402 protein-coding genes, 31 tRNA genes, 9 rRNA genes, 9 pseudogenes, 2 riboswitches and 2 other annotated features (2 of these 455 only partly in view) are annotated in these 461,373 nt (G+C 49.0%); of the genes and pseudogenes, 372 read left to right on the top strand and 79 right to left on the bottom strand.

The features are described from left to right. The 4 genes and pseudogenes from NYE29_RS13080 to galU form a co-directional block, all read left to right on the top strand. Positions 1-816, top strand: partial view of a stalk domain-containing protein gene (locus NYE29_RS13080; RefSeq protein ID WP_340896331.1) — the end only. The gene continues 1,182 nt to the left of window position 1, outside the view; only the last 816 of its 1,998 coding nucleotides appear in the window; the start codon falls outside the window, past its left edge; the stop codon is at positions 814-816. A gap of 98 nt (positions 817-914) precedes the next feature. Beyond that, a pseudogene (locus NYE29_RS34580) lies at positions 915-1,114 on the top strand (hypothetical protein); the annotation flags it as partial. A 162-nt stretch (positions 1,115-1,276) separates the two neighbouring features. Continuing rightward, positions 1,277-3,793: a DUF3656 domain-containing U32 family peptidase gene (locus tag NYE29_RS13085; protein ID WP_076113848.1), complete on the top strand. Its 2,517-nt coding sequence runs from the start codon at positions 1,277-1,279 to the stop codon at positions 3,791-3,793. A 256-nt stretch (positions 3,794-4,049) separates the two neighbouring features. Then, complete coding sequence (galU, locus tag NYE29_RS13090) at positions 4,050-4,937, top strand: UTP--glucose-1-phosphate uridylyltransferase GalU (protein ID WP_340896332.1); 888 nt, start codon at positions 4,050-4,052, stop codon at positions 4,935-4,937. 203 nt (positions 4,938-5,140) lie between these two features. Here the strand turns inward: galU and NYE29_RS13095 are convergent, their stop codons facing one another. After that, positions 5,141-7,888, bottom strand: coding sequence for an O-antigen ligase family protein (locus tag NYE29_RS13095; RefSeq protein ID WP_340896333.1), 2,748 nt, complete (start codon positions 7,886-7,888; stop codon positions 5,141-5,143). A gap of 121 nt (positions 7,889-8,009) precedes the next feature. On the opposite strand from NYE29_RS13095, the gene NYE29_RS13100 reads away from it, so the two are divergent. The 29 genes from NYE29_RS13100 (at position 8,010) to NYE29_RS13240 (ending at position 42,638) form a co-directional block, all read left to right on the top strand. Continuing rightward, complete coding sequence (locus NYE29_RS13100; protein WP_340896334.1) at positions 8,010-9,377, top strand: ABC transporter permease; 1,368 nt, start codon at positions 8,010-8,012, stop codon at positions 9,375-9,377. 11 nt (positions 9,378-9,388) lie between these two features. Then, positions 9,389-10,606 carry an ABC transporter ATP-binding protein gene (locus tag NYE29_RS13105; RefSeq protein WP_340896335.1) on the top strand — a complete coding sequence of 406 codons (1,218 nt, stop codon included), beginning with the start codon at positions 9,389-9,391 and terminating at the stop codon, positions 10,604-10,606. Continuing rightward, entirely contained in the window at positions 10,603-12,177 is a 1,575-nt protein-coding gene (locus tag NYE29_RS13110; RefSeq protein WP_340896336.1) for a methyltransferase domain-containing protein, read from the top strand. Before NYE29_RS13105 ends, NYE29_RS13110 begins: the two co-directional genes overlap by 4 nt. 14 nt (positions 12,178-12,191) lie before the next feature. Continuing rightward, positions 12,192-14,552 (top strand): glycosyltransferase family 2 protein, encoded by a 2,361-nt coding sequence (locus NYE29_RS13115; protein ID WP_340896337.1) that lies wholly within the window; start codon positions 12,192-12,194, stop codon positions 14,550-14,552. Then, on the top strand, positions 14,545-15,915 hold the full coding sequence (locus NYE29_RS13120; RefSeq protein WP_340896338.1) for a DUF6056 family protein: 1,371 nt from the start codon (positions 14,545-14,547) through the stop codon (positions 15,913-15,915). The genes NYE29_RS13115 and NYE29_RS13120 overlap by 8 nt, the downstream gene beginning before the upstream one ends. A 24-nt stretch (positions 15,916-15,939) precedes the next feature. After that, entirely contained in the window at positions 15,940-16,884 is a 945-nt protein-coding gene (locus tag NYE29_RS13125) for a glycosyltransferase family 2 protein (RefSeq protein WP_340896339.1), read from the top strand. Next, positions 16,881-17,264 (top strand): GtrA family protein, encoded by a 384-nt coding sequence (locus NYE29_RS13130; protein WP_340896340.1) that lies wholly within the window; start codon positions 16,881-16,883, stop codon positions 17,262-17,264. Before NYE29_RS13125 ends, NYE29_RS13130 begins: the two co-directional genes overlap by 4 nt. 18 nt (positions 17,265-17,282) lie before the next feature. Beyond that, on the top strand, positions 17,283-18,026 hold the full coding sequence (locus tag NYE29_RS13135; RefSeq protein WP_038597190.1) for a sugar phosphate nucleotidyltransferase: 744 nt from the start codon (positions 17,283-17,285) through the stop codon (positions 18,024-18,026). A gap of 19 nt (positions 18,027-18,045) precedes the next feature. After that, positions 18,046-18,594, top strand: a complete 549-nt coding sequence (rfbC, locus tag NYE29_RS13140) for a dTDP-4-dehydrorhamnose 3,5-epimerase (protein ID WP_340896341.1) — start codon at positions 18,046-18,048, stop codon at positions 18,592-18,594. A 33-nt stretch (positions 18,595-18,627) separates the two neighbouring features. After that, a complete protein-coding gene (gene rfbB / locus NYE29_RS13145) occupies positions 18,628-19,650 on the top strand; it encodes a dTDP-glucose 4,6-dehydratase (protein WP_038597188.1) in 1,023 nt (340 codons plus the stop codon). A gap of 8 nt (positions 19,651-19,658) precedes the next feature. Further along, positions 19,659-20,519, top strand: coding sequence for a dTDP-4-dehydrorhamnose reductase (gene rfbD / locus NYE29_RS13150; protein WP_340899705.1), 861 nt, complete (start codon positions 19,659-19,661; stop codon positions 20,517-20,519). A gap of 237 nt (positions 20,520-20,756) precedes the next feature. Then, entirely contained in the window at positions 20,757-21,716 is a 960-nt protein-coding gene (locus NYE29_RS13155) for a glycosyltransferase family 2 protein (protein WP_340896342.1), read from the top strand. A 126-nt stretch (positions 21,717-21,842) separates the two neighbouring features. Continuing rightward, the gene (locus NYE29_RS13160) at positions 21,843-22,790 is read left to right on the top strand and encodes a glycosyltransferase family 2 protein (RefSeq protein ID WP_340899707.1); all 948 of its coding nucleotides are present in this window, start codon (positions 21,843-21,845) and stop codon (positions 22,788-22,790) included. Further along, positions 22,787-24,187, top strand: a complete 1,401-nt coding sequence (locus NYE29_RS13165) for an undecaprenyl-phosphate glucose phosphotransferase (protein ID WP_340896343.1) — start codon at positions 22,787-22,789, stop codon at positions 24,185-24,187. The genes NYE29_RS13160 and NYE29_RS13165 overlap by 4 nt, the downstream gene beginning before the upstream one ends. An 89-nt stretch (positions 24,188-24,276) precedes the next feature. Further along, positions 24,277-25,149, top strand: a complete 873-nt coding sequence (locus NYE29_RS13170) for a phosphatidylinositol-specific phospholipase C/glycerophosphodiester phosphodiesterase family protein (protein ID WP_340896344.1) — start codon at positions 24,277-24,279, stop codon at positions 25,147-25,149. A 265-nt stretch (positions 25,150-25,414) separates the two neighbouring features. Next, positions 25,415-26,125 carry a heptaprenylglyceryl phosphate synthase gene (locus NYE29_RS13175; protein ID WP_340896345.1) on the top strand — a complete coding sequence of 237 codons (711 nt, stop codon included), beginning with the start codon at positions 25,415-25,417 and terminating at the stop codon, positions 26,123-26,125. A gap of 63 nt (positions 26,126-26,188) precedes the next feature. After that, positions 26,189-28,546, top strand: a complete 2,358-nt coding sequence (pcrA, locus tag NYE29_RS13180; protein ID WP_340896346.1) for a DNA helicase PcrA — start codon at positions 26,189-26,191, stop codon at positions 28,544-28,546. Positions 28,547-28,646: 100 nt separating this feature from the next. Further along, positions 28,647-30,659, top strand: coding sequence for an NAD-dependent DNA ligase LigA (ligA, locus tag NYE29_RS13185; RefSeq protein ID WP_340896347.1), 2,013 nt, complete (start codon positions 28,647-28,649; stop codon positions 30,657-30,659). Between the two features lie 358 nt (positions 30,660-31,017). Then, positions 31,018-31,980, top strand: coding sequence for an FAD:protein FMN transferase (locus NYE29_RS13190; protein ID WP_340896348.1), 963 nt, complete (start codon positions 31,018-31,020; stop codon positions 31,978-31,980). Positions 31,981-31,999: 19 nt separating this feature from the next. Further along, positions 32,000-32,407, top strand: a complete 408-nt coding sequence (locus tag NYE29_RS13195; RefSeq protein ID WP_340896349.1) for an FMN-binding protein — start codon at positions 32,000-32,002, stop codon at positions 32,405-32,407. Between the two features lie 38 nt (positions 32,408-32,445). Continuing rightward, positions 32,446-33,237, top strand: coding sequence for an EFR1 family ferrodoxin (locus NYE29_RS13200; RefSeq protein ID WP_340896350.1), 792 nt, complete (start codon positions 32,446-32,448; stop codon positions 33,235-33,237). A 174-nt stretch (positions 33,238-33,411) separates the two neighbouring features. Continuing rightward, complete coding sequence (locus tag NYE29_RS13205) at positions 33,412-35,133, top strand: alkaline phosphatase (protein WP_445322165.1); 1,722 nt, start codon at positions 33,412-33,414, stop codon at positions 35,131-35,133. Between the two features lie 29 nt (positions 35,134-35,162). Beyond that, positions 35,163-35,873, top strand: a complete 711-nt coding sequence (locus NYE29_RS13210; protein ID WP_339225722.1) for an ABC transporter ATP-binding protein — start codon at positions 35,163-35,165, stop codon at positions 35,871-35,873. Then, positions 35,860-37,167: an ABC transporter permease gene (locus tag NYE29_RS13215; RefSeq protein ID WP_340896352.1), complete on the top strand. Its 1,308-nt coding sequence runs from the start codon at positions 35,860-35,862 to the stop codon at positions 37,165-37,167. Before NYE29_RS13210 ends, NYE29_RS13215 begins: the two co-directional genes overlap by 14 nt. 13 nt (positions 37,168-37,180) lie before the next feature. After that, positions 37,181-38,107 carry a hypothetical protein gene (locus NYE29_RS13220; protein WP_340896353.1) on the top strand — a complete coding sequence of 309 codons (927 nt, stop codon included), beginning with the start codon at positions 37,181-37,183 and terminating at the stop codon, positions 38,105-38,107. A gap of 138 nt (positions 38,108-38,245) precedes the next feature. Then, a complete protein-coding gene (locus NYE29_RS13225) occupies positions 38,246-38,953 on the top strand; it encodes a response regulator transcription factor (RefSeq protein WP_340896354.1) in 708 nt (235 codons plus the stop codon). A gap of 20 nt (positions 38,954-38,973) precedes the next feature. Continuing rightward, positions 38,974-40,101 carry a sensor histidine kinase gene (locus tag NYE29_RS13230; RefSeq protein WP_340896355.1) on the top strand — a complete coding sequence of 376 codons (1,128 nt, stop codon included), beginning with the start codon at positions 38,974-38,976 and terminating at the stop codon, positions 40,099-40,101. 84 nt (positions 40,102-40,185) lie between these two features. Then, positions 40,186-40,764: a hypothetical protein gene (locus tag NYE29_RS13235; protein WP_340896356.1), complete on the top strand. Its 579-nt coding sequence runs from the start codon at positions 40,186-40,188 to the stop codon at positions 40,762-40,764. Further along, a complete protein-coding gene (locus tag NYE29_RS13240; protein ID WP_340896357.1) occupies positions 40,761-42,638 on the top strand; it encodes a transglycosylase domain-containing protein in 1,878 nt (625 codons plus the stop codon). The genes NYE29_RS13235 and NYE29_RS13240 overlap by 4 nt, the downstream gene beginning before the upstream one ends. A gap of 18 nt (positions 42,639-42,656) precedes the next feature. Here NYE29_RS13240 and NYE29_RS13245 read toward each other — a convergent pair whose 3' ends face one another. Both NYE29_RS13245 and NYE29_RS13250 read right to left on the bottom strand, forming a co-directional pair. Next, the gene (locus NYE29_RS13245; RefSeq protein WP_340896359.1) at positions 42,657-43,937 is read right to left on the bottom strand and encodes a molybdopterin-dependent oxidoreductase; all 1,281 of its coding nucleotides are present in this window, start codon (positions 43,935-43,937) and stop codon (positions 42,657-42,659) included. A gap of 207 nt (positions 43,938-44,144) precedes the next feature. After that, positions 44,145-45,401 (bottom strand): MFS transporter, encoded by a 1,257-nt coding sequence (locus NYE29_RS13250; RefSeq protein ID WP_340896360.1) that lies wholly within the window; start codon positions 45,399-45,401, stop codon positions 44,145-44,147. A 459-nt stretch (positions 45,402-45,860) separates the two neighbouring features. Between NYE29_RS13250 and NYE29_RS13255 the strand changes: the two genes are divergently transcribed. The 12 genes from NYE29_RS13255 (at position 45,861) to pssA (ending at position 61,039) form a co-directional block, all read left to right on the top strand. After that, positions 45,861-47,416, top strand: a 16S ribosomal RNA gene (locus NYE29_RS13255). Between the two features lie 100 nt (positions 47,417-47,516). After that, a tRNA-Ala gene (locus NYE29_RS13260) sits at positions 47,517-47,592 on the top strand. 234 nt (positions 47,593-47,826) lie between these two features. Next, positions 47,827-50,753, top strand: a 23S ribosomal RNA gene (locus NYE29_RS13265). A 133-nt stretch (positions 50,754-50,886) separates the two neighbouring features. Then, positions 50,887-51,003, top strand: a 5S ribosomal RNA gene (gene rrf, locus NYE29_RS13270). Together the 16S, 23S and 5S rRNA genes with 1 tRNA gene alongside form the textbook arrangement of a ribosomal RNA operon. Positions 51,004-51,424: 421 nt before the next feature. Next, positions 51,425-52,597, top strand: a complete 1,173-nt coding sequence (locus NYE29_RS13275) for a GNAT family N-acetyltransferase (RefSeq protein ID WP_076112968.1) — start codon at positions 51,425-51,427, stop codon at positions 52,595-52,597. A 345-nt stretch (positions 52,598-52,942) separates the two neighbouring features. Continuing rightward, positions 52,943-53,404 (top strand): CtsR family transcriptional regulator, encoded by a 462-nt coding sequence (locus NYE29_RS13280; RefSeq protein ID WP_038597151.1) that lies wholly within the window; start codon positions 52,943-52,945, stop codon positions 53,402-53,404. A 26-nt stretch (positions 53,405-53,430) separates the two neighbouring features. Then, positions 53,431-53,955 (top strand): UvrB/UvrC motif-containing protein, encoded by a 525-nt coding sequence (locus NYE29_RS13285; protein WP_076112967.1) that lies wholly within the window; start codon positions 53,431-53,433, stop codon positions 53,953-53,955. 28 nt (positions 53,956-53,983) lie between these two features. Beyond that, positions 53,984-55,048 carry a protein arginine kinase gene (locus NYE29_RS13290; protein WP_038597147.1) on the top strand — a complete coding sequence of 355 codons (1,065 nt, stop codon included), beginning with the start codon at positions 53,984-53,986 and terminating at the stop codon, positions 55,046-55,048. A 36-nt stretch (positions 55,049-55,084) separates the two neighbouring features. Further along, the gene (gene clpC / locus NYE29_RS13295; protein WP_038597145.1) at positions 55,085-57,553 is read left to right on the top strand and encodes an ATP-dependent protease ATP-binding subunit ClpC; all 2,469 of its coding nucleotides are present in this window, start codon (positions 55,085-55,087) and stop codon (positions 57,551-57,553) included. Positions 57,554-57,780: 227 nt separating this feature from the next. Beyond that, positions 57,781-59,148: a DNA repair protein RadA gene (radA, locus tag NYE29_RS13300; protein WP_038597143.1), complete on the top strand. Its 1,368-nt coding sequence runs from the start codon at positions 57,781-57,783 to the stop codon at positions 59,146-59,148. A 13-nt stretch (positions 59,149-59,161) separates the two neighbouring features. Then, positions 59,162-60,238: a DNA integrity scanning diadenylate cyclase DisA gene (disA, locus tag NYE29_RS13305; RefSeq protein WP_038597139.1), complete on the top strand. Its 1,077-nt coding sequence runs from the start codon at positions 59,162-59,164 to the stop codon at positions 60,236-60,238. 63 nt (positions 60,239-60,301) lie between these two features. Then, positions 60,302-61,039, top strand: a complete 738-nt coding sequence (pssA, locus tag NYE29_RS13310) for a CDP-diacylglycerol--serine O-phosphatidyltransferase (RefSeq protein WP_038597137.1) — start codon at positions 60,302-60,304, stop codon at positions 61,037-61,039. Positions 61,040-61,176: 137 nt separating this feature from the next. On the opposite strand, the gene NYE29_RS13315 is transcribed toward pssA, so the two are convergent. Beyond that, the gene (locus tag NYE29_RS13315) at positions 61,177-61,572 is read right to left on the bottom strand and encodes a hypothetical protein (protein WP_038597135.1); all 396 of its coding nucleotides are present in this window, start codon (positions 61,570-61,572) and stop codon (positions 61,177-61,179) included. 212 nt (positions 61,573-61,784) lie between these two features. On the opposite strand from NYE29_RS13315, the gene NYE29_RS13320 reads away from it, so the two are divergent. From NYE29_RS13320 to tuf, 25 genes are all read left to right on the top strand, one after another. Next, positions 61,785-62,873 carry a PIN/TRAM domain-containing protein gene (locus NYE29_RS13320; protein ID WP_340896364.1) on the top strand — a complete coding sequence of 363 codons (1,089 nt, stop codon included), beginning with the start codon at positions 61,785-61,787 and terminating at the stop codon, positions 62,871-62,873. Positions 62,874-62,966: 93 nt separating this feature from the next. Then, entirely contained in the window at positions 62,967-63,659 is a 693-nt protein-coding gene (gene ispD, locus NYE29_RS13325; RefSeq protein WP_340896366.1) for a 2-C-methyl-D-erythritol 4-phosphate cytidylyltransferase, read from the top strand. Positions 63,660-63,661: 2 nt separating this feature from the next. Continuing rightward, complete coding sequence (gene ispF, locus NYE29_RS13330) at positions 63,662-64,150, top strand: 2-C-methyl-D-erythritol 2,4-cyclodiphosphate synthase (protein WP_340896368.1); 489 nt, start codon at positions 63,662-63,664, stop codon at positions 64,148-64,150. A 50-nt stretch (positions 64,151-64,200) separates the two neighbouring features. After that, a complete protein-coding gene (gene gltX, locus NYE29_RS13335) occupies positions 64,201-65,664 on the top strand; it encodes a glutamate--tRNA ligase (protein ID WP_340896369.1) in 1,464 nt (487 codons plus the stop codon). A gap of 533 nt (positions 65,665-66,197) precedes the next feature. Continuing rightward, positions 66,198-66,890, top strand: coding sequence for a serine O-acetyltransferase (gene cysE / locus NYE29_RS13340; protein WP_038597125.1), 693 nt, complete (start codon positions 66,198-66,200; stop codon positions 66,888-66,890). 51 nt (positions 66,891-66,941) lie between these two features. Then, the gene (gene cysS / locus NYE29_RS13345) at positions 66,942-68,348 is read left to right on the top strand and encodes a cysteine--tRNA ligase (RefSeq protein ID WP_340896371.1); all 1,407 of its coding nucleotides are present in this window, start codon (positions 66,942-66,944) and stop codon (positions 68,346-68,348) included. Next, positions 68,345-68,782: a Mini-ribonuclease 3 gene (locus tag NYE29_RS13350; RefSeq protein ID WP_038597122.1), complete on the top strand. Its 438-nt coding sequence runs from the start codon at positions 68,345-68,347 to the stop codon at positions 68,780-68,782. The genes cysS and NYE29_RS13350 overlap by 4 nt, the downstream gene beginning before the upstream one ends. A 33-nt stretch (positions 68,783-68,815) precedes the next feature. After that, positions 68,816-69,580: a 23S rRNA (guanosine(2251)-2'-O)-methyltransferase RlmB gene (rlmB, locus tag NYE29_RS13355; protein ID WP_038597120.1), complete on the top strand. Its 765-nt coding sequence runs from the start codon at positions 68,816-68,818 to the stop codon at positions 69,578-69,580. A gap of 2 nt (positions 69,581-69,582) precedes the next feature. Next, on the top strand, positions 69,583-70,104 hold the full coding sequence (locus tag NYE29_RS13360; RefSeq protein ID WP_076112963.1) for an NYN domain-containing protein: 522 nt from the start codon (positions 69,583-69,585) through the stop codon (positions 70,102-70,104). 162 nt (positions 70,105-70,266) lie between these two features. Further along, the gene (gene sigH, locus NYE29_RS13365) at positions 70,267-70,911 is read left to right on the top strand and encodes an RNA polymerase sporulation sigma factor SigH (protein WP_020427086.1); all 645 of its coding nucleotides are present in this window, start codon (positions 70,267-70,269) and stop codon (positions 70,909-70,911) included. Positions 70,912-71,335: 424 nt separating this feature from the next. Then, entirely contained in the window at positions 71,336-71,485 is a 150-nt protein-coding gene (gene rpmG, locus NYE29_RS13370) for a 50S ribosomal protein L33 (protein WP_074086515.1), read from the top strand. Positions 71,486-71,505: 20 nt separating this feature from the next. Beyond that, positions 71,506-71,697 (top strand): preprotein translocase subunit SecE, encoded by a 192-nt coding sequence (gene secE, locus NYE29_RS13375; protein WP_038597114.1) that lies wholly within the window; start codon positions 71,506-71,508, stop codon positions 71,695-71,697. A 20-nt stretch (positions 71,698-71,717) separates the two neighbouring features. Further along, the gene (nusG, locus tag NYE29_RS13380) at positions 71,718-72,251 is read left to right on the top strand and encodes a transcription termination/antitermination protein NusG (protein WP_020427084.1); all 534 of its coding nucleotides are present in this window, start codon (positions 71,718-71,720) and stop codon (positions 72,249-72,251) included. Between the two features lie 74 nt (positions 72,252-72,325). After that, entirely contained in the window at positions 72,326-72,751 is a 426-nt protein-coding gene (gene rplK, locus NYE29_RS13385) for a 50S ribosomal protein L11 (protein WP_020427083.1), read from the top strand. Positions 72,752-72,832: 81 nt separating this feature from the next. Beyond that, positions 72,833-73,525, top strand: coding sequence for a 50S ribosomal protein L1 (gene rplA, locus NYE29_RS13390; RefSeq protein ID WP_076112962.1), 693 nt, complete (start codon positions 72,833-72,835; stop codon positions 73,523-73,525). Positions 73,526-73,592: 67 nt separating this feature from the next. Beyond that, positions 73,593-73,747 (top strand) — a sequence feature (ribosomal protein L10 leader region). A 64-nt stretch (positions 73,748-73,811) separates the two neighbouring features. Further along, positions 73,812-74,315 (top strand): 50S ribosomal protein L10, encoded by a 504-nt coding sequence (gene rplJ / locus NYE29_RS13395; RefSeq protein ID WP_076112961.1) that lies wholly within the window; start codon positions 73,812-73,814, stop codon positions 74,313-74,315. Positions 74,316-74,380: 65 nt separating this feature from the next. Continuing rightward, positions 74,381-74,740, top strand: a complete 360-nt coding sequence (gene rplL / locus NYE29_RS13400) for a 50S ribosomal protein L7/L12 (RefSeq protein WP_076112960.1) — start codon at positions 74,381-74,383, stop codon at positions 74,738-74,740. A 123-nt stretch (positions 74,741-74,863) separates the two neighbouring features. Continuing rightward, complete coding sequence (locus NYE29_RS13405) at positions 74,864-75,466, top strand: class I SAM-dependent methyltransferase (protein WP_340896373.1); 603 nt, start codon at positions 74,864-74,866, stop codon at positions 75,464-75,466. Between the two features lie 418 nt (positions 75,467-75,884). Continuing rightward, the gene (gene rpoB, locus NYE29_RS13410; RefSeq protein ID WP_076112958.1) at positions 75,885-79,430 is read left to right on the top strand and encodes a DNA-directed RNA polymerase subunit beta; all 3,546 of its coding nucleotides are present in this window, start codon (positions 75,885-75,887) and stop codon (positions 79,428-79,430) included. A 113-nt stretch (positions 79,431-79,543) separates the two neighbouring features. Further along, complete coding sequence (rpoC, locus tag NYE29_RS13415) at positions 79,544-83,155, top strand: DNA-directed RNA polymerase subunit beta' (RefSeq protein WP_340896374.1); 3,612 nt, start codon at positions 79,544-79,546, stop codon at positions 83,153-83,155. A gap of 182 nt (positions 83,156-83,337) precedes the next feature. Continuing rightward, positions 83,338-83,589 (top strand): ribosomal L7Ae/L30e/S12e/Gadd45 family protein, encoded by a 252-nt coding sequence (locus tag NYE29_RS13420; protein ID WP_340896375.1) that lies wholly within the window; start codon positions 83,338-83,340, stop codon positions 83,587-83,589. Between the two features lie 133 nt (positions 83,590-83,722). After that, positions 83,723-84,142 carry a 30S ribosomal protein S12 gene (rpsL, locus tag NYE29_RS13425; protein ID WP_038597092.1) on the top strand — a complete coding sequence of 140 codons (420 nt, stop codon included), beginning with the start codon at positions 83,723-83,725 and terminating at the stop codon, positions 84,140-84,142. A gap of 44 nt (positions 84,143-84,186) precedes the next feature. Further along, positions 84,187-84,657, top strand: a complete 471-nt coding sequence (rpsG, locus tag NYE29_RS13430; protein WP_036652908.1) for a 30S ribosomal protein S7 — start codon at positions 84,187-84,189, stop codon at positions 84,655-84,657. A gap of 48 nt (positions 84,658-84,705) precedes the next feature. Further along, positions 84,706-86,784, top strand: a complete 2,079-nt coding sequence (fusA, locus tag NYE29_RS13435; protein WP_340896377.1) for an elongation factor G — start codon at positions 84,706-84,708, stop codon at positions 86,782-86,784. A gap of 109 nt (positions 86,785-86,893) precedes the next feature. Further along, on the top strand, positions 86,894-88,084 hold the full coding sequence (gene tuf, locus NYE29_RS13440) for an elongation factor Tu (RefSeq protein ID WP_038597087.1): 1,191 nt from the start codon (positions 86,894-86,896) through the stop codon (positions 88,082-88,084). Between the two features lie 137 nt (positions 88,085-88,221). On the opposite strand, the gene NYE29_RS13445 is transcribed toward tuf, so the two are convergent. Both NYE29_RS13445 and NYE29_RS13450 read right to left on the bottom strand, forming a co-directional pair. Then, positions 88,222-88,566, bottom strand: coding sequence for a cupin domain-containing protein (locus NYE29_RS13445; protein ID WP_340896378.1), 345 nt, complete (start codon positions 88,564-88,566; stop codon positions 88,222-88,224). Between the two features lie 32 nt (positions 88,567-88,598). Then, positions 88,599-89,048: a V4R domain-containing protein gene (locus NYE29_RS13450; protein WP_038597084.1), complete on the bottom strand. Its 450-nt coding sequence runs from the start codon at positions 89,046-89,048 to the stop codon at positions 88,599-88,601. A 165-nt stretch (positions 89,049-89,213) separates the two neighbouring features. On the opposite strand from NYE29_RS13450, the gene NYE29_RS13455 reads away from it, so the two are divergent. The 36 genes from NYE29_RS13455 (at position 89,214) to rpsI (ending at position 108,948) form a co-directional block, all read left to right on the top strand. Further along, on the top strand, positions 89,214-89,927 hold the full coding sequence (locus NYE29_RS13455) for a Crp/Fnr family transcriptional regulator (RefSeq protein ID WP_340896379.1): 714 nt from the start codon (positions 89,214-89,216) through the stop codon (positions 89,925-89,927). A 244-nt stretch (positions 89,928-90,171) separates the two neighbouring features. Continuing rightward, positions 90,172-91,443: a globin-coupled sensor protein gene (locus tag NYE29_RS13460; protein WP_340896381.1), complete on the top strand. Its 1,272-nt coding sequence runs from the start codon at positions 90,172-90,174 to the stop codon at positions 91,441-91,443. Between the two features lie 247 nt (positions 91,444-91,690). Beyond that, positions 91,691-91,999 (top strand): 30S ribosomal protein S10, encoded by a 309-nt coding sequence (gene rpsJ / locus NYE29_RS13465; RefSeq protein ID WP_017692074.1) that lies wholly within the window; start codon positions 91,691-91,693, stop codon positions 91,997-91,999. Between the two features lie 44 nt (positions 92,000-92,043). Then, complete coding sequence (rplC, locus tag NYE29_RS13470; RefSeq protein WP_076112955.1) at positions 92,044-92,667, top strand: 50S ribosomal protein L3; 624 nt, start codon at positions 92,044-92,046, stop codon at positions 92,665-92,667. Positions 92,668-92,692: 25 nt separating this feature from the next. Beyond that, entirely contained in the window at positions 92,693-93,316 is a 624-nt protein-coding gene (gene rplD / locus NYE29_RS13475) for a 50S ribosomal protein L4 (protein WP_038597074.1), read from the top strand. Then, a complete protein-coding gene (gene rplW, locus NYE29_RS13480; RefSeq protein ID WP_019908225.1) occupies positions 93,316-93,609 on the top strand; it encodes a 50S ribosomal protein L23 in 294 nt (97 codons plus the stop codon). The genes rplD and rplW overlap by 1 nt, the downstream gene beginning before the upstream one ends. Positions 93,610-93,636: 27 nt before the next feature. Further along, positions 93,637-94,467 (top strand): 50S ribosomal protein L2, encoded by an 831-nt coding sequence (gene rplB, locus NYE29_RS13485; protein ID WP_038597071.1) that lies wholly within the window; start codon positions 93,637-93,639, stop codon positions 94,465-94,467. A gap of 76 nt (positions 94,468-94,543) precedes the next feature. Continuing rightward, positions 94,544-94,822, top strand: a complete 279-nt coding sequence (rpsS, locus tag NYE29_RS13490) for a 30S ribosomal protein S19 (protein ID WP_038597069.1) — start codon at positions 94,544-94,546, stop codon at positions 94,820-94,822. 31 nt (positions 94,823-94,853) lie between these two features. Beyond that, positions 94,854-95,186, top strand: coding sequence for a 50S ribosomal protein L22 (gene rplV, locus NYE29_RS13495; protein ID WP_019908228.1), 333 nt, complete (start codon positions 94,854-94,856; stop codon positions 95,184-95,186). A gap of 13 nt (positions 95,187-95,199) precedes the next feature. After that, entirely contained in the window at positions 95,200-95,865 is a 666-nt protein-coding gene (rpsC, locus tag NYE29_RS13500; RefSeq protein WP_038597067.1) for a 30S ribosomal protein S3, read from the top strand. A 2-nt stretch (positions 95,866-95,867) separates the two neighbouring features. Continuing rightward, on the top strand, positions 95,868-96,302 hold the full coding sequence (rplP, locus tag NYE29_RS13505) for a 50S ribosomal protein L16 (RefSeq protein WP_036652954.1): 435 nt from the start codon (positions 95,868-95,870) through the stop codon (positions 96,300-96,302). Next, positions 96,292-96,489 carry a 50S ribosomal protein L29 gene (gene rpmC / locus NYE29_RS13510; protein WP_019908232.1) on the top strand — a complete coding sequence of 66 codons (198 nt, stop codon included), beginning with the start codon at positions 96,292-96,294 and terminating at the stop codon, positions 96,487-96,489. Before rplP ends, rpmC begins: the two co-directional genes overlap by 11 nt. Before the next feature lie 43 nt (positions 96,490-96,532). After that, positions 96,533-96,799, top strand: coding sequence for a 30S ribosomal protein S17 (rpsQ, locus tag NYE29_RS13515; protein WP_038597064.1), 267 nt, complete (start codon positions 96,533-96,535; stop codon positions 96,797-96,799). A 39-nt stretch (positions 96,800-96,838) separates the two neighbouring features. Then, positions 96,839-97,207, top strand: coding sequence for a 50S ribosomal protein L14 (gene rplN / locus NYE29_RS13520; protein WP_019908234.1), 369 nt, complete (start codon positions 96,839-96,841; stop codon positions 97,205-97,207). A 60-nt stretch (positions 97,208-97,267) separates the two neighbouring features. Beyond that, positions 97,268-97,621 carry a 50S ribosomal protein L24 gene (gene rplX, locus NYE29_RS13525; protein WP_019908235.1) on the top strand — a complete coding sequence of 118 codons (354 nt, stop codon included), beginning with the start codon at positions 97,268-97,270 and terminating at the stop codon, positions 97,619-97,621. A 30-nt stretch (positions 97,622-97,651) separates the two neighbouring features. Beyond that, positions 97,652-98,194, top strand: a complete 543-nt coding sequence (gene rplE, locus NYE29_RS13530; RefSeq protein WP_076112954.1) for a 50S ribosomal protein L5 — start codon at positions 97,652-97,654, stop codon at positions 98,192-98,194. A gap of 45 nt (positions 98,195-98,239) precedes the next feature. Then, positions 98,240-98,425: a type Z 30S ribosomal protein S14 gene (locus NYE29_RS13535; protein WP_036589425.1), complete on the top strand. Its 186-nt coding sequence runs from the start codon at positions 98,240-98,242 to the stop codon at positions 98,423-98,425. Between the two features lie 32 nt (positions 98,426-98,457). Next, complete coding sequence (rpsH, locus tag NYE29_RS13540; RefSeq protein WP_019908239.1) at positions 98,458-98,856, top strand: 30S ribosomal protein S8; 399 nt, start codon at positions 98,458-98,460, stop codon at positions 98,854-98,856. A gap of 30 nt (positions 98,857-98,886) precedes the next feature. Further along, positions 98,887-99,429: a 50S ribosomal protein L6 gene (gene rplF / locus NYE29_RS13545; RefSeq protein ID WP_038597058.1), complete on the top strand. Its 543-nt coding sequence runs from the start codon at positions 98,887-98,889 to the stop codon at positions 99,427-99,429. Positions 99,430-99,513: 84 nt separating this feature from the next. Then, positions 99,514-99,882 (top strand): 50S ribosomal protein L18, encoded by a 369-nt coding sequence (rplR, locus tag NYE29_RS13550; protein WP_076112953.1) that lies wholly within the window; start codon positions 99,514-99,516, stop codon positions 99,880-99,882. Between the two features lie 27 nt (positions 99,883-99,909). Beyond that, positions 99,910-100,407 carry a 30S ribosomal protein S5 gene (gene rpsE / locus NYE29_RS13555; protein WP_036652980.1) on the top strand — a complete coding sequence of 166 codons (498 nt, stop codon included), beginning with the start codon at positions 99,910-99,912 and terminating at the stop codon, positions 100,405-100,407. 14 nt (positions 100,408-100,421) lie between these two features. Continuing rightward, positions 100,422-100,607, top strand: a complete 186-nt coding sequence (gene rpmD, locus NYE29_RS13560) for a 50S ribosomal protein L30 (RefSeq protein WP_019908243.1) — start codon at positions 100,422-100,424, stop codon at positions 100,605-100,607. A gap of 40 nt (positions 100,608-100,647) precedes the next feature. After that, positions 100,648-101,088: a 50S ribosomal protein L15 gene (gene rplO / locus NYE29_RS13565; RefSeq protein WP_076112952.1), complete on the top strand. Its 441-nt coding sequence runs from the start codon at positions 100,648-100,650 to the stop codon at positions 101,086-101,088. Further along, positions 101,088-102,386 carry a preprotein translocase subunit SecY gene (gene secY / locus NYE29_RS13570; protein ID WP_038597052.1) on the top strand — a complete coding sequence of 433 codons (1,299 nt, stop codon included), beginning with the start codon at positions 101,088-101,090 and terminating at the stop codon, positions 102,384-102,386. The genes rplO and secY overlap by 1 nt, the downstream gene beginning before the upstream one ends. A gap of 97 nt (positions 102,387-102,483) precedes the next feature. Next, positions 102,484-103,128: an adenylate kinase gene (locus tag NYE29_RS13575; protein ID WP_038597049.1), complete on the top strand. Its 645-nt coding sequence runs from the start codon at positions 102,484-102,486 to the stop codon at positions 103,126-103,128. Positions 103,129-103,132: 4 nt separating this feature from the next. Continuing rightward, the gene (map, locus tag NYE29_RS13580) at positions 103,133-103,885 is read left to right on the top strand and encodes a type I methionyl aminopeptidase (protein WP_076112951.1); all 753 of its coding nucleotides are present in this window, start codon (positions 103,133-103,135) and stop codon (positions 103,883-103,885) included. Positions 103,886-103,894: 9 nt separating this feature from the next. Beyond that, positions 103,895-104,203 (top strand): KOW domain-containing RNA-binding protein, encoded by a 309-nt coding sequence (locus NYE29_RS13585; RefSeq protein ID WP_340896385.1) that lies wholly within the window; start codon positions 103,895-103,897, stop codon positions 104,201-104,203. A 2-nt stretch (positions 104,204-104,205) separates the two neighbouring features. Further along, positions 104,206-104,421 carry a translation initiation factor IF-1 gene (gene infA, locus NYE29_RS13590; RefSeq protein ID WP_018753971.1) on the top strand — a complete coding sequence of 72 codons (216 nt, stop codon included), beginning with the start codon at positions 104,206-104,208 and terminating at the stop codon, positions 104,419-104,421. A 53-nt stretch (positions 104,422-104,474) separates the two neighbouring features. Continuing rightward, entirely contained in the window at positions 104,475-104,588 is a 114-nt protein-coding gene (gene rpmJ, locus NYE29_RS13595) for a 50S ribosomal protein L36 (protein ID WP_026688601.1), read from the top strand. A 19-nt stretch (positions 104,589-104,607) separates the two neighbouring features. Continuing rightward, positions 104,608-104,976, top strand: coding sequence for a 30S ribosomal protein S13 (rpsM, locus tag NYE29_RS13600; protein WP_020427053.1), 369 nt, complete (start codon positions 104,608-104,610; stop codon positions 104,974-104,976). A 19-nt stretch (positions 104,977-104,995) separates the two neighbouring features. Further along, a complete protein-coding gene (gene rpsK / locus NYE29_RS13605) occupies positions 104,996-105,391 on the top strand; it encodes a 30S ribosomal protein S11 (protein WP_019908251.1) in 396 nt (131 codons plus the stop codon). Between the two features lie 131 nt (positions 105,392-105,522). Further along, on the top strand, positions 105,523-106,467 hold the full coding sequence (locus NYE29_RS13610) for a DNA-directed RNA polymerase subunit alpha (RefSeq protein WP_036680585.1): 945 nt from the start codon (positions 105,523-105,525) through the stop codon (positions 106,465-106,467). 42 nt (positions 106,468-106,509) lie between these two features. Then, entirely contained in the window at positions 106,510-106,875 is a 366-nt protein-coding gene (rplQ, locus tag NYE29_RS13615; RefSeq protein ID WP_019908254.1) for a 50S ribosomal protein L17, read from the top strand. Positions 106,876-107,081: 206 nt separating this feature from the next. Then, a complete protein-coding gene (gene truA, locus NYE29_RS13620; RefSeq protein WP_076112950.1) occupies positions 107,082-107,861 on the top strand; it encodes a tRNA pseudouridine(38-40) synthase TruA in 780 nt (259 codons plus the stop codon). Positions 107,862-108,097: 236 nt separating this feature from the next. Further along, positions 108,098-108,535: a 50S ribosomal protein L13 gene (gene rplM, locus NYE29_RS13625; RefSeq protein WP_038597038.1), complete on the top strand. Its 438-nt coding sequence runs from the start codon at positions 108,098-108,100 to the stop codon at positions 108,533-108,535. Positions 108,536-108,555: 20 nt separating this feature from the next. Next, positions 108,556-108,948, top strand: a complete 393-nt coding sequence (rpsI, locus tag NYE29_RS13630; RefSeq protein ID WP_025706574.1) for a 30S ribosomal protein S9 — start codon at positions 108,556-108,558, stop codon at positions 108,946-108,948. A gap of 97 nt (positions 108,949-109,045) precedes the next feature. On the opposite strand, the gene NYE29_RS13635 is transcribed toward rpsI, so the two are convergent. After that, positions 109,046-109,675: a DUF1796 family putative cysteine peptidase gene (locus tag NYE29_RS13635; RefSeq protein ID WP_076112932.1), complete on the bottom strand. Its 630-nt coding sequence runs from the start codon at positions 109,673-109,675 to the stop codon at positions 109,046-109,048. A gap of 161 nt (positions 109,676-109,836) precedes the next feature. Here NYE29_RS13635 and NYE29_RS13640 point away from each other — a divergent pair, with 161 nt between their 5' ends. The 5 genes from NYE29_RS13640 (at position 109,837) to NYE29_RS13660 (ending at position 115,007) form a co-directional block, all read left to right on the top strand. Continuing rightward, positions 109,837-110,712 (top strand): glycosyltransferase family 2 protein, encoded by an 876-nt coding sequence (locus NYE29_RS13640; protein ID WP_340896392.1) that lies wholly within the window; start codon positions 109,837-109,839, stop codon positions 110,710-110,712. A gap of 368 nt (positions 110,713-111,080) precedes the next feature. Next, positions 111,081-111,773 carry a phosphoadenylyl-sulfate reductase gene (locus tag NYE29_RS13645; protein ID WP_076112931.1) on the top strand — a complete coding sequence of 231 codons (693 nt, stop codon included), beginning with the start codon at positions 111,081-111,083 and terminating at the stop codon, positions 111,771-111,773. 40 nt (positions 111,774-111,813) lie between these two features. Next, complete coding sequence (gene sat, locus NYE29_RS13650) at positions 111,814-112,983, top strand: sulfate adenylyltransferase (protein WP_076112930.1); 1,170 nt, start codon at positions 111,814-111,816, stop codon at positions 112,981-112,983. Between the two features lie 78 nt (positions 112,984-113,061). Next, positions 113,062-113,808 (top strand): N-acetylmuramoyl-L-alanine amidase CwlD, encoded by a 747-nt coding sequence (gene cwlD / locus NYE29_RS13655; protein WP_076112929.1) that lies wholly within the window; start codon positions 113,062-113,064, stop codon positions 113,806-113,808. An 89-nt stretch (positions 113,809-113,897) separates the two neighbouring features. After that, positions 113,898-115,007, top strand: coding sequence for an Mrp/NBP35 family ATP-binding protein (locus NYE29_RS13660; protein WP_076112928.1), 1,110 nt, complete (start codon positions 113,898-113,900; stop codon positions 115,005-115,007). 60 nt (positions 115,008-115,067) lie between these two features. Here NYE29_RS13660 and gerD read toward each other — a convergent pair whose 3' ends face one another. Beyond that, positions 115,068-115,760, bottom strand: coding sequence for a spore germination lipoprotein GerD (gene gerD, locus NYE29_RS13665; RefSeq protein ID WP_076112927.1), 693 nt, complete (start codon positions 115,758-115,760; stop codon positions 115,068-115,070). A 128-nt stretch (positions 115,761-115,888) separates the two neighbouring features. On the opposite strand from gerD, the gene NYE29_RS13670 reads away from it, so the two are divergent. After that, entirely contained in the window at positions 115,889-116,479 is a 591-nt protein-coding gene (locus NYE29_RS13670; RefSeq protein WP_076112969.1) for a KinB-signaling pathway activation protein, read from the top strand. Between the two features lie 164 nt (positions 116,480-116,643). Then, positions 116,644-117,462, top strand: coding sequence for a PPK2 family polyphosphate kinase (locus NYE29_RS13675; protein ID WP_076112926.1), 819 nt, complete (start codon positions 116,644-116,646; stop codon positions 117,460-117,462). Positions 117,463-117,499: 37 nt separating this feature from the next. On the opposite strand, the gene pdaB is transcribed toward NYE29_RS13675, so the two are convergent. Next, positions 117,500-118,303, bottom strand: a complete 804-nt coding sequence (pdaB, locus tag NYE29_RS13680) for a polysaccharide deacetylase family sporulation protein PdaB (RefSeq protein WP_038596963.1) — start codon at positions 118,301-118,303, stop codon at positions 117,500-117,502. A 140-nt stretch (positions 118,304-118,443) separates the two neighbouring features. Between pdaB and NYE29_RS13685 the strand changes: the two genes are divergently transcribed. The 27 genes from NYE29_RS13685 to glmS all read left to right on the top strand — a co-directional run bounded on the left by NYE29_RS13685 (position 118,444) and on the right by glmS (position 138,174). Then, positions 118,444-119,055, top strand: coding sequence for a stage II sporulation protein M (locus NYE29_RS13685; RefSeq protein ID WP_076112925.1), 612 nt, complete (start codon positions 118,444-118,446; stop codon positions 119,053-119,055). Between the two features lie 254 nt (positions 119,056-119,309). Continuing rightward, positions 119,310-119,540 (top strand): hypothetical protein, encoded by a 231-nt coding sequence (locus NYE29_RS13690; protein WP_025336637.1) that lies wholly within the window; start codon positions 119,310-119,312, stop codon positions 119,538-119,540. Positions 119,541-119,943: 403 nt separating this feature from the next. Continuing rightward, positions 119,944-121,499, top strand: a 16S ribosomal RNA gene (locus tag NYE29_RS13695). A gap of 105 nt (positions 121,500-121,604) precedes the next feature. Continuing rightward, positions 121,605-121,721 (top strand): 5S ribosomal RNA (gene rrf, locus NYE29_RS13700). A 40-nt stretch (positions 121,722-121,761) separates the two neighbouring features. Then, a tRNA-Ile gene (locus NYE29_RS13705) sits at positions 121,762-121,838 on the top strand. A gap of 29 nt (positions 121,839-121,867) precedes the next feature. Next, positions 121,868-121,943: transfer RNA gene (locus tag NYE29_RS13710), tRNA-Ala, on the top strand. A 239-nt stretch (positions 121,944-122,182) separates the two neighbouring features. Next, positions 122,183-125,109, top strand: a 23S ribosomal RNA gene (locus NYE29_RS13715). 151 nt (positions 125,110-125,260) lie between these two features. Continuing rightward, positions 125,261-125,377, top strand: a 5S ribosomal RNA gene (gene rrf, locus NYE29_RS13720). 6 nt (positions 125,378-125,383) lie between these two features. After that, positions 125,384-125,459: transfer RNA gene (locus tag NYE29_RS13725), tRNA-Asn, on the top strand. 1 nt (position 125,460) lies between these two features. After that, positions 125,461-125,536, top strand: a tRNA-Thr gene (locus tag NYE29_RS13730). Between the two features lie 11 nt (positions 125,537-125,547). Continuing rightward, positions 125,548-125,622: transfer RNA gene (locus NYE29_RS13735), tRNA-Glu, on the top strand. Between the two features lie 36 nt (positions 125,623-125,658). After that, positions 125,659-125,734 (top strand) — tRNA-Val (locus tag NYE29_RS13740). 52 nt (positions 125,735-125,786) lie between these two features. Continuing rightward, positions 125,787-125,860: transfer RNA gene (locus NYE29_RS13745), tRNA-Gln, on the top strand. Positions 125,861-125,865: 5 nt separating this feature from the next. Then, positions 125,866-125,938 (top strand) — tRNA-Lys (locus NYE29_RS13750). 16 nt (positions 125,939-125,954) lie between these two features. Continuing rightward, positions 125,955-126,038: transfer RNA gene (locus NYE29_RS13755), tRNA-Leu, on the top strand. Positions 126,039-126,045: 7 nt separating this feature from the next. Next, positions 126,046-126,120: transfer RNA gene (locus tag NYE29_RS13760), tRNA-Gly, on the top strand. A gap of 8 nt (positions 126,121-126,128) precedes the next feature. Beyond that, positions 126,129-126,205: transfer RNA gene (locus NYE29_RS13765), tRNA-Arg, on the top strand. A 13-nt stretch (positions 126,206-126,218) separates the two neighbouring features. Further along, a tRNA-Pro gene (locus NYE29_RS13770) sits at positions 126,219-126,292 on the top strand. Positions 126,293-126,304: 12 nt separating this feature from the next. Continuing rightward, positions 126,305-126,378 (top strand) — tRNA-Gly (locus NYE29_RS13775). A 6-nt stretch (positions 126,379-126,384) separates the two neighbouring features. After that, positions 126,385-126,458 (top strand) — tRNA-Pro (locus NYE29_RS13780). Positions 126,459-127,031: 573 nt separating this feature from the next. Next, a complete protein-coding gene (gene ppc / locus NYE29_RS13785; RefSeq protein WP_340899709.1) occupies positions 127,032-129,824 on the top strand; it encodes a phosphoenolpyruvate carboxylase in 2,793 nt (930 codons plus the stop codon). 641 nt (positions 129,825-130,465) lie between these two features. Next, entirely contained in the window at positions 130,466-131,032 is a 567-nt protein-coding gene (gene sigW / locus NYE29_RS13790; RefSeq protein ID WP_038596958.1) for an RNA polymerase sigma factor SigW, read from the top strand. 122 nt (positions 131,033-131,154) lie between these two features. Next, positions 131,155-131,769, top strand: a complete 615-nt coding sequence (locus NYE29_RS13795; RefSeq protein WP_038596956.1) for a zf-HC2 domain-containing protein — start codon at positions 131,155-131,157, stop codon at positions 131,767-131,769. 211 nt (positions 131,770-131,980) lie between these two features. After that, complete coding sequence (gene cdaA / locus NYE29_RS13800) at positions 131,981-132,811, top strand: diadenylate cyclase CdaA (RefSeq protein ID WP_076114180.1); 831 nt, start codon at positions 131,981-131,983, stop codon at positions 132,809-132,811. Continuing rightward, a complete protein-coding gene (locus NYE29_RS13805; RefSeq protein ID WP_340896396.1) occupies positions 132,804-134,258 on the top strand; it encodes a CdaR family protein in 1,455 nt (484 codons plus the stop codon). The genes cdaA and NYE29_RS13805 overlap by 8 nt, the downstream gene beginning before the upstream one ends. Before the next feature lie 110 nt (positions 134,259-134,368). Then, positions 134,369-135,709 (top strand): phosphoglucosamine mutase, encoded by a 1,341-nt coding sequence (gene glmM / locus NYE29_RS13810; protein WP_076114182.1) that lies wholly within the window; start codon positions 134,369-134,371, stop codon positions 135,707-135,709. A gap of 632 nt (positions 135,710-136,341) precedes the next feature. Further along, positions 136,342-138,174 carry a glutamine--fructose-6-phosphate transaminase (isomerizing) gene (gene glmS / locus NYE29_RS13815; RefSeq protein WP_340896399.1) on the top strand — a complete coding sequence of 611 codons (1,833 nt, stop codon included), beginning with the start codon at positions 136,342-136,344 and terminating at the stop codon, positions 138,172-138,174. Between the two features lie 240 nt (positions 138,175-138,414). Here glmS and NYE29_RS13820 read toward each other — a convergent pair. Next, positions 138,415-138,522: pseudogene (locus NYE29_RS13820) on the bottom strand (GNAT family N-acetyltransferase); the annotation flags it as partial. Positions 138,523-138,636: 114 nt separating this feature from the next. Between NYE29_RS13820 and NYE29_RS13825 the strand changes: the two are divergent. From NYE29_RS13825 to NYE29_RS13865, 9 genes and pseudogenes are all read left to right on the top strand, one after another. Then, the gene (locus NYE29_RS13825; RefSeq protein ID WP_340896400.1) at positions 138,637-139,152 is read left to right on the top strand and encodes a GNAT family N-acetyltransferase; all 516 of its coding nucleotides are present in this window, start codon (positions 138,637-138,639) and stop codon (positions 139,150-139,152) included. An 897-nt stretch (positions 139,153-140,049) separates the two neighbouring features. Then, positions 140,050-140,421: a LytTR family DNA-binding domain-containing protein gene (locus NYE29_RS13830; protein WP_340896401.1), complete on the top strand. Its 372-nt coding sequence runs from the start codon at positions 140,050-140,052 to the stop codon at positions 140,419-140,421. Positions 140,422-140,433: 12 nt separating this feature from the next. After that, positions 140,434-140,868 (top strand): DUF3021 family protein, encoded by a 435-nt coding sequence (locus NYE29_RS13835; protein WP_076114014.1) that lies wholly within the window; start codon positions 140,434-140,436, stop codon positions 140,866-140,868. Between the two features lie 240 nt (positions 140,869-141,108). Beyond that, on the top strand, positions 141,109-142,041 hold the full coding sequence (locus NYE29_RS13840; protein ID WP_340896403.1) for an ABC transporter ATP-binding protein: 933 nt from the start codon (positions 141,109-141,111) through the stop codon (positions 142,039-142,041). Between the two features lie 20 nt (positions 142,042-142,061). Beyond that, on the top strand, positions 142,062-143,210 hold the full coding sequence (locus NYE29_RS13845; protein WP_340896404.1) for an ABC transporter permease: 1,149 nt from the start codon (positions 142,062-142,064) through the stop codon (positions 143,208-143,210). After that, complete coding sequence (locus NYE29_RS13850; protein ID WP_340896406.1) at positions 143,207-144,337, top strand: ABC transporter permease; 1,131 nt, start codon at positions 143,207-143,209, stop codon at positions 144,335-144,337. The genes NYE29_RS13845 and NYE29_RS13850 overlap by 4 nt, the downstream gene beginning before the upstream one ends. A 142-nt stretch (positions 144,338-144,479) precedes the next feature. Then, on the top strand, positions 144,480-144,704 hold the full coding sequence (locus NYE29_RS13855; RefSeq protein ID WP_340896408.1) for a hypothetical protein: 225 nt from the start codon (positions 144,480-144,482) through the stop codon (positions 144,702-144,704). A gap of 443 nt (positions 144,705-145,147) precedes the next feature. Further along, on the top strand, positions 145,148-145,612 hold the full coding sequence (locus tag NYE29_RS13860; protein ID WP_340896409.1) for a hypothetical protein: 465 nt from the start codon (positions 145,148-145,150) through the stop codon (positions 145,610-145,612). A 15-nt stretch (positions 145,613-145,627) separates the two neighbouring features. Next, positions 145,628-146,105, top strand: a pseudogene (locus tag NYE29_RS13865) (hypothetical protein). Positions 146,106-146,943: 838 nt separating this feature from the next. Here the strand turns inward: NYE29_RS13865 and NYE29_RS13870 are convergent. Next, positions 146,944-147,240, bottom strand: a complete 297-nt coding sequence (locus tag NYE29_RS13870) for a hypothetical protein (protein ID WP_076114007.1) — start codon at positions 147,238-147,240, stop codon at positions 146,944-146,946. Positions 147,241-147,295: 55 nt separating this feature from the next. On the opposite strand from NYE29_RS13870, the pseudogene NYE29_RS13875 reads away from it, so the two are divergent. From NYE29_RS13875 to NYE29_RS13910, 8 genes and pseudogenes are all read left to right on the top strand, one after another. Further along, positions 147,296-147,496 (top strand): annotated as a pseudogene (locus NYE29_RS13875) (hypothetical protein); the annotation flags it as partial. 18 nt (positions 147,497-147,514) lie between these two features. Then, the gene (locus tag NYE29_RS13880; protein WP_340899711.1) at positions 147,515-148,600 is read left to right on the top strand and encodes an MATE family efflux transporter; all 1,086 of its coding nucleotides are present in this window, start codon (positions 147,515-147,517) and stop codon (positions 148,598-148,600) included. Between the two features lie 531 nt (positions 148,601-149,131). Further along, on the top strand, positions 149,132-150,097 hold the full coding sequence (locus tag NYE29_RS13885) for a helix-turn-helix domain-containing protein (protein WP_340896410.1): 966 nt from the start codon (positions 149,132-149,134) through the stop codon (positions 150,095-150,097). Positions 150,098-150,218: 121 nt separating this feature from the next. Then, on the top strand, positions 150,219-150,821 hold the full coding sequence (locus NYE29_RS13890; protein ID WP_340896411.1) for an MptD family putative ECF transporter S component: 603 nt from the start codon (positions 150,219-150,221) through the stop codon (positions 150,819-150,821). Continuing rightward, a complete protein-coding gene (locus NYE29_RS13895) occupies positions 150,818-152,620 on the top strand; it encodes an ABC transporter ATP-binding protein (protein ID WP_340896412.1) in 1,803 nt (600 codons plus the stop codon). The genes NYE29_RS13890 and NYE29_RS13895 overlap by 4 nt, the downstream gene beginning before the upstream one ends. Beyond that, complete coding sequence (locus NYE29_RS13900) at positions 152,617-154,356, top strand: ABC transporter ATP-binding protein (protein ID WP_340896413.1); 1,740 nt, start codon at positions 152,617-152,619, stop codon at positions 154,354-154,356. Before NYE29_RS13895 ends, NYE29_RS13900 begins: the two co-directional genes overlap by 4 nt. A 3-nt stretch (positions 154,357-154,359) precedes the next feature. Further along, complete coding sequence (locus tag NYE29_RS13905) at positions 154,360-155,031, top strand: energy-coupling factor transporter transmembrane component T (RefSeq protein WP_340896414.1); 672 nt, start codon at positions 154,360-154,362, stop codon at positions 155,029-155,031. Positions 155,032-155,045: 14 nt separating this feature from the next. After that, on the top strand, positions 155,046-156,560 hold the full coding sequence (locus NYE29_RS13910; RefSeq protein WP_340896415.1) for an ABC transporter ATP-binding protein: 1,515 nt from the start codon (positions 155,046-155,048) through the stop codon (positions 156,558-156,560). A gap of 250 nt (positions 156,561-156,810) precedes the next feature. On the opposite strand, the gene NYE29_RS13915 is transcribed toward NYE29_RS13910, so the two are convergent. Beyond that, positions 156,811-157,689, bottom strand: a complete 879-nt coding sequence (locus tag NYE29_RS13915; protein WP_340896416.1) for an RCC1 domain-containing protein — start codon at positions 157,687-157,689, stop codon at positions 156,811-156,813. 150 nt (positions 157,690-157,839) lie between these two features. After that, entirely contained in the window at positions 157,840-158,757 is a 918-nt protein-coding gene (locus NYE29_RS13920; RefSeq protein WP_340896417.1) for a DMT family transporter, read from the bottom strand. 109 nt (positions 158,758-158,866) lie between these two features. Here NYE29_RS13920 and NYE29_RS13925 point away from each other — a divergent pair, with 109 nt between their 5' ends. The 19 genes from NYE29_RS13925 (at position 158,867) to NYE29_RS14010 (ending at position 181,827) form a co-directional block, all read left to right on the top strand. After that, positions 158,867-159,757 carry an AraC family transcriptional regulator gene (locus tag NYE29_RS13925; protein ID WP_340896419.1) on the top strand — a complete coding sequence of 297 codons (891 nt, stop codon included), beginning with the start codon at positions 158,867-158,869 and terminating at the stop codon, positions 159,755-159,757. Between the two features lie 36 nt (positions 159,758-159,793). Then, positions 159,794-160,165 (top strand): iron chaperone, encoded by a 372-nt coding sequence (locus NYE29_RS13930; RefSeq protein WP_340896420.1) that lies wholly within the window; start codon positions 159,794-159,796, stop codon positions 160,163-160,165. 483 nt (positions 160,166-160,648) lie between these two features. Beyond that, the gene (locus tag NYE29_RS13935) at positions 160,649-162,094 is read left to right on the top strand and encodes a cellulase family glycosylhydrolase (RefSeq protein ID WP_445322166.1); all 1,446 of its coding nucleotides are present in this window, start codon (positions 160,649-160,651) and stop codon (positions 162,092-162,094) included. Between the two features lie 325 nt (positions 162,095-162,419). Further along, positions 162,420-163,274, top strand: coding sequence for a hypothetical protein (locus NYE29_RS13940; RefSeq protein ID WP_340896421.1), 855 nt, complete (start codon positions 162,420-162,422; stop codon positions 163,272-163,274). Between the two features lie 151 nt (positions 163,275-163,425). Then, positions 163,426-163,968 (top strand): PadR family transcriptional regulator, encoded by a 543-nt coding sequence (locus tag NYE29_RS13945; RefSeq protein WP_340896422.1) that lies wholly within the window; start codon positions 163,426-163,428, stop codon positions 163,966-163,968. A gap of 30 nt (positions 163,969-163,998) precedes the next feature. Next, entirely contained in the window at positions 163,999-164,817 is an 819-nt protein-coding gene (locus tag NYE29_RS13950; RefSeq protein ID WP_340896424.1) for an SDR family oxidoreductase, read from the top strand. Positions 164,818-164,901: 84 nt separating this feature from the next. Beyond that, positions 164,902-165,008: riboswitch (TPP riboswitch) on the top strand. 104 nt (positions 165,009-165,112) lie between these two features. Further along, positions 165,113-166,891, top strand: coding sequence for a phosphomethylpyrimidine synthase ThiC (gene thiC, locus NYE29_RS13955; RefSeq protein ID WP_340896426.1), 1,779 nt, complete (start codon positions 165,113-165,115; stop codon positions 166,889-166,891). A gap of 200 nt (positions 166,892-167,091) precedes the next feature. After that, complete coding sequence (locus NYE29_RS13960; RefSeq protein ID WP_340896428.1) at positions 167,092-168,633, top strand: response regulator transcription factor; 1,542 nt, start codon at positions 167,092-167,094, stop codon at positions 168,631-168,633. Between the two features lie 21 nt (positions 168,634-168,654). Next, the gene (locus NYE29_RS13965; RefSeq protein WP_076113991.1) at positions 168,655-170,421 is read left to right on the top strand and encodes a sensor histidine kinase; all 1,767 of its coding nucleotides are present in this window, start codon (positions 168,655-168,657) and stop codon (positions 170,419-170,421) included. A gap of 286 nt (positions 170,422-170,707) precedes the next feature. Then, positions 170,708-172,009: an ABC transporter substrate-binding protein gene (locus NYE29_RS13970; protein WP_340896429.1), complete on the top strand. Its 1,302-nt coding sequence runs from the start codon at positions 170,708-170,710 to the stop codon at positions 172,007-172,009. Between the two features lie 132 nt (positions 172,010-172,141). Then, on the top strand, positions 172,142-173,008 hold the full coding sequence (locus NYE29_RS13975; protein ID WP_076114021.1) for a carbohydrate ABC transporter permease: 867 nt from the start codon (positions 172,142-172,144) through the stop codon (positions 173,006-173,008). Further along, positions 173,008-173,832, top strand: coding sequence for a carbohydrate ABC transporter permease (locus tag NYE29_RS13980; protein ID WP_076113989.1), 825 nt, complete (start codon positions 173,008-173,010; stop codon positions 173,830-173,832). The genes NYE29_RS13975 and NYE29_RS13980 overlap by 1 nt, the downstream gene beginning before the upstream one ends. A gap of 69 nt (positions 173,833-173,901) precedes the next feature. Beyond that, positions 173,902-176,958 carry a glycoside hydrolase family 2 TIM barrel-domain containing protein gene (locus NYE29_RS13985; protein ID WP_340896430.1) on the top strand — a complete coding sequence of 1,019 codons (3,057 nt, stop codon included), beginning with the start codon at positions 173,902-173,904 and terminating at the stop codon, positions 176,956-176,958. A gap of 193 nt (positions 176,959-177,151) precedes the next feature. Continuing rightward, the gene (locus tag NYE29_RS13990) at positions 177,152-178,522 is read left to right on the top strand and encodes a hypothetical protein (RefSeq protein ID WP_340896431.1); all 1,371 of its coding nucleotides are present in this window, start codon (positions 177,152-177,154) and stop codon (positions 178,520-178,522) included. Positions 178,523-178,546: 24 nt separating this feature from the next. Next, the gene (locus NYE29_RS34585) at positions 178,547-178,663 is read left to right on the top strand and encodes a stalk domain-containing protein (protein WP_179091867.1); all 117 of its coding nucleotides are present in this window, start codon (positions 178,547-178,549) and stop codon (positions 178,661-178,663) included. Positions 178,664-178,753: 90 nt separating this feature from the next. Continuing rightward, on the top strand, positions 178,754-179,842 hold the full coding sequence (tnpB, locus tag NYE29_RS13995) for an IS200/IS605 family element RNA-guided endonuclease TnpB (RefSeq protein ID WP_340896433.1): 1,089 nt from the start codon (positions 178,754-178,756) through the stop codon (positions 179,840-179,842). A 94-nt stretch (positions 179,843-179,936) separates the two neighbouring features. Further along, on the top strand, positions 179,937-180,377 hold the full coding sequence (locus NYE29_RS14000) for a hypothetical protein (protein WP_340896434.1): 441 nt from the start codon (positions 179,937-179,939) through the stop codon (positions 180,375-180,377). 163 nt (positions 180,378-180,540) lie between these two features. Continuing rightward, positions 180,541-180,777, top strand: a complete 237-nt coding sequence (locus NYE29_RS14005; RefSeq protein WP_076114050.1) for a hypothetical protein — start codon at positions 180,541-180,543, stop codon at positions 180,775-180,777. A gap of 114 nt (positions 180,778-180,891) precedes the next feature. Continuing rightward, positions 180,892-181,827, top strand: a complete 936-nt coding sequence (locus tag NYE29_RS14010) for a GNAT family N-acetyltransferase (protein WP_076114049.1) — start codon at positions 180,892-180,894, stop codon at positions 181,825-181,827. 97 nt (positions 181,828-181,924) lie between these two features. Here NYE29_RS14010 and NYE29_RS14015 read toward each other — a convergent pair whose 3' ends face one another. Then, complete coding sequence (locus NYE29_RS14015) at positions 181,925-182,986, bottom strand: LLM class flavin-dependent oxidoreductase (RefSeq protein ID WP_038596754.1); 1,062 nt, start codon at positions 182,984-182,986, stop codon at positions 181,925-181,927. Positions 182,987-183,499: 513 nt separating this feature from the next. Here NYE29_RS14015 and NYE29_RS14020 point away from each other — a divergent pair. Continuing rightward, positions 183,500-184,612, top strand: a complete 1,113-nt coding sequence (locus tag NYE29_RS14020; protein WP_076114047.1) for a WG repeat-containing protein — start codon at positions 183,500-183,502, stop codon at positions 184,610-184,612. Positions 184,613-184,677: 65 nt separating this feature from the next. Here NYE29_RS14020 and NYE29_RS14025 read toward each other — a convergent pair whose 3' ends face one another. Further along, complete coding sequence (locus NYE29_RS14025) at positions 184,678-185,877, bottom strand: oxalate decarboxylase family bicupin (RefSeq protein WP_340896436.1); 1,200 nt, start codon at positions 185,875-185,877, stop codon at positions 184,678-184,680. A 157-nt stretch (positions 185,878-186,034) separates the two neighbouring features. Here NYE29_RS14025 and NYE29_RS14030 point away from each other — a divergent pair, with 157 nt between their 5' ends. From NYE29_RS14030 to NYE29_RS14040, 3 genes are all read left to right on the top strand, one after another. Then, positions 186,035-187,591, top strand: a complete 1,557-nt coding sequence (locus tag NYE29_RS14030; RefSeq protein ID WP_076114045.1) for an SAM-dependent methyltransferase — start codon at positions 186,035-186,037, stop codon at positions 187,589-187,591. Positions 187,592-187,640: 49 nt separating this feature from the next. Next, positions 187,641-187,898 (top strand) — a binding site (T-box leader). Between the two features lie 88 nt (positions 187,899-187,986). After that, entirely contained in the window at positions 187,987-189,690 is a 1,704-nt protein-coding gene (locus NYE29_RS14035) for a glutamine--tRNA ligase/YqeY domain fusion protein (protein WP_076114044.1), read from the top strand. 423 nt (positions 189,691-190,113) lie between these two features. Continuing rightward, positions 190,114-191,382 (top strand): Nramp family divalent metal transporter, encoded by a 1,269-nt coding sequence (locus NYE29_RS14040; RefSeq protein ID WP_144024483.1) that lies wholly within the window; start codon positions 190,114-190,116, stop codon positions 191,380-191,382. Positions 191,383-191,492: 110 nt separating this feature from the next. On the opposite strand, the gene NYE29_RS14045 is transcribed toward NYE29_RS14040, so the two are convergent. The 3 genes from NYE29_RS14045 to NYE29_RS14055 form a co-directional block, all read right to left on the bottom strand. After that, positions 191,493-192,800, bottom strand: coding sequence for an ABC transporter substrate-binding protein (locus tag NYE29_RS14045; RefSeq protein WP_038596738.1), 1,308 nt, complete (start codon positions 192,798-192,800; stop codon positions 191,493-191,495). Between the two features lie 107 nt (positions 192,801-192,907). Continuing rightward, a complete protein-coding gene (locus NYE29_RS14050) occupies positions 192,908-193,747 on the bottom strand; it encodes a carbohydrate ABC transporter permease (protein ID WP_439823194.1) in 840 nt (279 codons plus the stop codon). Then, positions 193,744-194,634, bottom strand: coding sequence for a carbohydrate ABC transporter permease (locus NYE29_RS14055; RefSeq protein WP_038596733.1), 891 nt, complete (start codon positions 194,632-194,634; stop codon positions 193,744-193,746). Before NYE29_RS14055 ends, NYE29_RS14050 begins: the two co-directional genes overlap by 4 nt. A gap of 121 nt (positions 194,635-194,755) precedes the next feature. On the opposite strand from NYE29_RS14055, the gene NYE29_RS14060 reads away from it, so the two are divergent. The 3 genes from NYE29_RS14060 (at position 194,756) to NYE29_RS14070 (ending at position 199,338) form a co-directional block, all read left to right on the top strand. Beyond that, a complete protein-coding gene (locus NYE29_RS14060; protein WP_038596731.1) occupies positions 194,756-196,585 on the top strand; it encodes a sensor histidine kinase in 1,830 nt (609 codons plus the stop codon). Positions 196,586-196,620: 35 nt separating this feature from the next. Beyond that, positions 196,621-198,201 carry a response regulator gene (locus NYE29_RS14065; RefSeq protein ID WP_038596728.1) on the top strand — a complete coding sequence of 527 codons (1,581 nt, stop codon included), beginning with the start codon at positions 196,621-196,623 and terminating at the stop codon, positions 198,199-198,201. A 132-nt stretch (positions 198,202-198,333) separates the two neighbouring features. Then, complete coding sequence (locus NYE29_RS14070; RefSeq protein WP_038596726.1) at positions 198,334-199,338, top strand: HD-GYP domain-containing protein; 1,005 nt, start codon at positions 198,334-198,336, stop codon at positions 199,336-199,338. Between the two features lie 11 nt (positions 199,339-199,349). On the opposite strand, the pseudogene NYE29_RS14075 reads toward NYE29_RS14070, so the two are convergent. Further along, positions 199,350-200,480 (bottom strand): annotated as a pseudogene (locus tag NYE29_RS14075) (N-acetylmuramoyl-L-alanine amidase). A 160-nt stretch (positions 200,481-200,640) separates the two neighbouring features. Here NYE29_RS14075 and NYE29_RS14080 point away from each other — a divergent pair. Beyond that, the gene (locus NYE29_RS14080; protein ID WP_340896440.1) at positions 200,641-201,642 is read left to right on the top strand and encodes a nucleotide-binding protein; all 1,002 of its coding nucleotides are present in this window, start codon (positions 200,641-200,643) and stop codon (positions 201,640-201,642) included. 4 nt (positions 201,643-201,646) lie between these two features. Continuing rightward, complete coding sequence (locus NYE29_RS14085) at positions 201,647-201,886, top strand: hypothetical protein (RefSeq protein WP_038596719.1); 240 nt, start codon at positions 201,647-201,649, stop codon at positions 201,884-201,886. Positions 201,887-202,037: 151 nt separating this feature from the next. Here the strand turns inward: NYE29_RS14085 and NYE29_RS14090 are convergent, their stop codons facing one another. After that, positions 202,038-203,144 carry an LLM class flavin-dependent oxidoreductase gene (locus NYE29_RS14090; RefSeq protein ID WP_038596717.1) on the bottom strand — a complete coding sequence of 369 codons (1,107 nt, stop codon included), beginning with the start codon at positions 203,142-203,144 and terminating at the stop codon, positions 202,038-202,040. Positions 203,145-203,574: 430 nt separating this feature from the next. Here NYE29_RS14090 and NYE29_RS14095 point away from each other — a divergent pair, with 430 nt between their 5' ends. From NYE29_RS14095 to NYE29_RS14135, 9 genes are all read left to right on the top strand, one after another. Then, a complete protein-coding gene (locus NYE29_RS14095; RefSeq protein WP_076114035.1) occupies positions 203,575-204,351 on the top strand; it encodes an ABC transporter ATP-binding protein in 777 nt (258 codons plus the stop codon). Between the two features lie 99 nt (positions 204,352-204,450). Next, entirely contained in the window at positions 204,451-205,254 is an 804-nt protein-coding gene (locus NYE29_RS14100) for an ABC transporter permease (protein ID WP_445322167.1), read from the top strand. A 15-nt stretch (positions 205,255-205,269) separates the two neighbouring features. After that, positions 205,270-206,157, top strand: a complete 888-nt coding sequence (locus tag NYE29_RS14105) for an ABC transporter permease (RefSeq protein WP_340896441.1) — start codon at positions 205,270-205,272, stop codon at positions 206,155-206,157. A gap of 23 nt (positions 206,158-206,180) precedes the next feature. Continuing rightward, entirely contained in the window at positions 206,181-207,791 is a 1,611-nt protein-coding gene (locus NYE29_RS14110; protein ID WP_340896442.1) for an FAD-binding protein, read from the top strand. Beyond that, a complete protein-coding gene (locus NYE29_RS14115) occupies positions 207,788-208,120 on the top strand; it encodes a 4Fe-4S dicluster domain-containing protein (RefSeq protein WP_038596708.1) in 333 nt (110 codons plus the stop codon). The genes NYE29_RS14110 and NYE29_RS14115 overlap by 4 nt, the downstream gene beginning before the upstream one ends. 65 nt (positions 208,121-208,185) lie before the next feature. After that, positions 208,186-209,253, top strand: coding sequence for an ABC transporter substrate-binding protein (locus NYE29_RS14120; protein ID WP_076114031.1), 1,068 nt, complete (start codon positions 208,186-208,188; stop codon positions 209,251-209,253). Between the two features lie 24 nt (positions 209,254-209,277). Next, positions 209,278-210,078 (top strand): alpha/beta hydrolase family protein, encoded by an 801-nt coding sequence (locus NYE29_RS14125; protein WP_340896443.1) that lies wholly within the window; start codon positions 209,278-209,280, stop codon positions 210,076-210,078. Between the two features lie 44 nt (positions 210,079-210,122). After that, a complete protein-coding gene (locus tag NYE29_RS14130; protein ID WP_340896445.1) occupies positions 210,123-211,730 on the top strand; it encodes an FAD-binding protein in 1,608 nt (535 codons plus the stop codon). Next, on the top strand, positions 211,727-212,071 hold the full coding sequence (locus NYE29_RS14135) for a 4Fe-4S binding protein (RefSeq protein ID WP_076114028.1): 345 nt from the start codon (positions 211,727-211,729) through the stop codon (positions 212,069-212,071). The genes NYE29_RS14130 and NYE29_RS14135 overlap by 4 nt, the downstream gene beginning before the upstream one ends. 122 nt (positions 212,072-212,193) lie before the next feature. Here NYE29_RS14135 and NYE29_RS14140 read toward each other — a convergent pair whose 3' ends face one another. Beyond that, a complete protein-coding gene (locus NYE29_RS14140; protein ID WP_076114027.1) occupies positions 212,194-212,736 on the bottom strand; it encodes a glutathione peroxidase in 543 nt (180 codons plus the stop codon). A gap of 216 nt (positions 212,737-212,952) precedes the next feature. Between NYE29_RS14140 and NYE29_RS14145 the strand changes: the two genes are divergently transcribed. The 8 genes from NYE29_RS14145 (at position 212,953) to NYE29_RS14180 (ending at position 223,473) form a co-directional block, all read left to right on the top strand. Further along, complete coding sequence (locus tag NYE29_RS14145) at positions 212,953-213,627, top strand: Na-translocating system protein MpsC family protein (RefSeq protein WP_038596697.1); 675 nt, start codon at positions 212,953-212,955, stop codon at positions 213,625-213,627. Positions 213,628-213,770: 143 nt separating this feature from the next. Continuing rightward, the gene (locus NYE29_RS14150) at positions 213,771-214,160 is read left to right on the top strand and encodes a response regulator (RefSeq protein WP_038596695.1); all 390 of its coding nucleotides are present in this window, start codon (positions 213,771-213,773) and stop codon (positions 214,158-214,160) included. A gap of 216 nt (positions 214,161-214,376) precedes the next feature. After that, positions 214,377-215,372, top strand: coding sequence for a phosphotransferase enzyme family protein (locus NYE29_RS14155; RefSeq protein WP_340896447.1), 996 nt, complete (start codon positions 214,377-214,379; stop codon positions 215,370-215,372). Positions 215,373-215,524: 152 nt separating this feature from the next. After that, positions 215,525-217,786: a PAS domain S-box protein gene (locus tag NYE29_RS14160; protein ID WP_340896449.1), complete on the top strand. Its 2,262-nt coding sequence runs from the start codon at positions 215,525-215,527 to the stop codon at positions 217,784-217,786. A gap of 492 nt (positions 217,787-218,278) precedes the next feature. Then, positions 218,279-219,355 (top strand): bifunctional 3-deoxy-7-phosphoheptulonate synthase/chorismate mutase, encoded by a 1,077-nt coding sequence (locus NYE29_RS14165; RefSeq protein ID WP_076114024.1) that lies wholly within the window; start codon positions 218,279-218,281, stop codon positions 219,353-219,355. Between the two features lie 194 nt (positions 219,356-219,549). Next, the gene (locus NYE29_RS14170; protein ID WP_340896450.1) at positions 219,550-221,004 is read left to right on the top strand and encodes a SulP family inorganic anion transporter; all 1,455 of its coding nucleotides are present in this window, start codon (positions 219,550-219,552) and stop codon (positions 221,002-221,004) included. Positions 221,005-221,181: 177 nt separating this feature from the next. Continuing rightward, complete coding sequence (gene tnpB, locus NYE29_RS14175) at positions 221,182-222,270, top strand: IS200/IS605 family element RNA-guided endonuclease TnpB (RefSeq protein ID WP_340896451.1); 1,089 nt, start codon at positions 221,182-221,184, stop codon at positions 222,268-222,270. 372 nt (positions 222,271-222,642) lie between these two features. Next, on the top strand, positions 222,643-223,473 hold the full coding sequence (locus tag NYE29_RS14180) for a prohibitin family protein (RefSeq protein ID WP_340896452.1): 831 nt from the start codon (positions 222,643-222,645) through the stop codon (positions 223,471-223,473). A 95-nt stretch (positions 223,474-223,568) separates the two neighbouring features. On the opposite strand, the gene NYE29_RS14185 is transcribed toward NYE29_RS14180, so the two are convergent. Together NYE29_RS14185 and NYE29_RS14190 are read right to left on the bottom strand one after the other, a co-directional pair. Then, entirely contained in the window at positions 223,569-224,573 is a 1,005-nt protein-coding gene (locus NYE29_RS14185) for a ketoacyl-ACP synthase III (protein ID WP_340896454.1), read from the bottom strand. A 9-nt stretch (positions 224,574-224,582) separates the two neighbouring features. Then, the gene (locus NYE29_RS14190) at positions 224,583-224,924 is read right to left on the bottom strand and encodes a hypothetical protein (RefSeq protein ID WP_038596681.1); all 342 of its coding nucleotides are present in this window, start codon (positions 224,922-224,924) and stop codon (positions 224,583-224,585) included. A gap of 285 nt (positions 224,925-225,209) precedes the next feature. Between NYE29_RS14190 and deoC the strand changes: the two genes are divergently transcribed. Beyond that, positions 225,210-225,887 carry a deoxyribose-phosphate aldolase gene (gene deoC / locus NYE29_RS14195; protein WP_340896456.1) on the top strand — a complete coding sequence of 226 codons (678 nt, stop codon included), beginning with the start codon at positions 225,210-225,212 and terminating at the stop codon, positions 225,885-225,887. A 180-nt stretch (positions 225,888-226,067) separates the two neighbouring features. On the opposite strand, the gene NYE29_RS14200 is transcribed toward deoC, so the two are convergent. Both NYE29_RS14200 and NYE29_RS14205 read right to left on the bottom strand, forming a co-directional pair. After that, positions 226,068-227,348 (bottom strand): glycoside hydrolase family 125 protein, encoded by a 1,281-nt coding sequence (locus tag NYE29_RS14200; protein ID WP_340896457.1) that lies wholly within the window; start codon positions 227,346-227,348, stop codon positions 226,068-226,070. A gap of 28 nt (positions 227,349-227,376) precedes the next feature. Then, the gene (locus NYE29_RS14205; RefSeq protein ID WP_340896458.1) at positions 227,377-230,130 is read right to left on the bottom strand and encodes an alpha-mannosidase; all 2,754 of its coding nucleotides are present in this window, start codon (positions 230,128-230,130) and stop codon (positions 227,377-227,379) included. Between the two features lie 357 nt (positions 230,131-230,487). Between NYE29_RS14205 and NYE29_RS14210 the strand changes: the two genes are divergently transcribed. The 6 genes from NYE29_RS14210 (at position 230,488) to NYE29_RS14235 (ending at position 240,654) form a co-directional block, all read left to right on the top strand. Then, positions 230,488-231,438 carry an ABC transporter permease gene (locus tag NYE29_RS14210; RefSeq protein WP_038596672.1) on the top strand — a complete coding sequence of 317 codons (951 nt, stop codon included), beginning with the start codon at positions 230,488-230,490 and terminating at the stop codon, positions 231,436-231,438. 16 nt (positions 231,439-231,454) lie between these two features. Next, entirely contained in the window at positions 231,455-232,366 is a 912-nt protein-coding gene (locus NYE29_RS14215) for a carbohydrate ABC transporter permease (protein ID WP_076114136.1), read from the top strand. A 38-nt stretch (positions 232,367-232,404) separates the two neighbouring features. After that, entirely contained in the window at positions 232,405-234,015 is a 1,611-nt protein-coding gene (locus NYE29_RS14220) for an extracellular solute-binding protein (RefSeq protein WP_340896459.1), read from the top strand. A gap of 163 nt (positions 234,016-234,178) precedes the next feature. After that, entirely contained in the window at positions 234,179-236,482 is a 2,304-nt protein-coding gene (locus tag NYE29_RS14225; RefSeq protein ID WP_340896460.1) for a glycoside hydrolase family 3 N-terminal domain-containing protein, read from the top strand. 3 nt (positions 236,483-236,485) lie between these two features. Next, positions 236,486-239,635 (top strand): alpha-mannosidase, encoded by a 3,150-nt coding sequence (locus NYE29_RS14230; protein WP_340896461.1) that lies wholly within the window; start codon positions 236,486-236,488, stop codon positions 239,633-239,635. Between the two features lie 2 nt (positions 239,636-239,637). Further along, a complete protein-coding gene (locus NYE29_RS14235) occupies positions 239,638-240,654 on the top strand; it encodes a glycoside hydrolase family 130 protein (RefSeq protein WP_340896462.1) in 1,017 nt (338 codons plus the stop codon). Between the two features lie 28 nt (positions 240,655-240,682). Here NYE29_RS14235 and NYE29_RS14240 read toward each other — a convergent pair whose 3' ends face one another. Beyond that, positions 240,683-243,019: a helix-turn-helix domain-containing protein gene (locus tag NYE29_RS14240; protein WP_340896463.1), complete on the bottom strand. Its 2,337-nt coding sequence runs from the start codon at positions 243,017-243,019 to the stop codon at positions 240,683-240,685. Positions 243,020-243,250: 231 nt separating this feature from the next. Here NYE29_RS14240 and NYE29_RS14245 point away from each other — a divergent pair, with 231 nt between their 5' ends. From NYE29_RS14245 to NYE29_RS14300, 12 genes are all read left to right on the top strand, one after another. After that, a complete protein-coding gene (locus NYE29_RS14245; protein WP_340899714.1) occupies positions 243,251-244,303 on the top strand; it encodes an amidohydrolase/deacetylase family metallohydrolase in 1,053 nt (350 codons plus the stop codon). Further along, positions 244,281-245,393, top strand: a complete 1,113-nt coding sequence (locus NYE29_RS14250; RefSeq protein WP_340896464.1) for a DgaE family pyridoxal phosphate-dependent ammonia lyase — start codon at positions 244,281-244,283, stop codon at positions 245,391-245,393. The genes NYE29_RS14245 and NYE29_RS14250 overlap by 23 nt, the downstream gene beginning before the upstream one ends. Continuing rightward, positions 245,386-246,141 (top strand): 2-dehydro-3-deoxy-phosphogluconate aldolase, encoded by a 756-nt coding sequence (gene dagF, locus NYE29_RS14255; protein ID WP_340896466.1) that lies wholly within the window; start codon positions 245,386-245,388, stop codon positions 246,139-246,141. Before NYE29_RS14250 ends, dagF begins: the two co-directional genes overlap by 8 nt. Continuing rightward, on the top strand, positions 246,134-247,147 hold the full coding sequence (locus tag NYE29_RS14260) for a sugar kinase (protein ID WP_076114147.1): 1,014 nt from the start codon (positions 246,134-246,136) through the stop codon (positions 247,145-247,147). Before dagF ends, NYE29_RS14260 begins: the two co-directional genes overlap by 8 nt. Next, a complete protein-coding gene (locus tag NYE29_RS14265; RefSeq protein WP_179091875.1) occupies positions 247,134-247,880 on the top strand; it encodes a GntR family transcriptional regulator in 747 nt (248 codons plus the stop codon). The genes NYE29_RS14260 and NYE29_RS14265 overlap by 14 nt, the downstream gene beginning before the upstream one ends. Positions 247,881-248,056: 176 nt before the next feature. Further along, positions 248,057-248,563 carry a GNAT family N-acetyltransferase gene (locus tag NYE29_RS14270; protein WP_076114153.1) on the top strand — a complete coding sequence of 169 codons (507 nt, stop codon included), beginning with the start codon at positions 248,057-248,059 and terminating at the stop codon, positions 248,561-248,563. A gap of 241 nt (positions 248,564-248,804) precedes the next feature. Then, positions 248,805-250,097: a homocysteine synthase gene (locus NYE29_RS14275; protein ID WP_076114148.1), complete on the top strand. Its 1,293-nt coding sequence runs from the start codon at positions 248,805-248,807 to the stop codon at positions 250,095-250,097. 426 nt (positions 250,098-250,523) lie between these two features. Further along, positions 250,524-251,582: a hypothetical protein gene (locus tag NYE29_RS14280; protein ID WP_076114150.1), complete on the top strand. Its 1,059-nt coding sequence runs from the start codon at positions 250,524-250,526 to the stop codon at positions 251,580-251,582. Between the two features lie 1,477 nt (positions 251,583-253,059). Beyond that, complete coding sequence (locus tag NYE29_RS14285; protein WP_445322168.1) at positions 253,060-255,006, top strand: heavy metal translocating P-type ATPase; 1,947 nt, start codon at positions 253,060-253,062, stop codon at positions 255,004-255,006. 198 nt (positions 255,007-255,204) lie between these two features. Then, the gene (trxB, locus tag NYE29_RS14290) at positions 255,205-256,146 is read left to right on the top strand and encodes a thioredoxin-disulfide reductase (protein WP_340896473.1); all 942 of its coding nucleotides are present in this window, start codon (positions 255,205-255,207) and stop codon (positions 256,144-256,146) included. A gap of 90 nt (positions 256,147-256,236) precedes the next feature. Continuing rightward, positions 256,237-256,470 carry a glutaredoxin family protein gene (locus tag NYE29_RS14295; RefSeq protein ID WP_038596638.1) on the top strand — a complete coding sequence of 78 codons (234 nt, stop codon included), beginning with the start codon at positions 256,237-256,239 and terminating at the stop codon, positions 256,468-256,470. Positions 256,471-256,611: 141 nt separating this feature from the next. Beyond that, positions 256,612-257,052 (top strand): GNAT family N-acetyltransferase, encoded by a 441-nt coding sequence (locus tag NYE29_RS14300; RefSeq protein ID WP_340899716.1) that lies wholly within the window; start codon positions 256,612-256,614, stop codon positions 257,050-257,052. Between the two features lie 96 nt (positions 257,053-257,148). Here NYE29_RS14300 and NYE29_RS14305 read toward each other — a convergent pair whose 3' ends face one another. Together NYE29_RS14305 and NYE29_RS14310 are read right to left on the bottom strand one after the other, a co-directional pair. Further along, the gene (locus NYE29_RS14305) at positions 257,149-257,349 is read right to left on the bottom strand and encodes a hypothetical protein (RefSeq protein WP_038596633.1); all 201 of its coding nucleotides are present in this window, start codon (positions 257,347-257,349) and stop codon (positions 257,149-257,151) included. Between the two features lie 134 nt (positions 257,350-257,483). Next, positions 257,484-258,644: an ROK family transcriptional regulator gene (locus NYE29_RS14310; RefSeq protein ID WP_340896475.1), complete on the bottom strand. Its 1,161-nt coding sequence runs from the start codon at positions 258,642-258,644 to the stop codon at positions 257,484-257,486. Between the two features lie 416 nt (positions 258,645-259,060). Between NYE29_RS14310 and xylA the strand changes: the two genes are divergently transcribed. The 9 genes from xylA (at position 259,061) to NYE29_RS14355 (ending at position 273,497) form a co-directional block, all read left to right on the top strand. Beyond that, on the top strand, positions 259,061-260,377 hold the full coding sequence (gene xylA / locus NYE29_RS14315) for a xylose isomerase (RefSeq protein WP_038596629.1): 1,317 nt from the start codon (positions 259,061-259,063) through the stop codon (positions 260,375-260,377). A 135-nt stretch (positions 260,378-260,512) separates the two neighbouring features. Then, a complete protein-coding gene (xylB, locus tag NYE29_RS14320; RefSeq protein WP_076113316.1) occupies positions 260,513-262,009 on the top strand; it encodes a xylulokinase in 1,497 nt (498 codons plus the stop codon). A gap of 101 nt (positions 262,010-262,110) precedes the next feature. Continuing rightward, positions 262,111-263,652 carry a response regulator transcription factor gene (locus NYE29_RS14325; protein WP_340896476.1) on the top strand — a complete coding sequence of 514 codons (1,542 nt, stop codon included), beginning with the start codon at positions 262,111-262,113 and terminating at the stop codon, positions 263,650-263,652. A gap of 132 nt (positions 263,653-263,784) precedes the next feature. Then, positions 263,785-265,590, top strand: coding sequence for a sensor histidine kinase (locus tag NYE29_RS14330; protein WP_340896477.1), 1,806 nt, complete (start codon positions 263,785-263,787; stop codon positions 265,588-265,590). A gap of 103 nt (positions 265,591-265,693) precedes the next feature. Continuing rightward, complete coding sequence (locus NYE29_RS14335) at positions 265,694-266,680, top strand: ABC transporter permease (protein WP_144024445.1); 987 nt, start codon at positions 265,694-265,696, stop codon at positions 266,678-266,680. A gap of 14 nt (positions 266,681-266,694) precedes the next feature. After that, complete coding sequence (locus tag NYE29_RS14340; protein ID WP_179091837.1) at positions 266,695-267,594, top strand: carbohydrate ABC transporter permease; 900 nt, start codon at positions 266,695-266,697, stop codon at positions 267,592-267,594. Between the two features lie 206 nt (positions 267,595-267,800). After that, on the top strand, positions 267,801-269,543 hold the full coding sequence (locus NYE29_RS14345; protein WP_340896479.1) for an ABC transporter substrate-binding protein: 1,743 nt from the start codon (positions 267,801-267,803) through the stop codon (positions 269,541-269,543). 98 nt (positions 269,544-269,641) lie between these two features. Then, positions 269,642-272,026 carry a glycoside hydrolase family 95 protein gene (locus NYE29_RS14350; protein ID WP_340896480.1) on the top strand — a complete coding sequence of 795 codons (2,385 nt, stop codon included), beginning with the start codon at positions 269,642-269,644 and terminating at the stop codon, positions 272,024-272,026. Between the two features lie 328 nt (positions 272,027-272,354). Beyond that, a complete protein-coding gene (locus NYE29_RS14355) occupies positions 272,355-273,497 on the top strand; it encodes a transglutaminase domain-containing protein (RefSeq protein ID WP_340896482.1) in 1,143 nt (380 codons plus the stop codon). Positions 273,498-273,601: 104 nt separating this feature from the next. Here NYE29_RS14355 and NYE29_RS14360 read toward each other — a convergent pair whose 3' ends face one another. Further along, complete coding sequence (locus NYE29_RS14360) at positions 273,602-275,092, bottom strand: amino acid permease (protein WP_076113322.1); 1,491 nt, start codon at positions 275,090-275,092, stop codon at positions 273,602-273,604. A gap of 157 nt (positions 275,093-275,249) precedes the next feature. Further along, positions 275,250-275,460, bottom strand: a riboswitch (Lysine riboswitch). A gap of 97 nt (positions 275,461-275,557) precedes the next feature. Beyond that, positions 275,558-276,691, bottom strand: coding sequence for a virulence factor (locus NYE29_RS14365; protein ID WP_340896483.1), 1,134 nt, complete (start codon positions 276,689-276,691; stop codon positions 275,558-275,560). 305 nt (positions 276,692-276,996) lie between these two features. Between NYE29_RS14365 and NYE29_RS14370 the strand changes: the two genes are divergently transcribed. Continuing rightward, complete coding sequence (locus NYE29_RS14370; protein ID WP_076113324.1) at positions 276,997-277,992, top strand: MBL fold metallo-hydrolase; 996 nt, start codon at positions 276,997-276,999, stop codon at positions 277,990-277,992. 201 nt (positions 277,993-278,193) lie between these two features. Next, positions 278,194-279,819, top strand: a complete 1,626-nt coding sequence (locus tag NYE29_RS14375) for an ABC-F family ATP-binding cassette domain-containing protein (RefSeq protein ID WP_038596609.1) — start codon at positions 278,194-278,196, stop codon at positions 279,817-279,819. Positions 279,820-279,945: 126 nt separating this feature from the next. On the opposite strand, the gene NYE29_RS14380 is transcribed toward NYE29_RS14375, so the two are convergent. Then, positions 279,946-280,131, bottom strand: coding sequence for a hypothetical protein (locus NYE29_RS14380; RefSeq protein WP_038596607.1), 186 nt, complete (start codon positions 280,129-280,131; stop codon positions 279,946-279,948). A 135-nt stretch (positions 280,132-280,266) separates the two neighbouring features. On the opposite strand from NYE29_RS14380, the gene NYE29_RS14385 reads away from it, so the two are divergent. Further along, positions 280,267-281,136: a cation diffusion facilitator family transporter gene (locus NYE29_RS14385; RefSeq protein ID WP_076113326.1), complete on the top strand. Its 870-nt coding sequence runs from the start codon at positions 280,267-280,269 to the stop codon at positions 281,134-281,136. A 212-nt stretch (positions 281,137-281,348) separates the two neighbouring features. Beyond that, positions 281,349-282,431 (top strand): C40 family peptidase, encoded by a 1,083-nt coding sequence (locus NYE29_RS14390; protein ID WP_340896487.1) that lies wholly within the window; start codon positions 281,349-281,351, stop codon positions 282,429-282,431. A gap of 273 nt (positions 282,432-282,704) precedes the next feature. On the opposite strand, the gene NYE29_RS14395 is transcribed toward NYE29_RS14390, so the two are convergent. Together NYE29_RS14395 and NYE29_RS14400 are read right to left on the bottom strand one after the other, a co-directional pair. Continuing rightward, on the bottom strand, positions 282,705-283,070 hold the full coding sequence (locus NYE29_RS14395) for a hypothetical protein (RefSeq protein ID WP_340896489.1): 366 nt from the start codon (positions 283,068-283,070) through the stop codon (positions 282,705-282,707). A 345-nt stretch (positions 283,071-283,415) separates the two neighbouring features. Next, positions 283,416-283,583: a DUF1328 domain-containing protein gene (locus NYE29_RS14400; RefSeq protein WP_038596600.1), complete on the bottom strand. Its 168-nt coding sequence runs from the start codon at positions 283,581-283,583 to the stop codon at positions 283,416-283,418. 185 nt (positions 283,584-283,768) lie between these two features. Here NYE29_RS14400 and NYE29_RS14405 point away from each other — a divergent pair, with 185 nt between their 5' ends. The 10 genes from NYE29_RS14405 (at position 283,769) to NYE29_RS14450 (ending at position 294,650) form a co-directional block, all read left to right on the top strand. Beyond that, a complete protein-coding gene (locus NYE29_RS14405) occupies positions 283,769-284,275 on the top strand; it encodes a DUF948 domain-containing protein (RefSeq protein ID WP_340896490.1) in 507 nt (168 codons plus the stop codon). A 36-nt stretch (positions 284,276-284,311) separates the two neighbouring features. After that, positions 284,312-284,845, top strand: coding sequence for a hypothetical protein (locus NYE29_RS14410; RefSeq protein WP_340896491.1), 534 nt, complete (start codon positions 284,312-284,314; stop codon positions 284,843-284,845). Between the two features lie 91 nt (positions 284,846-284,936). After that, complete coding sequence (locus tag NYE29_RS14415; protein WP_038596595.1) at positions 284,937-285,284, top strand: general stress protein; 348 nt, start codon at positions 284,937-284,939, stop codon at positions 285,282-285,284. 221 nt (positions 285,285-285,505) lie between these two features. Beyond that, positions 285,506-286,672: a SpoIIE family protein phosphatase gene (locus NYE29_RS14420; RefSeq protein ID WP_038596593.1), complete on the top strand. Its 1,167-nt coding sequence runs from the start codon at positions 285,506-285,508 to the stop codon at positions 286,670-286,672. Then, a complete protein-coding gene (locus tag NYE29_RS14425) occupies positions 286,669-290,337 on the top strand; it encodes a response regulator (protein ID WP_340896494.1) in 3,669 nt (1,222 codons plus the stop codon). The genes NYE29_RS14420 and NYE29_RS14425 overlap by 4 nt, the downstream gene beginning before the upstream one ends. Before the next feature lie 81 nt (positions 290,338-290,418). After that, a complete protein-coding gene (locus NYE29_RS14430; protein ID WP_038596589.1) occupies positions 290,419-291,288 on the top strand; it encodes a CheR family methyltransferase in 870 nt (289 codons plus the stop codon). Positions 291,289-291,305: 17 nt separating this feature from the next. Further along, positions 291,306-292,976 carry a response regulator gene (locus NYE29_RS14435; RefSeq protein ID WP_340896496.1) on the top strand — a complete coding sequence of 557 codons (1,671 nt, stop codon included), beginning with the start codon at positions 291,306-291,308 and terminating at the stop codon, positions 292,974-292,976. A gap of 97 nt (positions 292,977-293,073) precedes the next feature. After that, positions 293,074-293,412, top strand: a complete 339-nt coding sequence (locus NYE29_RS14440; protein ID WP_038596585.1) for an STAS domain-containing protein — start codon at positions 293,074-293,076, stop codon at positions 293,410-293,412. Between the two features lie 18 nt (positions 293,413-293,430). Next, positions 293,431-293,883 carry an anti-sigma B factor RsbW gene (gene rsbW / locus NYE29_RS14445; RefSeq protein ID WP_038596583.1) on the top strand — a complete coding sequence of 151 codons (453 nt, stop codon included), beginning with the start codon at positions 293,431-293,433 and terminating at the stop codon, positions 293,881-293,883. Continuing rightward, positions 293,880-294,650, top strand: a complete 771-nt coding sequence (locus NYE29_RS14450) for a sigma-70 family RNA polymerase sigma factor (protein WP_076113333.1) — start codon at positions 293,880-293,882, stop codon at positions 294,648-294,650. Before rsbW ends, NYE29_RS14450 begins: the two co-directional genes overlap by 4 nt. 155 nt (positions 294,651-294,805) lie before the next feature. Here NYE29_RS14450 and NYE29_RS14455 read toward each other — a convergent pair whose 3' ends face one another. Next, positions 294,806-295,138, bottom strand: coding sequence for a DUF5665 domain-containing protein (locus tag NYE29_RS14455; RefSeq protein WP_038596579.1), 333 nt, complete (start codon positions 295,136-295,138; stop codon positions 294,806-294,808). A 145-nt stretch (positions 295,139-295,283) separates the two neighbouring features. Beyond that, positions 295,284-295,808, bottom strand: a complete 525-nt coding sequence (locus NYE29_RS14460; protein WP_340896501.1) for a YtxH domain-containing protein — start codon at positions 295,806-295,808, stop codon at positions 295,284-295,286. A 394-nt stretch (positions 295,809-296,202) separates the two neighbouring features. Between NYE29_RS14460 and NYE29_RS14465 the strand changes: the two genes are divergently transcribed. After that, a complete protein-coding gene (locus NYE29_RS14465; RefSeq protein WP_076113335.1) occupies positions 296,203-296,922 on the top strand; it encodes a pirin family protein in 720 nt (239 codons plus the stop codon). Positions 296,923-297,156: 234 nt separating this feature from the next. On the opposite strand, the gene NYE29_RS14470 is transcribed toward NYE29_RS14465, so the two are convergent. Then, entirely contained in the window at positions 297,157-297,381 is a 225-nt protein-coding gene (locus tag NYE29_RS14470; protein WP_038596573.1) for a DUF1128 domain-containing protein, read from the bottom strand. A 358-nt stretch (positions 297,382-297,739) separates the two neighbouring features. Between NYE29_RS14470 and yyaC the strand changes: the two genes are divergently transcribed. Continuing rightward, positions 297,740-298,264 (top strand): spore protease YyaC, encoded by a 525-nt coding sequence (gene yyaC / locus NYE29_RS14475; protein ID WP_076113336.1) that lies wholly within the window; start codon positions 297,740-297,742, stop codon positions 298,262-298,264. Positions 298,265-298,389: 125 nt separating this feature from the next. Next, positions 298,390-299,175, top strand: a complete 786-nt coding sequence (locus NYE29_RS14480; RefSeq protein WP_076113337.1) for an alpha/beta fold hydrolase — start codon at positions 298,390-298,392, stop codon at positions 299,173-299,175. A gap of 121 nt (positions 299,176-299,296) precedes the next feature. Here NYE29_RS14480 and NYE29_RS14485 read toward each other — a convergent pair whose 3' ends face one another. Beyond that, positions 299,297-300,613 carry an MFS transporter gene (locus NYE29_RS14485; protein ID WP_076113338.1) on the bottom strand — a complete coding sequence of 439 codons (1,317 nt, stop codon included), beginning with the start codon at positions 300,611-300,613 and terminating at the stop codon, positions 299,297-299,299. Then, positions 300,614-301,204 carry a winged helix-turn-helix domain-containing protein gene (locus NYE29_RS14490; RefSeq protein ID WP_076113339.1) on the bottom strand — a complete coding sequence of 197 codons (591 nt, stop codon included), beginning with the start codon at positions 301,202-301,204 and terminating at the stop codon, positions 300,614-300,616. 277 nt (positions 301,205-301,481) lie between these two features. Between NYE29_RS14490 and NYE29_RS14495 the strand changes: the two genes are divergently transcribed. The 4 genes from NYE29_RS14495 (at position 301,482) to NYE29_RS14510 (ending at position 307,641) form a co-directional block, all read left to right on the top strand. Further along, positions 301,482-302,159 (top strand): DUF6483 family protein, encoded by a 678-nt coding sequence (locus tag NYE29_RS14495; protein ID WP_076113340.1) that lies wholly within the window; start codon positions 301,482-301,484, stop codon positions 302,157-302,159. Further along, positions 302,156-302,983 carry a PhzF family phenazine biosynthesis protein gene (locus NYE29_RS14500; protein ID WP_076113341.1) on the top strand — a complete coding sequence of 276 codons (828 nt, stop codon included), beginning with the start codon at positions 302,156-302,158 and terminating at the stop codon, positions 302,981-302,983. The genes NYE29_RS14495 and NYE29_RS14500 overlap by 4 nt, the downstream gene beginning before the upstream one ends. Positions 302,984-303,058: 75 nt before the next feature. Beyond that, positions 303,059-304,252: a class I SAM-dependent methyltransferase gene (locus tag NYE29_RS14505; RefSeq protein WP_076113342.1), complete on the top strand. Its 1,194-nt coding sequence runs from the start codon at positions 303,059-303,061 to the stop codon at positions 304,250-304,252. 563 nt (positions 304,253-304,815) lie between these two features. After that, the gene (locus tag NYE29_RS14510) at positions 304,816-307,641 is read left to right on the top strand and encodes an O-antigen ligase family protein (RefSeq protein ID WP_076113343.1); all 2,826 of its coding nucleotides are present in this window, start codon (positions 304,816-304,818) and stop codon (positions 307,639-307,641) included. A gap of 85 nt (positions 307,642-307,726) precedes the next feature. Here the strand turns inward: NYE29_RS14510 and NYE29_RS14515 are convergent, their stop codons facing one another. Together NYE29_RS14515 and NYE29_RS14520 are read right to left on the bottom strand one after the other, a co-directional pair. Beyond that, positions 307,727-308,380: an SdpI family protein gene (locus tag NYE29_RS14515; RefSeq protein WP_076113344.1), complete on the bottom strand. Its 654-nt coding sequence runs from the start codon at positions 308,378-308,380 to the stop codon at positions 307,727-307,729. A gap of 2 nt (positions 308,381-308,382) precedes the next feature. Beyond that, positions 308,383-308,718 (bottom strand): autorepressor SdpR family transcription factor, encoded by a 336-nt coding sequence (locus NYE29_RS14520; protein ID WP_076113345.1) that lies wholly within the window; start codon positions 308,716-308,718, stop codon positions 308,383-308,385. Positions 308,719-308,949: 231 nt separating this feature from the next. On the opposite strand from NYE29_RS14520, the gene NYE29_RS14525 reads away from it, so the two are divergent. The 18 genes from NYE29_RS14525 to NYE29_RS14610 all read left to right on the top strand — a co-directional run bounded on the left by NYE29_RS14525 (position 308,950) and on the right by NYE29_RS14610 (position 323,453). After that, on the top strand, positions 308,950-309,564 hold the full coding sequence (locus NYE29_RS14525) for a DedA family protein (RefSeq protein WP_076113346.1): 615 nt from the start codon (positions 308,950-308,952) through the stop codon (positions 309,562-309,564). Continuing rightward, the gene (locus NYE29_RS14530) at positions 309,561-310,127 is read left to right on the top strand and encodes a thioredoxin family protein (RefSeq protein WP_076113347.1); all 567 of its coding nucleotides are present in this window, start codon (positions 309,561-309,563) and stop codon (positions 310,125-310,127) included. The genes NYE29_RS14525 and NYE29_RS14530 overlap by 4 nt, the downstream gene beginning before the upstream one ends. Then, positions 310,128-310,763 carry an MBL fold metallo-hydrolase gene (locus NYE29_RS14535; protein ID WP_340899719.1) on the top strand — a complete coding sequence of 212 codons (636 nt, stop codon included), beginning with the start codon at positions 310,128-310,130 and terminating at the stop codon, positions 310,761-310,763. A 184-nt stretch (positions 310,764-310,947) separates the two neighbouring features. After that, positions 310,948-311,169: a hypothetical protein gene (locus tag NYE29_RS14540; protein ID WP_076113348.1), complete on the top strand. Its 222-nt coding sequence runs from the start codon at positions 310,948-310,950 to the stop codon at positions 311,167-311,169. A gap of 57 nt (positions 311,170-311,226) precedes the next feature. Then, a complete protein-coding gene (gene sigY, locus NYE29_RS14545) occupies positions 311,227-311,760 on the top strand; it encodes an RNA polymerase sigma factor SigY (protein WP_340896509.1) in 534 nt (177 codons plus the stop codon). Next, entirely contained in the window at positions 311,750-312,073 is a 324-nt protein-coding gene (locus NYE29_RS14550) for a YxlC family protein (protein ID WP_076113350.1), read from the top strand. The genes sigY and NYE29_RS14550 overlap by 11 nt, the downstream gene beginning before the upstream one ends. After that, positions 312,070-312,288, top strand: a complete 219-nt coding sequence (locus NYE29_RS14555) for a hypothetical protein (RefSeq protein WP_076113351.1) — start codon at positions 312,070-312,072, stop codon at positions 312,286-312,288. The genes NYE29_RS14550 and NYE29_RS14555 overlap by 4 nt, the downstream gene beginning before the upstream one ends. 61 nt (positions 312,289-312,349) lie before the next feature. Then, on the top strand, positions 312,350-312,541 hold the full coding sequence (locus NYE29_RS14560) for a PLD nuclease N-terminal domain-containing protein (RefSeq protein WP_038596544.1): 192 nt from the start codon (positions 312,350-312,352) through the stop codon (positions 312,539-312,541). Then, complete coding sequence (locus NYE29_RS14565; RefSeq protein WP_076113352.1) at positions 312,541-313,455, top strand: ABC transporter ATP-binding protein; 915 nt, start codon at positions 312,541-312,543, stop codon at positions 313,453-313,455. The genes NYE29_RS14560 and NYE29_RS14565 overlap by 1 nt, the downstream gene beginning before the upstream one ends. Beyond that, positions 313,452-314,222 carry an ABC transporter permease subunit gene (locus NYE29_RS14570; RefSeq protein WP_076113353.1) on the top strand — a complete coding sequence of 257 codons (771 nt, stop codon included), beginning with the start codon at positions 313,452-313,454 and terminating at the stop codon, positions 314,220-314,222. Before NYE29_RS14565 ends, NYE29_RS14570 begins: the two co-directional genes overlap by 4 nt. A 159-nt stretch (positions 314,223-314,381) precedes the next feature. Further along, the gene (locus tag NYE29_RS14575; protein ID WP_038596538.1) at positions 314,382-314,765 is read left to right on the top strand and encodes a hypothetical protein; all 384 of its coding nucleotides are present in this window, start codon (positions 314,382-314,384) and stop codon (positions 314,763-314,765) included. 377 nt (positions 314,766-315,142) lie between these two features. Further along, the gene (gene gatC, locus NYE29_RS14580; RefSeq protein WP_038596536.1) at positions 315,143-315,430 is read left to right on the top strand and encodes an Asp-tRNA(Asn)/Glu-tRNA(Gln) amidotransferase subunit GatC; all 288 of its coding nucleotides are present in this window, start codon (positions 315,143-315,145) and stop codon (positions 315,428-315,430) included. A 24-nt stretch (positions 315,431-315,454) separates the two neighbouring features. Next, the gene (gene gatA / locus NYE29_RS14585) at positions 315,455-316,912 is read left to right on the top strand and encodes an Asp-tRNA(Asn)/Glu-tRNA(Gln) amidotransferase subunit GatA (RefSeq protein WP_076113354.1); all 1,458 of its coding nucleotides are present in this window, start codon (positions 315,455-315,457) and stop codon (positions 316,910-316,912) included. A 40-nt stretch (positions 316,913-316,952) separates the two neighbouring features. After that, positions 316,953-318,398, top strand: coding sequence for an Asp-tRNA(Asn)/Glu-tRNA(Gln) amidotransferase subunit GatB (gene gatB, locus NYE29_RS14590; RefSeq protein ID WP_038596532.1), 1,446 nt, complete (start codon positions 316,953-316,955; stop codon positions 318,396-318,398). 94 nt (positions 318,399-318,492) lie between these two features. Beyond that, the gene (locus NYE29_RS14595; protein ID WP_076113355.1) at positions 318,493-318,963 is read left to right on the top strand and encodes a GNAT family N-acetyltransferase; all 471 of its coding nucleotides are present in this window, start codon (positions 318,493-318,495) and stop codon (positions 318,961-318,963) included. Positions 318,964-318,999: 36 nt separating this feature from the next. Beyond that, on the top strand, positions 319,000-320,922 hold the full coding sequence (locus tag NYE29_RS14600; protein WP_256718225.1) for a DUF4097 family beta strand repeat-containing protein: 1,923 nt from the start codon (positions 319,000-319,002) through the stop codon (positions 320,920-320,922). Between the two features lie 124 nt (positions 320,923-321,046). Next, entirely contained in the window at positions 321,047-321,478 is a 432-nt protein-coding gene (locus NYE29_RS14605; RefSeq protein ID WP_038596527.1) for a Fur family transcriptional regulator, read from the top strand. 253 nt (positions 321,479-321,731) lie between these two features. After that, positions 321,732-323,453: a glycosyl hydrolase family 18 protein gene (locus tag NYE29_RS14610; protein WP_340896513.1), complete on the top strand. Its 1,722-nt coding sequence runs from the start codon at positions 321,732-321,734 to the stop codon at positions 323,451-323,453. A gap of 78 nt (positions 323,454-323,531) precedes the next feature. Here the strand turns inward: NYE29_RS14610 and NYE29_RS14615 are convergent, their stop codons facing one another. Then, positions 323,532-323,897 carry a DUF2614 family zinc ribbon-containing protein gene (locus NYE29_RS14615; protein WP_076113357.1) on the bottom strand — a complete coding sequence of 122 codons (366 nt, stop codon included), beginning with the start codon at positions 323,895-323,897 and terminating at the stop codon, positions 323,532-323,534. A gap of 129 nt (positions 323,898-324,026) precedes the next feature. Here NYE29_RS14615 and NYE29_RS14620 point away from each other — a divergent pair, with 129 nt between their 5' ends. The 19 genes from NYE29_RS14620 (at position 324,027) to NYE29_RS14710 (ending at position 331,726) form a co-directional block, all read left to right on the top strand. Beyond that, positions 324,027-324,902 carry a nucleotidyltransferase-like protein gene (locus tag NYE29_RS14620; protein ID WP_340896514.1) on the top strand — a complete coding sequence of 292 codons (876 nt, stop codon included), beginning with the start codon at positions 324,027-324,029 and terminating at the stop codon, positions 324,900-324,902. A gap of 491 nt (positions 324,903-325,393) precedes the next feature. Beyond that, positions 325,394-326,949: ribosomal RNA gene (locus tag NYE29_RS14625) — 16S ribosomal RNA — on the top strand. Between the two features lie 246 nt (positions 326,950-327,195). Further along, a 23S ribosomal RNA gene (locus tag NYE29_RS14630) occupies positions 327,196-330,122 on the top strand. A 62-nt stretch (positions 330,123-330,184) separates the two neighbouring features. Then, positions 330,185-330,260 (top strand) — tRNA-Asn (locus tag NYE29_RS14635). Positions 330,261-330,263: 3 nt separating this feature from the next. Then, positions 330,264-330,356: transfer RNA gene (locus NYE29_RS14640), tRNA-Ser, on the top strand. 17 nt (positions 330,357-330,373) lie between these two features. Further along, positions 330,374-330,448: transfer RNA gene (locus NYE29_RS14645), tRNA-Glu, on the top strand. Positions 330,449-330,503: 55 nt separating this feature from the next. Continuing rightward, positions 330,504-330,579, top strand: a tRNA-Val gene (locus NYE29_RS14650). 32 nt (positions 330,580-330,611) lie between these two features. Next, positions 330,612-330,688: transfer RNA gene (locus tag NYE29_RS14655), tRNA-Met, on the top strand. 4 nt (positions 330,689-330,692) lie between these two features. Further along, positions 330,693-330,770: transfer RNA gene (locus NYE29_RS14660), tRNA-Asp, on the top strand. A gap of 23 nt (positions 330,771-330,793) precedes the next feature. Then, positions 330,794-330,869 (top strand) — tRNA-Phe (locus tag NYE29_RS14665). Between the two features lie 18 nt (positions 330,870-330,887). Continuing rightward, positions 330,888-330,963, top strand: a tRNA-Thr gene (locus tag NYE29_RS14670). A 5-nt stretch (positions 330,964-330,968) separates the two neighbouring features. Next, positions 330,969-331,054 (top strand) — tRNA-Tyr (locus NYE29_RS14675). Between the two features lie 5 nt (positions 331,055-331,059). Next, positions 331,060-331,133 (top strand) — tRNA-Trp (locus NYE29_RS14680). A gap of 24 nt (positions 331,134-331,157) precedes the next feature. Further along, positions 331,158-331,233, top strand: a tRNA-His gene (locus tag NYE29_RS14685). A gap of 46 nt (positions 331,234-331,279) precedes the next feature. After that, positions 331,280-331,355 (top strand) — tRNA-His (locus tag NYE29_RS14690). Between the two features lie 19 nt (positions 331,356-331,374). Next, positions 331,375-331,449 (top strand) — tRNA-Gln (locus NYE29_RS14695). A gap of 4 nt (positions 331,450-331,453) precedes the next feature. Further along, positions 331,454-331,528 (top strand) — tRNA-Gly (locus NYE29_RS14700). Between the two features lie 7 nt (positions 331,529-331,535). Beyond that, positions 331,536-331,609, top strand: a tRNA-Cys gene (locus tag NYE29_RS14705). 35 nt (positions 331,610-331,644) lie between these two features. After that, a tRNA-Leu gene (locus NYE29_RS14710) sits at positions 331,645-331,726 on the top strand. Positions 331,727-331,977: 251 nt separating this feature from the next. On the opposite strand, the gene NYE29_RS34590 is transcribed toward NYE29_RS14710, so the two are convergent. From NYE29_RS34590 to NYE29_RS14735, 6 genes and pseudogenes are all read right to left on the bottom strand, one after another. Further along, positions 331,978-332,157, bottom strand: a complete 180-nt coding sequence (locus tag NYE29_RS34590; RefSeq protein WP_445322169.1) for a helix-turn-helix domain-containing protein — start codon at positions 332,155-332,157, stop codon at positions 331,978-331,980. Between the two features lie 827 nt (positions 332,158-332,984). Then, complete coding sequence (locus tag NYE29_RS14715; protein WP_076112540.1) at positions 332,985-334,226, bottom strand: CynX/NimT family MFS transporter; 1,242 nt, start codon at positions 334,224-334,226, stop codon at positions 332,985-332,987. A gap of 40 nt (positions 334,227-334,266) precedes the next feature. Continuing rightward, positions 334,267-334,845: pseudogene (locus NYE29_RS14720) on the bottom strand (ATP-binding cassette domain-containing protein); the annotation flags it as partial. 60 nt (positions 334,846-334,905) lie between these two features. Continuing rightward, entirely contained in the window at positions 334,906-335,577 is a 672-nt protein-coding gene (locus NYE29_RS14725) for a FadR/GntR family transcriptional regulator (protein ID WP_340896517.1), read from the bottom strand. Between the two features lie 53 nt (positions 335,578-335,630). Next, a complete protein-coding gene (locus NYE29_RS14730) occupies positions 335,631-335,801 on the bottom strand; it encodes a helix-turn-helix domain-containing protein (protein ID WP_340896518.1) in 171 nt (56 codons plus the stop codon). 82 nt (positions 335,802-335,883) lie between these two features. Next, positions 335,884-335,988 (bottom strand): annotated as a pseudogene (locus NYE29_RS14735) (sigma-70 family RNA polymerase sigma factor); the annotation flags it as partial. A gap of 699 nt (positions 335,989-336,687) precedes the next feature. On the opposite strand from NYE29_RS14735, the gene NYE29_RS14740 reads away from it, so the two are divergent. From NYE29_RS14740 to NYE29_RS14770, 7 genes are all read left to right on the top strand, one after another. After that, positions 336,688-337,209: a MarR family transcriptional regulator gene (locus tag NYE29_RS14740; protein WP_076112546.1), complete on the top strand. Its 522-nt coding sequence runs from the start codon at positions 336,688-336,690 to the stop codon at positions 337,207-337,209. Next, on the top strand, positions 337,190-337,969 hold the full coding sequence (sufC, locus tag NYE29_RS14745; RefSeq protein ID WP_076112547.1) for a Fe-S cluster assembly ATPase SufC: 780 nt from the start codon (positions 337,190-337,192) through the stop codon (positions 337,967-337,969). The genes NYE29_RS14740 and sufC overlap by 20 nt, the downstream gene beginning before the upstream one ends. A 47-nt stretch (positions 337,970-338,016) precedes the next feature. Then, positions 338,017-339,300: a Fe-S cluster assembly protein SufD gene (sufD, locus tag NYE29_RS14750; RefSeq protein WP_340899721.1), complete on the top strand. Its 1,284-nt coding sequence runs from the start codon at positions 338,017-338,019 to the stop codon at positions 339,298-339,300. 53 nt (positions 339,301-339,353) lie between these two features. After that, positions 339,354-340,751 carry a Fe-S cluster assembly protein SufB gene (gene sufB / locus NYE29_RS14755; RefSeq protein ID WP_038596505.1) on the top strand — a complete coding sequence of 466 codons (1,398 nt, stop codon included), beginning with the start codon at positions 339,354-339,356 and terminating at the stop codon, positions 340,749-340,751. A 320-nt stretch (positions 340,752-341,071) separates the two neighbouring features. Beyond that, positions 341,072-341,311 carry a NifU family protein gene (locus tag NYE29_RS14760; protein WP_038596482.1) on the top strand — a complete coding sequence of 80 codons (240 nt, stop codon included), beginning with the start codon at positions 341,072-341,074 and terminating at the stop codon, positions 341,309-341,311. 286 nt (positions 341,312-341,597) lie between these two features. Then, positions 341,598-342,137 carry an RNA polymerase sigma factor gene (locus NYE29_RS14765; RefSeq protein ID WP_340896521.1) on the top strand — a complete coding sequence of 180 codons (540 nt, stop codon included), beginning with the start codon at positions 341,598-341,600 and terminating at the stop codon, positions 342,135-342,137. Beyond that, complete coding sequence (locus tag NYE29_RS14770; RefSeq protein ID WP_340896522.1) at positions 342,127-342,963, top strand: hypothetical protein; 837 nt, start codon at positions 342,127-342,129, stop codon at positions 342,961-342,963. The genes NYE29_RS14765 and NYE29_RS14770 overlap by 11 nt, the downstream gene beginning before the upstream one ends. Positions 342,964-343,835: 872 nt before the next feature. On the opposite strand, the gene NYE29_RS14775 is transcribed toward NYE29_RS14770, so the two are convergent. Continuing rightward, a complete protein-coding gene (locus NYE29_RS14775) occupies positions 343,836-344,756 on the bottom strand; it encodes an aldo/keto reductase (RefSeq protein WP_340896524.1) in 921 nt (306 codons plus the stop codon). A 154-nt stretch (positions 344,757-344,910) separates the two neighbouring features. Here NYE29_RS14775 and NYE29_RS14780 point away from each other — a divergent pair, with 154 nt between their 5' ends. Beyond that, positions 344,911-345,291, top strand: coding sequence for a MerR family transcriptional regulator (locus NYE29_RS14780; protein ID WP_038596472.1), 381 nt, complete (start codon positions 344,911-344,913; stop codon positions 345,289-345,291). Between the two features lie 196 nt (positions 345,292-345,487). On the opposite strand, the gene NYE29_RS14785 is transcribed toward NYE29_RS14780, so the two are convergent. After that, on the bottom strand, positions 345,488-346,369 hold the full coding sequence (locus NYE29_RS14785; RefSeq protein ID WP_340896525.1) for an AraC family transcriptional regulator: 882 nt from the start codon (positions 346,367-346,369) through the stop codon (positions 345,488-345,490). A gap of 128 nt (positions 346,370-346,497) precedes the next feature. Between NYE29_RS14785 and NYE29_RS14790 the strand changes: the two genes are divergently transcribed. The 4 genes from NYE29_RS14790 (at position 346,498) to NYE29_RS14805 (ending at position 351,890) form a co-directional block, all read left to right on the top strand. Beyond that, the gene (locus NYE29_RS14790; protein ID WP_445322209.1) at positions 346,498-347,931 is read left to right on the top strand and encodes an MATE family efflux transporter; all 1,434 of its coding nucleotides are present in this window, start codon (positions 346,498-346,500) and stop codon (positions 347,929-347,931) included. Between the two features lie 399 nt (positions 347,932-348,330). After that, the gene (locus NYE29_RS14795) at positions 348,331-349,269 is read left to right on the top strand and encodes an ABC transporter permease (RefSeq protein WP_231578519.1); all 939 of its coding nucleotides are present in this window, start codon (positions 348,331-348,333) and stop codon (positions 349,267-349,269) included. Between the two features lie 24 nt (positions 349,270-349,293). Continuing rightward, the gene (locus NYE29_RS14800) at positions 349,294-350,187 is read left to right on the top strand and encodes a carbohydrate ABC transporter permease (RefSeq protein WP_038596468.1); all 894 of its coding nucleotides are present in this window, start codon (positions 349,294-349,296) and stop codon (positions 350,185-350,187) included. Between the two features lie 104 nt (positions 350,188-350,291). Further along, positions 350,292-351,890: an extracellular solute-binding protein gene (locus NYE29_RS14805; protein ID WP_340896528.1), complete on the top strand. Its 1,599-nt coding sequence runs from the start codon at positions 350,292-350,294 to the stop codon at positions 351,888-351,890. A gap of 252 nt (positions 351,891-352,142) precedes the next feature. On the opposite strand, the gene NYE29_RS14810 is transcribed toward NYE29_RS14805, so the two are convergent. From NYE29_RS14810 to NYE29_RS14820, 3 genes are all read right to left on the bottom strand, one after another. Then, positions 352,143-352,745 (bottom strand): class I SAM-dependent methyltransferase, encoded by a 603-nt coding sequence (locus tag NYE29_RS14810; RefSeq protein WP_340896529.1) that lies wholly within the window; start codon positions 352,743-352,745, stop codon positions 352,143-352,145. Positions 352,746-352,940: 195 nt separating this feature from the next. Then, positions 352,941-355,172: a helix-turn-helix transcriptional regulator gene (locus NYE29_RS14815; protein WP_340896531.1), complete on the bottom strand. Its 2,232-nt coding sequence runs from the start codon at positions 355,170-355,172 to the stop codon at positions 352,941-352,943. 312 nt (positions 355,173-355,484) lie between these two features. Then, positions 355,485-356,234, bottom strand: coding sequence for an AraC family transcriptional regulator (locus tag NYE29_RS14820; RefSeq protein WP_340896532.1), 750 nt, complete (start codon positions 356,232-356,234; stop codon positions 355,485-355,487). A 325-nt stretch (positions 356,235-356,559) separates the two neighbouring features. Between NYE29_RS14820 and NYE29_RS14825 the strand changes: the two genes are divergently transcribed. From NYE29_RS14825 to NYE29_RS14870, 10 genes are all read left to right on the top strand, one after another. Continuing rightward, positions 356,560-356,907: a BMP family ABC transporter substrate-binding protein gene (locus tag NYE29_RS14825; RefSeq protein WP_340896534.1), complete on the top strand. Its 348-nt coding sequence runs from the start codon at positions 356,560-356,562 to the stop codon at positions 356,905-356,907. 106 nt (positions 356,908-357,013) lie between these two features. Beyond that, complete coding sequence (locus tag NYE29_RS14830) at positions 357,014-358,174, top strand: sensor histidine kinase (RefSeq protein WP_340896535.1); 1,161 nt, start codon at positions 357,014-357,016, stop codon at positions 358,172-358,174. 27 nt (positions 358,175-358,201) lie between these two features. Then, on the top strand, positions 358,202-358,855 hold the full coding sequence (locus tag NYE29_RS14835; RefSeq protein ID WP_340899722.1) for a response regulator transcription factor: 654 nt from the start codon (positions 358,202-358,204) through the stop codon (positions 358,853-358,855). A 206-nt stretch (positions 358,856-359,061) separates the two neighbouring features. Further along, a complete protein-coding gene (locus NYE29_RS14840; protein WP_340896536.1) occupies positions 359,062-359,997 on the top strand; it encodes an ABC transporter ATP-binding protein in 936 nt (311 codons plus the stop codon). A gap of 11 nt (positions 359,998-360,008) precedes the next feature. Further along, the gene (locus NYE29_RS14845) at positions 360,009-361,277 is read left to right on the top strand and encodes an ABC transporter permease (protein WP_340896537.1); all 1,269 of its coding nucleotides are present in this window, start codon (positions 360,009-360,011) and stop codon (positions 361,275-361,277) included. Next, complete coding sequence (locus tag NYE29_RS14850) at positions 361,246-362,391, top strand: ABC transporter permease (protein WP_340896539.1); 1,146 nt, start codon at positions 361,246-361,248, stop codon at positions 362,389-362,391. The genes NYE29_RS14845 and NYE29_RS14850 overlap by 32 nt, the downstream gene beginning before the upstream one ends. A 34-nt stretch (positions 362,392-362,425) precedes the next feature. After that, positions 362,426-362,605, top strand: a complete 180-nt coding sequence (locus NYE29_RS14855) for a hypothetical protein (protein WP_340896542.1) — start codon at positions 362,426-362,428, stop codon at positions 362,603-362,605. A 232-nt stretch (positions 362,606-362,837) separates the two neighbouring features. After that, a complete protein-coding gene (locus tag NYE29_RS14860) occupies positions 362,838-363,599 on the top strand; it encodes a methionine ABC transporter ATP-binding protein (RefSeq protein ID WP_340899723.1) in 762 nt (253 codons plus the stop codon). Beyond that, positions 363,592-364,254 (top strand): methionine ABC transporter permease, encoded by a 663-nt coding sequence (locus NYE29_RS14865; RefSeq protein WP_076112570.1) that lies wholly within the window; start codon positions 363,592-363,594, stop codon positions 364,252-364,254. Before NYE29_RS14860 ends, NYE29_RS14865 begins: the two co-directional genes overlap by 8 nt. 60 nt (positions 364,255-364,314) lie before the next feature. Next, positions 364,315-365,139, top strand: a complete 825-nt coding sequence (locus NYE29_RS14870; protein WP_340896544.1) for a MetQ/NlpA family ABC transporter substrate-binding protein — start codon at positions 364,315-364,317, stop codon at positions 365,137-365,139. A 172-nt stretch (positions 365,140-365,311) separates the two neighbouring features. On the opposite strand, the gene NYE29_RS14875 is transcribed toward NYE29_RS14870, so the two are convergent. The 6 genes from NYE29_RS14875 to NYE29_RS14900 all read right to left on the bottom strand — a co-directional run bounded on the left by NYE29_RS14875 (position 365,312) and on the right by NYE29_RS14900 (position 370,595). Further along, entirely contained in the window at positions 365,312-366,196 is an 885-nt protein-coding gene (locus NYE29_RS14875; RefSeq protein WP_340896545.1) for a metallophosphoesterase family protein, read from the bottom strand. 66 nt (positions 366,197-366,262) lie between these two features. Next, positions 366,263-366,604 carry a DMT family transporter gene (locus tag NYE29_RS14880; RefSeq protein WP_340896546.1) on the bottom strand — a complete coding sequence of 114 codons (342 nt, stop codon included), beginning with the start codon at positions 366,602-366,604 and terminating at the stop codon, positions 366,263-366,265. Next, positions 366,601-367,386, bottom strand: a complete 786-nt coding sequence (locus NYE29_RS14885) for an HAD family hydrolase (protein WP_340896548.1) — start codon at positions 367,384-367,386, stop codon at positions 366,601-366,603. Before NYE29_RS14885 ends, NYE29_RS14880 begins: the two co-directional genes overlap by 4 nt. 48 nt (positions 367,387-367,434) lie before the next feature. Then, entirely contained in the window at positions 367,435-368,781 is a 1,347-nt protein-coding gene (locus tag NYE29_RS14890; protein ID WP_340896550.1) for an ABC transporter substrate-binding protein, read from the bottom strand. 33 nt (positions 368,782-368,814) lie between these two features. Beyond that, positions 368,815-369,657: a carbohydrate ABC transporter permease gene (locus NYE29_RS14895; protein ID WP_340896552.1), complete on the bottom strand. Its 843-nt coding sequence runs from the start codon at positions 369,655-369,657 to the stop codon at positions 368,815-368,817. Between the two features lie 32 nt (positions 369,658-369,689). Continuing rightward, positions 369,690-370,595, bottom strand: coding sequence for a carbohydrate ABC transporter permease (locus tag NYE29_RS14900; protein ID WP_340896553.1), 906 nt, complete (start codon positions 370,593-370,595; stop codon positions 369,690-369,692). A gap of 197 nt (positions 370,596-370,792) precedes the next feature. On the opposite strand from NYE29_RS14900, the gene NYE29_RS14905 reads away from it, so the two are divergent. The 4 genes from NYE29_RS14905 to NYE29_RS14920 all read left to right on the top strand — a co-directional run bounded on the left by NYE29_RS14905 (position 370,793) and on the right by NYE29_RS14920 (position 373,854). Continuing rightward, a complete protein-coding gene (locus tag NYE29_RS14905; protein WP_340896554.1) occupies positions 370,793-371,359 on the top strand; it encodes a GbsR/MarR family transcriptional regulator in 567 nt (188 codons plus the stop codon). A 332-nt stretch (positions 371,360-371,691) separates the two neighbouring features. Beyond that, entirely contained in the window at positions 371,692-372,144 is a 453-nt protein-coding gene (locus NYE29_RS14910; RefSeq protein ID WP_340896555.1) for an Lrp/AsnC family transcriptional regulator, read from the top strand. A 15-nt stretch (positions 372,145-372,159) separates the two neighbouring features. Then, entirely contained in the window at positions 372,160-373,131 is a 972-nt protein-coding gene (locus tag NYE29_RS14915) for an EamA family transporter (protein ID WP_340896556.1), read from the top strand. A 27-nt stretch (positions 373,132-373,158) separates the two neighbouring features. Continuing rightward, positions 373,159-373,854, top strand: a complete 696-nt coding sequence (locus NYE29_RS14920; RefSeq protein ID WP_340896557.1) for a helix-turn-helix domain-containing protein — start codon at positions 373,159-373,161, stop codon at positions 373,852-373,854. A 101-nt stretch (positions 373,855-373,955) separates the two neighbouring features. Here NYE29_RS14920 and NYE29_RS14925 read toward each other — a convergent pair whose 3' ends face one another. The 5 genes from NYE29_RS14925 to NYE29_RS14945 all read right to left on the bottom strand — a co-directional run bounded on the left by NYE29_RS14925 (position 373,956) and on the right by NYE29_RS14945 (position 381,372). After that, complete coding sequence (locus NYE29_RS14925) at positions 373,956-376,148, bottom strand: alpha-galactosidase (protein WP_340896559.1); 2,193 nt, start codon at positions 376,146-376,148, stop codon at positions 373,956-373,958. Positions 376,149-376,332: 184 nt separating this feature from the next. Then, positions 376,333-378,864, bottom strand: coding sequence for an FtsX-like permease family protein (locus NYE29_RS14930; RefSeq protein WP_340896561.1), 2,532 nt, complete (start codon positions 378,862-378,864; stop codon positions 376,333-376,335). After that, positions 378,861-379,565: an ABC transporter ATP-binding protein gene (locus tag NYE29_RS14935; protein ID WP_340896562.1), complete on the bottom strand. Its 705-nt coding sequence runs from the start codon at positions 379,563-379,565 to the stop codon at positions 378,861-378,863. Before NYE29_RS14935 ends, NYE29_RS14930 begins: the two co-directional genes overlap by 4 nt. Positions 379,566-379,654: 89 nt before the next feature. Further along, a complete protein-coding gene (locus tag NYE29_RS14940; protein ID WP_340896563.1) occupies positions 379,655-380,689 on the bottom strand; it encodes a HAMP domain-containing sensor histidine kinase in 1,035 nt (344 codons plus the stop codon). Further along, complete coding sequence (locus NYE29_RS14945) at positions 380,686-381,372, bottom strand: response regulator transcription factor (protein ID WP_340896564.1); 687 nt, start codon at positions 381,370-381,372, stop codon at positions 380,686-380,688. The genes NYE29_RS14940 and NYE29_RS14945 overlap by 4 nt, the downstream gene beginning before the upstream one ends. Positions 381,373-381,627: 255 nt before the next feature. Here NYE29_RS14945 and NYE29_RS14950 point away from each other — a divergent pair, with 255 nt between their 5' ends. Genes NYE29_RS14950 through NYE29_RS14965 form a run of 4 tightly spaced genes read left to right on the top strand, consistent with a single transcriptional unit; the run spans position 381,628 to position 383,859 of the window. Further along, on the top strand, positions 381,628-381,930 hold the full coding sequence (locus tag NYE29_RS14950; protein ID WP_340896565.1) for a LiaF transmembrane domain-containing protein: 303 nt from the start codon (positions 381,628-381,630) through the stop codon (positions 381,928-381,930). 47 nt (positions 381,931-381,977) lie between these two features. Continuing rightward, complete coding sequence (locus NYE29_RS14955; RefSeq protein ID WP_038596387.1) at positions 381,978-382,655, top strand: PspA/IM30 family protein; 678 nt, start codon at positions 381,978-381,980, stop codon at positions 382,653-382,655. A 4-nt stretch (positions 382,656-382,659) separates the two neighbouring features. Continuing rightward, positions 382,660-383,145 carry a PspC domain-containing protein gene (locus tag NYE29_RS14960; RefSeq protein ID WP_340896567.1) on the top strand — a complete coding sequence of 162 codons (486 nt, stop codon included), beginning with the start codon at positions 382,660-382,662 and terminating at the stop codon, positions 383,143-383,145. Between the two features lie 3 nt (positions 383,146-383,148). After that, positions 383,149-383,859: a PspA/IM30 family protein gene (locus NYE29_RS14965; RefSeq protein WP_340896568.1), complete on the top strand. Its 711-nt coding sequence runs from the start codon at positions 383,149-383,151 to the stop codon at positions 383,857-383,859. A 595-nt stretch (positions 383,860-384,454) separates the two neighbouring features. On the opposite strand, the gene NYE29_RS14970 is transcribed toward NYE29_RS14965, so the two are convergent. Both NYE29_RS14970 and NYE29_RS14975 read right to left on the bottom strand, forming a co-directional pair. Continuing rightward, positions 384,455-384,652 carry a transposase gene (locus tag NYE29_RS14970; RefSeq protein WP_340899724.1) on the bottom strand — a complete coding sequence of 66 codons (198 nt, stop codon included), beginning with the start codon at positions 384,650-384,652 and terminating at the stop codon, positions 384,455-384,457. A gap of 122 nt (positions 384,653-384,774) precedes the next feature. Then, positions 384,775-385,536 (bottom strand): annotated as a pseudogene (locus NYE29_RS14975) (IS110 family transposase); the annotation flags it as partial. A 178-nt stretch (positions 385,537-385,714) separates the two neighbouring features. On the opposite strand from NYE29_RS14975, the gene liaF reads away from it, so the two are divergent. From liaF to NYE29_RS15100, 25 genes are all read left to right on the top strand, one after another. Continuing rightward, positions 385,715-386,362 carry a cell wall-active antibiotics response protein LiaF gene (gene liaF, locus NYE29_RS14980; protein WP_076112581.1) on the top strand — a complete coding sequence of 216 codons (648 nt, stop codon included), beginning with the start codon at positions 385,715-385,717 and terminating at the stop codon, positions 386,360-386,362. A gap of 59 nt (positions 386,363-386,421) precedes the next feature. Continuing rightward, positions 386,422-387,435 carry a sensor histidine kinase gene (locus tag NYE29_RS14985; RefSeq protein ID WP_379145701.1) on the top strand — a complete coding sequence of 338 codons (1,014 nt, stop codon included), beginning with the start codon at positions 386,422-386,424 and terminating at the stop codon, positions 387,433-387,435. Between the two features lie 23 nt (positions 387,436-387,458). After that, complete coding sequence (locus NYE29_RS14990) at positions 387,459-388,112, top strand: response regulator (RefSeq protein ID WP_038600745.1); 654 nt, start codon at positions 387,459-387,461, stop codon at positions 388,110-388,112. A 205-nt stretch (positions 388,113-388,317) separates the two neighbouring features. Beyond that, positions 388,318-388,653 carry a helix-turn-helix domain-containing protein gene (locus tag NYE29_RS14995; protein ID WP_256718189.1) on the top strand — a complete coding sequence of 112 codons (336 nt, stop codon included), beginning with the start codon at positions 388,318-388,320 and terminating at the stop codon, positions 388,651-388,653. Between the two features lie 73 nt (positions 388,654-388,726). Beyond that, complete coding sequence (locus NYE29_RS15000; RefSeq protein WP_144024397.1) at positions 388,727-389,086, top strand: hypothetical protein; 360 nt, start codon at positions 388,727-388,729, stop codon at positions 389,084-389,086. Further along, on the top strand, positions 389,004-389,357 hold the full coding sequence (locus NYE29_RS15005) for a transposase (RefSeq protein ID WP_256718190.1): 354 nt from the start codon (positions 389,004-389,006) through the stop codon (positions 389,355-389,357). Before NYE29_RS15000 ends, NYE29_RS15005 begins: the two co-directional genes overlap by 83 nt. 259 nt (positions 389,358-389,616) lie before the next feature. Continuing rightward, positions 389,617-389,886 carry an acyl carrier protein gene (locus NYE29_RS15010; RefSeq protein ID WP_076112583.1) on the top strand — a complete coding sequence of 90 codons (270 nt, stop codon included), beginning with the start codon at positions 389,617-389,619 and terminating at the stop codon, positions 389,884-389,886. 56 nt (positions 389,887-389,942) lie between these two features. Further along, a complete protein-coding gene (locus NYE29_RS15015) occupies positions 389,943-390,230 on the top strand; it encodes a BMC domain-containing protein (protein WP_076112584.1) in 288 nt (95 codons plus the stop codon). A gap of 313 nt (positions 390,231-390,543) precedes the next feature. After that, on the top strand, positions 390,544-390,993 hold the full coding sequence (locus tag NYE29_RS15020) for a GNAT family N-acetyltransferase (RefSeq protein ID WP_083675785.1): 450 nt from the start codon (positions 390,544-390,546) through the stop codon (positions 390,991-390,993). Further along, positions 390,990-391,817, top strand: coding sequence for a 2-amino-3,7-dideoxy-D-threo-hept-6-ulosonate synthase (locus NYE29_RS15025; RefSeq protein WP_076112585.1), 828 nt, complete (start codon positions 390,990-390,992; stop codon positions 391,815-391,817). Before NYE29_RS15020 ends, NYE29_RS15025 begins: the two co-directional genes overlap by 4 nt. Further along, positions 391,789-392,925: a 3-dehydroquinate synthase II gene (locus NYE29_RS15030; RefSeq protein ID WP_083675786.1), complete on the top strand. Its 1,137-nt coding sequence runs from the start codon at positions 391,789-391,791 to the stop codon at positions 392,923-392,925. Before NYE29_RS15025 ends, NYE29_RS15030 begins: the two co-directional genes overlap by 29 nt. Before the next feature lie 23 nt (positions 392,926-392,948). Next, positions 392,949-394,490, top strand: coding sequence for an AMP-binding protein (locus NYE29_RS15035; RefSeq protein ID WP_076112587.1), 1,542 nt, complete (start codon positions 392,949-392,951; stop codon positions 394,488-394,490). Further along, a complete protein-coding gene (locus NYE29_RS15040; protein ID WP_144024399.1) occupies positions 394,466-395,578 on the top strand; it encodes an acyl-CoA dehydrogenase family protein in 1,113 nt (370 codons plus the stop codon). The genes NYE29_RS15035 and NYE29_RS15040 overlap by 25 nt, the downstream gene beginning before the upstream one ends. Positions 395,579-395,592: 14 nt before the next feature. Beyond that, entirely contained in the window at positions 395,593-395,871 is a 279-nt protein-coding gene (locus NYE29_RS15045; RefSeq protein ID WP_076112589.1) for a EutN/CcmL family microcompartment protein, read from the top strand. A gap of 12 nt (positions 395,872-395,883) precedes the next feature. Next, positions 395,884-396,171, top strand: a complete 288-nt coding sequence (locus NYE29_RS15050) for a BMC domain-containing protein (protein WP_076112590.1) — start codon at positions 395,884-395,886, stop codon at positions 396,169-396,171. Positions 396,172-396,233: 62 nt separating this feature from the next. Continuing rightward, positions 396,234-397,940 carry a TrpB-like pyridoxal phosphate-dependent enzyme gene (locus NYE29_RS15055; RefSeq protein ID WP_340896577.1) on the top strand — a complete coding sequence of 569 codons (1,707 nt, stop codon included), beginning with the start codon at positions 396,234-396,236 and terminating at the stop codon, positions 397,938-397,940. Positions 397,941-397,957: 17 nt separating this feature from the next. Next, the gene (locus tag NYE29_RS15060; RefSeq protein WP_076112592.1) at positions 397,958-399,382 is read left to right on the top strand and encodes a UbiD family decarboxylase; all 1,425 of its coding nucleotides are present in this window, start codon (positions 397,958-397,960) and stop codon (positions 399,380-399,382) included. Then, positions 399,369-400,400: a DUF1611 domain-containing protein gene (locus NYE29_RS15065; protein ID WP_076112593.1), complete on the top strand. Its 1,032-nt coding sequence runs from the start codon at positions 399,369-399,371 to the stop codon at positions 400,398-400,400. Before NYE29_RS15060 ends, NYE29_RS15065 begins: the two co-directional genes overlap by 14 nt. Further along, entirely contained in the window at positions 400,397-401,425 is a 1,029-nt protein-coding gene (locus NYE29_RS15070) for an enolase C-terminal domain-like protein (protein WP_076112594.1), read from the top strand. Before NYE29_RS15065 ends, NYE29_RS15070 begins: the two co-directional genes overlap by 4 nt. After that, positions 401,418-402,017 (top strand): UbiX family flavin prenyltransferase, encoded by a 600-nt coding sequence (locus NYE29_RS15075; protein ID WP_076112595.1) that lies wholly within the window; start codon positions 401,418-401,420, stop codon positions 402,015-402,017. The genes NYE29_RS15070 and NYE29_RS15075 overlap by 8 nt, the downstream gene beginning before the upstream one ends. 14 nt (positions 402,018-402,031) lie before the next feature. Beyond that, entirely contained in the window at positions 402,032-403,438 is a 1,407-nt protein-coding gene (locus NYE29_RS15080) for an MATE family efflux transporter (RefSeq protein ID WP_076112596.1), read from the top strand. Beyond that, positions 403,417-405,126, top strand: coding sequence for a hypothetical protein (locus tag NYE29_RS15085; RefSeq protein ID WP_076112597.1), 1,710 nt, complete (start codon positions 403,417-403,419; stop codon positions 405,124-405,126). Before NYE29_RS15080 ends, NYE29_RS15085 begins: the two co-directional genes overlap by 22 nt. 106 nt (positions 405,127-405,232) lie before the next feature. Beyond that, positions 405,233-406,051 (top strand): YwmB family TATA-box binding protein, encoded by an 819-nt coding sequence (locus NYE29_RS15090; RefSeq protein ID WP_076112598.1) that lies wholly within the window; start codon positions 405,233-405,235, stop codon positions 406,049-406,051. 320 nt (positions 406,052-406,371) lie between these two features. Next, positions 406,372-407,922 (top strand): glucose-6-phosphate dehydrogenase, encoded by a 1,551-nt coding sequence (gene zwf / locus NYE29_RS15095; RefSeq protein ID WP_038596372.1) that lies wholly within the window; start codon positions 406,372-406,374, stop codon positions 407,920-407,922. Between the two features lie 486 nt (positions 407,923-408,408). Continuing rightward, entirely contained in the window at positions 408,409-409,995 is a 1,587-nt protein-coding gene (locus NYE29_RS15100) for a peptide chain release factor 3 (protein ID WP_038596370.1), read from the top strand. Positions 409,996-410,137: 142 nt separating this feature from the next. On the opposite strand, the gene sspI is transcribed toward NYE29_RS15100, so the two are convergent. Beyond that, the gene (gene sspI / locus NYE29_RS15105; protein WP_076112599.1) at positions 410,138-410,374 is read right to left on the bottom strand and encodes a small acid-soluble spore protein SspI; all 237 of its coding nucleotides are present in this window, start codon (positions 410,372-410,374) and stop codon (positions 410,138-410,140) included. A 311-nt stretch (positions 410,375-410,685) separates the two neighbouring features. On the opposite strand from sspI, the gene NYE29_RS15110 reads away from it, so the two are divergent. The 3 genes from NYE29_RS15110 (at position 410,686) to NYE29_RS15120 (ending at position 413,766) form a co-directional block, all read left to right on the top strand. Continuing rightward, complete coding sequence (locus tag NYE29_RS15110; RefSeq protein WP_038596366.1) at positions 410,686-411,345, top strand: potassium channel family protein; 660 nt, start codon at positions 410,686-410,688, stop codon at positions 411,343-411,345. A 356-nt stretch (positions 411,346-411,701) separates the two neighbouring features. After that, a complete protein-coding gene (locus NYE29_RS15115) occupies positions 411,702-412,820 on the top strand; it encodes an IS4 family transposase (protein ID WP_340896584.1) in 1,119 nt (372 codons plus the stop codon). 154 nt (positions 412,821-412,974) lie between these two features. Next, positions 412,975-413,766: a TrmH family RNA methyltransferase gene (locus NYE29_RS15120; RefSeq protein ID WP_340896586.1), complete on the top strand. Its 792-nt coding sequence runs from the start codon at positions 412,975-412,977 to the stop codon at positions 413,764-413,766. Positions 413,767-414,085: 319 nt separating this feature from the next. Here the strand turns inward: NYE29_RS15120 and NYE29_RS15125 are convergent, their stop codons facing one another. Beyond that, positions 414,086-414,580: a PTS sugar transporter subunit IIA gene (locus NYE29_RS15125; RefSeq protein WP_076112611.1), complete on the bottom strand. Its 495-nt coding sequence runs from the start codon at positions 414,578-414,580 to the stop codon at positions 414,086-414,088. A 63-nt stretch (positions 414,581-414,643) separates the two neighbouring features. On the opposite strand from NYE29_RS15125, the gene NYE29_RS15130 reads away from it, so the two are divergent. Next, positions 414,644-415,351, top strand: coding sequence for a GntR family transcriptional regulator (locus NYE29_RS15130; protein WP_076112612.1), 708 nt, complete (start codon positions 414,644-414,646; stop codon positions 415,349-415,351). Between the two features lie 74 nt (positions 415,352-415,425). Here NYE29_RS15130 and NYE29_RS15135 read toward each other — a convergent pair whose 3' ends face one another. Continuing rightward, positions 415,426-416,625 carry an enolase C-terminal domain-like protein gene (locus NYE29_RS15135; RefSeq protein WP_340896587.1) on the bottom strand — a complete coding sequence of 400 codons (1,200 nt, stop codon included), beginning with the start codon at positions 416,623-416,625 and terminating at the stop codon, positions 415,426-415,428. Between the two features lie 253 nt (positions 416,626-416,878). Here NYE29_RS15135 and NYE29_RS15140 point away from each other — a divergent pair, with 253 nt between their 5' ends. Then, a complete protein-coding gene (locus NYE29_RS15140; protein WP_340896589.1) occupies positions 416,879-418,273 on the top strand; it encodes a PTS transporter subunit EIIC in 1,395 nt (464 codons plus the stop codon). 290 nt (positions 418,274-418,563) lie between these two features. Here the strand turns inward: NYE29_RS15140 and NYE29_RS15145 are convergent, their stop codons facing one another. Further along, a complete protein-coding gene (locus tag NYE29_RS15145; protein ID WP_340896591.1) occupies positions 418,564-419,691 on the bottom strand; it encodes an NADH-dependent flavin oxidoreductase in 1,128 nt (375 codons plus the stop codon). Between the two features lie 238 nt (positions 419,692-419,929). Here NYE29_RS15145 and NYE29_RS15150 point away from each other — a divergent pair, with 238 nt between their 5' ends. After that, a complete protein-coding gene (locus tag NYE29_RS15150) occupies positions 419,930-420,433 on the top strand; it encodes a MerR family transcriptional regulator (protein WP_340896593.1) in 504 nt (167 codons plus the stop codon). A 201-nt stretch (positions 420,434-420,634) separates the two neighbouring features. Here the strand turns inward: NYE29_RS15150 and NYE29_RS15155 are convergent, their stop codons facing one another. Further along, positions 420,635-421,186, bottom strand: a complete 552-nt coding sequence (locus NYE29_RS15155; RefSeq protein WP_340896595.1) for a helix-turn-helix domain-containing protein — start codon at positions 421,184-421,186, stop codon at positions 420,635-420,637. 147 nt (positions 421,187-421,333) lie between these two features. Between NYE29_RS15155 and NYE29_RS15160 the strand changes: the two genes are divergently transcribed. The 11 genes from NYE29_RS15160 (at position 421,334) to NYE29_RS15210 (ending at position 434,600) form a co-directional block, all read left to right on the top strand. Next, complete coding sequence (locus NYE29_RS15160) at positions 421,334-421,738, top strand: DoxX family protein (protein ID WP_076113210.1); 405 nt, start codon at positions 421,334-421,336, stop codon at positions 421,736-421,738. 23 nt (positions 421,739-421,761) lie between these two features. Then, positions 421,762-422,421, top strand: a complete 660-nt coding sequence (locus NYE29_RS15165) for an alpha/beta hydrolase (RefSeq protein WP_076113209.1) — start codon at positions 421,762-421,764, stop codon at positions 422,419-422,421. Positions 422,422-422,427: 6 nt separating this feature from the next. Beyond that, positions 422,428-423,198 (top strand): DODA-type extradiol aromatic ring-opening family dioxygenase, encoded by a 771-nt coding sequence (locus NYE29_RS15170; protein ID WP_076113208.1) that lies wholly within the window; start codon positions 422,428-422,430, stop codon positions 423,196-423,198. Positions 423,199-423,630: 432 nt separating this feature from the next. After that, complete coding sequence (locus NYE29_RS15175; RefSeq protein WP_445322170.1) at positions 423,631-425,271, top strand: sensor histidine kinase; 1,641 nt, start codon at positions 423,631-423,633, stop codon at positions 425,269-425,271. After that, a complete protein-coding gene (locus tag NYE29_RS15180) occupies positions 425,268-426,119 on the top strand; it encodes a response regulator transcription factor (RefSeq protein ID WP_076113206.1) in 852 nt (283 codons plus the stop codon). Before NYE29_RS15175 ends, NYE29_RS15180 begins: the two co-directional genes overlap by 4 nt. Before the next feature lie 236 nt (positions 426,120-426,355). Continuing rightward, a complete protein-coding gene (locus tag NYE29_RS15185) occupies positions 426,356-427,651 on the top strand; it encodes an ABC transporter substrate-binding protein (RefSeq protein ID WP_076113205.1) in 1,296 nt (431 codons plus the stop codon). Positions 427,652-427,740: 89 nt separating this feature from the next. Continuing rightward, entirely contained in the window at positions 427,741-428,625 is an 885-nt protein-coding gene (locus tag NYE29_RS15190) for a carbohydrate ABC transporter permease (protein WP_038596336.1), read from the top strand. 12 nt (positions 428,626-428,637) lie between these two features. Continuing rightward, the gene (locus NYE29_RS15195) at positions 428,638-429,465 is read left to right on the top strand and encodes a carbohydrate ABC transporter permease (RefSeq protein ID WP_340896601.1); all 828 of its coding nucleotides are present in this window, start codon (positions 428,638-428,640) and stop codon (positions 429,463-429,465) included. Between the two features lie 23 nt (positions 429,466-429,488). Next, positions 429,489-431,135 carry a bifunctional metallophosphatase/5'-nucleotidase gene (locus NYE29_RS15200; protein WP_340896602.1) on the top strand — a complete coding sequence of 549 codons (1,647 nt, stop codon included), beginning with the start codon at positions 429,489-429,491 and terminating at the stop codon, positions 431,133-431,135. A 370-nt stretch (positions 431,136-431,505) separates the two neighbouring features. Then, complete coding sequence (locus tag NYE29_RS15205) at positions 431,506-432,534, top strand: ABC transporter substrate-binding protein (RefSeq protein ID WP_038596330.1); 1,029 nt, start codon at positions 431,506-431,508, stop codon at positions 432,532-432,534. Next, positions 432,531-434,600 carry an iron ABC transporter permease gene (locus NYE29_RS15210; protein WP_340896603.1) on the top strand — a complete coding sequence of 690 codons (2,070 nt, stop codon included), beginning with the start codon at positions 432,531-432,533 and terminating at the stop codon, positions 434,598-434,600. The genes NYE29_RS15205 and NYE29_RS15210 overlap by 4 nt, the downstream gene beginning before the upstream one ends. 66 nt (positions 434,601-434,666) lie before the next feature. On the opposite strand, the gene NYE29_RS15215 is transcribed toward NYE29_RS15210, so the two are convergent. Both NYE29_RS15215 and NYE29_RS15220 read right to left on the bottom strand, forming a co-directional pair. Then, positions 434,667-434,933: a hypothetical protein gene (locus tag NYE29_RS15215; RefSeq protein WP_340896605.1), complete on the bottom strand. Its 267-nt coding sequence runs from the start codon at positions 434,931-434,933 to the stop codon at positions 434,667-434,669. Positions 434,934-435,135: 202 nt separating this feature from the next. Continuing rightward, positions 435,136-436,572 (bottom strand): DHA2 family efflux MFS transporter permease subunit, encoded by a 1,437-nt coding sequence (locus NYE29_RS15220; protein WP_340899725.1) that lies wholly within the window; start codon positions 436,570-436,572, stop codon positions 435,136-435,138. Between the two features lie 293 nt (positions 436,573-436,865). Here NYE29_RS15220 and NYE29_RS15225 point away from each other — a divergent pair, with 293 nt between their 5' ends. The 4 genes from NYE29_RS15225 (at position 436,866) to NYE29_RS15240 (ending at position 439,942) form a co-directional block, all read left to right on the top strand. After that, a complete protein-coding gene (locus tag NYE29_RS15225) occupies positions 436,866-437,438 on the top strand; it encodes a TetR/AcrR family transcriptional regulator (protein ID WP_340896607.1) in 573 nt (190 codons plus the stop codon). Positions 437,439-437,524: 86 nt separating this feature from the next. Further along, entirely contained in the window at positions 437,525-438,214 is a 690-nt protein-coding gene (locus NYE29_RS15230) for a TetR/AcrR family transcriptional regulator (RefSeq protein WP_052092306.1), read from the top strand. Positions 438,215-438,275: 61 nt separating this feature from the next. Further along, the gene (locus NYE29_RS15235; protein WP_340896609.1) at positions 438,276-439,196 is read left to right on the top strand and encodes an ABC transporter ATP-binding protein; all 921 of its coding nucleotides are present in this window, start codon (positions 438,276-438,278) and stop codon (positions 439,194-439,196) included. After that, on the top strand, positions 439,193-439,942 hold the full coding sequence (locus NYE29_RS15240; protein ID WP_340896610.1) for an ABC transporter permease: 750 nt from the start codon (positions 439,193-439,195) through the stop codon (positions 439,940-439,942). Before NYE29_RS15235 ends, NYE29_RS15240 begins: the two co-directional genes overlap by 4 nt. A gap of 17 nt (positions 439,943-439,959) precedes the next feature. Here the strand turns inward: NYE29_RS15240 and NYE29_RS15245 are convergent, their stop codons facing one another. From NYE29_RS15245 to NYE29_RS15265, 5 genes are all read right to left on the bottom strand, one after another. Further along, entirely contained in the window at positions 439,960-441,357 is a 1,398-nt protein-coding gene (locus NYE29_RS15245) for an ATP-binding protein (protein ID WP_340896611.1), read from the bottom strand. A 2-nt stretch (positions 441,358-441,359) separates the two neighbouring features. Next, the gene (locus NYE29_RS15250) at positions 441,360-442,046 is read right to left on the bottom strand and encodes a response regulator transcription factor (protein ID WP_076113200.1); all 687 of its coding nucleotides are present in this window, start codon (positions 442,044-442,046) and stop codon (positions 441,360-441,362) included. A 20-nt stretch (positions 442,047-442,066) separates the two neighbouring features. After that, positions 442,067-443,536, bottom strand: a complete 1,470-nt coding sequence (locus NYE29_RS15255; RefSeq protein ID WP_340896613.1) for a VCBS repeat-containing protein — start codon at positions 443,534-443,536, stop codon at positions 442,067-442,069. A 156-nt stretch (positions 443,537-443,692) separates the two neighbouring features. Further along, complete coding sequence (locus NYE29_RS15260) at positions 443,693-444,589, bottom strand: ATP-grasp domain-containing protein (RefSeq protein ID WP_340896614.1); 897 nt, start codon at positions 444,587-444,589, stop codon at positions 443,693-443,695. 771 nt (positions 444,590-445,360) lie between these two features. Next, on the bottom strand, positions 445,361-446,401 hold the full coding sequence (locus NYE29_RS15265) for a LacI family DNA-binding transcriptional regulator (protein ID WP_076113196.1): 1,041 nt from the start codon (positions 446,399-446,401) through the stop codon (positions 445,361-445,363). Positions 446,402-446,880: 479 nt separating this feature from the next. Between NYE29_RS15265 and NYE29_RS15270 the strand changes: the two genes are divergently transcribed. From NYE29_RS15270 to NYE29_RS15295, 6 genes and pseudogenes are all read left to right on the top strand, one after another. After that, positions 446,881-447,783: an ABC transporter permease gene (locus NYE29_RS15270; RefSeq protein WP_340899726.1), complete on the top strand. Its 903-nt coding sequence runs from the start codon at positions 446,881-446,883 to the stop codon at positions 447,781-447,783. 16 nt (positions 447,784-447,799) lie between these two features. Beyond that, positions 447,800-448,681, top strand: a complete 882-nt coding sequence (locus tag NYE29_RS15275; protein WP_340896615.1) for a carbohydrate ABC transporter permease — start codon at positions 447,800-447,802, stop codon at positions 448,679-448,681. Positions 448,682-448,804: 123 nt separating this feature from the next. Continuing rightward, positions 448,805-450,350: pseudogene (locus NYE29_RS15280) on the top strand (ABC transporter substrate-binding protein). Between the two features lie 287 nt (positions 450,351-450,637). After that, positions 450,638-452,122, top strand: coding sequence for a glycoside hydrolase family 32 protein (locus NYE29_RS15285; protein WP_340896616.1), 1,485 nt, complete (start codon positions 450,638-450,640; stop codon positions 452,120-452,122). 18 nt (positions 452,123-452,140) lie between these two features. Continuing rightward, positions 452,141-453,031 (top strand): ROK family protein, encoded by an 891-nt coding sequence (locus tag NYE29_RS15290; RefSeq protein ID WP_038596298.1) that lies wholly within the window; start codon positions 452,141-452,143, stop codon positions 453,029-453,031. A gap of 97 nt (positions 453,032-453,128) precedes the next feature. Next, complete coding sequence (locus NYE29_RS15295; protein ID WP_340896619.1) at positions 453,129-456,932, top strand: GH32 C-terminal domain-containing protein; 3,804 nt, start codon at positions 453,129-453,131, stop codon at positions 456,930-456,932. Between the two features lie 105 nt (positions 456,933-457,037). Here NYE29_RS15295 and NYE29_RS15300 read toward each other — a convergent pair whose 3' ends face one another. After that, positions 457,038-457,181: a hypothetical protein gene (locus tag NYE29_RS15300; protein ID WP_340896620.1), complete on the bottom strand. Its 144-nt coding sequence runs from the start codon at positions 457,179-457,181 to the stop codon at positions 457,038-457,040. Positions 457,182-457,255: 74 nt separating this feature from the next. Continuing rightward, entirely contained in the window at positions 457,256-457,729 is a 474-nt protein-coding gene (locus NYE29_RS15305) for a DUF2798 domain-containing protein (RefSeq protein WP_340896622.1), read from the bottom strand. A 136-nt stretch (positions 457,730-457,865) separates the two neighbouring features. Here NYE29_RS15305 and NYE29_RS15310 point away from each other — a divergent pair, with 136 nt between their 5' ends. Beyond that, the gene (locus NYE29_RS15310; RefSeq protein WP_038596294.1) at positions 457,866-458,282 is read left to right on the top strand and encodes a MarR family winged helix-turn-helix transcriptional regulator; all 417 of its coding nucleotides are present in this window, start codon (positions 457,866-457,868) and stop codon (positions 458,280-458,282) included. 854 nt (positions 458,283-459,136) lie between these two features. After that, positions 459,137-461,373: the 5' portion of an AraC family transcriptional regulator gene (locus NYE29_RS15315; protein ID WP_340896624.1), read on the top strand. It continues 10 nt past the right edge of the window; only the first 2,237 of its 2,247 coding nucleotides appear in the window; its start codon is at positions 459,137-459,139; the stop codon falls past the right edge of the window.

The raw sequence follows: 461,373 nt of genomic DNA on the forward strand, positions 1-461,373 counted from the left end.
GTGAAAGTGACAGCTGCTCCGTCCGGTTCTACGCTGGAAACCTGGAGCAAGGAGTTGGAGGCGCAGATTCGAGCTAACTATGTGGACGGGGCTTATACGATTAAAGAAAGCACGTCTGCAAAAGTTTCCGGTCAACCGGCGCGGGTCATTGAAAGTCTGCTGAATCCGGGCAGCGGCTGGATTACGAAATATCAAACCCTGCTGTTGAAGAATGGGCACCGCTATTACGTAGAATATGTGGCAGTTGCCGGTCAGGATGAGGACAAGGCACGGTTCAAGGATATTTTAAGCTCAATCGATATTGATTTTGAATTAATAAAAGAGAACTTCGGGCGGCTGGAAACAGATGACTATCCGGTACTTTACGCTAAAACAGTCAACAAAAGCTCCAACACCTATGGCTACAGCATTCAGATTCCGTCATTATGGACAGCGGTCCAGGATGTCTTTGAAACCCAGAACATAGAATACCGCTTCACCGGAGGGCGTTTCCAAATCACTGTGAGCCCCGAAGGTTCAGCCGAGTACACTGTGAGCCAGCTCCAAAGCTACTATCAGAACACGAAGAATGACCCCAAAGGCCCGAAGGTCGAACGTGTGGAGGACATCACCTTTGCCGAAGTTCCAGCCACAAGCCTTACTGTGCACCAGAGCAAAAACGGCATTCCTTACCGCACCCAGCTCATTGTTTTTAGCAAAAATGAACGGGTCTATACCCTCACTGTCACGCTAAACGATGCTAACGCAACGCCTGAGCAGCAGACTCTAATAGACAAGACGTTGAAGTCTTTTGTGTTGGCGGGGGAGAAAAAATAGGTAGGACATGTTGAGGAATAAATAGTATTATTGCAGACGAAGAACGTCCCAAGTTGCCAATTTTGGCTGGGGCGTTCTTTTTTTATGAAGAAATGAGTTTGGCTAGAGGACATCTATATGCCTAAAGGTTCTGCTGCAAAATGTCTGGTGGCCACTTTTGGCCTGGAATGTGATGGTTACCAGAGTCATGTCAAAGATATGGACAGAGAGATTCAGTTACTCTTTGAACCGGGATACTTTTTTATCAGGGCCGGGTTGGAGAATCATTCATTTCTCATTCGACGATGCACAAAGACGGAAGGGATAGGTTAGGAATAAGTTCGGTTTAAATAATCCGGTTAAAGTCCTTTCCCTGTATAATTTCTGGCAAATCAATGGCGCAAGGCTGTGATATTTGATACAATTAATAAGTTAAAGAGATGGAAATGACCCGTCCATATGACGGTTTGGGAGGATATAAATGAACGAGCAAGGAATACGCAGGGAAGACGTGGAGCTGTTGGCTCCGGCAGGTGACTGGGAGTGCATGCGTGCAGCGGTGGCAAACGGGGCAGATGCTGTCTTTTTTGGCGTAGAGAAATTTAATGCACGGGCCAGAGCAAACAATTTCCGCTCGGAGGAGCTGCCGGAGATTATGGCATTCCTGCACAGCTATGGCGTGAAGGGGTTTCTGACCTTTAATATACTGGTGTTTGAGAACGAGCTGGCAGATGCAAAAGAATTGATTGATGCCTGTGTAGATGCGGGTGTGGATGCGGTGATTGTACAGGATTTGGGGCTCGTCAAAATGATCCGCGAGATTTCTCCGGACTTCCCGATTCACGGCTCGACGCAAATGACGATTACTTCACCGGAGGCGGTGGAGTTTACGAAACCCTTCGGGCTGGAGCGTGTAGTGCTCGGCCGTGAGAACAATCTGAAGCAGATCCGCACGATCGGGGAGCAGGCCCGCCTGCCGATGGAAGTTTTCGTGCATGGAGCACTTTGTGTGTCCTATTCAGGGCAATGCCTGACCTCGGAAATGTGGGGTGGACGTTCCGCGAACCGCGGGGAGTGTGCCCAGGCTTGCCGTTTGCCGTATGACCTGATGGTCGACGGTGAAGTGAAGCCGATGGGTGATGTAACCTATCTGCTGTCTCCTAAGGATCTGGCGGCCATTGATCTGATGCCGGAGCTGATCGAAGCGGGTGTGACCTCTTTCAAAATAGAAGGCCGTCTCAAAACACCGGAGTACGTGGCAAACGTGGTGAGCAAGTACCGTAAGGCTATTGACCGGTATTTTGACGGAAACTGGTCTCCGACTTCTAAAGAAGATATCCGTGAGCTGCAGCAGAGCTTTTCCCGCGGTTTTACGCATGGCTTCCTTGAGGGAACAAACAACAAGAAGCTGGTTGACGGGACTTTCCCGAAAAGCCGTGGTGTGTATATGGGCACGGTGGAGCAAATTCTCCGTGATGGCGTAGTCTGCCGCATTCATGCTCCGCTTAAACGCGGAGACGGCATCGTGTTCGACGCCGGTGATCCGACCAAGAAGGAAGAAGGCGGACGCGTGTATGACCTGCGCCGCAAAGGCGTGAAACTTGAGGGCGAGGCCGGAGAAGGCTGGATCATCGACATTGTGCCTGGGCGCAACGATGTGGATTTGCGCCGCCTGCATGTCGGCGACCGCATCTGGAAGACCAATGATCCTGCGCTCGACAAGGCGCTGCGCCAGAGCTACGAAACCGAGAAGCCGTACCGCGTCTTCCCGGTTCATGTCAAGGTGGAAGGCCGCGCCGGAGAGAAGCTGGCTACATGGTGGACGGACGTGCAGAAGGACGTGACTGTCCGTGTAGACTCGGAGCTGCTGCTGGAGACCGCGCAAAAGCGCCCGATGGACGCCGCCCTGCTGGAAGAACAATTCGGCCGCCTGGGCGGGACCGTGTTCCAGCTTGAGGCGCTTACGTCGCAATTAGAAGGCGACGTGATCGTGCCTATGCGCGAGCTGAACAGCATCCGCCGCCAAGCGGTGGAGCTGCTTGCCGGCGAGCGCCCGAAACCGCCCGTCTACGTGAAACGGGCGGTAGAGATCTATAGCGACGCCTCCCGCAGGGACGTCGCTGCAAGCGGTGATGCGGAGCTCACCGCGCTGTGCCGCAGCCTGCCTCAAGTGCAGGCTGCCCTCGAAGCCGGCGTAAGAAGCATTTACGCCGACTTCGAATTTATCAAGCAGTTCCCGGCAGCGGTAGACGCTGTCCGGGCTGCGGGGGCCAGCATCACGCTGGCCACGCCACGTATCCATATGCCGGGCGAGAACGGCTATCACGCCAATATACTGCGCCTGCAGCCGGATGCTGTGCTGGTGCGCAATACCGGCGCGCTGTATTATTATCTGCGCCGCCGCATGGAGCAGCCGGATGCCGTGCATCCACGGCTGATTGGCGACTTTTCGCTGAATATCGCCAATCATAAGGCGGTGGATCTGTTCCTGGAAGCGGGCTGCGATGTTGTCACGCCTTCTTATGACCTGAACATTCAGCAAATGGTCGATCTTCTGGGCCGCAGCGACACCTCGCGGATGGAGGTTGTGATCCATCAGCATCTGCCGATGTTCCACACCGAGCACTGCGTGTACTGCACTTTCATGAGTGAAGGCACAGACTATACGAACTGCGGACGCCCTTGCGAGGAGCAGCGTGCATCTCTGCAGGACCGGATCGGCATGTCCCATCCTGTCCGCGTGGATGAAGGCTGCCGCAATACCGTATACAATGCGGTTGAACAGTCAGGCGCGGAATACCTGAACAATTTCCGCGAACTGGGCGTTTCTTCTTTCCGCGTCGAATTTCTGGAAGAAACACCGGAGCAGGTTGCCGAGGTCATTAGTCTTTACTCCCGTGCGCTCCGTGGGGAAATCTCCGGCACGCAGGTATGGAAGAGCCTGAAAGCCACCAACCAGCTTGGGGTTACACGCGGACAGCTCGTCAACGCGAAATAAAGAAGAGTGGGACTGGCCTTACCAATCCCATGATAATTAGTCCCTAGCTCCGATTCAATGCAGAGCCATTGTGGCAAAGGAGGTTTGATGAATCCTCCATGCCGCACTGGCTCTTTTTGTCTACAGGATTATTCTTACTGGAGGATTAACCATATAACTGCCAAAAACCCTCCATAACTGCTATAATTAAAATAATTATGCATTTTACCATATCTTCTAAAACCGGAAAAAGAAAAGAATACGAAGGAGCTATATGATGAAGATCCGTAAAGCGATTATTCCCGCTGCCGGTCTCGGAACCCGTTTTTTGCCCGCGACCAAAGCGATGCCCAAAGAAATGCTGCCGATTGTAGACAAACCAACGATTCAATATATTGTAGAGGAAGCCGTTGCCTCCGGCATTGAGGACATCATCATCGTGACGGGTAAGGGCAAGCGCGCGATTGAAGACCATTTTGACAACTCATTTGAGCTGGAGTTCAACCTTGCTGAGAAACAGAAGTGGGAGCTGCTGGAATCTGTGCGCAAATCCTCCGAAATGGCCGACATTCACTATATCCGGCAAAAGGAACCGCGCGGACTAGGACATGCTATCTGGTGCGCCCGCAAATTCATCGGGAATGAACCGTTTGCTGTATTGCTCGGAGACGATATTGTTGAAGCGGACAAACCTTGCCTTAGACAGATGATCGAAGTTTACGATCAATATAAATCCTCCATAGTCGGAGTTCAGCCGGTGCCCTGGGAAGAGGTATCCCGATACGGTCTTGTAGATGGTACACCTTTGGCTGAACGTGTCTACAAAGCTAACCGCCTTGTTGAGAAGCCAAAGAGAGAAGAGGCTCCTTCCAACCTGGCGATCTTGGGACGTTATATACTGACTCCGCGTATTTTCGATATGCTCGGAGAACAACAGGTTGGAGTAGGCGGCGAAATCCAGCTTACGGATGCTATTGCCCGTTTAAGCGAAGTGGAGCGGATCATCGCTTACGACTTTGAAGGCAAACGCCATGACGTCGGCGAGAAGATGGGTTTCATCCAGACAACGATCCATTATGCGCTCCAGCATGAGGAGCTTAAGGAAGGTTTGCTGCAGTACCTCCAGGAAGTGATCCAGAGCGAGGCTCAGAAAGTCGGTAATTAACTGAGTGTCGGTACCCTTATATCTGCGCACGGCATTTACCATAACATAAAATAAATAAGAGCGCTCCGCTGTCTATAACTGCGGGACGCTCTTATTTGTTTTTCGAACTAAAGACTTATAAGACGATTATATGTTCATAGTTCTTATTGCAGCGGGCGCTGATTCCACATAGAACATCGCTCGCTACCTTGTTATCCTGTTAATTACTCTTGAAATGATGTGCTTGCAATTTCAGTAATCTTTTCAATTTCCGCAGGATCAGCAGTGATTAGCTTATTATATACATCCTGATCGAGAGCAGTGTTGGCCTTTTGTTGAGCAGCAAGGTACCAACGGGCAATTTCGCGGTTAGTAGCATCGGTATAATCCTCACTCAATCCAAGCTTCAATGTTGCGGCAGCAACCTGAATTTGACCTGCCATGAACTGAATTCGGCCTGCATTCAAAGTAATTGCTGAAGGAATGGCCTGGCCCTGCAAGTCTGTAGTTACCTGACGATAGGCTTCGAGGCCGATCTTGAGATTAAGTTGTTTACTATCGTCATTCTTTTGAGTGAAAGCCTGTTGAGCCAGCTCGTAGGAACGGCTGATAAGCGCGCTATACCAGTTCGTATCCCAGAGGGTGGCACTGTTCACGATATCAGTATAGTTGTCGTTAAATCCTAGTTTTAACGTTGCTGCCGCAGTATCATTTTCTCCTGCCATCAACTGCATTCTGCCGATATTTAACGCAATGTTTGGTGTGATAGAGAATGGACGACCTTGCAGCTGCTCAGGAGGCAAAGTTTTCAGGTGTTCCACTCCATCAACCACATGCTTGTAGGCATCAAAGCCACTAGTCAGGTATTCCTGCTTTTTAGCTTCATCCTTTTGTACACTTGCTGCATTTGCAAGCGCTTGGGACCGGCTGATTATTGTCTCATACCAATCAATGTCCCACACAAATTTATCGGCATTATCAAGGTAGACGCCCAGGGCAAGATCGCTCTGCCCCTTAAGGTCATAATATCCGACTAATTGCTTCAACAAATCCTTATTATAAGGCTCGTCCTTAAGTGCGCGTGAAATTACGCTGTAAGCTTCCTCCAGATACTGTTCGTTTTGGGTTTGGCTAAAGACTTGCTGATCCATGGACGATAAGTATATCGCTGATTCTGGATGGAATGGACGGTCTTTCAGGGCATCTACCAAAGGTGCTTTAATTTCCTCATAAGATTGGCTGACGCCGATCAGTTTTTTGGCTTTCATTGCGTCATTGCTGGATCCGATATAGCTTATCGACATAAAGATCAGATAGATGGTGCCGATGGTGAGTACAGCCAAGTAACCGATACGCAGTCCGGGTTTACTCCAGCCACGGCGAAGCGGTTTGCTGTCCATGACAGCGGCCATTCCAGCCAGTCCTAGGAAAACAAGGATTCCCATAAAGGCATAGCTTAGGTTGAAATCCAGCAAGCTGTGGACAAGAATGGACAAGGCGATAATAAGGAAGAAGAAACCATTATCAAATTCATCTTTCTCCCGTTTCACATAACTGCGGATATATTTATAGAAAATGTATCCGATAAAGCCCATAAATACGATGAATCCGACAATTCCAACCTCAATCAGATATTGGAGGAAGAAATTATGCGCCTGGCGGCTGGTATAAGGGTTATTCTGATAGTGCTCATAGAGAGAAGCCCAGCCTCCGCCTCCCGCACCCAGAATCGGATAATCTTTAACAACCTTAAGAGCATCTTTATAGAAAGTGAACCGCTCTAGTACACTGTGCTGCTTGAAGTTGATATTCTCCAGCCGCGTTTCAATATTATCCGGCAGAACACTGCGGACGCTTGTACCAATGAGCAGGAAAGCCGCAATTCCAACAAGCACGATCGATACCAGTGGAAGCCATAGCCCGGAAAACTTACGGGAAGACATACCGGATAGCTTTGCTTCCAGCCAAGGTGCAACAACACGCTGAACTGCCCACCCAAGAGCAGCAACGACAGCAGAGGCCCCAAGCAGGTACGCCCAAGCTTTAAAAGCAGCCCCTGAAGTGAAGCTGGTATTCAGCTCTAGTCCCAGCGTAGTCAATGGATTTGTAACGAGCAGAGCTGCAAGGCCGGAAATGGCAATGTGGATAATCCAGAGAATTTGCTGAGCAGGTTTCAGGAACAGCAGCAGCAGGATGAATACCACAGGCAGCATGACGAGCCCGCCACGGGACAACGTCAACAGCAGCGATACAATAATGGGCACAAGCATAAATCCGTGAGTCAGTGTACCATACCATTTTTTAGAGCGGACCAAAGCAAATACAGCCACAAACAGAAAAGCCATCAGGAAGGCAGCATAGGTATTTGCATATTGGAATATGGAAGTCAGCCGCAGACCGTTGGAGTCGGTCATAACAGCATCCAAATATTTACCACCCCGCACGGTGTTGGAGAACCAGCCAACCAGACTGCCGGCAAATTTCGAGCTGCCAAGCCAATTTAACAGTCCAAATCCTACAATAAAGTAAGCAACCGCAAGGACAGCATTTTGGATGACAAGATTTACTTGCTTTTGCTTCAAGAGATATAACGCTATAATGAATATTGCAATGTACATGCTCTGAATTAACAGCAGGTTCATCGCCATATAATGCGAGGCTGCACCAAAGAGTGACAAAGCATACGTTATTGGAAGCAGCAGTGAGGCGACAGCCAGCAGATCGCGCTGCTCCTCAAGCTTGAATTTATTGAAGTAGAGGCCCATCCACACCAATAACATCAGGCCGCTAAGCAGAGCAGACACATAGACCGGTTTTTCAAAATCAATCTGTTGTCCATTAAACACCCCCACCTGAAACGGGGTCCAAACCAAAAACACAATAAAAGCAACAACTAATGCCCATATGGGGCTGGATATCTTTTCAACATTTCTCGACTGAACAGCATTTTTTCCGTATACTGGTTTAGACACGTTTTAATCTCCTTTTCTTGTAGGTACGTGGATATTTTAGCATACGACAGGATTGAATTAAACTTTATTCTCAGGTAACTAGGACGATTTGATTTTCAAACAAAGGTAAGGGGAAATATGAATGCAATCCATGAAACGTTTATTTCTATTCTTGTGTACAATTGCAATCTTTGCAGGGAGTTACTATTACATCAATCTTTATATTAAAGATCATACTAAAACTTACTTGCATTTGGTGGTTAAGTCCGAGATGGCTGATCAGTATCAAGTCTTTTTCTCAACAGCTGAGAATACTTGGAACGAAGATAATTCTTCTCTCCAAAATTACAGTCATCAAGGTGAATGGGAAGATTTAAAGTTCGAACTGCCCAGCGGATATTCCTTCATTAGAATTGATACCGGAAAAAGTAAAGGCGAAATTTCCATTGATGATATATATTTCTCCGGAAATTCCAATGTAAAAGTGAACATTGGTGAGCTTGGACTGGAACTAAATCAAATTAAAATAGTCAATGATGGAAAAAAAGGGGGAATCCTATTAAATTCAACGGGAATTGATCCTTATTTTTCTTTTAATATAGAATCATTACTACAAAATTCAAAAAACCACATTAATATAGGGATGCAATTGTTTGCTCTATTGACAAGTCTTTTAATAGCTGGAGCTTCATTTTTTGTAGGAAAAGCTTTGCGGGAAACGTTACAATTTATGAGGAGTTTCTTTGAAAATCAATCTTTAATAATGAATTTAGCTAAGAATGATTTCAAAACCAAATATGCATCTTCATATTTAGGAATACTTTGGGGATTTATTAACCCTCTTCTAACCATTGCAACATATTGGTTTGTATTTCAGGTAGGACTAAGAAGTGGAGATATTGGAGATACTCCTTTTATAATTTGGTTTATTGCTGGGATAATCCCCTGGTTTTTCTTTTCTGAAGCCTTATCGAGTACAACTAATTCCTTTGCTGAATATAGCTATCTCGTAAAAAAAGTTGTTTTTAAAATTGAATTGTTGCCTCTAGTCAAAATCTTATCAGCCTTTTTCGTACAATTGTTTTTTATTGTCTTTATATTTGTTGTTTATGGTTTCTACGGTCATCTGCCAACAATATATAGTTTACAACTAATATATTATGTTTTTTGTCTTATTGTTTTAGTCGTCTCTTTAGCATTTTTTACTTCTGCAGTGGTCCTCTTCTTTAAGGACTTGAATCAAATTATTGCTGTTATATTACAGATGGGATTTTGGTTTACTCCTATTGGATGGTCTGTTAGCATGCTTTCGGATTTTTGGGAGAGAGTATTTAAGCTTAACCCGATGTTTTATATAGTTCAGGGTTATAGGGACTCATTAATAGACCATATATTTATATTTGATCGTCCATATCAGATGGTATATTTCTGGATGTTTTGCTTAGTTATGTTTACTTTTAGTATGAAAGTCTTTAAAAAGCTGAGACCTCATTTTTCTGATGTACTATAGGAGTGGTAATTATGACTAATATTATTGAAATTTCAAATATTACAAAATCATACAAATTGTACGATAAGCCAACGGATAGACTTAAGGAAGCTATTCATCCCTTGAAAAAATCTTATCATAAAGAGTTTGTTGCACTAGACGGGATTACTCTTTCTGTGAAAAAAGGCGATGCGCTAGGTATTTTGGGGAGAAACGGATCAGGCAAGTCTACACTTTTGAAAATGATCACGGGAGTTCTCACACCAACTAGTGGGAATATTAATGTAGAGGGCAAGATATCGGCTATATTAGAGTTAGGAGCTGGTTTTAATCCTGAATACACAGGTAGAGAAAATATTTATTTGAACGGATTGATGATGGGGTATAACCGTGAAAAAATGGACGAAAAGGTAGGATCCATCATTGAGTTTGCAGATATAGGAGACTTTATAGATCAGCCTGTTAAAGTATATTCGAGTGGCATGTTTGCCAGGCTTGCTTTTGCAGTTTCAATTAATGTAGAGCCTGATATTTTAATAGTGGATGAGGCATTGGCTGTCGGAGACACAAGATTTCAAACTAAATGTATTGATAAAATGAAAGACTTAAAACTTAGAGGGACAACCATTCTTTTTGTATCTCACGCATCAGAGCAAGTGAAGAGGTTTTGTAACAAGGCAGTTTGGATCAAAGATGGAAAGTTAGAGGTAATGGGCGATTCGAGTGAAGTAGTAGATTTATACGAGGATTTCATGAGGAATGATATTGAATCTTCAGAAAACAAAGTTGATGCGCGCATTATTCAAGAGTCCCAGTATGATCCGGACTTCATTCTACCGGCAAATCCAGATGTTTTAGCCTTAGTAACCAAAGTTGAGATTAACAAGAATTCATTCAAGACCTTTGATGAACTGAAGGTTGAAATAGAATATGAAGTATACGAAGAAATCATTGATGATTTACTATTAGGAGCTGCTATATATACCCCTAAAAGGGAATATATCTTTGGACCCAACACCTTTCTGGAAAAGGTACCAATCCCCAATAAGAGGGGACGGCATAAAGTGAATTATTGCATTCCTCAATTACCCTTGCTTGGTGGGAGTTTCTGTCTAGACGTAGGCTTATTTAATAACGAGGGTATAGTGAACATTCATTATAAGGAAAATGCAGTTTCCTTCAACATAACCAATAAGTACTTTTCAGAAGGAGTAGTTTATATTAACCACAAGTGGGAGGTTTTGAAATGATCGATATCCTATTTGATCAATTTCAGAGATATAATAATGTAACCAATATTATAAATACATTAAGGAAGACAGGACAAACTTTCAACATTTTAGAAGTTGGAGCAAATGAACATCAAAATTTAGAAAGATTCCTACCGGAGGATCAAATTACGTATCTTGATATTTCTTTGCCTGAAAATCTAAAAAATAATCCTAAATATATTTTGGGTGATGCTACGTCAATGGGTTTTTCAGACAATCATTATAATATTGTGGTTGCATTAGATGTGTTTGAACATATAGCAGAACAAGACCGCATCAAATTTGTGAGCGAGTTACATAGGGTCAGTTCAGACTTTTTCATAATCACTGCTCCTTTCCATTCACCCAAAGTTGTTCAAGCCGAAAAACGAGTTAATGCAGTTTTCAAATCGCTATTTAATAAGGATTTTATCTGGTTGGAAGAACACATGACCAATGGATTGCCTAATATAGATAGATTATCCAATTATTTGGATTCAAATGATATGCAATATAAATTGATAAGTCACGGGGATATAGATATTTGGGAGAGAATGATGGCAATTCATTTTATTACCGCTCACAATCCTGCGTTGACTGTCTATAGACAAGAGATCGATAGATTTTACAATCAGCATATTTATGGAATTGATTATATAGATGACTCCTATAGAAAAATCTGTGTGGTCGCTAAAAATTGTAGCCTCTCAGAACTAATTATGCCTAATCCAGAAGTGGATTCTGTGAAAAATAGGGCTATTTTAGAGAAATTTGATGTTCTTGAGCGGACTTTCTTTAATTTAGCGTCAGTAAATACTGGAGTTCTATTAAACAAAAAGAAAGAAGACTCTTTCCAAGTATTTTGGAATAATGGTAATGGATTTAATGAGATAAATAGCATCCGAGAGAAAGTAGTTAGCAGTACATGTCATTTTGAAAAGAGGATTGATTTGGCACTAGTGGAATCAATCCGGATCGACCCTTCCGATTTCAGAGGTGCATTTAGATTTAGTGGTATTTTAATCAAAGATGAAGATGGAAAAGAAATTCTGGAAGATAGATACAGTGTAAACGGGAACTATAATTTTAATTATAAAGATATGTTTGTTTTTTATAATGACGACCCCTTTTTAACTATTAATTTTAATCATGAAGTGTCTATAACGGATATAAGACTGAGTATAACAAAAATAAATGACGATGAGTTTAAAATCATCATGATTGAGAATATGAAAAAAAAAATTGAGGAACAGGCTGCACATTGCCGAGAACTAAGTGAATGCAAGGAGAAAACTGTTTCCTTGAATAAGATTGTTTCGGAGTTGAATCAAAAAAATGAAGATATGCTTCTCGAAAATAATGAATTAGTAATCCAGGTGGAAAAATTAAATCATTTGATAGCAGATTTGAATAATCTGAATAAAGAAGCTTTTAGTAAGAATGAATCACTTTCTCAAGATATTATTAATTATAAAGAGCAAGTGGAAGAAAAAAATAGAGAATTACAGGGAGTATATGGATCGAGATCTTGGAAATATGTAATGAAACTTAAAAAAATAATGGGGAAATAACGAGGAGAGAGCAGATGCCTTTTTTTTCTGAGAAAGCTATGAATATATGGTACTTTATTATTGGTTGTTTTGGTATTACAAACAAAATAAAGCTGGACCCAGTCAATGATATAGTGAAAATAGAGAATGGGAATTGGAATTCAGTGGGTGATGATCCATACTTCTTACTAGACGGCAAAATCATTAGTGGATGGAATAGGTTGTCTTGGGACTCGATATCGGATAATTATATCCCCCTAAAGCTATATTGGGACGATGGAGATGGATACTCCGAAGAGAAAAGTGTCATTTTCTCAGGGATACCTAGTGGAAAAGTGAGTTATAAAACGTTTTTACATGTACCTCCTAATACAAAGGGGATAAGACTGGATCCAGGAGAGGGCAAAGCGGAATTTTATTTTGATAATTTAAGAATAAGAAGAATAAGTAGAATCTCTTTACTAATAGCCTCATTTCGGAATTTTCTAAAACAAAGAGGTATTGGATATAAGCATATTGGCATGATCTTTAGTAAAGTAGTCAACATTTGCAGGAATGAAGGGGTTGCATCACTCTGGCTTAGAGTCAAAAGAAATCTGGACATTAACACCAATAATGTTGTTAGTGGGTATGACTCATGGATTGAAAAAAATAAACTAATGGATTCTGAGATTGAGGAAATAAAGAATAATATCGAACAATTCTCCTATAAACCTCTTATATCTATTGTTTTGCCTGTTTATAATGTTGATGAGATTTGGCTTAGAAAGTGCATTGATTCAGTTATCAACCAATATTATTATAATTGGGAATTATGTATTTCTGATGATGCTTCAACTAAAAATCACATAAAGAAAGTTTTACAAGAGTATGTCAAGCAAGATTCTAGAATAAAGGTTGTTTATAGGTCTGAAAACGGACATATATCTAGATCGTCTAACTCATCATTAGAACTAGCAACAGGTGAATTTATTGCTTTGTTAGATCACGATGATGAATTGACTGTTGATGCATTGTATGAAAATGTCAGACTATTAAATGTTCATCCTGAAGCTGATGTTATTTATAGTGATGAGGATAAAATCTCAACGGAAGGTGAACGCTTTTCACCCTTTTTTAAGCCTGACTGGTCTCCAGATTTGCTAATGTCTCAGATGTATATCTGCCACTTAACTTTATATCGGAAGTCATTAATAGATAAGCTTGGGGGTTTTAGAGCTGGATATGAAGGTAGTCAAGACTTTGACTTAATGTTAAGAGTTTCTGAGTTAACGGATAGAATATTCCATATTCCAAAAATACTGTATCATTGGCGAACGATTCCTAACTCTACAGCGTCTAACACAGGCTCAAAAGATTATACGCATATTGCTGGTCTTAAGGCACTGGAAAGCGCAGTTGAAAGAAGAGGCATTAAAGCGGTAGTTGAATCAATAGAAGATGAGTCCAATATCTATTTAACAAGATATATACCTGTAGGGAATCCTAAAATTTCAATTATTATTCCTACAAAAAATATGGTGTCAGTTCTCCAAAAATGTTTGGAATCTATCTTTGAAAAAACAGTTTATGAAAATTTCGAGGTTTTAATTATTGATAATGGTAGTGATGATCCTGAAGTTTTTAATCTTTATAGTTATTGGGAAGAAAATGAGAAATCCCGCTTTAGAGTTTGGCCATTAAATATTCCTTTTAATTATTCTAAGTTAAACAACTTTGGTGCTATTAAAGCAGAGGGCGAGTTACTACTATTACTGAATAATGATGTAGAAGTAATATCTGAAAATTGGTTGACTGATATGGCAGGACAGGCTATTCGTCCTGAGATCGGAGCCGTTGGTGCTTGTCTGTATTATCCAGATGAGTTATTGCAGCATGGGGGGGTAGTCCTAGGCTTAGGAGGGGTGGCAGGTCACAGTCATAAGCATTTCCCTGCTGAAAATCCTGGTTACTTTAGAAGGTTGAAAGTAATATCTAATTACACTGCGGTAACTGCAGCCTGTTTGATGATTCGTAAAGAGATATTTCTTGAAGTTGGAGGGTTGGAGGAGGAGTTGCAAGTAGCATTTAATGATGTTGATTTCTGTCTGAAAGTATGGAGTAAAGGCTATAATAATCTATGGCTGCCTCAAGTGAAGTTATTTCATTATGAATCAAAAAGCAGAGGCTACGAAGATACTCCAGAGAAGCAGGCACGATTCCTGAAGGAAATTAATTGGATAAAAAGACAGTGGTCAAGTGTTCTTGATAATGATCCTGCTTATAATCCGAATCTAACAAAAGACAGAGAAGATTTTTCTCTTGGGGAACCTGCAAGTGTGTATATTAACAACATCGGAGTAAACAGAAAAAATAAGCTAAAACAAATGGAAGTAAAGGGAGAGTACAGTGGTTGATAACAATAAGCACTTCTTTATTAAATTAGCAGGTTTATTTATATGCGTGTACTCTTTTCTTTTAATAATTAAAGTTGCCCCAGGTGACGATACTTGGTTCCGTGATATATCAGATCAATATTCATTCCTGGACTACTTAAATTTTCGGTATAATGAGTGGTCTGGAAGAATGCCAGTTGAAGCAGCATTATACTTCTTTTTAGATGGAAGAACGTGGATGTGGAGAATTATAAATGCTTTTATGATTATTTCATTAGCATATTTAATTGTGAGGATTGTTAAAGAAAAGGTGCAATTTCGAGAAATATTGACAGCAATCCTGTTGTTAGGCTTTTTTAGTCATAGTATACTGAGTTCTGGACTCTTATGGATTACTGGATCTATGAACTATCTATGGCCTATTTGCGGGGCTTTATTCGCATTGGTACCTTTTGCTGACTACACATTAAGAGACGGAGTCAAGAATGGAAATACCAAACTAGTCTTAAGTGGCATAATTGGTTTTCTATCCGCCAGTAGCAATGAACAAGTAGCGCTGTGTTTAATTTCTTTTGCTATTATTTCAATCATTCATTCTTTTTTTATAAAGAAAAATGGCAATTGTAAATTAGTATTCTTAGCAATTATTTATGTGATGGGCTTACTTATTCTTTTTCTGGCACCAGGCAACGATAAACGATTTATTGCTGAAACTGCTACTTGGTTTCCTGGCTTTGATCTATTGTCGATTAAGGACCATCTATATATTGGAGTAATTTGGTTCTTTAGCAAATTCACCATAGAGATAAAGTATATAATTTTATTGATTTCTGCAATTTCTATTGCAGCAATCTATAAAAAGAATCAACAGATTAAAATAATCCCAAGCGGCATAATGAACATTTTCACTTGTATGTTTTTGGTAGTTATCTTTTCGGCAATAATCAAAGGTTCAACGTCGTTACTATACGATTTTACGGCTATCAAGAATTTTGATTTCAGTGGAAGTGTTTTGAATATTTGGAGAATGAATCTTGATTTTTTAGCTTCATTTATCCCATATGTATTTTGGGGAATATATTTTATTATCCTTTGTTACATTATTTTTATTATTACCGATAGAAATTTATTTATTATTTTAACTTTGTTGGCATCACTGGCTACCATGGTGGTCATGTTTGCTTCACCTACAATTTATGCTTCAGGAAATAGAGTGTTAACTGTTGCTGCAGTTTTAATTATGTTAGTTGTTATTGAATTATTTATTAGATTCAATTTATTGAATTTTAAAATCACTTGGATTATCCTTTGTACCTTTTCTGCAATAAATATACTTACGCTCTTTATCAGTTGGGTAATCCATGGTTACACTCCTGTATTGTAGAGTAATAGAATTGGGAGATACGTAATGAATCAGATAACAATTCTAATTCCTGCTTATAACGAAGAAGAAGTGCTATACACCTTATACGAAAGACTACTGGCTGTTTTTGAGAGCCTACCTAGGTTTGAATTTGAGGTCCTTTTAGTTAATGATGGTAGTACCGACAATACTTTAGGTATTATTAAAGCTTTGCGAAAAAATGACCCTAGAATTTCTTTTGTGGATTTGACAAGGAATTTTGGTAAGGAAATTGCAATGATGGCAGGCTTTGATTATGCCAAGGGTGACGCAGTTATCATTATCGATGCAGACCTACAGGATCCTCCAGAATTAATACCAGAAATGATCAAGTACTGGCAGGATGGATTCGAAGATGTGTATGCAAAAAGGAGAACTAGGGCTGGAGAAACATGGTTAAAGAAGTCTACATCGTCACTTTTTTACAGCTTACTTCAAAAAATATCAAGTATTCCTATTCAACCGAATACCGGAGATTTTCGGTTGTTAGATAGAAGGTGTATTGAGGCTTTAAAGCAAATGCGGGAAACCCAACGTTATACAAAGGGGATGTTTAGTTGGATTGGCTTCAAGAAAAAGGAGATTCTATTTGATAGAGATGCAAGGGCAGCTGGAAAAACCAAGTGGAATTATATAAAATTAATTGATTTAGCTATAGAAGGTATTACATCTTTCACTACTAAACCTCTTCGTTTATCGGCCCTGTTTGGATTTGCTATTTCATTATTTGCTTTTATTTATATCGTATGGATTGTCTTCAAGACACTAATTTACGGTGAAAGTGTAGCTGGTTATCCATCATTAATGACCATAGTGTTGTTTATGGGGGGAATACAGCTTTTGTCATTGGGAGTTATAGGCGAGTATTTAGGGAGAATATTTAATGAGACTAAGAAGCGACCGTTATATTTTGTTAATGAGTATAATGATGCGAAAAGATTAGCGGAATGAAAAAGTATCAAGAGGTATGTAGTTATATTATTTTCGGGATTTTGACAACGGTAGTAAATATATCGATTTTTTATGTTTTGAGTAAAAGCGGCTTTGATTTTAAAATATCAACTACGATAGCTTGGGTGATTTCAGTACTATTTGCATTTATTACTAATAAAAAATACGTTTTTAAAAGTACAGAAAATAAACCCAAGTCAACTTTGAAGGAGTTTAATCAGTTTTTTATTCTTCGGATATTTTCTTATATTATTGATCTGGTAAGTATGATTTTGCTCATCAATTATATATCAATGGATGTTATGATAGCAAAAGTCATAACTAATATAATTGTAATAGTATTGAATTATTTAATTAGTAAAAAACTAATATTCAAATAGAAATAGGGAGGTAAACTCATGAAAGGCATAATCCTAGCTGGAGGCACTGGTTCACGCCTCTACCCTTTAACTAAAGTTACAAATAAGCATCTATTACCTGTAGGCAAATATCCGATGATCTTCCACTCTGTTTATAAATTAAAGCAGGCGGATGTAAAAGATATTCTTATCGTTACAGGCAAGGAACACATGGGCGACGTCGTGAATTTATTAGGAAGCGGCAGAGAAATGGGTGTTACCTTCACCTATAAAGTACAAGATGAAGCAGGTGGGATTGCTCAGGCTCTGGATTTGGCGGAGCAATTCGTTGGACAAGATCAAATGATCGTTATTCTTGGAGATAATGTATTTGAGGATGATATTGCACCATTCGTTGATAATTTTCGTGAACAGAAAGCTGGAGCTAAGATATTGATTCAGGAAGTTATTGATCCTTCAAGATTTGGTGTGCCTGAACTAGAAGGTGATCGTATTGTTTCGATTGAAGAAAAGCCCGCGACTCCTAAATCCAATTATGCTGTGACAGGGATATATATGTTCGATAGCGAAGTGTTTAAGATCATTAAAACTATATCTCCCTCAGCGCGCGGAGAATTGGAAATTACTGATGTGAATAATGCATATATTAATCGAGGAGAATTAACTTTCGATGTTCTTCAAGGTTGGTGGACGGATGCAGGTACCCATGTTTCACTGGCAAAAGCTAACGGTTTAGCTCAAGAGATTACGTTTGGTGAGGAATTCGGTAAATTGAAACTATAGATTTGGAGGGCGCTATCATATGAAAGCTACAGCCTTACAATTACAGGGTGCATGCATCCTTGAGCCGGTGGTTCATGGCGACAACCGGGGTTTTTTTATGGAGAGCTATAATGAAGAATTAATGCATGAGGCAGGAGTGAACTATAAGTTCATCCAGGACAATCAATCACTCTCTTCTGAGGTTGGAGTACTTAGAGGATTGCACTACCAATTGAATCCGAAAGCGCAGACCAAGCTTATTCGAGTTTTATCCGGTGTGATTTATGACGTTATTGTTGATATTCGCCGTAATTCTCCAACATTCGGACAGTGGGTTGGGGTAATTCTCAGTGAATATAATAAACGTCAGTTGCTGGTGCCAAAGGGCTTTGCGCATGGGTTTTGTACGCTGGTGCCGAACACCCAAGTGTTATACAAGGTGGACCAATATTATTCCCCCGAGAACGACCGCGGCATATTATGGAGTGATCCGGCACTTGGCATTGACTGGCCGGTGTCAACTCCAGTCCTGTCGGACAAAGATGGGCGCCATCCTTTGCTTAAGGATGCAGAGCTCAATTTCGATTAAATACTATTCAATGAATAAAAGGTGGGCTAACATATGAAACTGCTCGTTACCGGCGGGGCCGGATTTATCGGCAGCAATTTTGTAATATACATGCTGCAGCAGCACCCGGATTACCAGATCGTGAACGTGGATGCGCTGACGTATGCGGGGAATTTGGAGAATTTGAAGTCGGTGGAGGGCAATCCGAATTATACGTTTGCTAAAGCGGACATTACGGATGTAGAGGCGATGGACACACTGTTCAGCCAGGGAGTCGATATCGTAGTCAACTTCGCGGCGGAATCACATGTGGACCGGAGTATTCTGGAGCCGGATGTGTTTGTAAAGACAAATGTGCTCGGCACACAGGTGCTGTTGGATGCAGCAAAGAAATATAGTGTGACCAAATTTGTTCAAGTGTCTACAGATGAGGTGTATGGAACGTTAGGAGCTACGGGACTCTTTACTGAAGAAACTCCACTCACTCCAAACAGTCCTTATTCCGCCAGCAAAGCGGGCGGAGATTTGCTTGTGCGCGCCTACCACGAAACCTTTGGGTTGCCGGTTAATATCACCCGCTGTTCTAACAACTACGGGCCATACCAATTTCCGGAGAAGCTGATCCCGCTTATGATTTCCCGTGCGCTTGCTGACCAGGCACTGCCGGTTTATGGTGATGGAATGAACATCCGTGACTGGTTGTATGTAGAAGATCACTGCAGCGCAATTGATCTGGTTATTCACGAAGGGGTAAACGGTGAGGTCTATAATATTGGCGGCAATAATGAGCGCACAAATGTGCATATAGTGAATACTGTGCTGCAGGAACTGGGCAAACCGGATTCTCTGATTACTTACGTGCAGGATCGTCCCGGACATGACCGCCGCTATGGCATCGACCCAACTAAGATTACGAACGAGTTAGGTTGGAAGCCAAAGCATACATTTGAAACGGGCATTAAAGAAACCATTCAATGGTATTTGAACAATAAAGAGTGGTGGACCCGTATTCAATCCGGTGAATACCAGAAATATGCCGAACTTCAGTATGGCAGCCGTTTGGGGGATTCCCTGTAATGTCGAAGATGAAAGTATTGGTTACGGGTTCCGCTGGGCAGTTGGGGCAGGACCTTGTACTTTTGTTGCAGCAGCAAGGACATGAGGTTCTAGGCTGTGACCGTCAGGAGATGGATATTACAGATCTCGATCAATGTACTGAGGTCATCAGCGGGTTCGGTCCGGATGCTGTCATTCATTGTGCCGCCCATACAGCGGTGGATGTTGCGGAAACCGATGTGGATGCCGCCTATTTGATTAATGCCACCGGAAGCCGCAATGTAGCACTGGCTGCGGAGAAATCCGGAGCCAAGCTGGTATACATTAGTACGGATTATGTTTTTGATGGCATGGGAACTCAGCCTTATCATGAATATGATAATACGGATCCGCAAAGTATTTATGGGAAGTCAAAGCGGGCAGGAGAAATCCTAGTGCAGTCTTTGTCCTCGAAATTTTTCATCGTCCGTACATCATGGGTATATGGCAAGTACGGCAACAACTTCGTAAAAACAATGCTGAAGCTGGGACAGGAGAAGCCGCTGCTGCAGGTGGTAGACGACCAGCAAGGCTCACCTACCTACACCGTAGATTTGGCCCGTTTCCTGCTTGAGCTGATTCAAACGGAGAAGTACGGAATTTATCATGCCTCTAACAGTGAGTTCTGCACCTGGTATGAGTTTACACAGGCGATTTTCGCTGAGGCAGAAGATATTCTGGGTCTGAAATTCACAGCAAAGCTAGAGCCGTGTGCTACAGAACATTTTCCACGCCCGGCACCACGTCCGCGCAATTCGGTAATGGAGCATCTGTCTATCCGCACGAACGGGTTTGAAGATATCCGGCCTTGGCGGGCTGGATTGAGGGACTTTTTGCTGGAACTGAAATAGATAAGCGCAAACTAAGCTCCTGAACCGTCATCGACGGTCGGGAGCTTTTTGCTGCAGTAACGACTGTTCATATTAACACATTACAAAGTGCTGACACCATGGCTAAAATTCCACTTTTTATTCCTTCTCCAAGGGATGTCATCATTCCAGGGTAACGTAGCCGCAACCTGTTGTTTTCGTTATAATAATGTTTAACAGCTTCAGAACCAAAATGAATTCAAGAATCCGAGGATATTTATGAATAACAAAACAGTCAGTGTACATATTGTTACCTTTAACAGTGCGGATGATATTATTGATTGTCTGACGGCAGTACTCGCCCAGGATTATCCGGTGAAGCAGATTGTGGTGGTGGATAATGCCTCAACAGACGGATGCGTGGATAGAGTGAAGGAGTTTTATCAAAAGATCGAAGAGGCCGGGGTTCCTTCCCTTGTTCTCATAGAAAATGTGATCAATACTGGCTTCGCCCCCGCCCATAACCAGGCCCTGGCGGCAACGGATACAGATTATGTACTCGTGCTTAACCCGGATCTGACGCTTGAGAACAGTTATATTTCCAGGCTTATCTTGCAGATGGAATCAAATCTGCGTATTGGCAGCACTACCGGCAAGCTTTTGCTCAAAGCTGATCACTCCCTTGTGGACAGCACAGGGCTGCGGATGAATAGAGCCCGGCGTGCCTTTGACCGTGGTGCAGGAGATCCCTCCACAGACTGGTCGGAATCTGGTTTCGTATTTGGCGTATCCGGCGCTGCAGCGATGTATTCGCGCCGGATGATTGAAGATATCAGCGTTGAGGGGGAGTTCTTTGATGCGGATTTCTTCGCCTATAAGGAGGATGTGGACGTGGCATGGCGGGCTGGGCTGTTCGGCTGGTTGGCTTACTTTGAAGCAGAAGCCATAGGCTACCACGAACGTGGCTGGAAACCTTCCGGCAGGGACAGCAAACCGATGTTCATTAGGCGGATTTCGTATATTAACCGCTACAAGATGATTTACAAGAACGAACCTGCCGGCACGCTGCTTCTCACTTTGCTGTATTCACTGCCGTATGAACTTGCCGCACACGGTTATACACTGCTTAAGGAACGCCAATTGCTAAAGGCCTGGTCTGCTTTTTTTAAGCAATGGAGACATCTTAAACAGAAACGGCGATATATACAAAATAAAGCATCCAGGAAATCGGACGAGTAAGGTAATTTACCGGCACAGTAAATCTGTAAAAACCTCCCTAATTAGGCTGCGCCTATCAGGGAGGTTTTTATGTTATAATAGTTGTCGGTAGATTACTATATTAGTCAGGAGCGTAGTGAAGTGAATATAGATGTCAGTATATTAATCTTAAATTACAACACATGCGGCCTGACGATGGACTGTATTAGGTCGGTATATGACTCGGTAACTAATTATTCCTATGAGATCATTTTAATAGATAATAATTCCCGTGATCATTCTGTCGAGTTGATCAGCAAGGAATTCCCGGATGTGCTGCTGATTGCCAACTCTGAGAATGTTGGTTTCGCCCGGGGTAATAATCAGGGGATGGAGGCGGCCTCCGGACGTTATGTGCTGCTGCTCAATTCCGACACGGTAGTGAGGAAGGATACGCTGGAGACGATGGTTTCCTTTATGGACAGCCGTCCGGATCTTGGCGCTTCGGGCTGCAAGGTGATTATGCCGGATGGATCGCTGGACAAGGCCTGCAAGCGAGGATTTCCGACGCCTTCGGCATCCTTTTATTATGCTTTTGGTTTCAGTAAGCTGTTTCCCGATCGGCCCAGATTCAACGGCTACCAGTTAGGTTATTTGGATCCAGATTTGGATTACCCGGTAGACTGTCTAGTCGGGGCTTTTATGCTGGTGCGGCGGGCGACGATCGAGCAGGTCGGCGGTCTGGATGAAGAGTTCTTTATGTATGGTGAAGACTTGGATTGGTGCTTCCGGATTAAAGAAGCCGGGTGGGGGATCTATTACTATCCGCAGACCTCCATCGTGCATCTAAAAGGCGGCAGCGCGCGGCGCAGGCCATTTAAAATTGTCTATGAGTTTCACAGAGCGATGATTTTATTTCATCGCAAGCATTATAGCAAGAGGTACAACAGTATGATTAATGGAGCGGTGTATGCCGGAGTCGGGGTAAAGTTCACCCTTTCGCTTGTCCGCAATATGTTAAAGTCTTCACGCGTGGTTTCTTCACCGGCACAGAGCCTTGCGGATTCCGGAGAAGCAGGTCCACGCAATGAAACGAATGCTGAGGTGAGATTATGATTCGCCGTAATCAGAGGTTTTTAACACAACTCTATATGGTTGCCGACTTCCTGATTATCCAAATCTCCTTTCTGGGGGCCTGGTGGCTGAAGTTCAAGAGTGGCTGGCTGGAATCCTATAATACGCTTCCGGTTGAATCCTATGCCTATTGGAGCCTTATTTATGGTGTGATTTCCGTATTTATAGGGATTGTGCTTTCCCTGTATTTGCCGAAGCGTAAGAAACGTTTTGTCGATGAATTCCTCAAAATATTTCAGGTGCATATCATGGCAGTCTTTATCCTGCTTGGCCTGATGTTCTTCCTGAAGGAAATCGACGTTTCCCGTCAGTATCTGGCCATATATATGGGTTTTAATATTCTCTCCATCATGCTTTACCGTTATGTGCTGAAGACGATGCTGAAATCACTCCGTGAAAAAGGCTTTAACCGTCAATTCGTGCTGATTATCGGTGCGGGCTCGCTCGGCAAACGATTTTATAATAATTTAGTGCAGTATCCGGAGCTGGGATATGAGACCATTGGTTTTCTTGATGATTTTCAGGAATGGGACGGGATAGAGGACCGGCGCTTTAAGCCAATTCTCGGCAAGGTGGATGAACTGGCTGGAATGCTGGAGCTGTTGCCGGTAGACGAGGTGATTCTGGCGCTTCCGCTTGATGCCCACTCCAAGTATCCTGCCATTATTGCCGCCTGCGAAAAGGCGGGGGTGCGGACGCTGATTATTCCGGATTTCTTCGACTACCTGCCGGCGCGTCCTTATTTTGATAATTTTGCCGGAATGCCAATGATTAATGTCCGTGATATTCCTCTGGATATGACTGGGAATAAGCTGGCCAAGCGGTTGTTTGATATTATTTTTTCGCTGTTCGCAATTATTGTAATGTCGCCTGTAATGCTCATAGTGGCCCTTGGTGTTCGCCTGACTTCTCCTGGCCCGGTCATCTTCAAGCAGGAACGTGTAGGACTTAACCGGCATAATTTCATGATGTATAAGTTCCGCTCGATGAAAATGCAGCAGGACGGCGAAGAAGATACAGGCTGGAGTACGCGGGAGGATCCGCGGCGCACCCGCTTCGGAAGTTTTATCCGCAAGACCAGTCTAGATGAGCTGCCGCAATTTTTTAATGTGCTGCTGGGGCATATGAGTGTGGTAGGGCCCCGCCCGGAACGGCCGTTCTTTGTGCAGCAGTTCCGGGGAGAGATCCCTAAGTATATGGTGAAGCATCATGTGCGTCCGGGTATTACCGGATGGGCACAGAGCAATGGTCTGCGTGGGGATACCTCGATTGAAGAACGGATTAAGCATGATATTTTCTATATTGAAAATTGGTCATTGCTGTTTGACATCCGGATTATTGTCAGAACGATTCGCAACGGATTTAAAAATGCCTACTAATTTCACATAGAAACGGTTGTTATCCTTACCCAAGGCCACAGCCGTTTTTTGTTTTTATACTCCAACTTTTGCAAAGGAAACCTACTATAATGGATAACAAAAAGAGTACTGCATCAGTCATCATGGTTATAGCAATAGTACTTTTGCTTGCGATTACGCTGATACCGGAAGATAAAGAGCCGGTCGCCGGCTTTGCAGCCCACCGGGTTGTTGCCCATGCAATGGGTGGCATCAACGGGCATGCCTATACCAATGCTGTTGAAGGTTTTATCGCCAATTATGAGCAGGGAACACGTGTATTTGAAGCCGATCTGCTGTTCACGGGGGATCAGAAACTAGTGGCCCGTCATGAGTGGTCAAAGGATATGACTAAGCAGTTAGGACAGCAGGAAGTGCTTCCTGCTGACAAGCAAGGGGAAGTACTGGATTATGCCGAATTTATGGACAGTCCGATTCTGGGCCTATACTCGCCGGCTGATATTGAGAAGATCATGGATTTGATGATGGCTTATCCGGATGCCTATATCGTAACCGATACGAAGGAGGTTGAAGCGGAGCTGGTCACACAGCAATTCGAAGTGATTGTCGAGGCAGCTGAGCGCAGGGAGCCATCGCTGCTGAAGCGGATTGTGCCGCAGATTTACAGTCGTGAGATGTTGGATATGATCCGTAAGGTGCATGTCTTCCCGGAAGTCATTTATACGTTATATCAATCGGAGGACAGTGATGAAGTGGTGACTCAATTCGTCAAGGAAACCGGGGCGGACATCACCATGTCTGACGACAGGGCCACCAAGAGCTTTGTGCAAAAGCTGAAAGGGGCCGGTGCCCGCGTCTATGTGCATACGATTAATGATGAGAAAGAAATCGTCCAGCTGTCCCGTTTGGGTGTGGACGGGTTCTATACCGATTTCGTTTCTGAAGATGACATGGACAGACTCAGAGGTCTGGGGCGAAACTAGCAGCCGGCAGTGGTGATGATGAGCAATCATTGTTCGATGAACGCTGCACTTAAGCATAGTTTCTGCCAGAAAGATAAGACTGATCTATAGCATACAACAATGAATTCTTATATTATAAAAAGGCGAAAAAATGTTCGCATTTTTTCGCTCTTTAAATTGACACTCCCCTTAGCGCTGGCATAGACTAGAGTTACGGCTTTTTGCGGTAGCGGGAGTGTATTTGGCTTGCTAGATGAATGATGGAGATGGACGATTGATGAATATGATGCGGCAACTGATACAGCCTTGGCGGCATGTTTTTAAGCTCGATCCGGACCGTGAGCTCGGAGACCTTGAGCTGGAGGCCATTTGCCTGTCCGGAACCGATGCGATTTTGGTTGGGGGCTCCACCGGTGTGACTTATGAGAATACTATTGATCTGCTGAACCGGCTGCGGCGTTATGAGCTGCCTTGCGCACTGGAGATTTCGGATCTGGAGGCAGTCGTTCCCGGCTTTGATTTGTATATGATTCCTATGGTGCTTAATACGCCAGACACGGCCTGGATTATTGGCCAACACCGCAAAGCCATTCAACGTTACGGAAGTCTGATTCCGTGGGAACTGCTGCTGGCCGAAGGATATATTGTCCTGAATGGAGATTCTTCCGTAGCACGCCTTACGGGTGCAGACCATTCGCTTAGTGCCGAGGGGGCTGCGGCATATGCCCAGATTGCGGACAAGCTGATGCAGCTTCCGGTAGTGTATCTTGAATACAGCGGCATGTTCGGTGATATGAAGACGGTTCGTTTGGTAAGAGAGATGGTGGAGAACAGCCAGCTGTTTTACGGGGGGGGGATTACCGGCGAGGCTGAGGCTGAGCAGGCAGCTGCCCTCTGCGACACCGTAGTGGTCGGGAATATTATTTACCAGGATATACAGCAAGCACTGCTCACCGTGCAGGCGGTAAAGAAGACCCAGCAGATGCATTGGGAGTAGCAGGTTTGAGATAGCGCTGCTCTTGACATTCTAAGCTTAAACTGAGAAAGGAGCATGTCACACATGCAACTTGTTAACATACAGGAAGCCGTAAGCCGGCTTAATCCTCCACAGCGCCAGGCTGTAGAAGCTACTGAAGGGCCCTTACTGATTATGGCCGGCGCGGGCAGCGGCAAGACCCGGGTGCTTACCCACCGCATTGCCTGGTTGATTGCGAACCGCAAGGCTCCGCCGTGGGCAATTCTGGCGATTACCTTTACGAATAAGGCGGCCCGGGAGATGCAGGACCGTGTCTCCAAGCTGGTTGGATCAGAAGGACGGGATATATGGGTATCCACCTTTCACTCGATGTGTGTACGGATTCTGCGCAAGGATATTGAACGGATTGGCTTCACCTCCAATTTCTCAATTCTCGATTCTACAGACCAGTTGTCCGTCATCCGCAACTGTATGAAAGACCTGAATATCGATACGAAGAAATTTGAGCCAAAGGCTGTCCAGGCCGTCATCAGCACAAACAAAAATGAGCTGATTACTCCGGCGCAGTACGAGCAGAAGATTGGCGATTATTTTGAAGGTCTTGTTGCTAAAGTGTACACCAAGTACCAGCATCGGCTGAGAAGCAACAACTCGCTGGATTTTGACGATTTAATTATGAAGACGATCCAATTGTTCAAGGAAGTGCCTGAGGTACTTGATTTCTACCAGAAGAAATTTAAATACATTCATGTGGATGAGTATCAGGATACAAACCGTGCGCAGTACATGCTTTGCCGCATGCTGGCGGAAAGCCATCACCGGATTTGCGTAGTTGGTGATAGCGACCAGTCGATTTACCGCTGGCGCGGAGCAGACATTACGAATATCCTTAATTTCGAAGAAGACTATCCGGAAGCGAAGACGATTCTGCTGGAGCAGAATTACCGTTCAACCTCCAATATACTAAATGCAGCCAACGGCGTAATTGCGCTGAACTCCGGACGTAAACCGAAGAAGCTATGGACCGATTCAGAGGAAGGTCCGAAGATCAAAGTGTTCCGCGGCGACTCCGAGCATGATGAAGGTTATTTTGTCACCGGAGAGATCAGTAAGAATGCCAAGCAGGGCCAGGCTTACCAGAATCATGCCATCCTGTACCGCACGAATGCACAGTCTCGCGTAATAGAAGAAATTTTGATCAAATCGGACATTCCTTATCAGATCGTCGGCGGGATCAAGTTCTATGACCGTAAAGAAATCAAGGATCTGCTGGCGTACCTGCGCCTGCTCTCCAATCCGGATGATGACATCAGTCTCACGCGCATTATCAATGTGCCAAAGCGGGGGCTGGGTGATACTACTGTGGGCAAGCTGGCTGTAGCAGCAGCAGAACGTGGGGTATCCATCTTCCGTGTGCTGCAGACGGTGGACGATCTGGGCTTTGCCGGACGGACGCGCAATACGCTGGTGGAGTTCTATGATATGATCGAAGCGCTGCACCGGATGGTCGAATTCCTCTCGGTAACGGAGCTGACGGAGAAGATTCTGGAGCTCTCGCAATACCGGCTGGAGCTGCAGAATGAGAATACGCTAGAATCCCGCTCACGGCTGGAGAACATTGATGAGTTCCTGTCCGTGACGATGGAATTCGAAAAGAATAACGAAGACAAGTCGCTGGTCTCCTTCCTCACGGATCTGGCGCTGATCGCTGACATCGACAGTGTGAATGACGATGAGGAGGAACGCGACGATGCTGTAGTGCTGATGACCATGCACAGCGCGAAGGGGCTGGAATTCCCAACCGTGTTTATTATCGGGATGGAAGAGGGCGTATTCCCGCACAGCCGCGCCTTCCAGGACAATGACGAACTGGAAGAAGAACGGCGGCTGGCGTATGTAGGCATTACGCGTGCGGAGAAACAGCTGTTCCTCAGCTGTGCCCGCAGCCGCACGCTATTCGGACGGACGACGGCCAACCCGCCGTCCCGCTTCCTGGAGGAGATTCCGGAGGAGCTGAAGGAAGATACCGGCTCTGCTTCGGACCGCTTCCGGCGCGGTGGCGCGGAGGTTGGCGGTGCCTATGGCGGCCGTGGCTTCACCGGCGGCGCCCGGGGGAACTTCGGCAGCCGCGTAGGCGCTGCCGGGGATGCGCCGGCAGGCGGCGGGACCGCCGGCTTTGGCGGCAGCACAGCGTCAGCGGCCGGAGCAGGCCGCGTGACCGTAACCTCCGGAAGCGGCGCACAGCGCGCATCGGGATCGGGGGCCGCGGCGCCAGGCGATTATAAAGCCGGCGACAAGGTAGCCCACGGCAAATGGGGCACCGGCACCATTGTGTCCGTGAAAGGCAGCGGCAACGACACGGAGCTGCAGATTGCTTTTCCGGCACCGGTCGGTGTGAAACGGCTGCTTGCGGGTTTTGCCCCGATTACCAAAGTCGAATAATCCGGGGACGGTTAACGAATGCATTTTTAGAATATAAAGATAAAGTAGAAGTATCATTCACATGCTTTACATTATCCTTATGACGGAGGGATACGCCCGGATGGACGTTATGCATACGATGGAAGAGCTTGTGGCTGAGCTGAATCAATACAATTACCATTATTACACGCTGGATGCACCGCAGGTCAGCGACAAGGAATATGATGTGCTTTACGATAAGCTGGTGGCCCTGGAAGCGGAGAGCGGCATTGTGCTGCCGGATTCCCCTACCCAGCGTGTGGGAGGGGAACTGCTGAAAGGCTTTACCCCGCACCGTCACCTTGCTCCGCTATGGAGTTTGGACAAAGCGCAGAATATTGAGCAGCTGCGGAGCTGGAATGCCCGTGTGCTGCGTCTCGTGAACGACTACAACACGAAGAATCCGGATACACCTCTGCCCGAGCCTTGTTATGCCGTCGAACTGAAATTCGACGGCCTGACCCTGAACCTGACTTACCGTGACGGTGTGCTAGTGCAGGCGGCGACAAGAGGAAATGGAGTGACGGGTGAAGGCATACTGGCTCAGGTGAAGACGATCAAGTCCGTTCCGTTGACGATTCCGTTCAAGGAAGGTCTTATCGAAGTGCAGGGCGAGGGGATTATGAACCTTTCGGTGCTGGCCGACTACAATACACGGGCTGCCGAACCGCTGAAGAATGCACGCAATGGCGCCGCCGGAGCGCTGCGCAACCTTAATCCTAAGACTACGGCGAACCGCAGGCTAAATGCTTTCTTTTATAACGTGGGATATGCTGAAGGGGTGCAGTTTGCCGATCATCAGGAGATGATGAATTTCCTGCGGACCAACCAGTTTAAGGTGAATCCGTACCTCACCTACTTTGCTAACTTTGACGAGGTTACAGAGCAGCTGGCGGAGATTGAAGAGAGCCGTTCCGGTCTGGACTATCTGATTGACGGTGCGGTAATCAAGGTTACCGATTTCCGTATCCGTGAAGCACTGGGTTATACCGATAAGTTTCCGCGCTGGGCGGTTGCCTACAAGTTTGAAGCTGAAGAAACGACGACCATATTGGAGTCAGTCAGCTGGAATGTAGGCCGCACAGGCAAAGTCACACCTCTGGCCCGTGTGGAGGCGGTAGAACTGGCTGGAGTTACTGTCCAGAACTGCACGCTGAACAACGTCGGAGATATTGAACGCAAGAATCTGAAGCATGCGCTGGGCACGCGGGTGTTTATCCGCCGCTCCAATGATGTCATTCCAGAGATACTTGGCAAGGTGACGGAAGAAAGCGACGGCGGGGAAATTGTATTCCCCGAGAATTGTCCGTCATGTGGTTTCCCGCTCGAAATGCGCGGAGCGCATCTTTTCTGCAACAACAAGCTGGATTGCAAGCCGCAGATTATCGGACGGATCACCCATTTCGCTTCCCGTGATGCGATGGACATTGAGACCTTCAGTGACAAGACGGCCGGGCAGCTGCACGAAGAGCTGAATCTGCGGGAGCCTGCCGATTTATATGAACTGAACTTTGAACAGCTGGTCAAGCTCGATCGCTTCGGTGAAAAGAAAGCGGACAATTTGCTGAAGGCGCTGGAAGAGAGCAAAGGGCGTGATCTAGCCTCGTTCCTCTTTGCCCTAGGCATTCCGAATACCGGCAAAGCAACCACACGGATGCTGGCCGATCATTACCGCAGTCTGGAGGCGGTAATGTCCGCAACTGCAGAGGAACTATCTGGATTGCCGGATATCGGCGGGATTGTGGCAGAGAGCATCGTGGGCTTTTTCGCTGATCCTTTTGTGGTAACGGGTATTAACCGTATGCTTGCACTGGGTGTAGAAGCGAAGGCACCTGAGGCTCCACGGCCGGTCAGTACGGATTCCTTCTTCAGCGGTAAGACCGTAGTGTTAACCGGCTCGCTGCAGAAGCTTACCCGTGAGGAAGCTGCGGAACGTCTCGAGGCGCTTGGCGCCAAAGTATCGGGCAGTGTCTCCAAGAAAACCGATCTGGTCATCGCCGGCGAAAAAGCGGGCAGCAAGCTGGCCAAAGCACAGCAATTGGGTATTCAGGTCATTGAGGATGAGGAAGAATTGATCCGGCTGCTGGAGATTTAAGATTGTTTTACGACATAGTACTGAATATCAATGTACTGCAAGATACAGAGTCCTGTGATCATTTCGCTTCCTGCGAAAGGTCACAGGGCTTTTTGAAATTTAAGGATATACAATTCTACGTTTACATCTGCAACAGCAGGATCATCCCTGTCGAGGAGAAGCTTTTCTTTCGAGTTGTGGTGGAAAGAGAAGTGCAGTGTTGAATGGAAAATTAATCCTGGCGGCGAATCATTTTTATGCTAAAATGAATGAATAATAATATATTCATTCACATAAACCTTGTTGTAGCTGCATATTTATCAATTGCCTTGGTCAAGCATACGCCTCATTGTAACGGTCCATGGAAGGAGGACTATAGATGAATAAAGCCATGACGGCCCAGTCTGTTCACTATGGGATGGGTACAGAGATGATCCACAAAGTTTTCGGCGATCATGGGGAAGAAGCACTCAGAGCTGTCGAGTATGAAGCTGAAAGGCTTGAAAACCTACTAAGCCGCTTTATACCCGATAGCGAGATTAGCAGGGTCAACAGGTCAGCGGGGATGAAATGTGAGAAGTTGAGTCCGGATACCTATGAGGTACTGTCGCTTGCTGCTGAGTTTTCAAATTATAGTGATGGATGTTTTGATGTCACTATCGGCCCCTTAGTAGATCTATGGAATTATAAGAATTCATCCGAAATTCCCGATGAGGTAAGAATCAGCGAGGTTCTTCGTAGGGTGAATGCTGCAGATTTGATGTTAGACCCTCACGAAAAGACTGCTAGACTTCAAAAAGTGGGGCAGTCCGTTGATTTAGGGGGGATCGGCAAAGGATATGCCAGCGATAAGTTTGTAGAACTATTTAAGGAATTTGGTGTCTCATCGGCTTTCACAAACATTGGCGGAAATGTGGCAGCTGTAGGTGTAAAACCAGATGGTTCCCCATGGCGTGTAGGCATCCGTTATCCCAGGCAGGATCAACGTTTGATTGGCGCTGTGGCTGTATCAGACAAAGCTGTGGTTACCTCCGGGGATTATCAACGTTTCTTCATGGATCGTGAAGGGAAAAGGCGGCATCATATCCTGAATCCGCATACCGGATATCCGGCGGAATCAGGTTTGATCAGCGTGACCATTGTTGCTGATAGCGCTACGCTTGCGGATACGTTGTCTACTCTGGTATTTGTAGCCGGGATGAACAAGGGGATTCAACTTCTTACAAGCTTCCCTGGAACCGAAGCGGTTCTCGTGGATACGGACTTGCAGGTTCATGTTACCCGAGGTCTCAACAATTGCTTTCAGCCGGAGATGGGGATAAGAGTGAATATCTTAGGATAAAAGACGGGAGTAGATTGCAATGAAACGAAAGGGGAGAACTAAAATGCTTATCGCAGTTATCGTACTGGTGGTACTCGTTGCGGGGGGCGCTGGGGGAGCGTTACTCTTTACTGCGGGGGAACGGCGTGAAGCTAAAAACCTCCCGATCAGAGCACTGGATTTTAAGCAGATTAAGAATGGCACATATGTTGGGGAATATGAGGGAGGTATGTACAAGTGGAGGGCCAATAAAGTTCAAGTGACCGTGACCTCCAGCAAAGTTACAGAGATCAAGGTATTAGAGCAAGCAGAGAAAAAACCGGCCGAGTTCACAGATGAATTGTTCGGCAGGGTAATCCGGGAGCAGTCGCTGCAGGTGGATACCATAAGTGGCGCAACGCTCACCTCCAAAGCTTTTCTCAAAGCGATAGAAAATGCGCTGGATTAAGCAATGGAATCATTACAAGGAATCGAGAGGAGCATCCGATGATATTTTACTTTTCGGGAACCGGGAACTCGTTATATGCTGCTAAAAATATTGCTTTTCATACGGGTGAAGAGTTAGTTTCCATATCCGCCGCAGAGAACACAGGCAATGAATGCAATGAATATAATCTGAAGGATCATGAAATTATTGGATTTGTCCATCCTACTTATTCGTGGGGACCACCTGGAATCGTCCTTGAATTTATTAGAAAGCTTAAGCTGAACAATTTCCAGGGGAACTACGTCTTTTCCGTCGCAACCTGCGGAGGAAGCATCGGCAATTCAATGAAAGTGATGAAGGATTGTCTGAGCAGAAAAAAGATAAAATTAAACAGCGGATTTTCTATCAAAATGCCAAATAATTTTATCATCATGGGCGATGTGGATTCCAAAGAAGTGGAGCAACACAAGCTATCTGCGGCAGAGGAGACACTGAAACAAATCAACCATGACATTGAGCAAAGAATAACAGGAGAATTCAGGATAGATAAAGGCAAGTTTCCGTGGCTGTTAACCGGTATTATTAACCCGATGTTTACTAAAAAGGCCATTGATCCGACCAAATTTCAGGCAGATGATAGTTGTATCGGCTGTGGTACCTGTGAGCAGGTTTGTAACTGCAATAACATTCAAGTTTCTGAAAAACCGCAGTGGGGGCAAAATTGTACACTATGTTTGGCGTGTATTCATTATTGCCCCGTCAAAGCCATTCAATATGGCCAAAAGACCGAAAACAAAGGAAGATATACAAATCCCCATATAACCATTGCAGAATTTATAAATGAAAGATGATTGTACAGAAAACGTTGCTAGCCCTCATCTTGGTGACAAGGTGTGGGTTCTTTTGTGTCCTGGTGATATATGAACAGTTGATAATTTAATACAACCCCTGACTACATTTGACAATTGGTTAACCTTTCGAAGGTAAGATTGGTTAAGATCTTTATAACAAGGAAGGGGTATATGATGAAAAAGCTGATGAAGAGTGTGGTAATTGGAGGATTGGCAGCAGCAGTAGTCTCAGGAGCTACACTGGCCGGAGCGGCACAAAGTGCTAAAACTTCTGGGGGAGCTGCAAAAGCCCAGTCCAAAAATCTTATCGTACTAATTGGTGACGGCATGGGTCCGGCCCAAATTTCTGCCGCAAGATATTTTCAGCAATACACCAAGGGAGTCAGCCATCTTAATCTTGATCCGTACTACGTGGGACAAGCGACTACATATGCAGACCGTGGAGAGGACGGCGGGAAAATTGTTTCTGGGATCGTTACAGATTCCGCCTCAGCCGGTACTGCATTTGCTACAGGCCACAAAACATACAACGCAGGCATCAGCGTTTCCAATGAAGATGTATCCAAACCGTTTGCCTCCATTATTGAGGCTGCGGAAACGAGCGGCAAAGCAACAGGACTTGTTACCACAGCCCGGATTACTCACGCGACGCCAGCTGTTTACGCCTCCCATGTCCGCAGCCGTGATAATGAATCGGCAATTGCCTCGCAATACCTGGAGAGCGGCGTAGATGTTCTGATGGGCGGGGGCAAGCAGTTTTTTGTAACCAAAGATGAAAAGGGCAAACGGACGGATAAGAACATCCTCCCTGATTTTAAAGCCAAGGGTTACACTGTAGTTGAAAATAAAACAGCCTTAAATGCGCTTACCTCCAAAAACAGCAAGGTGCTGGGCCTGTTCGGCAGTTCCCATGTGGCTTATGTTCCGGACCGTACAGCGGAAATTCCAAGCCTGGCGACAATGACCTCCAAAGCGCTGAATATTTTATCAGCAGATAAAGAAGGCTTTGTCATGATGATTGAAGGCGGACGGATTGACCATGCCGGTCATGCCAACGATCTGCCGACACTTGTCCAGGAAGCACTCGATTTCGATGCCGCGGTCAAGACGGCGATTGATTTCGCGAAGAAAAACGGCAATACCTCCGTTGTGGTCACAGCTGACCATGAAACGGGCGGACTGTCCCTCTCCCGCGACAACATTTACGAAATTAATATCGACCTGTGGGATAAGCAAAAACATTCCTCGGAAAGCCTGGCTTCCGCTCTGGAAGCAGCACAGACACCGGAAGAAATCCGCAGCATCGTAACAGCCAATACATGGATTACCGATCTTACAGACGAAGAAGTTGCACAAATTATGGAAGGCGACGGGTCTTCATATAAACGTGAAGGAGCCTACAATGCAGTGGTTTCCAAACGTCTGCTTGTTGGCTGGTCAGGTCATGGCCATTCCGCAGTAGATGTGGGTGTCTGGGCTTATGGTCCGATTGCGGAGCAGGTGAAGGGACAGGTGGACAACACCGAGATCGCGAAGGCGGGTGCCAGCATACTGGGCCTTGATTTGAACAAACGTTCCGCAGAGCTGCAATCCCAATACGTATATCCGAAGTTCAAAATCAGCCGCGACAACAAGGTGCTTTATCCTGCTGAAGCTTTGATCAAGGCGCTGGGAGGTACTTACAAAGGGGATGCTGCCGCTGCGAAGCTGACATTGCAGAAGAACGTAATTGATGTGAATCTGACCGACAAAACCGCTAAGCTGAATGGTAAGGCTGCTTCTTATATCGTTGATATCGATAACGGTGTATTGTACCTGCCGCTTAGTGCATTCAGCCAGCTGAAGGGCACAACCTTGACTTGGGATGCTTTGTCCGAACGTATTAAATTGAGATAGGAGTGGCTCTGTTGCTCCAAATTCACGATTTGAAAAAGCAATTTCGTGTAGACGGAAGAAATGTGCCGATACTGGATATTCCCGAATGGAGTGTTGAAAAAGGAGAGAACGTAGCGATTACCGGACCCAGCGGGTCCGGTAAAAGCACTCTTCTGCATCTGATCAGCGGAATTCTGCTGGCCGACAGCGGCGGGATTGTCGTGGACGGCAAGCCGCTACGCGAGCTCACAGAGGCGAAGCGTGATGCTTTCCGGGCTTCCAATATCGGGTATGTGCTGCAGGATTTCCATCTGATCCCCTCATTGACGGCAAGGCAGAATGTGGAGATCGCTATGACCGCAAAGCTTCCGCTTAAGGAGAAAAGAAGGGTAGTCGACGATTGGCTGGATCAGGTAGGTCTGGCAGACCGGGGCCGGCATCTTCCATCCCAGCTTTCACGCGGGCAGCAGCAGAGGGTAGCGATTGTGCGGGCGCTGGTGAATGAGCCGCCGCTTGTGCTGGCGGATGAACCCACCGGCAGTCTGGACTGGGAAACGGCAGATGAAATTGCCTCTCTTTTACTGGATCTCAGCGTCGCTCATGGACATACCTTAATTGTGGTAACGCATGATCTCAATATGGCGAACCGTTTTCCCCGCTGTCTGAACATTCAAGAGATTAACCGGATACGCCGGGAATCAGCGCCCAAACTCCAGAGCAGCCGGGAGAAACGGAAGAGGGAATTGTATGAGTCTCTTTAGATTAACACTGCGTAATTTGCTGCATCGGCGGTTTCTGTCGCTGTTGACGGTATGTGCGGTCGCAGTTACGGTTGCTTTTATCGTCCTGCTATCCTTGTCCCGGCAAAGCGTTGAGCAAGGTGCCAAAAAAGGGTATGGTCCCTTCGATCTCGTAATTGGTGCAGCCGGCAGTGAAACCCAGCTTGTGCTGAATACCTTTTATCATATCGGTGCTCCGACAGGCAATATCCCGCTTGCTGTTCTAGATCAGGTGGAGCAGGATCAGGACGTGGATAAGGCCTTTGCGATGACAACGGGAGATAATTATAAAGGCTTTCCGATCGTCGGCATTGATTCCGGATATTTTGTTACCCGTTACGGCGACCGTAACCTTCAGGACGGGAATTTATATGCGCTCACTGGTGAGACCATTATTGGATCGTATGTGGCGGAATCTCTGGGTCTGCACATTGGAGATACATTTACGGGCGCACATGGACTTGTTCAGGGAGACAGCCATGAAACTGCGGAGGCGGAACACACGGAGGAGCATGGGGGAAATCATGAGGAAGATCATGAGGAAGACCATGCTGCCGAAGGGGCCGGAAATTCGCCGGACGAAGCACATGACGAAGAACATGGCGAAGAACACGCACATGAAAGCTTCCAGTATACCGTTGTGGGTATTCTTCCGGCCCTTCATACCCCTGATGACCGCGCAGTATTTACGACCGTAGATTATGCCTGGGCCGTACATGGTCTGCCTCCTGAGGAGCGGGAGATTACAGCTGTGCTGGTTAAACCGGCCAGTCTGCTGGGGGCCCATGATTTGAAAGAGGTGCTGGATGGCAGTAATGGAGTTCAGGCTGCCTATACAAGCCAGGCGGTTTCCGACGTGCTGAACGCTGTTGATCAGGGAGCACAGCTGCTGAGTGTGCTCACGGCATTATGCGTAATTCTGGCAGCGATAGCGATCCTGCTGTCTTTGATTGCCGCAGTCGGGGAACGTACCAAGGATGTGGGGTTATTGCGTCTTCTCGGCAAATCCAGAGCCTATGTATGGTTGACCTTAACGAGCGAAGGTCTGCTGGTGACAGCTACCGGACTTATCGCCGGACTGCTGCTGGGTCATCTTGGCGCTTACCTGCTGAAGGATGCACTGTTCGCCCAAGCTGGCATTCAAATTGAACCTTATCAGTGGACACCTGATCATTGGCTTATTGTTGCAGGGGCGCTTTCCATTGGTCTGCTGTCTTCGCTGGGGCCTGCATTCCGGATGTACCGGATGCATCCTCTTGCTTTGTTCAAATCCTAGGAGGTACATTCACTTGATAACATTAAAGGGTAGGTTGATCCTGATGACGGCTGCTGTTACAAGCATGCTGCTGCTTCAAGCATGCGGCCAGAACAGTGCAGCTGATGGCGGTGGAGAGTCCTTTGCTGCTGTAGTGGAGGCGGACAGTCCGGTAACAGAGGATGTGGCACAATCACCCGAAGCTACACAAGTACCCATAGTTCCAAAAGAATCACCGGCAGCTTCGCCAACTGTAGAGCGCTCTCCAGAAGCCGCCACGGCCACATCTGGACCTTCACCGGAACCCGAACTGGCTGCGGCGCCATCCATCGCACCAAGTACATCCAAACCTTTGCCGAAACCTTCTGCTCCAGTGGCAGTCATTCAGGATACATCGAAGAAGACTGTAGGCTCCAGCAAGAGTAATAGCAAGAGCCTGACATCTCCGACACCTGCAACGAAGTCAACGGCTAAGACAGGTGAAGCAGACAAGAGCGGAGGAAAGAGCAGCACTGTATCGCCGTCTCCACAAGCCAGCTCCCTCCCTGAGGCCAGTCCTGCCCCAACCGCAGTGGCCCAATTGAAGACTTCCTCCACAGGCCACACTGCCATTGATTGGAACGGCTTCTTCGACGGCAGCGACCAGACACGCCCCTCGGAGCAGTTTTGGGATCTCAGCGGCAGCGAGGTTACGATTAAGGGCTTTATGGGCGAAGTCCTCTCCTTTGAGAAGAACTGGTTTCTGCTGATTCCAGAGCCCGGGGCGGAGTGTCCCTTTGATAATGGGGATGAGACCTACTGGAACAAGATTATGATTGTCTTTGTACCTGAAGGCAGCAAGCTCCGGCATACCTCCGGCCCACTGCAAATTACCGGACGTCTGGACGTGGGCATCAAGATTGACGAGTCAGGCTACAAAACGATGTTCCGGCTTTATGATGCCTCTTTTAAGAGCATTTAAAGGAACTAAAATAATGAGTAATACCAGCCTTTGTATACCTTTTGGGGATACGGGGCTTTTTTTGGGTTTATAGATTGGATAATTTCTAATATATTAGAAGGTAGATTACCACTTATGGAATGGAAAGGATACCTGCCTGTGAGACAAGAAACAATACTGCTAGTGGACGATGAGCGGGAGATTGTTAACCTGATGGATATTTATTTCTGCAACGAGGGTTATCGGCTGCTCAAAGCCTTTGACGGACAGGAAGCGCTGGAATATTTAAAAGAGGAAAAGGTGGACCTCATTATTATGGATGTGATGATGCCCAGGATGGACGGGATAGAAGCCTGCATGAAAATCCGTGAAGAGCAAAATATGCCGATCATCATGCTGTCCGCCAAAAATTCGGATATGGATAAAATTCTTGGACTCAGTATAGGCGCCGACGACTATGTCGGAAAGCCGTTTAATCCGCTGGAGCTTGTGGCCCGGGCCAAATCACAGCTGCGCCGCTATCATAAATTCAACAAGGATAACCAACCAAGGATGAATGACAATGAGCTGATCTTCGAGGATCTCGTCATCGACATATTGAAACACGAAGTCTGCGTGGATGGACGTAAAGTAAGGCTGACACCCCGTGAATTTTCCATTTTGGAGCTGCTGGCGAGACATCAGGGCCAGGTGCTCAGCATGGAGCAGATTTACAGGAATATCTGGAATGAGCCTTTTCTGGACGGAGGCAGCACGGTTATGGTACATATCCGCAATATCCGCGAGAAAATTGAGCTGGATCCGAAGCAGCCCCGTTATGTGCAAACTGTATGGGGGATCGGGTATAAATTGGACGGGCCATCCTGAGAACTTGAGGTGATGATGCTGTGAATGCAAAATATATAAGTACTATCCGCTGGAAATTCATTTGGGCGTTTATTCTCAGCATGTTGTCAGGAGCCATCCTGTTATTTGGAGGGTACCGGCTGGTGAATTCTCTGCTTCACATGAACACGAGTTCACCGTCGGCACCCTATTCCCTGGTTTTGAAATGGATTATTAACCATATTGGCTCAGTGCCGGTAATGACAGCCGTAGGCATTATCAGCTTTTTGGTGTTCTTTTTCTTGTACACGCGAAAAGTAGTATCCTATCTCGAAGAGATCACACAGGGGATTCAGCAAATCACCAAACTGGGAGAGTCACACCGGATTGAAGTGCGGACCAGTGATGAACTAGGTGTACTGGCAGAGAATATTAATATTATGTCCGAACGGCTGCAGCAGTCCCTGCTTGAAGAGCGTAAGGCGATCCAGGCCAAAAATGAGCTGATTACCGGGGTCTCTCATGATTTGCGTACTCCGCTGACCTCGGTTTTGGGTTATCTGGATTATATTGAGCAGGACCGCTGCCGGGAAGAGACAGAGGTGCGCTATTATGTAGGCATTGCTTATCAGAAAGCACTAGTGCTGCGTAAGCTGATTGATGATCTGTTCGAATATACCCGTGTCAACAGTGGAGGACTGCCGCTTGCAGCAGAACAGCTGGACCTCAAGGCGTTCATTCGGCAGCTGGCGGAAGAGGCGGTTCCAGAGCTTGCCCGGGCAGGCATGGCCTATGAGCTGGTGGACCATACAGAATCCTTATGGATTCAGGGAGCACCTTACGAGTTGCTGCGCGCTTATGAAAATTTGATTACCAATGCCGTCCGTTACGGGCGTGAAGGGAAAAAACTGGAGATCGTACTCACCCGAGAAGGGGATGAAGCGGTCGTGCGGATCAGCAATTTTGGAGAAATGATTGCCGAAAGCGACCTTCCGCATATTTTTGAACGATTCTACCGGGCTGAACGCTCCCGTTCCCGGTATACCGGAGGTTCGGGGCTGGGACTTGCTATAGCCAAAGGGATTGTGGAACGCCACCACGGAGAAATTACAGCCCAAAGCGATGTGAACCGTACCGACTTTATCACCCGTTTCCCGTTATCTCCACAGGAGTCTTTAGAGAATCTTTAGAACTTGTGCGGGAGGTTCTTAAGAACTTGCCGGTATTCTATGTGTCATGGAGTAGTAAATGCACATATACCGGGAGGGATAAACTTGAGAAGACTAAATACGGTACGAACCGGATATTTGTATGTTATTGGAGGAAGCTTGCTGCTCAGCGGTGGGGTTCTTATGGTGCTACAGGCGGTGGTTTCCTTTCTATATTCGCGGCATAGCGCGGGTTCCGGGGCTTTTATTGTCCGCTTATTGCATTGGATGATCAATCATATCGGCAGGTTGCCTTTGGCTGTAATTCTTTTCACCGCTCTTTCCGGCGGTTTTTTCCTGCTGCGTTCACAAAAATTATCCGATGATTTCAAGGCGCTGCTGCGGGCATCGGAAGAGCTTGCGGCGAATGGCTTCTTTAGGGAACTGGAGGTATCCACCGGAGGAGAGCTGGGCAGGCTGGCTGCTAATCTGCGGAAACTGAACAAAGAGATTGAACCGGCAGATGCAGAAGAAGCGGGATGGAGCAGCGAAGAGAGCATGGCGCTCATACTAAGGATGAAGACGCTGCTTCGCTTGCTGGATGAGCTGAAGGCTGCAGAAGGAGAGGCCGTTCAGGTGGATGCGGTGAAACGTGAAGCGGCGGGCTTGGAGCGGTTCCTTGTGAACCTGATTGCAAAGTGTTGAGCAGGGGCAATACCGGCACCCGGTTCACCCGGCGAAAACTGCTGCGTGTTTTTTATACCGGATTTGATCTTGCGGTAATTGGCGTGTTACTGCTGCTGGTAATGCTGTTTTATGTCCGTGTATATGGAGAGGCTGTGGTAAGCCGTCAGGCCGGGAAGCTGGTTTTAGATCAATCAAGCGTCATTACCGATTCAGAGGGGAATGTGCTGCGCCGAATTCCGCTGCCGGAATCGGGATATCGGACGATGGCTCAGCTGGAAGAGATGCCGTCTCTGCTGATCGACACTTTTTTGGCAGTCGAGGACCGCCGGTTCTACAGCCATCAGGGACTGGACTATACGGGAATCCTGCGTGCTGCCATAAACAATACCGTGAACTTCAGAGTAACAGAGGGAGGCAGCAGCATCACCCAGCAGTTAGCCCGCAATCTCTATTTAAACAGAGATAAAAATATGCTGCGTAAGCTGAACGAGGCCTCCATTGCTACAGCTTTGGAGAAACGGTTGTCAAAGCAGGATATTTTGCAGCTTTATCTGAACCAAATCTATATGGGCCGGGGGCAGTATGGAATAAAGGCGGCAGCAGAGTACTATTTCGGTGTAAGTGATCTCAAAAAGCTGGAGATTTCGCAAATAGCTGCTTTAGCGGCTATCCCGAAAGGTCCTTCCATCTATAATCCTGCGGAGAACAACGCGGTTTCCGAGGGGAGGAGGGTGCTTATTCTGGGAATCATGCAGCAGCGGGGGCTGATCAGCCCACAGCAAATGGTTGCCGCGCGCAAACAAAAATACCAGCCTCCGGAAGAAGCTGAGACTGAGGTTGCAGGTGCTTCCTATATTGACGCTGTGCTGAAAGAAGCCTCCCGGCTTACCGGTAAATCGAGGGAAGAGCTGCAAACAGGCGGTTTCAGGATTAAGACAGGGATGAATACAGGCATCCAGAAGACACTGGAGCAAGCATTTCGTAACACAGATGTCTTTCCTCCCGATGGGAAAAACCAGCAGGTCGAGGCGGCCATGGTGATACTCAATCATCACACCGGGGAGATTGCTGCCATGATGGGAGGGCGCAATCCTCAAACGGGCAGCCTTAATCGGGCGATTATTGACGCACGCCAGCCGGGTTCCGCCTTTAAGCCGATTATTGATTACGGGCCTGCGCTGGAAAGCGGCAACTTTAGTCCATCGAGTATAGTTCCCGACCGTAAGCAGTCTTACGGGAGTTACAGCCCGGGTAATCTGAATGGCGTATACCGTGGCCAAGTTAGCCTGAACCAGGCGCTCCAGCAATCCATCAATGCTCCGGCCGTATGGCTGCTGAAGCAGGTGGGAATCTCCAGCGCCCGTCAATTTGCCGGAAAGCTGGGGTTAGAACTGCCGCAGGAGGATAACAATCTGTCCATTGCGCTCGGCGGACTCCACAATGGGGTATCTCCTCTGAAAATGGCCCAGGCCTACAGTGTGTTTGCGAGCGGAGGGACGTTTAATGAAGCTCATACCATTAGCAGCATAACCAATGCGCACGGGCGAATTCTATACAAGCATGTCTCCAGCCAGCGTCAAGTGATCTCGGCGCGAACTGCGGAAAGCATGACGTTCATGCTCCGCAATGCAGTAAATCAAGGAACCGGGAAAAAAGCGCGGATGAACATACCGGTTGCCGGCAAGACCGGAACGACTCAGGCAGCGCTTCCCGGTGTCGACAGCAAGGCTAATCGGGATCTTTGGTTTGTCGGCTACACACCGGATTGGACAGCCGCTGTATGGATGGGTTTTGACCGTACCGATAAGGATAACTATATGACTGCGGGCAGCGGGATGGCGGCCGCTTTATTCTCCTCAGTGATGAACAAAGCAATAGCCGTTCGGAATTGAAAGAGGCGCTGGCCGCAGTTATACACGATTTGCTCCAGGCAGCCAGGCGTCTTTGTCGTACCCCCGCTGTTCCCAATAGCCGACATGGTCCTCATCAATGAGTTCAATCCGGTTGAGCCATTTTACCGATTTATAGGCATACATTTGCGGAGTGACCAAACGTACAGGCCCGCCCAGCTGATTCGGAATCGGCTTGCCGTCATGCATGACGGCAACCATAACATCCTCCATTCGCGCCTGTGCGAGTGTCAGGGAGTCCGTATAGACGCCGTCGCCGGAATACAGCTTGACCATCACCGCCTGGCTTTTTACTCCGGCAAGATCAAGCAGCTTGGAGAGGGGCAGACCCTCCCAGGTATTCTTGTAGACAGACCAGCCAGTGACGCAGTGAAAATCACTGACCTGCACCTCGCGCTGCAGCTTGACGAATTCCTCCCAGTTCCAGGTGAACTTCTTGTCCACCAGCCCGTCAATCGTAAATGACCAGTTCGAATTATCGAATGCTGGAATATCGGTTACAGTATATACGCGGAAGTTCCCTTCCGCTCCTCCACCAATCGGTGGTGCTGAATTTGCCAGCGGAATAGGGTCGGGAATTAGTGTGTTGGCATTGTTTGCTGCATAATCCGCGGTACCGGGCAACTGAAAGGATTTGCCGATCCAGCGGACAAAGGTCGGTCCGAGCGTTACCGCAAGTCCGGCACCCACAGCGACTTTAATGAAACCGCGGCGGGTATACATCGGCTGCTGGACATGGGCCGCTCCCGGCTGTTTCTGCTTATCATTAGAAGCAGATGCTCCATTAGCTGATGTTACCGGTTCTGGTACAATAGAGCGTTTCTTCGGTTCTTTGAGCCACTTGACTCTGGTAATAGAGTGGTAAATAATAACCGGAAGTCCAACCCAGGTTAGAAGATCGTGTATAAATAGTGCGGTATTTGCTGCTCTTGGCCCGGCAAGCCTGAATTGCCAGAGTACGACACCCGACAAAATCCACCCGATCAATAGGACCAGCACAAAAATCACATTAGCCTTTTGCCCATTTTTCCCCTTGAGCCTTTTCCAGTGTTTTGCAGCAAGCAGTAAATAATAAATGACCGGAATCAGCAGCACCAGTCCAAACGCGATATGTGCCCATTTTAGCCACACCCTGCCCTCACCCAGAAGCTCCCGCCAGAAACCGCCGACCAGCAATAATCCGCTGAGTGCCAGAAACAGGACCAGCCAGGCATTCCACATATGGATGGAGACAAGCTTCTTCCCGTATCCTTTACGAATGTTCGTGAGTGCTTTCTTCAATTGCCATTCCTCCTCAGCCTTCCGCGCTATGACAATTAGTTCAACTTTTAATTAATTGTACCCTAAAAAAGGGCGGTTGGATAATTCTGCTGGCTGTTAAGAGTTTATATCTTCTGCTGTGAAAAAAGCCCACCCTACTCTAATAGAGAAGGATGGACCCTTATGGACCTTTTATAGAAGAGAGACGAAGCGCTGAAATCATGCTGCTTATTCAGCGGCCCATTTCTCCAGCGTCTTATCATTGGGTAACAGCAGGGCAAGCAGGCCAAGCAGCGGGAGGAAGCCGCAAGCTATGAATACAGTCGCAATTCCGATCCGGTCGATCAGCTCGCCGATGACTACCGAGCCGATCCCGCCGAGCCCAAAAGCCAGTCCAGTAATCAGTCCCGAGACGGTTCCGATATTGCCCGGATAGAGCATTTGTGCATAAATGACTGTTACTGAGAAGCTGGACAGCAGGACAAAACCGGAGATGATTAGCAGAACAGCGGCCCAGAAATGGTTTACAAAAGGCAACGCCAGCGCAAAAGGCACCGTACTCACCATAGAGATAAGGATGAGATTACGCCGTCCGAAACGGTCGGCTAGCGGGCCCCCGAAGAAGGTGCCTACTGCACCGGCTGCCAAATACATAAAGATGTATATTTGAGCGTCATCAAGCTTCATTCCGTATTTATCCATTAAGTAGAAGGCATAATAGCCGCCGATGGAGGCGCTGTACCAGGAGCGTACAAAAACGATAAAGACCAGGATCACGGTTGCGGTTAGAATACTTTTGCTGCGAGCAGGGTCAAGCGTGCGTCCAGTCGATTTTTTGCGGAACGTATAGCCTGCATTAAGCATTTCTTGATACCATTTGGCCACATAGGTCTGTACGGCAATTCCGGCGGCAGCGATGACGGTGAACCCAAGTGCACCCATCTGCCCAAAGGGAATGAATACCCATTTCATCAAAAGAGGACCCAGCGATTGTCCGGCGTTGCCTCCCACTTGGAAGATGGATTGCGACAATCCCTTGCGCTGACCTGCAGCCATATGAGCTACACGCATGCCCTCCGGGTGGAACGCAGCCGAACCGAAGCCGACAAGCATAACAGAGAAGATGACCAATACGTAATTTCCGGCAAAAGCGAGCAGGAACACTCCGGCGAACGTGCAGCACATCCCCAGAGGGAGCAGGATCGGTCGGGGTTTACGGTCAGCGGCATAGCCGATTATCGGCTGAATCACCGAAGAAGTGATGTTCAGGGCGAAGGATATCCATCCGACCTGTGCATAGGAGAGCAGCATGTTTTCCTTTAAGATAGGAAACATCGCCGGGATAAGCGCCTGAATGGAATCATTGAATAAATGCACAAAGCTTACGGCGAGTAAAATCCGGTAAATAGTATCCTGCTGCAGATTGCGTTGTTCCCGGTCTTTTGCAACTAAAGAGGGAGCAGCGGGTATAGAATTCTTATTCATCTGAGCTCCTTTCAAACGGTTTAATGGGTGAGCATATATATGGAAATCCGATAAATCCTATTTTAGCCACAATCGAAGCGTTATGGGAATCAATTTGTGCTCGAGTCGTTCCAATTATGCGTTAATTTATTATTTTATAAAAAAGGGTTGCAAACATTCCTTCAGCATGATATATTATCTCTTGTGCTTATGAGGCATCGACGCTGAACTTGATCAGCGAAGAAGAAATAAGTTGACAAGCAATACGAAAACATGATATGATCTAATTCCTGCGCAAGAGACATAACGTTGAAAGCCGGGAGCAAGTTCTTTGAAAACTGAACAAATGGAACGCGTTAATTTTTAAAGATTCATTTAATGAATCGTCAGTTTCAAAATGAGCAATCGCTCTTTTCAATATCTTTTTCGGATGGTTATTTTCTCGAAGTGATTCGGGTGAAGTAACCGCTCGAAAAAACCAATTTGGAGAGTTTGATCCTGGCTCAGGACGAACGCTGGCGGCGTGCCTAATACATGCAAGTCGAGCGGAGTTATGAAGGAGCTTGCTCTGGATTAACTTAGCGGCGGACGGGTGAGTAACACGTAGGCAACCTACCTCTTTGACTGGGATAACTACCGGAAACGGTAGCTAATACCGGATAATTCCTTTGTTCACATGGACGGAGGATGAAAGGCGGAGCAATCTGCTACAAGGAGATGGGCCTGCGGCGCATTAGCTAGTTGGTGGGGTAACGGCTCACCAAGGCGACGATGCGTAGCCGACCTGAGAGGGTGAACGGCCACACTGGGACTGAGACACGGCCCAGACTCCTACGGGAGGCAGCAGTAGGGAATCTTCCGCAATGGGCGAAAGCCTGACGGAGCAACGCCGCGTGAGTGATGAAGGTTTTCGGATCGTAAAGCTCTGTTGCCAGGGAAGAACGTCCGGTAGAGTAACTGCTACCGGAGTGACGGTACCTGAGAAGAAAGCCCCGGCTAACTACGTGCCAGCAGCCGCGGTAATACGTAGGGGGCAAGCGTTGTCCGGAATTATTGGGCGTAAAGCGCGCGCAGGCGGCTATTTAAGTCTGGTGTTTAAACCTTGGGCTCAACCTGAGGTCGCACTGGAAACTGGGTGGCTTGAGTACAGAAGAGGAAAGTGGAATTCCACGTGTAGCGGTGAAATGCGTAGATATGTGGAGGAACACCAGTGGCGAAGGCGACTTTCTGGGCTGTAACTGACGCTGAGGCGCGAAAGCGTGGGGAGCAAACAGGATTAGATACCCTGGTAGTCCACGCCGTAAACGATGAGTGCTAGGTGTTAGGGGTTTCGATACCCTTGGTGCCGAAGTTAACACAGTAAGCACTCCGCCTGGGGAGTACGGTCGCAAGACTGAAACTCAAAGGAATTGACGGGGACCCGCACAAGCAGTGGAGTATGTGGTTTAATTCGAAGCAACGCGAAGAACCTTACCAGGTCTTGACATCCCTCTGAATCCACTAGAGATAGTGGCGGCCTTCGGGACAGAGGAGACAGGTGGTGCATGGTTGTCGTCAGCTCGTGTCGTGAGATGTTGGGTTAAGTCCCGCAACGAGCGCAACCCTTGACTTTAGTTGCCAGCAGGTCGAGCTGGGCACTCTAGAGTGACTGCCGGTGACAAACCGGAGGAAGGTGGGGATGACGTCAAATCATCATGCCCCTTATGACCTGGGCTACACACGTACTACAATGGCCGGTACAACGGGAAGCGAAGCCGCGAGGTGGAGCCAATCCCAGCAAAGCCGGTCTCAGTTCGGATTGCAGGCTGCAACTCGCCTGCATGAAGTCGGAATTGCTAGTAATCGCGGATCAGCATGCCGCGGTGAATACGTTCCCGGGTCTTGTACACACCGCCCGTCACACCACGAGAGTTTACAACACCCGAAGTCGGTGGGGTAACCCGCAAGGGAGCCAGCCGCCGAAGGTGGGGTAGATGATTGGGGTGAAGTCGTAACAAGGTAGCCGTATCGGAAGGTGCGGCTGGATCACCTCCTTTCTATGGAGAATCGTCACCTGCAACGGTGACATTCAAATCGGAAGCTTAGCTTCCGAGATACTTAACGCGTATCCATTTGTTCGGTTTTGATGGAATTTGCGGGGCCATAGCTCAGCTGGGAGAGCGCCTGCCTTGCAAGCAGGAGGTCAGCGGTTCGATCCCGCTTGGCTCCACCAACAAACTTCATCAATAGTAGTACCTTGATCCTTGAAAACTGGATACCGAAACGAATTTGCGTTTTAGAACATCTTTTAGCTGAAACTTGTGTGAACAAGTTTTAATTAATAGTGATACTAAGCGAAGGTTTTGGATTGTGAGCGACTTTTGGCTTTAAACAGACTGGCGGACAGAGTGATCTGGAAGCGCTGTTTAAAACAAGATGAGCGAATAAACCAAATACCAGAGCGATTGGTTAAGCTAATAAGAGCACACGGAGGATGCCTAGGCGCCAGGAGCCGACGAAGGACGTGGCGAACAACGAAACTGCCTCGGGGAGCTGTAAGCAAGCTTTGATCCGGGGGTGTCCGAATGGGGAAACCCAGCTGTGGTAATTCGCAGTTACTTCTCTCTGAATACATAGGGGAGATAGAGGCAGACCAGGGGAACTGAAACATCTAAGTACCCTGAGGAAGAGAAAACAATAGTGATTCCGTCAGTAGCGGCGAGCGAACGCGGAACAGCCTAAACCAAGGGGCTTGCCCCTTGGGGTTGTGGGACGTCTCACATGGAGTTACAAAGGAATATGGTAGGCGAAGAGGTCTGGAAAGGCCCGCGATAGAGGTAAAAGCCCTGTAGCCTAAACTGTGTTCTCTCCGAGACGGATCCCGAGTAGTGCGGGGCACGTGAAACCCCGTATGAATCCAGCAGGACCATCTGCTAAGGCTAAATACTACCTGGCGACCGATAGTGAAACAGTACCGTGAGGGAAAGGTGAAAAGCACCCCGGAAGGGGAGTGAAATAGAACCTGAAACCGTGTGCTTACAAAAAGTCAGAGCCCTATTCATGGGTGATGGCGTGCCTTTTGTAGAATGAACCGGCGAGTTACGTTTAACATGCAAGGTTAAGGTGAGAAGCCGGAGCCGCAGCGAAAGCGAGTCTGAATAGGGCGATTTAGTATGTGGACGTAGACCCGAAACCGTGTGATCTACCCCTGTCCAGGGTGAAGGTGCGGTAACACGCACTGGAGGCCCGAACCCACGTATGTTGAAAAATGCGGGGATGAGGTGGGGGTAGCGGAGAAATTCCAATCGAACTCGGAGATAGCTGGTTCTCCCCGAAATAGCTTTAGGGCTAGCCTCGGTGAATGGAGTGGTGGAGGTAGAGCACTGATTGGGTGCGGGGCCCGCAAGGGTTACCAAGCTCAGTCAAACTCCGAATGCCATTAACTTCTTGCCGGGAGTCAGACAGTGAGTGCTAAGATCCATTGTCAAAAGGGAAACAGCCCAGACCATCAGCTAAGGTCCCCAAGTGTGTGTTAAGTGGGAAAGGATGTGGAGTTGCACAGACAACCAGGATGTTGGCTTAGAAGCAGCCACCATTGAAAGAGTGCGTAATAGCTCACTGGTCGAGTGACTCTGCGCCGAAAATGTAACGGGGCTAAACACACCACCGAAGCTATGGCTAGATACTATGTATCTGGGGTAGGGGAGCGTTGTATGCAGGTTGAAGGTGTACCGTAAGGAGCGCTGGACAGCATACAAGTGAGAATGCCGGTATGAGTAACGAAAAGATCAGTGAGAATCTGATCCGCCGAAAGCCCAAGGTTTCCTGAGGAAGGCTCGTCCGCTCAGGGTAAGTCGGGACCTAAGGCGAGGCCGAAAGGCGTAGTCGAAGGACAACAGTTTGAAATTACTGTACCACCGTAATCCGCTATGAGCGATGGGGTGACGCAGGAGGGTAGTGACGCGGACTGATGGATGTCCGTCTAAGCAGTGAGGCTGGTGTGTAGGCAAATCCGCACACCATTAAGGCTGGGCTGTGATGGGGAGCGAAAATTATAGTAGCGAAGGTCATGATCTCACACTGCCAAGAAAAGCCTCTAGCCAGGAGAAGGTGCCCGTACCGCAAACCGACACAGGTAGGCGAGAAGAGAATTCTAAGGCGCGCGGAAGAACTCTCGTTAAGGAACTCGGCAAAATGACCCCGTAACTTCGGGAGAAGGGGTGCCTCGGTAGGGTGAATAGCCCGAGGGGGCCGCAGTGAAAAGGCCCAAGCGACTGTTTAGCAAAAACACAGGTCTGTGCGAAGCCGCAAGGCGAAGTATACGGGCTGACGCCTGCCCGGTGCTGGAAGGTTAAGGGGAGCGGTTAGGAGCAATCCGAAGCTGTGAACCGAAGCCCCAGTAAACGGCGGCCGTAACTATAACGGTCCTAAGGTAGCGAAATTCCTTGTCAGGTAAATTCTGACCCGCACGAATGGCGTAACGACTTGGGCGCTGTCTCAACGAGAGATCCGGTGAAATTTTAATACCTGTGAAGATGCAGGTTACCCGCGACAAGACGGAAAGACCCCATGGAGCTTTACTGCAGCTTGATATTGAATTTGGGTACGATCTGTACAGGATAGGTGGGAGCCGTAGAGGCAGGAGCGCAAGCTTCTGCGGAGGCGCCGTTGGGATACCACCCTGATCGTATCTAGGTTCTAACCTAGTGCCCTAATCGGGTACGGGGACCGTGTCAGGCGGGCAGTTTGACTGGGGCGGTCGCCTCCTAAAGAGTAACGGAGGCGTTCAAAGGTTCCCTCAGAATGGTTGGAAATCATTCGAAGAGTGCAAAGGCATAAGGGAGCTTGACTGCGAGACCAACAAGTCGAGCAGGGACGAAAGTCGGACTTAGTGATCCGGTGGTACCGCATGGAAGGGCCATCGCTCAACGGATAAAAGCTACCCTGGGGATAACAGGCTTATCTCCCCCAAGAGTCCACATCGACGGGGAGGTTTGGCACCTCGATGTCGGCTCATCGCATCCTGGGGCTGAAGTAGGTCCCAAGGGTTGGGCTGTTCGCCCATTAAAGCGGTACGCGAGCTGGGTTCAGAACGTCGTGAGACAGTTCGGTCCCTATCTGTCGTGGGCGCAGGAAATTTGAGAGGAGCTGTCCTTAGTACGAGAGGACCGGGATGGACGTACCGCTGGTGCATCAGTTGTTCCGCCAGGAGCATGGCTGAGTAGCTACGTACGGACGGGATAAGCGCTGAAAGCATCTAAGCGTGAAGCCCCCCTCAAGATGAGATTTCCCAATTAGTAAGACCCCTTGAAGACGACGAGGTAGATAGGTTGGAGGTGGAAGTGCAGCAATGCATGGAGCTGACCAATACTAATCGGTCGAGGGCTTATCCAACAAGTAAGACGCAGATTTGTTTCGGATTCAGTTTTCAGGCGATCAAGCCTGCAACACCTAAGCTGCATGTCCTTTCAGAGGATTGATCTTTTCTCGCAGCGATTTCGAGAAGCGGAAGCTTCGAAAAATCATGTTTGGTGGCGATAGCGGAGGGGTTCCACGCGTACCCATCCCGAACACGACCGTTAAGCCCTCCAGCGCCGATGGTACTTGGACCGAAGGGTCCTGGGAGAGTAGGACGCCGCCAAGCACACAAAGCCATTGTTGATTCATTGACAGTGGCTTTTTTGTGTTTGTGCAGGGCTGTGGAAATGTTGTGGATAATTTTCAGCAAGCGCAGAAAACTTACACACATGTGGATACAATATTTGATAGGGAACTATCCCTAAATGATGTGGATGAAAGACATATTCTTGGGGATTCGTCAAGAGAAAATCCAAGTAATACACGGGTTTTGTGGATAATATGTGGAATTTGTGGATAGAGACTGTGGAATCGTGGATAACTATTTTTTACCGGAAAGATATTCTTTCCGGTTCTTTGTGCTGCTGTGTATAAGTTGTGGATAACCATTGGATTCTTTATAATCTTTCTTGGCGGATTCGCGTACCTTTTCTGGACTTGATATACTCTTGATAAGCACTATTCTATTTGATAATGAGGTGAAGGTATTGGAGATCAGGCAATTGCAGCTAGAGGATTTTGAGGCAAGCCTTGGCTTGTCCGAGTACGCTTTTCAATTCAAACTTAACGGTGACGACAGAGTAAAATCCAAACGGAAGTTCAAGCCGGAAAGAGTCTGGGGCATCTTTGAGGAAGGGGAGCTAAGTGCAGAGCTGACGCTGCTGCCTCTTCAGGTGTATGTGCAAGGCAAAGCCGTCTCCATGGGTGGGATTGCCGGAGTGGCGACATGGCCGGAGAACCGCAGACAGGGACTTGTGGCCAAGCTTTTGTCCCACACGCTGCAAACAATGAACGAATCAGGTCATACGCTTTCCTTCCTGCATCCCTTCTTGATTCCTTTTTACCGCAGGTTCGGGTGGGAGATCTACTGTGAATATAAGAAGTACACGATACCGGTGGGCAAGTTTCCGCGGAAGGCCGAAATGGAGGGGCGTGTAGAGCGCGATAAAGCAAATATTGAAGTAATGGAGCAGTTATACGGGCGCTTTGCTTCCGGGTATAACGGTACGCTGCTGCGTGATCGTGAATGGTGGGAGAACAGCGTAGTGGATGAGGATACACATCATTGTGTGTTTTATTCTGCAGCGGGTGAACCGGGAGGTTATGTGCTCTATAAAATAGAGAACAAAGAACTGGTTATTGATGAATTCATTTTTATGGACGAAGAAGCCCGCCGGGGATTGTGGACTTTTCTCGCCAACCATGATTCGATGGTCACCGCTGCGAAGTTAAACCTGGTGCCAGCAGATGATATGCTGCCGTTTTTGCTTCCGGATCCCCGTATTCCGCAGGAGAATTATCCTTATTTTATGGCGCGTATTGTTAATGCCAAAGCCTTTGTGGAAGGACTCACCTTTAAGGAACAGAGCGAGCTGCAAAAGCGCATGTTGTATATTGAGGATGAGCATGCCCCGTGGAACGAGGGGCTGTGGGAGTGGAAGGTCAATCAGCAAGGTGAGGCATCTTTAATACAAGTAAAGGATACCGGAGAGCAGGCGGATTTGCGCTGCGGCATTGGAACATTGACGGTGCTGCTGCTTGGATACAAACATCCGGAAGAATTGCATCGCTGTGGGCAATTAAGCGGCAGTCTAGAAGCTGTGGAGTGGCTGAAAGGGATTATGCCGCAGGCACGGACCGCATTATTTGATTTCTTTTAATCGTAAGCAGCTCTTCCGCGCTGAATGAAGCAGGGAGAGCTTTTTATTTTTTCATATAAAAATGCATGTTGATCCAAGGGTTACTCCGAATACAATGGCAGCAATAAGTAAAAAATAAGACTAACCACTTGGAATTCAGTGAGAATATGTTATAATATGAAAAAAGTCAAAGAAAGTCAAAGTCAACGCATCCCGAAAGCAGTCTCTCCTAAGTGTAATGGTCTGAAAGGCAGGACATTGTGTCCGATTCGCCATCAGGTGCTTGGGTTAAGTTCTTAAGAGATCACCGCCGGACGGGTGTACAGCAAGAATTACCCTAACGATTTGAACACTGGAGGATGAGTGATGCGTAATATCTCCGATATTATCGAACAATATCTGAAGAATATTTTGCATGAAAGTCCCGAAGGTACGGTGGAAATTCAGCGTAATGATCTGGCGGACCAGTTCTCCTGTGTACCGTCGCAGATCAATTATGTCATCAGTACGCGCTTTACTTTGGAGAAGGGCTATGTGGTCGAGAGCAAACGTGGAGGCGGAGGTTACATCCGGATTCAGCGCTTTGAGCTTCCTCAGAATGTGGCGCTTTACGCACATCTCAAATCCACGATAGGCAATGATATTGACCAGAATTCCGCCGAAGGGCTGATTTACCAGCTTGAGGAGGCCCTGTTCTTAACCAAGCGTGAAGCGTGTCTCATGCGCGCCGCTGTTTCCCGGGATTGTCTGACGATTAATCTGCCCTACCGGGATGAGATTCGTGCCAAGATTATGAAAGCCATGCTGATTTCTTTGCTTGGTAAATAATACGAATGGTAAGGGGGACACCGCTTATGCTTTGCCAGGAATGCGGCGTCAAACCGGCTACCCTTCATTTCACCAAAATTGTGAGTGGAGAGAAGACGGAATTTCATATTTGTGAAAGCTGTGCGCGGGAGAAGGGGGAGTTAATTCCCGGAACCGCGGGCGGGTTCTCCATTCACAGCCTGCTCTCCGGTTTACTGGATCTGGAAGGCTCCGGCAAGGAGAAATCCGCGGCAACCCAAAATGCACAGGGTCTGAAATGCGAGAATTGCGGCATGACGTATTCCCAGTTCAGCAAACTTGGACGGTTCGGCTGCAGCTCCTGCTATAAATATTTTGACAGCACGCTGGATCCGCTGTTCCGAAGAGTGCACGGCAGCACCGCTCATGTAGGCAAGCTGCCGAAACGTGCAGGGGCACAAATTATGTGCAAACGGCAAATTGATGAACTGAAGTTGGAATTGCAGCAAAGCATTATGCAAGAGGAGTTTGAAACTGCAGCCGAGCTGCGGGATCAGATCCGCCGACTTGAAAAAGAAATGGCACAAGAGTAAAGTCTTTCATATATAGGGGGGATGCGGCATGTCAAGTCTCCGGTTTACCGAACAAGCGCTTAGTGACTGGATGCGCTGCGGTGGCAGCCATTCCGAGATTGTAATCAGCAGCCGTATGCGTATCGCCCGCAATCTGGAGCACCTGCCTTTTCCTTTGCTGGCATCTGCCGAGCAGGCGGAAGAGGCGCTGGAGCAGCTGGCACCCGTGTTTCAGGGAGAAGCTGCAGCGGACTTTGGTACCTTTCAACTGCTGAAGCTGGATGAGCTGGATGAGCTGGATAAAAAAGTGCTGGTGGAGAAACATCTGATCAGTCCAAATCTAGCCAATGATTCACGGGGTGGAGCGGTCATTTTGAACGAGGATGAGTCGGTCAGCATTATGATCAATGAGGAAGACCACCTCCGGATTCAATGTCTGTTTCCCGGCCTGCAGGTTAAAGAGGCTTGGGTAAGGGCAACGGCCATCGACGATATTTTTGAGGCTTCTGTCAATTATGCCTTTGATGATAGAAGAGGGTACTTAACGAGTTGTCCCACCAATGTAGGAACCGGGCTAAGAGCTTCGGTGATGCTGCATTTGCCGGCATTGGTTATGACCCATCAGATCAACCGGATTCTATCCGCTGTAAATCAGGTGGGACTGACCGTAAGAGGGATTTATGGTGAGGGCAGCGAAGCAGTAGGAAACATCTTTCAGATATCCAACCAGATTACACTGGGACAGACCGAAAGTGAGATCATTGAGAATCTTCACAGTGTGGTCACCCAGATTATAGAGCATGAACGGAATGCCCGTGAACGCCTGCTGGTTGATTCCGCACTGCGGATTACCGACCGGATTAAACGCTCTTACGGCATTTTGTCCTATGCGGCAGTGATGGAGCTAAAAGAGTCGGCCCAGCGGTTATCCGATTTGCGGCTTGGAGTCGATTTGGGGATACTGGAAGGGCCTTCGATTTCAGTGCTGAATGAGCTGAATGTCAAGACACAGCCCGGATTTTTGCAAAAGCTGTTCGGCGATGAGCTCACGGCTACTGAACGTGATATGTACCGGGCGAAGCTGCTCCGGGAAACACTGGGATCACAACATTAATTATAGATATTTATTATTCGTGGAGGTGCAGGAGATATGATGTTTGGAAGATTTACGGAACGCGCACAAAAAGTGCTGGCGCTGGCGCAAGAAGAAGCTGTTCGTTTGGGACACAACAACATTGGGACAGAACATATTTTGCTCGGACTGATTCGTGAAGGAGACGGCATAGCCGCGAAAGCTCTAATCGGACTTGGTCTGGGTCTTGAGAAAATTCAGGATGAAGTGGAAACACTGATCGGCAGAGGACAGGAGCAGCCAACAAACATCGCGTATACTCCTCGTGCCAAAAAAGTTATCGAGTTGTCGATGGACGAAGCCCGTAAGCTGGGGCACACTTACGTCGGCACTGAGCATATTCTGCTCGGGCTTATCCGTGAAGGCGAGGGTGTAGCTGCCCGTGTACTCAACAACCTGGGGATCAGCCTTAACAAGGCCCGCCAGCAAGTGCTGCAGCTGCTCGGCAGCAGCGAAGCTACTTCCAGCCACAGCGGTGCGCCTGCTAATGTCAGCACACCAACGCTGGATGGTCTGGCCCGTGACCTTACCGCCTATGCCAAGGATGGCAACCTGGATCCCGTTATCGGCCGCAGTAAGGAAATTGAACGTGTCATTCAGGTGCTGAGCCGCCGGACGAAGAATAATCCGGTGCTGATCGGTGAGCCTGGGGTTGGTAAAACAGCCATTGCCGAAGGTCTGGCCCAAAAGATCATCAATAATGAAATTCCGGAAACGCTGCGCGACAAACGCGTAATGACTCTGGATATGGGTTCTGTAGTAGCCGGAACTAAATACCGCGGTGAGTTTGAAGACCGCCTTAAGAAGATTATGGATGAGATTCGCCAGGCAGGAAACATCGTGCTCTTCATTGACGAGCTGCACACCTTGATCGGTGCAGGCGGTGCGGAAGGTGCCATTGACGCCTCTAACATCCTGAAGCCGGCTCTGGCCCGTGGAGAGCTGCAATGCATCGGTGCCACTACGCTGGATGAATACCGCAAATATATTGAGAAAGACGCAGCCTTGGAACGCCGCTTCCAGCCAATTACGGTGGATCAGCCTTCTCCTGAGGAAGCTGTACAGATTCTTTACGGACTACGTGACCGTTACGAAGCCCATCACCGGGTGAAGATCACGGATGAAGCCATCGTAGAGGCTGTAAAACTGTCCGACCGTTACATTCCTGACCGGTTCCTTCCGGACAAAGCAATTGACCTGATTGATGAAGCCGGCTCCAAGGTAAGATTGAACTCTTATACGATTCCACCAAATCTGAAGGAACTGGAAATGCGTCTGGATGATATCCGCAAGGAGAAGGATTCAGCCGTACAGAGCCAGGAATTCGAGAAGGCTGCCGCACTGCGGGATACGGAGCAAAAGATCCGCGAGGAACTGGACACGACTAAGAACCAGTGGAAAGAGAAGCAAGGCCGCACCGACTCACAGGTTACACCGGAGGATATCGCTCAAGTGGTTGCCAGCTGGACCGGCATACCGGTCAGCAAGCTGAAGGAAGAGGAAACCGACCGTCTGCTTAATATGGAGTCTATCCTGCATGAACGGGTAATCGGCCAGGATGAAGCCGTCAAGGCAGTCAGCCGGGCCCTCCGCCGGGCACGTGCAGGACTTAAGGATCCTAAACGCCCTATGGGTTCCTTCATCTTCCTCGGTCCTACCGGGGTCGGTAAAACCGAGCTGGCACGGGCGCTTGCAGAAGCAATGTTCGGCGATGAGAATGCGGTGGTCCGGATTGATATGTCGGAGTACATGGAGAAACACTCCACTTCCCGACTGGTAGGAGCGCCTCCAGGTTATGTGGGTTATGAAGAAGGCGGACAATTGACCGAGAAGGTACGCCGTAAACCATATTCCGTAGTACTGCTGGACGAAATTGAGAAGGCCCATCCGGAAGTATTCAACATCCTGCTGCAGGTGCTGGAAGACGGCCGTCTGACCGATTCCAAAGGCCGCGTGGTCGATTTCCGCAACACTCTGATCATTCTTACCTCCAATGTAGGAGCACAGGCGATCAAGAAGAATTCGACGCTGGGCTTCACAGCGGTGCAGGATGCGGGAGCAGACTACACCAATATGAAGGGCAAGGTTATGGATGAGCTGAAGAAGAGCTTCCGTCCCGAGTTCCTGAACCGGATCGATGAGATCATTGTCTTCCACTCCCTGGAAGAAAAGCATATCGCAGAAATTGTTACGCTGATGTCCGATGAGCTGCGCAAGCGGCTGCGTGAGTATGATGTGGACTTTGAGCTGACAGAGGGAGGCAAAGCCTTCCTGGCTAAAGAGGGCTATGATCCAGCCTTCGGCGCACGTCCGCTTCGCCGGGCGATCCAGAAGCATATTGAGGACCGGCTGTCCGAAGAACTGCTGAAGGGCAACATCAAAAAAGGTGATTCCCTCAAGATTGATGAGGTGAACGGTGAGCTTGTCGTAACTACCGTTGAGCCGCCAGCAGCTTCCCTGGAAAAAGAAGTAGAAACTGAGAAATAATATCCATCTGTGAAACATAGCTCCCGCTCCTCCGTATAGAGGGGCGGGGGCTTTTTGTTGCTGTGCAGACCCTTTTGGTGATAATTCACCCGAATTTCAGGAAAGTTAATGGGATACTCCTCAAAAGTAGCTCTGAACTGACCTTTCGTTCAAGGTGCAGAAATGGTAAACTTTGAATAAGAGAAAATTATCCGCAATTTAAGCAGTTCGGACGGTAAGGAGTACACATGGCTAAACCAAAAACTAAATTTTTCTGCACCGAATGCGGCTACGAATCGCCGAAGTGGTTCGGCAAATGCCCGGGCTGCCAGGCATGGAACTCCATGGTTGAGGAGACCGAAAGCGTAGTCAAAACACAAGGAATGAATGCACCTATTTTTCAGAGTAAAGAAAAGGCGCAATCGATCATAAATATAGAAAGTGACAAAGAGCCCCGTATATTGACAGGCATCGGTGAGCTTAACCGGGTTCTCGGCGGAGGTATTGTGCCGGGTTCGCTGGTGCTGGTCGGAGGCGACCCCGGCATCGGGAAATCAACCCTGCTGCTGCAGACCTCGCATGCATTGACTACTCAAGGTTTACGCGTACTGTACATCTCGGGAGAAGAATCGGTTCGGCAGACGAAACTCCGTGCCGATCGCCTCGGGGCGTTGTCGGCAGAGCTGTATGTACTGTGCGAGACGAATATGGAAAGCATCGAGGAAGCCATTGAACAGATCAAACCTCAGTTCCTCGTCATTGACTCCATCCAGACGGTATTCATGCCGGAAGTAACCAGTGCACCTGGCAGCGTGACACAGGTTCGGGAATGTACGACAAGATTTATGCGTATCGCCAAAATCCGCGGGATCGCAACAGTACTTGTTGGTCATGTTACCAAGGAAGGCGCGATTGCCGGGCCCCGAATGCTGGAGCATATGGTGGATTGCGTACTCTATTTTGAAGGAGAGCGGCATCATACGTACCGGTTGCTGCGGGCAGTTAAGAACCGCTTCGGTTCAACCAATGAGATCGGTATCTTTGAGATGGGGGAGATCGGGCTTACAGAAGTGGAGAATCCCTCCGAGCTGTTCTTGTCCGAACGTCCGCTAGGTGTAGCGGGTTCAGCAGTAGTGGCGAGTATGGAAGGAACCAGACCGGTGCTTGTTGAGCTTCAGGCGCTTGTCGCTGCAACTCATTTCCCTTCCCCCCGCCGGATGTGCACAGGTATGGACCACCAGCGGATGGCGCTTATTATTGCAGTGCTGGAGAAACGGATGGGGATGTTCCTGCAGAACCAGGATGCTTATCTGAACGTTGCCGGTGGGGTAAAGCTGGATGAACCGGCAGTAGATTTGGCTGTAGCTATCAGCATTGCTTCCAGCTTCCGCGATATATCAACCAAGCCTTATGATGTCTTCTTTGGTGAAGTCGGTCTCACCGGTGAGGTCAGGGGGGTCTCACGCGCGGAAATGCGGGTGAAGGAAGCGTCTAAGCTTGGCTTCCGGAGAGTGATTATGCCAGAGAAGAGCATGAAAGGCTGGAAACATCCGCAGGATATCCAGATTATTGGCGTCAGTACCGTAGCAGATGCACTATCGGTCGCGTTAGATTAGGGGGCATAGGAAGATGAAAGAATATAATCAATTAGATAATATGAATGATCTGCTGAGGATGGCGGCACCCGGAACTCCCTTCCGGGAAGGTCTGGAGAATGTGCTGCGTGCAAAGACAGGAGCTTTGATTGTTGTCGGATACAGCCCGGAGGTGATGGAAGTTGTCGATGGGGGATTCTCCATTAACTGCGATTTTTCACCCAATTATTTATATGAATTAGCCAAAATGGACGGAGCCATTATTCTGAGCGAGGATTTGAAACGGATACTGTACGCAAATACGCAGCTCATTCCCGATTCCTCCATCTCATCCATTGAGACAGGGATCCGCCACCGCACTGCAGAGCGTGTTGCCAAGCAGACGGGCAAGCTGGTGGTATCCATTTCCCAGCGGCGCAACATCATTACCTTGTATCAAGGTTCCATCCGTTATGCGCTTAAGGAGATTGGGGCAATTCTGGCCAAGGCCAACCAGGCCATACAAACCCTGGAGAAGTACAAAGCGGTACTTACCCAGGGCTTAACGAACCTTTCCGCTTCTGAATATGAAGGCATCGTTACCGTGGCTGAAGTAGTCGGAGTGATCCAGCGGGTGGAGATGGTGCTGCGCATTAAGATGGAAATCAAGCGCTATATCAACGAACTCGGCAACGAAGGGCGCTTGATCAGCATGCAGATGGAAGAACTGGTCGGAAATACAGAGGAAGAAGCATGGCTTCTGTACAGAGACTATGCAAGAGAGGAACAGGAGGACAAAATCCGCGAAATTATTGCCGGACTCAAGCGTTCCAGCGACGATGAGCTGATGGATGACAATCATATTGCCCGTCTGCTTGGTTATTCCTCTACAGCGATTGCCTCCGAGGAGGTCGTTACTCCGCGCGGGTACCGGCTGCTTAATAAGATTCCACGCCTGCCGAATGTGATCATCCACAATCTGGTGGAGCGCTTCGAAATGCTGCCGAATCTGATGACTGCGAGCATCGCGGAACTCGATGAGGTGGATGGAATCGGAGAGGTTCGGGCACGAAATATCCAAGACGGACTTAAACGCCTGCAGAAACAAGTTCTTATTGACAGGCAAATGTAAATAACATACAATCACGTAATATTGAAGAAGTTAGGCTCAAAGTAATAAAATAGAGGTGAAGAAATGATACAAAAATCAATTCCGAGTCTTTTTACCATTGGTAACCTGATGCTTGGAATGTTTGGTATCATGATGGCGTTTGACGGCAAGCTTAGCATGGCCGCTATCATGGTGATTATCGCTATGCTGCTTGACGGACTAGATGGCCGTGTAGCGCGGGCGCTGGGCTGCGAGAGTGAATTTGGCAAGGAGCTGGATTCCCTATCCGATGTCGTATCCTTTGGTGTGGCACCTGCGCTAATTATGTATCTTACAAGCCTGCAGGATTTGAGTTCTGCACTCGGCTGGACTGTAACAGCAATATTCCCGGTATTCGGGGCGCTGCGGTTGGCCCGTTTTAATGTCCGCCCGGGAATCCCCGGATATTTTGTCGGTTTGCCTATTCCTGCTGCAGGTGGCGTGCTCGCCACACTGGCCCTTTTTCATAAAGATGTTTCCGCTCCATTCATGATTGTTGCCACTTTGCTCTTATCTTATCTGATGGTCAGCACAGTCAAATACCCTAACTTCAAGAAGATCGGACTGCCCAAAAAAGCGGTCGTTGGTGCGCCGTTAGTGATTATTGTGGCGGTAGCAGTAGCAGTTGTGTTCCCGGAGCAGATTGCCAAGATGATCTTTGGACTGCTCGCGCTGTATGCTTTGTACGGATTTAAGCATAATATTGACCGGCTCACGGCACGTCGCCGTCACCGCCGCAGAAGACGTTCGGAAGACAAGATCTATCACTCCAAGAACGGGTAGCCTGTAAGTTATTCCTCTAGATGATCATTCCTTTATATATACCGAAAAAGGCTATGCCCTCCCTGACCTCAGTGGACGGCATAGCCTTTTTCGCTTGAACGGATGAAGAAAGCATACAAGAGCGTCTGCAGCCATGATTAGGATAGGTTGAACAAACCGAGCGTAGCGCATTTCTGCGATTCCTTCACCACAACCTCGTCCATATTAATGTCAAGCAGATTGCACAATGCAGACATATAGAACAATTCCCGCCCCAGCTCGGAGGCGACAACTTCACGGCAGTTCTCGCACAGCTGGCCCTCAAGATGAGTTCCTGCGAGTTCCTTGGCTTGTTCAAGTCCCAAAGCGGGCTCGAACACCTGTTTGGTGGCATGCAGCTGAATACAGCCGCATTCGGTAATGGCCTTGACAACGGCACGGTTGACGGATGCGCTGCTCTGCCCGTTCTTGGACATTACATCCAGAAGACTACGGTGACGGAGCAGCAGTTCGGAGACTTGATCCTGAAAGGCCTGTAAACTTGGTGCGCTCATTTTTCATTCACCCCTGGGTTCGTAATTGAGTTCATTATATGCCAGGGCCCCCCTGTTTTCAACGGGAATAGGAGTTCCTGGGAATCTTTACAGAAGCGGTAAGGTAAAAGTATGAGAAAAAATATGCAACCCCCGATTACCGTCCTGAAAATTGGAACATACTGGTGAGGTATAGATCATTTTAGGATGAATAAAAGGAGGTGCTTAAGGTTATGTGGAAAAAAGTGATGTTGACGCTTGCCGGGTTATGCGGAGCCTGGTCCGGTTTTTCGCTATACCATACGGCAGAAAAAGGGTTCCCTGAGGGAATGGGAAAGCTGGGGGAAAGTCTGCCTGTGGAAGGAAGCATTTTATTTACGGTGCTGGGTGCCATTATTTTTTTGTTTGCGGGGACTTTATGCGCGGAGTGGGCAGGTTCAAAGCTGCGTGAGGCGGTGCTGTACTGCTCGCGAATTCCGATGAATGAATTGGCCGCAGGTGCCGCAGGACTTACGGGAGGGCTGCTGTTGTCCCTGCTGCTCCATCCGGCCATGGACTGGCTGGGGAAGGCAGGCGAACTGGTGCAGGTGGCTGCCACGCTAGCTCTGGGTTATATGGGGCTGCGTATCGGTCTGGAGAAGAAAGAGGAGTTGGCCTCGCTTTGGACAACCGGACGCTGGGGGCAATCGGCTGAACCGGAGGGCCGCGGACTGGAGGAGCATAAAATTCTCGATACCAGCGTCATTATTGACGGGCGGATTGCCGACATCTGCAAAACGGGATTTATCGAGGGGACGATTGTCATCCCTGAGTTTGTTCTGGAAGAGCTTCAGCACATCGCCGATTCTTCCGATCTGCTGAAACGCAACCGTGGCCGGCGCGGTCTAGATATTCTCAATAAGATCCAGAAAGAACTGGATGTGAAGGTACTGATCTACGAGGGCGATTTCGAAGAGATCTCCGAGGTGGACAGCAAGCTGGTCAAGCTCGCCAAAGTGCTGCGCGGCAAGGTGGTAACCAATGATTTCAATCTCAATAAGGTCTGTGAGCTGCAGGGGGTTTCCGTACTTAATATCAACGATCTGGCAAATGCGGTAAAACCGGTTGTTCTGCCGGGAGAGGAGATTATCGTACAGGTCATTAAAGACGGCAAGGAGCATGGACAAGGGGTAGCCTATCTCGATGATGGAACAATGATTGTCGTTGAAGGCGGACGCGAGTACATCGGCACGACGATGGAGGTTTTGGTTACAAGCGTGCTGCAGACCTCAGCCGGCAGAATGATTTTCGCCAAACCGAAGCTGCTGGAAAAAGCGCAATAAGCAAGAAGCCATATCGCAAAATGTCTTTTGGGTTGGAAATGACCGCCAAACACGTTATGATGGGGATATACGTGAAAGACAGGAGCAAAAAGAATGTCGAACAGTGTGGGCGCCGTGATTGTGGCGGCAGGCAGAGGAACACGGATGGGGACCGCCGAGAGCAAGCAATATTTGCTGCTTCAAGGCAAACCCATTATCGTGCATACGCTGGAGGTGTTCCAGCAGCATGAGCTTATCTCTGAAATTGTGCTGGTCACTGGCCAGGAGGACATAGAACGCTGCCGGGAATGGGTAGAGGCCTATAAGCTGGATAAAGTGAAGGCTGTCGTTCCCGGAGGCTCCGAACGTCAGCACTCCGTACATTTGGGGCTAAAGCAGCTGGACACCAACTGGGTCATGGTGCATGACGGTGTACGTCCATTCGTGCAGGAGAGTGAGATTGATGCTTGCTACGAACGGGCCAGAGCGGTCGGCGCGTCTGCACTTGCAGTGCCGGTAAAGGATACGATCAAGCAGGTGGACGGTAATGGCAAGGTGCTGTCTACTCCGGATCGGCGAAGTCTGTGGGCGATTCAGACCCCGCAGACTTTTCGTCTGTCTGATTTGCTTGCGGCGTATGCCGCGGCGGAGCGGGAAGGATTTATTGGCACCGATGACTCCAGTCTGGCCGAGCGCAGCGGGATTCCGGTATCTGTGGTGGAGGGAAGCTACAGGAACATAAAGATCACAACGCCGGAAGACCTCGATTTTGCCGAATTTACAGAAAGAAACAGGGGAGAGGGTTAAGCATGATAGCTGTAGGACAAGGTTTTGATGTACACCAGCTGGTAGAGGGAAGACCGTGTATTATTGGCGGAGTCACCATCCCTTATGAAAAAGGGCTGCTGGGGCACTCCGATGCGGATGTGCTGCTGCACGCGGTAAGTGATGCTATTCTGGGGGCGCTTGGGCTTGGCGATATCGGCAGGCATTTTCCCGACACCAATCCGGCCTTCAAGGATGCGGACAGCCTGAAGCTGCTGGAGCAGGTATGGAGTCTTGCCCGCGAGCGTGGCTATAAGCTCGGCAATATCGACTCAACCATTATTGCCCAGAAGCCAAAGATGGCTCCGTACATCCCGCAGATGACTGAGATCATTGCCCGCACTCTGGGAGCGGAAACCTCGAAAGTGAATGTAAAAGCGACCACTACCGAACAGCTCGGTTTTGCCGGACGCGGCGAAGGGATTGCGGCACAATCTATTGTCTGCCTGCTCCAAGATGTGATATCATCTTGAGATGGCTGCAAGTGACCTAATTTTAACCATTATGAAGCGGAGGGAATACTATGGCGGATCAAGTCCGGGTGCGTTACGCACCGAGCCCTACGGGACATTTACATATCGGAAATGCCAGAACAGCACTGTTTAACTATTTATTTGCCCGTAATCTGGGCGGGAAATTCATTATCCGGATCGAAGATACGGATGTAAAGCGCAATGTCGCCGGCGGGGAAGAAAGCCAGCTGAAATATTTGAAATGGCTGGGAGTAGACTGGGACGAGAGCGTCGACGTTGGCGGTGAATACGGCCCTTACCGCCAGACCGAACGCCTTGATTTGTATCGTATCTACTGGCAGGATTTGCTGGACCGCGGTCTGGCATACCGCTGCTATTGCACCGAAGAGGAGCTGGAAGCGGAACGTGAGGAACAGACGGCCCGCGGCGAAACTCCGCGTTATTCCGGCAAGCACCGCGATTTGACAGAGGAACAACGCCTCGCGTTTGAAGCGGAAGGACGTATTGCCAGCATCCGCTTCCGGGTGCCGGAAGATCGCACATATACCTTTGAGGACATCGTAAAAGGCAGCATTTCTTTTACTACTAAAGAAATGGGCGATTTTGTAATCGTGAAGAAGGACGGAATTCCGACCTATAACTTTGCTGTAGCGATAGATGATCATCTGATGGAAATCTCCCACGTGCTGCGCGGGGAAGACCATATCTCCAATACGCCGCGCCAGCTGATGATTTACGAATCACTTGGCTGGGAACCGCCGCTCTTTGGCCATATGACGCTGATTGTCGGCGATGACCACAAGAAGCTGAGCAAACGGAACGAATCCATTATTCAATTCATCGAGCAGTATGATCAGCTCGGCTATCTGCCGGAAGCTCTCTTTAACTTCATCTCCTTGCTTGGCTGGTCTCCGGAAGGTGAAGAGGAGATCTTTAATAAAGAAGAGCTGATCTCGATCTTTACCGCTGACCGCCTGTCCAAGAGTCCTGCTGTATTCGACACGAACAAGCTGGCTCATTTGAACAATCACTACATTAAGCATGCGGATCCGAAGCGGATTGCAGCGCTGGCCATTCCTCATCTGCAAAAGGCGGGAAGACTGCCGGCTCAGCTTAATGATGAACAGCAGACCTGGGCGGAAACACTCGTTGCACTGTATCAGGAGCAGCTGACGGCTGCATCGGATATTGTCGGGCTTTCCGAAATGTTCTTCCGCAGCCATGTGGAGCTCGAAACGGAAGCGGCTCAGATTCTGGCTGAGAGCCAGGTTTCTGAAGTTCTCTCCGCTTTTCTGGCCAAGGTGGAAGGTACTGAAGACTTTACTGCCAGCAATATGGCTGTTCTGATTAAAGAAGTGCAGAAAGAGACGGGCCACAAAGGAAAAGCGCTGTTTATGCCAATCCGTGTCGCTTTGACCGGCCAGACTCATGGCCGTGATCTGAATGTGACGATTGCCCTGCTGGGCCGGAACCGTGTCATTGAACGTTTGAAATCACAAATCAAAGGGGCCTAAGCTTTGATGACCTGGGGGCAAACCTCTTGTCAGTCCCTTATCTTTTCGCTAAGATAGAAGAATATTGTAATAGCTGTGATCAGGAAAAGTACGCGCATAAGGACAATTGCCAGAGAGAATAACCTCGTAAGGAACTTCCTTAAGAGGCTGGAAGTTATTCATTTGTCCGCCGCTGAACATGCGCCTGTGAGCTGCAGGGTTGAGCGTTCCCTTGAGGGACGTTAGACTGTGCCGGGAACGTTGCCGTTAACGACGCAAGAGGGATGTTGCACCCAGAGGCCGGAATGCTGGGCTGGGGAGTATGCAATCATCCAAGCAGAGTGGAACCGCGGTTACACGCCTCTGCAGCTTTAAGCTGCAGAGGCGTTTTTTGTTGAAATAGGAGAGCAGATTCTTTGGACATAAAGATGGATTTCTGACCAAGCCTAAGCTCGCGGCAAACGTGTAGAGAGATAGATAGTGGGCTGCGCCAATACCTTCCTTATGCGTACCTGTAAACAGGAGGCGGGGAAGCCAAGAAGAGGGGAACCGTGATGTTTAAGCATATCAAGTCGGACATTCGGGCAGTATTCGACAACGATCCCGCAGCCCGCAGCAGATTCGAGGTTGTCTTCACTTATGCCGGACTTCACGCCATTTGGGGTCATCGGATGGCCCACTCTTTTTACAAACGGCGCTGGTTTACGCTGGCGCGCATCGTTTCACAGATCAGCAGGTTTATGACTGGTGTCGAAATTCATCCCGGCGCCCGTATCGGGGATCGGTTGTTTATCGACCATGGCATGGGGATAGTCATTGGTGAAACTTGTGAAATCGGTGATGATGTTATTATCTATCAAGGGGTTACGCTTGGGGGAACCGGTAAAGAAAAAGGGAAACGCCATCCTACTGTCGGCAATAATGTTGTAATTGGTTCCGGTGCGAAAGTACTGGGATCGTTCCGGATCGGCGATAATTCCAATATCGGCTCCAACGCAGTCGTACTGCGTGAAGTGCCCAATAACAGCACTGTGGTAGGCAATCCCGGCCGAGTGGTCAAGCGCAACGGGGAACGGGTATCCGACCGTCTTGATCATACCAAGATGCCGGATCCGCTGGTAGATTCCCTGCGTTTCCTGCAGAAGGAGATTGAGGAAATCCGGGAACAGCTCGGGAATGAGGATAAGCAGAAAGCCGAGCAGCGTCGGCTGGAAAGCCAGCAATATATAGGGGACTATGAAATTTAAGCATCCCGGTATTCCAGTGAATGCCGGAACATCAGAAAGGATTGGGACAGCATGGCTTTGCAAATCTACAACACAATGAGTCGCAGCAAGGAGCAGTTTGTGCCTCTGAAGTCAGGCGAGGTAAAAATGTACGTATGCGGACCAACCGTCTACGGCTATATGCATATCGGAAATGCCAGACCTGTTATCGTTTTTGATACGGTCCGCAATTATTTAGAGGCAATCGGCAATGAGGTCCGATATATTACCAATTTCACCGATGTCGATGACAAGCTAATCCGCAAAGCGGAGGAAATGAATACTACAGTAGCTGAAGTCGCTGAAATTTTTATCGCTGCCTACGGTGAAGATCTTGCCGGTCTGGGCGTAAAGCCTGCAACGATGAATCCGCGGGTTACACAAAGTATGGATCTGATCATTGAGCTCATCAAGGAGCTTGAAGACAAAGGTTATGCTTATGAGAACGGCGGCGATGTGTATTACCGCACGGGCAAATTTGCCGATTACGGCAAGCTGTCCCGCCAGAATCTCGAGGAACTGCAATTCGGGATTCGTGTGGAAGTGGATTCGCGCAAGGAGAAGCCCGAGGATTTTGTGCTGTGGAAAGCGGCCAAACCGGGTGAAATCCATTGGCATAGTCCTTGGGGGAATGGACGTCCCGGCTGGCATATCGAGTGCTCGGCCATGGTCCGTGAATATTTGGGCGATACTATTGATATCCACGGCGGGGGGCAGGATCTACAGTTCCCGCATCATGAATGCGAATGCGCACAAACGGAAGTGCTGACCGGCAAGCCGCTGTCGAACTATTGGATGCACAACGGATTTCTCAACATCGGAGACGAGAAAATGTCGAAATCGCTCGGCAACGGGCTGCTGGTTAAGGATATCCGCCAGCGTTTCAAAGCCGGAACGATCCGCTATTTCATGCTCTCCACCCATTACCGCAATCCGCTGAACTTTTCGGAAGAAGCACTGCTGTCTGCCGAGAAAAGCGCCGAGCGGATCGCGCTGGCAGAGAGTAATGTGAAGCATCGTCTGGAACTTGCTCCTGAAGGGGCTGGGGAAGCATCGAGCTCAGAGACCGTAGCTCGACTGGCGAATATACTGGAGACTTTCCATGCTAAAATGCAGGATGATTTCAATACCCCGGATGCGATCACTGCTGTATTCGACTGGGTAAGCCTTGCGAATCTTACGCTTGCGAACAACGAGGCGAAATCCGCGGATTTTGCGGCGCTGCTGAAGGCTTTTGCGGAGATGAATGCGGTTCTGCGCCTTGCTCCCGAGCTTGAAGAAGAGGTCGCAAGTGAAGATGTGGAGCGGCTGATCGCAGAGCGGGCAGAAGCGCGCAAGAATAAGAACTGGGGACGGTCCGATGAAATCCGCGACGAGTTGAACAGTTTGGGCATCCTGCTTGAAGACACTCCACAAGGAATGCGGTGGCGTCGTAAATGAGCGGGGAGTTCAATGTGAACAACGCTTGGTTCCCGTACGAACCCTCCAAGCCGGTCCGGCAGCTCTCGCCAATCGTGCTCGCTTATGCGGGAGACGCGATTTATGAAGTGGCTGTCCGCCAATATCTGATCTCGCTGCCGAATCTTCGTCCGAATCACTTGCACCGCACGGCAACCGGACTGGTCTCGGCTAAGGCACAAAGCACCATTCTTGCCTTTCTTGACCCGATGCTCACGGATGAGGAGAAGGATGTCGCCCGGCAAGGGCGGAACGCTAAGTCAGGGACGATCCCCAAAAATGCGGATGTGCTGGAATACCGCCATGCCACCGCTTTTGAATGCCTGATCGGACACCTGTATTACACAGGGCAGCAGGAGAGAATCCAAGAACTCGTCCACAGCAGTATAGAGTACATGATGAACCGGCCCAAGTGAGGCCATAAAACTTATAGAACAGGAGGCATGAACATGGAAGAAGAAATAAAGACAGAAGAAGAAATACTGGCCGGTAAGCATTCGGTGCTTGAAGCGCTTCGTGCCGGCCGTACACTGAACAAGATATGGATCGCCGAAACGGCGCAAAAGCATTTAACTGCACCGATCGTTGCTGAAGCACGTAAAGCTGGGATTGTGATCCAGCATGTAGACAAGCGGAAGCTGGACCAGCTTGCACCCGGAGTGCAGCATCAGGGAGTAGTGGCTCAGGCTGCGCCGTTCGCTTATGCGGAAGTTGCCGATATTCTGGCTGCGGCCGAGGCCAAAGGGGAACCGCCTTTTCTTATCCTGTTGGATGAGATTGAAGATCCGCATAATTTGGGCTCCATCCTGCGGACAGCTGATTGTACCGGCGTACACGGGGTAATTGTGCCCAAACGGCGTTCTGCGCAAATTACGGCCACCGTGTCCAAAACCTCAGCCGGAGCTGTAGAATATGTCCCCGTAGCGCGGGTCACCAATCTTGGCCAGACTATAGACCGGCTTAAGGAGCTGGGCGTCTGGGTGGTCGGAACAGATGTTGCTACAGATCAGAACCTGTATGAATCGGATATTTTCACCGGTCCGGTAGCAGTTGTTATTGGCAATGAGAACAAGGGAATGGGCCGCTTGATCCGTGAAAAATGCGATGTACTGCTGAAGCTGCCAATGGCCGGTAAGATCAACTCTTTGAATGCCTCAGTTGCGGCCGGCGTCATTATGTATGAGGTATTGCGGCGCCGGCAAGTACAGGGATAGCTATGGCAGATTGGCGCGATGTGCTGCTTGTGGATGGATACAACATGATCGGCGGCTGGCCGGAACTTTCGGCACTGTCGGAGACAGGCATGCAGGGAGCACGCGACCGGCTGCTGGATATGCTGGCCGATTATCAGGCATTCACGGGGCGGCGCGTCATTGCCGTATTCGATGCTTACCGTGTTCCGGGACTTGGCCGTTCCTTTGTGCAGGGGAAGGTACAGGTCTTTTTCACTAAGGAAAAAGAAACCGCGGACGAATGCATTGAGCGGCTGGTTGGAGAATTCGCTCACCGCCGCCGGCAGATTTATGTGGCAACCAGCGATTTTGTGGAGCAGCATGTAATCTTTGCCCAAGGGGCGTTGCGGATTTCTGCCAGAGAGCTGCGGCTGGAGATCGAAGAAAATCAAAAGCAGGTTAAGAAAGCTATCGAGCCGCAGGGTATCAGCTCCCAGCGCCATTCCCTGGAAGAAAAACTTCCACCGGAGATGCGGAAACGCCTGGAGGATTGGCGGCGGCAATGAAAGCATCCGGAAACCCGCAATCATTTGATTAAATGCCAAAAATTGTTATAGAAGATTGTTTTTGGACAAATACGGTTGACGGTGTAAGGTAACATAATATATACTGATCCTATATTTCGAGAAGTGACGATGTGTCTTGCGTTGCAGCCGGGGGGATTCTTGGTGAGTGTCGACCTCAAGGAATTAATGCTGTCTGAGTATGATTTCATAAGTGATGAAGAAATTGTCGAGATCTTCCGTGGTGGCGACAGTGGCGCATTGGAGCATTTGATTAACAAGTACCGTAATTTCGTACGTGCCAAGGCCCGTTCTTATTTTCTGATTGGAGCGGATCGTGAAGATATCGTACAGGAAGGCATGATTGGCCTTTATAAGGCAATTCGTGACTTCAAGGGCGATAAGCTGTCTTCGTTTAAGGCCTTTGCCGAACTCTGTATTACCCGTCAGATTATAACTGCCATTAAGACGGCTACCCGCCAGAAGCATATACCGCTTAATTCGTATGTCTCTTTGGACAAGCCTATATACGATGAAGATTCCGACCGGACGCTGATGGATGTCATTTGCGGAACCCAGGTGCTGGATCCGGAAGAACTGATTATTAACCAGGAGGAATTTATCGGCCTGGAGGATAAGATGGCGGAGATCCTCAGTGATCTCGAACGCAAAGTTCTGATGCTGTATCTGGACGGCAGGTCCTATCAGGAGATTGCGGAAGATTTGAAGCGGCATGTGAAGTCGATCGACAATGCTTTGCAGCGAGTGAAACGTAAATTGGAAAGATATCTGGAAGTGCGTGACAATTAATGATATAATGGACAGGAAAGGCTCGGTCATCGAGTCTTTTTTTAGTGTTTATGCAAGTTTTGATGGATAAGATAGGATTTTAGTTGATTGCCGTTGCTAAGAGGTTTATTCACAGTCGGATTGCTCCATAATGGTAAGAATAGTGCCTATCGATGTTCTATCGAGGAATTCCGTCCGTGATGTCATTCATGACGACCTTGCACAAGGCAGCGAACAGCTGGGAAAGACAAGAACAAGACAATGAATGGAACACGGCTACATTACCCGAAATTACCCAGTGCGATGGGGAATTCTTTCGTTGACACAGAGCTTGACATTATGCTAAAGTGTTTTAGGTAGGCCTAAATTCGCGGGTTTTTTTTAGGATCAATATTTGCGTCTTCTAATTATAAGATTAGAAGTACGTCTTCGGGAGGTGCATATCATGCGGGTAATTATCACTTTGGCTTGTACAAGTTGCAAACAAAGAAACTATGCGACAACCAAAAACAAGCGAAATCACCCCGACCGCTTGGAGATGAAGAAATTTTGCAAGTTCTGTAACGAGCAAACTCCTCATCGCGAAACCAGATAGTCTTTGGAGGTGTAGTCGGCGTGAAACGTAGTTTCAAGTCATTGTTTTCCTTTTTCACTGAGAGCTGGAGCGAGCTCAAAAAAGTTCGCTGGCCTAGCCGTAAAGAGTTGAAAAACTATTCATTGATCGTTCTCGGTACAATTGTAGTTATGGCGCTTTACTTCTGGGTTCTGGACATCGGTATTTCCGCTCTGATCGAAACGATTATTTAGAGAGGTCCCAGGTGGCTTGTATGGAAAAAAGATGGTATGTTGTTCATACCTATTCCGGGTATGAGAATAAGGTTAAGGCCAATTTGGAAAAACGCGTTGAGTCCATGGGCATGGAAGACAAAATATTCCGTGTTCTTGTTCCTATGGAAGAAGAACTGGTAAACAAGGATGGCAAGAAAAAAACTGTCATGCGTAAAGTTTATCCTGGTTATGTTTTGGTCGAAATGGTTCAGACTGATGATTCTTGGTATGTTGTCCGCAATACGCCGGGCGTTACCGGGTTTGTCGGTTCGACAGGTTCCGGATCCAAACCTACCGCTCTGCTTCCGGAAGAAGTTGAACAAATTCTGAAGCATATGGGCATGGTTGAACCTAAAGCGAAGATTGATTTCGAAATTAAGGAATCCGTACGTATTATGGTTGGTCCCTTTGCGAATTTTGTGGGCTCCGTGGAAGAGATTTTGGCTGACAAGAGCAAGATCAAAGTGCATGTTAACATGTTTGGACGGGAAACCCCGCTGGAGTTGGATTTCACTCAAGTGGAGAAAATATAACAGTGTCAAGGGTTTCTTGTGGGAGAACGCTTTAAGCGTTCGAATACCACTATTTACGCAAGGAGGTGTCACTCATGGCTAAAAAAGTTATTAAAATGGTGAAACTGCAGATTCCTGCAGGGAAAGCGAATCCAGCGCCTCCAGTAGGTCCGGCGTTAGGTCAAGCAGGTGTCAACATCATGGCATTCTGTAAGGAATTCAACGCTCGTACTGCCGACCAGGCTGGCCTGATCATCCCGGTTGAAATTACAGTATTTGAAGACCGTTCGTTTACCTTCATCACTAAAACTCCTCCGGCTGCCGTTCTGCTTCGCATCGCTGCTAAAGTAGAAAAAGGATCCGGTGAACCAAACAAGAAAAAAGTAGCGAAGCTCGGCCGCGCAGCGGTTCGTGAAATCGCTGAAACAAAAATGCCCGACCTGAACGCTGCATCTATCGAAGCTGCAATGCGCATGGTTGAAGGTACTGCCCGCAGTATGGGTATCACAATCGAAGACTAATATGTATTCGATGCACCGGTCATTCATGACCGCAATATGTGGGAGGAATTTCCGCTAACACCACAAAGGAGGAACATTTTCATGGCTAAACATGGTAAGAAATACCTGGAATCTGCTAAGCTGATCAATAGCGAAGCAACTTACGAGCCTTCAGAAGCTGTAGAGCTTGTGAAAAAGGCGGCAACTGCCAAATTCGACGAAACCGTTGAAGCAGCAGTTCGTCTGGGTGTAGACCCGCGTAAACAAGACCAAGCTGTTCGTGGTGTTGTTGTCCTGCCTCACGGCACAGGCAAAACGCAACGCGTGCTTGTATTTGCAAAAGGTGAAAAAGCGAAAGAGGCAGAAGCTGCTGGTGCGGATTTTGTAGGCGATCAGGATATGATCAACAAGATCCAACAGGGCTGGTTTGAATTTGATGTCTGCGTAGCTACACCTGATATGATGAGTGAAGTTGGTAAACTGGGTCGTCTGCTCGGTGGTAAAGGCCTCATGCCTAACCCTAAAGCTGGCACAGTTACTTTCGACGTTACCAAGGCTGTGCAAGAAATCAAAGCCGGTAAAATCGAATACCGTCTTGATAAAGCCGGTCAAATTCACGCGCCTATCGGCAAAGTTTCCTTTAATGCTGAACAATTGAACGAAAACCTTAAATCCCTCATTGACGCTCTGAACCGTGCGAAACCGGCTGCTGCTAAAGGTGTTTACCTGAAGAGCATTGCTATTTCGTCCACTATGGGACCGAGTGCTCGTGTAAACACAACTTCTTACAGATAATAGGGGTTGACTCCTAGAGTCATCTTTGATAATCTATAACAGTTGTGAACTTTAAGGTGATCATTCTTCAACTTGAATATGCTTACCGTAGACAGTAGGTGCCGTAGGGCTTAATTTCCTACCGAGGTGTTGTGATAGAAACAAGAAGTGCCGGGTGCATGCCTGTGTAACTTACGTTTTATCAAGCCTTCGTGAATCTGCGGAGGCTTTTCTAATGCCTGCGTAGGAACGACGAGAATTTTCCGGAAGAATCGTCGTCACATAAATTTTCAGGAGGTGTATACAATTGGCAAATGCAAAAGTAATCCAAGCTAAACAGGAAGCGGTTGATGTTGTAACAAGCAAACTGCAGAACAGTGTTTCCACTGTTGTTGCGGACTACCGTGGATTGAACGTTTCGCAAGTGACCGAACTGCGTAAGCAGCTTCGTGAAGCTGGCGTTGATTTTCAAGTCCTGAAGAACTCTTTGGTGCGTCGTGCAACTGCGGCGTCTGAGTTGACTGAGTTGGACGCAGTTCTGACTGGTCCTACAGCAGTAGCATTCAGTGAAACTGATGCGGTAGTAGCAGCCAAGATTTTGAACGACTTCGCTAAGAAGAACGACGCTCTGAAACTGAAGGGCGGCGTTGTAGAAGGTAAAGTTATCGACGCAGATCAGCTGAAAGCACTGGCTGAGCTTCCATCCCGCGATGGTTTGCTGTCCATGCTGCTTAGCGTGCTTCAAGCTCCAATCCGCAACTTCGCCCTTGCAGTTAAGGCTGTTGCTGAGAAAGAAGAACAAAGCGCGTAAGCCTTTGTCTCTAGCATCATAATCAATACCACAAACAAATTTAAATATAAAATGGAGGTTCAATCATGAGCAAAGAAACAATTTTGGAAGAAATTAAAGGCATGAGCGTATTGGAACTGAACGACCTGGTTAAAGCAATCGAAGAAGAATTCGGCGTAACTGCAGCAGCTCCAGTAGCAGCTGGCGGCGCAGTAGCAGCAGTAGAAGAAGAGCAATCCGAATTCGACGTAATTTTGACAGGCGCTGGCGCTTCCAAAATCAACGTTATCAAAATCGTTCGCGAAATCACAGGCCTGGGCTTGAAAGAAGCTAAAGACCTCGTAGACAACGCTCCAAAAGCAATCAAAGAAAAAGTAAGCAAAGAAGAAGCCGAAACTACCAAAGCAAAATTGGAAGAAGCAGGCGCAGCTGTAGAAGTGAAGTAATTTGCTTCAATAAGGTAATGCCCCGGGAAGAAACTTTTCCTCCCGGTTCTTGCAACCCCCTTGAACTTGTTCAAGGGGGTTGCTGTATACAATTAGGAAGAGCAAAATGAAAGGGAGGATCTTATGTCGCAGCATTATTACTCGCAGCAGCCGGAAGTGCGTCATGACAGACGTACCTTAAGCACGGTTCTAAGAGGGAAAACCCTGCGGTTTACCAGCGACGCCGGTGTTTTTTCCAAAGGAGATATCGACCATGGCAGCCGTGTACTAATTGAGGCTATGGACATTCCGGATGGATCTGCAGTGCTTGACGTAGGCTGCGGGTACGGACCGATTGGCATTAGTGCAGCGTTTCTGGCCCCGGGCGGCCATGTGACGATGATTGATATTAACAGCCGTGCGGTCGAGCTGGCTCGCGAGAATGCCCAGCATAATGGAATCCGCAATGTTACGGTTATGGAAAGCGATGTGTTGTCTGCAGTAAAGGGACAGAAGTATGATGTCATACTTACCAATCCTCCGATACGTGCCGGCAAAGCGGTAGTGCATCGTATTTTTGAAGAGGCGTATGAGCATTTGAATGAGGGTGGAAGTCTGTGGATTGTAATCCAGAAGAAACAGGGGGCACCTTCAGCGGCAGCCAAACTCGAAAGCTTATTTCCGGTTGTGGAAGAAGTGGGGAAAGACAAAGGCTATCGTATTATCAGAGCGCAAAAAAATAGTTGATTAGTTATTGACTTGTGATATCGATAGTGGTATTATTATAAAATGTCAGTATTAAGCTAGGCTCCATGTCTTTAGTTTGCTGAAATGTCAAGTAATATATTGTCGCCCGGCAAGCGCATGCCGTACGGCAAGTTTGTGCGAATTCAGTTCTCTATGTTACTGCCACGGCGAAGGTCGCCGGGGAAATAGATAATAGCGCATAAACTGTTGCTTGGTGACGTATAATACGTACGTTTTGGGCAAATCTACTGGATAAGGAGTATTTTGGTCATGGATAGATGCGCTCTTTTTTCGAAAGATTTCGATAAGGGCTTTTCTCTATTTGTGGCTGAATCCTTGTGTTATGGTTCCATTATAATGGTCCAAACAAGGGTTCGCAATCAATTTTTAAGTGAGTAGACATGAGGGGTGAGTAAAGTTGGCAGGACATCTTGTTCAGTATGGTCGACGCACTCGGCGGAGCTATGCGAGAATTAACGAGGTACTCGAGGTCCCGAACCTGATCGAGATCCAACAAAAATCTTATGATTGGTTTTTGGAGGAAGGATTGCGGGAAATGTTTCAGGACATCTCGCCGATCCAGGATTTCACAGGGAATTTGGTGCTTGAGTTCATTGATTACAGCCTGGGTGAACCGAAATATACGGTTGACGACGCTAAAGAGCGGGACGTAACATATGCGGCTCCTCTGCGGGTGAAAGTACGGCTCATTAATAAGGAGACCGGTGAGGTCAAAGAGCAGGAAGTGTTCATGGGAGATTTCCCGCTGATGACGGAGACCGGCACTTTTATTATCAATGGTGCGGAACGGGTTATTGTCAGCCAGTTGGTTCGCTCTCCAAGCGTCTATTTCAGCACAAAAGTGGATAAGAACGGTAAAAAAACCTACACCGCCACAGTAATTCCTAACCGCGGAGCCTGGCTGGAACTTGAGACCGACGCTAAGGACATTATGTATGTCCGCATCGACCGGACTCGTAAGATCCCGGTTACCGTGCTTCTGCGTGCTCTTGGGTTCGGCAGTGATGCTGAGATTCTGGAACTGCTTGGCAATGATGAATATATTCGCAATACGCTGGATAAAGACAACACGGACTCTACGGAAAAGGCGCTTATCGAAATCTACGAGCGTCTGCGTCCGGGCGAACCGCCGACACTTGATAATGCCAAGAGCCTTTTGGTCGCACGTTTCTTTGATCCGAAGCGCTATGATTTGGCCAATGTAGGCCGCTACAAGATCAACAAAAAGCTGCACATTAAGAATCGTCTGTTCAATCAGCGTTTGGCTCAACCTCTGGTTGATGAGTCCACAGGTGAAATCCTGGCGGAATCCGGCCAAATGGTTGACCGTCGTCTGCTTGATGAGCTGATTCCTTATTTCGAGAAAAATGTTGCCTCCAAAAACTACCGTGTAAGCGGTGGGGTTATGGACAGTATTGATATCCCTCTGCAAACGATCGACGTGTTCTCGCCGATTGAAGAAGGACGGGTTATCAAACTGATTGCCAATGGCAATATCGACAAATCAGTGAAGCATATTACTCAGGCTGATATTATCTCCTCAATCAGCTACTTTATTAATTTGCTGCACGGCATCGGCAACACCGATGATATCGACCACTTAGGTAACCGTCGCTTGCGTTCTGTAGGTGAACTGCTGCAGAACCAATTCCGTATCGGGTTGTCCCGTATGGAACGCGTAGTGCGTGAGAGAATGTCGATTCAGGATGCTAATGCGATTACGCCACAGGCTTTGATCAACATTCGTCCGGTTATCGCGTCGATTAAAGAATTCTTCGGTAGTTCGCAGCTGTCCCAATTTATGGACCAGACGAACCCGCTGGCTGAACTGACGCATAAACGCCGTCTATCGGCACTCGGACCCGGTGGTCTGACTCGTGAACGCGCGGGCTTTGAGGTTCGTGACGTCCATCACAGTCACTACGGCCGTATGTGTCCAATTGAAACGCCGGAAGGTCCGAATATCGGACTGATCAACTCCTTGTCCACCTTTGCCCGCATCAATGAATACGGCTTTATTGAAGCGCCGTACCGTTGGGTGGATCCGAAGACTGGTAAGGTGACCGAACAGATCGATTACCTGACTGCCGATGAAGAAGATAACTATGTAGTTGCTCAGGCTAACGTACTGATCGACGAAGAGGGCTCCTTCAAAGAAGACATGGTTATCGTTCGTTACAACAAAGATTCAGACAACATTACAACAATGCCAAGTAATCGCGTGGATTACATGGATGTATCGCCGAAACAGGTTGTATCGGTCGCTACGGCGCTCATTCCGTTCCTTGAGAACGATGACTCCAACCGCGCACTGATGGGATCGAACATGCAGCGTCAGGCCGTTCCGCTTCTAATTCCTAAAGCGCCGCTGGTCGGCACAGGAATGGAACATAAATCCGCTAAGGATTCGGGCGTGTGTATTGTTTCCAAGTATGACGGTATTATTGAACGCTCGTCGGCCAACGAAATTTGGCTGCGCCGCGTTGAAGCTGTCGAAGGCAAGGAAGTTAAAGGCGATATCGTTAAATATAAATTACACAAATTTATGCGTTCGAACCAGGGTACCTGCATTAATCAACGTCCGCTGGCTAAAAGAGGCGACATTGTTAAGAAAGGCGACATTCTGGCAGATGGACCATCCACGGAAATGGGCGAACTTGCTCTTGGCCGCAACGTAGTTGTTGCGTTCATGACTTGGGAAGGCTACAACTACGAGGATGCGATCCTGCTGAGTGAGAAACTGGTTAAGGAAGATGTATACACTTCGATTCATATCGAGGAATACGAATCCGAGGCTCGTGACACCAAGCTGGGACCTGAAGAGATTACGCGTGATATTCCGAATGTCGGTGAAGAAGCGTTGCGCAATCTTGATGAGCGCGGCATCATCCGCATCGGTGCGGAAATCAACGCTGGTGATATTCTGGTAGGTAAAGTTACTCCGAAGGGTGTAACTGAACTGACTGCCGAAGAACGCCTGCTGCACGCTATCTTTGGTGAGAAAGCCCGCGAAGTGCGCGATACTTCGCTGCGCGTTCCTCATGGTAGTGATGGTATTATCGTTGACGTTAAAGTATTTACACGCGAGAACGGCGATGAGCTGCCTCCGGGTGTGAATCAGCTGGTTCGTGTCTACATCGCTCAGAAACGTAAGATTTCTGAAGGTGACAAGATGGCCGGACGTCACGGTAACAAGGGTGTCGTTGCCCGGATCCTGCCTGAAGAAGATATGCCATTCCTTCCTGACGGTACACCGGTGCAGGTTGTCCTGAACCCTCTGGGCGTTCCTTCCCGTATGAACATCGGCCAGGTGCTCGAAGTTCATATCGGAATGGCTGCCCTGCAGCTCGGTATTCACGTAGCTACTCCAGTATTTGATGGAGCGCGTGAGAACGACGTGTTTGACACGATGGAAGAAGCCGGCATGCAGCGTAATGGTAAGACTGTGCTTTATGACGGCCGTACAGGTGAACGCTTCGAGCGTGAAGTTACTGTCGGCGTTATGCACATGATCAAACTGGCGCACATGGTTGACGATAAGATTCATGCCCGTTCCACAGGACCTTACTCTCTCGTTACACAGCAGCCACTCGGCGGTAAAGCCCAGTTCGGCGGACAGCGTTTCGGGGAGATGGAAGTTTGGGCGCTTGAAGCTTACGGTGCTGCATATACACTTCAAGAGATTTTAACTGTGAAGTCCGATGACGTGGTAGGCCGTGTCAAAACGTACGAATCCATTGTCAAAGGCGAGAATGTTCCAGAACCAGGTGTTCCGGAATCGTTCAAAGTACTCATCAAGGAACTGCAGTCGCTTGGTATGGATGTTAAGATCCTCAGCGGCGACGAGCAGGAAATTGAAATGAAGGAACTGGATGATGAGGATGAGACGTCAGGCGACAAGCTGAGCCTCAATTTGGAAGGCGCAGAAGTCGGAATAGAGTAATTAAAGCTGTAAGAATCAATTTCATTTAAAAAGGACCGTGCCCTCTTTTGATCTAACCATCAAGGGAGGGCCTCCGGTACTAAATCAGGATATAGGTTAAGGAGGGTTGCTCCTTGTTGGACGTTAACAATTTTGAATTCATGAAAATCGGGCTTGCTTCCCCGGAGAAGATTCGTTCTTGGTCCCGCGGAGAAGTGAAAAAACCGGAAACCATTAACTATCGTACATTGAAGCCGGAAAAAGAAGGTCTTTTCTGCGAACGTATCTTCGGACCGCAAAAAGACTGGGAATGCCACTGTGGTAAATACAAACGCGTCCGTTATAAGGGCGTAGTGTGCGACCGATGCGGCGTGGAAGTTACCCGCGCTAAAGTTCGCCGCGAACGTATGGGCCACATTGAACTGGCGGCTCCTGTATCTCATATCTGGTATTTCAAAGGTATTCCAAGCCGTATGGGTCTGGCACTCGATATGTCCCCGAGATCGCTTGAAGAGATCATCTACTTTGCATCTTATGTTGTAACCGATCCAGGTGAAACGCCACTGGAGAAGAAACAACTGCTGTCCGAGAAAGAATACCGCAGCTACCGTGAGAAATACGGCTACGGTTTCCAAGCCGGCATGGGTGCCGAAGCGGTGAAGAAGCTACTTCAGGATATCGACATTGAGAAGGAATTGGAATTCCTCAAGGAAGAGCTGCGTACCGCCCAAGGCCAACGCCGCAACCGGGCAATCAAACGTCTGGAAGTTATTGAAGCCTTCCGCAACTCCGGCAACAAGCCTGATTGGATGATCATGGATGTGCTTCCGGTTATTCCTCCGGAGCTTCGTCCGATGGTTCAATTGGATGGTGGCCGTTTTGCTACGTCTGACCTTAACGATCTCTATCGTCGCGTAATCAACCGGAACAACCGTCTGAAGAGACTACTTGATCTGGGTGCTCCTGATATTATCGTGCAGAATGAGAAACGGATGCTTCAGGAAGCTGTCGATGCACTTATCGACAACGGCCGTCGCGGCCGCCCTGTAACGGGTCCTGGTAACCGTCCGCTCAAATCGCTGAGCCATATGCTGAAAGGTAAACAAGGACGTTTCCGTCAGAACTTGCTCGGCAAACGGGTTGACTATTCCGGACGTTCCGTTATCGTTGTAGGACCGTATCTCAAAATGTACCAATGCGGACTTCCAAAGAAAATGGCGCTTGAACTCTTCAAACCGTTTGTTATGAAAGAATTGGTGAACAAGGGCTTGGCCCATAACATCAAGAGCGCAAAACGTAAAGTTGAGCGTGTAAGTCCTGAAGTATGGGATGTGCTTGAAGAAGTAATCAGAGAGCATCCGGTTCTACTGAACCGTGCCCCTACACTTCACCGTCTCGGTATTCAAGCGTTTGAACCGATTCTGGTAGAAGGTCATGCTATCCGTCTTCACCCGCTCGTATGTACGGCTTACAATGCCGACTTTGACGGTGACCAAATGGCGGTGCACGTTCCTCTATCAGCAGAAGCTCAAGCGGAAGCGCGTCTGCTCATGCTGGCCTCCGGTAACATCCTGAACCCTAAGGATGGCAAACCGGTTGTTACCCCTTCTCAGGATATGGTCCTAGGTACATTCTACCTGACCATGGACAACAAGGAAGAAAAGGGTACAGGGATGATTCTGCGTACCGTGAACGAAGCTGTTTCAGCTTACCAGCGTGGAACCGCAGGTCTGCACGCCCGTGTAGCTATTCCTGTTAAGGCTCTGGGTAAAACCTGCTTTACAGAAGCGCAACAAGGCGCAATGCTGATTACTACGGTCGGAAAGATCATCTTTAACGAGATCTATCCTAGCAGCTTCCCTTATATTAACGAAGCAACCAAAACGAACCTGCTGCAAGGCACGCCAGAGAAATACTTTATCTATGAAAAAGGCGCGGACATCCGTGAGCTGATTATGAATGCTCCGGAAGCAAGTGCTGTAGGTAAGGAATATTTGGGTCTGATCATTGCCCGCTGCTTCGAAACCTATCACACGACCAAAACATCTGTGATTTTGGATAAAATCAAGCAACTTGGCTTTACGTACTCCACACGTTCCGGTGTTACGGTTGCCGTATCGGACGTTATCGTGCCGGAGGAAAAGGTTACAATCCTGAAAGAGTCCGAGGCTAAGGTCGATGTGGTTGCCAACCAATATCGCCGTGGTCTGATCACCAATGACGAACGGTATGACCGTGTTATTGAGATCTGGTCGAAGACGAAGGATGATCTTACCAACGTGCTGTTGAAATCGATGGACCGTTTCAATTCTATCATGCTCATGGTTGACTCCAAAGCGCGTGGTAACAAATCGCAGATTACCCAGCTGGGTGGTATGCGTGGACTGATGGCTACACCATCGGGACGGATTTTCGAATTGCCAATCAAGGCGAACTTCCGTGAAGGTCTGACCGTCCTCGAGTACTTTATCTCCACTCACGGAGCGCGTAAAGGTCTGGCCGATACAGCGCTGCGTACAGCGGACTCCGGATACTTGACCCGTCGTCTTGTTGACGTTGCCCAAGACGTTATTGTCCGTGAAGAAGACTGTGGTACCGATAAAGGCTTCACCGTCAGCCGTATTCAAGATGGCAAGGAAGTTATCGAAGATCTGTACGACCGTATCGAAGGCCGCTACTCCTTTGAAACTGTACGTCATCCGGAAACGAAGGAAATCCTCGTTCACCGCAACGATCTGATTGACTCCGACAAAGCTGAGGCGATTGTTAACGCTGGTGTGACCAAACTGCAGATCCGTTCTGTGCTGAGCTGCCGTGCGCGTCACGGTGTCTGCAAGAAATGCTACGGACGTAACCTGGCAACAGGTAAATTCGTGGAAATCGGTGAAGCTGTAGGTATCATCGCGGCACAATCCATCGGTGAGCCAGGAACCCAGCTTACAATGCGTACGTTCCATACCGGGGGGGTTGCCGGTGATGACATCACGCAAGGTTTGCCGCGTATCCAGGAGCTGTTTGAAGCCCGTAACCCTAAAGGTCAGGCTACAATCAGTGAAATTGACGGGGTAATCAAGGAAATCCGCGAAACCAAGGACCGCCGCGAAATCGAGGTTCAAGGTGAAGCTGAATCCAAGACTTATTCCATCACCTACGGTTCGCGTCTGCGTGTCAGTGAAGGCCAGGAGATTGAAGCTGGGGATGAGCTGACTGACGGTTCGATCGACCCTAAGGAAATGCTGCGTATCAAAGGGATCCGCGGGGTACAAAACTACATTCTGCAAGAAGTACAGCGTGTATACCGTAACCAAGGCGTTGAGATCAATGATAAGCACATTGAAGTTATGATTAAGCAGATGTTGCGCAAAATCCGTATTATTGATGCTGGTGATACGAATCTCTTGCCAGGTGCATTTGCTGACATTCATGAATACGAAGCTGCGAATAAGGAAGCCATTCTTTCTGGTAATGAGCCTGCAGTTGCCAAACCGGTACTGCTCGGTATTACTAAGGCATCTCTTGAGACAGATTCCTTCCTGTCTGCGGCCTCCTTCCAAGAAACTACCCGCGTCTTGACTGATGCTGCAATTAAGGGTAAAGTAGATAAGTTGCTTGGACTTAAAGAAAATGTTATTATCGGTAAGTTGATTCCTGCAGGTACTGGCATGAATCGTTACCGTAATGTGAAGCTGAGTGATCCGAATGTCGAAAGCTCGCAAGAAGCTTTAGAAACGGTTCCTGCTGAATAGTTAAATAATCATGGCGGGCAGTTGATTATGCCACGGCTATTTATAGACGTGGCGTTGCTGCCTGCTGTGAATATTAATAAATTTATTACCGATTCTCTTGACATCATCTACTGATAATGCTAATATGTCTAAGGTGCGTGAGTAGCCTGGTTATTCTTGTTCACTGGAGGTAATGATTTATTATGACTGATGATAGAGGACTGCAGGATGCTCAGGTCAAGATCGGTACCAAACAAACCGTTAAGGCGGTAGAGTTGGGCCAAGCCGCAGAAGTCTATGTGGCAGAGGACGGAGATCAACGGCTTACTTCCAGAATTGTTATGCTTTGTAACAAACAAGGTGTGAAGGTCACTTATGTGGACACAATGCTGAATTTGGGCAAAGCTTGCGGTATAGAAGTTGGTGCTGCTATGGCAGCCGTCTTAAAACAATAGCACGAGAAGCGTTTTTGTACCGGGGTACACTTCGGCAACAAAGACTTTTCATTTGTCTTTTTATGAACCGCCTGGGTCTGTGGACTTAATGTTCGTAAATAGATTACTATTTCAGGAAGGGGGTGGCACAACAATGCCAACTATTAATCAACTGGTTCGTAAAGGCCGTCAAGCCAAAATCGAAAAATCCAAATCTCCCGCTCTTCAAAAAGGGTTCAACGCCCTCAAGCGTGAGACTACAAATTTGAGCGCCCCGCAAAAACGCGGTGTGTGCACTCGTGTAGGCACGATGACTCCACGTAAACCAAACTCTGCGCTTCGTAAGTATGCCCGTGTTCGTTTGACGAACCGTCTTGAGGTGACTGCTTACATTCCGGGTATTGGACATAACCTTCAAGAGCACAGTGTTGTATTGCTGCGCGGAGGTAAAGTTAAGGATCTTGCAGGAGTTCGTTATCACATCGTTCGTGGCGCTTTGGATACAGCAGGCGTTGCTAACCGCATGCAAGCTCGTTCCAAGTATGGTGCAAAACGTCCTAAAGCAAAGAAATAAGTTAAGAATATCTGAATAACAAACATTGAGAAAGGGGGATATCCATGCCACGCAAAGGTCCAGTTACTAAGAGAGATGTATTGCCAGATCCATTGTATAATAGCAAGTTGGTTACTCGTTTGATCAACCGTATTATGCTGGGTGGTAAAAGAGGTGTCGCTCAAAGCATTCTGTACAATTCGTTCAAGTTGATTCAAGAACGCACAGGCAAAGATCCGATGGAAGTTTTCGAAGCTGCCATCAAGAATATTATGCCGGTATTGGAAGTTAAAGCTCGTCGTGTCGGCGGTGCTAACTACCAAGTGCCTATCGAGGTTAAACCTGAAAGACGTACTGCTTTGGGATTACGTTGGCTCGTAAACTACTCACGCAACCGCGGTGAGAAGACGATGGAAGAGCGTTTGGCGGCTGAGATCATCGACGCTTCCAACAACACAGGCGCTTCCGTTAAGAAACGTGAAGACACGCACAAAATGGCTGAAGCAAACAAAGCGTTTGCTCACTACCGCTGGTAGGATTTAAGGCCGTTCAAATAACTTATATTTTGAAGGGAGACCCAATTCATGGCAAGAGAGTTCTCCTTAAAAAATACACGTAATATCGGGATCATGGCGCATATTGATGCTGGTAAGACTACTACCACTGAGCGGATTCTATTCTATACAGGCCGTACGCACAAAATCGGTGAAGTTCACGAGGGTGCTGCTACAATGGACTGGATGGAGCAAGAACAAGAGCGCGGGATTACTATTACCTCCGCTGCTACAACTGCTGCATGGAAAGGTCACCGCATCAATATCATTGATACCCCTGGACACGTTGACTTCACAGTTGAAGTTGAACGTTCCCTTCGTGTATTGGATGGGGCAGTAGGCGTTTTCAGTGCGAAAGAGGGCGTTGAGCCTCAGTCTGAAACCGTATGGAGACAGGCTGACCGTTATGGCGTTCCCCGGATCGCATATGTAAATAAAATGGATATCATCGGTGCGGATTTCCTAAACGTTATCGACAGCATGCGTGATCGCTTGCAAGCCAATGCAGTTGCTATTCAACTGCCAATTGGTGCCGAAAACGACTTCATTGGTATTATTGACCTGGTTGAGCAAAAAGCTCATATGTTTAAAGACGATCTGGGTCAAAATATTGAAGTAACGGACATTCCGGCTGAATATCTGGAACAAGTTGAGGGGCTGCGTCTTGAGTTGATCGAGAAAGTAGCTGAACTTGACGAAGATCTGACTATGAAGTACCTGGAAGGCGAAGAAATTTCAGTTGATGAGATCAAAGCTGCTCTGCGCAAAGGCGTTGTAGAAGTTAAGATCTTCCCTGTAATTGTCGGATCCTCCTACCGTAACAAAGGTGTCCAACTTATGATGGACGCTGTCGTAGATTACTTGCCATCCCCACTGGATGTACCGGCTATTCAAGGTCATCTGGATGACGGAACTGAAGCGGTTCGCCACTCTTCGGATGAAGAACCATTCTCAGCACTGGCATTTAAAATCATGACAGACCCTTATGTAGGTAAACTCACGTTCTTCCGCGTGTATTCCGGTGTTCTGGAATCCGGTTCTTATGTAGTTAACGCTACTAAGAACAAACGCGAGCGTATCGGCCGTATCCTGCAAATGCATGCGAACAGCCGCCAAGAAATCTCCATCGTTTACGCTGGTGATATCGCGGCAGCCGTTGGTCTGAAGGACACAAGTACTGGCGATACACTTTGTGATGAGAAACATCCGGTTATTCTGGAGTCCATGAACTTCCCTGATCCGGTTATCGAAATCGCAGTTGAACCAAAAACCAAAGCTGACCAAGATAAACTGGGTGTTGCTCTCGGTAAGTTGACTGAAGAGGATCCAACTCTTCGTGCTCACACTGATGAAGAAACAGGCCAAACGATCCTGGCAGGTATGGGTGAGCTTCACCTTGATATTATCATCGACCGTATGCGCCGCGAATTCAAAGTAGAAACCAATGTGGGTAAACCACAGGTTGCTTACCGTGAAACATTCAAAGCACCAGCTCGTGTCGAAGGTAAATTCGTTCGCCAATCCGGCGGTCGCGGTCAGTACGGTCACGTATGGGTTGAATTTGAACCTCTCGAGCCAGGTACTGGCAGCAAGTTCGAAAGTAAAGTAGTCGGTGGCTCTGTTCCTAGAGAGTATATCGCTCCTGCACTTGCCGGTATTGAAGAGCAAATGAAAAACGGCGTTATCGCAGGCTTCCCGCTTGTTGACGTTAAGGCTACCATCGTTGATGGTTCTTATCATGATGTTGACTCCAACGAAATGGCGTTCAAAATTGCCGGATCGATGGCACTCAAAGCAGCTAAAGACAAGTGTAAACCTGTTCTGCTTGAGCCAATCATGAAAGTGGAAGTAACTGTTCCTGAGGAATATATGGGTGATGTAATGGGTATGCTGAACTCCCGTCGCGGTCGGATCGAAGGTATGGATTCCCGTGGTGGAGCGCAAATTATCCGTGCGAAGGTGCCTCTTTCCGAAATGTTCGGATACTCCACAACACTCCGTTCTGGTACTCAAGGACGCGGCGTATTCTCCATGGAGCTTTCTCACTATGAAGAAGTTCCTAAATCCATTGCGGAAGAGATCGTTGCTAAGAACAAAGGCGGAGAATAATTAACTGTTTTAACTTGCTGTCCGGGTACAACCGATCAGTCATCCTAGATAAGCAACTAGCCCGGCGGCTCAAATATAAGGAACCCCACAATAAGGAGGAACTGTTCAAATGGCAAAGGCAAAGTTTGAACGTAACAAACCACACGTTAACATCGGTACTATTGGTCACGTCGACCATGGTAAAACAACTCTGACTGCTGCAATCACTACTGTATTGTCCAAAAAATACGGTGGCGCTGCTGTAGCATTCGACCAAATCGATAAGGCTCCTGAAGAACGCGAACGTGGTATCACTATCTCCACAGCTCACGTTGAATATGAAACTCCTAACCGTCACTACGCACACGTAGACTGCCCTGGTCACGCCGACTATGTTAAAAACATGATCACTGGCGCAGCGCAAATGGACGGAGCTATCCTGGTTGTATCCGCAGCTGACGGCCCTATGCCACAAACTCGCGAACACATCCTGCTGTCCCGTCAAGTAGGCGTTCCTTACATCGTTGTATTCTTGAACAAATGCGACATGGTTGAAGACGAAGAGTTGCTTGAACTGGTTGAAATGGAAGTTCGCGACTTGCTGAGCGAATATGATTTCCCAGGCGATGATACTCCAATCATCCGTGGATCTGCTCGTGAAGCTCTTCAAAACCCTGATGGCGATTATGCACAAAAAATCGTTGAGATGTTCGAAACGATTGATACGTACATTCCGCTTCCAGAGCGTCAAACTGACAAGCCTTTCTTGATGCCTGTCGAAGATGTATTCTCCATTACTGGCCGCGGTACTGTGGCAACTGGTCGCGTAGAACGCGGAACAGTTAAAGTCGGAGAAGAAATCGAAATCGTTGGTATTCATGAAGAAACTAAGAAATCCGTAGTTACGGGCGTAGAAATGTTCCGTAAATTGCTGGATTCCGCTCAAGCAGGCGACAACATCGGCGCACTTCTGCGTGGTGTTGACCGTAACATGATCGAGCGTGGCCAAGTAATTGCTAAGCCGAACTCTGTTAAACCACACACTGAGTTCACTGCTCAGATCTACGTTCTGACTAAAGAAGAAGGCGGACGTCACAAACCATTCTTCACTGGTTACCGTCCACAGTTCTACTTCCGTACAACTGACGTAACTGGCATCATCAACCTGCCAGAAGGTACTGAAATGGTTATGCCTGGTGACAACATCACAGTAACTGTTTCCCTGATCTCCCCAATCGCTATTGAAGAAGGTACTAAATTCTCCATTCGCGAAGGCGGACGTACAGTTGGAGCAGGTAGCGTAGCTTCCATCCAAAAATAATTCGGTTCTATCCGTTAGGATAGTGCTGAACCATAAAGGCAGGGATTCTTCTCCGGAAGACTCCCTGTTTTTTTGCATACAAAAAACTCTATTTCCTTATAAAGACCCGGAAATAGAGTTGAATTCAAAAGAAACGATTAGGATATATCTTGGGTGTACGCCGGGCCTGGAACTTTGGATATTACCACATGCAAACTTGCGGGTTGATTCCCATTGTTATGGTAGGAAAAGGATTCATCACCGGCGAGGTGGATAACATCCCCTTCAGCTAGATCCTGCTCTACATCGTTAACATTAATGATTCCATTTCCCTTCAGAGCAAGGATGAATACATCTGCTCCGGGATGCTTATGCGCTTGAAGCTGTTGGCCTGGCATGAAATTAAGCATAAACATTACACTATCGCCTTTTTGAAATAGGATTTTCTTCGTAAACCGTTCCTCCTGATATTGAATTGCCTCTACTAATGTCTTTTTCTCCATCATTAATCCCAACCTTCGTTTTTATTATTGTTTTAAAGTTTAACTTCATACTCACAATGCTCATGACCTGCAGCATTGCATTTTACTTCTCTGACGGATATCCGTCTTCCCATGATTTTGGATAAAGCCCCTTCCAGAATAGCTCCTTCCAAATCACAAATCAGCTTCTCTTCCTCCAGCGTCGGGAGACCTTTACAAAAGCAGTCCTCCACCGCGATGTTGATCTTGCGGTCATCCTCATGCAGGATGCGTGGAATCCCTATTTTTAAATCCTCGAATAGTTGTAGTAACTCCTCGAGTGTGTTCACTGGTAGACTCTCACCGATTTTTCGGCCAACAGTAAGTGTAGTTCCTTTACCGCCAAGGGGGAGACCCTGGTTCATTCCGATAAGGCGGATAGTGCGGAATAATTCAAGCGGAACCATGTTGCCAAGCACAGATCTGTCCATACTTTTCATATCTTCGAAGGTATATTGCAGCATAGATACTCCATCTCCTTTAGCTCTCTCTATAGGACTTATTGTGACGGATATTGATAAGATATTCCTTGATACAGATCAAGTTTTTTGAAAAAAGTTGTGAGGGCAGTCACTGGGCAGCATTAGGATCCTTGTTATGGTGAGAATAGCAGAAAGGATGATGAGTAAATGGAATGCACAGTATGCAATTCCCATTCTTGTGTTTCTCAGGTGCCCGTATTCAAGAATCTATCAGATGAAGAATTGATAATGGTAGAAGCGATAGTAGAATCGAGCCATTATGCTAAAGGAAGTCTTGTATTCAGAGAGGGAGAAGAGTCAGATTCGCTTTTTGTGGTGAAGAGTGGCCTCATTAAGCTCACGCAAAGCAATAAAGAAGGCAAGCAGCATATTCTCCGATTCCTGTTCCCCGGCGACTATTTTGGACAGTTTGCTTTGCTACACCACAAACAAAATTATGTAACCGCCGAAGTTGTAGAAAGTGGAAGTGTATGCCGGATGCACCGCAAACAATTTGTACCTTTATTGGAGAACAACGCGGCGCTTACGTTCAGCTTTTTAATGTCGATGAGCGAACAGTTGCATCAAGCCGAAGAGCTGGCTGGTGCAATGCATATATATGATGCAGAAAAACGCCTCGCCCGGTTACTGCTTTATCTGCATAACAGAAATCAATCGGACGATTCCTCACGTGTAGAACATATCAGCATTGATTTGCCAGCTGCCAAAAAAGAGTTCGCCGCTATGATAGGAGCCACCGCGGAAACACTTAGCCGCAAGCTGAATTATCTGGAAAGTATGGGTATTATCACGGTCCGTAAAAGAACGGTAGACATTTTAGATCTAAAAGCACTGAATCAAATGGCAGAAATGAAAGAATAGAACTTATCAAACGACAATATACGACAAAATAACGGCTTAAATAACTTATTTTTCAACATTATTCAACAAAATATTACTTAAAATTCTTTACAATTATTATATCCATAGAGTAAAATATTGCTATATCATCAATGTTATTTTCAGGAAATTCAGGGAGAGTGGAAGTATGGGGAAATGTCCTTTTTCTTTTATGCATGGTTTAACATCACGTAACACAAGCGAGGAATCTCCCGAAGTTCACTCAATGGACAACAAGAATCTTGTACCCACTGCCACACAGTCTTTTCATACCCTTGACGGGCATGAGGAACTCAATGAACAGATGCGAATGATTGACTTAACTGAGGAAGATCTTACTCTTCTGCGTCTATTGAAACCGGTTGTAGAAAGAGATATCGACATCATAACCGACCAGTTTTACAAGACGGTGCTCGGAGTCGGCAAACTGGAAGCGATCATTCTTGAACACAGCAGTATTGAACGGTTAAAAAAGACTTTAAAGCAGCATATTATTGAAATCTTCGATGGAAACGTTGATGAACATTACATTGCCAAACGTCTCAGCATTGCGAAGATTCATAAGAGAGTCGGACTGGAGCCGAAATGGTATTTGTCGGCTTTTCAAAACCTGCAGAATGTATTTATTACAGCTGTATATAATCAATCCCTGAAAGAAAATGAGACCTTGAAAGTGGTTCAGACCATAACCAAACTGCTAAATTTGGAGCAACAGCTGGTACTGGAAGCGTATGAGAAGGAAAACACCAGAGAGAAGGAAGAACAGTACTTAATCGTAAAAAATGAACTGAAGCAAAAAATTGCGGAATTCAGCGGTGAGCTAATAGATCTCAGCATGGATACTAACGCTGCTGTAGAGCAGCTGGTGGCAAGCAGTAACGAAGTGAGTAGTACGTTCCAACGAACTGCAAGTTCAGCTAAGGAGTCTCAGGGGATGGCTAGGGACGGGCATGAGCACTTGGACAGCCTTACTGGTCAAATCCATCTGATTTATGAAAGCACCAATGAAATGGAGCGGTCGGTGAATGAACTAAGCAGCTCATCACAGCAGATCCAGAAGATTGTTGCAGCAGTTCAGGAAATTGCCGATCAGACCAAAATTCTTTCACTCAATGCTACTATAGAAGCTGCGAGGGCTGGAGAGCATGGTAGAGGCTTCAGTGTAGTTGCGCAGGAGGTCAACCGACTAGCCGAGGATACTAAGAATACAGTTGTACGCATCGGCGAGCTAACCGATCTCTCAGGGAGGCTGACATCTCAGGTTGTTGAAGAGATCCGCAAGGTACAGGAACTGACCAAGAGTGGTAAACATCAATCGGTTGAGACCAGCCGGCTGTTTAGTGAAATCGTGGATTCCATGCAGACCAGCACCCAGGAAATTGTAACCGTAGAAGAAGAGATAAGAGTGTTGATTCAAACTATTGAAGGAATCGGCTCTACAACGGCACAATCTGCCGCCTCGGCGGAGTATTTCCGTTCAGCTACAGAGCGTCTTTAATTAGAAACGACCATATATGTGCCATATATATAGAAAGAAAACAACTTGTGAAAAAAATCATGAGTTGTTTTGTATTTTCGCTTGCAAAGTGTCCGCCTATTATATATAATAATAAATGTTGTTCTGAGACGTTGCGATGATGTGAGAGGTTACTGACACACCCGGCCCCTTTGCCATGAGGTCGACGTCAGAAAATTTTCACGGAGTATGTCCGATAATAAATTGGGCGATAGAAGGAGGGACTAAAATGGCAAAGCAAAAAATTCGTATCCGCTTGAAAGCATACGACCACAGAATTCTTGATCAATCCGCAGAGAAAATCGTTGAAACAGCAAAACGTTCGGGTGCTGGTGTATCCGGGCCGATCCCGCTGCCAACTGAGAAGCAAATCATTACTATTCTCCGTGCGGTACACAAGTACAAGGATTCCCGTGAACAGTTTGAACAACGGACTCACAAACGTTTGATCGATATTGTGAACCCAACACCACAAACTGTGGATGCCTTGATGCGCTTGGATCTACCGTCCGGTGTAGATATCGAAATCAAATTGTAATACTATCTATTAAAGCAACTAGGAAAAGAAAAGAGGTGTCAACATTGAAAGGTATCTTAGGAAAAAAACTCGGTATGACTCAAGTGTTTACTCCAGAAGGTAACGTAATCGCGGTTACGGTTATCGAAGCTGGTCCTTGTGTGGTACTGCAAAAGAAAGACCTGAATATCGACGGATATGAAGCAGTGCAGTTGGGCTTTTCCGACAAGAAGGAAAGTCGCTCCAACAAGCCTGAACAGGGTCACGCCAAAAAGGCAAATGCAACACCTAAGCGCTACGTTCGCGAAATTCGCGGTGTTGACCTCGGGGCACTCGAGGTTGGACAAGAGCTGAAGGCTGATATCTTCGCTGAAGGCGAATTTGTTGACGTAACAGGTACATCTAAGGGTAAAGGTTTCCAAGGTGTTATCAAACGCTGGGGACAAAGCCGCGGACCAATGGCACACGGATCGCGTTACCATAGAAGACCAGGTTCCATGGGTTCCATCCAAGCTAACCGTGTTCCAAAGGGCAAACGCCTGCCAGGACATATGGGTCACACGACCGTAACGGTTCAAAAGCTTGAAATCATCAGAGTAGACGTTGAACGTAACGTATTGCTGGTTAAAGGCGCTATTCCAGGTCCTAAAAACAGCTTTGTGAAAGTTAAACAAACCGTTAAGAAATAATTACTGAAGAAAGGAGGAACATGAAATGCCAAAAGTAACACTTTTTAATATTAGTGGTAACGAAGTTGGCGAAGTTGAATTGAGCGATACAGTGTTCGGTATTGAACCGAATGTGCATGTTCTGCACGAAGCTGCGCTTATGCAAAGAGCTTCCCTTCGTCGTGGTACACATAAAGTAAAAGGACGTTCTGAAGTGCGTGGCGGCGGACGTAAGCCTTGGAAACAAAAAGGTACAGGTCGTGCTCGTCAAGGCTCCATTCGTTCACCGCAATGGAAAGGCGGCGGCGTAGTCTTCGGACCAACACCACGCAGCTATTCCTGGAAACTGCCTAAGAAAGTTCGCCGTTTGGCCATCAAATCCGCGTTGTCCTCGAAAGTACTCGGGAATGACATCATCGTATTGGATAGCTTGACAATGAATGCTCCGAAGACGAAAGAATTCGCAGCGATTCTGAACAATCTTAAAGTAGGCAGCAAAGCCCTGATCGTAGCTCCTAGCTATGATGACAATGTGGCACTTTCCGCTCGTAACATCCCTGGGGTGAAATTCGTAGCGGCTGACGGCATCAATGTTCTTGACGTACTGACGTACGACAAACTGATCATCACTAAAGAAGCAGTTCTGAAGGTAGAGGAGGTGTTCGCGTAATGAAAGATCCTCGTGATATTATCAAACGTCCGGTGATTACGGAACGCACATCCGAATACATGAGCGAATTGAAATACGCTTTTGAAGTGGATATCCGTGCTAACAAGACCGAAATCAAAAAAGCTGTCGAGGCTATTTTCAAAGTTAAAGTAGTTAGTGTGAACACAATGCGTGTACCTGGCAAACTGAAGCGTTACGGCAAATACTCCGGATATACTCCAGAGTGGAAAAAAGCCATCGTTAAGCTCAGCCCGGACAGCAAGCCGCTCGAATTCTTTGAAGCGGTTGAATAATACTCTGTAAAGTAAGGAGGGAATACAGTGCCAATCAAAAAGTACAAACCGACATCTCCGGCCAGACGTAACATGTCCGTGTCTACGTTTGAAGAAATCACAACAAATGAGCCAGAGAAATCTTTGCTTGCGCCGCTGTTCAAACATGCGGGCCGTAACAACCAAGGTAAAATTACAGTTCGTCACCATGGCGGCGGACACAAACGTAAATACCGTATCATCGACTTCAAACGTACAAAAGACGGCATACCAGGTAGCGTTGCTACGATCGAGTATGACCCGAACCGTACATCAAATATTGCTTTGATCCACTATGCCGATGGAGAGAAACGTTACATCCTCGCTCCTCAAGGCCTTAAAGTTGGGGATAAGATTGAGTCCGGCCCTGCGGCTGACATCAAAATTGGTAACAGCCTTCCGCTGGCGAACATTCCAGTCGGTACAGTTATCCACAACATTGAACTTAAACCAGGCAAAGGCGGCCAGTTGGTACGCGCTGCCGGTACAGAAGCTCAATTGCTGGGTAAAGAAGAAAAATACGTTTCTGTTCGTTTGACTTCCGGTGAAGTTCGCAGAATCCTCAGCGTATGCCGTGCAACGATCGGATCCGTAGGTAACGGTGATCATGAACTGATCAAGATTGGTAAAGCCGGACGCAGTCGCTGGCTGGGCAAACGTCCTGAAGTACGCGGTGTTGTAATGAACCCTAACGATCACCCACACGGTGGTGGTGAAGGCCGCGCTCCAATCGGACGGAAATCGCCTATGTCACCTTGGGGTAAACCAACCCTCGGCTACAAAACGCGTAAGAAAAACAAGGCATCTGATAAATATATCGTTCGCCGCCGCACGAAATAAGACGCTTCTGGCAAGTTAGCTTAACGCGAAGCGTCGATTCGCGGTTTGAAGAACCGGATGAAGGGAGGATTCACACATGGGTCGCAGTTTAAAGAAGGGGCCGTTCATCGATGGCTACCTGCTGAAAAAAGTTGAGGAATTGAACGAGGCAGACAAGAAGGTCGTTGTTAAAACCTGGTCCCGTCGCTCTACCATTTTCCCTCAGTTTATCGGACATACGTTTGGTGTATATGACGGCCGTAAACACGTGCCAGTATACGTAACGGAAGATATGGTAGGTCACAAGTTGGGCGAGTTCGCGCCAACACGTACTTACAAAGGCCACGCGGGTGACGATAAGAAAACAAGAAGATAATTAAGGTCTTCGTTTGAGAGGAGGGAAAACAATGGAAGCAAAAGCACATGCAAGATCGGTGCGGATTTCCGCTCGCAAAGCGAAACTGGTTGTTGACTTGATTCGCGGCAAGCAAGTGGGGGAAGCAATTGCAATTCTTCGCCACACTCCAAAATCCGCTTCTCCAGTAGTTGAGAAGTTGCTTAACTCGGCGATCGCCAATGCTGAGCATAACTACTCTATGGACGTGAACAGTTTGTTCGTTAGCGAAGTTTTCGTTAACCAGGGTCCTACGATGAAGCGTTTCCGTCCACGCGCCATGGGCCGTGCAAGTCGGATCAATAAACGTACCAGCCACATTACTTTGGTGGTATCTGAGAAATAAGGAGGGATAACACGTGGGTCAAAAGGTAAATCCAGTCGGTCTCCGAGTCGGGATTATTCGCGATTGGGAATCTAAATGGTATGCAGGCAAAGATTTCGGTACTCTTTTAATGGAAGACGTCAAAATCCGGGAATACCTTAAAGGTAAGTTGAAGGATTCCGCTGTTTCCCGCATCGAGATCGAAAGAGCGGCAAGCCGCGTGAACGTTACAATTCACACTGCTAAACCAGGTATGGTAATTGGTAAAGGCGGAGCAGAAGTAGAAGTACTTCGCAGCGCAGTTACAACTATCGCTGGTGGCAAAAAGGTTCACATCAACATCAACGAAATTAAGCACCCTGAACTGGATGCAATTCTTGTTGCTGAAAGCATTGCACAACAATTGGAACGTCGTGTATCGTTCCGTCGTGCTCTGAAACAAGCGATTCAAAGAACTATGCGTTCCGGTGCAAAGGGAATTAAAACTCAAGTTGGCGGACGTCTTGGCGGCGCTGAGATTGCCCGTTCAGAAGGTTATAGCGAAGGAACAGTTCCACTTCATACGCTTCGTGCCGATATCGATTACGGAACGGCTGAAGCACATACTACTTACGGCCGTATCGGTGTAAAAGTATGGATCTACCGTGGAGAAGTTCTTCCCCCAGCTAAGAAACAAGCTGCTCAGGAAGGAGGCAACTAATCATGTTGGTACCAAAACGCGTTAAACACCGCAAGCAACAACGCGGTCACATGAAGGGTATGGCAAAAGGCGGTACCGAATTGAACTTCGGCGAATTCGGCTTGCAAGCTTTGGAGCCGTCTTGGATCACTAACCGTCAGATCGAAGCTGCCCGTATCGCAATGACACGTTACATCAAACGTGGCGGTCAAGTTTGGATCAAGATTTTCCCAGATAAGCCTATTACTCAAAAACCTCTTGAGGTTCGTATGGGTAGTGGTAAAGGTAACGTTGAGAAATGGGTAGCCGTAGTTAAACCGGGCAAGATTATGTTCGAACTCGGAGGCGTGTCGGAAGAAATCGCTCGTGAAGCGATGCGTCTTGCCGCTCACAAGCTGCCTATCAAGACTAAGTTTGTGAAACGTGAAGAATTGGGTGGTGAAGCAAATGAAAGCTAATGAACTTCGCAACTTAACCACTGCCGAGATTGAACAAAAGATCGCAGGATTCAAAGAAGAACTTTTCAATCTCCGTTTTCAATTGGCAACTGGCCAATTGGATAACCCGACTCGGATTCGTGATGTGCGTAAGGAAATAGCTCGTGCTAAAACCGTTATCCATCAAAGAGTACTCGGGATCAGCTAAGTGAGGGCGGATTAATGATCCGTAATCAGGAAGGAGGCTAACTATGAGCGAAGAACGTAATGCACGCAAAGTGCTGATCGGTAAAGTAGTCAGCGACAAAATGGATAAAACCATCGTAATTGCTGTTGAAACCTATAAGAAACACAATTTGTATCACAAACGCATCAAGTCTACGAATAAATTCAAAGCACATGATGAGGAAAACGTTGCTAAAATCGGTGATACTGTAAAAATCATGGAAACTCGTCCTTTGTCTAAAGACAAACGTTGGAGACTTGTTGAAGTGGTTGAAAAAGCGGTTATCATCTAAGATAGTGAGCAGACCCTTTCCGGAAGGAGGAAATTAATAATGATTCAACCATTTACACGTTTGCATGTGGCTGATAACTCTGGTGCGAAGGAACTGATGTGTATCCGCGTACTGGGTGGTACTGGACGCCGTACAGCAGCAATCGGTGATCTGATCGTTTGTTCCGTTAAACAAGCAACACCAGGCGGCGTTGTCAAAAAGGGTGATGTTGTTAAAGCGGTGGTTGTTCGTACTAAACGTTCTGTGCGCCGTAAAGACGGTTCTTACATCGCATTCGACGAAAATGCAGCTGTTGTTGTTAAAGACGACAGAAGCCCACGCGGAACACGTATCTTCGGACCAGTTGCTCGCGAACTTCGCGATAAAGACTACATGAAGATCGTTTCCTTGGCACCGGAAGTAATCTAATAAAGTTACCCATAAAGTAACGTGAAGTTCTGAGAAGGTTAGTCATAGGAGGTGTAATAAATGCCTAGAGTGAAAAAAGTTCTGGAATCCCATAACAATAAACTGCATGTGAAGAAAGATGATGTGGTACTTGTGATCAGCGGGAAAGACAAAGGTAAAAAAGGCCGTGTCATCGCTGCTTATCCTCGTGAAAACCGCGTCCTGGTAGAAGGCGTGAACATGGTGAAAAAACACCAGAAGCCTAACCAGTTGAATCCGCAAGGCGGAATCATCGAACAAGAAGCTTCGATTCATGTGTCCAACGTAATGCACATTGATCCGAAGAGCGGTAAAGTTACTCGTATCGGTTACAAAGTACTCGATAACGGTAAGAAGGTTCGGGTAGCAAAGAGATCCGGAGAGATTATCGACTAATACAGTTCTAAAGAAAGGAGGTAAATCTTCATGGCAGCAAGAATGAAAGAACGTTATTTGAATGAAATAACACCTGCTCTGATGCAGAAGTTTAACTATACAACTGTTATGCAAGTACCTAAGATCGAGAAGGTTGTCATCAACATGGGTGTGGGTGACGCTGTTCAGAACTCCAAAGTACTTGATGCTGCAGTTAATGACTTGCAACTGATCGCTGGTCAAAAGCCAGTAATCACTAAAGCTAAAAAATCCATCGCCGGTTTCAAACTGCGCGAAAATATGCCGATTGGGGTTAAAGTAACACTGCGCGGCGAGCGTATGTATTACTTCCTGGACAAATTGTTCAACGTAACGCTTCCACGCGTACGTGACTTCCGCGGTGTTCCCACTAAAGCCTTTGACGGCCGTGGTAACTACACGCTTGGTCTTAAAGAACAACTGATCTTCCCAGAAATCGAGTATGACAAAGTGGATAAGGTCCGCGGTATGGACATCGTTATCGTAACGACTGCAAAGACGGATGAGGAATCCCGTGAGCTGCTGAATCAGCTGGGAATGCCTTTCGCTAAGTAAGAATCATCCATTTCTCCGAAACTGTTTAGGAGGTGTCAGGCTAAAGTGGCAAAAACTTCGATGAAAGTTAAACAACAACGCGAGCCTAAGTTCAAAGTACGTGCATATACACGTTGTGAGCGTTGCGGTCGTCCACATTCGGTACTGCAAAAGTTCAAAATTTGCAGAATTTGTTTCCGTGAGTTAGCTTATAAAGGCCAGATCCCTGGCGTGAAAAAAGCAAGTTGGTAAGAAGTTTATAAACGGGAAGGAGGTTTACACACATGACTATGTCTGATCCTATTGCAGATATGCTTACTCGTATTCGTAACGCCAACACTGTGCGTCACGAGACAGTAGAAATGCCTGCTTCTACTATGAAAAAACAAATCGCGGACATCTTGAAGCGTGAAGGTTTCATCCGTGATGCGGAATTCGTTGAAGATAGCAAACAAGGGATTATCCGTATCTTCTTGAAATACGGCCCTAACCAAGAGCGTGTTATCTCTGGTCTGAAAAGAATCAGTAAACCAGGCCTTCGCGTTTACACGAAGAGCAATGAAGTGCCTCGTGTACTCGGCGGCCTAGGAATCGCGATTATCTCCACATCTAAGGGAGTTATGACCGACAAAGAAGCTCGTCAATCAAAATCGGGCGGAGAAGTTGTCTGCTACATTTGGTAATAAACGTCACAAGATAAGGAGGTGCAACACATGTCTCGTATTGGTCGCAAACCAATCGCAGTACCTAGCGGTGTAGATGTCACTTTGGACAACGCCGTTATTACAGTAAAAGGTCCTAAGGGCACTTTGACTCGTGAGCTTCATAAAGACATGAAGGTTACAGTTGAAAATAACGAAATCACCGTTGTTCGCCCGTCGGACAACAAATTGCATCGTTCACTTCACGGCACAACCCGCTCCGTTGTCAACAACATGGTGAGCGGTGTGACTGAAGGTTTCTCGAAATCTCTGGAGCTGGTTGGGGTCGGATATCGTGCAAGCAAATCCGGAGATAAAATCGTTCTGAACGTTGGTTACTCCCACCCGGTTGAAATTACACCGGAAGCGGGCATCGAGTTCGAAGTTCCTGCGAACACGAAGATCATCGTTAAAGGTATCGATAAAGAACGCGTTGGCGCTTATGCTGCCAAAATCCGTTCCGTACGTGAACCAGAACCGTATAAAGGTAAAGGTATCAAATATGAAGGCGAGCGTATCATCCGCAAGGAAGGTAAAGCCGGTAAGAAGAAATAATCGGCTTACTCTTCATTGTAAGATACCCCGTGCATCTTAAAGTGAAGCTGTTTACGGCAAACTGAAGGGAGTGAAAGGGAAGTCATGATTACAAAAGAGGATAAAAACAAGGCTCGTCTCAAAAGACACCTGCGTGTTCGTAAAAAAATCCAGGGAACTACTGAGCGTCCACGTTTGAACGTGTTTCGTTCTTCGAAACACATCTACGCTCAATTGATTGATGACGTGACAGGCGCTACAATCGTATCTGCCTCGACACTTGATAAAGATCTGAGCGCTACAATCGGCAATGGCGGCAGCGTTGAAGCTGCAAGCAAAGTAGGTCAATTGATCGCTGAGCGTGCTAAAGCTAAAGGTTATGCAGTGGTTGTATTTGACCGCGGTGGATACTTGTACCATGGACGAATTCAGGCTTTGGCTGATGCAGCTCGCGAAGCTGGTCTTGAATTCTAGAATATTTCTTAAAAGGAGGTTAACGACTTGCGTGTAGATCCGAACAGTTTAGAGCTGACAGAAAGAGTTGTACACATTAACCGTGTAGCAAAAGTTGTAAAAGGCGGACGCCGTTTCAGCTTTAGCGCACTTGTTGTTGTGGGCGATGGCAACGGCTACGTTGGTGCTGGTATCGGTAAAGCCGGCGAAGTTCCGGATGCCATCCGTAAAGGCATTGAAGACGCCAAGAAAAACCTGATTCACATTCCAATCGTAGGAACTTCGATTCCCCATCTGGTTACTGGACATTTCGGCGCAGGACGCGTGCTGCTGAAACCAGCATCGGAAGGTACTGGCGTTATTGCCGGCGGTCCAGTTCGTGCGGTATTGGAATTGGCAGGCGTTGGCGACATCTTGACAAAATCTTTGGGTTCTTCGAATTCCATGAACATGGTCAATGCAACTTTAGAGGGTCTTTCCCGTCTGAAACGCATTGAAGAGGTCGCGAAACTTCGCGGCAAATCTGTCGAAGAATTGCGCGGTTAAGGAGGGGAACGTCAATGGCAAAATTGCAAATTACCCTCGTACGCAGCGTAATTGGACGTCCAGAAACACAACGTGTTACTGTTAAGACGCTCGGCCTGCGTAAGACTAACTCGTCCGTGGTTCACAATGACACTCCTGCAATTCGCGGAATGATCAACAAAGTGAGCCACTTGCTGTCCGTTACAGAAATCGAAGGCTAAACGCCTCGCATAAATTAACAAACATAAGGAGGTGCAAACGATGAAGTTACATGAACTTGCTCCAGCTCCGGGTTCCCGCAAAGAACGCAACCGCGTTGGTCGCGGACCTAGTAGCGGTAACGGAAAAACTTCCGGTCGCGGTCATAAGGGTCAAAACTCCCGTTCCGGCGGTGGTGTTCGTCCCGGCTTCGAGGGTGGACAAAACCCGCTCTATCGTCGTCTGCCTAAACGTGGTTTCGTCAATCCTACCCGTAAAGAGTATGCGATTGTGAACCTGGAAGATCTGAATAGCTTTGCTGAAGGAACTGAAGTGACTCCACAGTTGCTGATTGAAACTGGTGTTGTAAAGAATTCCAAAAGCGGCATTAAGATTCTCGGTAACGGCGAATTAGCCGTTAAATTGACTGTACAAGCAAATAAGTTCTCTCAATCTGCGGTAGAGAAAATCGAAGCTGCCGGCGGTAAAACCGAGGTGATCTAATGTTCAAGACGCTTAAGAATATATGGCATATTGAAGATTTGCGCAAAAAGATCCTGTTTACCCTGTTCGTTCTGATCATCTACCGACTCGGTTCGTTTGTACCGGTTCCTGGTGTGAACAAAGAAGTACTGGAAACAACAAATCAAAGCGGCGACGCTTTGATGGGTCTTCTGAACACCTTCTCGGGCGGAGCGCTCAAAAACTTCTCGATTTTTGCGATTAGTATTTACCCGTACATTACCGCATCGATCATCGTGCAATTGCTGTCGATGGATGTTATTCCTAAGTTTGCTGAATGGGCAAAACAAGGGGAGCACGGGAAAAAGCAACTGGCGCAAGTCACCCGTTACGGCACAGTAGTGCTCGGTCTGATTCAAGCGTTTGCGACTTCAATCGGATTCAACCGGATCTACAGCACTGAGATGATCCCGAATGCAACCTTTGCGGATTATCTGCTTATCGCGATCATTCTGACTGCAGGTACATCGTTCCTGATGTGGCTGGGTGAGCAGATCACGGAAAAGGGAATAGGAAACGGGATTTCGATCCTGATTTTTGCGGGAATCGTCGCTGCCATACCGGGACATATCACGGCTACGGCTCAATCCAGCTTTATACAGCCGGATCAGATGTTCCTGAATATTCTTAAAGTCGTTATCGTGTTGATCTTGGTTGCGGCGATTATTGTTGGAGTAATCTTCGTACAGCAAGGGATTCGTAAGATTCCTGTGCAATATGCCAAACGCGTAGTCGGCAACAAGATGTATGGTGGACAGAATACGCATATTCCGCTGAAGATTAACGCAGCAGGCGTTATTCCTGTCATTTTCGCTGTTTCTCTACTGCAATTCCCGGTTGTACTCTCCAGCTTCTGGTCAACACATGAGTGGGCGAAATGGGTTGCTGGCAACCTGAAGTTTAATGAGCCTCTCGGTATGGTTCTGTATGTGCTGATGATTATTGGATTTACGTTCTTCTATACGTTTGTTCAGATGAATCCACAGCAGATGGCCGATAACATGAAGAAGAATGGCGGTTATATCCCGGGTATCCGTCCTGGTAAAGCAACGGAAAAATATCTCACCAAGGTAATGTCCCGTCTGACTATGTCCGGCGCGCTGTTCTTGGCGTTTATATCCGTACTTCCTGTATTCTTCGGGAAGCTCTCCGGTCTACCTGATTCGGTTCAGATTGGTGGTACATCCATCCTGATCGTAATTGGTGTGGCATTGGATACCATGAAGCAGATCGAGAGCCAATTGATCAAACGCCATTACAAAGGCTTCATCAATAAATAGTGGATAGGTTCCGGCGAAGCATGTGATTTACAGACTTCCCGGCACCTATTGTGCTGTTTCTTGCTTGGTGGCGAACTTTTGGGGGGAGAGAGAAATCGTGAACATTCTATTCATGGGCCCTCCTGGGGCAGGCAAGGGGACACAAGCAGCAGTTATCGTTAAAGAGCTTGGCATTCCGCATATTTCGACAGGTGACGCCTTCCGCTTGGCAATCAAGCAGGGTACTCCGGTTGGACTGAAGGCCAAATCTTACACCGAGCAAGGCTTGCTTGTACCTGATGATGTGACTATTGGGATCGTTGAAGAACGGCTTCAGCAGTCCGATTGCGAAAAAGGTTTCTTATTGGATGGCTTTCCAAGAACCCTTTCGCAAGCGGAAGCGCTGGAAGATATCTTAAGCCGCCTCAATATTTCATTGGATCATGTAATCAACTTGAATGTAGACCGTGGACTGCTGATGGCGCGTCTTACGGGACGTAGAATCTGCAGAGTTTGCGGAGCATCCTACCATTTAATTTTCAACCCGCCGAAGCAAGAAGGCATTTGCGACATTGATGGCGGTGAGTTGTATCAACGTCCGGATGACAACGAAGAGAGCGTAGGCAAGCGTCTGGATGAGTATGATAACAAGACAGCACCGCTGCTTGCGTTTTATGAGAATAAAGGTCTTTTGCGTCAGGTAAACGGAGAAAACGAAATCAATGTCGTTACTTCCGAAATCGTATCTTTGTTGCGAGGTTAATGTAATGATCATTTGTAAATCCGAGCAGGAACTTGCCTTTATGAGGGAAGCTGGTCGAATTGTTGCCGAGAGTCACCGGTTGATCGCTGAGGCTATCCAGCCTGGCATCACAACCGGAGAGCTCGACAGAATCGCCGATCAATACATTCGCAGTCAAGGTGCTGTGCCGTCTTTCAAAGGTTACAACGGTTTTCCTGCCAGCATTTGCGCTTCAGTCAACGAACAATTGGTGCATGGATTTCCGGGTAAACGCAAATTGATGGAAGGCGATATAATAACGCTTGATATCGGTGCAGAGTACCGCGGTTATCACGGTGATTCCGCTTGGACCTACGGAGTGGGCAGCATTTCCGAAGAAGCTCAGCGCTTGCTGGACGTCACGGAAGGCTCCTTGTACGCAGGACTGGCGTTAGTCAAACCGGATGTGCGCTTGTTTACAATCTCCCATGCGATCCAGCAAACTATTGAAGACGCCGGATTCTCCGTCGTACGAGAGTATGTGGGTCACGGCATCGGGGCAAAACTGCATGAAGAACCGCAAATTCCGAACTATGGCATAGCGGACCGCGGACCACGTCTGAAACCGGGTATGGTACTCGCGATTGAGCCGATGGTGAACGTAGGGGACAGATATGTCAGAACGCTGGAAGATAACTGGACGGTCGTTACGGTAGACGGTTCATTGTGCGCTCACTTCGAGCATACAGTAGCAGTTACACCGGACGGCATGGAAATTTTCACAAAACTGAATGCGTAGGTGATCTTGATGAATACTCAGAGCAGCCCGCAGATTGGTCAATTGGTGAGAATTCTCAAAGGCAAAGATGCCGGAGAGGCTGCCGTGGTTATCGCAGTTGTGGATAGCAGATTTGTATATATTGCCGATGGGGACAAACGGAAGTTTGATGGGCCGAAGAAGAAGAACATTCAACATCTGGAGCTCATACCCTTTATCAGCAATGAGGTTGTGAACAGTTTGGAAGAAACCGGCCGGGTTACCAACGGAAAGCTGCGTTTTGCAGTGATGAAGTATGGCGGACCTGCTGGAATAAGTGCAGATGAGAAAGGAGACTAACTGTGGCTAAAGAAGATGTCATTGAAGTCGAAGGTACGGTCATTGAGCCGTTGCCGAATGCAACGTTTAAGGTAGAGCTTGAGAATGGTCATCAAATACTTGCCCATGTGTCCGGGAAATTGCGGATGCACTTTATCCGTATCCTAACCGGAGACAAAGTGGTCGTGCAGTTATCGCCTTACGATTTATCTAAAGGTCGTATAACTTACCGTAAATAGGTGGGAACTACAACAAAAGTTTTGCTTCGCAAAACTTTGAGGAGGTAATTAACATGAAGGTAAGACCTTCTGTGAAGCCCATGTGCGAGAAATGCAAAGTCATCCGCCGCAAAGGGACTGTTATGGTAATTTGCGAAAATCCGAAACACAAACAAAAACAAGGTTAAGAAGGGGGTGTAGCGTAAAATGGCTCGTATAGCTGGAGTGGATTTGCCACGTGATAAACGCGTTGAGATCGCCTTGACTTATATTTTCGGAATCGGTAAAACGACTTCCCAGAAAATTCTTAATGAAACAGGCATTGACGTTAACACACGTGTCCGTGATTTGACGGAAGATGAAGTCAGCAAACTGCGTGAAATGATCGACAAATCGGTTAAGGTTGAAGGTGACCTGCGTCGTGAAATTTCCTTGAATATTAAGCGTCTTACTGAGATCGGCTGTTACCGCGGTGTTCGCCACCGTCGTGGATTGCCTGTTCGCGGTCAACGCACTAAAACGAATGCCCGTACCCGGAAAGGCCCGCGTCGTACGGTAGCAAACAAAAAGAAATAATAAGGGGGGATAAGAGACAATGGCTAAACCGAAAAAAGTCGTACGTACCAAACGTCGCGACCGGAAGAATATCGAGAGCGGCGTGGCACATATTCGTTCCACGTTCAACAACACTATCGTTACGATCACGGATCCTCACGGAAATGCAATTTCCTGGGCTAGCTCCGGCGGTCAAGGATTCAAAGGTTCCCGTAAATCGACTCCATTTGCAGCGCAAATGGCAGCCGAAAGTGCTGCTAAAGCAGCGATGGAACACGGCATGAAGTCCGTTGAAGTTATGGTTAAAGGACCGGGCGCGGGCCGCGAAGCAGCCATCCGTTCCCTTCAAGCCGCAGGGCTTGAAGTAAACCTCATTAAAGACGTAACTCCGGTTCCTCACAATGGATGCCGTCCGCCGAAACGTCGTCGCGTATAGTGAAATCAGAATTGTGATTGTGGTATAATTCTGACGCATCTGCTAATAATAGGTGTTTAGGCATACTACATGATGCACCTGATGGGGTGACAGTTTCATATAGGAGCGACGTTTGAAGGAGGGGTACACTCGTGATAGAAATCGAAAAGCCGAAGATTGAGACCGTAGAAGCCAATGATGAAGGAACCTATGGGAAATTCGTAGTTGAACCGCTGGAACGTGGATATGGCACGACTCTGGGGAACTCGCTTCGCCGGATTCTGCTTTCCTCCCTTCCGGGAGCCGCAGTAACATCGGTCCAAATTGACGGCGTTTTGCATGAGTTCTCGACCGTTCCTGGCGTAATGGAAGATGTGACGGAAATCATTCTGAACCTTAAAGCTCTTTCTCTGAAGATCCATTCAGATGAAGAGAAAGTGTTCGAGATTGATGCTGAGGGTGAAGGCATCGTTACCGCAGGTGATATCCGTGCGGATAGCGATGTTGAGATCCTCAATCCGGATCTTCATATTGCAACGCTGGGACCTGGCGCGAGACTTCACATGCGTATTTTTGCAGGCCGTGGTCGCGGCTATGTCCAAGCAGACCGGAACAAACGCGACGACCAGCCAATCGGTGTTATTCCGGTTGATTCCATCTACACTCCTATTTCCCGCGTGAATTACGGCATTGATAACACTCGTGTCGGTCAAGTGACGAACTATGACAAGTTGACGCTGGAAATTTGGACGGATGGCAGTATCAGACCGGAAGAGGCTGTAAGCCTCGGAGCCAAAATTTTGAACGAGCACCTCGTATTGTTCGTAGGACTTACGGACGAAGCGAAAGACGCCGAAATTATGGTTGAAAAAGAAGAAGACAAAAAAGAAAAAGTGCTTGAGATGACAATCGAAGAACTTGATCTTTCTGTCCGTTCCTACAACTGCCTCAAACGTGCCGGTATTAATACCGTACAAGAGCTGACTACGAAAACTGAAGAAGATATGATGAAGGTTCGTAACTTGGGCCGCAAATCTTTGGAAGAAGTTCAAGAGAAGCTCGAGGAACTTGGTTTGGGTCTCCGCACAGAAGAATAGTTAACAGATTGCTTGAGTACTTGAGTGAAGGAGGGAAAACAAATGGCATACCAAAAATTGGGCCGTGATTCCAGTGCGCGTAAAGCGTTGTTCCGCGACATGGTAACGGATCTGTTCCTTTACGAGCGCATCCAGACAACGGAAGCCAAAGCGAAGGAAGTTCGTTCCATCGCTGAGAAACTGATCACTAAAGCGAAAAAGGGCGATCTTCATGCTCGTCGTCAAGTAGCTGCATTTGTTCGTCGTGAAACTGTTGACGGTGAACAAGATGCAATCCAAAAACTGTTCTCTGATATTGCTCCTCGTTACACAGAGCGTCCAGGCGGATACACTCGTATCCTGAAGCTGGGACCTCGCCGTGGCGATGCTGCGCCTATGGTTTATCTTGAACTGGTAGACCGCGCGTAGTAACGCAAGTAATGATTTCCGGAATTATCCCTTTCCCCCATGATCCTCGGAGCATGGGTAGGAAAGTATTAAACGTTATTGTGCTGCAGGGGCGATAAGGCCCTGCCGTACAACTAACCGCGGGAATCACCTTGTATAGAGTAGAAGGAGCTCCCGCCGGGGCTCTTTTTTTTTGAAAACCAAGTATGGACTGACAGGAGAACGGAATGCGCAATCTATTGATGAAAGTCAATTATGACGGGACCCATTATGATGGCTTTCAGACCCAGCCTCAGGGCAATACGATTCAGGACCGGCTGGAACAGGCCATACTCCATCTGACGGGCGAGGCGCTCAAAATAACCGCCTCTGGACGGACAGACGCGGGTGTGCATGCTTATGGACAGCCGTTTAACTTCATGACCTCCTCTCAAATCCCGCTTGAACGCTGGTGCCTGGCCCTGAATGCCCGGTTGCCGCAAGATATCGTGGTTACCGAGGCGAGGGAGGTTCCGCTATCGTTCCACTCTCGTAGAGGAGCAAAGCGCAAAACCTATCGGTACACAATTAATGGCAACCGGTTTCCGGATCCGTTTCAGCGGCGCTGGCAGCATCACCACCCGGTGAAACTCGATATACCGGCTATGCAGAAAGGTCTTACACATTTACTGGGTACCCATGACTTCACCTCGTTCGCATCACGGAAGTCCACGAAGACTTCCCATGTCCGGACGATCTTTGAGGCTCATATGGAGATTGACCGCAGTATGTGTCGACCTGACTCTGTAGACCAGGGTGTCATTCACACTTATATTACGGGCAGCGGATTTCTGCAGCATATGGTTCGCATTATTATGGGGACGCTGATTCATGTGGGTGAAGGCAAATACCATGCGGATAAGGTTGCGGATATTCTAGCCGCATGCGATCGGGCGGCGGCAGGACCAACGGCCGTATCCAAGGGCTTGGCGCTGTGGAGTGTTGAATATGACGAGGATGGAATTTAGGCGAGAGCGTTCTATACTTTTTTAATAAAAATTATAGTCAAATAGCTTAAAAATCACTTGCACTTGTCATGTTTATGCTGTAATATAAAAGTTGTGTTTTCTTGATGGCTATCCCACAGCCCCGATCAAGAAGATGCCGACAAATAAGCTTTTTTTAACTCACATAATCGTAATCCAATGAGAAACAAGATATACGAAACAGATGATTTTCGTACGAGAACAAGGAGGAAACATTCATGCGTACCACCTATATGGCGAAACCAAACGAAGTTGAACGCACTTGGCACATCATTGATGCCGAAGGCAAGACACTTGGTCGTTTGGCCAGCGAAGCCGCTGCATTGATCCGTGGCAAACACAAACCGCAATTCACTCCACATGTTGATACTGGAGATTTCGTAATTGTTATCAACGCTGAGAAGATTCACCTTACAGGCAAGAAAATGCAAAACAAGAAATACTACCGTCACTCGATGCACCCAGGTGGCTTGAAAGTCACTGTTGCAGAAGACCTGATCAAGACTAAACCTGAACGCATGATCGAATTTGCAGTTCACGGTATGATTCCTAAGACTCGTCAAGGGGATCACATGAAGCTGAGATTGAAAGTCTATGCAGGCGCCGAGCATCCACATGCAGCACAAAAACCTGAAGTTTACGAACTTCGCGGATAAGAATAGAGGAGGACAGTTTCATGGCACAAGTACAATACTATGGGACAGGTCGTCGTAAACATTCGGTAGCACGTGTTCGCCTTGTACCGGGTGAAGGACGCATTGTCATTAACAAACGCGAGATGGACGAATATTTCGGTGTGGAAACACTGAAGATGATCGTGAAACAACCTTTGAACCTGACTGAAACACTGGGCAACTACGATGTAATCGTTCTTGCACATGGTGGCGGCATTTCTGGTCAAGCTGGAGCAATCCGTCACGGTATCTCCCGTGCATTGCTCAAAGTGGACCCTGAATATCGCGGTGCGCTGAAGAAAGCCGGCTTCCTGACTCGTGACCCACGTATGAAGGAACGTAAGAAATACGGCCTCAAAGCAGCACGTCGCGCTCCACAGTTCTCGAAACGTTAATATCCCTTGGTTATCAAGGATATCAAGCCTCTGGCCTTTATGGCCAGGGGCTTTTATTTTTGCCATAATGACGCTGTGACCATGGCAATGGCTTATTTTATCTAACACTAAAGCCATGCAATATGGATCTCCAGAGATGATCATTATCATGGAACATGTCCGGGACTTCTGGGATTTGTAAGGCGCAAACATTGTTAAAGGGCCAAGGAGTTTCGATGATTCCTTGTACGGGTGCATGATTAATAACAAGCAGGTTAAATGTTCCTTGAACCATCCCGTTTAACACATCCAGCAGTTCAGCGGTTTCATGTATTGTTGCTTCGGTGCGAATAAATAATACCTTGTCAGCGACCCTGAGGGTCTCGAGGAATCGCGGAATGCGGCGCTGTAGTTTTTCTTTTAATTTTGGATAGCTGACAAGCTGCTCCGGTGTATTTTCACTCAGTGGAAAATCATGGTGAGAAAAAGCATGGTACGCTGCGTCCCTAACAATAAAACATTCCGCTTTATGATTAATTCCCGTAATACTAAGATTAGGAAAATCCATGAAATGGGCGAACCGATTTCGCAATAGATTGCTTACACCTGCCAAAACGGGGGTCTCCACCCAATCAATCACCCCACCTACCTTTCGTAATAGAGTGCGGGATAATTGATCTGCAGCGAGGCAGTTATGTCCTAAACTGAAAATAACGTCATAGGTACCCTTGATCTCATTCAATATCATGCGGATCCCCCCCGGATAATTTACTATATTAAATTAATGTCAGGAGAAAAGCGTTTGGACGATCATACATATTTAATTTGAAACAGGCACTTACTTATATCGAGACAAGGCATGGCCTCATAATCTATAAAGTATTAAGTATAGTTGAGGCGGTGCGAGTAATGGTGAAAATATCGGTTTTGTTGCCTGTATACAACTCATCTCTTTATATTGAGGAGTCAATTCAGAGTATCCTTCAGCAATCGTATCCGGATTTTGAACTACTGATTATAGATGATGGGTCTGTTGATGGAACCTTGGGAAGAATAAGGGGGATTCATGACAGCCGTATAAAGGTGATTTCTCATGCCGTAAACATCGGGCTTATCAGAACATTGAACGAAGGCCTTTCGTTATGTACTGGTGAATATATTGCCCGAATGGATGGGGATGACATCGCATTGCCGCACCGTTTGGCACGTCAGGTGGCCTCTATGGATGCGAATCCGCATATAGGGGTTTGCGGTAGCCAAGCAGAATATATCGGCATAACCGGGACTACGGCTAAACCACTAATTCATGACGAAATAAGGTGTTGGCAGTTTTTTCACTGTACGATTGTGCATCCTACTGTCATGCTTAGAAAATCCATTCTGGATAATCATGGAGTCAAATATTGGGATTACCCCCATGCGGAAGATTTTGAGCTGTGGAACCGCTTGGGGGAGGTAACCCAATTGACCAATCTGCCTGAAGTGCTGCTAAAGTACAGGGTGCATACTAACCAGATATCTTACGTCCATGAAACTATGCAAGAACAGATGGCTGAGAGGATCATCAGGCAACAATTTGGGCAAATCGGGCTCAATCCCACCTATGAGGAGTATCAGCTGCATAAGGATTTCTGCCATTTTAGGATTCAGGTTCATGATTTCAATCAATACAACAGAGCGTTAGCATGGGCTAATAAAATCTTGGAGGCGAATAATCGGGTCCGAAAATACAATCATGAGGTTTTGAATTCGGTATTATCCCAATGTTTTACCTTCTCTCAATAAACTTACGGCGGTTTTCTTTAAACTGGTATTTCTCTGGTCCTAAAACACCCGTTGACTTTGTGAACAATGCTCTATTAGGCGCATTCACGAGTTGGAGGCCTTTTTAAAGTAGAAGTTATGGTTTGGTAATTCAGAGTTTCTGACTATATATTCTTCTTATTACAGCATATCTCTCGGTTTTTAAGGATATCAGGCCTCTAGCCTTTATGGACAGGGGCTTTTGGCTTTTTATGGTGCTATAAATGCTATAAAATGCATTGACTTCCTCAGGGAAAGTTATATACTATTCCATATAAAAATAGTTGGAATTGTCGTCATAAGTTCAGCATTATCTTTAAGCTGCATAACTAGGATGGAGGAATACCGTAATGAATCTGCTTGAGAAAGAAGATTTGATTAAAGTTAAGGCTGAGGAACTGGAAAATGCCTCACCTGAAGAGATTATTCGTTGGGCAGTAGAAACTTTCCCGAACATCACCTTTGCCTGCAGTTTCGGAGCCGAAGATGTAGTACTTGTTGATATGCTGCAGAAGGTTAGTCCGTCAACGGATGTTTTTTATCTGGATACGGATTATCATTTCAAAGAAACCTATGAGACAAGAGATATTATGGCTGATAAATATGGAATGGAGTTCGTGCGTGTGTCGCCGCAGATATCTACGCAGGAACAAGCACTTCAATACGGTGATGCGCTATGGAGTGTCGATCCTAACCAATGCTGTGCGATCCGCAAGGTAGAGCCGCTTACCCGCATTCTTTCCCAATATGATGCCTGGATTACCGGGATTCGCCGTGATCAGGCGCCAACTCGCGCCAATTCCAAAAAGGTAGAGTACGATTATAAATTCGGACTGGTCAAATTTAATCCGATTGCGCACTGGACGACTGAGGATGTATGGAATTACATCCGCGAAAATGATGTTGTATATAATCCGCTCCATGACCGCAATTTCCCGAGCATCGGCTGCGAGCAATGCACCCGTGCTGTTATGCCTGGTGAAGATCCGCGTGCCGGAAGATGGTCCGGTTCGGAAAAAACGGAATGTGGACTGCATAAATAAGCAAGGCACGAGAAGCGAGACACAGGAGGAGAGAAATTAGATGACGTCAATACTTCCACATGGAGGAACACTGATTCAGCGTACAGTGGAGGGAGCGCAGAGGGAAGAATTGCTGCAGCAAGCTTCGGACTATAAATCAATCGCAATTAATACATGGACTATCTCTGATCTGGATTTGATTGCCGTGGGAGCCTTCTCACCGCTTACCGGTTTTTTAAATGAAGAAGATTACCGTTCTGTCGTGAAAAGCATGAGACTTGCGGATGGCACCGTATGGAGTATTCCCATCACACTTGCTGTTGAGGATGAGGTGGCCTCAGGTCTGGCTGTTGGTGATACCGTGTCTTTGATCGGTGAAGAAGATGGTGTGATTTATGGTTTGCTTGATGTGCAGAGCATTTACAGCGTAGATCAGCAGCTTGAAGCACAGAACGTCTTCAGAACGACAGATCCGGAGCACCCTGGCGTCAGCAAATTGCTGGCCCGTCCGGCAACCTATGTAGGAGGACCTATAACGGTCTTGAATCGTCCGCAGCCGGAGAAGTTTGGGGAGTTCTACTTTGATCCGGCCAAGACGCGGCAAATATTCGCTGATAAGGGCTGGAGAACGGTTGTTGGCTTTCAGACCCGAAATCCCGTTCACCGTGCGCATGAATACATTCAGAAGTGTGCAATGGAGGTTGTAGACGCTCTGTTCCTCAATCCTCTGGTCGGCGAGACCAAATCCGATGATGTGCCGGCCAATGTGCGGATGAAGAGTTATCTGGCACTGCTGGAAAATTACTACCCGGCAGACCGTACGTTCCTTGGAGTGTTCCCGGCAGCTATGCGTTACGCGGGTCCAAGAGAAGCGATATTCCATGCCATGGTCCGCAAAAATTACGGCTGCACCCATTTCATCGTGGGCCGTGACCATGCCGGTGTAGGTGACTACTATGGAACTTACGAAGCACAAGAGATTTTTTCTAACTTCACTGCTGAGGAGTTGGGGATTACACCGCTATTTTTTGAACACAGCTTCTTCTGCATCAAATGCGGAAATATGGCCTCCAGCAAGACCTGCCCTCATCCGGGTGATCAGCATCTGACACTATCCGGTACGAAGGTGCGTGCGCTGCTGCGGGATGGCCAGTGCCCGCCTCCGGAATTTACGCGGCCTGAGGTTGCGCAAATTTTGATTGAGGGAATGTCTCAGGAAGTTAACGCCTAAATACGAAGAGCCAGTACTATTTGGCCCTCTTGTCCCATATAGATGAGTAGAATCTATCGGGACGAGGGGGTCTTTGTTATGTCTGGCCGAAAGCAGCGGAAAGTCTCGGTCTGGATCTCATGGAACAGTATTAAAAAAGGCATGCTGGGCGCAGTGCTGCTTGCTGTGATGATCGGCATCATTGCCTATGATATGCCTACCGCCAAAACGCTGAACTATTGGAGCCTGCCATTGTCCGGTAAGATTATAGCCATCGATGCCGGCCATGGCGGACCGGACGGAGGGGCAGTCAGCCGTGAGGGACTGATCGAGAAGGATATTAACCTCTCGGTGTCGCTGTATCTGCGCGACTATTTGCAGCAGGCGGGGGCGATTGTAGTTATGACGCGTGAAGGTGATTATGACCTGGCCCAGGAGGGCACCAAAGGATATTCCAAGCGCAAGACAGAGGATCTGAAGCAAAGGGTAAGGACTATTGAAGAGAAAGGCGCGGACCTCTTTATCAGCGTCCATATGAACAGTGTCCCTTCCGGCCGCTGGAGCGGAGCGCAAACCTTCTATTATCCCAACAACGAAGGGAATAAAGCGTTGGCGGGCTTTGTGCAGGATGAGCTCAAGGCTACACTGGAGAATACCGATCGTGTAGCTAAAACTGTGAATACAGTGTATCTGTTAAAAGCATTGAAAATGCCGGCTGTGCTTGTGGAGGTAGGCTTTCTGTCACATCCGCAGGAGTCGGCTTTGCTTGGAGACGATGTCTATCAGCGGAAGGTGGCAACGAGCATTTACCGCGGGATTATGCGGTATGCTTCAGAGCAGCAGTGAGGAGGGACTACTCATCCGCAGAGGGGGAATGCTATAATAGACAAAAATACCGGAACCTTATCCGTCCGGAAGGAACAGAGGTGCTTTCCATGCTGACCAGGGAACAAATTCAGGAACTATTGCAGTCGCTTACAGACCCGGAATCCGGAAAAAGCCTTGTGGAGCTGCAGCTGATTCGCGATATTATGATCAAGGAAGACCGCATATCCTTATCTCTTGTATGTCTGGACCAAGATGAGAAGAGCCGTATGGAGTTGGAGCAGCAGGTGCGTGATCTGCTTACAGCGGGCGGAGCCGGCAATGTGCATATCCGGCTGCGTGATGCCACCGACTATGAGCGCTCTATCTTGCGCGGAGAGAGCGTGGACGATGTGCCGGAAGATCGTCAAGGGGACAAGCTTAAAGGGCATGCAGCGGGTCTTGAGGGCCATGAGCTGATTGGTGAGAACTCCGGCGTGAACTTCATCGCTATCGCCAGCGGCAAGGGCGGGGTCGGCAAATCAACCGTGACGGTAAATCTGGCAGTGGCACTCGCCCGAAAAGGGAAGAAGGTCGGATTGATTGATGCTGATATTTATGGCTTCAGTATTCCGGACATGATGGGGATTGAAGAGGGCCCGATTGTCGAAGAAGGCACCATTATACCTGTAGAACGTTTCGGAGTGAAGGTCATGTCCATGGGCTTTTTCATCCGTGAGAATAGTCCTGTCATCTGGAGAGGACCCATGCTTGGCAAGATGCTCCGCCAGTTCTTCAGCGACGTAGGTTGGGGAGAGCTTGACTACATGCTGCTTGACTTGCCTCCAGGTACGGGTGATGTGGCGCTGGATGTGCATCAGATGCTGCCGCACAGCAAGGAAATCATCGTAACTACGCCCCATGCAACAGCAGCCTTTGTAGCGGCTAGAGCAGGTTCAATGGCTTTGCAGACAGAGCATGAGATTCTTGGGGTCATTGAGAATATGGCCTACTATGAATGCTCGGAATGCGGCAAAAAGGACTATATTTTCGGCCGCGGCGGCGGGGCGAGACTAGCAGAGACACTGCATACGGAGCTGCTGGCCCAGGTGCCGCTTGGCGCACCGGATAATCACATCTCCGAACCGGATTTCTCACCGTCCGTATATAAACCCGAAACAGCTACCGCACAGCTGTTTGCGGAGATTGCCGATAAATTGATTGCGAAGTATGAGCAGTAATTCAGATTGGCATTAAAAAGAGGCCGTCCCAATTGTAAGTGGGACAAGGCCTCTTTTTATTTAGGAACCGGAATCATCGCCGCCTTCTTGCTTCTGGCTGTCCCCGCCGCTTCCTTGATCCCCGCCGCCTTTTTCCCCGCCTTTCTTTTCAACCTTCGGTTGAAGTTCATCCTGGACTACCGTTTTAAGCAAACCAAGCACTTCCATGCGGAATAGGGGATTTTGCATCGCTTCCTGCATAATGGTCATGGATTGCTTGCGGTAATCTGAAGTTTTAGTAAGGTCTAGGAACATTTTCATCATTTCGGGCGACTTCATGATCTCTTCAATTGATTTTTGATACGTTGGGTCTTTGATCAGCTGAAGATGCAGCTCCTTGCTCTGGGTATTGATCGCTTTGGCAAATTCACCGGCAAATTGCGGATCGGTCATAATTTTTTCAATTTCTTTTTGATACTCCGGAGCTGTAATTGTGTCCTTGACGGCAATCCGGATTTGCTCCGTCGTTTGGAGCGGCATCATTTTCATGCTCAGCCCGCCGCCGCTTCCTTCGGAGCCGGAGCTTGGACTGGAGAGTGCCTCCTCTACGGCTTTCTTTCCCTCATCGCTTTTCAATATATCAACAACCATGGTCTTCATTTCCTTGTATCCCATCTGCCCGGATGATGAACTGCTCTGTTCTCCTCCGCAGGCCGTTAAAGCCATAATTAAGCTTAAAGCCAGGCCTCCGGACCATAAACTCCTCCATTTCATTGGCGCTGCCCCTCCTTTGTAGGATTCCTGACTGTAGTATGCCGCGCGGACACACATTTATGTTGCAGTATAATGGTTTTTTGACGGTAAGCTTGGTAAAATAAATCTGACACGGGGAGGTGAACTGGCTGAGTATAAGGAAATGGTTTTATTTGTTCTGGACCACACTTCTGATCGGTGCGGGCGGAGCGGTAGTAGCTGGACTTGCACTGCAGGCTGTGAATGGCCGAATCGAGTTCAAAAGCACTGCCGATCTCTTCATTTACCCCCTGATCCTTTTTGGCTATGGCATGCTTGTCAGCGTTTACTCGCAGCTCGGCTTCTTTGCGTATCTGATTCTCAACTATATGGGAACAGGTGTGTTTCGGCGAAAGGTCTGGCAGTACATACAACTGGTGCTGGCTGTGCTTGCCCTGCTCGAGCTGATCTTTCTGCGAACTTTTGTAGGAGGAGAACGAAACGTCGTCTCTGATTTGATTCTGGGCATCGTTATATTGCTTACAGCCATTATTGTGTCCTACTTTAAAGTACGAAGCACGAATAGTTCAGCCTGGATTCCGACATTTTTCTTTATGACAGCCATCACGATAGTGGAGACGATTGGTGTGCTCCGCATAGGAGTGGACAGCGCTACCGTATTTATTGTAATTCCGCTTATTGCAAGCAATGCATTCCAAATTCTGATGCTGCACCGTATTCTGAAACCACGAACAGGATAATTATGAAAATACAAAGAACCCCGTTCTCCAGATGAGAAGCAGGGTTCTTTGTGATTCCTCCAGCCGGCGATTAAAATCAGGAGGAGGAGGTTAATCTTAAAGACATACTACATATTTTAAAGATGCGGCTGTTCATGCTCACAAAACTTTGAGGAGGGGAATATATGAACATCAAGCGCTATATGATAAAAGACACAAACGAAACACTCCTGAGCAAGCTTGATCCGAACGAAAGCGGCGACTTAACCAAGGAGGAAGCCGAGGGCAAGATGAAGGAGCTTAAAGAACGTCTCACCGAGCTGCAGGATATTCTATTTGCCCAGAAAAAGCATTCCCTGCTTGTCATCCTGCAAGGGATGGACTCCAGCGGGAAAGACGGCACGGTAAAGCATATTTTCTCCGGGATCAACCCTCAGGGTTTTATCGTCACCAGCTTTAAAAAACCGTCTCTCGAGGAAGAAGCCCATGATTTCCTGTGGAGAGTGCATATGAAGACGCCGCCCAAGGGCTACATTGCCGCGTTCAACCGCTCGCATTATGAGGATGTCTTGGTTCCCCGCGTGCACGGCAGTCTGCAAAAAGATGAGATGAAACGCCGGTTTCGTTATATCCGCCAGTTTGAAGAAATGCTGGTGGAGGAAGGGACAACGATCATCAAACTCTTTTTGCATATCTCCAAGGAGAAGCAGCTTGAGAAAATTCAGGAGCGGCTGCAGGACCCGGCGAAACATTGGAAGTTTGACGCCAGTGACCTGCAGGAGCGGGAATTTTGGGATGATTATCAGGAGGCTTATCAAGATGTATTTAAAGAAAGCAGTTCAAAAAACGCGCCCTGGTATTGGATTCCGGCCAATCGCCGCTGGTACCGCAATTATCTCGCGTTGGCCATTGTGGTGAAGACGCTGGAAGGGCTGAACTTAAGTTATCCGAAGCTGAACACTCCAACGCCCGATATATCAGAGCTGATATCACCACGCCATTAAAAATTACAGAAGAAGCAGGAGAGAGTGGCGGGTTAGCCTACATTCCGGCAGCGTCTTCAATTCCATCGTCCAGCCAAGCGGAATCACGTACTTCCTTGCCCTCGGCGCTGCCTTGGCTGATTAACTCGGACACAGTAACAAATTCGTAGCCCTGGCTGCGCAGCTTGTCAATGATAAGCGGAAGAGCCTCGTGAGTTTGTTTACAGGAATCGCTGGCATGCAAAAGCACAATATCTCCGGGATGAGCCTTTGTCGTTACTCGATTTACGATATTGTCTACACCGATGTTCTTCCAGTCTAAAGAATCGGTATCCCACTGAATGACCTTATAACCCAGGTCGCTGGCCACCTGAAGCACTCTTTTGTCGAAATCGCCGTTTGGCATGCGGATCAGATTCGGTTCCTTGCCAGTCAATTCGGTAAGCACGGTATGTGCTGTCGAAATTTGGGTGCGGATTTCCTCGTTGCTCAGCGCGCTGTAGTTTACATGCTTGTGACCATGGCTGCCGATCTCATATCCTGAATCTTTAATGCTTGTTACAATTTCCGGATGAGTTTTGCTCCAGGGTGACGACAGGAAGAAGGTGGCCTTATCCACTTTTTTCTCTTCCAGCACCTTGAGGATCGGTTCGGGCCTTTTTTCTCCCCAGCTAATATCAAAAGTTAAAGCGATCAGCTTCTTCTCCGTCGGCACACTGTATATCGCAGAAGGGGCCGTTTCGGAAAAAACGGTAATATTGCCCCTCTCGACATAAACGACACCGGCGGCAAGAAGCGCAGCGGCAAAAATGTAAATGAACCGTTTTATCTTCTTGCCGCTGAATACATAAAAAGAATTCATACTGACAGCGCTCCTCTCCTATGCGAAATGCTTGTTTGTTCTAAATGTATGCTCGTACCCACCGCTTATGACCTCCTCTAGGACAGAAATCATAGTTAAGGCTTTTGAAGCGGTGACGTCAAAACTTCCAGGAGGTGTCTATGTTATCCTTTTTTACGTTTGCCAAAGATTTAACCACGATCCGCAAAGCCTTAATACTGGCAGCCATTCTATTCATCGCAGGGGGTGTGATTGGCTGGATAGGCACCGGCGCTATGCAAAAATTGATTGAACAGCAGCTGCAGGGTCTCAGTAATATCAGTAAAGATCTTAAAGAGTCCGACCATCCACAGTGGAGTTTTTTCAAATTTATATTTCTGAACAATAGTATCAAGAGTGTGCTCATTATTTTCCTCGGTGCCTTCTTTGGGATACTTCCCGCATTTTTTCTGCTCATCAACGGTGCGGTTATCGGATATTTAATCCACTTGTCGGTGCTTCAGGAACAGGATTTGTTTACGCTTATCGTTAAGGGGCTCCTGCCGCACGGGATCATTGAAATTCCGGCAATCATTATCGCCTGTGCTTTTGGACTGCAGTTCGGCGGTAAAATATTCGCAGGTATATTCGGTACAGCCGCCAATAAAGAAAAGCGGAGCAACGCTTGGCCGGTCTTTATGCGGCAAACATTAACGGCATCGGTTTGGATTGTGATCCTTTTATTGATCGCCGCAATAATTGAAAGCACGATTACATTTTCACTTTTATCATAAAAAACCCGGGAATTGAGCATAACATTAAAGCCATACGATTTTGGGGTTTCCTGACAACCGGTGCTATGTATTTGCGGCAAGACCATAGAGGTGATTTTTTCGTAATTATGGTTATAGATACTGCGCTCCGGTTAATCTAGTGTAAACGGATAAACAGGTACAGCTTCCCGTCATCCATGGACTATCTTCTATCACACAAGCAGCGGCATTTGAGGTTTCTGTAAATATTAAATTTCATGAAGGAGGCCAAGCATATGTTGGGAATGTTGTTCAACGAGAAGGAATGTAAGGAGCTGGACTATGTTTTGCGTAAAGAGCTTGATGAGATGCTTCTGGATTTAAGTGATCAACGCTTGGACCAAAATATCAGGCATGCCATTGCCAATCGATATAAAACAGTATTTCGTATGTACGCACGTTTTGCTCCTCAGAAAGAGCTGTCTAAATATGCGTGGGGCGGCCGGTCATCCCAATTTAAACATTAAAATTAGAGGGCTGATACTTAGGGTTCAATCGCTTGTCCATGAAATTAACTAAATAGGTTGACTAAAAGGGAGCCGCTATGATACATTATATCTCGCGCTCCTTTTCTATGTATTGAAAAGCAGCTGCAGGCAAGGAAAAACGAAAAAAACTTTTTTTCAAAAAAAGACTTGCCAAAATGATAAACACTGTGATATATTATAAAGGTCGCCGCTGAGACGCGGTGAAGAGTTAAAAAGAGACATTGATCTTTGAAAACTGAACAACGAGTGAGTGGGAAATCACGCAAGTGAGATCCAAAACTGATGAGTTTCACAGCGTATTTATACGCTTTAGAAATTTCATCGTGAGAATGTAAATTCTCGTCAGATGTTTCAAAATGAGCAATCGCTCTTTCTGGATACCAATTTGGAGAGTTTGATCCTGGCTCAGGACGAACGCTGGCGGCGTGCCTAATACATGCAAGTCGAGCGGAGTTATGAAGGAGCTTGCTCCGGATTAACTTAGCGGCGGACGGGTGAGTAACACGTAGGCAACCTACCTCTTTGACTGGGATAACTACCGGAAACGGTAGCTAATACCGGATAATTCCTTTGTTCACATGGACGAAGGATGAAAGGCGGAGCAATCTGCTACAAGGAGATGGGCCTGCGGCGCATTAGCTAGTTGGTGGGGTAACGGCTCACCAAGGCGACGATGCGTAGCCGACCTGAGAGGGTGAACGGCCACACTGGGACTGAGACACGGCCCAGACTCCTACGGGAGGCAGCAGTAGGGAATCTTCCGCAATGGGCGAAAGCCTGACGGAGCAACGCCGCGTGAGTGATGAAGGTTTTCGGATCGTAAAGCTCTGTTGCCAGGGAAGAACGTCCGGTAGAGTAACTGCTACCGGAGTGACGGTACCTGAGAAGAAAGCCCCGGCTAACTACGTGCCAGCAGCCGCGGTAATACGTAGGGGGCAAGCGTTGTCCGGAATTATTGGGCGTAAAGCGCGCGCAGGCGGCTATTTAAGTCTGGTGTTTAAACCTTGGGCTCAACCTGAGGTCGCACTGGAAACTGGGTGGCTTGAGTACAGAAGAGGAAAGTGGAATTCCACGTGTAGCGGTGAAATGCGTAGATATGTGGAGGAACACCAGTGGCGAAGGCGACTTTCTGGGCTGTAACTGACGCTGAGGCGCGAAAGCGTGGGGAGCAAACAGGATTAGATACCCTGGTAGTCCACGCCGTAAACGATGAGTGCTAGGTGTTAGGGGTTTCGATACCCTTGGTGCCGAAGTTAACACAGTAAGCACTCCGCCTGGGGAGTACGGTCGCAAGACTGAAACTCAAAGGAATTGACGGGGACCCGCACAAGCAGTGGAGTATGTGGTTTAATTCGAAGCAACGCGAAGAACCTTACCAGGTCTTGACATCCCTCTGAATCCACTAGAGATAGTGGCGGCCTTCGGGACAGAGGAGACAGGTGGTGCATGGTTGTCGTCAGCTCGTGTCGTGAGATGTTGGGTTAAGTCCCGCAACGAGCGCAACCCTTGACTTTAGTTGCCAGCAGGTCGAGCTGGGCACTCTAGAGTGACTGCCGGTGACAAACCGGAGGAAGGTGGGGATGACGTCAAATCATCATGCCCCTTATGACCTGGGCTACACACGTACTACAATGGCCGGTACAACGGGAAGCGAAGCCGCGAGGTGGAGCCAATCCCAGCAAAGCCGGTCTCAGTTCGGATTGCAGGCTGCAACTCGCCTGCATGAAGTCGGAATTGCTAGTAATCGCGGATCAGCATGCCGCGGTGAATACGTTCCCGGGTCTTGTACACACCGCCCGTCACACCACGAGAGTTTACAACACCCGAAGTCGGTGGGGTAACCCGCAAGGGAGCCAGCCGCCGAAGGTGGGGTAGATGATTGGGGTGAAGTCGTAACAAGGTAGCCGTATCGGAAGGTGCGGCTGGATCACCTCCTTTCTATGGAGAATCGTCACCTGCAACGGTGACATTCAAATCGGAAGCTTAGCTTCCAAAACACTCACTCGTGTTCAGTTTTGAAAGAGCAAGTCTCTTTCGTATGCGTTTGGTGGCGATAGCGGAGGGGTTCCACACGTACCCATCCCGAACACGACCGTTAAGTCCTCCAGCGCCAATGGTACTTGGACCGAAGGGTCCTGGGAGAGTAGGACGCTGCCAAGCGGACAACCAATCCTTTGGTTGACTCAATGTTATGTTATATGGGCTTTTAGCTCAGTTGGTTAGAGCGCACCTCTGATAAGGGTGAGGTCGGTGGTTCGAGTCCACCAAGGCCCACCATATAACATTTAACAGGATAGTACTTTTATGGGGCCATAGCTCAGCTGGGAGAGCGCCTGCCTTGCAAGCAGGAGGTCAGCGGTTCGATCCCGCTTGGCTCCACCAAAATGATTTAAACTCAATACTTCTTTAAACTTGATCCTTGAAAACTGGATACCGAAACGAATTTGCGTTTTAGAACATCTTTTAGCTGAAACTTGTGTGAACAAGTTTTAATTAATAGTGATACTAAGCGAAGGTTTTGGATTGTGAGCGACTTTTGGCTTTAAACAGACTGGCGGACAGAGTGATCTGGAAGCGCTGTTTAAAACAAGATGAGCGAATAAGCCAATACCAGAGCGATTGGTTAAGCTAATAAGAGCACACGGAGGATGCCTAGGCGCCAGGAGCCGACGAAGGACGTGGCGAACAACGAAACTGCCTCGGGGAGCTGTAAGCAAGCTTTGATCCGGGGGTGTCCGAATGGGGAAACCCAGCTGTGGTAATTCGCAGTTACTTCTCTCTGAATACATAGGGGAGATAGAGGCAGACCAGGGGAACTGAAACATCTAAGTACCCTGAGGAAGAGAAAACAATAGTGATTCCGTCAGTAGCGGCGAGCGAACGCGGAACAGCCTAAACCAAGGGGCTTGCCCCTTGGGGTTGTGGGACGTCTCACATGGAGTTACAAAGGAATATGGTAGGCGAAGAGGTCTGGAAAGGCCCGCGATAGAGGTAAAAGCCCTGTAGCCTAAACTGTGTTCTCTCCGAGACGGATCCCGAGTAGTGCGGGGCACGTGAAACCCCGTATGAATCCAGCAGGACCATCTGCTAAGGCTAAATACTACCTGGCGACCGATAGTGAAACAGTACCGTGAGGGAAAGGTGAAAAGCACCCCGGAAGGGGAGTGAAATAGAACCTGAAACCGTGTGCTTACAAAAAGTCAGAGCCCTATTCATGGGTGATGGCGTGCCTTTTGTAGAATGAACCGGCGAGTTACGTTTAACATGCAAGGTTAAGGTGAGAAGCCGGAGCCGCAGCGAAAGCGAGTCTGAATAGGGCGATTTAGTATGTGGACGTAGACCCGAAACCGTGTGATCTACCCCTGTCCAGGGTGAAGGTGCGGTAACACGCACTGGAGGCCCGAACCCACGTATGTTGAAAAATGCGGGGATGAGGTGGGGGTAGCGGAGAAATTCCAATCGAACTCGGAGATAGCTGGTTCTCCCCGAAATAGCTTTAGGGCTAGCCTCGGTGAATGGAGTGGTGGAGGTAGAGCACTGATTGGGTGCGGGGCCCGCAAGGGTTACCAAGCTCAGTCAAACTCCGAATGCCATTAACTTCTTGCCGGGAGTCAGACAGTGAGTGCTAAGATCCATTGTCAAAAGGGAAACAGCCCAGACCATCAGCTAAGGTCCCCAAGTGTGTGTTAAGTGGGAAAGGATGTGGAGTTGCACAGACAACCAGGATGTTGGCTTAGAAGCAGCCACCATTGAAAGAGTGCGTAATAGCTCACTGGTCGAGTGACTCTGCGCCGAAAATGTAACGGGGCTAAACACACCACCGAAGCTATGGCTAGATACTATGTATCTGGGGTAGGGGAGCGTTGTATGCAGGTTGAAGGTGTACCGTAAGGAGCGCTGGACAGCATACAAGTGAGAATGCCGGTATGAGTAACGAAAAGATCAGTGAGAATCTGATCCGCCGAAAGCCCAAGGTTTCCTGAGGAAGGCTCGTCCGCTCAGGGTAAGTCGGGACCTAAGGCGAGGCCGAAAGGCGTAGTCGAAGGACAACAGTTTGAAATTACTGTACCACCGTAATCCGCTATGAGCGATGGGGTGACGCAGGAGGGTAGTGACGCGGACTGATGGATGTCCGTCTAAGCAGTGAGGCTGGTGTGTAGGCAAATCCGCACACCATTAAGGCTGGGCTGTGATGGGGAGCGAAAATTATAGTAGCGAAGGTCATGATCTCACACTGCCAAGAAAAGCCTCTAGTCAGGAGAAGGTGCCCGTACCGCAAACCGACACAGGTAGGCGAGAAGAGAATTCTAAGGCGCGCGGAAGAACTCTCGTTAAGGAACTCGGCAAAATGACCCCGTAACTTCGGGAGAAGGGGTGCCTCGGTAGGGTGAATAGCCCGAGGGGGCCGCAGTGAAAAGGCCCAAGCGACTGTTTAGCAAAAACACAGGTCTGTGCGAAGCCGCAAGGCGAAGTATACGGGCTGACGCCTGCCCGGTGCTGGAAGGTTAAGGGGAGCGGTTAGGAGCAATCCGAAGCTGTGAACCGAAGCCCCAGTAAACGGCGGCCGTAACTATAACGGTCCTAAGGTAGCGAAATTCCTTGTCAGGTAAATTCTGACCCGCACGAATGGCGTAACGACTTGGGCGCTGTCTCAACGAGAGATCCGGTGAAATTTTAATACCTGTGAAGATGCAGGTTACCCGCGACAAGACGGAAAGACCCCATGGAGCTTTACTGCAGCTTGATATTGAATTTGGGTACGATCTGTACAGGATAGGTGGGAGCCGTAGAGGCAGGAGCGCAAGCTTCTGCGGAGGCGCCGTTGGGATACCACCCTGATCGTATCTAGGTTCTAACCTGGTGCCCTAAACGGGTACGGGGACCGTGTCAGGCGGGCAGTTTGACTGGGGCGGTCGCCTCCTAAAGAGTAACGGAGGCGTTCAAAGGTTCCCTCAGAATGGTTGGAAATCATTCGAAGAGTGCAAAGGCATAAGGGAGCTTGACTGCGAGACCAACAAGTCGAGCAGGGACGAAAGTCGGACTTAGTGATCCGGTGGTACCGCATGGAAGGGCCATCGCTCAACGGATAAAAGCTACCCTGGGGATAACAGGCTTATCTCCCCCAAGAGTCCACATCGACGGGGAGGTTTGGCACCTCGATGTCGGCTCATCGCATCCTGGGGCTGAAGTAGGTCCCAAGGGTTGGGCTGTTCGCCCATTAAAGCGGTACGCGAGCTGGGTTCAGAACGTCGTGAGACAGTTCGGTCCCTATCTGTCGTGGGCGCAGGAAATTTGAGAGGAGCTGTCCTTAGTACGAGAGGACCGGGATGGACGTACCGCTGGTGCATCAGTTGTTCCGCCAGGAGCATGGCTGAGTAGCTACGTACGGACGGGATAAGCGCTGAAAGCATCTAAGCGTGAAGCCCCCCTCAAGATGAGATTTCCCAATTAGTAAGACCCCTTGAAGACGACGAGGTAGATAGGTTGGAGGTGGAAGTGCAGCAATGCATGGAGCTGACCAATACTAATCGGTCGAGGGCTTATCCAAAAACTACCCCAAAAAGTGAAGAAGAGGCTGACGAAGCCGATTCCGAATACTTTCCGGGGGCCCCGAAGAGATGAAGGGCAGACGCAATTTTCGTTTCGGATTCAGTTTTCAGGAATTAAGGTTCCTGAAGCATTTACGCTGTAAATGCCCGTTTGGTGGCGATAGCGGAGGGGTTCCACGCGTACCCATCCCGAACACGACCGTTAAGCCCTCCAGCGCCGATGGTACTTGGACCGAAGGGTCCTGGGAGAGTAGGACGCCGCCAAGCGGATATTCCCTGATAGCTCAGTTGGTAGAGCACTCGACTGTTAATCGAGTTGTCACAGGTTCGAGTCCTGTTCGGGGAGCCATGCTCTCATAGCTCAGTAGGTAGAGTGCTTCCATGGTAAGGAAGAGGTCACCGGTTCGAATCCGGTTGAGAGCTCCACAGATTTACATGGCCCGTTGGTCAAGGGGTTAAGACACCTCCCTTTCACGGAGGTAACATGGGTTCGAATCCCATACGGGTCACCAACAATACTTATCATTACCCTTTGAAGGCATACATATGGAGGCTTAGCTCAGCTGGGAGAGCATCTGCCTTACAAGCAGAGGGTCGGGGGTTCGATCCCCTCAGCCTCCACCATAAACTTCTTGATATTTATAGAAATTATGGGCATTATAAAGGTATCCATCATAGGGGATTCGCCAAGCGGTAAGGCAACGGACTCTGACTCCGTCATCATAGGTTCGAATCCTATATCCCCTGCCAAATGCGAGCCATTAGCTCAGTTGGTAGAGCACCTGACTTTTAATCAGGGTGTCGAAGGTTCGAGTCCTTCATGGCTCACTTTTATTAGTATTATGCGCGTGTGGCGGAATGGCAGACGCACCAGACTTAGGATCTGGCGTCTTACGACGTGGGGGTTCAAGTCCCTTCACGCGCACCACTTATTTGCGGACGTGGCTCAGCGGTAGAGCATCGCCTTGCCAAGGCGAGGGTCGCGGGTTCGATTCCCGTCGTCCGCTCCATAATTTTTGCGCCCTTAGCTCAGCTGGATAGAGCGTTTGACTACGAATCAAAAGGCCGGGAGTTCGAATCTCTCAGGGCGCGCCATTTTTAATATTAACGGGATGTAGCTCAGCTTGGTAGAGCACCTGGTTTGGGACCAGGGGGTCGCATGTTCAAATCGTGTCATCCCGATTGTACACCTATGCGGGTGTAGTTCAATGGTAGAACTTCAGCCTTCCAAGCTGATAGCGTGGGTTCGATTCCCATCACCCGCTCCATAGTTTCGGGATGTAGCTCAGCTTGGTAGAGCACCTGGTTTGGGACCAGGGGGTCGCATGTTCAAATCGTGTCATCCCGATACTCAGCTAACCAGCTGACATTTAACTCTTACTCCGGTAGGAGTTTTTTGTTTACTTAAGTGAATGATAGAGTGATAATGAAGCTCTCCATAACCCAAGTGGGTTTTATGCGCGCTTTGGACGGGAAGGACCTAACATCCGCTTGATGTGGCAGGAGAACTCGCTCAAGGCTCTCTGACCGTGCTTTATGATAGGTTTAGGTATTTGGAAGGTTAGGCAATCCAAGCCGTTCTGTTCGATTGAACAGGGCCTGGTTATTAGAATGCTAGGGCGTCAGGAAGTCCTCATAATGCCACGAAATGAAAACCCCCAATTTTAATGGTCCTTTATATGAATAGATTATATAAATTTATGCCAGCCATTGTCTTTACATAAATACCCTGTTAGTCAGCCAATATAATAAGTATTTTATGACTGTATAAAACGCCAAATTGGTGTATAATCGTAATTACTGCGACGCTTTACAGCGCAATAAGTTGAAGATTTCCGGGCGGTTTTATTGTATGATATGTGGAAAGCTTCAAATAGACAATGTTAAGAACATTGATCCGGAAGAGGATGGGGGGAGCAGCATGACCGAACTTACGACTACCGTTAGCAAAAGCAACTCCAACAATCTGCTGCGGCGGGACGTACGGTTCCTGGGGAATATTCTGGGCGAAGTCTTGGTTCATCAAGGCGGTAACGAATTGCTGGAAATCGTGGAGAAGATCCGCGAGACCAGTAAATCGCTGCGCTCATTGTTTTTGCCTGAACTGCACAATGAATTTAAGGAGCTAATTAATTCACTGGATCCTGAGAATCGCCACCTGGTGATACGGGCATTCGCCATCTATTTTCAATTGGTGAATATCGCCGAACAGAATCACCGCATTCGCCGAAAACGCGACTATGAACGTTCAGCCGGAGAGACTGTACAGCCCGGGTCCATAGAAAGCGCTATTCAGGAGCTACGCGAGCGTGACTTCTCCCATGAGGATGTCCATGAAATCATGAATGGCCTCTCACTAGAGCTGGTCATGACGGCTCACCCTACGGAAGCTATGCGCCGGGCGATCCTTGATATTCATAAACGGATTTCCGACGATGTAATGGGATTGGATAATCCTACCTTGACCTTCCGGGAACGTGAACAGTTGCGCGAGAAGCTGCTGAACGAGGTCATCACGTTGTGGCAGACCGATGAGCTGCGTGACCGCAAGCCTACGGTACTCGATGAAGTGCGTAATGGAATGTATTATTTCCATGAGACGATTTTTCAAGTATTGCCGGATGTGTACCAAGAGCTTGAGCGATGTCTGAGCAAATACTATCCAGGCCAGAACTGGCATGTACCGACGTATCTGCGTTTTGGCTCATGGATCGGCGGGGACCGCGACGGCAATCCTTCGGTGACTGCTGCAGTTACGCTGCAGACGCTGCGCTTGCAGCGCAAGCTGGCGATCCGGGAATACCAGCGTATCATGCGCGAACTCATGCAGTACCTGAGCTTTAGTACAAGCATCGTCGAGGTGACGCAGGAACTGGTGGATTCCATTGAACAGGACCGCAACATTATCAATCTTAACCGGGTTGATGCCTGGCGCAATGACAACGAGCCTTACCGGATTAAACTCAGTTACATGATCTCCAAGATACAGAACGTGCTGGATGATGAGAAAAAGGGTACGCCTGAGCGCTACTCCTCACCAGAACGATTTATAGATGATTTGAACGTGATAGACCGCAGTCTGCGTCATCACTATGCGGATTATGTAGCGGATACCTACATTAAGAAGCTGATCCGCCAGGTGGAGCTGTTTGGCTTCCACACGGCTACACTGGATGTTCGCCAGCACAGTCAGGAGCATGAAAATGCGATGACAGAAATTTTGGCCAAAATGAACATCACGCAGGATTACGCTAAATTAGAAGAAAATGAAAAAATTCAAATTCTGGAGAATTTGCTGAATGATCCGCGTCCGCTGACTTCACCTTACCAGACTTACATGGAGAGCACAGAGGAATGTCTTGCGGTGTACCGCACGATCTTCACTGCGCAGGAGGAATACGGCAAGCAGTGCATCACCAGTTATTTGATCAGTATGGCTGAAGCAGCGAGCGACATCTTAGAGGTTATGGTGTTCGCGAAGGAAGTCGGCTTGTTCCGTAAAGATAATGATGGAACTGTCGTATGTACACTGCAGGCAGTGCCGCTGTTTGAGACCATTGATGATTTACATGATGCGCCACAAATTATGCATACACTGCTTAGTATGCCGATCTACCGTGATGCCGTTAGTGCGATGAGCGATGTGCAGGAAATTATGCTTGGCTATTCGGACAGCAACAAAGACGGCGGGGTAGTTACCGCGAACTGGGAATTGCGCGTTGCATTGAAGCAAATTACGGCTACTGCAGAGGAATTCGGGATTAAGCTGAAATTCTTCCACGGACGTGGTGGTGCGCTCGGACGCGGCGGGATGCCGCTGAACCGCAGTATTCTTGCTCAACCGGCCTCAACCATTGGCGGTGGCATCAAGATTACGGAACAGGGAGAGGTTATTTCTTCCCGGTATTCGATGCAAGGTATTGCTTACCGCAGCTTGGAGCAGGCAACCTCGGCGCTTGTGACGGCAGCTATTAATGCCAGAATGCCTGAGGCTGATCTGTACGAAAGCAAGTGGGAAGAGATTGTGGCCCGGATTTCCGAAGTTTCGCTTAATAAATATCAGGATCTGATCTTCCGTGATCCGGATTTCTTTGCTTATTTCAAAGAATCAACACCGCTGCCTGAGGTTGGAGAACTCAATATCGGTTCCCGTCCTTCGAAGCGTAAGAATAGTGACCGTTTTGAGGATCTGCGCGCCATTCCATGGGTGTTTGCGTGGACGCAGAGCCGTTATCTGCTCCCGGCCTGGTACGCCGCTGGAACAGGGCTGCAGAGCTTCTATGAGGATAAGGAAGAGAACCTGAAGATCATGCAGCATATGTATGAGAATTTCTCCTTCTTTACTACGCTCATTGACACCCTGCAAATGGCTATTGCCAAGGCCGATCTGATTATCGCCAAGGAATACGCAAGCATGGGTAAGAATGAGGAAGCGCGTCAGCGGATATTCGGCCAGATCGAAGCCGAATTCAAGCTGACCTCAGAACTCATTCTCAAAATCACCGGCCAGCAGGATATTTTGGATAACGTTCCTGTGATCCAGGAATCTATCCGGCTGCGCAATCCATACGTTGACCCACTCAGCTACCTGCAGGTGCAGTTGTTGTCCGAGCTGAGAGCTCTTCGCGAGGTTGAAGGCGATGACGCCGAGCTGCTGCGTGAGGTGCTGCTCACGATCAATGGTATTGCCGCCGGTCTGCGGAACACGGGCTGATACTCTGATCTGACTTGATGGTTTGCAATTTTTGATCTTCAAAAAGTGAATTTTTGAAATTGATTTACTGTAGTTAATATTCATGATGTTCTCTCTAAGTTGTTGATTTTTTGAAGCCGGCAAAGCCGCTTTCTTCAAACCCGTCCGCCTCTGGTATGGAGGCCGACGGGTTTTTGTGTTTCTATGTAGCCGGCCTTAATGACCCGGCAAGGGAACCGGATCTTGTTACTTTACATTAGCTGAAGGTGCCGTTACTGAGCAGCTTCCAGCCCCATGACTCTCAGCATTTGTTGCTGAAATGTAATTTGGGCTGAATCATATGGCATGCCAATGCCGGTGATGGAGCAGCGAAGAGGAAATTTGGAACTGGAGGAGCGGTAGCGTTCGCCTTTATTGTCGGATTCCTACCGCTGCCAGCGGTTCAAATCAGGGAATCTGACAATAACAGCGACCGGAAGTCCAAATGTTTCCCGCAGCTGCGATTAATCACCGCTCACAATGCGTGGATTTTGCCCAATATACCTATAGGTAACAATACAATCCTTGATTTTTGCCGGAACATGAATTACGATTTAAATGCTTGTACCGTGGACATTCAAGAGATGAAATACCAAGGGCGGCAAGTCTGGGGGAGTTAACAGGTGGAGAATTTGGAAGGCAGATTGACAAAGCTCGCCTTGAAAGGCGACCAAAGGGCATTTGCCGAGCTTGTGGAACTATATAAAGACAAGATATATCATCTGGCTTACCGGATGCTGAACAACCGCCATGAAGCGGAGGATATCGTTCAGGAGACTTTTTTGCGTGTGTATCGAAATTTGGACCGTTATGATGATAAGCAGAAGTTCTCAACCTGGATTTACCGGATTGGCACGAACCTCTGCATTGATAGGCTGCGCAAGCGCAAACCAACGTATTCGCTGGATGCCGAGATGAATGATCAGGAAGGTATTGACGGCTATTCGATGATCCCCAGCGACAATGTGACACCGGAGACAGAGCTTTTGCTCTCTGAGACACAGTCGCTGATTTATGAGGCTATCGACAGTTTGCCCGTCAAATACAGGTCCGTGATGATTCTGCGTTATTTGCAGGATTTGTCGCTTCAGGAGATCAGTGATGTGCTGGATATGCCCGTAACGACGATCAAGACACGGGTTCACCGCGGACGTGAATTTTTACGTAAAAAATTAGGCCCTAAAATGTAAAAATAGATTTATTTTTATGAAACGTCCTTCAGGGAGCGACGTATGTAAGTTAAGCAAGTCTTATGCGCCCTGTCTCTTTGTTTTGAAATAATTAAATAGCACTCATGAAAGGATTGGCTCCTATGGAATGCAAACTGGCCGTCTCTATGATGCACGACTACCTGGATGACGACTTGCCCGAACTGCAGCAGAGGGAATTGAAGGAGCATCTTCTATCCTGTCCGGATTGCCGTGCGAAGTTCAAAGAATTGGAACAGACCGATATGCTGATGTTCTCGCTGATGCACCAGAACCCTGTAGCCTCGGAGGATCTTGTAGGCCGGATTATGAATTCATTACCGAAATCCAAGAAGGAAAGAGCTTTTATCACCTGGATCAAGCGACATCCCGCGCTTACTGCGGCGTCCTTGTTTATTTTTGTGATGTTGATGAGCTCCGTTACTTTTTGGAATCAGGATAGACAGCTTGTAGTCAGAGGAAGCGACCTCGATCAGGTTGTCATCAAAGGAGATACGGTTATCGTACCTTCCGGCAAAATCATTTCCGGCGATCTTACGGTGGAGAACGGTAAAACTCAAGTATATGGGGAAGTAAACGGCAATGTGACTGTGATCGACGGCACTCTGTACAAGGCTTCAACCGCTCATATTTCCGGGCAAGTCAAAAGCATAGACCAAGCGGTAAGTTGGCTCTGGTATAAAGTGACGAACATGTTCTCTGAAGTTGCCTACCGTTAATTAGATATGGTTGCTTTTAGCAGAAAACTCATTTGCGCCTCTTTTTCCGGAAAGATGGCGCTTTTTTGTTGTCTTTAAACGTCTGAAACATAAAACCCCAACGACCTAAACTTGCAACCTGAGCGTGAACGTTATAACCTAGATATTGATACAGAACTTACAGACATTTTACATAAACCCAGCTAATATGAAATGACGGGGGTTTTAGGCAATGAGTTATTTTACTGACCTTACATGGAAAGAGTCCATTAAAGATATAATCGATATCCTGATTGTCAGTTATATTATTTATAAAGTGCTCAATATGGTTCGCGGAACGCGGGCGGTTCAACTCCTGAAGGGGATATTGGTGCTGGTCATTATTTGGGCGCTGAGCACCCTGCTGGATTTGTATACCTTGAAATGGCTGATGAATCAGATTTATACCTTTGGGATCTTTGCGATCTTTATTATCTTTCAGCCTGAACTGCGAAGGGGACTGGAGCAGCTTGGACGGGGCAAATTTTTTGGACGAACCGCGGAGAATGATGAGGAAGTCAGTAAATTAATCGGCGAAGTCATTAAAGCCATGAATTATTTATCCCAGCGAAAGATAGGGGCCTTAATTGTCTTCGAAAGGGCGACTGGACTTAATGAATTTACTGAATCCGGCATTCCGATGCGTTCTGTTGTCAGCTCTGAGCTGCTGATCAATATTTTCATTCCCAACACCCCGCTGCATGACGGTGCGCTAATTATGCAGGATGGTCAAATCGCCGCCGCTGCCTGTTATTTGCCGTTGTCGGAGAATCCGTTCATCAGCAAGGAGCTGGGGACACGCCACCGGGCGGCCATTGGGATCAGCGAAGTCGCGGATTCTGTGTCTGTTGTGGTCTCTGAAGAAACCGGGCAAATTTCGCTGGCGATTAACGGGCAAATTGTGAGGGACATTAAGGAAGAATCGCTCATCTCGAAGCTGCACCAGGAGCTTAGTGCGACTTCCCCGCTGAAGGAGAAAAGTTCTGCTTTCTGGAAACGGAGAGGGGGCAAGAGCAATGGATAAGTGGATGAAGAACAATAACTTCAACAAAATTCTTGCGCTTGTCTTCGGTGTTATTTTATGGACCATTGTACATGTGGATACGGAGCCTACGAACCAGACTACGGTTAATACTGAATCGAAAATCATTGAGAATGTTAAGATAGCGAGAAGCGGATTTGATGACGAAAAGTATATCTACACCATGGACGTTGACAGCGTAAGGCTGGAGGTTCGGGGCAAAAGATCCGACCTTAACTTTAAGTTGTCGGATGCCTATAAGGTTTCGGTGGATTTAAGCGGATTACAGCCGGGGGATACAACGCTGCCGCTAAATTATTCGCTGCCCAGCGGGGTGATGTATGAATCCATGGAGCCTAAACAAGTGAACGTGCATGTGGAACTGCGGACTACAAAGTCATTTCCGGTCACAATAAGTACGAAGGGCGAGCCGGCGGCGGGCTATCAGGTCGGCACCCCGGTGATTCAGCCGGAGACGGCTGAGGTTACGCTGGCTGACAGTGAGCTGAGCAGGGTGGCTAAGGTGCAGGGGATCATCGAGCTGGATGGCGAAAGTGAAACCTTCAAAGAGAAAAAACTAAAGTTGTATGCCTATGACAGCAGCGGCAAGGAAATAGAAGATGCAGTGATTGAGCCTGCTTCCGTATCTGTGGAACTGCCGATCACCCTGCCTTTCAAAAGCTTGCCGCTAGATATCAGCTTCAGCGGTCAGCTTCCCGGCTCCCTCGTCGTATCCAGGGTAACTCCTGAGGTCGATGCGGTGAATGTGTTTGGGAACAAGGAGGTGCTGGCAGGGCTGTCCTCCTATGAGGTGACCCTGGATTTAAGTTCTATCACTTCTGCGGGTACACAGCAGCTGCCACTGGAGCTTAAGCCTCCTGAGGGAGCCACGAAGGTCGATCCGGGAACGGTGAAGGTGTCGGTGACGACCGCAGAAATTGCCCAGCGGACGATTGAGGCGGTTCCCATAAAGCTGGAAGGGGTGGCCAACGGACTTACAGCCCTGATGACAAATCCATCCAGCAAAACTGTATCATTGACTGTATCCGGGGCACCTACCCTGCTGGATCAACTAGATAAGGACAATATCAGTGTGGTCGCGGATGTCGGCGGTTATGCCGCAGGCATTCATCAGGTACCCCTTCAGGTCTCACTGCCAAGGTTTATAGCGCTGGTGAATTCCGCCCAGCCGCTTACAGCAACAGTGGATCTGCAAGTACCTTCAACGCCAGAAAGTTCGGAGGCACCGGATACCGAGACGGCAGTCACCCCGGAGCCAAGTTCTGAGCCTGCTGCCGGTGAAGAAATTACTGCCGAGCCCTCCCCCTCTAACAACGGGGATAGTGCAGCCACGGCCACACCAACCCCGACTGAAAGCACGGCAGAGAGCAGCAGTACCCCCACTGGCAACGGGAATAGCAATAATGCCGGAAGCACAGGCGGAACGTAACTTTTTAAACAGGAATACGTCTATTTAGATGTATTTCGGTACACGGAATAATTAAACTTTCATACAATAATTCATTAAGCTGAAGCAGCGTAATCAAAGGAGAAATAAAGATGGGTAAGTATTTCGGAACAGATGGTGTACGCGGAGTTGCAAACCGGGAATTAACAGCAGAAATGGCCTACAGTATTGGCCGCTGCGGAGGGTATGTGCTTGCGGGTAACGTAGAGAAGCCTAAGGTAGTCATAGGGATGGATACACGGATTTCCGGTCCATTGCTGGAATCGGCGCTTGTAGCCGGCCTGTTGTCCATTGGGGCCCATGTTATACGTCTGGGTGTAGTGAGTACACCTGCTGTTGCATATATTGCAAGATTGCTTAAGGCCGATGCGGGCGTCATGATTTCTGCGTCGCATAATCCCGTGGAGGATAACGGCATTAAATTTTTTGGCGGTGACGGCTTCAAGCTGACTGACGAGACGGAACTGCGGATTGAAGAACTGATGGATGCGGAGCAGGATGAGCTGCCCCGTCCTGTTGGATCTGGTTTAGGTACAGTTACGGTAGATAACGATGCTAAATATCTTTATCTGGAATATTTGAAGACAACCATTTCCCAAAGCTTCAAAGGAATCAAAGTGGTGCTTGATTGCGCACACGGTGCAGCGTATGAGCTGGCCCCGCGGCTATTCAGAGAGCTTGGCGCCGAGGTCATTGCCATTGGAGCAGAGCCTGACGGGCTAAACATTAATGATGGCTTCGGTTCCACCCACCCTGAAACCTTGCGTGAGGAAGTACTGCGCCAAGGTGCGGATTTAGGACTTGCCTTTGACGGCGATGCCGACCGTCTAATTGCCATCGACGAGAAGGGCGACGAGGTTGACGGTGACTTTATCCTTTGCATCTGCGGAGATGCCATGAACCGTGCAGGTAAGCTGAAGGATGGAACTATTGTCTCTACAGTAATGAGCAACATCGGTTTCTACAAAGCGACTGAGAAATTATCGCTGAATACAGCCAAGACAGCTGTCGGCGACCGTTATGTGATGGAAGAAATGCGCCGCGGAGGATACAACCTGGGCGGAGAGCAGTCCGGGCATGTCATTTTCCTCGATTATAATACAACCGGAGACGGCATCCTCACAGCGATTCAGCTGGTGGATACGATGAAGGCCTCAGGGAAGAAGCTAAGTGCGCTGAAATCAATGATGACCAAATATCCGCAGGTGCTTGTGAATGTACGTGTGCAGGATAAGACCAACTACCCTAACAATCCGGCAATTGAAGCGGCGATAAATGAGGTGGAAGGCAAGCTTGGCGATAATGGCCGTGTGCTGGTACGTCCTTCTGGAACCGAACCGCTGATCCGTGTAATGGCGGAAGGACCGGATAAGGCTGAACTGGATCTTTTTGTCGGTCAGATTGTTGATGTAGTACAGCGCGAATTGGTCTAATTTGTTATTTATACTGGCAGCCGGTGGATAAGATCGACAGATTTATTCACCGGCTTAATGATCAATATACCCAGTTTGTTGAAGTGTTCCAAAAGGTTTCACGAGTTATAGCATTGCCAAAGTGATGTAAGGTGCATATAATGATTAAGTGTCATTCCAGAAGGAAAGCGGGGATAGTAAGGTTACAGCAATAGCAAGCGCCAGAGCTTGATCTTGCGCGGGGGAGAAGGGAAAGCCAGCAAGATGCCAATCAGGGCAAGGCTTGAACGGATCACGGCAGATGTAAGCTGACGAGGTGGAGGCGTTCGAAATGTTCGGCGGGGACCTCCCGGTGATGCACCAGAGCCGTAAATGGAAGCGGAAAATGAGCGGGCGACCACTCTTACAACGCGACTATGGGTGCAAATTAGAAATGTTATTTCATGGGTATGTGCGATCTGGAAAGTAAACAGAGGTCTGCTGCGGCAGAGGAGAAGACTGTGCATTTCATGAACACCTAGCAGGTGACAGGTTTATTTTGTTGGACTTATGACTACAACAGAATATTTGCTTTTTCTCAAGTAACATGCCGCACGGCACGTTTCTTTCCTTATGCCGCCCACATTACGATAAAATGGACGGAGGAAAATATAATGTGTGGTATTGTAGGATATATTGGTAATCAGAATTCGCAGGGGATCTTGGTTGAAGGATTGAAGAAGCTGGAGTACCGTGGTTATGATTCGGCAGGTATTGCCGTATTTACCAAGGAAGGACTGCAGGTCGTGAAGGCTCAGGGCCGTATGGTAAACCTGGAGTCGAGACTTGAAACCACTCCGCTGACAGGAAGTGCCGGAATCGGGCACACCCGCTGGGCGACTCATGGTAAACCTTCTGATGAGAACTCCCATCCTCACACCGATGAAAGCCAGAAGTTCTCGGTAGTTCACAACGGGATTGTCGAAAACTACCTGGACCTTAAAGAAGAGCTGATTGCCGGCGGATGCCACTTCACTTCCGAAACAGATACAGAGGTTATTTCCCACCTGATCGCCCGTGAATATGAAGGAGATATCGTAAAAGCTGTTCAAAAAGCGATCACTTTCATGCGCGGTGCGTTTGCACTGGGTGTTCTGACTGAATATGAGCCGGATAAATTGGTAGCTGTGCGTCAAGCCAGCCCGCTGATTATCGGCCTTGGCGAAGGCGAAAACTTTATCGGGTCCGATATTCCGGCACTGCTGGAATACACCCGCAACGTATATATTTTGAACGACGGCGAAATGGCTGTATTGACACGGGATGCTGTCGAACTGATGACGATTGAAGGCAACTTTATTTCTCGGGAAATGATTACTGTCGATTGGGATGCAGTTACCGCAGAAAAAGGCGGTTATGAGCATTTCATGCTGAAAGAAATTCACGAGCAGCCTAAGGCTTACCGCGACACTATGCGCGGCCGTATGAATGCGGAAGGCAACAAGGTTATTCTGCCGGAGCTGAACCTGACCGTTGAGCAAATCAAGAATATCCGCAACATCCAGATCGTGGCTTGCGGTACAGCCTACAATGCGGGACTGGTTGGTCGCAGCCTGATTGAATCCCTGGTGCGTATCCCAGTAGAGAATGATATCGCATCGGAATACCGTTACCGTTCACCAATCGTAACACCGGAAACACTGGTCATCGTAGTCAGCCAATCCGGTGAGACTGCTGATACATTGGCTGCTCTGCGTGAAGGTCAAGCAAATGGTGCGCATGTACTGGCAATCACCAACGTAGTGGGCAGCTCCATCGCCCGTGAGGCCAATGACGTGCTTGTGACACTGGCTGGACCGGAAATCGCTGTAGCCTCCACTAAGGCTTATACTTCGCAGATTATCGCATTCACTTTGCTTGGTCTGTACCTGGCTGAAGTACGCGAAACACAAAGCGAAGCACAGGTTGCCGAGATTCTCGCGGCTATGCAGTCACTGCCTGAGCAAGTGGAAGAAATCCTGGCACAGAAAGAAGCAATCAAAACCTATGCTGAGCAAATCTCCGAGCACAAACACCTGTTCTTCATCGGCCGCGGCGTAGACTATGCGGTAGCTCAGGAAGGCTCGCTGAAGCTGAAAGAAATCTCCTACATTCACTCCGAAGCTTATGCTGCGGGTGAACTGAAGCATGGTACCCTGGCACTGATCGAAGAAGGCGTTCCAGTCATTGCCTTGGCCACCCAGGAATCCGTTCTGGAGAAAACCGTCAGCAACATCAAAGAAGTGAAAGCCCGCGGCGCAGACGTGCTGGCAATCACTCATGAAGAGCATGTAACCGACCTGCTGAGATCGGTAGATCAGGCATTCGTGATTCCTAAGACCCTGCCGCTGCTGACATCTGCTTTGTCCGTAGTAACGCTGCAATTGCTGGCTTACTATGCTTCGCTGGCCCTGGGCCACGATGTGGATAAACCACGTAACTTGGCGAAGAGCGTTACGGTGGAGTAGTAGAGGTTTTGATAAGAATTCTTGTGTAGAATGACATTAAAGGTAGTTACTAAACATTAATGTGAGTAACTTAACAATAATGTATGTGTTCTGACAGAATAGATTGTAATCACTATTATACTTTTTAAGTCGCTCATACATGTGAGCGACTTTTTTTACTAATATGGGCTCGGTTTTAGTAATGATCACAACAAAAAAAGGATCTAATGATCCTTTTTATTGGTATGTGAAGAATCAATATTATAACAATTTCTCCATAATCATCACATCAATGAATTGCCCATCCATAATCCCCTGCTTCTCAAAAACACCAACCTGCCGGTAACCCATCTTCTTGTACAGCCCTTGATGTCAGAAGAAAATAAAGTATTAGACTGGCAACTGGTACCCGTTGGTTAAGCTAACGGGCAGGATAAGGGATTTTTGAAAGGTTATTGATATATATAGAAAGGTGGGAGATTTTTGATAAAAACAAAACGTCTTATAATTAGAGAAATGGTGCAGTCCGATTATGATGCATTGTGCGGAATATTGTGTGATGAGGAAGTAATGCGTGCTGCTTATGAAAGTGCATTCAACTTAGAAGAAGCACAAAATTGGCTTAACAGACATCTTAAAAGATATGAAGAATATGGTTTTGGACTTTGGGCTGTTGTATTAAAAGAAACAAACGAAATGATTGGTCAATGTGGCCTGACAATGCAAGGCTGGAGAGAAAAAGAAATTTTGGAAATAGGATTTTTGTTTCAAAAAGCGTATTGGCACAAAGGTTACGCAACAGAAGCGGCAATTGCTTGCAAGGAATACGCTTTCTCAGTTCTTAATGCAAATAGGGTTTATTCTATTATTAGGGACACAAATATAGCCTCTCAAAAAGTTGCTGTTCGAAACGGTATGAATATTATTGATAAAGATACTAAGAATTTTAGGAATATAGATATGGAATTTTTTCTGTATTCTGTAGAGCGAACAAAATGAGCAGGTGAAATTGAAAAAGGTTTCCATGATGAACCCATATACTACTGTTTGAAATTGAGCTAACGGAGAACGTTAGTTCAACAAAGCGGCGGCAGTCTAATACTTTATTTTCTCGTTCAGGGCTGCCGCTGTTTGGTGATAAAAAAGTGTGGAGCCAGTAAAAAAAGTCTGGAACTAGTTAAAAAACTATAGAACCAGTAAAAAATGTGTGGAACTTCTACAACAGTCCCGACGAGGCTATGTTAGGTCATCGGGACTGTTTTTTTGAAGGGATTGTAGTCAGTGTTAGGGATCGAATTCGAGAAATTAGAATGAAAAATTGGAAGGACCAAACTGAGTTTTCAAGCTATTGATGTGCCTCAGAAAACACTGAGTTGTTGTAGACTGAGGCAGCCATAATTCTAACATACATTTACATTACGAATAATTCGAGGATATACTAATTGGAGTGGATATATCATCCAATTTGTTCTTAATCAATGAAAGATCACTAAATTATAAAGAGGTGTCGAGTTCATAGGGATTAAAAATTACAAATATAAAGAATACATAGATGAATCAATTTCATAATGCATTGCCTTAAAGAGCAATAGACTACTCCTATCTCATCAACTTCATTTTTTTGAATCTTATGCTGCATTAAACTGAGCTTGTTTGTTTATGCGGTCACAAGCTAATTTTGTACAGCCCTGTTCCTTTGCCCGATCGGGAGTGGTTTCATAATTACTCCTTCCATTAATCGATATGATGTATAATGGCGGCATATAAAAATTCGGCTAAATCTTCATCGCTATGTTCGAGATAATAATTTGAAATCCCGAGGGTGATCCTATTAAAATTTCCATCGAAGAAATCAGCAGAGATCAAGAAGAGGAGATCCGCATCAGGTGTCATGAAGTGGATGACGAAATAAACGAGATTGTAAATAAGCTGACAACAGAAGCTCTCGTTATACTGGGATATCAGGATGACAGTGTGAGCCGTATTAATCTCAGTGATATCTATTATTTCGAGGCAGTTGACGGTAAGGTGTTTGTATACAGCAAGAACAAGGTGTATGAAGTCAAACAAAAGCTGTATGAGCTAGAGGAATTATGCAGTGAAAAGAACTGTTTTCGTGCATCTAAATCTACGATTTTGAATATTGCCAGGATTGCAAGTATTCATCCGTCCATAAGCGGCCGGTTCGTAGCATTGCTTGATAATGGGGAACGTGTAGTTATCTCAAGACAGTATGTACCCGTGCTCAAAAAAAGACTTGGATTATAAGGGGAGATCGACATGAGGTTTTCTGAATTTGTAAAAGAGACCATTAGGGAGTTCTTGATGATCTTCGCATCCGTAGTCATTATAATTACAATTTTACGGCAAATTTTTGCTCCCGATATAGCCTTTGATTTGAAGTCGATATATATCCTTATGGCCTTTTCATTTTTGAGTGCATTAACGGGAATTATTTTGTATGCTCCTCATGGGATAAGTGAGAAGAGAATGCGTGTCCGAATTGTCGTCCATTTCTTCACCTTAGAGATCCTTTTGATTTCTCTTGGCAGCTTAATTGGTGCTGTAAGTAGTGTATCCGGCGCACTCACTCTTGCAATCGAAATTGCAGTGGTTTATGCCATAGTTCGTCTATTGTCCTATGAGAATGATAAAAAGGAAGCAGGCAGGATCAACGAAAGACTAAAGGCAGTTAAGAAAGGAACTTACGAGTAGTCTATACAATCATAAAGCAGCATTTAAGGCTCTTTAAAAGAAGGCGGTAAGCTCTATGCTTACTGCTTTTTTGCATCTTATTGGTTCGTGGATACAGCTTATCGTTTTTCTATATACACCCTTTTCGCAGTTTTTTATGATGAGTTCAGTACTCCCTTTTTATGCCTGAAGAACCTTGTTATATCAAGGACTGGGATTTATGAAATTGATTCATTTACTTGTTTTATGGAGGATGTGCGTATGATAATCGAAGTTTCAGACGTGGTCAAAAAATACAATAATCTCGATGTGTTGAAAGGGGTTAATCTGAGCATACGTGAAGGTGAGATATTTGGGTTGCTAGGACCTAATGGGGCTGGGAAGTCTACGTTGATGAATACGATATTAGGACTTTTACGTTTTAACAGTGGCTCAGTGAAGATACTCGGCAAAGACTTTTCAACACATGCAACAGAAATCAAACGTGAAATTGGTTACGTTCCTCAGGAAATTGCTGTATTTGAAACGTTAAATGCGATAGATAATGTCACTTATTGGGGCAGATTGTATGGTCTGCGAAGAAATGAGTTAGCACAAATGGTTAAGCAGGCACTGGAGTTTACTGGTCTGTGGGACAGAAGGAAATCGAAAGTGAGTACCTTTTCAGGCGGCATGAAGCGAAGGCTCAATATTGCTTGTGCGATTGTGCATAAACCGCGTGTTCTATTTATGGACGAACCGACGGTTGGGGTTGATCCGCAAACACGTAATCATATCTTGGAATCTATCCGTTTAATGAACAAAGAAGGCACGACGGTCATTTATACGACTCACTATATGGAAGAAATTGAAGCAATCTGTGACCGTGTTGCTATCATGGATTTTGGTCAGTTAATTGCACTTGGGTCAATTGACGAATTAATCGCAGACCATATCCACGAACAGTGCCTAAGATTGGAATTCACTGCTAATACAGCGGAATCTGTCAAAGTAATCGAGTCCTTTGATGGAGTTTTGTCCTTTAGTGTTAACAAAGAGATATTAGAAATTAAACTAGACAAAGATGACAGTTGTATTCCTCTTATATTGGAACAATTAATCAAGCAACACTTTAATATAAAATATATGGCAGTAGAAAAACCGGATTTGGAAACTGTTTTCCTCCAATTAACAGGTAAAAAGTTGCGTGATTAAATCTGAAAAGAGGATATGCAATGAATATTTTGTTCCAGATGTTCTATACGGTTAAACGGATGATCATGAATCCAAAAGCAATTTTGATTAATTTGCTTACTTATACTATCATTATTCTCATTTTGGGTTCGGTATTCGGTAGTACATATGATATACAAAAGTCATTGGGGAAGGTCACAATAGCTTATGCAAACCTTGATTCAGGCAGGTATGGCGCTATTTTTGATGCTGTTTTACATTCAAATGATGTTACTCAGCTTGCGGAACTAAAGCCGGTTACGTCATTAGATGATGGCAAAGTTCTTATTAATAAGGATAAAGCAGATGCCATTATTTATATTCCTTATAATTTCTCTGACGATAGAGACCTCCCCCATGTCGTCCATGTCTACTTATCAACAGATTACGGTGTACCTACGCTGGTTGTTAAGAACATTGTAAGTAGTCTAACCAATTTGATGAATACGTCTAGCGTTATTTACAACATATCAGGACAAACAGAAGTCGATGCGATGGGTTCCGAGCCGCAGAAGAATAATGAAGAGAATGTCAATGAACAATCCTTATCAAGTTCAAATTTGCAAGCGACGACAGCGATGGGGTATTACAGCATAGCGATGATACTGATGCTATTATTATACGGGCAAGAATACGGTATTTTTATGGCGTCAGAAGACTATTTGGGCACTTTAGGTAATCGAATGCGCTTGTCTGCTGTGAAACCGTATGTACAATATATTGGCAAAGGACTTGGTTTGTCATTGGTGACATTTTTCCAAGCGGTCATCTTACTCTTGCTTACAAAGTACGTATATGGTGTGGATTGGGGAAACCATATTATAGTTGTACTTCTTACTTTGTTTATATTATCCATACTCGTTACACTACTTGGGATGATGCTGGTTATTATTACACGTAGCATTCAAAAAGCACAATCATTATCCAATTTCATTACGCTGGGGGGGACTTTCATCGTTGGCGGTTTTGTAATCGTGGACTTTGGATCACTTGCCTATCTATCACCAAGCTATTACGCTAAGACTGCTCTTTTCAATGTCGTATATGGGAATCAAGTGGAACAGGCACTTATTAATATAGGCGTAATGATATTGATTTGTATCGGGTTTGTGCTTGTAAGCCTGGTTGCTTCGAGGAGGACGGTAGAATGACAATATTTCTTAATTGTATTAGACGTGTTATTCAGAAGGGTTGGAGTTTGTTGTTTATTTTTGTTATACCGATTTTACTGATTGTTTTTTTGATTGTGGTAACATCACAGGAAGTTCAGTATAAAATTGGGATAATTGATGAAGACAATACCTTGTTCACTCAAGATTTTATAGAACAATTGAAGGGGCAGTACGAAATTATCAGTCTGACGAGCAATGATGATGTCAAAAGCATGGTTATTAATTCAGAACTAGACGGTGGATTGCTTTTTCAGCAGGGCTTCACCGAAAGCTTGTTGAATGGTGAGGACGTCTCTGTATTAATCTATGATTTAGCAGGTACTGACATCTTTGGTCCTGTAAAAGTGTATGTGTCAAGCTATGTAGCTTCTGCAAAACAAATTGCAAGAGCGTCTGGAGGTGATGAGAAGATTTTTTACCAAGGCATGGATCATTACAAGAACAGCGCGTTTAACGTTACATATGAAAGTACGCTTAAGTATGCGGGTTCAGAACGAGACGTCAGCAATGCGGTAAAATCATTAGGATTTATTGCTTGTGGTATGATATTTCTCATGACATTCTCCACCAGTTTAATCTTGCAGGATAAATTATCAGGTGTGTATGATCGTATTGCAGTTACGCCCGTTTCAAGATTTAGTTATCTCATACAAAACATGCTGGCATGTTTTGTGATCGCTGCTATTCAATCAGTATTGTTACTGAGCATTATATCTAGCATAGTAGATTTTCCATTTGGGCAGACCTCTGAGCAGAAACAAGAAGTGTTGCTCGTGTGTTTGGCTTTCTCCCTTGTTTGTGTCGCTCTAGGTGTAGCAATCAGCATATTCTCGAACACCCGCCTAATGGCTGGTTCGCTCTCGACTTTAATTTACTTTCCTATGCTAATGCTTGGGGGTTGTTTTTGGCCGCGGGAGATTATGCCTAAATTTGCGCAGCAGATCGGAAATTTTTTTCCGACGACATGGTTTTTGCAAGCAGGTAGAGATGTTATAGCCGGGAAAGGTATTGCTGCTTCTTCACAGCAACTGATATATTTGTTTAGCTTTGCAGCTCTACTTATATTTGTTTCCTTTATCGTAAGGAATGAAAAGGTAAGGACGTGAATGAACATAGAAACAATTGTGGTAGATCAAAAAAGTGCTGATGCTGTCAGAATTGTGCGTAAACGGGGAGAGTTGATGCAAGGGTAAGTATTATTGTGAAATAATCTTCATTTATCTTAATTGAAAAAGAGGTTTTGAATCAATGAATAGCAATATTATTTGGGGGATAGTATTATTAGCGCTGAGTTTGTTTTTTAAGCCATTATTGGCGATTGTGGGGCTGAATGAAAGGTTGTTCGGATTGTACTGGCAAGGTGAAACTGTGTTTTCATTGAGTCCATTCTTAGTTCGGATTATTCTAGCAGTAATTGGGCTTATCATGCTTATCATCGGCGGTATGCAAGTTGCAAAGCAGAAGAATACATAGTTGAAAGGAGCTTCGCAGCACTTAATTGGCAAACAAGCTTCGATGTAGCTGAGGCAACATGCATTGCTGGATTTGACTGAATTAGAGTCTGGATAAAAGAGCAGCTTTGCGCGTTTATCAAAGAAAACAAGCTGGTCTGCGAAAGTTCAGTTAATTAAATTAGTTTCACGGATTTTTATCACCATTTGAATAAGTGGAAAAGCAACACAGATATCAAGCGCCGTCCTGAAATCCCAGGGTGGCTCTTTTTTTTTGTAAATGGAAGTGTAAGGAGAAAAAAATATTTTAGACTGAGAAAATAAAGTATTAGACCGTCGAGGGGATTAAACGAACGGGCAGGATAGCTCAATAATTTCACGAATACTCTACATAGAGTTATTTACGAAGTTCGTAAATAAGACGTTATGCGAAAGTGCCGTAAATCTTATTAAGGAGGAATCCTCTTGATAGGCCCGATATATCTTAGGGAAGGACTAGTTACAAAGTTTAAAGATCATATTTCAAGCACCCCTTATTGCATAATAATTCACAACGATGAAACCCATTCAATAAAAAAACCAAAGAATCTAACGACCGACGAGGTTAATTCAATCGTTTTCAATTTTATTAGTGCAAAGTATCCTATTGTTTGTTCTGCAGGAAGCAAAAGTACAATTCCTTTTTGGGACTATCATGTTGCCCTGAATTGTGGAGATAGTGATAAAGATGTTTTTATTTCTGAATTATTAGTTAGAGAACCAGTGCACGAAAATATGATAAAAGGAATATTAATGGCATATTTTATGGTAATCAACAACAAAAATAACTACGAAAGACTAGTTGTACCAATTGAATTGGAAAAGATTGAGGGATTTGAAAATATAACAATTGAATATGACCACCTAAAAAAAGTTAGCTTTATTAAATAATGAAAGGAGTTAAGAATGAAAAGATATATTGAATTTTCTTTTTATCTACCGTTTTTTGATTTGATAGATGACGTTTGAGGTATTTAGTTTAGAAGAATTAATGAGACAATTAAATATAAGATTTAATTTCATGGAATTATGTGACCAGTATTTATCATATGGCGAAGGACCTAGCAGAGCAGGAAAGGGAGATGTTTTTGTATTTTTTACGAAAGACGATAGGGATAGTTTTATATTAATAGATTTGTTTAATGACTTTACTGATCAGCATAATATGGTGAAATTAGGAGTCCGCTGTGAAATTAAACATGATAACGATAAGCGGGTAAGGAATATACTTAATAATATACACTCAAGGGCAGAGATTAAAAGTAAAATAAAAGAGAGTAATGATGATTTACTGAAGTTAGAGATCAACAGCGAAGAGTATCCAAAAGAGATTCGTTATGGGGATCAAAAATACATGAAGAACATTTATTATAACACCATATAGACCTTATGCCAGTAGTTCAAGAAGGCAGATACATCATATAACAACGTATTCACGCTGCAGCCCATACGGCCCTTGATCTGTAAGAGGCTTTTCGGGGAAGTGAACTCAGCAGACAACCCTGCACTGGCTAAGTCCGTCGGACCTGGGGCTACGCCCCTTAAGCCAGGAGGGTTCGTGAATACAACAACGTTAGGCGAAATATTGCAATACTTAATAAATACAGTAAGAAGTGGGGTGAGTCATGATGATATTTTCAAAGACAGATAATCTAAATAGATTATCATTTGACATGGAAATGAAGAAAAGAAAAGAAAAGTCTACAAAAATATAGCAAGAGTAAAAGGACGAATGGTTCCTGTTATTGATTGGCAGATTTCCTTATATATAAACGGCAATAAACTAGATGAAGATGAAGTGTTTGTAGAAGATGTTTTTTTCAACTCGTTACTTTATTCTGGGAAGTATCCCATGTTTACTTGCACTTGTGGTATTTTCGGATGTGGAGGGTATTATGTAGATGTTGTACATAACAATGAACGATGATTTGGATAACTGAACAATCACCGTTTACGGATAGAACAATTAAGAGTTCTATATAAATAATATTGAATTGTACATGCTGACAGTGAAGTGCTACTGCAAATGAGGGAGACGTATCCGACTTCTTGCTGGCCAAATTTGATTTGGCTCTGGTGAAACCACGGAACGGTGATTTGGAGATAACACAAAGTTGAGTCAAATAATAAAAATATTATTAGAATGATCGATACGAAACTAGACGAGCCAATTACATAAGACAACCGATTTGTAGTTTGTAGTGCTGCGTTTTCTCGATCAGTTATTTCGTTCGCTCTATTCGCGGCTCAAGAACATATGTCTTTCTAATCAATACAATCATCAAAACAACCGGCTGCTCCTCGCCGGTTGTTTTGATTTTATAAAAATACAATTGCTTTTTTTTATCATGAATACCATTTTTAGTTTCTATGTTCTTAAGGTCCGGATGCCAGTGACACGCAGCAGCGTATTTATCAAATTGATTTAGCAATCCTTTTCGTACGTAAAGTGGGAACTCAGGAAGATTGTAATTTAATTCTTCCGATAAGTCGGAGAATACTTCCAGCTTTGCGTTCATAGTTGCATCTCCTTAAATTAAATACGATTTTGATAAAATTATAACCAGTGTAACAATCTGCCCCGGGGTCACCATCGGTGAAAATACGGTTATTGGTGCCGGGAGTGTAGTAACCAAAGATATTCCGGCAAACTCCGTAGCCGTTGGCAATCCATGCAAAGTAATGCGCACGATTGATGAACATGACCGGAAATATTATTACAAAGACAGAGAAATTACAAAAGAAGATTTGGATGAAGAAGCCAGCCTAAGATAAAGCAATAATGAATCCTGTCTGTTTGCCGCTATTATCTCACTAATTTTTTTCGCGATTTCCTTATTATTTCCAGAAAAACTAATGCATTTTTTTACGCAGGATGAAGAATTAATTAGATACGGAGCAAATTTTCTTCATACGATTTCCTTTTCCTACCTTGCAATGGGCTTCACTCAAATGTTTCTCGGCGTGATAAGAAGTATGGAAAAGGCAAAATTAAGCGCCATAATTAGTTCTTCCGGCTTACTTTTGAACATACTTTTGAATGCTTTATGTGTATTTGTTCTTTTCCCAAATATGCCAGAAAAAGCAATTACGGCAGTGGCGCTTGCAACAGTTGTTGCTCGTTTCTTCGAACTGGGATGGTGTTATATATATTCCATTACACGAGGGGCAGTCCGTTTTCAATTACCTAAGCGTGATGACGCTCAACGAAAATTGCTAAAGGATTATATGAGGTACACAACACCTGTACAAGGTAACTATATCGTGTGGGGCGGCGCTTTGACTGCAACCGCCGCAATCATTGGACATGTAAATGCTGATATGGTCGCAGCCAACTCCGTTGCATCAGTGGTGAAAAATTTGGCTGTTGTATTATGTGGGGGTATTGCGACTGGGGGATCAGTACTTGTAGGAAAGTATTTAGGCAACAACGAAATTGAGATGGCAAAAAAAGCAGGGGGCCGTATGATCTGGTATGCACTGATATTTGGTGCTCTTTCCGGCGTGCTCATTTTATTAATGAAACCGCTAGTATTCTATGCGGTTGATTTGAACCAAAACGCACAAGAGTATCTTCACGGCATGCTATATATATGTATTTATTATTGTATTGCTAAGTCGATGAACGCAACAACCATTGCTGGTTTATTTGTTGCAGGAGGAGATTCTAAATTTGGCTTCTGGTGTGATACGATAGTAATGTGGGGAATTATTTTACCTTTAAGTTACATCAGCGCTTTTGTGTGGCATTTACCACCTATTGCTCTATATGCCGTATTCAGTTTAGATGAAGTTGTTAAAATGCCAGCTGCCTTAATGCGGTATCGTCGATTTAAATGGCTGAAGAATATAACGAGAAATTTCACCGGAACAGAATAAGTGAATTAATAGTATTGACTTATATAAGCCGCAATTAAGTTTATAACCTGACCAGGAGATGATCTATAGAAAAGGCTGTTGAAAGAATCTGACATTACCGGCCACAACATCTCCTAAGAAACCTTGTTCTAAAGATTTGAAAGTTTTCGTTGACCAATTACTAACCTGCTTATGAATCTGACGGCTCCAATGCGATCATTTTGTGTTCAAATGGGATATCCAATAAAGTCCAATAAAAGAAGGGTCTGCACAATATCTGCAGGCTCTTCTTTTATTGGGCAGGCGGCGCAGCCGTTTCTGCTTGTACCATTGACATTACAGAAGGCAAAAGATAAGATACAAGTTATTATTCGTAATAATTACTATTAAATATCGAGGTGGTTGTAGAATCTTCATAAACAGCAGCTTCAATTCATGATTAGGATTCAGGCCGGCAGTACAAAGCAGCCTGATCTTGGGTTATAATGAGAATTATTCTCAATTGAAAATGATGCGTTGTATAGTTGTATATATGAAAGAGGTGAAAGCGATATGAAGGTGGGGGAAGCAGATTGGTATGACATTGAAAGCCTGCAGCCCAGGCATAATGCACTCGCGGAAGGACTGAACGGCTTATATCGTCCGCATTCGACAAAGAGCAGTCTACAGATTCCGGAGCAGTTCGGTCAAGGTTACTGGGAGCGGATCAGGGTCAGTTCTGCTATTGAGATTACTGTGTGTGAGTTGTGCTTCCTTGAGAACGTCGAGATGCGCAGCAGCGAACAGAAGGGCTCCTTCAAATGGAGCTACTGCCTGGGTGCGCCGATTGAGTGGCAGGTCCGGACATCGAACCGTGATTATCGCCTTAACTACGGGGAACTGTCTGTATTCGGGCATCAGCCGGCGGATTGTGTGGGGATGTATCAGGCAGGAATACCGTATTACGGAATTACCGTCAAGGCAGACCCGTATTTATTCGAACCAGTGCGCCAACTCAGTAGTCAGGCTGGCCGGCAGGAGCCTTTTCAGACGTATACCGCTACTCCGCTAATGCAGCAGATCTTCCAGGAGATGCTCCGCTGCAGCTTTGAAGACAGCCTCAAGCGGATCTATCTTGAAGGGAAGGTTATGGAGCTGACCGCTGTATATATGCATGAAGCGCTGGGCAGACCTGCGGTGCGTGCAGCTCTGTCCAGAACCGATATCGATTCGCTCCTTAGGGCCAAAGAGATTCTGGATCATGACCTGCTTGCTGCTCCCGGCATCCAGGAGCTCTCTAAGCGGGTGTGTCTTAACGAAAACAAACTGAAAAAGGGCTTCAAGCAGCTTTTTGGCATGCCGGTTCATGCTTATATTATCGATAGCAGACTGAAGGCTGCGTATCGACTGCTCGAAAACGGCTCATCCACAGTAACTGCTGCAGCGGTCATGACGGGCTTCAGCAATCCCAGTTTTTTTGCCGAGAAGTTCCGCCAGAAGTATGGCTCCGTCCCCTCCCGTTACTTCGGCAGGGCCTAGCTGTATCAGAATAATCCGTTTCTGTATGCCAATCCTCCCGATTCGGGTGTCGGATAAAGTTGTTTTATGCGATAGTTACAATTGATAATGATTATCAATTAACCGCAGGGAGAGATTCGAAATGATCAAAGCAAAAAGACTTCAAACCAAGGATTACATACTGATCGGTATCTTCAGCATTCTGATTTATGCGGTCAATGCCATTGTTGGCTCCATATTGACCCCTGTAATAGGAGCGGCGGCTATGCCGCTCATTGCTGGTTTTTGTCTCTTTTTCTCAGCAGTTGTGTATCTGGTCATGGCGATGAAGGTTGCCAAAAGAGGGGCTCTGCTAGTGCAAAGCATTGTTAACGGACTGGTGTATACCCTGATGGGAGTTCCACTGATGCTGGTATTCTTCGCACTGGCGGGGCTGTTCGGTGAAGCTGTTCTGTTCCGGGGAGACGGAACCCAGTACAGAAGACTAACCAGACAGTCGCTTGCGTACGCGGTCTACGGCTGCTTCTATGGCATGGGCACCTCGGTAACCATTTATGTCTACGGTAGCGCTTATCTCTCCGGCATGTTTGATGCAGATACGCTGGATAGAATGTTGTACTTCGCTTACTCTCCGGCATGGATTTCTGCAAGCATTATGTTTGCCTTCGGAATGACGCTGCTCGGCAGCGGCTTCGCCTCCAGGCTGCTGAACAAGCATTTCATTAAAGCGGGTGTCATCCGATGAAAGGTAATTCCGAGGCGCTGGGACTGCTGAAGACTGTAGCCGGCAAAAAAGGGCTGCTGGTTACAGCCAGCATCTTCACCACACTCTCCAGTCTACTGCAGGTCGTTCCCTTTGCAGCGGTATACCGCATCATCGAGGAGCTGCTGCTTCATGCCCGGGATATTGGCGGAATCAACAAGAACCTGATTGTGCAGTGCGGGATTATCGCCCTACTGTCGCTGCTGGGCTCCTTAATTACCCTCTATATCGGAGGGATGTGTTCGCATATCGCCGCATTCAACATTCTTTATGAGCTGCGGGTACGGCTGTCCGACCATGTGGCCAAAGTGCCGATGGGTTATCATACCCGGACAGCTACTGGAGAGCTGAAGAAGATTATTGAGACCAGTGTGGAAAAAATAGAGAAGTTTATCGCCCACCAGCTGCCCGATCTTGTAACAGCGGTGATTGTCCCGCTGCTGCTTCTGGGGTATTTGTTCTGGCTGGATTGGATTATGGCACTGGTGCTGCTGCTGCCGATCGGGGCAGGCTTCTGGCTGCAGGCCAGAGTGTTCGGGAGTGAAGGCGGACAAAAGGCGTACCGGGAGTTCCAATATGCTGTAGAAGAGATGAATGCAACGGGTGTGGAGTATGTGAGAGGCATGCCTGCTGTCAAGGTGTTTGGTATTGCTGCAGATTCCTTCCTGACCTTTCGGGACGCGGTGACCCGCTACCGCGATATTTCCCTGCGGATTACGAACCTGTGCAAAACCTCGTACAGTCTGTTTTTTGTTATTATCGGTTCGTTGTTTGTCTTCGCAGTACCTGCAGGCATTCTGCTGGCCAGCGGAGAGGCTGGCAGCCAGTCGTTCGCTGTTACGATGATCCTGTTCCTGCTCATCAGTCCAAGTCTGTCAGCTCCGCTGCTAAAGCTGCTCTATCTGGGTGGGGGCATGAGAGAAATCGTTGAAGGCAACAAGCGAATCGAGGCGGTGTTTGCCGAGAAGCCGGTAAGTGAACCGGAGTCGCCGCGGCTTCCCTCCGGATATGATATCGCCTTCGAGGACGTGTCCTTCGCCTATGAACCGGAGGACAGTATGAATTACAAGCAAATCCTGTCGGGGATCAGCTTCACGGCCAGAGCCGGCGAAATGACAGCGCTGGTGGGGCCGTCAGGGGGAGGCAAGTCGACGATTGCCAGTCTGCTGCTGCGTTTCTGGGATGTGCAGCAGGGCCGGATAATGATCGGCGGCGTGCCTGTTCAGGAGATGGGCACCGAGAAGCTGATGGATACAGTCTCCTTCGTATTCCAGGATGTGCACCTGTTCTACGATACGATTGAGGAGAATATCCGCATGGGCAATACCAGGGCAACGAAAGAAGAGGTTATCGCTGCAGCCAAGACAGCCTGCTGCCATGAATTTATCGGGCGGCTGGAGTCCGGCTACGATACCAGAATCGGGGAAGGCGGCACCTATCTGTCGGGCGGAGAAGCCCAGCGGGTGGCCATCGCCCGCGCGCTGCTCAAGAATGCCCCGATTCTTGTGCTGGATGAAGCAACGGCCTATGCCGATGCCGAGAATGAACGGAAGATTCAGCAGGGGCTGGCAGAGCTGGTCAAAGGCAAGACGGTGCTGATTATCGCCCACCGCCTGTCTACGATCCAGGGGGCTGAACAGATCCTTGTAGTGAAACAAGGTCAAATCACAGAACGGGGAACCCATGAGGAGCTGCGGGCGCACAAAGGCCTGTACGAACAGATGTGGCAGTCGCATATCGCTGCCGCCAAGTGGAGACTGGGGGAGGAGACAACGGGATGAACCATTATTTCCATAATATTTCGGGCGGAAATACGCGCAGCCTGCTGCCTTCCGCACTTGCTGCCATTCTGGATGGCATCGCCAAGGTTGTACCTGCCGCTCTGCTGGCAGATATCTTCAACACAATCTATCTCTCCTTCGCTGAGCCGGAAACCGGCCTGAACCTTGGCCGGATGTGGACCGTAAGCGTGATTCTGCTGATCTGGCTGGTTGTGGAGTATGCGGCCTATTCCTATCTGTACGACAAAACCTATAAAGCAGCCTACGGCCTGGCTGCTTCCGGCCGGTTGAGCCTGGCGGAGCACATCCGCCATCTGTCCCTGGGCTTCTTCGGGCGGCGGGACCCGGGAGATATTACGAACCTGCTCTTAAGCGATTATGGACAGGTGGAGCAGACCATTTCGCACAATGTGCCGCAGCTGATCAGTGCGGTCATGCTGCCGGTGCTCGCGCTGGCCGGCCTGCTCTTCGTGGATTGGCGGATGGCACTGGCGATGTTCGCAGCCATGCCGTTCGGTGTTCTGCTGCTCTGGCTGACCGATTCACTGCAGGCTCGCCTAAGCGAGAATCATGTACGGGCCAAGAATGAAGCGGCCAGCCGTCTGCAGGAATACCTGTCGGGAATACGCGAGATCAAAGCCCACAATATGGGCGGCAAGCGTTTTGAGCGGCTGCGCCTGTCCTTTGATGAACTGAAACGGGCGTCTATCCGGCTGGAAGGCATCATGGGCCCGATGATTATGGGGGCGATGCTGCTCACCCGCTCCGGCCTCACGCTGATGATCGTGACCGGGAGCTATTCGCTGGCCGGGGGCAAGCTGACACTGCCTGTCTTTCTGCTGTTTCTGCTGGTCGGGACCAAAATCTTCGAGCCGCTTACGGTTGTGCTGATGAATTACGGCGAGATACGTTATTCGGCCTACAGTGCGCGGCGGATTATGGACGTCCGGCAGGAGCAGCCTCTGCAGGGAAGCGGAAGTATTCCTTCGGGTGCGCCGATTGTATTTGATCATGTGACCTTCGGATATGATGCACGGAAACCTGTGCTGAAGGACCTCTCTTTTACGATTCAGCCGCATACGATTACGGCACTGGTAGGACCGTCAGGCAGCGGGAAAAGCACGGTTACCCGTCTGATTGCCAGGTTCTGGGAAATTCAGGAAGGCACAATCTCTATTGGGAGTCAGCCGCTTAGCGGCGCTGATCCGGAGCAGCTGCTGTCCGAAATATCAATGGTGTTCCAGGATGTGTACCTGTTCCAGGACACGATCGGCAACAATATCCGGATCGGTAATATGAAGGCTACCCAGGCAGAGATCGAAGCTGCGGCCATGCGGGCCTGCTGCCATGAGTTCATCACCGCACTGCCGCAGGGTTATGACACTCCTGTAGGTGAGGGCGGCTCCACTTTATCGGGAGGCGAGAAGCAGCGTGTATCCATTGCCCGTGCACTGCTGAAGGATGCATCGATTGTACTGCTGGATGAAGCTACGGCTTCGCTGGACCCGGAGAATGAGACGGCTGTGCAGCAGGCGATCAATGAACTGGTGGCGGATAAGACCGTCATTCTGATTGCCCACCGGCTGAAGACGATACGCAATGCAGACAAAATTATTGTTCTCGATCAGGGGGAACTGGCGGAAGAAGGGACACATGAAGAGCTGCTGGAGCATCACGGATTGTATGAGAAGCTGTGGGATACCCAGCAGGGAGCTGAAGGATGGAGAGTGAAATAGCCGATGCGTGCAATTTTTGACCCGCGCACACAATTGCTTGTAGTGCTGGTTACGAGCGTGGCTGTCTTTTGGGCCGATATGGATAAGGTCTGGATGGTTACCATCTTCATGGCCGCCTACCTGCTGGTACAAGGCGTGTATGCACCGGTGGTGAAATATCTGGTTCTTGCTGCCCTGCTGATCGGGCTGCAGGAACTGCTGAACCGGGACGGAAGCGGGGCATGGAGCTCGCTGCGGTTCCTGACTTATCTGGGACTGCGGTTTATGCCGGTAATGATGGGGGCAGGGTCGCTGGGCAGGGTCCCCTCCGGCAAGCTGATATCGGCGCTGGCATCACTTCGTCTGCCCAGAGGACTGCTTATTTCGTTAGCTGTCTGCTTCCGGTTCATGCCGGTGATCAGACTGGAGTATGAAGCGATCCAGGTATCTGCCAAGTTAAGGGGAGTGTCCTTTACCTCACCTGTGAACTGGCTGCGTCCCTTGCGTACCTACGAATATACAATAATGCCGCTGCTCATGAGGAGCTTGAAGATATCGGATGAGCTGGCAGCCTCGGCAGCGGTGAAGGGAATAGATGATCCAGGCCCAAAAACAAGTATTCACCGCATTGCATTCGGGCTGCAGGATTACCTCGTGCTGGTGGCTTATGCCTGCTTATTGGCTGCAGTATTCTAGGACGGGGGAAAAGAATGGGTATACAAACGATAATTGAGCTGAATAACGTATCTTTTCAATACAATGATTCCTATGAACAATTAAGCGGGGTAGATCTGACAGTTGCCGAAGGTGAATGTGTTGTCATCACCGGACCGTCCGGAAGCGGGAAAACCACATTAACCCGGATGCTGAACGGACTGATTCCTAATTTCTATGAAGGTAATCTTACAGGCAGCGTCAAACTCAAAGGCAGGGATATCCATGAGATCGAGCCTTGGAGCTTCGGGAGGACGTCAGGCAGCGTATTTCAGGATTCCAGAAGCCAATTCTTCACTTCGGTTGTGGCTGACGAGATTGCCTTCAGCGGTGAGAACTACGGTCTGGATCCGGCGCTGATTCTTGAACGGGTAACAGAGCTGGCAGAGGAATTCCGCATCACAGGGCTGCTGTCCCGCGGGCTCCACAGGCTATCCAGCGGAGAGAAGCAAAAGACGGCCTTCGCTTCCGCCCGCCTCACCGATCCGGAGCTATTCGTAATGGATGAGCCCTCGGCCAATCTGGATATGGCAGCGACCAGGGAACTGGCCGGAATGCTGTCAGCCCTGAAGGCCAGGGGTAAAACCATCGTTATTGCCGAGCACCGGCTGTATTACCTCCTGCCGCTGGCGGACCGGATTATCTACATGGCCGGTGGACAGATTACCGCAGAATGGACCCGGGCCGGACTGCTTGCCCTGACTTCCGGACAATTGGACGCGTATGGTCTGCGTTCACCTGTAGTTCCTGAAGGCGTGGATAACTTCAGAGTACGGCAGGCGGAGGATCAGGGAAGGGGAAGCCGGCAGCAGCACCAAGAGCATATCACTGTACAGCATGCGAATATTGCCCCTGGAAGATTTAAGCCTGCGGTTCTGGAGGACCTGAGCTTCGCACTGAACAGAGGGGAAATTGCGGCACTCACCGGACCTAACGGTGCAGGCAAAACCACATTAGCCAGAACGCTGTGCGGCCTGCTCAAGGAACGGGAAGGGTTGATCCGGATTAACGGGCAGCCGTGCAAGCCCAATCAGCGTCTGCGCAAAATGTGGTTTGTGATGCAGGACAGCGATTACCAGCTGTTCTCAGACAGTGTGCTGAACGAGTTGCTGATGACTCATGAGGATGAGCCGGGTGCAGCCGGACGGGCGGAACGGTTATTAAAGGAACTGGATTTGTGGGAATATCGTGAACATCACCCGGCTTCGCTGTCAGGCGGGCAGAAGCAGCGCCTAACCTTTGCAGTTGGACTGATGAACAGACCGGACATGATCATTTTGGACGAGCCCACCTCCGGATTGGATGGAAGAAATATGCGCCGTGTAGTAAAACTAATCTGGGAGATGGCTGAATCCGGAGTAACTGTGCTCGTAATCACTCATGATTATGAGCTGGTATGCGGTGCCTGCGATCGGCTACTTCTCCTTGATAACGGAAAGCTGCAGGTGGATCTGGCGATTACTCCTGCTACGGTACCGGAGGTAATCCGGCTGATGCAAGCGGGGAAATAAAAAGAGCAGAGCCTACGGACAATGTCTGCAGGCTCTGCTCTTTTTAATGGCTGCTGCTTTTTTGTCGCACGATACCCGAGATCCGTCGTCCATACTTAATTTCTGATTACCTAACGATAATTCACTAAATAAGTCCGCATAAATTGAACATATCCAGTCCAAAACTTTATTTTTCTTGAACACAAACATAAGCCATGCGAGGGGAATCGGCGCATGGCTTTCATAATTATATATATATTATTATTGAAAATTAATAGCCGGGTAGTTGGATTCCGCGCCAGCCGCTTACCTCGCATTGGCCATATTGATTATCACCTACAGCAACTACTGTGCCGTCCGATTTAAGCCCGATGGTATGAGCGCAACCCGCTGCAACCGCCACAATATCGCGCCAGCCACTTATGTTGCATTGGCCATGCTCATTCCAACCCACAGCCGCCACCGTACCGTCTGATTTAAGGCCGATGGTATGATTACTACCCGCCGCTATCGCCACAATACCGCGCCAGCCGCTTACATCACATTGGTTACGCTTATTCCAACCCACAGCCGCCACCGTACCGTCTGATTTTAGCCCGACGGTATGAAGGTAACCTCCCGCAACCGCCAGCATATCACGCCAGTCACTTACATTGCATTGGCCATACCGATTATTACCCACAGTAGTCACCGTGCCGTCCGATTTAATCCCGACGGTATGCCAGTCACCTGCCGCAACCGCCGCCATATCACGCCAGCCGCTTACATTGCATTGGCCTTCATTATTTCGACCGACAGCCACCACCATGCCATCTGATTTAATCCCGACGGTACGGCGCCAACCCGCCGCAACCGCCACAATATCGCACCAGCCGCTTACCTCGCATTGGTCATGTTTATTCCGACCCACGGCCACCACCGTGCCATCCGATTTAAGACCGATGGTATGAGCATTACCCGTATGAGCATTACCCGCCGCAACCGCCACAATATCGCGCCAGCCGCTTACCTCACATTGGCCATATTTATTATCACCCACAGCCGTCACCGTGCCGTCTGATTTAAGCGCGACGGTATGGCGATAACCCGCCGCGATGGCGGCCGGCGCGCCGACCAGTGTGTCATATCTTTTAGGCGCAACGGTTTCCATAATCGAATCCCCCGTAATTCATAATTTTATAGATAGTATTGCAGAATCTTCACGAATTTTCAACGATTCAGTGTGGCCGGTCACCGCACAGCTCGCCTCGGGCAACCGTCTGTTCTGGGAGACCTGATGGTGAATTCCTCATATCTAAAGTCATAGATTATTTGAAGTAGACTTCTTTTTCAATGTTAATAACAAAATCAGTCCGATGATACATGCTGTGCCAATCCATTGGAAAAATCCAAAGGGTTCTTTTAACCAAAATACAGTTGTTAATATAGCGGCTAGTGGCTCCAAACTACCTAGAAGGCTTGTTTCTTTTGCTGAAAGACTCTTTAAACTTTCTATATAGAACCAGAATGCTATCATTGTGCCGAATAGAATAACGAAGATTAAGTATAAATAGGTTTCTAGCGTCCAGTTTTTAAAGTCTGACTGCCAAGGTGGATGGATAAAGCTTAATCCGAAACCACCGATTATCATAGCCCAACCAACAATGACGAGGGAATCGTACTGCTTCAAGAGAGGAATTGCGTATAGGGTATAAAAAGCTAGGGCTATTCCTGATAAAAGCCCCCAAACTATTGAGATTTTTGGCACGGATAGTTGAGAGATCGAGCCGTTTGTTAGTAAGAAGAAACAACCAATTAAAGCAAGGCAAATAGTTACCAAATCATTTCGTGTTAAGACAATGTGTTTGCGAAGAATTAAATAGATGATAATCATTATAGGGGCTAAACACTGGAGTAGTGTTGCAACAGCAGCATTACCGGATTTGATTGATGCCATGTACGTGTATTGAACGGAGAGCATACCAACCAAACCGAAGACAAGGAGTTGGCAAGCGGTCTTTCTATTTTTCCATACACTGAATAGTTGTGAACGGTCTTTTATGAAAAACTGAACGGTCAAGAGTAAAGCACCAGCAATGAGCAAACGTGTTGCTACAAGCCAATTTACATCAATTGTGAATTGCTGAAAGAGTTTTTTTGAGACGGTACCACTAATCCCCCAAAATATAGCTCCTGTTATAACAAGAAACAATCCTGTTCTTCTGGCTGATCTATCCATGATGATTCCCCACCTTAAAATATAATAATAGTGTTATAATAGGTGAAAAATCTTTTTAATTATATCTATATTGGATGTTAAAGTATAAATATATTGAGGTTGTGGTCATTTGCAAATTAAAAATTTCATGATTGATCAAAACTTAAAAGAGCTCACTGAGCATCGAACGGTCGTATTACCTGTTGCATGTTACGAAACAACGATTAATCAAAATATAAATGGATATATACCGCTTCATTGGCATGATGAAATTCAGTTTGTTCTGGTTATAAAAGGGGAAGCAATCTTTCAAATAAATGAAGATAAATTAGTAGTACCACAAGGTAATGGGGTATTTATAAATAGTGGCTGCCTACACATGGCCGAAGAAAAGAATAAATCGGGTTGCGTCTATATCTGTTTAAATGTTTCTCCTCATTTCGTTTTATCACAAGAGCTGTATACAACCTATGTAACCCCTTATATTCAAGCGACTAATTTACCCTATTTATTTATAGATGCTGATAAGCCTTGGGGGAAAAATATATTAGATGCCATTGTGAAAATAAATCAATGGATTCAACAAAAATCCCCCTGCTTTGAAATTGATATTACCATGCACCTGGCACTAATTTGGAAAAACTTAATCATCAATGGCTTTCAATTAGAGTACGACCAGATGGAAATGGTAAAGAGCCATCGGATGAAGCAAATGTTGAGTTGGATATACTTGCATTACGCTGAAAAAATCACTTTGGATGATATTGCAAGAGCAGGCCAACTGAGCCGTTCTGAATGCTGCCGATATTTTAAACGAATGTTAAAGATAACTCCGTTGAATTATGTTATGGATTATCGAATACAAAAAAGCTTAGTCTTACTGCAACAAGCAGACTCTAATGTTACAGAAGTTGCCTATAAGGTTGGATTCAACAGCACCAGCTATTTTATAGAAAGATTCAGAAAGGAGATGAATATGACACCCTTAGCCTACAAAAAATCAAAAACGGATAATTGCTAATGTATTAAATGAATTTTTATTTTAGGGGGGCATGACATGGAAGTTTTTGCAGAATATTTAGCGCAAATTGATAACCCGGAACATCGGGACCGAGTGGAAGAGGTTTTGGCTTGGGTAAACAATAAATTTCCAAACCTAATGCCGAAGATTGGCTGGAACCAGCCTATGTTCACCGATCATGGAACATACATTATTGGCTTTAGCGTAGCCAAACATCATATGGCTGTTGCCCCTGAAATTGCAGGGATTAATCATTTTTCTGCTGAAATTGTGCAGGCTGGCTATGATCATACCAAGCAGTTGGTACGTATCCGTTGGGATAGTCCGGTTGATTTCTCATTGCTTGAGAAAATGATCGAGTTTAATATTTTGGATAAGGCAGATTGTTCAAGCTTTTGGCGGAAATAAAGTCGTCAAGATATGAGCGCGTTGCTTGAATTTTATTATATTAAAAGTGAGGTGCTGGATGAAATAGCGCTTCACTTTTTTTATGGAAATTTGATGTCGTTTGGTATTAAAAACCGATTGATGATTGTATAATATAACAGAATATGTAAGCGTTTACTGAGTATGAGATTTCATAAGACACACCATATGTTATGTGTCTTAATCATATCCGCTATGCTAGAACGATAATTTTTCCTAGATCTGATGATCTAGCCGCCTCCATATGCTCTGTATATGCTAATGCACCTCCATAATGCCTATCGACTACACCCTAACGATTAGATAACTACCATCCCTCAAGCCATTCCTTTCACCCTTTTACATTGTTAATGAAACACCAAGACATACCCCATAGATTTGCAAACTTGGTGAAGGGGGGGATGAATCTTTTCGGAAAATAGAGCACGGGAATATGCAGCAAACCATTTAAGGAGGTAGCTTTATATGTTCAAAAAAATGTTTACGGTTTTTTGTGCATTAATTATCACCTTCATGACCGTATCTTTCGTCCCCCCGCAAAAGGTGAATGCCGAAGCTAATTCAGTCGTAGCCCAAAATGGCCAACTGCGAGTTTCTGGGAACCAATTAGTGAATCAGGCGGGAGAAGCGATCCAATTAAAGGGGATGAGTTCCCATGGTTTGCAGTGGTTTGGGCAGTACGTGAATTATGATAGCCTGAAATGGATGAGAGACAATTGGGGAATAACTATATTCCGGCCAGCTATGTATACGCAAGATGGCGGCTATGTCAATGATCCTTCGCAAAAAAATAAGGTGAAAGAAGCTGTACAGGCCGCGATTGATCTGGGAATCTATGTGATTATTGATTGGCATGTGCTGGGTGAAAAGGATCCGAATATTTATAAAGAACAGGCAAAAGGTTTTTTTGCAGAAATGGCCAATTTGTATAAGGATTATCCGAATGTGATCTATGAAATCGCCAATGAGCCTAATGGGTATGCTACGTGGAATGGCCACATTAAGCCATATGCAGAGGAAATGATCCCGGTCATCCGATCCATTGATACGAATGGGATCATTATCGTAGGAACCGGAACATGGAGCCAGGATGTACATGATGCCGCCAACAACCCTATCGCCCAAAGCAACATTATGTATACAACACATTTCTATGCCGGGACTCACGGTTCATTGCTGAGAGATCGTATTGATTATGCTAGGAGCAAAGGTGTGGCCGTATTTATCACAGAGTGGGGAACGAGTGACGCTTCTGGAGACGGTGGTCCTTTCCTTGCCGAATCTAAAGTATGGACGGATTTTATGAAAGACAGAAAACTGAGTTGGACCAACTGGTCGTTATGTGATAAAACGGAAGCCTCCGCTGCACTGGCGCCTGGCGCAAGCCCTTATGGAGGATGGTCTGACGCGCAGTTAACGGCATCCGGTAAATTTGTCAGAGAGCAGATAAAGTCAGCAACGCCACCTCCGAGTGATGGTATCGTTTCTGGTAAAACCTACAAAATGGTTAACGTAGGCAGCGGTAAAGCATTGGACGCAGCTGCTGCAGGCACTGCAAACGGCACAAATGTACAGATCTGGGACGATAACGGAACGGGTGCCCAGCAGTGGATAATCACAGATGTTGGCGGAGGTTTGTATAAGGTTATTAACGTCAATAGCAATACAGGTTTGGATGTAGCCGAGATGGGGACTGCCAATGGATCGAATGTGCAATTATGGAGTTATGGCGGCGGTTCCAATCAGAAGTGGAGCATTGTTAAAGTTGGAAGTACTTATAAATTGATTGCCAGCAACAGTGGGAAAGCTCTGGATGTTGCTGCTGCTGGTACTGAAAATGGAACCAACGTTCAAATTTGGGATGACAATGGTACAAACGCGCAAAAGTGGAATCTGTATCAACTAAACTAGCAGGGGAGGTTTGAAGAAGACTCCCGGATTGAATTTATCTCTGCTCAATGTTAATCTAACTAATAGAGATGCATACAAAGGAGCGTTAACCTGATCATGTGGATTACTCTGTAAAGATTAACAATGCGAAAGGATGCCTGTAATAGTGATTACACTATTTTATTCGGCATGCTTTTCTTTAATCTTACAGGGTATGCAGGGAAAGGTGTAATGTAAACCCATTCTGCGGATACCTTAGGGTATCCGCTTTTAATGTTGTGGGAAACCGCATCTCTATCGCTCCTAACCTACATATCCTCCTACTAATGATTGGAGGGATTTTATTATGAAACCGAAGTTAGTCTTGATTGAGGGATTACCAGGATTCGGGAAAACAACAACGGCTCAATTAGTTCATGAAATTCTTACGGAAATGAACCTTAAACCTCAGCTGTTTTTAGAAGGGGATTTGGAGCATCCAGCGGATTATGAGGGAGTCGCCTATTTGGAGAAAAATGAATTCGATGAATTATTGAATACCCATGTGAAGTATCGAGATTTGTTGAATAATCGTGTGATTAAACAAGGGAACCATTATTTCCTGGAATATCGAAAAATCGCAAATGAATATGGGCCCGATTTTCCAGATGAATTATTGCAGACAGTTGCCAAAAGTGATGTTTATGAATTGTCGCTAGCTCAAAACAGGAAACTGATAACAGAGCGTTGGAAGGGATTTGCGGCGAGTGTTTTAAATGGCTCAGACACCTTTATTTTTGATTGTTGTTTTATACAAAACCCTGTAACCATTGGGATGATTAAATATGGTGCACAGAAGGAAGACGTTATAAATTATGTTCTGGAACTGGCAGCGATTGTGGAGCGGCTGAATCCATTGCTGCTTTACGTAGAGCAGAATGATCTTGATCATTCTTTCAGAAAGGCCGTTACGGAAAGACCTAAAGAATGGTCGGAGGGATTTATTGAATATTATACTAACCAAGGGTATGGAAAAAAACAGGGTTATACAGGGTTAGAAGGAACCTTGGAGGTACTGAAGGCAAGAAGGGAATTAGAAGAAGAAATATTTAACGGCATAAACATAGCCAAGAAAAAAGTAAATAACTCTTCTTATGACTTAAATGATTATAAGCAAGTTTTGGTGGGGATTTTATCAGAATATTTTAGTTCAGCAAATTAAGCACAAATGACAAGCCGAGTTGATTTCAGGCATTCACTCCTGATTTCACTCGGTTTTTTTGCTTAAGTATTATATATTGACGTGATATATATTGGTCTGATATATTAATAAGTGTAATATGTAGATGTTTTTAAATAAGGAGGAGCTATTCTTGAACAGTCAGGATGTTATTTTAGGCTTGCTCATGAAAGAAGCGTTGACTGGCTACGAAATAAAGCAGTTATTGGAGAATGTGTTGTCTAATTTCTATAGCTCTAGTTATGGCACGATTTATCCTACGCTTGCCCGAATGGAGAAGGAAGAATTAATAACCAAGGAAATTGTGCCCCAGAAAGGTAAGCCAAACAAGAATGTTTATAACATAACGGCTAAAGGGCGAGATTGTTTTAACGACTATTTACTAGCGCCACTAGAGGGAGACAGTAGTAAGAAATCCGATTTTATGATGAGGCTTTATTTTGGCCGATTTGTGGGGTATGACAAGGTGATTTTCTGGTTGAAGCAAGTACAAGAGGAATCACAAAAAAAGTTAGATCAGTTATTAGAGCAGTATTCACATTATAAAGATGAAATGCACCCGGCCCAGATCATTTGCATCCAGATTGGGATAGCAGAATATAAAGCTAAACTTGCAACCATTGCCGGGGGATTGTTAAGCATGGAGCAGTTAGAGGAAGAGAAGAGCAGCATTTAGCGAATTCAGATACTTTTAGGAGGAATTTTAATGAAAACAATATTCATCACGGGTGCTTCATCTGGCATTGGGAGAGCTACTGTAAAACATTTTGCTGAAAGAGGATGGAACGTAGTAGCCACGATGCGTGCACCTGAAAAAGAAACTGAATTCATTACATTGGACAATGTATTGGTGTTGCGGTTAGATGTTGAGAAAACAGATACCATTCAATCTGCATTGGCTGAAGCTATTCAGCGGTTTGGTAAAATTGACGTTCTCCTGAATAATGCCGGATATGGGTCAATGGGGCTTATAGAAGTAGCTACGGATGAGCAGATCCGCAGACAATTTGAAGTGAATGTTTTTGGTCTTATTAGTATGACTAAAGCCATGCTGCCTCATTTTAGATCTAATCAGGAAGGGTTGCTAATCAACATCTCTTCAATGGGAGGGATCGTGACCTTTCCTACGATGTCTCTGTATCACTCCACTAAATTCGCGGTAGAAGGTTTTTCTGAATCCGTATCTTTTGAATTAGCATCCCAAAACATCAAAGTAAAGTTGATTGAACCAGGAGCCATTAGCACGGACTTTGGCGGAAGATCGATGGAGTTCTTTTTTAATGATGGCTTAACGGATTATAAATCATTCACTACTGCCTTTCTGGGTAAATTAGGGGAAATGGAAAAAGCTCCAGACTATGCCTCGGCACCAGAACTTGTAGCTGACACTATTTATCAAGCGGCCACAGACGGTACAAGCAAATTCCGTTATGTAGTGGGAGAAGATGCGGAAATGCTCATAAGTATGAAGAAAAATACGGTTGAGGAAGAGTATCTAAGTAATATAGCTCAGCATTTTTCATAAAAAGAGGACAGGTTTATCCAAAGCTCTATTAAGAGCACCGTTGACAATTGCTGGATTTCTCTGTAACTTAAACATAACTAAATAAGAAACCACTAGGGGAGCCTGAATAGGCTGAGACGGGAAAAATGCATTCCTGGACCCTTGAACCTGATCTGGATCATACCAGCGTAGGAAAGTGGAGTCGGACCTTTATTTCATTGTTGGCGTTAGCCTTATATGGATATTTGAGCCGCTCCATGTGGAGCGGCTTTTTTGCGCGCACTCTTATTTATTTAAACCTTAAGGAGGAAACAAGATGCCGAATCAAGAGAAGAAACATGAGGTCGATCTGTGTGCTTTTCCGGGAAGTCACAAGGTGTATGTGGAGGGCTCACGGCCTGATATTCAAGTTCCAATGCGCGAGATTACATTAAGCCGAACCTCGGGTACGGCCGGAGAAGCGGAGAATGCTCCTGTCCATGTCTATGATACAAGCGGGCCTTATACTAATGATGAAGCCTATAGCGATATCCGCAAGGGGTTAACGCCTCACAGGCTTCAGTGGATCGCGGAGCGGGGAGATGCCGAATCTTACGAAGGAAGAACGGTCAAGCCGGAGGATAACGGGAATCTCACGGAGAAGTCGGCGGCAGAGGTGTTTCCGGGATTGCAGCGTCGGCCCTTGAGAGCCAGAGAAGGCGGCAATGTCAGCCAGCTGCATTATGCGCGCAGAGGCCTGATTACGTCGGAGATGGAATTTATCGCAATCCGGGAAAATGTAACCCCTGAGTTTGTTAGAGAGGAAGTAGCCAGCGGCCGTGCGATCATTCCAGCGAATATTAACCATCCTGAGAGTGAACCGATGATTATCGGGCGGAATTTCCTGGTGAAGATCAATGCCAATATCGGGAATTCGGCGGTGTCCTCTTCCATTGATGAAGAAGTAGAGAAGATGAGATGGGCTACCCGCTGGGGAGCGGATAATATTATGGATCTGTCGACAGGCAAAAATATTCACACCACCCGTGAATGGATTATCCGCAACTCTCCGGTACCTATCGGGACAGTGCCTATCTATCAGGCTTTGGAAAAAGTAAACGGCAAGGCCGAGGATTTAACTTGGGAGGTATACCGGGACACTCTGATCGAGCAGGCGGAGCAAGGAGTGGATTATTTCACCATTCACGCCGGGGTACTGCTGCGTTACATCCCATTAACGGCCAAAAGAATGACGGGTATCGTCTCCAGAGGGGGTTCGATTATGGCGGCCTGGTGCCTGGCCCATCATCAGGAGAACTTTCTCTATACACATTTCGAGGATATTTGTGAAATCATGAAGGCTTATGATGTTGCGTTCTCTTTAGGTGACGGGCTGCGGCCAGGCTCCATTGCCGATGCTAATGATGAAGCCCAGTTTGCCGAGCTGGAGACGTTGGGGGAATTAACCTCGCTTGCCTGGAAGCATGATGTTCAGGTGATGGTGGAAGGCCCGGGCCATGTACCGATGCATCTGATCAAAGAGAATATGGATAAACAGCTTGAGCTCTGCCATGGCGCTCCTTTTTACACACTGGGTCCGCTGACTACGGATATTGCACCCGGCTATGATCATATCACCTCGGCTATTGGAGCGGCGATGATCGGCTGGTTCGGCACGGCGATGTTGTGTTATGTTACCCCGAAGGAGCATTTAGGATTGCCTAACAAAAATGATGTGCGGGAAGGCGTCATCACCTATAAAATTGCCGCCCATGCAGCCGACTTGGCCAAAGGACACAAGGGGGCGCAGGATCGGGATAACGCACTCTCCAAAGCGCGCTTCGAGTTCCGTTGGCGGGACCAGTTCCATTTGTCGCTCGACCCGGAACGGGCGCTGGAATATCATGATGAGACTCTTCCGGCGGAAGGGGCCAAAACGGCTCATTTCTGCTCTATGTGTGGACCCAAGTTCTGCAGTATGCGCATTTCTCATGGTATCCGCGATACGGCGAGGTTGCAGGATGGACAAGAAGAACCGGAGCAAGAGATGATTACCGCTGGGATGCGGTACAAAGCAGAAGAGTTTAAGGAAGGCGGAGGTCTGATCTATAAATAAACTGTCGGCCGGGTACTATAGCCTAATCGCCCTCCTCCCTCTCAATTGACAGTCTCCGGGCGTATACCTATAATGTAAATCAGATTATGAAAGCTGTTTCATTTCTGATAGATAAGTTTGTTTCGGTGAGATGGAACCCCTTAATCAAGCGGGTTTCATTTTGTTTTTTAGTGTATTTTTGTTCCCAAAAAGGAGAAGCCATGGACACAACGTTCTGCAAAATATTGGTGGTGGACGATGAAATGCTGGTACGGCAGGGGATAATCCATCTGCTGGACTGGGAAGGGGAAGGGTTTCAGATTGCGGGCGAGGCCTCCAACGGAAGAGAGGCTTTTGAATTAATTGAATTACAGCGTCCGCATATCATCCTGACCGATATCGTTATGCCTGTGATGGACGGGGAAGAGCTGATCCGGCTCGTCAAGGGGGTGTATCCGGAAATTGAGGTGATCGTGCTTAGCAGCTTCAGTGAGTTCGAATATGTGCGTTCGACCTTCCAAAGCGGGGTTGCCGACTATATCCTGAAGCCCAGACTGGAGGCCGCTTCCCTGCTTGCCGTTCTGAAAAAGACCGCGCAGCGGATTCCGCTGCTTCAGCATGTGGACTGGAGAAGCGACAAGCGGCAATCCGCGGACTATATTCTGGACAAACTGCTTTCCGGCTTTCCAGTGGAGTACGACGAGGAAGCGCTGCGGGTGATGTTCCCCTTTCCGGGCTTCGTGCTGCTAATTGCTGATACGGGCGACGAACCCGCTGCGAATAGCCGCAAAGAGGAGTGGCTGGAGAACAGTATTCGTTCTCTGCTGCAAAGCAGCGGCAGCAGGGTAACCTTCCGCCGGCTGTCTCCGCTGGAGGGGCATGTCCGCCTGTTGTTTAATCTGGAGGAGGCTGGGTATGAGGCGCTCGTCCGTCTTGCAGATCAGGTATTCACCGCGGGCATTCGTGCAAATATGTTCCTGAATCTCGCGGTCAGCCGGGCTTTCACTGAGCTGAGTGAACTGCATACGATCTATACGGATGATCTGATGAAGCTGCTGGACCGCCGCTTCTTTCTCCCGGATCACTGTTTACTGGTAGATAACGGCGAGGAGGGGGGGCAGGGTCCCGCTTTCGATCAGGATGCCTTCGGCGCAGAGCTGAACCGGCAGGAGTTCGATTTGGCTTTCGGCCGCTTGAGCGCATATGTTGCGTCCATGTCTGGCCGGAGAGATACAGGGATGTTCGAGTTCAAATCGTTTTTATGCCACAGTATGTTTCAGATCATCGGAATGCTGCTGCATTTCCATTACGAGGCCCGCGCCTTGGACGAAAGCAAATATGAGTTCTTCCGCTCCATTCATGAGGCACGGCATATCGGTGAAACGGAGATACGGCTTGAGCAGTTTTTGCAAGCTGCGACGGAATGTGTAACCAAGAACCGCGGCGGAGTACCAGCCATTCAAAAAATTTTACTATATATCGACGAGCATTATTCACGCCAGCTTACGCTGACCGAAGTGGCAAGGCAGTTTCATTTCAACCCGTCCTATCTGTCTAATTATTTTGCGCTACATAACAAAGAGGGCTTCAACGAATATTTAAACCGGGTGCGGATTGAAAAGGCGTGTCTGCTGCTGAAAGAAAATGCCGGTCTATCCATTTCCGAAATCAGCAGTCTTGTGGGCTACTCAGACCACAGCTATTTCACCAGAGTATTCCGCAAGCTGATGGGAATCTCGCCCAGTCAATACCGGAAAGGCTAATGCAGCGGGAAGGAGCCCGAAATGGGACTAACGGAGAAATGGCTCACAAAGCTCAAGGATCAAAGCCTGTTCAGTAAAATATTCGCCGTCATGGTCATCAGCATCATTCTGGTTACCGTCCTGATTACCGGAGTGACCGTACAAATGTCCCAAAAGCTGTTCGTGCAAACCTTCAGCATCACCAATTCCAAGATTATCGACCAGATCAAAAGTGCGCTGGAGAACTCCCATTATGCAACCGTCAACAGCGCTATTGAAGTCGGGCAGAGCGGCGTGATCAGAAGCTTCATGACGGAGAAGGATATCAATTCACTGGCGAACTTCAAGCGGTATTACAGTATGCGGGATCAAATGGACCGCATTCAGTCCGGTATCGGAGGGACCAATATCGGCCTCTCCATTCTGGGTGTGAACGGAAGAAGCTACACCAGCGATGTTACCTACTGGTCGGGCTCCTCAGAAGAGTTGAAGAACAATCCCATTACAAAGGCCGCTCAGGAACGCAATGGGCAGCTCTTCTACAGCTTTATGGACGCCAGCCCGTTCAATTCACAAAGCCGTTATCTGGTCGCCGCCAAGGCGTTGACCGCCCCGGGTCTATCCAAGCCGTACGGCACGTTGTATATGTTCACCCGTGAAAGTGATTTCCGCAAGAACTACGCCAGCTTTACGAGTCAGGGAAACGATGTAATGTTTCTGGATAAATCGGGCCAGATCGTGTCCAGTAATCGGACGGAGCAAATCGGCAGCATGTCTCCCGACCTGCTGGAAAGCGCGCAGCAGATCGCTGAGGTGGGCCTGTCCAGTCAGGAGCTCTCCATCGGCGGGCGGGAGGTCATCGTGCTGGCGGACTATTTGCCTTCGTACAATCTATATATTGTGAATCTGATTGATAAGAAACAGACAATCGGCACGCTGCTGGACAAAAAGGCGATTTTTCTGATCGTTGCAGCAATCGCCGCCGTAGCCGTACTCGTCATCTATTTTCTGACGAAGAGGCTGACGCAGTCTCTGCGCACCCTGGTCAAAAAAATGTCCAATGTGACCAAAAAAAGTTTCCATAACTACATGTCGGTCACCGGCACTTATGAGACAAGGCAGCTCAGCACCGCATACAACTATATGCTTAAAGAGCTGAACGATTATGTGGGTCAGCTTGTGGAGACCCAAAAGGAGCAGCGGAAGGCGGAATTGGCCGCACTTCAACAGCAGATCAATCCCCATTTTCTATACAACACGCTGGCGTCAGTCAATATTCTGGTGCAGAGAGGAAGCAAGGAACAGGCGACCGAGACGATTCATGCGCTGATTTCCCTGCTCCAGAACACCATCAGCAATGTGAACGAGACGATTACAGTGGAAGAGGAGCTTATTAACCTGAAGCATTATGTATATATTAATCAGGTTCGCAACGGCAACCGCATTAAGGTGGATTACTTCGTTTCACCGGACTGCATGTCTGCTAAAGTGCCCAAGCTGGTTCTTCAGCCTTTTATCGAAAATGCCTTCTTTCACGCGTTCAATATCAAAACCTCCGGCTATATCTATGTCACCATAATGAAGGACAGGGATACGCTGCACTGCGAGGTGGTTGATACGGGAGATGGGATGGATCTGGACAACAAAGATTCGATTCCCGCCTCGTCCGTCAGCAGGCAGCTGTTCAGCGGCATCGGCATCCGCAACGTTCATGACCGCCTGACATTGCTGTACGGTGAGCCTTACGGCGTATCCATCTCCAGCACACCGGGGCAGGGGACGAAGGTTTCTATCAAAATTCCCTGCTGACTACGGATTGAACCGGTGTTTTTGCAGCATACTATCCAAGCCACGCCATGAACCGGCGCCTTATAAACGGCGCCGGTTTTTTGTATGTGCGATGTTTGTTGGACGGGGATTTACCTAAAAAAAGTGCGAAAGGAGAAAATAAATGCTAATTCACTCTCCGTGGAAGCGGATACAAAGACAATATTATCACTATTTTAACTAAATTAATTTCTAACGAAATGAAGGACCAGGATGATATTCTTGATAAAGAAAGCACTTTCAAATATACGTTAGGGGGATATACATCATGAAGAAAAAAGCTACTGCTCTTCTGCTCGCCGGCTTTATGCTGCTGACAGCCTGCTCCAGTAACGCCAATAACCAGGCAAATACCAACAATGGGGAAGCTACAGGCACCTCCAAGGAGATCACGGTTTGGGCATGGGACAAAAACTTTAATATCGCCGCAATGAATCTGGCGAAGGATGCGTATGTGAAAGACCATGCGGATGCTAAAATCAACGTTATCGAATATGCCCAGGATGATATTATTCAGAAGCTGAACACCGGCCTCAACTCGGGAAGCGCATCGGGTCTGCCGAATATCGTTCTGATTGAAGATTACCGTGCTCAAAGCTTTTTGCAAACGTATCCAGACTCATTTCAGGAGCTCGGTGATGCTATTAAACCCGCTGATTTCGCCGACTATAAGATCGGACCAACCAGCTTTAACGGCAAGCAATATGGCGTTCCTTTCGACTCCGGGGTTGTAGGCCTGTATGTCCGCACAGACTATTTGCAGGAAGCGGGCTACACAGTTGACGATCTGCAGGATATCGACTGGCAGAAGTACATTGAGATCGGCAAAGCGGTAAAAGCTAAAACTGGCAAAGATATGCTGACCCAGGACCCGAACGATCTGGGGCTGATCCGGATGATGATCCAATCCGCCGGCTCCTGGTATCTGAAGAGCGATGGTACAACACCTGACCTGAAGGACAATGCTGTACTGAAGGAAGCGTTCGAAAGCTATAAAGAGCTGATGTCTGCGGATATCGTTAAGGTTAACTCCGACTGGAGCTCGTTCCTCGCCGGCTTCAACAGCGGTGCCGTTGCATCCGTTCCAACAGGCAACTGGATTACACCATCGGTGAAATCGGCAGCTGACCAGTCCGGCAAATGGGCGGTTGTACCATTCCCTAAATTGAAAAATGCGACAGGCTCCGTGCATGCCTCCAACCTGGGCGGCAGCTCCTGGTATGTACTTAACAACGACGGCAAAGAAGCGGCAATTGAATTCCTGGGCGCAACACTCGGCTCCGACACTGACCTGTACCAGAAGCTTGTGACCGACGTTGGCGTTATCGGAACCTATAAACCGGCTGCTGAAGGCGAAGCTTACACTGCCGCAGACAACTACTTTGGCGGACAAAAGGTCATTTCCGACTTCGCAAAATGGACTGCGGAAATTCCGAATGTTAACTACGGCATGCACACCTATGCTATCGAGGATATCCTCAAGGTTGAAATGCAGAATTACCTGAACGGTACGGATATAAATAAAGCGCTCGGCGATGCTCAGTCCCAAGCGGAGTCTCAAATCCAGTAACCCCTTGTAGGACCTGATTGCTCCGCTGTCCCCCCGTACCGGCCGATTTGAGCCTTGGCGGGGGGACGGCGGCTTATCCATTTTTCGATTCACGCCTGTATAGAGAAAGGATTGAGAGCTGTGAACCATACCATGCGCAACCGCGCTAAGCTTACCGGCTGGTTATTTATTGCTGTGGCCGTCCTCATGATTTGTTTGTTCTACTTTTATCCGATGATTCAGGCTTTGCTGCTCTCCTTCAAAACGGGCGCAGGAGCCAATCTTCATTTTGACGGATTAAGCAACTATAAACGGCTGCTCAGCGACAAAACCTTCTTTACCGCCGTAAAGAATACCTTTCTGTTCCTGATTGTGCAAGTACCGCTCATGATCACTTTTGCGATGATTATTTCGGTGCTCCTTAATGACAGCAAGCTGCGCTTCAAAGGGTTTTTCCGTACCGCTATTTTCCTGCCTTGCGTAACCTCGCTTGTGGCATACTCCGTCGTATTCAAATATCTGTTTGGTAATGACGGACTGGTGAATCTGGCTTTAATGAACATGCATTTGTTATCCGAACCGATTCAGTGGATCTCCGATCCCTTCTGGGCAAAGGTCACGATTATTATCGCAATTACTTGGCGGTGGACAGGATACAACATGATCTTCTTCCTCTCGTCGCTGCAGAACATCGACAACTCCATTTATGAAGCCGCGCGGATTGACGGCGCCTCGGGGGTCAGACAATTTTTCTCGATCACCGCACCGCTGCTTAAGCCGATTATTCTCTTTACGTCGATCACCTCGACTATCGGGACGCTGCAATTGTTCGATGAAATCATGAATATTACTAAGGGAGGTCCCGGCAACGCGACGCTCTCCATTTCACAATATATTTATAACCTTTCGTTCAAGTACACCCCTGACTTTGGATACGCAGCTACTGTGTCTTATTCCATCGTTGTCATGATTATTGTACTGTCCTTCCTTCAAATCAAATTGGCAGGTGATGATAAGTAATGAGAACCTTACGCCGCGCACCTATTTATGTGTTTCTGTCCATTGTAGCGATCGTTTCGATCTTCCCGTTTTTGTGGATGATTATTAGCGCGACAAACCTTTCGGTAGATGTAACTCAGGGAAGAATGCTTCCAGGAAGTCATTTGATCGAGAATATCAAGAACCTGACGGATTCAATCAATCTTGTGCCTGCTCTGTGGAACACGCTCAAAATCTCTGTGACGACAACGATTCTGGCCTTGCTGATCTCATCACTGGCCGGATACGGATTTGAAATTTATCGCAGCAAAGCAAAGGATATCGTCTTCAATTTGTTATTATTATCCATGATGATTCCTTTCGCCGCGTTGATGGTACCGCTCTATCAAATGTTCTCAAAGCTGTCCGCTACAGCTCCGCTCATTGGAGTCAACACGATGGCTGCGGTCATTCTTCCGACCTTCACAACGGCGTTTCTGATCTTCTTTTTCCGTCAGAGCTCCAAGATGTTCCCGCGGGAACTTCTGGAAGCCGGCCGGATGGACGGATTGTCGGAGCTGGGGTTGTTCTTCCGAATTTATGTCCCGACCATGAAGACAACTTATTCGGCTGCCGCCATTATTACGTTCATGTCCAGCTGGAATAATTACCTCTGGCCGCTGATTGTGCTGCAGACCCCGGAGAAACGGACAATACCGCTGCTGATCTCCAATCTGGGTTCCAGTTATTCGCCGGATTTCGGCGTGATTATGGCCGCGGTTGTCATCTCTACGCTTCCGACGGCACTTGTCTTCTTCCTGATGCAGAAGCAGTTCGTTGCCGGTATGGTTGGTTCCGTGAAATAACAATGACTAATAAGCTGAACATAAGAATGAAGCAGCTAACATTCTTATGTTCATGTTCTAAAGGAGGAAATGAAATTGGCAGTTACCCCAAGTTTGAGCTGGCTGGAGGACCCCGGTGTATTCAAGGTGAACCGGCTGGAGGCCCATTCGGACCACCGTTATTATTCAGACATGGCTAAGGCAGAGGCGGGTGCGCCGATGGATATGCGCTATAGCCTGAACGGCAGCTGGAAATTTAGCTATGCGCCGAATCCGGCCAGCCGTGTAGAGTCATTTTTTGCGGAATCCTATAATTGCTCCGCATGGGACAACATCCAGGTTCCCGGACATATTCAGCTGCAGGGCTTCGGCCGGCCACAATATGTTAATACGATGTATCCGTGGGATGGACTAAGTGATGTCCGCCCGCCGCATATCCCGCAGGAGCATAACCCGGTCGGCAGCTATGTGAAGGAATTCCGTCTCCCGGCGAACCTGGAGGACGGACCGCTCTATATCTCCTTCCAAGGGGTGGAGTCGGCTTTTTATGTCTGGCTTAACGGGGAATTTGTCGGTTATGCTGAGGATAGCTTTACACCGTCGGAATTTGATCTGACCCCGTATGTGCGTACAGGCAAAAACAAGCTGGCCGTCGAGGTATACCAGCGCAGTACCGGAGGCTGGCTGGAGGATCAGGATTTCTGGCGGTTCTCGGGTATTTTCCGCGACGTCTATTTGTATACTGTTCCGAAGCAGCATATCCGGGATCTCGCGGTGCGGGCGGAGCTTGACGATACTTATACGCAAGGAAGCCTGAGTGTTCAAATGCAGCTGCTGGATACTCCGCAGGAGAACGTTAGCGCAAGAATTGAGCTCAAGGATAAAGCAGGACAGGTCCGTCTGAGTGCGGAGGGCGGGTTCAGCGGACGTGAACTGACCTTGTCTGGAGACATTGCGGATGTTCTGACGTGGAGTGCAGAGAATCCGTATCTGTATTCACTCTGCATTTCGCTGCTCGATGCACAGGGGAAGCTCATTGAAGCGATTGTCCAGAAGGCGGGGTTCCGCCGGTTCGAGCTGAAGAACAAGCTGATGTGCATTAACGGCAAGCGGATTGTATTCAAAGGCGTCAACCGGCATGAATTCAACTGCCGCACCGGCCGGACGATTACCCGTGAGGACATGCTGTGGGATATCCGTACGCTGAAGCGCAGCAACATTAACGCCGTACGTACGTCGCATTATCCCAACCAAACACTATGGTATGAGCTGTGCGATGAATACGGCATTTACGTCATCGACGAAATGAATCTGGAAACCCATGGCTCGTGGCAAAAGATGGGGGCTGTTGAGCCTTCGTGGAACATTCCCGGCAACGATCCGAATTGGCGCGATATCGTGCTGGACCGGGCAGAGTCTATGCTGGAACGGGATAAGAATCATCCATCCATTCTAATCTGGTCCTGCGGCAACGAGTCGTATGCGGGTCAGGTCATTCTGGATGTGGCGAATTGGTTCCGCAGCCGCGATAATAGCCGTCTTGTCCATTATGAAGGTGTGTTCTATGACCGTAATTACAATGCCACGAGCGATATGGAGAGCCGGATGTATGCCAAACCGGCGGATATCGAAGAGTATTTGAACAGCAATCCGGACAAGCCTTATCTCAGCTGCGAATACATGCATGCGATGGGCAATTCGGTGGGTGGCATGCATAAGTACACGGAGCTGGAGAATAAGTACCCGATGTACCAGGGTGGCTTCATTTGGGATTATATCGATCAGTCGATTATTACTAAGGATCGCTACGGCCGCGAGTATTTTGCTTACGGCGGCGATTTCCAGGACCGTCCGACGGATTACAGCTTCTGTGGCAATGGCATTGTCTACGCCGACCGGCAGTGGACGCCGAAAATGCAGGAGGTTAAATTCCTGTACCAGAACTACAAGCTGGAGCCTGGTAAAACAGGCATTCGGCTCATTAATGAAAGCTTGTTTGCAGGAACCGGACATTTGGCATTGGAATACCGGCTGTATCGTGAAGGAGAGCTGCTCGGCGCTTGGACAACTGACGTCAATGCCGCACCGCAAAGCGAAGTGCTGGTGCCGTTCGAGCTGCCGCAAGCAGACGGGAACCCGGGCGAATACAGCATTCAGGCCTCATTGCTGCTGAAGGATGCGGAGCTCTGGGCTGAGGCCGGATATGAAATTGCCTTTGGAGAGTCCATCTTCGTAGTGCAAGAGGAAGCTGAAGCGGAGCAGCCAGCCGGCCAACTGAAGGTTGTGGAAGGGGATGTACAGATCGGCGTCCTCGGCGAGGGCTTCACCGTGCTGTTCTCTAAACAGGTTGGTTCTCTGGTGTCCTTGAACATCCACGGCCGCGAAATGATTGCGGCTCCTCCGGCTCCGCTGTTCTGGCGGGCGGCGACCGACAACGATAAAGGAACCAATCTCGGCTACAATGCCGGATGCTGGTATGCTGCAAGTCTGTCGCGTAAATGTGTAGAGGTGAGCCTTGCACAGGAGGAAGGTGCAGTCACAGTGAGCTTTGATTACCGGTTCAGCATCCATTCCGGGCTGTCGGTTCAAACCGCCTATACGGTCTACGGCGACGGAAAGGTACGGGTGCATACCCGCTACAACGGCGCTGCGGGGCTTCCGGATCTGCCGATCCTGGCATTGTCCTTCAAAATGCCGGCAGACTACGACCAGACGGAATGGTATGCGATGGGACCAGAAGAGAATTATATCGACCGTGCGTACGGTGCCAGACTTGGCGTGTTCAGCCGGAGCGTACAGGAGCTGCCGTCCCGCTACCTTGTTCCGCAGGAATCTGGTAACCGCACCGGTGTACGCCGCGTGAAGATTACCGATAAATCGGGAGTGGGCCTGCAAATCTCGGCCCCTGCAACCGCTCCTGTGGAATGTAATTTGTCGCCGTATACCGCGTTCGAGCTGGAGCATGCCAGCCATGCGTTTGAGCTTCCGGCGGTTCATTACACCGTAGTGACAGTAGCAGGAAGACAAATGGGCGTAGGCGGAGACGATAGCTGGGGCGCGCCAGTATATAAGGAATACACCATTCCTGCAGAGCAAAGTCTTGAATATGAGTTTTTCATTTCAAGCGTGGGAACGGAAGAGAAATAGCACGTTAGGCTTATTAAAGCCGTAAACCGGCCTTTGTCCTGAATTCATGGACCAAGGCCGGTTGTGTTTTTTTCTGGAAGAGAGGAGTTCAATGAAGGCGGAGGTCTGAGCTATAAATAAACCGCCGGTCCGGGACTGTAGCCTAATCGCCCTCCACTGAATACATTTGAACGATAAGATGATTCAGGAGAGGATGTTGGCCGTGCAAGCTGTTCCTCATGATTTTGTTCAAGGGTGGATTGCCTACACGTCAGAACGCGCCGGAACGTTCGACATTTGGCTGTACCGACCGCAGGACGGTTTTAATTTTCAACTTACCAAGGGACTGGGTACAGAGTTTTCCGTTCCTTATTGGTCTCCTGACAGCAGGAGAGTCGCTTTCATTGGCGTTGGCAACGTGGTCTACCTAATAGATACCGTCACGTTTAGGGTTGCCCGGATCGATCAAATCGAACCCTACTCGCTGCTGGGCTGGTCCCCCGACAGCAAGTTTCTGGCGTATGTCAAAAACGGGCGAATCGTCATCTATGATACATTCTCACATAACAGCAATACCATCATGGAGCCGGGCGCCAGTGATGTCCAATGGTTCCCTTCGGGCATGGAGCTTTTGTTTGCTGCTCCGGATTCCACCGGCAACACCCAGCTTTACCGCATCCGGCCAGATGGTACAGACAAGAGACAAATCACGCAGAATACGGAGGGGCCGCTGCATGATGTTCGGCTTTCCCCGGACGGAGCCTTCGCGCTTTATACGTTTCCCGGCAGCAGCATCTCAATCATTTCCACGGTAGATCTGGCCACCGGCACCATCTACACGCTGGAAGGGGGGCCGCTCGCCAAAAACTATTTTCCAGCATGGTCTCCGGACTCGCGAACCATCGCTTATAGCGCAAGCGATTATAAGGCACCGAATTATTATTCTCTCATCCAAATGGACAGCCGTACCGGTCAGCAGCAGAAGACTATAGCGGCTTCGGACTGTTTCGCCACTCCTGTCAGCTGGTCACCGGAAGGCAGCAGAATCGCCTATTTATCGGGATGCACTGATGCAGGAAGAGCAACTCAACTCTGGATTGTCGATATCCGAGCGGCGATGCCGGTGAATGTCCTCAGCGGTAGTCATATTACCGCCCTGCAATGGTCTCCTCGTATCAGGGTGCCGAAAAGCATCTACACAAACTCCGTGTACCGGGTGTCCTTTCCGTATCCCTCGGACTGGCGCCCGGTCAGCGAAGTGAGGTACGAAGGGCCCGGCGGTTTTTTTCAGGTATCCGCCATTTCAGCAGGCAACCAGATTGCCGAGGTATGCAGCTCCGAAGCCTTTCATCCGTTGAGGCCTTACGGAACTTCTCCCCAGATTGTCATGACGACGATACAAAAGCAGGAGGCCTGCTTCATTTTTCCGTCAGCGGATCAACCCGCGGAGATGAACAAACAGGCTGCCCTCATCGTAAGATACCCCCGCCCAGTCCAAATCGGGGGAACGTTCTACAATTATTTTATTTTGTGGGCCGACGCAAACCATATCCGCCAATTTGGCGGGCGGCTGTCGTTCCAATAGCCAACCTTGCAGCGAACCAGCCCATTGTATGTTCCTTTTCGGTGGATTGGGGAAGGGATTAAGGCAAATGTGGTATGGGATGCGCCAACAAAAACTGTAGTTATTTATCAAAGAAAGCCGATTCATCCCCACCCTATATAGGTTGGGGATGAATCGGTGTTTTTTTGCAAAGAAAACGAACGTATGTGCTATAATATCCCTATATACTTCGTCGAAAGAGGTTGTGTTGGCATGCTCATTCATAAAGCCTATAAGTATCGTATCTTTCCTACAAATGAACAACAGCAACTCATTCATCAGATGTTCGGGTGTTGCCGTTTTGTGTTCAATCATTTTTTAGGCTTATGGAATGATACCTATAAGGCGAAGGGCAAAGGCTTATCCTACAATCGTTGTGCCACACAACTTCCTGCACTCAAACAACAGTTCGAATGGTTGAAAACCGTGGATAGTATTGCTTTGCAATCATCGGTTCGTAACGTGGCAGATAGTTTTGATCGGTTCTTCAAAAAACAGAATCAAGCTCCACGTTTCAAAAGCCGTAAACATCCTGTTCAAAGCTACACAACGAAGTATACGAACGGCAACATTGCTGTGGAAGAACGTCAACTCAAACTTCCCAAGCTGGGATGGATGCCCTTTGCCAATTCCAGAGCCTTAGAGGGACGCATTCTGTCTGCAACCGTTCGCCGTAATGCGTCAGGCAAATATTTCGTATCCATCGTCTGTGCAGTTGACGTTAAGCCCCTGCCTCAAGCCAGCAAAGAGATTGGGGTTGACCTTGGCCTTAAAGAGTTTGCCGTCTGCTCCGATGGATTTCGGGTTCAAAATCCCAAGTGGTATCGCCATTTCGAGAAGAAGTTAGCCTATTGGCAACGCCGTATGGCTCGCCGTACCAAAGGCGGCTCTAACTGGTATAAAGCCAAGCAAAAGGTTGCTTCCATTCATGAGAAGATCGCCAATTGCCGCCATGATTTTCTGCATCAGCTCACAATCAAACTGATTCGTGAAAACCAAACGATCAGTATAGAAAACCTTCGTGTGGCGAATATGCTCAAAAATCACAAACTGGCAAAGTCTATCGCCGATGCGTCCTGGAGTGAGTTCGAACGCCAAATCTCCTACAAGGCGAAATGGTACGGCCGCACGGTTAAGATCGCGGATGCCTTTGCCCCCACCAGCCAAACCTGTTCTGTATGTGGCTTCATCAACCCCGAAGTGAAAAATCTTTCAGTGCGGCAATGGGTCTGTCCAGGTTGTGATACGACTCATGATCGTGATGAAAATGCCGCACAGAATATCATAATGATGGCGGTTTAACTGTCTTGCAAAGAACTGTGGGAACCACAGGAATCGCTTGGTGTACGACTTTTCACATTTGAGAAAATCGATACATTTTGCTTCAAGGGAAGCAATGACCCAAGAATCCCCCACCTTTACAGGTGGCGGGAGTGTTCAAAAGACGAGTCAAGAGTTGTTGAAGGATTCGGTCTGTGCTGAGCTGGTCAAGTCCAGAAATGCAGCGCTTGATTTGCCGCGTATTACGCTGCAGGATGAACTAATCCCGAATCAAGAAGGCGGAGCGGGCGGAACTTATTATTTTCAATATGGGAAAAGCAACAGCTTTATTTATGAATGCAGAGGTATCTCCACCTACTACAAAGTCATCAATGGAGAGGAGTGGGGAACCCGTCCTGATTGCAGCGGGAAGGTCAATTATTTCATGGATCTGTGGAAAATGGAGGAAGTGAAATACGGTACGTTTGACGAAGCGGGTAATGTGATTTTTAGTGCTTCCAAATCTTTTTCGGCTGGAACTAAGGATTTTATCTCGGAAATTCCCGGGGAACAATAAGATTAAGCCGTATATTTTTGAAGCGGTCCGAACATTGTTCGAGTGGATGTTAAGCCGGCAGGAAGGGAAGTACAAGGAGCTATTGGAAGAGTACAATAAAGTAAATAACACGGATTTTGAAAATTGATAGATTTGACTATATCCTTGCACGGAGTGAATGCCGATGGAATTTCAGGAGATAAAGAAAGACTTGTTTTCAATGCCGGAAGAATACTGTCTGGCCCATTGTATTTCAGCGGATGCTAAGATGGGGCTGGAATTGCTGTACAGTTTCGGAAAAGATTCAAGCTTGCCTGAAATTGGCTGTGGCCTGGATAAATTGCAATGGGAAAAAGTAAAAGAGATCATAATGAAAGAATTTAAGGACACCCCTATACAAATCACTGTTTGCAGATTGTAGATTGATTCCGTAGGCGGCTGATAAGGATGGATTCTTATACCCATTCTCGGCATATCATAAAGTTTTGTTCTCTCCTACAATAAGCGTAACAACGGTTCAATGGAGGCTGAGAGCATGACGATTTCATTTAAGGCTTACACCGGGATAGCCGGATTCACTCCGGAGTTTCATCGTGTGCATGAGTTTCTAATCCGGCTGAATCATCCGAAGGTCATCAACGAGGGATTCTTATGGGGACGCTGGGAGTGGATGTTTTCTTTATCCCTGCTGGACCTTTCCAATCTGCACAACATTGGGATCTGGGAGGACGATGGGGAGATCGTTGCTCTGGCTACATATGAACAGACGGTCGGGAATGTATGGTTTGTTGTTGATCCGGGGTATACGTTTCTGAAAGAGGAAATGCTGCTGTACTCCATAGAAAAGCTGGGCAAAGACGGAAACATCAGTGTGTTGATCCGTGATTCCGACAGTGATTGTCAGGAGATTGCTGCGGGGCTGGATTTTAAACCGACGCAGGGATGTGAGCGCAATGCGGTAATTTCGATTGAGGAAGCCTTCACGCAATATACCTTGCCGGAGGGATACTGCATCGTCAGCCTTGCAGATGAAATGGATCTGAACAAATACAACAGAGTGTTATGGCGCGGCTTCAATCATGAGGGGGATGCTCCTGAAACACCTGATTCCCTGCAGAGCAGGAGAGTCGAGCTATCCGGGCCGCATGTGAACTTAAACTTAAAAATTGCAGTGGCGGCTCCGAATGATGAGTTTGTCGCTTACTGCGGCATGTGGTATCTTCCCGGGAGCGATTACGCATTGGTAGAGCCTGTAGCAACTGATCCGGCATACCGGATGATGGGGCTGGGCAAGGCGGCGGTTCTGGAAGGGGTTAGACGCTGCGGGCAATTGGGGGCAAAGCAAGCGTTCGTTGGTTCCTCCCAGCAGTTTTATTACAATATCGGCTTTCGTCCTTATTCTACAGAAACGTGGTGGGCGCGCAGTTCTTGCCATAAAGTGAATGAAGATACGGAAACAGCACTTGAGTAGTTTTTGGAGTATATCTTGAAAAAAGGGATGTCTGGGCGGCCACGTATTTCCTGGCTTGCCGGACATCCCTTTTGTATGGGAACTTATTAGGATTGACTTAGCCGCGGGCAAGCTCCTTGCGCACGATTGGCGCAACCTTGGTGCCGAGCAGCTCGATGGCGCGCATGACCTCACGGTGCGGCATGGTGCCGACATTGACGTGAAGGAAGAAACGTGTAACGCCCAGATTCTTATGCAGCAAAATAATCTTCTCGGCGACATATTCGGAGTCACCGACATATAGAGCTCCACGCAGGCTGCGGGCATCATCATAAGCTGCGCGGTTGTACGGCTGGCTCCAGCCCCGTTCACGGCCAATGACGTTCATTTGCGCCTGGGTGGAAGGATAGAACAAGGCTGCGGCCTGCTCGGTGGTTTCCCCGACAAAGCCGTGTGAATGTGTGGCAATCTGCAGCTTGCTAGGATCATGTCCGGCGCGTGCGGCGGCATCTTTGTAAAGCTTCACTAGCGGAGCAAACCGCTCCGGCATTCCGCCAATGATGGCGAAAGCGACCGGAAGCCCCAGCGTCCCTGCGCGGATCGCCGACTCCGGATTCCCCCCGGTGGCGATCCAGACCGGCAGCGGGTCCTGAACGGAGCGGGGGTATACTGCAAGATTATCGATAGCAGGACGATGGCCGCCGCGCCAGGTTACCTTCTCTGATGCGCGGATTGCCAGCAGCAGTTCCAGATTCTCTTCAAATAATTCGTCATAATCCTCCAGGCTGTAGCCGAACAAGGGGAAGGATTCAATAAACGACCCCCGGCCTGCCATAATCTCCGCTCTTCCGTTCGAAATGCCATCCAGGGTAGAAAAGGCCTGATAGACGCGAACCGGATCATCTGAAGACAGAACGGTAACAGCACTGGTCAATCTGATCTGCTTCGTCATAGCCGCAGCTGCCGCGAGTACAACTGCGGGAGAGCTGCCTGCGTAATCTGCACGGTGATGCTCACCTATCCCATATACATCAAGGCCGACCTGATCGGCGAGAACAATTTCTTCGACTGCTTCGCGCAGTCTTTCCGCATGGCTCATCACCTTGCCGGTCACCGGGTCGGGCGTAGTTTCCAAAAAGGTGCTAATTCCTATCTCCATACTATTATCCATTTGGGCCATTTAAATCCGCCTCCTTCGTCTTTTTATATTACTATACTTTTTAATGTTTCTCAACTTTAGTAAGTGAAAATATAGTGTTGCCGAGAAGCTTGTCCGGTGTCCGGCAGATTGTTATCAGAAAAAAAGCCTGCTGCCCCAGTAATACCCCGGGCAGCAAGCGGATTCAGGAGTGCATTTCTTTAGAATTTCCCCTTCTTGACGGCGAGCTGTACGATCATAATGACAAGAACGAGCAGTGCAATGAGCTGATCTGTACTCATGAGTCCGACCTCCATTCCTGTGAAAGAATGGCTCTTCGGACCGGCATCTCCTCTCCAAGATGCTGCTTCGCTCCCCGTTATCAGAATATGAGCTCCTACACGCTGTTAGTACTTCACAAAATAAATAATTCATACAGTAACTTTGGCTAATAAACATTGAAAGCAACAGAAGCTTCGCAACAGTCAACGAAACTTTTTCCATAATCAACACGTCTATATATTAGGTAAAATAAGGAAGTGGAGGCTTTCAGACATGTTCAAAAGAATCGGAATGGCATTATTGACTTTGAGTCTTACTACCGCAATTGCGGGAACCGGATGGGCAGCTCCTTCTCCGGCACAGATTGATGTCTCCCAAACGTCGTTTGACTTTGATACCGCCAAGCCAAACAGTGATGCAGAGTTTCATCATGGGCTGTTGCTTTCAGTGCAGGCCGATGGAGATCTTGTTTATTATGACCGGACCGGCAAACAGGCTTTTGTCCTCCCGGAGGGGATAGTGCCTGTAACAGACTTTGCTGAGCAGCGGGCTGTTGTGAAGGATTCGGCAACCGGACGGTATGGCTATATTAACACTAAGGGAGTTTTAGCCATTCCCTGCCAATATGCATCCGCCGGAAATCTGTCAGGTGGTGTAGCCCATGTGGTGCTGGCAGAGGGTGCGGGCGAAGCCCTTATTGACCGGGCAGGCAAGGTGGTTACTACACTAACGGAGAAATATAGCTCGGAATTTTATTTTTCGGACGGACTGGCATTAGCTTACGCGCCAAAGGGCGGGAAGATCGGATTTATCAATACTTCCGGCAAACTGGTTATTCCCTATCAATACACTGAAGCGAGAGGATACTCCCAAGGGTTGGCTCTTGTAAAGAACAATGCGGGGCTGTACGGATATATCAATACGGCAGGGAAAACAGTGATTCCGTTTAAGTACAAAGAGGGAAGCGACTTCTCAGAAGGACTGGCGTCCGTGAAGAATGCAAAGGGCAAATGGGGATTTATTAACAAGCAGGGCAAGCTCAGCCTTCCTTTTCAATATGAGAATACCGGTGATTTCAGTGAAGGCCTAGCCAGCGTATACAATTCTGCAGGTAAAGTTGGCTTCATCAATAAACAAGGCAAGCTGGTCATCGGCTACCAGAAATACAATAGAGCTTTTTCGTTCAAAGAAGGCATAGCTTTAGTTGGCATCAGCAATCCGGCCGACAATTCCAAAGACAAATATGGTTACATCAACACCAAGGGCGAACTGCTGACCAAGCTTATCTATACGGGAGAATCCTCATCGTTCAGTGGCGGCTATGCCGTGGGGATGACTGCTCAAGGAACAGGTTATATTCTGACCAAACAAGGATTAGCCAAATAAAATCATCAATCTGCATAATAAGGAACGGCCTGGACAGCATTGTCCTAGCCGTTCCTTATTTGTTGTTACTCCTCGCGTTTCGGGAATCCGTAGCCCGGATATTCCACCACAGGCCATTTCACCTTACGCAGCGCATTCAGCAGCGCCGGCCCGGCATTCAGATTGCTGCCTACCAGCTGATGGGGAGTCAGGGCCATCCACTGGTTCAGGGAGACGTCGGCGAAGCGGTCGCTTTTGAACATTTCCAGAAACCAGAGACTGTCTGTGCCGGTATTCTGGATATAATGTCCATAAGCAAAAGGGACATAACCGACGTCTCCGGCTCTATAATTGAAGGTACGGGCTGCGCCGTTTCCCCCGAAGACGGTCATCCGTCCTTGCCCGGCAAGATAATATTGCCACTCATCATTATTCGGGTGCCAGTGCAGTTCCCGCATGGCCCCGGGTTCAATCTCCACCAGTGCTGCGGCAATGGTCCGGGAGATCGGGAAATTGGAGGAGTCGACGATTCTTACACTTCCTCCCGGGGTCTTCAGCGGGGGCTGGGCCAATAATTGATGTTTAAAGCTCAGCGGAATATCCCCATAAGGCGATTGCACCTTTTGACTCTGTATTGTACCAGGCACTTCATCCTGATAGATGTAGACCTGATCGTTCGGTATGCAGTCAAAGGCGGCAGCGGGCACGCCGAAATTCGCCGTCAGGACTTCCTTGGGCGTATGCGCGAACCAATCGGAGATCGACAGTGTATTTAAATCGGAGAAGCTGCCGTCATCAAAAACGAGCAGGAATTCGCAGCCTTCGGCAAGCCCTTGAATGGAATGCGGAATACCTGGAGGGAAATACCATAGATCTCCGGGGCCGATGTCGGCAATGAAGTTGCGGCCGTTCTGATCCACGGAGGTGATCCGCGCGCTCCCGATCAGCATATAAGACCATTCCGCCTGCTGATGCCAGTGCAGCTCCCGTACTCCGCCGGGCGTAAGGCTCATATTGACCGCTGCCAGAGTCGTGGCGACAGGCAGCTCCCTTACCGTAACTTCCCGTGACCAGCCGCCGCAGTTCAGCTGCATATGGGCATCGGAGAAGGAAAACTTCAGATTCGGAATCAGTCCGTTGTCCGTGGGGGGAGGAACGAACATATCCGGATTCTCGCGGTCCCGCATAATATCGCGCGGCCCGCGGTCGATATTGCCTGCGCCGTCGCTTCTTATCGGCTGGGGTATTTTCATTGTTCCGGCTGAATCCTGTTCAGTGGAATCCATAGATTAAGCTCCTTTCCATATCCGAAAATACATCAATGGGAATATATATGCCGGAAGCCGATTTTTATGAATGGCAGCGGAATGTGGGACACTGGACATGATATTGGATATAATTATTAATATTCAACAAGAATTATAGAGAGCAGGTTTAGAGAACATGACGAATAGCGAACAACAACGCTACCGCTTTAGTGAAGCGCCGATTTGGGAGCTGCAGCGGTCATATTACGAAGAATTGGGTTTGCAAGCCTGGAAAAATGACCAGGTTCCGCAATATATTACGAGCAACCCGATGATCGGGACAGCCTATGCTGAGATGATCTTCGGCTTCTTGCAAGACCGTTATGCACTTGGCCAGACCGATGAGCCGGTTATTATTCTGGAAATGGGTGCGGGTGCAGGCAGACTAGCCTTCCAGGTGCTGCAGAAGCTGAGTGAATTGATCGACTATGCGGGGATTAAGCTGCCTCCATTCCAATATGTAATGAGCGATCTGCCTGTCAAAAATATTGCCGGCTGGCAGCAGCATCCCGGCCTGATCCCTTTTGTTCAGCAGGGAATCCTTGATTTCGCGCGCTTTGACGCGGTCCATGATACCGAGCTGCATCTGACGCACAGCGGAAATGTGATCCATGTAGGTGGACTGAAGCAGCCGCTGCTGGTAATCGCCAATTATTTCTTTGACAGCATTCAGCAAGAACTGCTCTATATCGACGAAGGCAAAATTTATGAATGCGAGGTTTCCCTAAAGTATCCGGAGGAAGCCGAGTCGATGGGAACTTCAGAGGTGCTGAAGGGGATCATTCCGGAATATCATTACAGCCGTGCAGCCGGGTATGAAGAGAAGTCGTATCCGTATCACGTGGTGGCGGACTACTACCGGAAGAAGCTGGAGGATACCCATATTCTGTTCCCGGCTACGGCGCTGGCTTGTATGGAACGGCTGGACAGTCTGTCCCAAGCGGGCTTTCTGCTGTTGACCGCCGACAAGGGCGATCACCGGCTGGAGAACTGGGAGTTTGCAGAGCCCCCTAAGCTGATGCATCACGGAAGTATCTCCTTAACGGCCAATTATCACGCGATGCAGTACTTTTTTGAGCAGAAGGGTGCACTTTCGCTGTTCACCCCGCATCATTATAAGAACCTGAACGTTGGCTGTATTCTGAAGCTTAAAGATCCGGCGAGCCATGTGCATACCCGGCTGGCTTACCGGAGATTTGTCGACCGGTTCGGACCGGATGACTTCTTCAGCCTGAAGGTATGGGTGGATCAGAACTTCGATAGCATCGGGCTGCAGCAAATTCTCGCTTTCTGGCGACTCGGCGGATATGATGCTGAGCTGTTCATCCAGAGCGCTGAGCGTATTTCCAGCCTGCTGGAGGATGCGAATGACGAAGAACTGCTGGATCTCCAGCATGGCATACAGCAGATGTGGGCAGGATATTACCCGATGCCCCAGAGGTATGATCTGGCGCTGGATAGCGGACTGCTGCTGTTTGAAATGGATATGTACCGCGATGCCCGCATGTTCCTGGAACGCTCGCTCCATGAGAGTGAGGAAGAGCCGGTAATTACAGTGCTCTATTGCCTCGCGATTTGCAGCTATGAGCTTGAGGATATGGAGGCGGCACTGGATTATACATGCAAGGCACTGGTCCTGGAGCCGGAACATGAGGAAGCCTTGGACCTGCTGGCCGCGCTCAGTGAGGGGTAAGCCGCCCCTTTACAGGGGCAGGGATTGTTTGGTATTCTATACAAAATAATGACACGCGATGATGAGAAGAGTAGATAATTTCATTCCTTCACAGAGAGCCCCGGATGCTGAAAAGGGGCAGGGAATGTATTGTTGAAACAAGCCTCTGAGCGGCGTATCGGAACCGGCAGCCGGGGATGGTACGACAGGTGCTCCTGTTACAGAGCTAGAGTATAAGCCTTGCTTTCAGCAATGCCGTACTTGATGAGTTTAATATGGCGACATATTAATAAACATGGGGTGGTACCGCGAGAATCTCGTCCCCAAGACGCAAAGTCTTGGAGGTGAGGTTCTTTTTTGTTGCGCAGAATTACTGTTTAGGAGCGGTTATTGCACACACACAGGAGGGTTTAGCTATGAGTAATGTAAATGAGATGCCAGAAGAGAAGAATGAAGAGAACTATATGGAGAAACTGATCAGGGAAGATGTGGAAGGCGGCGTCTACAGCAGAGCGGTCTGCACAAGGTTTCCGCCGGAGCCGAACGGGTATCTTCATATCGGCAGTGCGTTTGCGATTCATACAAACTATGACATGGCCCGCAGATTCAATGGAGTATTTAATCTGCGCTTTGATGATACCAACCCGCTGAAAGAAGATATGGAATATGTGAAGGCCATCATAGAAGATATCGAGTGGCTGGGCTGCAGCCCGGGTGAGCATATTTATTACGGCTCTGACTATTCGGAGCAAATCTACAGCAGCGCGGTGGCCTTGATCCGTAAGGGCAAAGCCTATGTTTGTGATTTGTCTCATGAGGAGGTCACCGCCTTCAGGGGGACTTTAACCGAACCGGGAACGAACAGCCCTTACCGGGAGCGCACGGTGGAAGAGAATCTGAGCCTGTTCAGCGGAATGAGAAACGGGGAGTATCCTTCCGGGTCCAGGGTGCTGCGGGCCAAAATAGATATGGGCTCGCCCAACATCAATCTGAGGGACCCCATACTGTACAGAATCATTCATGCCGAACATTACCGGACAGGGGAGGCGTGGTGCATTTATCCGCTGTATGATTTTGCCCATCCCATTCAAGACGCTATTGAAGGAGTAACACATTCCTTGTGCTCTCTGGAATTCAAGGATCACCGGCCGTTGTACGAATGGGTACTGAATGAGCTGGAGACCCCCGAGGCGCCCAAACAAAGGGAATTCGGCAGGGTTAACCTGACCGGTGTTGTCACCAGCAAACGTTATCTCCGGCAGCTGGTTGCCGGCAATTATGTGGAAGGCTGGGATGATCCAAGATTGCCCACGCTTCGCGGACTGCGGAGAAGAGGGTTTACGCCGGAGAGCATCAAGAGCTTTGTGATGGGGATTGGCATGGTCAGAAATCAGACAATGGTTGACTTCTCGATGCTGGAGCATAGCCTGAGACAGGATTTGAAAGCCAAAGCGCCTAGTGTAATGGCGGTGCTTGATCCTTTAAAGGTTGTGATCACCAATTATGCAGGGCAAGCCGGAGAGAATTTTGAGCTGCTGGATATAGATAACAACAGTGAGAATCCAGAGCTAGGCACAAGAAAGGTCCCTTTTTCCGGAGTCTTATATATTGAGCGGGAGGATTTCATGGAAGAACCGTCTCCGGGCTTTCGCCGTCTGACGATAGGCGGAGAGGTGCGGCTGAAGGGGGCTTACATTATCAAATGCAATGAAGTGGTCAAGGACATGGCAACGGGGGAGATCACTGAGCTGCGCTGTACCTATGACATTGAAACGAAGAGCGGAAGCGGCTTTAACGGGCGGAAAGTGAAAGGAACGCTCCACTGGGTATCTGCCGGTCACGGCATTCGGGCTGATGTATATCTGTACGAGAAGCTGCTCAAAGACAACGAGGGTCCTAAGGGCGATACCGGGACATGGGGAGATGTCATTAACCCGGATTCGGTGAAGCTTCTGAAGAATTGCCTGTTGGAGCCATTTGTGGAAGGGGCATTGCCGGAAGCGAAATTCCAATTTATGCGCCATGGATATTTCTGTGCCGACAGCAAGCACAGCGGCGAAGACCGGCTGGTATTCAACAGAATTGTTCCACTGAAGGATAGCTGGAAGGGGAAGAAATAGCTATTTGAGGAAGCGGGCAAGAACAGGGAATTTCATCCTGAATCTTGCCCGTTTTTTTAAAATTTAAGAATTTATATGCTTCACGCTATAAATTATCCTTCTACTTCTCGCTGAAACGGATACCGTCCTTTTGAGGACGGGGAAGCCGTTTCCACTTGTGGAGTCTTATGTTGTGGAGGCTCACTTACTGGGCTTATGGTACATATGATTAACTATGATTGCCGGACATTAATTTGAGTTAAGAATAAGTGATGGTTTTATCGGAAAATTCCATGAAAATTACATTTACATTTTTCATTAAGCAGATTATAATAAAAATAAGTTAAATGTTGCACCAGGGAAACTTTCATGTGTGAGAACAACTTTTTCCGGGCAAGAGGAGGGTTTGAAATGATCGAGCAAAACGTGGTGGAAACACCCAAAATGATAAATAATCCGAAGCACAAGAATACAATTTCAGCACAAGCTGTACTTAACGGGGACGTCAAAGGATTGAAGAGACTCCTTCCGTTTCTGGGCCCGGCCTTTATTGCCTCAGTAGCGTATCTGGACCCCGGGAATTTCGCCACGAACATTACGGCCGGATCGAAATACGGTTACCTGTTGTTATGGGTCATTGCCGCATCGAATTTAATGGCCGTGCTGATACAGTCCTTATCCGCCAAGCTTGGCATAGCTACCGGAAAGAATCTGCCGGAAGTGGCGCGCGAACGCTTCCCGAAGGGCGCTTCCATTTTTTTATGGATACAAAGCGAACTGGTCATTATTGCCACGGACCTGGCGGAGTTTATCGGGGCAGCCCTTGGACTATATCTGCTATTCGGGATACCGATGCTGCCTGCCGCAATAATTACCGCTGTCGGTTCATTCGCTATTCTTGAGCTGCAGCGGCGTGGTTACCGGACGCTTGAGGCCGGGATTGCTTCGATGGTGCTGATCGTCGTCTTAGCCTTTGCTTTCCAGGTCATTATGGCTAAGCCGGATGCGGGAGCAGTAATCGCCGGAATATTCACCCCTGCATTCGAGGGTGTGGACAGCATCCTGCTGGCAGCAGGGATTCTCGGGGCAACGGTCATGCCGCATGCGATTTATCTTCATTCTTCACTGACACAGAGCCGTGTGGTCGGGATTGACGAAAAAGAGAAAAAACAGATTTTCAAGCTGGAAATGATCGATATCGTCATTGCGATGGTTATTGCTGGTGCTGTGAATATGGCGATGGTAATCGTTGCCGCTGCCCTTTTCTTTAAGAACGGGCTTGTAGTTGAAGACTTGGATGTGGCCTTCCAGCAGTTCCGCCATCTGGCTGGTCCGGTAACGGCAGTTTCGTTCGGCCTTGGACTCTTGATCGCAGGACTGTCGAGTTCTTCGGTTGGGACAATGGCCGGTGATGTGGTTATGCAGGGATTCATTAATAAGAGAATCAACCTGTATCTGCGGCGGGCGATTACGATTATTCCTCCGCTGGCGATTATCGCCTTTGGCATCAATCCGACCCGCGCACTGGTGATGAGCCAGGTAGTATTGTCCTTCGGGATAGCCTTTGCTTTGATCCCGCTTGTTATTTTCACCAGCAACCGCCAGATTATGAAGGGGCTGGTCAACCACCGGATTACTACGGTCCTGGGCTGGATCATCTCTGCGCTGGTCGTATCACTCAATCTGTTCCTGATTGTTGAAATGTTCATCTAAAAGGCAGAATCAGACAAAACCCCGCTCCCCCGGTGACTGTCAGGTATAACCTGACAGCACACCGGAAGGCGGGGCTTTTTGTACATAAGGATGTATAAGCTTTGCACTGATTATTGCTTCACGATATCCTGTACGGATTTATCCAGTTTTTCCAGGAGCTGATCGTGGTTAATTTGTCCGCCGAGATATTCCTGCATCGCAGCGCCGAAGCCCTGAGTTACCCCGTCAGGGAACATATCCCAGTTCCAGCCGAGTGCAGTTGCGGATTTTTCTTGGACAGCAACGGCAACCTGGCCGATATCTTCTGCAGCTGTTTCAATATCAGTTTCAGCCGGAATAAACTTGAACTCCTTGGTCAAATATTGTTTGCCGGTCTCCGAGGATACGAGCCAGTTCAGGAACGCTTTGGCTTCTTCCGGATGCGCGGATTTGCTGTTTACAACATAGTTATTAGGTACTCCTACCAGAATGGTGCCTTCTTCGTCACTGATCGGGAGCGGGAGCAGGCCAAGGTTCAGTGCAGGGTCAATCTTGTCGATATCACCCTGAGTCCAGTTGCCCTGCATCATCATTGCCGCTTTGCCGGAGGCGAAATCAGCAACCTGAGTCGCATAGTCAGTAGTCATTTTGTTATCTTGGGCGTTGCCGAAGATTACATCCACCAGATCAAGCCATTGTTCGAACACGGCATTGCCTTTAAAGGTTTGCGTACCGGCTTTGACATCATCGACAAATTTCTTCGGATCAGGCTGGTGGGCAAGACCAACATTCACAAGGTGCATCCCCATGGACCACCATTCGTTGGTTGCTTCAAATGGAGTGATGCCGGCAGCTTTCAGCTTCGCGGCAGCGTCCTTAAGCTGGGACAGTGTTTTTGGTTCTTCAGTAATACCAGCTTTGGTAAACAGATCCTTGTTATAGATAAGGCCATAGCCCTCGACGTTCATCGGCATGCCGTAAAGCTTGCCGTCCACAGTAGCAGGAGTTTTGGAGGTAGGGATCAGTTTTGCGGCCCAAGGCTGGTCTGACAAGTCGGTAGCGCGGTCCATGTAAGGAACCAGAGCGGTGTAGCCGCCGTTATTGAAAATTTCCGGTTCCGAGCCTGAGGCAATTTCCGCTTTGAGCAAAGCGCCGTAATCTTCGCCGCCGCCATGCGTTTCGACTTCAACCTTGACTCCGGTTTCTTTCTCATACAGTTCAGCCAATGTGTTCAGCTGTTCGGCAATTTCGACCTTGAACTGGAACATTTTGATCGTCACATCTTTGGCAGGAGCTTTTGTCGCCTCAGTTGCTGCTGACTCTTTCGGCGCATTGGTAGCGGTTCCATTGTTCCCGGAATTAGTATTGCCGCCATTGCCGCAACCTGCGATAATGAGTGTGCAAACGGTTGCGATAACAAACGCGAACTTTCTTTTCATAGAATAACCTCCCTGGTCTGTGGTTCCTACAACTTGATCGTAATGCATATGACCTTACACTTACACTTAATATTTTGCTCGAAAAAGTGGATATTGTTGCAACCCTTTTATCCCTTGACGGATCCTGAAGTTACTCCTTCAACAATATACCGCTGCAGCGTCAGGAAGAACAGGAGGATCGGTGTAATGGCCATGACCAGTCCTGCGAGCGCAAGATCCCACTTCTTAGTGTACTGCCCGAAGAATTTGGTTACAGCTACCGGCAGTGTAGTCAGATCCTTATTACCGCCGATGACCAGCACAGGCAGCAGGTAGTCATTCCAGATCCAAAGGGTGTTGAGAATAATTACAGTAACAATAATTGGCATCAGCAGCGGGAAGACGATTTTGAAGAAAACGCCGTAAGGATTGGAGCCGTCGACCCGGGCCGCTTCCTCCAGCTCAAAGGGCACGGTTTTGATAAAGCCGTGGAACAGGAAGACTGACAGAGGCATCCCGAACCCCAGATAGCAAGCCACAATACCGTAAAGTTCTCCGCGCAGCTCCAGGATACTGGTTACCCGGACCAATTGCAGCATCAGCGACTGGAAGGGAATAATCATCGCCGAGATGAGCAGCAGGAAGACAAAGGAATTGAAGCGCGACGGCTTTCTAACGATCTGATAAGCGGCCATGGAGCTGAACAGAACAATGAAGATAACGCTCAGGATGGTAATCTGCAGAGAGTTCCAGAAAGCCTGCGGGAAGTCTATGGCGTCCCAGACCTTAGAATAATTGCTCCACACAAAAACCTGCGGAAACGATGCAGCATCAGTCAGAATTTCCTTAAGCCCTTTAACAGAGTTGCTAAGCACCAGGTAGAACGGAGACAGGAAGACAAGGGCCAGGAGTATGGCGGCAATTTCCAGAATGAAATTTCTGGGACGGTATCTGCTGCTGTTCATTATGCCGACACCTCTTTTCTCTTAGTGATCCATACCTGAGTAACGGTGATCAGTGATACAGCAGCGAAGAAGAGCAGCGCTTTGGCTGTGCCAAGACCGTACCGGTTGTTGATTAGCGCTTCCGCATAAATGTTATAGGCGAGCGACTGGGTGGAGGTTCCCGGTCCGCCCTTGGTCAGCGACAGGTTAAGGTCGAACATTTTAAAGGCATTGGATGTGGTCAGGAACAGGCAGATTGTGATGGCCGGCATGATCAAAGGCACATAGACGCTTTTGAACAGCTGGGGTGCGCGGGCGCCATCGATCTTGGCCGCTTCAATCAAATCCTTCGGAATCCCGGCGAGTGAGGCAATATAGATAACCATCATATACCCGGCAGTCTGCCACACAAATACGATGACAAGGCCCCAGAAGCCAGTGCTGGGCGTACCGAGCCAAGGCAGCTGGAAGAAGGAGATTCCGGTGATTTCGCCGATTGTCCCGAAGCCCTTGGTGAAGATAAACTGCCAGATGTATCCTAGCAGAATACCGCCGATTACATTGGGCATAAAGAAGATGGTACGCAGCAATTTCTTGGTCTTCAGTGTCGTCATCAGCAGGAAGGCCAGCAGAAGTGCCAGCACATTCGCGGCAATTACGGACACTATAGTGAAGCGAAGGGTAAAGAGCAGGGATTCCCAGAACTTATCATCATTCAGAAAAATCCGTTTCCAGTTGGCGGCGCCTGTCCAGACCGCTTTGTCCAGATCCAGCCCGTTCCAGTCAGTGGAAGAATAATAAAAGCCGAGAAAGAAGGGTGTGACCACAATGGTCAGGAAGAAGAGCAGGCAGGGGCCGAGGAAAACGATTTGCTGTCCCCAGCCTTTTTGCAAACGCAGAGCTTTTCTCATATGGAATCTCCTTTGTATAGTTTTTCAACGGGTTCATACCCTCATTATAGGAAGAGGCAGGAGTCATCAACACTCAATTTGATGATTATAAAAGTGGATTATATTGCAGGAGGAAAAGGGCATGTTCAGAAACAGTATCCGGACCCGGCTGATGGCGCTAGTGCTGCTGGCCTCAGTGATTCCGTCGGGGATATCCGTAACGTTCTCATATCTCTATACCAAGAAATCGGTAACCGAACAGTCAGTGAAGCAGAATACGAAGCTGCTGACACTTGGGGAGGCTAATCTCAGTAGTTACTTCAGCGGAGTGAATCAGCAGGCGATGTCCCTATACAGCGGAATCAATGTCCCCAGCTCCTTCTATACGAGCCTGCTTACGGCCAAACATCCGGATAATGCTCCTGAAAACTCCGTCTTGCCGGATAACCGGGCGATCATCTCAACACAGCTCTATAACCTGTTCCTCTCCGACCGGAACACCTTTCAGATTCACCTGTATGTCCGGGCGGCCAGGCAGTCGAATCTGGTGCTCGGCGGGCTATTCCGCCGGGAGAATAATGATGATTACGCCCCGGTGATCCAAACGGAGGAAACGTACCGGCCTTATATTGAGGTTACGCATATGGATCATCAATACGGGATGAAGTCCGGATTCCCTAATTTGAAATCGGGTACTGTGCCGGTTTTTACTGCTCATTTCCCCATGTACCGAACGCCGAGCGATGATGTTCTGGCCGATCTGTCGATTGATTTCCGTTTGGGGGAGCTGGAGGGAATCGTCAAATCCATGTACAATTCGGATACAGAACGGCTTTATATCTTGAATGAACAGGGGCAGGCCTTGTTTGCTTCTGATTCCGATTGGATCGGCAAACCGGTCACTGCAGGCTGGAGCCAGTTGCCGGAGAAGGATGACAGTGGCCATTTCACCTGGAAGAAGGATGGTTTCGAGGGTATTGTAATGTATCGCCACATTGAGAATACGTTGTTCAAGGGCAGCATCATCAAGCTGGTTCCCTATGAAGATCTGTATGGCGATGCCAGAACTATCACCCGGTTCAACACCGGAATCGGTGTGCTGTTCCTGATCCTTGGCGGACTCAGCGCGGTATTAATCTCCGTCGGATTCACAAGGCCGATCAAGAAGCTGATCTCCTTCACCCAGAAAGTGCAGATTGGTCAGCTTGATGCGCATATGGATGCCGAACGGGAGGATGAATTCGGCCTCCTGACACGCAAAATCACCGGCATGACCCGGACGATCAACGATCTTATCTTAAAGGAATACAAACTTGAGCTGGCCAACAAGACCAATCAGCTGAAGGCGCTGCAGGCCCAGGTCAATCCTCATTTCCTGTATAATGCCCTGCAGTCCATTGCCAGTCTGTCCTTGCGCTACAATGCACCCAAGGTGTATGATCTCATCTATTCGCTTGGCAGTATGATGCGCTATTCCATGAACACGGAGCGGACGCAGGTCCCGCTTCGTGATGAACTGGAGCATGTGCAGAATTATGTGATCCTGCAGACGGAACGTTTCGGGGAAGAGAACTTAAGGCTGGATATTGATGCAGAGGAAGCTGCTCTGGAGATTGCCGTGCCCAAGATGATTCTGCAGCCCATTGTTGAGAATATATTCAAGCATGGTTTTACGGACGGGATCCGCGAGGCTGTAATCTCCATCACCTGTGCTCTGGATGCGAACGGCAGCCTGCGGCTTGCCGTCAAGGACAACGGCAAAGGAATCACTGCGGAACGGCTGGAGGAAATTACAGCCGGACTTCAGCAGAGCGGCCGGACAGAGCACGAAGAGATTGGGCTGCATAACGTACTGGCGCGTGTGCGGCTGCAGATGAGCAGCGGGGCAGAGCTATTGCTGCAGAGTGTCGAAGGCGGCGGGGTTAAGGTGACGCTTATTATTCCGCTGGATATGATGGACCCAACAAATTAAGGGAGTGCAATGGACCCAAAGGAGCGGCAAGTGAGATGAAGGTGCTGATTGTAGACGATGAGAAGCATGTGCGTGAGGCGATCCGCTATTTTGTACCGTGGGAAAAATATCAGATTTCAGAGATTTTTGAGGCGACCAACGGGCAGGAAGCTACGCTGATAATGCAGGAGCAACAGCCGGCGATTGTCTTCACGGATATGCGGATGCCGCTGATGGACGGTGCGGAGCTGCTGGAATGGCTGCATCATCATTTCCCGAATACGAAGACAATTGTCATTAGCGGGTATCAGGACTTCAATTATGTAAAGCCGGCAATCGTCTACGGAGGGACAGATTATTTGCTGAAGCCCCTGAACAGTAAACAACTGATTGCCGCAGCCGAGCATGCCTTCAAGCTGTGGTTGGAGGAAGAGGAGGAGCGGCAGCAGAGTCACCGGCAGAATATGCAGCTTAATGTGCTGCGGCCGCTGTACTGGGACAAGATGCTCTCGGATCTGGTCTCCGGCCATGCTTCATTTCAGGAGCTGAAGCCTTCCTTGTGCGAAGAGCTGGGGTTGCAGGGGGATGCGGCAAGCTGCAGAGTTGCCGTAATCTCGCTCCAGCGTGCAAACTGCCGCCTGCTGGAGCGGTTTCATGGCGATGTGACGCTGACCTCCTTCGTGCTGGCGAACGTCTGCAATGAGGTGATCTCCCCCGGGAGAAGCGGCTTTGCCTTTCGCAGCTGGCAGGCCGGCACCGATATTGTCATTCTTTTCTGGACGGCGGCTCTGGATGTGGAAGTGTGGGTGCGGCTTATCAATGAATCGATGAAACAGACTTATGGGGTACAGGTGGATATTGGACTCAGCCGGCCCGTGGCTTTTCCCGAAGGACTGCAAAACGCCTTCCGTCAGGCGCGTCAAGGCCTGAGTGAGCGCAATCTCCTTCAGCGGGAAGGGCGCATTTATCATTACAGGGAGCTGACGGAGGAGAGTGGGTCTGTGGAAGACCACGTGCTGGAATCACTGCTGGACAAGCTCAGAGTGGCCGTATTATCGGGGGATCTGCAGAGAATGGAACGGGTGGTTGATGAATGGGCCGATCAGCTTTCAGGGCTGTCGCTGCTCACCGAGAATAACTTTCTGCACCAGCAGGAAGAGATCCGCGCCGTTCTGATGCGCTGGCGGCAGAATGAGGAGATTGCCTTTGAGCTGTGTTATGACGAAGAGGGGATGTTCTCCGTTGAGAACTGGCGGAATCAGTTTAAGACTATGCTGCAGCGATTGTGGAAAGGGAATTCCCAGACACCGGACAGCCGGCTTGTTCAGGAAATCCGGGAATACCTCAATCAGAACTACGCCAAGGACATGACGCTTCAGCATATCGCCGAGCGCTTTTTTATCAGCAGGGAGAATGTCTCACGCAAGTTCAAACAGATCAGCGGGGAGAATCTGTCCGATTATTTAACTGCACTGAGAATAGACAAGGCCAAGACGCTGCTGCAAAATACAAACCTGCGGCTGTCGCAGATTTCAGAGCTGGTCGGCTATGAGGATGAGAAGTATTTCAGCCGGGTTTTTAAGAAATCGACCGGGCAGACTCCTCGTGAATACCGCAAGCAGGAGGACTCTCTGTAGCGAAATAACCACTCCACAATGGACAAAAAATGGAGCGGTCCTACAAATTTCAGAATTCCCCATCTTTTACCGATAATAGTCATACAGATATCGCACATCATTTTATCGGTTAAATGGGAGGGTTGGTATGGTATGGATAGTTATTTAGGCAGAATCCTCAAAAATGATCTGATCAATGCGTACGGTGTAACTGTAATACCGGCAAGAAGCGTATTGAACGCAGAGCATTTGGAACTCATCCGCAAGCAAAGAATCAATACATTGGATATCGTATTCACCGATGAACAACCACAGACGCCGGCCTGCCGCGAGATGGTTAACGGTGTGGTGGAAGTGTCGAAGGATTTGTTTAATTCTTTCAGATTAACCCGCAAAGTTCCATTGGCGGATATAAGAAAGGATGTTGTACCGGTTGTTCAGGAGATTTCACTCCTTCCCGATATTTTTGCGCTGTTCGAAGCGATTCAGGGGAAGGACGATTATACATACCAGCACAATATTGGCGTAGGTGTGTTATCCACATTGATTGGCAGATGGATGAATATGGGGCAGGCGGAGCTGTCGGTGCTTTCCCTAGCTGCAACCTTGCATGATATCGGCAAGCTCAAAATTCCTCCCGAGTTGCTGAATAAACCGGGCAAGCTGACTACCGAAGAATTCGCCCTCGTCAGAAAGCACACGATTTTCGGCTATGAGATGTTGAAGGAGACAACGGGGGCTAATTCACATATCACCTTGACCGCGCTCCAGCATCATGAAAGGAATGACGGCAAGGGTTATCCGCTGGGGCTGAAGGAGGAACAGATTGATTCCTACAGCAAAATCGTTGCCGTTGCCGACATCTTTCATGCGATGTCCTCCAAGCGGCCCTATCATGAAGCTATGCCGTTCCATCTCATTGTGGAGCAGATGAGGAGAGGCAGCTTTGGGGCGCTTGACCCGCATGTGGTCTCCGTGTTCCTGGAGAATATTGTGAAACGGACCGTCGGGCGCGATGTGATCTTAACCGACGGCCGTGTCGGTGAAATTGTCTACTTGAATCCCCATAACATCGAAACGCCCTTAATCAAGATAGATGGTGAATATATCGACCTTGGCAAAATGAGGGATCTCAAGATCAAAGAAATCAGTATTTAGCCGTTTCGCCATTAACCTTTAAAATAGTCCGCCAGCCCCTCGGCAATTGCCTTGGCGGCTTTTTTCTGATAGGCAGATGTGCGGACGACCGCTTCATCGTTCCGGTTGCTTAGGAACCCGAGCTCCACCAGTGCTGCCGGAAGGTTGTTCTCCCGCAGAATATGGTAGTTGCCGAAGGATACTCCATTGCTCTTCAAGCCGATGCCCTGCCCGAGCCGGTTCTCAATGGAGCGTGCCAGGCGCAGATCATCCGATTCCGAGTAATAAAAAGTCAGCGTGCCGCTTACATTCTTCGGGGAGGAGTTGTAATGGATGCTGACAAAAGCGTCCGCCCCCACAGACTGCCCGATCTGCACCCTCCTGGCGAGGGAGGGGCGCTGGTCTTGGGCACGTGTCAGCTACACACGGGCTCCCTTGGCTGTCAGGTAGTCGCGGACATACAATGCCGTCTGCAGATTCAGATCCTTCTCCAACGTGTCAAAGGATGTGCCGAGCATCCCGGGGTCGCTGCCGCCATGACCCGGATCAATGACGATCCGCTTGCCATTGATCCCGCCAGTCTGCCTAAGGCTGCCAGTCGTTCGGCTCCCGCTTCCTGTACTCGCGGAGCTTCCGCTGGCAAGATACTGTGCTGCGACCCAGCCGGTCTCCCCGCTGGCGGTGCGGATCCGCACCCAACCGTTCTGCCGCAGCAGAACAGTTACGGAGTCCTCTGCCTTTAACGCCCCGAGTATCTTATAACCGGTTCCCGGACCTCCACGGATGCGCAGGGAATCAGCCGTAACCATTGCTGTGCTGCCGCCGCTTCCGGAGGCCTTGGCGGATGTGGATACAGCAACTGCTGCACGGGATTCACCGCCTGTCCCGCTCACTTTTATGAGATAATACCCCGCAACCCAGCCGGAGATTGAACCGGACCGCACTTTTGCCCAGCCATGCTGTTCATCGGTAACGGTCACCTGTGCGCCGCTTTTTAAGGATCCTGTAACTGCCGCATTGGCTGCCGGCTCGCTGCGTACATTGAGGGAGCTTGCACTCACTTTTGCTGTATAGGCTCCTGCAGCGGAACTGGTTGCAGGCTGCAGCATGCTTCCAGTGAGCAAGCAGGCTGCCAGCACTGCGGTATGTATAAATTTGTTCATAAATTTCCTCTCTTCCCGGATGGATAAATGTCTATTACCCGTTTCATCGGTCAAAGAAAAGGATTTGGTTAAAATTTAATAGAAATTAAACCTCTGTTCCAAAGCGGCAAAGCACTGTATAATTGTTTCATATTGGAAAAGTTTGTAAAGGAGTGCCGTCGTGACCAGACCCAAACTATTCATCGGATCATCCAGGGAATCCATCCGTTACGCCCGGGCGATCCACGAACAGCTAAAGCGAGAAGCCGAGGTTAATCCTTGGTATGCCAATGCCTTCCGTGCGAATGAATATACGATGGAGGCGCTGGAGAGACATCTGGATGAAAGCGATTTTGCCGTATTCGTCTTTTCACCTGATGATGTGGCTCAAATCCGCGGCAAATATTATTATGTCACCCGTGATAATACACAGTTCGAAATGGGGCTGTTCTGGGCCAGGCTGCGGCGCAGACGTGTCTTTTGCCTGCTTCCGGACCGGGTAGCCCCGCGCACGGATTTGATTCCCGGCAAGAATATCGAAGAGTATCATCTCTTATCCGATCTGTCCGGACTCACCCCGCTGGAGTATGAATGGCAGCATGATAATCCGGTGGCAGCCGTTGATGTCAGCTGCGGGAAGATCCTGGACAGCATTCAAGAGCAGGGGAGCTACCGCGATCCCCTGAAGGAATTGGAACATTTGGGCTTGGAGCTTAGGCGCAAGGAAAGTATCCTTCATTTCTTCTGGCAATATAATAGTAATGTGGCCGGAGCTCAGGGTGGAGAGAAATACCAGGCGCTCAGCGAGGCTATCCGCAATTCCTTTCTGCCGCCCGGACAATGCCGGGTGATTGGCGCCGCGCTCTGGCGGGAAAGTGAGAAGGAAGGTCTGATACAGGTTGGAGGAAATGTGGGCCGTGGGCATTGTTACCCTTTTTCATTAAGTGAAGACAAAGGGAAACGGCCCGGTGTGCTCGATGCTTATCTGAGCAAGGAATGGACCTTTTTTCAGCGTACTGAAGTTGCCGAGGTATATATCCTATGCTATCCTTTAGGTGAGCAGCATGTCCTTTCTGTGCATTTCTCGGGAAACGACGGGCTGTCTGCGGAGGATCTTACCGCAGTGGTTGCTTACAACCGCGATTTGTTCCGTACCGTCAATTATTTAGTGGGAGGGGACTAGGAGCATGAAGAATATGAAGGGTGTAGTCAGTTTGTCCAGTGCGGTCCGCCGATCCGCAGGCGGCAACGGCAGCAGTTCCGGAGGGACACGGCGCTCTAAGGGCAAGGCAAGTGCAGGCCGGGCCGCAAAGCCAGCTTCTTCGGCAGGCCACGTATATATTGCGCCATCGCTGGATGGCGGAGATGAGGAATACAAGAAGCTTATCAGCGGGAAGGTCGACAACAGCAAGCCTTCATTCGCCTAATAGTTAAGGGGTCTCCGGCATCAGCCGGAGACCCCTTTTTTCGTAAATATAAGCGATTTATATGCTTCACGCTATAAATTATCCTTCTATTTCTCGCTGAACGATACCGTCCTGCAAAAAAAGCAGTTTCCACTTGGGTACGCCCAGTTTCTTAGATTTCCTGGTGCGAAGACCGGCTGCTACGCTTCTTGGCAATTTCCCGCCGCACGACCGGTGCCACCTCGGTGGCTAGCAGCTCAATAGCCGTCGCTACCTTGTTGAAGGGGAGTCCGCCGATGTCCAGCTGGGTCATAAAGCGGTTATGGCCGAACAGCTCATGCTGGTACAGGATTTTCTCTATAATCTGTTGCGGACTGCCAACGGCAAGCGTGTTAACAGGAGAGACGAAACGCCCGAAATCGCTGCGGGATACTCCGTACTCCTGGCCCGGATGCGGACTGATGGCATTGCGGTAACTGTAATAGTAAGGATAGTACTCGTCCAGCGCCTGCTGTGACGTCTTCGCAATATATCCGTGGCTGGTGATGGCGATCTTTAAGTCCTCTGGGGCATGACCGGCTTTGGCTCCGCTTCTGCGGTAGGTTTCGGCAAGATTCTGAAAGGGTTCAGGACTGCCGCTGAGAATGGCGATAGCCATCCCAATACCAAGCGTACCGGCTCTTTCGGCACTTTCGGCCGAACCGCCAATGCCGACCCAGAGCGGGAGCTTCCGCTGCAAAGGCCGCGGGGCAATCTCGGCATTCTTCAGCGGGGAGCGGAAGGTTCCCTCCCAGTTCATGACTTCATGCTGATTGAGTTCCAGCAGCAGATCAAGGTTCTCCGCGAACAGCTTCTTGTAATCTTCCAGCTCGTATCCGAACAGGGGGAAGGATTCCAGAAAAGCACCGCGTCCGGAGATGATCTCCGCCCGGCCGTCCGACAGCAGATCGAGTGTGGCGAAGTCTTCGAAGACCCGTACCGGATCAATGGTGCTCAGCACCGTTGTGGCGCTAGTCAGCTTGATCCGTTTCGTGGCCTGCGAAATTGCCGCGAGTACAACCGGCACCGAGGAGATGACAAAATCAAGCCGGTGATGCTCACCGACACCGAACACGTCCAGCCCAGCCTCATCAGCCAGCTTAGCCGCTGCGATGACTTCATGGAGACGCTGCCGGGGGCTGATGGTCTGACCTGTATGGCAATCGGTTACGATATCGCCGAGTGTGTAAATACCGAATTCAAACTCCGGCACGTTTTCTTGCGGAACGCTGTTATTCATAAATGCTGACCCCTTGTTCAATAGAATGTTAAATATAGTAAATGGTAACTGGTCCGGTGTGAGAAGGAATATTGATGATTATAACATAACTGCTTACAAAATGTAAGTATATGAGTAAATGATAAATGTTATGTGAACCGTGGAGGGCTTTCAGTCGAGTATCTTCACGAGTATCTTCAGAAGAAGCCTATTCAATGCATTTGCTTGAATTAATGTACTTAAGTAAACAGCGTTTTCGCTGTAAACGAAATGTGTATTTTTGTTGACAGACCTGTAGATAGATGATATTTTAAATTTACAAATTCCAATAGTTTTACTTTGAATTATTAATTGCCGACTGTTCAGACAGAGGTGCCCGTGTTATTTCACACGAGGTCCCTCTGTTTTTTTGTGTAGATTTTGGGTTTGCCAATTGGAAGGAGGAGCATGAATGGGTGAAGCTTTGCTGTCTATTACGCATTTGAACAAGAGCTTTGATACAGCGGGCGGGCAGGTACAGGCACTGCATGAGGTTGATCTGCATGTAGAGGAAGGCGAATTTATTACAGTGATTGGACCCAGCGGCTGCGGCAAAAGCACGCTGCTGCGCATCGTCGCCGGTCTGGATAGCGGTTATACCGGCAGTGTGACTCTCGAAGGTGAGGAGATTGGCGGTCCGGGTATTGATAAGGGGTTTATCTTTCAGGAGCACCGCCTGTTTCCCTGGCTTACCGTGGAGAAGAATATCGCCTCCGACCTGCCGCTTGGCAGGCCGGACATCCGGCAGAAGGTGGATGAGCTGATTGAACTGGTGAAACTGACCGGCTTCGAAAAGTCCTATCCCCGCGAGTTGTCGGGAGGGATGGCCCAGCGTGTGGCGATTGCCCGGGCGCTGCTGCGGAACCCAAAGATCCTGCTGCTCGACGAGCCGTTTGGCGCTCTGGATGCATTTACCCGGGCGCATATGCAGACGGTGCTGCTGGACATTTGGCGGCGGAACCGGACCACGATGATTTTTGTAACCCATGACATTGATGAAGCTGTCTTTCTGGGCAACCGGGTAGTCATTCTGGAACCGCGTCCGGGCAAAATCCGCAAGGTCGTTCCGGTCGATCTGCCTTATCCGCGCAAGAAGACGACTACCTCTTTTCAAGAGCTGCGTCTGAAGGTACTGAATTATTTCGAGAAGGTGGATGAGCTTGAGCTGACTGACGGGGCAGGGATTTAAGGTTGTCTTTACTGAAACGATTTTACGGAAACAAGGGATTCGTGTTGTCCTTTATCCGACTTAGACGATGTGAATTATATGATAAAAGGAGGGGCACTTATGAGCAATCGGGCCATCGCGGCCAGAACCCCCGGAAGACCCGGAAAAGCGGCCATTGCCGGACTTGGTATGCTGCTGCCGGGAAGTGTGCTGATTCTGTGGCAGACCCTTGGACATTATGGAATGATCTCGGAGATGCTGTTCCCGACCCCTTATACCATTGCCCAGTCGTTCATCTCGCTCGCTTCCACCGGAGACCTCTGGATCAACCTCCGGATCAGCGTGATCCGGGCATTGTCAGGATTTCTGCTCGGCGGCGGTCTTGGCCTGCTGTTCGGTGTACTGGTCGGGCTGTTCCGCAGATCGGAGAAGCTGCTGGATCCCTCCCTGCAAATGATCCGGATGATACCGAGTCTGGCCGTAGTGCCGTTGTTCATCCTGTGGTTTGGCATCGGTGAAGAATCCAAGGTGCTGCTGATTGCCAAAGGAGCTTTTTTTCCGGTATACATCAATACGTTTATGGGCATCCGCGGGACTGACAACAAGCTGTTTGAAGTATCCAGGGTGCTTGGCTTCAGCCGGATGCAGCAGATTCTCCGGCTGGTGCTGCCGGCGGCGGTCCCGAACATAATGCTTGGCGTCCGCCTGTCGCTGGGCTTGTCCTGGCTGGGATTGGTAGTGGCTGAGCTGATTGCATCCACTTCAGGAATCGGATACATGATGTCCGACGCCCGCCAGTTTGCAGACACGCCTGTAGTGTTCGTGGGAATTATTATATTTGCCGCTGCCGGCCTGCTGAGTGATACCATAGTCCGTCTGATCGAACGGCGGCTGCTGAGATGGCGGGACAGCTATCAAGGATAGGAGGAGAACAACATCATGAGCGATGGAATAGAGGCGGTAGTCAAGGCCGCCAAAGGGGCAAGGGAGGCGCGTGATTATAGCGGTACGGCACCTATTACTGCGCGTAATAATGCGGGAAGACTCCCTTCCTTCCGCTTGAAATCCCTTCTTGCAGATTGGGGAACCGGAGCCGCAATTCCGGTGGCGGTCTTAGCCGTTTGGCAGATTGCCGGAAGCACCGGACTGGTTTCATCGGAATTTCTGCCGACGCCGCTGTCGATTCTTTCGGCCTTTGCGGGCCTTGCGGGTACCGGGGAGCTTACCCAACATTTGGGTGTCAGTATCGGGAGGGCGGGTCTCGGTTTTCTGATTGGCGGCCTTCTAGGTCTGCTATTCGGGGTGTTGACCGGGCTGTTCCGCAGTGCAGAGTACCTGCTGGACCCGAGTGTCCAGGTGCTGCGGCTGGTTCCGCATCTGGCGATTGCGCCACTGATTATTCTCTGGTTCGGCTTTGGCGAAGTCTCGAAGACCGTTATTATTATGAGCGGCTCATTTTTTCCGCTCTATATCAATACTTTTATGGGCATCCGGGGTGTGGACAACAAGCTGTTTGAGGTCGCCCGGGTATTGGGCTTCAGCCATATACAGAGGCTGCGGCGGCTCATTCTGCCTGCGGCGCTGCCCGGCATTCTGCTCGGCCTGCGTCTTTCGATGGCGGTGGCCTGGATTGGCCTTGTCGTCGCCGAGTTGATCGGCTCGCAGTCGGGGGTGGGATTTCTGATTAATGAGGCGAAGCAGAACTCCAATACGGAAGTCATTTTTGTAGGCATTATCATTTTTGCGGTGGTTGGCAAGCTGATCGACTCTTTGTTCCGCGCGATTGAGCGCAAATTCCTGTACTGGCGTGACAGCTATCAAGGCTAATGAATCTATAGGGGGCTAGGACAATGAATCAAATTTCGGCAATAAAGGACTCTTTGAATCTGACGGCGGATGTACTGGTGATCGGCGGAGGTCCCGCAGGAACATGGGCGGCCCTAACGGCTGAGGCTAAAGGGGCGAAGGTCATTCTTGCCGATAAGGGCTATTGCGGCTCCAGCGGGGCAACCGCCCCGTCAGGTACAGGGGTCTGGTATGTGCAGCCGGACGCCGTGCTGCGTGAAGAGGCGAAGGCCAGCCGCTATTCCATGGGCGGAAAGCTGGCGGAGCACCGCTGGATGGACCGGGTGCTGGACCGCACCTACGACAATATGAACCGGCTGGGCATTTCGGGGTATCCCTTCCCGCTGGATGAACAGGGCAACCCATACCGCAGAAGCCTGCAGGGGCCGGAATATATGCGGCTAATGCGCAAGCTGGTCAAGAGAGCGGGTGTGAAGATTCTGGACCATAGCCCGGTGCTGGAGCTGTTGGCCGACGGGCACGGTGTAGCCGGAGCAGCCGGAGTGCATACCCAGAGCGGGGAGACCTGGAGCGTTCAGGCGGGGGCAGTGGTGATCGCGACCGGCGGCTGCGCCTTCCTGAGCAAAGCGCTGGGCTGCAACGTCCTCACCGGTGACGGCTATTTATTCGCCGCCGAGGCCGGAGCGAGCCTCTCAGGCATGGAATTCTCCAATGCCTATGCCATCTGCCCGACCTTCTCGTCAGTGACGAAGACGGCCTATTACAGCTATGCGAGCTTCTATTATGAGGACGGCAGCGTAGTGGAAGGGGCAGGCTCCAAGAAAGGCCGCTCGGTTATTGCCCGGAATCTGCTGGCGGGCCGCCAGGTATTCGCCAAGCTGGACGGGGCCTCAGAGGATCTGAGACCGCTGCTGAGAGTCGCGCAGACGAATTTCTTCCTGCCCTTTGACCGCCGGGGAATCGATCCCTTCAAGGACGCTTTTCCGGTGACACTGCGGCTGGAAGGTACAGTCCGCGGCACAGGCGGCATCCGCATTACGGATGAGAACTGCAGCACCGGCGTTCCGGGATTATATGCCGCAGGGGATGCGGCTACCCGCGAGCTGATCTGCGGCGGCTTCACCGGAGGCGGCAGTCACAATGCTGCCTGGGCCATGTCTTCCGGCTCCTTCGCCGGAGAAGGGGCGGCGGCTTATGCGCTGGAGCTTGGGATACATGCAGCGCACCGCACACCAGTAGGGCTGTCGTCCTCGCCGCTGGTTCACCAGCAGGTGAAGCCGGGAGCGGCAGCCAGAGCGGCTGAGGCGGTGGCCGCTGTACAGGCTGAGGTCAAGCCCTACGACATCAATTTGTTCCGTACCGAGCAGGGGCTGAGCTCTTCGCTGGAACGCTTGGACGGACTGTGGAAAGAGCAGCGGAGCCGGGAAATCCAGCGTACGCCGGAGGGGGTTAAAGCGCGCGAAGCGGAAGCGATGACGGCGACGGCGCGCTGGATGTACAGCTCCGCACTTGCCCGGACGGAGACCCGGGGGATGCATAAGCGGGAGGATTACAAGGAAACGGATAACGGTCAGCATCACCGGCTGATCAGCGGGGGATTGGATCAGGTCTGGGTGAAAACAGAAGAGGTTGCGAAGGAGAGTGTACTGTTGTGATTGAAGTCATCAGCGCTGCCAGGTGTGTAGAGTGCAATCAATGTGTGTCTGTCTGTCCGACGAACGTCTTTGACCGGGTGGAGAACGGAATTCCCGTCATTGCCCGGCAGAGCGATTGTCAGACCTGCTTCATGTGTGAGCTGTATTGCCCTACAGATGCTTTATATGTAGCGCCGGATTCCGAAGAGCTTACCGGTGTGACAGAGGCGGAACTGGAGCAGCAGGGGCTGCTTGGCGGTTACCGCGAGAAGGTCGGTTGGGGCAAGGGCAGACAGCCGGTGGCAAGTCATGACTTTATGTATAAACTGGCGGCCAGAGCGGGGTTCTGAGAATCCTGCGGAAGAAACAGCACGAATAAAATCATTCAGCAGAAGACTGAGGGGAGATCAGGACAATGAAAACGTATAGAGAGATTCAAGGCGGTTGGGGAAGAGGGATTCGCTTCACACTTATCGCAAGTGTGGTTATGGTCATGCTGGTGCTTCAGGCTTGCGGAAATAATGCAGGCTCCGGCAAGGAGGCTTCTTCGGCAGCGGGAGGCGGCACTAATACTGCAGAGGCGGCGGGTGGTGAGACAGCCGGTAATGCGCCTGCTGTGCTGAGTTTCGGCTTTATCGGCTCGAATAAGCTGAACGTTCCGGGCGGCGCGGAAGGTTGGGGGTTCCATAAAGGCATTATCCAGGAGGAATTGAAGAAATACGGCATTACCGAAGTGAAGCTGACCGGCTTCCCGAACGGACCGGACCAGACGGAATCGCTGATTAGCGGCAGGCTGGATTTCGGCAGTCTAGGGGACACTCCGGCTATTATAGCTTATGCCTCCGGTGCAAAAACACGCCTGATCTCACAATCCTCAGCCCATACTGTCGGCTACCTGATCGGCAAGAAGGACGGTCCCAAGACCGTCAAGGATCTTCAGGGCAAAACCATCGCTATTCAAAAAGGCTCCTTCATGCACCGCTATGTGGTCGGCCTGCTCCAGCAGGAGGGCGTCACCGGCTATAAGCTGGTTCATATGCTGATTCCCGATGCTACGGCTGCACTTGCGCGGGGAGATGTGGATGCTACGACCAATCTCGGTGTTCCGGCATTGAAGCTGATTGATGAAGGCTACACCCATCTGGATGATGCTTCGAAGCATCCTGATCTGCTGGGCTCCAGCGCTACTGTTGTGTCGGAGGAATATCTGGAAAAATTCCCGGAATTCCCGAAGGTTTGGAATGCGGCGCGGGAGAAGGCATTGGCCGATCTCAAGCAGCATGAAGAGGAGTATTACGAATTCCTGGCCGAAATCGGCGATACCACACCCGAGCTGGCGAAGCAGGTGAATCCGATCAGCGATATCAAGGATACCGCCTTCACCGAAGAAGGCTTGAAGCTGCTCCAGGGTACGAAGAACTTCCTGGTGGAGGAGAAGCTGGCTAAAAAAGATTTCAATATCAGCGATTGGCAGCTCCAATAAATTCTTATATGGAGGAGGTTACGTATGGGAAAGGAAACTTTGACGATTGAACGTTTCAAGCTGCCGCTGGTTAACGGTCTTTATCTGGAGGGCGAAGTAAGGGTTCCTCCCGGTGAGTTATTGAAGCCTGTTGTCCTGATCAGCCACGGCTTCCGGGGTCATAAGGATTGGGCATTCTGGCCGGAGGTTTCCGGCAGGCTTGCGGAAAGCGGCTTCTACACCGTCAGCTTCAACTTCTCACGTATTGCTGCCCGCAGTGCAACAGGGCTCGGACCGCAAGAACTCGCGGAAACAGCTACGCTGAGCCGGGAACTGGAAGACCTGGAGCAGGTGCTGGGCAGTCTGCAGGAGGGCAGACTGCCGCTGGCGGAGCAGGCCAACCTTAAGCGGCTGGCCATTCTCGGGCACAGCCGTGCGGGCGGCGGCAATATTGTGTTCGCTGCCGAGCATCCGGAAGTGCAGGCGCTGGTGGTCTGGAACGGCGGTTCTGCGCCAGCCCGTTCTCAGGCTGACGGGGGGCCGGCACTGACTCCGCAGGACTATGCCGTTCAGGAAGATGTGGAGCGGAATAAGGGACGTTTTAATTTGGAGGAGGCTCTAAGATTGCTACCTGCTACTGCGCTGATCATCCAGGGCGACCAGGACAGGGAATCGCTGCTGCAGCAGAATGCAGGCTTCCGGGAGCAGGCACCGCAGCACCGTTATTATTCGGTAAGAGGTGCTGACCACACCTTCAACACCGTAGATCCTTACGAAGGCCCGACCCCGGAGTTGAATGAGGCCGTGGCGGTGACACTGGGATTTTTGCATGAACAACTGGGCTAGAGCAGGCCGGAAATGATCAAGTGAAACTTTTGGGAGGTAATGAAATGCCGCAGCAGCAGCAAATAACAACGGATGTGCTTGTGCTGGGCGGAGGTCCAGCCGGGGCATGGGCGGCATGGAACGCAGCCTCACTGGGAGCGCAGGTCATCCTGGCGGATAAAGGGTATCTGGGAACGAGCGGCGCCACGGCTCCGGGCGGCACCACGCTGCTCGTGATCCCGCCGGTAGCCGAGCTGCGTGAAGCGGCGGTTCAGGCCAGGCTTAAAGCCGGAGGGTACCTCTCGGAGAATGCCTGGATACACCGTGTGCTGGATCAGGTGGAGCAGAGTCTGGAACGGGTTGAGGCTTGGGGGTATCCCTTTCCCAAGGATGAAGCGGGAAATCCGCTGCGGACCCATCTCCACGGCCCGGAGTATATGAAGATTATGCGGCGGGTAGTCCGTAAGGCGGGAGTGAAGATCTGGGATCAGTCTCCCGCTTTGGAACTGCTGCATGATGAACATGGAGTGGGCGGCGCGCGGGGGATCAACCGCCTGACCGGCGAAGCCTGGGAGGTACGGGCGAACGCCGTGGTGATGGCTACCGGCGGCTGCGCCTTCCTCAGCAAAGGTCTGGGCTGCAACGTGCTCACAGGCGAAGGATTGCTGATGTCGGCCGAAGCCGGTGCCGAGCTGTCGGGCATGGAATTCAGCCGGCAGTATGCGCCAAGCTTTGAAGGCGGAACGGTGACGCGCGGGCGGATGCTGGCTTGGGCGACGCTGTATGATGCGGCGGGCAAGCCGCTGCACCAGGGCGACCGCAATTTTGGCAGCATCCCGGAACTGATGCAGAAGGGTCCGGTCTATGCTTCGCTGGATTTGGCCGACACAGCGGAGAAACGCGAATTTCTGCGCCGTGCCCACCCGATCTTCTTCATGCCGCTGGAGCGGGCGGGGATTGATCCGTTCAAGGATAAATTCCCGCTCACGCTCCGCTATGAAGGCACGATGCGCGGTACGGGCGGCCTGCGCCTGACGGGCACCGACTGTGCGACAACGGTACCCGGCCTGTATGCGGCCGGGGATGCCGCATCCCGCGAGAAGGTAACCGGCGCCATTTCAGGCGGCGGGGCCTACAACGCTTCCTGGGCCATTTGCAGCGGAACCTGGGCCGGCCAGGGAGCCGCGCGGCACGCGCTGTCCCAGCCGCGGCAGGCGGACACCCGGCAGCTTACCGCGGCAGGCCGCTATGGTCTGCCGGCCGGCGCCGATGCCCCGGAAACGCTGGAGGCAAGGCCGCTGATCGCGGCCGTCCAGCGTGAAATTCTGCCGCTGCAGATTAACTATTTCCGCAGCGAGCCCGTCGTTGCAGCAGCCTTGAAGCGGCTGGACAGCCTGATGCCCTATTTGGCCGGGCGGCCTCCCGCCACGGTGCAGGGCATAGTGCAGTCGCGGGAAGCAGCCGCCATGCTGAATGTCGGCCGCTGGATATACACCGCTGCGCTGGCCCGCAAGGAAAGCCGGGGCCTCCAGCGGCTGGCTGAATATCCGGAGCTGGATATCCGCCAGACCCACCGGCTGATTCTGTCCGGCATAGACCGAATCGGCATCAGCACGGAAAGAGTGCCGCATGCCCATGAGCTGAATGTGCGCAGAGAGGGGCGGGCGATATGATCGAACTGGTCAGCAAGGACCGCTGCATCGGCTGCAGGTTATGCGTCAAGGTATGCCCGACGAATGTATTCGAGATGGAGGGCAAGCTTGCGGTCATCGCCAGGCAGGAGGACTGCCAGACCTGCTTCATGTGCGAGGCTTATTGTCCGGCGGATGCGCTCTATGTAGCGCCCCAAGGAGATGAGCAGGTTGCGGTGGATGAGCAGGAGCTGATTGCTTCCGGGCTGCTCGGAAGCTGGCGGGCGGAGATTGGCTGGAGTCCCGGGGTACAGGATACAATGGCGGAAAGGGACACTACGCCGTTCTTTGAAGTGTTCACTGAAACGTACCGTGGCAAGTGAAACAAGCCATTCGATTCTTTTGTAAGCATAAAGAGGGTGTTCCAGAAGCCGTGAATGAAAGGCTTCCGGGACGCCCTCTTGTCGTATCCATATATTAGCAGGCAATATGCAACTGAACTATTTTACAGCAGTTCTTGAATAGCCGGCTCAATGTCCAGCGGATCGCTGTAGGATTCAAAACGTTTCACAACTTGGCCTTTACGGTCAATAAGAAACTTGGTGAAATTCCATTTCACTTCGTCGTCAGCCAGTGTTGCAGGCTCACGCTCCTGAAGCATGGCATGCAGCAGCTTCCCGCTGGCATTGCTTTCATCAAAGCCTTCAAAGCCCGCCTGACCGGTCAGATAGTGAAACAGGGGATGTTTATTTTCGCCTTTCACATCAACCTTCTCAAATAGGGGGAAGCTAACTCCGTAGTTAATTTGACAGAAGACGTCTACTTCTTCGTTGGTTCCGGGTTCCTCCCCGAACTGGTTGCTGGGAAATCCCAGAATTTGAAATCCGTCATCCTGATATTTCTCATAGAGCTTCTGAAGGTCGGAATATTGCGGAGTGAACCCGCATTTGCTGGCGGTATTTACAATCAGCAGGACTTTATCCTTGTATTGTTCAAGGCTGGTTTCCTTGCCCCGAATGTTGCGCGCGGTATATTGATATATGCTCATTGCTGAATCATCCTTCCGCAATATGAAATGAAATGTTATTATTCATTAAATTGTATACAATTTAATTTCGCGTGTCAAATTGTGCAATGATTTTTTTGTGTGTACGAAGCTGGCTGTTGAGATTATACTAAGGTGTACGAACCGTTCTTCAGCAGGCGGAGAGTCTCCCCATACAGTTAGACACAGACAAAAGAATATAATGCTGGAGGAAATTTGATGAGCACTACAGAACTTACTAGCCAACTTTCCAGTTACACAGGAAGACTGCTGAGAGAGCGCTTCGGGAAAGGGCCCGAATCCATTCATGCTTCTATCGGAGAGCAATGCATCGCCATGCATATCCGCAATTTTATCGGGCCTGTGGAGAGATTTTTGTTAAACAAGGAAGAGGAGCAGGCGTTCCGCTACACGCGGGAGCTCCTGATGAAATCACTGCTTCCCGAGCTTTCGGCTTACCTGAAGGACAAGATGGCTATTGAGGTCAGCGAGATTTTTTATGATTGGGGCATACATAACGCGTCAGGAATGATCGTTGCACTCATCAAGCACAGCGGAGTGGCTGTCGACGATTATGCCGGGCGTGAAGAAGTCCATGCCCAGATCAATGAAGTGAGCAGGAAAGTGCAGAAGGAACCGGAATTTACCGACTCCTGGTGGCTTGGCCCGCGCACTCTGATCATCAAGCGTGAGGGAATTCTGATTCCTCTGGAGAAGGAACTGATTGGCCTCGGCTATGAGAATACACTCAAAACAACGAAACGCAAAATGGAAAAACGTTATTTGGAGGATACCACCACAATTGCGCCGATGCTTGGCAAGGAGCTGTCTGACATTTATGTGGATTGGGATTTCGACAAGGATACCAGTGTGATAGCATATACTTTTCAATAAACATCATAGATGAGGTGGAAATGGGTCGGACATGCAAATGAGCCGAACATGAGCCGGAGAAGGGGGAGATGACCCTTTCTTCGGCTTTTTTATTTTCTCTGACTAGGTATATTGCGCATTAAACATTTAGGGGGACTTGATGAATGGGGGCATACAAGCAGACGGTGCTCTATGTAGAAGATAATGAGCTCAACATGGATTTAATGCATCATATTTTCAAAAGAAATCTGCCCTCCGTATTACTGCTGAAAGCTGATACGGCGGAGCTTGGTCTGCAGATTGCCAGACAGAAGCTGCCGGATCTGATTATTTTGGATATCGGCTTGCCCGACCTGAGTGGTTATGAGGCATTGGAATCTTTGAAGTCGAAAGAGGAGACCCGGCATATCCCGGTTTTGGCGATTAGCGCCTTTGCCCAGAGATTGGATATTGAGCGGGCCAAAGGTGCAGGTTTTGCCGGGTATATTACGAAGCCCTTTCAGGTCAAAGCCGTTACGGAAACTGTTGAAGCTTTGTTAACAGGGGGTTCCTGACACCGGACCGGGATTAGAGCAAGGGTGTACAGTCAAAGGTGGGGCACTGGGGAGAACTCCGCCGGAAGGCCGGTTTGCCGGCAAAAAGCCGTTCTATAAGGATTATTACGAAGCCGCTTTGTTAAGGGCTTCTTTGTATTTAACTGTTCTTGCCCGCGTATCCGGGATTAAACCTATGATAAACTAAAAGGAAAATGCAGGAACGGTGATTATATTATGGAATCTGAATTTGTGGGCGATTTGATGCATCATGCAGAAGAAGTGCTTGCGCTTTATTCTATCTCAGAACCAGCAATTGAATTTATTAGACATAATGAAAATATGACGTTTAAGGTAACAGATACAAGCGACGACAAACAGTATTTGCTGCGCATACATAAACCTGCAACAGCAGGTCTGTTTGGTATACAACATACGCTTGAAGGCTTAAAGTCAGAAATGTACTTACTTCAGGGATTATCCCAAAAGAACAGCCTGCGGGTGCAGAAACCCTCTGTTAACCGTGAGGGCCAGTTTGTTTCAGAATATACAGCCAATGAATTTGGCTCCTGTTACGCAACCTTACTGGAGTGGATAGAGGGTTCAACGCTTACTTTGCAGGAAGACAACATAGGGCAGATTGTTTTTGCATTAGGGGAGAAGCTGGCGGATCTACATCATTTTTCACGGGAATCCGCACTGCCGGCGCTAACCAGACCTGTATATGATGCAGCAAGAATAGATAGTGCGATTGAGGAACTTAAATATGGAATTGAAGCCAGCCTGTACAGTCAAGAGCACTATGAGATCATTAGGGAGGTTCTGGAATATGTAAAGGGACAACTGAGGGATTTGGATGCTCAACAAGAGTGGGGGCTCATACATGCCGATGTTCAACTTGGGAATGTCATTATTACGAATGAGGGTCCCTGTTATATAGACTTTGGATTGTTCGGTTATGGCTATTACCTATTTGACCTGGGCAGCGCATCTTCCATCCTTCCAAGCGAATTAAGGCAAACCCTATTGCTGGGTTATGCTTCAAGGTCCACTTTCACTTTTGATCAGGTACGGTATATTGAAGGATTGATTTTTATGGATATATTCATCAGCTATCTATTTTTTATTCATGACTTTGACCGGAATGGCTGGATTAAAGAGGATGCAGCAAAAGTATGCGATACCCTGTGCAGGGATTTTCTTGCCGGAAAAGAAGTTTACTATTCATTCTAAGACCTGCGGAAAGTGAATATATAATGCCTTGAATTTTAAGCTGAAAAAGCGGGAATAACATTTGACTTTCGCCCGATTATACAAGATATTTATATTGAAGTTTTAAAATAAGTGAATTTCACTCAATACTCCACAAACGGGCGGTGGATCAGATGTTAAGACAACATGCGGAGGTATATTCCCGCTTTGGACAGGCGTACAAAACGGGAAAGGTTGGAGTAGCTTTTCTTTCTATGGATGAGAAATGGACCCGTATAAATCCCGCGGTAGTCTTGATGCTGGGGTATTCGGAGGAACAGCTCTTGGAGCGTGAATTCGGTGAGTTTCTGCATAATGATTCTTTGGCGGTATATAAAAAGATGATGGGGGCTCTGCAAGCAGGAGAGGCCCCCTTTTTTGAATGTGAAATTAAGCTGACCCGTGCCGCCGGCACACCGGTCCGGCTGCTTCTGCATGCTGTGCTTGTCAGCGATCCTTGTACGGGGGAGAAGCTGCATTATTTAATTCATTTGGCTGAGATTCTGGAGGGGAATACCTCCGAAATTGCCCCTCCTCCTAGTGATGAACTCTACCGGTTGATCGCCGCGAACATAAGGGATATTGTGTATTATTCCACTTTGGACAACATTTGCCTGTATTGTTCACCTTCGATTCAGGAGGTGCTTGGGTACGAGCCGGAGAAGCTGATTGGACGCGATATCCGCGGGCTGATTCACCATGAGGATCTTTCCGTTTTGGAGCTCTCTGAGCCCATGGAGTTTCAGAGCATCCAGCTGCGAATCCGCCATGCCGACGGGCGATACCTCTGGATTGAATTCACCCTGCGTTTAATTGAGGATGGGAATAGCATGAGCGTGCTTGCGGTAGGCCGTGATGTAACAGAGCGCAAAGCCGTAGAGACGATGCTGCAGGAATCCATTGAGCGGTATACCTCTCTGAAAAAATATAATCATGATGCGATTATTTCCCTGGATCTGCAGGGCAATATCATAAACGGAAATGAACAAGCCTGCCAGTTGACAGGCTACACTATCCCTGAAATGGTCGGAATGAGTGTGAGTCTGATTATCGGCGCCCATCATCTGCATGATGTAATCGGTTATTGCAATGAGAACAACAGCAAGGAGCGGAACATCAATCTGATCTGGCATAAAGACGGCCATACCGTCGAAGTGCTGACAACGATCGCCCCTATCATCATCAACGAGGAGCGGGTCGGATTCTATATTATCGTGAAGGATATTACCGAGCAGAAGAAGCTGCTCATTGCCAAGGAGATTGCTGAGAATACGAACAAGGCCAAAAGCGAGTTTCTGGCGATGATGAGCCATGAGATCCGCACGCCGATGAATGGGGTTCTGGGGATGACCGATCTGCTGTTGGACATGAGTGAACCGGGCTCCGTGCAGCGCGAGTATCTCGATATTATCCGGCAGAGCGGTCATACGCTGCTGAATATCATCAATGATATTCTGGATTTCTCCAAGAATGAAGCGGGCAAAACAGCCCTGCACGAAGAGCCGTTTGTGCTGAAGAATTGCATGGACTCCGCGCTCGAACTGCTGCTCCTTAAGGCGGAGGCGAAGGGGTTGTACATTGAGGTTACGACGGGCGCAGAAGTGCCGGAGCATTTGATAGGTGACGCAGACCGGCTGAAGCAGATTCTGCTCAATCTGGTCGGCAATGCAGTGAAGTTCACCTATACCGGAGGTGTCACAATACAGGTCCGGACTGCGGCAAAAGCCGCAAATGGCATTACGCTGCAATTCACTGTTGCTGATACCGGGATTGGTATCCCGGAAGACTCCCGGAGCCGGTTGTTTGAGCCGTTTTATCAGCTTGAGCAATTTATGGGCCGGCGTCATGAAGGAACAGGCCTGGGCCTGGCCATTACCAAACAGCTTGTTGAACTGATGGGCGGCAGCATTGCACTGGATAGCGGCACAGAGATTGGTGCGGCCTTTGTATTCACTGTGGTGCTGCGCGAGGAGGACAAAGGTTCAGACGGAGAACCGGGTACCGAGTTGCCAAGCCTGGGTCCGGTTGGCCGGGAGCTGCGTATATTAGTGGCCGAAGACAATGAAATTAACCGAATCGTGCTGCGCAAAATATTGGAGAAGCGGGGCTACGCTGTTGATGTTGCGGTAGACGGACTGCAGGTAGTGGAGATGGCCGGCAGCAAGGACTATGACATTATTTTCATGGATGTGCAGATGCCCGGGATGAATGGGCTGGAAGCTACCAGGGTTATTAAACAGACGCTTCCGCAGGAGAAGCTTCCGGTAATTATTGCGGTTACGGCAAATGCGCTGAAGGGCGACCGTGAGCTTTGTCTCGAGGCCGGGATGGAGGAATATATCAGTAAGCCGCTCAGAAGCGAAGCTATTTCGAATATCATCGGGAAATTTTTCTGAGGCGAAAAAATAGGCTTGGGCGCTTAATCTTATTAAAGGATATTTTAGTTGATTAAAGCTGCGAAGCGGCACATTGATGTCTTGCATCAGAGGATCTTATTGATTAAGATAGCATCAACCGGCGCAGAAGAAGCGCCGGCATATAACACAAATGACAATGACGAAGAGAGTAAGCGCTAGAAGCGGATCTTAACAGGGAAGGTGTGCCGGAGACTGAGAGCACCCTCATGAGACGATTAGCGCCGAAGTTCACTTCTGAGTCGGCCCCTGAAGTATTTGCTGCAGCAACTATGGGTAGGGAGGCCCGCGCCCCGCGTTATCGGGTGTAAGATAGGGTTAATCCCGGGCAGGAAATGAGCTTTCATTTTTTGTGCCGGCGGTTGTTTTTGATTAATCCTAAATAAGGGTGGTACCACGGCTCCTCGTCCCTTGCGACGGGGGGCCTTTTTGCGTTCATAGGTTGAATTAATCGAGAAGAGGGAGTGGAAGGTAATGAGCAACGTGGAATTGGATGGGCTGAGAGCCCGCCTGGATGAAATTAATGAGCAGCTGCTGGAGCTGATCTCCGAGCGTGCCCAGGTAGTTCAGGAAATTGGTGTAGTTAAAGAAAAGCAAGGCGTGCCGAAGTTCGACCCGGAACGGGAAAAACAGATGCTGGAGAAGCTGGTAGCGGGCAACAAAGGACCTTTCACAAGCGGAACGATCCGCAGCCTCTTCAAGCAAATCTTCTCCGCTTCTCTGGATTTGCAGTCTGCCGAGCACAAGAAAAGCATGCTTGTCAGCCGCAAGAGCCACAAAGAGGACACCGTTATTGTCCTGCCGGGCGATGTGACCGTCGGCGGCTTGTCGTCGCTGATGGTAGCAGGCCCTTGCTCCGTAGAAAGCGAACTGCAGACCCGTACGGTGGCAGCGGCGCTGCAAAAAGCCGGTATCCGCGTAATGCGCGGTGGAGCGTTCAAGCCCCGGACTTCGCCGTATGATTTCCAGGGTCTTGGCATGGATGGGCTGCGGATTCTCCGTGAGGCGGCTGATGAATACGGCCTGTTGACGATTAGTGAAATCGTTGATCCGGCACATCTGGAGCCGGCACTGGATTATGTGGATATTATCCAAATCGGCGCACGCAATATGCAGAACTTTGAGCTTCTCAAGGCGGCTGGAGAACTGAATAAACCGGTTCTGCTGAAACGCGGGCTTGCTGCAACGATGGAAGAATTCCTCCATGCAGCTGAGTACATCATGTCACGCGGAAATACCCAGGTCATGCTGATCGAACGCGGTATCCGCACTTACGAGAAATGGACGCGTAATACACTGGACATCTCGGCCGTGCCGATCCTGAAGCAGGAGAGCCATTTGCCGGTGCTGGTCGATGTGACCCACTCCACCGGACGCAAGGATATCCTGATCCCTTGCGCCAAAGCGGCACTCGCCGCCGGAGCCGACGGCATCATGGTCGAGGTTCATCCCGACCCGGCGACTGCATTGTCGGATGCTGCGCAGCAGCTTAATATCGAGGAATTCAATACCTTCTTCAATGAGGTTAAGGCTTCAGGACTATACCGGTAATTTAAATCTATTGAATGGACTTGATTTTCGCAGCATATGCGAGAAAAAGACAGAAATAAACGCTTACAAGTACAGGCTGCACTTTTGTGGAGGTTATGGCGGGTCAGGTACAATAAGAAACATTGGCGTTGCACCGGCCCGGGCTGTTCGGAACAGTCCAATCAACCATAGCAGAAACAGGAGGAAACAGAAGCTTGAAGCAGCTAAAATTAAATAACGGGTGGTTTTCCAATACACGGAGCGATGTTCTTTCCGGAATGACGGTGGCGATTGCACTCATTCCCGAAGCGATTGCGTTCTCGATCCTTGCCGGAGTAAGCCCGATGGTAGGTCTGTATGCCTCCTTCTGCATCGCAATTGTAACATCGTTTGCCGGAGGCAGACCGGGCATGATCTCGGCAGCCACCGGCGCAATGGCGCTGCTGGTCGGCAGTCTGGTAATCCAGCACGGAATTGAGTATCTGTTCGCAGCTACTGTATTAGCCGGAGTTTTCCAAATCGTGATGGGGATGCTCAAGCTGGGGAGATTTATTACCTTTCTTCCGCAGCCGGTCATGACCGGCTTTGTCAATGCGCTGGCTATTCTGATCTTTATGGCACAGCTTACGCATTTCAAGGGCCAAGGCTGGGTGATGTATGCCCTTGTAGCCTTGACTCTGCTCATCATCTATACGGTTCCGCGTTTCACCAAGGCGGTGCCTTCGGCGCTTGTGGCAATTATTATCGTTTCAGTGCTCAGCATTGTGCTTGATCTGGATGTGAGGACCGTGGGGGCTATGGGAGAGATAACATCGGCATTGCCGCTGTTCCATCTGCCTCAGCTGCCATTTACACTGGATACGCTGCTCATTATATTGCCATATTCACTGTCACTCGCTGTGGTCGGGCTGCTGGAATCGCTGATGACGGCAACTTTAATTGACGATATAACCGGCACCGGAAGCGACAAGAACCGTGAAGCGAAGGGGCAAGGATTGGCGAACATCGTCACGGGCTTTTTCGGAGGCATGGCAGGCTGTGCGATGATCGGCCAATCGATGGTCAACATGAAATCGGGTGGACGCACCCGGCTATCCACCTTTGTGTCGGGGATGTTCCTCTTGTTCCTCATCCTTGTTCTCGGTGATATCGTTAAGCAAATTCCAATGGGAGCGCTGGTAGGCGTCATGATCATGGTGTGCATCAGCACCTTTGAATGGGGCTCGCTGAAGACGCTGGCCCGCGTACCGCTAAGCGATGCGCTGGTAATGATTGTAACGGTTGTTACGGTCGTGCTAACGGATAATCTGTCCATCGGGGTGTTGTTCGGTGTTCTGCTCAGTGCCCTGACGTTTGCCTGGAAAATAGCCTCGATTTCGCTGAGCGTCCAGACATCCGCCGATATGGCCACATATGTCGTTTCCGGCCAGCTGTTTTTCGGTACGACAAGCCACTTTATTCATGAGTTTAATTATGAGGGCGATCCGGAGAACATCAGGATCGACTTCACACATTCCCATGTATGGGACCAGTCAGCGGCTGGCGCCATTGCCAAGACGATCAGCAAGTATGCGGCGTATGGCAAAACGGTTACGATTACCGGATTAAACGAGGAAAGCACACAGCTGGTAAAACGGGTTGGCTTGTCCTTATCCGGCGGACATTTGTAATTCATATGATTAATAATCATCTTTTTAGCAGCTTTCTCTATGGAGAAGGCTGCTATTTATCATCAAAAGCCGAAAAGACTCCGACCTCTATAGGCGGAGATGAATCGGCGGTTTTCAACTATTCAGCGAACATACGTGCTATACTGTAAGAAAATACTATAAAAGGGGGTGTCGCACATGATCGTTCATCAAGCCTATAAATACCGCATCTACCCGAATACCGAGCAACAGCAACTCATTCGTCGAATGTTTGGCTGCTGCCGCTTTGTGTTCAATCATTTCCTGGAAGAGTGGAACCAAACCTATGCCGAGACAGGCAAAGGTTTGTCCTATCAGACCTGTGCGACACAGCTCCCCGTCCTAAAAACACAATATGACTGGCTCAAAGAAGTCGATAGTATTGCTTTACAGTCCGCCGTTCGGCATGTGGCAGATAGCTTTGACCGCTTTTTCAAAAAGCAAAATCAAGCGCCTCGCTTCAAAAGTCGGAAGCATCCAGTACAAAGCTACACCACGAAATTCACGAACGGAAATATCGCCATTGAAGGCAACCGATTGAAGCTTCCCAAGCTCGGCTGGATGCGTTTCGCCAACTCTCGGAAGCTGGAGGGTCGTATACTGTCCGCTACGGTACGGCAAAACGCCAGCGATAAGTATTTTGTCTCCCTGGTTTGCGAGGTCGAAAAGATCCCACTCCCACAAGCAGATGCACATATCGGCATTGACTTGGGGCTTAAGGAATACGCTGTGTGCTCCAACGGCGAACATTTTGCCAACCCCAGGTTTTACCGTCAATACGAGAAAAAGCTTGCGCTGTGGCAGCGGCGTTTGGCAAGACGCACACCAGGGGGCTCCAACTGGAAGAAAGCCAAGAAACACATTGCTCGTATTCACGAACACATTGCAAATTCCCGGAACGATTTTCTCCACAAGATGACAACGAAGCTGATCCGTGAGTGCCAAACGATCAGCATCGAACATCTGCGAGTGGCGAATATGATTCAAAATCCCAAACTCTCCAAGTCCATCGCTGATGCGTCCTGGGGCGAATGGGTGCGTCAACTGACGTATAAAGCATCCTGGTATGGACGAACCCTCCGGGTTGCTGACACCTTCGAGCCGACCAGTCAGCAGTGCCACGTATGCGGCACAATCCATCCCGAAGTGAAGAACCTCTCGATTCGAGAATGGACATGTGTAGCTTGTGGAACACACCATGATCGGGATGAAAATGCGGCTCATAATATCAAAGAGGTAGCGGTATAGCAATTACCTATAAAAATAAAACGTAGAACTGCGAGAACGCAGGGATCGCTTGCCCATAAGAGGAGGTTGCTCCTCTGTTCGCAAGAATCCACCCCTTCAAGCGTCAGCTAAGTGGTGGAGATTCAAATATTATAGAAGAACGGTGACATTCCCGGCAGAAGAGGAGTGGAGAATTGAATCTCATCCTGAAAAAAATAACCGCAGTGCTGCTTGTGCCGCTGCTGACATTGGCATCCGGCTGCAGCCGTCCTTCTCCCTAATACAATATAGAATACTTCCCTGCAAAAAATTCCTTGCGACCGCTGGTGCTGCACCACCGTATAAAAGGTTAACAATACCAAGCAGAGCATAATTAGGGAGGTTTCAACAATCATGGAGATTAATCCGAAATTGAAGCAGACTAGGCCAGGCAAACTCATAGGCATCGCGGCGGCGGTGTTGGTTCTGGGGCTAATCGCCGCCAACTCATTTGCTACCGTAGAGTACGGGCATGTAGGTTTGTACAAAACCTTCGGCAAACTGAACAACAATATGCTGACACCGGGCATTCATTTGAAAATTCCCTTCTTCCAGAGTGTGATTCAGGTCAACACGCAGGTAACCAAAGCGGAGACGGACACTACGGCATCGTCCAAGGACCTTCAGCCCGTATCTACCCATGTAGCCGTTAACTATTCCGTCAGTAAAGACTCTGCCTACAATCTGATGAATAATATTGGAGGCAATTTTGATGCCGTGATCATCAACCCGGCGATTCAGGAGATTGTGAAGGAGGTAACGGCTAAATACCCCGCAGAAGATCTGATTACACGGCGTGATGCCGTGGCGGGAGAAATCAGTGGTCTGCTCACTGCACGGCTGGCCAAATATGATCTAGTCGTTAATGACATCAACATTGTCAATTTCAAATTCTCCGATGCCTTCAACCAATCGATTGAAGCGAAGCAGGTCGCCCAGCAGCAGGCGCTGAAGGCGGAGAATGATCTCCGGCGGATTGAGATAGAAGCCAAACAGAAGATTGCCCAGGCACAGGCGGAGGCCGAATCCTTAAGACTGAAGAAGCAGGAGGTTACACCTGAGCTGGTGCAGCTGAAGCAAATTGAAGTCCAGGAGAAAGCGCTGGAGAAATGGAACGGCGTACTGCCGTCGGTAACTGGCGGGGCCACGCCATTTGTGGACATTGATTCGCTGACGCAAAAGTAACCATTGGCTACGGCATAAAGAAGAGCCTTGCTCCAGAATGAGAGCAAGGCTCTTTGCATGATTTTAAGAAGATAGCTTGTCCGGTTTCCCGTTAATCAGTATTGGAAGAGCATCGTCGGAATTTGCCAGCCGGCGCCTACGGACCAGAAGAAGACATAGTCCCCGCGTTTGATCCGTCCATCCTCGACTCCACGCTGAAAGGCGATAAATGGACTGCTTGTGGCGGTATAGCCGAATTCGTCGCCAACATAGATGAATTTCTCTTCACTAAGGCCGAGCCCCTCTTGAATCAGCTCAATGTTTTTGAGTGAGAATTGGGACAGGCAGAAGGCGGAGATATCATCGGTAGTCAGGCCGTTGCGGCTCAGCAGCTCTTTAATATCGGCTATGGCCGCATCTACGCATACGGTACCGTCAAACGGCGTCCAGCGGATTCGAATCTGCTCTGCTGTTATATCTTCGCGATAGATGTTAGACAATCCGCATGCTGGAAACATAATGTTCTCGCAGCCTTCGGAATCTGTATAGTACAAGGAATCTGTAAATCCCCCAGCTTCACTGCTCCGCTCCAGAATAACGGCGGCCGCCGCATCTCCAAAGTTAGAATAGGTGATTTCATCGTCCGTATTGCAGTTGACCGAGCTGTAGTCGCTCCCTGTGATCAGCGCATAACGGATGCTTGGGTTCGACTGCATGTAACGGCTCGCCTGTTCAACAGCCGCTACCATACCGGCGCAATTGGCATTGGAATCCAGAGTAATGGTGCGATGCTTGCATTGCAGTTTGTTGTGCAGCAGCAGGGCATTGGTAGGATAAGTATACTCCGGTGTCTGTGAAGCGAACACAATCATATCGAGATCTTCACTTTGCAGACCGGCATCCTCAAGCACCTTCTGTGCCGCCTTTAATCCCATCGTCAGCGAATTTTCATTTTCGTCCTTGATAATGTATCTATTCTTGCGGCCCATCACTTCGAGGAACCGCTTGATGTCCTTCCCCATTTGCGCGAAATGATCAAGGTAATAATCATTGCCAACAATGTGCTGTGGATGGTAGTACGCGGCATTGCGGATTCTAATGTTTTCTCCGGTATGTTTCATCAGCTTCACCTACACTTCGATAATTTCATAGTTTGCCAGTTTTGTGGAGCGAGCCACCCGGCTAAGCTGCATTTTCAGCACCGGACTTTTGGCGATCGTGAAGACTACTTTTTTGAACCCGGATTGTTGGTACAGAATATAGCATTGCTCCAGCATAGGCAGCACATCCGGAGAAGAAACATTCAGCGTAGTGCAGTCCAGGACAATCTCATATTCAGTAGGGTCAAACTTGCTTACGGTTTGATTATATTCCTGAATAAACCGTCCTGCGTCCTCCTCTGACATGGTTCCTTCGACTTGTACATCTAGTTTGTGCTCTTTGGTGTTCGTTGCGAATTTAAAACTACCCATCTGTCCAAACATCTCCTTCTACAAAATAGTTGTGAAATCAATCCAGAAAAATATGGAAACTAATAATTCCATATAATTATTATCGTTGTTTTGAAAAGGTTTATTTAGCATAATTAAACTTTTTATTTTTTTATATTTATAAAAATAGGGATCAATCTATTCCGCGGAGAGGTGCATAGAAGCATATTGAAAGGTGCAGATCGTTTTCCCTCGCCTTTCCAAAGCGTTCTTCTATTGGTATGATTACAGGGTATGAGAATATCTACTGCTATGGAGGAATTAATAATGAGTGAAATTACACTATCCGGGATCATTGATCATACGCTGCTGAAGGCGGATGCACGGAAAGAAGATATCATCAAGTTGGCGGAAGAGGCCAAAGCCTATAAGTTCGCCTCAGTCTGCGTAAATCCGGCATGGGTATCTGTTGCCCATGAAGTCTTGAAAGATACACCTGAGGTAAAAGTATGCACGGTTATCGGCTTCCCGTTAGGCTCTTCAACACCGGAAACAAAGGCCTTTGAAACAACCGATGCAATAGCAAAAGGCGCAGGTGAAGTCGATATGGTGATCAACATCGGCGCTTTGAAGGATGGCAATGATGAATTGGTGAAGCGTGATATCTCTGCTGTTGTTGATGCAGCCCGCGGCAAAGCATTAACCAAAGTCATTATCGAGGCTTGCCTGCTGAGCGATGAGGAGAAAGTCCGTGCCTGCAAGCTTGCTGTTGAAGCGGGAGCGGATTATGTGAAGACTTCGACCGGATTTTCAACCGGAGGAGCCACCAAGGAAGATATCGCACTGATGCGTGCGGCAGTCGGTCCGGACATCGGCGTCAAAGCATCCGGCGGCGTGCGCAGCGCAGAGGATGCCCTTGTTATGGTTGGAGCCGGAGCGACAAGAATCGGCACTAGTGGCGGCGTGGCTATTGCCAAAGGCGAACAGAGCCAAAGCAGCTATTAAAGTTCATGCAGTCCAGCTACTCCAGCTACAAAAAACCGGCTGCGCCATCCTTGTATAAAGGACGGCGCAGCCGGTTTTTTTCTAAAGGCAGGACTCGATTCTATAATTCACATCATTAACTAGGGTAGTGTTTTCCGCTGCAATATCCATTGAAGGAAGGTACGACTGGTGCAGCTCAGATTAGACCAGTCCTTTGTCCATCGCTTTGCTGACCAGGGTGGCGAACAGGCTGTTGGACCAGGCGAACCACTCGCGCGAGAAATCGGCGGGATCGTCAGGGTGGAAGCCTTCGTGCATATATCCGGTATCCGCATCGGTCCGTATAAGCATATCAATCAGTTCTTTGATCTCCTTATCATTGTCTGCCGTCAGCGCCTGCATGGACAGCGCCATATGCCAAACATAACCTCCCGGCGTATGCGGACTGCCGATCCCTTTGGCATGTTTACCTTCGAAATAGAAAGGGTTGTCGAAGCTGAGCGCAAACCGGCGGGTGTTCTGATAAATTTCATCCTCCACACCCACATAACCAATATAAGGAATGGACATCAGTCCCGGCGTGCCGGCATCATCCATCAGGGAATAATTGCCGTAGCCGTCTGTTTCATAGGCGTAGATTCTGCCGTATTTCGGGTGGTTTACAATTCCGTAGGTACGGATGCCGAAGTCAATTTCCTTGCGCAGCTTTGCAGCCCGGGCCGCCAGTCTTTCGTCCTTGTACACCTCGCTTGCGATCTCGCGGATATACCCCAGAATCACCACGGCGAACATATTTGAGGGAATATTGTAGCCGAATTCGCAGCTGTCATCGCTTGGACGGAAGCCGGACCAGCTCATGCCGGTGTAATTGACGGGCATGCCGCGTCCGTTGTTGTACAAAGTCTCCGTATCCTGAAGCGTCTGCCGGATGAAATGGTACGGCGATTTTTCCCCGTGATACTGCTCCGTTTCTATAACGTTCACGATGGAGGTCAGCGCCTGGTAGCAGGCGGTATCGAAGATGTCGGTCTGCTCCGCTTCCTTCCAGTACATGTAAGCCAGTTGTACGACGAAGCAGAGGGAGTCCAGCTCGTATTTACGCTCCCACATCCACGGATTCAGATTGCAGTTGTCGGTGTCCCGGTAATGCTTGTCGCTTGCTGTTTCGTTGAAGGCATTGGTATACGGATCGATATTGACATAGAACATCTGCCGGGCAATCAGGCCGCGGAGAGTCCGCTGAAGCTCAGGATCATTTTTGGCAAAAGGAATATAATGGCGCACCTGTTCAGTGGAATCACGCAGCCACATGGCCGGAATATCCCCCGTGAATACGAAGGTAGTGCCGTCATCAAGCAGTCTGGTTGTAGTCTCGAGCGTATTCGGAAAACAGTTACGGAACAGTTTTTGCAATTTCGGATGGTGAGCGAGCCGTTCGTCGGCTTCATTCAGATACTGGGTAATGGAAGCTGGCAGGTTCATAGTCTAACTCCTCCTGGTATGGTTGATATTAGGGTTGTAACGGTTGCAGCGCATAGGTGACAATTTGGGCTTTGCTGACGGAACTGCGAAGGATTCCTTCGTCGGATGCTTCCCTGTGGTTCCGCCGCTCCAGAATATCACTGGCGTATGCAGCCTGTACGGGAAAATGAGCCTTAAGCGTAAAATCCTGCTCCCTGTGCGCCAGATTATACCACCGCAGGACAACGTCCTCATTTGCTTCGGACATTTTGAATGCGGAGAGGGCCAGTGTGCGGCCTTGCCACTCCAGCGGCTGATACTCGGCAGGCAAGGAGCCCTGCTGCCAGCCGGTCTGGGCAGTGAACCATGGGGCCTGATATTGATAGGCCCAGGCAAAAGCCTCCGGCTCGGCAGCATCTCCGGCATAAGGACGAACCGCAAATTCTACGGTATGCTCACCCAGGCACTGGGCTTCCGGTGTAGGGAACACACCCCAGTCCCCCAGCTCCGACACACTGCGCAGCAGGGTCACAGCAATGGTATTCCTCCCGTCGCGCAGGACCTCGTATTCATTCAGTCCTTTGTTGACGATCATAAGTCCGGCGCTGCCATCCGACACACTGACAAAAGCCTGCTGATGCTGGGCGTTGCTTGGATTAATCCAATCGGAAGCCGGAGCAATATCGCGCTTCGCCGCTTCAAATATGGAATCGGCCAGAAGGGTGGAGGCGGCAAGTCTAGTAGGGAAGAGGACGCGCAGCCGGTGGTCCATGGCCTGATTATTAAACTTGGCAGAGACCTGAATGCCGGTCCCTGCAGCCTCAAGGCTGATCCGGGTCACGATCCGCAGCGGCACTTTCTCCGAGGAACGGCCTGCCTTGCGCTGCCGGAACGGAACCATTTTGCGTTTCTCTTCCGCGAACGCAGCATCGGCGGAAGCCGGGATTTCCCATTCGTGGACGATTTCGTAGGTAATGCGGTAAGGCTCATGCTCGGCAAGAGAGATTCGGGCCGTGAGGCCACGGGTAGTCAGCGGAACATCGCCCTCCGGCTGACGGAACACATACTCATTCCCCACATCGCCGCAGTTCTCATAGACGCCGAGTCCCTTAAAGACTTTACCGGTATGTTTGTCCGTTACATCATAGGAGCCGTCCTCCCGGATCCCAATAACGAGGAAGTCGTTGGCCATTCCCTGTTCCATGAGTCTCAGTGGACTGGCAGCAGCTTCGGTACGGACATCCGGTGACTGTATCCAGGCGTATGTTTTGTAGCCGAGCGGCGGTACCTGTGCGGCCTCGAAGGTCAGACGGAGTTTGCGGGCCATATAAGGCTTACGGAACTGGTCGTCCGGCAGCTCATAGCCGAACTGGGTGCCCAGATCTTCCGCCCGGCAGGAAATGGTCTGCCCTTCACTGTCCAGCAGCCGGCCGTTGTCCAGATCAAGCGGCAGCCGGTCCAGCGCCTCGACAATCGCCGCCGGGTTCGGCCCTTCCTTGAAATAGCGCTTGGCGACAATGACATCCACGCTTACCGTACCGCTGCGTTCCCAGCCTGTGGTATTGAAGACCGCTGCCGGAACGGCGGATTCCCCCCAGGAAGCCGTGTTTGCAGTACCGATCACTCCGGTTATGGTCTTCAGGCTTTCTTCAATAATGGCTTCACCCACATGTCTGCTCTTCTCGAAGCGTCCAATCATTTCGCGGTGAACCTCATCCACGCTGCAGCCGCAGATGCTGTCATGCGGATGATTCTGCATCAGGGTCTTCCAGGCGTAGGTTAGCAATGCATGGGGATAAGCCTTCCCGCTGACCAGATAAGCCAGTGTAGCCAGAGGCTCGGCGCCTTTCTCCAGCAGGGTCTGACCCCGCTGGTTCATCTGCTTCAGGTAGACGCGGGCGGAAGCGGTGTTCACAAGCGTCCCCCAGCCGTCGGTGTGCTGGCTGCGCAGCTCGCCGTTCACGGTCACGAGATCTTCAGGCAGCGAGGGCTTAAGCGCCTGCAAATACTGCTCGAAGCTGGAATGGACGAAATCCACATCCGGATACAGTTTCCTGGCGGTCTCCAGGGCATCGGCGAGATTGCGCTGCACAGGCTGATGATCACAGCCGTTCATGAATAGCAGCTCCGGGGTGGATGCATATTTACCGGCATCGGCAAGCTTTTTGTCCCAGAAGGACGTGGCTTCCTGCGCCTCCACAGGCACCTCGTTACCGTTGCTGTACCAGTTCGCGAAGAGCAGTCCGAGCACACTTGAGCCGTCGGGAGACTCCCAGAGCATTTCGGAATAAGGCGATTCATAGCTTGCACTGTTCAGCTCACCGACCATATTGTCAAAGCCGGTCGGCTTCACACCGCGTCCGAACACTGCAGTCTCAATATCTGCCTGCCGGAGCAGCTGCGGCGCTTGTCCCATATTGCCAAAGGAATCCGGGAAATAGCCCAGCTTGGAGATGACGCCATACTTGGCCGCATCCTGATGGCCGATCAGCAGATTGCGGACATTGGCTTCCGAGCTCGTCAGGAATTCATCCTGCAGCACATACCAGGGTCCGATGACAATGCGTCCTTCTCGGATGAATTGCTCCAGGATTTCTCTTTTCTCAGGATGAACCTGAAGATAGTCTTCAATAATAATGGTCTGTCCGTCCAGGTGGAAATAACGGTAGCGTTCGTCCTTCTCCAGGGTCTCCAGGAGTTCATTCATCAGCTTCGCCAGCAGAGCATGATGACGCTCGTAAGGCATGTACCATTCCCGGTCCCAATGCGTGTGGGAGATCAGGTGGGCGGTTGTACGGGTCATAACAGAAACCTCCTATATCGTCAGTCAATCCTTTAGTCAGGCATTCGTAGCAAATGTTTGCATACCTGTCCTGTGATCACAATATGTAACTTTTGCAGCCCGGAGGGAGGTTCATAATTCACACATTTCAGGCGGTGGTCCATATGAAGGTGACAATGGCAGAGCAGGCCGGAAAGTGCCGTAGCAGCGCGGTTTTACACTCCCTTAACATGACAATGCAGAACCTACATATTTACGGTGTCAGCTTAGTTTCACTACAATTTGTGTTGTAAGCGTTAGCAAGAGTTGCATTGTGAAGAATGCGAAGCAGCTACACGACTTAATGTTACGTAAACTAACATAGAGAGGAGTGAAAGAATGAAGGGGAGTAACGCTGCGGTATCCGGAAGTCCTTCATTGAAGAACAAGTCCCTTGGCAAAAGGATCTGGAAAAACTGGGAGCTTTATCTGTTCATGCTTCCCGCATTACTGTATTTCTTCGTTTTTCATTATGGTCCGATGTACGGCATCCAGATTGCTTTTAAGAACTTCGTGCCTTCCAAAGGAATCACGGGCAGTGAATGGGTTGGTTTTGATCATTTCGAACGGTTCTTCAATTCCTATTTTTTCTGGGATCTGCTCTGGAATACCTTCAGCATCAGCTTCTATGAACTTGCGATCGGGTTTCCGCTGCCGATTATTCTGGCGCTGGCCTTCAATGAGGTCCGCAACGGTCCGTTCAAAAAAACGGTCCAAACGGTCACCTATGCACCGCATTTCATTTCTGTAGTTGTCATGGCGGGGATGATCATTACCTTTTTATCACCCTCCATCGGAATGATTGTGCGGGTCATTGAGTTCCTCGGATTTCAGCCTGCACAGTTTCTGACCGATCCGGCCTGGTTCAAGACGGTGTATGTCTTCTCGGGTGTCTGGCAGAGCACGGGGTGGGGGACCATTATTTATCTTGCGGCCCTCTCGGGCGTAGACCCCCAGCTGCATGAAGCGGCTATAGTGGATGGAGCGAGCCGGCTCAAACGGGTGCTGCATATCAATCTGCCGACAATTGTGCCGACGATTACGATCATGCTGATCTTGAATATGGGTAATATTCTCGGCCTTGGCTTCGAGAAAATCCTGCTGCTGCAGAACTCGCTCAATATGGAAGCTTCCGATGTAATCTCCACCTATGTATATCGCGCCGGCCTGGTGAACGCCCAATACAGTTTCTCAACGGCTGTCGGATTGTTCAACTCGGTGGTCAACGTCATTCTGCTGGTTACCGTCAACCGGATTGCCAAACGCACCAGTGAGAACAGCCTCTGGTAGAAAGGAGTTGAAGTCTATGGTTACTGCAATGAAAGAATCCAGGGGGGATAAGCTGTTTCTGATCAGCACCTATATTTATTTATGTCTTGCGCTGGTGGTTGTCCTTTATCCGCTGATCTATATTCTCAGCGCTTCAATCAGCTCCCCGCAGGACGTCAATTCGGGGGCCATGTGGCTGTTTCCAAAGAATGTGACTCTGGACGGCTACAAGCTTGTTTTTGAAAACCCTAAGATATGGAATGGTTATTTGAACACAATTATCTACACGGCGGCAGGGACCCTGCTCAATCTCGCCGTTACCCTGCCGGCCTCTTATGCGCTCAGCAGATCTGATTTTGTCGGACGCCAGCTGTTTATGGGCATCATTCTGTTCACGATGTTCTTCAGCGGCGGACTGGTGCCGACGTATCTGCTGGTCAAGAACCTGGGCCTCATTAATAGTATGGGTGCTTTGATACTGCCGGTGGCCGCTTCAGTCTGGAACATTGTCGTGGCCCGCACATTTTTTCAGACGACCATCCCTAAGGAGCTGCAGGAAGCGGCGCACATTGACGGCTGTACCAATCTGAAGCTGTTCATCCGCATTATTTTGCCGCTATCCGCACCGATTGTAGCTGTTATGGCCTTGTTCTATGGTGTAGGCCACTGGAACAGCTATTTTCCGTCCCTGATCTATTTGAATGATGAAGCCAAGTATCCGCTGCAGATGGTTCTGCGCCAGATCCTTGTCCTTCAGGAGATGTCGGCCGAAACCACGGGGGCTGCGATTAACAGCGAGGTGGCGATGGCCATGAATTCGAAGGCAGAAACGGCATCGCTGATCAAATATGGAGTCATTGTCGTCTCCACCCTGCCCATTGTGGCTGTCTATCCGTTCCTGCAGCGTTACTTTGTCCAAGGGGTCATGATTGGCTCTGTCAAAGGGTAAGTGTATAAAATGTAATGATAATAAGGGAGGAATCATCTATGCAGACCACACGCAAACCATGGAAGCTTCTGCTGTCTTCGGCTGTGATCCTGACACTGCTGGCAGGCTGCGGCAATTCGAAAGAAGGGGCAGCGAACAGCGGTACCTCAGAAGTCACTGTGAGCAAGGAAGGATTTCCGATTGTAAGTGGACCCGTTACGTTAACGATGCTGGCACCGGATGTAGGGATTCAGAACTGGGAAAACATGGCTGTGCTTCAGCAGATGCAGGAGCTTACCGGCATTACGCTGGAATACCAGAATGCGCCGAAGGACAGCTTTGAGACCAAAAAGAATCTGGTGTTTGCGAGCGGGGATTACCCGGATATTTTTTATGCTGCCGGTCTGACGACTGCAGAACAGATGAATTATGGAGAACAGGGTATCCTGATTCCCCTGGAGGATCTGATTGATGAATATGCCCCGAACTTCAAGGCGCTGCTGGAGGAGAATCCCGATGTCCGCAAGTCGATTACAGCACCGGACGGGCATATCTATTCCTTGCCTGTGGTGGAGCTCAGCCAGCACTGGTACCGCAACCCGATGTGGTATAACGGGGATTTCCTCAAGGCGCTGAATATTGACAAGCTTCCTGAAACGACCGAAGAGCTGTATACCTATCTGAAGCGTGTGAAGGAGGAAGATCCGAACGGCAACGGCGTCGCAGACGAAATTCCCATCTCCTCGGTGACGACAACCGCAGCGAATCTCCGCGATATCCGCACATGGCTGCTGGGCGCTTTCGGCATCTATGAGGAAGAAATCTACGTGGATGACAACGACACGGTGCATTATACACCGCTTGAGGCAGGTTTTAAGGAGTATTTGACCTACATGAACCGTCTGTGGTCCGAAGAACTGCTGGATCAAGAGAGCTTCTCGCAGACCGCAGAGCAGAAAAAGGCTAAGGCGCAGGACAACCGTGTTGCCCTGTTCTCCGACTGGCATGCTTATATGACTAAAGGCGGAGAGCCTTCGACGGCAGATCCGATGTTTGCGCCGGTTCACAGCGAATCGGTTGCCGCCCCGGCGATTGCCAAGAACAGAGGGATTACTACCGGCGCGTTCGCCATCTCTGAGAGCAACCCGCAGCCTGAAGCCTCCATCCGTTGGGTAGATTATCTGTATTCCTATGAAGGCGCGCTGTTCTTCAATAAAGGGCCGGAGGGAACACTCTGGAATTACACTGATAAAGAAAATAGAGTCAAGGAGTACCTGCCTGTACCAGACGGCAAGGAAATGGAAGATTACCGGGCGACCTTGACGCCTAACTACGGCATCCCGGCCCCAACCCTCTCCATGGATGATATCAACAAGGGTCTGAAGACGGACTTTGACCTTTGGGTGGAGCAGGAGACTAAGCAAAAGCTTCTCGATAAGGGAGCGCGGATTCCGTTCCCGGCCTTGTTCCTCACCGTGGAAGAGCAAACCGAAATCAGCAGTCTGAATTCGGATCTGAGCACGTATGTGAAGCAGATGGAAGCGAAGTTCATCACCGGTGCCGAGCCGCTCTCCGGCTGGGATAATTATGTGGCGACTGTCAAGAAAATGGGCGGTGAGCGTGTGGCCGAGATCAATCAGGCTGCATATGACCGCTGGAAATCCAACTAATTCAGGTCTCTATCCTGAAATAACAGTGTCCATACTAAGGACATTGTTATGGAAGCCTCGAATTTGGCGAAGCCAAATTGAGGGCTATCTTCTTCGAAATTTCATCCTCTGAAGTGCCGCCAAAGAGCGGAATGATTGTCTATTGCAGAAAGGTGCTGTAGAAATGATCTATAAGGATAAAACAAGCCCTGTGGCGGATCGGGTACAGGACCTGTTGCAGCGAATGACACTTGGAGAGAAGGCTGGGCAATTAGTCCAGCCTTTCGGGTGGCAATGTTATGAGAAGCGTCCGGACGGAACCACGGGTATGACGGAAGCCTTCAAACGACAGGTCGCAAGCGGAGGCGTTGGCTCTTTGTATGGAACTCTGCGTGCAGATCCATGGACTGGCGTCACACTGGAGACGGGCTTGTCCCCGAAGGAGGGGGCGGAGGCGGTTAATGCCATTCAGGCTTATGCCATGAAGGAGAGCCGTCTTGGCATTCCGATCCTGTTCGGCGAGGAATGCTCACACGGGCATATGGCTATTGGTGCGACTGTATTTCCAGTGCCGCTGGCCCTGGGTAGTATGTGGAATCCCGAATTATACCGGGAGATGTGCCGGGTAGTGGCACTCGAGACCCGCAGCCAGGGCGGAGCGGCGACCTATTCGCCGGTGCTGGATGTGGTACGGGATCCGCGTTGGGGGCGGACAGAGGAGACTTTTGGCGAAGACCCGTTCCTGATTGCCGCGATGGGAGTGGAGGCGGTAAAGGGATTGCAGGGCGACCGGCTGGATGCAGATGACTCCGTTCTGGCGACTCTGAAGCATTTCGCCGCCTATGGCAGCTCGGAAGGCGGACGGAATTCCGCGCCTGTGCATATGGGGCTCCGCGAGCTGCATGAGGTGGATCTGCTGCCCTTCCGTAAAGCGGTGGAAGCCGGAGCTTTGTCTATTATGACCGCTTACAATGAAATTGACGGTGTTCCTTGCACGACGAACCGTTATCTTCTGCAGGATGTGCTGCGGGAACAATGGGGCTTTGACGGGTTCGTGATCACGGATTGCGGAGCGCTGGGCATGCTGACGAACGGGCATAACACAGCGGACAGCGGGGAAGCGGCGGTGGCCCAGGCGCTGCTGGCCGGAATCGATATGGAGATGTCGGGGGAGATGTTCGAGAAGCATATTTCCAGCGCTATCCATCATGGACGGCTGCAGGAGTCCGACCTGGATCGCGCTGCTGCCCGGATTCTGGAGCTGAAGTTCAAGCTTGGGTTGTTCGACCGTCCCTTTGCCGATCCTGAGCAGGCCGAGCGGACGATAGGCAAGCCGGAGCACCGGGAACTGGCGCGGCGTATTGCCGGCGAGAGCATTGTTATGCTGAAGAATGAGGGCGGAACGCTGCCGCTAAGCAAGGTGATCGGGAAGCTCGCAGTTATAGGACCCAATGCGGATGCATCGTACAATCAGCTGGGCGATTATACCTCGCCTCAGCCCAAAGGCGCTATTGTCACTGTGCTGGACGGGATTCGAAATGCGCTGGGCGGCGGGCTGGACAGAGTGCTGTATGCTCCGGGCTGCCGGATTAAAGGCGATTCCCGGGAAGGCTTCGCGCATGCGCTGGCCTGTGCAGCCGAGGCGGATGCCGTTGTGATGGCGATTGGCGGCTCAAGTAGCCGAGACTTTGGCGAAGGGACGATTGATCTGCTCACCGGTGCTTCTGTCGTGACCGAACATTCCTGGAGCGATATGGAGTGCGGCGAGGGCATTGACCGTGCCACACTGAATCTGATGGGCGTGCAGCTTGAGCTGGTGCAGGAAATCCATAAGCTGGGTAAGCCGCTGATTGTGGTCTATATCAATGGCCGTCCGATTGCCGAGCCATGGATTGTAGAGCATGCCGATGCCATTCTGGAAGCCTGGTACCCCGGTCAGGAAGGCGGACACGCCATTGCCGATATTCTCTTCGGCGCAGTGAACCCTTCCGGGCGGCTGACCATCAGTATTCCGAAGCATGCCGGTCAGCTCCCCGTGTATTACTACAAGCGGCGGACGAGAGGCAAACGGTACCTGGAGACGGACTTTAATGCCGAGTATCCGTTCGGCTACGGACTTAGCTTCAGCGAATTCAAATACAGCAACTTGAAGGTGGAGCCCGCCGTCATTTCTGCAGATGATGAAGCGCGTGTATCCGTTGATGTAACCAATTCAAGTGCCCGGGCGGGGAGCGAGGTGGTTCAGCTGTATATTTCAGATCTGGCCTCCAGCATAACCCGTCCTGAGAAGCAGCTTAAGGCCTTCCGCAAGATCAGCCTCCAGCCGGGAGACACACAGACGGTTACGTTCAGGGTCGGCAGGGAGCAGCTGGAATACGTATCGGCAGATTTAACGCGGATCGTGGAGCCAGGGGAATTTACGATCATGGCGGGGCCTCACTCTGCAGAATATTTGACGGCACCGCTCCATGTCAGGGAGGAGGGCTGAGCCATGAAGCGTATGAACCGTTTTATCGGCTGGCTGGCCAAGAGGCAGTGGGCGGAGAAGATAGAACTTAAGGAATGGAGTATGCGCAAATCCTGCTACATTTCACCCGGCGTATACGAGCACGAAGAGGAGCTTCATCAGAATTACAAGATTTCACGGCTCGGCGGAGGCTATGGTACCACGTACTTCCTTCAGCATCAGGTCGCGGTTCCGGAAGGCTGGCCGCGCGAAGAGACTGCACTGCTCTATCTGGGCCGCGGGGAAGGCCTCCTGAGTATTAATGGAGTGCCGCACCATGGCCTGGACAGCAATCATTGGTTCATTCCTCTGCCTCCCGGCGCTGCAGGAGATGAGCTTCAGCTCGGCATCGAGCTGTATGATCCGGTGCCTGAGCCGGAGGATCCCCTGAACCGCCAGGCGGTGATTAAGCCGCCGCTGACCGGGATTGAAATCACACTCGTGCGTGTAAATCCTCCCGTATACAGCCTGCTGCATACGGTGAAGACGGCGCATGAAGCGGCCCTGCTGCTGCCTGCAGAGGACGGGCGCCGCATACGTATCCTGAAGGCGATGGAGCGGGCGATGGACACGCTCTACATGAAGGAGCATCTGCTCCATGACGGCAATACCGTCGCAGGTGCTGAACAGCAGCTGCGGGTGGAGGTAGCGGCGGAAAGGCCAGAAGGGCTGTCCGCCGGAACGATGCACATGGTCGGCCAGTCTCATATTGATATTGCCTGGCTGTGGCCGGTCCGGGAAACGGTACGCAAGGTCAGCCGGACCTTCTCTACGGTCTGCGCATTGATGGATAAGTATCCGGACTTCCGCTACTCCCAGAGCCAGCCACAGCTGTATGCCTTTGCTAAGGCGAACTATCCGCAGCTGTACGAACGGATTAAGGAACGGATTGCCGAGGGGCGGTGGGAATTGGTCGGAGGTATGTGGGTGGAACCGGATTTGAACATCCCCAGCGGGGAATCACTGGTGCGGCAGATGCTGTATGGTCAGGGCTTCTATATGAAGGAATTCGGCAAGCGGTCCACGATTGAATGGCTGCCTGATACCTTCGGCTATTGCGCTTCTCTGCCACAACTGTTGAAGCAGGCTGGAATTGATTATTTCATGACTACCAAGCTTGGCTGGAATGATACCAATCCCTTCCCGCATACGCTGTTCCACTGGGTCGGCATTGACGGAACGAAGATCGTGGCCTATCAGAACCACGGGGTAAACGAGCATACCCATCCGAAGGATGTCCAGGAGCACTGGCAGGCCTATGCCCAGAAGGACCGGCATGATGAGCTGATGCTGCTTTATGGCCACGGTGACGGCGGAGGAGGGGTCACCCATGAAATGCTGGAATACGTGGCCCGTACCGGCCTGACGCCGGGCCAGCCAGTCAGCAGATTCTCTACTGCGGAGGCTTTTTTCTCGGAGATCAGCTTGCGCCAGCCGGAGCTTCCCGCGTGGCACGGCGACCTCTATCTGGAGCTTCACCGGGGAACGTTCACTACACATGCCTTTAATAAACGCAGCAACCGCAAAGCGGAGGTCCTGTACCGGCAAGCAGAGATCTGGAGTGTGCTCGCGGAAAAGAGCGGGCTTCTGAAGCATCTGGAACCGGAATATCCGGAGCTTGCCGAAGGATGGAAGCTGCTGCTGCTTAATCAGTTCCATGACATCATCCCGGGTACTTCAATTCCGGAAGTGTACACCACCTCGCGGGAGCAATACGCGGAAATATTCAGCCTGGGCCAGCAGGTGCTGGACACTTCACTCCGTGCATTGGCAAGCGGAGTGGATACTTCGGGGGAGGGCCGTCCCTATGTAGTCTTCAACAGCCTGGGCTGGGAGCGGACGGAGCTGATCCGGCTTGAGGGGGACAGCAGTCTGACTGCGGTGCAGGCGTTCGATGAAGACGGCTTGCTGGATAGCGAATGCTGGAACACGGATGGGGCCGGCGGCAGCTATACGCTGGCAGTCCGGGTCCGCAGGGTCCCCGCCTTTGGCTGTCGGACATTCTGGCTGCGGGAAGCGGAACAAGCCGGCGGACGGCATGAGCCTCAGGGACAACTCAGCGCCGGAGAAGCCTTCCCGGAGCAATGGGAGACGGAGCATTATATTCTTAAGTTTAATGAAGACGGGGAAATCAGCCGCTGGTACGACAAGAGTGCCAGCCGGGAGCTGCTTCAGCCCGGGCAGACCGGCAACCAGCTGCAGTTCTATCATGATACCCCCCCTCTATGGGATGCCTGGGACCTGGACCCGCGTTATGAGCAGCAGCCTGCAGGCCGGGCGAAGCTGCTGGACCGGCAGGTCCTGGTCAGCGGACCTGCACTGACGGTGCTGAAATTCCGCTGGCAGCTGAATGAATCCCTGATTGAGCAGGAGATCATTCTGCCCCGGCACAGCCGCAGGGTAGATTTTCAGACCCGCGTAAGCTGGAAAGAGGAGCACAAAGTGCTGAAGGCTACTTTTCCGGTGGATATTGTGGCCGCAAAGGCTACGTATGAGATTCCGTTCGGGGCACTGGAGCGTCCGACTCACCGCAACACCAGCTGGGAGCAGGCACAATTCGAGGTCTGCGGCCACCGCTGGGCGGATTTGTCCGAGGGAGGCTATGGCGTCAGTCTGCTGAATGACTGCAAATACGGCTATGACATCCATGACGGAGTGCTGCGCCTCTCGCTGCTGCGCGCCCCGCGCTGGCCGGACCGCTATGCGGATCAGGGGGAACATGAATTTACGTATTCTCTGTATCCCCACGTTGGCGAATGGCGTCAGAGTACTGTTGTGCGGGAAGCGGCGGAGTTGAACGAACCCTTGCTGGCGGTCAGCGAAGAGTCTCATCCCGGCAGCTATCCGGGTACCTATGCCTGGCTTGGTTTTCAGAGCGGGCATGTGGTGCTCGATACGATCAAGAGTGCAGAGGACGGCAGCGGGACCGTTGTCCGGCTGTATGAATCCGCAGGCAGCAGAGATACGGCCGTGCTGAACTGGAAGGCTGATGATATCCGCGCCTGCCGGGTGAATCTGCTGGAGGCTGAGACGGGTCCCGTGGAGTCTTCCGGCGGTGTTATCCCGCTTTCTTTTAAACCCTATGAGGTTCAAACCATCAAACTATACCATGAACATTATTCGCAGGAGGAATAGACATGCAAATCACAAGACATCCGAATAATCCGATCGTCGTCCCTGGCGGTTATGAATGGCGAAAGGTTACGGTCTTCAATCCTGCGGTCATCATCGATAACGGGAAATTCTATATGATCGAGCGCACCGCAGGTTCCCTGACCCCGTGCAAGAACTTTCTGGGCCTGCTGGAGAGCGAGGACGGCGTGAACTTTACCCACGTGAAGGATGAGCCGATAGTGACGCCCGATATGCTGGGATTTCCTTACGGCAGTGTGCAGGACCCGCGGATTGTCAAAATCGACGGAACCTTTTATCTGAACTATGCCCTGCGCCCCTGCGCCATGAGCTATTATCCTACCGGGGCGGGTGTCCCGGAGCGCTCCATTCCGGAATACCCGGATGGCTGGGGGGAAGAGGAGGGGCATTGGCTAACCCGGTCATCCATTCTGAAATCGGATAATCTGCTGGACTGGGAGTTTGTTGCGGACACGACACCGCTGGATATCAATGACCGGGATAATATTCTGTTCCCTGAGAAAATAGGCGGCAAATTCGTGCTGCTGCGCCGTCCCGAGGAATACGTGGGTGAAGCCTACGGAACCGAGAAGGCGGCCATGTGGATTACCTACTCCGAGGATCTTATCCATTGGGAAGAACCCAAGCTGCTTGCCACAGCCGGGAATCTATCCTGGGAATCGCGGAAGATCGGAGGCTCTACACCTCCGGTACGTACGGACAAGGGCTGGCTGGTGCTTTATCACGGCGTCGATGAGGACATTGTCTACCGTGTAGGAGCCATGCTGCTGGATTTGGAGCAGCCGGAGAAGGTCATTGCCCGGACACATAATTTCATTATGGAGCCGGAGACGTATTATGAGAAATTCGGTTTTCAGATCCCCAATGTCATCTTCCCGACTGGAAATGTAGTCAAAGACGGGCTGCTTTACATCTATTACGGGGTAACGGACACGGCGATTGCGCTCGCGACCGTTCCACTGGATGAGCTGGTAGAGCATATCCTGAAGGAAGCACAGTAGCAAAATAACCCCACAAAGTGGGGCCAATTTAAACCGGTCTTTTCGCAGCAGTTCCCTTCAAGGCATGGTCCTTGCGGTACTGTCCCGGCGTCAGACCGGTTTCTTTTTTGAACTTGCGGATAAAATTCGGCGCATCCAGATAACCCACCTGCTCAATGATTTCCTTAAGCGGTGCGCTCGTATTCTCCAGCAGCCGGATGACCTCATCCACCCGCCGCTGCCAGATATACTGTGAGAAATTGCTGCCGGTCTTCTCTTTGAAGCTCCGGCTTAAATAAGAGGTCGATATGGCGAACTTCAGTGCCACATGCTCCAGGCTGAGTGTATAATCCGCGAACTGCTGGTCTACGTAAGCAAGTATGTCGTCCATTAATGTGGACTCACCTGTCTCCGTATTCCGCTCAACCTGCTCACAGATGGCGGTGGCCAGAGAGCGCAGGCGGCTCTCCAGCTCTTCGAGAGTCTCGAAGGAGGTCAGTCCCGGCATATCTGCGAACACTTCGTCCATACCAAGCTCGGAGGCTGTGCGCAGAAAAGCGTTCAGCAGATCGAAACAGATGCAGCGCAGCAGACCAGCCTGCAGCGGCTCATCCTTAATTGTGTCGATGGTGTCAGCAATCATTTGCCGGGCAACGGATTCATTGCCCTGCTTAAGGCTCTGCTCCAGCTTCAGCATGGATTTGCGCGGAATCCAGAAGTTCTCGGCGGCAGGCGGATTCGGCTCGGTCAGCTGCTCAAAGTAGGTCACTTGCCCGCTGCGCCGGATCATCCGGTGCTCCAGCGCTGCAGCGGCTTCGATGAAGGATTGATTGAGCCGCGCCAAGTCCCTGTAGGCCATGCCGACACCGATGCTCAGCGCCAGCTGCGAGTGCTCGCGAATCACAGCTTGAACAGCTTCAATAACCTGCTCCATGCGGCTCTGAACCGGTCCGTCCTCATCGCCGGGAAGTGAAATAATCAGGGCAAACTGGTCCTTGGCTGAGAATTCAACACCGAAAATCTGGGCATCAGGACCGGGCAGGCATATATTGCTGAGCATCTCCTGCAGCAGATGGCGTTCATGCGAGGAGCTGGCGCCCGGCACAGTGTTATCCCAGGACAGGATGGCCGAGAAATAGAGGTCTTGTCCTTGCGGATGTCTAAGGCCGGCGCTAAGAATCATCTGTTCAATCTCGGGATCATCCGGCTTGCCGTGCTTGAGCAGCAGCAGCATACACTGATTGCGGACAAACGGCTCCTGCAGATCAATTCTGGCACTGTACTCATGAAGCGTTTGCCGGATCCATTCCCATTCGTTACGGAGCTTGAGAGACTCGTTGCCGCTGCCTCTCAGCTTGGCGAACTCCATCAGATCCTTGATCGGATGGTACTGGCGTTTGGCCAGCAGCAGAGCAGCCGCTATGCCGGTGATGACCGTAATACAGAAGACGAGCAGGATCAGGGTCTGGACATGGGCAACGCGGCTAAAAAATTGGAAGCTTGGCATCGTGGTCACGTAGGTCCAGCCATTTTCTTCGGATTGTACAGAGACGACAGAATACTGTTCACCGTCCAGCTCGAGACTATGTATGCCCGGCTCAAGTGTAGACAAGGTGTTCAGTTCCTCCTTGGGCAGGTTGACGCCGTGGCTGTTCGCGGTCAGCACCTCACCGGTGGCGCTGAAGATATAGCTGCTTCCCGAGAAATTCCTGAGAATCGAATCCATGACGCCGGTCAGCTTCGATTCTTTCATCAGGTACACAACGGTCCCGTAGGGGAACGGATCATTCGGTTTAACCGGAACGAGCATGACCAGCATGGATTCCTTGCGGGAGTTGACAGTCACATTCTCCGCCGGACGCATCAACGGCTGTCTGGTCTCGTTAAGCGCCTGACGTATGTTTTCCGGGCTCCAGTGCTCAAATTGGTAGAGGGTATTGAACGCAACATTAAGATCGGCCAGCCCGCGGTAAGAATAGATGTTGGAATCATCATGAAAATAGAGAAAGAGGTCTTCCGCAATGCTGCTGCTGGCTTTGTAGTTCGCCAGCGCCTGGATCGCCTCCAGGCTGTAGTAAGGATGTCTTACCATGTAGGGAGTGAGATGTCTATCATAGGCAATTCTGCCCGAAATTTCCTGAAGCTCGACCATACGGGTATCTATAGTGTTCTTCACCTGGTTGAGCTGGTTGACATTGGATTGCTCAATTTCGACACGGAGGCCCTTTACAGCGTTTTCATAGACGAAGATAGTTACGGCGGTTAAAGGAATAAGGAACATGAGGATATAGGATAAAGCATACTTCATCAGCAGTTTGGATTTGAGATGATTCCAGTTTAACCGGAATCTGGCGAGCAAGGATGACTTGAGTGCAGATTTTGCCATTATGCGTCCCTCCAGCGTTAAGATGTTCAAATTAGAATTATTTAAATGATAAATCACTGTTCTCTTCTTGATCAAACTTATGCTAATATAAACATTATAACATTATAATCTTTAATATGGAGCAGCAAGTTAAGTTTAAATTCAAATATGCTGCTATCCGGGTTGAAGAAGGAGATGGGAAGAGTGGGCACAGAGAATGTGCTGCGCAATTTGCAGCTTGTTGACGGGCGAATGGTTGATATCGCCATCCGGGACGGGATCATCAGCGCCATTACACCGCCAGGCCAGGCTGAAGGAGAGGCCGGGCTGGACTGTTCAGGGTTATATGGATCCAGCGGATGGATTGATTTGCATGTGCATGCCGTGCCTGAGCTTGATCCCTATGGCGATGACATCGATGATATTGGTGTGAAGCAGGGGGTAACGACGCTGGTGGATGCCGGAAGCTGCGGTTCAGACCGGATCGGGGCTTTTTATACTGAGAGTCTGAAGGCTGCAACACGAGTGTTTGCGTTGTTGAATATTTCACGGATTGGGCTCGAACGGACAGATGAGCTGTCGCAGCTGGAATGGATTGACCGGGCCAAGGCCCTGGAGGCGGCAGCGGCGTATCCTGGATTCATTGTCGGTCTGAAAGCCCGCATCAGCCAAAGTGTCGTCAAAGACAGCGGCATAGAGCCGCTCAAGCTGGCACGCAGACTGTCGGAAGAAACGAAGCTTCCGCTCATGGTGCATATCGGTTCCTCTCCGCCGGCTATTTCCGAAGTGCTGGAGCTGCTGCGGCCGGGTGATGTGATCACCCATTATCTTAACGGTAAGTCCAATAATTTGTTCCATGCGGACGGCACACCGCTGCATGGGCTGCTGGATGCAGCCGCCCGCGGGGTTCATCTGGATGTGGGGCATGGCACCGCGAGCTTCTCCTTCCGGATTGCAGAGCAGGCCAAGGCGGCAGGCATTGCGCTGAATACAATCAGCACAGATATCTACCGGGGCAACCGTCTGAACGGGCCGGTGTACAGCATGTCGAATGTGCTGACGAAATTTCTGTATCTCGGCTACGGTCTGGAAGAGGTCATCCGCGCAGTCACAAGCAGCGCAGCGGAGTGGCTGGGCAAGCCGGGGCTTGGGCAGATCAGAGTAGGCCAGCAGGCGAACCTGACCTTGTTTGCCCTGGAGGCCGGCGAGAAGCAGCTTAAGGACTCGGAAGGCGATGTCCGGGTCGCGCACCATTATATTGAGGCTAAAGGAGTCTTTGCAAATGGGTCACTCATTACATGCTAGATATGGATTGAAGCGCGTAATTAATGCCAGTGGAAGAATGAGCATCCTTGGCGTATCCGCACCAACAGATACGGTGATGGAGGCGATGAAGCAGGGCGGACAGAAGTACGTGGAAATTGCGGATCTTGTGGACAAATCCGGAGATTACATTGCCCGGCTGCTAGGTTCCGAAGGCGCGGTTGTCGTGAATTCGGCATCCAGCGGCATCGCGCTGTCGGTGGCAGCCGTTGTGACCGGCGGAGATCCGCGGCTCAGCCTCCGGCTGCATCAGGAGCCGGTACTGAAGAACGAGATTATTATGCTGAAGGGTCATAATGTGCAGTATGGAGCTCCGGTCGAAACCATGGTATTCCTTGGCGGAGGCCGGGTGGTGGAGGCCGGATACGCCAATGAAGGCCGCAAAGAGCATATTGAGCAGGCGATCTGTGAGCGCACCGCAGCCATTCTCTATGTTAAATCCCATCACACCGTCCAGAAGAATATGATTTCCGTGGAAGAGGCCTGGGAGGTTGCTGGGCGCAGAGGGGTACCTCTAATCGTTGATGCGGCAGCGGAAGAGGATCTGCTGAAGTATGTTCAATATTCCGATCTTGCCATTTACAGCGGCTCGAAGGCAATTGAAGGTCCGACCTCAGGCATTGTCGCCGGCAAAAAGAAATATGTCGAGTGGCTAAAGGTACAACTGCACGGGATCGGCCGCAGCATGAAGGTTGGCAAAGAGACAACCTTCGGGCTGCTCCAGGCCCTGAATGAATATCAGGTCAAGGCCGACAGCAGCGAATTGGAGAAAAAGGCTCTGGAGGGCCTTCAGCCGTTGGCCGAGATGCCCGGAGTTTCGGTCCGCATCGTGCAGGATGAAGCGGGCAGAGCCATATTCCGTGGACGCATCCAGATTGAGTCCTCCGCAGCGGGGGTGGACGCCAAGACCGTCAATGACGGGCTGCGTGAAGGTGAGATTGCGGTGTATACCCGGGATTATGGTGTGAAGCAGGGCTATTTCGATATCGATCCAAGGTCTCTGCAAGGGGATGATCTTCAGGTCATCGTAAGCAGAATAAGTGAAATCGTGGGGGGTAAACCGAATGAGTAATATCCAGCAGCGCTTCTATAAGAACAGAGCCGCACTTAATGTCTTGGCAGGCAGCATTGAGAACGCCAAGGAGATTTATGCGGCAGCGGAGGGGCATGTCCTGGTAGGTGTGCTCTCCAAAAATTACGCCACGGCGGAGGAAGCGGCAGCTGCTATGACCGAATATGGTCAAGCTATTCAAGATGCCGTATCCATCGGCCTGGGAGCCGGAGACAACCGGCAGGCGGCAGTTGTGGCGGAGATTGCCAAAAGCTATCCGGGAAGCCACATCAATCAGGTATTTCCGGCAGTGGGGGCGACCCGCGCCAATCTGGGAGCCCAAGGCAGCTGGATCAACAGCCTGGTCTCTCCCTGCGGAAAGCCGGGCTATGTAAATATATCGACCGGTCCCATCAGCTCGGGGAACGAGCCGCAAGCCATTGTGCCGGTTCATGCCGCCATTGCACTGGTTCGTGACATGGGTGGCAATGCGCTCAAATATTATCCGATGCAGGGGCTGAAGCTGGAAGGGGAGTACCGTGCGGTTGCCAAGGCCTGCGGGGAAGCCGGCTTTGCTCTGGAGCCTACGGGTGGAATCGACATGGACAACTTTGGCCCCATCCTGGAGATTGCGCTGCAGGCAGGCGTGCCGCAGGTCATCCCGCATGTCTATTCCTCGATTATTGACCCGCAGACCGGGAATACGAACGTAGAGGATGTCCGCAGACTGCTCGAAACTATGAAATCGCTGGTGGATCAGTATGCCTAGGATTGCTGCTTTTGGCGAAGTGATGATGCGGCTGCAGGTTCCTGGCTATGAAACGCTGGTTCAGAGCAGCAGGCTGGAGTACTCTTTTTCCGGAAGCGGGGTTAATGTAACGGCAGCACTGGCCAGATACGGCCATAACGGTGCTATCATAACCACCTTGCCGGAAACTCCGGTGGGTGAAGCTGCGATCGCTTATCTGCGCAAGCTTGGGGTGGATACGTCACTGATCAGCCGGGGCGGCAAGCAGCTGGGGATGTACTTTCTGGAAAATGGCTTTGGAGCCCGCCCCGGCAGAGTCACTTACACAGACCGGCCGGGCAGCAGCTTCAATACCGCCGAGGCGGGATATTATGATATGGCAGCTCTTGCCTCCCGTGTAGACGTCCTTCATTTGTGCGGCATTACGCTGGCTATGAATGAAGGAGTGCGCAAGCAGATGAAACAGCTTGCTGCGGAGGTAAAAAGCGCCGGAGGCAAGGTTGTCTTTGACTGCAATTACCGCCCGGGGCTATGGGGTGCGGATGGCTATGCCAAGGCCCGCCCGCATTATGAAGATCTGCTGGAGCTGGCGGATACGGTGATGATGAATGAGAAGGACGCGCAGTTTATTCTTGGCATCGGAACTGGAGAATATGATAGAATAACACAGTTGAAGCAAGCAATTCCTGAGGTGGCGAAGCGATTCGGAATCGGAACGGCAGCGGGAACCCACCGTGAGATTAATGCTGACAATACGCATTCCTTAACCGGATATATCTATCATCAAGGTACATTCGAATTCTCCCGTAAGCTAACCTTCCCTGTGTTTGACCGGATTGGCGCCGGTGATGCTTTTGCCAGTGCCATCATCCATGGGGAATTGCAGCAGTACCCGTGGCAGCAAACTGTTAATATGGCAGCAGCGGCGGCGATGCTGGCCCACACCACCCAAGGCGACACCGCACTTTTTACCGAGGGTGAGGTGCTCCGGGCGTTGTCAGACCATACCTTAGATGTTGAAAGGTAGTGAACGGCGCGTGTCCCTGAAACGCAAGCAAGGTCCTTTATATCAGCAAATTCAAAAAATCCTCAGAGACCGGATTCTGCACGGTGTATATCCTCTGGGGAGCATCATTCCCTCCGAGCCGCAGCTGGAAAAGGAATTCGGTGTCAGTAAAATGACGGTCCGCGGCGCGGTCCAGGAGCTGTCCCAGGAGGGGTATGTACAAAAGAAAAGCGGCGTTGGAACCATTGTGATGCGCAATACCTCCTATCAGAAACTCTCCAAGGGCAAAAAATTTACAGAGCTTCTCGTAGAAGAGGGACATAAGCTGGAAAAAAGACTGCTGGTGTCTGAGCTCATTACGAATGATGCCGGTACAGAGGAATACCATCGCCACGGTCCGTATTGCCAGCGGATCGAACGTCTCTACATTCTGAATGGACAGCCTTATATTCATCTGATACACTTCCTGACAGCAGACGCGCTGCCCGGCGGAGGTGCCAAAGAAATGGGTGCGGATATCCAGTCGCTGTATGACTCTTTGGAGGAGAACGACATTGTGCTGGAGAACTTCAAGGACCGTTTTTTTGTGGAGCCGGCACCTCCTGAGGTCTGTCTGCTGCTGAAGCTTCCACCGGGGACGCATGTGCTCAAGCGCCTGCGCAACTCCTACGATGGGGAAGGCAGGCTGATCGAACACAGCGTCGGCTGCTATAACACAGAGCTTCATCATTATCTGGTCAGTTATGACACTTGATTAGTTCCTCTCAGACTTTCGTTGCTTGCAGCGGGAGTCTTTTTTCTATGCGGGAAATACTTCATAACAAAAACCTGATGGTCCATAAGCGCTGAGTAATATGATAGAATGATAGGCAAAGTTCCAGCGAATTTGGTGCAGCAAGTGAGTGCGAAGGAGAGAGATCATTGACGAAGATGAATTACCCGGTCATTGAAACAGACAGGTTGAAGTTAAGATTGCTGACGATTGAAGATCGTGAGGCGGTATTCCGCCATTTCTCGGAGGAAGAAGTAACGCGTTATATGGATATTCCGCCCTGCGGGGACATTAGCGAAGCGGATGAAATTATCCAGTTTCACATCGACGATTCGGGCTGCCGCTGGGGAGTATTCGATAAGCAGCAGGATCAATTGGCAGGGACCTGCGGCTATCATTGCTGGACAACCGGACCTGAGGGCAAAGCAGAAATCGGCTTTGATCTGTCCAGAGACTTCTGGGGCAGGGGACTGATGACCGAAGCACTCCTTCCGGTGATCACCTTTGGTTATGAAGAGATGGGGCTTGAGGTCATTGAAGCTACAGTTGATCCGGGGAACGATAGATCCCTTCGCCTGCTGACAGCGTTGGGGTTTTGTAGAGGTGAGGAGCTGGTAGACAATCTGGTATACTTCTATATGCGGCGAAATCAATTTGCCGGCTAGACACTATTGCCGCTTACGATTGAAGTCCGATACATAGCGATAAAGTCTGATATATAGTGAAAATTGAAAGCGTTATCCATTGGGAGGAAGTGCGATTAAATCAACAGTTCCTCTATACAAAATAAAACACAGTGGAATAATGAGATATTTTTCTTTTCAAATGACATGGTTTGTGAGAGAATAGTTTCAATTCTTAATTAAATTGTTAACGTTTGCCAATTATGAATGGGAGGAAATACCAATGTCAGAAGACCGCAAGCTGTCGTTTGAAACTTTAGCCGTTCATGCAGGACAAGAGATCGATCCAACTACTTTATCGCGTGCCGTACCGTTGTATCAGACCACTTCCTACGGGTTCCGTGATGCGGAACATGCAGCTAATTTGTTCGCGCTCAAGGAATTCGGCAATATCTATACCCGTTTGATGAACCCGACCACCGATGTGTTCGAGCAGCGGATTGCCGCGCTTGAGGGCGGGGCAGGGGCGCTTGCCACAGCTTCAGGGGCAGCGGCGATTTCCTTCTCCGTGCTGAATATTGCCGGGGCCGGCGATGAAATTGTATCTTCCGCCAGTCTGTATGGAGGCACTTATAACCTATTCTCTACTACCTTGCCCAAGCTGGGCATCAAGGTTCATTTTGTGGATTCGGATAATCCTGAGAACTTCCGCAGTGCGATTACAGATAAGACAAAGGCACTCTACGCCGAAACGATCGGCAATCCACAGGGAAATGTACTCGATATTGAAGCCGTGGCGGCCATTGCCCATGAGCATGGTATCCCACTGATCGTAGACAATACGTTCCCGAGTCCGTATTTACTTCGTCCAATTGAATATGGAGCGGATATCGTAGTGCATTCCGCCACCAAATTCATCGGGGGTCATGGCACCTCGATCGGCGGGGTTATTGTGGACGGCGGCAAGTTTGACTGGAAAGCCAGCGGCAAATTCCCGGGGCTGACCGAGCCGGACCCAAGCTATCATGGCGTAGTTTATACGGAAGCTGTAGGACCGATTGCCTATATTATCAAAGCCCGCGTGCAGCTGCTGCGTGATTTGGGCGCTGCAATTTCGCCGTTTAACTCCTGGCTGCTGCTGCAAGGGCTGGAGACTTTACATTTGCGTCTTGAGCGTCACAGCCAGAATGCGCTGAAGGTTGCACAGTATCTGGAAGCCCATGAGAATGTGGAATGGGTCAGCTATGCCGGATTGCCGAGCCATCCTTCCTATACACTTGCCCAAAAGTATTTGCCAAAGGGGCAAGGCGCAATCCTCACCTTCGGAATCAAGGGCGGAGCCGCAGCGGGTGTCAAGCTGATAGAGAATGTGAAGCTGTTCTCCCATTTGGCCAATGTCGGTGATTCCAAGTCACTGATTATTCATCCGGCGAGCACTACACATCAGCAGCTTTCTGCCGAAGAGCAGACAACAGCAGGTGTAACCCCTGAATTGCTGCGTTTGTCGATTGGTACGGAATCCATTGACGATATTCTGTATGATCTGGAGCAGGCGATTGCCGCCAGCCAGCAATAAAGACAGCACAGCAGTTGTACGAAAATAGTCACGGCCTGCAGCGCTTCGCTGCAGGCTATCAAGGCCTTTGCCATTATGCGGAGCCGTTTCCTTCATAATTATGAATCAGATTAATTCTAGGTGATTGTTCGCCTGCGTGATCCTGTTCATACTGTGACTGGATGGCGCATGAGGCAGATGGCCTTTTTGCATAGCTGAAGGAATGCAGAATATCGTTTCCCCTCAAAGCATATGCCTTACAAAAGGGACCGACGAGTGATTTCACGCTTCTGCAAACTCCGTTAAGAACTTACTCATTTGACAACGCTTGCATATTTCATGGCCCATTCCCGTATTTATAAAAAGAAGCAGCGTAACATGCCGGTATCAACCTGTCCCTAAAACGGCGGCCGGCAGCAATCCAATGCCAAAAAGGTGGGTGCGGTGATGAAGGGTGAACAACAGCAGGATCATGTTCGGAGTAATGAGGAGCGCCCGTTCAAGTATAACGCCGGTGATCGGGCTATAGGAGTGGAGATGAGCCAGGCTGCATCCGTGGCTTCCGCTGCTGCGGAATTTATAGACGAAGGGGAGCGGCAAAAGGGAATGGGTCCATTAAACCGTGCTTATTTCAAGCGTCCGGGGGAACGTCCGGCCTTTCTGGTGCTGCGTGACGGCTGTGAGGATCGCCCGCTCTTCCGGGAGGATGCCGGAACGGCTCCGGTGGGCCCTTGTCTGATCCGGAGCGAAGAGTGGCTCAATACTCCCGAGCTAGCCGAGCTGTATGACAGCTGGTTGACCGGTGAGGATGAAGTCCAGACGGAACGGACTTTGCAGCGGATCTATTACCGGCTGCGGGCCGCATCCTTGGCACTGCTGGAATCAGCAGACGGGGCCTGGACCGCAGTCACTCTGCTGTGTACCCCAGAGCTTGCCGCGTTGCCTGCAAGGCTGGCCGTGCTTCAGGATGCGCAGCTCGAAGCGCTGTTCTCCGCCGTGGCGGAGAGCCAGCGGCTGGGCAGCGACTGCCGCGTGGATCTGCTGGCGCCTTACCCCGCCAGCGCGCCCGAATTCGCGGTGATGCGCGAATTCATCGAGGACGTGGCCGAACAGACACTCGGCCACGCTTATGCGGCGGCTTGCCGCATCGGGGCGCTGATCGCGCCCGGTGCGCATTACGCCGCCGGGGAAATCGCGCGTATCGCCGATTTCCTTGTGCTGGACGGCGCGGCCTGCGGGCGCGCGCCGGAAGCCAGCTCCGCCGAGGGCTTTGCCCGTGCGGCGGGAGAGATGCTGGCCGCCGTACGGCGCGTGAAGCCGGCGGCGGTGGTGCTCGCCGCGGGGGCACCGGCGGCGGCCGCGCTTGCCGATCTGTATGCGATCGGCATGAGCGGGATCTTTTGCAGCGCTGGCCAGCGGACCGAAGCGCTGCTCAGGGCAGCCTGCCTGACCTGGATGGCCCGGCAGGACCATAACGTAGACCCGGCCGCCGGTGGTTGGCTGTAGGGTTTCCGGGCGCCCTCCCGCTCTGGCAATAGCCGGCGACCGGGCGCCTGTCCAGCGAATATCCGCCATTTCATGCGGCGGCCCGTATATCCGTTATCATTGGAGTGCCTGTTCCAATGATCTCTGGTATGTCGGCATCTGTACAACGATTAATCCGCATCCGGACATAAGACTAACTTTCCCGCCAGCTAATTAGCTTGTTGGTGGCTGGGTGGGAGAAGCCGCTGCAATTTAGCCGAATGATGATGAGGTCTCGGGGGATAATTGCACTTTGTACATCTATTTCATTACTTTTTTAGCTTTATTGAGCTATAGTTGCATTCAATACAGCTATAAAGAGCAAAATTGGCCCGCAGAGGAGCAATCGGCTATTTTTAGCTGTATGAACTACAACTATTTCACCAAAACGTTTGTTTCTGCCGTGAATAGTTGCTGTAAATACACTTATGTCTATCGGATAGCAGGCAACGTACTCGTATCCAATCGGTTCAACCAAGTTATCCTTCCATGATTCTTAAGGCAATTGAAAATGTGGTAACCGATGCATCCCCTTGTTCCGCATTGCTGCGGTAAACATGGGGGATGTTTGCGTTCGAAGGGAGGGGGAGCACCGATAGTAAAGATGCAATCAAGGGTGGATCTCAAGTGCTCATTTTATTAAGTTTCTTTAGACCCTGCGTTTCTCATGTTGCCCTCGTACACCTTTGCTCCCAATGCCCGCGATGTTGAGGTTACCTCAATCCCACGATTTGATTTCCCCGTGACCCCATTTGCCCTAGTGTATTGTTGCTCCCAATGCCCGCGATGTTGAGGCTACTTCAATCCCACGATTTGATTTCCCCGTGACCCCATTTGCCCTAGTGCATTGTTGCTCCCAATGCCCGCGATGTTGAGGTTACTTCAATCCCACGATTTGATTTCCCCGTGACCCCATTTGCCCACGTACACTGTTGCTCCCAATGCTTGCGATGCTAAGGTTACCGTCAAGCCTTGATATCCACGATCTTCCAGTTACCCATGTGCACTGTGCTCATGATCCCCGCGTTGCTGATCCTACCCTTGTTCTCTTGATTCTTACGTTACCCAATGTCCAAGTTACGCCGTTGCTCACAATACCCAGTTACCCCAAGTACGCAACCCACACTCATCATTCATTCACCCACCCACCCACATTGCAATCGTCATCCCCGAAACCCCCTCAAAAAAAAGGCTAGTCTCCGGGTTTACATTCGAACGGAAAGTGGTATAGTATTACTGTAAGTTGCACTGAGGAAATATATTTGCATTATTGCAACAATGATTATCATTCTCATTTACCATGCTGTCCCGGCTGAGCCGGGGCAGCATGTGTCATTTTAAGGGCTTTAATAATGGCTCTCATTCTCAGTTGGCTGCTCTTCATCTTGTCAGGGACAGAATGCCAATGCTCCTAAACCAATCAGGAAGGTGATTTTTCATGCAAGCAACATCCAAACAAATGCCAAAACCAATAGCGCGCCAAGGCAACGCGCAGCAGCCCCGGACACCGGAGCCGCGACGTTTCGATCCGAAGGCTATGCTGGGCAATTCCGAAATGCAGGCTGCCCTGGGCAGCGGATTACTTATGCTGATTGCTTGGGCAACCAGCGGCTGGTCGGAAATCCTCTCAGTGCTGCTCTACGTGATCTCTTACACGGTAGGCGGCTGGATTAAAGCGAAGGAAGGCGTGGAGACACTGGTCAAGGAACGTGACCTCGATGTCAACCTGCTGATGATCGCTGCCGCTCTGGGCGCCGCTTCAATCGGCTACTGGAACGAAGGTGCGATGCTGATCTTCATCTTTGCACTGAGCGGCGCTCTGGAGAGTTATACCATGGAGCGCAGCAAAAAGGACATCTCCTCCCTGATGGCTCTGAAGCCGGCCACGGCGGTGCGCATTGAGCAAGGGGCGATGAACGAGGTTGCGATTGATCTTTTGGCCATCGGAGATTTGCTGCTGGTGCGGCCTGGTGAACTGATTCCCGCTGACGGTAAAGTGTGCCGGGGCGAATCGGCCGTCAATCAGGCTTCGATCACAGGCGAATCATTGCCGGTAGAGAAAACAGCCGGAAGTGAAGTATTCGCCGGGACCGTCAACGGGGAAGGCCCGCTCTATATCGAAGTTACCAAGGCTGCAGAGAACACCCTTTTTGCCAAGATTATTAAGATGGTGGAAGAGGCGGAGAGCGAAGTGCCGGATTCACAGCGGTTTATTAAACGGCTGGAGTCGATTTATGCCCGGGTGGTTGTGGCTGCAACGGTTGCATTGATTGTATTGCCTCCTTATCTGTTGGACTGGAGCTGGAGTGATACTTTTTATAAAGCGATGGTCTTTCTGGTGGTGGCTTCACCGTGCGCGCTGGTCTCATCCATCATGCCTGCCATGCTGTCGGCTATTTCCAAAAGTGCGCGCAAAGGCATCCTGTTCAAAGGTGGAGTGCACCTGGAGAATATGGCGCGGACGTCCGTGGTTGCTTTTGACAAGACCGGAACGTTGACTGAGGGGATTCCGCAGGTGACGGATTTTATCGCCGGAGAGGGATACGACCGGAGGGAGTTGCTGGCAGTCAGCGCATCCATTGAGAAATTGTCACGCCATCCGCTGGCGGAAGCGATTGTCCGCATGGCTGAGGAGGAGCAGGTGGAGCTGTGCAATATCCAGGAGAGCAAATCCGTAACCGGCTGGGGGATTGAAGGCACGTTTCAAGGCCAATTATGGAGAGTCGGCAAATCCAATCTTTTGGATGAGCCGGAAGTTCAGAGGGATGACGAACCAGTACAACACTGGAAAACCTTGCGGCAGCAGTTCGAGGCTGAAGGAAAGACCGTGTCGCTGATTCTGGCCGGTGACAAAATCGCCGGGATGATTGCGCTGCAGGATACGGTGCGTCCTCAGGCGGAAGTTGCTGTGCGCAAGCTGCAGAAGCTGGGAATTAAGGTGGCTATGCTGACCGGGGACCGGGCAGAGGCGGCGCAGGCGATGGCAGCAAGAACGGGAGTGGACATGGTATTTGCCGATCTTTTGCCGGAAGATAAAGTAAGTCATATTAAAGCGCTCCGTGAGCAATATGGACATGTGATTATGGTTGGTGATGGGGTCAATGATGCTCCGGCTCTGGCAACGGCCACCGTTGGCATGGGGATGGGCATGAAGGGCAGCGGCGCGGCACTTGAGATTGCCGATGTAGTACTGATGAACGATAATATTGAAGAGATTTCTTCGACCATTGCGCTGGCCCGCCGGTCGCAGCGTATTGTGAAGCAGAATATGATTTTTGCTGTTACCGTGATCGTCAGCCTGATGCTGGGCAACTTTTTGCAGGGGATCGCACTCCCCTTCGGTGTTGTTGGTCATGAAGGCAGCACAATTCTCGTGATCCTGAACGGATTAAGACTTTTACGCTAATAAAAGCTGAATTCGACAAACCTATCGGGTATTCCGGAAATTTAATTGCTTAAAATTGAATTGTTCACAAAATGGGTACGATTACAGCGTGTCTGGCATATTGACAACTCCTTCTTGGGTGATCATAATAAGTATTACATTATAATAATTTTAATTAAGGATTGACGCTTAACCGTCCATCTCAAGGAGGATATAGTCATGTACAAATCCATTATCGTTGGTACCGGACCGGCCGGACTGACTGCTGCTATCTATTTGGCCCGCGCCAACCTGAGTCCGCTGGTGATTGAAGGTCCGCAACCGGGTGGTCAGCTTACCACTACAACGGAAATTGAGAATTTCCCCGGATTCCCTGAAGGTATTATGGGTCCTGAACTCATGGACAATATGCGTAAGCAGGCTGAGCGTTTCGGAGCAAAGTTTATTACAGGCTGGGTGAACAGCGTAGAGCTGGGAGATCGTCCGTTCAAGCTGAACGTTGAAGGTATGGGAACATTGACTACAGATACACTGATCCTATCGACAGGTGCTACGGCAAAATACCTCGGCATTCCCGGTGAGCAGGACAACATCGGACGCGGTGTCAGCACTTGTGCGACTTGTGACGGATTTTTCTTCCGCGGCAAAGAGATCGTCGTTGTCGGCGGCGGTGATTCCGCCCTTGAGGAAGCTGGCTTCCTGACCCGCTTTGCTTCGAAAGTTACCCTTGTGCACCGCCGTGAAGAGCTGCGCGCTTCCAAAATTATGCAGGATCGTGTCCGCGATAATGCCAAGGTGACCTGGGGGCTGAACCGTACTCCACTGGAAGTGACTTCCGGCGAAAAAGGCGTGAACGGTCTGAAGGTTCTTAATAATGAAACCGGCGAAGAGGAATTCATTGAAGCCAGCGGTGTATTTGTAGCTGTCGGCCATCATCCGAATACTTCCTTCCTGGGTGGTCAAATTACAACGGATGCAAACGGGTATATCGTGACCAATCCGGGCACCTCCGAAACCAATATTCCCGGCGTATTTGCTTGCGGCGACGTTCAGGATACCCGTTACAGACAAGCCATTACGGCAGCGGGCAGTGGTTGCATGGCAGCTATGGATGCTGAGAAATACATCGAAAGCCTGGAGCACAGTGCGGTTATTTTGTAACCCTCTATTTGGAATAAAAGGCACTCCGGTGCTACAATAGATACTACCCTGATCTATACTGTTTATATAAAATTAAGGAGGAAATCAACTATGGAAAATGTCATTGTATACACTTCAACCAATTGCCCGCATTGCCGTCAGGTGAAGAGCTTCCTGAGCGAGAAGGGTGTATCCTACGAGGAACGCAACATCGAGCAGAATGATGATTACGCGCAGCAGGTTTGGGATATGGGTATGAGAGCTGTACCTGTAACCGTCATCGGCGATTTCAAAATCGTAGGCATGAACAAAACGCAATTCGACAAGGCTTTGGCAACTGTATAATATAGCCTTGCTCTTGAATAAGAGGATACCGGCCGCTTCCGAGATGGGGGCGGTCTTTGCGTTACCGGGCTTGTATCCGTCCGAATCGTTCAATGTACATATGGATCTCTAACCGATGAAAGGATGCTGCGAACCTTGTTAATGAATTTAAAGGACTACAAGGATTATGGTGATGTAAAACGTTTGCTGGCCGAGTGCATGTGGGCTGCCGATGAGGAGCTTGATGAGAAAGTCGAGCAGGTGCTTGCGGGATATATTGCAAATGATTGTACAGAATTACTGGGCTGCTATGAGAATGGACGGTTGGCAGGGATCATCGGATTCATGCGGCATTCCAGGAAAGCGGCGGAGATCAGGCATCTTGCAGTTCAGGAGCAGTGGCGCGGGAAAGGGATCGGCAGAAAGATGGTAGAGGAACTCCGCAGAACTGCTGAATATGACACGATAACCGCGGAGACAGACCATGACGCCGTTGGGTTCTACAGGAATAACGGATTTGCAGTTAAGAGTCTGGGGGAGAAATATCCCGGAGTCGAGCGTTTCATCTGCAGTCTTTCTCTAAATGACGCAGAACGCAGCTGAGGCAGTCCGGGGAGCAGGTTTCCGTACAAAAAATAGTCTGCTTTGTGATGCCGGCTAGTTTTTGTACGGCAGGAGCAAAGGGTTCGAAGCTCTCGCTTAAGCTTGGGTAAAGGACATGATTACTTGAAAAATAGCGTATACAACAACACCGCTGATAATAAGCATGAATCCCGATTTCTTCCTCGATTGGAACAGACGCAGTACACCGAGACTGACTAAAGGAGCAATGATGAGCAGCAGCAGCAGCACAGTGATGAACATCTGCGCTGAAAGATCAGACGTATCAACATAGGTCATAGACTCACTCTCGCTTTCAGAAAAAGGGGTGATGGTGACATATGTCACACAGTTATGACCTAATTATAAAGGATTGCCCTGCTTATTGCTGCACTTTGGGCTGCTTCAAATGCGGCAAATTTACGTCAATTTGTCTACAGGGTTACCCTGATATTGCCGAGAAAATGCATCACGGCCGAAAAGCCCGCACCGATCATGGTACCGCGGCTGCCCAGCTTGGAAAAAGTGATCTCCAGCTGCTGCTTATGGTAGGGCAGTGTACGCTTAGCCACTACGCTGCGCAGCGGTTCGCCCAGCCAAGGCTCAGCCTCGGACAGGGCTCCTCCGATAACAATCAGCTCCGGATTGAAGCTGTTGATCAGATTCGTGACGCCAATGCCCAGATATTCGCCCATGGTTGAGAAGTGGCGCAGCGTATCCTCCTGCCCGTCCAGCGCATGGCGGACCAGTTCTGTGGTAGTGCGGGCAGGCAATGACAAGTTTGAGTTGTCATAGGTCTTCTCGGAGGCATACAGCTCCCAGCATCCCCGGCTTCCGCAGCTGCAGGGTTTGCCTTCCGCTTCAATGGTCATATGCCCGGTTTCTCCGGCATATCCGCGGGCGCCCTTGTACAACTCTCCCCCGACGATGATTCCCGATCCGATCCCTGAACCGGCACTGATATACAGCAGGTGGCGAACGCCCCGGGCCGCTCCGAAATTAAGCTCTCCCTGTGCACCCGCATTAGCTTCATTGTCTATCGTGACAGGAACAGCGAAAGTATCCTCCAGAATGGAACGTAAATCCACCATCTCCCAGCCAAGGTTGGGGGCGAACAGCACCACGCCGTTCTCATCGACCATCCCCGGCACACCTACTCCGATTCCTACGATACCGTAAGGCGACGCGGGGGATTTGGTGATCAGTTCTGCAATGATCGCCTTCATCTGATTCACAACATAAGGGAAATCATGGGCATCCAGCCGGCAATCCCGCTCGTGAAGCACGCCGCCGTCCAGATCGCAGAGTACTGCCGTGAGCTGCTTTACACGCAGCTCGATGCCGATGACGCTTCCCGCCATTTTGTTAAAATGCAGCATGAGCGGTTTGCGTCCGCCGCTGGATTCCCCGGGGCCGGCTTCAGTCACAAGCTCCTGTCCGCAAAGCTCGGCGACAAGGTTGGACACGGTTGCTTTATTAAGGCCGGTCATCTCGGAGACTTTGGCCCGGGAGACCGGAGAATGCGTGCGGATCGTATGTAAAATAATCGACTTATTGATTTTTTTGACCAGCGCCTGGTCACCGGTAACTTTCACGAAGTACACTTCCTTTTTTGACAACGTTCTCATTAGAGTAGTATGCCACTTAGTCTAGAGTGATGTGCGGAAAAATGCAACAGGAGGTGACGGAAGAAAGCGCGGGAAAGAGAACTGATCTTTCAATATATCAGAGGGAATTCAGGCTTTTTCACATGCTGTTCTGAGGCTTGCCAGCATTGTGTTCAAACGAATGGTAACGCATAGGCGATGCTGTCAAAGGGTACTTTATGGTCATGTTAAACGATAGAGCGGGCAGGGGACGGGTCTTTGGCCCTGCTCGCGGAGGACAAGAAATAGACAAATAAAAAGTTGTTTAAAACTTTGTTTAACCAATATACAAAGTTCTGAAGATGTGTTAAGATGATGCTGTAAACGCTTGCGGGCGAAGCAAAATATCGAGGAGGATTTTACAAATGGCTTATTTTGAAACAGTGAGCAAGATCTCTTACGAGGGAAGCCGTTCCACCAACCCATTCGCATTCAAATTCTACAATCCTAAAGAAATCGTAGCCGGCAAAACCATGGAAGAGCACCTGAAGTTTGCAATGGCATATTGGCATACATTAACTGCTGGCGGTTCCGATCCGTTCGGCGCAGAAACTGCAATCCGCAGCTGGAATCACCTGAGTGGCCTGGATAAGGCTAAAGCCCGCGCAGAAGCGGCTTTTGAATTCATGGAGAAGATGGACCTGCCTTACTACTGCTTCCATGATGTGGACATCGCTCCTGAAGGCGCATCTTTGCGTGAGTTCTATAGCAACATTGATACCATCGTAGATATCCTTGAACAAGGCATGAAGACTTCCGGCAAGAAATTGCTGTGGAACACAGCCAACATGTTCACTAACCCGCGTTATATGCACGGTGCAGGCTCCACTCCTAATGCTGATGTCTTCGCACATGCGGCTGCACAAGTGAAGAAGGGTCTGGAAGTTGGTAAACGTCTGGGCGCACAAAACTATGTATTCTGGGGTGGCCGTGAAGGCTACGAAGAATTGCTTAACACAGATATGGGTCTTGAGCAGGATAACATTGCACGTCTGTTCAGCCTGGCTGTAGATTACGCTAAGGAAATCGGCTTCGACGGTCAATTCCTGATCGAGCCTAAACCAAAAGAGCCTACCAAACATCAATATGACTTCGATGCAGCAACAACAATTGCGTTCCTGCAGAAATATAACCTCGACAAGCACTTCAAGCTGAACCTTGAAGCTAACCATGCAACACTTGCCGGTCATACTTTTGAGCATGAACTGCGTGTAGCACGCACTAACGGCATGCTTGGATCGCTTGACGCAAACCAAGGCGATACATTGCTGGGCTGGGATACCGATGAATTCCCGGTTAACATTTACGATGCAACTCTTACGCTTTATGAAGTACTCAAGAATGACGGACTTGGCAAAGGCGGAATCAACTTTGACTCCAAAGTACGCCGTCCTTCCTTCGAAGCTGAGGATCTGTTCCTGGCGCACATCGCCGGTATGGACACTTATGCCAAAGGCCTTAAAGTTGCCGCTAAATTGCTTGAAGACCGCGTATTTGAAGACTTCATCGCGAAACGTTACAGCAGCTTTAATGAAGGCGTAGGAGCAGATATCGTTTCCGGCAAAGCAACACTGGCTTCGCTTGCCGAATACGCGCTGAACAACGAAAATCCGCGCCGCAATGAGTCCGGACGTCAAGAACTGCTCAGAGCTACTTTGAACCAATACATCCTGGCTGAGTAGGATTAGGGCTTGAGCTTACGGCTCAGACTTTAGTTCAGCCGATATTAACGCAACGGGGGTTGCTGAAGAGAGCATTCTTCGGCAGCCCCTTTTCTTGTAAATGGTGTTTCTTCATTAACTTTTAGGAGGATCAATATGAAATATGTAATCGGTGTAGACCTGGGAACCAGTGCGGTAAAGACTGTATTGGTTGATCCGCAGGGAAAGGTGGCCTTCGAGCATTCCGAAGCCTACCCGCTTAGCAGACCCCAGCCGAACTGGAGTGAACAGAATCCCGAGGACTGGGTGAAAGGAACGCTGGTTAGCCTCCGCCGTCTGATCGAGGTGTCTGGTGTAGATCCTTCGCAAGTGGACGGCATCAGCTTTTCGGGGCAAATGCATGGTCTGGTGCTGGTGGACAGCGAAGGTAATGTGCTGCGTCCGGCAATACTCTGGAATGACACCCGCACTACGGCACAGTGCCGTACAATCGAGAAGAAACTGGGAACAAAGCTGATCAGCATTGCCAGAAACCGCGCCTTGGAAGGGTTCACTCTGCCCAAAATCCTGTGGGTTCAGGAGAATGAGCCAGAGGTGCTGGCGCAAGCGCACCAGTTCCTTCTGCCGAAGGATTACGTGCGTTTCCGTCTAACCGGTGATTATGCTATGGATTATTCCGACGCGGCAGGTACATTGCTGCTGGACGTAGGTGCGAAGCAGTGGAGTGCGGAAATTGCCGAAGCTTTCTCACTGCCGGTCTCGCTGTGCCCTAGACTGGTAGAGTCCTTCGAACTGACGGGAACGCTGCTGCCTGAGATTGCTGAAGCCTCCGGCCTTCTGACATCCACTAAGGTATTTGCCGGCGGTGCGGATAACGCCTGCGGCGCGCTCGGCGCTGGTATTCTGGGTGAAGGCCGGACAATGTGCAGCATCGGCACTTCCGGTGTGGTCCTCTCCTACGAGAGCAACAAGGATCTTAATCTGGAAGGTAAGGTCCATTTCTTTAATCACGGGGAGAAGGATGCCTACTATATTATGGGCGTTACTCTTGCTGCGGGCCATAGTCTTACCTGGTTCAAAGAAACCTTTGCAGCGGAGAAGAGCTTTGACGAATTGCTTCAAGGTGTAAACGATGTGCCGGCCGGAAGCGGCGGGCTGTTGTTCACACCGTACATTGTTGGTGAACGCACGCCGCATCCGGACGCAAATATCCGCGGCAGCTTCATCGGCATGGATTCCGGCCATACCTTGTCCCACTTCACCCGTTCGGTCTTGGAAGGAATTACGTTCTCCCTGCGCGAGTCGATTGAGATTGTGCGTGAATCGGGTAAGGAAATTACAGAGATTGTGGCGATCGGCGGCGGTGCGAAGAATGAGGCTTGGCTGCAAATGCAGGCTGATATTTTCAATGCGTCGATTATCAAGCTGGAGAGTGAACAGGGCCCGGCTATGGGTGCGGCAATGCTGGCTGCCTACGGCAGCGGCTGGTTCCCTTCCCTTGGTGCATGTGCAGAAGCTTTCATCCGTCCTGCAGAAGTTTTTAAGCCGAATGCCGGGCAAGTGGCGGTCTATGATGGGTTATTCAGTATTTACCAGGACGTATACGGCCAGACCCGTGAATTGAATGATAAGCTGGCTGCATACCGGAAATAACTGGGCTTGCAAGAATGGGGCTGACGATCTGCCCGCGATACCCGTTAGGGCAGCGCTTGAGCTGTCCTTGCGGAATTACGCTTCTTAGGGGCTGAAGACTAATGATAAAAGTGCTGATTGTAGATGACGAGCCCAAGCTGAGGGAAGGGATGCGTACACTGATCTCTTGGGAAGAGCTGGGTTACACCGTAGTGGCGACGGCGGCAAACGGATTCGAGGCGCTTGATAAGTTCCATAGCTTTGCTCCCAAGCTGATTGTCGCAGATATTCGCATGCCGGGAATGGACGGTCTGGAGCTGATTAATGAGCTGCGCAAAGAAAACGCTAACTGCCATGTGATTATTCTTAGCGGTCATGCTGACTTCGAATATGCCAAACGGGCGATCTCCTATCATATTGACGGATATTTGCTGAAGCCGGTCGACGAAGAGGAATTGATCTCCTATCTTCATGATCTGCGTGTCACGATAAGTCAGGAGGAGCAATTGAGCCAGCTTCAGACAGATTTCCCGGTACGAAGCAATGAAGTGCTGCTGCGCGAGCTGCTTCAGCCGCGCGAGAATGGTTTTGACACGGCAGAATCAGCAGCCGGGCTGGGGCTTACGGGGTGGAGCTGTGAAATTGTACTGCTGGAGCTGAAACGGGCGCAGAAAGGCGAAGACGGAAGTGAAGATCGTGTGCGCAGCTTGCTGGAGCAGCATTGGCCGGCAGAGGAAGCATTGTTCTTCACCTTGCCTCCATATATGGGAATCCTGTTGAAGGAACCGCTCAAGGACGAGGATGCCCGCACAGCATTGTGGAATGACCTCAATAGAGTTATTTCCAAAGAGGGATTGGATTTTCATGCCGCTTCCGGAGGCGGAGTTGCCGATCCGGAGCTGGCAAGCCAGTCTTTTTCCGCAGCCCGCGAGCTGCTGGAGTCAGCTTTTTTCGGACGCAGAGAGATTCTTCTGAGCGGACAGCCAGATGAATGGCTGGTTCGGATCGATGAGACTGAGGACATTGAGGAATCGGAACGCGATGAAGAGATGGAACTGCTGCTTGCGATTGAAACCGGGAGTAATGAAGCCATTAAGGCACTGGTCGGGCAGATCATCCGCAAACTTGTTGCTATAAAACGCAATGAGACGTATATCAAAGATAATCTGATCCGGATCATGAGCAGTACGATTGCCCGCCTGGAGGCAGCTACCCCAGACATCCGTTTCTTTATTGCGGGCAATCCTTCTCCCACGGGGGAAGTATACAGCAGTTATTATCTGAGCGATATCGAGAATATGGCCGGGAACTACCTGGAGCAAATTTCGAAGCAGATGAACAGTGGCGGAAAGGGCGATGAGATTAAACGGATCACCGATTTGATCCAGCGCCGCTACAATGAGAACTTGAAGCTGGGGATGCTTGCGCAAATATTTAATTATAATAGCGCCTATCTGGGCAAAATGTTCAAGAACCAGATGGGCGAACATTTTAATACCTATCTGGACAAGGTGAGAATTGAGAAAGCGAAGCAATTTCTGACACAGGGCATGAAAGTGTATGAAGTTGCTGAAAGAGTCGGGTATATGAATTCCGATTATTTTAACGCCAAATTCCGCAAATACGTCGGGGTATCCCCAACCGCCTACCGCAAGGATAATTAATCTTGGCCAGCGCACTTGCCGAACGATTAACGTGAGCATTATGATAGACAGGCTGTTCCCTATCTGCGGCAGATGAGGGAGCGGCCTGTTTGCCATGATTCGGGTGAACAGATTAGGGGAGGAGGGAACGTTATGAAAAATCTGGTGCGGATGATCAATAACATGAAGCTGAAATATAAGTTCATTCTGTTCTACATTGTAGTCGTTATGATTCCTGTACTGATTATAGGCATTGCCCTAACCGGGTATTTTCGCGGGGCTGCCTTGGACAGAGCCATTGATCAGGCAACCAATAATTTGGAGAAAATCAAAAGTCAAATGTCGAGCAAGCTTCGTGTGCCTACAGATATTTCGAATCTGCTTTATTTTGACAAGGATTTCAAGACTCTCGTCACAACGAAATATCCCGATATTTTGGAGCTGACGAAGGCTTATATAAACTTTACAGATTTCAAGGATTATATATTGCAGTATCGCGAACTCTCCAACATCCGTTTCTTTATTGATAACCAGACGCTGGTTGATAATATGTCCATCGCACCCCTGACTCCGGAGATTGAATCCAGATCATGGTATCAGAAGGTTGTCGGGACCAAAGGAATACACTGGCTGTACATCCCTGATAAAGAGGAATATAAAACCAGTGAAAAGGGAACGATTAATAAGTTAAGTCTCATCCGGCAGGTGCCTTATTCAGAGTACAAAAAACCCGGTGTATTAATGGTGCAGGTAAACCCCGATGAGCTGAACGGAATGCTGTACCAGGAGCCCTTTGAAACGATAATCATAGATGAGCAGGGGTACATTACTGCCGCCAAGAACCGGGAGCTCGTAGGGACTACGCTGGATGCTTTTGATATCGATATAGACTTGAGTACGAAAACTAAAGGCGTGTTTAGAACCATGGTGAAAGGCGAAGATTCCTATGTTATTGTCGATGAGATGACGCCTTCGTTTAGCATCAGTCAACTGAAGGTGATTACCGTATTTGAGCGAAACAGCATTCTTAGCAATGCGAATAAAGTGAGTGTTCTGGGGCTGCTGATCATCGTCGGAGTGCTGCTTGTTGCGCTGGTGCTTGTCTATACCATTTCTTTATTGACGACCAACCGCCTGCTCCGGCTCAGCCGCCAACTGAATCAGGTGGCCTTAGGCAATCTGAACGTAGTCTCCCATATCGACGGGACGGACGAAATCGGACAGCTGTCACGGCAGTTTAACTATATGGTGGGAAGCATAAACCGGCTGATTGCCCAAGTTATGGAGAGCAATGAGAAGAATAATAAACTGGAAATCGCCCAGAGAGAAATTAAATTGAAAATGATGGCCAGTCAGATTCACCCGCATTTCCTGTTCAATGCCCTGGAGTCCATCCGGATGAATGCCCATCTTAAGGGAGAAAAGGAGATCGCCAATATCGTCAGACTTCTCGGAAAGCTTATGCGCAAAAATCTGGAGGTAGGCAGAGAACGTGCGCCGATGAAGGAAGAGATTGAAATGATCCGCTCCTATCTGGAGATTCAGAAATTCCGGTATGAGGACAGGCTGATGTTTGATATAGATTTTGACGCCCAAGCCTCCGATATCCTGATTCCGCCGCTGATCATCCAGCCGCTGGTGGAGAATTCCGTTGTCCACGGACTGGAGAATAAAGAAGGAACGGTTAACGTGCGGGTGAGTGTCGTTTTGTCTGATGGTGAAATACAAGTGCTTGTGGCAGACGACGGTGCAGGGATGACAGAGAAGCGGCTGTCTGAAATTATAACCATAATTTCGCAAGCCGAGGAAGAGCAGCGAAGCCGGATCGGTCTGCGCAATGTGCATCAGAGACTAGTTCTGTATTACGGGGAAGAGCGTGGCCTGATCATCACAAGCGAAGAAGGAAAGGGCACAACAATATCCTTTTCCATCCCGCGTGATAGCGATTTCAGACAGTAGGTTGTTGAATGTCTAATTTACACAGGATTTTACGTGAAATCTGTCGGGTATTCGCTTACATTTGGGTGCGGTATGATATGAATATAAAAACGAAGGGGGAATAATGGACGTGAAAGCGCTCACTGAAAACGGTGTTACAGCAAATGAAAGCGTAACCCCCCACCCACCTAAGAAGCGGAAAAACGGATTTTGGAGTAGCGTACTGCAGCAAAAGTACTTGTATCTGATGTCTCTTCCTTTCGTGATCTGGGTATTCATTTTCAGCTATGTGCCCTTATGGGGATGGTTGATGGCATTTCAGAAATATAAACCGGCCAAGTCGTTTGGGGATCAGAAGTGGGTTGGATTGGATAACTTCAAAGAACTCTTCCACGATGAACGCTTCTACCTTGTGCTAAGAAACACACTTGCAATGAGTGGTCTAGGATTGGTGTTTGGTTTCGTTGTTCCGATCTTGTTCGCCGTACTGCTCAATGAGCTGCGGGGAAACGTCTTTAAAAGAACGGTCCAGACCGTATCTTACCTGCCTCACTTTGTATCCTGGGTTGTTGTAGGCGGGATTGTCTACAAGACACTCGCGATCGACGGAGGGATCGTGAACGATTTGCTGATCTGGCTTAATGTCATTGATGAGCCGATCCAGTTCATGGCTAAAGGTAAATATTTCTGGGGAATTTTAACTGCAGCCGATATATGGAAAGAAACTGGCTGGAATGCAATCATCTATTTGGCAGCGATTACAGGGATCGATAAAGAGCTGTATGAAGCGGCAAAAGTGGACGGGGCCGGAAGAATCAAGCAAATGTTCAATATTACATTGCCGGGTATCCGCACGACAATCACGGTTCTCCTGATTATGTCCATTGGACACCTTGTCGGTATCGGCTTTGAGAAACAGTTCCAGCTGCAGAACAACCTTGTTACCGATTATTCGGAAGTACTGGATTTGTATGCGCTTAAATATGGTATTCAAATAGGACGCTTCTCCTATGGTACCGCAATCAGTATGTTCACCTCAGTAGTCAGTGTGATCTTGCTGCTTGTCGCTAACGGTGTAATGAAGAAAATTACTAAAGAAAGCATCATGTAAGGAGGGGATCTTAAGTGAGCAGCAAAGCTTTTCAAATGTCAAAGTCTGAACGTGTATTCGACATCTTCTTGTACATCTTTCTAGGGTTGGTCATGATTGTGACTCTATATCCCTTCCTGAACGTGCTGGCGATTTCCTTCAATGAATCTACAGACACCGTTCGAGGCGGCATATATATTTTCCCGAGAGCCTGGACGCTTGAGAACTACGAACGGATCTTCAGTTATACAGGTCTGATTCAGGGTTTCAAAATCTCGATATTGCGGACCGTTTCCGGTACAATTCTCGGACTTGCAAGCTCAGCCATGCTGGCGTTTACGCTCAGCCGTCCGGATTTCCGGGCAAGAAAATTTGTTTCGGTATTCCTGGCACTGACAATGTACTTCTCCGGCGGTATGGTGCCTATGTACATTCTGATGAAAGATTTAAATCTGATCGGAACGTTCTGGATCTACATTTTGCCGGGTGCGGTTTCCGCGTTCAACGTATTCGTCATCCGTTCCTTTATGGATGGTCTGCCATACGCCCTGCAAGAGTCCGCTAAGCTGGACGGAGCCAATGACTTCCTGATTTTCTACAAAATCATCTTGCCGCTCTGTAAGCCGGTGCTTGCAACAATCGCACTCTTCCTGTCGGTAGGACAATGGAATGAATGGTTCACAACCTATCTGTATAATGGTAACAAGCCGCATCTAACGACACTCCAGTATGAACTGATGAAGGTTCTGTCGAGTACGAACCAGGGCAGCGGCATGGCAAATGCCAACGATTTGGCCCAGCAAATGGCGCAAATTTCACCAGAGTCCATCAAGATGGCTATCACCATTGTAGTAACGGTACCTATTCTTGTAGTGTATCCTTTCCTGCAGAAGTATTTCGTAAATGGTATGACACTGGGAGCTGTAAAAGCCTAATCCCTGCTAGACAGGGCTAGGATAAGAGGGACGTATTTCTGGCAGGAAAATTGCCAAGCAGAATTACGTCCTGGCTTATCCGTTAAATGAAAGCGCTGGATTGGATTTATTATTATATCGCATTTGCAAGCGCTAACAATGGTATATACAGGTTTAACCTGATATGCATAGATGAACTAATACAAATTATCAAGGGGGATACACAAATGAAAAGCAAGAGCATTAAGACTGCTTTTACGCTCATGCTCATGAGCTCTATGCTGATCGCAGGCTGTGGCGGCGGCAACAACAACAAAAATGTTATCAACACTCCTGCCGACAATGGGGCAAAAAACACCGGCAACAATGCTGCTGACGATACTGCTATGGATACAAGCCCTTTTACTATCTCATTCTTTGGTGGGGATGCCAGTCCAAACTGGAACAAAATGCAGGATGATGTGGGTAAAGTAATTACTGAGAAAACTGGTGTAACGATTAATGCAGAGTTCGATGTAGGCAGCGGCGGCGGCGATCAAAAAATCCCTATGATGGCTGCCAGCGAAGATGTTCCTGATTTGATCTTCGCCAAAGGAAATCTTAGTATCCTGGTGGATGCCGGTCTGGTTATTGATCTGACCGACCTAATTGATAAATATGCTCCGAACCTGAAAAAAGTATATGGCGATAACATGAACCGTTTGAAATACAGCCTGGATGACCAGAGTATCTATCAAATTCCTACAAACATGGGCGTCGGCCAGCAATCCTTCGACGCAACAGGAGGATTTGAAATTCAACACCGCGTACTGAAGGAATTGGGCTATCCTGAAGTGAAGACCTTGGCCGACTATGAAAAAGTGCTGAAGGATTATGTGGCGCTGCATCCGGAAACCGATGGACAGCCTACGATTCCGCTTACGCTGAATGCCGATGACTGGAAGATCATGATCACGGTTACAAACCCTGCCTTCACTACAACAGGTGCACCGGATGATGGTGAATATTATGTCGATCCGAAAACTTACGAAGCAAAACTTCACTACAAACGCCCTGAAGAAAAAGAATATTTCCGTTGGTTGAACGGCATGTACGCTCAAGGTCTGCTTGATAAAGATGCCTTCGTACAAAAAGACGACCAATATAAAGCCAAAGTGGCCAGCGGCCGTGTGCTTGGTCTGATCTCCCAGGAATGGGAATATTCCGATGGTGAAAATGCTCTGAAAGCAGCCGGTAAAGATGAGTACACTTATGCTCACTTCCCTGTAACCCTGTCTGAAGAGTATAAAGATCATTCATTCATGTCAACAGGTATCGACGGCTATGGTCTTGCGATTACAACTGCAGCTAAAGATCCTGTCCGGATCATCAAATGGCTGGACTGGATGTCTTCCGATGAAGGCCAGGTTTTGAGAAGCTGGGGGGTTGAAGGCAAGCATTACACTGTAAATGCAGATGGCAAGCGTGAAGTTCCAGCTGAAATTTCAAACAGAAAAGCCAATGATGCCGCTAACTTTGCTAAAGAAACTGGTATCGGGCAATATCTGATCTTCGGTGCACGTTATGGCGATGGTGTGAAGGATTCTACTGACAACTATTACACTGCAACCTTCCCGGAAGAAATCGTAGCTGCTTACTCCGAAGCTGAGAAGGAATCGCTCAAAGGCTACAACGCTACAACATGGAAAGATCTGTTCCCTAAAGAAGATGAATTCCCAGTCAAAGATACCGGCGCTTTGTACAACATGCCTGTTCCAACTGACGGTCAATACCAAGTAATCTTTAATAAGACTCGAGATATCGTGCGCAAACGTATTCCAGAAGCGATCCTGTCTAAACCGGCTGACTTCGATAAAGTATACGATGCATTCCTTGTTGAACTGGACAAAGCCGGTGCTCAGGATATGGAAAAAGAGTTTACAGAACTCGTGAAAAAGAGAGTATCCCTGTGGACTGGAAAAGATTTGTAAGCAGCAATTCTCCTTGTTAAACAAAACTAATGCAACAGCAAGGACCCGACATTTGTCAGGGTCTTTTGCTGTATTTGAACTCTTAGGGAGGCGGGAAAATGAACAAAGAGATTCAGGAGTATCCTTGGAAATTAATATACAAACAGCCTGCGGCAATCTGGGAAGAAGCGCTGCCGCTTGGCAACGGACACATGGGTGCTATGGTATTCGGCGGTACAGCGAGGGAACAAATTCAGCTGAATGAGGACACGTTATGGTCCGGCTTTCCCCGGGATACCAACAATTATGAAGCGCTCCGATATTTGAAAAGAGTGCGCGGTCTGGTGACGGAAGGCCGTTATGCGGAAGCTGAAGAAACCATTAACGCCCGCATGCTAGGCGTAAATACGCAGGCCTATCTGCCGCTGGGAGATCTTTACCTGGAGCATGACGGTGCGGAGAATTTCAGCCACTATCAGCGTGAGCTGGATCTGGACAGCGGGATTGCCAAAGTATCCTATCACACGAAGACTGGGGAATTTACCCGCGAAGCCTGGATTAGTGCACCTGACGGCGTTTGTGTCATTCAGGCCAAGAGCAGTGTTAAGGGGGGCCTTCGGCTTGCACTCTCTTTGGACAGCCTGCTAAAGCACTCCGTAGAGCTAAAAGGAGAAAACGGGCTTGTCCTTAGGGGTAGCTGTCCTACACACATTGCGGATAATTATCATAAGGATCATCCGGGTGCCATTCTGTATGAGGATGGGCTGGGTCTAACGTTTGAGCTTCACCTGCAGGTAATTCTCACAGGAGGAAGCGTAGAGTACACAGATGGCAAACTTGTTATATCAGGGGCGGATAGTGTGCAGCTATTGCTTGCTGCTGGCACCGATTATGAAGAGCTGAGAAGCAGAGCGGCGCATCTCAAGACGCGCAGCACCGCAAGGAATGGAAACATTCTCAGCCCGGCAGAGAGCTGCGAAGCAAGACTGGCGGCAGCAGCTGCCAAGTCCTATGAAGAGCTGCGGGATCGTCATACAGAGGATCACAAACGAATCTTCCGCCGGGTCGACATGGATCTGGGCGGGCGGGAGAGAGACGGATTACCCACTGATGAGAGGCTCATGAAGTATAAGGCGGGACAGGAAGACCCTGCACTTGAAGCGCTGCTGTTTCAATATGGCCGCTATCTGCTGATGGGAAGCTCCCGTACCGGTACGCAGGCCGCTAATTTACAGGGGATTTGGAACCACCATTTGACACCGCCATGGAATAGCAATTATACAACCAATATCAATACCCAAATGAATTATTGGCTGGCCGAGGTTGGCAATTTAAGCGAACTCCATGAACCTCTGATCGATATGATCCGGGAGGTCAGTGAAACGGGAGCCCGGACGGCGGCAGTTCATTACGGAGCCCGTGGCTGGGTAGCCCACCATAATGTTGATCTGTGGCGCAGTTCTTCTCCTTCAGGCGGAGATGCCAGCTGGGCATTCTGGCCGATGGGCGGCGTGTGGCTGTGCCGCCATTTGTGGGAGCATTACAGCTTTAATCCTGACGCTGCTTATCTGGCAGAGACTGCTTACCCGCTCATGAAAGGTGCAGCATTGTTCTGCCTTGACTGGCTGGTGGAAGGTCCGGACCGTCTTCTGGTAACGAATCCGTCCACTTCGCCGGAAAACCGGTTTATGACGAAAGATGGCCAGCCGTGCAGTGTCTCAATGGGCTCCGCGATGGATATGAGCTTAATCCGCGAACTGTTTGAGCATTGCCTCCATGCTGTGCGGATTCTGGGCGTGGATTCCGAGTTTGAGCAGCAGCTGGAAGAGGCGCTCTCCCGGCTGTCTCCGCTCAAGATCAGCAATGACGGACGCCTGCAGGAGTGGAACGAGGATTTCGCCGAATCGGAACCGGGGCATCGTCATGTATCGCATTTGTATGGACTATATCCGGGAGAGTTCATCAATGGGCGGGATACTCCAGAGTTATTGGAGGCAAGCCGTTTATCACTGCAGAAAAGGATCACCTCGGGAGGCGGACACACCGGCTGGAGCTGCGCTTGGCTGATTAACCTTTATGCACGGTTGAAGGATGGGGAGGCCGCTTACGGCTTTGTCCGCACGCTTCTGTCCCGCTCGGCTTATCCTAACCTGTTTGATGCCCATCCGCCTTTTCAGATTGACGGGAATTTCGGCGCGGCTGCCGGCATCGCAGAAATGCTGCTGCAGAGTCATCTGGGTGAAATCAGCTTGCTTCCCGCACTGCCGGACGCTTGGAAGAACGGCAGCGTCAAAGGACTTAAGGCCCGGGGCGGCTATGAGCTGGATATCGAATGGCAGAACCATAAACTGGTTTCTGCAGTCATTGCTGCCAGCCGGGATGGAATTTGCCGCTTGAATTATCAGCAGCAGGAACTTAAGGTACAGCGTTCTGACGGCACCCTATTGCCGGCAGGGAATGCCCTGGAAATGAAAGCGGGAGAAGTGTACCTGGTAACGGTTTGACGATCCATGACCCAATGATGCATAATAATAAATTGAATCGAAGAGACACTGCCCCCTGGCAGAGATTATCTGCGGGGGCAGTTTTTTGCGTGCATCTATATAAGATGAACTTGAAAATCTAATGTTCAACTTATATAGGAGCTTTCACTCCAAAAAAGCCTTATCCTCCGGGTGTGTCGGGCCGATAATAGTGAATATGAAGCTTTTTGGCGGAATAAATTAAGCTAACGTGGGGATTAAGGTTGTGCGGAGTAAATGTTCAGCATCTACTATAAAAGTATAAACCAATAAGTGGGCTATTACTTACAGCAGGGGGCACAGAAGCGATATGGGAAAGAAGAAACAACTGCCGTTGATGAAGGCTATTCTTGGAGGAATGCTGGTTTTTGCTGCGTTGCCGCCTGGTCTCTATTGGAGCTGGGGGCAGGCTTATGCTGCCGCTGATTCAGCATCGCTGTGCTCGGTAACTGAAATGACGCAGAAGCTGACCGCTGCGATGAATAACCGCAGAGAGACCATAACCTTTGCTTATCAGGGGAAGACGTCCAAGTTGAAGGCCCAGGTACAAAGTGCGATAGATCAGGCGATGGGCAGCGACCCTTATCTATACTACACCATTGACAGTTACGCATTTTCCTACCGGGGGAGCAGCAGCTCGGCTAATGTGACGGTACAGGTGGAATACCGCGAGACGCTGCAGCAGACAGCTTTTGTAAATAAACAGGTAAAAGAGATCTTGAAGCAGATCATACTGCCGGGAATGAATAATCACCAGAAGATAAAGGCTATTCATGATTGGGTCGTGCTGCATCTGAAGTATGATAACTCCTACAGCAAATACACCGCATATGAAGGACTTCAGAGCGGCAGTGCGGTATGCCAGGGGTATTCGCTCCTGACGTATAAACTATTGCTGGGCGCGGGGATACCCAATAAAATCGTTGAAGGAACGGCGAAGGCGGAAGGAAGAGCTGCCCAGTCGCATGCCTGGAATCTGGTGCAGCTGGAAGGGCGCTGGTACCACCTGGATACCACCTGGGATGATCCGACGCCAAATAAGGAAGGCGCTCTCAGCACGGCTTACTATATGAGAACCGATGCTCAGATGCGCCTTGACCACAAGTGGACCAAGTCATACCCTGCTTCATCTGTCGGCTATGCTCAAACGTTGTCTGAACTGATCAGCCGCGGGGGCCCAAACGTGGCTGTATATCAGGAGCTTGAGCGGAAGCTTGACTACAGTCTGTATCAGGAGGATTTGATTGTCAGCTCCGGCTCAGAGCTAATGCTGCTTGCCAAACAGGCCATTGCCTCCGGCCAGGCGTCCTTGTTGTTCCGCTACGACGGCAGCGAGAAATCGCTGAAGGCTGATCTTCAGGAGCTGTATGCGCTTGAAATGGACCATCTTTCGTACAACAGCTCACCCTTCGACAACACGGGGGATCTGAAGGTATATGTGACTTGGGAATAATAATTACAGAAAAGGGATGCCTCTCGCCATTTGGCGAAAGAGGCATCCCTTTGTTGCGTGAATAGGCGGTAACAGGTAGAATCCGCATAAATCGAGGAAGGATTCTACTCTGCGTGTGTGCTGAGATCGCATTTGTCGAGAGGGATGAGGCTGCTCTTTCTGAACCAGCCATAGCCCAGCCAAATCAAGAGGAATAGTGGCAGGCTGATATAAGAGACCAGAATACCGTACCAGTCGATCGAATCGCCTGTGAAGGCGCCCATATTCTGTCCGAATACGGCAATCAGACATAACGCGAAGGCAAACAGCGGGCCGAACGGGAACCATCTGGCCCGGTAAGGCAGCTCATCGAGTGAATGTCCCTGCTTCACAAAGGCGCGGCGGAAGCGGTAGTGGCAGACGGCAATCCCCAGCCAGTTGATAAATCCGCACATCCCCGAGGCGTTGAGCAGCCAGTTGTACACAGCGCCGTCGCCGAAGAATGAGGCGAGGAAAGCCAGCATACCGACGGCGGTGGTTACGAGAAGGGCACCTACAGGCACGCCGCGGCGGTTCAGCTTGCCGAGGGCGCGCGGAGCCATGCCATCCTTGGCCATAGCGTACAGGACGCGGGTGGAGGCGTACATCCCGGAGTTTCCGGCAGACAACACGGAGCTCAAGATGACAGCGTTCATGACGGAAGCGGCAATGGCCAGCCCTGCTTTATTGAAGACGATAGTGAAGGGGCTGACACCGATATCATCAATGCCGCCACGCAGCAGATCGGGATTCGTGTAAGGAATCAGCAGGCCGATCACGAGAATGGCGAAGATGTAGAAAATCAGAATGCGCCAGAATACCTGACGGATGGCGAGTGGAACATTGCGGCGCGGATTCTCGCTCTCTCCCGCGGCAACACCGACCAGCTCCGTGCCCTGGAAGGAGAATCCAGCGGCCATAAACACACCGACAAAGGCGAAGAAGCCGCCGTGGAACGAGCTGCCTCCGAGCTGGAAGTTGCTGAAGCCTACGGCTTCACCGCCCATGATGCCGAAGATCATGAGTACACCGACCCCCAGGAAGACAATGACCGTGATGATCTTGATAATCGCAAACCAATATTCTGATTCGCCGTAGCCCCGCGAAGAAAGGAAGTTCAGGCCGAACATCAGCAGCAGGAACAGGAGACTCCAGAGCATCGAGGAACTCTCGGGGAACCAGTATTTAATGATGACGGTTGCTGCAGACAGCTCGGCGGCAATCGTAACCGCCCAGTTATACCAGAAGTTCCAGCCAATGGCGAAGCCGAAGGCGGGGCTGACGAACCGGGTGCCGTAGGTGCTGAAAGAACCGGAATCCGGCAGATAGGTGGCCAGCTCTCCAAGGCTGGTCATCAGGAAATAAACCATAATACCAACCGCTGTATAGGCCAGAAGCGCTCCGCCCGGGCCGGATGAGGCGATGGCACCGCCGCTGGCCAGGAACAGACCTGTACCGATTGAGCCGCCTAAGGCGATCATTGTTAAATGCCTTGCCTTGAATGTTTTGCGCAGCGCCGTGGGGGCAGTGGAGCTGCCGTGACCCGCAGTCTGCTGCTTATCTCGCTTAGCTTGCATGAATAGGACACTCCTTCAGATGATCATGTTTCTGTTCATGAATAGGGAGTGCTGAGTCGCCGCCTTCCCTTTATAAGGAAGGGGCATCCTGAAAGCGCAAAAAAAACCGCAGACGGATTCTGCGGTTTCCTGTATTACAGCTCCGCATCATACTCCCTGTTAAGATAGCGCAACACAGTGGCGGCCCGCGGTTTCTGACCGGCGGTGCACTGTGACAGTTCCGTGCCTTTCGGCGACGGCCCCAGTCTTGCAGCTGACAAGAGCGGCTGCAGAGACTTCGGCGGATATTCCTTTCGGCGGCGTTTCACAGACGGCTCTTTAACGTCTCCACGCGCGTACTCTTAATATTCGCGACCTCTACCTCATCTTAGGTATGATGAGGCTATCTTTATACTATGAACACAACAGGAATTAGTATAATGCAACTTGGCATCGCAAGCAATGACAAATATAGGGATGTTGGCGTCAGTTGCGGCGGCGCTCCGACATCTGCTGCCAGACGGTTCCGGCAGCTTCTTCACCGGAGGAGATGCGTTCCAGCGCCATTCTGGCCTGGAGGCCCACCTCGAACTCCGGATCGTCCGCTGCTGCCTTCAGTGCCTCTTCGGCTTCAGCTGTGCCGACCTCGTAGAGGAAACGTGCAGCCCGCCAGCGGACAAGCTTGCTGGCATCTGTCAGCGACGCCGTCATCACCGGCGTCGCTGCCGGATCGCCGATGTCGGAGAGCGTATCGCCGGCCGTGCGCCGCACCGCCGGGGCGCTGTCTCTCATCGCCTCGTACAGCAGCTCCATCGCCTCGGGCGTGCGAAGGTCGCCCAGGTACACGACCGCAAGCCTGCGGAGCTGCAGCTTGGGGTCGTGCAGCGCCGTGCGCAGCTCCGGCAGGAGCTCTGCCGTAGGCAGAAGGTCCTCCAGCGCGGCGTAGCGCACGCGCCAATCCTCATGCTTCAGGTCTCGCAGCAGCTCGGCCTGATCCTTCTTCTGCCGCTGCTCGACGAACTCGCCGGCGGTCCCGTGCGCGATGGCCTGCTGCACGAGCGAGTCGAGGCGTTCCTGCGGATACGCCGCTTCCAGCTCCTGCTCCACCTCGCGCGCAATGTCGGCCGGCTCGCCGTAACGCACGCCGTAATCGGTGAGCTTGCGCTCCTTGATCATCACGGCGCTGGCCACATCCGTTACCGCCTGCGTGAAACGGGCGGCAAGGGCAATGCGCTCCTCACTCGCGCCCGTCTTGACGCGGATCTGAATCGGGATGCCGCGGAACATCTGCACGAATACCTGTGATTCTCCGAAATGGGCACCTGCATTCTCATCGGCGAGGTCGAAATCCGCGCTTAGGCCGTCAGCGCCGAAACGGTTCTGCACCTCGCGGAGGATCGCCGCCCAATCGGCGCTGCCTTTGCGTTCAAGCGCGGCGAAATCGGCAGCATGATAAATGCTGGTGACGCCTGGAATGCTCAGCATATCCCGTGCCCAGGAGGGCGCGGTGCGCTGGCTTTCCGGTGTATAGGTCCGGCGTATTCCGGGCTCCAGGCTTTCATCCAGATGAAGCTTCATCGTATTTGGACTTGGAGTCGGTTCAATAAATGTGATCTTCATACGTTAGGCTTCCCCCTTGAACGGCATTCGTGCCGTGTTCTTTACCCGCATTTTACATCATTTCATGCCTCAAATCCAAAGGGGTTACCGGGGCAGCCGCTTAAGTCCAGGCGGAAGTGGGTAAAATTTGTACTAAATGTAGGGTGCGTCTGGCCGGACACGCAGAGGTTTATCGCTGCTTTCAAGTTGACTGCAGCCTTCCTTTGCCTTTGGAATTTTGCAAATGACTATGCGGAATCATATAGTAAAGCTATTGAGCTTGCCCTGTAGTTCTTCCGGCAAGCCTTTTAAGGAGAGGTGCTGGAATGGCTAAAATCCGATACAATAACGTCGATAATGTCAGTACAGACAAAACGCTTAAGGAATTCCGCCAGTGGCGCGAGGAGCGCCGCCGCAAGAAGAAGGATTATACCTATAAAGTGCCAAACCATCCGCCGCAGGTATCTTATCTGGCCGGGAACCGGCTGGAGACCACGATTACCTGGATCGGGCACTCGACTTTTTTTCTGCAATATGAAGGGATGAACATTATTACCGACCCGATATGGGCGCGGCGGCTCGGCTTTGAGAAACGGATCGGCCAGCCGGGCATCCCGCTGGGTGAGGTTCCGCCGGTTGATCTGATTCTGATCTCCCACTCTCACTACGACCACCTCCATATTGCCTCCATCCGCAAATTATACCGGGCAGGTACAACGCTCGTAGTACCTGTGGGCCTGAAGCGGAAGATGCTGCGCAAAGGTTTCGCCAACTGCCTGGAAATGCAGTGGTGGGAGGAGCTCACGCTGGGGGCGGTTAAGCTTACATTCGTACCGACCCAGCACTGGACCCGGCGGACGCCGTTCGATACGAATTCGTCCCATTGGGGCGGCTATGTGCTGGAGCCTGCCGACCCCGGCAAACACCCGAAAGGGGAGGGGGACGGAGCAAAGCCGAAGCTTCCGCCGAATCTATATTTTGCCGGGGACAGCGGCTTCTTTCCGGGCTTTAAGGAGATAGGCAGCCGGTTTAAGCTCCATGTCGCCCTGATGCCGATCGGGGCCTACGAGCCGGAGTGGTTTATGAATTCACAGCATGTGAATCCCGAAGAGGCGGTTCAGGCCTTTATAGATGTAGGTGCAGAATTGATGATCCCGATGCATTTCGGCACCTTCCGGCTGGCTGACGATACGGCGCGGGAAGCGCTGGACCGGATGGAGCTGGCCCGCGAGGCTCAAGGAATCCGTGCAGAGCGTATCCGCACATTGGGTTACGGTGAAACATTGGTGGTGCATCCCGAAGAGCGTGATTCCCGCCAATAGCCCGGCCGGGCAAGCGGCGAGCGCGGATTTTCCCGCAATTCGGCCTATTTGATGTTGGACGCTATACGGATCTCTGTATTTTGCCCGGAAACGGCCAGTTTGCTCTAAAAAGACGGCAAAGCAGTTCCTTCTTGGGCCTCTTTTGCTTGATTTTATGCTATAATGAGCCGAAACCCTAAGTGAAAAGGATGGTAATGCTTAATGATTAGCACAAGCGGCGTAACACTCCGCTACGGAAAACGCGCACTATTTGAGGATGTAAACATAAAATTCACACCCGGCAACTGCTACGGTTTGATCGGAGCGAACGGAGCCGGCAAATCGACATTCCTGAAAATTTTGTCCGGTGAAATTGAAGCAAATATCGGGGACGTGCATATCACCCCCGGTGAACGACTGGCGATACTGAAGCAGAACCATTTCGAGTACGATGAATTTTTGGTGCTGGAAACGGTAATTATGGGGCATACCCGTCTTTATGAGATCATGAAGGAGAAGGATGCGCTGTACGCCAAAAGTGATTTCACAGAGGCTGACGGACTGCGCGCCGGTGAGCTTGAAGGCGAATTTGCCGAGCTGAACGGCTGGGATGCCGAGCCGGATGCGGCCGCCATGCTGATCGGACTTGGTATTATGCGTGAAATGCATGACAAGAAAATGGCCGAACTCAGCGGCAACGAAAAGGTACGGGTGCTGCTTGCGCAAGCCCTGTTCGGACGTCCGAACAACCTGCTGCTCGATGAGCCTACCAACCATTTGGATCTTGAATCCATCGGCTGGCTGGAGAACTTCCTTATGGACTACGAAGGCACCGTTATCGTCGTATCCCATGACCGTCACTTCCTGAACAAGGTATGTACACATATTGCGGACATCGACTTTGGCAAAATTCAAATGTATGTCGGCAACTACGACTTCTGGTATGAGTCCAGCCAATTGGCCCAGGCCCTGCAGCGCGACTCGAACAAGAAGAAGGAAGACAAGATGAAGGAGCTGCAGGCATTTATCCAGCGTTTCTCGGCCAATGCCTCCAAGTCCAAACAAGCGACTTCGCGTAAGAAGCAGCTGGAGAAAATTACTTTGGACGACATCCGTCCCTCCAACCGGAAATATCCGTTCCTCAACTTCAAGCCGGAACGTGAAGCAGGCAAGCAGCTGCTTACCATCAGCGGGCTGAGCAAATCCGTTGAAGGCGAGAAGCTGCTCGATGAAATCAGCTTTGTGGTGAACAAAGGGGATAAGATCGCTTTTGTAGGTCCATATTCACAGCCTAAATCACTGCTGTTTGATGTCATCATGGGTGAGAAGGAAGCGGATGCCGGTGAATATGCATGGGGAGTAACAACAACCCAGGCCTATTTCCCGAAAGACAACTCCAGCTATTTCGACGGGGTAAACATGAACCTGGTAGAATGGCTGCGCCAATATTCCAAGGATCAGGATGAAACCTTCCTCCGCGGATTCCTCGGCCGGATGCTGTTTGCCGGTGAAGAAGCGCTGAAGAAAGCAAGCGTCCTGTCCGGAGGCGAGAAGGTCCGCTGTATGCTGGCCAAAATGATGCTGAACGGTGCGAATGTGCTAGTGTTTGATGAGCCTACCAACCACTTGGATCTGGAGTCTATCACGGCGCTGAATAACGGGCTGATTGATTTCGACGGAACCATTTTGTTCACTTCGCATGACCATCAGTTCATCCAGACGATTGCCAACCGCATCATCGAGATTACCCCTACCGGAGTTATCGACCGCTCGATGAGCTATGATGAATATCTGGAGAACCCGGAAATCAAGGAAATGCGCCAGCGCATGTATCCTGTGGAAGCTTAAGAGATAACTGAAAGAATGAACAGTAAATCGTTCATAGCAAAACGGCTGCGTTACCCCTTATGAGGGATAACGCAGCCGTTTATGTTCAAATACAGTGTGAAATGCGACTTGCACATGCCATAATTCCTAAGAACCACCTGTACGGCGGCGCTGATTGTTTGGCTTCTTGTTATTTTGACTCTTTAGCGGCTTCGCTGAACCGGCTTGAAAGGAAGAACCCGGTTTAGCGGATGACTGCTGTTTCTTCTGTTCCAGCTTCTGGCGGATGGCATCAGCCAGGTTGATCTTTGGTTTATCATTACTTTCGCTCATTATGTTAACCCCCTTATAAAGCAAGTCCTTTACTTTATTCTAATTGTTTTTAAATGCAGTCACAAGGGCAAGAATAAATCAAAGCATGATTTACCGGAGGGGCAGTAAAGAAACCGGGTATAGGGGGGACAGGAATTGGCCGATATTTATGAAGATATACGCAAAGGTGAACGGGGGGCCTTGATCAGCATTATTGCTTATCTTATTCTATCCGCCTTAAAGCTGGTCAGCGGGTACTTGTTCGCTTCCAGCGCGCTGCTTGCAGACGGATTCAATAATCTGACGGACATTGTCGCTTCACTTGCGGTACTAATCGGGCTGCGCATCTCGCGGAAGCCGCCTGACTCGGATCATACGTACGGGCATTTCCGCGCCGAGACCGTAGCTGCATTGCTGGCATCCTTTATTATGGCTATGGTCGGAATTCAGGTTATTGTAGAAGCGGTCCGGTCTTTATTCGAAGGAGCCAAGGAGGTGCCGCAGCTTTGGTCAGCAGGTGTGGCGGTACTGTGTGCGGTTGCCATGATGGGGGTCTATATCTATAACAAGCGGCTGGCGAAGCAGATTAACAACAGTGCACTCATGGCTGCGGCTAAGGACAATTTTTCCGATGCAATGGTGAGTATCGGTGCTGCTGTTGGGATCGTTGGCGCACAGTTCGGACTGCCGTGGATCGATTCCGCTGCTGCGGTTGCTGTCGGTCTGCTGATTTCCAAGACAGCTTGGGATATTTTTCGTGATTCGACATACCGGTTGACTGACGGCTTTGATGAAGATAAGCTGCTGGATTTGCGCAGCACGATTGCCCGGACACCGGGTGTGGAAGGGATCAAGGACCTCAAGGCCCGTGTTCATGGAAATCATGTGCTGGTGGATGTTGTTGTGGAAGTGGATGCCGAAATTACCGTATTGGAAGGTCATGAGATCAGCGATTCCATTGAAGATAGAATGAGCAAATTGCATAATATAATGAATGTGCAGGTCCATGTAGAACCTAAAGGTTAAAAATTCTTAATTTCTTCTAGTTATCTGTAATTTCCACCAAATCCAAGGAGAATTCAAGACTATAGACCTGGTACTTACCATAAAGTGGCAAGCTTTTTTGTGAAATTTGGAGCATGTTCCAATTCCCGGCTAAGCCTATAATGAGGGCAGAAAGCAACAAACGTAGCGCGCGCCGTTGTTGATTTTCTCATTTTGCTAAGCGGGGGAACGCTATGATCACATCACATAAGCAGATTGCAGCAACGTTACTGGTCTCAGCATCACTTGCAGTATCATTGGGAGTTTTCAGCCCGCAAAAGGTGCAAGCAGCTTCGGTTTCTTCAGATTTCGCAGTGACAGCAACATCTGGATTAACCGGTACTATACAATCTTCAGTTCGTCTGCGCACGAGCGCTTCCACAAGCGGTAGTGTGCTTCGTTATTTAAACGAAGGTGAACAGGTAACAATTGTGGAACAAACGAACAGCTATTGGTACAAAGTCAGAACTTCGGATGGAACCGTTGGTTATACCAGCGCGGGAGAGCAGTATATTCGAGTGGGTTCGGGATCTGGAAATACATCTTCCGGACAGACAGGGGTTATACAAGCTTCGGTCCGTCTTCGGGAACTGCCTTCTACAAGCGGAAAAGTACTGGGGTATTTAAATAGAGGCGATCAAGTAGCTATTCTGGAACAAACGAACAGTTACTGGTACAAAGTAAAAGCTGCAGACGGAACTGTAGGCTATACAAGTGCTGCAGACCAATATATCTCGGTAGGTGGCGGAACGTCTACTCCAGCACCAACACCAGTGCCGACACCAGCACCGAATCCAACACCAGCGCCAGCGCCAGATCCAACGGCTCCGTCACAATCAGCAGTGATTGAACGGGTCATTGCCGCGGGCATGGGTTATCTTGGGACTCCTTATGAGTTCGGATCAAGCAGAAGCAACACGAGCACTTTCGATTGTTCCGACTTTATCCGGCAGATCTTCATAGATGCAGCTAATTTGAAACTGCCTGCTGATTCACGTCAACAGGGAGCCTGGGTACAGCAGAACAGCAACACTGTCACAGATATTTCAGGCCTGAAACGCGGGGATCTGATGTTCTTCATGGATTATAAAGGAAATTCAGCTTCTGCTTATGCAGGCATCGACAAATCTGCGGCAAGAATTTCACATGTAGCCATGTATCTGGGTGACGGACAAATGCTGCAAACGTATTCCGTATCTTCAGGCGGGGTACGGGTAGATAAATTAAGCGCTTCTTGGGTGAACCGTTTCCTTTACGGAGGTTCGGTCATCCGCTAAATATAAATGCATACAGGAAGCGACAGCATCGCAAGTTTGTGACGGGTGAACTAGGGCGGATGTTTTGTGGGGCTATCCTATCAGTAGAATTTTCTGCTGAGGGATAGCCTTTCCTGTGTTTAGGGCATGAAAGAAAAAAAGCCCGTCAGGGCTTTTGGATGTCCGCAGGCTGTTTTACTATACACCCTCGTATGGGCGTATCTATACTAAAAAGGCAAGTCCCCGCATGGCTATGTATGAGTTTGGGAGCGGGGCGCTGCTCGTAAAACTGATTTATGGAGTGATTACATAAGCGGAGGCGGGAACCTTAATCCAGCGCATGCCCAACCAGGTGTATATCTCTCTCCATTCATTGCCGTTCGAGTCAACCAGGATATTTCCTGTAGTGTCAAGGGTTTGAGCGCCGAGAAAACCCGTGGCAACGAGGCTGTTCATGGAAGCGTAGAAAGGTGTTGCTTTTGTCAAAATAATCTGAGGAGTTGCTGGTCTAAGGTCTGATTGTGTGATTACTGTCTCAAACCGGGGGCTGTAAGTCGTTTCCGTTACAGTTGTTGTGTTGGTTACTTCTGCAGCTGAAGCCGTTGCGGCTATGGAAGCCATAAGACCCATTGCTACTGTTAAGCTGGCTAATTTTTTCATTGTGATTCCTCCCAGAGTTGGTTTTGGTTTTGCGTATATTTACCATGTTTGCGATGTGTTAATAAGCATGTAAACAAAAAGTGGATACAATGAACCAACCCCTTTATTTTTTATGAAAACTATCGTGAACAGAGGAATGAAGGCGACTTACGGGTGACAATCCGTGTGGAAAGGCCTATACTTTCTGCATGGTGAATATGATGTATGGAGGAAAAAGGGAGGGAGGAATCTCTGGCATAATCATACAGCGGCAACCGCTATACATAAATCAGACCCGAACTCCTTTTCGGAGTCCGGGTCCTTTAGCACCTGTAATGTGATGTGGTTTTTAATGTTCTTTTACAGTTACAATGATCTTCCTCTGCGTCCTGTAAAGAGCGAAACTATGAACAGCACGAGGAAGATAAAGAACAATACTTTAGCGATTCCTACTGCCGCCCCTACGATATTAAAGAAACCGAATACACCGGCAATCAATGCAATTACCAGCAGAATTACTGACCATTTCAACATGTGATGTCATCCTTTCTGTATGGTGATGTAGTCATTGTTTAAACGGGTCTCTCCCCTTTGAAACAAAATAGGAGAGGTAGTCTTTAAGTCGCTTGACAAGCTGTTTCGGCCTAAGTAAGTAAGGGTAACTATGCAGTATCAAGGCAGAGCAAGCCGACATTTATGATTTGGAAGGGGTTTTCGTAATGATCATTGAACTTAGCGTTGCACTTGTTGCGATTGCATTCACCGTACTCGTTTTCTTTTTAATTAAAACCTTAAAATCAGCGAAAGAATCCCTCGACAAGGTCAGCCAGACTCTGCAGGAGGTCCAAAAGACGGTAGATGAGCTTACTTATGAAGTGAAAACAACCGTCAGACATGCCAATGATATTACGGCCGACGTCCAAGGTAAGATTCAAAAGATCGATCCTATTATGGATTCAGTGAAAAATCTTGGCGATGTAATGAACGAATTGACGCTTACCGTTAAGCAGGTATCTGTGACTGTGATTGAGAAGTACCGGAAATCACGCGAGCTTAAGGAGAAAGCCAAAGCCGTCTCTTTAGAAGATGCTCCGCTGACACCTGCCGAAGAACGTACAGTAAAATCCTATGATGCCGCATATGCCAAAAAAGGTCCGGGGAAAATAGGAATGGCGCTTAAAGGCGTAGACGCTGCAGCTGCTATATGGCAAAAATTTCGACATTAACTAAGTAGGCGGCAGTGAGAAAGGCGGGGTGATTCCATGAACATTGTCATTCTTTTGCTAAGTCTTCTCTCTCCATATTTAACACCGTCTCCGCAGAAGGAACATGTTCCTGCCGCCCTTTTTTACATGCAGCCGCCAGTGGTGCTGGCCATTGAACGCAGTATGGGGGTAAGCCCTTATATCAGCAGCTTTAATTCTTTGGCGGGGGCATCCCTTTATATGTCGGAGGAAGAACTGCTGCTGGCTAAAGGTTCGCCGCTTAGTATTGCTCCTGATCCCTGGCAGGAATGCCTGGAGTATCAATACGCCGATATGTCGGCAGGAGTTTGTGAAGGGGCCGTGCTGTATGTTCACGTAACGCCGGCACAGGCCGGGCAATACGGGTTGCAGCTGAATGAAGAAAAACTGGATCCGGCGCGAAACAATTTTCAAGAGCTGCTGGGAGCCCCTGATTTTGTAGCTGAAGACGGCGATGTCTATTTAAGAGGAAGCGCTGCGCTGAAGATTTACCGCAATCCGCAGACAGGGGAATGGGAGGGTATTGATTTATTTGATGGAAATTCCTCCTGATCTGTTTCACGGTCCGTTATTAAGGTTAATGAAGGAACAGTTGTCTTATCAGGCATTATCCTCATTAATCTAACCATAGGAGCGTGATTTCATGGATTCAATCGGTACACAGGCGTATGCCAAGCTGCTGGAAAATGGTGTTCAGGCGATCGAAGAAGTGAATCGGCTGCGCAGCAGCGGCTATTCCAGAGATGACATTTATGTCATTAGCCACGATCAGGACCGTGAGGGCCGTATCGTTGATGCTGCAGATACTAATGAGGTAAGTCTCAGTGAAGAAGGGTTATTTGGCGCGATCGCCAATCTTTTCCGTTCGCGGGGGGATGCGCTCCGTTTCAAAATTACTTCGCTGGGTTTTAGCAGCGCAGAAGCTGGCTTCTACGAGAAAGAGCTTGATTCAGGCAAGGTTCTCGTCATCGCTAAAAGAAACCCGCAATAAACGCCGGTTTGTTGTATGAGAACCTATAGCCCGATAGCGTAACCTCCAGCTCCACTATAATTAGTGGGGCTGGAGGTTACTTTGTTGAATGCTGATACAATATATTACTCTCCTGGTAGGTTGTTGACAATTGGAAAGACGGCGTTCAAATATCGTATGATAGAATTATAGATGTAAGGGATTTGTACGGCTCTAATACTAATCGTGCGAGGTGAAGATGCTTGAGAATTTTAATCGTAGATGACAACCCGACTAACGTAATCATTATCCGTGAAATCCTGAAAAAAGAAGATTATCGAAATTTCATAACAGCATCATCCGCCAAAGAAATGCTGAAACTGCTTGGCATTGGAGGCGAAAAGAAAGGACCGCAGCAGTCGGATATCGATTTAATTCTGCTGGATATGATGATGCCAGAGATGGATGGAATCGAGGCTTGCCGTGTGGTTCAACAATATGAGCATCTAAGGGATATTCCGATTATTATGGTTACCGCTGTGGGGGATTCCAAGAAATTGGCGGAGGCACTGGATGCCGGAGCTGTGGATTATGTTACGAAACCGATTAACAAGGTTGAACTTATGGCGCGTATCCGGCTGGCGCTCCGCCTCAAGCGGGAGAAGGATTGGCATAAAGAGCGGGATCAGCGGATGCAGGATGAATTGAAGCTTGCAGCACTTGTGCAGAATGCTGTACTCAGTTTGCCAATTACGGATGAGGTTTTGGAGGCGCATGCCATCTATCAGCCTTCCGCTGAACTGGCCGGTGACCTGTATGCCTGGTATCCGCTGGGAGACGGCAGGTATGCTGTGATCCTGCTGGATATGATGGGACACGGGATCTCCTCGTCGCTTTTCTGTATGTTCCTGGCCTCTGTGCTTAAGGATACTGTGACTACGTACGTGGAGCCGGAGAAGGTAATTCAAGAGCTGAACCGGCGGTTTAACCAGCTCTATATCGAGAAACAGCTGGTCCAGTATTACTTTACCGCGATTTATCTTGTGATTGATACGCGAATGAAGCGAATTGACTATGTAAATGCCGGACATCCGCCGGCGCTGCTCTTTGAAGGCAACGCCAAGAAACCAGTGCTGCTGGAGAGCAACTGCCATCCGGTCGGGTTGTTCGACCGAATTGATATTCAGCCGCAGAGTTTGAGTTTCGAAGAGGAAGGGCATCTGGTAATGTACACTGACGGTCTGCTGGAAATGGCCCCGGGTGAACAGGAAGAGCAGCTGGACTTTATGATCGGGAATCTGAACGGGGACCACGAATGGCGTGAAGAGGTTATGCAGGAGGCTTTTTTCACAGATGAAGCGGATCAGGAACGTGATGACGACAAATGCCTGGTGTGGATCACGCTGAAGAAAGGAACGGATAAGGAATGAAGATAAAGGCCAAGCTGCTGATCGGCTTCAGCGCGATGCTGGCAATTATGTTGGCACTTACGCTGATTGGATACGATCGGCTTAATTATATGAGCAACCAGCTAGACGGCTTTCAGGACAGATACAGCAAGGGGCGTGCGATTTCCGGACTTCGGGGCGAAGTCAATGATATGGCGCGAATCCTGACCACATCGATGCTGAATGCTGATACGCTGTCTGTGGGTGCCCAGAAAACTGAGATAGACGGCAAAGTCATCAAGGCGGAAGGGTATTTGAAGACCATAGAAGCTTCGATGAGTGCTGCGGAGGAAATGGAATTTTTGAGCCGGATTAAGAAAGCTAATTCCGCTTACTTGAACTATCAGAATAAAGCGTTGGAGATGCTTACAGCCGGTTATTTTCAGAATGCCAACACTTACCGCAATACAGACGGACAGGTCATCCAGAACGAGGTGCTGGACAGTCTGAATGCCCTCGCTGATTACAATGCTTTTCAGATGACCGAAGAAAATGCCACCGCACAGAAAGCTTATGAAAGATCCATTCAAATGGTAACGCTGATTATGATAGTGGGGCTGCTGCTTGGACTTGGTGTCGTCCTTTGGGTGATTCCAAGCATTACGCGCGGTCTTAATGTCGTTTCCATGATGATTACGAGCTTCGGAAACGGCAAGATGCGGGCAATCCGCCGGATCAAGGTAGTCTCCAAGGATGAAATTGGTGATGTAGCCCGAGTATTCCAGGAGATGGCAGAGGATATCGAACAAAAGCAGCAGCTGGAAAAAGCTTATGCGCAGGCTCAGAGCGATCAGGCCTGGCTGAATGCGAATATCGCACAGGTAACAGAATTGCTGCGCGGCGTCAGTTCACTTGATCAGGTGTCGCAGACCTTTATCAACGAATTCACTCCTGTGCTGGGAGCCCAATACGGCGCGGTTTATTTGAAGGATAGCAACAATCCTAATCTGCTCACTGCAAGCGGCTATTATGCCGGTGAAGGTGGCGACAAGCCGAAGGAAGGGTTTGAAATCGGCCAAGGGCTTGTCGGACAAAGCGCCCTGGATAAGAAGCCGATCAAACTGACAGAGGCTCCGGACGATTATATTTCCATTTCTTCAGGGTTTGGCGATTCCCATCCTCAACATATATCTATTTATCCGTTGTTGTTTGAGGATGAACTGCTTGGCGTTGTTGAATTTGCCTCCTTTACGCCATTCACCGCGCTGCAGAATGAATTGCTGCATCAACTGACGAATAATCTCGGTGTCATCCTGAACAATATCAGCCGCAGACTCGTGGTGGAGGAGCTGCTGCGCGAATCACAGGCGCTCACGGAAGAACTGCAGTGCCAGTCGGAGGAGCTCCAGACCCAGCAGGAAGAACTTCGCCGCTCCAACGAGAATCTGGAGGAGCAGACCGATGCACTTAAACGTTCGGAGGAGCTGCTGCAGCGGCAGCAGGGAGAACTGGAGCACTACAATAGTGAACTGGTATCCAAAACCCGCGCGCTGGAGGATCAGGTCCAGGAGGTTGAAGAGAAAAAGGATGAGATTGAGCACGCCCGTGTCCAGTTGGAGAAGCAGGCGATGCAGCTTGCTGTAACGAGCAAATACAAATCGGAGTTCCTGGCCAACATGTCCCATGAGCTGCGGACTCCGCTGAACAGTCTGCTTATCCTTTCACAGCTGCTTACCGAGAATAAAGAGGGTAACCTGTCGGAAAAGCAGGTTGAATTCGCGCACACGATCTATATGTCCGGTGCGGATCTCCTGAAGATGATTGATGAAATTCTTGATCTTTCCAAGGTTGATGCAGGTAAGATGGAGCTGAATTATGAAGAAGTTCCGCTGACGGAGCTCAAAACCTTTGTGAAACAGAATTTTGCTCCTCAAGCCCTTAAGAAAGGGCTGTCTCTGCGTCTTTCCTTTAATGAGCCGCTGCCGGACAGTTTATTTACAGACAGTCATCGCCTGAAGCAAATTCTGCGCAATCTGCTGTCCAATGCCTTTAAATTTACCAGCGAGGGTTATGTGGGATTTGAGGTAAGCCGTGCAGTGCCTGCTCAATTACCGTCCTTCCTTCCGCCGGAGTATGAGTATATTTCCATAGCTGTGAAAGACAGTGGTATCGGGATTCCTGCAGACAAGACAGATATCGTATTTGAGGCGTTCCAGCAAGTGGATGGGACGACCAGCCGCAAATATGGCGGCACCGGTCTTGGCTTGTCGATCAGCCGTGAATTAGCACGGTTGATGGGCGGGGCCATCGGGCTGGAGTCGCGTGAGGGACAAGGTAGCACGTTTACGCTGTATCTGCCGGTCCAAGGGAATTACAGCCTGCTTCCAGGGGCAGTTGAGGCGGCCGCGGCCCAAGAGGCGGCGACGCTGGCAGAATACGTGGAGGAACTACAACCTGCTAAATCCGGAGATGTCATTCCTGCCCCGCTTAATCCAGTGATGGTGGAGGATGACCGTGAGAATTTGACGGCAAACGATAAGGTTCTGCTTATTGTTGAGGATGATGAGAGCTTTGCCAAAATATTGCTCGATATGGCCCGCGGACGCGGCTTCAAGGGATTGGTGGCGCTGCAGGGGGATATCGGGCTGCAAATGGCCAAATCCCACCTGCCGGATGCGATTATTCTGGACATCCAGCTGCCGGTTATGGATGGCTGGGCGATACTCAGAGAGCTTAAAGGCGCATCACAAACGCGGCATATTCCTGTTCACGTTATCTCTGTGAATGATGAGATGAAGCAGGGCCTAATGATGGGCGCGATGGCTTACTTGAGAAAACCTTCGACCCGGCAGGCACTGGAGCGGGCATTCTCACAAATCGAGAGCTACACAGCCAGTACCCTGAAGCATCTGCTGATTGTCGAGGATGATGAAACTCAGCGCCGTTCCATTATGGAGCTTATCGGCCATGATGACGTCGCCATTACGGCGGTTTCAACCGGACAAGAAGCGCTCGGTGAACTGCGTAAGCAGAAATACGACTGCATGGTTCTCGACCTGATGCTTGACGATATGAACGGCTTCGAACTGCTTGATCAGATCCGCGATGATGAGGAACTGAATGATCTGCCGATCATTATCTACACAGGCAAGGATCTGGACAGCAAGGAAGAGACGCAGCTGCGGAAATATGCCGAGTCGATCATTATCAAGGATGTGCGCTCACCGGAGAGACTGCTAGATGAGACGACCTTGTTCCTCCACCGGGTGGAAGCCAATCTTCCGGAGGATAAGCGTAAAATTCTGCAAAAGCTGCACAATAAAGAAGAACTGTTTGAGGGAAAGAAGATTTTACTCGTGGATGATGATATCCGCAACGTATTTGCGCTCTCCAGTGTGCTGGAAGAATACCACATGGAAGTGAAGTTCGCAGAGAATGGCCGGGAAGCACTCGATATGCTGGTCGAACAGGAAGATTTTGATCTCGTGCTCATGGATATGATGATGCCGGAAATGGACGGGTATGAGGCGATGCGCCGGATTCGCCAGATGCCGCAGTATCATAAATTGCCAATAATCGCGCTTACGGCCAAGGCAATGAAGGAAGACCGGGCCAAGTGTATTGAAGCGGGAGCTTCGGATTATATGAAGAAACCGATCGGTACCGATCAGCTACTTTCTTTAATGCGCGTTTGGTTGTATTCGTAAGCGTAAATTTGGGGTAATAGCATTACAGCACCAACAAACAACAGACCGGAAATACGGCAAATGCAAGGGAGCCTTGATAACATGACAGCTATGGAACGGGGATATGATGAGGAGCTCACCCAATCGGGAAGCAAGCAGGAGCTGGAGCAGATTGAAATTGAGCTGCTTCTGAGCGGCGTGCATCGCTTGTACGGATATGATTTCAGAAATTACGCCATGCCTTCTTTGAAACGGCGTATCTGGCATCACGTCCATGCCGAGAATGTGCCGAGCATATCCGCGCTGCAGGAGAAGGTGCTGCATGACCGCGCCTGCTTTGAACGGTTCGTCTACAGCCTTTCCATCCCCGTGACGGAAATGTTTCGGGATCCAGGCCTCTTTTTAACTTTCCGCCAAAAGGTGATCCCGCTGCTGAGGACTTATCCTTATATCAGGATCTGGCATGCAGGCTGCTCCACTGGCGAAGAGGTATACTCCATGGCGATTCTGCTGCACGAAGAAGGGCTCTACGACAAGGCGCGCATCTATGCCACTGATATGAACGAACGCTCGCTGCAGCAGGCTAAGGAAGGCGTATATGAGATCGGTAAGATGAAGCAGTATACCAAGAATTATATGGAGGCGGGCGGGACCCGCGCATTCTCTGAATATTATACAGCGAAATACAATTCAGTTATTCTACAGCCGTACTTGCGTAAAAATATTATCTTTGCAGAGCATAATCTGGCAACAGACACCTCATTCAACGAATTTAATGTCATCTTTTGCCGGAATGTCATGATCTATTTCAATGATGAACTTCGCGACCATGTGCACGGCTTGTTTTATGAGAGCCTCAGCCGGTTCGGAGTACTGGTGCTCGGTTCCAAAGAATCTATTCACTTCACCAGGTATAGCGACAGCTACGAGCCACTGGATAGAGTAGAAAAAATCTATCGTAAGAACAAATAGCGGGATAGGAGGGGCCTATGGGGGTTCAAGAACCAATTCATATATTGCTGGTTGACGACCGTCCTGAAAATCTGCTGGCGCTTGAAGCTGTGCTTGAGAGTCAACACTATAAGCTTGTCAAAGCCAATTCCGGTGAAGAAGCACTGAGATGTCTGTTAAGATATGAGTTTGCGGTGATTGTGCTGGACGTGCAAATGCCGGGTATGGATGGTATTGAAACCGCCAAATTAATCAAAGCCAGAGAAAAGACGAAGGATATTCCAATTATTTTTATCTCTGCCAACAGTAAAGAGGCGGAGCATCTGTTCGCGGGATATTCTGCCGGGGCTATTGATTATATGGTCAAACCCTTCATTCCGCAGATCTTGAAGTCCAAGATTGAGGGCTTCGTTAACATGCACTTAACCAACAAGAAACATCAGATGCAGTCTATGCTGCTGCAGCAAAAGACGCAGGAGCTGGAGAAAATCAACGGAGAGCTGGTTAAAGCTAAGGAAGCGGCAGAAATTGCTGCTAATGCCAAAACCGAGTTCCTGGCTATGATGAGCCATGAGATTCGCACGCCGATGAACGGTGTGGTGGGTATGATTGACCTGCTGATGGAAACTGAGCTGGCTCCGGAGCAGAAGGAGTATACGGAGATTATCCGCAAAAGCGCCGATACCCTGATTACGGTCATTAACGATATCCTTGATTTCACGAAGATGGAATCCGGCAAGATGGAAATGGAAGAGCAGTTATTTGAGCTACAGACCACTGTTCAGGAGGTATTTAGCTTGTTTTCTGCCGAAGCGGGCAAGAAAAACCTGGAGTTGGCCTATTTCATTGATCAGAATCTTCCAAAGCTGATCTACGGAGATATGGCCCGTTTGCGTCAAGTCCTAATCAATTTAGTCGCCAATGCGGTGAAGTTTACCAATCAAGGCGGAGTTTACCTTGTTGCATCCGGCCTGCCAACAGCTGATAATAAACTGGTAGTTGAATTTACCGTGAAGGATACAGGCATCGGGATTTCTCCGGAAAAATGTGACCGGCTGTTCAAGCCTTTTTCCCAGCTTGATTCTTCTATGACACGCAAATACGGTGGAACCGGTCTCGGGCTGGCAATCTGCAAATCCCTTGTCGGGATGATGGGCGGCGACATACGCGTAGAATCGATGGAGGAGAAAGGGGCGACCTTTGTATTCACGATTGAGGCAGCGAAGCCTGAGGATGAGCTGGCAAGGGGATCTCAAGAGGTGGAGCCGTATGAAGACGTGGACAGCCAGAGATGGCGGAGAAAAGTCCTTGTTGTAGACGACCACCCGATTAATCAGCGGCTTATGGTCAGCATGCTGGATAAGCTGGGTTATGACGCCGACGTCGCCGAGGACGGCAGCCAGGCGGTGGAGCTGGCAATGAAATATGCTTATGATTTTATTTTTATGGATCTGCAGATGCCTGTCATGGACGGTCTGACGGCGACCTCCAAAATCCGGATTAGCGATGGGCCATCCGCCGAGAAGGCAGTCATCATCGCGATGACGGCCAATGTCATGGAGGGTATCCAGAACCGTTGCATGGCTTCAGGCATGGACGGTTATATCAGCAAGCCGCTGAAGCTCAGCAGCATTAAACAAATTATTGCCCGTTATTCAAGACAGGATAGTCACGTCAACGGACGGAATACAACTCTTTTCAAAACATGAACCAGTATTTTCCTATGATGTAGAATTAGATTTTTTGTTTCAAACCTAGGTCTTTAGGGTTATTGGTAAAGAAAACATTTAATCAGGAGAGTTGTCTATGAATACACATAAAAGCGAAAAATTCCATGCAAAAACCGAAACTGAAGGCAGCGTTTGTACGGTTTCCCTGATTGGAGAACTAGATTTGTCTGTTGCTCCCGATTTCCGTTTGGTCATGGAGCCGCTTGTGGGAGATACGGGGCTTGACCTCGTTATTAATCTGAAAGACTTGAGATATATTGACAGCACCGGTATTGGAATCCTGCTCTCGATCCTCAAAGCAAGACACGGGATGGACGTTAAGTTTACCGTTGAAGAAGTTCCGCCGCAAATCCAGAAGCTGTTTGATATGACCGGTATTTCTAAGTTTTTTGCCCCCCAAGAGAATTCCCACTAGGAAAGGATCGAACTAAGGATGAGTGATGACGTGCAAAAAGTAGTTCTTCAGTTACCTGCGAGCGCAGAATATGTCGATATCGTTAGACTGAATTTATATGGCATTGCCTCAAAAATGGGTTTTACCTATGAAGATATTGAGGATATGAAGGTAGCAGTTTCGGAAGCCTGTAATAACTCTGTATTATATGCGTACGGCCAAGAAGATGGTTTGGTCGATGTAATCTTTGAAGTAGGAACAAGTGCCTTGTCCATCACCGTCAAAGATGAAGGGGAGAGCTTTGACGGATTGGATTCGCCCGACGGACGCATAACGCTGCATGATAAAGAGCTGAGTGATGTTCAGGTTGGCGGACTGGGATTTTATTTAATGCAAGCGCTCATGGATGACGTAAGCGTCGTGAGTGAAGCAGGGAGAGGGACAGTCGTTACCCTGACTAAGCGGCTTAATTTCAGCGAGGAGAAAGTATGAGCGATAAAGTGACTCCCCCAGAGTCCATGAACGAAGCAGTAAGTTTGATCTGGGAATATCAGCAGACCAAGGATAATGAAATTGCCACCGTGCTGATCAAGAAATATGAGCCGATGGTGAAGATGGCTGCCGGGAAAATTGCCCGCAACCGTCCGGATCTTTATGAAGATCTGTATCAGGTGGGGCAGATGGCGCTTATCCGGCTGCTGCAGCAATACGATATCAGCTTGGGCATCCCGTTTGAGCCTTATGCGATGAAGAGCATGATCGGGCATATGAAAAATTTCCTGCGGGATAAATCCTGGTACATACAGGTTCCAAGACGGATTAAAGAGAAAGGCGCCCTTGTGCAGCAGGCCATTGATGAACTTACCATCAGGCTAGAACGTTCTCCTGCTGTGGAAGAGATCGCCCATTATCTTGATCTTACCGTGGAAGAAACTGTAGAAGTACTGGCCGGCAGGGAATGTTATCATTACGTATCGCTGGATTCGCCCCTCTCGCAAGAGGAGACGGGCGCTACTCTCGGCGAGCTGATCAGCTCCGAAGCCAACGATTACGAGACTGTGGAGAAACGTATGGATCTCCAGCAGGCGCTGGGCCAGCTTAAGGAGCAAGAGCAGCAGGTGCTGCTGCTGGCGTTCCAGGACGGCCAGTCGCAGCGTGCCATCGCGCAGAAGCTCGGCGTATCACAAATGAGCGTCTCACGGATCCAGAAGCGGGCCACTGAGAAGCTGAAACAGATCATGGCGAACTCCTCCTATTGATTCTTATCGCTAGTCCCCAAGATTAGGGCATGCCTTATCCCCACCGGGGAAGGGTATGTCTTTTTTATTTGCATTAAACCTGAAGCGGACATACACATCCACCCCGCTAAGCAGTCTGTTCAGCAGACTGCTTAGCGGGGTGGATAACGATGCTATCAACTGTTGGCATCAATATACTTTTTGATTTCTCCAAGATATTCACCGATAACGGGTACATCAAGAAACAGGCTGAGAATGTAACCCAATAAGCCGAGTATCACGAATGTACCGAGTGAAAGCCCAAGACCCCGGGATATCCCGGCCATAAGGTTCGTAATAATCCGCTTTTTGGGATCCGTATAATTCTCAAGGATATCCTTGAATTCGGATTTTTCCAGTGAATCGGCAATTTTGTCGAGCCTTGCGTTCAGCCGTTTGACTTCATGCCGCAATTCAAAGGGATGCTCTTCGACTTCGTAGGTTTTGGTCTTGCTGCCTGCATCTCCCATAAGGCGTCCCTGCTTTCTTTAGCCGTATAAGGGCTTTGATAAAAATGCAGCTTCATTCAAGAAGAAGCTGCATTCCTCATAACAACAGCCAGCTGCGGTGAGCTGGCTGTTCTCAAATTTAGATCAAGCCGTGATTCACCGTAGTTTAGTAAGAAGACTTGTAAGAGGCTTTTACTTCGTCTTTGGCATCCTTGGCTTCATCGGCTATCTCTTTAGAGGATGCTTTGGCCTCATCGGCTACATTCTTAGCTTCCTCTGCTACCTCTTTAGACGCATCTTTTACGTCAGAAGCAACATTTTCGGAGACTTCACTGATGGAATCGCCCAGTTTTTTGCCTGTTTCCGCCAATGTGGCAGCAATTTGCTGTTTACTGTCGCTTACGGTAGTGAAGATGTCGGAGGCTTTGGCCGATACAGTGCTTGCGAGATCGGTTGCTTTTTCCCCAACAGTAGTCGCAATTGTTTTAGTCTTGTCCGTTACGACACCTGCAACCTCTTTGGTTTTGTCTGTAGCCAGCGTAAGCTTATCAGACAAGTCACTGCGCATTTCACGGCCGGGCTTAGGGGCGAACAACAGCGCAGCGGCAGCGCCGAGCAAACCACCAATAAAGATTCCTTTGAAAAAAGTGCTTCCGCTTTCTACCGGATGTTCCGTTTCTGCTTTATTCATGACTAATCACTCCTCATTAGATTATGGTATTCCGAAATTAGGCGGCTGCCGTCATTCGAATTCAGGATAGCCTGAAGTATCTTACTTCGTATATAAACGTTGGCGTATAGGCTGAAACAGCAGACAAGTATGGAGAAGAATGGGAGAGACTAGAGCAGGATACGTGAACAAAGGAAGATTTTCCTATTAAAAACAACGAAATATGGAGCTTTACAAATATCCTCATGCGGAAATACGAAAGTTCACACTTGATAGTAATAATCATTAATGATTGACCGGGAAAGGAACAGGGTAAGAAATACTTAATTAAAGCGCCTATAACAATTTAAATCGAGGAGCGGTTTCGACCCGTTAAGCACGGAGAAGGTTCCAACATCTTTGGAGGTGCATGGTTATGATAAAAGTAGTTACGTCAGCAGAAAGACATACTTCGAATAGAGAATGGATTCACAGTGAGTTCAGTTTTTCCTTTGCCGATTATGATGATCCCAGCAATGCGCACTTTGGTGCGCTGCTCGCACACAATGACAATGAACTGAAACCGGGACAAGGGATGCATGAGCATCCGCATCATGATCTGGAGATTATCACCTATGTTGTTTCCGGAGTACTGAAGCATCAGGATGACCTCGGCAATCACGCGGATATTCAGGCAGGAACGGTTCAGGTCATGAGTGCGGGGACCGGGGTTAACCATTCGGAGACGAATCCTTCGGAAAGCGACAATGTGCGGTTTCTGCAAATCTGGCTGCTTCCTAGCACACCGGGGCTTGCACCGAAATGGGATGCAAAGTTTTTCCCGCGTGAGTTCAAGGGCAACACGCTGCTGCCTGTCGTTTCGGGGAGTGGTGAGGAAGGCACATTGAAGGTGAATGAGGATGCAACTCTTTATCTATCGGTGCTGGACACGAACAGGGAGCTTCATTATGCGCAAAAAGAAGACAGGCGGACGCACATCTTCCTTATTTCCGGGGATGCAGAAATTTCTTGCTCAGATGGCACTTTTCAGCTGAAGCCAGGCGATGCCGCGCGTATCCGCAAGGGTTGTGACTTGACGATCAAAAGCATTGGCAGTGAAGGCGAAGCGGAACTTATACTGATTGATTTGCCGTAAGCATTAAATCTTGCCCGTTGCATTGTACTTGTAAGCATAATAAATCCTAAAGGAGCTCCTTGCCTGACGGCCATCCGCGCGGATGGAATCGTAGGCAAGGAGCTCCTGTGCATGCATGACAGGTTATTTGAAAAATATAAGAATTTATATGCTTCGCGCTATAAATTATCCTTCTATTTCTTGCTGAAACGGATCCCGCCCTTTTGAGGACGGCGAAGCCGTTTCCACTTGTTTCTATTTCTTACGCAGGCGTCCAAGCTCGGAGACAAGCGCCTCCACCTGCGAGATGCTGAGCCGGTCGCTGCTCATGGCAACTTCATAAATATCAAGAATATCCTCATAGTTGTTCACCGAGAAAGCAGAAGCCTGCATGGCTGCGGCGCTGGCCATCTTCAGCTTGCTCTTAATGCCCTCGATCATATATTCCACATTTTCCTGGCTGGGCTGCGATAAATCCATGGGGTTAAACAGTCCTCTCTGTGTTTGGATTCAAATATTCTATCATGATTGGGCAAGGAAACACCATTTTTTTGTTGGCTTCATCTAAATCATGTTTAATTAAAAGAAATAAACGAAGGGTTCTATATAAGATGAACTAAAGAACTACCTAGAGGCAAAAGCATCGGAGGGGAAGTTTGGAACTGTAGGAGCGATAGCGACCGCCTTTGTCAACGGATTTCAACCGCAAATAGCGGTATAAATCAAGAAATCTGTGGACAACAGCGGCCGGAAGTCCAAATATTCACCGCAGTTGCGTTCTATGCCGGCTCGGTAAATCTAAAGTTCAATTTATATAGAACAGGAGGGAGTCAGGGAATTGGCGATCAGGGAGCAGGAGAGCAGAAAACGGGTAAAAAAAGACGCGGCCGGGCTGGTTACCTTCTTCCAAAGCATTGCCGAACATCACTCGGCAGAGCAGGTCACATTCTTGTGCATCGGTACCGACCGCTCCACAGGGGATGCCCTTGGACCGCTGACCGGAAGCAGTCTGGTGGAGCATGGCTTCCCGAATGTTGTAGGCACGCTTCCATCGCCTTGCGATGCGGATACTCTCGTCAACCGGATATCGGGGATTCCCGCCGGGCAGATTATTATTGCCATTGATGCTTGTCTTGGACCGCCGGCGGCACTGGGCTGTTATTTTGCAGCCAGTGAGCCGCTGCGGCCAGCGCAGTCGGTCGGTGTGAGTCTGCCGGCAGTCGGGCATTATAGTCTTGCGGCAATTGTCGATATTAACGGGCCCCGCCCTTACCGGACCCTGCAGACGACGCCGCTGCACAGGGTAATGGTTATGGCTGGAGAGATTGCCGCAGCTGCGGCAGAAGGCTTTGGGTTGAAATAGAGGAGACAAGTTTCAAGACGGGCGGTTCTGCTTAAATAATTAAGACAAGCAAATGGCATTCCATTTAATTGCAGACTCATCCGCATACCTTGTATAGCTACTACATAGAAAGAAGGAATCAGCCCATGGAAAATGTTCGATGCGATGGAACCAATATTTGTTACAGTGATCAAGGCGAAGGCGACGTTATTGTACTGCTGCACGGCTTTTGCGGTAGCTCCGGATATTGGGAGCAGGTCATCCCTTATCTTAGCGGAAGCTACCGGGTGATCGCACCGGATTTGCGCGGCCACGGAGTTTCGGATGCTCCACTCGGAGCGTACAGCATCGATCAGATGGCCGATGATGTTCTTTCCCTGCTGAATGCGCTGGAAATCCCTGAATGTTACTTGCTGGGTCATTCGCTTGGCGGCTACATAACGCTGTCCTTCGCCCAGCGGCATGCCTCACGTTTGAAGGGATTCGGACTGATTCACTCCACGGGTTATCCTGACAGTGAAGAAGCCAGGGAGAAACGCCTGAAAAGTGTCAATACGATCCAGAACGATGGAATTACTACGTTTGTGGACGGACTGGTGCCTGGACTCTTCGCTCCTGCTGCAGCACCGCAGCTGTTGCAGCGGGCGAAGGAAATCGGCTATAGAACACCTCCGCAAGGCGCGGCCGGTGCCGCACTGGCCATGCGCGAGCGCCCTGACCGCCGTGATGTCATTTCGGCTACCGCACTGCCGGTGTTGCTCGTTGCCGGCGCGGAAGACGGTCTGATTCCTGCCGGGCGGACCTTCACGTCCGATAAGCCGAATGTAACCAAGGCAACGATTTCCGGAGCAGGCCACATGAGTATGTATGAAGCGCCGGAACGTTTATCAGAAATTATTAAAGACTTCGTGCTTGCGCAAGTTAAGAAATAACCGATACTTGAGATCTCATAAATAACGGGTGAAGAAAACACTTCACTTACATAAAAAGGCAGCATCCGTCTATTGACGCGGTGCTGCCTTTTTATAAAACTCTCTTTCACGCTGGAAATGTTTAATTGAACTTGCGGATTGCAGGAACACATAGAACAAGAGCGATACAGGCCATGCCAAGTCCGGAGAAAATGGCAATCGTAGCTACACCGCCTATAAGATCGGCGAGCCAGCCTACAAGGATGTAGCCGACGGGCAGCAAGGCGAAGGAGCCGAATAGATCAAGACTGGCTACACGTCCGAAGGCTTCTTGCGGAACGAGCTCCTGCAGGCTGATCTCCCAGATGAGGATAAAGACCATGAGGCCGAATCCCTCCAGGGCGAACAAGGCAATAGCTGCCGCAGGGCTAGTAACGAACGGCAGGATAAGCAACGCGAGGCCGCCTAGAAATGCTCCTCCGTAGGCGATGATGCCGCGGTGGTTCCATCTCTGCTTCATGCCGATGATCAGTCCGCCTAGAATGGCTCCGACACCGGAGAATGTACCGGCAAGCCCGTATACATATGGCTCCCAGCCATGATGAACTTTGAAAAGCCATGGCACAAGAATGCTGGTGACGCCGGCGTAACAAATATTGATGAAGCAGAAGGCGAGGATGGTGATCCATAACCAGGGGTTGCTGCGCAATACAGCAATGCCTTCTTTGAAATCCTCTTTCCAGTCGTTATGAGGAGAGGCTGCCGCAGCTGCGGCGGTTTCTAGTGCCTGAGGTGACGAGGCTGCAGACACTGCAGCCTGTGTTCTAGGCATCAGCGCTTTGCGCAAATAGACGAGACAGACCAGGGAGAACAGGTAAGTAAAAGCATCGAGCCCAAAACCAACCCCAGCCGAGAGATAGGTGATAAGCAGCCCTCCGAGTGAAGGGCCGATTAAACGAACCATCTGTATAGTCATTTGCGACAGTGAGTTGGCGGCAACCCGGATTTCCGGAGTGAATACCGAGGCCTGGACTGCAGCGTAGGCGGGACGGAACAGACCGTCAAACAGACCGTAAGCACCTACAAATATACAGAGAAGCGGAACGGTCAATAGACCGGTCAAAGCCAGCAGGGCTGTGATGATCATGACGGCAAAGCGGGCGATATCGGCAATCATCATAATCCTGACCCGGTCGTAGCGGTCTACAATATGCCCGGAAATCGGCAGCATGATCACATTGGGCAGCATATAAATTGCCATTACGAAGCCCATGGTTGTTGTTGATCCAGTCAGGGAGTAGACCATAACCGGGAGAATAACCATGGTCACCGAGCTGCCCAGGACGGAAATCAAATTTCCCAGCCATAAAAAAGGGAAAGTCCGTGATTTGGCAAAGGGTTCGGCAAATCGGCGCAGCGGATTGTTTTTGGTATGTTCGGGTGCAGCAGTAGGGATCATCTAGGGACCATCCTCCGGTTCTATAAGGGAATCTGTATGCAGGCGGCCGATAATGACATCGATACCGTATTCCTCTCCTTGGGTGACTTTCGATTCCCAGGCGGAAATGAACATCATCATCTCCTGCTGGAAAGCCTTCAGCTCAGCTGGGGACAAGGATAGTCTTGTAACGAAATGCTCCACTGTATCCTCTTTGCGGAATTGGAAGCCGCTGAAGTTCTCGGAGCGGAAGAAGGTAGCTTTGGAGCGGTAAAATTTCTGGATAATGCCTCCGGCTGTTTCCGTACGGACAAGCTCCAGCAGACCGCCATCGAACAGCTTGATGATATGGTAGTGGATATTGCCGGGTGTCTTGTGCAGCTTCTCGGCAACCTGCTTGGAGGTTAGCGGTTCATCTGCCAGCGCATGCATAATCTTGATTCGCAGCGCACTTTCCAGCAGCTTGTTCTGCTCTGGTGTAACCTGCAGAGGTTGGATAGAGTCTGCTTCCTGCTGCTGTTCCTGATCTTTGTCCCGGTCTTGACGAACCGGCAGTTGTTCCACGCAGTTCTCCGTTTCCGGTTGACTATGCCCGGTATTGTCTTCATTCATGTCTATTCCTCCTGCCCGTGCAATCTCAATTTCTCTGCAATCCATTCAATGCTCTTCATTCTGTATTTTAGATTGATCTGGAATCCAGATCAGTAAGACCAGTGAGGTTATTATAGGGTAGCCTTTGTTTTTTTGTCAAGGAATTCCAAGGCGTGGGTACGGAGTGGTGGCACGGAGCGGTGGAATGGTTTAAGATTGTTTTAAAATAACTGTAGTCATCATTGGTTTAACTTGCTGAGGAATTGTGGCAGGAAAGTATTGGAGAGGGGTGTGCAGGATGTTCCGAAGAGATTATATCGTCCGGATGATCGAGGATATGTCGGCAATGGTTGCCAAGGTGCTCACATTGAAGCAGGAGAAGAAGACCACAGAGGCATTATGGGAAGTGGATGAGCTGCTGAACCGGCATTTTCGCCTGAACTCCCGCCTTTTAAACTCATTGTCCGTAGAGGATATTATAGATATGTTTCGCCTGGGCGGCGTAATTGAGTCCGACAAGCTTCAAGGCGTGGCGCGGCTATTAAAAGAAGAAGGCGGCATCTACAGTGCCGGCGGCAATAAGGATGCTGCATTGTTCAGGTTTATACGGTCGCTGCATCTGTTTTTGTACGCCGATCAATACGGTGCTGATCGGGAGCTGCTGCAGATGACGAAGGAAATAGATGAACTTTTACAGGAAACCGAAGGTTATCTTCTTCCGGTGAAGACAGAACGGCTGCTCCTGCCCTATATGGAATCAATAGGACGTTACGGCAAGGCTGAGGACAGTCTGTACAGATTGTGGGAACAGGGAATAGATGTTGCAGCTGAGGGAAGAGAGCTGTACAGCCGGTTGTTGCTGCTGCTACCTGAAGCTTTGGAGCTTGGTGATCTTCCAATGGCAGAGGTTAGGCAAGGGCAGGAGGAGTGGAATAAACTTACTGCTGAAGCGGCAAAGGAGATGAAACCTTCTTGAATACCCTTCTATTTATTGTAGACGCCTTTGCGGACAAGGCGTTCACGGGAAACCCTGCGGCCGTCTGCCTGCTGGGAAATCCCGCAGATGAGGCCTTCATGGCCAAAACGGCTGCGGAAATGAATCTGTCCGAAACGGCCTTTCTGTGGCCGGAGCAGGACGGCTACCGTCTGCGCTGGTTTACGCCTGCGGTGGAGGTGAAGCTGTGCGGTCATGCCACTATGGCCAGTGCGCATGTCCTGTGGGAAACCGGTCGGCTGGGTTCTCACGAAGAAGCGAGGTTCCACACACGCAGCGGGGTGCTGCGGGCAACGAAATCAGAAGAGGTGATTTCACTCTATTTTCCTCCATATGAAATTACGGCTGCACCTCCGATAGCCGGGCTGGCGGCAGCGCTGGGGCTTGAGGAGGCACATGTGCTGGAAACCGTGCGGTATGCCGACAACGTGCTGGTGCGTCTGGATCATGAGACAAGGGTGTGCGGGCTCTGCCCGGATTTTGTCCAGGTGGCCAAGCTCCAGCCAAGGGCTGTCGCGGTTACCGCAGAATGCGCTGCGGATGGCATTGATTTTGTATCGCGTTTTTTTGCCCCGGGCATTGGTGTCAATGAAGATCCCGTTACCGGCTCGCTGCATACCGCTCTGGCTCCCTATTGGGCCGGCCGGTTAAACCGCACACAATTGACTGCATATCAGGCTTCAGCGCGTGGCGGGATGCTGCAGCTTGAAGTGAGTCAGGATCTCGTGACTTTATCGGGCCGGGCCGTGACCATGGTTAGCGGACAGTTTCATGTACCTGCCGGAGCAGTTGGCGAGCTACTATGATATCGTATAGCAGGACATGCTATAATGTAGTGATATTCAGGAGAGCCTGCTCTCCATTTTGATTGCGAAAGTGAGATGTACCCTGTGGAATCTTTGAGAACTCTGATTGATCAAGTGATAAATGGCCGTACCCTGATTACGGCAACCTTAAGCCAACTGCGCAGCAAAGGCGAAGTTGCATACAGCAAGGTGCAGATTAAACCTGTTGAGCTAAAAGGCAAGCTGCATTATCAGTTTGCCTATACCATCGGCCCCAAAGTGGAACACCGCAATATTCCGGCAGACACTGCTGCGGAAGAAATGATGTCACTCTTGAGAGCTACCTTCCGGCAAGCGCTGATCTGCACTGTGGAAGCTGATTACCAGGTGCTGATCAGTAAAAAATACAAGGTTTCTATTCTTACCAAATCGGCCAGCAAGCAGGAGGCGCCAGACTTGGCCCACAACCGCCGCAAACGTTATGTTCTGGACGAGGGAGAGCCAGTCCCGTTCCTGGTGGAGCTTGGAATTATGAACAGCGAAGGCAAGGTACTGGCCAAAAAATACGACAAGTTCCGCCAGATCAACCGCTTCCTGGAGATGGTTGAGGATGTGCTGGGTGATCTACCAACCGGCCGGCCGCTGACGATTGTTGATTTTGGCTGCGGCAAATCCTATTTGACGTTTGCGCTGTATCATTATTTGGCTGTCCGCGAGCGGCGGGAGCTGAATATTGTCGGACTTGACCTGAAAGCCGATGTCATCGAACATTGCGGAGCGCTGGCGTCGAGGCTGGGTTACGATAAACTGCGTTTCCTGGTCGGTGATATAGCCGATTACAACGAGCTGGACCAGGTGGACATGGTTGTGACGCTGCATGCCTGCGATACGGCAACGGATGCTGCACTGGAAAAAGCGGTACGCTGGGGCGCATCGGTTATTCTCTCGGTGCCTTGCTGCCAGCATGAGCTATTTGGGCAGGTGGAGAACGAGGTGCTCAGCCCGCTGCTCTCGCACGGAATTCTGAAGGAACGTTTCTCTGCACTCGCCACTGACGCCATCCGGGCGAAGCTGCTTGATTTGATGGGTTACCGCAGCCAGCTGCTGGAGTTCATCGACATGGAGCATACACCGAAGAACATCCTGATCCGGGCCGTGAAAAGCACAAGCGGCGACAATGCCGTCAAATGGCGCGAATACAGCGCATTCCGTGATTTCCTGGGTGCTAAGCCGTACCTTGAACGCGTCTGCGCCGACCTGCTGCCTGCGGAAGCTCTTGCGCAGGGATAAACCGGGCATTAAGAGCTGTATTCAGCTGAAGCCTGCCAATAGGCAAATCGGAAGAATGTGAGCTGTTGACCGAATGGCATATGTCTGAAATCAATACATTACGGTGATACCAAATGGTATCACCGTAATGCTTTCATTGCAGAATCTGCAATAGAATGAGCTGGAATTGCCCCGAAATGGCCATCTGTTGCACTTTCTACACTGGAATCCGGTAAATGTTGCGGATATGGCGAGATTCTGCTCTTCTGACTGCAGAAACTGCAATAGAATCTGATTTCGTTCGCCCAATTACAAATACTAATGTACGAAATACAATCACCAATGAATTTGGAGAATTTTTGCTGAACATACATCGCATATGTTCTGAAGGTCATTAACGGTATTAACATCATCACAGGATTAATGCCATTAACGTCATAACGGCATTAACGATATAACCGCGATAAATAAGCAGGACGGTGAGTCTCCATGTGGAGTCAGCCGTCCTGTTTTGTGTTTTCCTTTTGGTTCAGGACAAATCTGGAAAGACTAAAGAGAACTTGAATTCTACGGAGGAAGTTGAAATGCATAGTGGCATGGCTGAGCGGCGTTTGGTGGCGGCAATGGTATTTGTTGGTGCAGGTTTGGTGCTGGCTGCTGTTACGGCGGGTGTGTTGCTGCGCGGGTTATTCTTTGCAGGGGAAATGTATCCGTTTCTGATGGTATGGTATGTCATATGTGCTGTATTCCTGGGGTTATGGCTGGCTGCAGCAGGTCTGCGCGGACCTTCTGCCAGCCTGCTTAGCATTTACGGGAATAGCAGAGCCAATAGAAGTGCAGCAGCGCTGCTGTTGATCTGTCCGCTTGCCATCCTTGCGCTTTACGGTATTCACTGGCACCGCGGATCTTTATCAGCCCAGGGGAATCTGAATGAGCTGCTGCGCTGGGGCCTGTACGCCAGCTTTGCTTTTTGCGCTTATTATTGTGCAGGCCATCGTTGGGGAGCACGTTTTCTTAACGCAGTGTGGAGCTTGCTGGGCATGTTTATTAGTATAAGTGCCTTGTTAGCCGTCTGTGGAGGGCTGAATCTTCCTTTTGCGATAGCTTACAGCACATCACCGGAGGTCAGTGCTACAGGTGCCCGACTGGGGGGATTGCTAGAGTATCCTAATGCTTTCGGTACAGTAATGGCTGTTTTTTTGCTGGAGCGTCTGTTTGCGCTCGCTGTCTGCCGGGGTGCAGCGGAAACGGACAAGAAGCGCGGGAAAGTGCAAGGGCAGGATGACGGCATTGCCGTAAGGGGAGCGCCAGTGCTCCATAAGGAAGCCTATGCGGGCTTGGGAAATACGCAAGGGGAGCGGGAGACGCGGTGTGAATCAGAGGATGGGAGAATTAGTTCCAGTCGTGGCAGAGCCTACGGAGATGAGATGCGGGAGGAACAGCATGTATCGGAGGGTGCGAGAACAAGATGCTGGTTTGGTAGAAGCTATACAGAAGTGGAGCGGGAGGAGAGATGTGAAACTGAGGAGGGGAGAACCAGATCCAGTCGTGGCAGAGCCTACGGAGAAGTGGAGCAGGAGAAGTGGCGTGAAGAAGGTGAGCAGACGCTGGCGAGTACAGTAGCTTTTGCGGAGCAAGAACACGGTGAGCCTGCTGCAATAAGCAACGCGAAGCTGCTGCTGCGGATGCTGCCGCTGTTTCCGTACGCCGCCGCGCTGCTGCTCAGCGAGTCGCGCGGCGCTTGGCTTGCTGCGGCTTGCGCCAGCGCCGCCGTCCTGCTCTGGAAGCGGCGGCTCCTCGCGCCGCTGCTTACCGCCGGCGCCGCGCCTCTGGCTGCCGCGGCGCTGCTCTACCGCCAGCTGGCCCGTGCCGGGCTGGCGGTAGAGCCCTTACCCGGCCTGCTGCTGCTGGCCGGACTCTGGGCCGGCGCGCTGCTGGCCGGCCTGTGGCTGTACCGCCGCAGCAACAGCGCGGCGGGTGGGGGCCGCGCCGCCATGCTGGTGCTGGCGGCGGCAGGCTGGACGGCGGCGGGCACCGCCGTCCTTGTCCAGGTAAGCGAGCGGATCACCGGACCGTCTATGACGGTCGCCGCTCGCGGACTTTATTACCGCGATGCCTGGAAGCTCGCGGCGGAAGCGCCCTGGCTGGGGCGCGGGGGCGAGACTTGGCGGTACTCGTACCTCGCCGCCCAGTCCCGTCCCTATGTAGGCAGCCAGGTGCATAGCGGTTATCTCGACTTCCTGCTGAATCTGGGAATTGTCGGCCTGGCAGCAGTCCTGTTTCTGCTGCTGGCGGCAGGTTGGGTGGTAGGAGCAGCCGCTCCAAGGCTGCTCCCGTCACTGCTGGTCATCGCCTTGCATGGGGCGGTTGATTTTGACTGGAGTTATGGGCTTACTTGGCTGCTGCTGTTTCTGCTGCCGGCGCTCGCGTTTGCTGAGGTCCGGCAGGAGGCGGATAACTCGTCCGGCACTACTGCAGTCAAGGCCGCTCCAGGAATAGCTGTTATCCCTTCGGCAGACCGCATTCCGTCAAATGCCGCAGTCAATGAGCGTGTAACGGTATCCGAATCTGGAACAATGGCATCTTTCTCTGCGGTCACCACCGGACCGGATGCATTCATTCAGGCACTAGACTTTCTTCCTGCTGCTGCCCATGCCAACAGTCCCGGTACTAAGCGTTTTCCTCGCTTGTTGAGCAGAGCTCAGCGGCTCGGCTTGCGGCTTTGCCACTTCGTTTTGAAACGAAGGGTAAGGGCTGCTACTGCTGCGGTCTGCACCGGGTGCCTTTGCTTGGTGCTAAGTCTGCTATCCTTTCAGCTAATGAAGGGGGCCGAATTACATAGGGGGGCTGCCCGTGAACCGGACCCTGCAAGGAGAATTGCGCTGCTCCGGCAATCGCTGGAATGGAATCCCCGTGAGCCCCGGGCAGTTGTTAATCTATCAAGGCTGCTCCCGGACCGGGAGGCAAAGGATCTGCTGACCGGAAGCTTGGCCTACGCGCCAGAAGACGCTTCGGTGCAATGGGAGATAGCGGAGAGGTCGATGAACGGGAGTAATCCGGGAGAGGCACTGCACTGGATACGCAGAAGTTTGATGGCGGATGTCTATAATACCGCCAAAAGGGTAAAAGCGATTGATGGAATGCTGGACATGAGTCAGCGCAGGTTGACGGCGGGGGATAGGGCGGGAGGAACAGCGAGTGCGGCTGCGGGTCTCGATCTGCTGCATCAGTTCCGCCTGCAGGCGGACAGCGAGTGCCGCAAAGGACAACAGCACAATGACCGGCGGTTTGGATTCACAGCAGAAGCCGAAGCATTGGAGCTTCGGCTCAAAAAGGTGTTGGCTGCGGCACACAGCCCGGAAGCAGAAGAACGCCGCGTCAGCGTCCAGACGCCAACAGCAGCGTATTGATCAGCAGGTATCAGAAAAGTCCGTCTGCCGCTCCAAATTACTGCAAGCAGCTACACTATATGGAATGCAGCCGGCAGGCCTACTCTCATGCCTTCATCCGCTGAGAGGTGAACCAGGAGTAGACGTACGGGATGATGGTCGCGATCAGCAAGGCCGCGATAATCATACTGATGGACAGGATTTTTGGCATAAATGCGCCAAGTGCAATCAGCAGCCCGCCCAGCATCCACATGAACCCTGAGAAACGGTGAGTTTTCCGCCATACCTCCGGACTGGCCAGCGTCCATGGGGTGCGGATGCCGGTGAAATAGTTATCTTTAACTTGCGGCATGTAATTTCCAATAACAATGAACAGCAGGCCAACTGCTACCATAGTTAATTTGCTGACCGGAATATTTTGGTCAAGACTGCTGGCTACGGTTAGGACAAGTACAGTATCGGCGAGCACCGCGATAGCCAGGCGGATCATTTTATAAGCACCTTCGAATTTCCGGTAATTCTCTTTCTTGGGATCGATATTCCGTATGAACTGCATTCCAATGGGAAATGCCAGGCCCATGAATGCCAGCAGTGCAATCGCCGACCCTTTGCTCCCGTACCGGTTAACCTCTCCAGTAATGCCGAACTGGACAGGGAGCTGATCAGGCAGTTTGCCATAATTAATGAGCGCATAACCAAGAGAAAGAAGCCCCAAAATGACTATTAGTGTGTCCTGCCACTTCCATTTGAAATTTTTCATCTTTACTCAACCTCCGAGTTAGAATGGTTGTGTTGCCTTTTGCCGTCTTCTGCAGGTAAATGATCTGGTGCACTTCCTTTTCCCGTGCCGGTCAATTCCAGGAACCATCCAAGCACCTCTTCAAGCACAGTGGTATCCAGGGAATAAATAATGAACTGTCCCTTCCGTTCATCCTGCACCAGACCGGCATGCTTCAGTGCGCTGAGATGATGCGAAATGCTTGGTTTTGACATCTGAAAATAATCGGCGATTTCTCCGGCAGTGCGGTCTTTTTCCCGCAGCAGCCGGATGATCTGCCGCCGGGTAGGATCGGCAAGCGCTTTGAAGGATTCATTCATTTTCGATCCGACCTTTCGATATTTAAATAATTATCTAAATGTATAATTGCACTGATTTCATAAATTGTCAATCTGTTGAATGCCATAGATTCCATCTTCGTAAGTAGAAGTCGTAAGGCCGCATATGCTAGAATAGGCTAGAAGAAGCTGGATACATAGAGCGGAAGCGTTGTTCGTCTGAGCCTGAAGGGCGCTAAGCCTAATTCCGCAAATACGGGAGGAGGAGCTGCATTGCATTTTTTTTCTGATCTGGTCTCGCAGTTGTTTGAGTGGATTCAGAGTCTTGGGTATTTCGGGATTATGATCGGACTCATGATTGAAGTAATACCGAGTGAGATTGTGCTTGCTTTTGGCGGATACTTGGTTTCGCAAGGGCAGATTAACTTTTTTGGCGCAGTTCTTTTTGGAACGGTGGGTGGGGTCATTGCCCAGATCTTTGTGTATTGGATCGGCCGTTATGGCGGCAGACCTGTGCTGGAGAAATACGGGAAGTATATTTTTATCAAGAAGAAGCATATTGATCATTCCGAGGAATGGTTCAACAAGTACGGTACCGGTGTTATTTTTACGGCCCGCTTCATTCCGATTGTCCGCCATGCCATTTCCGTGCCGGCAGGGATATCACGTATGCCGTTAGGCAAATTCACTCTGCTGACCACTCTCGCAGTTATTCCATGGAGCGCACTGTTTGTCTACCTGGGCTACACTCTGGGTGACAAATGGGAGACGATTGACGAGGTTGCGGCCAAGTATACCCATGAGCTGATTCTCGTTGCAATAGCCATTATCGTTATATATTTTCTGTTCAAGTGGTACAAATCCAAGAAGAAAGGTAGTGCAGTATGAAGCAGAATGTAGCCCATAAATTTGGTCAAGGTCTTACTCCGCGCCAGTTCGTGGAAGCGATGACGAAGAATCAGCAGGCATTTGAGTCCTGGTATGAGAAGTTTGCCTGGGATAACGAAAGCGACCGGGAATACTTTGAGAGCCTGAACCATCGTGATGATTTGCGGGTGCTGATCTTGGCTGCCGATTGGTGCGGTGACGTAGTGCGTAATGTGCCGGTTGTATTCCGCATTCTTGAGACAGCGGGGATTAAGACTGAAGTGCTGATTCTGGAAGAGAATCAGGATGTCATGGATGATTTCCTGACGATGGGCGGCAGATCGGTGCCGATTGTCATCTTTGCTGATACTGGAGGTTATGTGCTCGGTCATTGGGGTCCACGTCCCGAGCATGTACAGTCTCTGATGGCTGCATTCAAACAGGAGAATCCCGACCGCGAAGCCGCGGATTACGAGAGCAAGATTGCCGAAGTACGCAAGGCGATGGGACAAGCCTACGGGGAAGGAACGGAATCGCACGCAGTTATCGCGGGAGAGCTGCGCAGCCTGATCTCCGGCTTTTAAATTATGCTTAATATACGTTCCTATAATCTAGGGCCGCTCCAGACCAATGCGTATTTATTGACCGGGGCAGATCCGGGGCGTGGCATCATCATCGATCCCGGTATGAACCCCGCCGGTCTTGTGCGGGCTATAGAAGGCATGGAGATTGAAGCGATTTTGCTGACACATGCCCATTTTGATCATATCGGCGGCGTAGATGAAATACGCAAAGCCAAGAAATGTCCTGTCTATGTTCATCCTCTGGAGAGTGAATGGCTGAGCAGTCCCAAGCTGAACGGCTCACTGATGTGGCCGGAAGCCTCGCCTCCGATTAGTACAGATCCTGCAGAGTATGATCTGGAAGAAGGACAGATTCTGCAGCTGCTGGGCCTCACCTTCCGGGTGATGCATACCCCCGGGCATTCTCCGGGAAGTGTAAGCTTCCTGTGTGGAAATGATCTGTTCTCCGGGGATGTGCTGTTTAAGCTGGGGGTCGGACGTACCGATCTGCCCGGCGGCAGAGAGCGGGATTTAATTGACTCCATCCGCGGGAAGCTGTACCGGCTGGATGAAGAAGTGAAGGTGTATCCGGGACATGGTCCGCGGACAACCATCGGCTTTGAACGTCTCCGCAATCCTTACGTTCCCATGCAGTGACCTTATTCTCTTGGATGCGACATGAACCGGGAAAATAGAGATGGACATAAAGATACAAAGTTGCTACAATAATGTTAATTAAATGTAACATTTACCTCGCGAAGCACGCAGACTGTGGAATAATCCCGGTTTGCGTTCTTTTTTTTGTCTACATAATAGGTTGAATTGCATGGGAGGAAGCGGCTTGAAGAACGATATACATTACCAGATGGACGATGGAAAGCCAGATACAGCAAGTGAAATCTTCGCAGTCGGTAAAGGGGAAGAAACGGAGCTTTCTGCTCTCGGCAGAACTCCAGACGGTTTGGAGCGGACTTTATTCTGGCATTTCCCTGGAGGGAAAGGTGCAGTTCAGCCTTGGCGGCGGAGACTTTGGGAGCTGCAAAATAATTTGGATCACGAATGAACGAATTGATATAGCTATTCGTATTACGGTGTGAATGAAGGAAGCATGGAGGGATCAATGAGCGACGTGATGCTGGAGAGAATCAAGCTGGCACAGCAGGGCGATGCTTCGGCGCTTGCGTTACTGCTGCGGGAGCATTACAGCTTTTTGTACAAATACCTAATCAAGGTCACCATGGACCCATTGCTCGCCGAGGAGCTTGCCCAGGATACTATGGTCAGATGCATGGAGAAGATTAGAAGCTACGATGGTTCCTCTTCTTTTTCTTCATGGTTGATCACGATCGCTACCCGTCTATATATCGACCGGAAGCGGAGATGGAAACGTGAAGCGGAGTGGCGGCGCCAGGAGCAGGGCGTGTTGTCCATCCGCTGGCGGTTTGAGAGCCGGAATATAGAATGGAGCGAGCTGCTTGATGCGCTTTCCCGGATTCCCTCACCTCAGCGGATAGCGGTACTGTTGAAGCATTATTACGGTTACAGCTATGAAGAAATCGGTGTGATTCTGCAAGTCCCATCGGGCACAGTCAAATCACGTGTGTCTGCCGGCCTTAACCACCTGCGAAAGGAGCTGAATGAGGATGAAACCTGATGATGAAGAACTGCTGGTCCAGTTGAACGCAGAATTGAATATTTTGGATGCGCAATTTGATGACATTTCGCCGCCATCCTTGTTGGTTATGGAAGAACTCATTGCCGCCGAGACCCTCCGCAGGCGCCGTAAGAGCCGCAATGAGCTGCTGCTGTTTTTGTGCCTGGCTCTGATTGTGCTCAGTATCATTCTGAGTGCATTGGGATCAGCCCCTGTATTTTATTGGGTACTGCAGGCGGTATTCCCCCTCGCGGCACTTGGCAGTCTGGGGGTTTCGCGGATCAGACTGCGGCGGGAGGATACGGAAGAGTGAGTGAACTGAAGGATGTGCCTTTATGGTTGTGGATTTGCTTAGCTGCCGTGTTGATGCTGCAGGGGACATGGATATTCCGGGATGCGCAGAAGAGAGGCGAAGGTGGCATGGCATGGTTCTGGGGAGTCTGGGGTCTTACCGGAATACCCACGCCGGCAGTTTGCTACCTGTTGTTTGTGATTCTGCCAGATAGACGAAGAAGAAAGCGGGATTAATCAATACAGGGTGTCAGGAATGTTCCTTCTGTATGCGATGAATAGAACGGGGGATGCTGGGATGGACAAAGTGAATTGGGGTTTGGTTTGGCCGTTGCTTGCACTTCAGATCTTGCTGGCCATTGTCGGATTGATATCTTTGGCCAGAGCGGAGAAAGTGCGGGGTCCGAAATGGATGTGGATTATTATAATAGTGTTTGGCAATCTGTTGGGCAGTATCGCTTATTTTACAGCAGGAAGGAATGAGAACTGATGCCGCTGCTTAAGGTTGCCGATCTGCATAAACGGTATGGCAGACATATCTCTGTAGATGGTATAAGCTTTGAGATCGAATCCGGGCGCTGTGTCGCCTTGCTGGGACCAAACGGAGCAGGCAAGACCACAACGCTGCGCATGCTTGCGGGCCTGCTACCGCCTACGTCGGGGGAGATATCCTTTGCCGGCAATCGTCCGGGAGCAGATTACCGCAAAGCACTGGGGTATTTGCCGCAATCCCCGGCTTTTTACAACTGGATGAGCGGACAGGAATATGTTGTCTTTGCCGCGAAGCTGAGCGGCATGCGCTCCAGAGAAGCAGCCGAGAGGTCGGCCGCCGCACTGAAGCGGGTAGGTCTCAGCGAGTCGGCGCGCCGCCGGATTTCCGGGTATTCAGGCGGAATGAAGCAGCGGCTCGGTCTTGCGCAGGCACTGGTGCACCGCCCACGGCTGCTGCTGCTTGACGAGCCGGTCTCGGCGCTTGATCCGATTGGACGGCGGGAAGTGATGGAACTACTGCGGGAGATCCGTGAAGAGACGACGGTCATCTTTTCTACACATGTGCTGCATGATGCCGAAGAGATATGCGATGATATCATATTAATGAACCGTGGTGTGATAGCCGAGCAGGGGACATTATCCTATCTCCGTTCACAGTACAGTCTTCCTATTATCAGACTATATACAGAGAAAGAGGATAAGGCATTCCGGTGGCTGGAGGGCCTTGTGCATAAACCTTTTATTGTTCAGTCGCAGATTACTGCAGGTAAAGCCATTTTTAATGTGAGCGATGTAGAACTGGCACGGCGGGAGATTCTGCAGGAAGCTGGCAAACTGGATATTCCGCTGCTGCAATTCGAAGCAGGCTCTTCCACGCTGGAAGACCTGTTCATGAAAGTGGTGGGCTCATGAGAAGTTTCTGGACTTTATACTCGAAAGAAATGCTCGAGACGCTGCGAAGCTACAAACTAATCTGGATACCGATTGTATTTATCATCTTGGGCATTATGCAGCCGCTTGTGACCTATTACATGCGCGATATTCTGGAAGCTTCCGCAAATGTGCCGGCGGGGATGCTGGAGAGCTTTGAAATGCCGGAGGCAGCTGCGGTAATGGCGCAAGCGCTTGGCCAATATGGAACGATTGGCATACTGGTTCTGGCGCTTGGGACCATGAATGCACTGGCGGGAGAACGGAGCAGCGGAACGGCTGAGCTGCTGATGGCCAAGCCGGTTACTCCGATGGTCATTATCATCGCCAAATGGACTGCGCAGCTGACCCTGCTTGTGACTGCGCTTGGACTGGGCGCGGCGGGGGCAGGGTATTACACGGAAGCACTGATGGGTCCGCTTGCCTGGGGTGAGGTTGCAGCCGCAACCGGAATCTATGGGCTATGGCTGCTCTGCGGCGTCTCACTGACACTGTTGTTCAGCTCCTTCCTTCGTGGACCTGCCGCTGTGTTTCTTGCCCTGGCGCTCGTGGCAGGGGTATCGCTTGCCTATAGTCTGCTGCCAACCCAGCTTGCTTGGACGATGGCTGCGCTGCCTGGATTGTCTGCCGGAGTCCTTATAGACAGCGGCACAGCTGGAGTAGGCCCTTTTCTCTCAGCAGCCGTGCTGATTGCGCTGTGCATTGCCGGGTCTGCTCTGTTAACGTCCAGGAATAAACTCCCAGTTTGACGGAAAAATAAGAAAAATGTTGCTTTTTCTCGACATTTCTGAAAATTTCAAGGAAAATTTCATTGAACTCTCCTCCTGCTGCTGGACAGCTCTATCTTTTTTTAGTAGACTGTTGAAACAAGTAGAACCATGATAGATTTTGGCTCAGGAGGTAGGACGATGCTGCGTTTAGGAGAGAAAATTGTCATTGTTGCAGACGCTTTTGAGCAGAGTCTTCCTATTGGAGACTACGGCTACCTGATTGCTTACGACCGCAATCCTGACAATGCGTTTGATTATGTCATTCGTGTCCCTCAGGCAAACAGGAATTTTTATGTTACGGCAGAGGATATTGAGGCGGAAGAACAATTGCTGGTGGTAGAGGCTGAGAGAGCAACGCATGAAGCATTGATCGACTATGCTTTGTCGACATACAATGAGAAGCTGTTTCATCATTTGATGAACGGCGAAGACATGGAAGCAGAAGAGGCGGAAACGACGTCTACGGAAAGTATGTCCCAGGCGGAATTCATCAAACAGGTGAATCTTCGCGCTTGGATTTAGGTAAGGCCGGCGCAAGCCGGCTTTTTTGAAATAGAAGAATTTATATGTTCCACGCCATAAATGATCCTTCTATTATTCGCAGAAGCGGCTGCCAGTCCTAAGAGGACTGCAAGTCCGTTTCTTCTTAAAATGTAAGAATCTATAGGGTGCACGTAATGCTTTATCCTTATATTTCTGCAGAAACGGCTGCCGTCCCTATTAGGACGCCATAGCCGTTTTTTCTTGTTTCATGTACCCACAACCTGTAGCGCCACTAGCTGTTGTTCGAATTGCAGCTTTATGAACATGACAAGCTCATTGAATTGTCCAGGCTTCTACAATATAATTAAAAACGTTATCCGGGCGCTTTAGCCCTTTAAACAGGAGGGATATTTCTTATGAGCATTACCGTCAAAGATGTGCAGCATGTGGCCAAGCTGGCCCGCCTGCAGTTAAGCCCGGAAGAAGAGGCTACTTTTACTGAACAAATGAATGCTATTTTACAATATGCGGAGAAATTGAACGAACTTGACACGGAGCATGTGAAGCCGACAACGCATGTGCTGCAGGTCAGCAATGTGATGCGGGACGATGTCGTAAAGGAGAGCCTTTCCCAAGAAGAAGCTCTGCTTAACGCACCTGAACATGAAGACGGACATTTCAAAGTACCGGCAGTTCTGGAATAACGACAATAGAGAGGAGGAAGAAAGTTGAGCCTGTTTCAATATCGACTACCCGAAGTACATAACATGCTGCACAGCAAAGAGATTTCGGTCAGCGAACTGACGGAAGAATCATTGGCTGCCATTACCGAGCGTGACGGGAAGGTGCATGCATTTTTAACTTTAAATGAGGAGGGCGCGCGGCTGTCTGCACGTGCTCTGGACGACAAGCTGGCTTCCGGTGCAGCGCGCGGTTTGCTGTTTGGTCTTCCTGCAGGAATTAAAGATAATATTGTGACCAAAGGACTGCGCACGACCTGTGCCAGCCAGTTTCTGGACAATTTTCAGCCGATTTATGATGCAACAGTTGTTTCCAAACTGCGTCAGGCCGATGCTGTAACCATCGGCAAGCTGAACATGGACGAGTTCGCTATGGGCGGCTCCAATGAGAATTCTAGCTACGGGGCTGTACGTAATCCTTGGGATCTGGAACGTGTTCCCGGGGGCTCCAGCGGCGGCTCGGCAGCTGCGGTAGCTGCCGGTGAAGTCTTCTTTGCACTTGGCTCCGATACCGGCGGTTCTATCCGCCAGCCTGCCTCGTATTGCGGTGTGGTAGGACTTAAACCGACTTATGGTCTGGTTTCGCGTTACGGCCTGGTGGCATTTGCTTCTTCGCTCGATCAGATTGGTCCGCTTACCCGGACGGTGGAGGATTCCGCTTATGTGCTGCAGGCCATTGCCGGATACGACGCCCAGGATTCCACCTCGGCCAAAGTGAATATCCCCGATTACTTAAGCGCACTTACCGGTGATATTTCCGGGCTGCGCATCGCTGTGCCGAAGGAGTATATCGGAGAAGGTGTTGATGCCTCCGTCCGTGAGAGTGTGCTGTCTGCACTTAAGGTGCTGGAAGGTCTGGGTGCGGTCTGGGAAGAGGTTTCTCTTCCGCATACCGAATATGCTGTGGCGGCGTATTATTTGCTCTCTTCTTCGGAGGCGTCTTCCAACCTGGCCCGTTTTGACGGGGTGCGTTACGGTGCGCGTATAGATAACGGCGGCGGATTGCTTGATTTGTACCATAATTCCCGCAGCCACGGGTTTGGGCCGGAAGTTAAACGCCGGATTATGCTCGGCACTTATGCGCTCAGCTCCGGTTATTATGATGCTTATTACTTGAAGGCGCAGAAAGTGCGCACCTTGATCAAGCAGGATTTCGACGAAGTATTTAAAAAATATGATGTCGTCATCGGACCTACTGCGCCAACTACAGCTTTCAAGCTGGGCTCGCAGACGGAAGATCCGCTCACGATGTATTTGAATGATATTTTGACCATTCCGGTCAGTCTCGCCGGCATTCCTGCCGTCAGCATCCCTTGCGGTTTTGCCGAAGGCCTGCCTGTAGGTCTGCAAATTATCGGTAAGGAATTTGATGAGAGCACGGTACTGCGTGTTGCACACGCTTTTGAACAACATACAGATCATCATAAAGTACAGCCACAACTATAATTGCGGTCTTCGAAGCTTAGGCTCACAAAACTTTTAAGGGATGAGATCATTTATGTCTAAATACGAAACGGTCATCGGGCTGGAAGTTCATGTGGAGCTTCATACCAAGTCCAAAATCTTTTGCGGCTGCTCCACAGAATTTGGCGCTCCGCCCAATACGCACACCTGTCCCGTCTGTCTTGGTCATCCCGGCGTGCTGCCGGTGTTGAACCGCCAGGCGGTGGAATATGCGATGAAAGCAGCCATGGCGCTGAACTGCACCATCGGCGATGTCAGCAAGTTCGACCGCAAGAACTATTTTTACCCCGATTCGCCCAAAGCGTATCAGATCTCGCAATATGACCAGCCGATCGGTCTGAACGGCTGGATCGATATCGAAGTGAACGGTGAAACCAAACGGATCGGTATCACCCGCCTGCACCTGGAGGAAGATGCGGGCAAGCTGACTCATGTAGACGGCGGATTTGCTTCCCTCGTCGATTTCAACCGGGTAGGCACACCGCTGATCGAAATTGTCTCTGAACCGGATCTGCGCTCTCCTGAAGAGGCGCGCGCTTATCTGGAGAAGATTCGGGCCATTATGCAATATTGTGACGTATCCGATGTGAAGATGGAAGAAGGCTCCATGCGCTGCGACGCGAACATAAGCCTGCGGCCGGCAGGTCAGGAAGAGTTCGGCATCCGTGCGGAGCTTAAGAACATGAACTCCTTCCGGGGTGTGCTGCGCGGTCTGGAGTACGAGCAATTCCGCCAAGGGGAAATCCTGGATGATGGCGGTATCGTCGTGCAGGAGACCCGCCGCTGGGATGAAGCGCAGGGCAAGACGTTATCCATGCGCGGCAAGGAAGAAGCTCACGATTACCGCTACTTTCCAGATCCGGATCTCATTGTCCTGCATATTGATGATGCTTGGAAAGAGTCCATCCGGGCTACGATTCCGGAGCTCCCGGATGCCCTCCAGCTGCGGTACAGTGAGGAATATGGCCTTACCGCTTATGATGCGGGTGTGCTGACCTCCTCGAAACCGCTGGCCGATTTCTTTGAAGGCTGCCTTGCGTACACAAAGGATGCCAAGGCTGTGGCCAACTGGATGATGGGCGATTTGCTGGGTTATCTGAACGGCAGCAATCTGGAATTGTCCCAGGTGAAGATTACGCCGCAGGGTCTGGGTGAAATGATCGGCCTGATTTCAGGCGGAACGATCAGCAGCAAGATTGCCAAGACCGTCTTCAAGGAAATGCTGGAAAGCGGAAAGCTGCCGGGTGCAATCGTTGAGGAGAAGGGACTTGTCCAGATCAGCGACGAAGGCGCAATCAAAAAAATCGTTGAGGATGTAGTGGCTGCAAATCCGCAATCGGTGGAGGATTACAAGGCTGGCAAGCAGAAGGCAATCGGATTCCTGGTAGGTCAGGTTATGAAAGAAAGCAAAGGCAAAGCCAACCCGGGTCTGGTAAATACATTGCTGGCTGAAGTTTTGAACAGCTAGATCCCGCTTTTGGGTAATAGTAGACTATAGGATTATTAGCTCAGGGCTTGTCGGCAACGGCAGGCCCTAAGCGGCATATAAGGGGACTGTGCGGATGAACACAATTATCAAGCTTGATCTGCAGGATGAGATCATTCTTAGTGAGCTATGGAGCCTTCAGCATAAAGCTTACCGGCTGGAAGCGGAGATGATCGGATTCCATGAAATCCCGCCATTGCTGGAGACCAGAGATATGCTGAGCCAGTCTCAGGAGGATTTCTACGGCCGTTTCGACAGCAGCGGGGATCTGATGGGGGCTGTTGCCGTGCTGGAAGAGTCACCGGGCAAGCTGACTGTGACCCGAATGATGGTGAGTCCTGAGTATTTCCGCCAAGGGGTGGCCGGAAGCCTGCTGGAATTTATCTTTGCCCATTATCCGGGAATGGAGCGGTTTATTGTATCTACAGGGAAGCTCAATATTCCTGCGGTTACACTGTATACCAAACATGGCTTTATTCCAGCCGGACTAGAGGAAGTAGCACCGGGTGTGGAACTGATTGAATTTTATCGGAGTGGTATGCTTTGAAAGTAATACAATTCTTTATGGAAGGAGGAGCCCGAAATGAGTCCTGAACAGAAAGATGATTCCGCCAAGCTCCCGACAGAGGAAGGAATATATGATACAACTGCACAGGAGCAAGATGACGGGATAGAGCAGAAGAAGCCCTCAATCCCGCCCCGTCCAAAACGCCGTCCCCATCGTAAACGCAAATTTATTGCCGGACTGCTGTCCGCAATAATTCCGGGGACGGGACATCTATATTTCGGGCTTCTCCGCAAAGGGATTTCTTTCATCTTTCTTATCCTGCTTGATATTGCGGCGCTGCTGTATTTTTCGTCCATCGGTATGCAGATCAACGTTCCGCTGCTGATTTTGCTGGCCCTGATGATTCCGGTGCTGTATTTCTACAATGTGTTTGATGCCCTGCAGTCTGCTGACCGGATTTTGCGCTTTCCCGGGGAAGAGGACACTGAAACGCCAACCCCTTCAAAATATGTCAAACGCCGTACCCTGGTGAGTGAGCCGGGAATCTCGTTTGGCCTGATGCTGCTCTTTGGCGGAGTGCTGCTGTTCCTGTTCCGGCAGAAGCCGGCCTGGCTGCAAATGTTCATTCAGGATTATGCGGGAACGGTAATTGCCGCGGTGCTGATCGTCGGCGGTTTTTTACTGGGAGTCCGTGAGGTTGCGAAGGGATTATCCAGGAGCAGAGGCAATGAGCGGCGCATCCGCCGTGTCGGCAGATATACGGCTGCAGTCCTGCTTGCCAGTGTCGGCGTTCTTTTGCTGATGGATGCAAGAGATGGAACACATAATATGCTGCTGCTGTTAAAATGGTGGCCCGTTATACCGGTGCTGTGGGGTGCTGAATACCTGCTCATTTACTTTTTCTCAGGCCGCAGAGGTCAGACTGCCTATGGTTCAAGAGCCCGGATGGATTTGCGCGGGCTGTTCTCATCCGTTATTTTGGCCGCCAGTGTATTTATCGTGGCAGAGCAGGAGCATTATTTGCATTTATGGAACCGGGTCAGCCTTAACCTTACCGCTGCAGCAGTGGATTACGGCGAAGCCAAGGGCAGCCATTTTCAAAAGCCCCCATTAATCGTACCGGTTGAGCTGGGCACCTCCAAACTAACTGTTGATGCCATCAACGGCGACATTATGATCCACCGAGCCCCGGTAGAGGATATTGAAATCACGGCTACAGTATGGGTGGATCAGCTTGATGGTGCAGTGGCAGAGGCGATATCGGAGCAGTCCTTTGTGGAGGTCATTGAGGGTTCTAACATCAAAGTCACCCCAAAAACTAAGACTTATGGAGACTCCGGGAAACGCCAGCCGCGCATGGATCTTGACATTTCGCTTCCGGAGGACCGCCGCTTTAATCTGGAGGTGCGGACGATGAATGGCGGAATTACGCTGCAGAATGTGGAAGCCATTGAGGATATCTCTCTGGAGACCGGCAACGGCGCGATTGTTCTATACCGCATATACGGAAATGTAAAAGGAAAGACACTAAACGGGGAAGCTCGCGCCAGAACGGTTCAAGGGGACGTTGAGATGTCAACGAGCGGCGGAAATATGGCGGCTTGGGATGTTACAGGGGCATTGAAGCTGTCGACCGCTGTAGGCAATATAACGGCATCCGGCAACGGTGGCGAAGTGGATCTGTCCAGCAAGAATGGCAATCTGGCAATTGACGGTGCGATGACTAAACTGCATGCTGAATCCCTAAATGGCAAAATTAATGCCCGATCGGAGTTCGTCGGCGGTGACTGGGATATTTACAGCGCAGTTGGCGACATTGATCTTTACGTGCCTTTATTCGGCGATTATAAGGTGGATGGATCCAGCGGTTATGGAGATATCGACACCGACCTGCCAGAGCTGACTATCGACAAAAAGACAATTTCCGGCAAAATCGGCAATGGCGAGTTCAAACTGCGCGTAGAAGGAAACAGCAACCTAAATGTGAGGAAATATTGAAAAAAGTAATTTTTATTATATAATAATGAATATAATGTATCGACTCCGTTGACAACATCGAAAGTCCGGTCTTACAATTACTTTATAGCTTTATTATGTTTTTATTTTAAAGGCGGTGGAATTGATGGGTAGTGGCGTACAGCATGCATTGGAACAACTGAAGACTACCGGTGTCCGTATTACGCCTCAGCGTCATGCGATTCTTACGTATCTGATGGAAGCGTTGAATCATCCTACGGCAGACGATATTTACCGTGCGCTTGAGCCGCAGTTTCCGAGCATGAGTGTGGCAACTGTATACAACAATCTAAAGATGTTCATGGAAGCCGGTATGGTTCGCGAGTTGACTTATGGTGACAATTCAAGCCGTTTTGATGCAAATGTATCCGATCATTATCATGTCATCTGCCAGGTGTGCGGGAAGATCGAAGATTTCAGCTACGCCTCGCTGCATGAAGTGGAGCAGGCTGCCGAACAGGCTACAGAGTTTAAAATCCATGGTTTGCGGATGGAATTGTACGGTGTATGCAAATGCTGCAGCGACAAGAAGCATTGAGATAACAGATTAGAATAACATTATGGGTATAATCGACTGCGATGTTTCGGACTGCAGGAGATTTGCCGGTTTTTCCAAAACGTGCGGAATCCGGAAGCGGAGGCTGCACGTTTTTTTGATAATTCTGCTATGGCTTACTTAATCTATGAATAACTTCCAGTAGATTTTCGCAACCAAAGAGACTCACATAGCGTATACTTAAGATTGGTTATACGCGCACTCAAAAATTAACTAAATATGTGGAGGATACATTTTGGACAGAAGACAGAGACAAAGACGCACCAAGAAGCGTGGAGGTCTTTTTCGCCGTTTATTAGGGCTCGTCATAATAGCCGCCGCTGCTTACTGGATTGTATTTTATGTACTGCCGAATCGGCAGCATATTGATCCTGACTGGAAAGGGATGGAACACCCCATTTTTGTCAAAGGAGAGTTTACAGGTTTTAACGCTAACGGTACAGGAGAGAGTCTGCTGCTGCCGCTGCCGCTTTTGCAGAAGTATGTGGATTCTTCCATTCGTTATGAAGAGGAGAGCAAATCAGCCATTCTTTCAACTGAGAGCGAACTTCTATATATGCAAGAGAATTCAACCTCCGCCAGCCTGAACAACCAGCCGATTCAGCTTCGGCTTGCTCCTGAAGAAAAGGATGGAGTGACCTATCTTCCGGCCGACACCCTCGAAGATCTATATGGTTTTGAGGTAGAAGAGGATAGTGATACCGGAGCTGTACTGCTGATGACTGCCGGGGAGACGGTTCCGCTGGGCAAAGTGAAGGGTGAGGAAGGCGACAGAACGAAGGCACTGCGCAGCGAGGCGTCGATTCATGCCCCCATTATCGCGGATATGCCTCCGGGAGCCGTGGTGAGAATCTGGAAGGCTGACAACCCGGACTGGCTGTATGTGCAGCTGAGCAGTGGTTACACGGGATATGCCAAAGCCGGTGACATTCTGTCAGACGGGCAAAAAACTGTAGAAGAAAAAACTTCCACACCGTCGAGAGCAGAACGCAACTGGAAGGGCAAGCCGGTAAATCTGTTCTGGGAAGCAGTATACGAGCGTAAACCGGATCCGGCTAAGTTCGGTGAATTGCCCGGAGTCAATGTGGTCAGCCCTACGTGGTTTGAGATTGTAGACGTGCAGGGCAATGTGCGCAGTAAAGCGGACAAGGCTTACGTGCAGTGGGCGCACAAGCAGGACATGGAAGTCTGGGCTCTGCTCAGCAACAGCTTTGATGCCGATCTGACGACTGAGGCCTTAGCGAGCTATGAGAAGCGGATGAATACGATCGTACAAATGCTGGAGTTTGCTGATTTATATGATCTGGATGGTATCAATATCGACTTTGAGAATGTATACACCAAAGACGGTGAGAATGTTACGCAGTTTATGCGGGAGCTGAAGCCAATGGCTCAAGCCAAAAATCTCATTGTCTCCATTGATGTGACGCCTAAATCAAAGAGTGAAATGTGGTCTTTGTTTCTGGACCGGCGTGCACTCGGTACAGTCGTTGATTTCATGATGGTCATGGCGTACGATGAGCACTGGGCATCCAGTCCAAAGTCGGGCTCTGTGTCCTCGCTGCCTTGGGTGGAGAGCTCCATCAGCCGCATTATCGAGGAAGACGAGGTGCCTGCCGAGAAATTGATTCTCGGTGTGCCGCTGTATACCCGTATCTGGTCGGAAACAACAGAAAAGGGTAAAACCAAGGTGAGCTCCAAGGCCGTGAGCATGAATGCGGTTCAGGAGATTCTTACTGAGAAGAAGCTGACACCAAAGCTTGATAAGGATGCGGGACAGAATTACGTTGAGTACAAGGAAGACGGAATTCTCCGCAAAATATGGATAGAGGATAAGCTTTCACTACAAGGGAGAGTTAAACTTGCCAAATCGTTTGGACTTGGCGGAGTGGCCTCCTGGACACGCAGCCTGGGCAATCAGGAAGCCTGGGAGACCCTGCAAACAATTCATCAATAATATATTCTGTCAGTAAGATAACAAAGGGGCTCCCCGTCTGGGAGCCCCTTGTTTGTATGATTCATTCATTGGCTGTCGTTATTGCTTGAGTTGCTGAGTTTCGAGCTGCTCTGCAGTTATCGTAGCCTGCTCCGGATCCCTTGTCAGAAGGGTATGGCAGAACATGCAGCGGTCTGTTTTCCCGAGCATCTTGGTCAGTTTGTGGCATTCCGGACATTCCAGCTGGACTGCGCTGGTCGATAGCATGCCTGCCCAGAAGTAGATGGCGAGACTTGCCATCATGGAGATCAGGCCGATGACCAGACCGATTGCAGCGAATACTTTGCCTGCAGATCCCCAGAATACGATGCCTGCCGTTCCCAGAATCATGAGTCCCATTCCGAGCATGGTGAGCAGCAGTCCCCAGGTGCGAAAAGCATTGATTTTAGCCGATTTTAGCTTCATGAGTATTTACTCCTAACTAAAATATAGTTCGGTCGTCCAGGAGGAACTGATATGAATATGTAGAATATTATTATTTAAGAGGATTATAACTGACTGGACGCAAAATCGCCAAATTTGATGGAGGGAAGTATGGAACTATCCAATTTGACCCTGTTGAGTGGAGAAACGTTTGATGAGAATGTTCTGGGAGCTGTCACTTTGAGGCGGAAGGGTAATGCTCCGTTTCAGAGTGCGCTTCTTCATGACTTCGATATGGTAGTGCTGATGCTGCATGAAGATGAAGAGAAAGAACGCACTATAACCCATACCATTGCCGGTGACCGGCGCACGCAGTCTGTGCATGTAGGCTTATCTGCCTTGGAGCGGGCTGTAATGGCGGGTGATAACAATGAACTTCTTACCAGCTTAATTGCTGGAGATGTGATTTGGGACCCTAAGGGAATATTAGGGGATATGCGCAGGGAGATCATGCAATTCCAGGGCACGCTAAGAGAGCGGGTACTGTTTATGGAATTTGCCCGCTTTCTGCATATGTATGTTAAATCCAAACGATATCTGGAAGCAAACTGTACCATGGATGCCTACAACTGTGTTTTGATTGCTTTGTATCATTGGGCGCGGATTGAAGTCAGTGAAGCGGGTTTTTTTTCCGACCCTGCAGTATGGGAACAAGTCAAGAGTCTAAACACCCCTGTTCACAAGCTGTATGAAGAGCTTACGGTGAGTACCGAAACTCTGGATCAACGAGTCGAACTGATTCTGCTTGCTTGTGAATTTGCCCTAATGTCGAAGATGTCTGATTGTTGCGGATTGCTTTTGAATATCTTGGGCAGCCGAAAGGAATCATGGAGTATCAAAGAATTACTGCAGCATTCGGGCCTCAGCCAATTGGAAGCTGAACTGCCGCTTGTATTGCGCAAGCTTGTTTCCCGTTCACTAATAAGAGAGATTACTTCCTGGGCGGATGATGCCGGTGACGGTCATGCGGTGCGTTACACCCGGTAAAGATAAAGAGCAGGATAGAGTGGCTATCCATAACGGGATTTTCCACTCGACCAAAGAGCATATGCTGTAGGATAGGGAGAGGCCGGGCGCTCTCTTTTTTTATTTGTACAGTTTCTGAATGAGAAGATAAACGCAGGGAATATTTATAGTTGACTCTTATGTTAATGGTGTGTTAAATTATAACTCGGCCCTCAGACACAATGACAAGCTGCAAAGCAAGCGTAAATCAACCGAAAAAAGAAATTAAAAAAAAGGTTGACTAAAACGAGGTCGCCGTGATATATTATAAAGGTCGCTGCTGACAAGCGCCGACAACAAAAAACAAGAACTTGATCTTTGAAAACTGAACAACGAGTGAGTATGGAAATCACGCAAGTGAGATCCAAAACTGATGAGTTTCACAGCGTATTTATACGCTTTAGAAATTTCATCGTGAGAATGTAAATTCTCGTCAGATGTTTCAAAATGAGCAATCGCTCTTTCTAAATACCAATTTGGAGAGTTTGATCCTGGCTCAGGACGAACGCTGGCGGCGTGCCTAATACATGCAAGTCGAGCGGAGTTATGAAGGAGCTTGCTCCGGATTAACTTAGCGGCGGACGGGTGAGTAACACGTAGGCAACCTACCTCTTTGACTGGGATAACTACCGGAAACGGTAGCTAATACCGGATAATTCCTTTGTTCACATGGACGGAGGATGAAAGGCGGAGCAATCTGCTACAAGGAGATGGGCCTGCGGCGCATTAGCTAGTTGGTGGGGTAACGGCTCACCAAGGCGACGATGCGTAGCCGACCTGAGAGGGTGAACGGCCACACTGGGACTGAGACACGGCCCAGACTCCTACGGGAGGCAGCAGTAGGGAATCTTCCGCAATGGGCGAAAGCCTGACGGAGCAACGCCGCGTGAGTGATGAAGGTTTTCGGATCGTAAAGCTCTGTTGCCAGGGAAGAACGTCCGGTAGAGTAACTGCTACCGGAGTGACGGTACCTGAGAAGAAAGCCCCGGCTAACTACGTGCCAGCAGCCGCGGTAATACGTAGGGGGCAAGCGTTGTCCGGAATTATTGGGCGTAAAGCGCGCGCAGGCGGCTATTTAAGTCTGGTGTTTAAACCTTGGGCTCAACCTGAGGTCGCACTGGAAACTGGGTGGCTTGAGTACAGAAGAGGAAAGTGGAATTCCACGTGTAGCGGTGAAATGCGTAGATATGTGGAGGAACACCAGTGGCGAAGGCGACTTTCTGGGCTGTAACTGACGCTGAGGCGCGAAAGCGTGGGGAGCAAACAGGATTAGATACCCTGGTAGTCCACGCCGTAAACGATGAGTGCTAGGTGTTAGGGGTTTCGATACCCTTGGTGCCGAAGTTAACACAGTAAGCACTCCGCCTGGGGAGTACGGTCGCAAGACTGAAACTCAAAGGAATTGACGGGGACCCGCACAAGCAGTGGAGTATGTGGTTTAATTCGAAGCAACGCGAAGAACCTTACCAGGTCTTGACATCCCTCTGAATCCACTAGAGATAGTGGCGGCCTTCGGGACAGAGGAGACAGGTGGTGCATGGTTGTCGTCAGCTCGTGTCGTGAGATGTTGGGTTAAGTCCCGCAACGAGCGCAACCCTTGACTTTAGTTGCCAGCAGGTCGAGCTGGGCACTCTAGAGTGACTGCCGGTGACAAACCGGAGGAAGGTGGGGATGACGTCAAATCATCATGCCCCTTATGACCTGGGCTACACACGTACTACAATGGCCGGTACAACGGGAAGCGAAGCCGCGAGGTGGAGCCAATCCCAGCAAAGCCGGTCTCAGTTCGGATTGCAGGCTGCAACTCGCCTGCATGAAGTCGGAATTGCTAGTAATCGCGGATCAGCATGCCGCGGTGAATACGTTCCCGGGTCTTGTACACACCGCCCGTCACACCACGAGAGTTTACAACACCCGAAGTCGGTGGGGTAACCCGCAAGGGAGCCAGCCGCCGAAGGTGGGGTAGATGATTGGGGTGAAGTCGTAACAAGGTAGCCGTATCGGAAGGTGCGGCTGGATCACCTCCTTTCTATGGAGAATCGTCACCTGCAACGGTGACATTCAAATCGGAAGCTTAGCTTCCAAAACTCAGGTTTAGGCCTGTTACTCACTCGTTGGTCAGTTTTGAGAGTTTAAGCTCTCAAGTAGTACCTTGATCCTTGAAAACTGGATACCGAAACGAATTTGCGTTTTAGAACATCTTTTAGCTGAAACTTGTGTGAACAAGTTTTAATTAATAGTGATGCTAGCGGTTTTCCTTCTGGAAAAACGCATTGGTTAAGCTAATAAGAGCACACGGAGGATGCCTAGGCGCCAGGAGCCGACGAAGGACGTGGCGAACAACGAAACTGCCTCGGGGAGCTGTAAGCAAGCTTTGATCCGGGGGTGTCCGAATGGGGAAACCCAGCTGTGGTAATTCGCAGTTACTTCTCTCTGAATACATAGGGGAGATAGAGGCAGACCAGGGGAACTGAAACATCTAAGTACCCTGAGGAAGAGAAAACAATAGTGATTCCGTCAGTAGCGGCGAGCGAACGCGGAACAGCCTAAACCAAGGGGCTTGCCCCTTGGGGTTGTGGGACGTCTCACATGGAGTTACAAAGGAATATGGTAGGCGAAGAGGTCTGGAAAGGCCCGCGATAGAGGTAAAAGCCCTGTAGCCTAAACTGTGTTCTCTCCGAGACGGATCCCGAGTAGTGCGGGGCACGTGAAACCCCGTATGAATCCAGCAGGACCATCTGCTAAGGCTAAATACTACCTGGCGACCGATAGTGAAACAGTACCGTGAGGGAAAGGTGAAAAGCACCCCGGAAGGGGAGTGAAATAGAACCTGAAACCGTGTGCTTACAAAAAGTCAGAGCCCTATTCATGGGTGATGGCGTGCCTTTTGTAGAATGAACCGGCGAGTTACGTTTAACATGCAAGGTTAAGGTGAGAAGCCGGAGCCGCAGCGAAAGCGAGTCTGAATAGGGCGATTTAGTATGTGGACGTAGACCCGAAACCGTGTGATCTACCCCTGTCCAGGGTGAAGGTGCGGTAACACGCACTGGAGGCCCGAACCCACGTATGTTGAAAAATGCGGGGATGAGGTGGGGGTAGCGGAGAAATTCCAATCGAACTCGGAGATAGCTGGTTCTCCCCGAAATAGCTTTAGGGCTAGCCTCGGTGAATGGAGTGGTGGAGGTAGAGCACTGATTGGGTGCGGGGCCCGCAAGGGTTACCAAGCTCAGTCAAACTCCGAATGCCATTAACTTCTTGCCGGGAGTCAGACAGTGAGTGCTAAGATCCATTGTCAAAAGGGAAACAGCCCAGACCATCAGCTAAGGTCCCCAAGTGTGTGTTAAGTGGGAAAGGATGTGGAGTTGCACAGACAACCAGGATGTTGGCTTAGAAGCAGCCACCATTGAAAGAGTGCGTAATAGCTCACTGGTCGAGTGACTCTGCGCCGAAAATGTAACGGGGCTAAACACACCACCGAAGCTATGGCTAGATGCTTTGCATCTGGGGTAGGGGAGCGTTGTATGCAGGTTGAAGGTGTACCGTAAGGAGCGCTGGACAGCATACAAGTGAGAATGCCGGTATGAGTAACGAAAAGATCAGTGAGAATCTGATCCGCCGAAAGCCCAAGGTTTCCTGAGGAAGGCTCGTCCGCTCAGGGTAAGTCGGGACCTAAGGCGAGGCCGAAAGGCGTAGTCGAAGGACAACAGTTTGAAATTACTGTACCACCGTAATCCGCTATGAGCGATGGGGTGACGCAGGAGGGTAGTGACGCGGACTGATGGATGTCCGTCTAAGCAGTGAGGCTGGTGTGTAGGCAAATCCGCACACCATTAAGGCTGGGCTGTGATGGGGAGCGAAAATTATAGTAGCGAAGGTCATGATCTCACACTGCCAAGAAAAGCCTCTAGTCAGGAGAAGGTGCCCGTACCGCAAACCGACACAGGTAGGCGAGAAGAGAATTCTAAGGCGCGCGGAAGAACTCTCGTTAAGGAACTCGGCAAAATGACCCCGTAACTTCGGGAGAAGGGGTGCCTCGGTAGGGTGAATAGCCCGAGGGGGCCGCAGTGAAAAGGCCCAAGCGACTGTTTAGCAAAAACACAGGTCTGTGCGAAGCCGCAAGGCGAAGTATACGGGCTGACGCCTGCCCGGTGCTGGAAGGTTAAGGGGAGCGGTTAGGAGCAATCCGAAGCTGTGAACCGAAGCCCCAGTAAACGGCGGCCGTAACTATAACGGTCCTAAGGTAGCGAAATTCCTTGTCAGGTAAATTCTGACCCGCACGAATGGCGTAACGACTTGGGCGCTGTCTCAACGAGAGATCCGGTGAAATTTTAATACCTGTGAAGATGCAGGTTACCCGCGACAAGACGGAAAGACCCCATGGAGCTTTACTGCAGCTTGATATTGAATTTGGGTACGATCTGTACAGGATAGGTGGGAGCCGTAGAGGCAGGAGCGCAAGCTTCTGCGGAGGCGCCGTTGGGATACCACCCTGATCGTATCTAGGTTCTAACCTGGTACCCTAAACGGGTACGGGGACCGTGTCAGGCGGGCAGTTTGACTGGGGCGGTCGCCTCCTAAAGAGTAACGGAGGCGTTCAAAGGTTCCCTCAGAATGGTTGGAAATCATTCGAAGAGTGCAAAGGCATAAGGGAGCTTGACTGCGAGACCAACAAGTCGAGCAGGGACGAAAGTCGGACTTAGTGATCCGGTGGTACCGCATGGAAGGGCCATCGCTCAACGGATAAAAGCTACCCTGGGGATAACAGGCTTATCTCCCCCAAGAGTCCACATCGACGGGGAGGTTTGGCACCTCGATGTCGGCTCATCGCATCCTGGGGCTGAAGTAGGTCCCAAGGGTTGGGCTGTTCGCCCATTAAAGCGGTACGCGAGCTGGGTTCAGAACGTCGTGAGACAGTTCGGTCCCTATCTGTCGTGGGCGCAGGAAATTTGAGAGGAGCTGTCCTTAGTACGAGAGGACCGGGATGGACGTACCGCTGGTGCATCAGTTGTTCCGCCAGGAGCATGGCTGAGTAGCTACGTACGGACGGGATAAGCGCTGAAAGCATCTAAGCGTGAAGCCCCCCTCAAGATGAGATTTCCCAATTAGTAAGACCCCTTGAAGACGACGAGGTAGATAGGTTGGAGGTGGAAGTGCAGCAATGCATGGAGCTGACCAATACTAATCGGTCGAGGGCTTATCCAACAAGTAAGACGCAGATTCGTTTCGGATTCAGTTTTCAGGCGATCAAGCCTGATATGTAATATTCCCTGATAGCTCAGTTGGTAGAGCACTCGACTGTTAATCGAGTTGTCACAGGTTCGAGTCCTGTTCGGGGAGCCATATGGAGAGGTGTCCGAGTTTGGCCGAAGGAGCACGATTGGAAATCGTGTAGGCGCCACAAGCGTCTCGAGGGTTCGAATCCCTCTCTCTCCGCCACAATTTTTTACAGGTATGGCCCGTTGGTCAAGGGGTTAAGACACCTCCCTTTCACGGAGGTAACATGGGTTCGAATCCCATACGGGTCACCATTTCTTCACTTGATTTCATCTAGTGGAATTGATACAATAACAATTGTCCGTTTATGGAGGCTTAGCTCAGCTGGGAGAGCATCTGCCTTACAAGCAGAGGGTCGGGGGTTCGATCCCCTCAGCCTCCACCATTTTAACTTTAAATGAATATTTTTCTTACTGACGCGGGGTGGAGCAGCCCGGTAGCTCGTCGGGCTCATAACCCGAAGGCCGCAGGTTCAAATCCTGCCCCCGCAACCAATTTGGAACCGTGGTGTAGTTGGCCTAACATGCCTGCCTGTCACGCAGGAGATCGCGGGTTCGAATCCCGTCGGTTCCGCCATCAATACCTTAACAAACTTATATGGCTCGGTAGCTCAGTCGGTAGAGCAAAGGACTGAAAATCCTTGTGTCGGGGGTTCGATTCCCTCCCGCGCCACCATTTTATTTAACTGAATATGCCGGTGTAGCTCAATTGGTAGAGCAACTGACTTGTAATCAGTAGGTTGGGGGTTCAAGTCCTCTCGCCGGCACCATCTGTGGAGGCTTAGCGAAGTGGCCAAACGCATCAGACTGTAAATCTGCTCACGTACGTGTTCGGTGGTTCGAATCCATCAGCCTCCACCATCTTTAGGGGCATAGTTTAAAGGTAGAACAACGGTCTCCAAAACCGTTGGTGTGGGTTCAATTCCTGCTGCCCCTGCCAATGAAAATTTTAAAGCTTAATATGGCGACCGTGGCGAAGGGGTTAACGCACCGGATTGTGGTTCCGGCATTCGTGGGTTCGAGACCCATCGGTCGCCCCATTTCTTTAAAACAGGATTGGCAAATTGTTAGTAACAGCTTAATATGGCGACTGTGGCGAAGGGGTTAACGCACCGGATTGTGGTTCCGGCATTCGTGGGTTCGAGACCCATCAGTCGCCCCATTTTTTTCTAAAATGTTATTGGGGATTAGCCAAGCGGTAAGGCAACGGACTTTGACTCCGTCATGCATAGGTTCAAATCCTATATCCCCAGCCATTTTGCGGACGTGGCTCAGCGGTAGAGCATCGCCTTGCCAAGGCGAGGGTCGCGGGTTCGATTCCCGTCGTCCGCTCCATTTTTGTGGCGCCATAGCCAAGTGGTAAGGCAAAGCTCTGCAAAAGCTTTATCCCCAGTTCGAGTCTGGGTGGCGCCTCCATTATTTTTTAGAACTGATTCTTTTTACATCTATACGCCGGCGTGGCGGAATGGCAGACGCGCTCGACTCAAAATCGAGTGGGAAACCGTGGAGGTTCGAGTCCTCTCGCCGGTACCAACTACAACCTTTAGAAGTCCATTGATATTATATCAATGGGCTTTTTTGTGTATTTATAAAGTGCAAAATCGAACTAAACAGCTGCCTCGCTGTGTATATACTATGATAGTTATTCAACAAGCCATATTTCGAAGCCGTTTTATAACCTTTTTTTCTCTTGCAGGTGGCCTGCTATCATACCCGATCCTCCTTCGGTTAGCAGCCCACAACCCTACCATTTATACTAAATTACAGCATATTAAAACATTAATTCAATGCGTTAAAGTGTTGAAGTTATTTGTCATATCTAATTGCTGCGAATACATCAATGATCGGAGGTAGGCAATAATTTGAATTTTGGGTATCTTGTATGCTCGTCCGATTTTAAAGTGAGGGATTCGATTCGCTTGTAAAATTTTGTAGGCACTTTTGGAACTAATGCCACCAAGCATTTCGCATAGTTACGGAATATTAACAACGTCGGATATTGTTCAAACATGGACGTAAGGAGATGTGTCTTGTCCGAGAGTAATGGAATACATTGTTCTGGCATATAACATAGCTTCAACGTTATGACGAAGCTCTCCCTCATCCGAGCGGGCTGCCCCCAATACCGTGACGTTGGCCGGGCAGAAGTATCATAATCCCCTACTCTGGTTATGGCGATTCATCCGACCACAGGATGATTTTAGCCGGAGCAGTGGTCGCTCAAGCCCCGTTTTGGGACTGTCACAGCGCTTCCGCTTCGTCGCTTCTGGTTTTCATATGATGATTGCTTCCTGTTATATAAATGGGGATTAGGAGAGAAAAGGGCAACTGTTTCCTGAAAATTTTCTCTAAATAGATTAAAATAGAGTGTGTGAAAACAAGAACTGGCCCTGTGTAGTAAGATACACAGAGCCAGTCCCTTTTTTATGCGTAGTGACTAAGATCTAAGCGACGAACTACCATGATCTAGGCAATCGTCATCTGCTGTTTGCACGCTGGTTCCATTTCGTTTTGCGTACTTAATAATAACTGGCTCATAACGAGCAATTAAATGCTGATAACCTCCATCAGAATAGGCTTTAAATTGGGCTGGGAAATTCGTATATTGGCTAGCAACGCTCTCTAATTTGTCTGAGCTCGCTTTCTGCAAGTGATGCGAAGGCAGCGGCGAAGCCTTCTTACTTGGCTCGAAGCTGGCGCAGCACAAGCACACCAAAGTGCGTGCCTGTATACTTGTCTTTCATGTTAGAATGAATGTGAATCTTGTGTTTAAGTCCTGTATATCATGGACTTACTTCGCAGAACCAACAAATTGATTTCTAGCCGCACCTAGACCAACGATACCGAGTAGAGCGGAAGCGCCAACCAATATCAGGAGTGGAACGCTCCAACTATGACTGGCATCATGCAAGTATCCAATCAGCGCTGGGCCAATTGCTGCTAGTAGATATCCGATGGATTGGGCCATGCCCGATAATTCAGCCGCCTGATGGGCACTTTGGGTACGCAAGCCGAAAAACATCATGGACAAGCCAAAGGCAAAGCCCGCTCCAATTCCAAGAATAATAACCCAAAACAGAACCAGATGGATACTGCTATAGAGAAGTCCAAGTGTTCCGATCAAAAGTAGAATTGTTGTAATAACCACTAACAACCGTTGGTTAGACATGCGACCAGCCATAACTGGAACGATAAATGCAAAGGGGAGCGAAGCCATAATCAGAACCGAGAGAAACCAGCCGGATTGACTTGAACTGATGCCTTGATCTTTTAGTATTTCAGGCAGCCATGCCACCAGCACATAAAAAATGGCCGATTGTATTCCCATAAAAAGAGTCACCTGCCAAGCCAATGGAGAGCGCCATATATTGACCTGATGGTTGTTACCTGCGCTGTTGGCAACAGCGGCTGGTTTCGCTGGAGCCTTGAGTTGTGGTACCCAAAAGAGAATGGAGATGACGCTAAGTATCCCCCATACTCCCAAGGCACCTTGCCAGTTCAAGCCTGCCCCCACAGCTAAGGGAACACTAATACCGGAAGCAATCGCCCCGCATAGATTCATGGAAACAGAATAAACCCCTGTCATAGTACCCATTTGCTGCGGAAATTCCCGTTTAATCAGGCTAGGTAGTAATACATTACATATGGTAATAGCAAACCCCAGAACTGCAGTTCCAACATACAAGGTTACTGCTCCGGATAACGAGCGAACAGCAATACCGATGACCAAAAAAATAAGGGAAATCAGGATAATACGTTCTACACCATATTTACGTCCTAATTTTGGTACAAAAGGTGATAACAATGCAAATGCAATTAGTGGAACTGTGGTAATCAGGCCTGCTAAGGTATTCGAAATATGCACGTTCTCTCGAATAAGACTGACTAATGGTCCCACCGATGTGAGGGGAGCACGCAAATTCGCTGCGATAAAAATAATTCCTACGATCATGAACCAGAGTGTCGCTTGCTTGCGAATGCCGGTACTGGATATTCCATCCTGTTTTTTTAACAATTGTTCTGGTGAACTCATAAGGGATTCTCCTACGTTTTAAGTTAATTAATCGTCAATTTCATCCATGTGGAGGAAGTACCCTTAAGAGGGAATGTATTGTATTGTATATCACCAAACTGTGGGTGATAAAAAGACTGTAATGTCCAACAGCGGCAAGCAATGCTTCGTGCTTTCCTTGTTCTTCATCTGCTCTCTTTATGGTTGCCAGACGGTGAGCAATCATCAAAGTTGTTCTTCTCGCTGAAAGCTCAGCAAGAGAATGCTGAATTGAAGTTTCCGTTTCGGTATCCAGTGCAGAGGTGGTCTCGTCCAGGATCAGGATTGGCGAGTTCTTGAGGAACATCCGTAAATAGCCAGTCACTGTTTTTGTCCCCCGGACAATCTACCCCACGTTCTCCGTTCACTGTATCCATCCCTTCAGGTTGTGCATGGATAAAGGCCTCTAGTTAAGCCCGGTGAGCGGCTTCCCAGATTTCGTCATAAGCGATATTCTTACGGATGCTTCTGGAAAATAAATAGACATCCTGTTGGACAATCCCGATATTGCTCCAAGGCAGGAAAGGCTAATATCGGTGATGTTCATTTCATCAATTCGTATGTTGCCTTGTGTAACTTCATAAAAGCGTGGCAGTATGTTGATAAACTTCAAACCTGTTTTTCATGGGACTAGTCGTGTCCGTGCACTTGAATGCTTCATTTAGCACAGTGTTGCACGGGCCTTTTCAATGTATAAACGAACAGCCTCCTCGGCTTGGTGGCAATCCTGATTGGCAATGGCTTGATAAAGCAGGTCATGAGAGTCGAGATAAAAAGCCGCATTTTTGAAGTCCTTTGTTTCCAAAACCATGTTTTGCAGCGCCTCGGAAATATGATTGTACAAATTCGCCATCAATTGGTTATGTGAAGCAGCAATCACCATTTTGTGAAACTCGACATCCCAGTGAGCATAAGCTTTGAGATCCTGCTGGCTGGCTGCTTGTCTGCATTGGTCCAAGCATGTCCGAATCGCCTCCAAATCTTCTTCGCCTCTCCTGAGCGTAGCCAGGGCAGCAGCCTCTCTTTCCAATGCATATCGGACCTCCAGGCTCTCAAGCTTATCGGTATGCTGAATCACTTTTTTAATCACTGACCCCAAAACACTTGAGGAGCAGACATAGGTCCCATCCCCTTGTCTGGTCTTCAGCAGACCCGCATACGTTAAAGCCCGAATAGCTTCCCTCAAGGTATTACGGCTGACTTGAAGCTGTTCCATTAGCTCGGGCTCTGGAGGAATACGCATCCCTACTTGCCATTCGCTATTTTCGATCTTCCCCTGGATCTGGTAGGCCACCTGTTCCACCAAGGTTAAACGTTGAGTTTGAGTTAACAACAGCATCACTCCTTTGCGAAACGTAGGATGTTTGGTATTTTGGTGTTATTATATCAGATTGACTTTGACTTGGAAAGATGAAATTGATAATGATTATCATCAAGCTTTTTCAAGGAATCCAATTGAAAGGTAGAAATAACTGGCTCATAACGAGTGATCAACGTGGCTTCTGCCTCTTTGTCACCATTCTGCGCTAAATGGAGCAGAGTAGAAGTACTATTCATGTTTATCCTCCTTTTATCATCCAATTGCAAAATATCAGCGTTGTATGATAAAGCGGGAGAACTGCGACAAGCAAACGAGCCTTTACTTCTCCATGATGCTTTTAAGCTTCACCAGAACTTTTGATTTCATTTTGGAAACAGCTTGTCTGCTGGTTCCTAAAAGTTGAGCAATTTCCTTGTCTGTTTTATCTTCGTAATACTTAAGTTACAAAAGTCTTTGTTCTTTTGACGTTAGATACGATATTTCAGAAATTAGAGAAAGAACAGGAACGTTATGAGGCTCCGGTATGTTGTGGTGACGAACTAAAAAGTTGATATCGATCTCGAAAGTGACAGTATCCAAAGGAACAACATAAGCCGAATCACGCATCAGTTTCTCAAAATAATCTTTTTGAGCGTGCCGGAGACATGCTTTAACATAACTGCTGAATGTTCTTTCAAGTAAATCATTAACGTCAACTCCCGATGTAATAAGTTTCCATCTCCTCTCTGTACCTAAATGGGAAAGACCACCTTGCCGTTAGGGTACAACAGAGGCGCGTGAGCTCGCACGACCAAAAGCCAGACGGTGCGAAGGGCGTCTAGCGACCAGGCGGAGGAGCGAAAGAAATGAACCAAAGGTTCGTTACACCGGAGCGAAACGGATAAATCCAGGATAATGGAGATGAGACCCAACTGGTCGGAACGCAGCATGAGGCCGATGACAATGACAACGAACCAATGAAAAGCGCCTCCAGGATTGCTTCACACTGAACATAATTGATATTGATTATCAATATCAATTATGTTAATATAATTTTGTTCACAAGTAAACAAAAAGAAAAACAATTTATTGCTGATACTGAACTTGGTCTGCAACTACTACAAGAGAGGGGAGATTGCGAAATTGGAGTTTCAAAATCATTTTAAAGGTCATCTTTACGAGCAATATATTAGAATGCTGCATCTGAATGAGCTGTATACTGAACAAGAATTTAACTCGTTTCGGCAACAGGCCAGAAAGTACCAGATTGACATGCTCTCCAACAATATTACTAGTGTACACGTTATTGATTGCATTGGTGATTATGAACCGATAAATCATACCGGGATTGTGGAGAAGATGGGGTTGTCCAAAGCTGGCATTACTAAAATTAGTGCAAAGCTGCTGGAAATGGGCTTCATTATGAGAAGTCAACTGAACAACAATCGTAAGGAGATTTACTTTAGTTTAACGGATAAGGGAAGACACGTTTATCGTTTGCATAAAGAGCTGCACAAAGAAAAAGAAGAAAGGTTTTACCAATTCATTGAATCCTATTCAGAGGCTGAGCTGCAGACTATTGGAAAATTCATGAGTGATTTGGTGGCGCGTGCCGAAGAATACTCCGAAGGGAAGTTTACGATAAATGACGACATTAAAGATTGAGGAATTAAGATCCAAGATTGAAGGGAAAGAAATTTTAAAAGGGCTCACACTGGAGATTCATGGCGGAGAGATTCATGCGATTATGGGGCCTAATGGGACGGGGAAAAGTACGTTGGCTTCAGCTTTAATGGGCCATCCCAAATATGAGGTTACCGGCGGCAAGGTGACATTGGACAATGAAGACCTTTTGGAGATGGAGGTGGATGAGCGTGCCCAGGCAGGCTTGTTCCTCGCTATGCAATACCCAAGTGAAATTGCCGGCGTGACCAACTCGGACTTTCTCAGAAGTGCCATCAATGCACGGCGTGAAGAAGGCGATGAGATATCCTTAATCCGTTTTATCCGTGAAATGGAGAGCAAAATGAAGGGGCTGGAGATGAACCCGGAATTTGCGCATCGTTATTTGAATGAGGGATTCTCCGGCGGTGAAAAAAAGCGGAATGAGATTTTGCAAATGATGCTGCTTGAACCCAAGTTTGTGATTTTGGACGAAGTAGATTCCGGGCTTGATATTGATGCACTGCGTATTGTAGCCAATGGTGTAAATGAGCTGCGCAGTCCAGACAGAGGATTTATCATCATTACCCATTATCAGCGCCTGCTGAACTATATTACCCCGGATTTTGTGCATGTCATGATGCAAGGTCGGATTGTCAAATCTGGCGGCCCGGAGCTTGCCCACCGTTTAGAGGCAGAAGGGTACGATTGGGTAAAAGAAGAGCTTGGGATTACGGATGAGACGGTCGGCGAGGAAGTTTGAAAGCTGAAGAGGAGGAAAAGCAAGTGGGTATACAAGCAAAAAATTCAATGAATGCGAACGCTTTATGCGCTTGGTCAAGTGCTAAGGATGAACCTCGTTGGTTGCTTGAACGCCGGATTCGGGCACTCGAGCTGGCAGGGACGCTGGAGCTGCCTAAAGTGGAGAAAATCAAGCTTGAAAAATGGGATATCTACGAAAGTGGTGATTACAAAGCTGAGAATGCGTGGTCAGGTTTGGAAGATGCGCCGGAGGTTGTTCGAGGTTTGGTTGCCTCTCCGGTGGAAGGCGGACTCATCGTTCAGTTCAATTCGGATGTAGTGTATACGAAATTGTCCGAGAGCTTAGCCGCCCAGGGAGTAATTTTAACGGACCTGCATACTGCGGCAAAAGAGCATGAGGAGTTGGTTCAACGTTATCTCTTTCAGGCAGTGAAGCCGGAAGAGCACAGATTGTCTGCTGTGCACAGTGCCTTATGGAGTGGTGGCGTTTTTCTATATGTCCCAGACGGTATAGAGGTTGAAGTTCCCATTCAAGCGATCTTTTATAGCGATACGAGCGGGGCGCGTTTTGCTCCTCACATCTTGATTGTGACTGGTAACAACAGCAAGATCAGCTATGTGGATCATTGTATATCGAGAAGAGATGATATCGAGGTTTTGCATAATGGTGTGGTAGAGGTGTTTGCAGGGCCAGGCTCCAAGGTGCAGGTCGCTTCTGTTCATCAGCTTGCTGCAGCAACAACGGACTTCACCCAGCGGCGTGCGATTGTGCTTGCGGATGGCGGTGTAGAATGGATTGTCGGCGAGATGAATAATGGCTATACCGCCAGTGATACCAAGACATTACTCCAGGGCAACGGGTCCATCTCTGACGCTAAGGTGATTGCGATAGGCTCTGGGGACCAGAAATTGAGTTATACTACGCAAGCCCAGCATTTTGGCAGAAGCTCGGTGAGCCAAATGATCACACGCGCAGTAATGCGTGAAGAAGCTACGGCCATTATCAACGGGATTACAAAAATTGAAAAAGGTGCAACCAATTGTGATGGTCAGCAAACAGAACGTGTACTGATGTTAAGTCCAAATGCGCGCGGTGATGCCAATCCGATCCTGCTGATAGATGAGGATGATGTAACCGCCGGTCATGCTGCATCCGTGGGGCAAGTAAATGCGGAACAAATCTATTATCTGATGTCGCGCGGGATCTCACGGAGTGAAGCCGAATATCTTGTTATTCTCGGATTCCTCGCTCCTGTCATTTCGGAGATCCCGCTGGAGGGAGTGCGTAGCCGCCTGCAGGATGTAGTGGAGAAAAAACTTGGCAGATCATAGGGAATCAGAGCCAATCAAAGTGAGTCTTATGAAGGTTAAAAGGAGCGATACTAATGGCTAAAAAAGCGCCGGATATGGGTGAATATAAATATGGGTTTCGCGATGAGCACCAGTCTATTTTTCAATCTGGAAAAGGTCTGACTGAAGAGATTGTCCGAGAAATTTCCCGAATCAAGGAAGAGCCGGAGTGGATGCTCGATTTTCGGCTGAAAGCTTTGAAGCAATTCTACAAAATGCCGATGCCTGGGTGGGGAGCGGATTTGTCCGGACTAAATCTTGATAACATCCAATATTACGTTCGCCCTTCCGAAAAACAGGGAAAGACCTGGGAGGAGGTTCCCTCCGAGATTAAAGCAACCTTTGACAAGCTAGGGATTCCTGAAGCGGAGCAAAAGTTTCTGGCAGGCGTATCCGCTCAATACGAGTCGGAAGTAGTCTATCACAGTATGCGGAAGGAACTGGAGGATCAGGGCGTTGTTTTCCTTGATACGGATACTGCTTTAAAGCAATATCCTGAAGTGTTCAAGCAACATTTTGGAACGATCATCCCTCCCGCCGACAATAAATTTGCGGCGCTTAACAGTGCGGTTTGGTCAGGCGGCAGCTTTGTATACATTCCGAGGGGCGTTCAATGTGAGGTTCCTATACAAGGGTATTTTCGTATTAATTCTGAAAATATGGGCCAATTCGAGCGGACATTAATTATTGCTGAAGAGGGTAGCTTTGTCCATTATGTTGAAGGATGTACAGCACCTATTTATAGTACCAGTTCTCTGCATAGCGGAGTTATTGAAATTATTTGCCGGAAAGATTCCCGTGTCCGATACACGACAATCCAGAATTGGGCTCCTAATATCTATAACTTGGTAACCCAAAGGGCTGTGGCAGAGGAAAATGCCACAATGGAATGGGTGGACGGAAACATCGGCTCCAAGGTAACCATGAAGTATCCGGCTGTAATATTGAAAGGAAGGGGAGCCAAGGGGTCCATCCTGTCTATTGCCGTAGCCGGTAAAGGTCAGCATCAAGATGCCGGCGCGAAAGTAATTCACCTTGCTCCCGAGACAACATCTACGATTATATCCAAATCCATCAGCAAGCAGGGTGGCAAAGTAAACTACCGGGGATTGTCAAGCTTCAGCCGCGATTCCGCAGGATCCAAGTCCAATATTAAGTGTGATACGTTGATTTTGGACAACCTGTCAACATCAGATACGATTCCGTACAATGAAATTAAAAACGATCAGATTACTTTGGAGCACGAGGCAACAGTATCCAAAGTGTCCGAGGAACAATTGTTTTACTTAATGAGCCGCGGGCTTACAGAACAAGATGCCACACAAATGATTGTAATGGGCTTTATTGAGCCGTTTACCAAAGAATTGCCGATGGAATATGCCGTTGAAATGAATCGGCTGATTCAATTTGAAATGGAAGGAAGCATCGGTTGATTCAATAATTTAATAGATCAAACCTTTATCACTCTTTAAAGAAGTACGAGGTGTTAGTAATGAAGAAAAATAATTCGGACAATTCAGAACTAGCTCAAATTACCCGAGAGATACGGAAACTTCAGTTCTACTTCAATATGCTGTCAGGATTGAGCGCAAGTTGTGGTGTGATGATACCTTTAGACTCTATTTATACGCTTATAAGGGAACTTTCGGATCAAGAGGCCATTCTTAGGCAAAAAGCAAAGGATCACTCAGACATCTAGGGTGAAAAAAGGCATGAATTGACTGTTAGTAAAACAATGAGAGGAGCTGGCATAATGGAGGAGAATGGAATTTTATTCGATGAAGTATCGGAAGTGCTTCTCAAACTACGTCCTTTCTTACTGCGTGACGGTGGAGATGCTGAACTGGTCGAGGTTGAGAACGGTATAGCCAGATTAAGATTTTTGGGAGCTTGCAACGGTTGCCCAAGTGCTACGATTACGTTAAAGGCTGCTATTGAGCGCGCAATTCTTGAGGAAATCGATGATATTAAAGAAGTTGTACAAGTATTCTAAATTCCTTTTAACTGAAACATAGAAGGTAACAGGAATCAAAAAGTACGAATGATTTTAGGAACTTCTGCTCATGTCGCAATAGCATGTGCGACTCAAAATCGAGTGGTAAACCGTGGAGGTTCGAGTCCTCTCGCCGGTACCAACTACAACCTTTAGAAGTCCATTGATATAATATCAATGGGCTTTTTTGTGTATTTATTAAGTGCAAAATCGAACTAAACAGCTGCCTCGCTGTGTATATACAATGACAGTATTTCAACAAGCCATATTTCGGAGGAGGGGTGAGATGAAAACACAAATAACAGAAGAGAAATTAACCGAGCTATTCAATGAGCATTCCGCTTATGTATACCGCACAGCTTTATTGTTAACCCGCTCTGAGGCGCTGGCTGATGATATTACTCAGGAGACCTTTATTAAAGTGATGAAAAAATACGATTTGTATGATGAAGGGCGGCCCTTTCGTCCCTGGATAAACCGGATCACGGTGAACATTACGCGCAATATGCTGCGCAAGCAAACATGGCTCAAGCTGTTTGGCCAGCATATGCCGGAGGCGGTTGATACAGCAGGGGGACAAGGATTTGTACCGGATAGCAGCCAAGAGGTGTGGCAGCATGTCGCCAAGCTGTCATTAAAATGCCGTGAGGTTATCGTACTGCATTATTATCAGGATTTATCCTTGGAGGAGGCGGCGCAAGTTTTGGGTATTCCGCTGGGGACATGCAAATCAAGGTTGAATTACGCGTTAAGCAAACTCAGGATTGTGATGAAACAGGATAGCGATAATGCACTTTTTCAAGGAGGCAAACTATATGAAAGATAATGTGCAGACCCGGATTTCACATGCGCTGAAGGATTCGGTGGAAAATAAAAACACCTCGTTGAGTGCGGCACAAATTTGGCATGAATCAAGGGGCAAGCGGACAATCGGTAAGCGGAGGATGGCGATAGTTGCGATGGCTGTGGTGCTATTCCTGGGCATTGTGCCTGCTGTTGGTTACTCCTATGTGAAGAACTATCTGGATTGGGGAAGTCAGGATTTCACGGTTCGAACCCCGCAAGACGATATCGTTTCAGACGTGATAGGAGAGGAGACAAATTGGGAATCGCCGGTGGATATCTATAACCAGATCTTTAAGGAGAAAGACAAATTAACGGCTGCCGAGGTACAGAAGCTTGCGTATTATCCGCTGAGGTCGCTTGATCAGCTTGAAGGCTGGCACAAGACGAAAAGTGCAGGGTTTGTAAAAAATCACTATTCTTATGCAGACAACTCTGGCAAGGACGAGGTTGTGACGCCGCTCGCACCAACCTTTGTGGAAATTTTCGAAAATGACAGCCAGCAACACATCGTTGTGGTGCAGGATACAGATTATAATATCGTTCAGGAGAGGAAATCTCCGTTGTTTAACAAGCCCGTGCCGCGCAAGAAGTCGGATCGCATGTCTTATTCTTATCCGGCCAGCTGGAAGTTTGTAGAAGGGTTTGGAGAGGATGTTGCCTTGATCAGAGCGCACAATTCGGGGTGGAAAGAGATCCATCTTTATCATGAAGAAAAAAATAAGACAGTGACAATTTTCGAATTCCACGGGATGGAGGAGCAATTGCTGATTGATTTGGCCCACCGTTATTTGTCACTGGCGGAATAGCAAGCTATTGTGTCATTTAAAGCGGCTTTTAAAATCAGAATTTCGAATATATAGATTGAACTTAAAAAGTCTTCGGATTTCTACCGCTAATTGTGGTTAAAACCAAGAAATTCTTACGACAACAGCGGCCGGAAGTCCAAATATTCGCCGTAGTTGCGACTGATCCTGAACTCTAAAACCTTAACTTCAATCTATATAGTGTAATACTATCTCCTGATCTGCGTATATACACTCCAGCTATTTACAAAGTGGCCGATGGAGAATATAAGGGCAGGGACAACAAAGAGATAAGAGTGCAGCCAATATGCCAGAAGGATAAAATACAGCATTGGGAAGAGGGCCATTGGTATTGGTATAGGACCTAAGGGTTTAAACAATAATGAAAACTCTCGGCCGCCCCCAAAAAAGCGAATCCAGCACAGGTAGTAAATTATGAGGCAGATCCCTATTAGTAGTGTTATATAGTCTATAGGTTGCTCTGCAATCTTTCGCCCATAGAGGATAGGCAGAACAAAACAAGTGATTTGGCCAATCCGTTCGAATACCGTAAAGAGAATAGAGGTAGAGGTTAATTTGGGAATAGATCGTGGTGCAAAGCGTAATAAAAGAATATTTGGCAACAAAATCAGAAGCGATATCAGAAACCCCTTATAGTGTAACCCCATCTGCAAGCTCCGTTCTACTTATCCTTTAGAAATAAAATATCCCAGTGCATGAAAAAGGTCAATTAGATTATGTACGCTGTTGATCCGCATGATAATATCAGAAAGGTTGTTAATACCAAAAAGTACTCCGGTGGCCTTAAGCGGCTTCTGGAGTACTCTTTGTTTACAGGTGTTCTTAAGCTATCGCTGGTCCAGAAATGGGACAAGTTAAGGAAGCTTGTTGCCCGCTGCACGATAAATCTCGTACCATTCCTGACGGGTCAGCGTGATATCCGACGCTTTGGCAATATCAAGCAGGCGCTGGGTATTGGTCGTGCCCACGATCGGCTGCATGTTGGCCGGGTGTCTGAGCAGCCAGGCAATCGCGATGGCGGTGTCGGCAACTTCTTTCTCAGCGGCCAGGCGGCCAATGACTTCATTCAATTCAGGGAACTTCTCATTGCCCAGGAATACACCTTCAAAGAAGCCGTATTGGAACGGCGACCAAGGCTGGATGGTCATATCATGCAGGCGGCTGTACTCCAGAATGCCTCCATCATGTACAACTGAACCGGAGTTGGTCATGTTGACGTTGAAGCCGGCGTCAATCATGCCTGAGACCATAATGCTAAGCTGCAGCTGGTTGAAGAGCAGGGGTTGTTTTACATTTTTTTTGAGCAGCTCGATTTGCAGCGGGTTGAGGTTGCTGACACCGAAGTGCTTAACCATGCCTTTTTGCTCCAGGAGATCAAAGGCTTCAGCCACTTCCTCAGGCTCCATCAGCGTGTCGGGGCGGTGCAGCAGGAGCACGTCTACATAATCGGTCTTCAGGCGCTTCAGGCTCTTCTCCACCGACTGGACAATATGCTCCTTGGAGAAGTCGAAAAAGCCTTGGCGGATTCCGCATTTCGTCTGGAGCATCAGCTGATCGCGCATGCCCGGGCTGGCGGCCAGTACGTCGCCAAATACTTCTTCAGCTTTACCGGCGGCATAAATATCCGCATGGTCAAAAAAGTCTATTCCAGCCTCCAGGGCACTGTGAATATGCACGTCCGCTTCTTGTGGAGACAGATCGGCAATGCGCATGCAGCCTAAAGAAATCTGAGCGACCTCAAGCTGGCTGTTGCCCGCTTTAATTTTTTTTACCATTGTTTGCTCACTCCTCAAATGTAAGGTTCCTAGTAAAGTGTAGACCTTAGAGTTAACTGTAAGTCAATAGATTTTTAAAGCGCTTTTAATAGAACGCGAATGGTGTTACTTTAGAGATGGAGCCATTGCCAAACGGCAGAAGGGAGCTGTTATCATGGGATACAGCATCAAAACCATATCACAAAAAAGCGGTCTGAGCCAATATACGTTACGTTATTACGAAAGAGAGGGCGTACTGCCCGTGGTTGCCAGGGATGAGAACGGAAACCGTTGTTTTCATGATGAGGATCTGGAGCTGATTTCGTTAATTTGCTGCCTGAAGGATACCGGGATGCCGATCGCCGATATCAAACAGTTTATCTCGCTCTCCAAGGAAGGACATAGCTCACTATCCGAGCAGCGGAAATTGCTGCAGGCTCATAAGCTGCATATTGATGAGAAGATTAAGTTTTTCCAGACCTTTGCGCAAAAGGTAGATCATAAAATTGCTTATTTTGCCTCGCTTGAGGAGGAGGCTAAGGCGGATTGCAAGTAATCTTACAAAGGTAGTCAGCGTCAGCGATGACTGCGTATTAAGGGATGAGGAGATGTACTCATTCGGGTGGGGGATCGGCATCTAAAGTTCAACCTATAGAGATCCATAGCCACTATCCGTTAGCTACGGATAGTGGCTTGTTTGCTTGCTGCGGCTATCCACATGGATACCCGCCCATCCGCAGCAGTGCGTTTCATCAGGAGAAGCGCTGGCGGTATTGCCGCGGAGAGATCCCTTCCAGCTTCATGAAGCTGGAGCTGAAATAGGGAGCCTGGTTGAAGCCGACTTCTTCAGCAATCCGCGCGATGGGGAAGCTGGTCTGCATCAGCAGCAGCTTGCTCTGTTCAATGCGGTAGCGGAGCAGGTATTCCATTGGAGAGCAGCCGTACTCCCTGTTCATACAGCGGGCAATATAGACCGGATGAAAATTCAGGCTGTCTCCCAGCATGCCCGTCGTGATCTCCTCGCGGTAATGGGCACGCAGATAAGAGGCGGCTTGCTCGGCGCAAGCGGTGGTCAACGAGACGGTCTGCTCCCGGTGCATGGAGGCGGAGAGCTGCTGCAGAACCTCCTGGAACAGAATCTGCTGCTTGAAGCGGACTGAATCCAGGTGGGCATTGACCTTCAGCTGCTCCAGCTGGGCCAGCAGCTCTTCCATCCTGGCGGGCTGGAGCAGTGTCATGTACTGCGATAACGACAAGTTGAAGGTGCGGACATCAAACAGGGCGGAATGAGAGCACTCATCAACCGTGTCCTCTGCCTTTAACGAGGCCGAAGGAACGGTAACCGGACTCCAGGTGCCGGAGGTCTGGAAGTGGAGCCAATAGTAGGAGGTGTCCTCCCGGCAGCCTTCGGTTCCAAAGTGATGGCAGTCCGGGCGGAGAATCAGCGCTTCTCCTGCCCGGACCTCGTATCTGCGGTCCTCCTCGCCGAGATAAAGGCAGCCCTCCCTGACGAACAGCAGATCAAACACCTGAATATGCTGGCGGTTCATATGGATATATCCCGGCAGGAAATAGGCAAGACCGCTGATGATGTAATGAGGTACGGGTGGACCGGTAAATTGAAGCAGGCTCATTAAGGACCCCCTTGATGTAGGTTTGAAAAATGAAAGTTTAGGTTTGGAATTTGCTACATTTCCCAGAGTATATCACCTATAATTTACTTCTAGCAAGGTGATCTATAAGCTTGTTGCAGCTGAAAGTTATGAGTGCAACCGGTGAGGGGAGAGTTGAATTAGTGAAATCTGGAAGTGGAAGAGTTGGGCTGTGGATGCTGGCCTGGCCGATTTTTATAGAGATTTTTCTACAGACGCTGCTTGGCACGGTGGATACGATCATGGTCAGCCGGATCTCCGATGATGCGGTTGCAGTAGTTGGGATTTCAAACCAGCTGTTTGGTGCACTGACCACACTCTTCACAACCTTTGCGGGCGGGGCGGGCATTCTGATTGCCCAGCGTATCGGCTCGGGACGCCATGAGGATGCGCGCAAGATAGCGATCATGGGAGTTACGGCCAGCAGTGTGCTGGGGTTTGCGGTCAGCATCCTCCTGTTCCTGTTCTCGGACCCGATTGCGCGTGCACTTCATATCTCCGGCGGTCTGATTCCACTCGCACATGTCTATCTTACTTATGTCGGTGGAGGACTGTTTCTCGTCGGAATGACCGCTTCGCTCGGCTCGGCGATCCGCAATACCGGCAATACACGCGGGCCGATGTATACGGGAGTGGCCGTCAATGTGATCCACATTATTCTGAATTATATCCTGATCTTCGGAATGTTCGGGCTGCCCGAGATGGGGCTCGGCGGAATTGCCGTATCCAACGTAGTCAGCAGACTGCTTGGTGTCGTGGTGCTGCTGTATATGTTCAGCGGTGCTTTTGAACGCACAATCAGGCTGCGGGATTTCCGCACCTTTAGCAAGAAATTGTTCGGGGAGATTGTTAGAATCAGCTGGCCGCTGGGCCTGAACTCCTCTTCATGGGTGTTGTCACAGCTGGCGATCTATTCATTTCTGGCCTTGCTCGGGGCCAAGGAGCTGGCGGCCCGTACCTATCTGAATACGCTGGAATCCTTCTGCTTCACGCTGGGATATGCCATAGCCATGGCGGGGCAAATTCAGATTGCCCACCTCTTTGGCGCCCGGCAGATGAAGGAGGCATACCGGGGGGCGTACCGCACGCTTTATATCGGGCTTGCCATTGTAAGTGCCAATGTGCTGCTGCTGTTTCTGTTCGGCAGAACGCTGCTGGGCTTCTTCACTGCTGACCAGGAGATTATCTCGATTGGCGTATCACTGCTTGCCTTGAATCTGATTCTGCAGCCCTGCAAAATGCTCAATATGGCCATGGGCAACTGCCTCAATGCCATAGGAGACACCCGTTATACCATGGTAGTCTCCATCATCTCCATGTCGCTGATCGGAGTTGGCGGCTCTTACCTGTTTGGGATCAGCGCCGGATGGGGGCTGGTGGGCATTTATTGCTGCATGATTGCCGATGAAGCGGCAAGAGGGCTGCTGGTGCTGCGGCGCTGGCGGGGACAGAAGGTGCTGCGTGAGGCTGAAGCGCAAGCCGCCGGGGGACAGCCGGTACGCAGCGGGAAGCGGAGCAAGGTTCTTTTTAAGATGGAGGGATAAAAGGTTCAAGCTGCTGAAGACGCGATTCCCCCGGTTCTATCTTCAATCCGAAGAGGAGCCGGGGGTTATTTGTGTGCTCACGAAGCTGCCGGAAAGGTCCGAATTCTCACAATTCTGCACAAAAGTCTGAAATGTACACTGCACGGTTAGCAACATAATGCAGGAATACCCTCAAGCTGCACTGTTCGCCGGAAGGGGGGGCTCCTATACTTGGGTCATACATTGGACGGAGCCGCTAAACGCAGCTGGAGTGTCCAAGCGGAGGCGGGAAATCGGGCGCCGCTGCAACTTATATATAGGTATAGGAGAGTGAAGGCTTTGAGACAGCGCAAACGCAAGAATGGAATGCCGCTAGCCATTGAGCTTCCCTTAAAGGGAACGGGTCAGCTGTCATCACAGATGGGGGCCGGCATGAAAAAGAAGAAAAAAGGATTTCTGCATGAGCTAATCCATAACCGGGTTCTTTTTCTGATGCTGCTTCCGACACTGCTGTTTTTTCTGGTGAATTCGTATTTTCCGATGGTCGGAGTCTATTATGCATTTACCCAATTTGATTTCAATTCCGGACTGTTCGATGCACCGTTCGTAGGCCTCAAAAACTTTGAGTTTCTCTGGAAATCCGGGACATTGGTGAAGCTTACGCTCAATACGATCGGTTACAATCTGGCGTTTATCCTGCTGGGCAACGTACTGGCGATTGTCTGTGCCATTCTGCTCAGCGAGCTGCGTGTCAAATGGTTCAAGAAGCTTACCCAGTCGATCATGTTCCTGCCGTATTTTGTCTCCTTCGTGATCCTGAGCGTTATCGTCTACAATGTGTTCAATTATGATAACGGTTTCTTGAATACCCTGCTTGCCCAGTTCGGAGCCGGTCCAGTGGATGTCTACAATAAACCGGTCGTCTGGATTTTTCTCATCATCTTGTTCTATCTCTGGAAAAACCTTGGCTATAGCATGGTAATCTACCTCGCGGCCATTACGGGGATCAGTGATGAGTACTATGAAGCGGCCAAAATTGACGGAGCGCATATTTTCCAGCGGATCTGGTATATCACGGTGCCCATGCTGAAATCGACCTTTGTTGTGCTGCTGCTGTTCTCGCTGGGCAGCATTATGAAAGGGCAGTTTGACCTCTTTTATCAGCTGATCGGCAACAATGGTGTGCTCTACAATACCACGGACATTCTGGATACGTATGTATTCCGGTCACTCAAGGTTACCTTTGATATCGGAATGGCGACTTCTGCGGGGCTGTACCAATCCCTGTTCGGCTTTATCCTGATCATGACGGTGAACTACATTATCCGCAGAATCAATGATGACTACGCTTTGTTCTAAAAGGTGCAATAGGAGGAAAAGAGCATGCATATCAAAGACGACCATTATACAAGAATGCTGCAGGGGCTGGCTTACACCGTAATCATATTAGGTTCACTGGCCTGCCTGATTCCATTCCTGCTGATTATTTCGGCTTCCTTGACTGCCAATGATTCTATCATTAAGGATGGGTATCATTTTATACCGGCGCAATTCTCGCTGGAAGGCTACAAGACGGTGTTCACGTTCCCGGATGAGGTACTGCGGGCTTATGGCGTTACGCTGTTTACGACGGTGACGGGTACGGTGCTGGGGCTGTTTTTTATGACGATGGCCGGGTATGTGCTGGCACGTAAAGACTTCAAATACCGCAATACGTTTTCCTTCTACATCTATTTCACAACCCTGTTCGGCGGGGGGCTGGTGCCTTGGTACATCATGATGACCAAATATCTGCATCTGACTGATTCGTATGGTGCGCTGATTTTTCCGGGGCTGATGACCCCGTTCCTGATTATTCTGATGAAGAATTTTATCCGTTCGGCCGTTCCTGAGGAGCTGTTCGAATCCGCCAAAATTGATGGGGCCGGTGATTTCAAAATCTACTGGCGGATCGTGCTCCAGCTGTCGATGCCCGGCATCGCCACGGTAGGCCTGTTTCTTGCCTTGGCTTATTGGAATGACTGGTTCTCGTCTTCGCTGTTCATTAATGATCCGCATAAGTATCAGCTGCAGTTCCATCTGTACAATGTAATCAACTCAGCGGCATTCATTGCCAACATGGGCGCCGGTACGGGTGTCAGCCTGGGAGCCGACCTGCCCACCGAGTCGACCAAGATGGCGATGGCGATTGTCGTTACCGGACCTATTCTGTTTCTGTATCCGTTCATCCAGCGTTATTTTGTAAAAGGCTTGACGATCGGGGCTGTAAAAGGTTAGAACCGTATGGTGGAGCACGCCATTACGGTGTGCCTGTTATCCGGCTAACATAGCGTCATATTCTGATAGATGTGCTGACAAACAAAACTTTAGGAGGGTTCATCATGAAAAAGAAAGCAGGCAGAAGATCACTGGTAACGCTTACGACAGCTGCGCTGGCTCTTTCGCTGCTCGCGGGATGTGGCGGCAATAACAGCGGCAACAACAGCACAAGCAGTGAAACAGACGGTAATGCAGGCACAGCCGTGAAAACAGACAGCAGCACGGCTGCCCCGGCAGATACCGGAATTGACACTTCGAAGAAGGTGGAGCTGCAGTTCTATATGCTTGGGGATGCCCCTAAGGATCTGCCGGTGATTCAAGAGGAAATTAACAAGATGGCTCAGGAAGAACTGAATGCTACCGTTAAATTCAACTATACGAGCTGGACGGATTGGGACCAGAAATATAAGCTGCTGCTGTCTTCCGGCCAGGCGATTGATCTGATTTTTACAGCGGACTGGACCCAGTACCAATCTTATGCGAAACGCGGCGCGTTCCTGGCCATTGATGAATTGCTGCCAAAGGCGGCCCCGGAGCTGCAGAAATTTGTACCTGAGTCCATGTGGGAAGATGTGAAGGTGGATGGTAAAATCTATACGGTTCCTGCGACTTATAAAGAGTATGTGACCAACGGTTTCGTATGGCGGGAGGATCTGCGCAAGAAATACAATCTTCCACAGCCCACCGATCTGGCCAGCTATGAGGCCTATATGGACGGCATTGCCAAGAACGAGCCGGATATGATGCCAATGTCCCTCAACAGCGATATCGGCAATAATCTGCACTACATTTATACTGAACTGAACAAAATGGTTGGAGCGCTGCCTTATGGTATGGGTGTGAAGTATGAATCTCCTGCTACCGTATACACCTACTGGGGTTCCGATGAGCAAAAAGAAGAGCTGAAAACGATGAAACGCTGGGCAGACAAAGGCTTCATTCCTAAAAACGTGCTGAATATCAAAGACACGATGCAGGACCCGGTCACCTCCGGCAAAGCGGCCAGCATGTTCGGGGATAACCCGACACGCTATAATGACATGAAGATGAAGATCAGCACGACACATCCCGATTGGGAGCTGGGCTATTATCCGTTCGGGAAAACCACAGGTTATGCTACACCGGTACATCCGATACACAATGGTTTTGCCATTCCGAAGAACAGCAAAAATCCGGAAAGAGCACTTGCTTTCTATCAGAAGCTGGTCCTGGACAAACGGTATAACCAGTTGACAGAATACGGTATTGAAGGCAAGAATTACACCGTGGAAGACGGCTACTACAAACTGGTCGGCACGAGCCAATCCAATGGCTTCTCCCGTGAGGGGATGAACGGCTGGGCGTGGAGAAATCCGGAATTCATGCTGTTCGACAAAGGTTTTGATGGTGTGAAGGCTATCTTCGAAGAGCTGGACAAAATTCAGAAGCCTGACCTGTTCCTGGGCTTTGCGGAAGACTATTCCTCGTACCAGGCGGAAAAAGCGGCACTGGAGCAAGTGGAGAAGCAGTACCTCTTCCCGCTTGAGGCAGGTCTAGTGGATGATATTGATAAAGGGCTGGAAACCTTTATGCAGAAGGCTAAGCAAGCCGGGCTGGAGAAGATCCAGGCCGAATGGACGAAGCAGTGGAATGCTTATGTGGCGGAAAAAGGTATTAAGTAGTGCAGAGGTGCCCCGAAAGCCTATGGCTGGCGGGGCTTCTTGCTGCGCTTTGCTCAAGGGGAAGGGCATTTTGGTGCTGGGCAGCTGCGTGGAATGTTTGGACTTTCGGCCGCTGGCGCTCCTACAGTTCCAAACTTCCCCTCCGCTGCTTTCACCTTAATGGTGGTTCTCCAAGTACAGCTGGCACAAGCCCCTTGCCAACGGCTTTCGGGGCAAGGGGGAGGAGAGTAGAGGAGGCGGCCACTGCCGATATTACCTCGGGCTCGCCCAAATCAGATGAACCATGTTAAGCCAGTAGCTTTCCACCTTATTGATTTTGAGACCCGACTCTTTGATCAGTCCTAGAATGTTCCTTGTATAGTGACAGCCATAAGCACGATATAACAGCGGGTTAAGTGCTTTTTGGACAACAGAAACCGCAGGGTTAGAGCTGATCCCATGCTCCATGAGAAGAATTTGCCCATTCGGTCTGCACCAGCGGTTGATCTTATTCAACACCAGTAATGGATTATCATAACTGCAGAAGGATAACGTAGAAACAATAGTATCGAAGGAATGATCGGAGAAGCTCATTTCTTCAATATCCGAACAAATAAAAGTACCCTCAATATGATGATGATGTGCCGCCCGTTTTGCTTTCTCTAGCATCGCCTCACTAAAGTCAGTTGCGGTAACCTTTATGTTTGGAGGATAAAACGGGAAATTCGCACCTGCCCCCACGGCAAGCTCAAGCACCTCGCCCTTCGCATGACTTAAAAGCTGTTGGCGCCAACGTTTTTGTTGCGGATCTTCTCTTTTGTTATCATATTGGTTTGCCTGCTTATCAAAGATACGTATTAGCTTCTGCTTCTCCACCGGTCTCCCACCTTCAATAAACTTGGAACTCTCCCTGTTAAAGTCTATTTCGCCAAAAGGCTCACGTTACCTTTTTTTGTAACTGATCTGCCCATACTTCAATAAAAAGGGCTTGCATAGCGGTTTCCTTTTGCTCAAAAAGAAACAGGGGGCATCCCAGCAGCCATTTCATGGCTTTTGAGACAGCCCCTGTTTTCACGCGTTTTTGGAACGCCGGTAATCGGTGGGGGTGGTGCCGAAGCTGCGCTTGAACATCCGGTGCAGGTAGGAGCTGCTGGTAAAGCCGCAGCGCTCGGCGATGATAGTTACCGGGAGATCGGTACTCTCCAGCAGGCTGCATACTTCACGCATGCGCACCTCCAGAATGATGTCCACGATGCTGGACATGGTCTGCTGCTTGTATAGCCGGCTGATATAGATCGGGGACATATCAAGTTCGTCCGCGATCTGGTTCAGGCTAAGGTTCGGCTCCATATAATTCTCGTTTATTTTCTGATTAATCAGGAGGATCAGATCATGCTGCTTGGAGCTTTTTTTCTCAGCGAGCTGCTCCCGCATTTCACTAAACAGCACGAAGAAGGCTTTTTCCAGTTCAGCAACGGTTTCTACGGAATCCAGAGCGGGCAGCCCTGATGTCCCATCACATTGTAAACGGTTACGTTTTTGGACGGTACTGATGATTTCTTTGATCGTCACACTAAGCCTGGACAACGCTAATTGCACGGTATGGAACGGATAAGATTCCGTTTCCCGGAGGATGCCGCTGAATTGCTCCTGGGCGTCTTCGACTTTGCCGCTCATCAGAGCGTCGATAAGTTTCTTTTCCTTCTCGGTCGGATAGTGGTAGGTATTGGCCTGCAGACTGCTAACGGCCTGGGCGCTGATGATGCAGCCATGCCCGTAGAACAGACGGTGATTTGAAGCTTCCCGGACCTGCTTATAAAGCTGATTCAACTGCAGGGCATTCCGGTCAATATGGCTGTAGGTAAGGGTGAGGCTCACCTTCAGATAATCCGAGCAGGCCTGCTGAATCTGCCGCAGCAGCGTCTCAATCAGTCCTGTATCGGTGTATTCTACCGGATCAATGATATTCAGCAGCACCAGTATGCCGTCATCATTCATATCCACGGTCTCCACACGGTAGGTCTGGCCGCAGATTTCCGAAGCGATGTTCATAATGGCAAATTTATAGGCCAGCAAATAAGAGGATCTGGCTTCCCTGAATTCATTATAGTTGTCAATCCGCAGCAGGATGAGGCGGTAATCGTCGTTGAACGTAAAGTGAATGCCAAGCTGCCTCAGTTTCTCCACCTGCTGCATGGATTGCAGCGGCTTTAACCCCAGCACCAGATCGCGCACCGTATTTTGCCTAATCATAAACATGCTGTCGCGTTTTTCGCTTTCGAGAATATTCATCTCGCTGACGATCCGGTGAATGGGCAGATAGAGCCTTTTCGACATGATCCAGGACAGCCCGATGCCTCCCACCAGAATGATGACTGCAATGAGCAGGGTAGCGTTCCGGATGTTGTCGGTCTGCTCGGTGATGATGTCATACGGCGTGATCCGCACATACTGCCAGCTTAAAGCATCCGGGGCGGTATAAGAAATCAGTGAGTTCTCTCCAGCAAATTTGCCGATAAAATAACCTGCGGATTCGCCCTTGACCTTCTGGTCGATCCAGCGGTTTTCCTCCGGGGAAAGCTCCTGCTGCTCCAGGCTGTTGCTGGACAGGAAGGCGCCATGGTCTGCCAGGATGAAGGTCGAGCTTTTGGAATCTACAGGACTGGTAATCTCTTTGTTGATCCAGGGTGCGGAGATGTTCACAATCACTGCCGAATTAATCGCCCGGTCCCAGCCGATGGCATCAAAGCACAGAAAGGTATAAGCCCGGACCTGATCGTCCTCCTCGGCACCATTGGAATAGACCCGCGGAATCGGCATAAACGGCTTGTATTCCTCATAGTGGTTCAAGATGTCCAGAATGTTCTTATCCACAAGCTCCTGTTCGGTAAATACACCGTTTTGTCCACTGGAGGAGGCAATGTAGAGTTTTTCGCTTTTCGGATTATAGACATAAATGGATTCAATGTATGGCATCGAGCTTATATAATTGCCAAGCTCCGACATCGCAGCCGTGACGTCATAAATATCCGGCTTGTCGTAAAGTACAATTTTGGAGACGGTGCTGTTACGGTAGATTTGAAAGGAAAGCGATTGCGCGGCATCGTTCATATTTACAACCTCTCTGCTTGTTTTGGTGAGGTCGCTAAGGTCGGAGCGGAAGGCCTGCGTTTTTTCAACGCCAATATAGTAGTTGTAATAGATGATCGTGGAGACGAGGAAGGTTAAGGACACACATAACGTCATACTGACTAATATTTTGCTGTACAGTGCTCTTTTGTTGCCAATCTTATTCAGTCTCATTGACATCCCCCTGACTTCATTGTCTGTACTGGCGATAATAAGCCCTCTCTATATTGTTCACAGTATAATTATAAACTTCACCCTATGAACAGAACAGTAGAGCAAGATTACAATAGTGAACAGGATGAATTGCCAGGGAGTGAACAAATCCAATATCTGTGTACAAAAGCTACCTCGACACGGCGGTTGCCCAACTAAAGGAGCTGGGTTACGGGGAGTGACCGTTACACCCTGTAAAAGTGCTTGCGTTCCATCAGACCAAAAGATCAAAAGACAGGAAGCTAAATCGCTTCCTGTCTTTTGGTCTTTATTTCATTTACTCTTCATCCGGAAGGTCCGGGGGGAGAGGCCGACCTCTCTTTTGAACATATTGCAGAATTGGGCATCGTTTACAAACCCTGCCGCCGCTGAAACCTCAGCGATTTGCATTTGGGTATGAAGCAGCAGTGATTTCGCATAATTGATCCGCTTTGACAGAAGATAACGGTTCGGAGAATGCCCGAATCTTTCCTTGAATAAATGCCGGAACCTGTCATAGCTGTAGCCGGACATTTCTGCGAGCGATTGAACCGAAAGCTTATGGCGGTAATGCTCGTCCATATAGTTCAGAACATACTGCATCTGATCCTCTGAAGGAGATGGCGTATGTCCCGTGCCAAGCAGCCGCAGCAGATGAACGATGATCTCACTCATCTGCAGATTCATAAGCTCGGTGTAGCCATCCCGTTTGCGGGAGAACTCCTCTTTCATCCGCAGCATGATCTGCAGCACGGTCTGATCCTTGTCGTCGTCAGAGACTCCGGCTAAAGCGGGGAGATTCGGATGGCCGCAGATAAACCCTACGAATAGAACATCCGCCTCCGGCGTGTGTTTCTCATCATGCTTAAAGTTGGGCGGGATCAGCGCGAATGAATAGGGCCGGAAATGATAGTTGCGGATCCCCACATTCGAGGAACCAAGCCCCTGGATGTAATAAATCAGTTCGAAGCATTCATGCTGATGCGGAGGGACATAAGTATTAGCTTCATGATCTGCACTTACAATATATAGGACTCGATCCATTCTGATCCTCCGTTATTCTGTCATTTAGCCGAATCGTGCAAAAACCTGACCGAATCCATATAAATATTTGCTGCCTTATTTGTTATGATCGTATCAATTAAACCGAAGATTCGTAACCAGACTGGCCATCTCGTTCGGGAATTACCCGGTTTTTCAAGATTTGTATCCCTGTAATGTTTGCTTTTGAATGTAATTCACTAATTTTCATAGTTTATATGAATTTGCTGAAACTCAACGGAGTCATCGCTATAACACAAAACGTGCAATTGGGACATTTTGCCATTTCTTTAAGGTAAACCAACTACAAACAGGGGTGTGAACAAAAATGAAAAAGAACGTTCTTGCTTTATTGTTGCTCATGGTAATGGTACTTGTCACGGCTTGCGGAAATAATACGTCCGGCAAAGGAAATACAGCAAATCCCGCAAATGATGCAGAAAGCGGAGAAGCGGCTGCAGGGGACAAGCTCAAGGTCGTGCTGCTGATTCCGGGAACGCTTGGAGATAAATCATTTTTTGACGCGGCCAATAATGGTCTGCAGAAGGTGAAGGATGAGCTTGGTGCGGAAACCAAGGTTGTAGAAATGGGAGCCGACAAGACGAAATGGGAGCCTACGTTTAACGATATCGCCGCAGAATCAACTAAGGCATTTCCCTCCATTTGGGCATTTTAGGGCCGCTGCACTGCTGTATTCAATTTTGCACTACTTTCCAAGTGCGGTAAGTCCCGTCAGCCTGAAACTGTGTATGCTATACTGTGGCTAAAGAGGTGGGTCGGCCATGGAAAGCTTTACGGGCAAAGGTGTCCGAGTGTTTGCGGAGAAAATAATCAGAGTGTTCGCCGTATTATCCGTATTCGCTGTGCTGCTTAAAGATTATGCCGCTGATCCCGGATCAGCGGTATTTTTGGCGTGTTTTGCTTTACTGCTGCTAATCAATGATTATGCCAGAAGCAGATACTTATCCGTAGCGGGGACGCTGTGGTCTTTTTCTTTTGTGTTGAGCAATTTATGCGCTGGTTTTTTGCTGTGGAAAGTGTATTGTACCGGAACCCAGCTTTATATCATTATTTTGCTTGTGGAGCTCATCGTGGGTATGCGGAAGGTGCCTGTGCCTCTTTTGCTGTTGCATATGGGGATTTTCAGCGCTTCTCTGGCAGCCGGTCATACCGCAATAAAATACATAATAACTTCCTATGCAATCATGTTCGTCATTGTCTACCTATTCAGGAATGCTATGATTGAGAAGGCCAGAACACAAGTGCTGAATCAGGAACTGGAGAAGGCTAATTTGGCGCTGAAACAGTATTCAGTAACGGTCAGAGAGCTGACGCTGAGCAAAGAAAGAACAAGGATTGCCCAGGAGCTGCATGATTCATTGGGGCATTATCTGACTGCATTAAATATGCATCTAGAATTCGCCCACAAAGCTGTAGACCTGGAAACGGACAAAATCAGGAGTGTTGTTGGCCAATCCTACCAGCTGTCAAGAGAATGTATGGTGCAGCTCAGACAGGCTGTGCTGCTGCTGAATGAGGAGCAGCACGTACAGGAGCTTTCACTCCAGCGGCAGCTCCTTAACCTCTTCGCTCATTTCCAAGCGGCCGGGCAAACCCGGTTTGAACTCAATATGGATGAGGACATAGAAGCTGTGAACTTCGAAATTAAAGACTGCATTTATAAAACGGTTCAGGAATCAATCACTAATGGAATCAAACATGGGAAAGCCACACTTTTCTCCCTGGCCATTCATAAAAATCCCCGGCAGATTTCATTGCTTATTGCTAACAACGGAACGGGATGCAGGGAGGTTATCAAGTCAAACGGAATTCAGGGGATCGAACAGCGGATTCACGCTTTGGGCGGTACCGTTCAATTCGATTCTAATCAGGATTCAGGTTTTAAAGTGCAGGCGAATATTCCTAAAATGGTTGATTTCTAGCATAGGCAAGGAGGAGCAGCAGTTATGGTGAGTATTATAATTGCAGACGATCAACTGATTGTCAGGGAAGGCTTGAAAATGGTTTTGAGCCTTCAAGCGGATGCAAAGGTAATCGGAGAGGCAGCAAATGGACAGGAGCTGCTCCGGCTGCTGGCCGATTACTCTCCTGACGTGATTTTGATGGATATCAAAATGCCGCTGATGAATGGGATTGAGGCGACTAAAGCTGTGAAACAGGGGTATCCGGGGGTTAAAGTAATCATCCTTACTACTTTTAATGACAGGGAGTTTATCCTTGCCGGGCTTAAGCATGGAGCGGATGGATACATCCTTAAGGATTCGGCTTCAGAGGATATCATGGCGGCCATTCGATCGGCCTGCGAGGGTAACATTATGCTGAATCCGCAGATTACCCGGGAATTGGTGGATGCCCTTAACTCGGCGGGGACGATTCATAGTTTGCCAACGGAGAATGGAACTCCCACTGTCTCCCCCTGGCTCACGCCAAGAGAGCTTGAGGTGGCCAAGGGGATTATGGAGGGAAAAAGCAACAAAATCATCAGCAATGAGCTGTTTATTACAGAAGGCACGGTAAAAAACTATGTTTCCAGAATGCTTAACAAACTTGAATTAAACAACAGAACCGAATTGACCCTGTATTTGCAGAAGCTTAATATATAACTCCGCATGATCACCCGTTCTTCAGGAGAGAGAGGGGCTGTTTTGTCTCCTCCTGACCTTCCTTCCTCTAACCTATATGACTAAAGTAATACTGAAATTGCTTACTAAAGCAACCCCTTGATTGGGGACTTAAGTGAATATCCCTGTTCGAAGCGTGGCGATAAAATGATAACAGAGTAAGAGTTATCGCAAAGGGGACCACGCTGATGCTTGAACTGAACCATGTGACGAAGAAATATAAGGATTTTACGGCTGTAAAGGATATTTCGTTAAATGTGAAAAGCGGTGAAAGGTTCGGCTTGCTCGGACCGAATGGTGCAGGCAAATCAACAATGGTGTCGATGATAAGCACTGTGCTAAGGCCAACCGCAGGGACGATCACTGTCGATCACAAACCGCTCAGCGGAAAGCCCAGAGAGATCAAGAAAATAATGGGGATTGTTCCGCAGGATTTGGCGTTGTACCAGGCGTTAAGCACGAAGGACAACCTGGAGTTCTTTGGCAGTCTATATGGACTTTACGGCAGCAGATTGAAGAGCAGAACCGAGGAAGTTCTGGACATCATTGGACTCAAAGAACGAAGAAACCAGGCGGTGTCCGAGCTGTCGGGAGGAATGAAACGCCGGGTCAATATCGGTGCCGCGTTGATGAATGATCCTAAATTGCTCGTACTAGATGAACCTACGGTAGGGATCGACCCCCAGTCCAGGCATCATATTCTGGAAACGGTAAAGAAATTAAACCAGGACAGAGGCATGACGGTTATTTATACCAGCCACTACATGGAAGAAGTAGAGTATCTGTGCAAGCGGCTTGCGATAATCGACCATGGTTCCCTTATTGCGCTGGGGAGCAAAGAGGAGCTCAAGCTGAACTTGAAGGTCTGCGATACGCTGACGGTGGATTATAGTGAAGGAAATGAGGCAGCATTGGGCCAGCTCGAGCAAATCTCCGGTGTCACCAAGGCAACCGTGGAAGGCAAACATATTAGTATGCTTGTCTCTACCGGGGAGAGAAGTGTGATTGACATTGTTGATGATATTAGGAACCTGGGCATCCGGCTAACCGGATTCAAGTACGAAGAGATGAATCTTGAAAGCCTTTTTCTCCAAATTACAGGCAAAGCCTTAAGAGAGGAGTAGAAGGTGATGTCATGCGAAAACTGATCACATTATTTTTACTGGATTTCCGGTTGCTGACCAAAAATAAATGGTTCTATCTGAAGCTGATTTTGTTTCCTTCTCTACTGATTCTCATTCTGGGCACGGCATTCGGCGGCTCAGACTCCAGTGTGAAGGCGTTTGACGTTGCTTTTTATAATGCGGATAAAAGCGTTGCTGCTCAAGGGAGCCCGCTGGCCTTGGGGAAATCCTTAAAGAATGTTTTTATGCGGGAAGATCTGCGGAAAGTCATACATTTGCAGGAAGCGGCCAGCTATGACGAAGGCAAAAAAAGAGTCGAAGACGGTCATGCCGCTGTTTTTATATATGTGCCGGATAACTTTACGAATGCTGCAATAAAGCAGGAGGCGGCGAACCTTGTTGTGATCGGAGAATCTGCCAAAACGCTCCAAACGGCAATCGTGAGGACTATACTGGAGCAGTTTTGTGAGCAGCTCAATCTGTTAAATGAAGAGAAGTCCGCGGTTCTCCAGTTCTCAAACGGCGGTAACGGCCTTCCGCAAGCCCCAATTGCGGAGCTTCAAAGCCATATATTCAATTTCAGCGGCCGTTCCCCGGATATCCCGACGGTTTCAACGCAAAAGGATGCGGTGCCGGTAGATGCGATACAGTATTACTCCATTGCCATGGTAGTTATGTTCTCGATCATGACGGCCTTTGTGCTGGTGCACAGCATCGTAGATGAGCGGCAAAACCATACTTTGTTCAGAATACGTTCAACGCCTGCTTGGGATGTGCAGTATGTTTTAGGCAAATTGAGCGGAATTATACTGGCGATTGTATTGCAAATGTCTTGCGTAATTCTCATCAGCTGGCTGGTGTTCGCAATGAGCTGGGGCCAGCCCCTTGAGCTTTTGGTGATAACGGTTGTGTATGCTTTTGCCATAGGAAGTCTTGTGCTGCTCTGGGGATTTATTGCCAAAGACCATACGACTGTGTCCAGCCTGGCTTCACCTGTGCTGTATATTTTCAGTTTTTTGGGCGGAAGTTTTGTCAGTAGAAGCGAATTGCCGGAAAGTCTGCGGACCGTTCAGGGGCTGCTTCCCAACGGAAAAGCAATTAATGCGTACCTCAGTATCAGCCAAAATAAAGGACTTGCCGGGTCGTATAAAGATTTGCTGGAGCTGGTAGGGCTGGGAGTCATCTGCATTATCGTATGCATTAGTCAATACAGTGGGAGAAGGTGGAGTTTTCGTGCAATTTATCATCATGCTGAAACATCAGCTGAAACAGATATTTAGCAATCGAATAGCCGTTTTGGCGATGATGGGTCTTCCACTAATTCTAACGTATCTGTTCTCGTTCTCCACAGGCAGCATGCCGGATACTGTATATGCTGCAGATGATGATCACAGCATCTACTCCAAGCAATTATTAGAGCTGATTAGTCAGGGCAGCGGCTTGCGGGTGATTAATACGGATGTGAAGAGCATTAAGAATAAGGTGAACGCGCAGGATATTCCTTTTGGATTTGTGATCGGGCAGGATTTCAGCAGCATGTTGCTGTCAGGACAGGAGCTTCCCCTCAGCTTTGTGCAAAATGAGGAGAACGGCGAGGGGGCACTGCTGAAAGAGATCATCGCCGGTGAAGCTGGCACAATTCGTAAAGTAGCCAATGACTCGGAGTATATGTCCGGCCATTTACAGCTGAATGCTGATTCTATGTCCAGATATTTATTTACAGCATTAAAAGGTGCTTCGAAACCGAGCATTAATGTGCAGACTCTGAACAGCGGTGAAGAGGGAGAGAACAAAACTGCTGCCGAAAGGTTTACAGGCTTTATGGCGATGTTCATTTGGTTTGTGGTCGTTCAGGGCTTAAGATCGCTGGTCGACGAAAAAGAAAACAAAACCGTAAACCGGCTATTGAGCACACCCGTCAGCTATATGAAATATCTGCTCTCAAAAATGGCTGCAGCGTTTTTATTTGGCATTATTTATATTTCAGTCATACTGCTCTCAGGAAAATATCTGCTGAGAATAAACATGATAAATCATAATCTGCCTGTTCTCGTTATGCTGCTTGCCATGTATTTATTTGCCTTAATCGGATTAACCATGCTAATCCTTCCATTTATGAAGAGCCAGAAGCAGTTTACCTCCTCAGCTTCCATTATTGTCGCGGTTACCGGGATGCTGGGGGGTTCTTTCTTCTCCATGCAATTCGCTCCTAAGGTTATGAGGACTATCGGTAAATTCACACCCGAGGCATGGGTTATCCAAGTAACATCCGTAATGAATATCCGGGACGGTTCGATAGGTTCAGCAGTTATCGCTCTTGCCGGGATTGGATTCTTGGGACTGGCCGGAGCTTATGTATTTATGCGTAAAGAGCTTAGAGGATTAGAGGGATGATTATAATCATAACGGTGAGTGGGAAGTGATAATATTGGGCATTACAGAGCTTGCAGGAATCATCGAGCTGCTCGCAGGTCTCATCATCAATGTATGGATTGGAGCGTTTGGGAGAATCATCTTTAAAAAGGATGACAAAACCTCCAGAGTTGTACTGAGAATCTTGGGTGTATTCTTGCTGATTAACGGGATCTCAAGAGCCTTTCATGTCTGAAGTTTGCGTCCTCCTGACCGGGAGGATTTTTTGTTTGTTAATTTCTACTTCTGCGGGCATGTTTTTCTTCCATGCCGCTGATATATCATTTTGAGAAAAATGATGACACAGACGATAAAATACCTTATTATTTAAAGAGATTTTTAATGAAACAGATTTTAAATAATTATAGTACACTGTTTGAGGCGATAAAAGGCTATAGTATAGGCGTTCTGGAGAGGGGGGCTTACATATTCTATCGCTGAGTGGGGTGAGTAAAAGCTTCAAGCTGAAGGAAGGCTGCTATCATGCTGTCCGGCAGGTATCGCTTGAGGTGAAGACAGGAGCTGTCCATGGCATCATCGGGGCCAGCGGGGCCGGCAAATCGACGCTGCTGCGGCTGATCAATCTGCTGGAGCGGCCGGATGAGGGGAATGTTACGGTTGAAGGCAAGAAGCTTACCGGAATGGCGGAAAAGGCTCTGCGTGAGGAGAGGCAGAAGATCGGTATGATCTTCCAGCAGTTTAATCTGCTCGGCAATGCTACAGTCAGCCGGAATGTCGCCATTCCGCTGGAGCTGGCCGGTATGCCGCGGAGCGGACGGATGAAGCGGGTGGAGGAATGCCTGCAATTCGTCGGACTTGCGGACAAGGCGGAGCAGTATCCCGCCCAGCTCAGCGGCGGGCAGCGGCAGCGGGTAGCCATCGCCCGGGCGCTGGCGAACAGCCCGAAGCTGCTGCTCTGCGATGAGCCGACCTCCGCGCTTGATCCGGGAACAACGGCGGATATTCTTGCTGTGCTGAAAGAGATTAACAGCACACTCGGCGTCACGATTGTTATCGTCACCCATGAGCTGGATGTTGTCCGCAGCATCTGCAGTGATGTATCTGTGATGGAAGAGGGCAGAATCGTGGATTCCTTCTCCCGCGGGGAGATTGGTTTTACAGCGCCCGTCGGCTATACCGGTTCCTACCGTGAGCAAATTACCGGCAAAGCGGGGGAAGTCTATGTTTGAGGATATGCTGAAATACCAGGATCAAATGTGGCAATCTATTGGGGAAACCTTTGTAATGGTAGGCATTTCGGTAGGCGCAGCCGTACTGCTGGGGCTCCCGCTTGGAACGCTGCTTTATTTTTGCCGCAAAGGCCAGCTGTATGAGAATCAGCTGCTGTCTCTTATCCTCAACAGCATCGTTAACGTTGTCCGTTCGTTTCCGTTCCTGCTGCTTGTCGTGGCGCTGATTCCCGTCACCCGCTTCCTCGTGGGGTCGGCAATTGGTACGGTAGCGGCTACTGTGCCGTTGTCTATTGTTGCAATTGCCTATTACTCGCGGCTGGTAGAACAATCGCTGCTGGAGGTTCCGAAGGGGACGATTGAAGCGGCCTTATCCATGGGAGCTTCAAAGGTTTCGCTGATTTTCAAGTTTCTTTATGTGGAGGCCCGTTCCGGTCTGGTGCTTGGATTGACTGCTTCTACGATTAGCTTTATCTCGTTCTCAACTGTAATGGGCGTTGTCGGCGGGGGCGGAGTCGGCGATTTCGCCATCCGTTACGGGTACCAGCGTTTCGAGACGGAAGTGATGATCTATGCGATTGTCGTGATGATTGTGCTCGTGCAGGTGATTCAGTTTACAGGCAGCACTGCAGCGAGACTGCTGGATAAACGCTGAGCAATTTGCAAGCATCTGTGACCTTGAAATCAAAATATAAGTTGGGGGTTAGTTATAATCATGAAAAAAACAATGCTATTCGCGCTTACACTGCTTGTGTTGATCGTTGCCGGTTGTGGAAATAACAAGGAGAATGCAGAGGCGCCCGCTGCAGTCAGCAAAGAGCCTGTAAAGATTAAAGTGGCTTCGCTGATTCCGCCGATGACGGATATTCTTGATATTGTGAAACCGCTGCTGCTGGAAGACGGTGTAGATATGGAGATCGTGGTGCTGTCCGACAATGTGCAGCCGAACGAAGCGCTGGCGAACAAGGAAGTGGATGCTAACTTCTTCCAGCATGTTCCCTACATGGAGCAGTTTAATGCCAGCAAAGGCTCCAAGCTGGTCGCTGTACAGCCTGTATATGATGCCATTTACGGCGGATATTCCAAACGTTACAAGGCGATCAGCGAACTGCCGGAAGGTGCAACACTGGTAATGGCGAACGACCCTTCGAACATTGGACGTTCCCTGCAAATGTTCGCGGACGCTGGACTCATCAAGCTTAAGGAAGGGGTAGGCATTAAGGCTACACAGGCTGACATCACCGAAAATGCCAAGAACTACAAGTTCGAGGAAGTGGACCTGCTGATGCTGGCCCGGATGCTGGACGACGCCGATCTGGTAGCGATGACTCCGGCTTATGCCAGTCCGCTGGGCCTGACGCCGAAGAAGGATGCGCTGATTACAGAACGCGAAGATTCCGAATTTACCATCACCCTGGTAGCACGCGAAGATAACCAGGCTTCGGATGCCATCCAAAAGCTGGCGAAGCGCATCAGCGGACCTGAAGTGAAGAAATTCCTTGAAGATAACTATGCGGAGATTGCGTTGCCAGCGTTTTGAGGCAAGGTAGCCGCAACAAACTCTGCTGTGTGTTAATCCGGCCCAGCGACTATTGATATAAATGGTATGATACCGGCATGCAAAAGCAGCCTTCACCACTAACGGGAGAAGGCTGCTTTTTGTTATAGCTGTTTTGTCAATGTAACCGGATGTTCGGGGCATCGCCAAGGTATTAGCTGCGTACATTTAAGGACGTAACCACCTCGTACTGCGCCGATTCAATCCAGCTCCCCGTAGTGAAATCCCGTCCCTTTACAAGGACTTTGTCGGTATAGACTTCCACATAATACCCTTGGCTGCCGGTCTTGTGTTCATCTGCATTCGTCCAGAGGTAAGCAACCGAAGCACTATTGAACATGGTTGCCGTCTCGCCGTTGCCGGAGTACATCGTGTTGTCGACTTCAAGCTCCCAATGCGTATGGCCTGTAAAAAGAAGTGTCTGAGGATATTTGGACAGGATGGAGCGCAGCTCCTTATCTTGCGTGACGCCATACCACTCTTGTGACTCCAAAGATCCGGCTACAGTGTCCTTCAGCGGCTGATGCAGGAAGAGAAAAACAGGCTGCTCAGGCTTCGGGTGTCCGTCCACCAGCTTTTCCCCAAGCTTACGGTCCAGCCATCGAAGCTGCTCGTCCGACAATTTACAGAACGTTGGCAGACCTTCCTCTGTTCCCAGGAAAATAAAATGATACCCGCCGATCCAGTGGTCATGATAGGGGCCGGGCATTCCCATGCGGGAAGTGTACATTGCCAGGCGGGATTCCCAGTGGCCGAGTCCAACGTCATGGTTTCCCAAGGTGTAACGGATCTCCGGGAGTACTGCCTGATGCAGCTGCAGAATACGGTGGACTTCCTCATATTCTTCCTGGAAGCCATGATCCGTGATGTCGCCAATATGCATAATCCCGCTGCTGCCCTGGGCATGGTGAGCCAGATCCTGCAGCGCCCGCTCGAAATTCAGATTATACTCATGGGATGGTTCGGCAGTGACATGGGTATCGGTGATAATTTGGAAAGTAAGCAGCGGCTGTGGTCCGCCTGGTTCATTTGTACTCATTTGCGAGAGAACCTCCTTGGATTGCATGGTATTAAACTGAATGCAAACTTTATGAATAGAACTCTGTTAATGCCCCTTGGCACTAATGTTCAAGCCCACAATGCCGGCCACAATCACAGTCACCCATAATAGGGAGGACAGTGTCAGCCGCTCTCCGAAATACACCGCCCCCACGACGGAGATCAGGATGATTCCTGCACCTGACCATACCGCATAAGCTACCCCGACCTTGATCGAGGTGAGCGCCACATTCAGCGAGGTGAAGCTGATCCCATAGAACAGGAACATCAGCACGGAGGGCCAGGGCCGGGTGAACCCATGGGATATTTTCATAGAGATGGTTCCCGAGAGCTCGAACAGAATCGCCAGCGCGAGAAAAATCCAGGCCCACACCCCTTCGGCCCTCACCTTGTATTCCTTCCAATACTTAATTCTGCATAGGACTGCACCAGAGAATCTGCATCCGGCAAAAGGCCGTGCACTGATATATCCGCTGCGCCGGCAATCCCGACGGCTACAGCTGCCCCGGCGGCCTTAGCCATCCGCATATCGCCGTTCGTATCGCCAATCACGGCGGCCCCGGCAGGTTGTACCCCAAGGCGCTCACAGGCGAGCAGCGCCATATCGGGAAACGGCTTGCCCCGCTCGACCTGATCCGTACCGATCACGGCAGAGAAATAATGTTGGATACCGAGCCAGCGGAGGTGATTTTCGGCTGCCGCTGTTTCATCGGCAGTCACTACAGCCAGAGCAATGCCCTTGGCTGTGCAGTCGTCAAGGAACCGGAGCAGGCCGGGAAGCGGGAGCACCGGGCGGCTGCGCTCCAGCATTACATCCGCTTCCTGACGGCAGAGCTCTACCAGTTCCTTGGACTCGGCCCAGGATAAGCCTAGCAGGTAACCCTGCCAGGACAGAATGGCATAAAGGTCGCTCATCGTCCCCATGGCCAAGGGACCATTCCGGTCATAGTCTGTAATTCTACCCTCAGCATCGTGAACGGTTCCCAGCAGGGAGGCCAGATACTGAACCGGGAATTGGAGGCCGCGTTGTTCCAGCTGCCGGGTGAACTGTCCCAGGAAACACTCGCCCCAGCTTCCCCACAGGGAAACGAACTGCAGCAGTGTGCCGTCCTTGTCGAACAGAATCGCGGATATGGAATGTTCCCCTTGCGGAGTGATGAGCTCAGGCATGCTGCCGCCCCCTTAGATTTAATAATTCACGTTTTATAATGTTACTCCTTATTTTACTTTATCAAGTGCAGCCTGGGCAGCTTGCTGCGCTTCCTTCAGGGCCTCAGCCGCCGGGATATTTTCAATCTGCACCTTGTCCGCAGCAATGGTCAGCGCATCATTGATTTTGCCGCCGGTAGGATCCTGGAAGGGGGCAGAGGCGTGGGACGCCTGCATTAACGGGATTTTGATCTGCGGATTGGTCTCGCTGAAGGAGACGAATGCCGGATCTTCAAGCGCAGACTGGCGGACGGAAATATATCCGGTGTTGATTGACCAGAAGGCGGTATTCTCGGAGTTCGTGAAGTAGGTCAGCCATTTCATCGCTGCCAGCTTCTCGTCATCCCCGGCTTTGGCAGGAATACCGGCCATGATCGCTTGTGCCACAGGCTTGCCTTCGCCAACTCCGGCCCAGCCCGGCTGCTCCATTGCGGAGACGATGCTGAAATCTAAATCACCCTGATCTCCGCTGGAGCCAATATAGCCCGCCGCTTGGCCTTTCATCACATCGTCAATGGTCTTGTACCAGTACTCCCAGCCTTGTCCGCCGGAGTGGATGCGCATGGTTTTGTCCTCGTGAATCCATTTGCGGAACAGATCCCAGGTTTCAATCCACTCCGGAGAGTCGATCGTTACTTTGGTGCCATCCTCGCTGAGAACGCTGCCGCCCTTGCTGAGGACGGCATCGATCATGTTGCCGGAGCCCCACATCGGCTCCCATCCGAAGAAGGTTGTTTTGCCGCCGTCTTTAACGGCCATTTTCCCAGCGGCTGCCGCCAGGTCTTCCCAGGTCTTCAACTGGCTGGCATCGATACCGCTTTTCTCAAAAGCATCCTTGCGGTAATACATAATCTGTGTCGTTCCGTACATCGGAAGGAAATACTGCTTGCCGTCAACCTGGCCCTGGTTCAGAAAGGTCTGGACAAAATCCTCTTTATTAAAATCCGGCTGCTGGGTGATCAGCTCATCCATCGGAGAGAAATATCCCTTACGCGCCCAGTCCATATTGGAGGAGAGCACGGCTGCAGGAACCTGTCCGGTAGCAATGGCCGCCTGAAGCTTCTGCTCGGTTTCGCTGTAGTCTGCCTGTACGATGCCTTTGACGATGACCTCCTGCTGGGAGGTGTTGAACTTTTGGATGAGCGATTCCATATTCTCGCCAAGCTTGCCGCCAAGGCCATACCAGAATTCAATGGTTACCGGTTCGCTTTGGGCTGGAGGGGCGTCTGCCGCTGGAGCTGCGGAGGCACCGCCTCCCGCCGTAACGTTGTCCGAAGCGGAATTTCCGCCGCAAGCCGTGAGCACTGTGAATCCGGCAATCATAGATACCGCCGACAACCTTTTAAATACGTTCATCATCATTCTCCTCTTTGTTCAAAAATGTAAGATTCAGCCTTTACTGGAGCCTGCCGTCATATTGACACTTTGCATAATCGTTTTCTGCGCCAGCAGGAAGACAAGCAGCAGCGGGGCGATGGTGAAGGCGCTGGCGGCCATGATCAGCGGCCATTGTAATCCGTATGCACCCCCTTCCACGAAAAAGCTGCGCAGGCCAGCGGAGACTAACTGCAGGTCAGGGTCTTTGGTAATCAGCATCGGCCAGAAATAATTGTTGTACTGATCAATGAAGGTAATCAGCGCCAGCACGGCAAAGGATGACCTCGTAACCGGCACCAGCACCGTCCATAGAATCCGCATATGCGAGGCGCCGTCCACTTCACCGGCCTCCACCAGCTCATGCGATACCTGCAGGAACGCTTGCCGGATCAGAAAGATCGCGAAGATGCTTACAGAGTTGGAGAGAATCAGGCCGCCGTAGGAATTCAGCAGGTGCAGCTCGGACAGCACAAGATAGCCGGGCAGGTAGACCGCTGTAGCCGGAACCATATAACCGAACAGGATCACTCCGGCAAAAATCCCCTTCAGGCGGAATTTCATATGCGTCAGCGCATAGGCCATCATGCCGGAATTGATGATCTGCAGAATGACGATGGAAGTGGCGACGAAAATGCTATTGCCCATGTATCTTGCAAACGGGGCCTCATTCCAGGCTGCGGCAAAATTTCCCCAGAGCGGCACTTCAGGCCAGAGTGTAGGCGGGGAACGCCAGATTTCATCATTGGTTTTCAGCGCGCTGGTGACCATCCAGTAGAACGGGAAAGCCATCAGCAGGGCAAGCGTGGCAAAAAAAAGATGACGGGCCGGTCCGCCCAGCCGTGTGAATATACGCAAGCGGTGAGACCTCCTCTTGGAAAATGTACGGATTATTGATAATGGGTCGTCCGTTTGCTGATGCCGAATGAGAATACGGACAGCAGCATGCAGATGATGACAAGGACAACAGCTACACTGGAAGCCTCTCCAATCTGGAAGGATTCGAAGGCGGACTGATAATACAGATACAGCAGCGTGCGGGTGGAGCCGGAGGGGCCGCCTTGGGTCAGCACGTTGATCTGATCGTAGGCCTGAAGGGCCTGAATAAGCTGTACCACGAATAGAAACAAGGTGGTTGGCGAGATCAGCGGCAGAGTGATGCGAAAGAACTTCTGAGCAGCGCTTGCACCATCAAGCTCTCCGGCCTCCAGCAGGTCTGAAGGCACATTCCGCAGTGCCACCAGATAAAAGATCATCGCCCAGCCCACGGATTTCCAGATGGTCACCAGGAGGACTCCCACAAGCGCCCATTTGGGGTCCTGCAGCCAGCCTATTTTCCCGAGTCCGAGGAAATCAAGCACCGTATTGGCAAGGCCGACCTCAGGCTCATAGATCCACGACCAGACAATGGATACAGCGACGGTTGGCGTGACCCATGGCGAGAACAGCAGCACCTGATAAAGTGCGGAGCCTTTCAGCTTGCGGTTCATCAGCAGCGCGAGTCCGAGTCCCAGGAGAATGATCGGCAGCACACTGCCCGCACAGAAGAGCGCGGTCACTCTCAGCGCTTTGTAAAAGGCCGGGTTGCTGAAAAGATCGGCATAATTTTGCAGTCCGACAAAAGTTTTCTCCGGGCTCATAAAGTCCCATTCTGTGAAGCTGAGATACAGCACATACAACAGCGGCGCCAGCCAGAACAGAACGAACGGTACCATCGCCGGCAGCGTGAACAGCACGGGCTTCAAGCCGTTAATAACCTTTGAGCGTGTCATTTTCGTTCCGATACCCCATTCCATCAGCTTGATTTTGCGGTATAATGCAGAGGAAAGCTCCTCTGTTCAAAAAAAATTGTACACTCATGAGACAAGCCCGTGGTTAAGCGGAAGTAAACATCGTTCGGAAGTTGTGTAAAATTTGCAGAAAACCTGTAACGAAGCTTCAGTATTGTGTAATGTAGAGGGAACAATTCTAAAAAAGAGTGAAGGTGCAGCGAATGAAGCAGGCCGCATTTGGCGAGGACAACCAGCATTTATCACCACGGGAGCAACTGCTGCGACCGATGATTGATGCGATAGCGCAGACGATGGATTTATATGGAGCGAATTATTCTTACGGGCAGCTATACGGGATTATGTTCTTTGAGGACAAGCCGATGACGCTGGAGGAAATGAAGCAGGTCATGAATATGAGCAAAAGCAATATGAGCTACGGCGTCCGCTCCCTGATCGCTTCCCGGATGGTGACTAAGCTGGACGAGAAACGTGAGCGGAAGGAGCTGTATGTAGCCGAGACTGATTTTTTTCAGGCATTCAAAAACTTCTTCACCCTGAAGCTTCAGCGGGAAATTGATGTCATGCAGGAGGCGATGGGTACGGTGATGCCAGAGCTCCAGGAGCTGATCCAGGCGGAGGACACTCCTGAAGAGGAACGGCAGGCCTGCCTGCGGGACCTGGACAAGCTCCAGCATGCGGGAGAATATTATGCCTGGCTGCAGCGGTTTGTGTCGGGGCTGGAGGAAGGGGAATTCTTTGGCGGGGCCGGACTGCCCGGCAGGGAGTAGAGGCTGAACGGCAGTTATGCGGCAACTGTACAGCAGGTGAGCCATATAGGTTGAGCTTTGTGAGTATATCGGCCCGCGGGCGCTGAACGCTCTCCTCTCAAGTAGCACCAAAGCGGGAATCACTTGCTGCCAGCTGCACTGAGGGGGCTTTTTTGCGCGTGAAAACAGCTTTACGAATCGTCATTTTCTGGCCCTGTTATGGCTCTTCGATTAACGATAAAGAAAATAAATGCTTGCAAAGATAACGGTTCGTTTGATTATGGGCCTTGATTATTACGATTAGTTATTATCGGAATAAATCATGCTATAATATTGCCCAGGAGGCGGTTCCTTTGGATGAACTGGATATCAAAATTCTGAAGCTGCTGGAAGAGAACGGAAGACTGTCCCATGAAGAGATTGGCAAGCTGCTGCATATCTCGCGGCCCTCGGTGCATCAACGAGTCGGCAAGCTGGAGAAAAGCGGTGTGATCAAAGGGTACAGAGGCATTGTGGACTGGGGCAAGCTGGATCAGAAAATCAAGGTCATGATCTCCGTGAAGGTTGTCAGCCAAAGTTTCCGGGATGCGGCAGACCCAATCATCAGCATTCAAATCCCGGGTGTGAGCATTCTAGAATGCCAGCGGATGGCGGGAGAGTGGTGCATGCTGTTAAAAGTGAGGGTGACCTCACCGGAGCAGCTTACCCTTTTGCTTGATGAAATTCTCCGGATTCCCGGCATCAAGGAAACCTCGACGACCTTTATTTTATCTACATTATATGAAAATGGCATTAAGGGAATATAGAGAGGGTGGTAGTGCGTGAAGCAGAAAGCCAGGGCAAATTCAGTATACGCGGTTGGCATCGCGTTGTTGTCTGTTTATTTATTTTGGGGAGGAACTTATGTCGGCATGAAGGTCGCGATAGAGACCATGCCGCCCTTTCTGATGGCCGGAATCCGCTTTTTTGTGGCCGGAGCTGTACTCTATGTCATTTCCAGATTAAGCGGTGCTAAACGCCCGGCAGGACGCGAGTGGCGGTCTTCGGCCATCGTCGGCGCACTGCTGCTGCTTGGAGGCAATGGACTGGTGGCATGGTCGGAGCAAAGGGTCTCTTCATCTATTGCTTCTCTGATCGTCGCTGCGGTGCCCGTCTGGATGATGCTGTTCGGGTGGTTTGGCCGCGGCGGCAAACGTCCAAATCCCGGCGTTATCGCCGGGATTGTGCTTGGACTGCTGGGTATCGCCGTGCTGGTCTTCCAGCCGGGGCAGGGAGACAATGGCACTGCAACCGACCTGATCGGCATTATTACCCTGCTGGCAGCTTCCCTTAGTTGGGCGGCAGGTTCCATGTACTCACGCAGCGCCCGGATACCGGATTCTCCGCTGATGTCAACGGCTGCGCAAATGCTGTCAGGTGGCGCATTGCTGCTGGTTTTCTCCTTCTTTACCGGCGACTGGTCCAAGATGGACATTCCGGCCATTTCCCTCCGTTCGTACGCAGCTCTGGGTTATCTAATCGTCTTCGGCTCGATTATAGGCTACACGGCCTACATCTGGCTGCTCAAAAATGCCGATGCTACCCTGGTTTCGACCTATGCGTTCGTGAACCCGATAGTCGCCGTATTCTTGGGCTGGCTGCTCGCAGGCGAACAGTTAACCGTGAACACCCTGACCGCTGCCGTTATCATTATCGCTGCTGTAATTTTGGTGACCGTTTTCCGCGGCAGGCCGCAGAAGGCAAGAACTCAAGCAGCACTTGATATGCAAAATCAGCAGCAATCGATACACTGAGGACATCACAGCTGAAGGGGTGGTAACATGTTCGATATGCTAAAGGTAGGCAGGAATATCGTTAAATTAAGAGGGGCCGCAGGGCTCACGCAAATGGGACTCGCGGATAAGCTGGGAATCAGCTATCAGGCGGTCAGCAATTGGGAGAGGGGCGCAAGCATGCCCGATATCTCTAAGCTCCCGGAGCTGGCTGAAATCTTTAATGTCTCTATTGAAGAGATTCTGGAAGAGGGTAGGGGGACAGCGATCCTAACAAGTGTGCTGGAAAATGCAACTGAGGATTACCTGCATCAGCATGAGGTATCTGCAATAGAAATATTGGAAGTTGCGCCTCTGCTTAAGACGGAACAAATCGAAGAGGTGTTTGAGCATGTAAAGGCCAATGTGCCGATTGGTGACCTGGTGGCGCTGGCTCCTTTTCTGAGTGATGAAGTGCTGGATAAATGCGCCAGGAAGGTGATAGAGATCGGGCCAATCGGCGACCTGGTGGCGCTGGCTCCTTTTCTGAGTGATGAAGTGCTGGATGAATGCGCCAGGAAGGTGATAGAGATCGGGCCAATCGGCAATCTTGTAGCACTGGCCCCCTTTCTCAGTGAAGAAGTTCTGAGTGAATGCGCCCGTAAGGCATTTACTGAAAAAGAGGCAGGGACACTGCTGCAACTTGCTCCATTTCTAAGCCAAGAGGTGTTGGATGAATGCGCAGCCCGTTTGTATGCCAAATAAGCCAGGTCCGCAGGCTGCAAGGAATGAAATTAGGTTAGTTGTTCTCGATTGCAAACAAACAGGCCTCGCATCCTACGCGGGCCTGTTTGTTTGGCGATAACTTATGCTGTTACTGCAACAAAATGCAGCAGCTTGCTCTGGAAGTCACCATGCAGCTCGGGAAGCAGCAGGCCAGCATACATCAGGCGGTCGCCGCCGTATACGGTGCCGGTCTCTTTAAGCACGTAATCCTTGTCCGGATCAAGACCCTGAAGACGGAGACGGGGGCGGGCGGTGTTCGGTCCGGCCAGTACACGGAAGTAGCCGGCCAATGCCTCGGACCGGTCCTCGGCTACGAACATCCAAGCCGTTTCATTGCCTTCAAACGGCGAAAGCAGCCGGTACATATCCCCTTGCTGAACAAGCGAACGGATTTCTTTGTAGAAGGCAACCTGGGCAGCCGCTTCCGCCTGCTCCTCTTCGGTGAACCGGGTCAGGTCCAGCTCATACCCGAAGTTGCCGGACATCGCCACATCGCCGCGCATGGAGAGCGGGGTGCTGCGGTGAACCTGATGGTTCGGCACAGCCGAGATATGTGCGCCCATGGCGCTGGCCGGATAGACAATACTTGTGCCGTACTGGATCTTGAGGCGCTCTACGGCATCGGTATTGTCACTGGTCCAGGTCTGCGGCATGTAGTGCAGGATGCCCGGATCGAACCGGCCGCCGCCGCCGGAGCAGCTCTCGAACAGCACATGCGGGAAGCTGGATGTGATTTCTTCCATTACCCGGTACAGCCCCAGCATATAGCGGTGGGCAGTTTCCCCCTGGCGCCCGGGCGGCAGCGACGCGGAGCCGATTTCCGTCATATGGCGGTTCATATCCCATTTGACATAAGTGATCGGAGCCGAGGACAATACGCTGCTAACGGCATCTATAATGTAGTCGCAGACCTCCGGCCGGGACAGGTCGAGGATCAATTGATTACGGCTTTGGCTGCGTCTGCGGTCTGGCACATGCAGGCACCAATCCGGATGGGCGCTGTACAGCTCACTATCGGGGGAGACCATCTCCGGCTCGAACCAGAGGCCGAACTGCATGCCAAGCCGGTTCACCCGTTCCGCCAGATCGGACAGGCCCTGCGGCAGCTTGCGTTTATCCACGAACCAGTCTCCCAGGGAAGTGGAATCATCGTCCCGGCGGCCGAACCAGCCGTCGTCGAGCACGAACAGCTCAATGCCAAGCGCTTGTCCGGCACGGGCGATATCTTCGATCTTGTCCGCATCGAAGCCGAAATAGGTGGCTTCCCAGTTGTTGATCAGTACCGGACGCGGTTCATCGCGGTACAGCCCTCTTGCCAGACGGGTACGGTACAAGCGGTGGTAAATACGGGACATGCCGCCGATCCCCGCATCGGAATAGGCAAGCACAGCTTCCGGCGTCTGGAAGCTTTCGCCCGGCTCAAGCAGCCAGCGGAAGCCGAAAGGGTTGATGCCCATCGTGACCCGGGTGGACCCGTATTGGTCCACCTCGGCCCCGGCACTGAAGCTGCCGCTGTAGACAAGGCTGAAGCCATAGGCTTCTCCGCTGTCTTCCCCGGCATTCGGGGAGAGCAGGGCCAGGAAGGGGTTCTGCTGATGGCTGCTCGCTCCGCGTTTGCTGTCGATGCCCTGACTTCCGCTGCGCAGCGGGGCACGGACCAAATGGCGTTCCCGGGCCCAGGAGCCGGAAAGATGGATCAGCTCGAATTCATCATGCGGGAAATCGAGCGCCAGGGACAAGGCCCGGTTCAGCTTAAGCGGGCCGGTTCCGGTATTGATCAGCCGGGCCGAGCGGATAATGGTATCGAAACCCTTCAAGACCGTGTAAGACAGCTCGGTCCGAAGACCGGCAAGTGAATCCTCCAGCACCAGCTGTAGCGTTTCGGCTTCCTCTTCAGTCTCAGCGTATACAGCCGGCAAGCCTTCCAGCGCCGGTTTTCCTTTGAGAATGCTGTGGGACACGTAAGCCAGCTCCGTGACCGTTGTGCCGTTGGCCAGCTCAGCTACATAAGCGGGTTCCCTGAAATCGCCCGAACCATAGCCCGGATATTCATGGGGAAGGGTATCCAGGGAGAGCGAAGGCTCTGCCGGATCAACGGTGCTGCTGAAGCCCATAGCTCCGGGATCGAATAAATCAGAAACGGCAGAGCTGCGGATTTTTTTGCCCCAATGCAGATGTAGGGGATACGTACCGCGGGCCAGGCCGAATACATAACTGGTATTTTCAGTTTGCAGATGGAAGATTTGCAGCTTCGCATCATAATGAATGGACAAGGAAATAACCTCCTAAGGTGGATGCTGAAGTAATGAGACAGCCTCATTATAAGTCTGTTTCGCATTCAAACGTATGGAGGAATGCAGAATGAATATGGAGGAATGTAGTCTCTTTTGCAATTGGATAAAGGGACTGAGCTTAAAAAGCAGACCCGGCTGCCCGGATCTGCTTCATCGTTAGAGATTATTCTGCTTGCCGCAATCTTTCAACAACCGTTGCCTTGGTCAGCAGGCTGTAGGAGCTTAGCGTTACAGTGTACGCAATAGCAGCCAGGACCGGAATGACCAGAACAAACGGCAGCCAGCTGAAGTGGTAGACCGTAAAGGCCATATTATCTGCTATGTTTTTGGAAATGATGTAAGTCAGAAATAGGCCTAAGGTGGAGGTGATCGCCACGGTTAGCAGGACATTGTACATTCCCTCATAGACCAGAACCTTTTTCAGCTGCCGCTTGGTCATACCGATGCTCTCCAGTAAGGCGAATTCATTTCTGCGGGTAATAACCCCGGTAATGACGGTATTGATATAATTGAGGACGCCTATGAGCGCAATGACAAAGCTGAGACCGTAGCCGACCGTCTGGAAAATGCGGATAAACGAGCCCAGCTCCTCCTTGTAATCTTCTCTTGATTTGAAGCCCAGCTCATCACTTGAAGCTACAATGGACTTAACCTCCTGTTCAACACTGCTCAGCTTGGCCGGATCGGCGTGGATTGTTGCTGACAACCCCATAGGCGGATTGCTTCCCGCCGGCAGCTCCTTGGTTAATTCTGAGGCGGGAAGGAAGGTGTTGTATCCATAGATTGGATATGCATGAGTAGTTGCTGCATAAAGGGCATCAAGTTCTAAAACGGCCATGACTTCATAACTCTTTCCCAGACCCGGATATTTGATAGAGTCACCGGGATGATAATAAGTTTCATAATTATCTTCCCCATGCATCATAGCCTCTGTCACCAGCACATAGTTACCGGAAGCGAACTTCTGTTTATCAAAGGTTCCTTCAATAACATCCTTTTGCACCAGATCATACCAGCCGCCATCAATGCCGTACAGATCGAGCATAATGAAGTTATTCTTAAGAGTTTGTACAAGGAAAGGTTCGGGTTTAAGTACCTCTGCTTGAGGTTTCAGTGTAGCGCGTATCGTGTCATCCAAAGTGTATTTTTCGAATTTATAATATACATTGTCCACCTGTTCCACTCCGTCAATCTTATCCAGAGTACTTTTGAACGCTTCCGAAAGTTTGTAAGGATCTCCGGCCTGTTCGCCTTCTGTATACACAATAGCGTTATTGTGGATTACAAAGTCACCGGCGATATAAGTCTCCAGGTACTTATTGACATCGAGCGATGAAATCACGGTAAAGATAACACTGAACAAGACCATACTTAAGGAGAGTGAGGTCAGCATAAGAAACAGCTTCTTTTTATTGCGGAACAGATTGGAGAAGGCCATACTGTAAAGCTTTGCCCCGCGTGTCGAGCGTTTCTTCATCCGCCGTTTTACGCTCACGCCTGCGAATCTGACCGCTTCCACCGGGGAGATCCGTGCGGCCATCCGTCCCGGCTTGCTGGCAGCGATCCAAAGCGTCAGGTAGGAGAACACGGCAGCCCCAATAAAAATCCAAGGGCTGGCTGAATAGGAAGTTTCCATAGAACCCTCGGATGCGTTACTAATCAATGGGGTCAACCAGCGGCCAATACCATAACCAGAAGCCAGGCCAAACGGCAGACCGATAATATACAGCAGCTGCGCTTGACTGATAATAATCCTCCTGAGTTGTCGCGGCGTGGTCCCGATTGCCTTCAGCAGGCCGTAAAATTTGACATCCCGCACTACCGATATGTAGAAGATATTATAAATCAGCAAATATCCGCTGAGCATGATAATGAGAATGACTCCCATATAGGGAACAAATTTGATGATGTTATCTGAAAGGGAGGAGGTTGTGTAGGCCCAGTTTATTCCGATTGGAGCATCTACACCTGTGTCCTTGAGTACCTTATTGAGCTTTTTTTCGATATCGACGGCATTGCTGAACATCACACTTAGTTCGGAGGTATTCACATAAGAACCGTCAGCTTTGGACTTCACCGGATCGATAGAGGACAGGTTCTTGTTTACAAAAGACTCCGATACCAAAGCCAGCCCCGACATGGCCAGGTTTCTGTCCGCGTAATAGTACCCCGAAACAATAAATTCCTGCTGAATCACACGTTCCCCGGTATCTATGTCCAGAACAACCCGCTGGCCCAGCGCGTGCCTGATGCCAAGCTTATCCATCACCCAGGTGTTTAGCACAACCTCATTTTCTGCGGCAGGCAGCCCGCCTTCAATGAATGTTATAAAACCGTGCTTTGCGCTGTTCTCATCCATCCGTAAGACCTCTACCCGACTATCCTTGAACACATCATTTGTTAACTCTCCAGCTTTAAGTGTGACTCCGTATTCCCGAATGGAGGGATGTTTCTTCAGCGCTTCGACCTGTGCCGGCGCCAGATATTTGAAGCCTCCGTGGAAGTCAGAGCCAACCGTTTTCATCTGGGCTAATTCCATCGATTTGTTGATGTTTAAGACCATGGTGAAGATGGAGGTAATGAGCAGTGTAGTCAGGATGACCGCGCAGATTACAGCCAGATTTCGCATGGGATTGGCTTTCAGGCTTTTTAGAGCAAGGCGGTTTACAATTTTGCGGTTGTTGGTTGTGATCATAACGTCTTAACCCTGGTGGATACCGTCTCGTTGCCGGAAACAATGCGTCCATCTTCAATTCTAATAATCCGGTCGGCAGTCTGGGCGATGGATTCATTATGAGTAATCATGACAATGGTCTGATTGAATTTCTCACTTAGCTGCTTCAGCAGAATAAGAACCTCTTGGCTCGTTTTGCTATCCAGATTCCCTGTAGGCTCGTCAGCCAGAATAATGGAAGGTTTAGTTGCCAGCGCTCTGGCAATCGCAACACGTTGCTGTTGCCCGCCGGAAAGGTTAGACGGCAGATTGTGGATTTTCCCCTGAAGTCCGAGGGCCTGGATCACTTCATCCAGATATTTCTGATCAATTCTGCCGCCGTCCAGTTCTATAGGAAGCAATATATTTTCGAGCACATTCAGAATCGGTACCAGATTATAGCTTTGAAAGATGAAACCAACCGATCTGCGTCTAAAAATCGTCAATTTCTCATCACTCATCGCAAAGATATCGTTCCCATCCACAATCACCTTGCCTTCAGTGGCCCGGTCCAGGCCGCCGAGCATATGAAGCAGGGTGCTTTTTCCGCTGCCGCTGGTGCCGACAATGGCCAGAAACTCGCCTTTTTCTACAGACAGAGAGACATCGTCCAGCGCTTTAACTGTCGTCTGCGGATCTTTGCCATAATATTTCTTGAGGTGTTCAATTTTTAATATAGGCATGGTGATTCATCCTCCATAATCTTTGATGCTCTTAAGATATCAGACAATTCTAACTGGACAGTGTCTGAAATCTGATGATTATGACACAATTAGATTTGGGGTAGAAACATAGACATCATTGTTCCTCTGCCTGGCTCGGATACCGCTGTGATAAAACCTCCCTGCATGCTGATAATCTTCCGCGTCAAATACAGCCCGATTCCAATGCCTTCATACTCCCTGGCGTTGTGTCCCCGGTAGAACCGTTTGAAGATGTGCTTAAGCTCATCCTGGGGTATCCCCATGCCAGTGTCCGAAACATCTATCCGGGTAAACATTTCATTGCTTTCAGTCACGATCGAAATTTTACCGCCTGCCTTTGTGTACTTCACCGAATTTTCCAATAGATTAAATAAGGCCTCGCTGGTCCATTGGGGATCATGACGGGCTTTTGCGAGGTGATTGCATTCGATATGAATATCGATCTGTTTACTTTCCGCACGGGTATAGATATGGGATACAGCCCGGGTTATCGTCTGAATCACCGGATTGACCGTGCTGTTCAGGGTGATCATCCCCGTTTCCAGCCGGGACATCTTGACCAGAGAGGTAATCAGCCATTCGAGCTTTTCTGATTGCGACTGAATATGGCTCACCAGTTGCCGGGATTCTTCATCCAGCTCCGGGACTTCGGCAAGCAGCTGGCTATAGATCATGATATTGGATAGGGGTGTTTTGGTCTGATGTGAAATATCAGAGATCAGCTCTTTGATTCTGTTCTTTTCCGTTTCCAGCTTCTGTTCATTCGCTTTGGAGATCTCAATGTAACGCAACAATTTATGTTCTATGGAAGAGAGAAGGGTTTCTTCAAAATCGGTCATTTTCTCCCGTCCGTAAATCGCCCGGTCCACCATCTCATCTAACGTATCCACAAAGGATGTAACTTGCCGCCGCAACGACCAGTTCCAGGCAGCTCCCAGGATGAGCATTGAGGAGACGAAGAGGGCAGTGAGTTCAGGGAGAGCCGGATGATCCCCTATTAAAAAAAAGATTACTCCCGCATAACCAAATACCAGAACTACGAAGATTACCGAAAATATAAGGCTGATGTGTTTGGAGTAATGGATCTGTCTGCTGCTTGTCATGGGTTTGGCCTTTCCGCCCATAGATATCCCAAACCGTAGACTGTTTTTATGTATTGTGGAGCCGAAGGCTCGTCCTCGATCTTGGCCCGCAGCCGTTTGACAGCTACTGTCAGTGCGTTCTCATCCACAAACTCAGCCTCCTGCGACCAGATCTTGTCGATTAACTGTTCTCTATTTAGAATAATGCCGGGGTTCGTGACAAATATTTTCAGCAGCTTCAGCTCGGTTTTGCTAAGGATCAGTTGCTCCTGGTGCTTATAAAACTCCAGCTTTCCAAAATCGAAGGTTAAGGGTCCTACCGTTACTTTGTCCTCGCTGTGCGGGGCAGATCTTTTGAGGACGGCCATGACTCTTGCCCTTAAGACCATCAGACTGAACGGTTTCGTAATATAATCATCGCCTCCCAGCTCAAACCCCGTAACGATATCAGGCTCCATGTCGTTCGCGGTCAAAAAGATAATCGGCACCTGCGAGGTTCTTCGGATCTTCTCACAGTAATCCAGCCCGCTTCCGTCGGGAAGATTGATATCCAGAATAATAAGATCAATCTTAAGGGAAGAGAGAAGCAGCTCCGCTGAGGCTATGTCATAAGCCTGCTGTATAGATAGATCATTCTGGGAAAGGGTCAGGGCGATGCCTTTATTGAGACTCCGGTCATCTTCAACGATTAACAATGTCTTCAAGGTGTGTGCTCCTTTGTTCCTCTGCGTGCTGCAGAAGCTATATTAAGGGATACCTGCAACAATTATACACACTAGCGATGTTTAAAGTCTCTCCCGGCAGAGAGGTAGGCTTGTTTCCGCCTCCGGCAGCCTGCAGTCCTACCCTTGCCCCGACTAAGGTCCAGTTTATAAAACCGTCCACGGTCTGTTTTGAAAGTCTGCGGTTTACCCTAGAATAAGGTTATAAGGTTGAGGTCAACGAAAGGCGGTGAGAAAATGCAAAATAGAAAAGGTAACGGACTTGCGGTTGTACTGATCGTGCTCGGAGCAATAATGCTGATGGGTATTGCGCTTCCTCTGATTCACGGAATCTTCAGAATTCTGTTCCCGGTATTGCTGGTTGTTCTCGGGTACTACGGAATTAAAAGCGGACGTAAAGTTATCGGCTGGATCGTAATGTTCATCGGTGTCATGTCACTGATTGCCAAGCTTTCCTGGATCATCGGACCCCTGCTCGGTATCGCGCTTGTGGTTTGGGGAATCTCAGTACTGAAGGGCAAACAAAACAGAACATACTAAGTTTTTAGAAGTTTACTTACTAAGAAGCAGGGAGGGAGCAGGAAATCATGAGTGTTTTTCGCCGCATGAGGGATATCACCGTAGCTAATCTAAATGAACGTCTGGAACAAAGCCAGGACCCTGTGAAGCTAATTGATCAATTTCTCCATTCAACCCGTGAAGAAATCAGTGAAGCTGAAAGACTCTATCAGCAATACGCTTCCCACACGAAGCAATTGCAGCAGCAAGTCAACCAGGCAACGGCCATGAAGAATAAGCGTGAAGAACAGGCGCTGCTGGCACTTAAGGCAGGAGAGGATCATCTCGCCAAGCTGGCTTTGCAGGAAAAGATCATTCACGAGGAAAAGCTGGAGCAGTACAGCGGGCTGCTGGAACAGAGCCAAGTATCGCTGTATGAGCTGGAAAGCCAGCTTAATGAACTGAAAGTCGAATATCAGACCGTATATAACAAACGCCAGTATTATGCAGCACGGATGGAGTCGCTGAGACTTCAGCAGCGGATGAACCAAAGAGCCGGAACCTACGGCAACGGCGGTGATGTTCCCAAGATGTTCGGACGGCTCGAGGACCGGATGAACGACTGGGAGCTGGAAGCGAAAAGTCTGCGCGATTTGCGCCGGATGGGGCAGGAATACGCAGTGCAGGCTGGAGAAACCGTAGCGACTGTGCTGGAAAGAGAAATGGCCCGTCTGAAGGAGAAGCTTAACAATGACGGAAAGGAGTAGTACTATGAGCCGATTGTACCGTTCAACCCGTGACAAGGTAATGACAGGGCTTGCAGGAGGAGTGTCCGAGACTCTCGGTATTGACTCCACCCTGTTCCGGATATTGCTCTTGGTCAGCATCCCCTTTACCGGGGGCGCAACGATTCTGGTGTACCTTGTTGCAGCGCTTGTCATTCCCAAGGAGCCCACGCAGTATAATCCTTTTGGCCCTGGACCCGGAGCTCCGGGCGGCCCTTATGGCGGCCCTTACTCCGGAGGACCTGGATATGGACGCGGCCCGCAAGGCCCGCAGGGTCCTCATGGACAGGGAGGATATGGTCCGAATAACGGACAGCCCGGCTATAACCCCGGTTATGACAAAGTAAATGCTTACTCGGCCCCGGACTCCGGTCTGGATGCCATGATGAAGGATATTGAGAAGAAGGCCCTGCAGAAAGAAGTCGAAGAGCTTAAACAAAAACTTGCTAAATACGAGAAGGGAGAAGTGTAAAACATGGGAGTATTTCAACGGATTAAAGATATGACAAAGGCGTCGGTAAACGATTTGCTGGATAAGGTAGAGGACCCAATTGTAATGCTGAACCAATATCTGCGCGATATGGAGGCAGAAATTCACGAAGCTGAGGTTACTGTAGCGAAGCAAATGGCCAATGAACGCCGGATGAAGCAGCGTGTCGATGAAGCAGCCAAAATGTCTGGACAACGTGCGGCACAGGCTGAGCTAGCTCTGAAGAATGGCCAGGAAGAAGTAACACGCAAACTGCTGGAGGAAAAAATCTATTTCGACCAGAAGCAGGTTGAATACAGCGATCTTCATGCTCAAGCTGAAGTGCAAGCCAAAGAACTGGTACAGCAGCTGCATGACATGAAGGATGAGTTCTACAAACTGCGCAACAAACGCAACGAGCTGGTTTCCCGTGCACAAATGGCGAAAGCCAAGAAGCAAATGTCGCAAATCAGCAGTGTTCATGCCATCGAAAGCGGCAGCGCATCGCTCGGATTCCACCGTATGGAAGAAAAGATCATGCAGCTTGAAGCGGAAGCAGATGTTATGCGTGCCCCTTACAGCCCTTCGGCCGGTGTATACAGCAAGCCTGTGGATGCCGAGAAGCAGCTTAAAGTGGATGAGCAGCTCGCTGCACTTAAGAACAAGCTGAACACGACTACGACTACTTCATCCCCGTCACTTGACAAAAAAGAATAATAAGCCTGTTCCTAAACAATAGGCGTATATGATATGCTGAACAAGGTAAAGCCATACGGTATGGATTCTCCATACCGGTATGGCTTTTGTAGCGGGATGCGGCTATAGGTGGAAGTTTCTCCAATTCATGATGCATACAATCATCGATTGGAGAAACTTCAACATTAATCAGTTTTGTTCCGCAAAACTTAAGTTTATGCTTACGAAGTCAGTTTTGCTCCGCAAAACTTTTGATGGGAAAATAACGCGGACAGACGAAGTGACTTTTACGGGTTCTTGTCCAAACGAATCGCTCCCTTGCGAGGTGACCGCTAAAAAAGGCAATAGGATGCCCGGGAGGCTTAAAAAGCTCCTTTTAAAAAGGGCTATAGGGAGGGCCCCGGCTTCTGAACGGTGTACCCGAGTCGTTGCAGTTGGCGGATTAAACGATCTTCGGAAGAAATCGCATTTCGCCCAAGTAAATAGTCGGTACCAAGCTCCCGGTAAGGATCATTCGTTCTCAAGATGTGATAGGCGATGACGAGTAATTTATGAGCGAGGGCAACAATGGCTTTGGGTTTACCCCGCCTGCGGGCGAGGGCCCAGAACTTTGCCCCTAAAAACGTTCGGGTTTTACTGGCGGCCCAAGCGGCTTCGACGAGTGCGCTGCGAAGTGCGGAGTTGCCTTTGAGGGTAGCCGAACTTTTTTTTTACCGGCGCTTTCGTTACTGCCTGGACTGAGTCCGGCCCAGGAAGCAAGATGGGCAGCGGACGGGAACACAGACATATCGATCCCGAGTTCTGCGACGAGAATCTTGGCGGTATGGGGACCGAGACCGGGAACGCTCTGAAGGAGCTGAGCTTCGGGAGATGAGGAGCAAAGGCGATGTCCATCTCAGCCTCCAGTTCAGCAATAGAGGATTCCAGAAAGGCCAGATGCTTCAAGGAATGGGAAATCATTTGGCGGTGGTGCTTGGTAACGCGCCCGTTCAAGGCGGCGGTCAACTCCGGAAGTTTGGCGCGAAGCTTGCCTTTAGCCAAGTCGGCGATCACGTCAGGTTCGAGGACCTCGCCATTGACAATGGCTTGAAGCATAAGGCGACCCGAAACACCAAAGAGGTCGGAGACAAAACTGGAGAGTTTGATATTAGCATCCTCAAGTACCTTGTGAATGCGATTGCGTTCGGAAGCCTCGTGGCCTTTGAGTTTTTTGCGGTAACGGGTCAAATCACGGAGGTTGCGGATCTCTTGAGGCGGCACAAAGCTGCTGCGAATGAGATCGCAGCGATGAAGCTGGGCCAGCCACTCCGCATCCTTGACGTCGGTCTTGCGTCCCTTGATATTCTTGACATGAGCCGCATTGGCGACGGTCAAGGAACAGGAATCTTGAAGGACATTGAAGACGGGTTTCCAAAAGACCCCGGTACTTTCCATCGCGACGTCGGTGCAGCCTTCGTGCTCCAGCCAATCGGCGAGGGAGAGAAGACCGGAGAGGACGGTAGGGAATTCGCGAATCTGTTTGGTGGGTTTGGTGTCTAAAGGTCCTTTGAGAAGACAGGCGACAATCGTGGCTTGATGAACATCCAGGCCGGCACAGCATTGACGAATAGCATCCAAAACAAAACATCCTTTCTTGGCAGGGCTACGGGCCGTCCGATCCAGTGAAATTTGATGGAGGTGCTCGGGGCAACAATACATTGTACTCGAAGACGGCCGTATTTCAATTTAGGAGTCGAGGTCGTACACACAATAAGTTTACCGACTTCACCTGTCCTGCTTAGTATCTGGTATGTACAGGATGCTTGTCGGTTAAACCTCAAGCCTATTTTCATAACACATTGTGCCCGCAAGGGCATTAAAATTTAGGAGGTGCGAAATGGATAAACGAAACCGTTTGATTGCCATCGGACTGATTGGTATAGGCTGCTTGATGATATTTGGCAGATGGATCGGCTTTTTCTCCATTGTCGCGCTCCTGTTCCTGCTGCTGGGGATTTACCGGACGACATCGGGCAGGGTGAAGCAGGGTTATACTCTGCTTGGAGTCGGTGCCGTACTGATGCTGCTGGATCATTTGCTGCTTGTATTGGGGATTTGTCTGATCTCACTGGGGATGTTTTTTGTAAAGTCCAAAAGAATGCAGAAACGCGGCGGGTTCATGCAGAAGCAAAGCTTCTCTTCCCGGTTTGACTGGGACCTCTCCCCATGGGTGATGCGCAGTCTGAGTGCATGGCATGTGATGGGTGAAGCCGATGTGGATCTTTCGCTGGCCATGGCGGAGGATAAAGAGACCATCATGCTGTTTCAGGGCATTTTTGGCGATATGGATGTTCATTTGTCGGAAGACTACGGCGTGGAGATTGAAGCCTTTGTGCTGTTCGGCTCGATCGAATTCGGCAGCCATCGGGATACCGGAATGCTGAACCGGCTCAATTGGAAATCGGCCAATTATGACATCAGCGAGAATAAGGTGAAGATTAATGTATCTTATTTAATGGGTGACCTAGATATAAGCATGTCCTAAAAGGGATGAGCGTTAGCTAAGAAGGGAGTGCTCCCGGCGTGGAGGAAAAGAATAGGAGTATGGTAACGCGCAGCATGGGCGAGGGGGCTCTGTTCTCCTTTGTCATGCTGCTGGTTATCCTGTACATTATGTATACATACGGATATTTGCAGCCCTTTGAAAACTGGAAGATCGGGGTAAGAACGGCGGTGACGCTAATTCTGCTGCCGATGGTTTTCGGGATTGGCTTCGGTTTCTACCAGAGCTTCCGTATCAAGCGCAAGCTGGAGCGGCTGCGGGCAACACTCGTAGCCTGGGAGAAAGGAAATCTTACCCCGGCCATGCCGGAACTGGGTACGGATGAACTGGGCAGGCTCGGCTTGCAGCTTGGCCGGATCAGCGGCAAGTGGGAGAACCAGGTGAACACACTGCAGCGGCTGTCCACCAATAACGCCAAGCTTGCCGAACAGGCGCGCGTATCGGCGATTATGGAGGAAAGGCAACGGCTGGCGCGTGAGCTGCATGATGCTGTATCGCAGCAGCTGTTCGCGATCTCCATGACGGCGACGGCTGTAGGCAGAACGCTGGAGAAGGACTTTGACAAGGCACAGCGGCAGATTGCGCTTATCGAGGAGATGTCCGCCGTAGCCCAGTCGGAGATGCGGGCACTGCTGCTGCACCTGCGTCCGGTGTACTTGGAGGGCAAAGGTCTGGAGCAGGGGCTGCAGGAGTTGATAAAGGAACTGGAGATCAAGGTTCCTATGGAGATTGTGTTTGAGATGGACCCGGATGTACATCTGCTTAAAGGGATCGAGAATCATTTGTTCCGCATTGTGCAGGAGGCCATTTCCAATACACTGCGCCACGCCAAAGCGGATAAGATGGAGATCCGGCTGCACCGCCGGGGAGATACCGTGCGGCTCACACTGCGGGATGACGGGATCGGCTTCGAGATGGATGAGAGTAAGCAGACTTCCTACGGCCTCTCCAATATGCAGGAGCGGATCAATGAAACCGGAGGTTCCATTCAATTTATCACCGCACCCGGCAAAGGGATGCGCATTGAAATTACTGTACCACTAGTTAATGAATAAGGGGGCAAGGGCAAACCATGGAGATGGAGGAAGCGGAAGCGATTAAAGTACTGCTCGTGGACGATCATGAAATGGTCCGGATCGGACTTGCTGCGGTGCTTGGCACCGAGGACGGAATTGAAGTTGTGGGCGAAGCCGGAAGCGGAGAAGAAGGCATCCGGCTGGCCCAGGAATATAATCCGGATGTCGTATTGATGGATCTTGTGATGGACGGCATGGACGGCATCGAAACAACGAGACAGCTCCTGAAGCTTTATCCGGATTGTAAGGTAATCGTACTAACCAGCTATTTGGATGACGAAAAAATGTACCCGGTCATTGAAGCCGGAGCCTTTAGCTATTTGCTGAAAACCTCGCGGGCCAGTGAAGTGGCGGATGCCATCCGCGCGGCGGCAAGAGGCCAATCGGTACTGGAGTCGCAGGTAGCTTCCAAAATGATGAACCGTTTCCGTAACAACGCCAAGGGCGAATCACCTGCCTATAAGGAGCTTACCGAGCGCGAGATGGAAGTGCTGAAGCTGCTGGCCCAGGGCAAATCCAATCAGGATATTGCTGACCAACTGATTATCGGGATCAAAACTGTGAAATTTCACGTAACGAACATTCTCGCCAAGCTGGGTGTGGAAGACCGGACCCAGGCAGCTATATATGCTTACAAGAACGGTCTGGCTGAATAACCTTAACAAAACAAAGGCCGGTGGGCTAGTACCTTGACCAAGGATAATATTACCTTTACGCTCTCCATATAGAGTCAAATGGGAGGGCATACCAATGAACAAAAAATACATGGTTGAACTGAACGACGAAGAATGCGAACGGATCCAACAGCTTCTTCATACGAAGGAGACTTCTCGGGAAATTCGAAATCGATGTCTCATCCTCATGTTGGTCGATGAAAGTCAAGGAGCCATTCCTAAGCAGATGGAGATTGCCCAGAGAGTCGGTGTCAGTGACGTTACGATCCACCATACCGTGAAAAGTTACTGTACCCGCGGCTTGGAGGCTACTCTGAGTTATCGAAAGCGGCCGGAGCCAGGGAGTCCTGCGATCATTACGGGAGAACTGGAGGCCAGAATCATCGCATTGGCCTGTTCTGAGCCACCTGAGGGCTATGCCCGCTGGACCGTTCGTCTGTTGACGCGCCGGGTCATCGAACTGATATCATGGAATCCGTGGGACGAGAGACGATTCGGACCACGTTTAAAAAACGAAACTTAAGCCTCATTTAAAGAAACAATGGTGCATTCCTCCGAAATCGAGCGCCGAATTTGTTGCGCGCATGGAGGACGTTTTGGAGGCCTACGCCTTGCCCTATGATCCTGAAATTCCGCTGATCTGTATGGACGAACAACCGATTCAGCTTCTGGAAGATTCTCGTCCATCCGAGCCGATGAAACCGGGGCAAGTGCAGCGCGAAGATTATGAATACGTGCGAAAGGGAAGCTGTAGTGTGTTTTTGTTTACGGAACCGATAGCCGGTTGGTGTCACGTACAGGCCAGCGAAAGACGAACCAAAGACGAATCAAAGACGAACCAAAGTCGATTGGGCACTTCAAATCCAGGAATTACTGGACGTTTACTATCCAGACGCGAAACTTGTTCGGCTCGTGATGGACAACTTGAACACGTACACGATCTCTTCGTTGTATGAAGCCTTTCCACCAGAACAGGCCCTATCTTTAGCGAAGCGCCTGGAAATCCACTACACTCCCAAGCATGGGAGTTGGTTAAACATGGCCGAAATTGAACTGAGCTCGATGACAATCCAATGTCTGGATCGGCGTATTGGCTCCATTGATCAATTGCAACGCGAAATCACGGCATGGGAAATCGACCGGAATCAGGCACGAAAATCCGTGGAGCGGCACTTCACGACGCCAATGGCCAGAGGGAAATTGAAACAATTGTATCCTGAAATTTGATGCGGTCAAGGTACTAGGAGACGGATTGTAGAGCATACGAATACGCGGCTGTCTTTATTTTTTTTATGTAGAACGCAGGTATGCGTTCTTTTTTTTGCTATATAAGATGAACTTGGATTTTATAAAAAATATATTGAAGGAAAGACATGGATATGGTAAAATTTATATATAATAACATATTTTATAACGTTAAATTATCAAATCTATGTTGTTTAGATTTTAATCAATTGGATTCAACTATTTCACGAAAGGAGACCCTATGGATAGAGTCCAAATCTTGGATGTTATTCGTGATATCGTAGCTTACGAGCTGAAATTGGTCGCCCACCCTCAGGAGATTCAAGAGGAGTCGGATCTATTGGCCGACTATAGCATCGATTCGATCAAGATTATCCAATTAATTGTGGAGATCGAAACAGCCTTCGATTTTGAAATCGATACCGCTATGCTGTCTACGGAGACAATCACACGAATTTCAGAACTGATTACCTACGTCGGGCGCCAGTTGTTGCACGCAGACGGGGACTGACTGGCAGAGGGGAGCGAAGAAGAACTCCAAATTAATTATTGGAGAGAAGGGGCAATATGAATCGGGCTCTGGCAACGGTAAAGGTAAGAGGTTTGGCAGATGTAATTCGTGTGTGCGATTTAATTGTTAAGAATACATATGTCGAACTGGTCAAGGTACTTCATGAAACGATGGGAGGATCGCTTGTCATCATTTTTAGAGGCAGTCTGGGACAAGTCAGGGAAGCAGAGGCTCTTGTAATGGAGATGTGTATTCTAAGAAATATTGATTATGAGTTGAATGTCATTCCTAATTTTGATTTTGATATTGTTGCTCTCGACAGCAAAGGAATAGAAATGAATTGACCGAAGGTTTTTTGGCTTGAAATTCAAACGTTTGCACTGCTTTCAGATTTTTCGACCTCACCAAAATCACCATGAATTACCTATACCCTGGCTCGGAATTGATAGTTTTTTATTTTTATTGCAAAATTCAAACGTTTGCATTAAATGTGTACCCGGAATGCGTTTTTAGACCACGTATTGTCAAGAATAGTGACGGGCAAATCTTCGGCGAAAAAGTCAGAAGACATACAACAGTGTCTTTTTACTTTAGTGCGACGACGCGTTATAGCGTCAATTCTAAGATTCGTTAACCTTTGTTTGAGGAGGCTATGAGTTGATAGAAGATGCAAGAATGGAGGATCTCCCGGAAATTCTGAATCTGCAGAAACTGGCATTCCAAAGAGAAGCGGAAGAAATCTACGGTATGGATATTGAGCCGCTCAAACAATCGCTGGAGGAAATTCAGGGAGAGTTTAAACGATCTACGATACTGAAATTCTCGGAGCAAGGCAGGATTATCGGCTCGGTCCGGGCATTCCTGGATGTAGATAACGTCTGCCATGTAGGGAAATTGATCGTACATCCTTTGGAACAGAATAAAGGTATCGGTACGCAATTGATGAATAGGGTACACGAAATATTTAGGGAAAGCAGCAGCTTTCTGATCTTTACAGGAGAGCGAAGCAAAGATGTTAAACGCCTTTACGGCAAGCTGGGCTATTGGGATGAGTCATTGAAGAACGTGGGTAGCTTTCAGCTGTGCTATATGAGGAGGATCAAATGAAAGATTTGAGAATGCGAAAATTATTTCATCCTTCCACCGGCAAAATTCTGATAACTCCTCTTGATCATGGCATTACACTGGGACCAATCGACGGAATTGTGAATATTCGAGATACAGTAGCGAAGCTGTGCCATTCCAAGGTAAATGCGGTTGTATTGCATAAAGGAAACATACACGTATGCAAGGATATTTTCAAAGAAAACAGGGATATGGCTGTTATTATGCATCTGAGTGCTTCCATCGGATTCAGTCCCAACCAATTGAGGAAAGTGCTGATAGCTTCTGTAGAGGAAGCATCAAAGACCGGTGTAGATGCCGTTTCAATCCATATCAACATCGGCAACGACTTTGATTATCAGATGATCAAGGATTTTGGCAAAATATCGGAAGAGTGCAACCAGTGGGGGATACCCCTTATAGCCATGATGTATCCGCGGGGGGATATGGTTGACGAGTACAATGTGCAAAACGCTTTGGTGAGTGCGCGGGTCGCAATGGAAATTGGTGCCGACATTGTTAAGGTGAACTATACGGATAAGTATTCCTTTGAAAAAATTGTAAATGCAGTGGATATTCCAGTCGTCATTGCCGGTGGTGAAAATCACCATGACAAAAAAAGACTGCTGCAGACGATAAGAGATGCCATTGATGTTGGAGCAAGCGGCGTAGCGATTGGAAGGAATGTGTTTCAGGACAATCATATGCAGGGGATTATTGAAAGCATTGATTTAGTGGTTAACCATGGGGCAGACCCTGAGGATTTGATACAAACAATTTATAGGGGGAGTGTGGCGAATGGAGAAAGAGAGAGGGATTTGGTTTGAGGCAACTGCTGATACTAAGGTAGACACAATTGATAAGGTGTGTCAGCTTAACTACTCCACCATCTATATTGATTACCGGCATTTTTCTCTATTAGGGAAAATCCAATTGCCACAGCGGATAGAATTAGCGGTACTGGTATCCGAGATGGCCGATGTCGAGAATTTGGTAAAAGAGCCTTTGTTTAAGAAAGTTAAGTATATTGTTGCGAACAACTTGAAGATGCTTCAACAAACCAAGGTGAAACTAAATGGACAAAACATAAAAATCGCTCTAACCATCAATGTGAAGGATCGCGAAACGTTAGATCAAACTGTCGAATTGGTCAATTCTGTGGATTTGGTCATCATTGAGTTCAAAGATCCTACCAACATTCCGCTGGAATTGATACTGGCAACGACACAGCTTACATCCTGTCAAGTATTTAAAAAGGTAAGAACGGCAGAAGATGGAGAAGTCAGCTTGATGACGATGGAGGTAGGCAGTGATGGAATTGTACTCTCCACCAATCAAGTTCAAGATATTATCAGGTTCAGCGAAACAGTAAGCCGTTCCAAAATAAAAAAATTCGAGCTGCGGGAAGGCGTAGTTAAAAAAATCAAACATACCGGCATGGGGAGCCGGGTCTGCATCGATACAACTTCAGAATTATATCAGGATGAAGGAATGCTCCTAGGCTCCACCTCAAGTGGAGGAATCCTGACTTGCAGTGAAACTCATTTTCTGCCGTACATGAATCTAAGGCAATTTCGGGTAAACGCTGGCGGACTGCATCTGTATGCCTGGGTGCCGGGGGACAGGGCAGTCTATCTATCCGACATCAAAGCAGGAGATGAGGTGTACATCGTCAATTCAAAGGGTGAAGCCAGAGTGGTTACTGTAGGCCGCCTGAAGATTGAATCCCGCCCTTTGCTGCATGTTGAATGTGAAGTGGACGGAACGATTCTGAATACGTTTATCCAGGATGATTGGCATGTCCGCATGATGGGAAGCAAGGGAGAAATTCGCCCGTCGAGCGAGATCAGAATCGGAGATAAGCTGCTGGTGCATCTGGATGTTCCGGGAAGACATGTAGGCTTGAAAATTCTCGAAACAATCAGAGAAGTATAATTGAATGTTGGAGTGATTGCCTAATGAGACTGCGACAACTACTTCACCGGCGGCAATTGGCCCCTGACCGCCCTGCTTTTATTCACCGGGAAAGAACTTGTGCAGATACAGAATTCCTGCAAATGGTAACTAACGCTGTTTATTTATTCCGGTCTCTAGGGCTTGAACGGGGAGACCGTTTGATCATCGCTTCCGCCAAGTCCATTTCCGTAATCGCGGTTATTTTCGCCTGCCTGGAAGAAGGGGTTGTGTTTGTACCCATTGATTATTCCAGTCCCAAAGAACGAATACACTATATAATTGGCAATTCCGGAGCGAAGGCAATTTTTTTGGATCAAGTTGTTATGGACCGGGTGGGGGAAGCCACTTTTACCAGTGTGAAGGACCTCTCTGTTATTCGGGATATTCCGATGGAACCGATTGTTCACGAGATCAGTAACGCTGTTTCGATTAACACGGCTCCCGAGGGGGAAGATCTGGCTTACTTGATCTATACTTCGGGTTCTACAGGTATACCTAAGGGAGTGGCCGTGCAGCGGACGGCATTGGCCAGTTTTTTAGAAGCCGCTGCTGCTAAAGCCGGTTATTCGTCAGATACCCGGTTTCTTAATTTCTTTCCCGTACACTTTGACCCGGTGCTGATGGAGCTTCTTGTACCGTGGGTTGTCGGGGGGACCACCGTAGTTTTCGATAGGTTTGTCTTTATTGATTCCTTGATAGAAGTGTTGCAGAAGCATCGTATTACAGATTTCTCCTGCACACCTAATATTATCTCCATGTTGGTAAGCCGATTCTCTAATTATCCGCGGTTCTCTTGGGATTTCCTGCGTTCGATCTGGTTCGGTGGAGAATCTGCGAATGCCAGTGATCTGCAGAAATTTCATGGAATTTCACCGCATGTAAAATTGTTGAACGGCTACGGACCGACGGAAACGGTCGTTGCCTGCTGCGTCCATGAATTGGAGAGGGGGGATTATGAAAAGGGAGTTATTCCGATTGGCAGACCACTTCCAGGCGTTGAGTTTCTACTTATAACAACCGGAGAAGTTATTATTGGTGATGGTGAGGGGGTTGGTGAACTATATGTTGGAGGTGCACAGCTGATGAAAGGATACTGGGGCCATTTTCATGATCCTTCGGCCAATAAATTTGTCATGCTGCGCGACCAAATCTATTACAAGACAGACGATCAAGTATATCAGGAGAACGGTGTATACTACTTTGCTGGACGCAGCGGCAATATGATCAAAATGAGGGGATACCGAATCTATCCGCAGGAAGTCGAGAATACGATCAGGCAAATAGAAACAGTAGGGGCCTGTTATGTTTTTATGGATGAGAGGGGGGACTATCTGGTCGCCGCTGTTGAGGTGGATCAGCCGGATACTAAGATTGAGGCGACCCTGCTGGAAATCAAAGAGTTTGTTTCAACCAAGCTTCCTGCTTATATGATCCCGGGAAGCTATGTCATTGAACGTAAATTGCCCCGGTTAAGCAACGGAAAGCTGGATCTGAACAAAATTAGGGGGTTGGTTGCACATTGGTTCAACAAGCCGTTGAAATGAAGACGACGATAGATTATCTCTCTGCCGGACTGGGCACATGGATGAAGCTTGGTTATCTTCCGCGAGAGGCATGGAAGCAAATGGGTGATCAGGATTGGATCGGCTTATCCAGCCGTGCAGAATCAGGGTTGGAGTCATTCTATTTACTGTGCCAGGAACTGGCAGTCCATAAAAGTGTGGGCCTTATCGGCACCTATTCGGTTAATGAAATTGCCCTTCGCCTGTTGCGGAGGTTCAGTAATCCGGCTGCTGAGAAGGCGGCAGAGGAAATCAGAACGGGCAATAAAAATATTGCTCTATGCATTTCTGAGGAAAATGCCGGTTCGGATATCAACAAGCTGACAACGCAGGCGATTGCTGCAGATAATGAAGGCTACATGATTACCGGTGAAAAGATGTATATTACAAACGCTCCAATAGCCGACTATTTTCTGGTGGCTGCCAGAACGAATGAAGCCGGTGAAGCCTGGAAATCCATCAGTCTATTCCTGGTTGAAAGACATCAGAAGGGGATTTTCGTATCGGAAGAGAAGGACAAGGCCGGTGCCAGACTGATGCCATTCGGAGAGGTGCACTTTGCAGACTGTCCGGTGGCTGCAGATTGTTTGCTGGGCAGGAAAAACCGCGGGTTTGAATACTTGGCGGGCGCATTGGATTTTGAGCGGACACTCATCTCTATTATGGCGCTGAGCATGAGTGAAATGGTCTTTGCAGAATTGACGGAGCACTTGAACCGGCGGGAAATATTCGGTAAACGTCTCATTGAATTTCAGCGGAACAAGTTCCTTATCTCTGATTTTTACTCGAAGATCAGCATGCTGAAACAGTTCGTACTTAACTTAATTAATGATTTGAAGCAAAATCAGGCCGACAAAAACCATGTTTTTGTTGCCAAGATTCAGTCAACCGAGCTGTTGAGGGAGTTGGCTGACGCTGCCCTGCAATTGTATGGCGCCAAAGGATATGTATCTGATCACTGGATTGCCAATCTGTACAATGATATCCGTTGGTTAAGCATCGGCGGAGGGGCGAATGAAATGCTTAAAGACATGCTGGGGAACAAGGTTGTCCGAAACCCAAAAATATAAAAGGAACTCAAGCGATGATACTAGGTAGAGTTGTGGGGAACGTGGTGTCTACGATGAAAAAGAAGGAACTCGACAAGTACAAGCTGTTTCTGATTGAGTCTCTGCACCCGAAATTAGGGAAGAACCGCGAAGTATTCGTTGCCCTTGATCTGGTCGGGGCCGGTATCGGCGACTGTGTGCTAGTTGTGAAGGGCAGTCAGGCGCAGCATGTCTTTCATGAAAAGACACCGGCAGACGCCGCCATTGTTGGAATTGTGGATACAGTCAATACGATAGACCCAAAAATATTCTAGGAGGATTACAGTATGAATGCTATTGGATTGTTGGAAACCAAAGGATTGACGGCGGCGATCAATGCCGCAGATGCCGCAGTAAAGGCAGCTTCGGTAAATATTATCAAAGTGGAGAAGATCGGCTCCGCCTTTGTGACGGTCATTCTTAGAGGTGACGTAGCGGCGGTAAAAGCAGCGATTGATGCCGGTGCAGAAGCAGCGGTTAAATGTGGCGAGTTGATCAGTGCCCATGTGATTCCTAGACCGCATGAAGAAGTCGAGAAGAGATTCAACATTCAACACGTTAAGGAAGAGTCGTAATTACACAATCCCAGAAGTGGTTTGGGTTGTTCGGCATCCCGGTCACTCGTGTAGGAGGAGCTATGAACAGAAATCATTCATATAGTCAAAAAAGCGACATCCCCACCCATTGGTACAATATCATGGCCGATTATCCGGAGTTTTACGTGCCGCATCTGGATTCCACAACACATCAGCCGGTTAATGTCCATTCGCTGTCTAATATTTTTCCCGAGCTGTTGGCGGAGCAGGAAATCAACAGGAAAGACGTAAATATCCCTATTCCCCCGGAGCTTCTGGATTATTATGCGATGTGGAGACCGAGCCCTTTGATCAGAGCACGGAATCTGGAAAAGTATTTGGATACAAACTGTAAAATCTTCTACAAATATGAAGGCGTCTCGCCAATCGGCAGCCATAAAGCGAACTCAGCCATCGCGCAGGCTTATTTCAGCAAAAAGTGCGGCTTTACCAACGTTGTTGCTGAAACCGGAGCAGGGCAGTGGGGGAGCGCAATGAGTATGGCGTCCAGCTTTTTTGATCTGAATTGCAATGTGTTTATGGTGAAAAACAGCTTTGATTCCAAACCGCAACGGCGGATTCTTATGCAAACCTACGGCTCCAAAGTGCACAGCAGTCCTTCAAATCTGACGGAGTTCGGCCGCCAGATCCGCAAGAATGATCCGGATTCACAGGGCAGTCTGGGGATTGCCATCGCTGAAGCGGTGGAGTATGCGTCTTCCGACCGGAATACGGTATACACCTTGGGGAGCTCGATGAATTTTGTCTGCCTGCATCAAACCATCATCGGCAATGAGCTTAAGAATCAGCTGAATTCCTTGCAGATCACGCCTAACTATATTATCAGCTGCATTGGCGGAGGCAGCAGCTTTGCGGGAATTTGTTTTCCTTTCCTGCGCGAGAAGCTGGAGAGAAACCGTGACTTGCATTTTATCGCGGTGGAGTCCAACGCTGTGCCTACGGTAACCAAAGGAATCTATACGTATGATTATGGTGATACAGCCAGATTGACCCCGCTCAGCAAAATGTATACGCTGGGGCATGAATTCTCAGCTCCCGTTATCCATTCCGGAGGCTTGCGCTACCATGGTCTGTCGCCGTTGGTCAGCAAGTTCATCGCAGACGGGCACGCCGAAGCCCGTGCATATTCCCAGCTGGATATTTACGGGGCGGCGAGATTATTCGCCAAGCTGGAAGGTTATGTTCCGGCGCCTGAATCGGCGCACAGTGTAAAAGCGGCAATCGATGTCGCTCTGGAAAACCGGAATTCCGGCAAAACAATTGTATTCTGTCTAACCGGGCATGGCTTTTTCGATCTCGCGGGATATGAGAAGTTCAACGCCGGAAAGATGGAGGATTCCGAAAGTCCTGATACAAACATTCATGAATCCTTGCGGAAGCTCGCACACACCGTCCGGCCGGAAACGGAAAAAGGAGCAGCGTTGCCGCCCCAGCCGCCGCTGAATGCCGGCGTTCAGGCCAATGACTCGTTTGAAGCCTGGTGGAACCGCAATTTCGAGTCCCAGTCCCCGGCGGACAGCTTCCAGTCTGGACACACCATTGGCAGCGCCGGCGCTTCTCCTAAAACCGCCTGCGGCAGAGAGCAGGACAAAGGGAATCCCAATCTGTACAACTTACTGACAGAGAGCAAAGTGAGAGAGCTGATTGACAAGGGCCAGAAGGTGGCGTTTCTTTCCAAAGGGTGTGTAATTACTCCGCTTGCCGGTGAACTGATCAAATCCCATGGAATTGAGATTAAATACGCTTAAGCAAAGAGGGGGTTATTATGCGTTCAGATGAGGTATATGATTTGCGCACCGCCCTTTCTTTCCTGAATCACAAAGGGCATGCCATTGAAGTTATGGACAAAGAGATGGATACCTGCTGCGAGATTCCCAATCATTACGCCTATTACGGGTCCGGTATTCCGAACAAACACCAACCGGCTTATGGCCATCCTGTAATTTATAATCGTGTAAAGGGACACTCGATGCCGGTGCTTATCGGGTTGCTCAACTCAAGAGAAGCTTGTGCCGAACTGCTGGGAGTAGGACCGCATTCCATTGGTCGTGAACTGGCCGGGATGATTCATGACCGTTATGAGCCGGAATTGATCGATTCTCCTCCTTCACAGGAAAATATCATTAACCAAAACATCAACTTGTATCAACAGCTGCCTGTGCTTACCTATACTCCTGAAAGTGCAGGGCCATACATTACAACGGGTCTGGTGTACGCCCAAGATCCGGAAACTGGAGAGGAAGATGTAACGATACATCGCCTGTGCATTCAATCCGAGGATACGATGTCCATTTATTTTGTTCCGGGCAGACATATCGGCCACTTTTACGAGAAGGCGAAAAAACGGAATAAGCCGCTACCGGTTACAATCAATATTGGCCTTGATCCGGCGATTTATATCGCGGCAGGTTTCTCTTACCCGGCCTGTCCTTTGGGCTTCAACGAGCTGAATATAGCAGGTGCCATCCGCAAAAAAGGGGTAAAGGTAGCCAGGGCGGTCAGCAACGGGGCGAAATGCATTGCGTTCTCTGAAATCGTAATTGAAGGTTTTGTGCTGCCGGAAGAAGTGCAGGAGAATCCGCGCAAGCACGACGGCGACTCTCTGCCGGAGTTTCTGGGATATATCGGCGCGGCCCAAAGTAAGCTTCCGCTTGTCAAAGTAACGGCTATTACGTACCGTAGCCGGCCTATATATCAGACCATTGTAGGTCCTGGAGCGGAAATGTCCAATTTATGCGGCATTCCCACCGAGGCCAGCTTGTACAAGAGCATCAAAGAATCGATAACCGGCAACATATTGAACTGCTACTGCAGTGCAAGCGGCGGGGGGAAATTGCTGGCGCATCTTCAGTTCAGCAAATACGAGCCCCGCGATGACGCCAAGACGAGGCAAGCCGGAGTGGCCGCGTTTACTGCGTTTCATGAACTGAAGAATGTGTTTCTGCTGGATGATGATGTGGATATCTTTGACGAAAGAGAAGTGCTGTGGGCATTATCTACGAGATTCCAGGGCAACCACTCTATCATTTCCATTCCAAATTTGGATGGGCATCCTCTCGATCCTTCACAAAGGCCGGAGTTCTCTTCCTATAACACCGAGATCGGATCAACATATAAGACGGTGTTCGATTGCACGGTTCCCTACCGGATGAAGGAGCATTTCAGGAGGGCTGACTATGCCTTCAAATAAAAGAATAGCCATTCTGACTGGCGGCGAACTGGACACCTTACAGGCCAAGATGGCCCATGGAGTGATGAGGTACCGTAATGACATTGCTGTTGTTATCGACGCTAAGCACGCCGGCGGGAATGTGAAGATCATTGTGCCCTATGTGGACAAGGACATCCCGGTGGTAGCGGATTTCAGCGGAGCGTCGGCTTATGAATTGGAGGAGCTTCTGGTAGGTGTTGCCCCCCCGGGGGGGCAACTGCCCCCGGACTGGATAGGAATTATTATTCAGGCGCTTCAGGCAGGAATCCGCGTAATCAGCGGGCTGCATCATAAGCTCAATGAGATGGACCAGTTATTGAGGTATGCCCAGCCCGGTCAAATGATTGACCTGCGGTATGCCGGCCGGTACGAGGAAGTAGCCAAGGGACAAGCAGGGGCGCTGAACAACAATGTTATTTTGACCGTCGGATCGGATTGCGCCAGCGGGAAAATGACCACCGCCTTGGAGCTTTACAACGCTTCGCTGGACCGGGGGCTCCGGGCTGACTTTATTCCAACCGGGCAAACCGGAATGTACATTGCAGGTAAGGGATTTGCCATTGATGCGGTTGTATCAGATTTTATGGCCGGGGCGATTGAACATTTTGTCTGCCAATCGGCCACAGAGCATGACTTTATTTTTGTAGAAGGCCAAGGCTCCATTCTGCACCCGGCTTATTCGGGCGTAACACTTGGCCTGCTGCATGGTTCTGCACCTAACCTGATTGTCTTTGCCCATGATGTGTCCAGACCTAAACTGGCTTACTATGATAAAAGTATTCCGGCGCTGGAAGAGCAGATCGAACTTGTGGAGCGGCTGGCTAATTATCAAAGAGGTTGCAGAGTTCTCGGCATATCGCTGTTTGCCAAGGATCTGCATCCCGAGGAGGTCCGGGAAATGATTTATCAAATGGAATTAAAGCACCGCATTCCTGTATTTGCCCCGCTGGTATTTGGGTGTGACAAATTTATTGATATTTTGGAGGAGTACAGATGAGCATACGCTGCCAGCCGATGCCGCTGCAATTAAAGCAGCCGTTCAGAATTAGTCATTCCGTGTTCATCAAGCTGGATCATCTGTTATTGAGCATACACGCGAGGGGCGTATCAGCATTTGGAGAAGTGGCCCCCCTGCCTTTTTTTAATGAGAATTATGATATCGCTGAGCGGCAAATTCGCTATATTATCGAGCACCACTCATCCGCCATTATCCACATTGAGGATAGGGAGCAGCTCGTGGCCTTTGTCTGTACATTGAGCGAAGGCCCTTATCTAAAATGTGTCGTCTGCGGCTTCGAAATGCTGCTTCTGGATTATGTGGGCAAGCTTCTGAAAAAGCCTGCCTGGTCGCTCCTGCAGGTGGAATGTCCAAGGCCGAGGAAATCGGCGGTAACTCTGCCCATCTGCGAAAGAGGGGCAGTGGGAGCTCTTGCAGATATTCAGTTACCCCTCGTCAAGCTGAAATTGGGGGGAGAAGGTGACCTTGCGCTGTTGGATTATATCCGGAACGAAGGAAACCCAGGGCAGAAATATATTATCGATATGAACCGGGGCTGGACGCTGGAGGAACTCGCCACTCATCGTGACCGGCTGGCGCATGAATCCATCCTGTTTGTGGAGGAGCCTGTCGCCGTCAGCTCGATTGATATGGCCCGGAAAATTGCGGATCTGAAACTGGAGGTCCCAGTCTTTTTGGATGAGTCGATTACGTCGGAAGCGGAGCTGCACCGGTACCTGCCATTTATTGACGGGGTGAATATTAAAATTATCAAGATGGGCGGACTGCTGAAGAGTCTGAGTCTTATCGATTCTGTCGAAGGGCAACTGGATTTGCTTCTGGGATGCTTCCTGGAATCCAGCCTCTCGATTGCTTATGCTTTTCAGATTTCCGCGAAATTCAAATATGCGGATCTGGACGGGGCCAGTTTTATCGGGAATGATCACTTTACAGGCCTGAGATTCAATGACGGACAGATCGGCTTGCCGGATGACTATTACGGTTTAGGAGTTCAATATGTGTGATAAAAAGATCATTGTGGCGGTTACGGGCGCTTCCGGCGCATTGTATGCCTTGCATCTGATTGAACAATTGAAGAAGCGGAGCTGCAGGGTCTATGTCATTATGTCACAGGCGGCTGTGATCACTATGAAGCATGAAGTAGCGGACAGGCGCTATATCAGACAGGTGCTGTTCGCTGCTGACGGATTCTTTGACAATGACAATATCGGCGCTTCACCTGCGAGCGGTTCCTTTCACTATGATGCTCTGGTAGTGGTTCCTTGCTCTGTTAACACCATAGGGATGATTCATTCGAACCTTGCCCACAATCTGATCGCACGGACCGCTGCGGTTGCTCGGAAGGAGAGGCGGCAAGTCATTCTGGTCCCCCGGGAAACGCCAGTGTCGGCAGGGACACTGAAGCAATTATACGAACTGTGCCTTGAAGGGCTGGATGTTTGTTTTGCTGCGCCGGCGTTTTACTCCAAGCCGCAATCGCTGGACGATATCATTGATTTTATGGTGTTCAAAATCATGAATCTATTGAAGATAGACAACGATTTATCTCCGGAGTGGAACTCCGGCTGCCTGCATGAAACGGAACACTCAAGTTGAACGGAGGAGACAATTTGGGATTTAGAGATAAAGAGTTTAGGAGGAGCATCTTTGTCATTGCCCTGCCCATTATCATTCAACAGCTGGCCACGTCGTCTTTGAATTTCATTGATGTGATTATGGTGGGACGGCTGGGAGAGACTTCAATCGCCTCCGTGGGGCTGTCCAGCAACTTCACCTTTATTTACATCTGTCTGCTTAACGGAATCAGCACCGGGGCATCTATATTCGCCGCGCAATTTTGGGGAAAGAAGGAGGTACATCATGTACGGTCTGTCCTTGGCTTTTCATTGCTACTCAGTTTATCCGTCAGCCTGTTATTTTCCTTTGCGTCCATTTTCTTTCCCGGCCGCATCCTGTCCATATACACCAATGATCCGGAGGTTATTGAACAGGGCAGGATCTTTTTAAGGCTCGTCGGCTTCAGTTTCGTGGCTACCTCTATTACCTTCTGCTATTCGGCGGTGTTGAGGAGCATAGGGAATGCCAAGATTCCAATGTTTGTCAGTGTGTTTGCGTTAAGTCTGAATACGCTGCTTAATTACTTGCTAATCTTTGGAAATTTGGGGTTTCCTGCGCTCGGGCTGAAGGGAAGCGCTATCGCCACGCTGGTCTCAAGGCTGGTAGAGTTCGGATTAATTGTCAGTTCAGTTTATATTTTTAAGATACCGCTCGTCTTTAAAAGGATCAGGGATTTCTTTTCGGTTGGTTCAGGGTTTGTAAGAAAGTATTTTATAACGACGCTCCCCCTTATTTTAGGGATAACATTTTGGTCGTTAGGCCTGAACTTTTACAACATATCGTATGCCCATATAGGTACTCAGGCAGTAGCTGCCTATAGTGTGGCGGGTACGGTGGAACAGATCGCTTTCGTAGTGTTCACCGGTCTCTCGGGAGCCTGCAATGTGCTGATTGGAAACAGAATCGGCGCGGGACACAAGGACAAGGTGCTCAGTTATTCGCGAAGTTTCATATGGCTCGCTTTTACCGGCTCTCTAATTGTGGGGGCTTGCATCTACTTGCTCTCCGGACCGGTTCTTACCCTCTACAGTATGTCAGCTGAGGCACACACGACGGCCAGAACGCTGCTGCTCCTCATGTCTTGTTTCCTCTGCGTAAAAGTTGTCAATATGATACTGATTCAGGGTGTACTGAACGCCGGAGGAGATACAGTCTTTACGTTTGTGCAAAATAGTGCAGCCATGTGGGCAGTCGGCTTCCCAATGGCTTATATTGCGGTTTACCGGCTGCATCTTCCCATTTACTGGGTGTACATTTTCATTATGTCGGAGGAATTTGCAAAGCTGATTATCGGGGTGCCCCGTTTCTTGTCCAAAAAGTGGATTCATAATTTAACGGAGAATACAGCTTACCCAAATCAAAGGGGGCAAAGTGAAGAATGGATCGAAAACTCGATGTGACGGAGCTCGATGTGGCCATAGACAACCGGATGAAGGTTATTCCGCAGGCGCTTAACAGCAGATATGTCAGAATCATTGACCAGCTGCTTCCCAATGATGATCGTTTTTCTTGGAAGCAGCTGAACTGCTTTTATAAGCCGCTCGGAATGATATTTGGTTCCTTTCAGCAGCAGTACAATAGCCTTTTTTTGATGTATGTGACCTACTACAGCACGTATATGGCTGAGTCCTGGTTTCAGGAGGTGCCGATGAGCATGGAGGATTTGCTGGAATCCTTTTTTGAATATTATGAAGATTATCTGAAGAAACGGTTCCTGCTGGACATTCAGACGCACACTGTTGTTGACGAGGCCGATTTTAGACGAAGGATTGTTGAGCAGATTGACAGGAATGCGCGCGTGCTTGTCCCCGGAGATTTATACACCATTTACTATGACAATTGGTATAAGGCGAAACATCATCAACATTTCTTTCTGATTAAGGGTTACGACCAGCTCAGGGATATTTGCTATGTGCTCGATTCGCTGCAAATTGACGGGGGGACGAATGCCCTATACAAGGATTTTACCATTCCGTTCAATATGCTCTACGATACCCTGGCGGGCTATGCCCATACCTTTGCCAAACAGGAAGGGACAATGTTTTTCTGGACGGTTTCTGATCACGGGAACAGCACATGTGGTCTGAGTATGGAGGATGCTCTCAAGGACCATCTGGTTCATCTTAGGGAAGTGGAAGCCGGAAAAGTGGAAGTGAAGTATCCTGAACGGGAGATTACCCGGGTTATTAATGCTAACGGATATGACCACAATACATCGAGGCTGCTGGAATCGACATTTCTCGTTATGAATATGAGATCAGTCTATTATCAGCTGGTTTTTTCGTTCATAGAGCAAGCTGGCGCTGAAAAACCGGAGGTGGACAGCTTACGGGCCAGTCGTGAACAACTGGATGTAGAATGGGGACAGGTAAAGTCCAAGCTGATCTATAAGACACTGAAGCATAAACTGGATTTTGCGGATGTCGATTCCTCTATAAAGGTCTTAATTGGTAAGGAGGACTGCTTTAGATCTCAACTAATCGGCGTATTGTCTGGAGCTGTTCAGGGGAGCGGAGAATTCAGTACTGCAGACACCCATAGTTCGTCATTCACTCCAATCAATGAAAAGAATGCGGAAATCGTAATTCAGCAAGATCAAATCATATTAATTCATACGAGCGAGAAGCTGAATCTCAGCAGCATTGCTTACGATAATGCACCTCAAGCGCTTATGGCTGTTGGCGAACATAAAAATTGCAATCTGGAAGCGAAAGTTCAGATCAATGCTTCGGTCGGACGATATTTCAAAAGCGGACTTATGCTGAAATTCGGCAATGGCACTAAGTTGCTATTTGGAACGAACCAGGGACAGTCCTTGCAAATCGAGCATCTCGGTGTATTGAACGATCTAATGTATGATGAGGTTTTCCTGGATAATCCTTTCTTTCTGAAAATCAGCAAAATGGATAACATATATACGATGAGCTATAAAATAAAACAGTCTGAGCAGTATACAGAAGTGTACAGCTTTCATTGTGATGAAAAGGCGCTTGCGGCAGGGTTCTATTCTTTGACCTTCGAGCCTCTGGACCTCAAGTCGGTTTTCTCTGAATATAAGTTTACGGAAGAAGAACTTTCCGGAATTTAGCTGGATGTTCCTGAGTATTGGGATTCTGGTCTCTGGTGTATATCCCCTCTCAAAGTTGGTTATCCTGTCTAGTAGATTGCTAGATTGGATGAGAGGGAGATGCCGTATGGGACTGGGGAACGGGGGACAAGGGAAAGGTAAAATGCTGATGCTGATTCTTTGCATGTGTATGCTGGTGCTCCTGCTGGCCGGGTTCCGCAGCGGGGCTGACCAGGGAAGTGCAGCCGCATCAGCGGCCGCTCCCGCTTCATCAGACCCGGCAGCGTTGCCGCAGTCGCTGGAACTCCTGGCAGCTGTAGGACAAGAAGTTACGGCAGCAGGGTCTCCGTTGCGGCTTGTCCTGAAATGGCAGGGGGAATACAGCGGGAATGCTGTGGACACCGTTAGGGACGCAGACCTGCTGGCTGCACAGCTCGGACTCGGCAAGGCGGAGTCTAGCGAAGAATATGGACATGCTACTTACAGATCTTCCGGCTCTCCGGATTTGTATAGTAAGATATCGATGTTCTGGAGTGTGCTGGGTCAAGGCACCAGCTATGTGATTGTGACCGTTGAAACAGAGGATCTGCTGAAAGCTACGGCTTTGCAGAAAGTAGCACAAGAAGCGGGGACACTGATGCAGGCGGCTGGCATTACGCCGGAGTGGAATGCTTCACTTCAAGGTGTAGCGTCACTGCAGGACTCCCCCCGTGAAGCACTTGCCGGAATTGAAGGAACGATTTCCGGGCGGTTATCCGGGCTGAAAGCGGTGGAAGATTATGAGGATGATACGACCTACAGCCGGTCTTATAATGTTTCGGGGCTGAACAGGTTTGTGAATAGCGGAGATCATAAGGTAGCTCTGCAGGCAGCCGTACATAAGAACGGCAATGACAACAGCAATCGTGTGACAATCGGTTTGCCGCTGATTACCATTGAGTATTGATTCCGCAAAATATTAATAATCAGCAAATTTCAGCAAAAGCTTCGTATACCGGCTCCGCGTTTGCGGAGCTTTTTGCGTAACGTTATAATAGAAAATGGCTGGCAGTGGCCTACCCTTATCCGGGAGTATAAGCTGGAGTATGTAAACGAATAAGAAAGATTAATGGAAAATTACGAAATCCCGAGAAAAACTGTCAGGAATGTGATAGCATCCTTTCTGCGAATATGATAAAATGACATCACGTCGTCATGCGTTTTTTATTATTTGACGGACGTTGAGAATGATTGTCAACTATATTACATACAGAGAGATGAGGAGCCATGGCTGAAAATCAAACCCTTGATGCACTGCATACACCCGGCGCTGTATTTTTTATCTTTGGGGCAACCGGAGATCTAGCCCGGCGTAAGCTTTTTCCGGCGATTTACAGTTTGTACCGTGAAGGTAAGCTGACACATGATTTTGCGGTAATTGGCGTGGCTCGGCGTCCCCGCACCCAGGAGGAATTCCGGGAAGATGTGAAAGAGTCCATTCGCGAATTCTGCCGCTACCAGGCGGGAGATGCTGCAGAATGGAATGAGTTTGTGCAACATTTTGAATACAAGTCTTTGGACATCAATAATATCGACGGCTTCCGCGAGCTCAACGCGCAAACGGAGGCAATCGAAGAGAAATTCCGCATTCCGGGTAACCGTCTGTTCTATCTCGCCCTTGCTCCTGAGCTGTTCGGCAGCGTGTCGTTCAACCTCAAAGCCGGTGGCATGCTGCAAAGTTCAGGCTGGAACCGTCTGGTGATCGAGAAGCCGTTCGGTTACAATCTGGAGTCTGCTGAGCAGCTGAACGAACAGATCCGCCAGGTGTTTAAGGAAGAAGAGATTTACCGGATCGACCACTACCTGGGCAAGGAAATGGTGCAGAACATCGAAGTCATCCGTTTTGCGAATGCCTTCTTTGAACCGCTCTGGAACAACAAGCACATCGCCAACATTCAGATCACCCTCGGTGAAACCGTTGGGGTGGAAGAGCGCGGCGGATATTACGATCATGCGGGAGCGCTGCGCGACATGGGCCAGAACCATATTTTGCAGCTGCTGACGATGATCGCTATGGAACCGCCAAGCCGTTTGCTGGCTGAAGATATCCGTGATGAGAAGGTCAAGGTGCTTCGTTCGCTGCGTCCGTATGCTTCCTCCGAAGAAGTGCGCGAGAACGTGGTGCGCGGCCAGTACACCCAAGGCCTGTATAAAGGCAAGACCCTTCCGGCTTACCGCCAGGAAGACAAAGTGGATCCTGAATCCAATACCGAGACGTATTTCGCGGCGCGTGTATTTGTGGACAATTTCCGCTGGGCAGGCGTTCCTTTTTACATCCGTACGGGTAAACGTCTCCCGGTGAAGACGACGGAAGTGGTTGTAGAGTTCAAGGGTATGCCGACCAATGTCTATTTGGGCCAAAAGCATAACCTCGAGCCCAACCTGCTCGTCATCCGCGTGAATCCGATGGAAGGCATCTATGTGAAGATCAATGCCAAGAAACCGGGCTCAGAATCGGAAATTCAGCCACTGGCCATGGATTTCTGCCAAAGCTGCATGGTGGGGATCAACTCGCCGGAAGCTTATGAGCGTCTGCTGCATGATGCGGCGCGTGGAGATTCAACCTATTTCACCCGTTGGGATGAGGTTTCGTCGGCATGGTCGTTCGTGGACCGTATCGCCAAAGCGTGGAAGGAAGAAGCGGCTGATCTGGCTTCGTACCCTGCAGGTTCGTGGGGTCCGGTGGAAGCCGATCAATTGCTGGCTCAGGAAGGTTTCCATTGGTGGCCGGTAAACGGACAGGAAGAAGACAATGTGGTCTGGCGGGTTAACAGCTAAGACCTGAATAAGCTACAAGATTTAAGCTCCCCCTGCAGAGGCTGCAGGGAGAGCTTTTTTGCGATACCCCCGTTAGCGTGGGGACGGGTTTGCCCAAATATAAGAATTTATATGTTTCACACGATAACTTATCCTTCTATTTCTCGCTGAAACGATACCGTCCTTAAAAAGGACGGCAAAGCCGTTTCCACTTGGTGAAATTCACGCAAAATAGCCTCGTATAGGCCGAGGACTGTACAGAATAGGCTGCAATCGCTGTTTTTCTTACAAGATATTTGGTATAAGCCGCTTTTTTGTAGATAAAGTTTGCCGGATTTTGATATACTTTAAAGGATGCTTTCACTAGAAGCGGAACTGGAGACTATTATGGGATAACAATGAATTCACCAATGAAGGGATTTGTACTCATGAGCAGAGCGCCGATTTGATGAACAACCCGTGTGATATAAGCAGAAGCATGAATTTATATATGAAGGGATATGTGCAATGAATAAGGCACCGGATCAGAAGCTGCAACAGGAAGTGGACAAACGCAGAACCTTTGCGATCATTTCCCACCCGGATGCGGGTAAAACAACACTTACGGAGAAGCTGCTGCTGTTCGGCGGAGCCATCCGGTTAGCGGGAACGGTTAAAGCCCGCAAGGCAAGCAAACATGCAACAAGTGACTGGATGGAAATAGAGAAACAGCGCGGGATTTCCGTTACTTCCTCTGTGATGCAGTTCGACTATTTAGACCATCGGGTGAACATTCTGGATACCCCAGGTCACCAGGATTTTAGTGAGGATACCTACCGTACGTTAACGGCTGCGGATAGCGCGGTTATGCTGATCGACGTGGCGAAGGGTGTAGAAACACAGACCATCAAGCTGTTCCAGGTCTGCGCCAAACGCGGTATTCCGATCTTTACGTTCATCAACAAGCTGGACCGCGAAGGCCAAAGTCCGTTTGATCTGATGGAAGAGCTTGAGAATGTACTGGGCATCCGTTCTGTTCCAATGAACTGGCCAATCGGCAGCGGACGTGAACTGTGCGGTGTGTACGACCGGATGAAGAATCAGGTGGAGCTGTTCCAGGGTGATGACCATTCCGTAATTAAAGTGCAAAAGGTGGAAAGCTACCGTGACCCGATCATCCGTGAGATGGCCGGTGAGTACCTGCATGATCAGCTGTGCCAGGAGCTGGAGCTGCTGGACGTTGCGGGCGATCCTTTTGACTATGAGAAGGTACTTCGCGGAGAGCTTACTCCGGTATTCTTCGGCAGTGCGATCAACAATTTCGGGGTGCAGACGTTCCTGGACAACTTCCTGGATCTTGCACCGAAGCCGGAGCCGCGCCGCAGTACAGTTGGCTCCATTGAGCCGACCAATGAGAAATTTACCGGCTATGTATTCAAAATCCAGGCGAACATGAACCCGGCCCACCGCGACCGGATTGCTTTCCTGCGGATCGTGTCCGGCAAGTTCGAGCGCGGCATGAGTGTAAAGCATGTCCGTGCAGGCAAAGACATTAAGCTGTCCCAGCCGCAGCAGTTCCTGGCTCAAGACCGCGATATCGTCGAAGAGGCGTATCCGGGCGATATTATCGGGCTGTTTGATCCGGGTATTTTCCGGATCGGCGATACACTCAGTCAAGCCGGGGATATGGAGTTCGATGAGCTGCCTACGTTCTCACCGGAGATTTTCTCCAAAGTAAGCATCAAAAACGCGCTAAAATCGAAGCAGTTCCAGAAGGGTATTGATCAGCTGACGGAAGAGGGCATGATTCAGGTGTTCCGTACGGTCAACTTTGACGATATTCTGCTCGGAGTAGTCGGACAGCTGCAGTTTGAGGTGTTCGAGTACCGGATGAAGGGTGAATATGGCGTGGATGTTCAGCTGCAGCGGATGTCATATCAGTTCGCACGCTGGATCGTGGATGAGAATAAACCGGACCCCGGCAAATTCCGCATCAACTCTACACTGGTTACCGACAAGAAGGGCAACTACGTGGTGCTGTTCGAGAACGAGTATGCGATGCGTACAGCGATGGAGAAGAACCCGACCGCGAAATTCCTGGAAACAGCTCCTTGAGTGTAGGCTGTTGACGAATTCAGGCTGCAGGTGCAGGGGATACAGCTGCACCTGCAGCAGTTTCAAATAGGTAGTAAAAACCTCCGCCCCCATGTGTGCAGATGCACCTTGGGTGACGGAGGTTTTTGGCTCATGAGGCTTTCTAGGATGTGATGGATCCGGGAGTAGTCTCCTCCAGATGTCTGTGGAGCAGACTAATCACATGATCCTGCTTGGCCTCTCCAAGGTCCTTCCAGACCATTTCGAACACGACGCCAAGCCCGGGAAGTGCAGCTTCCGGCCCGTCCACGGAGCCTTCAATCATGTGCCGCAGGTCTTCTTCGGACTGGCCGTGCACTTTATGGAGAATCGCCTGGCGCAAATCAATGGTAACCGGCATAATGTACCCCCTTAAAAGTTTTGTGAGCAAGGCTTCCTGCCAATTCTTCGTACAAAACTGCTTCGAAAGCATGTGCTTAGTTTTGTGAGCAAGGCTTCCTGCCAATTCTTCGTACAAAACTGCTTCGAAAGCATATGCTTAGTTTTGTGAGCAAAGCATCCTGCCAATGGTTCGCAGAACTGGCTTAGGAAGCCTGCTCATGCTGAAACGCCCTGTACTAATGTGCCCTGCGGCGATGCTGAAAATTCAAGTTTGTGTGTGCTTATGCTATACTGTGTGAGATGTAAAATGTGAGCGGGAGGTACACGGACATGGCTAAAAAACAATATGCCATCATCGGAATGGGACGTTTCGGCTCAAGTGTAGCCAAGGCGCTCAGCGGGATGGGATTTGATGTGCTGGCCATCGATTCGGATGAGCAGCGCACACAGGAAATTTCGGGAATTGTTACCCATGCTGTATCTGCAGATTCCACCGATGAGGAAGCGCTGCGTGCACTGGGCATTCGAAATTTCGATGTTGTCGTTGTGGCAATCGGAGAAGATATTCAGGCGAGTATTCTTACGACGCTGATCTTGAAGGACCTTGGGGTGCCGGCGATTCTGGTCAAGGCCAAAAGTGAGCTGCACGGCAAGGTGCTAAGCAAGATCGGTGCAGACAAAGTCATTTATCCCGAACGGGACATGGGCATGCGGGTGGCGCATCATCTGGCCTCGCCGAACATCCTTGACTATATTGAGCTGTCGCCGGATTACAGTATTCTGGATATGAAGGTTCCCAGGCCGATGCTGGGCAAAAACCTGCAGGAGCTGAATATCCGCGCCAAATATGGCTGCAATGTGATGGCGATCCGCCGGGGCGAAGAAATGAATATTACTCCAAGAGCCGAGGACCGGCTGGCCGATGGCGATGTTCTTGTCATCGTTGGCCACAAGGACAACCTGACCAAGCTGGAGATGGCGTATCAATAACGCACGAGCAAATGAAGTGTAACGTGGCTCTCGTGGTGCTGTAGGAAGTGTTAAGTGCGCTGCCGATAGTGGCCGGATTTGCTTAATTGCACTCTGTACAGCTATTTGCTTCGTTAAGCGCTTGTTCAGAAGGATAGATGTATTTCGTGCAATTAAAATTTAGCATACCCCCGGTTTATAGCCATAATGATGATTATAAATGTACAGACTACAACTAAATTGGAATTAGCGGTAAAAAGCGTGATTTTAGTTGCAGGAAATACAGGTCTGTTGATTAACCAGAAAAAGGTAGAAAAAAGGCCGCTCATTCGGTAAAGTGTTTGTACCCCTACAAACATCCGAAACGAGGCGACCTCATGAAAAAGTCTACTTCATTATCGAATATTCTGCAATTGGTGATTCCCGAAGAAAAAATGCTCCCATTCTTGGAAGAACTAAAGTATATCGATGTGGCGCGAAAGTTTACTGTCTATGATTTATTTCTATTTTTGGCCGAAGCCGCCTTCCAGCAGTGGGAGGGGTATCGGGACGGAGAACAGCGAATGGCCCTTTGTGGGCAGCGTTCTGTGGATCACTCAACCCTCTCGAAAAAAGCCAAAGACGTTCCTTTTCAATTATTCAAGCGTTTGCTAGATCTCATGATTGGGCTGTGCAATCGAAAGACTCGGCGTGTACTCGGTATTCCGAAGGAGCTGCTAATCGTTGATTCCACTACGATTACGGTAGGTCTGGGACGGTTGACTTGGGCTCCGCACAAAGGCCAAAAAGCAGGCGTTAAGCTACACGTGGGGATCATTGGAGACCAAGGCGAATTGCACAAAGTTACCGAAACGACTGGATATGAGCCTGATTTGAAGAGTTGCCCTGACCTGCTGGACAGAAGATTTATTTTGGTGGCAGACCGGTCTTATGGTAAACACAAGCTGTTTGACAGTTACCAAGAGCAGGAAAACCGGCAGTACTTTGTGATTCGGCTTCGGGATAATACAACCTTTACGAATCCAATCTCACGATGTCGAAAGCGTCCCTTTTCGGGAAGTATTAAGCAAGATTTGACCTGCCAATTGGGAAAGAACATGGCACTCTCCCAGAACAGATTTCGGGTGGTCATCCTAGAGGATCCCAAAGGAAATCCCGTTATTCTCGCCACAAATCTGCACTGGTATTCCCCCGAAGGAATTGCAGAAATCTATAAAAAACGGTGGCAGATCGAAGTCTTTTTTCGTTGGATTAAGCAGCATCTAAACATTCCAAAATTATTCGGAACAACACCAAATGCAGTGTATGGACAGCTGTACACAGCTTTACTGATTTATGTTTTGCTTAAGTTCCTGTTTGAGCAGGGAAATGCTGCGGTGCATCCGAGTGCTAAATTAACATTCGTCGACTTTGACCGGTTATTTACTTTGGAAACTTTACCACCGGAATGGAGGATTTATTTAGCCAATGTAGTGTTTCTCACTTCCATAATTTAGCTAATCAACAGACCTGCAGGAAATACACTTAAAATGAAGCTGTGTGCAGGTGCAGCGTGTTAGAGAAATACATGGGAAGATCGTAGTGACTGCAAGGAAAAAGGCAGCAAAGATGCGATAACTAAGCTGCAGGTGAACAGAAAGGTAGGACCTCATGGAAATTATGTCTCCGCAAAATACGCGGGTGAAGGAATGGGCCGGACTGCAGGAGAAGAAACACCGCGATAAGTCCGGCAAATATATTGTGGAAGGTATTCATCTCGTACAAGAGGCGCTGCTGGCCGAAGCCGATGTGGAAATATTGGCGTATGACCTCGATAAGGGCATGCCGTCTGAGCTGAAGGAACTGCTGCAGGCGGTACAGGGTATGGAGGTCATCGGCGTATCAGCGCCGGTGATTGCGAAGTGCAGCAGCACCAATACGCCGCAGCCGGTATTTGCGGTGGTGCGCAAGGAACAGCAGGGCGTGGAGACGATCCTTGCGAAGCCGGATAGTCTAGTCGTTGTGCTGGACGGAGTTCAGGACCCCGGCAACGTTGGGACGATCATCCGCAGCGCGGATGCGGCAGGCGCAGACGGCGTGATCCTCGGCCAAGGCTGCGCCGATCTGTACAACCCGAAGACCATCCGTTCCACGATGGGCTCGATGTTCCATCTCCCGGTGGTGGAGGGCGATTTAAGTGTTGTTTTGCCGCAGGCGCGGGAACGCGGCGCACTCTTAGTCAGCACCTCGCTGACCGGTGAGGACTCCTGCTACACCCACGATTTTCACGGCAGCCAGTGGCTGCTGATCGGCAGTGAAGGCAAGGGCATCTCGCCGGTAACGGCCGCGCTCGTCGATAAAAGCATTATCATCCCGATGGCTGGCCGTGCCGAATCGCTCAATGCGGCGATGGCAGCGACGATACTGCTGTTTGAGGGGATGCGGCAGCGGGGGTTTAACTAAACAATAATTCCCATGTGAGTTATAACATAAAGTAGGACTGTTTTTAAGCATGAATGAGACCGTTTATAGCTTCAAAATGAGACCGAGAAATAGCAGCAATCCCTTGTGTGACAAGAGATTTCTGCTATTGGTATGTGGGCAGGGCTATAAGTAATACAGTGTACAACCGTTATTTATACCACACTGAATTTTTATATCATATGGTAAGACATACCAGACCAATTTGTACTTCTGTAATCAAATTATTAGCGGAAACCCATTTAATTATCAAAATATGAAATGCAGACTTCAAAACTGCAACAAGGCAGCCCTGAACAACTTAATAAAATATACGTAACACCGTCTCGTTCTCAGGTTGTTTACTCTCGCTTACAACCTCGACCCGCGATATGTTGTCCTGTCCTCCTGGAACAACGATGGGCGTAACAGTAGAACATCCGTTTTCCCGGAGAGTTTCCATATCAAATTCCAGTAGAAGTTGTCCTTTTTTTACCCGGTCGCCGTTACTTACATGAGCTGTAAAACCCTTTCCTTTAAGAGAAACGGTATCCATGCCAACATGAATGAGCAATTGAACACCGGAATTGTGCTCGATGAGAATAGCATGCTTACTCTTTTCCATGATATGGGCGATAATACCGTCAAAAGGAGCAATGACCCTGCCGGAATCTGGCAAGATGGCGAATCCCTCGCCCATCGCTTTACTTGAGAAGGCTTCGTCCTGAACTTCATCCAGAGCTAAAAATTGACCGGAGAGAGGCGATGAGATATCTATGGAAGGCGATTCTATCTTTTTTTTCTTAAACCCAAACATAGGTTTTCCTCCTGTAACTGTGTGTTAGAATAGCAATGAAACAACGATTAGGGGGCCTGCCTTGTGAACAAAAGAGACTTTGTCATCCATGATCTGCTCAGTAAAATCTATCAAAAACATTATTCAGACTGGAAGCTTCCTACAGAAAGAGAATTGGCAGCGCAATATAAGGTTTCCAGATTTACAATACAAGAATCTATTAAGAAGCTGAAATATATGGGTATGGTTAAGGTTGTCCAGGGCTCGGGTATTTTTATTAACAAAAATATTCAAGCCAGTCCGCTGATCTACAACTCACTTACAGAAAATCCTTATTCCAATATTCAGTCTAAGGTCATCGAGCTGCAGAAGCTTCCTTCCACCCCTAGTGACCAGCAAATCTTTAATATAACTGCCGAGGATGAAGTGTGGATGTACCAGCGCTTGAGAATCGTTAACTATCAGACAATGCAGATTGAGCAGTCGAGATTGCCTGCGACATTATTCCCTGTATTAACACAGAAGGATGCCGAGAATTCCATTCAGTCATTTGTGAAAAAGCATAAGTTCACTATCTCACATTACCTGAATACTTATGAGGCAATCTCGCTTGATAAAGAACAAGCGATGTTCTTGCAGCAAAAAAAGAAAAGTCCAGCAATGAAAATTTCAAGCCGTGGAATACTGAATAACGGTACCATTTTTGAAATCAGTGAAATTGTGGCTGTCGACTATAAGTGCACGTACTTGACGGCCTTCAACAACGAGCATCACAAAAGAAGAAACCTCTGATACGCAGCTAATCATTTGACCTGAAACTCTCCGTGCTGACCGCCTGTGCCGGAGAGTCTTTTGCTGCGCCTTAATTACGGCGTCATTAGCGTCCCGTCGGGTAATCTGGCCTGTGTCCATTCATGCATACGGTATTCCACCGGGAAGGCACCTGCCTGTTCCTCATTGAACTCCACGCCGATGCCCGGCAGATCAATCGGATAAATATAGCCATCAATGGCGTCAATATTGTGCGAAAATACGCTGCGGGTGTTTGCTTTAATCGGAATATTCTCCTGAATCGCTGCATTATGCAGATGAATGTTGAGATGTGTATTGACGGCAATTCCAATTGGCGTAATATCGGATGGTGTATGCCAGGCGATACGAACCCCGAAAGCCTCGCATAATGCTCCAAGCTTCAGCGCAGGTGTAATTCCCCCGATTTGGGATACATGGCAGCGGATGAAATCAATCTGTCTACCCGCAATCAGGTTTCTCCATTCCAGCGGATTGTTGAACAGTTCGCCTGTGGCAATCGCCGTTGACGTTTGTGAGCGGATCTGCCCTAACCATTCATTCTGATCCGGCGGCAAAATATCCTCGATAAAGTAGGGTTTATACGGTTCGACCGCTTTGGCAAACTGCACAGCCTGATTGGGGAATAACCGCTCGTGAACATCATGAAGAATATGGAACTGGTTGTTATACTTTTCCCGCAAAAGAGCAAACATTCTGACCGTAGTCTCCATATACTCGTCCTGATCATAATAGGAGCCCGCTGTGGAAGTGGCCGGAGAGTGCAGCTGTGAAGGATTCCCTCCGTAGAAGCCAAGCTGGCAACGGATGTGCTTGTATCCTTGTTCAAGGAGTCCATCAATCTCGCTGTACAGATCTTCAATATTGTCAGCAACTGCATGAGTATATGCCGGAATGGCATCCCGTGATTTGCCGCCAAACAGCTGATACAATGGCATACCGGCGAGCTTGCCTTTAATATCCCATAGAGCCATATCAACACCGGAAACTGCATTATTCAGAATAGGTCCGTTGCGCCAGTATGAATTGACCATCATCATATGCCACAAGTCTTCAATATGGTTGGCGTCACGGCCAAGTAAAATCGGTCTGAGGTATTCCTCTATGACGAGCTGGACGGCTTTGGGCCGTTGCTGAAAAGTGGCGCAGCCATATCCAATGACTCCATTATCCGTAGTTACCCTGACAACCACCAGATTATGACGGTCAGGTTTTAGTATAAAGCTTTCCACATTAGTGATGATGGAAGGGTTCATGTTTCTCCTCTTTTCTACAATTTCTAAGAGTATTGAACCATAGTTTGAAAGGAAGAATCAATTTGGTTTGGTAAACCGGTTGAATAACGAAAGATATCAGTCCAATTATGATGGAAATTGAATAAAAACCCTTTGTTATAAAGGTTTTTTTGATAAAGGCGAACCATTTTGGACTGCTTTTATTAGAAGTTTCTTTATGATACTATTCAGTGTGTAAACGGAACCAATATCCATTAGGACAGGAGAATTCTTGATGAGCAAAGAGAAAGCGATTAAGGACATGATTGCAGGTATAGGCGGTGAGGAGAATATTGAAAACGCTTGGCATTGTATGACACGACTTAGATTTGAGCTGAAAGATAAAAATAAAGTAGATATTGCGAAAATCAAAGAGTTGGACCCAGTACTTGGTGCGCAGTTCAATCAAGACCAGTTTCAAATAATACTAGGTCCTAAAGTCGGAGAGTATTACACCGTTCTGGCTAATGAGCTCAAGCTGAAGGATGCGCAGAGTCCTGAAGAGGAGAAGGGAAGCAAGCAAAAAGTAGGTTTTGTTACTCTCTTCATGAACATAGTATCTGGCGTATTCGGGCCCATTGTACCAGCAATTGCAGGTGCGGGATTAATCAAAGGACTTATTGCCGGTTTGACTGCACTTCATTACATCTCGGATAAAAGTGAGACCTTTCAAATAATAAATATGATGGCCAGCGGTGTGTTCACTTTCCTGCCATTCTTCCTGGCAGCCTCGGCGGCCAAGATTTTTAAGACCAATCAGTATTTGGCCATTGCCATAGCGGCAACTATTATGTTCCCAACGATGGTGGATGCGGCGAAAGCCGGTGAAATATCCTCCTTTCATTTCCTTAATCTGCTCCCGATTCCTGTTTTCAACTATAGCGGAACTGTCATCCCGATTATTTTTGCCGTTTGGGCGATGAGTTATATTTATGGCTGGGTTAACAAGATTGTTCCGGAAGTGCTCAGAACGGTAGTTACCCCAACGTTGACTCTATTTATCTCTGGATTTATGGCTTTAGCTGTTATTGGTCCAATCGGTGTCTATTTAGGAAACGGACTGGCTTGGCTGGTTCAAGGCTTGTTTGACATCTCCCCTGTTCTGGCTGGTGTGGTTGTTGGTGCGATTCGTCCAATAGCTGTCTTTACGGGCATGCACCATGCCATGACCCCAATTGCGCTGCAGAACTTTGCAACACAAGGCTACGATATGTTAATGCCAATGATGTGTATGGCTAACTTCTCGATTGTAGGCGCAACCTTTGCCGTGTATTTTAAAGTGAAGACCCCGAAAGAAAAAACAATTATCGTCTCCGCTGCCGTCTCCGGCTTGCTGGGAATAACAGAGCCCGCTTTGTTCGGGGTGTTAGCAAAGTACAAAAAAGCCTTCTTGGCTGCCACGATTGCCAGTACGGTTGCTTCCGCCTACATTAGTTTCTTCGGTGTCCGTTTGTACGGATATGTACTGTCCAGTATTTTCAGTATTCCGGCATACATCGGCCCCTACTTTGTCTATGCAATTTCGGGAATGTTCATTGCGGTTGCGGTAGGTTTTACCGTTTGCAATCTACTTCTGAGTAAAAATGATGTTGAAAATGCCAATAAAGCCTCCCTGCAGTCTGCACAGTAATGCAGCAAATATGTTATTTGTGGGAAGCATTACAGGTAGCCTTAAATTTTGCTGTATAACGTTTTCGAAAGATATTGAAAAGCCCGCACTCGGCCTAACTGGCTGACTGTGGGCTTTTGTTGTCTTAGATAAGATCCTGTCCGACAGGAACAAGGCAAAGCAAGAAGGGAATTACAACTCACATTAGTGTCCACAAGAAGCCAAAAGACTGGAGAAGATCGATTCTTTCCCCGATCCAATTCCAGTCTTTTTGTCGTTGCGGCAAATTTCCATCTTCTTATAAGGGGGGGTTAACCTTGATTTGCAAACGGGAACCATCCTGGGGTATTGATAATTTTCTGCCATAATGGATCAGAGATCCCCAATTGTTCTTGATCATTTAAAGTTAACTCAGTACGAATTTCAATTTCCTTACCTTGAGTTATTTTTTCAACCCAATCTGGATCGATAATCAATTCTCGTCCAAGTGCTATAAAAGGGACACCTGATTGTAACGCTCTAAGCGCTTCATCAGGTGTGTGGATTGAACCTACACCGATAACGGGAACTCTTTGCCCAACGAGCTCATAAATAATTTCCATTCTAGAGCGATTGTCCTCTACTCCACGTCTAGGCTTAGACCAGAAGTTCATTAAAGAGACATGCAAATAATCCAAGTTTTGGTTTGCGAGGGCATCTATCAATTTTAGTGTATCGGCCATTGTAATACCGGGTGTCATTTCTTCTTCTGGGGACAACCGATATCCCACTAGAAACGGCTGTTTGGCATGTTCAGCCACCACTTTTTTCACTTCATCTACAATAGCGAGCGGAAACGCCATACGTTTGTCCACATTTCCTCCCCAGCGATCATCACGCCGGTTTGTGTATGGTGAGAAAAATTGTTGAATAAGGAATCGATTTGCCCCGTGAATCTCTACCCCGTCGAAACCAGCCTCGATCGCCCTACGGGTGCTAGCGCCAAACGCATGAATGATCTCTATAATTTCCTGCTCTTCGAGTGCTCGAGGAATCACACTTCCCCCTTCCTTAGCAACCGCACTCGCACTTACAATCTCACCATTGGGTACCACTTTGGGCAGACATTCGCGACCACCATGAAAGATTTGTAGAATGGCTTTTGCCCCGTGTTTCTTTATTGCTGTTGCCAAACGTTGCAGGCTTGGGATCATATCATCACGATCAGCCCCCACCTCCCCGCCAAACATCTTCCCATTTGGTGTCACCACGGTACTTCCAGTGACAGCTATTCCAACACCGTTCGAACGACTTTCGTAATACGCGGTTATCTCATCAGATAGCGTACCGTCTTGCTGAGAATAAGAAATGGTCATGGGTGCAAGAACGACGCGGTTCTTTACTTCGACCCCATTCTTGAAACGAAACGGCTCCATTAAAGGTTGATATTTAGGGTTCATAGTTGTTCACTCCTGTTATCTTTTCTGTAATTACTAAACGTATTAGTGATATATTTTCACGTTGGTTCGTGTTTGTTGTAGACTTCCTCCTTCCCCGTATAACGGCTATGTTATTTGTTGGAGTCGGCTTTAAGTCAAGACATAAATACAGAATTAGTTGTTCCAAGGTTAGAGACTTGACTTGGAGCCGACTCTAAGATGTATAATGCCCCTAAGTTTCAATTTCCGGAGGTGCGGGATGATAACCGAGCAAACGTTCACGATAAAGCAAACTGCGGAGCTAACTGGACTTTCTGAGGACACGATCCGTTATTACGAAAAGATTAATTTGCTCCCTCAGGCGGACAGGAAGGACAATGGGCATCGCGTCTACCACCAGAAGGACATCAATACGATCCGGTTGATAGTCTGTCTGAAAAAAACGGGGATTTCCCTGGAGGCAATGAAACCATTTTTGAAGGTCTCCGCTGACGCTGATCCCGCCGAACATCTGGAGTTGGTTGAGGAATTAAGGAGCCAACGCGATAATATTGTCAGCCAAATCTCATCGCTTCAGCAAATCGTTGATTTCATTGACATAAAATTAGAAGAAGGGCGACCCCGAGGGGAATGCTCAGATCAAACTCCAGACGGCGTTCTAGAAGAATTTAAGGAGACAAAAACAAAGCCCATTTCCGTCGTAGAGATGAGTTATTTTTCTGCATCTGCGAAAACGGGCAAGTTACCGAATGCGATTAAATAAGCTTATTAGCTCATAAAACAGTGGCAGTCTATGACTGCCACTGTTTTATGTAGTTGGGGTCAATATAATATTTTGTTTTCTTTAGATTTGCATGTGCGGAGTGAAAACTCTAGCTTTATACACGACAAGATATTCGCTTTAGTTTTCATTTGTAATATCGGTGCGCGTTGGCAGATGGTTCTTGTATAGAGGACTTTTGGCTTAGATGAGCTCCTGTCCGTTCTCGTTCTCTGTATAGATGGAGATTAGCACGATTGCTGTATCTTCCCCAATATTTCTTACTAAATGGGGCGTACAAGCATTCCAGCTAAAGGAATCCCCTTCACCAAATTCAGCCCCATCTTCCCCTTGTTCCGCGTATATACTCCCTTTTATGACCACATGTACCTCCTCGCCTTCATGCGCATGGGGGGCATCTCCAATCATTGTACCCGGAGGAAATTCTACGATCATCATCCGTACGTTCTTTGTGGAACTCAAGTGTTCCACTTTTAGATGTTCTGAACCGCTAGTTGTGATGGTCCGTTCGTCTTTCCGGACAATTCGCATTCGTTCTTCTTTCTTTAAAAGCAAATAGGCTAGCGGTACTTTTAAGGCGTGGGCTATATTTTCCAGCGTTGAAATGGACGGTGAAGTCTTATTTGTTTCAACCTGACTCATAAAGCCTTGGGACAGGCCGGTCATTTCGCATATTTGAGCGATAGTGATATTTTTACGTTTCCGGATTGCTCGTATAGTAGAGCCAATATCCATCTGAGCACACCCCCCAAAAAAATATTTGTAATACAAAACTTAATTTCATATTATCAATTTTTATATTGACAAGTCAACGCAATTCGTTTTTAATTACACATATAGATTTTATATTTTTATTACTAATATTTTAGGGGAGAGAGACGAATGAATAGAACAACTGTTGTTTCCATTATTATGCGTGTGGTGCTGGGCATCATCTTTGTATTTCATGCTGTAGATAAGTTTCAAATGGGTCTTGGCAATGTAGAAGCGTGGTTTAGCTCACTGGGGGTTCCGGGATTTGTAGCTTATGTTGTTGCAGTGATTGAGCTTGTCGGCGGTATTATGCTTATCCTGGGATTGTTTACTCGTTATGTATCAGGATTATTTGTGATTGTGCTCATCGGGGCCATTATGACGGCCAAATTATCAGTGGGATTACTAGGTAATGGTCAGATGGTTGGGTATGAGTTGGACCTTGGATTCATATTGATCTCGTTGTATCTGGTTGTTGCTGAACGAACACCGCTATCTGTTGACCATTTTATTATGAGCAAGCGCAGTAGATAACTTACAGCAAGGAGGAGACTAAGATGAATCCTATTTATCAATATGACGTTCACTTACCGGTTAATCTGGAGCAGGGGAAGACATATCCGACGATTTTTACATTGCACGGCAAAGGATCGAATGAACAAAATATGTTCGGTTTGGTCGCTCCATTAGCTCAAGATTTCATCATCATTGGGATTCGCGGTAATTTGCCGCTTGGTGCGGGATATCAGTATTACGAGTTGAAGAGTCTGGGGAACCCGATTCGGGAAATGTTTGACCAAGCGGTTAAAGATCTCGAAGCTTTCATTCATTATGCGACGGAGAAGTATCCGATCGATCCTGACAAACGTTATTTGCTCGGTTTTAGCCAAGGTGCAATCCTGTCTATGACGCTTGCGCTCACGATGGGAGAACAGTTAAAAGGAATCGTAGCACTCAACGGATATATTCCTGAATTTGTGAAAACGGAGTATTCACTTCGAAGTGTTAAGGATGTTTCCATATTTGTCTCGCACGGAGAATATGATTCCGTGTTCCCGGTTCGTATTGGGAGCGAGACATCTGCCTATTTAAAAGACCAAACGGAGCGCATAACTTTCAAGTTATATCCGACCGATCATGGCGTATCTGAAGAGAACCAGCTGGATTTTTTGAAGTGGCTTAAGAAGGATGCCGAATCAAATATAAATAAGGAGTGAAGACACATGATGCCATCCTATTTTTTTGCACATGGCGCACCATCAATCGTACTAGAGGATAACGAATATACAAAGCTGCTTAAACAATTTAAAGACCACACGCCAAAGCCGAAAGCGATTGTTCTCTTCTCCGCTCATTGGGAGGAGGCGGTACAGACGGTTGGCGCTGCTGCAACGTATGAGACCATTTATGATTTTGGCGGGTTCCAGGATGAGCTGTACCAGATGACTTATCCGGCCCAAAGTGACCGCTCGTTAGTAGAGCAGATTCAAAACCTGTTTACCAAGCATGGGGTTGAGAATGCCCGAAATGAAACAAGAGGTCTGGATCACGGGGCATGGGCCGTTCTAAAACTGCTATATCCGGGTGCGGATATCCCTGTCATAGCGCTATCTGTAAATCGTTATCTGTCTAATGAGCAGCAGTATCAAATTGGGAAGGCATTGGCGGAGCTTCGCGAGCAGGATGTGCTTATCATCGGAAGCGGTGGAACCGTTCATAATTTAAGTGCATTGAACTGGCGGTCCGAGGAGATTGACGAGTGGGCGGAACAATTCGACAACTGGATTCAAAGTAAACTGGAGCTATGGGATGCGGAAGCCCTGTTCCAATACCGCGAGCTCGCTCCTCACGCCCAAGAGGCCGTACCAACCAGTGAACACTTCATTCCGCTTCTTCTCGCGATGGGAACGGGTGACGCTAACCGTAATGCGAAACTTCTTCACCGAAGCTACCAGTACGGTAACCTAAGCTTAAGTTGCTGGCAATTCAATTAAGACCGTATGGCAGTCGCAGAGATGAGATATTTTTCCGCATCTGCGAAAACGGGCAAGTTAGCAAATGCGATTAAATAAGCTTGTAAGCTCAATCATACAGTGGCAGTCTAGGACATTTTTCTTGTCTAGGACTGCCACTTTTTATGTGCCGGGGTCATTCTATATAGATTGAACATCCTGTACTCTGAGATTAATCTATATAATCAACAGACTTGCTTTAAAATGTTATAGTTATATAAAAAATATGATTATCAATTTCGCTGAAATATTTAATATACAACGGAGGTCAGACGAAATATGCCACTGCGGCAAAAGATTCTAATCAGCAACATTCTTATCGTATCACTGGCTCTGGTAATCTTTATAATAAGCATTCATAGAATTGTCTTTAATCAGACCTTGGAAAGGACTTCAGCAAGCTCGCAGCAAGAAGTGAAACTGATAAAACAATCTATGGAGACCGTGTTTCAATCTGTTCAGAACTTCTCGAAATTCGCTTTGATTAATCAGGATACACAGAAGGTGCTCAGTAGAGATACCGTAGCAAGCGATGACGTTTCTGCTCTGAAGTCAATACATAATACGCTGGCTGCGATGCTGGAGACCGAGCCGAATATTGATTCCGTTATTATCGAATCCTTAAGCGGCGAACTCTATTATACCTCCAATTTGACCGGTGTTACTTTGCAGAGTCTCGGTATTTATCCCAAAGAAGCGATTGATGCTGCAAAAGGTGGAGCGGTCTGGGGAGATACACTGCAGCCATCATTTCTGTCCGGTATGAAGAAGAAGAATATGATTAGTGTGTGCAGAGTTATTATGAGCATGGAGAAGGGGACTCCGCTTGGTTATATTTATGTGAATATTGACGAGCGGACACTCGCCCGGATGTACCATAATGAACATTCTAATCAGAATCCTACTTTGGTCATTAACCAGGACGGAATTATAATATCCTCGAATGAAGCATCACTGGTCAGTCAGGCGATTCAAGATGACTCTCTTGCCAAATGGGCGAGTTCAGCATCTGAAGGGAGCAGGACCGATCAAGTCGATGGAATGCGTTATTTAGTATCCTTACAAAGCCTTGATCCCTATGGCTTGAAGGTTGTCCATCTTGTTACCACTTCGGAGTTGACCTATGGGTATTGGAAAATCGCATTATTAATGGTCGGCTTCGGACTGATCAGCATGCTCTCGGCAGCGTTTTTGTCCTTTGTGTTCTCACGGCTTCTAACTCGGCCCCTCAGCCAGCTCAGTGAGGTGATTGTTGAAGTAGGTGCCGGAAACTTTGATGTACGTGCATCCGCCGAAACGCAAGACGAAATTGGCAGGCTGGGAGCGACATTTAATGAAATGGTGGAGCATATTCAGGGGTTGATGCTAAGAATTGAAGGTGAAGAGAAGACGAAGCGGCTGCTGGAGCTAAGGCTGCTGTATTCGCAGATCAAACCGCATTTTTTGTATAATACGTTGGACACGATACGTGCGATGGCTGTGATGACGAATGCTAAAGAAATAAGCAGCATCCTTAAGGCGCTCGGCGAATTCTACCGAATTTCACTTAGCAATGGACAGGAGCTAATTGCTGCTGCACAGGAAAAAAAACATCTGGAAAGCTATCTGTACATTCAGCAAATCCGCTTTAAAAAGCTAGATTACCGGATTTCGTTTGAACCGGGAATAGAGGCCTGCCAAGTGCCTACGATGCTGCTGCAGCCTCTTGTCGAGAATGCGATCCACCATGGAATCAGAGGGATGCCTGACGGAGGATTGTGCGAAATCATAGGGTATACGGAAAGGACGGGCGAGCAGAGCAATCTCTGCTTTATTGTACGTGACAACGGCAAAGGCATGAGTGAAGAGGAAAAACGGCTTATTTGGTCGGACAATGGCGAAGAAGAGGTATACAGCTTCGGACTTAAAAATATTCAGGACCGGATTCAACTGAGGTTCGGTGAATCTTATGGCATTGTCCTGACATCTGAACCAGGCAATGGAGTAGAAGTGCAGGTACGCTTGCCGCTGATCTTGAAAACGAGCGGACAGGAGGAGGGGACAGCTAGACTATGAATACAGCGCCGGTAGCCCGCGTCCTGATTGTAGATGACGAATATTATTTCAGGCAGCTTTTGATCCATTTGATTGATTGGACTTCTGCCGGTTTCGAGGTGGTCGCAGAGGCTGAAGAGGGTTCGGCAGCCTTGAAGATTATGGAGGAACAAGCGATTGATCTCATTATTACAGATATTGAAATGCCGAATATGAATGGGCTCGACTTTGTAAAGGCCGTCCGCGCCCTAGACTCAGCTGCAAAGCTGATTTTCATCACAAGCTACGACAACTTTACTTATGCACAGAAGGCTATTTCGCTCGGAGCGGATCATTATTTGTTGAAGCCCATTGATGAGGAAGCGGTTGAACAAGCACTTATAACTATCCGTACGCAATTGACTGAGAAATGGGAAGCAGAGCGTTATATTAATCGTTTGAAAAAAGAAGCGGGTTATGTACAAGAACCGGAAGCGGGACAGTCGACTGAGGAAGGAAGGCGTCAGGGCAGCGGTAAACGGCTGGTTCGCAAAGCGGTTGATCATGTGACTGCGCATTATGCCGATGACAGCTTGTCGCTTCAGAGTACAGCGAGTGTCCTCTTCGTGAATCCGAGCTATTTAAGTCACATGTTCAAGAAGGAGACAAGTGAGTCTTTTGTAGAATATGTGACCAATGTCCGCCTTGGCAAAGCTATGGAGCTGTTGCGCCAAGGGGCTGCTGCGGATGAATCCCTGGCTCCAAAGGTAGCGACGATAGCACATCAGGTCGGCTATAGAGATCCGTTCTACTTTAGCAAATGCTTCAAGAAGAAGTACGGAATTACCCCAAATAAGGTATACGAGGGGTCCAATGTAGAGAGAGAGTGAGCAGTTTCTAGTTGAAGTCCGGTTTTCCAGCCGGGCTTTTTTGTTCGTGCAAAGTAAACCTGATGTTCAGGGGATGTTAACACGGGTGTGGTTTGTAAACTCAGTGTTAAGTAATATAACATACCTAAAAATTTTACTGTCAAAACCAATATATATCCATTCGAACCTAGCTTCACACTTGTTAAGATTGTACCTGTAGCTCGTATCCGTAAATTTTGAAAGGTGGTCCAAATCAGATGTTTGGTAAAAAGTTTGGGGTTATTGCAGCATCCGTCGCGCTTGTTAGTGTAGTGCTTACTTCTTGTGGAGGTGCGGAAGTAAACAATGGAGGGACTCAGAGCAAGGAAGCGACAGCAGCGGATAGTAAGAAATCTATCACGTTATGGATATTCGATGCAGATCCGATGTACCAAGCAACTGCCGAAGCTACCGCAGCGGAAATTGGCGCTGAACTGAATTATGAATACATACAAGATGAGACATACAAAACTAAACTAAGTGTTGCGCTTGCCGCAAATGAACTTCCGGATGTTTTCCAACAGCATGCCGGAAAGTCATACCGGACCCCTGTTCTGCAGTCGAAGACAGTTGCTCCATTGAACGACACGCTGGATTCCACGGGACTAGGCTCGCAATTTCTGGACAATCAGTTGGTAACAGAGGACGATGGCAACATCTATTCCGTTCCTTCCAACATCAGTACAACACTGGTTCTTTACTATAACAAAAAGCTGATGGGTGAGCTTGGCGCTTCTGCTCCAACAACGTGGGATGAACTTCAGGCGTTGATTAAAACCGCAAACGATGAAGGTGTGATCCCAATCGCACTCGGCGGAAAAGAAAGATGGCAGGCAGATCTGCTCTACAACATGCTTGTAGCGCGTGAGGACGTTAATGCCTTCGATGAGGCGATTAAAGGACAAGCTAAATTCACAGACGCACCATTTGTTGATGCAGCGAATCAGGTGGTAACATTGGTGAACTCAAATGCCTTCCAAAAGGGTTTCCTCGGCTCCGCCTACCTGGATGCACAAGAACTGTTTAAGAATGATAAAGCCTTGATGTGGATCGACGGCAGCTTTAACTTCACTTCTCTGTCGACTGCAATGGGCGACAATTTGGGATATATCGCATTTCCGAAAACAGGTGCAGAAGAGATCCACAGTTCAACAATCGGTTTCCAGAATGCTGAGGCGCCTTACTCATTGTTTGTCAACAACAGCTCCAAAAATGTGGATGCAGCCAAAGAATTTGCCATTCGCATGTCTTTGAAGCTCAATGACGAATTTGTTAGAAAAGGTCTGCCCGGATATGCCAAAAGCGACGTTAAGTCTGAATCACAGAATGAGCAGCTCTCAGCTTACGCTACAGATATCGGTAAAACCACTAAAACGCAGGCGATGTGGTTCGGTCTGCTTTCAGCAGATGCAGGTCAGGAATATCGTGATCTGACACAGCAGCTATATGGTGGCGTGTTGACAGCTGAGCAGTTCACAACTGAACTGGAAACCTTGCTTCGCAAGGCAGAGTAAGCTGTAGCGTTTCAAAAATATATTCTGGGAAAAGCGATGCAGTCAGTTGGACCGCATCGCTTTTCTGCAACTTGACAGGTGGGTAAGTGATGGAAAAAGCGCTCTCAAATAAAAAAATATTAGCTTTGTTTTTATTGCCCGGATTAATCGTGTTTCTGATCTTCTATTTTGTGCCTATTTTGATTACAGCCTATTACAGTCTCCAAGATTGGGACGGCATCAATCCCATGACCTTCATTGGACTAGACAACTATATTGAGATGTTTACGGTTGATAAAAGTTTTTGGCAGGCGGTATGGAACAGCTTCGCCTTTTTGCTTGTAGGTGTGTTTATCCAGTTGCCGATTTCGTTTGCCTTGGCGATGCTGGTCTCCCGAAAAATGAAGGGGCGTAAATGGTTCCGCAATATTTACTTTTTCCCTGTAGTGATGTCAACAACAATGGTGAGCCTGCTATGGGTCAAAATCTATGATCCGAACATCGGCATGCTGAACACGTTAATGGATGCCATGGGACTGGGCAGTTGGACACAAGCGTGGCTTGGGGACACTAAGACGGCACTACTGTCCGTACTAATCGTAACCACTTGGCATTACGTTGGTTACAATATGCTGATCCTGTTCGCCGGAATGCAAGGTATCCCGGAACAGTATTATGAAGCAGCGAAGCTGGACGGAGCGACAGGCTGGAAAGCGGTACGTTATATCACTTTTCCTTTATTATCCGATGTGTTACGGATCTGTATCGTCCTGAACGTTATATATGCACTGAAAACATTCGAAAGTGTGTATGTGATGACTAACGGAGGACCGCTTGATTCAACAACTGTGATTGCGCTAAAAATGTTCCAGGAAGCGTTCCTGAAGCAGAATTTCGGTTACGGCAGCGCGCTTGCTGTATTTATGGTGCTGGAATGTCTCATTATTGCCTGGGTGATTAACAAGTTGTTGACCCAGGAGAAAATTGAATATTAAGGAGGACAGGTCATGCTCAATAAAACGAGAAATACAGCCATTTACATACTGATGATCATCATCGCCGTCCTCCAGTTGTTCCCGCTCTACTGGCTTGTGGTAAGTGCGTTTAAGGATAACTCGGAGATTATTGGCGGAGCGGTCTGGGCGTTGCCCACCAAATGGCGTTTAGACAATTTTACAGAGGCTTGGGTAAGCGCTAAAGTCAGCCAATACTTTTTCAACAGTGTGACCGTCACGCTGGTTACACTCTTTTTTGTGCTTCTGTTTGCTTCAATGATGGCGTATGCTTTGACACGCATGAAATTCAAATATAACGGTGTGATTTTGTTCGTTCTATTGATGGGCGTCATGGTTCCAATTCACGCTACGCTAATCCCGCTCTTTATGATACTGAAGAATCTTGGCATTCTCAGTTCGAGATTATCGATTATTTTGCCGTATATTGCTGTGAATTTGCCTATTGGCGTATACATGCTGTCGGCTTTCCTGCGGACTATGCCGAAGGAACTGGAGGAAGCTGCATTTATGGACGGCTGTGGAGTCGTTAAATCCTTCTTCAAAGTTGTGCTGCCCCTGCTGAAGCCGCCACTCGCTTCGGTAGCGATCTTCGTGTTTTTAGCCGTATGGAATGAGCTCCTTATGGCTGCGACCTTTATTCAAAAGCAAGAGCTGCGGACTTTGCCGCTGGGCCTGATGAATTTCAGCGGTCAATACAGCATTAGCTGGGGACCGCTCGCAGCAGCCATGGTCATATCGACCCTTCCCATTCTACTGGCTTACGTGCTGTTCAGTGACCAGATGGAGAAGAGTTTTACCGCAGGTGCAATTCTGAAGTAAAGAGACGAGAGAAGGATGGAATTATGATTGAACGGGCGGACACCAGTAATATATTGAATATCGTAATTATTGCCACCTCGGATCTTCACGGAAATCTGTGGGGCTATCGTTACGAAGACGGTGTGGATACAACGAATGACGGGATGGCCAGAGTCGCCTCCTATGTCCGGGAGATCAGACAGAGTGGAGCCGAGGTCATTCTGATTGATAATGGTGATGTGTTCCAAGGGAATATGCTGACTGATGATGTCTTCAATAAGCGGCTGGATAGTGTACATCCGGTCTCTGTGGCGCTGAATGCAATGGGATATTCGGCCATGACCTTGGGCAATCATGAATTTAACTTTGGTCTTGCCCTGATTGAGAAATTCAGGCGGGAGCTGGAATTTCCAGTGCTTGCTGCGAATGCCTGTTATCACAATGGGGAACTGTTTGCAGAGCCTTATACGCTTGTTGAGGTACAAGGTATTAAGATTGCTGTTATCGGTCTGACTAACCCTAATGTCCCGCGCTGGGACGGCGGGAAGGTGGAGGCTCTGCGCTTTGGCCCCATGGCTGAAACGGCACAGAGGATTGCAGCCTCACTGAGGGCTGAAGGTAAGGCTGACATTATTATGATCAGCGCGCATGCCGGAATGGTGGCGGAATTCGATGAAGAAGGCGGTTCGGATGCCGCTGAACACATTGCCCGGCTGGTTCCTGAGGCTGATGTGCTGCTGGTCGGTCATATGCACATTACGGTAAAAGAACGTACCGGTGATACCGTCATTGGAGGACCGCGCGACCGGGGGCGGGAAGTGGTACGCTTCGATCTTACGGTCGAGCTTGGCGGTGAAGGACCCCGGGTTGTGAACCGGGAAGTCTCGATTGTTGATATGGCCGGCTGGGAGCCGGACCCGGATTTCCGGAGTCTGGTCTCAGAAGCACATGAAGAAACACTTCGCTTCATCGAGCAGGGAGGTGGAGTATCCTCAACAGAAATGGACGGTGGCGTTCTGGGCTATGCGACAGCCGACTTCCAGCCACAGGATGAAATCAGTGGCGTGCCAGCGGGAAGATTGCAGGATACAGCAGTCATTACATTGATTCAGAAGGCGATGCTTCAGGCCAGCGGTGCGGATGTTGCCGCCACGAGCCTTTTTTCGGACAAGGCGGATTTGAAGCAGGGCCCATTGACGTACGCTGATGTGTACCGCATTTATCCATTCGATAATTTGCTGTACATTGTCACTGTAACCGGTAAGGAGCTTAAGGCTTATATGGAAGCCTCAGCAACGCATTTCAAACAGTGGCAGCCAGGTGACTCTGCGATTAGTATCAACCCCGAGGTGCCGAGTTATCTCTATGATATGTTCGCTGGTATCGATTATCAGATCGACCTGTCGCAGCCCTCCGGTAGCCGGATCATAAATGTGATGTACAAAGGCAAACCGCTTGCTGATACCGAACAGCTGCAGCTTGCTGTCAACAATTATCGCTACAGCAGCTTATTGAAGGCGTCCAAATTGGTTAGCGCGACAAAACATTGGGAATCGGCATGTAGTATCCGTGATATGCTTGTAAGCTACATCCGGGATCGTAAGACGTTATCGCCGGAAGTTGATGACAACTGGTCCATTGTTGGGATCAACAGGCAGGGTGTTTCTGAAATTAGTGATAAGGCTAAATAATCAAGAATCCTTGATATACCAGGTTTCTTATCAGGGAGGACATAAGCAGTAAAAAGGCTCCAAACGTCAATACTGCTTGTCATCTACTCAATAATTCCGGCAAACTGCATGTTGTTTGCCGGAATTATTTGTGTCCCGGGCTATGCTCTCTGTGTTTTTGATCAGCGGCTGCTTGCTTGAGCAGATTAGGCGCAAGAGACAGCTACCCGACCTTAAGCGTCACTTTCTCCATAAATTTAAATTTTAACTTTGACATTCCGGGAATTCGCATATAAGATAGCTAATATGAATAGAAATGATAATCATTATCAATATAACGATAACGATTATCATAGAGAACTTATATCTGAATATCAGGGGGATTTACAAAATGCACAAAAGGTTGTTGAGTTTAGTTCTGGTTATTGCTGTCATACTGGTTGTGGCAGGTTGTGGATCCAACAATACGAAAAGTCCGGCAGCTAACGAAAGCGCAACTGGCAATGCAACTGCAACTGCAACGAATGCTGGCAGTGAAGCGGCGAGTGGCCCGATTGTACTGAAGGATGCTAAAGGTGAGGTTAAGCTGGACAAGCCTGCGCAAAAGGTCGTAGTGCTGGAGTGGACATTTACTGAAGATATTATTGCCCTCGGCATGCAGCCGGTAGGGAATGCCGATAACGAAAACTATAAGGTGTGGGTAACTGGCGAAGCGCCCCTGGATGCAGGCGTGACTGATGTCGGTACACGCGGTGAGCCGAATCTGGAGACAATTGCGGCGCTGAAGCCGGATTTGATTATTGCGAATACAGACAGCCATGAAGCCATCTATGAGCAATTGAAGGGTATTGCGCCAACGCTGATTTTCGGCCTGTATCCGCCTGAAGGCCAAGGCGATCAATACACGATGATGGAAGATATCTTCAAAACGATTGCAGCCGCTGTCGGCAAGACCGCGGAAGGTGATAAGGTCCTGGCAGATTTGGATGCGCATTATGCGGATGCCAAGACGAAGCTGGCCGCTGCAGGCAAGGAAGGCTTGAACTATGTACTGACGCAAGCCTACAGCTATCAGAATGCAGCGACGATGCGTCTCTTTACGGATAATTCTCTGGCGGTACAGACGCTGGACCGGATCGGCTTGAAGAACGACTGGAAACCCGAAGCTTTTGAGGCTTACGGATTCAGCACATCGACAGTTGAAGCATTGCCTGCGGTTCAGGATACCAATCTGATCTATATCGTCCAGAAGGATGATGATATTTTCTCGAACGAACTGAAGGATAATTCCGTCTGGAAAGGCCTTACCTTCGTGAAGGAGAAACGCACCTTTGGATTAGGCAGCGCAACTTGGGTGTTCGGCGGTCCGGTCTCCTCCAAGGTTATCGTGGATGAAGTTGTAAATAGTTTAACGAAATGAGTACTTTAATGAACGAGAATAGTAGCAAGGCATCCTCAATCGGAATGACCTGGCGGCTAATTGGAATATTTGGGGGCGGCCTTGCCGTCCTCTTCGTTCTATTCCTCCTGAGCCTCGGCTTCGGAGAGGCCAAAATTCCGGCAGCCACCCTATTGGATGGATTGCTGAACCGCCAGGATGTGATGGAGCATAATCTGCTCTGGGATATCCGGATGCCGCGTACGGTTATCGGGATTCTGGCCGGGGCTGCTTTAGCTGCGGCTGGCGCATTACTGCAAACCATAACGAAGAACCCGCTCGCATCCTCGGATACGCTGGGGATTAATGCCGGGGCTTACTTTATGGTTGTCCTAGGTGTGGTTGCTTTCCCGGCTATGCAGCAGCAGTTCCCGTTTTTGCTGGCTGCGGGAGGGGGACTTCTGGCGGCAATGGCCGCCTATTTCCTGGGCGGAGGCAAGGCGGCTACGCCTGTCCGGCTGGCCTTATCGGGTATGATCGTATCTATGGTATTGGGTGCGTTCACATCTGCCTTACATATCTTCAAACAGACGGAAACACAAAATTTATTCTTATGGGGCGCAGGTTCCCTGATTCAACTGGACTGGGATGGTGTCCGGTACGCTTGGCCTTTCGTCCTTGCGCTGATTGGGGCGGCAGTATTCGCCGGCCGGCAATTCGATGCGCTTGAGCTTGATGAGTCAACCGCCCGCTCGCTGGGACAGCGTGTGGGGTTAACCCGGGCAGTGGGCCTGGGCATATCGGTGCTCATGGCTGCGATCGTGGTCAGTGTGGTCGGACCGATAGGTTTCGTCGGTCTGGTCGCTCCGCATCTGGTCCGGCTTAGCGGTATCCGCAAGCATCGCCTGCTTATTCCCGCGAGTGCCTTGTGGGGAGCATTGCTTATTACGGCAGCGGATACGCTTGCGCGTGTGGTGCGGAGCAATGTAGGTGAGATACCGGTCGGTGCGGTTATGGCGATTATTGGAGCGCCATGGCTCATTTGGCTGGTGCTTACCAAGATGAAGAATATTTCCGGTTCAGGCTCCGGACAGTCATCCATGAGCGTTGGGGGAGCCGCGCTGCGTATGCGTTTTGTTCCTACGGCGATATTCATGACCGCACTGCTCCTCGTTGTCATCCTTGTGAGCTTATCGCTTGGGGGAACGAGAATTCCGCTGGCTGATTTGCTGGGCAGTCTTATCCCCGGGGGAGATCAATCGTTTTCTGTGCTGCTGAATCTGCGGCTTCCGCGTACTCTCGTTGCAGCTTGCGGCGGTATCGCGCTGGCCATCAGCGGTGTCTTAATTCAAAGCGCTGTCCGCAATCCGCTGGCCGACGCTTCGATTATCGGCGTGACCTCAGGCGCCGGGCTTGGTGCGATGATCGTACTGTTCGCATGGCCTGCATTGACGGTAGTTGTCTTACCTTTAGCCGCAATTGCGGGTGGGGTTGCCGCAGCAGCCTTTGTATTCTTTCTGGCCTGGCGCAAAGCCTTGAATCCGTCCGTGCTCATCCTGCTCGGAATCGCTGTATCGGCCGTCGGCTCTGCGGGCATACAGGTTATGATCGTTAAGGCAAGCCTGTGGAGCAGCAGTTCCTTTATTTGGCTGACGGGTTCGACCTATGGCCGGGGCTGGAATCAGTTTTACAGCCTGTTTATCTTTCTGATTGTCCTTGTGCCGATTGCATATTATCTGGGCCGGAAATTTGATTTGCTGGCGTTTGGCGACGAGAGTTCAACAGGTTTTGGCTTGCCGGTTCGGGGAACTCGGCTATGGGCCATGATTATCGGCGTTTTGCTTGCAGCGGGAGCCGTTGCCAGCGTAGGGACAATCGGATTTCTCGGGCTTATGGCGCCGCATGCAGTACGGATGATGATCGGGCATCACACGAGACGCTCCATTATTTTGTCGGGACTGCTGGGGGGATTAATGCTGGTCATTGCCGATACGATCGGAAGAACCATAATGGCCCCGATAGAAATACCGTCAGGCCTGATTATTATGATCATTGGAGCTCCATATTTCCTGTTTCTAATGTACCGTTCGCTTGTCAGCAAGAAGTAAAAGGGATGAAGAGAACTAGAATGACTTAAAACCGGTACCTTTTTAGGTATCGGTTTTTTTGTACGCTCAGTCGATTGTATAAATCACCCAGTCTCCCTGGTCGTTCTGACCAAGAGCGTACATCATTTTGACATCCTCAATCGTCTGAGTATTCGTATCCAAACGTTGTCCGGTAACGGTAATGTGTAAATTATCATTCATCGGATTTGGCTCAATGCTCTCGATCGCTGTAAACCGATACTGGAATTGTTCGCCGTAATAATACTTCATAGCGTCAACCAGCTTTTCATTCACAAAACCGGCATTATTATCCATGTTGTTATGCTCAACCAACGCTTGTATCCCACCTTTTTTGAATATGATAATAAGACGACATTGCTTATGGAAAGTTGCATTTAGCTTCATACAGACGTGTGGAATGTGCCGGAACAAGAATAAAGCCCTTCCGGCTTCCTATTGGGAAGCGAAAGGGCTGGAAAGTTTGCTTTCTCGTTATCTGGAACTTCGTTGTGGTGTGTACTGGTTATTCTGTAATCTAGACTTCTTCTGCAGTGATCGTTTTCAGTTTCTGTCCGGACTCTTTCTCGGAGGTTTGTCCCACTTGTTTGATGAAGAAGGAGAGCAGCAATCCGATAATGCCGATTCCTACAATAACGAGATAGGCGTCATTGATGCCCTGAATCGAAGCTTCCATTATCATGTGCTCCTGTGTTGCGCCCTTGGCGCCACCTGCGGCCATCATCTCCTGCATATGAGTCGTGGTACGGCTTGTCATCACCGTTACAAGCAGAGAAGTACCCACGGCACCGGCCACTTGTCTAACGGTATTGGAGATGGCTGTACCGTGCGCATTAAGCTTGGCTGGCAATTGATTCAACCCTAAGGTTTGTATAGGCATGAGGAGCAGAGCCATCCCGATCCGCCGGCCTGTTGACATAAGTACCAGATAACTGTAGCTGGTCGAATCTGTCAAGTTCACAAAGCTTAGCGTCGTCGCAATCGTGATCAGTAGACCGATGATGGCCAGCCATTTTGCGCCGAACCGGTCAAACAGCTTGCCGGTGACCGGCATGAGCAGTCCCATTATTAGCGCGCCGGGAAGCAGCAGCAGACCGGATTCCATGGCCGTATATCCGCGCGCATTCTGAAGATACAGAGGCAGCAGCATCATATCGGCGTACATCACGATCGTAACCGCGATACTTATGACAGTGGTTAAAGAGAACATATTGTATTTGAAGGCCCGGAGATCAAGAAGCGGGTTTTGGGAAGCCAGCTGCCGCCAAGTAAACAAGGCGAGAGAAAGGATACCTGCACCGAGAGACAAAAGCACCTCCGCGCTCGACCAGCCTGCGCTTGCAGCCCGGCTGAAGCCATACAGCAAAGTTCCGAAACCGATGGTGGAAAGGATGACGCTGATCATATCAATTTTGGGATAAGAACGTGTCGATACATTCCTCAAATAAATAAATCCGCAGATGATCACAATGACAGTAAGTGGGATCATCCCGTAAAACATCATTTCCCATGTGTAATGTTCCAAAATATATCCGGCCAGAGTTGGCCCTATCGCAGGTGCGAAAATAATCGCTAACCCGACCATACCCATGGCTGCTCCCCGCTTTTCACGAGGAAAGAGGGCTAATATGACATTGGTAAGCAGCGGCATAATAATCCCGGCGCCGGCTGCCTGAATCATGCGCCCGGTCAGCAGAAGGGGGAAGCTTGTAGCAAGGGCCGATACGATCGTTCCTGCCAGGAAAATAAACATGGAAGTCTGGAAAAGCTCGCGCGTAGTAAACCGTTGCATTAAATAAGCCGTAATCGGAATCAGCACTCCGTTAACGAGCATATAACCTGTTGTCAGCCACTGGGCCGTTGCCGCCGAGATGTTAAAATCAATCATTAATCCCGGCACGGCAACGCTCATCACTGTCTGGTTCAACGTCGCAAGAAAGGCACCCAAAATCATAATGAATAAGATGGGTCCCTTTTTTATGGAACTGCTCGTTGCTTCTATCTCTTTACTCACTCCACTTCATCCTTTCAAATCGTAGATCTTGGACTTAATATACAAGGTGTTGTATAGTTTACAATGTATAAATCAGATTATAAATGAAATTTACATGTAAGCAAGCAACGTTTTCTGAAAAAGTGTTTATTAGTTTACAATTAATTCGAATTTGTAGTTTTACTGTTTAAAAAGCTACAATTATATAGAAGATGTAGTTTACGATGTGAAAGCAGAAGAATGGAGCGAGAAGAATGAATAAAACAACGTCGCGAACAGATCCACGCATACTCCGCACGCGTCAATTGCTTAGAAATGCCGTGATTGAACTGTTAGAGGAAATGGATATCGAGAAAATTTCAGTAAACCGCATTGCAGAGCGGGCAAAAATCAATCGCGTTACGTTTTATCTGCATTACCAGGATCTCCCGGATATGCTGGAGAAGATGGCAGATGATATGGTCGAGGACATTCATCAGGTAATAAACAATCATTCGGAGTTGGCAGACAAGGAGGATTGGCCGCTGCTGGAGAATCTTCTCAAGCATATTGAGGAAAATGCAAGATTCTATAAAGTTATTCTTACGTCGAGACAAATTACGATCTTCACGGATCGTTTGTTCAAGCTGCTGTCGGAAATGATTGCTGAAAGACTGGAGCGAAAGCAAGGCGACCCGGAGGACTCATCAGCAAACATACAAAGAGAGATCGCCATTTGGTACGGTTCCGCAGCCTTGATTGGTACGATTGTCGCCTGGCTTCGAAAGGACATGCCCTATACACCGTCCTATCTGGCCAGACAAATAACGTTGCTCCGCTCACAATAACAGATCAATAGAATATAGGTGCTCTTGACTTCGGTAGTACATTTAAATATAATCTAACCAGTTAGTTATAAAAAGAGGTGAAAACCATGACGCCAGCAGAGAGCGGGAGCAAGGGCAACGGCAAGCGAAGCTCACGGACTTACGATGCAGCCCGAACCAAGGGGATGATTCTTGACGCAGCGGAGGAGACGTTTGCCGAGCTCGGTTATTCAGCAGCACGAATCGACGGGATTGCGAAGGCTTCGGGGTATAACAAAAGCCTGATCTATCAGTATTTCGGCGATAAGCTGGGACTTTACACTGAAGTAGTCAAACGTGCCGACCAGATTAGTGAACAGGTAACTGGGGCGGCAATCGCCGAGCTGTTGAAGAACCCAAGTCTCATGAGTGACCCTGTTGTATTCAAGAGTTTTCTGGAGAAGATTACCCGGCAAATGTATGAGTTTCTCCTGGAGTACCCGCGATATTTGAAAATCCTGTTCTGGGAGGCCGCTGAGGATTGGAAGACCTGGAATCAAATCACCTACCGCCCGGATGATATGACTCAGCTGCATGAGCTGGCCATAGCCGCGAAGCAGAATGGAATTCTCCGGCAGGATTTCGATCCGGCGATGTTTCCGATTCTGATTCTGAATGTGACGACAGCGACGCTTCAGTCCTTTTCACGCTATAAGGAAGTGATGGGCAAGCTGGACTCCCCGGAGATGAAGGAGCACACCATGGATCAGATTGCGAAGTTTGTCATTTATGGTGTCATGGAGCCATCTTTACTGTAGAAGATGGCTTTTATTTTCATCAAATATAACTAACTAGTTAGTTTATAAAGGAGGCGATAATGTGAATGCTATTATTCAGACTGAAGGCTTAACGAAACATTACGGAAGCCATCATGCTGTAGATGGAATATCACTGCATGTTGAGCAAGGGGAAATCTACGGATTTCTGGGACTGAATGGTGCGGGCAAAACGACGACGATACGCATGCTGCTGGGGATGATCCGGCCGGATTCCGGAGCTTCCTATTTGTTCGGACAACGTGTGGATGCCGGCAGTCACAAGCTGTGGGCGAACGTCGGATACATGGTGGAGACCCCGTATTCTTATCCTGAGCTAACGGTCCGGGAGAATCTGGAGATCATCCGCCGTCTGCGGGGCATACCGGAAGATGCCATAGATTCTGTAATGGACAAGCTGCAGCTAACCGCCTACCGGGACCGCAAGGCCGGTAAATTGTCACTCGGCAACGGGCAGCGGCTGGGCCTCGCCAAAGCAATGCTGCATAATCCAAAAGTGCTGATTCTGGATGAGCCGACGAACGGACTGGATCCCGCTGGAATTGTTGAGGTACGGCAGCTGCTTAACGAGCTTGCCCTGACTCACGGGGTGACAATATTTATCTCCAGCCATATCCTGGGCGAGGTCGCCAGACTGGCGACACGGATCGGTATTGTTCATCATGGCAAGCTGCTTCAGGAAACGGAGGTCAGGGAGCTGCAGCATGTTCTTCAGAAACATCTGCTTGTGCAGACCCGTAATCCTGAAGCTGCCCGGATAAAACTGGTTCAGCACGGCTATAAGGTGAAATTCTCCGAGGAAGGACTACGGCTCTCTGACGATCATGCGATAGCTAGTCCGGAGCAGATATCGAAGCTGCTGGTCCATGCAAATATGCCGCCCATTCAGTTGAGTGTAGAAGAAGAGGATCTGGAAGCTTATTTTCTTAGAAAAATTGAAACCGGAGGGGGAGCAACAGAATGAATCAATGGTTATCAGCCATAGGGGGAGAAATCTTGAAGCTTCGCCGGTCCAGGCTGCTTTGGATATCACTCGGCACCAGCATCCTGCTGCCGGTTATGCTGGGGCTTGTTTTTTCCGGATCGCTGGGTTCTCAGAACAACATAGAGAGTATATTGGATGTGCCGGGGTTCATGGATGAGCTTGGTTATGTGGTTTCGATCGGAGGATTGATCGGATTCGGTTTTATATACAGTTGGATATTCGGCCGGGAATACTCCGACCGTACGGTTAAGGATTTACTGGCATTGCCGCTTTCCCGTTACAGTGTGGCAGCCGCTAAATTAATGGTTGCCACAGTTTGGTGTGAGGTCCTGGCACTCCTTATGTTTGCGGTTGGAGGCCTTACCGCCTGGTTTGTCCAGTTGGATGGCTGGAGCCTTGAGATCATCGCGCAAAGCTTCAGGGAATATGTATTGCTCTGTCTTATGGTTATCTGCCTATGCATCCCGGTAGCCTGGATGGCCAGCGTTGGACGCGGGTATATGTCTGCGTTTGGGTTCATTGTGCTTACCATCGTGATTTCCCAGCTTGGCGGAGGCATTGGAATTACGGAATATATTCCATGGGCCATCCCCGGGCTCCTCAGCGGCGCTTCGGGGGAGGGAAATGCCCATTTGCAGGCTCTGAGTCTCAGCCTTCCGTATCTGACCGGTGGTATTGGCTTGATCGGCACACTCTCCTGGTGGCGTTATGCTGATCAAGCATAATTGATAAAAGGGGCACCTCACTCCACCGGGTAGCGCGGCAGCTCCACGATGACTGAGGTTCCCTTGGTGAATTCGCTCTCGATGCGCAGGCGGCCGCCATGCAGCTCGATAATTTCTTTGCAGATGGCAAGGCCCAGTCCGCTTCCGGACTGGCGTGATCTGCCTTTGAAGAATTTGGTCCCGAGCTTCGTGAGGTCGTCAGCTTCGATGCCTTCCCCGTTATCCGCGACTGTGATGATAATTAGGGTTTCATTATAGTCCGCCGTGAGGCGGACCTCCCCCTGGGCGGGAGTGAATTTGAAAGCATTGTCCAGCAGATTTACAAAAACCTGCTTTAACCGGTTGAAATCCCCATCCACGGGCAGCGGCTGATCGGGAATATCGGCATAGAGCCGGATTTGTTTGGTCTGGCCCCGGTACCTGAACTGCAGCAGCAGATCCTCAAGCAGACCCCTGAGGTCATAAGGCTGGAGCGAGACTTTTATCTCCCCAGCCTGGAATTTGGAGAAATCCAGCAAATCCTCGACCAGACCGATCAGACGATCCGTTTCCCCGGTCATTACCTCAAGACCCTGCAGGGTCTCTTTTTTATCAGACAAATCACCCACAAGCAGCGTTTCACCCCAGCCTTTGATCGAGGTAAGGGGAGTGCGCAGCTCATGCGTGACGGAAGAGATGAAATCATATTTGATTTTTTCGCTTTTGACCATTTCCTCTGACATGTAATTCAGTGTGACCGCCAAGGTGCCGACCTCATCGTCATACCGTTTTTCCGCCCTTACGTCAAAGTTTCCGGTAGCCATCTCTTTGGCGACAGAGGTTAATTGCTGAATAGGTCCAACGATCCGTTTAGCAATAATCAGGCTGAGTACAAAGCCAAAAAGAATGACGAGCAGCCCGACCCAGGCGGCATTCAGGACAATGTTGATAATAACGTCGTAGAGGGGCTCTGCTGAAACAGAGTAGCGCAGTACCCCAATGTTCTCCCCGGATTCCCTCAAAGGAATGGAAACGGCCATTATCCGTTCACCGTTGAGAGGGGTAATACTCTGATAGGTCCCCTTGCCGCTGATCAAAGCATCTTTGACGTCAGGGGTCTCAATATGCTCCGAGCTTGCGAAGCCGAATGAATTGATAATGACATCACCTGCCGGACTGAGCACTTCAACCTTGCTGCTCTCTTCAGTCGAAAGGTTCTCCAGAATGTACCGGGCCCGTTCATTGATCGAGTAGCCCTCCAGATACTTGTTGAAAAAGGTGGCGGAGGTAACGGCCCGGGAAGACAGGGTCTCCATCGCGCTGCCCAGGTAGTAGTAATGGACTGCTACAATAAATACCCCCTCCAGCAGCAGGACGATCAGGAGCAGAACAATGGTGATATAGACGATAAGCCTAGACCTGATTCCCTTCAGCAATGTTAGACCCTCCATAGATAGCCGAATCCCCAGACCGTTTCGAGGTATTGTGGTCCGGAAGGGCCCTGCCCGATTTTTTGGCGGATTCGGCTGATATTCACATCTACAATCTTAAGCTCTCCCATAAAATATTGCCCCCATACGGAGGTAAGAATATCGTCACGGTTCATAGCTTTGTTAGGCTGCTCCATAAGCAGTTTGACGATGGAGAATTCCGTGGGCGTCAGGGGAATCTCGAGCTTGTCTTTCAGTAATTTGCGTTCATCCAGCATCAGTGTAAATGGAGGAAGCTCAATATGGTTCTCTTGTGCGGACGCTTCTCCCGGATACATCCGCCGGTAAAGCGACCGGACCCGGGCAACCAGCTCAACCGGACTGAAGGGCTTAACCACATAGTCGTCTGCACCGGCTTCCAGCCCCATCACCTTATCGACTTCCTGGCTTTTGGCAGTCAGCATAATAATGCCAAGCCGGGGGAACATGCCCCGAAGGCGTTCACACACCTCGAAGCCGCTGACACCGGGAAGCATCAGGTCCAGAATAGCAATATCAAAATCCTTCTGATCCCGGGCGGCAGCCAGAGCCTCTTCGCCTGTGGAGGCCTCGACAACCTCGAAGCCCGCACGCTTAAGATTGACAAGCAGAAAATCGCGTATGGGCTTCTCATCTTCCAGTACCAGCACTTTCATGGGTGCCCTCCTTGTTCTACCTATTGCTGGGGCTTCTGGGGCGTGCCGGCCAGCTGCTGCACTTCGTCAAGCGTCAGCTTTAGCTGTTCATACTCCTGAAGGGAGGAGCCGGTCAGCTTGCCGGCTGCATCAGCGGATGGAAGAACAGCAACAAGCACGGTCGGCGCTGTACTATCCTCCGTATTTTGCAGCTCATACAGCAGTTTATAGGTTGTGTTCTTCGCCAGCAGTGCCGCTTCGGCAGTCTGCCAATCCTTTTTGGAGATCTGGCGCAGCTCCAGAAGCGGGGCCTGCTCAGCAGACGCTGCATTGGTGTAGCTAAACTGGATATGCTCCCAAGCCGTAGGGGATTCCTCCGGGGCCACAAGCTTGTATTTACCGGTCCAGGATTGCGGAATGTGGAAATTGTAGCCCCATCTGTCGAAATGCTCCTCCACAAACTTCAGTCCCGATTGCCCGTCCCACTGATAATATTTGGTGATGAAGGGAGTGGCCAGCGGGGCAAAGCTCTCTGTACCCGCAGGAGGGACAAGGAATCCGATCTCGACAATGCCATCACCGTTAATATCTGAGCTATACAGCGGGTAATCCTTGATCGCCATATTGTTCTCACCCAGCAAACCGTTTGCTTCCGAAACAAGTGGCCCCAGCACAATATCCCTGCTGTCTGCCAATTCGTCACGCTGATAATCCTCTGTTGCAAGTATATCAATAAATTTGCCATTTTCCCAAGTCAGCAGAGAAGTGTAGGAGGAATGTGCACCAACCGCCGCATCAATGAACAGGGCGTTTTTGGATGGCGCCGCTTTTGTAAACAAGGCTTGAAACACATACCCGTCGATGGTCTGGTCAGACAGGGTATGCAGCTTGCCGTCATGAAGCCGGATAACCTGCAGGTGGGACTGCGGCTGGGTGTCCGTGGTGAACGTCCCTTGGATCAGGGCGATATCTGTCTGACCCTCATTGGTCAGATTGCCGACAACCAGCTGGTCATAAGGCTGCTTGAGCTTTTCGGTCAGCTCACCCCCACTCAGACTGTAGACGGACAGTTCCTTGCTCAAGCCTTCGCCGCCGCTGAACCCGAGCAGCATATCCGCTGCTCCGTCTGCGGTAACATCTATAAACTGTACGTAATCCAGCTCACTGCCGACTCCCGTAATCGTAGTCAGCTTTTTCCAGTCGGCGCCGGGTTTGGACAATACGAGGGTATTGATTTCATAATCCGTTTTGTCCGTTTTATAGAAGGCCAGAATTTCATCCTGACCATCCTTGTCGAGATCCTGCAATTGAATGGCACTGCCGGATTCGGAATTGATGGGCACCGTCAGGTGGGCATTCGCCGGAAGAAAAGACTTCACAATACTTGTAATGGTGCCATCGGCACTGCCCTGCGAAGGGGCCCGGAGTAAATCACTGGGAGTCTTGGGTGCACCGCAGCCTGCAGCAATAATCGATAATAAGAGAAGGGCGCTTAGGCCTGATTTGTTCATAAGATATAATCTCCTTTAGTTCATCTGTGGCTAGTATATCCCAACCCTTCGGCAAAGTAGTTTCAAAATGGTAAAGGCTAAACGGGAGTCTGTTTGGATAGTGCCTTGTATATAAGTGTCCAGCAAAAAGCTAGAACAGCGGCGGATCGGTCATTATTAGTCTTGAAGTAACCCCTCATAAAACGCTCTGACATCCATCTGCTCGGGCAGGCCTGAAACTCCGCCGTCTCCCAGCTCTACAATAATCCAGCTTCCCTCTGCAGTTTTGGCGATGTCCATGGTGAAGAAGCGGCTTGTAATCGTGCGGGCAATTTCCATAAATGGGGTCAGATCCGGCTGATCCTCATCGTAGGTAACATCATCCCAGTAATTCAGAAAAGCTATGATTTGATGATCCAGAAAAAATATCCGGTATTCCTTGGAAAGCGGCATGCCGCTCTTATCGTGTGATTGCAGGTACTCCAGAGGAACGAATTCACGGATAACGATTCCTTCGCTCAGTCCGGCCCCCTGTCTTTCGATGAAGTTCCACACCACCCGCTGTACATTGCCGTGGTCTGAAGCATCCGGGATATAGCAGGCATCAACCCATTCGTGCTTTCTTGACTTCACATAGTCCTTGACGATTAAAGGAGATTCGCCGAATACGGCAATTTGTTCGAACAGCTCCTTCCAGTCGGCGGGCTTGCCTGGACTTGTGCGCCAGATGGTGCGCGGTGTCAACGATGCGATCATCGAATAGGAATAGGGCAAGTAGTGACAGTGAGCATAGGCGGTAGAATCATTGATAAGTTCAATATTCTTTGATTGGAGTGCATCGTAGAGCTGCTGATAATGCTGCGGCTTCATCATCCAGCCCCGGTAAATTGCAGATTCCATAGAGAGCGCAGGTGTAATCTGCCGGATGGACCGGGCTGCCTGGCCTTCCATCAAGGCCTCCAGTGAAACGAGCTCCGTCTTGAAGCCGGCAGCTTGAGCTGCATGCCACTCCGTTTCATAATCCATATCCACCCTCTTGGCATCCAGCGGATCCTGGCAGAAAATAATCCTCATAATACTCTCCCTCATCCCTTAAGCTTGTTTACCTTCCATTATACTCTCTTAGGTAGCTCTGCGAAGCCAGCATGCTCAGCGATTACGGAAATCAGGGAACCGGGAAATATTGCGGGACAAATGCCCGCAGCTCATGTGCAGCTAGTAGCATTCAGTGTGTGACACATATTAATTACAGATTTTTCTTGAAAACTTATAATAATTTGGCATTAGTAAAATAAGGGGATGAAAAGCAGAAATGAAGAGGGACACCGTGTTTTACATTGTAGCGGGAATGATTGCAATTACTCTGCTGTCTAATTTTATTGCGTATCGTTCATTACCGGACCAGATGGGAATACAGGTGAAATCATTCCAGTTCAAGGCTGATGATTTCACAAATTATATTCCTAAGCGGGTATTCCTTTTTTTGATACCGGGTATTCAAATTGTTGCATCTATTTTTAGGGGGGAAAGGAAATCTAAGACCTCTCTGTTAGTGTTGAACACGGTTTTAGTAATTGTGAACTGCTTCACCATTTATATAAATCTTTAGCTATATAAGTTGAACTTTAGACTTACCGATCCGGCATAGAACGCAACTGCGGTGAATGTTTGGACTTCCGGCCACTGTTGTCTCCCGATTTCTTGATTTATACCGCTATTTGCGGTTGAAATCCGGAGACAAAGGTGGTCGCTATCGCTCCTACAGTTCCAAAATTCCAGAACAAAAGCATCCTCTCACGTGAAAGGGATGCTTTTGTTGAATGTAAGCGTTTATAGGTTTCACAATCAGCTAATATTCGGGGTGGAATCTCTAATGATTGGTTTTGTGTAGATATGAGAGACCTGATAAGGCTGCTCTGGATAGGTGATGCGTGACAGCAGTATTTCGGCTGCTTTAATGCCCATTTCATTACTGTAGATATGAACGGTGGTAAGATGAGGCTCAATAATCTTTGATTCCGGGCCGTTATCAAAACCGCAGACGACAATATCACCGGGAATGGAGTGATTCAGATTCTTCAGTGATTTCATAAAGCTTACGGCGATGTAATCGTTCGCACATACAAAAGCGGACGGGAGCTCGGCAATGTCATTCAATCTTTCATCCGCCCAGCCGGGACTGGAGAAAAAGAGATTATCCTCATCGAGAACGCACTGGCCGGGATCGAGCGGGATTCCAGCCTCGGTCAGAGCACGATTAAAACCTACCCATCTTTCATTAAAGCTCCGGCAATGATTATAATCCCCGATAAACCCCAGGGTTTTGTAACCGCCCTCAATCAACTTTTTAGTAAGCTGATAGGTACTGTGTTCGTTCTCCATTAACAACACGTCCGCCCGGAATTCAGGGTAGCAGACATGTGCGGAACAGTCGATGAAAATGGTCGGAATCTCAAGGCTTGTAATCAGGTTACTGTATTCCAAGTTAAACAGCTCAATACATATGATTCCGTCCACATTGGATACATCGAAATTGTTAGGGAGGGACAGAGATTTCTGCTCAATCTCCCGGATGATGTGAATGGACAAATTATATCCTTCTGCGCTGATCCGCTTTTCCAGGCCGCTGATCAAAGTCGATCCAAAATGCGAAGTATTCGGCAAATTCTCCGTTAATAAAGCAATGTTTCTCGAGCTCTTTGGCAGGACACTTTCGGTTTCCATTAAAGAAAACTGCTTGTATTTCAACTCAATCGCCTTTTTGATAACTTTGTTTCTGGTTTCTTCAGGCAATCCTTCCGTTCCGTTCAAGGCTTTGGAGGCCGTGTTTCTGGAGATCCCCAGAGCATCAGCGATATCCTGTATCGTTACTTTTCCCCGTGCCATATATGTAATTTCACCTCTATATTATTGTTTTCTTTCACTCTGCAAATAGCGGCCGCATACGCTTCGCTTTACTCCCTTAAATGTATAATAGTTTTCTCAAAATAGCAACGTTAATTTTACAAATGCACAATATAGTTTACATTATGCAATTGTTTTGTTTGGTAATTATTTCTGCTAAAGTGTTTAAAATGAATATATTAAGTTGAATAAATGCTTTTTTTCTAAGGAAAACCTCTTGTTTATCAATTTTGACAATATTTTCAGGGCTTTTAGATGCGGAATTATTGTCAAATGAACAAATATATTTTTACAAAATGTATTGACTCATGGTGAAGTCTTTGATAAATTGTAAATGAAGAAGGGCATAAACGTCAAAATGTAAGCCTTTCACTAGTGAAAAACATTGTATAAGAATGGAGGTCAAGGCATTGCATAACTCAATTGAAGTGGATCACAGAAAACTGGTGACGGGGCGGAAGATGTCCCTGTTTGAATATTTGAAGAAACATTACTTCCTTTATTTAATGCTTGCACCGGCACTGGTTCTGACCCTTATTTTTAAATACGGTCCTATGTATGGTGCGATTATTGCCTTTAAGGATTTCAGCCCAATCAAGGGAATTATGGGGAGCGAGTGGGTAGGTTTTTACAACTTCGAGAAATTCCTGTCTTCCCCAAACTTCGAAGTGATTTTTATGAATACGCTTAAATTAAGTTTTTTCGGCCTAATCTTGAGCTTCCCTGTTCCCATCCTGCTGGCCTTGATGCTCAATCAGGTTCGCCGGGCAGGAGTCAAAAAGAATATACAGTTATTCTTGTATGCCCCTAACTTCATATCCGTAGTTGTCGTGGTCGGTATGTTGTTTATCTTCCTGTCCCCGACAGGACCTATCAACCAGCTTTTTAGCTGGGTTACCGGTGAACCGGTGATGTTCATGTCACGTCCGGAGTACTTCCGCTGGATCTATATTCTTTCGGATATATGGACAGGTGCGGGATGGGCCTCCATTATCTACGTTGCGGCTCTTGCCAATGTAGACCCTGAGTTACATAACGCAGCCAATCTGGACGGTGCTAATCTTCTTCAAAGAATACGTCATATTGACCTTCCGACCATTCGTCCGATTATGGCCATTGTATTTATCCTTGCCGCGGGCGGCATCATGTCGATTGGTTTTGAAAAGGCTTATCTCATGCAAACAGCAACGAACATGCCAACCTCTGAGATTATTCCGACGTACGTTTACAAAATTGGTTTACAGTCCGGTGACTATGCATACTCAGCCGCAGTAGGACTATTCAACTCTATTATCAACGTCATCCTGCTCATTACGGTGAACTTCACAGTAAAGAAACTAAATGAGGGCGAAGGTCTTTTATAGAAAGGAGCAACAAGTCATGTTCATTAAACATTCCCGGCTGGATCGCTTTATTCTTGTGCTGAACGCCACCTTTTTGACCCTTGCTGTATTGATTGTGGTGCTTCCGCTCATTTATGTGGTGATTGCATCCTTCATGGATCCGTCAATCCTGCTTAGCCAAGGGCTGTCGTTCAAAATTTCAGATTGGTCATTGGATGGCTACAAGATGATTCTTACCAATTCGGCAATGATCCGAGGATTCGGAAACGCTGTTTTTTACGCCTCTTCCTTTGCCATTCTTACCGTTCTGGTCTCAATCTGTGCGGGGTATGCCTTATCGGATGACCGGATGAAGGGTAGAGGTTTTTTTATGACAGTGTTCCTCTTTACGATGTTCTTTGGAGGAGGACTGGTCCCGACTTATCTGCTAGTTAAGAATCTGGGGCTGCTGGATACGGTCTGGGCTGTCATCATTCCCGGGGCGGTCAATGTATGGAATATTATTTTGTCCAGAACATTCTTCAAAGGCGTGCCGAATGAACTGAAGGAGGCATCCAATGTGGACGGGGCTTCAGAGATGAGGATTTTCTTCAGCATTGTATTGCCGCTCTCTAAACCGATCATCTTCGTGCTTGCGCTGTATGCCTTTGTCGGCCAGTGGAATTCCTACTTTGATGCCATGATTTATCTGGATAATCCGAAGCTCCACCCGCTGCAGCTCGTGCTTCGTTCCATCCTGATTCAGAATCAGGTAGATCCCGGCATGATCGCTGACCAGATGGCCATGGCGGAAATGAAACGATTGTCTGAAATCATCAAGTATGCCGCGATCGTTGTCTCCAGCCTGCCGCTCATTATTATGTATCCGTTCTTCCAGAAGTACTTTGAAAAAGGTGTCATGGTCGGTTCCATCAAATAGGACACGGCTGCACATAGATAAGTTTTTTCATCCCTATTCACTTGGAGGTCATATCCTATGAAAAGATTAAAAAGATCAAAAGTGTTGTCAAAAGCAGCTTCTGCGTCTGTACTTGCTTCATTTATGTTCCTTGCCGCATGCGGCGGCGGGGGAGGAAATGCTGCCGGTGAAAAACAGGATCCAAGCGGCAAAGTCACCTTGAACTTCATTACCCAAAGCTCCCCGCTGGCACCGGCCGATCCGAACGAAAAGCTGATTAATAAACGTCTGGAAGAAAAAACGAATGTGCATATCAACTGGAAAAACTTCACCAGAGATGTGTTTGTGGAAAAAAGAAATCTGGCTGTCGCAAGCGGTGATCTCCCCGATGCTATTTTCAATGCCGACTACAGTGATTATGAGCTGCTGAAGCTTGCTAAAGACGGTGCTATCGTGCCACTGAATGATCTGATCGAGCAGAATATGCCCAATTTTAAAAAAAGTGCTGGAAGAAGCCCCTGAATACAAGAGTATGATTACAGCGCCTGACGGTAAAATTTATGCTTTTCCTTGGATTGAAGAGCTTGGGAACGGAAAAGAAAGAATTCAGGCGGTAGACAGCATGCCTTGGATCAATGTGGAATGGCTTAAGAAGCTGGGCCTCGACATGCCGACAACCACGGAAGAATTGAAAAAGGTGTTGATTGCCTTCAAGACCCAAGATCCGAACGGCAACGGTCAGGCAGACGAAATCCCCTTATCCTTTATCAACAAGCCGGGTGCGGAAGATCTGGCATTCCTCTTCGGTTCATTCGGATTGGGAGAGAATCCTGACCATGCGGTCGTAAGCAATGAAGGCAAAGTGATCTTTACGGCCAAGGAAGAAGGCTATAAAAAGGCGGTGTCCTTTATCAATGACCTTTATAAAGAAAAACTCATTGATATCGAAGCCTATACCCAAGACTGGAGTACTTACCTGGCCAAAGGCAAAGATCAGAAGTACGGCCTCTACTTCTCTTGGGATAAAGCCAATATCTCCGGAGCAAACGATGCTTATGAAGTGATGCCGCCGCTCGCAGGTCCGGATGGGGAAGTCAACGTAACCAGAACCAACGGTCTCGGCCTAGGCCGCGGCAAGATGGTTGTGACAAGCGCCAATAAAAACCTGGAAACGACAGCAAAATGGGTAGATCAGCTGTATGATCCCGTTCAATCCGTACAGAACAACTGGGGAACCTACGGGGACGACACACAGCAGAACATCTTCGAATTTGATGAAGCCAAAGGAATGCTGAAGCATTTGCCGCTGGAAGGTGCTGCTCCTGTGGAGCTTCGTGAGAAAACAAGTATCGGCGGGCCGCTGGCTATCCTTGATTCCTACTATGGCAAATATACGACCATGCCGGATGATGCCAAAGGCCGCATGGACATCATCAAGAATATCATGGCTCCAAAGATGAAAGCAGAGAACGTAATGCCGAGCGTATTTCATTCGATTGATGAGCTTGACCGCCTGACGACGATTGAAACTGACTTGTTCGCCTATGTACTCAGAATGCGTACAGAATGGTACCAGAACGGAAAAGTCGATGCACAGTGGAATGATTATTTGAAGGAGCTGGACCGTCTTGGCCTGCAGGAATGGCTTGAAATTAAACAGGCAGGCTACGACAGAGCGACGGCAAAATAGATATATAAAAAAATATATATAAGCTGAACTAAAGCACACCTAGAGGCGAAAGCGGCGGAGGGGAAGTTTGGAACTGTAGGAGCGTAAGCGTCCGCCTGAAAGCTTTCCGTAGGAAAGCTCGCTTCGAAAGCATAGGCAGTCTTCGGATTTCAACCGCGAACAGCGGTCATAATCAAGAAATCTGAAGACAACAGCGGCCGGAAGTCCAAACATTCCCCGCAGTCCGCGTACTACGCCAATTGGATAATCTAAAGTTCAGCTTATCCAGGAGCAAAGGAGAAATCATAATGTCAGCTATTACAAAACAAAACTACCGGGGTGCCTATCATTTTTCACCCAAAAAAAAGTGGATGAACGATCCAAACGGCTTGGTATATTTCGAGGGAGAATATCATTTGTTCTTTCAGCATCATCCCGGCGGAATGACCATGGGGGACATGCATTGGGGCCATGCGGTCAGTAAGGATCTGGTGACCTGGGAAGAGCTGCCGATCGCGCTGGTGCCGGATGAACTGGGCATGATTTTCTCGGGAAGCGCCGTTGTTGACTGGAATAACACGACAGGATTTTTTAAGGATCAGCCAGGGCTGGTGGCCATTTTTACCCATCACTTGGACATGCCGGAAGGACAACCTGCCGTTCAGCGTCAAAGTCTGGCCTATAGCAAGGATAAAGGCAGAACCTGGACCAAATACGAAGGGAATCCGGTGCTTGAACAGGATACCTTCATTGATTTCCGTGATCCCAAGGTGTTCTGGAACAAAGAGAAGAGCAGGTGGGTGATGATCGTAGCCTGTGGTCAAACGGTAGGTCTGTATCATTCCCCTGATCTGATCAACTGGACCTTTGCCAGCGAATTCGGTGAGGGCATCGGATCGCATGACGGTGTGTGGGAGTGCCCGGATTTGTTCCAGCTGGCCGTTGACGGAAAGAAATCGGATACCAAATGGGTAATGCTCGTGAGTATTGGTGCAGATCCTGCTTTTGAGGAAGGCTCAAGAACGCAGTATTTCACGGGTGACTTTGACGGAGCGGTATTTACTCCTGACGAAGAGTCCCGGAGCATCCGCTGGCTGGATCACGGCAGAGATAATTATGCCGGGGTGAGCTGGTCCGATCTTCCCGAGGAAGACGGAAGACGCCTGTTTATCGGCTGGATGAGCAACTGGATGTATGCACCCCAGACGCCGGCGGAAGGGTTCCGCGGAGCAATGACGATTCCACGGGAGCTTTATCTGGAATTAAGAAACGGGCAAACAACGCTCATTCAGAAGCCTGCAAAAGAACTGGAAGCCGCACGTACCCCGGTCCTTTCCCTGAAAAATGTCTCTGTTCAAGAAATTAATGCAGCCTGTGCCAAGCTTCATCTTGAGGCTTACGTCATTGAGGCGGAGGTCGCTCATGGGACATCTGCCGGCTTTAAAGTAAAGGCAGGTGCAAAGCAGCAAACTGTGGTCGGAATTGATGCGCAGACGGAAGAAATGTATGTAGACCGGACAGCTTCCGGAAAGCATGATTTCCACAAGTTCTTCCCGGGACGCCATTCAGTGAAGCTTGCGGCACCGGGTACAGCCTATGATCTGCATATTTATGTGGACCGCTCTTCCATTGAAGTGTTCAGTGGCGGAGGCCAGGCGGTCATTACGGATCTCATTTTCCCTGAGCCTGAATCTGCCGGTCTTGCTGCGTTTGCCGACAATGAAGAGGACTTGTTCCTTTCGCTGGATATCTACAATCTGGCTTCATCTACCGCAAACGGCAGCAACCAGTAACCGGGAGGGTTAAGTGACATGCGTATAGGAGCGATTGAAGCAGGCGGGACGAAATTCGTATGCGGGATCGGGGATGAAAACGGGAGATTTGAACACCGGATCAGCTTTCCGACCGAACATCCGGATCAGACCTTGCCCAGAGTCATAGAGTATTTTCAAGACAAAGGGGTAGAAGCGATGGGGATTGGATCATTTGGTCCAATTGACATCCGCCAAGACAGCCCGACCTACGGTTACGTTACGACAACACCTAAGCCGGGGTGGGGGAATTACGATCTGCTCGGGACTTTAAAGCAAGCCTTTCCGGTCCCGTTCGGCTTCGACACTGACGTGAATGCAGCTGTATATGGCGAGGTAAAATGGGGGGCTGCTCAAGGCCTGTCAAGCTGCTTGTACATTACGGTAGGCACGGGCGTTGGCATCGGCGTGTATTCGGAAGGCCAATTAGTTCATGGTCTTGTACATCCTGAGGGCGGGCATCTGTTGACGAGGCGCCATCCTGAAGATGATTTCGTTGGTAGTTGTCCTTACCATGGGGACTGCCTCGAAGGGATGGCGGCAGGTCCTGCTATTGAAGCCAGATGGGGGAAGAAAGGCCACGAGCTTCCGGTGGATCATAGAGCCTGGAAGATGGAAGCCTTCTACATCGCCCAGTCCATAACGGATGCTATTCTACTGCTCTCTCCGCAAAAAATAATTTTGGGCGGCGGGGTTATGCAGCAGCCTCAGTTGTACCCGCTTATCCGGGAGGCTGTGCTCCTGAACCTGAACGGATATGTCAGTTCAAGTGCCATTCTGGACCATATGGAGGAGTACATTGTTTCTCCGGGCCTTGGCCAGCAGGCGGGGTTAGGCGGCGCTTTGGCATTAGGACTCACAGCATGGAATAATCGAGTTTCTTCTATATAATACAGCAAAAGATAAGGCCGGCCAGTTATGATGCGTAATTGGCCGGCCTTGCTCTTACTAAAGGCGACATATCATTTACAGGAAGAGAGGGTAAAGGATGAACCGGAAATCAAAATTTGCACTAACCATTCTGTTGGCTGCGGGAGTCATGATAACTTCAACAGGGATTGTTGCCGTTAATGAGGATACAGTCTGGGCCGCACCGGCAGAGCAGAAGTCCGGCAGACTGATAAAGGAGGGGCTTTCTATTTCTGAAACCGTTACCAAAGCAGCTACAAATTTGACGGGCTGGCGAACAGCCGGAAAAGGCAAGCTGGAGGATACGTCCGAAGGGCTTTTGCTGACATCTGATCCTGAAGAAAAAGTGCTGGCGATTTCCGAAACGTCAGCAGATGATTTTATATATGAAGCTGATGTAATGATCAAGGACCGGCAGCCGGATGCTGCGCTGCTTTTCCGTTCCAGTGAGGAAGGTCAGCATTCATACCTGCTGCAAATCGTACCGGATGCCGGACTTATCCGCTTAAAAGACGGAAGCAGTGGAGAAGGCAAATTGCATGAGGAACGTAAGGTTTCCCTGGTACAAGGTGAAATCTATCATCTTAAAGTGAAAGCGGAAGGACCCCTGCTGAAAGTGTATTGGGGGAATCAATACAAGCCCGTGATTGATATCCAGGACAATGCACATCTCTCCGGACGGCTTGGACTCCACGTCTCGGGTGGAGCTGCCTTGTTCCAAAATATTAACGTAAGCGATCTGAAGGGGAATCTGGATACGGTGCTGGCAAGTCAGGGACAGTGGCAGCCGGATATCGGCGGTAAAAAAGGGACCTCTGTAAATCAGAACAAGGCACAGCAGATCTATAGCAGGCAAGCTGCTGATCTGGTGTATGAAGGAGTGATCTCATTTCGTTCCGCTGCTGTTGCAGGCCTGGCCTTCCGTTCCTCTTCTGACGGTGCGAAGGGATATGAAGCCTCTCTTGCGAAAGAAGGAAATCAGGTACATGTCACTTTAACAAAAGCAAACGGCACGGTAATTGCCAGTTCCAAGCAGACTTATCCGAGTCCAGCGGGGGCAAAACATGCGGTGGAAGTGCAGGCGAAGGGGAACCGGATTCAGATTTTCGTGGATGGGTATACTCCGGCAGCAATAGATGTTAACGACAGTTCTTACGCTACCGGATATGCCGGACTTGTCGTAAATCATGGAACCGCTTACTTTCAGGACACCTATGTTACGGACGCTGGCAGTTACAATAATGAAAAATACCGGCCCCAGTATCATTATACGCCGATCCGCGGTGCCGTTAGTGATCCCAACGGGCTTGTCTATTTCGAAGGAGAATATCATCTCTTTCATCAGGATGGAGGCACATGGGCTCATGCCGTCAGCAAAGATATGCTGAACTGGAAACGCCTGCCGATTGCCCTTCCATGGAATAAGTACGGACATGTCTGGTCCGGGTCTGCTGTGGCAGATTTGAAGAATGCTTCCGGTTTGTTCTCGGATTCAGGCGGCAAAGGCCTTCTTGCCTATTACACCTCCTTTAATCCGGATGCCTCTAACGGCAACCAGCGTATAGGTCTGGCCTACAGCAAGGATCAGGGGCGGACATGGGAAACTGCCAAGGATCGTCCAATTGTCATTGAGAACCCCGGAAAGAACAGAGAAGAACCCGGGGGATGGGATTTCCGTGATCCCAAGGTGATCCGTGATGAGGAGAATAATCGCTGGGTCATGGTGGTATCGGGCGGTGATCATATCCGCTTTTTCACATCAACTAATTTGCTCGACTGGACGTTGACCGATAATTGGGGTTATGGGGATTATGTCCGTGGCGGGGTGTGGGAATGCCCCGACTTGTTTCCACTTACTGTACAGGGAACGACAGAGAAGAAATGGGTTCTAATGATTAGTACAGGAGCGAACCCGGCAACAGGTGGTTCAGATGCGGAATATTTTGTAGGGAGCCTGACTAAGGAAGGTAAATTCGTGAACGACAACCCGGCTGGAACCGTGCTGAGGACAGACGCCGGCAAGGAGTTTTATGCATCCATGTCCTTCTCTGATATGCAAGACGGCCGCAGAGTGATGCTGGCTTGGATGTCCAACTGGGATTATCCCTTCGCCTTTCCCACGTCTAACTGGAAGGGAGAGCTGACGATCCCGAGAGAAGTTACCCTAATCAACACCCAAGACGGAATTCGTCTGGCCCAGAGTCCGGTGAAGGAGCTGGAATCCCTGCGCAGTGAACTTTATTCCGCAGCTAACAAGGTGGTCAGTCCTTCTTCTCCTAATCTGCTGAAAGGCATGACCCCAGGTGCCTATGAAATTGAAGCTACCCTGGAGATTCCCGCCGGCAGCAGCGTATCGGAGTTCGGCTTCAACGTACGTGAGGGAGCCGATCAGAAGACAGTTGTAGGTTATAAGCCGGGCGGGAGCACAATGTTTGTGGACCGCTCTCTTTCCGGGGAAACAGATTTCTCCAGCCTGTTCAGTACGAGACATGAAACGAAAATGCCGACAGAGAACGGCCAAATCAAGCTGCGGATTCTGGTGGATGAATCTTCGGTTGAGGTTTTTGTAAATGAAGGGAAGTCCGTGTTCTCCGAGGTCATTTTTCCGGACCCGGCCAGCAGGGCAATGAGTTTCTATAGCAAGGGCGGCAATGTGAAGGTTGTTTCTCTGAAAGTCTATAAGCTTGGATCGGTATGGAATCCTGAGTCGGGTTCGGCAACCCGGATTGTGTTGGATACCAGTGACCGTGAACTGGGGGTTGGGCAAAGTGAAACAGTGCAGGTGATCGTAGAAAACGGACCCGGCAACGGCGCCCAGCCGCTGAAGTGGAAGTCCAGCAATGAAGATGCCGTAATCATAAAGGCGGCAGGCAATTCCCGTGCAACCCTTGAGGCGAAAAAAGCGGGCGAGTCCATCATTACGGTATCTACACCGAATGGAAAGGCATCCGCAAGTTTTCGTGTGAAAGTGTTCGGCGGAACATTTCATACCAACCTCAGCGGCTGGACGCAAGACGTGTCCATGGCTTCCTGGCTAGTTAGCAGGGACGGAATTCGCGGAAGTCACTCCAGCGACGCAAATTATGTTGCTGAGGAGAAGGCGGGAAACTTCTCGTATGAAGCCGAGATGAAACTTGGAAAGTCCGGAGGTGCAGGTTCCCTTCTGTTCCGTGCAAGTCCGGACGGACGCAGCGGCTATTACTTGAATCTGGATCCTAATATGAAGGCAATCCGTTTGTTTTACAAAATGGATGGACGTTTTGAAGAACGGCAGGTTCTGGCGAAAGTTCCAGCCTTCATTCTGCCGGACCGGACGTATAGTTTAAAGATACAAGCGGACGGACCTCATATTGTGGTGTATCTGGGCGGGCAGAAAATAATGGATCTGAAGGACGGAACCTTTGCAGCAGGCCATTTTGGACTTCATGTATTCGGCGGAACTGTCTCCTACCAGAATGTAAATGTGAACGGGGCAGCAGCGGAGAACTTGATAACATCAAGCCTGGTGAACGAATCGTTCCGGAAATCCATTTATACAGCAAATCCGGTGAAGGGTGAAGCCGTAACGGTCCAGGATGCAAATGAGATATCCGATCAGAAGTGGGTATTCGTACCGACGGGAGATGACGCTGATTCCTACTCGATCCGTACGGCCTCGGGTCAAGCCCTTGATCTGAACACAGAACACAATGCAATTCAGCTTTATGCTTATCTGGGTTACAATAATCAGCGATGGATCATCCATAAGAATGGGGACGGCTCAGCATCCATCCTTTCTGTCCATAATCAGTTGGCGCTGGCTGTCTCTGAGTATGGCTCGAAGCTGACGTTAGAGGCTCCTCAAACCGGTGAAGCCCGTCAACAATGGCTTATTGAGTTTTGAATGTATATTCAGCACAGTAGACATTACTTGTAATACGTTAAACAGTCCCGATGCAGATCAAAGGCATCGGGACTGTTTTTATTGCTGAAAGCAGGAATAAGAAATTTAAATTTGCTTGCCGTTTTCGCCCTTTAACTCCTTGCGCAGAAGGAGGGACTCGGCATAGGTAATCATGGCCTGAAGGAAACGGATGAGCACAAGCGCCACGACTAGAATAACAAGAGAGACACCGTCCTTTTTGTTAAGCATGGCGAACATCCTTTCTTGAAATGCTCTGAATATATACCCATTATTACCCAAGGTGCCGGGCGATCAAGCAAAGCCTATGCGCTTTGCACAGCACTGTTTACCGGGTAGATCCGGGTGAACAGGAAACGGGTCAGCGGCCCTACAACAATCAGCTGCAGCGGCAGGGCGCAAATGATGTTCAGTCCGGCAGTGGACAGATAGTGACGGAGGAAGTTGTCTCCGAATCCGTAGTGTGCTAGTGTGCCATATAGGGACATGCAGAGCACCATACCGCAGACCATGAAGAAGGAAATGAACAGCACCTTTTTAATCATAGGATCGGCCGGTTTAACCAATCTAAAGGCCAGACCTTTGGCCGCTTTACTGACGATGACAACATCACAGAATAAGGCGACGACGAGTGCAGGAAGTAGACCGATCGCAACATCACGGAATAAGGTATGGGTTAAGCCAGCGTTTAACATCACGTTGTAAAAGCTCATTCCTACGACCATCAACACGCACATCATACAGGTGAATACTAAAGCTTCTTTCTTGTTTCTGCCCATTGCTCAAACTCCCTTAACATTAAGTTTTTCAAACTTCACTCATAATATCAGGGGGCGGAAATACTGTCAACCCGGTTGACAAAAATGCAATCTGATTGTTTATTTTAATTGTATCTTTATATTGGGGGCCTTTTTTATGAAAGACTATATCCTTGGTTTGAACTTGATAGATTTAGTCAGCGAGAAGCATAATGCTCTGCGGGAAAAAGTAAATGAAACCAGCGGTGAGCAGCTGAACAAGACTGAGACACATATTCTGGCGAAGCTGGAGCTGCATGGCATGCTCACAATTTCGGAGATCAGCAGGCAGATCAGCATTTCCCGCCAGGGTGCGCAAAAAACGATTAACGTTCTGCTGGCTGAAGGATATGTGGAAACCGCCGTGGTAGAAGGGAACTCCCGTGACAAGCATATCGTACTCACTCCCAAAGGTATTGCAGTCTGCCGGAGCATGCTGGAGATCAAGCAGAGCATCGAGGCGGAGATCGCCGCCAAAATTGGCCGGGACCAGGTGGAAACGTTGAGAAAGCTGCTTACGGAGGATTGGCTCTGAGATTGTAAGGGTCTGCTGAGGAGCTGAGGAACTGATGAGCTGAGGAACTGAGGAACTGAGGAACTGAGGAACTGAGGAACTGAGGAACTGAGGAACTGAGGAACTGAGGAACTGAGGAACTGAGGAACTGAGGAACTGAGGAACTGAGGAACTGAGGTTCTAAGACTCTGAGGTTCTAAGCACTCAGGCTTCTAGTTTCTAAAGTTCGCAAATTAGTTCAAGATGAAACGTTGCATTGGGGGGCGCTGTAAGTTGTAACGGACTGAGGAGACGCTATTGTCCCGAAAAACGCCAACTATTAATACAAGCGGACCGCAGAGACATTATTTCAGCAAAAATACAGCTGCCGCGCAGTAAAATAAGCACCATAGGTCGCTGGGGTCCGCAAGACTCTGCCATTAGCCCGATTTCAGCAAATAGCTTCTCTGGAGTCCGTTACGAGGATAATGGTGGCGGGGAGGGCAGTTGGTCACCAGCAGAGTAAGCGCAGCTGTCCGCCCTCCCGCAGGGTTTCCAAAGAAACTCTGCCCGAGGGCCTATGGAGATTTCGGATTCAAACGCACAACGCCGCGCATCAAGGAGCTGAGTGTTCTGATCCAATTCTCAACTGCTCGCGAAGCCGGATGTGTGAATCCGATTAATAATTTTTTTCGGATTAGATGAGTTCGATAAATTAAGATTCCCGGTGGCTTACGGTGAGCCTTTTTGTTTTGGGCGGGATTTTTCCTTTTCCTGTCTAGGCAGGAAAGAAGCTTGCAGGTTCAGCGGGTGTTATGCACACGTTAAAAATCCTTGGATTTCGATTCGTGAAAACGCTATAATTGAAAATGATTACTTATTGAAGGAGCCTATCTATGAAAAAAGGCAGGATGTTTTATAAGATTTTTATTCCGATTCTGGTATTGGGCATCGGCCTCGTCATCAGCTTCGGCAGCTATATTTATTTGACGACGATTCATTCGGTTATTGATAGTGTTGCCAGCGGCAAGCAAAGCCTGATTACCCAAATCAAAAATACGCTGGAGCAGAAAATTAAAACCATAGAGTATGCCTTCAATACTTACAGTACGACCAGTTCCTTCAGCGAGGTCGTCAACAATCCGATGACAGAGGAGGACTTTCAGGCGTACCGGGATATCAATTCCCAGCTCAACTATATCGCTACGATGGGGATGGATGTCGGCGTAAAATATTCGCTGATCAGTCTGGTGCAAGACTGGAAAATTTCTGATGGAAGCCTTTCTCTTCTAACAGAGGAAAACCGGAAGAACCTGTACGAAAGTTATATCAACAATCAGAACAAGGGATTGTTCTGGATCAAGACGGATAAAGGAATCCGTTTTGTGAATACGCTTCCTGTATTCTCTCAGAACAAGCAGGCGATTGGCCTAGCCGATATTTCGCTGCAGACACTGCGGAATATCCTGCAGACGGAGGACAACACCACAGTGTTCATTCTGAACCGGCAGGGTGAGCTGCTGTATGAATCGGCAACCGGGAAGAACCTGTTGACCAGCGGGCAAATGCAACGCATCACCAATATTGCCGAGAATGAAAGCCAGACTGGGACAGTAGCCCTGGAGAAAGCCAATTATCAAAAGGTTGAAGCCATTTATGCCAAATCTTCTTATAATAATTGGATTTATGTCACGCTTCTGGACCAGCAGGAAATCTCCGATGCCCTGGCCACGACCCGTTTCGGCTTAATCATCCTCGGAGTGGTGATCACCCTGCTAATTGTTGTGGTGGCCTATGTAATCTCCGTGCATTTCACCAAGCCGATCCGCCAGATTCAGCGCAGGCTGGCGGTCAGCACCCAGCCGGAGGACAAGAATGAGATCGACTGGATTATCAATTCGATTGATACGATTCTGTCGGAGAAGGAAAGTCTGGAGGGACTTTTGGAGTCAGAATTGCCGCAGCTGGAAACGCAGTTTATGCTGAACCTGTTCCGCAGCCGGATTACCCCCGAAGAGCTGGAGCTCAATATGTCCCGCTTCGGTTATTCCCCCACGGAGGATTCAGTGTATTCCACGATGCTGATCCAGCTTGATAATTACGGGGAACGCCAGGCCAGTGACAAGGATCTGCTGCTTGTCGCAGTCAACAAGATGGTGGAGGAATTGATTCCGAAAGCGCGGAGAATGATTCCGATCTTGCTGAATGACCGGACGCAGGCAACCATTCTGATCTATGAGGGAATGAATGAGCAGGAACACCGGAAGCAAGCGCTCGAGGACGCGAAGAAAATTATCAAAACAGTCAGGGATATCCTGAAGCTGTCAGTCAGTGTCGGCATTAGTAATCTCTATCAGGATTTGGCCTCCAGCAAGGAAGCCTGCGAAATGAGCAAGCAGGCGCTGCACCATCGTCTGAATCTGGGCAAAGAGTCGATTATCTTTTATGAAGATATAGCAACGGTTATTTCAGGTCCTGTCCTGCTGCATTATCCGGTAGAACTGGAATCACAGCTGTTCGACGCCATCCGGCTCGGGGATGAGGAGCTGGTATCGCGATCCTTGTACCCGCTTCTTGGCGAAATGATGAAGTATAGCAAGAACCCGCTCAATTTCGAAGTTACCCTGATCCGGTTCGTGAATAATCTGATTCAGCTGGAACAATTGATTGGCGTAGAGGTGCTGCTGACTCAGGACAATTATGCCTTGTATCACCGGCTGCTGGATATCCGCAATCCGGAGGAGATTGAACGCATTCTGGTGAATGAAGTCATCCGGCCGATGGTAACCAGCATGAAGGAGAAGACGACCCGCCAATTCCGCAGCCTCTCCGACCAGATTGCCGCCATTGTGCGCGCCGAATTTGATCAGGAGCTGTCGCTGGAGATTATCGGCGAACGTCTGCATTACAGTCCGAACTATTTAAGCAGCATCTTCAAGAAGGAATTTGGTGTAACCTTTAGTGAATATGTCATGAACTACCGGCTGGAAATGGCCAAGAAATGGCTGGTGGAGAGCGAGATGACCATTAAGGAGATTGCTGAGCGGTTGCAATATCATAATCCGCAGAACTTCATCCGCTCCTTCCGCAAGAAGGAGCATGTGACACCCGGTGCATACCGCGCAATGAAACA

Origin of the sequence: Paenibacillus sp. FSL M7-1046, assembly GCF_038007405.1 — a bacterium.
Taxonomy (GTDB): Bacteria; Bacillota; Bacilli; order Paenibacillales; family Paenibacillaceae; genus Paenibacillus_AQ.

Coding starts and splice junctions, on each gene's coding strand:
- NYE29_RS13085 (WP_076113848.1), top strand. CDS start 1,277: ATGAACGAGCAAGGAATACGCAGGGAAGACGTGGAGCTGTTGGCTCCG.
- galU (WP_340896332.1), top strand. CDS start 4,050: ATGAAGATCCGTAAAGCGATTATTCCCGCTGCCGGTCTCGGAACCCGT.
- NYE29_RS13100 (WP_340896334.1), top strand. CDS start 8,010: ATGCAATCCATGAAACGTTTATTTCTATTCTTGTGTACAATTGCAATC.
- NYE29_RS13105 (WP_340896335.1), top strand. CDS start 9,389: ATGACTAATATTATTGAAATTTCAAATATTACAAAATCATACAAATTG.
- NYE29_RS13110 (WP_340896336.1), top strand. CDS start 10,603: ATGATCGATATCCTATTTGATCAATTTCAGAGATATAATAATGTAACC.
- NYE29_RS13115 (WP_340896337.1), top strand. CDS start 12,192: ATGCCTTTTTTTTCTGAGAAAGCTATGAATATATGGTACTTTATTATT.
- NYE29_RS13125 (WP_340896339.1), top strand. CDS start 15,940: ATGAATCAGATAACAATTCTAATTCCTGCTTATAACGAAGAAGAAGTG.
- NYE29_RS13130 (WP_340896340.1), top strand. CDS start 16,881: ATGAAAAAGTATCAAGAGGTATGTAGTTATATTATTTTCGGGATTTTG.
- NYE29_RS13135 (WP_038597190.1), top strand. CDS start 17,283: ATGAAAGGCATAATCCTAGCTGGAGGCACTGGTTCACGCCTCTACCCT.
- rfbC (WP_340896341.1), top strand. CDS start 18,046: ATGAAAGCTACAGCCTTACAATTACAGGGTGCATGCATCCTTGAGCCG.
- rfbB (WP_038597188.1), top strand. CDS start 18,628: ATGAAACTGCTCGTTACCGGCGGGGCCGGATTTATCGGCAGCAATTTT.
- rfbD (WP_340899705.1), top strand. CDS start 19,659: ATGAAAGTATTGGTTACGGGTTCCGCTGGGCAGTTGGGGCAGGACCTT.
- NYE29_RS13155 (WP_340896342.1), top strand. CDS start 20,757: ATGAATAACAAAACAGTCAGTGTACATATTGTTACCTTTAACAGTGCG.
- NYE29_RS13165 (WP_340896343.1), top strand. CDS start 22,787: ATGATTCGCCGTAATCAGAGGTTTTTAACACAACTCTATATGGTTGCC.
- NYE29_RS13170 (WP_340896344.1), top strand. CDS start 24,277: ATGGATAACAAAAAGAGTACTGCATCAGTCATCATGGTTATAGCAATA.
- NYE29_RS13175 (WP_340896345.1), top strand. CDS start 25,415: ATGCGGCAACTGATACAGCCTTGGCGGCATGTTTTTAAGCTCGATCCG.
- pcrA (WP_340896346.1), top strand. CDS start 26,189: ATGCAACTTGTTAACATACAGGAAGCCGTAAGCCGGCTTAATCCTCCA.
- ligA (WP_340896347.1), top strand. CDS start 28,647: ATGGACGTTATGCATACGATGGAAGAGCTTGTGGCTGAGCTGAATCAA.
- NYE29_RS13190 (WP_340896348.1), top strand. CDS start 31,018: ATGAATAAAGCCATGACGGCCCAGTCTGTTCACTATGGGATGGGTACA.
- NYE29_RS13195 (WP_340896349.1), top strand. CDS start 32,000: ATGAAACGAAAGGGGAGAACTAAAATGCTTATCGCAGTTATCGTACTG.
- NYE29_RS13200 (WP_340896350.1), top strand. CDS start 32,446: ATGATATTTTACTTTTCGGGAACCGGGAACTCGTTATATGCTGCTAAA.
- NYE29_RS13205 (WP_445322165.1), top strand. CDS start 33,412: ATGAAAAAGCTGATGAAGAGTGTGGTAATTGGAGGATTGGCAGCAGCA.
- NYE29_RS13215 (WP_340896352.1), top strand. CDS start 35,860: ATGAGTCTCTTTAGATTAACACTGCGTAATTTGCTGCATCGGCGGTTT.
- NYE29_RS13250 (WP_340896360.1), bottom strand. CDS start 45,401: ATGAATAAGAATTCTATACCCGCTGCTCCCTCTTTAGTTGCAAAAGAC.
- NYE29_RS13280 (WP_038597151.1), top strand. CDS start 52,943: ATGCGTAATATCTCCGATATTATCGAACAATATCTGAAGAATATTTTG.
- NYE29_RS13285 (WP_076112967.1), top strand. CDS start 53,431: ATGCTTTGCCAGGAATGCGGCGTCAAACCGGCTACCCTTCATTTCACC.
- NYE29_RS13290 (WP_038597147.1), top strand. CDS start 53,984: ATGTCAAGTCTCCGGTTTACCGAACAAGCGCTTAGTGACTGGATGCGC.
- clpC (WP_038597145.1), top strand. CDS start 55,085: ATGATGTTTGGAAGATTTACGGAACGCGCACAAAAAGTGCTGGCGCTG.
- radA (WP_038597143.1), top strand. CDS start 57,781: ATGGCTAAACCAAAAACTAAATTTTTCTGCACCGAATGCGGCTACGAA.
- disA (WP_038597139.1), top strand. CDS start 59,162: ATGAAAGAATATAATCAATTAGATAATATGAATGATCTGCTGAGGATG.
- pssA (WP_038597137.1), top strand. CDS start 60,302: ATGATACAAAAATCAATTCCGAGTCTTTTTACCATTGGTAACCTGATG.
- NYE29_RS13315 (WP_038597135.1), bottom strand. CDS start 61,572: ATGAGCGCACCAAGTTTACAGGCCTTTCAGGATCAAGTCTCCGAACTG.
- NYE29_RS13320 (WP_340896364.1), top strand. CDS start 61,785: ATGTGGAAAAAAGTGATGTTGACGCTTGCCGGGTTATGCGGAGCCTGG.
- ispD (WP_340896366.1), top strand. CDS start 62,967: ATGTCGAACAGTGTGGGCGCCGTGATTGTGGCGGCAGGCAGAGGAACA.
- ispF (WP_340896368.1), top strand. CDS start 63,662: ATGATAGCTGTAGGACAAGGTTTTGATGTACACCAGCTGGTAGAGGGA.
- gltX (WP_340896369.1), top strand. CDS start 64,201: ATGGCGGATCAAGTCCGGGTGCGTTACGCACCGAGCCCTACGGGACAT.
- cysE (WP_038597125.1), top strand. CDS start 66,198: ATGTTTAAGCATATCAAGTCGGACATTCGGGCAGTATTCGACAACGAT.
- cysS (WP_340896371.1), top strand. CDS start 66,942: ATGGCTTTGCAAATCTACAACACAATGAGTCGCAGCAAGGAGCAGTTT.
- NYE29_RS13350 (WP_038597122.1), top strand. CDS start 68,345: ATGAGCGGGGAGTTCAATGTGAACAACGCTTGGTTCCCGTACGAACCC.
- rlmB (WP_038597120.1), top strand. CDS start 68,816: ATGGAAGAAGAAATAAAGACAGAAGAAGAAATACTGGCCGGTAAGCAT.
- NYE29_RS13360 (WP_076112963.1), top strand. CDS start 69,583: ATGGCAGATTGGCGCGATGTGCTGCTTGTGGATGGATACAACATGATC.
- rpmG (WP_074086515.1), top strand. CDS start 71,336: ATGCGGGTAATTATCACTTTGGCTTGTACAAGTTGCAAACAAAGAAAC.
- nusG (WP_020427084.1), top strand. CDS start 71,718: ATGGAAAAAAGATGGTATGTTGTTCATACCTATTCCGGGTATGAGAAT.
- rplK (WP_020427083.1), top strand. CDS start 72,326: ATGGCTAAAAAAGTTATTAAAATGGTGAAACTGCAGATTCCTGCAGGG.
- rplA (WP_076112962.1), top strand. CDS start 72,833: ATGGCTAAACATGGTAAGAAATACCTGGAATCTGCTAAGCTGATCAAT.
- rplL (WP_076112960.1), top strand. CDS start 74,381: ATGAGCAAAGAAACAATTTTGGAAGAAATTAAAGGCATGAGCGTATTG.
- NYE29_RS13405 (WP_340896373.1), top strand. CDS start 74,864: ATGTCGCAGCATTATTACTCGCAGCAGCCGGAAGTGCGTCATGACAGA.
- NYE29_RS13420 (WP_340896375.1), top strand. CDS start 83,338: ATGACTGATGATAGAGGACTGCAGGATGCTCAGGTCAAGATCGGTACC.
- rpsL (WP_038597092.1), top strand. CDS start 83,723: ATGCCAACTATTAATCAACTGGTTCGTAAAGGCCGTCAAGCCAAAATC.
- rpsG (WP_036652908.1), top strand. CDS start 84,187: ATGCCACGCAAAGGTCCAGTTACTAAGAGAGATGTATTGCCAGATCCA.
- fusA (WP_340896377.1), top strand. CDS start 84,706: ATGGCAAGAGAGTTCTCCTTAAAAAATACACGTAATATCGGGATCATG.
- tuf (WP_038597087.1), top strand. CDS start 86,894: ATGGCAAAGGCAAAGTTTGAACGTAACAAACCACACGTTAACATCGGT.
- NYE29_RS13445 (WP_340896378.1), bottom strand. CDS start 88,566: ATGGAGAAAAAGACATTAGTAGAGGCAATTCAATATCAGGAGGAACGG.
- NYE29_RS13450 (WP_038597084.1), bottom strand. CDS start 89,048: ATGCTGCAATATACCTTCGAAGATATGAAAAGTATGGACAGATCTGTG.
- NYE29_RS13455 (WP_340896379.1), top strand. CDS start 89,214: ATGGAATGCACAGTATGCAATTCCCATTCTTGTGTTTCTCAGGTGCCC.
- NYE29_RS13460 (WP_340896381.1), top strand. CDS start 90,172: ATGGACAACAAGAATCTTGTACCCACTGCCACACAGTCTTTTCATACC.
- rpsJ (WP_017692074.1), top strand. CDS start 91,691: ATGGCAAAGCAAAAAATTCGTATCCGCTTGAAAGCATACGACCACAGA.
- rplD (WP_038597074.1), top strand. CDS start 92,693: ATGCCAAAAGTAACACTTTTTAATATTAGTGGTAACGAAGTTGGCGAA.
- rplW (WP_019908225.1), top strand. CDS start 93,316: ATGAAAGATCCTCGTGATATTATCAAACGTCCGGTGATTACGGAACGC.
- rpsS (WP_038597069.1), top strand. CDS start 94,544: ATGGGTCGCAGTTTAAAGAAGGGGCCGTTCATCGATGGCTACCTGCTG.
- rplV (WP_019908228.1), top strand. CDS start 94,854: ATGGAAGCAAAAGCACATGCAAGATCGGTGCGGATTTCCGCTCGCAAA.
- rplP (WP_036652954.1), top strand. CDS start 95,868: ATGTTGGTACCAAAACGCGTTAAACACCGCAAGCAACAACGCGGTCAC.
- rpmC (WP_019908232.1), top strand. CDS start 96,292: ATGAAAGCTAATGAACTTCGCAACTTAACCACTGCCGAGATTGAACAA.
- rpsQ (WP_038597064.1), top strand. CDS start 96,533: ATGAGCGAAGAACGTAATGCACGCAAAGTGCTGATCGGTAAAGTAGTC.
- rplN (WP_019908234.1), top strand. CDS start 96,839: ATGATTCAACCATTTACACGTTTGCATGTGGCTGATAACTCTGGTGCG.
- rplX (WP_019908235.1), top strand. CDS start 97,268: ATGCCTAGAGTGAAAAAAGTTCTGGAATCCCATAACAATAAACTGCAT.
- rplE (WP_076112954.1), top strand. CDS start 97,652: ATGGCAGCAAGAATGAAAGAACGTTATTTGAATGAAATAACACCTGCT.
- rpsH (WP_019908239.1), top strand. CDS start 98,458: ATGACTATGTCTGATCCTATTGCAGATATGCTTACTCGTATTCGTAAC.
- rplF (WP_038597058.1), top strand. CDS start 98,887: ATGTCTCGTATTGGTCGCAAACCAATCGCAGTACCTAGCGGTGTAGAT.
- rplR (WP_076112953.1), top strand. CDS start 99,514: ATGATTACAAAAGAGGATAAAAACAAGGCTCGTCTCAAAAGACACCTG.
- rpmD (WP_019908243.1), top strand. CDS start 100,422: ATGGCAAAATTGCAAATTACCCTCGTACGCAGCGTAATTGGACGTCCA.
- rplO (WP_076112952.1), top strand. CDS start 100,648: ATGAAGTTACATGAACTTGCTCCAGCTCCGGGTTCCCGCAAAGAACGC.
- secY (WP_038597052.1), top strand. CDS start 101,088: ATGTTCAAGACGCTTAAGAATATATGGCATATTGAAGATTTGCGCAAA.
- map (WP_076112951.1), top strand. CDS start 103,133: ATGATCATTTGTAAATCCGAGCAGGAACTTGCCTTTATGAGGGAAGCT.
- NYE29_RS13585 (WP_340896385.1), top strand. CDS start 103,895: ATGAATACTCAGAGCAGCCCGCAGATTGGTCAATTGGTGAGAATTCTC.
- rpmJ (WP_026688601.1), top strand. CDS start 104,475: ATGAAGGTAAGACCTTCTGTGAAGCCCATGTGCGAGAAATGCAAAGTC.
- rpsM (WP_020427053.1), top strand. CDS start 104,608: ATGGCTCGTATAGCTGGAGTGGATTTGCCACGTGATAAACGCGTTGAG.
- rpsK (WP_019908251.1), top strand. CDS start 104,996: ATGGCTAAACCGAAAAAAGTCGTACGTACCAAACGTCGCGACCGGAAG.
- rplQ (WP_019908254.1), top strand. CDS start 106,510: ATGGCATACCAAAAATTGGGCCGTGATTCCAGTGCGCGTAAAGCGTTG.
- truA (WP_076112950.1), top strand. CDS start 107,082: ATGCGCAATCTATTGATGAAAGTCAATTATGACGGGACCCATTATGAT.
- rplM (WP_038597038.1), top strand. CDS start 108,098: ATGCGTACCACCTATATGGCGAAACCAAACGAAGTTGAACGCACTTGG.
- rpsI (WP_025706574.1), top strand. CDS start 108,556: ATGGCACAAGTACAATACTATGGGACAGGTCGTCGTAAACATTCGGTA.
- NYE29_RS13635 (WP_076112932.1), bottom strand. CDS start 109,675: ATGATATTGAATGAGATCAAGGGTACCTATGACGTTATTTTCAGTTTA.
- NYE29_RS13640 (WP_340896392.1), top strand. CDS start 109,837: ATGGTGAAAATATCGGTTTTGTTGCCTGTATACAACTCATCTCTTTAT.
- NYE29_RS13645 (WP_076112931.1), top strand. CDS start 111,081: ATGAATCTGCTTGAGAAAGAAGATTTGATTAAAGTTAAGGCTGAGGAA.
- sat (WP_076112930.1), top strand. CDS start 111,814: ATGACGTCAATACTTCCACATGGAGGAACACTGATTCAGCGTACAGTG.
- cwlD (WP_076112929.1), top strand. CDS start 113,062: ATGTCTGGCCGAAAGCAGCGGAAAGTCTCGGTCTGGATCTCATGGAAC.
- NYE29_RS13660 (WP_076112928.1), top strand. CDS start 113,898: ATGCTGACCAGGGAACAAATTCAGGAACTATTGCAGTCGCTTACAGAC.
- gerD (WP_076112927.1), bottom strand. CDS start 115,760: ATGAAATGGAGGAGTTTATGGTCCGGAGGCCTGGCTTTAAGCTTAATT.
- NYE29_RS13675 (WP_076112926.1), top strand. CDS start 116,644: ATGAACATCAAGCGCTATATGATAAAAGACACAAACGAAACACTCCTG.
- pdaB (WP_038596963.1), bottom strand. CDS start 118,303: ATGAATTCTTTTTATGTATTCAGCGGCAAGAAGATAAAACGGTTCATT.
- NYE29_RS13685 (WP_076112925.1), top strand. CDS start 118,444: ATGTTATCCTTTTTTACGTTTGCCAAAGATTTAACCACGATCCGCAAA.
- NYE29_RS13690 (WP_025336637.1), top strand. CDS start 119,310: ATGTTGGGAATGTTGTTCAACGAGAAGGAATGTAAGGAGCTGGACTAT.
- ppc (WP_340899709.1), top strand. CDS start 127,032: ATGACCGAACTTACGACTACCGTTAGCAAAAGCAACTCCAACAATCTG.
- NYE29_RS13795 (WP_038596956.1), top strand. CDS start 131,155: ATGGAATGCAAACTGGCCGTCTCTATGATGCACGACTACCTGGATGAC.
- cdaA (WP_076114180.1), top strand. CDS start 131,981: ATGAGTTATTTTACTGACCTTACATGGAAAGAGTCCATTAAAGATATA.
- NYE29_RS13805 (WP_340896396.1), top strand. CDS start 132,804: ATGGATAAGTGGATGAAGAACAATAACTTCAACAAAATTCTTGCGCTT.
- glmM (WP_076114182.1), top strand. CDS start 134,369: ATGGGTAAGTATTTCGGAACAGATGGTGTACGCGGAGTTGCAAACCGG.
- glmS (WP_340896399.1), top strand. CDS start 136,342: ATGTGTGGTATTGTAGGATATATTGGTAATCAGAATTCGCAGGGGATC.
- NYE29_RS13835 (WP_076114014.1), top strand. CDS start 140,434: ATGAGGTTTTCTGAATTTGTAAAAGAGACCATTAGGGAGTTCTTGATG.
- NYE29_RS13840 (WP_340896403.1), top strand. CDS start 141,109: ATGATAATCGAAGTTTCAGACGTGGTCAAAAAATACAATAATCTCGAT.
- NYE29_RS13845 (WP_340896404.1), top strand. CDS start 142,062: ATGAATATTTTGTTCCAGATGTTCTATACGGTTAAACGGATGATCATG.
- NYE29_RS13850 (WP_340896406.1), top strand. CDS start 143,207: ATGACAATATTTCTTAATTGTATTAGACGTGTTATTCAGAAGGGTTGG.
- NYE29_RS13855 (WP_340896408.1), top strand. CDS start 144,480: ATGAATAGCAATATTATTTGGGGGATAGTATTATTAGCGCTGAGTTTG.
- NYE29_RS13870 (WP_076114007.1), bottom strand. CDS start 147,240: ATGAACGCAAAGCTGGAAGTATTCTCCGACTTATCGGAAGAATTAAAT.
- NYE29_RS13885 (WP_340896410.1), top strand. CDS start 149,132: ATGAAGGTGGGGGAAGCAGATTGGTATGACATTGAAAGCCTGCAGCCC.
- NYE29_RS13890 (WP_340896411.1), top strand. CDS start 150,219: ATGATCAAAGCAAAAAGACTTCAAACCAAGGATTACATACTGATCGGT.
- NYE29_RS13895 (WP_340896412.1), top strand. CDS start 150,818: ATGAAAGGTAATTCCGAGGCGCTGGGACTGCTGAAGACTGTAGCCGGC.
- NYE29_RS13900 (WP_340896413.1), top strand. CDS start 152,617: ATGAACCATTATTTCCATAATATTTCGGGCGGAAATACGCGCAGCCTG.
- NYE29_RS13905 (WP_340896414.1), top strand. CDS start 154,360: ATGCGTGCAATTTTTGACCCGCGCACACAATTGCTTGTAGTGCTGGTT.
- NYE29_RS13910 (WP_340896415.1), top strand. CDS start 155,046: ATGGGTATACAAACGATAATTGAGCTGAATAACGTATCTTTTCAATAC.
- NYE29_RS13915 (WP_340896416.1), bottom strand. CDS start 157,689: ATGGAAACCGTTGCGCCTAAAAGATATGACACACTGGTCGGCGCGCCG.
- NYE29_RS13920 (WP_340896417.1), bottom strand. CDS start 158,757: ATGGATAGATCAGCCAGAAGAACAGGATTGTTTCTTGTTATAACAGGA.
- NYE29_RS13930 (WP_340896420.1), top strand. CDS start 159,794: ATGGAAGTTTTTGCAGAATATTTAGCGCAAATTGATAACCCGGAACAT.
- NYE29_RS13935 (WP_445322166.1), top strand. CDS start 160,649: ATGTTCAAAAAAATGTTTACGGTTTTTTGTGCATTAATTATCACCTTC.
- NYE29_RS13940 (WP_340896421.1), top strand. CDS start 162,420: ATGAAACCGAAGTTAGTCTTGATTGAGGGATTACCAGGATTCGGGAAA.
- NYE29_RS13950 (WP_340896424.1), top strand. CDS start 163,999: ATGAAAACAATATTCATCACGGGTGCTTCATCTGGCATTGGGAGAGCT.
- thiC (WP_340896426.1), top strand. CDS start 165,113: ATGCCGAATCAAGAGAAGAAACATGAGGTCGATCTGTGTGCTTTTCCG.
- NYE29_RS13960 (WP_340896428.1), top strand. CDS start 167,092: ATGGACACAACGTTCTGCAAAATATTGGTGGTGGACGATGAAATGCTG.
- NYE29_RS13965 (WP_076113991.1), top strand. CDS start 168,655: ATGGGACTAACGGAGAAATGGCTCACAAAGCTCAAGGATCAAAGCCTG.
- NYE29_RS13970 (WP_340896429.1), top strand. CDS start 170,708: ATGAAGAAAAAAGCTACTGCTCTTCTGCTCGCCGGCTTTATGCTGCTG.
- NYE29_RS13975 (WP_076114021.1), top strand. CDS start 172,142: ATGCGCAACCGCGCTAAGCTTACCGGCTGGTTATTTATTGCTGTGGCC.
- NYE29_RS13980 (WP_076113989.1), top strand. CDS start 173,008: ATGAGAACCTTACGCCGCGCACCTATTTATGTGTTTCTGTCCATTGTA.
- NYE29_RS13985 (WP_340896430.1), top strand. CDS start 173,902: ATGAAATTGGCAGTTACCCCAAGTTTGAGCTGGCTGGAGGACCCCGGT.
- NYE29_RS13990 (WP_340896431.1), top strand. CDS start 177,152: ATGTTGGCCGTGCAAGCTGTTCCTCATGATTTTGTTCAAGGGTGGATT.
- tnpB (WP_340896433.1), top strand. CDS start 178,754: ATGCTCATTCATAAAGCCTATAAGTATCGTATCTTTCCTACAAATGAA.
- NYE29_RS14000 (WP_340896434.1), top strand. CDS start 179,937: ATGACCCAAGAATCCCCCACCTTTACAGGTGGCGGGAGTGTTCAAAAG.
- NYE29_RS14005 (WP_076114050.1), top strand. CDS start 180,541: ATGGAATTTCAGGAGATAAAGAAAGACTTGTTTTCAATGCCGGAAGAA.
- NYE29_RS14010 (WP_076114049.1), top strand. CDS start 180,892: ATGACGATTTCATTTAAGGCTTACACCGGGATAGCCGGATTCACTCCG.
- NYE29_RS14015 (WP_038596754.1), bottom strand. CDS start 182,986: ATGGCCCAAATGGATAATAGTATGGAGATAGGAATTAGCACCTTTTTG.
- NYE29_RS14020 (WP_076114047.1), top strand. CDS start 183,500: ATGTTCAAAAGAATCGGAATGGCATTATTGACTTTGAGTCTTACTACC.
- NYE29_RS14025 (WP_340896436.1), bottom strand. CDS start 185,877: ATGGATTCCACTGAACAGGATTCAGCCGGAACAATGAAAATACCCCAG.
- NYE29_RS14030 (WP_076114045.1), top strand. CDS start 186,035: ATGACGAATAGCGAACAACAACGCTACCGCTTTAGTGAAGCGCCGATT.
- NYE29_RS14035 (WP_076114044.1), top strand. CDS start 187,987: ATGAGTAATGTAAATGAGATGCCAGAAGAGAAGAATGAAGAGAACTAT.
- NYE29_RS14040 (WP_144024483.1), top strand. CDS start 190,114: ATGATAAATAATCCGAAGCACAAGAATACAATTTCAGCACAAGCTGTA.
- NYE29_RS14045 (WP_038596738.1), bottom strand. CDS start 192,800: ATGAAAAGAAAGTTCGCGTTTGTTATCGCAACCGTTTGCACACTCATT.
- NYE29_RS14055 (WP_038596733.1), bottom strand. CDS start 194,634: ATGAGAAAAGCTCTGCGTTTGCAAAAAGGCTGGGGACAGCAAATCGTT.
- NYE29_RS14060 (WP_038596731.1), top strand. CDS start 194,756: ATGTTCAGAAACAGTATCCGGACCCGGCTGATGGCGCTAGTGCTGCTG.
- NYE29_RS14065 (WP_038596728.1), top strand. CDS start 196,621: ATGAAGGTGCTGATTGTAGACGATGAGAAGCATGTGCGTGAGGCGATC.
- NYE29_RS14070 (WP_038596726.1), top strand. CDS start 198,334: ATGGATAGTTATTTAGGCAGAATCCTCAAAAATGATCTGATCAATGCG.
- NYE29_RS14085 (WP_038596719.1), top strand. CDS start 201,647: ATGAAGAATATGAAGGGTGTAGTCAGTTTGTCCAGTGCGGTCCGCCGA.
- NYE29_RS14090 (WP_038596717.1), bottom strand. CDS start 203,144: ATGAATAACAGCGTTCCGCAAGAAAACGTGCCGGAGTTTGAATTCGGT.
- NYE29_RS14095 (WP_076114035.1), top strand. CDS start 203,575: ATGGGTGAAGCTTTGCTGTCTATTACGCATTTGAACAAGAGCTTTGAT.
- NYE29_RS14100 (WP_445322167.1), top strand. CDS start 204,451: ATGAGCAATCGGGCCATCGCGGCCAGAACCCCCGGAAGACCCGGAAAA.
- NYE29_RS14105 (WP_340896441.1), top strand. CDS start 205,270: ATGAGCGATGGAATAGAGGCGGTAGTCAAGGCCGCCAAAGGGGCAAGG.
- NYE29_RS14110 (WP_340896442.1), top strand. CDS start 206,181: ATGAATCAAATTTCGGCAATAAAGGACTCTTTGAATCTGACGGCGGAT.
- NYE29_RS14120 (WP_076114031.1), top strand. CDS start 208,186: ATGAAAACGTATAGAGAGATTCAAGGCGGTTGGGGAAGAGGGATTCGC.
- NYE29_RS14125 (WP_340896443.1), top strand. CDS start 209,278: ATGGGAAAGGAAACTTTGACGATTGAACGTTTCAAGCTGCCGCTGGTT.
- NYE29_RS14130 (WP_340896445.1), top strand. CDS start 210,123: ATGCCGCAGCAGCAGCAAATAACAACGGATGTGCTTGTGCTGGGCGGA.
- NYE29_RS14135 (WP_076114028.1), top strand. CDS start 211,727: ATGATCGAACTGGTCAGCAAGGACCGCTGCATCGGCTGCAGGTTATGC.
- NYE29_RS14140 (WP_076114027.1), bottom strand. CDS start 212,736: ATGAGCATATATCAATATACCGCGCGCAACATTCGGGGCAAGGAAACC.
- NYE29_RS14145 (WP_038596697.1), top strand. CDS start 212,953: ATGAGCACTACAGAACTTACTAGCCAACTTTCCAGTTACACAGGAAGA.
- NYE29_RS14150 (WP_038596695.1), top strand. CDS start 213,771: ATGGGGGCATACAAGCAGACGGTGCTCTATGTAGAAGATAATGAGCTC.
- NYE29_RS14155 (WP_340896447.1), top strand. CDS start 214,377: ATGGAATCTGAATTTGTGGGCGATTTGATGCATCATGCAGAAGAAGTG.
- NYE29_RS14160 (WP_340896449.1), top strand. CDS start 215,525: ATGTTAAGACAACATGCGGAGGTATATTCCCGCTTTGGACAGGCGTAC.
- NYE29_RS14165 (WP_076114024.1), top strand. CDS start 218,279: ATGAGCAACGTGGAATTGGATGGGCTGAGAGCCCGCCTGGATGAAATT.
- tnpB (WP_340896451.1), top strand. CDS start 221,182: ATGATCGTTCATCAAGCCTATAAATACCGCATCTACCCGAATACCGAG.
- NYE29_RS14180 (WP_340896452.1), top strand. CDS start 222,643: ATGGAGATTAATCCGAAATTGAAGCAGACTAGGCCAGGCAAACTCATA.
- NYE29_RS14185 (WP_340896454.1), bottom strand. CDS start 224,573: ATGAAACATACCGGAGAAAACATTAGAATCCGCAATGCCGCGTACTAC.
- NYE29_RS14190 (WP_038596681.1), bottom strand. CDS start 224,924: ATGGGTAGTTTTAAATTCGCAACGAACACCAAAGAGCACAAACTAGAT.
- deoC (WP_340896456.1), top strand. CDS start 225,210: ATGAGTGAAATTACACTATCCGGGATCATTGATCATACGCTGCTGAAG.
- NYE29_RS14200 (WP_340896457.1), bottom strand. CDS start 227,348: ATGAACCTGCCAGCTTCCATTACCCAGTATCTGAATGAAGCCGACGAA.
- NYE29_RS14205 (WP_340896458.1), bottom strand. CDS start 230,130: ATGACCCGTACAACCGCCCACCTGATCTCCCACACGCATTGGGACCGG.
- NYE29_RS14210 (WP_038596672.1), top strand. CDS start 230,488: ATGAAGGGGAGTAACGCTGCGGTATCCGGAAGTCCTTCATTGAAGAAC.
- NYE29_RS14215 (WP_076114136.1), top strand. CDS start 231,455: ATGGTTACTGCAATGAAAGAATCCAGGGGGGATAAGCTGTTTCTGATC.
- NYE29_RS14220 (WP_340896459.1), top strand. CDS start 232,405: ATGCAGACCACACGCAAACCATGGAAGCTTCTGCTGTCTTCGGCTGTG.
- NYE29_RS14225 (WP_340896460.1), top strand. CDS start 234,179: ATGATCTATAAGGATAAAACAAGCCCTGTGGCGGATCGGGTACAGGAC.
- NYE29_RS14230 (WP_340896461.1), top strand. CDS start 236,486: ATGAAGCGTATGAACCGTTTTATCGGCTGGCTGGCCAAGAGGCAGTGG.
- NYE29_RS14235 (WP_340896462.1), top strand. CDS start 239,638: ATGCAAATCACAAGACATCCGAATAATCCGATCGTCGTCCCTGGCGGT.
- NYE29_RS14240 (WP_340896463.1), bottom strand. CDS start 243,019: ATGGCAAAATCTGCACTCAAGTCATCCTTGCTCGCCAGATTCCGGTTA.
- NYE29_RS14245 (WP_340899714.1), top strand. CDS start 243,251: ATGGTTGATATCGCCATCCGGGACGGGATCATCAGCGCCATTACACCG.
- NYE29_RS14250 (WP_340896464.1), top strand. CDS start 244,281: ATGGGTCACTCATTACATGCTAGATATGGATTGAAGCGCGTAATTAAT.
- dagF (WP_340896466.1), top strand. CDS start 245,386: ATGAGTAATATCCAGCAGCGCTTCTATAAGAACAGAGCCGCACTTAAT.
- NYE29_RS14260 (WP_076114147.1), top strand. CDS start 246,134: ATGCCTAGGATTGCTGCTTTTGGCGAAGTGATGATGCGGCTGCAGGTT.
- NYE29_RS14265 (WP_179091875.1), top strand. CDS start 247,134: ATGTTGAAAGGTAGTGAACGGCGCGTGTCCCTGAAACGCAAGCAAGGT.
- NYE29_RS14270 (WP_076114153.1), top strand. CDS start 248,057: ATGAATTACCCGGTCATTGAAACAGACAGGTTGAAGTTAAGATTGCTG.
- NYE29_RS14275 (WP_076114148.1), top strand. CDS start 248,805: ATGTCAGAAGACCGCAAGCTGTCGTTTGAAACTTTAGCCGTTCATGCA.
- NYE29_RS14280 (WP_076114150.1), top strand. CDS start 250,524: ATGAAGGGTGAACAACAGCAGGATCATGTTCGGAGTAATGAGGAGCGC.
- NYE29_RS14285 (WP_445322168.1), top strand. CDS start 253,060: ATGCCAAAACCAATAGCGCGCCAAGGCAACGCGCAGCAGCCCCGGACA.
- trxB (WP_340896473.1), top strand. CDS start 255,205: ATGTACAAATCCATTATCGTTGGTACCGGACCGGCCGGACTGACTGCT.
- NYE29_RS14295 (WP_038596638.1), top strand. CDS start 256,237: ATGGAAAATGTCATTGTATACACTTCAACCAATTGCCCGCATTGCCGT.
- NYE29_RS14300 (WP_340899716.1), top strand. CDS start 256,612: ATGAATTTAAAGGACTACAAGGATTATGGTGATGTAAAACGTTTGCTG.
- NYE29_RS14305 (WP_038596633.1), bottom strand. CDS start 257,349: ATGACCTATGTTGATACGTCTGATCTTTCAGCGCAGATGTTCATCACT.
- xylA (WP_038596629.1), top strand. CDS start 259,061: ATGGCTTATTTTGAAACAGTGAGCAAGATCTCTTACGAGGGAAGCCGT.
- xylB (WP_076113316.1), top strand. CDS start 260,513: ATGAAATATGTAATCGGTGTAGACCTGGGAACCAGTGCGGTAAAGACT.
- NYE29_RS14325 (WP_340896476.1), top strand. CDS start 262,111: ATGATAAAAGTGCTGATTGTAGATGACGAGCCCAAGCTGAGGGAAGGG.
- NYE29_RS14330 (WP_340896477.1), top strand. CDS start 263,785: ATGAAAAATCTGGTGCGGATGATCAATAACATGAAGCTGAAATATAAG.
- NYE29_RS14335 (WP_144024445.1), top strand. CDS start 265,694: ATGGACGTGAAAGCGCTCACTGAAAACGGTGTTACAGCAAATGAAAGC.
- NYE29_RS14345 (WP_340896479.1), top strand. CDS start 267,801: ATGAAAAGCAAGAGCATTAAGACTGCTTTTACGCTCATGCTCATGAGC.
- NYE29_RS14350 (WP_340896480.1), top strand. CDS start 269,642: ATGAACAAAGAGATTCAGGAGTATCCTTGGAAATTAATATACAAACAG.
- NYE29_RS14355 (WP_340896482.1), top strand. CDS start 272,355: ATGGGAAAGAAGAAACAACTGCCGTTGATGAAGGCTATTCTTGGAGGA.
- NYE29_RS14360 (WP_076113322.1), bottom strand. CDS start 275,092: ATGCAAGCTAAGCGAGATAAGCAGCAGACTGCGGGTCACGGCAGCTCC.
- NYE29_RS14365 (WP_340896483.1), bottom strand. CDS start 276,691: ATGAAGATCACATTTATTGAACCGACTCCAAGTCCAAATACGATGAAG.
- NYE29_RS14370 (WP_076113324.1), top strand. CDS start 276,997: ATGGCTAAAATCCGATACAATAACGTCGATAATGTCAGTACAGACAAA.
- NYE29_RS14375 (WP_038596609.1), top strand. CDS start 278,194: ATGATTAGCACAAGCGGCGTAACACTCCGCTACGGAAAACGCGCACTA.
- NYE29_RS14380 (WP_038596607.1), bottom strand. CDS start 280,131: ATGAGCGAAAGTAATGATAAACCAAAGATCAACCTGGCTGATGCCATC.
- NYE29_RS14390 (WP_340896487.1), top strand. CDS start 281,349: ATGATCACATCACATAAGCAGATTGCAGCAACGTTACTGGTCTCAGCA.
- NYE29_RS14395 (WP_340896489.1), bottom strand. CDS start 283,070: ATGAAAAAATTAGCCAGCTTAACAGTAGCAATGGGTCTTATGGCTTCC.
- NYE29_RS14400 (WP_038596600.1), bottom strand. CDS start 283,583: ATGTTGAAATGGTCAGTAATTCTGCTGGTAATTGCATTGATTGCCGGT.
- NYE29_RS14405 (WP_340896490.1), top strand. CDS start 283,769: ATGATCATTGAACTTAGCGTTGCACTTGTTGCGATTGCATTCACCGTA.
- NYE29_RS14410 (WP_340896491.1), top strand. CDS start 284,312: ATGAACATTGTCATTCTTTTGCTAAGTCTTCTCTCTCCATATTTAACA.
- NYE29_RS14415 (WP_038596595.1), top strand. CDS start 284,937: ATGGATTCAATCGGTACACAGGCGTATGCCAAGCTGCTGGAAAATGGT.
- NYE29_RS14425 (WP_340896494.1), top strand. CDS start 286,669: ATGAAGATAAAGGCCAAGCTGCTGATCGGCTTCAGCGCGATGCTGGCA.
- NYE29_RS14430 (WP_038596589.1), top strand. CDS start 290,419: ATGACAGCTATGGAACGGGGATATGATGAGGAGCTCACCCAATCGGGA.
- NYE29_RS14435 (WP_340896496.1), top strand. CDS start 291,306: ATGGGGGTTCAAGAACCAATTCATATATTGCTGGTTGACGACCGTCCT.
- NYE29_RS14440 (WP_038596585.1), top strand. CDS start 293,074: ATGAATACACATAAAAGCGAAAAATTCCATGCAAAAACCGAAACTGAA.
- rsbW (WP_038596583.1), top strand. CDS start 293,431: ATGAGTGATGACGTGCAAAAAGTAGTTCTTCAGTTACCTGCGAGCGCA.
- NYE29_RS14450 (WP_076113333.1), top strand. CDS start 293,880: ATGAGCGATAAAGTGACTCCCCCAGAGTCCATGAACGAAGCAGTAAGT.
- NYE29_RS14455 (WP_038596579.1), bottom strand. CDS start 295,138: ATGGGAGATGCAGGCAGCAAGACCAAAACCTACGAAGTCGAAGAGCAT.
- NYE29_RS14460 (WP_340896501.1), bottom strand. CDS start 295,808: ATGAATAAAGCAGAAACGGAACATCCGGTAGAAAGCGGAAGCACTTTT.
- NYE29_RS14465 (WP_076113335.1), top strand. CDS start 296,203: ATGATAAAAGTAGTTACGTCAGCAGAAAGACATACTTCGAATAGAGAA.
- NYE29_RS14470 (WP_038596573.1), bottom strand. CDS start 297,381: ATGGATTTATCGCAGCCCAGCCAGGAAAATGTGGAATATATGATCGAG.
- NYE29_RS14480 (WP_076113337.1), top strand. CDS start 298,390: ATGGAAAATGTTCGATGCGATGGAACCAATATTTGTTACAGTGATCAA.
- NYE29_RS14485 (WP_076113338.1), bottom strand. CDS start 300,613: ATGATCCCTACTGCTGCACCCGAACATACCAAAAACAATCCGCTGCGC.
- NYE29_RS14490 (WP_076113339.1), bottom strand. CDS start 301,204: ATGAATGAAGACAATACCGGGCATAGTCAACCGGAAACGGAGAACTGC.
- NYE29_RS14495 (WP_076113340.1), top strand. CDS start 301,482: ATGTTCCGAAGAGATTATATCGTCCGGATGATCGAGGATATGTCGGCA.
- NYE29_RS14505 (WP_076113342.1), top strand. CDS start 303,059: ATGTACCCTGTGGAATCTTTGAGAACTCTGATTGATCAAGTGATAAAT.
- NYE29_RS14510 (WP_076113343.1), top strand. CDS start 304,816: ATGCATAGTGGCATGGCTGAGCGGCGTTTGGTGGCGGCAATGGTATTT.
- NYE29_RS14515 (WP_076113344.1), bottom strand. CDS start 308,380: ATGAAAAATTTCAAATGGAAGTGGCAGGACACACTAATAGTCATTTTG.
- NYE29_RS14520 (WP_076113345.1), bottom strand. CDS start 308,718: ATGAATGAATCCTTCAAAGCGCTTGCCGATCCTACCCGGCGGCAGATC.
- NYE29_RS14530 (WP_076113347.1), top strand. CDS start 309,561: ATGAAGCAGAATGTAGCCCATAAATTTGGTCAAGGTCTTACTCCGCGC.
- sigY (WP_340896509.1), top strand. CDS start 311,227: ATGAGCGACGTGATGCTGGAGAGAATCAAGCTGGCACAGCAGGGCGAT.
- NYE29_RS14550 (WP_076113350.1), top strand. CDS start 311,750: ATGAAACCTGATGATGAAGAACTGCTGGTCCAGTTGAACGCAGAATTG.
- NYE29_RS14560 (WP_038596544.1), top strand. CDS start 312,350: ATGGACAAAGTGAATTGGGGTTTGGTTTGGCCGTTGCTTGCACTTCAG.
- NYE29_RS14565 (WP_076113352.1), top strand. CDS start 312,541: ATGCCGCTGCTTAAGGTTGCCGATCTGCATAAACGGTATGGCAGACAT.
- NYE29_RS14570 (WP_076113353.1), top strand. CDS start 313,452: ATGAGAAGTTTCTGGACTTTATACTCGAAAGAAATGCTCGAGACGCTG.
- NYE29_RS14575 (WP_038596538.1), top strand. CDS start 314,382: ATGCTGCGTTTAGGAGAGAAAATTGTCATTGTTGCAGACGCTTTTGAG.
- gatC (WP_038596536.1), top strand. CDS start 315,143: ATGAGCATTACCGTCAAAGATGTGCAGCATGTGGCCAAGCTGGCCCGC.
- gatB (WP_038596532.1), top strand. CDS start 316,953: ATGAGATCATTTATGTCTAAATACGAAACGGTCATCGGGCTGGAAGTT.
- NYE29_RS14595 (WP_076113355.1), top strand. CDS start 318,493: ATGAACACAATTATCAAGCTTGATCTGCAGGATGAGATCATTCTTAGT.
- NYE29_RS14600 (WP_256718225.1), top strand. CDS start 319,000: ATGAGTCCTGAACAGAAAGATGATTCCGCCAAGCTCCCGACAGAGGAA.
- NYE29_RS14605 (WP_038596527.1), top strand. CDS start 321,047: ATGGGTAGTGGCGTACAGCATGCATTGGAACAACTGAAGACTACCGGT.
- NYE29_RS14615 (WP_076113357.1), bottom strand. CDS start 323,897: ATGAAGCTAAAATCGGCTAAAATCAATGCTTTTCGCACCTGGGGACTG.
- NYE29_RS14620 (WP_340896514.1), top strand. CDS start 324,027: ATGGAACTATCCAATTTGACCCTGTTGAGTGGAGAAACGTTTGATGAG.
- NYE29_RS34590 (WP_445322169.1), bottom strand. CDS start 332,157: ATGCTTGGTGGCATTAGTTCCAAAAGTGCCTACAAAATTTTACAAGCG.
- NYE29_RS14715 (WP_076112540.1), bottom strand. CDS start 334,226: ATGAGTTCACCAGAACAATTGTTAAAAAAACAGGATGGAATATCCAGT.
- NYE29_RS14730 (WP_340896518.1), bottom strand. CDS start 335,801: ATGAATAGTACTTCTACTCTGCTCCATTTAGCGCAGAATGGTGACAAA.
- sufC (WP_076112547.1), top strand. CDS start 337,190: ATGACGACATTAAAGATTGAGGAATTAAGATCCAAGATTGAAGGGAAA.
- sufD (WP_340899721.1), top strand. CDS start 338,017: ATGAATGCGAACGCTTTATGCGCTTGGTCAAGTGCTAAGGATGAACCT.
- sufB (WP_038596505.1), top strand. CDS start 339,354: ATGGCTAAAAAAGCGCCGGATATGGGTGAATATAAATATGGGTTTCGC.
- NYE29_RS14760 (WP_038596482.1), top strand. CDS start 341,072: ATGGAGGAGAATGGAATTTTATTCGATGAAGTATCGGAAGTGCTTCTC.
- NYE29_RS14765 (WP_340896521.1), top strand. CDS start 341,598: ATGAAAACACAAATAACAGAAGAGAAATTAACCGAGCTATTCAATGAG.
- NYE29_RS14770 (WP_340896522.1), top strand. CDS start 342,127: ATGAAAGATAATGTGCAGACCCGGATTTCACATGCGCTGAAGGATTCG.
- NYE29_RS14775 (WP_340896524.1), bottom strand. CDS start 344,756: ATGGTAAAAAAAATTAAAGCGGGCAACAGCCAGCTTGAGGTCGCTCAG.
- NYE29_RS14780 (WP_038596472.1), top strand. CDS start 344,911: ATGGGATACAGCATCAAAACCATATCACAAAAAAGCGGTCTGAGCCAA.
- NYE29_RS14785 (WP_340896525.1), bottom strand. CDS start 346,369: ATGAGCCTGCTTCAATTTACCGGTCCACCCGTACCTCATTACATCATC.
- NYE29_RS14790 (WP_445322209.1), top strand. CDS start 346,498: ATGAGTGCAACCGGTGAGGGGAGAGTTGAATTAGTGAAATCTGGAAGT.
- NYE29_RS14795 (WP_231578519.1), top strand. CDS start 348,331: ATGGGGGCCGGCATGAAAAAGAAGAAAAAAGGATTTCTGCATGAGCTA.
- NYE29_RS14800 (WP_038596468.1), top strand. CDS start 349,294: ATGCATATCAAAGACGACCATTATACAAGAATGCTGCAGGGGCTGGCT.
- NYE29_RS14805 (WP_340896528.1), top strand. CDS start 350,292: ATGAAAAAGAAAGCAGGCAGAAGATCACTGGTAACGCTTACGACAGCT.
- NYE29_RS14815 (WP_340896531.1), bottom strand. CDS start 355,172: ATGAGACTGAATAAGATTGGCAACAAAAGAGCACTGTACAGCAAAATA.
- NYE29_RS14820 (WP_340896532.1), bottom strand. CDS start 356,234: ATGGATCGAGTCCTATATATTGTAAGTGCAGATCATGAAGCTAATACT.
- NYE29_RS14825 (WP_340896534.1), top strand. CDS start 356,560: ATGAAAAAGAACGTTCTTGCTTTATTGTTGCTCATGGTAATGGTACTT.
- NYE29_RS14830 (WP_340896535.1), top strand. CDS start 357,014: ATGGAAAGCTTTACGGGCAAAGGTGTCCGAGTGTTTGCGGAGAAAATA.
- NYE29_RS14840 (WP_340896536.1), top strand. CDS start 359,062: ATGCTTGAACTGAACCATGTGACGAAGAAATATAAGGATTTTACGGCT.
- NYE29_RS14845 (WP_340896537.1), top strand. CDS start 360,009: ATGCGAAAACTGATCACATTATTTTTACTGGATTTCCGGTTGCTGACC.
- NYE29_RS14850 (WP_340896539.1), top strand. CDS start 361,246: ATGCTGAAACATCAGCTGAAACAGATATTTAGCAATCGAATAGCCGTT.
- NYE29_RS14865 (WP_076112570.1), top strand. CDS start 363,592: ATGTTTGAGGATATGCTGAAATACCAGGATCAAATGTGGCAATCTATT.
- NYE29_RS14870 (WP_340896544.1), top strand. CDS start 364,315: ATGAAAAAAACAATGCTATTCGCGCTTACACTGCTTGTGTTGATCGTT.
- NYE29_RS14875 (WP_340896545.1), bottom strand. CDS start 366,196: ATGAGTACAAATGAACCAGGCGGACCACAGCCGCTGCTTACTTTCCAA.
- NYE29_RS14885 (WP_340896548.1), bottom strand. CDS start 367,386: ATGCCTGAGCTCATCACTCCGCAAGGGGAACATTCCATATCCGCGATT.
- NYE29_RS14890 (WP_340896550.1), bottom strand. CDS start 368,781: ATGAACGTATTTAAAAGGTTGTCGGCGGTATCTATGATTGCCGGATTC.
- NYE29_RS14900 (WP_340896553.1), bottom strand. CDS start 370,595: ATGGAATGGGGTATCGGAACGAAAATGACACGCTCAAAGGTTATTAAC.
- NYE29_RS14905 (WP_340896554.1), top strand. CDS start 370,793: ATGAAGCAGGCCGCATTTGGCGAGGACAACCAGCATTTATCACCACGG.
- NYE29_RS14920 (WP_340896557.1), top strand. CDS start 373,159: ATGTTCGATATGCTAAAGGTAGGCAGGAATATCGTTAAATTAAGAGGG.
- NYE29_RS14930 (WP_340896561.1), bottom strand. CDS start 378,864: ATGATCACAACCAACAACCGCAAAATTGTAAACCGCCTTGCTCTAAAA.
- NYE29_RS14935 (WP_340896562.1), bottom strand. CDS start 379,565: ATGCCTATATTAAAAATTGAACACCTCAAGAAATATTATGGCAAAGAT.
- NYE29_RS14940 (WP_340896563.1), bottom strand. CDS start 380,689: ATGACAAGCAGCAGACAGATCCATTACTCCAAACACATCAGCCTTATA.
- NYE29_RS14950 (WP_340896565.1), top strand. CDS start 381,628: ATGCAAAATAGAAAAGGTAACGGACTTGCGGTTGTACTGATCGTGCTC.
- NYE29_RS14955 (WP_038596387.1), top strand. CDS start 381,978: ATGAGTGTTTTTCGCCGCATGAGGGATATCACCGTAGCTAATCTAAAT.
- NYE29_RS14960 (WP_340896567.1), top strand. CDS start 382,660: ATGAGCCGATTGTACCGTTCAACCCGTGACAAGGTAATGACAGGGCTT.
- NYE29_RS14965 (WP_340896568.1), top strand. CDS start 383,149: ATGGGAGTATTTCAACGGATTAAAGATATGACAAAGGCGTCGGTAAAC.
- liaF (WP_076112581.1), top strand. CDS start 385,715: ATGGATAAACGAAACCGTTTGATTGCCATCGGACTGATTGGTATAGGC.
- NYE29_RS14985 (WP_379145701.1), top strand. CDS start 386,422: ATGGTAACGCGCAGCATGGGCGAGGGGGCTCTGTTCTCCTTTGTCATG.
- NYE29_RS14990 (WP_038600745.1), top strand. CDS start 387,459: ATGGAGGAAGCGGAAGCGATTAAAGTACTGCTCGTGGACGATCATGAA.
- NYE29_RS14995 (WP_256718189.1), top strand. CDS start 388,318: ATGTTGGTCGATGAAAGTCAAGGAGCCATTCCTAAGCAGATGGAGATT.
- NYE29_RS15010 (WP_076112583.1), top strand. CDS start 389,617: ATGGATAGAGTCCAAATCTTGGATGTTATTCGTGATATCGTAGCTTAC.
- NYE29_RS15015 (WP_076112584.1), top strand. CDS start 389,943: ATGAATCGGGCTCTGGCAACGGTAAAGGTAAGAGGTTTGGCAGATGTA.
- NYE29_RS15025 (WP_076112585.1), top strand. CDS start 390,990: ATGAAAGATTTGAGAATGCGAAAATTATTTCATCCTTCCACCGGCAAA.
- NYE29_RS15030 (WP_083675786.1), top strand. CDS start 391,789: ATGGAGAAAGAGAGAGGGATTTGGTTTGAGGCAACTGCTGATACTAAG.
- NYE29_RS15035 (WP_076112587.1), top strand. CDS start 392,949: ATGAGACTGCGACAACTACTTCACCGGCGGCAATTGGCCCCTGACCGC.
- NYE29_RS15045 (WP_076112589.1), top strand. CDS start 395,593: ATGATACTAGGTAGAGTTGTGGGGAACGTGGTGTCTACGATGAAAAAG.
- NYE29_RS15050 (WP_076112590.1), top strand. CDS start 395,884: ATGAATGCTATTGGATTGTTGGAAACCAAAGGATTGACGGCGGCGATC.
- NYE29_RS15055 (WP_340896577.1), top strand. CDS start 396,234: ATGAACAGAAATCATTCATATAGTCAAAAAAGCGACATCCCCACCCAT.
- NYE29_RS15060 (WP_076112592.1), top strand. CDS start 397,958: ATGCGTTCAGATGAGGTATATGATTTGCGCACCGCCCTTTCTTTCCTG.
- NYE29_RS15065 (WP_076112593.1), top strand. CDS start 399,369: ATGCCTTCAAATAAAAGAATAGCCATTCTGACTGGCGGCGAACTGGAC.
- NYE29_RS15070 (WP_076112594.1), top strand. CDS start 400,397: ATGAGCATACGCTGCCAGCCGATGCCGCTGCAATTAAAGCAGCCGTTC.
- NYE29_RS15075 (WP_076112595.1), top strand. CDS start 401,418: ATGTGTGATAAAAAGATCATTGTGGCGGTTACGGGCGCTTCCGGCGCA.
- NYE29_RS15085 (WP_076112597.1), top strand. CDS start 403,417: ATGGATCGAAAACTCGATGTGACGGAGCTCGATGTGGCCATAGACAAC.
- NYE29_RS15090 (WP_076112598.1), top strand. CDS start 405,233: ATGGGACTGGGGAACGGGGGACAAGGGAAAGGTAAAATGCTGATGCTG.
- zwf (WP_038596372.1), top strand. CDS start 406,372: ATGGCTGAAAATCAAACCCTTGATGCACTGCATACACCCGGCGCTGTA.
- NYE29_RS15100 (WP_038596370.1), top strand. CDS start 408,409: ATGAATAAGGCACCGGATCAGAAGCTGCAACAGGAAGTGGACAAACGC.
- sspI (WP_076112599.1), bottom strand. CDS start 410,374: ATGCCGGTTACCATTGATTTGCGCCAGGCGATTCTCCATAAAGTGCAC.
- NYE29_RS15110 (WP_038596366.1), top strand. CDS start 410,686: ATGGCTAAAAAACAATATGCCATCATCGGAATGGGACGTTTCGGCTCA.
- NYE29_RS15115 (WP_340896584.1), top strand. CDS start 411,702: ATGAAAAAGTCTACTTCATTATCGAATATTCTGCAATTGGTGATTCCC.
- NYE29_RS15120 (WP_340896586.1), top strand. CDS start 412,975: ATGGAAATTATGTCTCCGCAAAATACGCGGGTGAAGGAATGGGCCGGA.
- NYE29_RS15125 (WP_076112611.1), bottom strand. CDS start 414,580: ATGTTTGGGTTTAAGAAAAAAAAGATAGAATCGCCTTCCATAGATATC.
- NYE29_RS15135 (WP_340896587.1), bottom strand. CDS start 416,625: ATGAACCCTTCCATCATCACTAATGTGGAAAGCTTTATACTAAAACCT.
- NYE29_RS15140 (WP_340896589.1), top strand. CDS start 416,879: ATGAGCAAAGAGAAAGCGATTAAGGACATGATTGCAGGTATAGGCGGT.
- NYE29_RS15145 (WP_340896591.1), bottom strand. CDS start 419,691: ATGAACCCTAAATATCAACCTTTAATGGAGCCGTTTCGTTTCAAGAAT.
- NYE29_RS15150 (WP_340896593.1), top strand. CDS start 419,930: ATGATAACCGAGCAAACGTTCACGATAAAGCAAACTGCGGAGCTAACT.
- NYE29_RS15155 (WP_340896595.1), bottom strand. CDS start 421,186: ATGGATATTGGCTCTACTATACGAGCAATCCGGAAACGTAAAAATATC.
- NYE29_RS15160 (WP_076113210.1), top strand. CDS start 421,334: ATGAATAGAACAACTGTTGTTTCCATTATTATGCGTGTGGTGCTGGGC.
- NYE29_RS15165 (WP_076113209.1), top strand. CDS start 421,762: ATGAATCCTATTTATCAATATGACGTTCACTTACCGGTTAATCTGGAG.
- NYE29_RS15170 (WP_076113208.1), top strand. CDS start 422,428: ATGATGCCATCCTATTTTTTTGCACATGGCGCACCATCAATCGTACTA.
- NYE29_RS15180 (WP_076113206.1), top strand. CDS start 425,268: ATGAATACAGCGCCGGTAGCCCGCGTCCTGATTGTAGATGACGAATAT.
- NYE29_RS15185 (WP_076113205.1), top strand. CDS start 426,356: ATGTTTGGTAAAAAGTTTGGGGTTATTGCAGCATCCGTCGCGCTTGTT.
- NYE29_RS15190 (WP_038596336.1), top strand. CDS start 427,741: ATGGAAAAAGCGCTCTCAAATAAAAAAATATTAGCTTTGTTTTTATTG.
- NYE29_RS15195 (WP_340896601.1), top strand. CDS start 428,638: ATGCTCAATAAAACGAGAAATACAGCCATTTACATACTGATGATCATC.
- NYE29_RS15200 (WP_340896602.1), top strand. CDS start 429,489: ATGATTGAACGGGCGGACACCAGTAATATATTGAATATCGTAATTATT.
- NYE29_RS15205 (WP_038596330.1), top strand. CDS start 431,506: ATGCACAAAAGGTTGTTGAGTTTAGTTCTGGTTATTGCTGTCATACTG.
- NYE29_RS15210 (WP_340896603.1), top strand. CDS start 432,531: ATGAGTACTTTAATGAACGAGAATAGTAGCAAGGCATCCTCAATCGGA.
- NYE29_RS15220 (WP_340899725.1), bottom strand. CDS start 436,572: ATGATTTTGGGTGCCTTTCTTGCGACGTTGAACCAGACAGTGATGAGC.
- NYE29_RS15225 (WP_340896607.1), top strand. CDS start 436,866: ATGAATAAAACAACGTCGCGAACAGATCCACGCATACTCCGCACGCGT.
- NYE29_RS15230 (WP_052092306.1), top strand. CDS start 437,525: ATGACGCCAGCAGAGAGCGGGAGCAAGGGCAACGGCAAGCGAAGCTCA.
- NYE29_RS15240 (WP_340896610.1), top strand. CDS start 439,193: ATGAATCAATGGTTATCAGCCATAGGGGGAGAAATCTTGAAGCTTCGC.
- NYE29_RS15250 (WP_076113200.1), bottom strand. CDS start 442,046: ATGAAAGTGCTGGTACTGGAAGATGAGAAGCCCATACGCGATTTTCTG.
- NYE29_RS15255 (WP_340896613.1), bottom strand. CDS start 443,536: ATGAACAAATCAGGCCTAAGCGCCCTTCTCTTATTATCGATTATTGCT.
- NYE29_RS15260 (WP_340896614.1), bottom strand. CDS start 444,589: ATGAGGATTATTTTCTGCCAGGATCCGCTGGATGCCAAGAGGGTGGAT.
- NYE29_RS15265 (WP_076113196.1), bottom strand. CDS start 446,401: ATGGCACGGGGAAAAGTAACGATACAGGATATCGCTGATGCTCTGGGG.
- NYE29_RS15270 (WP_340899726.1), top strand. CDS start 446,881: ATGTCCCTGTTTGAATATTTGAAGAAACATTACTTCCTTTATTTAATG.
- NYE29_RS15275 (WP_340896615.1), top strand. CDS start 447,800: ATGTTCATTAAACATTCCCGGCTGGATCGCTTTATTCTTGTGCTGAAC.
- NYE29_RS15285 (WP_340896616.1), top strand. CDS start 450,638: ATGTCAGCTATTACAAAACAAAACTACCGGGGTGCCTATCATTTTTCA.
- NYE29_RS15290 (WP_038596298.1), top strand. CDS start 452,141: ATGCGTATAGGAGCGATTGAAGCAGGCGGGACGAAATTCGTATGCGGG.
- NYE29_RS15295 (WP_340896619.1), top strand. CDS start 453,129: ATGAACCGGAAATCAAAATTTGCACTAACCATTCTGTTGGCTGCGGGA.
- NYE29_RS15300 (WP_340896620.1), bottom strand. CDS start 457,181: ATGCTTAACAAAAAGGACGGTGTCTCTCTTGTTATTCTAGTCGTGGCG.
- NYE29_RS15305 (WP_340896622.1), bottom strand. CDS start 457,729: ATGGGCAGAAACAAGAAAGAAGCTTTAGTATTCACCTGTATGATGTGC.
- NYE29_RS15310 (WP_038596294.1), top strand. CDS start 457,866: ATGAAAGACTATATCCTTGGTTTGAACTTGATAGATTTAGTCAGCGAG.